This window comes from Paenibacillus sp. AK002, from assembly GCF_053903045.1.
The window spans coordinates 5,261,117-5,722,489 of the sequence record NZ_CP096377.1 but is presented as its reverse complement, the minus strand read 5'-3'; the positions used below and the strand labels follow the sequence as shown (position 1 = coordinate 5,722,489).

Here is a 461,373-nt window from a genome sequence, read left to right as displayed (position 1 = left end):
CCCGGAATTTCCGGTCATGGTCAGCAATGCGCTGGAGTGGATGACCTCAGGCAAGGGAAGCGGACTTGGCCGATATATGGCCGGCGCGCAAGCGGATATTCCGATTGCAGCGGATACGGTAGCGGCCAAATGGATCCCCAAGAGCGGTCTTGCTCTGGCTGACCGCCTCCCTGCTGCGGAAGTCCTCCGGAATGAGCAAGGGATATCGCCGGTACAGCTCGTGCCGGAATATCCGGGGCTGTACGCTTTTGAACAGCAGAATGAAGCGGGCGAGAAGCTTAATTATTGGCTTGCTGTAAATGCAGACCCGTACGAGGCGGATTGGAGCAACGATCAGGGCCCGGCGGTAAGTCAAGCGGCAACGAACGCGGGTGAGTCTGAAGCGGGAGCTGATTCCGGCACATCCGGGAGTAACGAAACGACGAGCCGTGCCGGCTCGTTAATGCCATGGCTGGCCGCTTTGGCACTGGCTGTGATCGCAGCGGAATGGGGGGTGTACCAGCGTGGGCGTTCAATTTAGCCAACCATGGTTGTTGCTGCTGCTGATTCCGGCAGGTTTATTTCTCTACTATGCCTACAAATCGGATTTCCGATTAAGCGGTTTTCGCAAAAAACTGGCCTTATTCTTTAGAACCTGCGTCATTCTATTATTAATCCTTATGATTTCGGGCTTGCATGGCTTTACCGTTCTCAGGGATAAACAGGTCGTGTATCTGGCTGACCGTTCCGACAGCATGGGGGATTCGGCCCGGATCACGAGCTGGATCAACGATTCCCTTGCGGCAAAAGGCGAGAAGGATGGCACCGCCGTTGTTTCCACAGGTCTTGAAGGCGCCGTGGAGCGGCGTCTATCCCCTGCGGAGAATGCGGGCGCTTCCTTGAACGCGCTCCTGGAGCAGCGGTTTACCGGGCTGGAATCCGGTCTTCAGCTGGCCGGCAGCCTGTTTGAGGGCAGGAGCGATTCCCGAATCGTGTTGATCTCCGACGGGGAGGAGAATGTGGGCAGCATGGCGGCGGCGGGAAGGCTGCTGAAGGATCGGGGGATAGCCGTTGACGTGCTTCCGACTCCGAGGCAGGCCGTCCAGGATGCTGCCGTGGAGGAGCTGAAGGTTCCGGACAAGCTGTATCAGGCGGAGTCGTTCTATGTGGAGGTCATGGTTCGCAGCACATTCAAGACCTCAGGCGAGCTGCGCATTTACGAGGATAACCGAGAGATCGGCCGGGAACGCGTGGATGTAACGCCAGGCGAGAACCGGTACGCCGTGAAGGGCCTGGCCAAGAACCCGGGGCTCCACCGTTACCGTGCCGAAATCTTCATGGACGGGGATGAAGCCTCGGCCAATAATGCGGCATTCGATTTTACCCGGGTGGAAGGTCCGCCGAACGTGCTGATCGTGGAGGGAACTCCGGGCACGTCGGGCAATATCACGGCAGCGCTCGAGTCCGGCATGATCGGCACCGAAGTGATTCCGCCGGAGCTGCTCCCGCTGGAAGCGGCCAAGTATGCCGTGTACGACAGCATCATCTTTAATAACGTTTCCGGCAGCGACGTCGGCGGCAAACCGATGGAGCTGATCGAGCAGGCTGTCCGTAGCTTTGGCATCGGGTTCATGATGGCGGGCGGCGAGGACAGCTTCGGGATGGGCGGATATTTTAAAACCCCGATCGAAAAGGCGCTGCCGGTCTCGATGGAGCTGGAAGGCAAGCGGGAGATTCCATCGCTTGGCCTCATACTGGTCATCGACCGTTCGGGCAGCATGGACGGCAACAAGATCGAATTGGCCAAAGAATCGGCCATGCGCACGGTGGAGCTGATGAGAGCCAAGGACACGGTCGGTGTCGTCGCCTTTGACGACCAGCCGTGGTGGGTCGTACCGCCGCAGAAGCTCGGTGATAAGGAAGAGGTGCTAAGCAGCATCCAGTCGATTCCGAGCGCGGGAGGGACCAATATCTATCCTGCCGTTTCCTCGGCGCTGGAGGAAATGCTGAAGATTGACGCCCAGCGCAGGCATATCATTCTCATGACCGACGGTCAGTCGGCGATGAATTCCGGATATCAGGATTTGACCGATACGATGGTGGAGAACAAAATCACGATGTCTTCCGTGGCGGTCGGGATGGATGCGGACACCAACCTGCTTCAATCCTTGGCGGATGCGGCCAAGGGCCGTTATTATTTCGTTGAGGATGAAACCACGCTGCCGGCGGTATTCAGCCGGGAGGCCGTGATGCTGGCCAAATCCTATATCGTGGATAAACCCTTTGTCCCGGCCGTTCAGAACCCGGGCGATTGGGCGAGTTTGTTCCAGCAGGGCGTTCCGGGGCTGTATGGTTATGTCGCGGCAACGCCGAAGTCTTCCGCCCAGACGGTTCTGTCCAGTCCGGAGCCGGACCCGATCCTGTCGCGATGGCAGTACGGATCCGGCCGGACGGTGGCATGGACGAGCGATTTAAGCGGGAAGTGGTCCAAGGAGTGGGTGTCGTGGTCCGGGTTCGCCGATACGTTGACCGAAATCGTGAAGTGGACGTTCCCGCAGTTTACGTCGTCGCCCTATGAAGTCACTACCGAGACGGCCGGCAACCAGGTGAAGCTGCAGGTCATCGCCAATGGGGAGAATCCGCCGGAGAAACTGAATGCGGTGATCGGGGATGACGAGGCCGGCGAGCAGACGGTGGAGCTCATTCAGGAGGCGCCCGGCCGTTATACCGGACTCGTCAACGTCTCCAAGCCGGGAGCCTTCCTCATGTCCCTTGAGGACGCGAGCGGGGAAGAGCCGCTGCAAGCTGCGCCGGGCACCGGCTTCGTGGTGCCGTATTCGCCGGAATACCGGCTATCTTCCGGCAGCGGCGAGGAAGCGATGAAACGGCTGTCCGAAGCGACAGGGGGCCGCGTGTTATCCTGGGATGACCCGGCCGAAGTGTTCGACCGGGAGGCGACCTCGCGGATGCAGCTCCATGATTGGAGCTACCCGCTGCTGGCGGCGGCCCTGCTGCTGTGGGTCGCCGACATCGCCGTGCGGCGCCTGGCTCTGCCATGGGGCGCCATCGGCGCACGGATGGCCGCCCTGCTCCGCAGGCGGCCGGCCCCTGCCGGCGAGGCCGCGCCTGACGCCGGCCTCGAGCGGCTGGCGGCGCGCAAAGCCCGCGCCGCCCAGTTCTACGGCGGCAGCTCCGCGAAGCCGCCGCCGCAGGCCCCGCCCGCGCGCGAGCGAAGCGGCGCGGGCCAAGGTGCCGGGGGCGGAAGCCCTGCCCCGGCACCCGGCGCAGCTCCGGCAGGGGGCCGCAAGGCCCCGCCGGAGGCGCGCGAGTCGCAGCGGGCGAATGCTCCGCTGCGGGAAGAGCGGCCGGCGCAGGCGAAGCCGGCCGCAAGCCAGGGCGCGCGCAAGGGAAGCGCGCCCACGCCGCCACCCCCGCCGCCGAAGGCGCAGGGGGACGGCAGCGGCCGGCCCGGGGAGACCGGGCCGGCTCCGGAAGGAGGCTCCTCCATGGATCGCCTCCTCAAAGCCAAAAAACGCGGCACGCGCTGATGTGCCGCCGCAAGCTTCGGTCCGGCTGTCGATGTGCAGCTTAGACCGAAGCTTTTTCTTTGCCCGAATGCAGTAACTTTTTCCATGCCGCCGATGTCCCCTAAATCGTTTAACGGATGTCGAATCCGGTTATAACCGGACTAATAAGGGAAATAATGCAAGAGGGATGTCGGCAGCCCTGACGACTTTTACACAACATTGACAATTACGTTATGGAAATGAAAGACGTGTGGTGATACAATAAGAGTCAAAATGATATTCTCAACATTCCTAACTGCTCTGATACCAAGCGAATCGGGGCTGGAGGGACGTAAGAAGCCTTCATTTTCGAAGCTTACTATGGAAAAGATTTGAGGAGGACGAATCATGACAACTGAACATAACCAAACGATCGACAACCTGTCCATCGCAACGATCCGGACATTGGCGATCGACGCGATCGAAAAAGCCAACTCCGGTCATCCGGGCATGCCGATGGGATCCGCGCCTATGGGCTACCAGCTGTTCGCGAAGACGATGAATCATAACCCGGACCAGCCGGCGTGGATTAACCGCGACCGTTTCGTCTTGTCTGCAGGACATGGCTCCATGCTGCTCTACAGTCTGCTCCACCTGAGCGGCTATGACTTGTCCATTGAGGACCTGAAGCAGTTCCGTCAATGGGGAAGCAAAACCCCGGGGCACCCGGAATTCGGCCATACGGCCGGCGTTGATGCAACGACAGGTCCGCTCGGACAAGGCGTGGCCATGGCCGTAGGTATGGCAATGGCTGAGGCTCACTTGGGCGCGACTTACAATAAAGACGGGTTCAACGTGGTGGATCACTATACGTACGCGATCTGCGGCGACGGCGACATGATGGAGGGCGTGGCTTCCGAGGCGGCTTCCCTGGCAGGTCACCTGAAGCTTGGCAAATTGATCATGCTGTACGATTCCAACGATATCTCCCTTGACGGCGAGCTGAACCTGGCCTTCTCCGAGAACGTGGCGAAGCGTTTTGAAGCATATGGCTGGCAAGTGCTGCGCGTAGAAGACGGCAACGATCTGCCTGCGATCGAGAAAGCGATCGAGGAAGCGAAAGGCGATTCGAACCGCCCGACGCTGATCGAAGTGAAAACGGTCATCGGTTACGGCAGCCCGAACAAGCAAGGCAAAGGCGGCCATGGCGGTACGCACGGTTCTCCGCTCGGAGCCGACGAAGCGAAGCTGACCAAGGAATTCTATAAATGGGTATATGAAGAGGACTTCTACGTGCCGGAGGAAGTGCGCGAGCATTTCGGCAAAGTGAAAGAACGCGGCATTGCTGCGTATCAAGCGTGGGTGGATCAGTTCGCGAAATACAAAGAGGCTTACCCAGAGCTGGCTGCGCAATTCGAGCGCGGCGAATCCGGCAAATTGGCTGAAGGATGGGACAAAGACCTTCCGAAATACAGCGCGGACGACAAAGCGGTTTCCACTCGCGTGGCTTCCGGTAAAGCGCTGAACGGTTTGACGGCAGGCGTACCGCAGCTGCTTGGCGGATCGGCTGACCTGGAAAGCTCCACCATGACTCACTTGAACGACCTGGCATCTTTCACCGCGGAGAGCTATGAAGGCCGCAACGTGTATTATGGCGTTCGCGAATTTGCGATGGCTGGCGCGATGAACGGTATCGCTCTCCATGGCGGATTGAAAATTTTCGGCGGTACGTTCTTCGTATTTACCGATTATCTGCGTCCGGCCATTCGCCTGGCTGCGATCATGAAGCTGCCGGTTACGTATGTGCTGACACACGACAGCATCGCTGTCGGCGAAGACGGCCCTACGCATGAGCCGATCGAGCAATTGGCTTCCCTGCGCATCATTCCAGGCGTGACCGTTATCCGTCCGGCAGATGCGAATGAGACTTCCGCTGCATGGGCTTATGCGGTTGAGAACACGGATCGTCCGGTAGCCTTGGTGCTGACTCGTCAAAATCTGCCGATCCTCGCAGGCACGGCGGACCATGCGCGTGAAGGCATCAAACGCGGAGCTTATGTGGTATCCGACGCGAAAGATGGAAACGTGCAGGCTCAAATCATTGCAACGGGTTCCGAGGTTCAGCTTGCCGTTAAAGCACAAGCGGCATTGGCCGAAGAAGGCATTGCCGTACGCGTCATCAGCATGCCGAGCTGGGATCTGTTCGACAGCCAGGATCAGGCTTACAAAGATTCCGTGCTGCTTCCTGACGTTAAAGCCCGTCTCGCCATTGAAATGGCTCATCCGTTCGGATGGGAGCGTTACGTGGGCGACAAAGGCGACATTCTCGGCATCAACACGTTTGGCGCTTCCGCTCCTGGCGACCGCGTCATTGCCGAGTACGGATTTACCGTTGAGAACGTCGTTAGCCGCGTAAAAGGTTTGCTGTAACAACACCCTGATTTAACTCAATATTGATTTTCCGGCACCCGCATCATGCGGGTGCCGTCCATATATCAAGCCATACATATTTTGGAGGGAGAGAGTTGTCGATGTCTCAATTCAAGAATGCGACCGTCACGAAAGCAGCCAATGTGTACTATGAGGGGAAGGTAACCAGCCGCACGGTGCTGCTGGAGAATGGGGAGAAGGTCACGCTCGGCATCATGCTGCCGGGAAGCTATGAATTCGGCACGGATGGCCCTGAAATCATGGAAATCCTGTCCGGCGATTTGCGTGTTCTGCTGCCCGGGGAGCAAGAGTGGTTGGAGATTCAAGAGCCCACGACCTTTAACGTGCCGGGCAATTCTAGCTTCAAGCTGGAAATCCGCGCCGTGACGGATTATTGCTGCTCTTATCCGACGATGTAGCAGGACAAACGGCGCCTAAAGCAGTGAATATGCCAAAAAGGCTCAAAGCCGATGGCTCTGAGCCTTTACTGTCAATGCCGGATGTCAACGCAGGCCGTTAACGGCGGTTGATATAATGGACTTATTCCTCGGGGATCGTCACGATCTCGCCTTTATATCCGGGAGCCCGGTTGTCCAGCTCTACGTATCCTTCGCCCCATTCTTGGATGCGGTCGAGCAGGCGGTAGCTGGTGACGCCGGAAGGGTAGCGGAATACGAATTTGGCAAGGGTCCAATTGCCGGTATCCGGCTGCTTGCCGATCTCCGCTTTCAGCGCAGGCAGGAAGAACAGATCTTGGTTTGCCGGTGCCTTGGCGGAATAATCCAGCTTGCCCTGCCATTTCAGATATTTAACGCTGCCGCGGATTTCGAAATAGCTGGCGATATCGTTATCTACCAAGAAAAAGCGTTGGGATTGGCCTTTGGGAAAATAATAATCCACGCCCTGCATTTCCACGGGCAGCATGTCCAGCTCAGGTTTCTTCAATTCGGATGAATACGGAAGCTTGGCTGCAGCATTCCGGGCGGTGGCCAGATCGGAGCTCTTTAAGTCGGCGATGATATCGGGCTCTGCCTTATTGATATAAGCTGTTTTTAAAGAGCCGTTCCAATAGACGCTGGCATCGAAGGCTTGGGCAACGGCCCTTAGGGGAATCAAGGTTTTGCCGTTATGCAGCAGCGGGGCTGCAGGGAGCGCCTTCTTAACGCCGTTCACCTCCATGCTGGTGATTCCGGCCGCGAGAATCACCGTTCGGTTATCGCCTTGAATGGTCACCTGTTTCTTCTGGTTGTCGTACTTCATGACGTAGTTGCCCAGAGGCTTGAGATCGGTAAGGGTAACAAAGGTGGTGCCCTGCCTGATCAGCACGTCGCCGCTTGCGGTTACGTTGTTAATGGTTGCGGATGGTTTAACTGCTGCAGAGGCTGGCAAACCGCCTATTGCAGGGGACAGAACAGCGGTTAGTACGACAGCGGCTGCCATTGCTTTTAATCGATTGGTCCATTTCATGTTGTAAATTCCTCCCTTTGCATAGTAGACGGAAGTGAAACGCAAAAAGTTTCTTGCCGAGAGGAAAATGATGGAATAGCCAAAAAAATAGCTCCTTCCTCCTAGTCCGGATGAACCGAAAACTAACGAGAAGGAGCCATTATAGATGCATGGCTTGTCTGATTATGGCTGCTGGCCGCCAATCTTCTGGCCGATCCAAGCCTCGTAGCACTTCACGACGGCGGAGAGATCCTCGTCGCCATAGCCTTCGCTGGCACCGGCTTGAAACAGGCTCTTGGCCAGGTTCAGCATGGGCGACGGCATCCCGATGCCGTCGGTGAGCGAAGAGGCCAGCTTCAGGTCTTTGAGCATGAGCGCCAGCGAGAACTGGTTGCTGAAATCGCCTTCGATGATTTTGCGTCCCTTCAGCTCCGCCGCTTTGCTGCCGGCCGATCCCAGCTGCACGAGCTCCAGGAAGTTGTCTGCCGGTATGCCTGATTTCGCGGCGATGGCGAAGCCTTCAGCCAGTGCCAGGTTGTTAATGCCCACAATCGTATTGTGCGCGAGCTTGGCCACGGCGCCGCTTCCGTTAGGCCCCATGTGAATGACCTTTTTGCCCAGGGTGTCAAAAACGTCGGCTTGCGCTTCGATGACGGCGGCATCACCGCCAACCATGAAGACCAAGGTGCCATCAATCGCTGCAGGCTTGCTGCCGGTTACCGGGGCATCCAGGAAGGAAGCGCCGAGGCCGGAAACGGCGGAGGCAATTTCCTTAACCAGGCTTTCGGAGATCGTGCTGCAGTCAATGACGGTCATCCCGCTCGTCAGGGAGCCAAGCAGGCCGTTCTCTCCGTAGAATACATCCCGGATGGATTGGTCGTTGCTTACCATCGTAATGACAAGATCTTGCCCTTCGGCCGCTTCCCGAGGCGTCTCCGCGATGGAGGCTCCCTGTTCGGCGAGCGGACGGCATTCCTCGTGTGTGCGGTTATATACCGTCACATCGTAATCCTGCTTCAGCAGATTGGAGGCCATGGGAGCGCCCATGGTGCCCAGTCCGATAAACCCGATTTTTTTCATAGTCTATATCACCTTCGATTATGGATTCCTGATCCACTCTATCTTAGCACGGGTTCCCGAAACGAAGCCAGTCTTTGCAGGGAATGGAAGCGGGAAGGAGTCCCGCGCATGAAGAATAGATGACAGTTGGCCCGTGAAACTTGCGGTCTTTATTAAATTAAAGTATCCTATTTCTAAATTCACAGGAGGTTTAAGGCATGTCTAAAAAAATCAAGTTTGATTACAGTAAAGCACTGACCTTTGTCAATCAGCACGAAGTTGATTATTTCGCTGAGCCGATCCGCACAGCTCATGAACAGTTACATAACGGTACGGGCGCCGGCTCCGATTATTTGGGCTGGATCGACCTGCCGACTCAGTACGATAAAGAGGAATTCTCCCGCATCCAGAAAGCGGCCGCCAAAATCCAAAGCGACTCGGACGTCCTGATCGTAATCGGAATCGGAGGCTCCTACCTGGGTGCGCGCGCAGCCATTGAAATGCTGTCGCATTCGTTCTATAACGAGCTGTCGAAGGACCAGCGCAAGACGCCGGAAATCTACTTTGCGGGCAACAACATCAGTTCCACGTATGTTTCGCATCTGCTTCAATTGATCGAAGGCAAAGACTTCTCCGTCAACGTTATCTCCAAATCCGGCACAACGACGGAACCGGCAATCGCTTTCCGTATTTTCCGTGCGGAGCTGGAGAAGAAATACGGCAAGGAAGAAGCGCGTAAACGCATTTACGCGACGACGGATCAAGCGAAGGGCGCCCTCAAGAAGCTGGCGACCGAGGAAGGCTACGAGTCCTTTATCATTCCTGACGATGTGGGCGGACGTTATTCCGTTCTGACCGCGGTAGGTCTGCTTCCGATCGCGACGGCAGGCATCAATATCGAAGAGATGATGCAGGGCGCGGCAGACGCCTCCAAGGAGTACAGCAGCCCGAACGTTGCCGAGAACGAGGCTTACCAATACGCAGCGGTTCGCAACGCGCTTTACCGTAAAGGCAAAGGCATCGAGATCCTGGTGAACTATGAGCCTTCCCTGCATTTTGTATCCGAATGGTGGAAACAGCTGTACGGCGAGAGCGAAGGTAAGGATTACAAGGGGATCTACCCGGCATCCGTCGATTTCTCTACCGATCTGCACTCCATGGGTCAATTCATCCAGGAAGGCAGCCGCAACATCTTCGAAACCGTTATTCAGGTGGAGAACGTATCCGAGCATATTACGATCGAATCGGATCCGGACGATCTGGACGGATTGAACTTCCTGACCGGGAAAACATTGGATTTTGTCAACAAAAAGGCGTTCCAAGGCACGATGCTGGCCCATACAGACGGACAAGTTCCGAATTTGATTGTGACAATTCCAGATTTCACTCCCTATTCGTTCGGATATCTGGTATACTTTTTCGAAAAGGCCTGCGGTATCAGCGGCTATCTGTTGGGTGTCAACCCGTTTGACCAACCGGGCGTAGAGGCGTACAAGAAAAATATGTTCGCGCTGCTCGGCAAACCTGGGTACGAGAAAGAGAAGGCCGAATTGGAAGCTAGACTTTCCGAATAACCCGACACTTTCATTGGATTAGACGTAAGACGCTGAAGGAAGCAGTCCGCTGGCATATCATTGCCGTGGACTGCTTTCTTGGCAATATAGAGGTGGTTGTTGTTTCATGCTGGATCGTTACAAAACGGTACGTCAGGCGGGCTCCAAGGAGATCGTCATCAAGAAATCGCGTTTCATCGGGCATGTAATGCCGGTAGAAACCGAAGAGGAAGCCGTCGCTTTTATTGAAGAGATCAAGAAAAAACATTGGAATGCTACGCACAATTGTTCCGCTTACATGATTGGCGAGCGGGATGAGATTCAGAAGCAATCGGATGACGGGGAACCGAGCGGAACGGCCGGCAAGCCGATTCTCGAGGTGATCCGCAATCAGGGCCGGAAGAACGTAGCTATCGTGGTCACGCGTTATTTTGGCGGCATTATGCTGGGTGCGGGCGGATTAATCCGGGCGTACACCGATGGAGCCGTGGCTGCGATCGAGTCAGGCGAACCGATTACAAGGGTTCTTCACCGGGAGATTTTTGTGGAGCTGGATTATACCTGGCTGGGTAAGGTGGAGAACGAGCTTCGTAACCGGAACGTACGCATGGGAGAGACAAACTTTGCCGACACGGTGACTTTGACCTGCTTGCCGCTCGATGGTGATGCGGAGAGCTTTATGACTTGGATGGTGGATTTGACACAGGGGCAGTCCTTGATCACGGAGGGAGAGCGGCTTTATTTTATTGAAGGGGAATAAAATAATATGGCAAGAAGAGCAGTCGAACGCGAGTTGTCGAGAGAGCGGATACTGGAAGCAGCCAGGCATTTGTTCATAACCAAAGGATACAGGGCCATTTCGATGCGAAGCATCGGGCAGCATTTGGGTTATAGCCACGGCTCTTTGTATTATCACTTTAAGGAAAAGGCGGAGCTATTCTACGCCATTGTCATGAAGGACTTTAATGATCTTAATGATTTGCTGTTGGAGGTCTCGGTAAAGCCTCCCTGTGACGGGGTATCGAAGCTGGAGCAGCTGATGCTGGAATTCGTCCGTTTCGGTCTGGATAATCCTTACCAGTACGAAATCATGTTCATGATCCGGGACGAAGAGCTGCTGTCTTACTGTCGCTCTGAGCAGGGACGCTGTTTTGAAATGTTTGCTATGCTGGTTCGTCAGTATTTGCTGGAGGAGAATTACAGTGAGGAAGAACGGCGAACCGTTCCGCTGACTTTGTTTTTGTCGCTGCATGGATTTATATCGTATTATATTCAGGACAGAATCGGTTTTGATGAGATTAAACCAGCCGCTCTTACCCATATCAAAGTGTTATGCCGGAGTCTGTACAGCAGAGTCTAATGTTTTCATGCTGCCAAGACGTGCAGCTTGACACTTCAATCCGTTACAACGACCTAGCGTTGAAACGTCAATCACCTAATGAACCATAAAACAGACAGGCGCGCTCCCTTGCATGCACCTGTCTGCTTTTTGTGCTTTTATTTCATTCGCTTGACTGCCGGTTCCAATTGCCGGTTTTATCCTTCCATGATCTTCACATGATATTGGCGCTGCCTCGGTCCGTCGAATTCGCAGAAGTAAATTCCCTGCCAGCGTCCAAGAAGCAGGTGCCCGTTCTGAATGATCACGGTCTGCGAAGGGCCGCAGGTGATCGATTTAAGGTGGGAGGCCGTGTTGCCCTCCGCATGGCGATACTTGGGATGCTTCCATGGATAGACCTCATCCAAAGACATCAGCACGTCCCGTTTCACATCGGGATCGGCGTTTTCGTTGATGGCGATTCCCGCCGTCGTGTGCGGACAATAAATCAGGACCGTTCCTTGCTGGACTCCGCTTTGTTTCACGAAAGAGTGGATCTCCCTTGTAATATCCCTCATCTCATCGCGTCCTTGCGTAGCCAATTCACCCGTATACAGCATCGCAATAACCTCCTCAACTTTTTCCATTTCTTTTATTTTACCCGATAAAGTGCAAAAGATGGATTGACGATGGGATTCAGCTTTTGGTAAAGTATGTGTAAAGTAAAACCAAGTATACAAATAGGAAATATAAAGATGGTTTGTGGAGGAGTCGACCGGAATGCCATCCGGAGGCGGGAGGGATACGAGATGACAACATGGATTCGTCATAAAGGTTGGACTTGGGGTTTTCGAAGCACCGTACTGCTTTATTTTCTTGCCTTGATCGTACTGCCGATCTTTGGGGTGTATGTGCAATCATTCTCTGCGGGATGGAGCCATTTTGCGGAAAGCGTAATGGATCCGATCGCCTGGAAGGCCGTGCTGCTTACCATTAAACTGGGCCTAATCTCTACTTTCATCAACGTGCTTATCGGAACGATGATTGCTTGGGTGCTCATACGGTATGGATTTCCGGGAAGGACGCTGCTGAACAGTCTGGTGGATCTGCCCTTTGCGCTGCCGACGGCCGTTGGCGGCTTGATGATTTTGCTGCTGCTTGGGCCGGGGAGCTTGCTTGGAGGCCTGGCGGAGAAGCTCGGCTTTGAAATTGTGTTCCATCAGCCTGCGATCGTGGTCGCCATGCTGTTTGTCACGTTTCCGTTTGTAATCCGGGCGGTTCAGCCGCTGCTGGAAGAGCTGGACCCGCTGGAGGAAGAGGCCGCATATACGATGGGCGCTTCCAGAACGAGAACCTTTTTTAAAGTTATCCTGCCCTCGATGCTGCCGGGAATTATCAGCGGAGGGATGCTGGCCTTCTCGAGGGCATTGGCTGAATTCGGTGCCGTCGTCCTGGTGGCCGGCAACATTCCTGGCAGGACGCTGATCGCTTCGGTATTTATTTTTGGTGAGGTGGAGAGCGATAATCCGGCCGGAGCGGCTGCCGTATCGATTCTGCTTCTTACGCTCTCCTTCATCATCCTCTGGGTGATCAATGCCGTGCAGCAGAGGGGGAGACGAGCTTGAAACGATTATGGATCGGACTTACGTATGCCGTATTTATCATCCTGCTGATCATTCCGCTGTCCCGAATTGCGATCGGTGCGTTCGATAAGGGGCTGGACGGGTTTGCGGAGGGGCTGCTCAGGCCTGAAGCCCTGCATGCCCTGATGATGACGGGTCTGATTGTGGTATTCGTTACTTTTTTGAATGCGTTGTTTGGCATCATGATGGCGCTGTATCTGGTGCGGGCAAATTGGCTCAGCCGAAAGATCAAGGGCATTCTGAACAGCATTGTCGACCTGCCCTACGCTGTTTCGCCGGTCATCGGCGGTTTGATGATTGTGCTGCTGCTGGGACCCGACAGCATCATCGGCGGTTTTTTTGAAGGAATCGGGTTTAAGGTGGTGTATGCGTTCCCCGGCATGGTGATCGCAACGCTCTTCGTTACGTTCCCGCTGATGGTTCGCGAGGTCATGCCCGTGCTGCAGGAGATCGGAAACGATCAGGAGCAGGCGGCAGCGACGCTTGGGGCATACGGGTGGACCACGTTCGTGAAAGTAACGTGGCCTTCCATCCGGTGGGCCGTCGTATACGGTCTGGTGCTCACGGTAGCCCGTTCATTGGGCGAGTTCGGCGCCGTGCTGGTTGTATCCGGCAACATTATGAACAAAACCCAGACGGCGACGACGCTAGTGTATCAGGACGTGGAGAATTTCAACGTGGCTGCGGCGAATGGAGTGGCGCTGGTACTGGCCGCCTTCTCCGTAGGTCTCTTGCTGCTGATGGAATGGGCCAAAAAAAGAAAGGATGTGCATTGATATGCATGTGGAAGTTCGCGATCTGAACAAGCATTTCGGTACGTTTCACGCCGTCAAGAATGTCAGCTTCGAGATTGAAAAGGGACATCTGATCGGGCTGCTGGGGCCCAGTGGAGGCGGTAAAACCTCCATCCTGCGCATGCTGGCCGGGCTTGAAAATCCGGATTCCGGACAAATCTCCTTTCATGGCCAAGTGGTCAATGACCTGCCGCCGCAGGAGCGCGGCATCGGCTTTGTGTTCCAGAACTATGCCTTGTTTAAGCATATGACCGTGTTTGACAACATCGCTTTCGGCTTGAAGGTGAAGAAGGCCGCCAAGGCCAAAATCAAAGACCGGGTAATGGAGCTGGTGGAGCTGACGGGCTTGAAAGGCTTCGAGAGCCGCTACCCGCACCAGTTATCGGGCGGACAGCGCCAGCGCGTAGCCTTTGCCAGAGCGCTTGCGCCCGAGCCGCAGCTGCTCTTATTGGATGAACCGTTCGCCGCAATCGATGCGAAGATCCGCCAAGAGCTTCGCTCCTGGCTTCGCGATCTGATCGAGCGGGTCGGCATCACGTCGATTTTTGTTACGCATGATCAGGACGAGGCCATTGAAGTCGCGGACGAGATCATGATCATTAATCAGGGGCGCGTCGAGCAGAAGGGAACGCCGTGGGATATTTACAAGGAGCCGAAGACGCCGTTTGTCGCTTCCTTCATAGGCGAGTCCACCGTCATTTCAAGCGCTGCCGAGCTGAAGGGATTTGAGGCAGCCGCTAACAAGAATGCGACGCGCGCATTAATTCGCCCGGAATATATCGAGATTGGAAGCGAGCATGATTTCAGCGTGCTGTCCGCCACGGAGACGGGGATCGTCCGCCATTTGCATTTCCGCGGCAGCGAGTGGCTGGTGGAGGTGGAGGTCAAGGGACATAAACTGATCACCTACCGGTCGCTGGAGAAGGAAACGCTGCAGCCGGGCCAAGAGGTCCGCGTCCTCGTTCATCGGGCATATCTCTTTAACGACGAGCACAGCTGGATCGAGGAAAATCGCCTGAAGGTCGATCCGATGCCGATTATGATCTGATGATTCTAAATAACGAAGGGAAGTGGATTCATGCGGATCTTGAATATGAAACGAACTTCATTCCTGCAAGTGGGCATGGCGCTTCTCTTCAGTTTGCTTATCGCAGGATGTGCTGATGATCAGCCCGTCAGCGAAGCAGCGATATCGCAGCCGGGCGAGCGAACGATCGTGCTGGGCGCGTACAGCGTGGCCAGGGATGCGTTGTCCGAGATTATCCCCGCTTTTCAAGCCGAGTGGAAGGCACAGACGGGAGAAACCATTCGTTTTCAGGAATCCTACGAGGCCTCCGGAACACAGGCGCGCGCCATTACGGGCGGGTTTGAGGCTGACGTCACGCTGCTTGCCATGGAAGGGGATGTCGATAAGCTCGTCAGGGCAGGACTCGTCGACAAGGAGTGGAAATCCCAGCCGTATAACGGCATGGTGACACGCTCGATTGTCGTTCTCGGTACCCGCGCCGGAAATCCGAAAGGGATACGGGATTTCGACGATCTAACCCGTTCGGACGTCAAGGTGCTGTATCCGAATCCGAAGACCTCGGGCGGAGCGCAGTGGGACATCAACGCGATATACGGCGCCGGCCTGAAACAATCGGAAGAGAATGGAACGCGTGATCCTGCCGAAGCGAAAGCCTTCCTTGAAGCGGTTCACCGCAATGTGGAGTCGCTCGATAAAAGCGGGCGGGCTTCGATGGCGGCTTTTGAATACGGGGTAGGGGATGTGATCGTTACGTATGAGAACGAGCTGCTGGCCCGGATTGCCCAAGGCGTCCAGTATGACATTGTTGTACCGCAGCATACGATGCTGATCGAGAATCCGGCCGCAGTCGTGGAGCGGTTTGCGAAGAAGCACGGCACTGAGGATGTATCGGCGGCTTTTGTGGAGTACTTGCGTACGCCGGAGGCGCAGAACATCTTCGTGAAGCATGGCTTCCGTCCCGTCGAGGAATCGGTGTTTGAACAGACGAAGGAGCGGTTTGCCAACCCGCCGGGGCTGTTCGACATCGAGTATCTGGGCGGATGGGACCAGGTGCGCGAGACGCTGTATTCGAAGCGAGGGGTTTGGTATCAGGTGCTGGCAGGGCTGTGATGCTCTGTGGTATATGGAGCGATTGATAGGTTCATGAGGGATCGTCGCGTGCGAGTTGCGTTTCTTGCATGGCCGTCGGCGACAAAAAAAGAGATAAAGCGAGCCGTTCAGGATATCCTGACGGCTCGCTTATTTGTACGTACAGAACATTAGCAGTCGTCTGAATGACGCCTCCTTTTTTGCAAATATGCCACGTATACAGATTATTCCGTACTATCTTGCTCTATACGGTTGTTTTGCGCGCTTCCCATTCTTCTCGCAGAATGCCCATGCGAATGGAGTCGTAATAGACGCCGTCGTAATACCGGCACTTTCGCATACGGCCTTCGAGCTGCATGCCCACCTTTTCCGCACAGCGCATCATTCGCGGATTGCCGGACCAGGTCGTAATGCCGACACGGGCGATGGTGAGGTTTTGGAACAGGCAATCTACCCACAACGACAGTGCTTCCGTACCGTACCCGCCGCTCCAACGGCCCGGGTCATAAATCAGGATGCCGGCTTCAAGCCAGCGAGAGGCCTCATGCTCCCAATAGAATGTGACGATGCCAATCGTTGTGCCCTCGACTTCGATGAGCAGATCGCTCGGAAATTGATCGGTTTCGAAGTCGGCATTCCACTGCGTTTCAAAAATTTCGTAGGAAATCTGCTTGAGCGGAAAATAAGGGGCGTCGTATTTTTTCCATTCCGGGTTCTTCGTGCCATAGATCAGATTATATAGAACAGGGGTATCCTCGGGTTTCCTGGATCGCAGCGTCACTTTGCTGCCTTCAAGACGGATTTTTTGCATATGTAGAAATCCCTTTCGCTCTGCATGTCTTTTTAGGTATGTTGCTGGAACTCATCTATTCATTGTAGCGGTGATGAAGTGGATTGCCAACTGAATTTGGATAAATGATCCTTTATATGAAACATTAGGTGTGTCGATTCCGTCAATAGCAGATAGATCAAAAATCTGGCATTGAAGGGGGACAAGGTGATGCGGAATAAAAAGATACTCACAGGCCTATGTTTGCTTGTTGGGCTTACCGCCTGCGCTCAGGACAGCGGGATCCAGCCAGGGGAATCGCAGGGCATTGCGCATAAGCAGACCAAAGTGAAGGAATTGTCGGCGCAGGAACGCAAAGAGGTATTAGGCAAGGTGGATGCCGGCATGGTGAAAGCGCAGAATGATTTTGGTTTACGGTTGCACCAGGCGTTATCGGATAACCCTGAGTACACGAGCGATAACCTGATTATTTCTCCATACAGCATCACGCAGGCCTTGGCACTGGCTTATAACGGGAGCGCGGGCGATACGGCTGCCGAGATGGCCGATATGCTGGGCTGGAGGGGCATGAATGATGCAGGCATCAATGAAGGCAACCGCCAGCTCCGCTCCTTGCTGGAGAATGGAGGCGGCGTTGTGCTGAACGTAGCTAATTCCGTTTGGCACCGGCCAGGTCTTAAGCTAAAGGAGGCTTATGCGGAGGCCGTAAAGGACAGTTACGGCGCGGAGGTCAGGGAGACGGACCTTAAGCAGGAGGAGGCAATGCATGCAATTAACCAATGGGTGAAAGACAAAACCAGCGGCATGATCCCTAAGATATATCATGAGCCGCCAGGCGGCGTTGCGGTCCTGATCAATGCCATATATTTCAACGGCGGGTGGACGGATGAATTTGATCCGGCAAATACCGTGGATGAAGAATTTACGCTATCTGACGGCACCACTCAACAAGTCCCGATGATGAAGAGGGAAGATAGATACAGCTATAAAGAAGGAGAGTCCTGGCAGGCCATCCGCATTCCATATGGAGATGGCCGCATGCACATGCTGGTCATCCTGCCGAAGGAATCCTCCACGATCGATAAGCTGCATCGGCAGCTGTGGAAGGATGCGTCCGTTTGGAAAGGCGATTACACGTTCGAAACGGTTCAGCTCAGTCTGCCCAAGTTTAAGGCGGAGCAGAGCTTTGAGCTTCCGGATGCCCTTAAGAGCCTTGGCATGGTCAAGGCATTCGACGCCGTCGAGGCTGATTTTAGCAAAATGGCCGAACAAGGAGATGGATTTTGGATCGATCATGTCACACACCAGACGATTGTCGATGTCAGCGAAAAAGGGACAAAGGCCGCAGCTGTGACAGCGGTGGGAATAACGGAAAGCGCCGAGCCTACCGAGCCGATCGCCATGAATATCAACCGCCCTTTTTTCTTTGCCATTGAAGATCGGGACACGGGTGCATGGTTATTTATGGGGTCTGTTTTGAAACCGTAGCATATACTATACCAACATGCGCCTGCCATAATTTTCACCCAAAAATAGGCAACTTTGTTATAATGGTCGAATAAGACTAAAATGTATAACAAAGGGAGAATAGGATGTGCCTATGACCATACCGAAGCCCAATTTATTCATAGGTTCTTCCAGAGAGGCCATCAAGTATGCAAGGGCGATCCACGAACAGATCAAACGCTCCGCCCAAGTGACGCCTTGGTACGGGGGTACGTTCGGGGCGAATATGTATACGATGGAAGCTTTGGAGAAGCAGCTGGCGTCCAGTGATTTTGGTGTGTTCGTCTTTTCTCCGGATGATGTGGCGCTCATTCGAGGCAAACATGTATTTGTTACCCGCGACAACACGTTGTTTGAGATGGGGCTATACTGGGGAAGGCTCGGGCGGCGAAGGGTATACTGCATCATTCCGGATCAGGTAGAGGCAGACAGCAGTTCCGTTCAAGACGTGATCGTTAAGGATTATCACCTACTCTCCGACCTGCAGGGCATTACGCTGCTCGAATACGAGCTTCGAAGCGACGATGATTATAAATCTGCCGTCGATGTCGCCTGCGGGCATATTCTGAGCGCGATCGAAACCGAAGGATTCTATAACAACCCGAGCACATTGATTGAACAGAAGGATGCGGAGCTGAGACGCAAGCAAAGCGTGCTGCATTTTTTCTGGGAATATAACCGAAACGTGCATGTGAGCGATGAAGCGGAAAAATATCATGCACTGAGTGAAGCCGTCCGAAACTCCTTGCTCCCGCCGGCTGCAGGGGATTTCCGGGTGACCGGCGCAGCCTTTTGGGGACGAAGGGATGAAGGCATTGCCCAAATTGGGGGTAATGTAGGTAAAGGACGGTATTTCCCGTTCGATGGGAAAAAGGATCATTCGCCAAGCAACCAGTCGATTTACGTGATTGATGTCTATAATAGTGGAAAATGGGCATTTTATCACGAAGAGGAAGTTGCGCAGGTGTATGTGTTCTGCTATCCTTTAGGTGTAAATCATGTATTGTCCGTGCATTTTACGGGACATGAGATTCTTACGGATGAAGATCTCGCGGAGGTTGTGGAACAGAATCGTGAGCTGCTTCGTACCATCAGGCATTTAGTTGGAGGGGATTCGTCGTGAGCAGGAATGAGAAGAAGAGAACGTCAGGTCATCCGCAGGGGTCCGCCAATGGCAGCAGCTGGGTGGTTCGGGGGCCCGTACCGATGATGAGTACGCTGAAATCCCGGAAGCGCTCGGTCAGACGCTCAAGCAAGAGCAGTGTATATGTCGGTCCTTCCGTGGAAGGTGTGGATAAGAAGTACGTCAAGGTCATCAGCGGAGCTGTTGACGATAATAAGCCCTCGTTTGCTTAATGAATTGCTATCATAGCCATATCGATCGTATGACATAAATGACGAAAGACCGTTCGGGATGAGCCCGGCGGTCTTTGTTTTTTTCTTCGTGCGCTAATACAATAAAGGGACAAGGTTTGCTTAACCGTGAAGGAATCCAATACATAAAAATGGGGGATACGTGTGAGCGGAGATACATTAACTTTTCTGGGAACCGGGGATGCGATGGGCGTCCCGCGGGTATATTGCGATTGCGAGGTATGCACGGAAGCGAGGAGTACGGGCGTGAACCGGCGATTGCGCTCCTCGGTGATGGTGGAGTGCGGCGAAACGTCCTTCATGATCGACTGCGGTCCGGATTGGCGCGGCATGATGGAGGGGCTCGGGATTCGAAAAATGAGCGATATGCTGATTACGCACGCCCACTTTGATCATATCGGAGGCCTTCCGGAATGGAGCGATGCCTGCAGATGGCAGAGGGAAAAAGGCCGGCTATACGCCCCAGCCGAGGTGCTGGACCAGATTGTCCGGCAGTACCCGTGGCTTCCGCGGCAGATGGAGATGACGCCAGTCGATGAAGGATTTACATTAGCTGGCTGGGAGATTTCGTGCTGGAAAGTAAACCATGGCAAGAACGGGTACTCCTACGCCTACCGGTTCCAGAAGGACGGGTACACATGGGTATACAATTCGGATTCGATTCATCTCAGCCTGGAGGAAAAGGAGCCGCTGAAAGGCGTGGATCTCCTGGTACTGGGAACCAGCTTTGTTCATGAAACCGCCCAATTCGAGACCCGTTCCGTCTATGACATGAAGGAAGCTGCAGAGCTGCTCGCCGAGGTGAAGCCTCGCCAAACGGTGTATACCCATATGTCGCATGACGTCGACGTTCGGAAAGAGCTGCCTCTGCCAGAGGGAGTCCGTGTGGCGGTGGCGGGGATGACCGTGAGATTGAATAAATGAAAAATATGGAGTAGTTAGTCCGGCCATGTGTGCGGCTCGACGGCTCCCATGCGGAGACCTATAGCGTGAACATGCGGCAGGATTGCCGCTTTAAGTCGCTGGCAGGGATATCACTCACACAGATCCGGCCATACCGTATCGTTCAGGGTACAGCAGCTTGAAGCCGGCGTGTTGATACAGCTTGATTCCGGGAACGTCCGTGATGACGGTGACCTCGGCTCCGCTTGGCGCTATTTTTTTCAAGCGGCCGAGCAGTTCGGACACGATCGTTTCTTCAAGCCCTTGATCCCGATAGGATGCCGCGGCCATAACATCTACCAGTTGAAAATACAAAGCGCCGTCGCCGATCACCCTCCCCATACCGATCAGCCGGTCATTGCCGTCACGGACAAGGACGGAGAGCAGGCTGCGGTTGAGAGCGGTCTCTGCGATCGATTCCTCGACCTCAGTCAGCCCTGCATCGAATCTAAGATCGAAATATTCCTTAAGCTGTGGAACTTCCTCGGTTATGTGCATATTCATCATGATCAGCCTCCCGCTGTTAAGAATACGTTCAACTTGCCCCTACACCAACCAATATACTACATTGATGCAAGTGAGAAGCTGCCGGGCGGCGAATTCACCCACACCCTTGTTGATGTTGCACAAACCTTATCATTGCACCTTAATGTTTTAATTTAAGGTTTGCCAATGGCCCGCGATTCTGGTAAAGTAGGTTCTCAATCGTGGTCGGGGAGGGGACGGCATGCATTACTACAAGCCGAAAGACATCGCCAAAGAGCTGCATATCAGTACGAGTGCTTTAAGGCATTACGAATCTTGGGGAGTGGTGCCCTCACCTGAGCGGAACGAGAAGGGGTACCGTCTATACACGAAGATGCATCTCGCCTACTTCCGGTGTCTGCGGGCCATGTTCCCCGGGTTCGGTTATGCCGTAACCTATGATGTGATTCGCCATATCCAGAAGAGGGAGATGGATGAAGCCCTCTGGCTCGTGAACGGGGAGCAGGTCAAACTGCAGCAGGAAAAGACCATTGCGGACGAAACGTTAGCCCTGCTTGAGAATCCCGGGCTTGACAGTATCAGGGATAAAAAGCTGAAGGCTCATATGACGATCGGCGAAGTTGCCGAATTGACCAACGTGGAGTCGTCCGCCATTCGTCACTGGGAGAAGGAAGGCTTGATCACTCCCGATCGCAACCCCGAGAATGGATATCGGCTGTACAGTCCCTCGCATGTCCGGCAGATTTTGCTGATTCGCTCGTTAAGGCGGACCGTGTATTACCTGGAGAGCATCAAGGAGATTATTCAGGCCGTGGAGCATCAGAGCATTGAGCAGGCCAAAAAATTGGTCCGCGAAGCGTTGTCGGTCATTCATCAACGAAATTTGCAGCAATTCAACGGCATTCATAAACTGATGGAGCTGTGCATGGAGGTAGGCTTGCTGGAGTTCAACGATGCGGCTCTTCTGAAGCCGATTCTAACATTTAACCCGGATCGGGAATGATCGACAGGCCGCGGCGGCCATGCGCTTCCCAAGGAATCGGTTAGAACGCCGCATTGGCCCGGTTTATGGACAGGAACAAGCCCCCATGGATATCATGGAGGCTTGTTTGCGCAGCTAGTTATTTTTCGTATTAACCTTGGTTGAGCACGAATTTATCAATGACATGCTTTACGCCGTCTTCGTTATTCCCCAGCGTAACGTAATCGGCAATCGCCTTAAGCGGCTCAATCGAATTGCCCATAGCGACGCCAAGTCCGGCTGCCTCCAGCATTTCGTGGTCGTTCCAGGAGTCGCCGACAGCGATGGTTTCCTTGAGATCGCAGCCAAAATGATCGGCCAGGAAGGTCAGCGCATGTCCCTTTGTGCCTTCCTTATGCATGAACTCCAGAAAATGCGGCTTGGATTTGGTAATATGGACTTCATCGCCAAGCAGCTCGCGGAATATAGGGATCAGTTCATCGAGATAGTCGGGATCGTCAATAATGAGCATTTTCGGTGTCGGTTTCCGAACCATCGTCATAAAATCAGGCTCGATATAATAAGGCGTCCGGTTCAGGGCGCAGTAATCGATCAGCTTCTGATTCTCTTCGCGGGCATACAGCTTGTCATCAATGTAGGTTTGCAGATGCAGATTGTGCTCCACGCAGTATTCAAACAGCTTTACGGCAGCGTCGACGGGAACGAAGCGTTCGTAGAGAACCTTTTCGTCGAGCAGATTTTTGATCAAGGCACCTTGGTAGGTGATGATGGGAACGTTGAGTCCGGTTTGACGGGCAATCGCCTGGGCTGACGCATAGGCACGTCCGGTTGCCAGCGTCACGACGACGCCGTGGGCGACCGCTTGCTCAAGCGCCTGCTGGACGCCAGGGGTTACTTCCTTATCGTCATTGATCAGGGTGTCGTCAATGTCGATGGCCATCAATTTGTAAGTTGTCAAGGGTATCTCTCCTTTTTGATTCTGTCTCTGTCTTTAACTCTATTGTACCTTCTGTGGCGCAGACTTCAATTCCGCAATCACCATTCCCGCCAAAATACACAGGCAACCGATGCCGCCGATGAGCGTAAGCCGTTCTCCGGCAAACAGAATTCCCGTCAGTGCCGCGAATACGGGCTCCGTTGCATAGATGATGGCAACCCTGGACGGCGTCGTGTATTTTTGGCAGACGGTTTGGATCCAGAAGGCGAATGCGCTGGTTGGGCCGATGGATACGGCGAGCGCCCACAGCACGTTCGGCTCGGTCAGCTTCTCCATCAGATCCGCTGCATTGCCCACATGTTCGGTTAAAGCGGAAGCTATCAGGCTGAATACCCCAACGACGGCCATCTGGAGCGCTGCCAGCAGCAGGGAGGGATATCGGCCGGCATAAACGCCCGTATAACCGATATGGAGCGCAAAACCGATGGCGCAAACGAATACGAGCACATCGCCCTTGTTCAGGCTCATGCCGGATCCGGCGAAGGTGAGCAGGTACAGGCCCGCTGCAGCAAGCAAGGCGCTGATCCAAGTGAATCTGGAGATGGAGTGCTTTAACAGCGCGTACGATATGAAAGGCACCAGCACGACGGACAAGCCGGTAATGAAACCTGCATTGGACGTGGTCGTGTACAGAAGGCCCGCCGTTTGAAAGGCATAGCCGATAAACAAAAAAAGACCGAGCAGGCAAGCATGCAGCAGCATCCTGCCGGATATTAGCTTCCACTGATTCCGGTAAAAGAGGGTGATGATCAATGCGAGGAGCAGGGCCGCTCCCAGAAAGCGGGCCGAATTAAAGGCCATGGGCGGGAGGACGCGCACCGCATACTGAACGATGAGGAACGTGGAGCCCCACATCATGGCCACCAGAAGCAGGCTGATGTCGGCGATACGTGAGCGATTCACTAGGTAGTCATCCTTTCCGATGATGCGAAACTCAAATTGCAGCTTCCCGTACATTCGTCCCCGGGCGTAAGCCATGGGCAAGTGATCAAATTGTATCCCATATGAGCGGATCGGACAACCATTTTTAAGCCTGCAAAAGTGGAAGGGGTAGACAAAAAGAGGATGATTTTGCTATACTAATGAACCGAACGTATATTCTCATGACCCTGGGCTATCGGACGTGAAGATCGGCAAGCGATCCATCGATTCCATAGTCAGCATTGAGCTTAGAAAGGAAGAATGTCATCATGATGGGCAGAGCTCATTTGATTATCAGCACAGGGGTCACGTTATCCGTCATGGGCATGATCGGAGTGCCTGTCACGCTGCCGGCCGCGGCAGTGGCTTTGGTCAGCTCGCTGCTTCCCGACATCGACGAGCCCAACTCCCTGCTGGTGCGCAAGGCGATTCCTTCCGGGCTGCTGCGAATTCTTCAGCTGGCGATGATTGGCGCTGCCATATTCGTTGTATTCTACGGCAAGGAGTATGCTCCTTGGAATATCGCACTGGCCGGGCTGATCGGGGTTGTTTCGTACCTGCCGAGCCGGACGCTGCGCCATGTCGTCATGTTCTTGATTGGCTTGGGACTGATCTCCTTCGGGCAGGGCTTCAGCCCATGGAATACGATCGCAGGCAGCGTGCTGATTGCAGGCTCCTTGGTGACCCATCGGGGGTTAACCCATACCGTCTATGCCGCAGCCGGATGGACGGGCCTGCTATATTTTGCGTCACAGGGCAAGATCGGCGGGGAAAGCCTATGGTTTGCCGGCGGTTTATCCTACTCGATTCATTTGCTCGCAGATGCGCTGACCAACCGCGGAATCCGTCCGCTTCCTCCGTTCAAATGGAGAATCAAGCTGAAGATCATGAGCACCGGAAGCAAATGGGGACGCACGGTAGAGAATGCTTGCATTGTGCTGACGCTGGTCCTTGTTTGGTACGTGTTTATGGCTTCTTGAATCGGGGATATGCAGTTTTACAATGAAAAAGCCTCCCGCCCTTATGCAATGCATACGGGGCGAGAGGCTTATTTAGATTTCAGCCGGATCTATTCCTCAAGAAAGATGAGGCCGATCAGATCGTCGAGCTCGAGGTTGCCGAAGTAATGCTTGACGTCGATGCCGGATAGCGCGGTGCGCACCGCCGTTTCTTCGTACCGTTTGCCGCGAAGCAGATTCTCGATATCCGCGACATCGCCGACGCCGAAGAAATCGCCGTAAATTTTAATCTCACCGATATGCCCTTCACGGATGTCCATGCGGATATCGATGATGCCCACCGGGAACTTCCTCGCATGCTTCACGTTGCTCTCAGGGGACAGCCCGTAGTTCCAATCCCAATTCTGGTAGCGTTCCTTCGAAATCTGGTTGATGATCTCCCAATCCTTCTCCTGAAGCACGTATTGCGGTACTTGATCCGGTTCCATCCCGAAGATCGAGCGAAGCAGCTCCCCGCGGAACTGTTCAATGGTCATGTCGGTGCCAAGCAGCTCCTTGATGTTCGCTACGCGGCTGCGCACGGACTTGGTGCTCTTGGATTTGAACTTTTCCGGATTGGCATTCAGCGAGGCCTGCACGTCATCCAGATTCAGATCGAACATGAGCGTGCCGTGGCTGAACATGCGTCCCCGCGTCGAGAACTGAGCGTTCCCCGAAATTTTCTTCTCGCCGACCTGCAGGTCATTCCGGCCGCTGAGCTCGGCCGGCACGCCCATCTTTTGCAGGAAGTCGATGACCGGCTGCGTGAACTTCAGGAAGTTGTGGAACGACTGGCCGTCGTCCTTCGTAATGAAGCTGAAATTCAGGTTGCCGAGATCGTGGTACACGGCTCCGCCGCCGGACAGCCGGCGCACAACCTGGATGTTGTTGTCGCGAACGTATTCCTGGTTGATCTCTTCGATCGTATTCTGATGCTTTCCGATGATGATGGAAGGCTTGTTGATATAAAAGAGAAGGTAGCTCTCGTCCATGGACAAGTGCTTAAGCGCATATTCTTCAATCGCTAGGTTGATGGATGGGTCGTGAATCCCTTGATTATCGATAAATAGCATAGTATCCTCCGTCGTCACAATTCAAATTGTGGTGCTTCCAGACTATTGTAAACCAATTTTAAGGCAGAGACAAAGCATTCCATGTTGACGAGTCAGGGACGGTAGCGACATAATGATGGCATTACATAACGGCAGGGCTTGCAAGAGCCATGGGCATGGAACAGGAGGAGCCCTTATGAGCGATAATAACCAACCTTTGATCGAGGTGTACGGGCACGGCGGGGATGTGGAAACGGCGGCCGCCGCATTTGGAAGGGGAGCCTCGGCTTTTCTGGATTACAGCGCCAATATTAACCCGTTGGGACCGCCCCAAGGGGTCCTGGCAGCGTTAGAAGAAGGGATGAGCGCGGTGATTCGTTATCCGGATCCGGGGCACCGCGAATTCAAGAGGCTGCTTGCGGAGGAATTGGACACCGATGCCCGGCGCATTCTTGTCGGAAATGGAGCTGCAGAGTGCATGGCATTGCTGCTGCTGGGCCTGCAGCCCCGAACGGTCGGCGTGGTCGATCCTTGTTTTTCCGAATACCGGGAGTTGTCCTTGAAATTTGGTTCGGACATCCGCTCCGTGTGCGGGCAGCCGGAGCGGGACTTTCGTGCGGACAAGGCGGATATGATGGAGCTGATCGCCTGCACGGATCTCGTTTTTGTGGGACAGCCGAACAATCCGAACGGGGTTCAGTACAGCCTGAAGGATATTCGCGGGTTGGCGGCATGCGCTGAGCAAGAAGGGACCTGGCTGGTGCTGGATGAGGCCTTCATCGATTTCATTCCGCCGGAGGACAGACAGACGTTGATGCCGGAACTGCAGGAATATCCGCGGACGATCATTGTCCGGTCGATGACCAAGTTTTATGCGATACCTGGCCTGCGGCTCGGGTATACGGTTGCCGACCCCGACGTGATACGCGCCATGGCAGGCAAACAAGTGACGTGGAGCGTCAATGGACTGGCGCTGCTTGCGGGAGAGGCTTGTCTTGGCAGCGGCAGGGAATATGAACTGGATACGCTTCAATTGATTCGCGAGGAACGCGAGAAGCTGATACATGGTTTACGAGCGCTGGGGCTTGACGTTACCCCGGGGGAGGCAAATTTTCTGCTGATGGAGCTTCCGCGGCCTTGGAATGCAGGGATGTTCCAGCAGGAAATGGGAAGGCGGGGCGTGCTCGTCCGCAGCTGCGCCATGTACCCGGGCCTCGGTGAGCGCCACATCCGGTTAGCCGTTAAGGATGCCGGATCTAACGACAGACTGCTGGCGATAATTGCGGAGGTCCTTGGAAATCCTTCTGCTGACGCGACTTAGGGATTTCTGGCAGCAGATCCATATGAAGAACGCTACAGGTACAGTTGGTTCAGATATTTAACGAGCAGGGAGAGAAAAAACATGGCAGTACCTTTTCTGAAAGGCAGCAATCGTCCATATAACTCGGATGCATGGCCGGGAGCCATCGTGTCCTTGGATTCGGAGCAGCAGCATCCGCATATTCGGATCTCGCTTCCGAGTCCGGCTGCGTCCATAAGCAGCGCAATATACGGCGGCGGTTTTCTGCACTTGGACCATATCGTGAACCGTTATGTCGACAAGCATTACGATTGCAGCGATCCGATAAACGATATGGTTAACTTTATGGCTGGGTACGGCTATCCGGCCGATTCCACGGCAGGATTGATGACGGCGGTAAAACTGAAATATGCCTCCATTCGGGAGGCTCGGGGCGAGCAAGCTTCCGTTCTATGCTGTACTACCGCGGGCGTGGGCAATGCTGCCCGCGCCGGGGCGAGGCGCACGACCTTCGCGGCTTACCAGCCGGGCACGATTAATGTCGTGCTGGTGGTGGACGGAAGGCTGACGCCGGCTTGCATGGTGAACGCCATGCTGACGGCAGCGGAAGCGAAAGCCGCGGCGCTGCATGACCTGGGGGTGAAGGATCATGAAACCGGAGCCGCCGCCACGGGAACGACGACGGATGCGATGGTCCTTGCGGTCAGCGGCAATTCAGCCTATGGCGTGAACCATCATTATGCCGGAACCGCGACCGATCTGGGCGGCATGATCGGACGTCTTGTCTACGACAGCGTCACGGAGAGCATCGCCGCCGAAAGAGAAGATCGGATATGACCGTCGTATGGGTCATATGGGCGGCGGTTGCGCTGGACCTGCTGATCGGAGATCCGAGATGGCTGCCGCATCCCGTCATCGGCATGGGGAAGGCGATTCGCCGGGTCGAAGGATGGATTCGCCAGCGGACGACCTCCGCTCAGGGACTGAAGCGGGCGGGGATATTGCTGCCGGTAATCGTGGTCGGCGGCTCCTTCGTGCTGGCATGGCTGCTGCTGGAGCTGTGCGCAGCGATTCATCCTTGGCTTTCCTGGGGTGCGGAGATCGTTCTCATTGCGACTACGATTGCGATCAAGGGGCTGCGCGAGGCAGGATTGGAAGTCTACGGCCATCTTCGTTCCGGGAATATCGCCGAGGCCAGGCAAGCGCTCAGCATGGTGGTCGGGAGGGACACGGCCCATCTGGATGAGCCGGAAATTGTGCGGGGGACGGTGGAGACGGTTGCGGAAAATATCGTGGACGCGGTCATCGCTCCGCTTTTTTTTGCCCTGATCGGAGGGGCGCCGCTTGCGTTGGCCTACCGCGCCGTGAATACGCTGGATTCCATGGTTGGTTATAAAAACGAGAAATACCTGCATGTAGGCTGGGCCTCCGCCCGGCTGGACGATCTAGCCAATTGGATACCGGCACGCCTGACCGCCGGGCTGTTGACCATCGTAGCGGCGATGTTCTCGCTGCAGTGGAAACAAGCGATCAAGATGGTCAAACGAGATGCGCGAAAGCATCCCAGTCCCAACAGCGGCTTCCCGGAATCGGCCGTTGCCGGTGCCCTGGGGATTCGCTTGGGAGGCGAAAATTCGTACCAAGGCGTGATCTCGTTCCGGGCTTACATGGGGGACCCCGACCGACCGCTCGAAGCGGAGGATATCCGGGTGACAAACCGCCTGCTTGTGGGCGCGTCGGTTTTGTTTACGATGCTGGGTACCGCGGTGCTCGGACTTGCTGCCGCGGCAGGAGGAAGCCTATGGATATGAGGATCATCCTGCATCTGGTCCGCCACGGCCGCACGTTGTGGAACGAGGAGCGCCGTTATCTCGGCCATGAGGATCAGGGAATTCTGGCCGAGGGAAGGGAACAGCTCCTCCCGCTGCGGGAGGAACTTCGTTGCAGGCATTTTGTTCGGATCTATTGCAGCGATCTCCTTCGCTGCCGGCAGACGCTCGATGTGATCTTATCGGATTCAAAAAGGGGTGCTGTTCCTGATGATGACATGTCGGGCCAGTTTATTCCGGGCGTCGAGTATGACCCGCGGCTGCGAGAGCTGGATTTCGGGGATTGGGAAGGTAAGACCTACGAGGATTTGAAGACGGATTCCCTCTACCGGCGCTGGATCGATAACCCTGCGGAGGTTACGCCGCCCAGCGGGGAGAGCTGGGAAGCTTTCGGTTCCCGCGTCCAGGCCTTTTTGACGGGATTGCATTTGGATGTGAAGGAATTATTGCATATGGAGGAAGCTCCGGATACCCTTGCGCAGGCAGAGGCAGAGGCAGAGGCAGAGGCAGAGGCAGAGGCAGAGGCAGAGGCAGAGGCAGAGGCAGAGGCCAGGCGTGGTGATGATGGCCGTGGAACGCTTGCTGAAGGAGTTGACGTGCTTGTGGTCACCCACGGCGGCGTTATTCGGGAGATGGCAGCGGCTACCGTGCCGGATACGGAATTCTGGGCGACGTCGGTTATGCCGGGCGAGGTGCTCAAGCTGCAGCTGACATGGGACGGAGCGCGCTGGCGGGGCGTACGGTTAAGCGAATAAAACGAAAACGTATGATTTCGGTCGGAATAGGCGATAACGGGCTAAATCGGTGTCATGACGCAATCGAAACGCCTGAAACTTTCAGTTGTAAGGGGATGGTTTATCGCCTATAATCTTGTGCAGAGAAACCATGCTTGGCCTATCATCCATAAATTCATATGATTTGCGAGGGTCCCGGACAGAGGGCGTTATTGTTTTCTGACGGGTTAATAGGGAAGCCGGTGCAAGTCCGGCACGGTCCCGCCACTGTGAAGCAGGGACTTTTCCATATGCCACTGAGCCTTTAGCGCTTGGGAAGGCGGAGAAGTCGTTACAACCTGCAAGTCAGGAGACCTGCCCTCAGCGAATGAAAGACGGTCCTTCGAGGAGAGGATTACGTTTACCGGACGCATGGAGCCATGCGGACGGAAGTTTAAGGCGCCATCGTTGAACGGTTATCCCGGCGTCCTTATGATACAAACGTAATCCCTGAGTCCTTGTCATCGAGGAGTCGGGGATTTTTGCTTCTTAGGGTATGAAGATTGAACGTTTCTTACCAGTTAAGGATCGGTCGAAGGAATTTAGACACGCCTGCGCCAGGTTCTCAATTATGTTTAGGGGGATTCCAAGAGATGAAAGCATTAAACAAAACATGGTCCGTACTTCTGGTAGCCATACTGATGGCCTTGGCCTTGATCGGCTGCGGCGGCGAAGAAGCAGCACCGAAGGATGCGACGCCGCCGGCACAGCAGCAAGAGCAGAATAACGAAGCGCCTGCGGATTCGGCGGAAGAGCTTAAGACCACGTATCCGCTGACCGTCAAGGATTCAACGGGAGTGGAAATGACGTTTGAGAAAGCGCCCACCAAGATTGCGTCCCTGACTCCGTCCGAGACGGAAAAACTGTTTGCATTGGGACTGGATGAGGAGATCGTTGGCGTATCCGATAACGACGATTACCCCGAAGCGGCCAAATCCAAGCCTAAACTGGGCGGGTTTCAAGTGAACGAAGAGGCGATCATCGCAGCCGACGCCGACGTGGTATTCGCCGCTTCGATGAATGCCCAGAATGCCGAGAAATTGCGCGAGCTTGGCGTTACCCTGTTCGTCAACGATCCGAAAACCATCGATGCGGTGATGGAGAACATCGAGCTGATCGGTCAAATTACGGACCGTCAAGCCGAGGCGAAAGCGGTCGTCGATCAGATGAAGCAGGAATTGGCTACCGTTACGGAAGCCGTGAAATCCGTGAAGGATGAAGACAAGAAGAAAGTGTACGTGGAGTTCTCTCCGGGATGGACCGTCGGCAAAGGCGAGTTCATGGATGAGATCATTACCGCAGCTGGCGGCGTCAATGCAGCCGGCGATGCGGAAGGCTGGTTCGAAATCAGCGAGGAGAACATCATCGCCGCGAACCCGGACGTTATTCTTTACACGGACGATGTGGTGGACGAAGCCACCAAGAAAACATTGGACCAGCTGATCAAGGAGCGCGGCGGCTGGGATCAGATCGAAGCCATCAAGAACGATCAGGTCATTTCCGTGGATGCCAATCTGCTCAGCCGTCCGGGCCCGCGCGTGACGCAAGGACTGATTGAAGTGGCGAAGGCCGTTTATCCGGAATTGATGAATCCATGAGTAAAAAACTTGCAGGATTCGGTGCGGCCGGCCTGATCCTTTTACTGTTAACTTTGGTTGCCAGTCTCGGAATCGGCTCCGTTCACCTGCCTGTGAGAGAGATTGGAGCGATGCTGCTGCACTGGCTGCCGGGAATCGGCGATTCCATCGTTCCAGGCTGGGAAGCTTCCTCCGAGCAAATTCTGATGAAGGTGAGATTGCCGCGGATCCTGCTCGGGATGCTTGTTGGAGCCTCCCTGGCGGTGGCCGGAGCCGCCTTTCAAGGCGTGCTTCGCAATCCGCTGGCGGATCCGTTTACGCTCGGTGTGTCCTCGGGTGCTGCGCTTGGCGCGGCATCCCTGATTTTTTTCGGAATGGAATATTCCTTTGCCGGAGGTTACACGCTGCCGCTTGTAGCGTTTCTGACCGGAGCAGGCACCCTATGGGCCGTTCTGCTGCTGGCAAGGGATCAAGGAAAGCTGCCGATCCATGGGCTCATCCTGTCCGGGGTGGTGATGCAGTCGTTTCTGGGCGCCGTCGTTTCGTTTCTGACGGTGATGTCCAAAGATACGGTGAACCAAATCCTGTACTGGACGATGGGAAGCCTAAGCATGCGCGGATGGTCGTATACGGCCATCCTTTTCCCGTATTTTGCAGCGGGTTTCGTATATCTATGGAGCAGGTCGCGGGCGCTTAACATTTTGTCGCTCGGGGAACGGCAGGCTGCTCATATGGGATTGAATGTCGATCGGCTGAAGACCAGCGTGCTGATCGTCGCTACCCTGCTTGCCGCTGCAGCCGTATCGGTTTCCGGCGTGATCGGGTTCGTCGGGCTTGTAGTGCCGCATATGATTCGGCTGATCACCGGCTCCGATTACCGCGTGATTGTTCCCCTGTCGGCGCTGGGCGGCGCGATTTTCATGGTTTGGTGCGATACGGCGGCCCGTTCCGTCTTGGCGCCGACGGAAATCCCGCTCGGGGTGGTCACGGCATTCATAGGCGCTCCGTTCTTTGCTTATCTGCTGTACCGGAACAAAAAACGGCGCAGGGAGGGGTTATCATGATTACGGCCCAAGGGCTTGGCAAAGCCTATGGCAAGGCGTCGATTCTATCCGGGGTGGACCTTCAGATTGCCGAAGGGGAATGGTGGGGGATCATCGGACCGAACGGCAGCGGCAAGTCCACCCTCATGCAGCTGTTATCCGGCGTGGAGAGTCCTACGGAAGGAAGCGTGACGCTTCGGGGCAAGGACCTTGGACGCTATAACCGGAAGGCACTGGCCCGAATCGTGGCGGTTCTGCAGCAGGAGGGACTCGACCCTACCGATTTTACCGTCCGGGAAGTGCTGGAGATGGGGCGATTCCCGTTCTTGAACTGGCTTGGCCGTGAGGATAAGGATGCGGCCCCGCTTATCGAGGCCGTTATTCGAAAGCTGGATCTGGACGGCCTGGAGGAGCGCAGGCTTACCGAGTTAAGCGGAGGACAGCGCCAACGTGTCGCTTTGGGCAAGGTGATGGTCCAGGAGCCTTCGCTGCTGATGCTGGACGAACCGACGACCTATCTGGATATCCGCTATCAGCTTCAGTTCATGGATATGGTGGCGGAATGGCGGAACTCGTCCGGCATTACGGTGATCAGCGTACTGCATGACCTCAATCTGGCTGCTCAATTCTGCGATAAGCTGCTGGTTCTGGATCAGGGACGGATTGCAGGGGTGGGCAAGCCGGAGGACGTGCTGACGGCAGCGTATATCCGCCGGATTTTCCGGGTGGAGCCCTCCATCGTGACCCATCCCGAGAATGGGGCTCCGCAGGTGCTGTTAACGGCGAACAGCACCTGGTCCTAAAGCGGTGTTGCCGCAGGTTCAGCCGCGTTGTAAGATTTAGGAGCAAGAGGAAGGAGGCCGTTTTCATTGACGGATACACTCATAAGTCGTTTGAAGGGAATCACCGCTAACATTAAACCGCTGGATGCCGAAGCGCAGGCGGAAACCGCCTCCTATTTGGATCGTTTGACGAAGCCTCCGGGCAGTTTGGGCAAGCTGGAGTCGCTTGCGATCCAATTAGCGGGAATTACGGGGGAAATGAAGCCCTCGTTTACCAAAACATCCGTGGTTGTCATGGCCGGCGATCATGGGGTGTGTGATGAAGGAATCAGCGCATTTCCGGCCGAGGTGACGCCCCAAATGGTGATGAACTTCCTTAATGGAGGGGCGGCCGTTAACGTGCTGGCCCGTCAGGCGGGGGCAGACGTTCATTGCGTGGATATCGGCGTAGCGACCGAGGTGACCCATGAGAGGCTCCTGTCCCGGAACATTGGCAGAGGAACCGCCAATATGGCCAAAGGACCCGCAATGACAATGGAAGAAGCGCTGCAATCCGTAGTGACCGGAGCTGAGGTGGCGGCAGAGCTGGTTAAACAAGGCACGCAGATGTTCGTAACCGGAGAGATGGGCATCGGGAACACGACGCCAAGCGCGGCTATTTTCTCGGTTCTGTCCGGCAAGCAGCCGTCCGAGGTTGTGGGACGAGGAACCGGCGTGACGGATGAACGGCTGAACCATAAGATTCGTGTTGTGGAACGGGCGATACAAGTTAATGCGCCTCATGCCGCTGACCCGCTCGACGTGCTCGCCAAAGTCGGGGGCTTCGAAATCGGCGGATTGGCCGGATTGATTCTGGGTGCGGCTGCTCATGGGTGTCCTGTCATCATTGACGGATTCATATCCAGTGCCGCGGCGTTGGTTGCCAAATCAATCTGCCCGGATGCCCTTCCTTATATGATTGCTTCCCATGTTTCGCATGAACAGGCGCATGTTCTTCTGCTGAAAGAGCTGGGACTCCAGCCGATGCTTCAAATGGACATGCGTCTTGGCGAGGGGACGGGCGGGGTGCTGTGCCTTCATCTGGTCGAGGCGGCGTGCAGGATCGTGAACGAGATGGCGACGTTTGAGAGCGCCGGCATCAGCGGAGGAGCCGTATGAGTCATCGTGGAAGCGTGTTGGTTACGGGCGGGGCGAGGAGCGGGAAGAGCTCGTTCGCGGAGAAGCTGTGCATGAAGCGCGCCGATTCCGGTACATATATAGCGACTGCGCAAGCCTATGACGATGAGATGCAAGAACGGATCCGTATTCATCAAGACCGCAGGCAGGATACAGCCTATGGTTGGCAGACGGTGGAGGAGCCTGTCGCACTGCCCGAATTGCTGGAAACGCTCGGCCAGTCTGCCTCGGATGCCCCTGCGGTGGTAGTGGACTGCCTGACGCTGTGGCTTACGAACGTGCTGCTGCAGGCCGAACCTGAAGGCACGGCCGTCATGGAAGAACGGCTGGGGCTTCAAATCGGCAGGCTGGCAAGAGCGGTTCAGGTTTACCCGGGCATGGTTATTTTGGTAACAAACGAAGTGGGTTCAGGGATTGTGCCCGAATATCCGCTGGGCCGGATTTATCGCGACTGGGCAGGGATCATGAATCAACGACTGGCCCAGGTCTGTGACGAGGTATTTCTGGTAACCGCCGGAATTCCAATGGAAATCAAGAGCAAGGAGTATCGGATATGAGCAAGATGATCGAAGCGGCTGCGGCCGCTTTTCAATTTTTATCGAGGCTTCCCGTGCGGAGGGAAATTCCCTTTACGCCCGAAGTTCAACAGCGGAGCGTCGTTTTTTATCCTTTCGTAGGGGCAATCATAGGTGTTATCGTTGCCGCATTGGGACTGGGCTTAAGCTTTGTGCTGCCTTCCTTTCCTGCTGCCGTCATCCTGCTGGCCGCTTGGGTAGCGCTAACCGGAGGGCTTCATCTCGATGGCTGGATGGACAGCGCGGATGCGCTGCTGAGCCATCGGTCGCGCGAACGAATGCTTGAAATTATGAAGGATAGCCGGGTAGGCGCGATGGGGGTCATGGCCTGCATGCTGCTGCTCCTTCTGAAAGCTTCCTTAATCATGTCCGTTTGGGATTTGTCTGCGGGGGTATGGAAGCAAGAAGCGTGGCTGCTGGTGCTCGCTCCGGTCTGGAGCCGCTGGTTTATGGTTCACGCCATGTATCGATGGCCGATGGCACGGGGAAGCGAGGGGCTGGCGGCTTTGTTTCACGGACTGTCCGTCAGAAGGAGGTCGCTGGCAGGCATAGTCGCGATCCTGTTAACGCTGGTCGTCATAGGCCTTCTCTGGTGCACGACAAGCACGCTGGATTTTGCGGCGATTGGAATCGGAGGAATCCTCGTCATCCCGTTGGCAGCCTGGGCGGTTGGGAGTTGGACGGCCGAACGGATGAGCCGAAGACTCGGGGGACTGACGGGAGATACCTATGGGGCGTTGAATGAATGGATCGAAACGTTTGTGTTAATTTTGGTAGTTCTCCTTTTGAAGTTTACATGATATGATAGTAGGGTAATGCGGTGGTATTCCGATCAACATAGTCGACATAATTCGCGTCAACAGAAAAATAACGTTTTTGACAGGAATTTTCTCAAACGGGTAATGATATGTTTAGAGTGGGCTATGAAATGGATATGAATACATACTAGCGCACTTATGACATGAGGATGACGCAGTATATCCTTATTATAGAATGGGAGGAATCATAGGATGGAAACGCTTTGGGTTATCATCAATGTCCTTGTTCTGATTCTGCTGGTCGGTATTTTGTACTGGATGCAGAGAAAGCATTACTCGTTTACCAAACGCGTGTTTGCCGGACTTGGACTGGGTGTGTTGTTCGGAGTGGCACTGCAGCTCATCTACACTTCAACCTCCGATGTGGTGGTGAAATCCACCGATTGGTTTAATCTGGTTGGCTACGGTTACGTCAGACTGCTGCAGATGATGGTCATTCCGCTGATCATGGTGTCGATCATATCGGCCATCATGAAGCTGAAGGGCGGAAAGAACCTGGGCAAAATGAGCGGACTGATCATTACGGTGCTGCTTCTGACGACGGCGGTAGCCGCCGCTGTCGGAATTACGACCGCGCTGGCGTTCGATTTGTCCGCCGTCAATATTCAGGGCGGCGCTGCCGAGGAGCAGCAGGGCGCGCTGCTGCAAGAACGGCTCGGGGATGTCGAGGACCGTACGCTGCCGCAGCAGATTCTGGATTTCATTCCGAGCAATCCGTTTGCCGACATGACGGGAGCACGAAGAACTTCGACGATTGCGGTCGTCATATTCTCGGCATTCATCGGGATCGCCGTGCTCGGGTTGGACCGTAAAAACAAGGAGCAGGCGGAGACCTTCCGCAACATGATCTCCGCCGTATACGGCGTGGTCATGCGTATCGTGACGCTGGTGCTTCGTCTGACGCCTTACGGGATTCTGGCGCTGATGGCCAAGACGATCGCCACGACCGATCTTGCGGTAATCATGAATCTGATCGATTTCGTTCTGGCTTCGTACGTGGCCTTGATCGCCATGTTCATTATCCATCTGGTGCTGCTGGCGATATTCGGGTTCAACCCGTTCAAGTACGTCAAGAAGGTGTTCCCGACGCTGACCTTTGCCTTTACGTCGCGTTCCAGCGCGGCTACGATCCCGCTTAACGTGCAGACCCAGAACAAAAAGCTGGGCGTCTCGGAAGGCATCGCGAACCTTTCGGCATCGTTTGGCGCCACGATCGGGCAGAACGGCTGCGCGGGCATTTATCCTGCCATGCTGGCCGTCATGATTGCACCGACAGCCGGCGTGGATCCGACGTCGTGGTCGTTCATCCTTACCTTGATCGTGGTCGTTATGATCAGTTCCTTCGGCGTGGCGGGTGTCGGAGGCGGAGCTACCTTCGCATCGCTCATCGTGCTCTCCACGATGAACCTGCCGGTTGCCTTGGCAGGCCTGTTGATTTCCGTCGAGCCGCTGATCGATATGGGACGGACGGCACTGAACGTGAATGACTCCATGACGGCCGGCGTGATTACCGGGAAAGTCATGAATGAAGTGGATAAAGACGTGTATAACGACGACAACATTGAACTGGATATGGTTCAGGCATAATGAACGCATCCAGGGGAGCCATCTTGAAGGCAGTCTTTCTTCCTTCAAGATGGCTCTTCTGCGTGAATAGAGAAAGCCCGAATACCGTAAGCGAAACGGTGATTCGGGCTTTTTTTTATGCTGAGCATGGCTTTATCCGATGACGGTCAGTCCTTTCGGGAAGGAGGTCAGTACCTCGACGCCATCGCCGGTCACGATGACATCGTCCTCGATTCGCACGCCGCCGATGCCTTGCAGGTAAATGCCGGGCTCGATGGTGAAGACCGCCCCAGGCTGCAATATGTCCTGATTCAACCCGTGAACGGACGGATATTCGTGGACATCCATGCCAAGCCCGTGACCTAGGCGATGTACGAAGGCATGGCCGTAACCCGCGTCGTCAATCACTTTGCGTGCCGCTTGGTCGATCGAGCCATAGGTCACGCCGGGTTTGACGGCCTGAATCCCGGCCAGATTTGCAGCAAGAACCGTCTCATAGATGTTAACGGCTTCCGGCTTCAGATCGCCTACGGCAAAGGTACGGGTAATATCCGACGCATAACCGCCGGCGTATACTCCCAAATCGAACATGAGCAGATCCCCGGCTTCGATTCGGCGCGCACCGGGAACGCCATGAGGCAAGGCGGTGTTGGGGCCGGATAATACCATCGTGGCGAAGGAGGGCGCGTCCGCGCCAAGCTTTTTCATCAAGTACTCCAGTTCCGCGACAAGCTCCAGCTCGCTGACGCCGATTGTTACCCGGGCCAGGCCTTGCGTCAGAACATCTTCGACCAGCCTCACCGCATTCTTGATGATCTTCACTTCCTCGGCAGACTTTCGAATCCGAAGATCCCGCAGCGCAAGGCCGACATCTTCGATGCGGTCCGCGTTCACATGCTGCCGCAGCTGTTCATAGCGGGAGACGGTCAGCTGATCCTTCTCCAGCGCCAGCGTTCCGGCGGTGCCTTGAATCTGCTCCTTAAGCAAAAGGTAAGGGTTATCGGTATCCTGATGCGTGACAATGTTCTTCACGGTTGAAGCGGCCTCGGCCGCGTTCGCATCCAATGCCGGCACGATAAGCACCGGATCATTGGCGGAGGAGAGGAGCAGGCCGAGAAAGCGCTCATGGGGATCGCTCGCAAAACCGGTCAAATAATAAACGTGCTTGGGGTCTGTCACCAGGACATGATCCCAGCCCTGATCCTTCATGGATAACAGCAAACTTTGCAGTCGTTCGTTCATCCTGTTCATTCCTTTCTTTACTCAAAGACGTTCATCATGCCGTTAATGTAAGGGTATCGCGTTCCATCGCGTAAGTAAAGTTCTCCTCGTGAATGAATCGCGGCTTGAGAAAATAGAAGCGTTTTTCCGTTACCTCTTGTACAATAGATCTCGTAATAAAGACATCTATTCGGAGGTAGAACATCGTGACGCATCCATACCGTATCGATTATGCCGTCAAAGAGGATTTGCCGGCCATTGTGGACATTTACAATTCAACGATTTCAAGCAGAAAAGTAACGGCCGATCTGGAGCCGGTCACGGTGGAGAGCCGCATACGCTGGTTTGAAGAGCACAGCAACGATTTTCGCCCTCTTTGGGTCATGCGATCTGATGACGGGCTGGTTGCGTGGATGAGCTTTCAATCCTTCTATGGCCGTCCCGCCTATAACGGGACAGCTGAAATCAGTATCTACGTTAACGAGAAATATCGCGGCGTTGGTGCCGGCAGCCTATTGATCCAGAAGGCCATCGAGGAGTGCCCGCGTCTTCGCGTCAGCAACCTCGTCGGATTCGTCTTCGGTCATAATGAACCAAGCCTCAAGCTGTTGAAGAAGTTCGGCTTCGACCAGTGGGGGCTTCTCCCAGCGGTTGCGGAGCTTGACGGAGTCAAGCGGGATCTGGTTATTGTAGGACGTGCGATCTAAGTAACGATACGTGAAGGTTCAGGTCCAAGAGAGAAGTCATCGCAGCGCGAAGATGAAGATACGTGCAAACCCTTCATGGTATTCTGCATTCCAAACCTTAACCGATATCCAGTACACTTGGGGAAAACAAGGGACGAAAAGGGTGTGGAGGATGTGAAGGCAGAGATTCGCATATATCAAGCAGAGCTGAAGGATCTGGACAAAGCGGCCGCGATGTTGAATCAGTATCGGCAATTTTATGAGCGTGAAGATGATTTGGACGGGGCCCGGCAATATATCAGGGAAAGGCTGACCCGTGGCGATTCCGTTATATATTTAGCGGACTGCACCCGCGGGGAAACCCTGGCCACGCCAGGCTTTCTACAATTATATCCATCCTTCTCGTCGCTATCCATGTCTAGGTTGTGGATTCTGAATGATCTGTACGTGGATTCCGAATATCGCGGGCTTGGCATTGGAAGGGAACTGCTTCATCAAGCCCGTGCGCACGCCGTTCAGACCAAGGCCAAAGGCTTGACACTCTCGACGCAGCTTCACAACACGGCCGCTCAACGCCTGTACGAATCCGCAGGATATAAGCGGGACGATGAATTTGTGCATTACCATTTGAATTTATCCTGACGCATTGGGCATCCAGAACAAACAAAGACGATACCCCTAAGGAGTTATCGTCTTTGTTCTTTATTGATAAATCGAGCGTATTTTTCGAAAAACCTCAACCCGGGCAATTTTCAGCTCCCACATTTGGTCCAGCAGCTTCCGCTGTATATCTTTATCGTCTGTTGCTTTCAATTCATGATACAGGGCAGACATCCGTTCATTGATTTGATCCACGCATTGCCACAGCTCCTGTTCCGTGCATTCCTCCGACTTCGCTTGTTCCTCGCCCAGCGATTCCTGCATGTGGTGAAGTGTACGAATGATGTCTGCTTGCCACTTCCGATCTTCCAAGCGAATCGCCAAGTTGAGAAGATCCAGATAATCATCAAGGGACAGAGATGTCGGTTCTTTATCGCCATGTTCCATGTTGAATGCCCCCTTAGCAAACGTATAAACCTGTTTATACCAAGTATTATACTTGGAATTATGAGTTTTTCAAGTGAAAAAATAAGAGAATATTGTCATAAACATGCTTTCGATTGTTGCAACCGTGCGCAGGAATCAATATAGTTTACATAGGACCGTATTTTTCCAATCCAAGGAGTTATATGAATGAAGGTAATTCTCGTAGATGACGAACCGTTGGCCTTGAAGTATTTAGAACGTCAGCTGTTAAAACTGGATACCATGCCTATAGATGTAATCGGTACGTATACGAATCCTTTTGAGGGGCGTAAGGAAATTCTTGCAAGGGACGTGGATATCGTGTTTTTGGATATCAGCTTGCCGGAATTGAACGGGATCGAGCTGGCGGAACAGCTGCTGGAGCAGAAGCCCCATCTCTGCATTGTATTTGTGACGGGATATCACGAATATGCAGTTACCGCATTTGAATTGAATGCCGTCGATTATATCGTCAAACCGGTCCAGATCGATCGAGTAGCCAAAACGATGGAGCGGTTGCGAAGCCGCATTGCGTCCAGACCGGAAGAGGTCCTGAACCCCAATCGTAAAATTCGGATGACGATGTTCCGCCAGGTTATGATCGAACAGCCGAACGAGCAGGGGCAATTCGCCATGCTTCATTGGCGGACAACCCGGGCCCAGGAAATATTCATTTACTTGCTGCAGCATCGGGGGCAGCTGGTGCGCAAGTCGGCACTGATCGATATGCTATGGCCGGAGTTTGACATGGATAAGGCCTATCCCCAGCTGTATACCGCCATTTATCATATCCGGAAAACATTGGAGCCCTATGATACCCGATTTCAAATCACCAACACGACGGAAGGCTATGTGCTGAATGTCGAAGACGTGCAGCTGGACATCGAGGAGTGGGAGAACTGGTTCATGGCGACCCCCTCGGTATCGGCCGATTCGATCGATGGCCATCTTGAAATGATGAAGCTGTATACGGGCGATTACCTGCAGGAATATGATTATTGGTGGGCGGAAGGCGAGCGTCAAAGACTGAAGGAGCTGTGGCTCAGCGTATCGTTATCCATGGCGGAATGGTATGTGGATCAGGAACGCTTCGAAGAGGCCGTACTGTGCTTCGCCTCGATCCAGAGGCTGCATCCTTTGGAAGAGAAGGCCTATTTTTCATTGATGAAAATATACGGCTTGCAGGGGAACCCGGCCCAGGTACACCGTCAATTCAGCCTGCTGCGTCAAGTGCTGGAGGATGAGATGGGTGAGGAGCCGAGCCCTTACATCAAGAAATGGTATGACGAGTGGAGCGATGGAATCCAAATCACCCATGTGCAATAAATGACCTAGCCAAGCAATCATAAGATAGGGAATCACCGGTCGCTGTGACCGGTGATTTTTTTTGTATGTGTCAGCCGAAGGGCCGTTCTTTTTGGTTCCTGTTCAGAAATTGTAGAGGACCGCCTCTTATACTGTAGGGTGTGAACCATAAGAATCGGGAGGTACAATATTCGGTTATGAAATTCATTCGGAAATTTAAGGAATCTTCGCTGCATAAAGCCATGGGGCTGGAGCTTGGTACGTTTCGGGAGATCGAGCTGGATGCAGCTAAGGATGTCCAGCATTGCCGAGGCTTCTATGTTTACTTCAACGGCAAGCGGATTGGCATCGTTGCTACGGACGAGGGACCGGTATTTCTGTGTGATCAGGAGAAGTTTTTGCTGGATGAGCGTACCGTTCATTTTTTGCTGCAAAAAAATGCCGAGTTTAATACGTTTATCTTCATGTGGAATGGAGGCGTGAAGCTCCAGATTCCATATTTGCGGTCGTTAATCGAATATAACGGAAGATGGGTGGATGATTCGATATTCGACTTTTTTTCGTGGATTTATGAAGCTTCCGGAAGAAAAAGATTCTACTCCTACTATACGGTGAAGTATGTATCCGCTGACGAATTATGCCCGCACCAGCCTCTTCAGCGTTCGGGCAAAACGCTTTCGATTGTTTAGGCGACCTGACGAACCCGTGGATTCATGTGAACTTTAGGGAATGGGAACAGACAATTGCATCGTAACGATGTAAAATAATGGACAGTTATGTAGTGTTATTGATTCTTACAATACGTTATATAAAGGACTGTTAATATTGTCGATCTATTCCAATATCAAATCGAAGCCCGTCTCCGGCAGAAGGTTGCTGGGGATTACTTTTCTGTTTATCGTGATTTTACTTTCCGTGCGCTTGGTCTGGTTCAACACCATTACGGTACCCGAGGAACTTCCATTCCGGGAAGGCGTGCTGGATCTTCGGGCTTGGCCGGCGGATGACCGGAGCAGGGTCGCCCTGAACGGGGAGTGGGCCTTTTATCCGAATCAATGGAAGGGCCCGGATGGAACGTCCGAAGGAGAGCCTGCGGGAGCCGACCCGCACTGGATACAGGTTCCGGGGCCATGGGAGGGCGTGAACGAGAATGGAAACCAAATCGGCTACGGGACTTACCGCCTCAAGCTGCTCGTACCGGATCGGAACAAAACTTACGGCATCTGGATCAGCGATATCCGTACAGCCTATCGTTTGTATGTAAACGGGGAATTATTGCACGCATCAGGACATCCGTCCGATCTGCCAGAGACCCATGTGGCCAGAATCGTCCCCCATATGGAGCTCATCCCCCCGACTGGCGGTGATGAGCTGGATATCATCGTGGAAGTGAGCAACTATCAGTATGCCGATTCAGGCGGGATCCGGCTGCCGATCCAATTCGGAACGGCGGAAGCGGTGATGAGGGGAAAAGCCTTCTCCGAGAACATGCAGCTGCTGGTGTGCATCGTGCTATTGCTCCATGTGATCTATGTTTTTATTTTGTACTTGATCGGCTATCGAAGCAGAGGGCTTTTTTATTTTGCCGGGCTTATTCTGTTTACGCTGCTGGCTACGCTGAGCGACGATGATAAGCTTCTGTTGGTGTGGCTGCCTGGCATCCCTTTCGAGTGGGCGGTGAAGCTTAAGGTTATTGCTTATGTCGCGATATCTTTATGCTTGATTCTGTGCACCAAGCATTTGCTAAAGCCGAGGATCAAGGAGGGCTTTTACCAAGCCTACACGATGTTTGTGGTTTCGTATGCCGCAGTTTATTTGCTGCTTCCGTTTCATCTGATGGTCCATCTCTCTAAATATTTGTCGGTGGTATTGATAAGCGCCGTGCTGTTCGTGCCTTCGCTAGCCAGGAAGGCGGTCAGCGAGCGGACGGAAGCTGCGATCTTCATCCTGCTGTCGGCGGTTGCGGTTTCCTGCAACATTATGATAAGCGGAATTTTAAGATTCCGGTATTTTAAGGAACTGCCTTTTTACCCGATCGACCTGATCGTTGCGTTTCTCGGGTTTGCTTCCTTCTGGTTTATCCGGTTTACCAGAAACAGCGTCATGCTTAGGGAACAGGCCGAGCAGTTGCAGCGTGCGGATAAGATGAAGGATGAGTTTCTGGCGAATACGTCCCATGAGCTGCGAAATCCGCTGCACGGCATCATCAACATGGCGCAAACGCTGCTGGAACGCAAAGGGAGCGTATTGGAGCAAGAGGATCGCAGTCAGCTGGAGCTGATCACCGGCATCGGAAGACGGATGTCACTGCTCCTGGACGACTTGTTGGATGTTTCGTTATTGAAGGACAAGCGCGTTCGGTTGAATGTGCAGAGCGTCCACCTCGGTTCGGCTGCTCAAGGCGTGCTGGACATGCTCCGTCCGATGGCGGAAGGCAAGCGAATCGAGCTCGTATGCGAGATCGCGGAGGAGGGCCCCAAGGTATGGGCGGATGAAAGCCGCTTGGTTCAAATCATGTTCAATCTGATTCACAATGCCATCAAATATACGGAGGCCGGACGTATCACGGTGGCTGCGGAGGTCATTGAAGGAAGGGCTTATGTCCACGTTCGCGACACGGGGATCGGTATGGACGAAAAGACGTTAAGCCGAATATTCCTCCCCTACGAGCAGGGAGATTCCGGTTTTGCCGCTTCGGGAGGCGGTTTGGGGCTTGGACTGGGCATCAGCAAGCAGCTGGTTGAGCTCCATGGAGGGGATATTTCCGTAACATCCGCTCCGGGTCAGGGGAGCGACTTTACGTTCACGCTGAAAGTGGACGATATGATGAAGCAGGAGAACGCGGATAAACAGGAGGTTATCGCGGTCTCCCCGGCTTCAAATCCAGAGAAAGAGAAGGAGACGCAATCGAATATGTCAGATATGCACGAACAGGATGACGCCGAATCGGAGGCTCTGGCGCTTGCCCGTCCAAGCGACGGCAGGCTGCTTATCGTTGACGACGATCCGGTTAACCTGAAGGTCATCCATCATTTGCTTGCAGACGAGGGGTATCGGATCGTGGCCGTTACCCGCGCCGAGGAAGCTCTTCAGCTGTTGGAGCAGGGAGAATGGGATCTTATCATTTCCGACGTGATGATGCCCCAGGTGTCGGGGTATGAACTGTCCAGGACGATTCGGCAGAGGTATATGCTATCGGAGCTTCCCATCCTGCTGCTGACCGCCAGAAATCGGCCGGAGGACATTCATATGGGGTTCATCTCGGGAGCTAACGATTACTTGATAAAACCGGTGGATCACCTGGAATTAAAAACGAGGGTACGCGCCTTGCTGGAGCTGAAGCGGTCCATTAAGGAGAGGCTGCATATGGAAGCGGCTTGGCTCCAGGCCCAAATCCAGCCGCATTTCCTGCACAACACCTTAAATTCAATCGCTTCGCTAAGCGAGGTGGATCCTTCCCGGATGATTGCGCTCATCGCAGAATTCAGCCATTATCTGAGAGCCAGTTATGATATCAGCAACTTGGATCGTTTCATACCGTTGGAGCAGGAGCTTGGCTTGGTTCGCTCTTACCTGTATATCGAGGGGGAGCGATTCGGGGAACGGCTGCGTGTCCGTTGGCATATCTCCGACGAGGTTGCCGTGCAGCAATGGAAGCTTCCTCCCTTGACGATGCAGACGATCGTGGAGAATGCGGTCGTTCACGGGGTGTTGGCACGGACCCAGGGAGGGACCGTAACCATCCGCATCGTACGAGAGGCTGAATCAGCCAAGGTGATCATCGCGGATGACGGCGCGGGGATGGATCCCGAGAAGCTCCGAAGGATGCTGGGAAGCGGACATCGCGCCACCAAGGGGGTCGGGCTTATGAACACGGACCGCCGTTTGAAGCAAATTTATGGGCAGGGCCTCATGATCGACAGCTCAAGGGACAGAGGAACCACGGTATCATTTGTCATCAGGAAGATGGCATAATCAAAGCCTGAGCCTATTAAACCTATAGTCTTTGAATCTTGGACGAATGCCGCAGGTTTAGGTTAGGATGTAGAGATGATGATATTTTACTTCGTATAAGGGTGGACTTCATGATCTCTTCTTTCTTGGCTACGATTTACAGCGTATTCCTTCCGATATCGCTGCCCGTCATCGGCGGAGCGCTGCTTAAGCGATTTAAAGGAATTGAAACCAAGGGGCTCTCGGCCCTGTCTTTATATGTGCTGAGCCCGGCACTGATCTTCGAGACGCTGGAAAAGGCTTCGATCACCTCGAACGAGGTGACGGTGACGGTTGCCTTTTGCCTGTTGAACGTGATCATCCTCTGGGCGCTCAGCGCCTTTGCAGGTAAAATGCTCGGCTTGTCCCAGACGGAGAAATCGGGCCTCGCCTTGACCACCATTTTTACCAACAGCGTGAATTACGGGCTTCCTCTCGTGCTGCTTGCATTCGGGCAGGCAGGGCTGGATAAGGCTTCCGTGTATGTCATCGTGCAGATCATCATCATGAATACATTAGGCGTGTATTTGGCAGCGCGGTCTCATTTTTCGGCCGTAAAAGCGATCAAGACCGTATTTACACTTCCTTCGGTTTACGCCGCAGCGCTTGCCGTACTCTTCCGGTTGACGGATTTCCAGCTCCCCGAAGGGTTGAATACCGGTGTTTCCATGCTGTCCGCCGCCTATGCGCCGCTGGCTCTTGTCATACTGGGCGCCCAGATGGTTGGGGTTCGGGAGGGTGGAGCGTCGCTCGCCGTCTCAAAGCGCGGATTCTGGTCGGGCATGGCGATGCGAATGCTGGTGGGCCCGTTGGTGGCTTGGGGATTGCTCGCGATGTTATCCATTGAGGGAACCTTGTTTGCAGTCATTCTGATTCTGTCGGCGATGCCTGCAGCCGTGAATGCGGTCATCCTTGCCGAAGAGTACGATGCCGCGCCCAAGCTTGTATCCAGGTGCATTCTGTGGACCACGCTGGCTTCTTTTATCGTTCTGCCTGCCATGATTGGCTTTCTTTAAGATTTCTCGCCTCCGGAAGATTGGTTCAACTCTTGGACGTGCGTGTAAAGAGTAGTAAGCGTCAAGAGATAACCATCATCTGCGAATCCGAATCGGATGGAGGTGGAAACTATGAGCAGACCGCGTGACCGAGACGTGGAGATCGAGACCCGTAATATCGAGGAGCGTAACGACTCCAGCAGGGTAGCTTCTACGTTGATCAAGTATGTTGCTTATCTGATCATCTTTTTTGGTTTCTTGTACTTCCTGATCAAATACGTATTCCCAATGTTCTAAGTTCAGGCCGGGTTACGTCGGTGAGAAAGCCTCTCCTTAGCCACAAGCGGGATGGAGGCTTTTTTTCATGAAGTTAGGGCAGGATCGCAATGTGCCGTAATGGATGAGCAAGTTTTTCCTATCATTCCATGGACTCGGCGGGAGCGTTGACTTTGGAGTCTAATGTAACTATGATGGTTACATGCTAGTCATCTGAAGATTTGGACCGTCAGGAGGGATCGCATGAACATAAGCAGCCGATTTGCAGTGGCCATTCATATTCTTTCCGTGCTGGAGATGAATAAGGCTGGCGTCAGCACTTCAGATTATATTGCGGAGAGTGTGAACACGAATCCGGTGGTCATCCGGCGGATTGTCGGCATGCTCAGCAAAGCGGGCCTGGTCGAGGTGAAACCCGGCGTAGCGGGAGCGAAGCTGGCTAAGCCTCCGTCCGGGATTACGCTCCTGGATATTTATCATGCCGTTCATGTCGTGCAGGAGGGTTCGCTGTTTGGTATTCACGAGAATTCGGACACGAAATGTCCTGTTGGCAAACATATTCAAACGGCGATCGTTCCGGTGTTCTCGGCCGCTCAGAAGGCAATGGAGGATACGCTGCATGAGGTGAATTTGGAGCAAATCGTCCTGAAAATCCATGCGTCTGCAAACGGAACATCCAGTGAATAGATGATATAGGATACGCTCAATCCTTGCAGGATGGGCGTTTTCTTTTGGGCCTGGGTTGGTGTGCCTTTGTTTATATGTTAATTACTGGGTTTGACAACGGGATGGTCCTGTAACTATAATGATTACAAGTAAGATGTAACTGTTTTGATTACAAGTTAAGCCTGTCGCGGACCTGAATATATTTTATGAAAAATCAAACAACAACATTCAAGGAGTGAGAATATGACAGCCATTATACATCCATCCACAAAGCTCGGACCCGTATCTCTTCGGATTAGCAATTTGGCACAATCGGTACGCTTTTACACGGAAGTCGTTGGATTAAAAATGCTGCGCCAGCATGGCCGGGTGGCCGAATTGACGGCTGACGGCAAGCAGCCGCTGCTGATCATTGAGGAGGTTTCGGACCTGATAAGACCGCAGACCCGGACGGCAGGGCTGTACCACTTTGCGATCCTGGTACCGGATCGGGAATCGCTAGGGCTCGCGCTTGCCAATCTGATCGCTCATAACATGCCGGTCGGCCAAGGCGATCATCTGGTCAGCGAAGCGCTGTACATTAATGATCCGGACGGAAACGGCATTGAGATTTATGCCGACCGGCCACGGGATACCTGGAAGCGCGATGCCAAAGGGGAATATGTGATGGCCACCGACCCGGTCGATGTTGAAGGACTGCTGGCTCTCTCCAAAGAGAAGGAATGGCTTGGACTTCCGGAAGGGACCGTCATCGGGCACGTGCATTTCCATGTGTCCAACCTGCAGGATGCCCGTGCATTCTATTGCGATGTGCTGGGTTTTGAACTGACCGCCCATTATGGGGGAGCAGCGTTGTTTATATCCGCAGGAGGATACCATCACCATATCGGGCTCAATGTTTGGGCGGGAATCGGTGTACCGAATACGCCGCCGAACGCTGCGGGAATGGAGAATTATACGATCGAGCTTCCGAGCCATGAGGCGCTTGAGGCGGTAACCGGCCGTATTCGCGAAGCGGGGCTGCACCTGGAACAGCGAGACGGCGTCTGGGCCGTTCAAGATCCTTCGGACATCTGGATCCGGTTGGTTGTTGCTTAATATCATACGAACGAAGAAGCCTGCCCGCTATATTAGCGGCAGGCTTTTTTTAATGAATCATCACCGTTAGGATGATCAGCTAGACAGAAAGCAGGCAAGCTAGATCCGGTTTAATTCAACCAGCGTACGGAGCATGAACTCTGTGATATTCGGAATGTCTCCCATCTGCTCTTCGTTGATTTTGCGGGGAAAGCGAAGCTCGATCGCGTTATGGATGGGGACCGTATCGTTGCCGTAGGCGTAGCGTATCGTTTGCACCGGCGGGAGCTCGGGGTTCCATATCTCTTTAATCATCTGCGCGATAACCGGGCACGAGTAGGCAGGATCGGCAATGTTTTTATGAAAGCGGAGCTTCAACTCGCAGCCCGGCTGTTCTTCCGGAATTTCCAAAATCTCGGCGGCCAAATCCCGCAGCCCGGTCTCCAGGCAAATTTCGGCTGAAGCCTCGGATTGCTGAACCAGCTCAAACCGGAGGCTAAAACTTCTGGACAAGGTCGCCATATCCAGGAGGTCCTTCCGATCGGTAACGCGGATGATTTCATCGAGATTGTCGAGGTCATAAACCGTATTCTCGATGCCAACCTTTAAATTTTCGAATATAGTCGGGTCAAACATGGAGACACATCCTTTGATGAACATAATGTCATAATAGACGATTGTGGATACTATATCACAGCCGCCAGGCGAAGAGGAATGGCTCGTCTGATAAGCCGGAGACCGGCGTCCGGATTGACCGATAGATCTAAGTCATGGTAGGATGAAATCCAATCAAACAGTAAAATTAATTTTACCGGTAAAATGTATGGAGGTGTTAAAATAAAAATGACTGGTGTCTATAAAATTCAGACCCATGAGCAGCTCAAAGCGATTGCGGATCCTCTCCGCACCAAAATGCTGATGAATCTGGTGAAGGATGCCTACACCGGTCAGCAGCTGGCCGAAATGCTCGGCATCACGCGGAACAATATTTACTTTCATCTCAAGGAGCTGGAGAAGCATGGCATCATCCATGTGGTCAGGAAGGAAGAGAAGAACGGTATCGTGCAGAAATACTATCGCGCCGTTGCAAGCCGCTTCATTCCGGAGGATCATTTGCTGCCAAGCCTGGATTTGGTGGAAACCTCAAGACAGGTATTCATGGAGACGCTTGATGTAACGCGGGCCAAAATCGAGACCGCCCCGGCTTCTTCTTTTGCATTGGACAGTACGAGTGAGCACCACAGGAAAAATCTTGCGGGAACCTACCGCTTTCGTGCAACGCAGGAAAGCTTCCATGCTTTTGTGGAAGAATTCAAGGGGCTTCTGGATAAACACTTCAAGATGGAAGGGGCCGAATCCGGCAGAAGCTCGCTTTCCGAGGAGGAGAAGAGCTATTATATGTCGTTGATAGCATTCCAAGATGATCATGAGAATATCACCATTCGATAATCCTGGACGGGGGATACATACATATGGACAATAATCAATATACCATCGTGATCGATGATGCGTGGTTTACGGTATCGCAGCTGGATGAGGGCACGGTTGCCATCAGTGAGTACGGGCATTGGGAGAAGGTGCATTCGTTTCTGTTGATAGGGGACGAGCGTGCCGCATTGATCGATACGGGCCTTGGCATCGACGACATGAGGAGGATGACCGATCAGCTGACGGATTTGCCTATCATGGTACTGACCACGCATGTTCACGCAGATCATATCGGCAGTCACCGGCAGTACGGGGAGATTTACGTGCATGAGGCCGAAGAGGATTGGCTGGTCAGCGGCATTAAAAAGCTTTCGATTGAGCAAATCCGCAAGGATATATCGCGCGATATTACGAGACCCGTACCGGCTTCCTTCGATCCGGCAGCGTACACCCCTTATCGGGGGCGGCCGACCGGTCTGCTTCGGGATGGGGACGTTATCGAGCTTGGCGGGCGAAGCCTGGTCATCTACCATACGCCGGGCCATTCGCCCGGACATATTGCAATATTTGAACCCGACCGCGGGTACTTGTTCACTGGCGATTTGCTGTATGATGAGACGCCGGTATATGCCTTCTACCCGACGACAAGTCCCGGAGATCTCGTTAACTCGCTGGAGCGGATCGCGAATATCGAAGGCGTAAATCGGATCTTCGGTTCTCATAATACGCTTGGACTGGACCCGGCATGGCTGGACGTGGTAAAAGAAGCCGTGCAGGAGCTCCGGGAAAAAGACCTTGTCCGATTTGGAACGGGCATTCACCGGTTCAACGGATTTTCGGTTCAATTCTAATATTGCCATGAAGTAAAGCCGCCTCCGGATCAGCTATTGGCATCCGGAGGGCGGCTTTTTAGGCTTGTGATTGTTTTTAGGCGATTCAGCTATTTCCACATGCTGATGAGCGTCCATACCTGATAAGACAAGTTCATCCGGGCTCTATCCGATATCGCACCGGGTTTCTTATGCTCCTCCAGCTGAGAAACGAATGTATTTAAAAATTTGAGCGCTTGTTCCCTGGAGCCCTTGCTCATGTGATGCTCTGCCTGTTTCAAGGCATTGCTCAACCGGGACAGCAGCGGGTTAGCCAGTTCCCCTGCGCGGGCATACTCGCTCACCAGTTGATCCAGCACGTTCAGCATGCCCGGGGATTGATAGACGGGGATAGGAACCTCCGAGAAATCCGTATCGGATGCAAAATAAAAGCTGGTGTAAGAGGGCTGGTTATACGTTGTATTTTGTCTGGCAACCTCGACCCGATACTGCGGATCATGCATGAGCGTATAGAGCTTACGGTCGGTGACCTCGGTGCTCAGGTAAATCCGGAGGGCCGAGCTGTCCGCGGTCCGGACCACCAGTTCCTCTCTCCAATCCCCGAAAAGATCGGCGACGAGGGCAGGACTTCCCTTCGTCCCGTTATTGGTGCGCGTGCCTTCTGCAGTTAGCAGCGTCCCGTTGCGCCAGCTTTCGATGAACGGCGTCTGATCCAAGTTACCATTCACGATCTGGGTGGTCATATCCGCAGACCATTTGATGTTCATGTTCGTGCCCGGCATGGCCGTAGAGAGCTGTTCTCCATTTGCAGACCACGTGCCGACGGCCCATGTTTCGAGTCCCCGCTGATCGGGATCGATATCGCCGATCATGCCGCGTCCGGTGTCTTTTCCGGTATAGCCGCCGTAGAGGAGCCCGCCTGTTGCCGCATCACGGAGGGAATAGCCGTAAGGGGCGTAGGCACCGCCTTCATGAACCATGAAGATCTCAAGACCCGGCCGATCCGGATCGATGTCGGTGACGTGCATGGCGTCCCCATGACCAAGGCGGGCCATCGCTCCAGGATCCGCGCTTTGAGGAGGGAGCACATCCATGGAGCTGTACAGCAGCGTGCCGTCATGGTCAATCGTTGCCGAACCGTAGACGATTTCCTGTTTGCCCTCGCCGTCGACGTCAGCCGCGCTTAACGAGTGGGCCCCTTGCGTCGTTAACGTACCGAATGCCGCATCGGTCCCGTCCCGGCCATGCGGACTGTCGTTAAACGGATTGGTCATCGGGGTCCAGCCGCTGTCCACAACCCAATGCTCGCTTAAGTGCCGGCCATCCCACTTGTAGGATACGAGTGTGGATCGGGTGTAATAACCGCGGGCGAATACGGCATAGGGTTGTTCCCCGTCAAGGTAAGCAACGGCGGCAAGGAAGCGATCCACGCGATTGCCGGGTTCGATCCGGGCCATGGCGTAATCACCCCACATGAGACCGTCGTCATGCCTGCCGGGTTTATACCGGATCGTCTCGAGCTCTTTGCCGGACGCGCCTTCAAATACGCTGAGATATTCCGGACCATCCAAGATGAACCCTTCGAACGCCCGGAGATTGTTGCGGGCGCTTCGCTGCGGCGCATAGGTGTCCATGAAGTGATCGACCAGGCTTTCGGCATCGGTACGGGATAACGGATAATGGTACTTCTTATCGATGCCGAAGCTTTCTTCGAGCGTGGCCGGCCAGCGGCCGCTTACGACCTCTTCATGCTGATGCCAGTTCATGAAGAGGTTTACCATGTGCTCGTAGTAGCCGGTTTTGCTCAGCCGGTAATCGTCCTGATTGGAATATCCGGCCTTCATATCCTCGGGCAGCAGCGTGATGTATCTCTGGGAGATCATGTTGCCGGCAGGATCATAGCGAAGAATCTTGGTGCCCGGTGCCGTTTTGAGCATCATTTCCGCTTTGCCGTCCCCGTCAAAGTCATACACCATGAACTGCGTATAGTGGGCGCCCGAACGGATGTTGACGCCGAGGTCGATCCGGTACAGCAGGATGCCCTCCAGTGTATAACAGTCAATGTACGTGTTGCCGGTATACCCGATTTGGGAAACGTCCTTGGAGTTGGAAGGGTCCCATTTGACAAAAAGCTCGTACCGCCCGTCGCCGTCCACATCGCCGACGCTGGCGTCATTGGCAGAGTAAGTATAAGGCTCCCCGGCCGGGGTGACTCCGCCATCCGGCTTGTTTAGCTTCAGATCGTAATAGGGGGAGGACCAGGGAGTGGAGGTGGGGCTCTGGTCGACCTCTTTTCCATTCACGACGGCAGATACGTAATAGGAGGACGATGACGTGCCGGATCGGTCCAGGTAATTGGTGCTGTTCTCGACGATGGCAATCCGGGTGCCGTCCCGATAGACATGAAAGGTTGGACCGGTAAGCCCCGTGTCGCCATATCCGGTTACTTCTCCGGCAAGCAATCGCCAGCTCAGAAAGTTGCCCTCTGAAGTGGGGGCCGATACGATCCCCCTATCCAAATACTCCAGCTGAATCCGGCTGGTTTTAGTGGCAACTTGCTGCGTGCCGCTTGCCGCTTGATGCGAGGGCGCCGCTAACGACTCGATGCTCCCCGTGATGATCATGGGGAGCGTAAGAGCCGCTGCCAACAGCTTGCGATGCAAGCTGAGTCTACTAAGATTCTTCATGTTCAGCCACCTTTCTCCTTGTGGTTCGGATGCTGGTGTGCAGCATCCCGTATGCGCTTTCACAAATGGTTGTGCGGCTCCTCCTTTTTGGGTTGGAATGGGGTAATAATTAAATCACTTTCATTGTATGGAACCTGGAAGAATGACAACATACAAAAAACAGGCCATTTGATTTAAAAAACAGAGTTAATTCTGATTCCGAAAGTCGATTTTCTAGGGTCAAGCCATAGAAGCAGCAAACAGGCCGGGCTCCTGGGAGCCCGGCCTGTTTGCTTGCTCGCATGATGGTCATGCAAGAAAAGAATAGCCGCCGCAGGGTAGCAAGCCATTCAGTAACTCCGGTCCATGTTCTTGCCGTAATAAATCTCGTCCATCTCCAGTTTGATGCGTTCGGTGATTTCCTGCTGCTCGGCCTCGGACAGCTTATCCTTCGTGTAACCGAACAGATAGTTGTCCAGATCGAACTGCTTCAGCTTGCACTTGGTATGAAAGATGTTCTCCTGGTATACGTTGACGTCGATCATATCGAACAGCTCCTTGGCTTCGTCCGGAATATAGTTCTGGATGGAGCTGATCTCATGGTCGATAAACAGCTTGTGTCCGTGAATATCCCTCGTGAATCCCCGGATTTTATAGTCTATCGTCATAATATCTGTATCGAAGGAGTGGATCAGGTAGTTCAGGGCTTTGAGCGGTGAGATTTCCCCGCAGGTCGACACGTCGATATCGGCCCGGAAAGTGCTGATGCCCTCGTCCGGATGGAATTCGGGATACGTATGGACGGTAATATGGCTCTTGTCGAGCTGGAGCACCACGTTATCCGGCAGCGGCCCCGGCGATTCGTCATAAGATTCCTCCGGCACCTCCACGACGGGGCCCTCGGAGACTAGCACCGTCACGCTGGCGCCCTGCGGAATATAATCCTGCTTGGCAATGTTCAGGACATGCGCGCCGATGATTTCGGCCACATGGCTCAATATTTTCGTCAGCCGATCCGCGTTATACTGCTCATCAATATATTCAAGGTACGCTTCCCGTTCCTCCCGGGTCTTCGTATAGCAGACGTCATACATATTAAAGCTGAGCGATTTCGTTAAGTTGTTGAACCCATGCAGGGTCACGCGTTGTTCTGGTGTCATATCCATATGAATTTCCCCTTGTGTCGTTAATATATCAGTTCGAGTACCTATTATTTCCGAAACCGTCGATTCCTAATCTGCCCATGCTGGAGCAGCATTACTATGTTCTTACCCGGATCGGGTTCAACGTTAACAGAGGCGGAGGAATGCCAGAGGGGAAGCAGCGGCGGCTCCCCAACTCCAAAAAGGCCAACCGGATTTCTCCGGCTGGCCTTATCTATCAGAACGACACCTGCTGCATGCAGCTTATCCCTCTGGCGTTTATATGGATTCACTTCGTATGCTTGAACATTGATGCTGCCGAACGGATGGATTACTCCGTAAATTCCAGCAGCTCGATCACATTGCCAAACGGGTCGCGGATGGCGCTGTACAGCCCGGGAGGGCAAGGCTTGGGCGTATCGAAGATGACGTCGACGCCCTTCGATTTGTAGTTCGCAATGGCTTCGTTTACATCCGGGGTCTCGATTCCGATGATCACCTGTGCCTCATGCGGGTATTCCGTATCCGTTGGACGGTCGCATTTCTGCAGAACGAGGGACATGCCCTCATGCTTCAAGCTGACGATCTGGTCATCATAAACCCTCGAGATTTCGAAACCCAGAACATCGCAGTAAAACTGTTTGGCTTGCTGTATATCGCTTACATTGATCGATAGAACGCATAGGTTCGGCATATGCTCGCACTCCTCCGCTCATGGTTTGTTTTACTTGCAGCACAGAATCCCGTTCCCGGATTCGATATTAGATTTCAAGCTGGCCAGCATCCCCTTCCACGCATCGATATGCCACTCCCGGGCTTGCCGGGACGCTTCGGAATCCTTCCAGCCTGTATGCTCCAGGGTAATTCTCGTGTCGTCCGCCTCAGGGAAAAAGGCAACCTTAACCGCCGTCAGCTCGCCTTGATTCATCGTTTCCGCGAAGGGATCGGGACCTTTCCACTCAAAAACAAGCACGCGTGGCTCGTCATACTGCAAAATGGTACACCCGGCGGTGCACATCGATTCTCGATCGGCCGGGTTAAAATACAGCTCGAATTTTCCGCCCGCTCTCGGCTCGATTTCCGCAGCCGGCGCAAACCACTCGGTTATCCTTGCGGACTCGGTCCATGCTCGCCACAGGAGCTGCACATCGGCCTGAATCACGGTTTCTTGAATAATGGTCATGTTTAATCCTCCATCATATAGCGCTCATTGCTTTTGAGATAACGCTTCTTGCAGTTCCATTATAAATGGACATGCACATTGAAAATTCTTCTACTTTGCGCTGTTGTTCCGATCCTTCTCAAACAAGAGCAGAGGCAGATTTACAACAATCGGCGGGTCATAGGGCAGAGGCTCGCGCAAGGTAATCTTCACGGCGAGATCGGTTCCTTCGTCGATATGGACAGGCTCCTCCATCTTGCCTCGCAAGGATTTGCTCAGCAGAAAATAATCCCGCGGATTGAGGCTCCAGGGGATGCCCGCTGCCAGCACATAATACGTACCGGCCGGGATGCCGGTTAACGTGCAGGTCCGGTTCTTGAGGTTGACGGCCGTACCGGTTACGGGCTTCTGATCGGGCACGGGTCTTGGAAACAGACCGACGTAAATCATGCCGCGAAACCTCTCGGGAGCTTCGATCCGGCAATGAATCCGGGGCAGAGCATGCCCTTCTTCATCTGTCCAGGTTAATGGCTTGTGCTCATATTGATTCACGTAACGATGCAGGGACTCCGTGGTGGTGCGGAACTTTTTTGGAGACAGGCCGACAAACTGCTTAAAGCGGGTATTGAATGTGCCGGGACTTGCCAAACCGATGTTCATTCCGATTTTCACAAGCAGGGAGGGGCTTTGAAGGAGCTCGGTTTTGCCCGATTCGACCCGGAGGGCGGACAGGTACTGCCTGACGGAAATGCCGGTTACCCGCTTGAATATCCTGGAGAAATGGTAGGGGCTGTACCCCGCGAGATCGGCGAGCAGCTCGGTTGTCATCGGCTCGTCCAGATGCTCCTTCATATATTGAATGGTTTGCCGCACGGCTTCGGCATGTTCATCGTTCATTAGGGATCACCAACTTCGTTTTAATGGCTCTACATGATATCAGGCTTATTTCCACATTTATGAAATTCTGCTCGTCGAATGCAATTTCCTTCCCCGATTCGGTTGCCCATTCATGGAAAGGCCGTTAAACTTAAAGGATGAGGGCTTTCTAAAACGGAAAACCAAGGCGAAATAAGGAGTTTATATCCATGAATGTGGAAACAAATGATAGAGAATCGATGAATATGGACACAGCGCGGGAATACCTGCAAAAATATTACGGCTATCCCGATTTTCGGGACGGACAGAAGAAAATCGTCGCGAGCCTGCTAACCGGCCAGGATACGCTCGGGATTATGCCGACGGGCGGGGGCAAATCCATCTGTTATCAGATCCCGGCACTCCTCAGCCCGGGCCTGACGTTGGTCGTATCGCCTCTGATCTCCCTGATGAAGGATCAGGTGGACGCACTTACGACGGCGGGCGTGGCGGCGGCTTATATCAACAGCACGCTCAGCGGCAAGGAAGTGAACGAGCGCATACGCGCGGCCAAGCGCGGCGACTTGAAGCTGTTATATGTCGCCCCGGAACGGCTTGAGCTGGATTGGTTCCGTGAGGAGATGGCAGGCCTCGACATTTCGATCGTTGCTGTCGACGAAGCGCACTGCGTATCCCAGTGGGGTCATGATTTTCGGACAAGCTATCTCTCCGTGGCTCCTTTCGTAAAAGGGCTGCCGAACCGCCCGATTGTCGCGGCCTTTACGGCGACGGCTACGCCGGAGGTTATGGAGGACATGCAGCGCCTGCTTCGACTGGAGCAGCCGCAGGTGTTCGTGACGGGACTTGGGCGCGACAATCTGGAAATGTCGGTGCTTCGCGGCGAGAACAAGCGGGAGTTCGTGCTGGATTATGCGGCTTCGCATACCCACCAGCCGGGTATCATCTATGCTGCCACCCGGAAAGAGGTGGATGATTTATGCCAGCGCCTGCAGGCGAAGGGGCTACTTGCCGGACGTTATCATGCCGGCATGAGCGATGCGGAGCGAGCGGACAGCCAGGAGGCCTTCCTGTATGACGATAGTCGCGTCATTGTCGCAACGAACGCGTTCGGCATGGGGATCGATAAATCCAACGTTCGGTACGTCATCCACTACAATATGCCGAAAAATATGGAGTCTTACGTCCAGGAAGCCGGCCGCGCCGGGCGGGACGGAGAGCCCAGCCAGTGCATCCTGCTGTTCAGCGCCCAGGATATCATGACGCAGAAATTTCTGATCGAACAGAACCCCCAGGAGGGCGAGCGGAAGCAGAACGACTACCGAAAGCTGCAGCAGATGATCGATTACTGTTACACCACAAGGTGCCTGCGCAGCGCAATGCTGGATTATTTCGGGGAAGAACACGAAGACAAGCCCTGCGGTACGTGCAGCTCCTGCACGGACGACCGGGAGCTGGTGGATATCACGGTGGATGCGCAGAAAATCTTCTCCTGCATTCATCGGATGCGCGAGCGCTTTGGCGTGTCGATGATCGCCTCCGTGCTGAAGGGCTCGCGGGCGAAAAAGGTGCTGGAATACGGCTTTGACCGGCTTCCAACCTATGGCGTCATGTCGAACCGAACGGAGAAGGAAATATCCGAGACGATCAATGTGCTCATCTCGGAAGGGTTCCTGGCGCTGACCGAAGGCCAATATCCCGTCGTGAAACTTCAGAGCGAGGCGGCCGACGTGTTAAAGGGCCAGCGCGAAGTGATGCAGCGCGTTCCGCGGCCTTCCAAGGCTGCAGGCAGCCAGCGCAGCGGCAGCCGCCGCGACTACTCGCCGTCAGCCGTTAACGAGACGGTGTTCGAGCAGCTGCGCTTAATTCGGCGCGAACTGGCAAGCAAGGAGCATGTGCCGTCCTACATCATTTTTAACGATGCAACGCTGCGCGAGATGAGCGTGGTCTGCCCGCAAAGCGAGGATGAGATGCTGAACGTCAAAGGGGTCGGCGAAGTGAAATTCCGTAAATACGGACGTCCGTTCCTTGAGTTTTTCCTGAATGGTCAGGGCGCGTCGAATGACGGTGACGATTTGTATGATTATGAAGAATAGGCTTGCATGACAGGCGGCACTCATGGCTTATTCCCGTTTTATCACTAAGGATAGTAGCGTTCGGTACCGTTCGATAATAAATAACATTATGTAGAAGGAAAGTGGGCCCTACCATGAAAGTCATACTATCAACCTTGAATGCCAAGTACATTCACACCTCCTTGGCCATTCGCTGCCTGAAGGCATACAGCGAGAAGGATTTCGATATCGAACTGACGGAGTACACGATCAAGGATCCCGTGATGAATATCGTCTCCGACCTGTTCCAGCGCAAGCCGGATGTGATCGGATTCTCCTGTTATATATGGAATATCGAAGAAACGATTAAAGTGATCGATATCGTGAAGAAGATTATGCCGGAGGTCACGATCATACTGGGTGGACCTGAAGTATCCTACGATACGGAGTATTGGATGAAACGGCTGCACAATGTCGACTTTATCGTTATGGGTGAAGGCGAGGAGACCTTCCACCATTTGCTGCAAACGATTGAAGGGGACCGGAAGTATCATTTCGTTTATGGCGTGGCTTACCGCAAGCAGGACGAAATTATCGTGAACCCGGGAAGACCGAAAAGCATCCTGGCCGAGCTGCCTTCCCCGCATCGTTTTCCGGAGGATATCCCGCACCTCGGGAAGCGGGTTGTCTATTTTGAGACCAGCCGGGGCTGTCCCTTCAGCTGCCAGTTCTGCCTGTCGAGCATCGAGGTGGGGGTTCGTTATTACGACATTGAACGGACCAAGACGGACATTCTCTACCTGATCGAGAACGGGGCCAAATTGATCAAATTCGTGGATCGGACCTTTAATATTAAGCGGGATTATGCGCTTGAAATGTTCGAATTTCTGATCGAGAACCATGGCGGCTGCGTATTCCAGTTTGAGATCACGGCGGATATCATGCGTCCGGAGGTGCTGGATTATTTGGCAAACCATGCGCCTCCCGGCATTTTCCGCTTTGAAATCGGCGTGCAGTCCACGAATGATCCGACCAACGAGTTGGTGAAGCGCCGCCAGAATTTCACCAAGCTGTCACGCACGGTGACGATGATCAAGGACAGCCGCAAGATCGACCAGCATTTGGATTTGATCGCAGGGCTTCCGGAGGAGGATTACAATACGTTCCGCAAAACGTTTAACGACGTGTTTGCCCTTGGACCGGAGGAGCTGCAGCTGGGCTTCCTGAAGATGCTCCGGGGAACCGGGCTGCGGATCGATGCGGACAAGTATAACTACACTTACATGGACCACGCTCCATATGAAATTCTGGGCAGCGACGTGCTTCCTTTCTCGGATATCGTCCGGTTGAAGAGGCTGGAGGACGTGCTGGAGAAGTATTGGAACGCCCATCGGATGGACCATACCCTGAATTATTTGATGAAGCATGAATTTTCGTCGCCGTTCGATTTCTTCCAGGAGTTCGGCGACTACTGGGAAGGACAGGGCTGGCAAAAAATCGGCCATCAGCTCGAGGACCTGTTTACGCGTTTAACGGCCTTCCTGGAGTTTCGGAACACGCCGAACATGAACGTGGTCTCCGGTCTGATGAAGTTTGATTATTTCCTGGGTCATAAATACAAACCGCGCAAAATATGGTGGGAACATGCCCAAGACAAAGCGCAGTGGAACGCCAATGTTCGTAAAATCGTGGAAGACCCCGCGGCACTGTCCGCCGATTTCGCCGATCTTGGGATCACGGAGCGCGATCTTCAGAAGCATGCGATGATCGAGGTGCTGCCATTCAACCTCGACGATGCCATTCAAGGAGGTACGGGCTATCCGGACCATGCGGTGCACGCCACGATGCTGCTGGTATTGTACCAGCAGAACGAAACAGGGCAGCCCCAGTACTACACGATGCCTTTGGAGTTAGCAACGCAGGCATAATAGGGGATACGAGGGACAAGTCTTTTCCAAGATTGGTTGTGACACGGACTGGTTGTTTTGGCGTAATTGCCTAATTTCCGCTGCCAGGAACTGGCGGCCCGCTCTTTAACGACCCTTTTGGGATCATAACGAGCTCTATCTAAAGGCGTTTCCGGAATAAAACAGCCCCGGCATCGGTATTCTAATTGGCATCAACCGATGAGGAGGGGATGTTATGAGCGACAATCGGAAGGGGCAAGAACAGCTTTCGTCTGATGAGCCGACCATCGCACCGGGCATGGAAACCAATGACGATCTGCGCGAAGAGGCTACCGAGGACGAGGTAGCGCATGGAGAGTACACCGAGGTCACGCAATTGATCATCGATCGCACGCCGAGCGATGAAGAGTAAGGTGCTTCGATTGAGCCTTTACGCTGCCAATGTCAAAGGTTCTGTATACACTAACGAACTGCATAACAGCATAATAAAAGGGATGCCCTGGATTTCAAAAAAACCGGGGCATCCCTTTTATGTGTTGTGGCATCACGCTTTGTTACATCACTCGTATCGATTCTTGCGGTACATTGTCCGAGCCGGAGGTGTGCCGTTCGAGCCAGTCGAGAACATCGGCTGCCACATCGGCACGGTTGGTCTCGTGCAGCATTTCGTGGCGGCCGCCCGGATACAAACGGTATTCGAGGTCCTGAACGCCATGCTTCCGGTACAATTCGATCAACCGCCGCACGCCTTTGCCGCGGTGTCCGACCGGATCATCCTCGCCCGAGAAAATATAGACAGGTTTATCCTTCGGAAGACATTTCATCAATTGAGGCTGGTGGATCTGTGACAGCAGCTTGAAGAAATCGCGAAAGAAGCGAGCGGTGCACACCTTGCCGCAGTATGGGTCGTTGATATACTTATCCACTTCGGCTTCATCCCGGGATAGCCAATCGAACGGCGTGCGAATAGGACCGAATCCTTTGTTGTAAGGACCGAACACCAGGGCGTTCAGCATCAGGCTCCGGTGCGTGTTTCCTTGCAGGCGCATTTGTGCAGCCGCCAAGCTCATGCCGAACGTCAGTAGTCCCTGGGGACCGTTGGTGCCTGACAGGATGAATCCGTCGAATAATTCACCGTCCGAACAGATGATTTTTTGCGTCAAAAAGGATCCCATGCTGTGCCCCATCAAATAATGCGGAACGCCGTCATGGCGCTTCTTGAGCTCGGCAGCAAGAAGCAGCTGGTCTTCAATCATTCCTTCAAAGCCGTCTTCCCCGGCATCGCCGAGATGCGTAAGCCCGGCCGTTAGCCCATGGCCACGGTGGTCGTTGCAGTATACGGCATAGCCGTGCTCCGTGAGCAATTCGGCAAGCTCCTCGTAGCGCTTGCCGGTTTCGCACATGCCATGCGCGATTTGCACAATGGCACGAACGGGATCATCCGGGCCGGGCAGCCATTCATATACAAAAACATGCATACCCTGCGTATTCAGCATCGTAAACGTGTCGGTTTGCATCATTAGGGCTGGCACCTCCACAAGAACGAATGGTTTATATCATTTATTTATACCCTGTTTAAGGCAAATATGAACGCAGAACCGTGGATTGCCCGTCCAATGTATAGGCCCCCAGATTCGCAGGCAGCAGGAAGCACTGTCCTGACGTGTAATCGATGGAGCCGTTATCCCAGCTGAGGGTTCCTTGGCCGTCGCATACAACCACGATCGTGAAGCTTTCCGCGGAAGTGGACAAGGACCATGCACCGCTCACGACGCCTTTTTCCACGACGAAATACGGGGATTTGGCAAGCTCAAGCCATTCTCCCGGCGCCGTTCCTTCCGTGCTCATGGTGGTTGCGCCCGATCCTTCATAGGCCGTCACGTTCAAGGAATCTTCGATATGAAGCTCGCGCGGCTTACCGTCAAGGCCCGGTCGATTATAATCGAAAATCCGGTAGGTCGTATCCGAGTTTTGCTGGATTTCCGCCACCACAACGCCCGCGCAGAGCGCATGCACGGTTCCTGCAGGTATGTAGAACGTATCTCCGGCTTTTACGGACACTTCTTGAAGCTGGTCCATAACGGTGCCGTTTTCCATGGCTTCCTTCAAGGTTTCCCGGTTCACGCCTTCTTTCAGGCCGTAGATGATTTTGGCGTCCGGCTTAGCATCCAGCACATACCACATTTCGGTCTTGCCAAGCTCGCCCTTCGGAAGCCCTTCGTAGTCATCGGTCGGATGGACCTGAACGGAGAGGTTGTCATTGCAGTCAAGCAGCTTGATCAGGAGCGGGAAACGTCCGTTAACCTCGGAGAATCCTTTGCTTCCGAACCATTCCCGCCCGAATTGCTCCCGGACCTCATCCAGGCCGCGTCCGGCAAGCTCGCCGTTCACGATGCTGGTCGTGCCGTTCGGATGGTCGGCGATCATCCAGCCTTCCCCGATATGTCCTTCAGGAATATCCAAGCCGAACTGCTCTAGTGCCCGGCCTCCCCACACGCGTTCTTTAAATTCAGGCTGGAACAATAATGGATATGGTTTTGTCATTGTAATCATCTACCTTTCATCATGTTTGGAATATTCTATGGATGTGAAGTGCGGTACCTCTCCTAGAACTTATATCATATCGGCTTCTTTCGTTCCAGTGCAATGAGATATGGCGCTTCGGAACGCTGAAGGCCGCGATACAAAATCGTTTGCACTTTGTGCTGGGGCAATTCCCCCGCCCAAGCTTGGACCGCGTCCGCCTCGGCATCGCCGCCCTTGTGGCCTGGATACAGCACGATGGTGATAATGCCCCCGGGGCGGAGCAGCTCGATTGCAGCCTCCAGGGCCGTGAGCGTACTGGCGGTCTCCGTCATGATCCGTTTATCCGATGAATCCGCCGGAAGGTAGCCGAGATTGAACATGATCGCACCCATGCGGCCGTGCTCAATCTCAGGTACGTACTCCCTCATAAGCGAATGGCTTTGAAGAAGAAGGCTAACCTCCGCGAGGGTGCCGGTCGGCTCCTTGTCCAGCCTTTCCCGAGTCAGCTGCAGCGCCTGCTCTTGAATATCGAAGGCATACACTTTGCCTTTTGATCCTGTGCATTTGGCTAAATACAGCGTATCGGCTCCGGTTCCGGCGGTTGCATCCAGCGCGATGTCTCCGGGACGGAGCCTTTCGGACACCAGTTTGTGGGCAAAACTCAAAACCGAGAGAAAGCCCATCAGGATACCCCCCACAATTTACCCTGCCACGTATCCCGGCGCTTGAGCTCGGCGTCAATGCCGTTAAGCACTTCCCATTTTTTGAGACTCCACGTCGGTCCGATCAAGAGATCCCGGGGAGCGTCTCCGGTTAGGCGGTGGACGATCATTTCCGGAGGTAAAAACTCCAGGCTATCCACGATAAGGCTGATGTATTCGTCCTGCTCCAGGAATCGCAGCAGCCCGGCTTCGTATTGCTTCACCATCGGCGTCTTGCGCATAAGGTGCAGCAGATGGATTTTGATTCCCTGCACATCCATCTTGGAGACCGCCCGGCCGGTGGCAAGCATCATGTCATGATCCTCTTGCGGAAGTCCGTAAATGATGTGTGTGCAGACCCGGATATTATGTTTGCGCAGCTTCTCGACGGCTTTCAAATAACATTCGGTATCATGGGCACGGTTGATCAGCTCGGAAGTGGAATCATGGATCGTTTGCAGACCCATTTCCACCCACAGATAGGTTCGCTCGTTCAGCTCCGCCAAGTATTCCACGACATCGTCAGGCAGGCAATCGGGACGTGTGGCGATCGACAAACCGACGACCCCCGGCTGCTGCAGAATGACTTCATAATATTCGCGAAGTTCTTCGACCGGAGCATACGTGTTGGTATAGGCTTGGAAATAGCCGATATATTTGGCGTTCGGCCATTTTTGGTGCTGCCGGTCACGGATGGTGTTGAACTGGGTAACGAGATCATCCCGCCGCCTTCCCGCGAAATCGCCGGAGCCGCGGGCGCTGCAAAAGGTGCATCCACCCTTGGCAATCGTGCCGTCACGGTTCGGACACGTAAAGCCGGCATCCAGCATAACCTTGAATACCTTCTCCTGGAACTGGCCGCGCATCTCGTAATTCCATGTATGAAAACGTTTGTCGCCCCATAAGGTCGGGGCGGGTATAAGTGGTGTGCTCATGTTTGCTCCTTTATAGCCGCTTAAGTTGAATTGAGACAGGTTCAGCCAAGGCCCTTGGGAACCCATAATTTACTGGCCTTTTACTTAAATGAAGCAGCTACGTCCATTGTAACAAAAAATAAAGGATTGCGTTATATACAGGTCTTCAAGCCTAATTAAGACGTTGTTACTTGAATGGATTGCATATAATTGGTATATTTAAAATAGAAAAATAAAAAGATGATTCAAGCAATTTTGGCATGGGTATATAACGGATAGGATTCATATTTGTGTGACGTCATGGATACAATAATACCGTGAGGTGATTACGAATGAATTCATCGACAGTAAAGAATGACAGTAAAGACAAAATCGCTGTGGAGCTTACCCCGAATGAAGCCCTAGCCCTTACCGGCGTGGAGTTTAACTCCGACCAGGGAGTCAAGGCTTCGGCACGTCGCAAGATTCGGGCCGCCTTTGAGAAGACGTTTGATTTTACGTCGGAAGAAAGGTAGACTATTCACAGTTTAACTATCGCGGAACCCCAATTCCAAATATAAGAAAAAGGAACCTAAAGCCTCTGCGTTGAGCAGAGCGTAGGTTCCTTTTTCTATGGGGCGCTTTACTTTTGGGGTCAACTTCGTCACAATAAATGCAGTATCGGGATATCATTCTAAATTTACTTGGAAAGTTTCGGAGGTATGACATGCGTTTACGCGGAAGAAAAGGTATACGGGAAAATCTGGAGCAGCAGGAAGACCTGGTCGTTTTGGACCCCGGTCAATATAGAGGGAAGTGGGCTTCGTTATTTGGCAACGACCTTCCGATCCATGTCGAATTCGGCATGGGCAAGGGCCAATTTATAAGCCAGATGAGTTACAAGCATCAGCAAGTGAATTTCATCGGCGTCGACATGTACGACGAGCTGATTCGCCGCGCAAGCGAGAAGGGGCGCAACGTCTGGGCCCAGGAGGGAGTCGATACCCCGCCGAATCTGAAGCTGGCGCTGTTTAATATCGAGAATGTCGAGGAGGTTTTTGAGCCCGGCGAAATTGAACGGTTATATTTGAACTTCAGCGATCCGTGGCCAAAAACAAAGCATGCACGCCGTCGTCTGACGCATCCGCGCTTTCTGGACAAGTATTCCCGGATCCTGAACGAGCGGGGGGAGATCCATTTTAAGACCGATTCGGTCACGCTCTTCGAATTCTCCCTGAATGCATTTGCCGATTATGGTCTGCAAATGACGAACATTTCGCTGGATCTGCATCGCGACGGGCTGAACGAAGAGCACGTCATGACAGAATACGAAACGAAATTCGTCGGCCAAGGCATGCAAATTCATCGCTGCGAGGCGATTGTAGGCAAGGAAGCCCTTGCTTCATACCATCAGAATCGCCTTGAAAAATACGGAAAATAACATCCAAATGTGATAGTTTCTCTCGGTGATAGCGTTTACAACTATTATAATAGAAGAAAATCTATCCATTCGGGTGATATGCTCGCGATAGAACGCAGCAAAAAAGGTGTGCTCCTCATTCAGGAGTACACCTTTTCGTTTTCCAGCATGTCGATGATGCTGCGGGCGCTTTGCATGGGATGAAAGCGTTCGATGTCCTGCAAGTTTTGCGCCCGTTGTTCTTGAATCAGGTCGTATTGATGAAGCAGCTTGTTCATCCATTTGCCCAGAACCTCCAGGGAATGGATGGGCTCTCCCAATCCCTGCGCCGTGAAGTACTGGCAGTTTTCTTCTTCCTGTCCCGGAAGGGGCTGATGGAACAGCATCGGAATTCCTTTGGCCAGGCCTTCGGTACATGTCATGCCGCCGGGCTTCGTAACGAGCAGATCCGACACCTCCATCAGCTTGTCGATCTCCCGCGTAAAGCCCAATATCCGGATGTTCGGATGCTGGAACCTGGAATTTCGCTCCATCTCCTCGCGTCCCTTATCATTATTGCCGAGGCAAAATATGATCTGGACTTCTTCTCGCCATCGGGTCAGAAATTCATGCACAACTTCGTCATTCATGATGCCCCAGCCTCCGCCCATCACCAGCACGGTAGGCATATCGGACAGGTTAAACCGCTCCCGGATTTCCTCTTTGCTCGGATGCGTCCAGAAGTCGGGATGGATCGGAATGCCGGTGACCTGAATTTTGGCTTGGGAAACCCCGCGATTGAGCAGCTTTCGCTTCACTTCCGGCGTGGACACGAAATATCGGTCGACCTCAGGGCTGATCCATGTATCGTGAGCATCATAATCGGTTATAACGGTACACAGGGGCACATTCGTGCCCAGCCGTTTCAAACGCGAGATGACCGCACTTGGTATGAAATGGGTGCACACAATGATGTCGGGTCGGAGCTGCCTGACCACGTTCTTGGTGCTTGTATAGAACATTCGGTGAAGAGCTAAAGCGGTAAAACGGTTAAAGGATTTTTGATGGCGGTACATGTACCCGACCAATCTTGGGCGAGTCGTAATGGTCTTTCTGTAGGCCGAAATGATCAGTGGAGCGATTTTAGGGTTCAAGAAGCTCCCGAGCTCGAGAACTTTGGTCTGTACGCTAGGGGACAACTGGCGCAGGCTGCTGGAGAGTGCATGAGCGGCCTGTGTATGGCCTGCACCGAACCCTTCAGATAACAGCAAGACTCTTTTTTTAGCCACTACTTTTCACCCGTTCTGCAGCGTTATTCTTTAACTTTAACATATCGATTCTGGGAAGAGAAATCAACCACTTTCCCCTTGAAGGTAAGGGACTTTGGTCCCGGAAACGGCCAATTGATTCGGCAAGCTTCTCGCTGGACCCTTGCTACTTAAGGTGTTAGCCAGCAGCGCGCATTTTGTAGAAAATCAGGGTCCGTGGACTTTTGACTTGAGTAGGAGATGCCGCTACAATGATTCAAACGGACGTCAAAAAGTTTATTAGAGAAAGAGCACTGAAAAAAACGAAAACTTTTTGGTTGTCTGTTGCGTTTATTTATTGGCGGACAAGTCGAAAAAGAAAAAATGGGCAGCCAAGAGAAATAAAAAGCAAGAAAACGGATGAAAATAAGAACTAAAGCCGTTTGAAACGAAGCTTGCTGGCAAACTGGAATGCAAGCTGAGCTCTTTTACGAAGTTTTTCCGTAAATTAGAGCATTCCACGGTTTTGACAAAAGATTCAAAAGTGTGGAAAATCGTGTATGACGTGCGAAGTTGCCCCGCGGCACCGAGGCTACTAGAAGGACAGACACAAGTCACAGGGTCATAGCAACAACAAAAATGCGAAGAACTTAGAGAGAAAAAAACAACAAACATTCTCGGGTTATAAAAAGGGGGTAACGGAGAATCATGACAGACGCCATCTTTATCGCGCTCCAACTATTCTTGGCCGCGGTGGGTGTGTACCAGTTCGTATTCTCTTTGTTTGGTCTGGTCAAAAGAAAAAAGAAACAACAGTTTGAACCCAATAAATCATTTGCAGTGTTAGTTGCTGCGCATAACGAAGAGCAGGTTGTCGGAGCATTAATGGAGAACCTGAAACAGCTTAATTATCCGAAACATCTGTACGACGTATTTGTCATTTGCGACAACTGTACAGACCGTACAGCAGAGATCGTCCGTGCCCACGGGATGAACGCCTGCGTGCGCACGAATCAGAATCTTCGAGGCAAAGGCTATGCCATCGAATGGATGCTGAAAGAGCTCTGGGCGATGCCGCGCCAGTATGACGCGGTCGTTATGTTTGATGCGGATAATCTGGCGGATCCGAATTTCTTGAATGAAATGAACAACGATCTTTGCTCTGGAGCGAGAGTTATCCAGGGATATATCGATACCAAGAACCCAGAGGATTCTTGGATCACCGCTTCTTACGGGGTTTCCTACTGGTATATCAACCGCTTGTGGCAGTTGTCCCGCAGCAATCTGAACATGGCCAACTTCCTCGGCGGAACGGGAATGTGCTTTGAGACCAATCTCTTGAAGGAGATCGGCTGGGGCGCGACCAGTCTGGTGGAGGACTTGGAGTTCACCATGCGCAGCGTCATGCGCGGCGTGTATCCGAAGTTCAATTACGACGCGAAGGTATTCGACGAAAAGCCGCTTACGTTTAAGGCTTCCGCCAGACAACGTCTGCGCTGGATGCAGGGTCACTTTACGGTTGCCCGCCGTTATTTCTTCCCGCTGTTGTGGCGTGCCATTAAGGAGCGCAGCCTTGTGAAGCTGGACTTGGCCCTTTACGGAGTCAACGTCTACATCGTGCTGTTGACTTTCTTGTTGACGGCCATCATCTGGGTTGACAGCTCGTTCTTCAATGGTCCGAACATCGCGAACCTGTACGGTTATTTACCGCTGTGGCTGAGCTTTACGGCAATTGCAGCGAATGTGTTCACGTTCATGATTGCGATGATTCTGGAGAAGGTGAAGTACAAGAAGGTATATATGTATCTGGTGCTGTTTCCGATTTATCTGCTGTCGTGGTATCCCATCACGGTATACGCGTTCTTCACGCAGAACAACAAGCAGTGGAGTCATACGGAGCATACCCGGGTTGTGCGCCTTGAAGAAGTTCAGAGCAAACAAGGCTAATCCAAAGTTTTTATTCCATTTGTGTTGACAGATGTTAGGATGGCCTGTTATACTATTCTAGTCTGTTAAACAGAATATCTGATTGCAAGCAGAAGCGCCGCTTCTCACCTGACCGACATGCGTTGGCTGGTTTGATCACGAAATCAATGAATGGATTCAACTTCATTTGTGAGATGAGTATCAAATAGGGATGTCGGTGGTTAACCCGTCATCCCTTTATTTTTTGCAAACAGGAACAACAAGTAATTTGGAGGTGGAGGACTATCAGTAAGGAACATATGATCAATGACGAGATTCGGGCCAAAGAAGTACGTTTGGTTGGTGCCGAAGGTGAGCAAATCGGGATCAAGCCGATTCGTGAAGCACTGCAAATGGCAATTGATCTCAATCTGGATCTGGTGAACGTGGCCCCTCAGGCGAAACCGCCGGTATGCCGCATCATGGACTACGGTAAATTCCGCTATGAGCAGCAGAAGAAAGAGAAGGAAGCACGGAAGAACCAGAAAATTGTGGACATCAAAGAAGTATGGTTCCGAGCCAACATTGAGGAGCATGATTATCAAACCAAGCTTCGCAATGTCGTTAAGTTTTTGAAAGACGGCGATAAAGTGAAATGCTCCGTGCGTTTCCGCGGCCGTGAAATCACCCATGCTAACATCGGTCAGAAGATTTTGGAGCGCGTGAAGACGGAAGTGGCGGATCTCTGCGTCATTGAGCGTCAGCCGAAATTGGAAGGCCGCAGCATGATTATGATTTTGGCTCCAAAAGCCTAAGAGAAATTAGAGGAGGAAGTACTACAATGCCTAAAATGAAAACACATAGCAGCCTGAAAGGCCGCTTCAAAATTACTGGTACTGGTAAAGTTAAACGTTATAAAGCTTACAAAAACCACTTGCTTTCCCACAAATCCAAGCGTGCGAAGCGCGTATTGTCCAATAGCCCTGTCATGGCGCCTGGAGATGTTAAACGTTTGAAGCAAGGTCTGGCTAACTTGAAATAGTAAACAACAATTATTGGGAGGTCTTTTGATATGGCACGAGTTAAAGGCGGATTTGTCGTTCGTCGTCGACATAAAAAAGTATTGAAGCTTGCGAAAGGTTATTTCGGTTCCAAACACCGCATTTTTAAAACAGCGAACGAGCAGGTTATGAAATCCCTCGTTTATGCATACCGCGATCGTCGCAATACGAAGCGTAACTTCCGCAAATTGTGGATCGTTCGTATCAACGCGGCTGCTCGTCAAAACGGTCTGTCCTACAGCAAATTGATGCATGGACTGAAGCTTGCTGGCGTGGACATCAACCGCAAAATGCTGGCTGATCTGGCTGTGAATGACTTGAACGCGTTCAATTCCTTGGCTACTGTAGCTAAAGAAAAAGTGAACGCTTAATTATACGTGTATGAAAAAACCGCCGTAATATTACGGCGGTTTTTTTTATTTTGCGTCCCCGCGCTACCCTACATCATTTCGGCGGCACGGGTGCTCGGCTCATGGAGAGAGTCGCCTATCTTTTGCTATCGTAAGGGCCATGAAACAAGCAAGGGAACTCCTTCCGGAATAAATTGAAATGTATATTACCTGAGGAGGGATCTTATGCACAAGCCTGTCAGCAAGGCGAAAGTGAAATCATACGTGGGCAAAGAGATCGTGGCGTATAAGAAAAACGGAACTGTGGTGACGGGCAAGCTGGTACGCGTCTCTGGCAACCGCCTTTTTGTGGAACCGGCAACCAAGGGGAAAAAGGTGAAAACCAAGGCGATTATTCCGCTCGCATTGTTTGACCTTCTTGCCATTGGTACGGCCCCTTATGCATATGGCGGCGGGTTTGGAGGCTACCCTGGCGGCGGGTTTGGAGGCTACCCTGGCGGCTTTGGACCGGGTTACGGCGGCTTCGGGCCGGGCTTTGGACCAGGCTTTGGACCGGGTTTTGGACCAGGCTTCGGGCCAGGCTTCTTCTGGTAATTAGAGGAACCAAATCTTTTCCAGCTCATAACATCGGCTGGGTTCGATCATTCTGGTCACCGTATAGCCAAGCTTTCGGTAAAAATGAAGGCCGGTGTGGTTGCCGATGTCCACCATGACTTTGGCACGTTTGCATCCGCGGGATACAGCGAAACGTTCGGCATGTTCCATCAAACGGACACCCCACCGTTTTCGCTGTGCGGTGGATGCGACGGCCAGCATATCGATATACAGCAGCTCGCCGTGCATCATGAAATGGATAAAAGCAACGATTTTTTCGTTATCCTGAGGCGAAGCGACAAGGGTCACGCCGCGCCGTAAACGAGAGGGAATATCCTTGCGGATGAGGTCCAGCTCTTTTTTGGTCATATGGGAAAGCGGGACGAGTTGGGACTCGATGAGCTGCAGAATCATCGGATCATCCTGGTCCGGTTTTCGGTAACGGATCATCGTGTTGTTTCCTCCCTTCACCGCGGTTAAGTCTGCTCCATTTATCATATGTAGCAGGGTTTCATAGGGTGTTTTGCTTCAAGGCGGCGGAGGAATTGCGCCCATTGTGAATGAAAACCTTTCATCGGAAGTAAAATAAATGTGTTGACTTCTGGATTGAATGAATCATATAATGTTTCTAAACATTTTAACGAATATATCCAATCGGCAATGATGAGGACGAAGTTTAAAGGGCTCTTTTGCTCAGAGAGTGGATGGATCAGCTGAAACCACCACCAAAACCCCTTTTATACGAGCTCACCTCGGAGCTGTTTCCCTGAAAGATGCTACGCTATGACTTTATCGCATTAAGTCGTAACAGCGTTTATTAGGGGGAATCGTCTTAGTCCGCGTTACGGACTGCAGATATTGAAGAGCTGTGTTCATGCGTTCTTCATACCTGCTGAGGCTCTGCACTGCGAGGTGTAGGGCAAATATGGGTGGTACCACGGAAGCTAAACCTTTCGTCCCTCACACGGAGATGCTCCGGGTGTGGCGACGGAAGGTTTTTTTGTTGCTTGAATCATGGATGAAAGAGAAGAGTGCCAATATTTGAGAGGAGGATGACTGATGAGCGCGCAAACTCCAGAAGTGCGGTCTACAGAACAATTACGAGAGAAATGGTTGAAGCCTGAAGTGATTACCGGTTCGGAAATCTTGCTTCGGAGTCTTCTGCTCGAAGGTGTCGAGTGCGTCTTCGGATATCCGGGCGGAGCCGTCCTGTATATCTACGATGCGATGTATGGTTTTAAGGATTTCAACCATGTCTTGACCCGACACGAGCAAGGTGCCATTCATGCCGCTGACGGTTACGCCCGCGCAAGCGGCAAAGTCGGCGTATGCATAGCAACTTCAGGACCGGGGGCAACGAACCTTGTGACCGGTATCGCAACAGCTTACATGGATTCCGTTCCGCTCGTTGTTATTACCGGTAACGTTGCAACAACCCTGATCGGTACGGATGCTTTCCAGGAAGCGGACATTACAGGCATCACGATGCCGATTACGAAACACAGCTATCTGGTAAGGGACGTTAAGGATCTGCCAAGGGTGATTCATGAGGCCTTCCATATCGCCTCAACCGGCCGCAAAGGACCGGTGCTGATCGACATTCCGAAGGATGTATCGGCGGCAACCACGCTGTTCCAGCCGGAAGAGCGAATCCAGCTGAGAGGATATAATCCTCGGACGGTGCCGAACAAACTTCAGTTGGATAAACTGGCCCGCGCGATCGAGGAGGCCGAGCGTCCGATGATTCTTGCCGGCGGCGGCGTGATTTACTCCGGTGCTCATGAAGGACTGTACGAATTCGTGAACAAAACCGGGATTCCGATCACGACAACGCTTCTCGGCCTTGGCGCCTTCCCGACAGGCAACGATCTGTGGACAGGAATGCCGGGCATGCACGGAACCTACACATCGAACCATGGTATTCAGCAGTCTGATCTGCTGATCAACATCGGGGCAAGATTTGATGACAGGGTTACCGGCAAGCTTGACGGATTCGCGCCTCACGCGAAGATCGTTCATATCGACATTGACCCGGCCGAGATCGGCAAGAACGTGCCGACCGATATTCCGATTGTCGGTGACGTGAAGACGGTGCTTGAGATGCTGAACCCGATCGTTTCGTACGCTGCGAAAGCAGACGCGTGGAGAGACCAGATCCGCAAATGGAAAGCCGAGTATCCTTTCCGTTACGTCGATTCGGATACGGTGCTGAAGCCGCAATGGGTTATCGAAATGCTGAACGATACCACGAAGGGCGAAGCCATTGTAACGACTGACGTTGGTCAGCACCAAATGTGGGCCGCGCAGTATTACAAGTTCAACCAGCCGCGTTCCTGGATCACCTCCGGCGGACTCGGAACGATGGGCTTCGGATTCCCGTCCGCGATCGGGGCACAGATGGCGCATCCGGAACGCCTGGTCATTTCGATCAACGGAGACGGCGGCATGCAGATGTGTTCGCAAGAACTTGCCATCTGCGCCATCAACAACATTCCGGTGAAGATCGTTGTCATCAACAACCAAGTGCTCGGCATGGTTCGTCAATGGCAGGAGCTGATTTACGATAACCGATACAGCCACATCGATCTGGCAGGCAGCCCTGATTTCGTCAAGCTGGCCGAAGCTTACGGTGTCAAAGGACTTCGCGCCACGACGAAAGAAGAAGCTCAGCGTGCTTGGGCCGAAGCGATGGAAACACCGGGACCCGTCCTCGTTGAATTCGTTGTTGAGAAGGGCGAGAACGTGTATCCGATGGTGACGCAAGGGTCGACAATCGATCAAATGCTGATGGGGGATGCGTAAGATGAGTACAAAACATACCATTGCCGTACTAGTAAACGACCAGCCGGGTGTCCTGCAGCGTGTATCCGGGTTATTCGGACGCCGGGGCTTTAACATCGAGAGCATTACCGTGGGGCAGTCGGAGGAAATCGGCTTGTCCCGGATGGTTATCGTAACCACCGGAGACGAAACGACGCTGGAGCAGGTAGAGAAGCAGCTTTACAAGCTGATCGATGTTATTAAAGTCATCAATCTGAGCTCGAAGCCGATGGTCGCCAGGGAGCTCGCCCTGATCAAAGTAAAAGCCGAGCCGTCGGCAAGACCGGAAATTATGGGCGTTGTCGAGACCTTCCGCGCATCCGTCGTGGATATCGGCACGACCAACCTGATGGTTCAGGTTGTCGGCGATACCGTCAAAATCGATGCGATGATCGAGCTGCTTAAGCCTTATGGCATCCAGGAGCTTTCCCGTACCGGGGTTACCGCGATGATTCGCGGTAACGCGTAATGATGTAACATTATTCTTTTTATCCGGATGACAAAGTTATTGCAATATAAGCGTTAGACACCTGCATGGCATGAGCGGGTGTCTCAGCAGATCGGGTAAGCAGCGGTCTATTGAGATACCCGCTCATCATGAAGGGTCTTTAAAATCAAAGGAGGACTTATACAAATGGCAATTACTACTTATTATGAACAAGATGCAGAACTCAGCGTGCTGAAAGACAAAACAATCGCGGTTATCGGCTACGGAAGCCAAGGTCATGCGCAAGCGCAAAACCTGCGCGACAGCGGACTTCAGGTTGTCATTGGTCTTCGTGAAGGCAAATCGTTCGACAAAGCGAAAAACGACGGTTTCGAAGTACTCCCTGTAGCGGAAGCCGTTAGCCGTGCGGATGTAGTACAAATCCTGATGCCGGATGAAACGCAAGCAGCGGTGTACAAAAACGATATCGAGCCAAACCTGAAAAAAGGCGCGGCACTGATGTTCTCCCACGGTTTCAACGTTCATTTCGGTCAAATCGTAGCTCCTAAGGACAACGACGTTCTTCTGGTTGCTCCTAAATCCCCGGGTCACATGGTTCGCCGTACGTACGTTGAAGGCTTTGGCGTACCTGGATTGATCGCAATCGAGAAAGACGCGACTGGACAAGCTAAGGCGATCGGTCTTGCTTATGCAAAAGGCATCGGCTGTACCCGCGCAGGCGTTATCGAGACTTCCTTCCGCGAAGAAACCGAAACAGACTTGTTCGGTGAGCAAGCGGTATTGTGCGGCGGTGTCTCCGCATTGGTCAAAGCAGGTTTCGAAACGTTGACCGAAGCTGGATATGCGCCGGAAATGGCATACTTCGAGTGCCTGCATGAACTGAAGCTGATCGTGGACATGATCTATGAAGGCGGTCTTGCAAGCATGCGCGACTCCATCAGCAACACGGCGGAGTATGGCGACTATGTAACAGGCCCTCGCGTGGTAACCGAAGATACCAAGAAGGCAATGAAAGAAGTCCTGTCCGATATTCAACAAGGTAAATTCGCCCGCGACTTTATCCTTGAGAACCAATCGGGACGCGCTTTCCTGACAGCTACTCGCCGCAACGAGTCCGAGCATCCGATCGAAGTGGTGGGTGCAGAGCTTCGCGAAATGATGCATTGGATCAAAAAATAAGAATATATAGAATTCATAAGGAATTCTTCGGGGTTTGGGGCAGCCCGGCATGAGATGATGATGCTGCTGCCCGGACCCGTCAGATTAAGCAGCCGGCGGCAGGGGATTCTATCAACTGCCGCCGGATGTTTACGTCATGAGATAAACTTCAAGGAGGTGCCGACATGCGAAAGATTTATGTCTTTGATACAACGCTGAGAGATGGTGAGCAGTCTCCTGGCGTGAATTTGAACACTCGGGAAAAGGTGGAAATCGCCCTTCAGCTCGAAAAGTTGAAAATCGACCGCATGGAAGCAGGGTTTCCAGCGGCGTCACCCGGTGACCTTGCAGCTGTGAATGCAGTGGCACGCGCGGTTAAGGACGTTACGGTCATTGGATTGTCACGCTCCAGAGAAAATGACATCGATGCGGTTCGCGAAGCGCTTCAAGGCGCCCAGGACCCGTGCATTCACGTGTTCCTGGCCACTTCGCCGATTCACCGCAAGTTCAAGCTGCGGATGGAGAAGCAGCAGGTGCTGGAAACGGCGCAGGCTTCGATCCGTTACGCAAAGAAATACTTTTCCAAAGTGGAATTTTCCCTGGAGGATGCGGGCCGGACCGAGCTTGATTTCATGGCCGAGGTCGTCGCCATGGCAGTGCGCGAAGGCGCCAATGTCGTGAACATTCCGGATACCGTGGGATATTTGAACCCTTCGGAATACGGGGCCATCTTCAAATACTTGAAGGAAAATGTTCCGGATATCGAGAAGGTTCAGCTGAGTGCGCACTGCCATAACGATCTGGGCATGGCCACGGCGAACACCCTTGCCGCCATTCTGAACGGGGCCGATCAGATCGAAGGCACGATCAACGGAATCGGTGAACGTGCAGGCAATACCGCGATCGAGGAAATTGCGATGGCGCTCGAGACGCGTTCCGAATTCTTTGGAGCGAAGACGGGGCTGGCCTTAACCGAAATCGCCCGCACGAGCCGCCTTGTAAGTAAGCTGACCGGCATGGTCGTGCCAGGCAACAAAGCGATTGTCGGCGCGAACGCATTCGCCCATGAATCCGGCATTCACCAGGACGGTATGCTGAAGGAGAAGACAACCTACGAAATTATGACCCCGGAGTCCATCGGACTCAAAGAAAGCAAGCTGGTATTAGGCAAACATTCCGGCCGCCATGCTTTCCGGGAGAAGCTGCTGGATCTGGGTTATGAGCTGACCGAAGAACAGGTGAATGACGCATTCGCCAAATTCAAGGTGCTGGCCGACAAGAAGAAGGAAGTATCCGATGAGGATCTTCTGGCTCTGCTGGAGGAAAAACTGATCGATACGCCGGAGGTCTTCAAGCTGGAAACGATCTTTGTTGCTTACGGCAATGAATCAACGCCGACGGCGCGGGTGCGCATTGCGACAGAAGATCAGACGATTGAAGAAGAGGCCGAGGGCAACGGTTCCGTGGACGCGATTTATAACGCGATCGACAAGGTGACCGGAGAAGAGGTTACGCTTGCGGATTATTCCATCAAGTCGGTAACGCACGGCAAGGATGCCCAAGGTGAAGTGCATGTCGTGCTGTCGCAAAACGACGTGGCCGCTCAAGGCCGCGGCTTGAGCACCGACATTCTGGAAGCGAGCGCACGAGCCTACGTCGATGCGGTGAACGTCCTGATCGAGAAACGCAAAACGTTTAGCCGGCGCGAGCGCGCTACGCTGTAATCCATACATGGCGTGATGGGAGCTTTACTTTCAGCTTGAGCGCTGAAGGTGCATGCCATAAAAAAAGAGGAGCCGCTATTGAAGCGGCACCTCTTTTTTTTGCTTTATAAAACTGTTGGCCAGACATGGAATGCAGGTATCGAGACACTAGCATCGAGCTTAAACGGCCTCATAGCAGTGCGCCGATACCGGATTGATGCAGCTGATCAATGAGATAAGACGTTTGGGCGTCGATGCGGAGTCCGAATCTTACCAGGCGTAGGCCTGCGGGGCGGCGCCGCCCGGACCCGGGAATATTTCATCCAAGCGCTTCATCACGGATTCATCGAGTTCGATCTCAAGCGAGCGCAGGGAGCTTTCGAACTGCTCCAGCGTGCGCGGCCCAATAATCGGTCCGGTAACGGCCGGGTTCTTCAGCACCCAGGCAAGAGCGACGTTATCCTGCGGTTCGCCCAGCTCTTGGCAGAGAGCGGCAAACTGTTCCAGCTGCGCGCGGTGCTTCTCTACGCGCTCCGCATTGCCTCCGCTGCGCGAGCCCTCGATTTTTTTAAGGGCATTGCGTCCCAGCAGTCCCCCGTCCAGCGGACTCCAAGGAATCACGCCGAGACCCAGCTGCTGCGAAGCGGGGAGCACTTCGAGTTCCGGCAATCGGCAGGTCAGGCTGTATTTGTGCTGCTCGGAAACGAGACCGAGGAAGTGACGGCTCTGGGCCGCGGCCTGCGCAACCGCAATCTGCCATCCGGCAAAGTTGCTGGATCCGACATATCCGATTTTTCCTTGATGAACCGCAACCTCAAAAGCGCCCCACAGCTCGTCCCAAGTGACAGAAGGATCGACGTGATGCATTTGGTACAGCTCGATATGGTCGGTCTGCAGACGTTTCAGCGACCCTTCGAGATGACGGCGAAGTTTATAGCTCGACAGCCCGGCTTCATTGTTGGGGCCATCCAGAGGATCGCTCATGGAACCGTAGAATTTAGTAGCCAAAACGACTTTTTCGCGGCGGCCTCCGCCTTGGTTAAACCAGCGTCCGATGATGGTTTCGGTCATGCCGGAATTCTCGCCCCAGCCGTAGATGTTCGCCGTATCAAAGAAATTGACGCCGGCGTCAAGCGCTGCATCCATAATGCGGAAGGCTTCCTTTTCATCCGTAGCAGGACCGAAATTCATCGTCCCCAAACACAGACGACTTACTTTCATGCCGGATTTACCTAGAGCTGCGTACTTCATAATCGATGATCACTCCTTGGTCGTTTAGGGTATAAGGCAAATTCACCCCTATTGTAGCGTATTGGCAGAAAAATGTAACTAACGGCGTTCGGAAACGTTAATATGGTTGCACTGAAAGCCGACTTACGGTTCATCTGTTCACGTTATTCGTCAAATTTTAAGAGCAAGAGCAGGGAGGAGAGAGTAGGGAGAGGGGGAGTAGCAGCAAGTAGCAGAAGCAAGTAACAGGGATAACGGCGTAAGTAACAGAAGCAAGAAGCTGAGGTAAGAAGCTGAAGCAAGAAGTAGAAGCAAGAAGCACAAGCAGGAAGCAGAAGCAGAAGCAGGAAGCAGAACAGAAGCAGAAGCCGAAGCAAGAAGCAGAGGCAAGAAGCAAGAAGCAAGAAGCCGAAGCAAGAAGCCGAAGCAAGAAGCAGGAAGCAAGAAGCAAGAAGCAAGAAGCAAGAAGCAGAAGCAGAGGCAAGAAGCAGAACAGAAGCAGAAGCAGAAGCAGAAGCAGAAGCAGAAGCAGAAGCAGAAGCAGAAGCCGAAGCCGAAGCCGAAGCAAGAAGCAGAGGCAAGAAGCAAGAAGCCGAAGCAAGAAGTAAGAAGCAAGAATCTCTTTAAGTCGTTACCTTCAAGAGCCGCCCTATTTTTATGCATAGGGCGGCTTTTCTACCTCCCACTACCCTTGTGGTCAGGGAGATGTGCTCTTCTCCGGTGACCTGGCAATCCATTAGCTTCGAAGCAGCGGAGAGGACGAATCGATTCCGGAAAAGCGGAGCGGTCGCCTTTGGAGCCGAATTTCAACACCTAACATGCAATCCAGAAATTTGGCGACAACAGCGATTGGAGGAACGATACGTACTCGGAGTTTCCCCACATTAACTCTTCGAAGCTCTCTCATAAGCTGCTCTCTCATAAGCTGCTCTCGCATAAGCTGCTCTCGCATAAGCTGCTCTCGCATAAGCTGCTCTCGCATAAGCTGCTCTCGCATAAGCTGCTCTCGCATAAGCTGCTCTCGCATAAGCTGCTCTCGCATAAACTGCTCTCGCATAAAGCTGCTTTCGTTAAAGCCGCTCCTATACAAGTAGACCACGCATAAAAGCACCCACGATTAAGCTTTACTCGGATTAAGTCTTATCGCCTTAGGCCTTACTCACATAAAGCAGCTCTCGCGATATTAACTCTTCGAGCTTCTGCACAACTTCTTCGACGCTGTCTCCCTGACCACATTCCCCCTACTTATAGGCAAAACGAATTAAGTTCATAGTTTCTATATCTTGGTCAATCGAGGGGGAAGTATGTTACAACAGTAACTAGATGATTAAATACGACCAGTGTATATATAAATAAGGAGTGACGAAGGATGGCAGAAACGAAAAAAATCGCGGTAATCGCGGGAGACGGCATCGGTCCTGAGGTAGTGGCGGAAGCGGAGAAAATCATTAAGCGTACCGAAGAGGTATTCGGACTTTCATTCACGACGGAACATGCGTTGTTTGGCGGCATTGCGATCGACGAGAAAGGAACGCCGCTCCCGGAAGAAACGCTGAGCGTATGCAAAAGCGCCGATGCGGTATTGCTCGGCGCGGTAGGCGGACCGAAATGGGACAACAACTCGAAGGAGCTTCGCCCGGAAACCGGATTGCTCGGCATCCGCAAAGAGCTTGGCCTGTTCTCGAACCTGCGTCCGGCCGTCATTTTTGACTGCTTGAAGGATGCATCCACACTGAAGCCTGAGGTTCTGGAAGGAACCGACTTGATGGTTGTTCGTGAACTGACGGGAGGCATATACTTCGGCGAGAAGTTCAGACGCGAAGGTGCAGGCGGAGAAGAAGCGGTAGATACCTGCGTATACAATACCGCCGAGGTAGAGCGCATCGTGCATCAAGCCTTCGAGATTGCACAGAAGCGCCGGAAGAAGCTGGCTTCCGTCGATAAAGCGAACGTGCTGGAAACGTCCCGCTTGTGGCGCGAAACCGTAAACCGCATCGCTCCTGAATATCCGGACGTCGAGCTGGAGCACGTGCTGGTAGACAACTGCGCAATGCAGCTTCTGCGCCGCCCGTCCAGCTTTGATGTCATCGTAACCGAGAATATGTTCGGTGACATTCTGAGCGACGAAGCAGCCATGCTGACAGGATCCATCGGCATGCTGGCATCCGCATCCATGGGCGAAGGAGCTTTCGGTCTGTACGAGCCGGTACACGGTTCGGCTCCGGACATTGCCGGCCAAGGCTTGGCGAACCCGATCGCAACGATTCTTTCCGTAGCGCTTATGTATCGCCTGACGTTCGGATACGAGGATGCGGCTGACGCCATTGAACGCGCAGTTGCCGAGGTGCTTGATGCAGGACACCGGACGGCAGACATTGCCGTTGATAGAAGCAAGGCGCTCAGCACCACGGAGATGGGCGATTTGATTGCCGCGTCTATCCGTTAATAGAAGAAGCGAGCGTTCAAGAAAACTTCTTATTTATAATAATTATAATAAAGTAACGTCTACAATCTTGACTTTGATTAGCCTCGATGATAACATTTCTATTAAATGTTCATAGAACATACCATGTAGAAAATACACGTATTTTCTTACATATGTTAAGGAGGAATTCAATCATGGCAGAACGTTTGGTTGGTAAAGCGGCTCCTGATTTCACAATGGAAACTGTATCAGGAGACGGTAAAGATTTTGGTAAAGTCAGCCTGTCCGACTACCGCGGCAAATGGCTCGTATTCTTCTTCTATCCGCTGGATTTCACTTTTGTATGCCCAACTGAAATCACGGCTCTCAGCGATGCTTACGATCAATTCAAAGCATTGGATACGGAAATCCTGGGTGTGAGCGTTGACTCGATTCACAGCCACAAAGCTTGGATCAACACAGCTAAAGAAGCTAACGGTCTGGGAGCATTGAACTTCCCGCTGGCTTCCGACATCACCAAGAACGTAGCTAGAGACTACGGCGTTCTGATCGAAGAAGAAGGCGTTGCTCTGCGCGGCCTGTACATCATCGATCCAGAAGGCGAATTGAAATATCAAGTTGTTAACCATAACGACGTTGGCCGCAGCGTAGAAGAAACGCTTCGCGTGCTTCAAGCACTGCAATCCGGCGGATTGTGCGCAATGAACTGGAAGCCGGGCGACAGCAACCTGTAATTTTATTTTATGAAATAGCAACCCTCATTACCTGACATTACTTGCAGGTAATGGGGGTTTTTTCACTCTGGTTTTATTGGATGAAATAGGGGAAGACTTTTGTTTAGGAAACCGCGCTTGCGTTAATATATAATTAAATAAATAGGTTGGCCGGCTTATGATTAGGAAATCATGCCAAAATTTTAAATCAAGGTTTTTTTCATGAAGGAATTAGCCTGCCTGAAAGCGAATACAATATTGAAACGATTGAGAATCCACAAAAGGAGGGTGAACGATATGAGTTTTTGCTGTGGGGCTAGTATGATGGGTACAAAGGGTACACTGAAGCATTATCGCACTCAAGTACATAATGTTCCCCTACTGTCTTGTCCGGTCTGCCATCGCGTCGAGGTTCATCATCGGGTTGAGAATGAGTATGAGATATTGGCTGAATATGCCCATGGTGACGGTGCATCCCAGGTGGATTTTCAGGATTACGTGATGGAAGATGAGGATGCCATTTTTGAGAATGTGATCAATCGGGAGTCGGAGGATCCGCTCACGGTTGTTCAGAGTCAGATTGATATGTCGCTGGATCTCCTGGTGGTTGCCAAATGGATGGAGGACGAGAAGTGGCAGGGCGAACTGAAAAGACGGCTTGCCGTGATGAGCCAGCGCAGGCTCCGACTCCAGAAGCAGCCTTAATTAGGGATTAATAAAGCCTCGTGAATGCCCGGGGCTTTTTTAATGTTTCAAATCAAGCGGATTTGGGTAATCACTTACATTAGCTGTGCAATGACGGGTGTTATATCAATTACATAAACCAAAATACATAAGTAATAACAATGGTATTTTTATGCAATTATCCATTTTTCGACAGGATTTCTGATTGACGATTCTTTGTTTCGATGACTATCATGGAAGGAAGCAGATTCGGGCTGCTTCTGATTCAGAGGCGGACAAGCTCATTTTTTTCGCATGTTTTTTGTCGGTTTGGTGAGTTCAACTTTTCAAGAAAAGGGGGAGCCATCTTGTTGAGTCAAATCCGTGAATCTGAGCTGCAGGCAATTCGTTCATTTCATTCCAGTCAGCTTATTAGGAACAAGTATGAGAACATACTGGAGAATCTCGACAGCGGGATTATCCTCTTTGATAGTGATGGAGTGTTGGCATTTGTTAACGTGCAGATGGCAAAACTGTTAGGCGTATCCCGTAAATCGCTGACAGGCTGTACGCTGACCCAGCTATTGCGTCATCCCCAGCTCTCCAGATTCAAGAAGAAAAAAATACTTCGCATTTTTCGGGAAACGGTATTCCATCGCCGAAGATTCCATGAATTGGTTGATGAATTCGGCAGATCGTGGCTGATCACGATGACGTATGGGGACCAAATGGAAGGCGATTTTCTGATCAGCGTGAAGGATGTATCGGATTTCAAACGAATTGAGCAAACCGCGTATCAGAACGATAAACTGGCCATGCTGGGAAAAATCTCGGCTTCCATTGCCCATGAAATCCGAAATCCGCTGACATCCATTCGAGGCTTTATCCAGCTGCTGCGTCCGCATCTCGTAAGTTTGGGAAAGGACGAGTATGCCAGAATCATACTAACGGAGATCGATCGCGCAAACGATATTATATACGAATTTCTCAATTCCTCCAAACCCTCGGCTCCAGAGACCAAGATTGTATCCGTATCCTCATTGTTGAAGGAAGTTGTTCTATTAACAGAGAGCGAAGCCTTGATGAAGGGATGCCAGATCAATCTACATACCGATAAGACCCCACCTGCGTTTATTTCCGTTGATGTCAAGCAGATCAAACAGGTGATTCTGAATATTATTAAAAATGCCCTCGACGCCATAAATGAGCATCATGACGAGAACATTACCGGGATGATTGATATTTCAGCCCGTGACACGGGCAAACATATTAACATTTGCATTTCGGATAACGGGGGAGGGATGGATCAGAATACGCTGAACCACCTCTTCAATCCCTTTTTTACGACGAAAGAGAGCGGCACGGGACTTGGATTGTCCGTGAGCTACAGCATCATCCGAAACCATGGCGGCACCATTGCCGTGGATAGCCAGGTTGGGGCCGGGACCGAGTTTGTGATCACGTTTCCCAAGCTGGACGTGTCGGAAGTCTGAGAGGATATGCAACCGATTTGAATACAAGAGCAGCTGTTCCAATGGAATGGCTTTTTCTTTTTTAGGAGGAGAAGAGACATGAAATGGACATATGAAAGCAATTTAACAGCCGGGCAAGTACAAGCGGATGCCATCATCGTTCCCGTTACTAAAAAACAAGCGAAGGAGGGCGGCATTTCCGCGGCCTGGGATCCGCTATTAAAGCAGTTGGCGGAGAACCGGCTGTTCGACGGCACCGTCAACCGGTCACTCGTATGGCCGGAGAGCATTTCGAGCGGATCGCGCCTGTTAATATGGGTAGGCCGTCCCGAAGGGATCCTGACATCCGAGCAGCTGCGTTTGGTTGCGGCTCAAGCAGCTAAGGCGGCCGTAAAATCGGGAATACGCAGCGCGGCGATTCAAATTCCGCATACGATGGTCAGCTTCACCGCCGAACAGACGCCCCGCGACGCCGCTCAGGCTTTAACCGAGGGATTTATCCTGGGAAGCTACCGGAAACCGCATTATAAACGCGATGCTTCCGAACGTACGGATTTAGAAGAAATCCTCTATTATATAGAAGGAAATGCGGAAGCGGAATTTGAAGCCGCGTGGAAGGAAGGCATGTCGCTGGGCCAAGCGATTGGAGAAGCAACCTGCCTGGCACGAGATTTGACGAACCTTCCCGGCAATAAACTGTTACCGGAAGACTTGGCCCAGAAGGCGCTTCAGCTGGCGAAGCGGTACGGCTTCGAAGCACAGGTCCTGGATGAGGAAGCCATGGTCGAGAAAGGAATGGGCGGCCTCTTGGCCGTAGGGAAAGGCAGCATACATCCGCCGCGCATGATTACGATCCGTTATCAGGGACGGGAGACATGGGACGATGTGATCGGCCTGGTCGGCAAGGGGATCACATTTGATACCGGCGGCGTTTCGCTGAAGAGGGCAGCCGGAATGGAGGATATGATCAGCGATATGGGCGGGGCGGCTACAGTGCTTGGCGTTATGGAGGCTCTCGGGCGTATTCGCCCCAAGGCGAATGTCGTGATGGTGATCCCGTCTGCGGAGAACGTGATGAGCGGCGGCGCCTTTAAACCCGGCGATATCGTGACGACGCTGAGCGGCCGTACCGTCGAAGTGCTGAACACGGATGCCGAGGGCCGCATCGTGCTCGCGGATGGAGTAACCCATGCCAAACAGCTCGGTGCTTCGCGCCTGATTGATGTGGCCACGTTGACCGGGGCCGTCGTTTCGGCGCTTGGGGATATCGCCACCGGGGCCGTAACCAATGACGAAACCTTTTTGCAGGAGCTTATCGCTTCTTCCCGTAGGGCCGGCGAAAAAATATGGCCGCTCCCATCCTATCCGGAGTTTTGGGATAAATTGAAGAGCGAGGTGGCGGATTTGCGAAATCAAACCGGGCGAGAAGGCGGGACGATCACGGGCGGTCTTTTTGTGGGTACGTTTGCTGACGGGCTGCCTTGGGTTCATTTTGACATAGCAGGTACGGCTTACTTGTCCAAGGAGCGGGACGTGGATCCCAGAGGGGCAACCGGCGTGCTCGTCCGAACCATCAGCGACTGGATACTCAGAGAGGCCGAGGCCGTCAAGGATTGATGCACATGTTATGCTTTACTTTTCAACCGGCATTCAAGTATGATGAAGAGAAAATTGCCGAGAGGAGTTTAGCTTAGAATGATTAAGAGTAGTCAGACAAAGATTGTAGACTGTACCATTCGCGATGGCGGATTGGTGAACAACTGGGATTTTAGCGTAGAATTCGTGCAAAATTTATATGCAGGCCTAAATGAGGCTGGCGTGGACTATATGGAAATCGGTTATAAAAATTCGCCTAAGCTCCTAAAAGGCGCTGATCAAGCCGGCCCGTGGCGTTTTTTGGATGATGAATTCCTTCGAGAAGTTATTCCCCATAAAGGTAAAACCAAACTGTCCGCACTGGTCGATATCGGCCGGGTGGATGAGGATGATATTTTGCCGCGAGAGGAGAGCCTGCTGGATCTCATCCGCGTTGCATGTTACATCAAAGACGTGGATAAGGCGCTTGCGCTGGTTCAGACCTTCCATGATCGCGGTTACGAGACGACGCTGAACATTATGGCCCTCTCCAACGTGATGGAGAATGAGCTGCTGGAAGCCTTTGAGATGATCAGGGAGAGCGTCGTGGATGTGGTATACATCGTCGATTCTTACGGAAGCCTGGATCATAAAGACATGGAATACCTGGTAAATAAGTTCAAGACGCATCTGCCAAACAAACGTCTTGGCGTTCATACCCATAACAATATGCAGCTGGCGTTCTCCAACACGTTGGTAGCCGCCGACCTCGGCGTTGAGCTTCTGGATGCGTCCGTATACGGCATGGGCCGTGCAGCCGGCAACTGTCCGACCGAGCTTCTGGTTACCCATTTGAAAGGAACGAAGTACGAGCTGCGCCCGGTACTGGACATTATTGAGCGCTTCATGATCCCTCTTCGCGAAAAAGAGGAGTGGGGTTACATCATGCCCTACATGATTACAGGCACCCTGGACGAACATCCGCGCTCCGCCATGGCACTTCGCGCTTCGGACGATAAAGACAAAATTGTGGATTTTTACGATAAATTGACGACGCCGGAAGTGACGTTCGACAAAAAGAAGTAAGGATGACTAGGGCGTCCTTGCATCTTATATAAGTGTATGAAAGTGCAGCATCTTTCCCCATTCGGAAGGGTGCTGTTTGTTTTCTAGTGCCCATGAATGCATTTTCCATAAAATACATGTTGAAATTGCTTGTCACGCATGGTATATTTATTTTTGTCTTCAAAAGACAATATGTTGATTATCGGGACGTAGCTCAGCTTGGTAGAGCACCTGGTTTGGGACCAGGGGGTCGCATGTTCAAATCGTGTCGTCCCGATTCGCTTATGATTTAGGGCCTCGCAAAAAGTATTCGGCATATGCTCCAAAGCATAGCGTCACTTTTGTAGGTGGATATGCGGGTGTAGTTCAATGGTAGAACTCCAGCCTTCCAAGCTGGTAGCGTGGGTTCGATTCCCATCACCCGCTTTTAGTTAGACGGAAACCCTTGGTACCAAGGGTTTTTTTGTTGCTTCATTGCATAACTGGCTGCAGAAGCTGCTTGTTATCTTAGACGGGGCAAAGTAGTAAATCCTTGAGTTATCAAGGATCTCTGGCTGTTATAGGACGCAGGCTCCGCAGATAGCCCTTTTACATTTTAGAAATATCTGTTATAATGGCCATAATTTCATTCCAAGAATGCGAGGTAACCTAGTCCAATGAAGTAAGACACCCTTTTCTCTAAAACAACTGCATGTGGTTTTGCAGGCGTTTCTCTACGGCGGTAGAGGGAGAGATTTGGCGTGTCTGAACAATGTGACTGGGGTACCTCTTTTTGTTATGTCGGAAACGGTACTCTGATACAATACCAATCACATATACGGAACGGATTGCTGCTTTTATTGACGGGCGAAGGGTAAGGCCCTTTCATCTCCATACCCGTCAGGGCTGGCCTGGAATGAACAGCCGAAGAATTGAGCTGTGGCGCGCATTCGTCCCGTTATTCAGATCCAAACGAATCCTCTCTCATAACATCCGCCGCAGGCCATCGCCTGCGGTTTTTTGATGTTTTTCACAGAGAGAGGATGAGACGATATGACAATGATTCTAAAAGCGAAGGATATCAGCATGGAACTTCAAGGAAAGCCGCTGTTTGAAGGCATTCAGCTGGAAGTAGCCGAAGGAGAGCGGATCGCGCTGTATGGGCGCAACGGTACCGGCAAAACCACGCTCCTCTCCATCCTGGCCGGTGAGCTTGAGCCGACCTCCGGCGTTGTGGAGGCGATCCTTCCAAGAGAGCGCTGGGGCTGGCTGAGACAGCAGGATGAACCGGAGGAAGGCGATATGAGTGCGATCGATACGGTGCGCAGCCGCAGTCATCCAACGTTATGGGAGCTGAAGCTTCGGCTTGCGGGAATCGAGCAAGGGATGAACGGCGGCAGCGCTGCGGAAATGGAGCAGCTGCTTGAGTTATATGGCAATCTGCTGGAGCGTTATGAATCCCAGAACGGTTTCCAGTGGGAGACCGAGGTGGAGAAAGCGATGACGATGCTGGGCATCGGGCCGGAGGTGTGGCCGGTGTCCTATCGCGAGCTGAGCGGAGGCCAGAAAACGAAGGTGATGCTGTCGGCGCTCCTGGTGTCGGCCCCGAAATTTCTGCTGCTTGACGAGCCGACGAACCATCTGGACAGTGAAAGCCTGGTCTGGCTGGAGCAGTGGCTGGTGTCGTCCTATAAAGGAACGGTGCTGTTTGTATCCCATGATCGGGAATTCATTGACCGGGTGGCGACCGCCGTCTGTGAGCTGACGTCGGAGGAACTCCGGCGTTACCGGGGAGGATACACGGATTACCGGCGCGAAAAGGAACGCGAGCTGCGCGAGCAGGAGACGCTTTATCGCAAGCAGGAGCTGGCCCGCAAGGCGCTTGAGGAGTCGATCCGAAGATACGAGGAATGGTTCCATAAAGCGCATAACGCGGCCGGGGACGTGAATGAAGTCAAGATCACCGCCAGTTTCTACAAGGCCAAAGCGAAGAAGAACATCTCCAGATACCATGCCAAGGAAAAAGCGCTGGAACGGCTGGAAGCCGAACGGGTGGATAAGCCGCGCAGCGGGCCCAAGCTGAACATGGAGCTGGAAGGGGAGGCATTCGGCGGCCGAACCCTGGTCCAAGTGAAGGACATCTGTTTTGGATACGGAGATCAACCGCTTTTTAATAAGCTCACCTTCTATTTGAACCGCGGCGACCGGCTGGCCGTAAGAGGCCCCAACGGAAGCGGAAAAACGACGCTGCTCAAGCTGCTGCTGGGGGAAATCGATCCGCAGGAAGGCCGGATTACCCGGAATCCTTCCGTCAAGATCGGCTATTTTTCGCAGGAGCTTGAGGGGCTTGAACCGGAAACCACGCTGCTGGACAGCCTTCTTGTCATTCCCGGCATGACGGAGAGCCGTGCGCGTACCCTGCTGGGCTCGTTTCTCTTCAGGAGAGACGACGTGTTTAAGAAGATGGGACAGCTCAGCATGGGGGAGAAGTGCAGAACGGCTTTTCTCAAGCTGTATTTCAGCGGGGCGCATCTCCTTGTACTGGATGAACCCTCGAATTACCTGGACGTGGATACCCGAGAAGTGATTGAACAGGTGCTCGTAAGCTTTCCGGGGGCAATCGCGCTTGTATCGCATGACCGGTATCTGGTGCGCAAAATCGCCAATCGGCTGCTTACGCTGAAGCCTGGGGATGCTCCCGCATGGTTCGAGGGAAGCGTCGGCGAGGAGGAGGAACAGGCTTCTCGAACCGGGGTGATCAAGGGAGATACGGAGAAGGACAATCGCCGGATGGAGCTCGAGTACCGGATTCAGGAATTGCTGGGGTTATCCGCTGATGGACTGGAGGACGGGGATGAGGCGAGCTGGCTTGCCGAAATTAGGGAGCTGCGGGCCGAGCTTGCCGGGCTTTTGTCGGATTAAGTCCCAGGATCCCGATTAAAATCGGTCCGATGAGGTTAAAATGGGGAAATGAAACTTGCCATATGCCGAAAGGTTGCATATAATAAACCCTATATATTTGCATAAGTTCTAAATGCATGGATGGAGAAAAGTAGCCAGTGCCTCTTTACAGGGAAGGGATGCCGTGGATTGAGAGTGTCCCTCAAAGAATCAGGCTGGTGAAGTTCGCTCCGGAGCAGTTCCCTGAACACGGCAGCCCGCCGGTTGAGTAGGGGATAACGGGTCCGATTCGTTACGTCGGTCAAGTGAGCATGATGAGGCATACTCGTGTCCAAGGCTTTTACCGTCTTGGTTAGGGTATGATGCATGTTAACAAGGGTGGTACCACGGTCTCTTCGTCCCTTTTCGGGAGGAGAGGCCTTTTTTGTTTTCAGAACAATGATGGAGTTTACAAAGGGGTGTGCGAATAGCCATGAAGGAAAAATTGGAAGCTTTAAAGCAGGAAGCATTGGCGCAATTGCAGGATGTTACCGATCCGCAGCAGCTGAATGATTTGCGGGTGAAATACCTTGGCAAAAAAGGGGCCCTGACGGAAATCCTGCGCGGCATGGGAGCACTCAGCGCAGAGGAGCGTCCCGTTATCGGCCAGGTGGCCAATGACGTTCGCGGCGCAATCGAGGAAGTCATTTCCGGCAAGCAGGAAGCGTTCCTGCAGCAGGAAACCGAAGAGCGTCTGCGCGCAGAGAAAGTGGACGTGACCCTTCCGGGTCGCAAGCTCAGCCAAGGTGCGGTGCATCCACTCAGCAAGGTGATCCAGGATATCGAGGATATTTTCATCGGGATGGGATACCGCGTAGCGGAAGGACCCGAGGTGGAGACGGACTATTTCAACTTCGAGGCGCTCAATCTGCCGAAGAACCACCCGGCACGCGACATGCAGGATTCCTTCTATTTGACGGAAGATCTGCTGATGCGGACCCAGACTTCCCCGGTGCAAGCCCGGACGATGCTGTCGATGCAAGGAAAAGCGCCGGTCAAAATCATCTGTCCTGGGCGCGTATTCCGCCGGGACGACGATGACGCGACCCATTCGTTCCAGTTCCATCAAATCGAGGGTCTCGTGATCGGCGAGAACATTCGCATGAGCGATTTGAAAGGGACGCTGCTGCAATTCGTTCAGGAAATGTTCGGCGATAACACGCAGATCCGTCTGCGTCCAAGCTTCTTCCCATTCACGGAGCCCAGCGCGGAAGTGGACGTATCCTGCGTCAAATGCGGCGGCAGCGGCTGCCGCGTATGCAAGCAAACGGGCTGGCTAGAGATTTTAGGCTGCGGCATGGTTCATCCGAAGGTGCTCGAAATGGGCGGCTATGACCCTGAGAAGTACAGCGGATTTGCTTTCGGCATGGGGGTTGAGCGGATTGCCATGCTGAAATACGGCGTGGATGACATCCGCCACTTCTTCAACAACGATACGGCATTCTTGAATCAGTTCACGCGGATCTAATTTTAACGATAAAGGGAAGTGAATAGACAATGAGAGTTTCAACCGATTGGTTGTCCGATTATATTTCGCTCGAAGGCGTAACCTCAGAGGATTTGGCAAGCCGCATTACATCGGCCGGCATTGAAATCGATGTGATCGAGAAACGGAATCAAGGCATTAACAACGTGGTCGTAGGCTACGTCAAGAGCAAGGAGAAGCATCCCGATGCCGATAAGCTGAACGTGTGCGTCGTCGATGCAGGCCAGGAAGAAGATCTCCAGATCGTATGCGGAGCAAAAAACGTGGATGCTGGCCAGAAGGTGCCGGTAGCGCTTGTGGGCGCGAAGCTGCCGGGCGGGCTGGATATCAAGAAAGCCAAGCTGCGCGGCGTGCTCTCCCAAGGCATGATTTGCTCGGCTAAGGAACTGGGCATGAATGACAAACTGCTGCCCAAAGAGCTGCAGGAGGGGATTTTGGTGCTTCCGGCTGACACGGAGATCGGCAAACCGATTGTGGATGTGCTGGGCCTGAACGATGAAATTCTGGAGCTGGACCTGACGCCGAACCGTTCCGACTGCCTCAGCATGCTGGGCACGGCTTACGAAGTGAGCGCCATCCTCGGCCGCGAGCTGAGCCTGCCGAACCCGGAGAAGGAAATGCTGGAGGTTCATGATGCAGCAGCCGATCATATCTCGGTTACGATCGGTGCGGATGAGCAGTGCAGCCATTATGCTGCACGCTATATCACGGGCGTAACGATCGCTCCTTCCCCGCTGTGGATGCAGAACCGGTTGATGGCAGCCGGCGTGCGTCCGATCAATAACATTGTGGATATTACCAATTATGTGATGCTGGAATACGGCCAGCCGCTGCATGCTTTTGATGCGGATCGACTGAAAGACGGGGCGGTTCACGTGCGCATGGCTGAGGCCGGCGAGACGATGGTGACGCTGGATGGCGCGGAGCGGAACCTGGAGCCGCATATGCTGGTGATTACGGCAGGCGGCAAGCCGGTGGCCTTGGCTGGCGTTATGGGCGGCCTGGACTCCGAAGTAACGGACGGAACGGTGAATATTTTCCTGGAGTCCGCTAAATTCGATGGCGGCACCGTCCGCAAAACCTCCCGTCAGCTGGGACTTCGCTCAGAGGCAAGCTCCCGCTTCGAGAAGGAAGTGGATCCGGCCGCAGTGATCCCTGCTCTGAACCGAGCGGCTGCACTGATGGCGAAATATGCCGGCGGGTCCGTGCATCAAGGAATCGTCGAAGCAGGAAGTGCGCAAACCGAGCCGTCCGTGATTACGTTGTCGCTGGAGAAGCTCAATCGTTATCTGGGCACGGAGCTGTCTTTGCTTGAGGTCAAAACGATCTTCTCCCGACTGCATTTCCCTAGCGGGGATGCGGGCCAGGGATTGGTGGATATCCAAGTGCCTTCCCGCCGCGGCGATATTACGCTCGATGTAGACCTGATCGAAGAGGTTGCCCGCCTGTATGGCTATGACAACATTCCGACCACGGCGATTGAAGGACCGACGACGCCGGGTTCGTTGACGGAAGCGCAGGCCATCCGCCGCTCGCTTCGCCGTCTGCTGACGCACAGCGGATTCCAGGAGGTTCTGGGTTACTCCTTCATTCATCCGCAGCAAGCGGAAGTGTTCACTTCCCTATCGGAAGGCGGGAAGGCGGTTAAGCTGGCGATGCCGATGAGCGAGGACCGCAGCGTGCTGCGTACCAGCTTGCTGCCGCAGCTGCTGGATATCGCGGTGTATAACCATAACCGCAAGCAGCCGGACCTGGCCCTGTTTGAAATAGGGAACCTGTTCCATACGCAGGAGGAGACGTTGACCAAGCAGCCCCAGGAGCGTCCGGTTCTCGGTCTGCTGCTGTCAGGACGAAAAGGCAGCAAGCAGTGGAACGTCCAGCCGGCCAAAGTGGATTTCTTCGATTTGAAGGGTGCGCTTGAAACGGTGCTCAATTATCTCGGCATTCGCGCTGACGACATTGCTTACGAAGCGAACGGGCCGGCAGGCTTCCATCCGGGACGTTCCGCTTCCGTTTACGTAGGTCAGGGCGAGAACAAACATCTGCTCGGCGTGCTCGGACAAATTCATCCAAAAACGCAGCAGGAGCTGGATTTGGAAGATACCTATGCCGCCGAGATCCTGCTTGAGCCGCTCTATGATCTGACCAATGCCCGCGTCGCTTACCGCGATCTGCCTAGATTCCCGGGCATGGAACGCGATCTTGCCATCGTGGTGAATGAGGAAGTAGAAGCCGGCTCCCTGATCCAAGTCATCCGAGAGAATGCCGGAGAGCTTCTGCAGCAGATTCAGGTGTTTGACGTCTTCACGGGCAGCAAGCTGGGAGAAGGCAAGAAGAGTGTTGCGATCTCCTTGACGTACCGCCATCAGGAGCGGACGCTGACCGATGAAGAGGTTGCCGGGGTTACGGAAAAAGCAGTCGCTGCCCTTCAGCAAACTTTTGGCGCAGAATTAAGAAAATAGCAGGAATTGTGAACGTCCGCATCGAATCCATTACATCAGAGATTCGATGCGGGCTTTTTTGCTCTAAATTGAACTGGGATTTGCATCGGAAGGCCCGCAGGGTTCATAATTATAAGCACAAAACTGTGTTATCATATACCACACTTCGGTCTGTACTCTAGAGGTTCGTCTGTAGATGTTATCTCATATATAATGGATGCAGAGGATAGACCATTTCAGACATCATAGAATTTACACATAATAGAAGGAGGGCACAATTTTGACTACATCTGACCGTAAAAGCGTTACCGTAGACATCTACGGAACTTCCTATAAACTCGTTGGAAACAGCAGTGATTATACCAGACAGGTAGCCAATTACGTGGATGATCGCATGCGTACCATCTCCAAGGCGCACTCCCGGTTGGATACCCCGCGCATTGCCGTCCTTGCCGCGGTACATATGGCTGAAGAAGCTTTGCAGAAGCTGGAATATCAGAACGAGGCCAAGCAGATGACGGCCGAGCGGAATGAGCTGCGAACGGAACTGGCCAAGGTGCAGGGACTTCAAATCGAGCAGCAGGAGAGACATCGTCAGCAGCTGGAGCAGCTTGAGCGCAAGCTGGCGGAGCAGACAACGCTGGCTGAAGAATACAGGAAATCCAAGGAGAACCTGACGGCGGAGTCGGAGCGTACGAAGGAGCTGCTCCAGAAGGAATCCGACCGGGTGGCGGAACTGCTGAAGGAGAAGCAGCAGCTTGAGATGCGTCTTAAGGAGCAGCGCGAGAAGCTGGAGAGCGGCCACAAGCAGGCGATGGAAGATATGAAACGCCGTTATGAAGGGCAAATATCACAGTCGGCGCTCACGCATAAGCAGGCCGTCGAGAAGCTGGAACAGAGTTTGCGCACTTCTGCGAAGCAGGCTGAAGAGAAGCTGGCTGAACAGTTGAAGAAACAGGAGAGCACTTATAAACAAGAGGCGCTTTTGAAAGAACAGCAGCACTCGAAGACGGTGCAGGATCTGAAGCAGCAGAATTCGAAGACGGTGCAGGATTTGGAGCAGAAGTACACGAAGACGGTGCAGGATCTGAAGCTGGAGCACTCGAAAACCGTACAGGATTTGGAGCAGCAGCACTCAAAGACCGTGCAGGATCTGGAGAAACAGCTTGCCGAGCAGCGCACTCGCGGCGGCCAGCTGCACTCGCGGTTGTCGACCGCGGAGAAGGAACTGAACACGGTAAAAGCGGAATCGGACAAGCTGAAGGAAGAGCTCCATTCGTCCAAGCAGCAAGCTGAAGCTTCCTCGCAGGAATTGCGTACCTTCCGTACGAAGGCGGAAGGGCTGGCGAAGGAACTCGAGGCCCTGAAGCAGGAATCCGGCAAGTCGGAGGAAGAGCGTCGACGTCTGCAGAAGCTTGTGGTGGATGCGAATCAGACCTCCCGCAAGCAGCAGGAAGAGCTGCAGCGTCTAAGCAGCGAGCTGCAATCCTGGCGGACGCTGGCCGATCAGCGCAAGGAGGAGACCGGCGAGCTCGAGATGAGAATCGTCGAACTGATGGAATTGAACGAAAGCCTGGAAGAGGGAATGAAGGGTCTTCAGGATGAAATCCATGTCATGAAGGACGAAGCGGACCGGATCCTTTCCGAGCGCCGAAGCGCCCAGGAGGAATTGAAGGAGCTCCAGCTCCGCAACGAAGAGCTCGAGAAACTCACCCAGGACGCGGGAATCCGCGAGGAAGAGACCGGCAAACTCTACGCCATGCTGGAAGAAGAATACGATACGGTGTCGAATCAGCTCGATGAGCTTCGCAAGAAGGCGACAGCCAGCGAAGAGCGTGCAAGCGAACTTGCCGAGCAGCTGAGGGAGTCCGAAGAACGCGCCGTTCAATGGCAGGACCAATACCAGCAATGGATGGCGGAACGGGAACAGCTGGCTTCAGACAGCGAGAAGCTGGCCGCAGAGCGCGATGAATGGAAACGAACCAAGCTTGCGCTGGAAGAAGAGCTTCAGTCCTGGCAGCAGGAGATTGCATCCGCGCGTCAGGTCTGCGACCGTCTGGAAGGCGAGAAAAGCGAAGCGGCACAGCAGTATTCCGAGCTTGGCGAACAGTACGAGCTGGTCATGCACCAGTATCGGCTGCTGCAGGCAGAACAGGAATTGAAGGCGGAGCAAGCCGCACAGCTTGAAGAAGAACATCGCAAGCTGAAGGAAGAGTATGCGAAGCTCCAAGTTGAATATAATGAATGGATCGAGTTGATTGAGCAGGATCAGCGTTAGGCCATGACGAAGATGTGAACCTGAAAAAACCTCCGGATCAGAGAGAGGAAACTCTGGCGATCCGGAGGTTTTCATTTTGCATAGCAAGCCTTCTATTCTTCGACGATCAGTTTGGATATCATTTTGCTGTGACCGGCTCCGCACATAATGGAACACGAAACCTCGAATTCTCCTGCCTTGTCAGGCGTAACGACGGTTGAGTTGTTCTTTCGGTCCAACTGCAGGCCAAGCGCAGGAATCATAACGCCGTGGTTGCCGTCTTCGTTCTCGTAAGTAATCTTGACGGGCACCCCTTTTTTGAGGTGATATTCGGCTTGGTCAAATTGGAAGTTGGAGCCTTTAATCACGAGTTCTGCTTCCGGTGCTACGCCGGTATCCGTGATCCCCGAATTGCCCTCGGACTCTTGTTGGTTTCCGCCGCAGGCCGCCAATACAAAAAGGAGCATACATGAAACAAGTAGTGCTATGCCTTTTTTCACTATAATCTCTCCTGACTATGAAATAATTGTGAAAATTAATTTCCAATCTTTATGATAGCTCAGAACGGGAGTCGACGCACGTGCCTGTTATGAAAAATTGGTGAACGTGAAGCGTTTGCAACGAATTTTATGGATTTACGTTATAATGTAGGGGAAACATAGTCACAGAGGACGGGAGCCTGCTCGAACACGGACAACCCCCTGTCATATAGCAACAGGGGGTTGATGTGGGGAATGCATCGATGGATTTAACCGCAAACCATTGGGATCTTTCAGGAAGAGGCTCCGTCATGATCCTTTGACAGAAGCGGACGGCCTTCTATCTTATTCTTTGCGGCTTTTGCCTGCTTCAAACGGGGTGGAGATCGGAATGAACAGATCGATGATCCCGATGACCAGTGCAGCAAGCAGAGCACCCAGAATGGAGACGCTAACGCCTCCGACGATGAACTGGGCCAGGTAAATGACAAGCGCGCTCACAATGAAGCCCACGATGCCGCGTCCAAACGGCGTGACTTTTTTGCCGAAGATGCCCTCGATAGCCCAGCCAAACAGGGCGATGACGAGTGCAAGCAGCAGGGCGCTTCCGAATCCGCCGACGGAGAATTGAGGGACGATCCATCCGACGACCATAAGGACGAGAGCCGCTACGATAAATCGAACGACATGCCCGAGAAATTGCATGGTACCTGCCTCCTTAGAATAAGACTGGAATGTTACGCAGAATTTATTTTGTTCAATCGGACGTTAGGTTATGTGTGGAAGGATTTTGGATTCCATGGCGATTTCGCATGGCGTTCGATATAATATAGGCATTGATTGAGAGGAGTTGTGAACTTCTTGAACGACAAGATTTTGCACACTTTAGAATACCGGAAAATTTTAAATACATTGACGCAATATACCCAAACCTCCATGGGAAGTTTGAGGGCGGAAAGGTTAATGCCAGAGACCGACCTCGAAGCCGTTAAGGATCTGCTCGCTGCCACCGACCAGGCTTACACCGTAGACAGGCTTAAGGGCAACCCGTCCTTCCGCGGCATTACCGACATCAACGATGCTTTGAAGCGGGCCCGAATCGGAGGCACGCTGAATCCGCATGAATTGCTTGCCACGTCGAACACGATTCACGGGTCGCGACGAATCAAACGGTTTATCGCTGCGATTCATGAGGATGAGAAGATTGATATTCTCTTTAATTTAAGCGATCTTATTTCGGAGCAGAAGCCGCTGGAGGATGCCATTCGGCTCTGCATCGATGAAACGGCCGAGGTGCTGGACTCCGCAAGCGCGGAGCTGTCGCAAATTCGGAGGGAGCTGCGCGGCGGAGAGGTACGCATCCGCGAGAAGCTGGAATCCATGATCCGTTCGCAATCGGTGGCGAAGATGCTGCAGGACCAGTTGATTACGATTCGCGGCGACCGATTCGTCATTCCCGTCAAAGCGGAGTATCGCTCCCACTTTGGCGGTATCGTGCACGACCAGTCCGGCTCGGGCGCGACGCTGTTCATCGAACCGGAGTCCATCGTGGCGATGAACAACAAGCTGCGCGAGACCCGGATGCGGGAAGAGCGGGAGATCGAAGTGATTCTGCAGAAGCTGACCGCCCAGGTCGGCGAGCAGGCTGAACTGCTGTCCATTGACGTCGATCTGATCGGGCAGCTCGATTTTATTTTTGCCAAAGCCCGTTTAGCTCATGTGATGAAGGCTTCGCTCCCGCGTATGAACGACAGAGGATATATTAAGCTGCGCAGAGGCAGACATCCGCTCATACCGACGGACCAGGTCGTGCCGCTGGACGTGGAATTGGGCAATTCCTATACCTCCATCATCGTCACGGGCCCGAATACCGGCGGTAAGACGGTTACGCTCAAAACGATCGGTTTGTTAAACCTGATGGCGATGTCCGGACTGTTTATCCCGGCCGAAGAAGGCAGCCAGATGTGCGTGTTCGATGCGATTTACGCGGATATTGGCGACGAGCAAAGCATTGAGCAGAGCCTGAGTACCTTCTCCAGCCATATGACCAACATCATCCGCATCTTAAGCCAGATGACGCCGAAGAGCCTGGTCCTGCTCGATGAAGTGGGGGCGGGGACCGACCCGGCGGAAGGTTCGGCTCTGGCAATTTCCATTCTGGAGCATATCCACCGCATGGGCTGCCGCATGATCGCGACGACGCACTATTCCGAATTGAAGGCGTACGCCTATGAACGCAAAGGCGTGATCAATGCCAGCATGGAGTTCGATATAAACACACTAAGTCCGACTTATCGGTTGCTGGTGGGCGTTCCTGGACGCAGTAACGCGTTTGCTATTGCAGAACGTCTGGGATTGCCGGGATCCATTCTTGAATTCGCCCGCGGGGAAGTGAAGGAAGAGGATCAGCGGGTAGAGCATATGATTGCGTCCCTCGAGGAGAACCGGCATACCGCTGAAGTGGAGCGTGAGAAGGCGGAACAGGTCCGGAAGGAAATGGAGGAGCTGCGTCAACGCCACCAGCAGGAGCTTCAGAAGCTGGAGGAGCAGAAGGACAAGCTCGTTGATAAGGCTCGGGCGGAAGCAAGACAGATCGTGGACAAGGCGCGGAGCGAAGCCGAGGAGATCATTGCGGACCTGCGTAAGATTGCCCAGGAGGAAGGGGCTTCCGTTAAGGAGCACAAGCTGATCGCGGCCAGAAAGCGCCTGGATGACGCCGAGCCGCAGCAGGGCAAGAAAACGGGCGGCCAGCGTTCTGCGAAGCAGCAGCGCAGCATTGAGCCCGGGGATGAGGTTCGGGTATACAGCCTGAATCAGAAGGGGCATGTCGTGGAGATGTCCGGCTCGAAGGAAGCCGTCGTTCAGCTTGGCATTATGAAGATGAAGGTCGCGCTGGACGATTTGGAGCTGCTGTCGAATCCGGCCGCCAATGCCAAGCAGGCACCGAAACAGCATGCCACCGTCCTGAAGCGGACCCGCGATGCCAACATCCGGAATGAGCTGGATTTAAGGGGAGCGAACCTGGAAGAAGCGTTGATCGAAGTGGACCGGTTCATTGATGAGGCGTTTTTGGGGAATCTGGGACAGATCTACATCATTCACGGCAAGGGAACCGGCATTTTGCGAACCGGCATTCAGGATTATTTGCGCAAGCACAAACATGTCAAGAGCCATCGTTTAGGCAATTACGGCGAAGGCGGCAATGGCGTAACTATTGCCGAGTTGAAATAAGGAAAGTAAGAAATCAGGAACCGTTTTCTCCTTCAATCGTATAACATATCAACAATAGGGTTCAGAACGACGGGATGCGAAAGGTGCCGCATCCCGTTTATATCAGGGAGGAAATAAGGGAATGACGGAAGCGATTGATCATTTGCTGACCCATCCACTTGGGGTGCTCGTCGGCTATTTCTCTGTTGCGATACTTGCACTTATTGTTTACTTGTATTGCTTTGAATTGGTTACCAAGTACAATTGCTGGGATGAAATACGCAAAGGAAATGTTGCCGCAGCCATGGCGACCGGCGGCAAGGTCTTTGGCATCTGTAACGTGATGCGGTACAGCATCACGGCTAATACGTCCATTTACGGCATGATTAAATGGTCGTTCTTCGGGTTTATACTGCTTTTATTGGCTTATTGGCTGCTTGAGTTCTTGACGCCTGTGTTTTCGGTCGATGAAGAGATCGGCAAGGATAATCGGGCAGTGGGCTTGATCGTGCTTCTTATCACCGTATCTTTGTCTTACATTATTGGAGCGAGCATTACTTAAGGGCTTCGGGAGGAAAGAACGATGAAATATTTACCGCGGATATTGTTTGCGGCAGCCATGATTTTTTTCGTGGCGGGTATTGTATACTTAATGTCTCAATAAAAATAACGTAAAGAAGGCCATTCATGGCCGTTTGAATAAAGAAAGGGATGAATGACCGATGGAACCGACGGTTTGCCCATGGTGCCAAAGTGAGATTGTATGGGATGAGGAGATAGGTCCCGAGGATACCTGTCCTCACTGCGCGAATGAGCTTAAAGGCTACCGCACATTGAATATCGCATTGCAAGATGAAGATGAAGATGAAGATGACGTCGGGGAGGAATATGAAGAGACTTATGAGCCTTCCGATGAGGAGGCGCGCGATCTTCAACGCATCTGGGGCTCCGACCATGAATCGCTGTCATCGCTTCGCACCGTGGATAAGTACGGGGAAGATCACGATCTTTTTGCATTCGAGGAGACGGTGGAGGGGATCCTGGACCAACAAGAGGAAGTGCCCGAGTGTCTGCATTGCCGAGAGTATATGCTTCATGCAGGAACGCAGCGCGTGAGCGGAGAAGGCTTCCAGCCGGTTCACGCACCCTTGATCCAAGCTCCCATTCTGCAGCCTCCGTATGATCTGAACGTTTATGTATGTCCCGGATGCTTCCATGTGCAGTACAATTTGTCAGAGAACGACCGGCTTCGGATGATCAAGAGTTTTATCCATAAAAAAAAGGAATAGAGTTGCGGAGCGGCGCTGTTGCCGACCCTGCGGATGACTTAAGGAAACTGCCGGCGGCGGTTTCCTTTTTTTTGTTCATGAAGTGGAGCGCGAAGGGGTAAAATACCTTGGACTTCAAGTGAAAGGGCAAGGGAGGAACTGTATATGAAGTTGACAAAGGACCCCCAGGCTATGCTTCTGTTATCGGTTCATGGGTTGTTTATTCTATCGAGCGCATTGTCGGGTACGTTCCTCAATGTATACTTATGGAAAAGCCGCCAGGATTACACCATGCTCGGCTGGTTCACGATTGCGCAGCAGGTGGCGCTTGGCCTGACGTTCTGGGCTGCCGGCAAATGGGTGAAGGAGCATAACAAAATGAATGCGCTTCGCCTGGGAATTGCCGTGTCCGGCTTGTTTTATCTATGCGTGCTGTGGGCAGGGAGGGACGCCGTCCATTACATTTGGCCCCTCGGCCTGCTGTTCGGGGTGTCTTTAGGATTGTTCTGGTTGGCCTTTAATGTGGTTTATTTCGAGGTTTCGAGTGCGGAGAACCGGGACTGGTTTAATGGCTGGATCGGGCTCTTGGGCTCCATAACGGGGATTATCGGTCCGTGGCTGGCAGGCTGGATCATCACGCTAATGCATGGGGATCAGGGCTATCGGTTTATTTTTACCGTGTCGATGGCCATCTTCGCCGTGACGGTGGTCATGAGCTTTTTTCTGCGAAAAAGGCCGGTTCAAAGCGATTATCACTGGCTGGAAGGGGTAAGCCGCCTCAAGGAGGGCGGCGTTTGGAAATACGCGGTATTAGGCTTGGCTGTTCAGGGAATCCGGGAGGGCGTGTTCTCCTTTCTCATCACGCTGCTTGTTTTCGTGGCGACGGATCAGGAGTCCAAGCTGGGGCAATTCGCTTTAATTACTTCGGCTGTTTCACTGGTCAGCTACTGGGCCTGCGGGAAATGGTTCAAGCCCAAATTCCGTAAAACCGGCATGCTGGTTGGTTCCGTATTGATGCTGCTTGTCATCATGCCGCTGCTGTTTACGGTCAACTACACTACGCTGCTGGTGCTGGGAATCGGGACGTCGCTTTTCATTCCGCTGTACATGATGCCGGCTATATCGGCCAGCTTCGATCTTATGGGCGTGAATCAGGAAAACGTGGAGAAACGAGTGGAGCTGGTCGTGCTCCGGGAACTCAGTCTGACGATAGGCCGAATTACGGGCTTGCTCGTTTTCATTCTTGTACTGTCATTCAGGCAGGATACGTTTACGATAACATTGCTGCTGTTGTTTCTGGGAGCGTCCCCCATCGGATCTTGGCTGTTCATACGAAAGCTATTTCCTACCAAAGAACAAGCCGCCTGAGCTTGATGGCAACGATGTGAGTCAGGGAGATCAAGCAATGAGCGAAAGTTGGATAGCGCAGGTCAGCGGCGTTTTTTAAAATAGTAAGCCGCGGCGCGGAGGCAAATCGTACAAACGCAAAGAAGGTATCTCCAAGGCCGCTGGGCCTATTAGGGGATACCTTCTTAAATTTATGTGAAGTTCAGGTCGATCGGACGCCTCAGCGAGAACCACTTCAGTTCTTCGGGCTCTCTGCCGGCAATCGTCTCGGCCAGGAGATCGGCGGCGATCATGCTGTAAACCATACCGTTTCCGCCATAAACCTCGATGAAGTAGCTGTGCGGATACTGCGGATGTCTGCCGATCAGCGGGATGCCGTCTTTGGTGGAGGCGAACACGCCAGCCCAGCTGCATGCCATTTTCAGGTCCGTCATCGTAGGGAACAGCTTATGAATTTCATTCAGCAGTCTCTGGCTTCTTGGCTCGGCGTATTCCTCCGGTTTGCCTGAAGGAGGCAGCGGTTCATCCAGTCCACCGGCCATGATCCGCCGGTCCGGCGTTGTTCGGAAATAGAGATATGGACGGTCGGTCTCCCATATGAGAGCCCGCTCATACCACGAAGACAGATCGGGAACAGGCTCGGTCATAATGGCGTAGGTATTGAGGAGATCCACTTGATAGTCCGGCTTCCATTCTTGGGTGCTGTACCCGGTAGCCCAGATCACGTGTTTGGCTGAAACGCTTCCCTGATCCGTCATGACCGTGACATCGTTGTCTGTATACCTGGTTTCTTTCACTTCGCTGTTTTCATAAATTCGCAGCCCCTGATCACCGGCATCTTGAAGAAGATGATGTCCGAGACGGTAGGGATTGACTTCGGCATCGCCGCGGGTATAGATGGCGGCTTCCTTTGAGAACGGAAATTTAGCCTTCACATCATCGCGGTTCCAGTACTGCACGTCGAAGCCCTTGCGTTTGAGAAGGTCATACTCATGACGAATCAAGCCGATATCTTGAGGGTTGCTGGCATAGTATAGGCTGCTTCGAGAGATCAACCCGGAATCCCTTGACAACGTATTCGCGATTTCAGTGAGCCGACGTATGGCATTTCTGCACATCCTGTAGAAGGCGGTACCCCGGTCCTCGCCGAAATGTTGAATCAAATCGGAAAGGGGACAGTCGTTGGAGATTTGCAGCAGTCCCGTATTGGCGGAAGTGCTGCCCTCGCATACTCGATTTTTCTCCAAGAGTATGGCGTTGACGCCTTGCACGCTCAGGACATAGGCCATCAGGGCACCGCTGATACCGCCTCCGACGACCAGCACGTCGCAGCTAAGCCGGTCCGAGAGCGCGGGGTATTTTTTTACCGGCTCGGTATTTAAATATTTCCAGGGCGTTGTTCCGCCGGTCAGTAACATGATCCATCCCCTCTCCTCGTCACATCGCAATTAGTTTGGTCGTTCCTTCCGCATTTCATGACATCTTGCGACATAGATTTGTACAACGGTGGCATACTAGGTCCTGTCAACCTAAATGGAAAGGGGAACAACGAACCGTATGACACCCAATCAGCAATTACAGCCTCTCACTTCAAAAGAGCTGGATTATATCGTGGACTGCATCTCCAACGAGACCATGCTGGCCAAGCATTGCGCCGCTACGGCGGCAGCCAGTCAGAACCCTGCCATTCAGCAGGCACTGCTTGGATTCGTCAAGCGACATGAGCAGCATCTTGATATGTTGGTGAACTCCCTTCAGACCCACAGCAGCGTTGCGCCCAACCAGCCGCAGTAAGCGGACAGTGCATAACCTACAACCCAAAGGAGGAACTACGATGGCAACCCCTAACGGATCTTCATTCCTGCCCGAAGAGGATTTGCTCAGCCCGATACTGGGAGAGCTGAAACGGGCCGTTCGAGAATATACGACAGCCACGACGGAAGCCACTTGCCCTGACGTGCGTCAAATGTTTACCAATTTGACCACGGATACGCTGAGCCTGCAAGGCGAATTCTTTAATATGATGAAGCAGCAGAACATGTACACCGCAGGCACGCATGCGCTGAAATACGACGTGGACAAGCAGCATAAACAAGCGCAGCAGTCCGTACAAAAAACTCGGGAAACGATTAATCAAAAAACTTCAAGCATAGGCGCGTATGCGCACAATCCGAACGTTGAGCCCCATGCAACCAATGTATCCCCTGCTCCTTATATGTAATGTAACCCAACCATCCTATGGTTAACGCAACGATTTCGCCGATGACACCTCCAGCTTTCGCTGCGGGCATGCATCGGTTTTTTTCTTTTGCACATCCCGTGTAAGTTATTGTAATATAAGTATTAATCTCTGTTCCGACAAAACCGTGTGTCACGAGCGGTTATTCGGAATAAGTGCTGGAGGATACGTACATGGAAGAGCTAAGCGAATTGAAACTGAAGGTGCTTGACCTGCTGAAAGAGGACGCGAGAAGATCGCCGGCTCTACTCTCTACTCTACTCGGTGTAGAAGAGGAAGAAGTAAAGACCTCCATTGCGGAGCTTGAACGAGATCACGTCATTGTCAAGTACGCCACCGTTGTCAATTGGGGCAAGGTGGAGGACGAGAAGGTTACGGCGCTGATCGAGGTTCAGATAACGCCTGAGCGCGGAAGAGGCTTTGAAGGAATCGCGGAACGGATTTATTTGTTCCCGCAGGTGAAGTCGGTTTATCTGATGTCTGGCGCCTACGACCTGCTGGTCGAAGTGGAAGGCGGTAACCTTCGCGAGGTGGCCAATTTTGTTTCCGAGAAACTGTCGCCTATTGATTCTGTTTTATCGACCAAAACGAATTTCATTTTGAAAAAATATAAACAAGACGGGATTATTTTTGAAGAACGTCAAGAAGACAATCGTCTCCTGATCTCGCCGTAAAGGAAGCGTGTGCTATGATTTTGAACGAACAGCAGCTTGCAGAAAATAACAGGAAATCGATGAGCTCCTATTTGGCGCCTAGAGTCAGGGATATTCAACCCTCCGGAATCCGGAAATTTTTCGATCTCGTCAGCGGAAACAAGGATATCATCACGCTAGGCGTCGGGGAGCCTGATTTCGTAACGCCGTGGCATGTACGAGAAGCGTGCGTATATTCATTGGAGCGCGGGTTTACGGGCTATACGTCCAATGCCGGCATGCCGGAGCTGAGGGAAGCGATCGCGGAATATTTGAACGACAGCTTCCATGTGACCTATAATCCTGCGAATGAAATCATCGTTACCGTGGGCGGCAGTGAAGCGATTGATCTGGCGCTGCGGGCCTTGATTGTTCCCGGAGATGAGATTCTGATTCCGGAACCGTGTTACATTTCGTATTCGCCGATCGCTTCAATCGGCGGCGGCGTGCCCGTCGGCATCGAAACGACGGCGGAGCATCATTTCAAACTGACGGCCGAAGCGCTGGAAGCGCAAATCACGCCCAAATCAAAGATTCTGATTCTCTGCTATCCAAGCAATCCGACCGGGGCGATCATGACCTACGAGGATTGGCTTCCGATTGCGGAAGTGGTGGAAAAGCACGATCTGATTGTGATTTCAGATGAAATTTATGCCGAGCTCACGTATGAAGGCAAGCATGTCAGCTTTGCCTCGATGCCCGGCATGATGGACCGCACCATACTGGTCAGCGGCTTTTCGAAGGCGTTTGCTATGACCGGCTGGCGTATGGGTTATGTGTGTGCCCATACGGATCTCATTGCCGCCATGCTGAAAATTCATCAGTATACGGTCATGTGTGCACCGGCCATGGGGCAAGTCGCCGCGCTTGAAGCATTGCGTAACGGCATGGGGGAGAAGGACCGAATGGTTGAATCCTATAACCAGCGGCGCAGGCTCGTTGTGCAGGGGCTGCGGGAGATCGGTCTGGATTGCCACGAACCCCAGGGAGCGTTCTACGCCTTCCCAAGCGTCAAGGGAACGGGACTCGGCTCGGAAGAATTTGCTCAGCGATTGCTGACCGAAGCCAAAGTGGCCGCAGTGCCGGGTACTGCCTTCGGGCTCGGCGGGGAAGGTTTCATTCGCTGTTCTTACGCTACATCCATTGCTCAACTGAATGAGGCATTGGAGCGAATGGGCAATTTTGTGGAAAAAATAAAGTAGGCAAGGAATTCGTTGAACTTTTTCCTTGAATTAACAAAAAATTCACTTTTCATTGACGAAAATTATGTTATAATTTTATTTTGGGGGCAGAATTTTACTTTCCAAGGAGGGATCACCAGTGTTTTGTGATTATGAATTGTCAAACTACCGTGGTGATTATACGGCTGAAGACAATAATCACGGTAAATGGTCAATTAAATCAGCCAAATCCACTCCTCAGGAAATTACCTTGGAAGACGAAATTCACATGCTCCGCCGGAAGATGGAGCAAATATTTTTGGAAGAGCAGTCCTTCACGTCGGAAATCGTGATCGAGATCAGCAGCTTGCTGGATCTGAAGATCAACGAATATATGAAGGCCCATCCCAAAAAGAAACTCTAAAATATGTCACCATTAAATAATGCAAGGCTGTTCCTAGAGTGAGGATACTCGTGGATCAGCCTTGTTTGTGTTTAAAACCAAACGCCACCTAAAGCACCTTCCCTCAAGGCGTTATCCGGCCTTGGGTTTATTCGGCCGCAGCGGGAACGCGATCCGAAATTATGCTATAGTGAGCATAATAAGATGTTATGGTGTTCGTTCAAGATATGAAATGGAGGAAGATGTGATGAAGGTATATACAAGAACGGGAGATGCGGGGGAGACTTCGATTATTGGAGGTCGCGTGCCTAAGGATGATCCGCGCATCGAAGCGTACGGCACGATCGATGAATTGAACAGCTTTGTCGGTCAGGCCGTGTGTTTGGCCAAGGAAGCCGATTTTGAGGAGCTGTATCTTCAGCTCGTTCAAATCCAGCATGAACTGTTCGATTGCGGCTCGGATCTGGCTTATGCGAGGCCGCGGGAGGATAAACTCAAGGTCGGTGCCGAGCTTGTGGATCGTCTGGAGGCGTGGCTGGATGCATTCGAAGAGAAGAACCCTCCGCTGGAGCGCTTTATTCTGCCGGGCGGAAGCGCCTTGTCTTCTTCGCTGCATGTATGCCGGACCGTATGCCGGCGCGCAGAAAGGCTGACCGTTACGCTGCAGCGAACCACCGAGATCAATCCGGAGGTCCGCCGGTATTTGAACCGGTTGTCCGATTATTTTTTTGTTGCCGCACGGGCAGCCAATGTGCATGCCGGGATACCTGATGTTGAATATGAGCGAAGCGGAAAGGTGTTCCGGTAATAGATGGGTCTGTACTATCCGCCAATCCGCTATGTCGTACCCACACACGAAGACGGCATGCTGCTTAAGACCATTTTGCAAAAACGAATGGGGGTATCCCGCAAGCTGCTCTCCCGCCTCAAATTGACGGAGCAGGGCATTATGCTGAACGGAACCCGCGTATATATTAGCGTTAAAGTGCAAGCGGGCGATTTGGTCGAAATTCGGATGGAGCAGGAACGTTCCAACGATATGCTGCCCCAGCCCATGGAGCTTCATATTCTGTACGAGGATGAGCATCTGCTTGTCTTGAACAAGCCGGCAGGGGTCATCGTGCATCCGACGCACGGGCATTATACCGACACGCTGGCCAACGGCGTCGTTCATTATTGGCAGGAGAAGGGCTGGAATTACCGGTTCAGAGCGGTTCACCGGCTCGATCAGGAGACTTCCGGCGTACTGGTGATCGCGAAGAATGCGTATATTCATCAGCATGTTTCCGAACAAATGATTGCCGGCACCGTCGATAAGAGGTATGTCGCTTTTGTGCATGGAAGACCTTCTTCGCCGACAGGCGATATTGACGGTCCGATTGACCGGGATCCGTTGGAGCCCCACCGGCGAATCGTAACTCCGGAAGGATATCCTTCGCTTACGCGGTATAGGGTATGCGAAACTTACCCCTCCGCATCCTTGGTTGAATTGAAGCTCGAAACAGGCCGGACGCATCAAATTCGGGTGCATATGCTAAGCATCGGTTGTCCATTGATCGGAGATCAGATGTACAGGCATCCCGTATACAGCGATCAGGGATTGTTACCGGATTCGCCGGTGAGGGATGAGGATTCCAATGGGGCCGTCGGGTCATTGGATCCGTTAGCCGCAACGATCATGAGGCTGGACGGCTATATGGACAGGCAGGCGCTGCATGCGGCAAGCCTGACGCTGATGCATCCGATAGAGGGGAAGACGATGGTATTCAGGGCCCCGCTACCTGAGGACATGAAATCATTGAGATTAGCGCTCGCGCAAGAAGCTGTCACTTCATTATGTAACACTACAACATTAGAGGGAGAACCTATTGAATGAGCAAACTGAAAGTATATCAATATCCGAAATGCGGGACTTGCCGTAACGCCGTGAAATGGCTGCAGAACGAAGGACATGAGCTGGAGCTTCAAAATATTTTCGAACAACCGCCAAAGAAAGATGAGTTAGCCGACCTGATCGCCAAGAGCGGACTGGAGCTAAAGAAATTTTTCAATACTAGCGGCGAGGTATACAAGGAAATGAACCTGAAGGACAAGCTGCCCGGCCTTTCCGATGAGGAGAAGATCGAACTATTGTCTTCCAACGGAAGATTGATCAAGCGTCCGATCGTGACCGACGGCAGCAAAGTAACCGTCGGCTTCAAAGCGGAGCAATATCAGGAGACATGGCAGAAGTAACGGTCGCTTTTGGGACATGACAGATACAAAAGACAGGCTGCGGCTAGTGATTGATTACGAGAGTCGCGGAATCGGTTTGCCGAAGGGCAGCCATTCGCCGGTAACGATGTCGTCCTGCTGATGAAGGCAGAACATTCCATGGTTTTTCGACCATCGGAATGTTCTTTTTTTTGCGAACAGCCCATGATAGGAAATTCAAAGAAATACCCTGTGACAAGCCCAAGTCCATATAAGGATATGGTATAATGACAAGGTATATTTTAAGGTTACACCAGAGAAGTTAAAGTTAGGAGCGATCATGACCGTGATACCCAATCCACAACCATCCTTAATGCTCGTCGACGGGATGGCTTTATTATTTCGTGCTTATTATGCAACAGCGTCCAGCGGTTATATCCGCCGTACCAAAGCGGGTGTGCCGACCAACGCGATTTACGGCTTCCTGCGGTATATGTGGGATGCCATCGATAAATTTCAGCCTACCCATGTGGCTTGCTGCTGGGATATGGGCTCAAAAACATTCCGTACGGAGCAATTCGCCTCGTATAAAGGCAATCGTCCGGAAGCGCCGGATGACTTGGTTCCGCAGTTCTCGCTGGTTCGCGACGTGACGGAATGCCTCGGGATCCCGAATCTGGGCGTCGTGGGTTATGAGGCCGATGACTGCATCGGTACGCTTGCCAGACGGTTCGGCGATAGCATGAACGTCATGATCCTGTCGGGCGACCACGATTTGCTTCAGCTCGTGAACGATTCGACTTCGGTCATCATTATGAAAAAGGGGCATGGCAATTATATGCACTATACCCCGGAGACGCTTTATGCCGAAAAGGGGCTTTCACCAAGACAGGTGATCGATGTAAAAGGCCTGATGGGAGATACGAGCGACAATTATCCGGGCGTACGCGGGATCGGCGAGAAGACGGCAGTCAAGCTGATCCAGGAATATGAATCCGTGGAAGGCATCCTTGCGAATCTCGATTCATTGACCAAAGGGGTTCGCACCAAGATCGAAGCGGATCTGGAGATGCTGCATCTGTCCCGGGCCCTGGCCGAAATTCATTGCGAGGTTCCGATGGAATGCGAGCTGGATTTGTGCCGCCTGAGCGTGGATCACGAACGTGCGTTAACCAAACTGGAGGAGCTGGAAATGAAGAGCCTCGGCCATCTTTTTGGGGTGGCGGTGGTTTCCTAGCCGCTTCGGTCGAAGGTGTCGTACCGGAAACATCCGCAAGCAGGCCGAGGCGCTTCTTCAATTCATCCGGAAGCCTGAAATCAGCGCGTATTCTCGGTGGTTGGATCGTGTTTGTGGAGCCGTCGTCGTGACGAAAATGCTCGGCTCGGGATGCCGGAATGGCAGTCGATAAAAACATCACTGCTGTCCAGCATCAGTGCCTTTATACTGGGATTAGCGGCGGCACGCTGGATGTCCCGGCGCGCGTTTGTCGGCAGAACGGCCGGCGAAACGCAGCTGATGCTTCAGCCAATGGTGGTAGGCTTTCCGTTTGCTAGTGGTACTGAGCAGAAACAGCTGGATCCGCGCTGCCTCAGGTCCGCAGGGCAGACGTACGGCGTTCTTTCCGGCTTTTGCCAGAGGTTTAGGCGAATTTGAGGCAACCTGGATGGTTGCAGGCAATATACCGTGCGTCACGCAAACGCTGCCCACGGCGATTTACGTTGCGGTTAGCAATGTCGAAAGCGGGCTGGCATGGGCGTGGACGGCGGTCATTATTTTGTTCTCATGGCTGTTACTCGCCGCGTCTCGGAACGGGGCAGAGGCAGGGAAAGAGGCAGGCAGACTTGACGGGAGCACAATGTTTACATATGCTTCGAATAGAGCTTGTTAGCAACCATATAGAGAACAAGGCACAGCACATCGTGGAGAGGATGGAAGAAGCATGAGTTTACTTGGAGCAATTGAAGCAGGAGGAACCAAGTTCGTTTGCGGCGTGGGTACGGAGGATGGAACGGTTGTGGAGCGAGTGAGCTTTCCGACGACAACCCCTGAAGAAACCATGGCAAACGTCTTTAACTTTTTTGCTGATAAGGATATAGAGGCGATCGGAGTCGGTTCGTTCGGACCGATTGACCCGGTGAAAGGCAGCCCGACCTATGGCTGCATTACAACGACGCCGAAGCCGCATTGGAGCAATTACAATATCGTCAAAGCATTGGAAGGGCGTTTTGACGTTCCAATCGGATTTGATACGGATGTAAACGGAGCGGCTCTTGGAGAATATACGTGGGGGGCGGCCCAGGGACTGGACAGCTGTCTTTATATCACCATCGGAACGGGAGTAGGAGCAGGCGCCGTGGTATCCGGCGAACTGATTCACGGCCTGTCCCATCCGGAGATGGGGCATATTTACGTCCGCCGTCATCCGGAAGACAAATATGAGGGGACCTGTCCTTATCATGCAGACTGTTTGGAGGGGCTTGCTGCGGGACCGTCTCTTGGCAAACGCTGGGGTGTTCCCGGCGTGGAATTGACGCCGGATCATCCGGCTTGGGAGATGGAAGCTTATTATCTCGCTCAAGCGCTGATGAATTATGTCCTCATCTTGTCCCCTCAGCGAATCGTGATGGGTGGAGGCGTGATGAAGCAGGAGCAGCTGTTCCCGCTGATCCGCACGAAGCTTCAAGAGCTGCTGGCGGGATATGTTCAGCATCCAAGCCTTCATGACGGGATCGATCAATTCATCGTTCCGCCGATGCTCGGCGATAATGCGGGTCTCTGCGGCGCATTGGCATTGGCCAAGCTGGCAGTGGATGAAACCAAGAGCATTCAAGCTTAGCCTGATTTCTTATATAGGGAAAGTTTAAAATGGATTGGATTCTATTACAGATTATGGTATTATAGTTTCAACAGTATAATGTATGGAACGAAGGAAGCACCTTTCTTGCCGCTGCGCGGAGGAGAGGTGCTTTTTTGCGTTGTTCCGCCTTTATGCTGATTGCGTAAACGGGAGGTTATCGAGGGATGCAAATTGTGTTCATGAATCGGATGAGCGGAGCGGATGAGTCAGGTCATCTCCGTTCGGCTCAAGTATGGATCGGCGAGGAAGAAGGAGGATGGAGGCTCGGCTGGCGGAATATGGAACCGGACGGTGAAGTTTCCGATGACGAGTGGTATGAAGGCAACTCATGGAATGAGCTGCTGTGCGTGTATCGGCATCAGCTTGCGAAGAAGCTCGGAGAGGGCTTCCGCCCGCTAATCGAAGGGGTATTCCATGAACCGGGGGAGACCGGGAGCAAGAATCTCGGCACTCAGAAGCTGCAATGTTACAGCGAGCTGTATGGATCGGAGGAGCTGTACACGGAGCTGTGCGCCTGGCGCAGGAGAAAGGCCGCATCCGGAAGAAAAGCGCCCTATTTCATTGCCAGCAACCGGGTGCTGCGCATGATCAGCGCCTTTGTTCCCCAGAGTGAGGAAGAGCTGCTGCAGCTTCCGGGAATCGGGGTTAGCAAGGCTTCGGAGCACGGGGTGGAATGGCTGGAGATTACGACGAAAACCGAGCGAACCACAACGTTTCCACTGGATTGGGTGTATACGCAGCTGCCGGAAGAGGAATTCTTGTCCTGGCTGTATAAACAGAAGGAACAGAGATATCAGCAGGAGCTTGAACGCTTCCGAACCCGCCGTGCGATGCTGATTGGCATAGCCGAGGGCGCTTCGCTGTCCGAGCTTGAAGCGCGTACCTCGCTGTCGCGTCGGGATTTGGTCGAGGAATTGGAAGGGCTTGAGAAGGAAGGCTATGATACGGAGCAGCTGCTCCAGGTCGAATTGAACATGATGACGGCTGCGGAGCAGGAAAACGTATGGAAGGCGTTTGAAGAGTTGGGCGATACGTTTCTTAAACCTGTGTTACAGCGGGTATACGGACAGGGACAAGCCGAGAACGCAGAAGCAGAAGAGCTGGGGGGGACGGAAAGGCTGTATGAACGGCTTCGTCTCATACGGATCCGCTTTCGGCGGGATCAGCCCGGCAAAGCGAATGCCGGTTAATCTGCCTAAAACGAAGTCAGGACGGATTCTCCCCGTTGCAGGGAGATCCGTCCTGATGCTAATTCGCCGTGCTTGTAGATTAGGTTTTAGTTGCGGCGGTTCGCATGAACCGCTGTGTTCCGGCCAGTACTCTCCTCGTTTGACCAGGGTGTCTCATATCCAATCCTTTTTACGGAACAGATAAAACATGAGCGCGCCGGCAAAAACCATGATGCCGATAACCACATAATAGGAATATCTCCAATGAAGTTCCGGCATATACTCAAAGTTCATGCCGTAGATGCCCGTAATCAGCGTCAATGGAATAAAGATCGTTGTAATAGCGGTAAACACGCGCATGATTTCATTGGCCCGATTGGCGATACTGGATTGGTAGGCTTCCCGAAGGTTCCCCATGAGATCCCGATAGGTCTCGAACGTTTCGGAAATTTTAACGGCATTTTCATAGATATCGCTGAAGTATTTCTGCAGCTGGTCATCGATCAGCCGAAGATCTTTTTTGTTGAGCGTATTGATAACTTCCTTCTGAGGTCCAAGCACCTTTTTCAACCAAAGAATCTCGCTTCGCAGACCGATGATCTCGCTGAGGTGGGATTTTTTGGTATGCATCAGAATGTCTTCCTCCAGCTTTTCAATTCGCGCTTCTATTCGGTCCCCTACGGAGAAGTAGTTGTCCGTGACGAGGTCGATCAAGAGATAGAGGAAGCGGTCAGGCGTGCTGACTTCATCCTCCCAGAGAAGCGGTTTGACGGTGCGAAGCTCATGGATCTTTTGCTTGGTCACCGTAATAATAAAATGCCTGCCCAGGAAAACATTCAATGCCCGAAGGAAAATCTCTTCGTCGTCAAACCGGATGCTGTTCACGACGATAAAATAGTGGTTCTCGTATATTTCAATTTTGGGACGCTGCTCCTCTTCGCTGAGGCAATCCTCAACGGCAAGATCATGCAGGGAGAAGAGGGGCTGCAGTTCGGCTAAATCATCCACGTCCGCATCCAGCCAGTAGAAGCCGCTGGCCGGAGCTGTCAGCGTCATTTCGATGTCATCAACAGGGGTAAAAACGCCCGAATCGACCAACCGGATTTTCATCTGATATCACTCCTTTGTCTAATCCAAGCTGCTTAAGTCAAGCAGTTAAGGCACAGGATATCAGCCCACCGGTGTACGGGCATAAATCGAGGAAGGTTAGAATACGATAAAAAGCGCATGAAAAATAACGCTGCCCTCTGCCGGTAAGCTGATCTTGATCCTATGCGGTTGTGCGTCTTGTGCATCCAGTTTCTGGCTCGGGTCACCGTCCATCTTCCATGTCACCTCTTTCATACTCGGTTTTAAACAGTCTTGTCTAGTATAACGCCGGGTGTAGGACCTTTCAAGTGAAATCCGGAGCTGTCCAAGGGCCATGATATAGGGTATGGAAACCTTTGGTGAAGTGTGACAAACTCATGAAAAGGTTCTTGACGAAAAATTGAGGATGATTTAAAGTAGGTATCAATTACGAAACAATTCCAAACAACTGAATAAAGCGAAATCTTATCAAGAGCAGGTGGAGGGACTAGCCCTATGAAACCCGGCAACCGGCGGCAACATCGCACGGTGCTAATTCTTGCAGGAGATACGACGATTGTATAAGCCGTCGTATAGCCTGACAGATGAGAGAGGCGCATTGTGATACGTATATGATGACCTTTCTCTACTTCGAGAAAGGTCTTCTTGCGTTTATACAGTCTAACGCTCTTTCTCACAGCTTTATGGATGTATCATTTCATATTTCGAAGGAGTGAGCCTCAGATGCCAATTAAAATTCCGGATGCCCTGCCGGCAAAGGAAGTTCTGGCTGGAGAAAACATTTTTGTCATGGATGAGAGTCATGCGTTTCATCAGGATATCCGCCCGCTGCGGATTGCGATCCTCAATTTGATGCCAACCAAGGAAACGACGGAGACCCAGCTGCTGCGATTGATCGGCAACTCCCCGCTCCAGGTGGATGTCGTCCTTCTTCACCCGAGCTCACACGTATCGAAGAATACGTCGGCCGAGCATTTGAAATCATTTTACAAAACCTTTGAAGAAGTGAAGAACCGTCGTTTTGACGGCATGATCATTACTGGAGCTCCGGTCGAGCAGCTGGAGTTCGAAGAAGTGAATTATTGGGATGAGCTTACTGAAATTTTTGAATGGACCAAGACGCATGTGACCTCTACGCTCCATATCTGCTGGGCATCGCAAGCCGGGCTTTATTATCATTACGGCGTGCCGAAATACAGCCTCGAGGAAAAATGCTTTGGCGTATTTCCGCATACGATCAATGAAGCGTGTACCAAGCTGCTCCGCGGATTTGACGAAATGTTCTTTGTTCCGCATTCCCGTCATACGGAAGTTCGGCGCGAAGACATTGCAGGCGTGGACGATTTGGTCATCCTGTCCGAGTCCGAGGAAGCAGGGATTTATTTGGTATCCAGCCGGGACGGCAAGCAGATTTTTGCCACAGGGCATTCCGAGTATGATGCGGACTCCCTGAAATGGGAGTATGACCGGGACGTTGCCAAAGGCATGGACATTGCGCTGCCGCGCAACTATTATCCGAACGACGATCCAACAAGAACACCTCCGTCCATATGGCGCGCGCATGCAAACTTATTATTCACTAATTGGCTCAATTACTATGTATATCAGGAAACGCCATATGATATCGGTCCGCAAATTTAACCGCGTACGGGAGGAGAGTTTGTGATGGAGAAGAAACCTTTGAATATAGAGAGCCGGCTGGCACAGATCGGATCGGTGCAGGAACCGGTAACGGGAGCAGTGAATTTTCCGATTTATCAGGCTACGGCATACCGCCATCCTAAATTAGGCCAGAGCACGGGGTTTGATTATGCCCGCACCAAGAATCCGACCCGTTCGGTACTAGAGGATGCCTGCGCCGAGCTGGAATCCGGTGACGCCGGCTTTGCCTGCAGCTCGGGCATGGCGGCCCTTCAGACGATTTTTGCGCTGTTCGGTCAAGGCGATCACCTGATTGTATCGCTCGATCTGTACGGAGGGACGTACCGGCTGCTGGAGCGGATCATGTCCAAGTTCGGGGTAACGGCGACCTACGTGGATACAAACGACTTGGATGCGCTGGAAGGATCCAGACAACCGAACACGAAGGCCGTATTTATCGAAACGCCGACGAATCCGCTCATGATGATTACGGATATCGAAGCCGTCTGTACATGGGCAAGACGCCATCAATTGATCAGCATCGTGGATAATACGCTGCTAACCCCGTATTTCCAGAGACCCATCGAGCTTGGGGCGGATATCGTCATACATAGCGCCACCAAGTATCTGGGAGGGCATAACGATGTGCTGGCAGGCATCATCGTGACGAAGGGCAAAGAATTATCCGAGGAGATGGCCTTCCTTCATAACTCCATCGGGGCGGTGCTGAGTCCTTCCGATTCCTATCAGTTAATGAGGGGTATGAAGACGCTTGCGCTTCGCATGGACCGGCACGAATCGAATGCAACTGCGGTGGCAAGCTTTTTGACAACCCACCCGGCGATCGGAGAGGTGTATTACCCTGCTCTGCCGGATCATCCGGGGCATGAGATCCAGAATCGCCAATCCAGCGGCAACACGGGCATCTTCTCCTTCAAGGTGAAGGACGCCCGCTATGTCGAGCCCGTGCTGCGGCACATCAAACTGATTGCATTTGCAGAAAGCCTCGGAGGCGTCGAGTCCCTAATGACATACCCGGCGGTCCAGACCCATGCGGACATCCCGCTTGAGATTCGGGAAGCGATCGGCGTGGACGACCGCTTACTCCGGTTTTCGGTCGGCATCGAGCATGCGGATGACCTGATCGCGGATTTGGGTGCTGCGCTGGGCGCGGCTATGGCAGAAGTGGAAGGGAGCACGGGAGCATGAGCATCGATAAAGGTCCATCCGGCTTGGAAACGCAAGCTAAGCAGGTATCAGCAAAACGCGGACACGATGAAGAACTCCGTTTCGAGACGAAACTATTGCATTTCGGCGGGGAAATCGATCGCGCAACCGGCGCTTCAAGCGTTCCGATCTATCAAGCCTCGACGTTTCATCATGAAGACGTCTTTAACCCGCCGCTGCACGATTACAGCCGATCCGGCAATCCGACGCGGCAGGCGCTGGAAGATTATATCGCCCTCTTGGAAGGAGGCGTTCGCGGCTTCGCTTATGCTTCCGGCATGGCGGCGATCTCCAGCTCGTTCATGCTGCTGTCCGCGGGCGATCACATGATCGTGACGGAGGATGTATACGGCGGAACCTACCGCCTGCTGACCAGCATACTGAGCCGTATGGGCATCGAGAGCACCTTCGTCGACATGACCGATCTGGATCAGGTGAAGGCGGCCCTCAAACCGAATACAAAAGCGGTTTATATGGAAACCCCTTCGAACCCGACCTTGAAAATTACCGACATCGGCGCCGTCACGGATTGGGCGAAGGAGCAAGGCCTGCTTACCCTGCTGGACAATACGTTCATGACGCCGTTCTATCAGCGCCCGATCGAGTTCGGCGTGGATATCGTCATCCACAGCGCAACCAAATTCCTTGGGGGACACAGCGATGTGCTGGCAGGTCTCGCCGTAGCCAGAACCCAGGAGCTGGGAGACCAGTTGAAACAGCTGCAAAATGGTTTGGGCACGGTGCTTGGGGTCCAGGATTCCTGGCTCCTTATGCGGGGCATGAAGACGCTCAGCACTCGGATGGCCCACTCCGAGCAGAGCGCGGCCAAGCTGGCGGCCTGGCTGCAAGGGAGAAGCGACATTGAGCAAGTGTATTACCCCGGCCTCTTGAATCATCCGGGACGGGAAGTCCATGAGAAGCAGTCGAGCGGTTACGGCGCGGTCATCTCCTTTGACGTCGGCTCAGGCGAGCGTGCGAAGCAGGTGCTGAACCGCGTGAAGCTGCCGCTGGTAGCCGTCAGCCTGGGAGCAGTGGAGAGCATCCTGTCGTATCCGGCGATGATGTCCCATGCGGCCATGGGCGAGAAGGTTCGGCATGAGCGCGGCATTACCGACGGTTTGCTCCGCTTCTCGGTCGGACTGGAGGATGTGGATGACCTGATTGCCGATTTGGACCAGGCCTTTTCTACCAGCAACTAAAGATTTTTAAGAAGCAATGAACCTCATCTGAAGATTTGCCAAATCATAGAATTCGGCATCCTGTCACGGACGGGATGTCGTTTTTAATGGCGGAATGTGGTAGGATGGGAAAGACGAAGTTTTACTGGTGATTTGTATTTTGTGTTAAGTAGGGAGGCTGCAAGAATGAGTGCGGTAAACCGTATATTGGATAAAGCTTTACGCGGTGAGCGTTTAAATTTGGAAGATACCGTGACCCTTTTTGAGAGTGATGAGATCGAGAAGATTGGCCATGCGGCGGATGTGATGACCAAGCGCCTGCATCCGGATCCCATCACGACGTTTGTTATCGGCCGGAATATCAACTATACCAACATATGTGACGTATTCTGCCGTTTCTGTGCTTTTTATCGCAGACCCGGCTCTTCCGAGGGCTATGTTCTGCCGGATGAGACGATTTTCCAGAAGATTCAGGAAACCGAGGACGTGAACGGCACTGAAATTTTGATGCAGGGCGGAGTCAATCCGGATTTGCCTTTCAATTATTATACGGATCTGCTTCGCAACATTAAGAAGCGGTTCCCTAACATTACGATGCATTCCTTCTCCCCGGCGGAAATCATGAAGATGGTGGAGATCTCCGGGCTCACACTCGAAGAGGTGATGCGCGAGCTTCACAGCGCGGGTCTGGATTCGCTGCCGGGCGGCGGCGCGGAGATTCTGGATGATCGCATCCGCAAAAAAGTCAGCCGTTTGAAAGGTACATGGCGCCAATGGATGGATGTCATGCAAACGGCCCATAAGGTCGGAATGAACACGACGGCTACCATGGTCATCGGTCTTGGCGAAACGATGGAAGAACGGGCGCTGCACATGCTTCGCGTACGTGACGCACAGGATGAATGCATCCAGAACGGGTATGACTCCAAAGGCTTCCTGGCCTTCATTCCGTTTACCTTCCAACCGGACAACACGAACCTCAAGCGCGAGCGCGAAACGCCGGAAGCGTACCTGAAGACGGTAGCCATCGGCCGGCTTGCGATCGACAACGTGCCGAACCTGCAATCGTCCTGGGTAACGATGGGGCCTGAGATCGGCAAGCTGTCGCTCAGCTACGGCTGCAACGACTTCGGCAGCACGATGATGGAGGAGAACGTGGTGTCTTCCGCAGGCGCCGTGTACAAGGTCAACATTGAGTCGATTATCCAATTAATCCGCGAGACCGGCAACATTCCGGCTCAGCGCAACACCCGGTATGATATTCTTCGCGTGTTCGAGGATAACAGCACCGTGGAGCGCGACTTCGTGATGCAGAACTAATCGCATAACTTATAATCCGCAAGACGGGCCGACTCGGCCCGTTTTTTATTTAGATATCAGAAAATATAAACTCCAAAGCACGAACCTTTCTGATATCGCAATAAAAAATTACTGAAAAGAGCGGCAGGCCCTTCATGGAATGTGCGTTGATAAACATTTTTAATATGCGCGCCGGGACTTGCTTGTTTTTCCAAGCAGGAGTTCCGTATATCCCCGAGCGGGTCCCCATATACTGAAAAGGGAACTCGAAAGGAGTGATTCCATGGAACTGTTCAGCATTTCTGTCGGTACGCGGACGGAAGACGAGAAAAAGGCGTTCCACCGCATATTGTCAGACAAGCAGAAAGAGCTACATAAACAGTGCAAGCCGCTCAAATTCACATTCAGTGCTTCGAATGACCGCGTGATTTGGACGTGCTCTGGCAAGCTTCCGCTGTCTTCGTGGACCGCATCGGCCGACACGCTGCGCCGGCTTGCTGCCGAAGCAGTCACGGCTTACATTCTGGAGGAGAAGGAGCAGGAGATTGCTGCACGGTTAATGTTCTCGGAATTCGAGTTTGATGATGAGGAAGAAGCAGGGCGGATCTTGCAATGGTTTTTGATGCTCCTGCAAAAAGAAGACGGCCCGTCCGGAGATTTCTGGCAGAGCCGCAAACGCAAGCTGTCCGAAGGCATCTATCAATGCCTTAACGAGGCGCCGGAGCTCAATCTGGACGGTTTCATGACCTTCCGGCTTCGGGCCTATGAACAGGAGCTTCGCGAGATGGCCGAGTACGCGGTGGATGAGTTCATGCTTGATCAGCAGTATGAGGAGTTCGTAAGCCTGCTGAAATATTTCGTTTATTTTCAGGAGCCCAAAATGCCGCTGGTTCACGTCATTCATAAAGGGGAAGAGGACTTTTTGCTGCTGGACGGCAATCTTCGCCCGATCGAACGCCCTCGTGACGACGGACTGGTTATGGAAAGGCTGGACCAGGAGATGGAGATTGAGGATATGGTCGTCAGCACGCTGATTTCGGTATCTCCGGCCCGCATGATTATCCACACGAGGCAGCCGGAGCTTCCCGTCATCGCAACATTGGCCCATATCTTTGATAACCGAGCCGAAGTATGCTGCAGCTGTCCGGAATGCAGCGCGCTTCTGGGAAGCGGACGAATGATGACTTGACGCACCGAAGCGGTCAGGATTATAATTACTGATAAATTCACGTAAAAGCTCTGACAAAGACATGAATCAATCCGGATCCGACCGCTCAGAGAGAGGAAACCTCGGCTGCAATTTCCTCCGGTTCGCCATTGATTTACCCCTTTGTAGCTGTGTCGTCGAACCCGCAAGTCATCAAGAATGCGGATGAGTAGGCTTCACCGGTTCATGACCGTTACTCAATGCTGATGAAGGATCTTAATCGATTATGTACCGGGTACATAAGAGGATGGAGAGATCGAATTAGGGTGGAACCACGGGTATAACACTCGTCCCTTCGCGGGACGGGTGTTTTTTGCATGTTCCGGTATCCTCCGCTGAAGTCCAGGCGGGCTTATGAACAGCCCAAGGCCTTGCTTCAAGGGGAGACTAACGCGTCCTTCATATATGGAAGAAACGTGAAAACTTTTTTGGGGAGGAATGCAAGGTGGCTATTAGCATTAAACTGCCTGACGGCTCCGTACGGGAGTATGAGGCTGGAAGCAATATCGAGGATGTGGCTGCGTCGATCAGCAGCGGACTGAGAAAGAATGCCGTTGCGGGAAAAATGGACGGGATCGTCGTGGATCTATCCACTCCGCTTCAGGACGGCGCGCTGATCGAAATCGTAACGCAGGATACGCCCGAAGGGCTTGAGGTGATGCGCCACAGTACAGCGCATTTGCTGGCTCAGGCAACCAAGCGTTTGTATGGACAGAAAGAAGTCAAGCTTGGCGTAGGGCCGGTCATCGAAGACGGCTTCTATTACGACATGGACCTGGAAGAGCCTTTGAATCCGGAGGATCTGCAGAAGATCGAGAAGGAAATGGAACGCATTATCGGCGAGAACCTCCCGATCGTTCGCAAGGAAGTGAGCCGTGCGGAAGCGCTGCGCATTTTCGGCGAGCTTGGCGATCCATACAAACTGGAGCTGATCAACGCCCTGCCGGAGGACAGCATCATCACGATTTACGAGCAGGGCGAATTCTTCGACCTTTGCCGTGGACCGCACGTCCCTTCAACCGGCAAGATCAAGGTGTTCAAGCTGATGAACGTAGCGGGCGCATACTGGCGCGGCGACAGCAAGAACAAAATGCTTCAGCGTGTTTACGGTACGGCGTTTGTGAAAAAAGCGCAGCTCGACGAGCATCTTCGCCTGCTGGAGGAAGCCAAAAAGCGCGACCATCGCAAACTGGGCAAGGAATTGCAAATGTTTACGTTCTCTCAGCTCGTTGGACAAGGCTTGCCGATCTGGCTGCCTAACGGCGCGAAACTGCGCCGTACCCTGGAGCGTTATATCGTGGACATGGAGGAACGCCTGGGTTACCAGCACGTGTACACCCCTGTACTCGGAAACGTGGAACTGTACAAAACCTCCGGTCACTGGGAGCACTATCAGGAAGACATGTTCCCGAAAATGGAAATGGACAACGAGGAGCTTGTCCTGCGTCCGATGAACTGCCCTCACCATATGATGGTATATAAGAGCGATATGCACAGCTACCGTGATCTGCCGATCCGCATTGCGGAGCTTGGCATGCAGCACCGCTACGAGATGTCCGGCGCACTGACCGGCCTGCATCGCGTGCGCGCGATGACGCTGAACGACTCGCATATTTTCTGCCGTCCGGATCAGATCAAGGAAGAGTTTGCCCGGGTCATTCAGCTGATCATGACGGTCTACAAGGACTTCGGCATTCACGACTATCGCTTCCGTCTGTCTTACCGGGATCCGCAGGATACCGAAAAGTACTTCCAAAACGACGAAATGTGGGAAATGTCCCAGCGCATGCTGCGTGAAGTAGTGGAGAGCCTGGACATGCCGTTCTATGAAGCGGAAGGCGAAGCTGCCTTCTACGGACCGAAGCTTGACGTTCAGATCCGCACGGCACTGGGCAAGGAAGAAACGCTGTCCACCGTTCAGCTCGACTTCCTGCTGCCTGAGCGCTTTGAGCTGGAATATGTCGGCGACGATGGCCAGAAGCACCGTCCTGTCGTCATCCACCGCGGGATTCTGGGCACCATGGAACGCTTTACGGCATTCTTGCTTGAGAATTTTGCAGGGGCGCTGCCGTTGTGGCTTTCCCCGGTACAGGTCAAAGTCATTCCGGTATCCAACGCCTTTGAAGACTACGCCAAGGAAGTGGCCGAGAAGCTTCAATTCGCCGGTATTTCCGTCGAACCGGATCTTCGCAACGAGAAGCTGGGCTACAAGATTCGCGAAGCACAGCTCGAGAAGATTCCATACATGTTCATCGTTGGCGAGAACGAGAAAAGTGCCGGAGCGGTTTCCGTCCGCAAGCGCGGCGAAGGGGATATCGGGGCCCAGCCGCTGGACGAAATCATCCTCAAGCTGCGTGAAGAAATTAACACCCATGTAGTTTAGTTTTGCCGTAAAAGTTAAGTAACCGAGGAAACATGCAGACCTCTGCCATGACGTATATTCTATTCGAGAAGTGGGAACCCTCGCTAGTAAGGGGGAGGTATTCACATGATCCAATGGAAAACATGGCAGAGGTTTTTTGCTGGTTTTATTTTATCAGCCATCTTGTTCAGCGCGAGCTCTACGGCAGTAGAGGCCCGCAATTTGATTCTAAGCGAATCCTACGAATCGACGGACACCCGAAATGTGTATGATCCGTCAGAGGAAATACATGGCTCCGATTACGTTGAGATGTCTCGCTTCTATGCGCTACGCGTGGTGGGTTTTAGTGATATGAATAGATATTTGGAGGTTCCAAGTACGGGGCCGAAGACCAGCGAGCCCGGCAAGAAACGCGAGTCCATGCCGGTGCTTGCCCCAAGGGAGGACCAGGTGCTGCATACGGTGAAGGTAACCGCTACGGGATACACGGCAGGTTACGAGTCGACCGGGAAGAAGCCGGGACATCCCCAGTATGGAATCACCTACTCCGGGGTGAAGGTCAAGCGGGATCGAAATACGCTGTCTACGATTGCCGCGGATCCTGATGTATTCCCGCTCGGCAGCATTCTCTATATTCCCGGCTATGGGTATGGGATCGTAGCGGATATCGGGTCAGCCATCAAGGGCCAGAAGATTGACCTCTATTTCTCCACCACCAAGCAGGTGTTTAAGGAGTGGGGGAAAAAGGACGTTGAGGTGCAGGTCATTAAAACCGGAAGCGGCAAATGCACGGAAGCCATGCTGAGAACCTTGGAGGACGCGATTGAGACCTATCGTTTCCTGCCTTCATCCGTGCTGGAGGAAGCCATTTAGGGTAATTTTGCTGCGCTTCTATGGCAGTAAACATTTAAGAATAATGACACCCTGTTCATCACATACTACTTTTCGGGGGCCAAACCCCTGAAGAGGATGATGGTATCGCAAATGAACAGGGAGGTGAATATTGTGGCTAAAAAGAACAAGGTGCAAGAGAACTTTAAAACACCTAACGAAAAGTTTAACGCTGAGTTTGCTGAAGAGACCAGCATCGCCAGCAACCCAAAAGGGAACTCCAAAGTACAGGAGAACTACAAAAAACCGAACGAGAAGTTTGACGCTGAGTTTGGCGATCTGAACACACCAGGGGACCATTCTGCAAACCGTTAAGGTGTAGATGTCAACGCCCGTTCGTGCAGCAATAAGACCTCCGCTTAAAGCGGAGGTCTTTTATTATGGAATCATATCCATTTATATCCAGGGACTCGGTCTCGAGACCGAGATCAACTTCATTCCACCGCCGCTAACCCGTTCATCGCAATATGTTGTACACTGTAATTAAGAAAAAATAGAACTGGAAGGCTAGGGGATGACCATGAGTAGAAAAGGATGGAGCCAGCTTAGCAATGGATTGCTGCTCATCGGCATTGGTGTGGTGTTTCTTCTAAATCAGCTCGATATTATACATGTGGACCTTGGTTATATATTCTCGACATTTTGGCCGGTGTTCATCATCTGGTTCGGGCTGCAAAGCTTGATTTATGCCCGTGGCGGAGCATTGTGGGGTTCGATCGTACCGATCGTGATCGGATCGTACTTTCTCGGAAGAAATCTGGACATGGTCCATTTCTCTTTCGGCGATTTGATCAAATACGCGATTCCGATCATCCTGATCGGGTACGGATTGCAGGTTATTTTCAAACCGAAGGATCATACGCCGCCGCCATCACCGCCAAGTCCGGATGATTTCGGCTCGCATCGTCGGGACGATTACGATATCCCGGAGCCGCCTGAAGCGCGTCCGCTGGAATCCTCCCTGGACGAAGAATTCGAGCGAAGATTCGGCAAGCCAGACAAGGCTGACAAGGCTTATGAAGAGCCGGAGTTCGAATCAAGGGACTCGCACGATTCAAGCAAAGGGTACCGCTGGCAGGGACAGCAGCATGAGCGCCCGCGCCAGGAACGACAGGACCGCAGCAAGTTCAGAGTTCATGTGGATTTTGACGATAACGGCAAAAGCTACGGCGACGGATCGGAATATAAGGACGAACACCACCATCATCAACATCAACATCAACATCAACATCACCAATCCTGGCATAGCCATGATACGGTGAACAAGTCCTCTTTTATCGGGGACGTGCACATGGGGAAGGATTATTTCCAGCTGAAGCCGACGAATATTTCGCAGTTCATCGGCGATACGGTACTGGATCTGACCAAAGCTCAAATCCCTTACGGCGAAACGAAAATCAACATCTCGGCGTTTATCGGGGATGTCAAGGTGTTCGTTCCGAACGATTCGGACGTCGGCATTCATGTCACGACCAATTCCTTCATCGGCGATATGAAGGTGCTTGAGGAATCCCGGAGCGGCTTTATGAGCAATGCCGGCCTGGAAAGCCCGCATTACAGGGAAGCGGGCAAGAAAATTCGAATTACCGTGAGCGTATTTATCGGTGACGTCAAAGTGAATAGGGTAGGTTAATCGATATGATGGGGATATTGAAAAATACCAAATGGGTGATATTGTTTTACTTTCTGTTGATCGGAGCCGGGGTTGCTGTTTTCCTGTACACAGCAAACCAATCCGGCTACATACATATTGAAGATAACCGGCTGTGGGTGTATTACACGGTCGGTGTACTTCTGTTTACGGGGATTGCGGGATACATCGCGGGACAGCGCATCCAGCGGCCGCTGGATCTGCTTCATCTGAACATGCTGCAGGTTGCCAAAGGAAATCTGAACGTACGGCTGCCTGCCATGGAGGACGGGTCTTTTGCCAGAGTGTACGATGAGTTTAACGGGATGACGGAAGCGCTGGAGAAGAAAATGAAGCTGCTGCAGCGCCTCGGCGAGCAGGATGTCATTGAGAAGGAGATTGCCGCGGAAGCCGCTGTCCTCGAGGAAAGGCGCCGGATGGCAAGGGATCTGCACGATACGGTCAGTCAGCAGCTGTTTGCGATCCACATGTCGGCTTCATCCCTTCCGGCGGTACTGAAGCGAAATCCGGAGCACGGGGACAAGGTGCTCGGCCAGTTGATCGAGATGTCCCATGTGGCGCAGAAGCAGATGCGGGCGCTGATTGCGCAGCTTCGACCCGTGGAGCTGGAAGGCAGAACCCTGGAAGAAGCACTGGAACGGTGGTTTCCGGATTACTGCCGCCAAAACGGCCTGAAGGGCATGAAGGATGTCGAGCTCTACGGCGGGGTATCGGATGCGATTGAGCATCAGCTCTTCCTGATCATCCAGGAAGCGGTGGCTAATATCGTGAAGCATGCCGGTGCGGGCCTTGTCAGCATGTCGCTTCGCGAGGACCAGAAACGCGTGATTTTAAGCATCAGCGATGACGGTGTCGGCTTTGACGAGGTGGCAGGCAAGCAGGGATCGTACGGGCTGTCGACGATGCGCGAACGGGCCGAAAAGCTTGGCGGACAGGTCGATATTATAAGCAAGAAGGGCGCGGGAACGACGGTGCGCGTGAATATTCCGTTATTTGAGGCCGAGGGCAATACCGGAGCGGCGGAGGAAGAGAACAAGGATGAGGAAGTGCTGGCTGAGCCAGTGGAATAGAGAGGGGACAACAATCATTATGGGTACGATTCGGATATTGCTGGCTGATGATCATGATATGGTTCGCATGGGGTTAAAAACATATTTATCGTTGGATCCGGGGTTTGAAGTGATCGGAGAAGCAGCGAATGGCCAAGAGGTCGTTGATATGCTGAGAAACGGGGAGGAGGCCGACCGGCCGGATCTCATTCTAATGGACCTGATGATGCCGGTGATGAACGGGGCGGAGACCACGCGCGCGGTTATGTCCGAATTCCCGGATCAGAAGATCGTGATTCTGACCAGCTTTCTCGAAGACGAGCTTGTGGTCGAGTGCATTGAGGCGGGGGCAGTCAGCTACGTGCTAAAGACGGTTTCGGCTGACGAGCTCATTTACGCCCTTCAGGGAGCGTTCCGGGGCATGCCGGTCATGACCAAAGACGTGTCGGAAGCACTCACCAGGGGAATCCGCCGGCATATGGTGAACGGGGATGAATCCGGGCTTACCGAGCGGGAGAAGGAAGTGCTGCTCCTGATTGCCGAAGGCAAGAGCAACAAAGAGATCGGCGAAGAGCTGCATATCAGCATCAAGACGGTTAAAACCCATGTCAGCAATCTGCTGATGAAGTGCGAGCTGGAGGACCGGACGCAATTGGCGATTTATGCCCACCGGAAGGGCTGGGTCAAAATATAGCAATATGTTCTTTTGGTGAGGTATGACCGGGAAGCGTCCCGGTTTTCTTTTTATCTGCCTTTTAATTGTTTTTAAGGTACTATTAAGGTTTATAGTACACAATAAGAACAGTTAATCAATTAGACCACTTGGAAGCAAGTGATTTTAATAGGAGGTAGACCAATGGACGACCAAAGAAAGCGTTACGGGTACCCGGATGATGAGGGAATGAACAGCGAAGCGAATAACAATGAAGCAACGAGACGTGAGGAAGCATCCACGGAGAATTCTTCTTATTACTATTCTTACGGACCGTTCCAGTCCATATCGAGTAACCGCGACGATGAGAAAACGGAACGGCCTTACCAGAGCCGGGAACCTCAGGAGGTGGAGGTTACCGCTCCGCAGCCCGTAAAACCGATTCCATCCTCCAGTTTCTCGCAGGCCCATTCCTCCGGAAGCCAGGGCGGCGGGGGGCCTGTGGATTCCATGAAAAGAAACAAAGAGTGGAACTACAGCCAGAAGCCCAAAAATTCCGTCAAGACCGTGCTATTGTCTTTCTTGGCAGGCGTCCTCGTCATTTCGAGCCTGATGTTTGCCGCTGACCGAACGAATCTGTTTACGCCGGATGCGGCGTACTCATCGGAGCCAGCCCAAGAAACTTCGGCTAACGTCGAGGATAACGGCGGAGATAACGGCGGAGCTACTACCGCATCAGCGATGATTCCATCGAATCCTGGCGACGTATCGGCAGTGGTGGATCAGGCGAGTCCGGCCGTCGTGCTGATCGAGACGCTTGTAAACAGCAGCAATAGACAAAGCACGAATCCGAATATGAACGATCCGTTCTGGTACTTCTTCGGCGGCGGTCAATCGAGCCAGGAAGGCAATGGCGGAAACAGCGGAAACGGTGGAAGCAGCAACAACGGAGGTCAGGAATCCCAGCTTCAGCCTTCAGGCATCGGCTCGGGTTTCATCTTTGAGAAGTCGGGATACATCTTGACGAACGAGCATGTGATCCATGGCGCAGATGTGATCCAAGTGACGGTACAGGGTACCAAAAAGCCTTATGAAGCGAAGCTGCTCGGTTCCAGCTATGAGCTTGATTTAGCCGTTTTGAAAATCGAAGGGGCGGATTTCCCTTCAGTACAGCTAGGTGACTCCGACTCGCTGAAGGTTGGTGAATGGCTTGTTGCCATCGGGAACCCGCACGGTTTTGAACACACGGTTACCGCTGGTGTACTTAGCTCGAAGGAACGCGAGATCGATATTCAAGGCACGAACGGCGAACAAGACCGCAATTATGAACACCTTCTCCAGACCGATGCTTCGATTAATCCGGGTAACTCCGGCGGGCCGCTTCTCAATCTGAAGGGCGAGGTTATCGGAATGAACGTAGCCGTCAGTGCGGAAGCACAAGGGATCGGATTTGCGATTCCGTCCAGCACGATTAAGGAAGTTGTGGAATACCTGAAAAACAACGAGGAAGTGCCGAAAGAGCCGGTTCCGTTCATCGGGGCCAGCCTGGGAACGGTCACTCCGCAAATTGCCCAATCCCTGGGTACGGACGTGAAGGAAGGTTCTTACGTTGACAGCGTCGTGTTCCGTTCGCCGGCTTATGAAGCGGACCTGCGCCAATATGATATTATTGTGGGTGTGGATGGTACCAAATATCCGACCGCGCAGGACCTGATTGAATTGATTCAATCGAAGAAGGTAGGAGACAAAATCACGCTGAATGTGGTTCGTAACGGCAAGAACATGGACCTAGCGCTAACGATCGGCGACAAGAACGATTTTGATCTAACCCAACAGCAGCAACAACGGCAACAGCAGCCGTAACCCTGGATAGGCGTGACAACAAGCGGAAGGGACCGTTCCCTTCCGCTTGTCTTGTCCTTGAGGCGACCGATATAATGGGATTGTAACGTCGTACTAAATATAACGCTAAGAAGATAGAGGAGATGCCGCTATGCGATCCCGGATTTTGATTGTAGACGATGATGAGAAGATTATTTCCATGCTGCGCAGAGGGCTTGCGTTTGAGGGCTATGACGTCCTGACCGCATCCAACGGAGCAGAAGGATTGAAAGTGATATTGAGTGAGGACCCGGATGTCGTCGTTCTGGACGTAATGATGCCTCAGGTCGATGGATTTGAAGCGCTGCGCAGACTCCGGGAGGGCGGAAGCACGATACCGGTGCTGATGCTGACGGCAAAGGATGAGGTGGAGAACCGGGTAAAGGGGCTGGATACCGGAGCGGATGATTATCTGGTCAAACCCTTTGCGCTGGAGGAGCTGCTTGCCCGCGTCCGGGCTTTGCTGCGCCGTAAAACCGGAGATGATACCTCGAACCACCGACTGACCTTTGATGATCTCGTGATGGATACGGATGCGAGGGAAGTCATTCGAGGCGGGCAGAGACTGGAGCTCACTGCCAAGGAATTCGAGCTGCTGCACCTGTTTATGCAAAACCCGAAGCGGGTGCTGTCCCGCGATTTGATTATGGATAAAATATGGGGCTATGACTACAGCGGGGAGTCGAACGTGCTGGAGGTTTATATCGCCATGCTCCGGCAGAAGACCGAGGAACATGGAGGTAAACGGCTGATCCAGACGATCCGCGGAGCCGGCTATATTTTAAGAGGAGATAACTAGCATGTCCATTCGGTTAAGACTGACAGCATGGTATACCGGCATTTTGTTCGTGACACTGCTGATATTCAGTTCGGCGGTGTATGGCTTTGTCCATTTGTATACGTATGAGGAGTTGAAGCAGCGGATTGTCCAAGAAGTCAATAAAATTGGTGTGACATCTGATGCAGTGTCATTACTACCTGACCGTTCTTCCACTATAAATATGGAAGCAGCTGACTTATACGTACAGCTGTATACATTCTATAATGGAGCTGTTTGGAGATCCGGCAATATGGAGTTTAGCGGCTTGAGGTTTGAGAATCCAACCGTTGAAAGAGCATTAAATACTACCAAAAACGAATTTAAACGGTTTACGGTAAAAGGTAATTCATTCCTATTATTTGAGGCACCCGTATTTGAAGAAAGGACGGGTAAACTTTACGGTTGGCTACAAGTCGGGGCAAACACACGCACCATCGAGCAAACCCTGGACAGACTTCAATCCATCCTCATCATGGGCTCGGCAGCGACACTCGTGATCGCATCAACATTAGGTTTATTCCTGGCCCGGAAATCCATGAAACCGATCGGCAAGGTTACGGAGGCAGCGGAGCAGATCCAAAAAGGCACCGACCTTAGCGTACGGATCGAATACGACGGGCCGGAGGACGAGATCGGTCAGCTTATCGGCACGTTTAACGGGATGCTTGAGAGGACGGAGAGCTTCTATAAAGAGCTTGAGGATGCCTATGCGGCGCAGCGGCGCTTCGTATCGGACGCTTCCCATGAACTTCGGACCCCGCTGACTACCATCCGGGGCAATGTGGATCTTTTGCAGAAAATGTGGACGGTAGCTCCCGGCGAGAGAGCGGATATGGATGAGGAAATGATCAAGGAGATTTCGGTTGAAGCGGTAGGCGATATATCCGATGAAGCGAAGCGGATGAGCCGGCTGGTGAACGATATGCTGTCTCTGGCGCGGGCCGATACCGGCCAGACGTTTGAGCTGGACCCGGTGCCGCTCCAGCCTTTGGTTGAAGAGGTTGCACGGCGCGCTCATTTCCTGGAGAAAACCGCAGAATGGCATGTCGGAGAGCTGTCTGTCCTGAACGGTGTTTATGTGGAAGGAAATAAGGATTATTTGCAGCAGATGCTGTTCATTTTTATCGAGAATGCGTTCAAGTACACGCCTGAGGGCGAGGTTAGTCTGGATGTTGTTCTGTACAAGGGTCAGGTAGGCTTGCGGATTTCGGATACGGGAATCGGTATGGATAAGGATGAGGTTCCGTTCATATTCGAACGCTTCTACCGTGCGGATCAATCGAGAGGCATCACGAGCGGAACCGGACTCGGGCTGTCCATCGCCAAATGGATCATCGATGAGCATAAGGGCTCTGTCGAGGTCGTTACCCGAAGAGGGGAAGGCAGCACCTTTATCGTCTGGCTCCCCGTCGTCTTTGCTCCTCCCCTGGAATAGGGTATAATAGACTAGATCGCTTATGGATTACTACGGAAAGCAGGTGGGGATCATCGAAGTCTTGAAAATATCACCGAGAGGTTATTGTTACGGTGTCGTCGACGCCATGGTCTTGGCGCGTCAGGCGGCGCAGAATCTGGATCTTCCTCGGCCTATTTATATATTGGGCATGATTGTGCATAACAGTCATGTCACGCAATCCTTTGAGGACGAAGGCATCATTACCCTGGACGGTCCGAATCGGATGGAAATTCTGAGCCAGGTGGAGAGCGGAACCGTAATCTTTACCGCACACGGGGTCTCTCCCGAAGTGCGCAAGCTTGCACGGGATAAAGGGTTGACCACGCTCGACGCCACTTGCCCGGATGTGACGAAAACCCATGATTTGATCCGGGATAAGGCAGCTGACGGTTATGAGATCATTTACATCGGGAAGAAGGGGCATCCCGAGCCGGAAGGGGCGATCGGGATCGCACCGGAACATGTGCATCTGATCGAGAAGGAAGAAGAAATTGAACAGCTTCAGGTGAATTCGTCCCGAATCATCATCACGAACCAGACCACGATGAGTCAATGGGACATCAAGCATATCATGAAGAGTCTGCTCGATAAATTCCCGGGTGCGGAGATTCATAATGAAATTTGTCTTGCAACGCAGGTGCGTCAGGAAGCGGTAGCCGAACAAGCCGGTCAGGCGGATTTAGTTATCGTGGTAGGAGATCCTCGCAGCAATAACTCGAACCGTCTTGCGCAGGTATCCGAAGAGATAGCAGGAGTACCGGCCCACCGTATTGGCGATGTGACGGAACTCAAGCGCGAATGGCTTGAAGGAGTAGGCAAAGTGGCAGTTACATCAGGGGCATCAACACCGACTCCGATCACGAAGGAAGTCATCGCCTATTTGGAACAGTATGAACATGATCAGCCGGAAACTTGGGAGATCAAGCGTACGGTGAATATGAGTAAATTGCTTCCGCCTGTTCGGGTGAAGAGCAAATCATAATTAATGCCATCAGAAGCTTATTTTTCAGACCCATCGCAATGATGTTTGCGGTGGGTCTTTTTACGTTTATGGAAAGCAATCGCACCTATCATTTCACCCTCGCAAATATTCCATGCCGTGTAAGCGTTTCAATTCTCGATTGAATACTATCATTTTTCGTTGAATAGGCAAATGTTTATATTCGATCGTTTATTCTAAAATGTTAGACATCAGGTAAACTTCATGGCATAGAACACACGGGGGGTTGGACATGGCGCAAATATCCGTAGAACAGGAACCTGTTCCGAAACGGAAGAAGGAAAGCTTATTGCTTCGCTTTGCTAAACAATGGGATATACAGTTAATGGTGCTTCCTGCACTGGCACTCGTTTTTGTGTTTAGCTACATACCGATGTACGGTATTTTAATGGCTTTCCAAGACTTTAACATTTTCAAGGGGATGGGCGACAGCCCGTGGGCCGGATTCAAGCATTTCGAAATGTTTTTTGAATCGCCGGAATTTATGACGGTCATGAGAAACACGATCGTCATCAGTTTGCTCAAGTTTCTTATTGGATTTCCGGCACCGATTCTGCTGGCGCTTATGCTGAACGAAGTTCGGCATATGTTCTTCAAGAGACTGGTGCAAACGGTCAGTTATCTTCCGCACTTTCTGTCCTGGGTTATCGTCTCAGGCTTTGCGATTTCGCTCTTATCAACGGATAACGGCAGCGTAAACATTTTGCTGCAGAAGCTGAATTTGATCGAAGAGCCGATCAACTTCCTGTCGCTACCGGAATATTTCTGGGGAATTCTCGTAACGACAGGGGTATGGAAAGAGATTGGATTCTCCTCCATCGTATACTTGGCGGCGGTTGCCGGGGTTGACCCCCATATGTATGAAGCGGCTGACATGGATGGCGCAAGCAAATTCAGGCAGATCTTCACGATTACGCTTCCATCGATCATGCCGGTCGTCGTTATTTTCATGATTCTTGCCATTGGTAACTTGCTGACTGCAGGCTTCGAAGACATCTTGCTCTTGGCTAAGAACCCGGTATTGCGAGAGGTATCCGACGTTATCGACACATATGTCTATCGAATAGGTATCGAAAACTCCCGATTCTCATATGCAACGGCCGTAGGCTTGTTTAAAGCGGTGATCAGCGTCATGCTTCTGACGATTGCCAACTTGATTGCACGCAAATCAGGAAACAGCTTATGGTAAGAGATCATTATGAGGAAGGGAGCGGGTAATAGTGGTACGTCTAGCATTTGGTGACAAAGTGATGATGGTCATCATTTATATCTTCTTGGCATTCTTGGCCTTTGTAACGTTTTATCCGTTTTGGAACGGACTAGTCATTTCATTTAACTCTGGTTCAGATACGGCAATGGGGGGCGTTACCTTCTGGCCCCGTGATTTTACGCTTGAGAATTACGGCATCGTGTTTCAGGATAACCGGTTGCTGAATGGTTTCAAGATTTCGGTGCTTCGTACCGTGATCGGAACGATTTCCTCCATATTGGTAACCTCCATCTTCGCTTACGGGATGACCAAGAGGGAACTGATCGGCCGCAAATACTACATGATTATGTGTATCGTAACGATGTATTTCGGCGGCGGCTTGATTCCGACTTTCATGCTCGTTCGCGGTTTGGGTCTGATGGATTCCTTCTGGGTGTTCATTATCCCGAGTTTGGTAAGCGTGTGGAACATGATCATCTTCCGGACATTCTTCAACGGCCTCCCAAGCGGTCTTGAAGAGTCCGCCAAAATCGACGGCTGCGGCAACTGGGGCATTTTCTTTAAGATCATTCTGCCTCTGTCCGGTCCGGTCATCGCAACATTATCGTTGTTTACGGCGGTTTCCCATTGGAATGAATGGTTCTTGCCGAGTATCTACATCAATAACGAGAACTTGCTTCCGATTCAGACCATGCTTCGTCAAATATTGAACTCCAATATTATGTCTGAACAGATGAGCAACCTGGATTCCGCTTCGCAGGCGGTGCTCTCCCGGATGCAAAGCGTAACCTCCAAGTCGTTGTCCATGGCAACCATGATGGTGGCAACGCTTCCGATTATTATGGTGTATCCATTCGTACAGAAGCACTTCGTTAAAGGTGTTCTGGTAGGTTCCCTGAAAGAGTAGGGAAAACAATGCGTGTTGTTTGAAGCCTTAAGCTTTAGACATAAATATCAAGTGTAAAAACGAAAGGGGAAATTAGAGAATGAGGTTGAGAAAGAAATCGCTGGCCACGTCCATGACAGCTTTGCTTGCGGCAGCGCTGATGCTTTCTGCATGCGGCGGCGGCGGTGGAACCAAGACTGCTGATCCGGCGCCTGCAGGCGAAAACGGAACCAGCACGCCTCCAACGGAGGCATCCGACAAGTTTGTGCTTGGCGAAACACCGCTTGAGTTCAGTTTCTACGGCCATTATAACGAGTACACCATGCCGCCATGGGGACAAGACGAATCTTCGAAATGGATTAAAGAGAACAAGAAGGTAACCGTCAACGCGATCCATTCGCAAGGTAACGCACAGCAAAAATTCAATACCATGATCGCATCCACGGAGCTTCCGGATGTGATGTGGATGGACCGTGGTCCGGACGTAGAGAAGCTGCGTCAAGCCGATATGCTCGTACCTTTCGATGAATATCTTGATAAATATCCTAACCTGAAAGAGTGGATGGGCGACGAAGGTCTGAACATGCTTCGCTCTCCGGACGGCAAGCTGTATCAGTTCCCGAACTGGTATACGAACCAACCGAACGGTAATGCAGGTTATGTTGTAAACAAGAAGATTTACAAAGAGCTTGGCGAGCCTAAGCTGGAAACGACGGATGATCTGTATGAATACCTGAAAGCCGTCAAAGCGAAATACGGCGATCAAGTGGTTCCTTATGAGCCGCACGTACAAGGTCAAGGTATCGAGGTGCTGTACTCTGCATTTGCAGAAAACGCTCTGACTCGTTGGATCAGCATCCGCGGTGTGCCTAACGGTGATAAGCTGACTTCGATCTTTACGGATCCGATTTTCCGCGAGTCGATGCAGTATTCCGCGAAGCTGTTCCGCGAGAAATTGATTTCTCAGGATGCCATGACCCAAACGGCTGACCAAGTAAAAGAAAAAGTGAACACGGGACGCGTTGCTGTGTATGCCGCTTCGAGCCCGACGGAAAATGCAATGAATGCCCACGCTGAATTGACGGCGAAGGATCCGGAAGCCGGTTACTTCATGATCTGGCCGATTCACAAGGAAGGTCTGGACAAGAACAAGATCTTCCCTGGTACTTATACGCAATTGGGTTGGAACGTAAGCGTAATTACGAAATCCGCTAAAGATCCCGAAGCGATTTTCGCATTCTTGGATTGGTACACAGGTCCTGAAGGCCAAAGCGTTCTCATGTGGGGGCCTCCAGGAGGATATTGGGACGGATTTGAAGAGGATGGCGTAACACCGAAGTTCACCGAGAAATATGTAACGGATGCTGCCGGTCTCGGCAAGTTGCAAGCCATCACAACGAATCTTCACTGGAATGGTAACACCGTGTTTGTTGATACAGCGAAAGCGAAATACGAGAGCACGTTGCCGGAAGAGCAGCGCAACTGGTCCACTCGCTGGCAATATGAAATCACTTGGAAAACTCAAGCCAATGCTACGGAGTACATTAACCTCGATCCGGCTCCGGACAGCGAGGAAGGAATTATCCGTCAACGCGTAGAAGATATCTTTACGGAATCCAGAGCGAAAGCCCTGTACGCGAAGGATGATGCCGAAGTATTGGCAATCCTCGACAAGGCTGAGGCCGATGCTCAATCTGCAGGATACGATAAGCTGCTTGCATTCAAAACAACGAAATGGCAAGAAAACGTTACGAAAATGAAAGGCCAATAATAATTTTTGCTTAAACCAAGAAGGGTATGCTGCTTATGCAGTATACCCTTATCGGAATTTATGGGGGAGATGATACCCGTGTATAAAGTGCTGCTGGCAGACGACGAAATACTGGACCTAGAGGGCATGAAAAGCTTTATTCCATGGGAAGATCTCGGAATGAAAGTGATCGATTCGGTCAATAACGGCTTCGCTGCTTGCGAGGTGCTCGAAAGAGAGAAGGTCGACATCCTCGTTACCGATGTACGCATGCCGAATATGACCGGGCTTGAGCTTGCTCAGCGGGCACTGAAACTGCAGGAGGAACTCCGGATTATCTTCGTAAGCGGTTACCAGGACTTTGGTTACGTAAAACAAGCGATTGCATTGAACGCATGCAGTTATGTGTTAAAGCCGATGGAGGACCAGGAGCTGATCGATGCATTAACGAAGGTGAGGATGGAACTGGATCGCCTACATGAACGCAAGGAGACGGAGGAAGCTTACCAGCAGATGATCCCCATCCTCAAAAATCAGTATCTCCTGCAAATCCTTCAGCGGCCCTATGACGGAGCCATCCTGGATATTATCAAGCGGGAGTACCGGCTGACAGAGCTTCACTGGCCGGTCTGCGTCATTCTGCTGGAGCTTGACAATGTGAGCACCTGGCGAACCGGCTCGCTCGATTCCGAGGAAAAGCTGAGTGCCATAGAGGAGTATTTCACGAGACTGCATAAACTGCTTGAACAGCGCGGCTTTGAATATATATGCAAGGTAACCGATCAGCGAACGGCTGTACTCCTTAACGGGGGCCGGGGCAAGGAAGAGATTCAAGCCCTGCTTGAGGAATTAAAACGGGAATATAACTATTCGATGACGGTCGGGGAAGGCAGGGCCGTCCATCAGCTGGAGCAGCTTCACACGTCGTACATGGAGGCTTTGGACGCGCTGGATTATAAGATGTTCCGGGGCAAGGGCAAATGGATCCTGTACAGCGAGGTGCCGACAGAGGACCGGGAAGACGTAAAAAGCCTCGACATCCGTCTGGATGCTTTATTTACAGCCATGACGGAGTATGATATCGTTCGTATCTATGATGAACTGGAAGCGATTCAACTGCTGGCATCCAGCATCCGATCCAAGTTCACCATACGCAATTTGGCCGTGTATATCATGGTGAAGCTGGAAGGACATCTGCAAGCGATGAACGAAGAGTTATATCGTATGGCTGGACTGGAGCTCAAAAACCTGGATATTCTGCTTCAATTCGAAACGATGGATGATATTTTCTCATGGCTTCGCATGAAGGCAATGGAAATTTCGGAAATGCTCAAGAACCGCAAATCAACCAAGAATGGCAGGCTGGTCGAAGAGATTATAGAGAATATCCAGGCACGCATGCACGAGAATATTACGCTGCGGGATATGGCGAACCGGTTTTCTTTTTCACCGAATTATCTCGGGGTGCTCTTCAAGGAAGAAACCGGGCACAACTTTAGCGATTATGTGATCAAGCTCCGCATGGAGCGCGCCAGGGATCTCCTCAAGACGACCAAGCTCAAAATATATGAAATTGCATCACAGACAGGTTATCAATATCTGCCTTATTTCAGCAGGCAGTTTAAGGAAATGTATGGAATGACGCCTCTGGAATACCGGCGCAAGCACTCGTAACTTGCAAAATTCAGATTAGATATGGGGTCAAACAGGCTATGGCGGGGAAATTCGAACGAATACGGGTCAAGATACCTTTCGGATACAAGTTAATGTTTTCGTACTGCGTATTTATCATTATACCGGTGCTGCTTGTCGGTCAGATAGCGAATCAGGTCTTCGTGAAGTCCACCCGAGAGCAGACGTATAACAACATTCAGGGCACGCTTCATCAGATGAGCGAGAACATATCGTATAAGATGGAGGACATGATCCGGATATCGGATATGCTTTATTTTGATACGACCTTTAACAGCCGTCTGCGTTTTACCGAAAGCGCTTGGATAAGCTATGACACCACGATCAACGTGCTGATTCCGAAGCTGGAGACCGCGGTAAGCACGGCGAACCGAAGGATCTGGTTATCGATCTACCTGCGCAACGACGACCTTAGGGAGATCTATGACAGTTATACGTATACAGACCCGCTGGACTCCAACAAACGTCTGTTTGATATTTATCAATATGACAGGCTGGAGGACCGGTCCTGGTATAAATTATATCCGAAGGAAGAGAATTACGGCGTAACCCTGCAGTGGAAGCAGATTGAGGACGATGTGAGCAACGGGCGCATATCCTTGCTGCGGCGGCTGGTGGATATCAGCTCGACCATCAAACCGCAGGAAATCGGGTTCATGCGGATGAACGTCAGTATGACGGACCTGTTTGAAAGCATGGATTACAAGAAGATCGGTGACGGGACTGCATTGTATTTATCGGATGCACAGGGCCGGGTCGTTCTTTCATCAGGGGGAAAATCCACAAACGTTTTCAAGGAGAAGGAACTTCGCAAGAACGGGGACCTTCTGATTCGGAAGCCCATTCCCCAGCTCGGCTGGGATTTGATTGCCGTCGTGCCTGCTCAAATCGTGGAAAAAGACACGGTCAAAATACGTAATCTAACCTATCTGATCTGTCTGATCTGCATCGGTATCTTCTTCGTGGTCAGCATCGTGGTGTCCAGATATTTCAGCCGCCGGGTGTCCAAAATCGTATCCGTGCTGGACTCGTTCCAGGAAGGCGAATTCCATAAACGGGTATCCTTTAAGGGGAATGATGAATTTACGCATATTTCCTCTGCGTTGAACGATATGGGCAGCAACATCGGCAAGCTGATCAATGAGGTGTATCTGGCCGACCTGCAGAAAAAGGAAGCGGAGCTGGAATCGCTGCACGCGCAGATTAATCCGCATTTCTTATACAATACCCTATCCTCCATCAGCCGCCTCGCGCGGTTCGGGATGCTGGATAAGCTGCAGCGCATGGTAATGGACCTGGCGAAGTTTTATCGTTTGTCGCTCAACGACGGCCGGAACATCATATCCGTGAAGAATGAATTGGAACAGGCCCAAGCGTACGTGGACATTCAAAAGATTAAATACGACGACCGGATGCAGGTTACTTATGATTTTGAGCCCGAGGTGGTCCGGTATGAAACCGTGAAATTGATTTTGCAGCCGTTTATCGAGAATGTGCTCGAGCATGCGTGGACCGGAGACTATATTCATATCCGGATTACGGCCAGATTGCTGGAAGACGCTCTGGAATTCAAAATCATCGATAATGGCGTCGGTTTCCCGCCCGGCCGCGTGCTGGATAATACAGGGGGACAGGATCTGACCAATGCGGGTTACGGCATACGAAACGTAGATCAACGGATCAAGCTTCACTACGGCAGCGAGTATGGAGTCACGTTATTCAGCCGCGCCGGCATCGGGACAACGGTAAGAATTGTCATACCGCTGGTGAAGCGAACCGTAGCGGAAGGACGCAACAAAACGCTGATGTAACAGGCAAGGAATATCTCCCGATCGTGATAGCCATGAAGAATGGGCTTGACGAGGGGAGATTTTTTCTGTATATTTACTTTATCGATTAAAAGCATAAAAGCTTAAAAGCGAACAAGTGCGAAAGTGACTATCCATGGATTGAAATCAGCATCGAAATTGGAATTCATTCAGAAAGAAGGTTTATTTATGATCGTCATTACATCCAATCAAATATCAGAGGAACAAGTTCAGCATATCGTTACCGAAATTGAGAAGGAAGGGCTCCAGGCTCACGTATCGAAGGGGGCGGACCGCACGGTGATCGGCCTGATCGGCAGCGTGAACCCGAAGCTTGCGGAGCATCTTCGCCAAATGAAGGGCGTAGAGAATGTAGTTAAGATCTCCAAGTCCTACAAGCTTGCCAGCCGTGATTTCCATCCGGATGATACGGTGATCGATATTAAGGGAACAAAGATTGGCGGAGGCAATCTGGTTGTCATGGGCGGTCCATGTGCCGTTGAATCCGCGCAGCAGATTGATGAAATTGCGCAGCTGGTGAAAGCAGCAGGCGGACAAGTGCTAAGAGGAGGCGCATTTAAGCCTCGTACGGGGCCATACAGCTTCCAGGGCGTTGGCGTCGAAGGTCTGATCATGATGGCGGAAGCCGGGCAAAAGCATGGCCTGTTGACCATTACCGAGGTGATGACGCCCGAATACGTCGATATCTGCGCGGAGTATGCCGATATTCTGCAAGTGGGCACCCGCAACATGCAAAATTTCGATCTGCTTCGGAAACTTGGCACCTGCGGCAAACCGGTTTTGCTGAAAAGAGGCTTCAGTGCAACCTATGACGAATTCCTGAACGCAGCGGAATACATCCTGGCCGGCGGCAATCCGAATGTCATGCTCTGCGAACGCGGAATCCGAACATTCGAAACTTATACCCGCAATACGCTGGATTTATCTGCCATTCCTGTTTTGCAAGGATTGAGTCACCTTCCGGTCATCTCGGACCCGAGTCACGGAACGGGCCGGCGCGAGCTGGTCGAACCGATGTCCAAGGCATCCGTCGCGGCCGGAGCCGACGGTCTTATCATTGAAATGCATACGGATCCGGACAACTCGATGACAGGCGACGGGGTCCAATCCCTGTTCCCGGACCAATTCGCCGCACTGCTTAAAGACTTGGAGAAGCTGGCTCCATTGGTAGGGAAGAGCTTTGCTACGGCCAAAGCGCCTGCTTCTGAATTCGCGCGCGTATAACACGTGTTACATGCTTTAATGATATATTAGAGCATAGCGGTAAGAACACAATGAATGGCTTCGCCATCCCCTATTTTATAGTAGAAGACACCTGCATCCTAACCGCAGGTGTCTTTTTGCTGCATTTACTTAAATTGGTTTTCCATGTCATATAACATGACACCATTTTAAAAAATACCTTACATAGGTATTGACGTCAGGTTATCTCCCGGCATATAATGACGAAAAGAAATCGAAAGATTATGAACATTGTTAAGCAGTTTAAGTCTTAATGTTCGGAAATTGGGAGGAAGAGACATGTCGGTAGAGAAAGTATTGCAAACCATTAAAGAGAACAATATTGAGTGGGTCGATTTTCGTTTTGTAGACTTGTCGGGACGGGTGCATCACATTAGCTTGCCGGCTTCAGAAGTAGACGAAGAAACTTTCGTGAACGGGGTAGCGTTTGATGGATCTTCTATTCCAGGATTCCGCGGCATTGAAGAATCGGATATGGTCATGATGCCTGATCCGGAGTCTTGCTATATTGATCCGTTTACTGCACACCCTACACTTAACATTATGAGCAATATCTATACTCCGGAAGGCGATGCTTATGAGCGTGACCCGCGTGGAATCGCGGCTCGTGCCGAGCAATACCTTCAAGAAGCCGGCATCGGAACAGCAGCCTTCTTCGCACCGGAATCCGAATTCTTTCTGTTCGATGAAGTCCGCTATGAAAGCTCCATGAACAGCTCCAGCTACTTCGTAGACTCCGAGGAAGCCCAGTGGAATACGAACCGCAAGGAAGAAGGCGGCAACTTGGGATTCAAAGTAGGGGTTAAGGGCGGATATGTTCCTGTAGCGCCAGTGGATACTCAACAGGATATCCGCAGCGAAATGTGCCGTCTCCTCGACGAAGCAGGTCTTCGCGTTGAGCGTCATCACCATGAGGTGGCAACTGCCGGCCAGGCCGAAATCAATTTCCGTTTCGATACATTGAAGAAAACAGCTGACAATTTGTTGATCTATAAATATATTGTGCATAACACAGCCCGCCAATACGGCAAAACGGCTACGTTCATGCCGAAGCCATTGTTCGGGGATAACGGTAGCGGCATGCACGTTCACCAATCCATTTTCGACGGCGACACTCCGCTGTTCTACGAAAAAGGCGCTTATGCGAACCTGAGCGAAACGGCGCTGCACTATATCGGCGGTATTCTGTACCATGCGCCTGCCTTGATCGCTTTGACGAATCCGAGCACCAACTCCTTCAAGCGTCTGGTACCAGGCTATGAAGCACCGGTTAACCTCGTATTCTCCAAGGGCAACCGTTCTGCCGCAGTACGGATTCCGGTTGCTGCCGTAACGCCTAAAGGCTGCCGCATCGAGTTCCGCACACCGGACTCCACAGCGAACCCTTACCTTGCATTCTCTGCTATGCTGATGGCCGGTCTGGACGGGATCAAACGTAAAATCGATCCTACCGCACTCGGTTACGGGCCATTCGATAAAAACATTTACGAATTGTCCGACGCCGAGAAGAAGGAAATCCGCAGCGTACCGGGTTCCCTGGACGAGGCATTGGATGCACTTCAAGCAGACTATGAGTTCTTGACAGAGGGCGGCGTATTCACGCAAGAATTCCTCGAGAACTTCATCGACTTCAAGCGTGCCGAAGCCAAAGCGGTTAACATCCGCGTTCATCCGCACGAGTACTCCCTGTACTACGATATCTAATAAACAGGATTATAAAAGAGCCTGGGGCATCATGCCCCAGGCTCTTTTTTGGTGGTATACACTCGTGACTGGAACCAATCCTAAGATGGCTCTGAAAGGCAAGGGGCTCATTAAGAGCCTAACGCCCTGGCTGCCCCTTTGCCCGGATGTTTATCCGAAATACCCGTAGTGATGCGTGTTGCTCCCGCAAGATTCGCGGACGATGAGTTCGGGCTCGACGACAAAGGAACTGACGGGGGACTGTTTATGGATGAGGTCGTAGAGCATGAGTGCCGCCAAGCGGCCGATTTTCTCTTTGTTTTGCCGAATCGTCGTTAGTTTAGGCGTTGTGTACTTGCAAGCCTCGATATCGTCGCAGCCGATGATCGACATGTCGTCAGGGACATTCAGACCATGTTCTTGAAGCGCTTGGATGGCGCCGATAGCAATCTGATCCGAGGCTGCAAAAATGGCTCGGGGCAGGGATCCGGCCTTAATCAGCCGTGTCATGGCTTTATATCCGCTGGCCTCATAGAAATCATCGCCGTTCAGGAACCACTCCGCACGGGCCGGAAGGCCGAAGCTTTCCATGGCGTTGCGATAACCCGCCTCTCGCATGTTGGAGATTTCGGACTCCTTGCTGCCGCCAATGAAGCCCAAGTCCCGGAAGCCCTGGAGATAGAAATGCTCCACGACCTTCGAGGACATCTTGTAATTGTCGGACATGATATGACCCGACATTTCGCCGAACAGCTCAATATCGACCCCGATGCAGGGAATATCGCTCTCATCCAGCTCCTTAATCGAGGGCTCGATTTCCTCGCCGGATATAATGACGCAGCCGTCAACCTGATAATGGCGGCACCGTCCGAGATAGTCGGCATCCTCCCCCTGGAATTTCTCGTTCGAAAAAAACAGCAGATCGTAGCCGAGAACGCCCATCTGCTTCTTAAAAGAATTCAGCACCTCAACAAAAAACGGGTGGGTAAAATCAACGTTCAGCTTTCCCGCAAAGATGACGCCGATTAGATTGGATTTTTTGGTTGCTAACGTTTTTGCGGAATTGGAAGGAGTATATCCGGTTTCTCTCATAATTTCCAACACGCGAGCTTTGGTCTCATCGGATACATCACTGTAGTTGTTGATAATTTTGGAGACGGTCGATACGGAGACCCCTGCCATTTTAGCGATTGTTTTGATGTTTAACGCCATGCGAAACGCCCCTTATTCTGTTTATAATGTCATTTCATTATTTTCGTTAATTTTCGCTAATTGTTTATCATGAATTTCCTTTATGCGTAATGTTTAGGGACAGAAAAGTTATGAGATACGTGTTTTCTGTCTAACTAAAGAGTGTGTTTTGAACAAATTTCCCATGATCCAATGAAATGATGACGGTTCACCTATGCATAAGGGCTTATCCAAGCCAAGGTTTACCATCGGTCTGCCATGTTATACCACACGGGTTCGAAACAGTTTCGTAACTCAGTGTATCTGCTTTAGCGAGGTAAGTCAATGAAAGAGAACAGGCATAAGGCTTGTCAGAGTAAGAAAAAAGGATTGTCTCTGTTCGGTGAGAGAAAAGTATCGGGAACGATAAAAAAAGCTTTGACAAACAAAATATTATGCGTAATAATAGGCCTTACGAAACCGCTTTCGGTATAATTCGCTCAATTACGAAAATTAATAATTATAGTTTCGTAGCATCAAGATTGTACAGGCCAACAAAAAGCGGAAACATGAATCCGGTTTCATAATGAAGTGCAATTTAATTTCAGGGGGTAACGAACAAATGATTAAGAAGTTATCAGCATTACTTTTGGCTGGCGCTCTAACCTTCTCGCTGGCAGCTTGCGGGAGCAGCGATTCAGCCGATCATGGCGCACCTGCCAAAGGCGATAAAAAGGTCATCAAAATTTTACACTGGAAACAAGATAACATCAATAAAGCGATTGAAGAGATCAACAAGAAATTTGAAGAGAAGTATCCCGAGTATACGGTAGAGTATACCACTACGGGTCCGGATGACGAATACAAGCAGGCGCAGAGAGCAAGAATCACCGCCAATGACGTGGACGTCCTGGCCGATTTGTCGGGAATGAGACTCTCTCCGCAGGAATGGACGCCGGGCGCTAAAGTTCCCGATTGGCAGCAATGGATCGATACCGGATTGATTGCGGATTTATCCGACCAAGCCTTCATTAAGAATTATAACGCAAACGATATCGAAAAAGCCGGAACTTATAACGATAAAGTATATGCCGTTCCTACAGGCAAGGTTGCGATGTCCGGTCTCTTCTATAACAAAGAAATCTTCGAGCAGAACGGCTTAAGCGTTCCGAAAACGTGGTCGGAGTTCATGAAGCTGAACGATGACTTGAAAGCCAAAGGCATCACACCGATTGTTGTAGCAGGTAAAGACGTATGGCCTTTGAAACTTCCAGTGTTCGCCCTGCAGGCCAAAATCCTGGGCGGCGGAGACCAGCAGAAATGGATCGAGGGCGTGTGGAAAGGCGAGACGGCTTATAACGATGAAGAAGCCATCGAGGTTTTGGAAAAAATGAAGACGCTTCAAGACAATTACATGATCGACGGCTTCATGGGGATCGATTATGCAACGGCGCCTTCCTATTTTGCAACAGGCAAAGCTGCGATGCTGGCTGACGGCTCTTGGGATGCCCCTACCGTTGCGGCAGCTAATCCAGAGCTGAAATTCGGTTACTTCCCGCTTCCGGCCACCGAGGATGCAGCGAAGAACGCCTCCTTTGTCGGCAAGTATGACGTAACATGGTATGCGGCCGAGAAAGGTCCGAACAAAGAAGGAGCCCTGAAGTGGCTTGAATTCTTCTCGGAGCCGGAAAATTACACGACATTCGTGAAGGCAGCCGGATTCATTCCGACGCAGGACAACATTCAGACGGAAAGCGACTTCATTGACAATGAACTGACTCCTTATCTCGGCGAGTTTGAATTGGCGTACGAAATCATGATGATCAACCGCCAGAATATCGGCGAGCATCTGGCCGCAGAAGGCGTTCACACGGAATTCCTGGCACCGGGCGGACCATATAAAACGGCAAAAGAGCTGGCTGACATTCAGCAGAAAGAATGGGAAGCAGCCGCTCCGAAATAAACTTCTTCTATTATAAAGAGACTTGTATAGAAAGAACCATACTGTAATCGGGGTCTGTGAGCAGGCCCCGACATGCATTGAAATGGATTTGCGAGGTGAGAGAGATGTATCCATTTGGAAAAGGGTTTAACCGCTTCATACCATTGTTGCTGCTATTGATACCGATGGCGTTATACATCGTTTTTTATTTCGGGCCTTCGATCCTGACGGTCATCTATTCCTTTACCGATGTGAAGAACCTGCCGGGCAGCACCTATCAATTCGTCGGGCTTGATAATTACCGGGAGCTTTTCTTCTCGGGGAACTCGGGCGAGCGGTGGCGCTCGATCGTAAATACCCTGATCTTCATGTTCGTCGTGACGATCGTGCAAAACGGGGTCGCCCTGTTTATCGCCGTAATCATTAACCAGCGGCTGAAAGGCGATTACTTCTACCGCGCGGTATTCTTCCTGCCGGTCGTACTCGGCGTAGCCGTGGTTGCACTGATCTGGGGCATGATGTTCGATCCGTTGAACGGACCGGTCAACCGCCTTTATGACGCTCTTTTCGGCTATCAGGACATGTTCTTCGGCAGCTTTACCCATGCGTTCGGTTATATTATTTTCGTTCAGATCTGGATGTACATGGGCTACTCCATGCTGATCTTTCTGGCTGGCCTCCAGTCGGTTCCGAAGGATTTATACGAGGCGGGTCATATTGACGGCACCAACAAGTGGCAGTCTTTCCGCCACATCACCTTCCCCCTGATCGCTCCGTCCTTCACGGTGAATATGCTGTTATCCATTATCGGCGCCATGTCGACGTTCGATATCATATTGGCGACAACGGACGGTCGTTTCAATACTAGGACGATGGCTTACGATGTGTACAAGGAAACGTTCCGGGGAAGCTTGGAAATGGGCCTTCCTTCGGCACTGTCCGTGATCCAGTTCCTGATTATTCTCCTGTTTGTTGTCGTAGCCGTCAGACAGACGCGTAAGAGAGAGGTGGAATATTGATGCGAAATTCCAAAACCACGCAAATCCTCTCTTATGCCGTCATAGGTTTGCTGCTGATTCTGTACGTCGTTCCGCTTCTGCTCGTCTTCAATGTATCGCTCAAATCCTTCAACGAATACTTGCTCAACCCGATCGGAATCGTGAAGAACATCGAATGGGGCAACTATTCCCAGGCATGGTCTGAAGGAAATTTCGCGGGTTATTTTGCGAACAGCCTGATCTATACGGTGACGGCGACGGTGCTGACCATCATCGTATCGTTGTTTGCGGCGTTTCCGGTCGCACGCGGTTATGTGATGTGGAGCGGCTTTATCTACATGTTCTTTTTGCTGTCCCAGTTCCTTCCGAACCCGATGGTTGCGCAGTATAAATTGATGCTGTCCTTCAAGGAAAGCGTTTCGTTCTTCGGGTATGATACCAAGCTCGGCTATATCCTGCTGAAAACGACGGGGACGGGCGTGGTGTTCATGATGTTCGTCGGTTACATCAAGTCGATCAGCCGCGATTTGGATGAGGCGGCAGGCATGGATGGCTCCGGCTATATCCGTTACTTGTTCCAAATCATTCTGCCGCTGATGAAGCCGGTGATCGCAACGGGCGTCATTCTGACCGCCATCGGAATCTGGAACGATTTTGTCGGGCCGATCATGTACCTGCCGAGTCCGTCCAACTATCCCATTACGTTCGGCCTGAAAGAATTCAGAGGGCAGTACGGGAACAACTGGCCGCTGCTTGCATGCGGAATTACGATCGTTGCCGCACCATTGATCATTCTGTATACGTTCATACAGAAGTATCTGGTGGACGGTGCCCTGGCGGGAGCCGTCAAATCCTAAGGCATAGAGGGGAAGAAAAAGCGATATGAAATCAACGGGATGGAAGTTCGAGGGGGATCAGGGCGTCTTTACGCTGCGTCATCCTGAACGTCATAACTATTTATATTTTCCTTTGGTCAACGAGGCGGGCATGATGTCGGCCATCACGCCGAATCTTCACGGCGAAATGACCAGCAGCCACAATACGTTTTTGATGTCGCCGGTATCTGTGGAGGATCTTCATAATTCCAAGTCCGCGCGCAACTTTTGGGTGCACATCGACGGGCATGGCGCATGGTCCGTATCCGGAAACTCCGCGAAGCAGAATGCGAACCGGTTCATGCATCAGGAAGAAGAAGGCCAATTGGAAGCCGGGTTCCTATGGCACAAGCTGAAGCGGATGAACGGGGAGGCCGGACTGCAAACGGAAGTTACCAGCTTCGTGCCGGTGACCGATGACCAGATCGAGTTAATGAAAGTAACGCTGACCAATGTAGGCCAGCAGACGCTTAAACTGACCCCTACCGCGGCTGTTCCGCTGTATGGCCGTTCGGCGGATGATCTGCGGGACCATCGTCATGTGACATCCCTGCTGCATCGCATTTATGTCCATCGGGAAGGGGTCGAAGTGCAGCCCGTGCTCTCGTTTGACGAGCGGGGCCACCGTATCAATCGCGTTTCCTACAGCGTGCTGGGTGCGGAGGGGGACGGCTCAGCCCCAATCGGTTATTTCCCGGTGCTCGAGGAATACATCGGGGAGGGCGGGGCTCTCGATTGGCCGGAGGCCGTCATTGCCAATAAGCCGGCATACGCGCAGGCTGGAGACTCCATGGAAGGGTACGAGGCCCTTGGCGGCCTGCGGTTCGCGGAGGCGGAGCTGCGGCCCGGTGAATCCAAAGCCTATGTTGTGGCAATGGTCATAGCGAAGGATCGCGCAGACATCGAAAGGCTGTCCGAAACGTATTTATCGGCGAAACGGTTTGATGAGCTGTTTGCACAGAACGAAGCCTATTGGAATGAGAAACTGAATACGGTATCCTTCCAGACCGGTGATCCGAAGCAGGACCTATGGATGAAATGGGTAACCCTGCAGCCGATCCTGCGCCGTTTATATGGGAATTCCTTTCTTCCATATCATGATTACGGCCGAGGTGGCCGCGGATGGCGCGACCTGTGGCAGGATTGCCTGGCCTTGATGATTATGGAGCCTGCCGAGGTTCGATATCTGCTGCTCAATAACTATGCGGGCGTCCGGATTGACGGAAGCAATGCTACGATCATCGGCACGAAGCCGGGCGAATTCGTTGCTGACCGGAACAACATTCCGCGCGTATGGATGGATCACGGCGCTTGGCCTTTCATGACCACGCTGCTTTATATCGATCAGAGCGGGGATATGGATTTTCTAAAGCAGCCGCAGATCTATTTCCGCGACGTATTCGTGAAACGCTGCCAGGAGAAGGACGCCGGATGGCTGCCTGAGCACGGGAATCGACTCTTGACCGCCAGCGGCGAGGTGTACGAAGGTACGGTCCTGGAGCATATGCTGCTTCAAAATCTGGTGCCGTTCTTTAACGTCGGCGAACACAACAACATCAAGCTCGAGGGAGCCGACTGGAACGACGGTCTGGACCTCGCTCCGGGCAGAGGGGAGAGCGTGGCCTTTACGGCGTTTTATGCCAGCAATTTGATGCAGCTTGGCGATCTGCTGCTGGCGTGGCAGGATACAGAAGGCGTCGAGCATTTGGAAATAGCGGAGGAAATGGCGGTGCTTCTCGATTCGGTAACGGCTCCCGTCTCGTACGAGGATGTGCAGGGCAAGCTGAATTTGCTGGATAGCTATTATGAGACCGTCAAGGTGTCCGTGACCGGAAACAAACGGAAATTCAGCGTTGCGGACGTTGTGCAGGATTTGAAGCTGAAGGCGGATTGGCTCGTCCAGCATTTGCGCTGCAACGAATGGATCACGAGCCAAGAAGGGTACTCCTGGTTTAACGGGTATTACAATAATGACGGCGCCCGCGTGGAAGGCGATCATCCCCTGGGCGTGCGCATGACGCTAACAGGCCAGGTCTTTGCCGTCATGGGCGGAATTGCGGACGATGAACAGATAGGGCACATCACGAAGTCGGTTGACCGTTACTTAAAAGACCCTAGCATCGGTTACCGCCTCAATTCGAACTTTGGCGAGATCCAACAAAACCTGGGGCGGGCATTCGGCTTCGCGTTCGGACATAAAGAGAATGGGGCCATGTTTAGCCATATGAGCGTCATGTACGCCAATGCGCTTTATAAGAGAGGTTTTGTCCAAGAGGGCTACGAGGTATTGCGTTCGATTTATGATCTGAGCCAGGATTTTGAACGCAGCCGCATGTATCCGGGCATTCCCGAGTACATTAACGAGAAGGGAAGGGGGATGTATCCCTACCTTACCGGGTCGGCAAGCTGGCTGCTGCTCACCATGCTGACCGAGGTGTTTGGAGTGAAAGGGAACCGGGGACATCTTCGCCTGGAACCGAAACTAAGGTCTGCTCAATTCGATGCCGACGGTCATGCCACGGTCACTACCGGGTTTGCCGGAAAACAGCTTCAAATCGTATATGGCAATCCAAACCGGTTGGATCACGGAAGCTATGCGATTCAATCGGTTATGCTGAACGGTGAAAAGATACAGCTGCGCAGTCAAAAACCCGGGGCCGTCGAGCTGGATCGCAGCATGCTGTCTTCGTTAACCGGCAGCGAGCGGGCTTTGATTCACGTTGAGCTTGCCTGATTCGCACTTATAAAAATTTCGGAAGCCCTGGCAGACAAGTCGGCCAGGGCTTCTTCATCATGAATGGAGCGATGGTTTGTGGGACATCAACTAGCGAACGGACGATTGGAAGTCGAAATAGCGAAAGTCGGACGTTATCAAGGCACGCGTTTTGACCGCACGGGTTTCATCACCCAGGTGAAATTGACCGAGAGCGGCCATACCTTCTGTGTTCATGAGTTAGCGGAAGGGTTTAACCCGCAGGCCGGGTCCGGGTTATGCAACGAGTTCGGACTCCATGAAGGGATGGGGTACGCGGAGGCCAAAGTTGGAGATTGGTTTCCTAAATTAGGGGTGGGCCTTCTTAAACGGGTCAGCGAGGCCCCGTATAACTTTCAGTATGCGTATCCGGTGGAGCCTTTCGATGTTGAGGTCATTTCGGGTGACTCGAGCATCTCCTATACGGTTCGTTCCAGGAGCATGAATGGTTATGCGGCAAGACTGGTGAAGAAGATCTCGATTGAAGATACCGTATTAATGATAGATTACGAGCTTATTAACGAAGGAAGCCGAAAGATCGATACGGAGGAGTATATCCATAATTTCATAGGGATCAACGAGGAAGCGGTAGGACCCGAGTATAAGCTGAAGCTGCCGGTTCCTGTCCGGTTTACGGAGGTCGAATCAGACTATACCTCGGACCTGCTGTCTGTCCAGGATAACGAGATAGGCTGGACCGCCAGACCGCATAAGCCCTTCTATGGAAGAATGAAAGGCTTCAACGGCAGCGATTATCCGTATTCCTGGGAGCTGACGCACAATGCCCGCAGGGCGGGGGTAAGGGAAATCAGCGATTTTCCGGTTGCGCATATGGCCCTGTGGGGGACAGGACACGTTATTTCGCCGGAAGTGTTTGTTCGATTAAGCCTGGCATCCGGAGAAAAGAGATCCTGGAGCAGAAAGTACCAATTCTTCTGTTGGTAACCGGACCAATTTAATGTGAATAATTACACTTGAAGGTCTATGGGATTGTTGCTATGATTAGCGTTAATTAGCATTCATAGTAGAGAAAGGGTGGAGAGTCTTTTGAGCAAGAGAGCATACAATTTTAATGCAGGACCTGCTGCATTGCCGCTTGAAGTGTTGGAGCGCGCCCAGGCCGAATTCGTCAATTACGGAAATACCGGCATGTCGATTATGGAAATGTCTCATCGCGGCGCCGTTTATGAAGCCGTTCATAATGAAGCGCAGGAGCGCCTGCTGTCCCTGCTGGGGAATCCATCCGGGTACAAGGTATTGTTCATCCAGGGCGGCGCAAGCACGCAATTCGCCATGATTCCGATGAACTTCCTGGGTCAAGGCCAGGTCGCGAACTACGTGATGACGGGAAGCTGGGCGGACAAGGCTATTAAAGAAGCCAAGCTGATCGGCGATACCCATGTGGCGGCATCTTCCGAGGAGAGCAAATACATGACTCTGCCCCGCATTCAAGACATTAAGCTGTCGGACAATGCAGCTTATCTCCATCTGACTTCCAATGAAACCATTGAAGGCACCCAGTTTAAGGAATTCCCGGATACCGGTTCCGTTCCGCTCATCGGTGATATGTCAAGCGATATTCTCAGCCGTCCATTCGATATGAACCAGTTCGCGATGGTGTATGCGGGAGCGCAGAAGAACCTCGGACCATCCGGCGTGGCGGTCGTGATCGTCAGAGAGGACATGATTACAGATTCTCCTAAACATCTGCCGACTATGCTTCGTTACAATACTTATATGAAAAATAACTCGCTGTACAACACGCCGCCTTCTTTCGGCATTTACATGATCAACGAAGTGCTGAAGTGGATTGAGGAGAAGGGCGGTCTCCAAGGTGTTCAACAGTTGAATCGCAAGAAAGCGGCTCTGATCTATGATGCCATCGACAGCAGCGAAGGCTTCTACCGTGGCTGCGTGGACGCAGAGGTGCGTTCCGATATGAACATTACGTTCCGTCTTGCCTCCGAGGAGCTGGAGAAGGAATTCGTGAAGGCTTCGGAGCAAGCGGGCTTTGTCGGCCTCAAGGGCCACCGCAGCGTCGGCGGCTTGCGGGCTTCCGCATATAATGCCGTTCCTTATGAGAGCGCTCAGGCCCTCGTGGAATTCATGCAGGAGTTCAAGAACAGCCACAGCTAATTTCATGCAAGCTCAGACGACGATAACCTTCCGCCATGCTGGCGGAAGGTTATTTCCGGATATCCCGGGAATTCGGAAGGGAATCGGTTATAATAAGAATAAAAAATAAACAGAAGAAAAGGTGGACTTATCAACATGGCATTACACATCGTACTAGTCGAACCGGAAATTCCAGCCAATACGGGCAATATCGCCAGAACCTGTGCCGCCACGGGCACGCATCTGCACCTGGTCCGTCCACTCGGCTTTAATACAGACGACAAGACATTGAAACGGGCCGGACTGGATTACTGGTACGCCGTACATATTGAATATCACAATTCCTTTGAGGAATTGCAGGCGCTCTATCCGGAAGGGCGTTACTTCTACGCTACGACGAAGGCTACCAAGCGTTACATGGACATCGAATATCAGGATGGGGATTTTTTGGTGTTCGGCAAAGAAACCAAGGGATTGCCTCCGGAACTGCTGGCCGCAAATACCGAGCATTGCATCCGCATGCCGATGACGGATAAGGTTCGATCGTTGAATCTGTCCAACTCCGCGGCGATTATGGTATATGAGGCACTACGCCAGCTGGATTTCCCGGGTATGGAATAAGAACAGCTGAAAAATCGCGCATTTTTGGGGAAAATCATCCAGTATACCTAGTTGATGTTGAAAAAAACTAAGAAATTCTTAACATCCAGCAGGATTCGACAACTTTTTATCGAACTATTATACTAGGCCCTTGTTATCAGTTCTGGAACTGTGGTGTCAGAAATCACTTGTTGAAAATGAAAGAGGTGTACAATCGTTATGAAACCTGCTGGTGTTGTCCGTAAAGTTGATCAGCTGGGAAGAATCGTTCTGCCTAAGTCTCTGCGCAAGAGATATCAAATGAACGAGGGGGATCCCGTAGAAATCCTTGTACAGGGGGACCATATTATATTGGAGCGCTATCGTCCGAAATGCGTCTTCTGTGGCTCCATGGACGGCGTAAGCGAGTTTAAGGAGCGCTATATCTGTTCGCAATGCATGTCCGAAATGCAGCAGCTTCCTAAACATGCCTAATGTCCTTATATGTGAACGATGAAATTCCTTTTGAGCATCGCTGATGAGCGGTGCCTTTTTTGTCCGAGAAAAAAATAAAACTCCCCCGATAAACGAGGGAGTCGCCTTACAGGCCTTTGGTTTTGTCATCATTGTATGCCGCGGTCCAAATGCCAACCATATAAAGGGCGAATACGAGCATGACGATCCAAAATGTTAATGAGAACGACATTCATGCCACCTCCTGCTAAGCTAACTTTATTATAACCACCTTGGGCCAAAAAATAAACGAGAATATGAGTGCCGACTCTATCATTTGAAAAACAAGAAGTGCGTGGGTACCGGCCGCAGACTGCCGTCCGACGGCTTGTTCACGACGCGTCCGTTCAGAACAAGGGATGCGGAACCGCCGCCATCCAGGTTATAGGCGTCGATCACGCCCATTTTTTTCAGTTTGGTTTGCAGCTCTTGCAGCGTGGCTCCCGATTTTCCCTTCTCATCATATCCTTCGGTAACGAGGATGAGCAGCTGATCGTCCTTGTAATTGCCGATGACCGTGCGTGGTGCCCGGCCGGGAGTCGTTTTCCATTTGTCGGGGATCGTCGTTTTCCTGCTGTTTTGGAGCAGCACCGGCACAAAGGTGGCCCCGAACATCGGATCGAGCCGGTCAAGGTCGCTCTGGCTGTAGAACTTGCCGCCGATCAGCTTGCCGGATTTGCTCAGGCCGACAAAGGCCAGATCCTTAAAGCTCGGTTGAAATCCCGAGACGTATTTGCCGTCGTAAAAGGTCGTGCTCAGCGGATGTCTGCCCCCGTTCCCGTCAGCGTATCCGCCGGCATTAATCCCCGCAACGGCGCCATGCCGGCTTACGGCGCGCATCGTGGTTTCGACGGATCCGGGTCTGCCGCTTTCGCTGCCGAGCGACATCTTCATTGCGGAAGGATCCTTCAGTTTAACCTTCATCGCATAGCCGCGATAGGTGCCCGGATTGATCTTGTACAATTCGATTCGAATCCGGTCGCTGTTGACCGTCTCGATCGGGACACCCAGTTTGGCTGTGATCCGGCGATTATAGATTTGCTCCGGCCGCGCGGCTTGTGATTCCGCTGTATGCAGAATGGTTCCTACCGTAGCGGTCGTCTGCCGATAGAGCTTGGCCGTTTTTTCAATGGAGGATATCGTCTGTTCTGCTGAGACTGCAGCTTGATCCAGATCCTGCTTGATCATGGCGGACTGTTCCGATATGCTGCCCGACGGTATGTACTCTGCGGTTTCGTGCGACAGGCGCGGCGGCTCGGTGATTAACCACATGCACAGCAGCATCCCGATAAATGGTGCAATGGCAAGCATAAACGTACGGTTTAACTGTTTAGGACGGATATACTTCAGTTTTCTCACTTCAGCAGCTCCATCTTGCGTTCCAGCTCTTTCAGCTGTTTCTCGACTTGGCTCAATTGACTGTACAGCTTGTTGCTGTTGTCCGTCTTGCCGCTTGCCTGATCCTTGGTAAAGGTCAGCAGCTCATTAAACGACTGAACCTTGCTCTGCATCTCGTCCATTTCCTGAACCAGCTCGTTAAACCTTTGGTCGTACTCCGCTTTGAATGCCGCCATCTCCTGGCGCGTATCCTGCTGCAGCTGCACCACGACTTGCTCTTTCAGATGATTGCTATATAGGTAGGCTGCGGTGGTACCCAGCCCGATCAGCACAATCCAAAATACCCAGAACCATTTGGCGGATGGCCCCTTTTGATGCACTTCCTCACGGGATTTATAGGGGGTATTGTTTTCCGGCTCCAACATTGGCATTTCATCACCCCTCAAAATCTATCATTTTTTCCAGGTATCATTCTATCATGTCAGGATTACTTTCGCAAAGACGAACCAATAGCACTTGTTTTTATGAAAAAGAGATTGCTTAGAAAGTTAGAGTGGGATACAATCTGTATAGATTTGATTATCAATTAGGATACATATAAGACATTCGCCATGCATGCCGTCATAATCCCTGCGCCTATAGGATTAATTAACCTTTTTTCTATGCGAATAACGGCCGGAATTTGCGTCTGTCCATATCTGCAAACAACGGGAATTCGCAATGACGGTAACGCAAGGAATTGACGGCGCTTACTTACTTAATAGAGATGCTAGGGAGCCAAGTTTGTTGATACAGGAGGTCTATTAGAAAATGAATCAGGTTTGGCGGGTAGTTATCGTCGGAAGTCAACCTACAAGCATGCTGGGAACGAAATTGATTTTGGAAGAGCAGCAGGATCTGCTCGTAGAGGGAATGACATCCTCGGGCTCGGAAGGGCTTCGAATGGTCGAGGATTTGCTTCCTGACTTGGTACTATTGGATTATCATTTGTCGGATCATACGTCCGAAGCGGTGTTGGAGCAGATGAAGCTGCTGTCACCGAAGACCCATGTCGTCATTATGACCGATAATGACGGGCTTCCCTTGCTCCAGTCTTTGATCAGTCGCGGCGCAAGCGGCCTGTTGTCCAAGCAGGCATCCACTTTCCAGCTCATACATATGATTACCGGACTTCGGGAGGGCGTTGCCTCGCTGCCGCTCGACTGGGTAAGGCAAGGCATCTGGCCGCTGACGGCCTCTGCGATGAACGAAGGCGGGCTCCAGCTCTCCGAGACGGAGGCTTTTATAATGGAACGGATCGTCCAAGGCATTACGTACGACAAAATCGCCATGGAAATTCAGGTAAGCCGCCGCTCGATCGACAACTACCTTCGCAAAATATACGTGAAACTCGGGGTTTCCACCCGTGCGCAGGCCATCGAGAAGTATGCCCTGTACACCCGCCAAGGCAGGCAAATTTATGCCTAATGCAGAATTAAGGTTATAATATATAAATATCAGGAATACCTTTTAGAGGTTATATAAGAGGCTCCTGAATACAAAACCGAGGTTTTGATAACGGTTAGAGGGGGGACTTCCATGCAGTATTCCTTTGCTTCCCGTGCACAGACCCTTTTGTCATCCCCGCTGCGCGATATCAGGGAACTTGCGAAGCGGGATTCTTTTATTTCCTTGGCGGAAGAGCTGCCGGCCGAAGAGTTATTCCCTTTGCATTCTCTGGCGGAGGCGGCGACATCGGTGCTGTCCGAGGACCCGCTGGCCCTGCAGTACGGTGAGGCGGAAGGCTATGGGCCGCTCCGCGAGTGGCTGAGCGAGGACTTCTCCCGGCGGAAAGGCCTGAGCGTCCAGCCCCAGCATATTTTGCTGACGACAGGCACCCAGCAGGCCATCGATTTGCTGGTCAGGGTGTACGTGGACCCTGGGGATCCGGTGCTGGTGGAGAATCCGACCTCCCCGGGACTGCTTCAGGTGCTGCGTCTTCAAGGTGCCGTCATCGTTCCTGTGGAGGGAGATCATGACGGGATGCTGCCCGAGCATCTGGAGGCCATGATCCGGCAGCATAAGCCGAAACTGCTTATGGCCGCGCCTAATTTTACCAATCCGACCGGCGTCATGTGGAGTTTGGAACGGCGTCAGCAGGTGCTGAAGCTATGCGTCTCGCATGGGCTTCTTGTCGTGGAGGATGATTCATACGGCGACCTTCATTTCGCGGATGCCAAGAATCCGAAGCCCCGCATTCCTTCCATCTTCTCGCTCGAAGAGCCGCAGGGAGGACATGTTCTGTATGTGGGCTCATTCAGCAAAACCGTAGCCCCCGCGCTTCGAACGGGATGGGCCGCCGGGAGCCGGCGATTGATCGAGATGATGACGGCCGTGAAGCAGATGGCCGACTGGCAATCCAGCATGCTCAACCAGCGGATGCTGCACCATCTGCTGGAATCGAAGCATTTTAAGCTGGAGGATCATATCGACATGCTCAACCGGGAATATGCAACGAGGCTCAAGCTGATGGTGGAGCTGCTGAAACGCAGCGCATGGAAGGATTCGAGGTACGCGGTACCGCCCGGCGGGATGTTTCTCTGGGTGCAGCTGCCCCCAGGCTTGGACGGGGAAGCGCTCCTGAGGGCGGCCTTGCTGAAGGGAGCGGCATTCCTTCCGGGCTCGATGTGCTCGCCGGCAGATCGAACCAGGGAGTGCATCCGGCTGAATTTTACGCATCCCGGGCGGGATGAGCTGCTGCTCGGCATGAATCTTATCAGCGAAGCCGTGATGGAATTTACGGCCCGGAATTAGACATGGAAGATTTCCTTTTACGAACGCGTTGAACATAGCAAAGCTGCGGATCGAGCCAGGCTCATAGGCTCAATCCGCAGCTTTTTTTCATGGGCGGATTTGTATGGGTTTCAAGATCCGGCCTATATTCAGTCATTATGATTTCAATACGGTGGCATAGTCTGCCAAGGCCTGCACGCCTGCCGGCGTCAGCACGTAGCGTCCGCGGCTCACCCGGCGGAACCAGCCGTAGTAGTTGCGCTGCAGAATGTCTGCCGCCGAACCCACGCCGCTCCGATCCCGCACAGCCGCGGGAGAAATGCCGGGCGGCACAGCAGGGACAGCTTTTTCTTGGAGCTCAAGCCCATCGGGGGCCGGTTCGTGCATGCTGCGCTGTTCCGCTTCCGCTGCATTCATGGCAGCAGCAACCCGCAGCGTTTTCTCGCGGTAAGCCGTCACCAGCTTGGCCCTCGTCACCCCGCCCGTGTTGTAATCGCCGCTGCGCTCCCGAAACTCGTACAGCAGGCGTTCCTTGCGCCTAATGGCGGTGCGGCCCTTCTGGACGGCCATCTCCGGCTCGCAGAGCACTTCGACGAAGGGCGCCTTGGTTTTGTAGAAGGTGACCGTGATGAGCCCCAATCCCAGTCGTCCGCAAAGCCCCGTCAGCTCGGACCAGCGCTGGTTGACCGCTCCTTTCTTCGCCCGGCTCTTCTCGACGGCCAGGTATACGTACGGGGTCAGCTTCAGCCGCTCAATGCCCTGGAGCAGAAGGGCCAGATTGAACGTTTTTTTCAGCTCCACGATCAGCGGTTCATCGGCACCGTCTTTCATGCCGACCAGATCGCAATTCCGTACCTCGCCTTTGACTTCATATCCGTTTAATTCGAAAAAGGCCTTCAGGGGAGCGTACAGCTCGGCTTCATGCTTTATCGCCATGATGACTCTCCTTTTAATCGAAAGTTGCTAATGTTACGTCAATGTAATTTCAGTATAGCATGAGGACTGCTTTCGCGGCGTACCCGAGTGTAGAATGAACCGGTGGTTAGATAAAAAAGCATACGCGTGACTTCGAAAATAAGGTCAACTATTCCAAGCAAGCCGCATAGGTATGTAATACACTTTTTCGATAATGGAATGTTTTCTAATGACGCTGTGGAATGGAAGCCAATCCCCATAAACAGACTCATAGGAGGTAGCGATATGGATATTTTCGAACGCATAGCATCGTATCGGGCAGAAGGCGACCGTTTGGCGTGGAGCGGCACATTCAGGGAATACATTGAAATACTTAAGAAGGATCCCTCTCCAGCCATGACGGCCCATGCCCGTGTATATGACATGATCGAATCCTACGGTTTCGAAGAGAGCGGGGGCCAGAAAAAATATAAGTTTTTTGAGCAGGAAATCTTCGGCCTTGACCGGGCTGTCGAGAAACTCGTGGAGGAGTACTTCCATTCGGCAGCCCGCAGGCTCGATGTACGCAAACGCATACTGCTGCTTATGGGACCTGTCAGCGGCGGCAAATCCACGCTTGTCACGATGCTGAAGCGCGGCCTCGAGAAGCATTCCCGTACCGACCGCGGAGCGGTATACGCGATCGCCGGCTGCCCGATGCAGGAAGAGCCGCTGCATTTGATTCCGACGGAGCTAAGACCGGAGATCGAGAAGGAGCTCGGCGTCCGAATCGAGGGGAATTTGTGCCCGGCCTGCCAGCTACGCCTTAAAACCGAGTACGGCGGCGATATCGAAAAGGTTGAAGTTGAACGGATATTAATCTCCGAGGAGAACCGGGTCGGCATCGGCACGTTCAGTCCGTCGGATCCCAAGTCGCAGGATATTGCCGATTTGACCGGCAGCATCGATTTCTCCACCATCACGGAATACGGCTCCGAATCGGATCCGCGCGCCTACCGGTTCGACGGCGAGTTAAACAAAGCGAACCGCGGTTTGATGGAATTCCAGGAGATGCTGAAATGCGACGAAAAATTTCTATGGAACTTGCTCTCCCTGACCCAGGAAGGGAACTTTAAAGCGGGCCGGTTCGCGCTGATAAGCGCGGATGAACTGATCGTGGCCCATACCAACGAATCCGAGTATAAGGCGTTCATTGCCAATAAGAAAAACGAGGCTCTGCAATCCCGGATGATTGTCATGCCGATCCCGTATAATCTGCGTGTCAGCGACGAGGAGAAGATCTACTCGAAGCTGATCGGCCAAAGCGATATGAAGCATATCCATATCGCGCCGCACGCGCTTCGTTCTGCCGCGATATTCTCCGTCTTGACGCGTTTGAAGGAAACGAAGAAGCAGGGCATGGATCTGATCAAGAAGATGCGCATGTACGACGGGGTGGAGGTTGAAGGGTATAAGGAAGCGGACCTGAAGGAGATGCAGAACGAATATCTGGAGGAAGGCATGTCCGGCATCGATCCGCGTTATGTCATCAACCGGATATCCAGTGCTTTGATTAAGCAGGATCTTCAGTGCATTAACGCGCTGGATATGCTGCGGGCGATCAAGGATGGGCTGGATCAGCATGCGTCCATTGCCAAGGAGGAGCGGGAACGCTACCTGAATTTCATTGCCGCCGCTCGCAAGGAGTATGACGATCTGGCCAAGAAGGAAGTCCAGAAGGCTTTTGTGTATTCCTTCGAGGAGTCCGCCAAGACACTGTTCGAGAATTATTTGGATAACATCGAAGCGTTCTGCAACTGGACCAAAATCCGCGATCCGTTGACCGACGAGGAGATGGATCCAGACGAAAGATTAATGCGCTCGATCGAGGAGCAGATCGGCGTCTCGGAGAACGCGAAGAAGGCGTTCCGGGAGGAAATCATGATTCGTATCTCGGCTTATTCCCGCAAGGGCAAAAAGTTCGAGTACCACAATCATGAGCGCCTTCGGGAAGCGATTGAGAAGAAGCTGTTCACGGACCTCAAGGACATCGTCAAAATTACGACCTCGACCAAAACGCCGGATGCCGTGCAGTTGAAACGGATCAACGAGGTAAGCTCCAGGCTGATCGAGGAGCATGGGTACTGCCCGGTATGCGCCAATGAGCTGCTGCGTTACGTGGGCAGCCTGTTAAACCGGTAAGACCGAATAAGGAATAGCATAAGCGGAAAGTCTGGAGAAGCCGCCCGTGGAATCGGGTGGCTTCTCCTCGTTTGGAGGGGATTGCCCGAATGGATGTGCAAATCTACACACAATTAGGACTTTGGGATTATGCCGGGGTGGTAAATATAGGCTATAATGGACCCTAAGTACTTGAACCTGTGATATGGATCACCTATTTAGGAGTGGATTTTTCGAAATGATTGATGTTTCCCCGAAAAGACGCCAGCAGTTGGAGTATATCGGATTGGACGAGCAAGGATTGGAGCTTCTCGCAAATCATCGTGAGGTATTTGCGAAGGTGGTTGAAGAGGTCGTGGACCGGTTTTACGCGCAGATCGGAACGCAGCCGCAGCTGATGCAGATTATCGGGCGCACCTCGACCGTGGAACGGCTTAAGGAAACCCAGCGGGTGTATTGGATGTCGCTTGCCGCAGGAAGAGTGGACGATGCTTATATTGCCGAACGGATTAAGATCGGACAAGTTCACTCCAGAATCGGCCTGACCACGGACTATTATCTTGGAAGCTACATGGTTTATTTGGATATTGCCGCCGATTTACTGAAGAAGCTCGTACCGGATCAATGGATTCAAGTGGTGCATGCCCTGAGCAAAATGTTTAACCTGGACTCCCAGCTCGTACTGGAAGCTTACGAAATGAAAGAGAAAGAGAAAATCAGCAACCTGGCTTCGGATCAGCAAAAAATGTTGGAAGCGATTACAACCGCGGTTCAAGAGTTGACGGCAATGATCGTGGAGCTGGATCAGAGCGCGGCGCTGATGGCCGACAACGCCATGAAAACGGCGGAGGCGCAGGATAAGGCGCATACGCTGACTTCCGAGCTGGGCGAAGAAATTTTGCATATCGAGCAGATGGGAAGTTTGATACGGGAAATTTCGGATCAGAGCCACCTGCTTGGCCTGAACGCGGCGATCGAGGCTGCCCATGCCGGGGAGTTAGGCAGAGGCTTCGAGGTGGTTGCCGGCGAAGTGCGGAAGCTGGCCACCAACTCCAAGAAGGCGATGGATGAGATTCAGGACAAGGTCAGCGGCATTATTCGCAAGCTGGGGCTCGTGGAGCAGGAATCGGAGAAAACGTCCATGAACGCGCGTAATCAGGCGGCAAGCTCGCAGGAATTGGCCGCCTTCGTGAAAATGATGGAGAAGCTGGCCGATGATTTGGAATCGCTTCAACACGAATATGATATTCGGAAGCACGATATCGAGATCGACGAAACCTCATCCGAGAAGGTCAGCGTATAACAGGGGTCAAGAAGCGAACGGATGACGTGCCTATATGTAAACGAACAGCAGCACCCGCGAATGAAGCAATCCTACTCATCGCGGGTGCTGCTGTGATATATACCGCTGTTTCACTGCTTCAACCGCCGTTAAATAAACCGTCGATGCAGCTTCTTGCCGTCATAGGAGAACAGAATCGGTTTGCCTTCGATGATGCTGTGCAGATGCACGGGTTTGCCCCAGAGCCGGTAAACATAAGGGATGGTGCGCTCCATATACTTCAGGTCGAGCTCAATGCCCTCGTACAGATGCTTGATCATCAGCTCGCCGGAACGGAGATGATCGCCGTCGGTCACGACGAGAAACGGCGAGCCGCCGTTTACGCGGGAGACGACCAGCTGATCGCGGATGTTCTCCCATGCCTTGTCGGTGATTTTCCACTCCGGGCCTTTTTTCTCGAAGACATAGAGGTCCAGGTCCTCCACGAGATCCTTTGTTAAATAATTGCGCAGGAAGGAAATATCGGAATCGTATTCGCGTACATCAAACATCTTCTCCCGATCCCATCGGCGCTCGATATCCTCGAAGATTTTCAGTCCGAGGTAGTAGGGATTCAGGCTATGGCGCGACGGCTGCACGACCGAGGCGTTGAGCTTGGCGAACTCCACCGTTTCCTCGCTGGTCAGGTCCATTTCCCGCAGGATGCGCTGATGCCAATACGAAGCCCAGCCCTCGTTCATGATTTTGGTTTCCATCTGCGGCCAGAAGTACAGCATTTCCTCGCGCAGCATGCTCATAATGTCCCGCTGCCAATCCTCCAGAATGTCGGAGTGCTCCTGAATGAACCACATGATGTCTTTTTCCGGCTCGGGCGGGAAGCGCTTGGGCGCCGCCGGCAATTTATCGGTTTGTTTGTCGCCGTCTTCGTCCATTTCCCATAAATCGTCATACCGGCCGGGAGGCTTCTGCCGCTTGGCTTCCTCCTTCTGCTCCTGCATCCGCCGTGCCGTGTAGCGCTGTTTATCGAGTTTATCGGGCCTCACGATATGGGGATCCACATGCTCCTGAATCGCCAGCACGGCGTCGATGAACTGCTCAACCGCCTCCGTGCCGTGTTCGATCTCATAGCGGGAGATGCGCTCGGCCGTGGCGGACATGCTCTCGACCATATTGCGGTTGGAGACGGAGAAACGTGCGTTGTTTTTGAAAAAATCGCAGTGTGCAAGGACATGGGCGACAATGAGTTTATTCTGGATCAGGGAGTTGCCGTCCAGGAGAAACGCATAACACGGATTGGAGTTGATCACGAGCTCGTAGATTTTGCTAAGGCCGAAGTCGTACTGCATCTTCATTTTATTGAAGGTTTTACCGAAGCTCCAGTGGCTGAACCGGGTAGGCATGCCGTAGGCGCCGAAGGTGTATATGATGTCTGCCGGGCAGATCTCATATCGCATAGGGTAAAAATCAAGGCCAAAGCCTGTAGCGATCTCGGTAATCTCCGCAATGGAACGTTCCAGTTCCGCGATCTCGTCTTGGTGCACGAGAATCCCCCCTTCGTCATTAAAAACATGGTTCTTATCATTTATATGGAATCCTGCAGCAGATATGCGGGCAGAAGAGGGGGCGCCGGGAATATATACAGGCCTCTGTCAAAATTTGTGCATCATCTCGGTCTGCAGACTTAGTAACCTGCCCGACTATGTAACGGTGACCCCCAGAATGCTTTGCGTTATAATGGGAATAATCCAGCGGTTTGGAAGACTTGCCCATTTATTAACCGATGGATAATAAGATAAGGTCAGGGAGGCAAATGAATGATCGATTTTCCTAAGCCCGATGTGGAGCAATTTTTTCAAACGTATGGCATTCGTACCTTCGGAATCAGTGCAGACGAGTCACGGCTTGTATTCAGCAGCAGTCTAAACGGAAAGTTCAATTTATGGGCCATGGAGTTAGAAGGGGAGACGTCCTACCCTTATCCGCTTACATACAATGACCAGATCGCAAGCTTCATTAAGCTGGACCCGGAAGGGCGGCATATCTTGACGGCGTTTGACCGCGACGGGAATGAGAATTATCAGTTTCATGCGCTGCGCTGGAACGGCGGCGAGCCGATGCCTTTGTTCGAAGGGGCGGACGCGGAGGACAAACATTATTTCGTGCATTTGTCAGAGGACGGCAAGCGACTGTATTACGTCACGTCGAAGGGGAATCCGTCCTACCTGAATTCGCGCGTATATCATCTGGACACCAAGGAGGATCATTTGCTGCATGAGGGCGAGGCGACGTCGACCGAAATGTGTGCCGTGAGTCCCGACGAGAAAACCATCGCGTATACGAAAATGTATGCCAACACCTACTATGTCAGTTACGTGAAGCGAGAGGGCGAAGAGCCGCTGTGCTTGACGCCTACGCCTGAACAGGTGCATATTTCGGGGGATGTGCTGTTTGTCAGCAATGACCAGGTCATTTTTGCAACAGACTATGAATCCGAATTTTCTTATGTGGCCCGTTACGACATCCCGCAGCAGAAGTTTGAACCCCTGTGCCGCATCGATCGGGAGAGCATCCAACTCTTGCGCTTCCATAAGGATTCACGAACCCTGTACATCGTTACGGAAAAAGGGGTAGAGGATCGACTGTATGCCTATTCGCTCGACAGCGGTGAGTTAACCGCCATTCCTCTTCCATCGGACATCGTGGAGCAGCTGAACGTCACGAAGTCCGGCAATCTGTACCTGCTCGCCCGGGGTGCGGTGAAGCCGCTTAACATTTACCGTTATGCAGGCGGCTCATGGAGCACGATCACAAAGAACGTGCTGACAGGGTTGACCGATGAGGACTTGGTGACGCCGGATGTCGTGACGTACCCATCTTTTGACGGGATGGAGATCGAGGCCCTCCTGTTCCGCGCCAAAGACAACGTGGCCAACGGTTATACGGTGTTTTGGCCGCATGGGGGCCCGCAAGCCTCGGAGCGCAAGCAGTTCCGCTCCATGTTCCAGTATATCCTGGCCAAAGGGTATCACATCTTCTGCCCGAACTTCCGGGGAAGCACCGGTTACGGCAGCTCCTTCGTGAAATTGGTGGAGCAGGATTGGGGCGAGGGACCGCGCATGGACTGCTTGGCAGGCATGGATTGGCTGTTCGAGCAAGGGATTTCGAGCCGCGAGAAGCTCTTCGTGATGGGCGGAAGCTACGGCGGTTATATGACCCTGCTGCTGGCGGGCCGGAATCCGGAGTATTTCAAGGCGGCCATCGACATCGTCGGGGTCAGCAACCTGTTTACCTTCTACGATTCGGTGCCGGAACACTGGAAACCAATTATGGAGCGCTGGATAGGCGATCCGGAGCGGGATAAAGAACGCTTCATCAAGGATTCGCCGATTACGTATCTGGATGATATGGTGAACCCGATGCTCATCATCCAGGGAGCCAACGATCCGCGCGTCGTTAAAGAGGAGTCAGACCAAATCGTCGAGGCCTTGAGAGCCAAGGGCCGTGACGTGGAGTATCTTGTGTTCGAAGACGAGGGGCATGGGATTACGAAGAAGGCCAACGAAAAGATCGCTTATGCACGGATGGTCGAATTCCTGAAGCGCAATCATTAAGCGTCGCATAAAAAAGAGGCATGCCCGAGGTCCAAACGGACCCCGAGGCATGCCTCTTCCTTATTGACCCGGATGATCCAGATCCTCTCTAGGATTCCAGAGCTTGATTCCGTCGTCCTCCAGTATGCCCAAGGTCACGTCCGAGATGTTCGGATCCTGGGTCAACAGGGTGTTGATTCTCATTTTGGATTGCCCGGCCTCGGCCAGGGTCATCCCCTTTTTCAGCTCGATGTAGGCTTCCACATGATAATTACGGCCTTCCTGCAGAATACGCAGACGATTGATGTCACGAACATCCGGATCGGCAAGAATGATTCCGGAGATCTTCTCTTCCACGTCCTTCGGAGCGGCCACCCCGATTAAACCGACCATGTTGTCATATCCGACCTTAAAGGCTACGCCCACCATCAGACAGCCGATCAGGATCGTGGCGATTCCGTCCAGGATGAGGAAATTGAAGAAATGCGCGAACACGATGGCGATCAGCGCGAAGAGGGCGCCAAGCGTTGCAACAATATCTTCATAGAACACAAGCCGTGTCGGCGGGGCGGCGCGGCCGGCATTTTTGAAAGCGGCGGGCAGCAAGGAAAGTCCCGATGCTTCGGTGCGGGTTTCCTTCATAATTTCTTTCATGGCTTTAACCAGGATGGAACCGTCAATGATAACAGCAATGGCCAGCACAATGAAATTGAGCCAGAAATTCGTGGCTTCTTCCGGATGTTTTAACAGCTTGAAGCCCTTCAGTATCGTTTCATAGGCCATGATGGTGACCACGATCACCGCGACCATGCAGACCAGGTTAATGACCCTGCCGAAGCCGGTGGGGAACTTCTTGGTCGGCTTCCGCTCGGCCAGGACGCTGCCTACGAATACGAATCCCTGATTCACGGCATCGGCCACCGAATGCATGGCGGAGGCAAACATCGTCCCGCTGCCGCTGATGGAAGCGGCAATCCCCTTGATGATGGCCAATCCCGTATTGCCCAGTGCGGCAATGGCGGATGAGGTATTTCCTTTCTTAATGAGCTGCCATGTGTTATTCAATCCAAACCCTCCGTCTATCATGTCGATTTTTAGTGGAATCCGAAGTATATATTATCATATCATGCCAAATTAAGGATATCCCTCTCTTTTAGATGAGATAAGATTACACAAAAATTACTTAACATGTTTTTTGTTACATTAAACATGATTTACTCATATCTTTATTTCTTGCCCAATACATTAAGAATATAGTGGAAAATAAAGGATGGGTGAAGCGTAGGAGGTTGGTTAGCGGTCTTTGGCATGAAGTGGAGAATCGTTTGTGACCCCTTGATATCCAAGCGGGAACTGCCTTGCAGCAAAGTGAATAAACACGAGGAGGAAATGTTATGAAAGCGTTAACAAGACCGGAGGCAGCCAAAGGCAAGGCGAACGAGGAATGGGGCCTGATCATATGCTCCAGATGCGATGAGATGGTGGACACGATTCCAACCGACGGAGTGAAAATCATTTATGGATTTTGCGGAAAAGGGGAATGCAAGGGCACGGACTATCAGAACTGAATGATCGTGGCGATTAGCGGAATGATTAACGAGCATGCTTCAGGGAGGAATCTTCCTGAAAGCATGCTTTTTTTTGGATTTATAACCTTTTTTGATGGGGTTAACAAAAATTATTGATACTTTATTATGCATTTTTAGACGAAAATATGTTGCATATATATTATATATGACGTATTATATCGGCAAGTAGAGGAAATGCACGCAGGAGGGATCACTATCGAACTGACGACAAGGCAGCAGGATATCGTCGATATCGTAAAAAAACATGCACCCATTACAGGAGATCAGATTGCGGAGATGCTGAATGTCAGCCGAGCCACCCTTCGCACCGATTTATCCAAGCTTGTGGTTCTGGATTATATTGATGCCAAGCCCAAGGTCGGGTACTTTCTGGGAAAGCGGGGAACGCGCGACCGGGAGGAAAAGTTTCGCCTTCTCAAAATGAAGGTTGGCGATCTGCACGGCGTTCCGGTGATTGTGCGTGAGACCACGACGATTCACGAAGCCGTTGTATCCTTGTTTCTGGAGAACGTGGGAAATCTGATCGTTACCGATGCCGACGGCCATCTGGCCGGTATCGTGTCCCGCAAGGATCTGCTCAAGGTAACGCTTGGCAACCCGACGGCCTCCTCCATGCCGGTAAGCCTGATCATGACCCGCCGGGCCAACGTAACAACGGTGCAGCCGGAAGACACGGTGCTGGATGCCGCACGAAAAATCATTAATCATCAAATCGATAGTCTGCCGGTGGTCGTTCCATCCACCACGGGAAATCCGGGGGAGCACTGGAAGGTTGTCGGTCGGATCACAAAAACGAATATTATCAAAATGCTGCTCGACATGGTAGCCGAGGAATAATGGGAGGAATCGGATGAATCAGGCATTAACTCATTTCATAGCAATCTGTTCGGACTCCATCGGGGAGACGGCTGAAGCGGTTGTTCAAGCTACCCTGCGCCAATTCGAGCTTCCGAATACAGAGGTTAAACGTTATATGAACGTTCGCGACGAGGAAGAATTAACCGAATTGATGGAGGAGGTGGCAAGGCGCGGAGGATTTGTGGCTTATACGCTCGTTCAGCCGGAGCTTCGCGAGGTCATGCGGGAAGAAGCCGTCCGGCTCAACATTCGCACCGTGGATATCATGGGGCCGATGATGCAGGCCTTTGCCGACACGTTCAACGACTATCCCAAGCGGCTGCCGGGCCTGCTGCACCGCTTGGACGACAGCTATTTCCGGCGGGTGGACGCAATGGAATTCGCCGTCCAGTATGACGATGGCAAGGATGTCAGCGCCATTTTGAAGGCGGACATCATCCTGCTGGGCGTATCCAGGATCTCAAAGACGCCGCTGTCGATGTTTCTCGCACATAAAGGCTATAAAACGGTCAATTTTCCGATCGTGCCGGAGATGTCGCCGCCCTCGCAGCTCAGAGAGGTCACGAACGGCACGATCATCGGGCTTACGATCGAGCCGGAGCATCTTCTCAAAATCCGCAGCGAGCGCTTAAAGGTCATGGGACTGCCGCATCAGGTGCAGTATGCAGCGCTGGAGCGGATCCAGGAGGAGCTGGATTACGCCTTGTCGCTGTACGAGGAGCTCGGATGTCCCGTCATCGACGTCACGGATAAGGCAATTGAGGAATCCGCAGGACTGATCATGAATTATCTGAAATAAGCAGCATCGGTTAGGAAAATAGCAGAAGGAGGGATTCAATCATGGAGAGTTCATTAGCATTGGAGCTTGTAAGAGTGACGGAGGAAGCAGCGCTGCAATCCGCCCGCTGGACAGGAAGAGGTGACAAGAACAGTGCTGATGAAGCCGCAACGGTAGCGATGCGCAAGCATTTTGATTCCGCAGCGATGGATGGGGTCGTGGTCATAGGGGAAGGCGAGATGGATGAAGCGCCGATGCTGTATATCGGAGAGCGCGTAGGGAACCGCAAAGGTCCGAAGATGGACGTGGCGGTGGATCCGCTCGAAGGAACGGAAACGGTGGCGAACGGGCTGAACAATGCGTTGTCCGTGATTGCCGCGGCTCCACGAGGAACCCTGCTGCACGCGCCCGATATTTATATGCATAAGCTTGCGGTCGGCCCCGAGCTTGCGGGCAAGCTGAGTTTGAATGACCCGATTGAGGTTACCCTTCGAAAAGCATCGGAGATCTTATCCAAGCCGCTGTCGGAGATGACCGTGTCCATTCTCGACCGCGAGCGTCACAGCACGATGATCAGGGCTCTGCGAGAATCCGGGGTAAGGATCAAGCTGCTGAGCCACGGCGATGTCATGGGAGCGATCGAGACCTGCACGGACAGCGAGGTCGATCTCTACGTGGGTTCCGGAGGAGCTCCGGAAGGCGTTCTGGCCGCAGCCGCCTTGAAATGCCTGGGCGGAGAAATCCAGGGACGGCTCATACCGGAGACGCCGGAGGATTTCGTCCGATGCCAGGGCATGGGATTGAAGCATCCCGAGCAGCTGTTGACGATGGAGGATATGGTAGGACGGGAAGGCGTGCTGTTCGTAGCCACCGGCGTGACGGCTGGAGATTTCCTGCGCGGGGTTAAATATATGCCGGGTCAGCGGGCCGAAACGCATTCGGTCATGATGTACTCCGGCACGAGAACCGTCCGTTATATCCGGAGCGTCCATCATCTGTTCCAAAGCAATGAAACCTTAGCCGCCGCTGCATCTTCTTGATGGATATGGGCGGCATCCGCTAAATAAAAGGCACTCCAAGGTTAGTCGACCTTCGGAGTGCCTTTATGCGTGGTTAACGGTTTGGCAAATCGTGCGCTCACCCGTGCCTCTTACGCCCGAGCATCAGCCAAGCTCCTCCAAGCACAAGCAGCACCGCGATGACAGGCTGAACGACCGAGAGGTAATTGAGTACGGGACCGATCGAGAATACCACGAAGAACAGCAGCGACAGGACGGTCAGAATGTTAATCGGGATGAGCAGCCACTTGTTACGCGAACCGAACCAGTAGAACTCGAACAATCCGGCCGCAACGGCAAGAATAAAGCCGGGCCACATCGACCCCCAAGAGTCGAACAAGGAAGCGATTTGGCTGACAATACCGGCTGTGAGCAGAATGCCGCCCGGTATCAATAGCCCGATTCCCTGACGTCCGACCAGCGAGAAGTACATCCAATGAAAAAACAGGCCTAACGGGATCACGAACAGGGTAGGCCAGAACGTGGCAAAGATAGAACCGGCGCCTACGGTACCGCCTTGGTTCAAGAGCAAGTATGCGCCGAGCAGGATGAGCAGAGGTGCCAAGATTGTACGTTTCGTCATACAAACTTCGTTCCTTTCCTTATATAGATTGATTATTCCAAGAATACCATGCAAGGGATGGGGGTGTCCTCGGTCCTTCGGGGAATGTTTTACCTAGACTTTAGTCTAGGATGGACATGTTTAGCCTATTGGCGGCTCGTTTAATAAGTTCCTAAACGTTCTGCTTAGACGAAGGACAGAAAAGACAGTCCTGCAGCAGAGAACCACAAAGCAGAACTGTCTTCGGATATAAACAAATTATGATGGCTTCTTGGTATACATCAGTCCGACGGTTTGAGGGCCGCAGTGGCTGCAAATGACGCAGCCCGCCGTAGAAATGCTGACCTGTCGTGCGCCTGTCTTTTCCTGCAGTTCCTTCTGCAGGAATCGGGCTTCCTCCTCGGCCATGGTATGTACAACAACTATCAGATCATTGTCCATCTTATCCACTTGAGCCAGTGCATTCTGAATCATTTGATCCAGCGCCTTTTCTTTTTTGCCGCGTACCTTGTAAGCCGGGATCATGCCGCCGTCCACGACTTTGATCACCGGACGGATTTTGAGCAGGCTGCCGATGATGTTTTGCATGCCGGAGCAGCGTCCGCCTTTATACAAATAATCCAGCGTATCGACAACGAATTCGCACTCCACTTCGTTTACGGTACGGCTTAATAGCTCCACAATTTGCGGTATGGACGAGCCTTCATTGGCCGCGTGAACAGCCTTCATCACAAGCAGTCCGATGCCGGAGGAAAGATTGCGCGAATCAAACACGGTAACCCGCCCTTCGGGCAGCTCGCCTGCAGCTATCAACGCATTTTGGTAGGTGGAAGAAAGCTCTGACGAAATGCTGAGGAACAGGATATCCTCACCCTGTTCAATCGAAGGCGAGAAGGCCGCAATGAAGTCGGACGGAGAAGGTGCCGCTGTTTTGGGCAGGCTGCCGATCTGATCGACTTTGGCATACAACTGTTCCGGTGTAATGTCGACTCCATCCCGTAAGGATTGTTCTCCGAATACGACGTAGAGCGGAACGATGCCGATATTATATTCGTCTATCCACGAAGGTGGTAAGTCGCAGGTGCTGTCAGCAAAAATTTTAATTTTACCAGGCATGAACATCTCCCTTTATCAACTATTTGAGTCTGTATTACTACTAGAATACCTTGTTTGATCAGAAAAGGAAATGCTCTTGTCGTTTTGAACACGAATGTGAAGGAATCGCCCAAAAAGCGGGAATTGTGCAACATTAACCCCAGGATTCCCGTTAATCATAATGGAGGTGGTTATATGGCAAAGCGAAAGCATTGGAGCAAAATAATCACAGCAGCTGCCGCAGCTATGCTGATCATGGCAATGACGGCATGCAGCGGCGAAGGCCCGACTTCTCAGCCGCCGGCGGATCCGAATCCAGTCGAGGATGACGTGAAGGAACCGGCTGAACCTGCAGAAGAGCCCAAGTACGAGATAAAGCAAGGAACCGGTACTTACGTAGGTCAAATCGATAACAATTCGATCGAAATCGAGACGGCCGACGGTCCGACCGCATTCCGGCTGGGCGAGGGGATGGATCAGGTCATATCCAAACTTCAGGGAGAAGAGTCCGTCTCCTATGAGTACAGGGAACAGCCGGTTGAAGGCGAGGAAGATTTGAAGCAGCTGATCCTCATCGAATTGACGGTGGACGATGAAGGCGGCGGCTCGGGTTCCGAGAACGCGCAGCTTCCGGAAACCAAGGATTTCGAGCTGGAGCTGGAGGGCATGAAAGAAACCAAAGCAGCCAAACTGGCCGAGGGTGACGGCTATGCGCTGTATATATTCGATATTTTTTCCTTTGATGCAAAAACCAACAGGCTGACCATGAATGTGGACCCGGATTATTACGTCGAGATTACGAAGCTGCCTTCGGATTACAACGCGGACATACTCAAGCTTGAGGGGGAGAAGGAGCTTGCGGAGGTTGGCAAAGTCCATGAAGCTGAGGGCAGTGAAAGGCACAAAGTCATAGAGGATGCATCCGTGTATATGATAGGCGAAGGCGAGGGCCTGACCAAGATGTACATTGTGGATGAGTTTGACGGCCAGGGTTATATATTCCGCGTAAATAACCCTCACCGCGAACCTTCCGAAGGATTTGCTACACATGCTTTTACATCCTTGAGCTCGATTGTTAATCGATAACGCTCATTCAAACAGCCCCTGTCGTTTGGCCATAAGGCCAAGCAGCAGGGGCTGTTTCGATATTAGAGGGGGCCGACGTTACTTGGACGTCTCCAAGTACTGCTTAATGAAGCGCAGTGCATTCGCATCGCGTTCCGTGCCTTCGCGAATCCCCGCAAACATTTCTTTCTTCAGGACGGGCAGTTCTTCGCCAAGCGGGCTGCCCATAATATCCACGGCATACACATGCTCCGCGCCGTCTTCCTCATTTGTACCCTTCACCAGCATCTCCGGCGTAAGCAGTTCCTTCAGTTCGCCTTCGACTTCCCCTTCGAGCGGGCGTACCATGCCTTGATTGCCAATCCAATCAAAGGCGGTTTGATCCATGATATACAGATCAGGACGTTCGGTGGACAGCACCAGCAGTGCCTTTTGCAGCATGGCGGCATCCTGCGGATTGTTGGAATCCAGGGGAGGCACGTAGTTAATGTTAACGGTTACGCGTTTCCAATCGGGAAATTGGGCCAAAATCGCGTCTTCGATCGGTTTAAGGTCCTGTCCGCCATCCTGGCTCATATAAGAACCGAGGAACATGACTTCCAGGTCAACCGGGGGCAGGCTGGCCAGCCGTTCCTTCTCTGCCTGATGGTTGAAAATGCTGATCACGATATAAATGAGTACGCCCACCAGGGCAATGCCGCCGAGTACGTGGAATTTATAATAACGGAAGAAATGGTCGGTTTTCTCCGCCGTCCCGGCAAACCTCTTGTATTTACCGTACCGTTTCTGATTCATCTCTTCCAAAGCTTTACGGTTCTCTTCTTCAAGGATGAATTTATAGGCTCTGGTGATTTCGGCAAACTCGGCTTCGATCTCCTCCACCCGGTCCGGCTCCCGCCTTTGATGCGAACGGGTTTGGCGCATGAGCAGCGTATACCGGTCGTCAAGCTGTTCCTTGGTTGCATCCTCCGGCAGACCGAGCCGCTCATAGGCTTCTTTCAGTTGGTCCATTCATGTCACCTCTTCTATACTGTGAGAGTTTCCTAGTTACCAGTATATAGCGTAGAGGCAGCAGGTTACAAACGTTTATGAGATGTTTCGACGCTTCTCGGCTTGCTATGGGGCAAACTGTCATCCATAAGAGGAAACCGTCCGACTTGGCAGCTTGCCAGGATGGTAAATCATTCATCGATTTCCTGAATGATTGTGAATGTTTTTGAAAGTTTTAGATTGTTTTTTGAGGCGAATATGATACTATATGCTGTAGAGGGGGATTCATTATGCTGACGGAAGAAAGATACCGAATCATATTAGAGCGCTTACAACAGCGAGGTGTCGTGAAGCTGCAGGAATTGGTAGAACTCCTTGAAGCTTCGGAATCGACGGTAAGGCGAGATTTGATCGACCTTGAAGAACGCCAATTGCTAAAGCGTATTCATGGCGGAGCCGCTCTGCCGAGCCCAAAGATACAAGAACCTGGAATTGAGGAAAAAACGTTCAAAAACATTCAACAGAAAAATGCGGTTGCCCGGCTGGCTGCTGCACAGGTTGAGGATGGAGAGAGCATTTACCTGGATGCGGGTACGACCACGCTAGCCATGATTCCGTTCATCGACGCCAAAGACGTCACGGTTGTCACGAACGGTTTATCCCATATCGAAGCGTTGGTCAGCAAGCGGATCAAAAGCTATCTGCTGGGCGGCATGATGAAGATTCATACCAAAGCCGTCATCGGAAGCATCGCGCTGCAAAATATGGACAATTTCCGTTTTGACCGGTGCTTTCTGGGCACGAACGGCGTGGATGCGGAGATGGGCTACACCACCCCCGATCCGGAAGAAGCCTTGATCAAGCGGCGGGCCCACCAGCTGTCCGCTTCCAGTTACGTCCTTGCGGATTCCAGCAAAATCGGAGAGGTTTCCTTCGCCAAATTGCTGGACCTGAGCGAAGCAACGCTGATTACGGAGTCCTTGCCGGAATCATGGAGGAAGGTCATTTCACAGAAAACCAAAATAATTGAGGGATCATGATGATATATACGGTTACACTGAATCCTTCCATTGATTACATCGTGGAAGTTGAACATATCGAGCTTGGCGGATTGAACAGAATGACCCGGGACATGAAGTTTCCTGGCGGGAAAGGAATTAACGTATCGCGTGTGCTGAACCAGCTGGGAGCCGATAATACGGCTATCGGTTTTCTTGGCGGTTTCACCGGCCGTTATATCGACGAGATGCTCGGTAAGGAAGGAATCCGCACGGATTTCGTGAACATCGCGGACGATACCCGCATCAACGTTAAGCTGAAGCATGGCGGAGAGACCGAGATCAACGGCTTGGGACCCGATATCCGGGAAGACGAAACGAAAGAGCTGCTCCATAAGCTGTCACAGCTTGAAGCCGGCGATATCGTTGTGCTGTCAGGCAGCGTGCCGCCTTCCCTGGGCTCGGACTTTTATGGCCGTCTGATCGAAGCCTGCCGAAAGGGCGGCGCCGAATTCGTCATGGATACCACCGGCGAGGCTCTAATGAGGGCATTGGCCTATAAGCCGCTCCTTGTGAAACCGAACCACCACGAGTTGGCCGAGTTGTTCGGCGTTGTCATTGACTCGAGGGAGCAGCTTGTGGAGTACGGACAAAAACTGCTTGAGAAGGGCGCGCAGCATGTCCTGATTTCCATGGCCGGAGAAGGGGCGCTGTTCATCACGGCCGATCGGGTCTATCACGCCCATGTTCCGCCGGGTACCGTCCGTAATTCGGTCGGTGCCGGCGATTCGATGATTGCCGGATTCGTCGGCACGCTTGCGAAGGGCCAGGGTCCGATCGAGGCATTCCGGACGGGGGTCGCCTCTGGAAGCGCTACGGCGTTCTCGGACGACTTGGCGGCAAGGGAAGCGATTGATGAGCTGCTTCCTCTGGTTAGGATCACGGAGTGGTGAGCCGCTTCACATCAAATAACCGGTAATGGGCGGTTATGGCGCGGTTATCACCGCGAAGATTTCAAGGGAGTGTGAATCAGCATGAGAATTACGGATTTAATGATACAAGCAACGATGATCATGGATCTGAAGGCGGCCACGAAGGAGGCTGCCATCGATGAACTGATCGGGAGTCTGGCCGCCAGCGGGCGGATCAACGATCCGGTTTTGTTTAAAGAGATGATCCTGAAGCGTGAAGCCGAATCCAGTACGGGGATCGGCGGCGGCATTGCGATGCCCCACGCCAAGACGAAAGCGGTTAACGAGCCGACCGTCGTGTTTGCCAAGAGCAGCGGGGGCGTGGATTTCGAAGCGCTGGACGGTGAGGCGGCGCATGTATTTTTCATGATCGCCGCTCCCGAAGGAGCGGGGAATACGCATCTGCGTACCCTTGCAGCGTTATCGAGGCTGTTGATCGATGCGGAATTCATCGCGCAGTTGATGAAGGCGGAGACGCCGGCGGAGGTAACGGCTTTATTCGACTCCAAGCAGACGGTTGAAGAAGCCGCCAAGGCTGAGAGGGAAGCGGCCAAAAAAAGGGAAGCCGCACAAAAAGAAGCGGAGAACAAGCATCGGGAATCCGGCATTGCAGCCCAAGCTGACCAACGGGATGTTTCCGCCGGGGACTCGACTCCGTTCGTGGTTGCCGTAACGGCTTGCCCGACCGGCATTGCCCATACGTTTATGGCCGAAGACGCCCTTAAGAAGAAAGCCCAGGAGATGGGCGTCGAAATCCGGGTGGAAACGAACGGCTCGGAGGGCGCGCAGAACGTATTGACGGAAGAGGAAATCCGCAGGGCCTCAGGCGTCATCATTGCCGCCGACAAAAACGTGGAGATGGCCCGCTTTAACGGAAAACCCGTTCTCCAGCGTCCTGTCAGCGACGGCATCCGCAAATCGGAGGAGCTGATCCGCAAAGCGATGGGCGGCGATGCGCCGATCTACCGCAGCGAAGGCGGCGGTGAGCCGAAGGCGAAGGACGCGGAGAAGGGCAGCATAGGCACAAAAGTGTATAAGGACCTGATGAATGGTATTTCGCACATGCTGCCGTTTGTCGTGGGCGGCGGCATTCTTCTCGCCATCTCCTTCCTGATCGAGCAGCTTGCCGGCGAGGATCATCCGCTCTTCCAGCTGCTGCAAACGATCGGCGGAGGAGAGGGTGCCTTCCACTTCCTGATTCCGGTTCTGGCGGGCTTCATAGCGCTCAGCATAGGCGATCGTCCGGCATTGATGCCCGGCATGGTCGGAGGCCTGATGGCCCTCAATTCCAATTCGGGATTCCTTGGCGGTCTTGCGGCAGGTTTCTTGGCCGGTTACGTGGTTATCCTGCTGCGCAAAGCGTTTGCGGGGCTGCCCCGAGCGCTTGACGGCTTAAAGCCGATTCTGTTGTACCCGGTCGTCGGCCTGCTTATTACCGGAACGATCATGTTCTACTTGTTCGATCCGTTCTTCAGCTGGATCAATCTCGGCCTGATTGATATTCTTAACAATTTGGGTACCGGCAACGCGGTGATTCTCGGTCTGATTCTGGGCGGGATGATGTCGATTGATATGGGCGGTCCCTTCAATAAAGCGGCTTATGCATTTGCGATCGGCGTATTCACATCCAGCGGCAACACGAACGGAGCCATGATGGCTGCGGTCATGGCCGGCGGGATGGTGCCTCCGCTGGCCATTGCTCTGGCCACGACGTTCTTCAAGCATAAGTTCACGGAGCAGGAACGCAAATCAGGCGTGACCAACTATGTGATGGGCCTTTCCTTCATAACGGAGGGGGCGATCCCGTTCGCCGCGGCCGACCCGCTGCGCGTACTGACATCCTGTATTCTTGGTTCCGCGGTGGCAGGCGGGCTGACGCAGCTGTGGAGCATCAACGTTCCGGCCCCGCACGGGGGAATCTTTGTCGCTGCTCTTGCCAATCATGCGCTCCTATTCCTGCTCTCGGTTCTCATTGGTTCGGTGATCTCGGGTGTGCTGCTTGGAGTTTGGAAGAAGCCGCTTGAACGAAAATAGACTCAATTACACGGGTTCAGGGTAAGCCATTCAGCTTACCCTGAACCCGTTTTTTCTTTTGACGGCAGGTCCTGATTTTCTGAATAAGAACGCTTAGGAATGGTGTACCGAGCGGGAATAAACGGGGGATCCGCGATTTTCTTGGGGAACAGAATCTATGAACATCCGGATTTCTACTGGGTACGTCATGGTATAATCTAGTCATGTTAGAAACAGGAAGGAGAGAGGACAGAGATGAGAGAACAGAACAACAGCAGCCGGGGGTCTGAGCAGCTGATCGATGAAATCAACCGGACGTCTACAACCGATGGGATGGCAGCCGTATGGTTTTTGGGTCAGGAGAGCGTTGTCCTGAAGGGCGGAGAGGTCGTTATCTATATCGACCCTTATATGTCAGCCGACCTGGAGCGCAAAGCGGGATTTCAGCGAGCGTTTCCGGCTCCGCTGCAGCCAGAGCATATTACGAATGCAAACATGGTCCTGATCACCCATGAGCACGATGATCATATGGATCTCGGAACGATTGCGGTCATCGCCAAACAGAATCCGGAAACAGCGTTTGTAGCGCCGGCATGCTGCCATGAAGCGATGCGCGGTGCCGGCGTGGCGCCGGAGCGGCTGTTTGCGGCCGTATGCGATGAATGGCAGCAGTTTGACGGCTTTCGTCTGATGGCGATTCCGGCTGCCCACGAGACCTTGGATGAGCATGAAGAGTTTGGACACCGATTCGTCGGTTACCTGGTGGACATCCAGGGCGTGTTGATCTACCATGCGGGAGATACCGTAGTCTATCCCGGATTGGTGGAAAGGCTGCAGGCGCACTCCATCGATATCGGGATGGTGCCGATCAATGGGGGAGATGCCTTCCGCCGGAAGGACGGCATCGTCGGGAACATGGGCTTCCGGGAAGCCGCAGAACTTGCCGCAGCGTCGGCATTCGATTTGACCATTCCGATGCATTACGATATTTTTCCATGGAATGGAGAGAAGCCGGGGTACTTCGTGGATTATTGCTATGAGAATCATCCGTATATGAAAACCAAAGTGATGGCGCGCACCGAGCGTTTGCTTTATGTAAAAGCCGAATAAGCGATAGACATTCCGATGGAATTTTTTTTCAAATGCGGGACAACGAGTTCGCAATTTTTCGAAATGACAAGCATATGAATAAGACATGCCTTTATAAATGGAGATGTGGGATATGCTGTCATTTCGAAAACATGTCATTATCGTGATCGGAAGCTTTCTGATCGCGATGGGGACAAATTTTTTTCTTGTCCCGCATAAAGTTCTGGATGGCGGAGTTATCGGGATTGCTCTGATCGCCAACTACGTGTTTGACCTACATATCGGATTCGTAATCATTTTGTGCAGCATCCCCATGTTTATCGCCGCCTGGATGTTAAATCGCGAAATCTTTTACAACAGTCTGTCAGGCATGCTGATATCTTCGTTTGTCATCGATTTGCTCTCCCCGTTGCAAACGGATTTTTTGCGTTTTTTTGCTCCCCATGTGATAATCAGCGCGCCCATAGGCGGTGCGTTGATCGGAGCCGGGCTAGGATTGATGCTGAGGAATGATGCAAGCACGGGCGGAACGGATCTGTTGGCTCATTTTCTGGCAAGGTATGTGCCATTGAATGTAGGCGTCATTATTTTGCTGATGGATGCCGTCATCATCGGATTCGGCGGCGTTCTGCTCTCGGGAAGCACTTTCGTGTACTCCATTCTGACGATTGTTGCAGGCGGTTTTACAACGGGCATGATTACACAGAAACGATGGTTTTCGAAAGAGAAGGATTAAATAACAGACAAGCCTATCAAGATCGACTTGATAGGCTTGTCTGTTATTTATGAAGATGAAACATGCAGCGAACGCCATCTATGAATTACTACGGCATGTGCATAAAGATTATTTATGGGAGGTTTGAGCTTCCTGAAAGGCGTGGATATAAGCACGGGCCTTCTCCGTAATCAAATTGAAGTCTCCGCTCTTAAGCGCGTCTTTGGTCAGATCGGACCCGATTCCGACCGCGAATGCCCCGGCCTTGATCCATTCATGCAGATTGTCCAGATTCACGCCTCCGGTCGGCATGATATTGGCCTGCGGCAGCGGGCCCTTCAGAGACGGTATGACGGACGGAGAGTACAGATTACCCGGGAAGAGCTTAACGACATCGACGCCAAGCTCAAGCGAGGCAACGATATCATGAACGGTTACGGCGCCCGGCATGACCGGAATGCGATATCGGTTGCAGAGCATAATCGTATCGCGGTCGAACCCTGGGGAGACCACGAACTCGGCACCGGCCAGGATCGTGATTCTGGCTGTTTCTGCATCCAGAACCGTTCCGGCTCCGATGATGGCATAGTTGTCCGCTTGCGGGTCTTTGGAAGAGTACATTTTGGATAACGTCGTAATGGCTTCCGTAGCGAACGGTACGGTCATGGTCACCTCGATGACCTTGATGCCGCCTTCAATCGCGCGTTTGGCAATCTCTACAACCTCATCGGGAGAATCGCCGCGCAGGACCGCGACAACGCCAGCCTGATGGATCTGTTCGATCAGTTTCAATTTTTTCATGTTATACACTCCTTCTTAATCTATGCATTCTATTAGATGATGGCTTGATATCCAATCATAGCGGGTCAACGTTCGATATGGGCGGCATTTCCTCGCCGCTGCTGAACTTCCTCCCAGGTCGGAAGCGCTTCCCAGTCACCTGGGGCTTGGATGACCAGGGATCCGGTTAATCCGCCTAGGGACACGGCCTCCTCCGGTGTCCAGCCTTTGGCGATGCCTGCCAGGAAGCCTGCGCAGAAGCCGTCTCCCGCGCCAACGGTATCCACTACGTTATCCACACGCTCAAAAGGAAGGGAGTAGGTCCCGGTTTCCCGAACAATAACGTTGTTTCCGTCGAAACTCTTGATCACGGACATGCCGGGCAGCTGACGCAGACGGTCCAGGATCACCTGCTCGTCCTCCGTTTCGAACAACAGCTTGCATTCATCATAGCCAGGAAGGAAATAATCACAGCTTTCGGCAAGCTCCAGCAATACGGGGCGAGCCTCCTCAATGTTCCACAGCTTCAGCCTGAGGTTCGGATCAAAGCTGATCTGGACGCCATGCGTTTTGCATACGGAAATGACATGCCGTATCGTCTCCAGGCAGCTGCTGCTTAAGGCGGCGGTGATGCCCGTGAAATGAAGGATGCGGGCCTTGGCTATGTATTCGGAGTCTACATGGTCCGGCGTCATTTGGCTGGCGGCAGAGCCCTTGCGGTAGTAATAGACGGAGGATTGACCGCGAACGTTCTGTCTCAGCATAAGACCGGTCGGTGCCGCATCCGTTTGTCTGGCGCTGGAAACATCGACCCCTTCACCTCGAAGCGTTTTCAAAATGCCGGTTCCGATCGGATCGTTGCCCAGCTGGCCGAACCATCCGCTGCTGCAGCCAAGCCTGGAAAGCCCGATGGCGAGGTTGCTTTCGGCGCCGCCGAAGGACTGGGCCATGGTTCCTCCCTGGCCAATGCCTCGTGTGCCTTCGGGATATAATAATCCCATCGATTCGCCGAACGTGATGACATCGATAGGACGCATACCATTATTCATAGAATTTACCCCCTTATATTCAGTCTCCGTTATTAACACTTTACCCTGATGGTGATGATAACTCAATAAAAAATAACACAATATAAATAACCTCCTATCCGAGAAAGATAGGAGGTATGCATGGGCTTTCAGCATAGGAGAAAGCAAAAAAACAATGCTTAGAAACCTTTATACTGAGGCTCTTCCTGTTCAAGCTGCTGAACCCGCTGGGCTACTTGGTCTACGACTTGCTGCGTTTGTTGTGCCGCGGTAGTGAACAGGTCCTTGGCATTTTGATCTTGCGTAGACAGCGCAAATTGCTCAAGGCTAGCCTGAGCGCTTTTTAAGGATGAGAGGCATGTTTTCACATCGGAAGCTACGGTCATTGGTTTTTATCACTCCTTTCATGCGTAATAATGTACGCATTTTGGAGAAGAACATGCATGAAGCATGGCAAGGAAAATAATGGTGTGATTTCAAATAGGATATTTGACAATAATCTATATAGTGATTGCTATGTCATTACATCGAAAGGAAGGTCGTTGTTGTGCCTCAATGGTTGGAAATCGTACTTAGAACCGTATGTGCCGTGGTCGTGCTGTTCCTGATGACGAAACTGCTTGGCAAGCGTCAGGTGACGCAGCTATCTTTTTTTGAATATTTAACAGGGATCACGATCGGTAGCATAGCTGCCTATATATCGTTGGATCTGGAAGCAAACTGGTATTTAGGGCTCGTGGCTCTGGGCGTCTGGGTTGCCTGCTCGCTTCTCATCGAATTCCTGCAAATCAAGAGCAAAAAGGCAAGGGATTTTATCGACTTTAAATCAACCGTGCTCATTCAAGGCGGCAAGATATTAGAAGATAATTTAAAGAAGGAAAGGCTGTCGACCGACGAGCTGATGCAGCAGCTCCGCAAAAAAGACGTGTTTCAGGTCGCCGACGTGGAATTTGCCATCATGGAATCCAGCGGTGAGATCAATGTCCTGCAGAAGCGCGAAAGTTTGCCTTTGACTCCCAAGGATCTAGGTATACAGGTAGCGCCGGAAAAACCTGGGCAGGTTGTGATCATGGATGGGGAGGTCATGGATGAACCGCTGCGCGTCTCGGGCTTCAATCATGGATGGCTGGTGGAAGAGCTGGACAAGCAGGGCGCCAGGATCAAGGACGTATTCCTTGCTCAAGTCGATACCTATGGACAATTAACCGTCGATTTGTATAACGATCAGATCCAGGTGCCCCAAAATGAGGAACGGAAGCTCTTGTATGCAAATTTAAAGAAATGCCAGGCGGATTTGGAATTGTTCAGTCTCAGCACGAAAAGCAAGAAAGCTAAGAAAATGTATGAGGAGAGCTCCAAACGGATGGAGAAAATTTTAGCCGATGTACAGGCGATTCTGAAAACGTAATGGGTGTCGCCGAGTCATAAATCCGCAAAAACCGGAATAGGATATTTTTGTGTATCACAAAAGGAGCCGGTTGCCGCCGACTCCTCGTACAGCAGATCTTCGCCCGCAAGGTGGATTTTTGCTTGCAACCAGACGTAAGAAATAGATTCATCTGTTCCAGGACGGGTCTATTTCTTATTATGGAAGGCAAGGATCGAAACGACCAGAGTGGCGAACGAAATCATTAAAGCCAAAGCTTCATTCACGCCCATGCCTATCACCTCCTGCTGCCACCCTTGCTTAGCTGGTCTACTGTACTATATAATATGCCAATTGCTTACAATAAAAGAACCTTTTTGTAGGAAGCGCTTACATAAAATGTTGATTTTTTGACGAGGTCAGAAAGCATAAACATCGGAGGGTTATCATACTTTCCGGGAAAATTTCCCCTTAACCCATAAGATGGGAGCGGCTGACGGCCGCTCTTTTTCATGTTGAAATTCGAACGTAGAACAGGATGGAAGGGGCATTACAAGTTCTAGACTCTCAAGCGGTTTTTTGGTCAGGCTTTGGTCTTGATTTTGGTTTACGCTTACGTTTATGGAACAGGGAGGCAATCCAATAGAAAATCGGGATTAACTCCATGAGAATGAAAAATACCGCCATCCCGAAGGAATTGAAGTCTTGCTGAAAAAGGATCGGATTTTGCGAATACTGGTACGCAATTACGATAGCGGTTCCCCCAATGATCGCGATCAGGGGACCATCCATTTGTTTCAGGTTAAGGAGTTTCGCCATACACCTTACGCTCACGTGGATGAGGAAGGCACTGTGGAAGAACATCGAGCTGCTCCATAACCCAATGATCAGCGGATCGGAATTGCCGAGGAACCCGCTGGCTGCACGCATTAATTCGACGAGCGGATACTGCATCTCGCGCCCTAGATAGGGGCCGAAATTCAGCAATGCCGATGCCCATTGGAGCATTACGCCTATGGTGACCAACAGTCCTGCCGCAGCAAGGTTGCGAAAGGATTTTTTGTTGAATTGGATATAAGGAGCGAGAAAGAGGAACACGATCCATTCCGCGAAGAATGAAAGACAGAACAAACTGTCCTTGATCGCCGACTCATAATTGTGATGCCTGACCATCGCGATCATCATATCCCAATGCGCTTCCTTGAAGAAAAACATATTCATGGCAACAATGGCAACAACGATGACAAGAAACAGCCCGTCGGAAATATAAATCATCGTCTCCATGCCCCACCTGGCCGTAACCATAACGACCAGGCCCACAATCAGGAGGATGAACCACTGGGGAGATTCCCGCATGTAATTGGTATCGAAGAATAACGTGAAACCTTCGATATCCATCCCTATGTAATTGATAGACCAGAAGAATACCAAAGCGACGACAGGGAAGTGAATCCACTTGCTGACCAGGGCACTGCCAAAATCGATCCAGGGTTTCCGAGGATCCCACAGCCCGACCTTCAGCATAAACCACAAGAAGACCAAACTCATCGCATAACCGCCCAGAATCGAGGCCCATCCCAAATATGCCGAGTTCCACAAGAGAGGAGTGACTAGAAATCCCGTAGGTATGGCGTTAAGATAGACAAATCCGAAACGAAACAGCTGCCAGGGCGTATTGCGCATGTCGGGTTCGTACCCCTTTCGTTTTATAGATGTTACAGCTCATCCAGCCAGCCGAACAGCAGCATGATCAGATGGTTGGGGGTCAGCCACTCGTAAGAATACAAGGCGATTATATTCCAGACGGAAAAGGCAAGGATCAGAATGAGCATCGTCCATTTTTCACGGCGTGACCTTACTTTTTTCTTCGCGAAGTACCATTCCGTCAAGGCGTAGACGAGGAACAGAAGAGCCAGCATGACACGCCTCCTTATTTCGGATTCGTTTTGAGTACGGCCCCGAAGTTTCGAATCTGAATGTCGGTGACCACCTGTATCTCCACTTCGTTTTTGTAATAATCAGACCAGTTGGGGCGAACCTTCTGCCAATGATCGGGGTAGTTCCAGTCCACCAGCATCCCGAGCTGCAGGACGTCTGCGCCGACTCGCTGCGAGGTGCGGAGCGCCTTTCGGAGATGACCTGCAATGAGCTCGTTGAGCTCACGCTCAATAAGCTCTTTCGCCTGAAGGGTATCCAATTGCTTATGAATGTTTTTGTAAACAATATCCCCTGTCCCGCTCAGCTTGACGGTGAATACCGGATGGCCCGAAACCATGCGTACGGATTTGCTGGAGCGTGTTGAAATCAGGAAAGCGCTGGCTTTTCCTTTTTCATCCCATGAAACGGTATACAGGGGGGCTTTTAATTCATTCACTCCCCAACTGACGGCAAGCGACTCTTCCATAGGAAGGGTGGCCACCAGCTTATGTTGATGAAACAGCGCCGTGCCTTGAATTCCCGTCCACGGCTCCAGCTTTTCCTGGTCAGCGACCATAGGCTTCATGCCTGCCGCCAAATAGGTCAGGGCATATCCTTGATTGCCCGAATCGGCAAAGAGGCAATCCTTCAGGTTCGTGGTGATCATGTTGTGCTGGTCCGCAAACCGGATGAGCACCTCCGAAGGCATCTGTTCAAAAACCGGCGTCAGCTCGGCGACCTTTTTCGCGTCTCCAGGCGCAACCATGATATAGATGCTCATATTCGTTGTCGGTTCCCGCTGGAGCCAATCCATCAGATCCTCTAATCCCGCTTCCGCATAGCTCTTGCCTACGACAACAACCTTGGTGTGGCTGAAGTCGAAACGCCGTGAAAGATCCCGTTGGATCAGGTGGAGGGCATCCTGCACGGTGGTGGAGGATTTGGTTACCATGGCATACGGATCTCCGCCACCCTTCCCGCCTGCTTGACGCCCGGATGTGAGCCGGTTCGGCAAGGGGGCGCTGATCGTAACTTCCACGCTTCCGTCTTTCTGGCTTTTATTCACGTACATGGCAAAAACAAAGGTTTGCTCGTTGATCTCAACCTTGGTCAGGTTGAAGCCGCAGCCTGTCAACAACGATAATGGCAGCAGAATTTTCAACCATTTGAGTAGAAGCATTATCGTTTTCGTCTCCTTAAATTGTTGGATGATGCATAGATTTTAGGCCTGTTCTTCATCAGCATGGACGGCGCCCGCACGAAGGTGTCCTTCCATTCCGATAAGACAAGGGGTGCAACGGGCTGCAGATACGGCGTATTGAACGACTTCAGGGAAGCCATATGTCCAAACACCAGGAAGGCGGCCGTGAACACGCCGATCAGACCGAGCGTCCCTCCAAGTATGAGGATAGGAAATCGCAGCAAGCGGAACGCCAGCCCCAGCTCGAAGTGCGGAATGATGTAAGAAGCGATGCCCGTTATCGAAACCACGATGACCATGGGGTTCGATACGATCCCCGCTTCCACCGCGGCCTGTCCGATGACAATGGCGCCGATGATGGATATCGTCTGCCCGACGGGCTTCGGGATACGAGTCCCGGCTTCTCGCAGCGCTTCAAAGGTCAGTTCCATGATCAGCGCCTCCGCTAAGGCGGAGAACGGTATATTTTCACGCGATGCGGCTAAAGTGATCAGCAAATCGGTTGGTATGATGGATGGCTGAAATGTTGTGATAGCGACATACAGGGCGGGCATCAATAATGAAATAATCGCGAACATGAACCGGACGATCCGAATCCAGCTGGAGGAGAAGAAGCTGTGATAATAATCCTCGGACGACTGCAGCAGGGAAAATAGGGTGACGGGCACGATCAGCGCCGACGGCGTTCCGTCCTGCATGATGCCGACCCTGCCTTCGAGCAGGGATGCCGCAACGGAATCGGGGCGTTCCGTGTACTGAAACTGAGGAAAGGGGGATTTTACGCCTTCCTTCATTTGCTCGGACAAGGTGCTGATCCCGAACGTCCCGTCGATGGACATGCTGCTCAGCTGCCGGTCCACTTGAGCGACGATTTCAGGTTTGCACAAGCCGTCGACGTACACCATGTACACGGCAGTTTTGGAGTAGTCGCCGATCTGGTAGCGCACGGTTTTGAGATCCGTATGTTTGATTTTGTGCCGGAGCAGCGATAGATTTGTTCCGATGTCTTCGATAAACGCTTCCTGCGGTCCGTTCACGACCAGCTCGTTCTGGGATTCCGAAACCGCCCGCTTCTGATACAAGACGATGTCGAACAAATAAGCCTCCGCCAATTGTTCCACAATCACGACGGCCCTGCCTTCAACGATCATATCGGCAATATACTCGGCGGAGGAAGAACGCTCGAACGGAACCGACAGCATGTCTCCGCGATCCATGCGGTCAATGAAATTAAGGAAATCATGCTGAACCTTCGCGGCTTCCTTAATCAATGGTTTGACGATGTATTCATGCAGGGTGCTGATATCCACGATAGTTTCAATGTAGATGACGGTACACGTGGATCCATGGAGACGCAAGGATTGGTAGATGACATCTTCGCAATGTTCCAGCCGCATTTTAACAGGATCGAGCAGTGCGGGCCGTACCTTCGATTTCATTGAAACTTCCCTCCTTTGCCGGTATATAGTAAGGCTCATCCTCTTTAGAATGCCGTACTTTTAGCAACTTATACCGAATTTTCCAGAGAAAACGGCTCATAGCTGAAGGGGAAATCACGAATAGACCGAGACTATTGAGCTTGAACGGTATAAAAAAAAGCGCCCGGAATAGGATTCCGGGCGCTTTTACAGGGGGAGCTTCGGGCTAAGGCTTCGATTTTCCTCTACGAATGGATTCTTTGATCTTGTGGAGCAAAGGTTTGCGGTAGACGGAGAGCATGATTCGCAGCAAAATGTAAAGGATCAGCGTAGATAGAACGCTGTTGATCAAGGCGCCGACGAGAAAGTTAACGCCCATGTCGCCCAACCTGCCGAAATGGTCCGTTTCAACGATATAATCCGTCTCCGGAACGGGAACCGTGAGCGCATCTTCGATTTCGAAGGTCGCGGGAAACGTAGTGAACAGGTGCACAAACACGCCGATTCTGTAGTTTAGATAGAACAGGATCGGCCACAAGACGGAGCCTGCGGAGGCTGCAAGGAAGGCGGAGGGGATGTTTCCCCTTACCATGCGAGCCAGCAGCGGAGCCAGCAGCAGATCGATGCCAAAGGTGGGATACCAGCAAGGGAAGAAGCCGACGGCAAAGCCGAGAGCGATCCGATGATCGCTATTTTGCATGCGAAGGGTCCGGAGAATATAGTATTTCAGTCGTCGAATGTATTTATGAAGCAAAACCGTTTCCTCCTGCGGGTACTGATGGATACAGATATATTGGGATCTCTTGCACAGCTTTCTATGGGATCCTATTTATAATAGGAAGAACTTTCAAGAATTATATAGTAGACGCTCGCAAACCGTCAATCCAAAGAAGATTATAACTGAATATATGCGTGGAATATTACTTTGACATGCATAGTAATGTGCGTTATATTATACCCATTCCATCCGTTAGGAGGTTCGGGTATTTGATTGAACCCTTACATAACAGTGACTTGGTACGCGGCAATATCGATACCTTTATTTTGCGCGTGCTATCAGACGGAGATAATTACGGCTATCAGATCATTAAGGAGATCGCGATCCGAAGCGGGAATCGATTTGAACTGAAGGAGCCTACGTTGTATTCAAGTCTGAGGAGGCTGGAGAAGCAGGGATTGATACGCTCCTATTGGGGAGAAGAAACTCAGGGCGGGAGGCGTAAATATTACAATCTCAGCCAGGAGGGAATGAAGCGATTGCTGCGCAACCAAGAAGAATGGAAGGCGGCACGCGAGATTATCGATGTTCTGATCGGAAACGGAAAGGAGTTGAAATAGCAATGACCAACAGGCATGATCTGGAGATTTTTGTGGATCGCCTATTCGCGAATCAACGCAAAACCAAGGAAGTTGTGGATCTGAAGAATGAGGTTCTCAGCAATTTGGAGGCGCGGGTCACGGATTATATGGAGAACGGCATAGCATATCAGTCGGCGATCAGTCTGGCGATCGAAAATATGGAAGACATCGAAGCTCTGATTGACGATAACCAGAAAATCTACAGCTACCGTTTCCGTCATGACCTCCTTCAGAGCACCCTTATTTATTCCTTGCTGGCCTGGATCGCTACCATTCCGGCCCGGTTTTTGCCAAACGGGATGTGGGTGAACACGCTCCTCCTCTGTTTGGCTGCATTAACCGGTGCGGCGTATCTTTCCATGTCACGGCATCTGAAACGATACGAAAAGCAGACAGCCGTCATCAACGCAGGCAAATTGAACCAGTGGAGCAAGTGGGCATGGTGGCTGTGGTCGATATTTATCGTGGTTATCTCCATGTATACCTTCGTGATTCAATACGGCAGCGATTTATGGTTTGGGCGTGAACTGTCGGTCGATGGGCCTTATTCGTTCTACGTGACCGTCATGCGGTATGTTATCCCGATGACGTCGGTCATCATTCCGCTGCTGGTCCAGAAAGCTTATAAACTAACGTTTCAACTTGAGGTGAATGAACCATGAGCAGAAAGAATTGGCTGATCGTTGTCCTGCTGCTGATCGGCATCGGGGGCATGGCGGCCCTGGAGGGATACATCAAGCCCAAGGCAAATGAACAAGCGGTTCAATATGAAGCGGAGCAAAATGATCCGTTGACGCACGATATACGGAATTCGCTGAACTTCGCCAGCCCATACATGGGCAATGCCGGTAACCTGATCAATTTGAACGCATCGCTTCCCATGCGTGACATTGAGCGGACGTTTCAGCTGTATCCGGAAGAATTGACAGCCGAGCTTCGGTTCAGGTCCAGGATCGGTGATCTGAAAGAGGACATGCTGAAGCAGACGCTGGTCTATAATTCCACTGCGAATTTTGCCATGATTGATAATTTGGATACACTGATTTTCAAGTTTGAAGACCGGTCTTTCACCATCCGTCGGGATGAGGTGGAGGCATGGTATGGCATCGGGACGGGTCTTGCGTCTTTGCGGGAAGCCGTGACATGGGAGAAGGAAGTACAAGCCCGTCTTCACGATAACAAGTATGTCAGTGAATACGTAGATAACCTCATCGAGATCAAGAATCTATAGAGATAAACCGGAGGGGAGTGAACGTGATGGGTTCAGATCAACGCCAATTCATCCTGGGCGCTTTTCTGATGAATTACGGCCATCATATCGCTGCATGGCGGCATGCCGATTCGGCAGGGGTCGGGGCGATGGACTACGATTTCTATAAACGCTGCGCCCAAGCAGCCGAACGCGGGAAATTCGATATGGTATTCCTTGCGGACAACAACTCGATCCCGTTGATCGAGGATTTACGGACGAATGTCAGCTTTCTGCAGCCCGAAGCGCTCACCATGCTGAGCGGCCTCGCCGGGGTGACGGAACGTATTGGATTAGCCGGAACGGCCTCTACAACCTTCAACGAGCCGTACGGATTGGCCAGGCGTCTGTCCACGCTGGACCATATCAGCGGCGGCAGGGCCGCCTGGAATGTGGTGACCTCCACGAAGGATGCGGAGGCACGCAATTTTGGATCGGCGGAATTAATGGAACACGACAAACGGTATGAAAGGGCGGAGGAATTTCTACGAGTCGTGACCGGATTATGGGACGGCTGGGAGGACGATGCCCTTGTATTGGATCGGCAAAGGGCGGTCTTTGCCGATACGGCACGGATTCATCGGGCGCATCATGAAGGCGAGTACTTCAGGGTGGAAGGGCCCTTGAACATGCCCAGATCTCCGCAGGGGAGGCCTGTCATCATTGAAGCGGGAACCTCGGCTGCCGGAAGAAGGCTGGCGGCTCGAACGGCTGATGTCGTGTTCACGGCCTGTGAGAGTAAGGAGGATGCGATCAAGTATTACCGCGAGTTTAAGGACTTGCTCATGGAGTATGGACGGGAGAGGGAAGAGGTAAAGGTTCTGCCGGGGCTTCAGATATTCCTTGGGGACAGCGAAGCCGAAGCTGTGGCATATCACCGGACATTCAGCGAGCTCATTCTGCCGGAGGCAGGGGTGAAGTATGTGTCCCAGCTGCTGAATGCGGATTTGACCGGATATCCGGTAGACGGCCCGCTGCCCGATTTGCCGCGGGAAGGAAACAGCAGCCGGGCGATCATGATTATGGATATGGCTGCGAAGTCAGGGATGAGCATTCTGGAGCTCGGCCGGCATTACGCGGTGGCGAGGGGACATATGACGATGGTTGGCACTGCGCGGCAAGTTGCCGATATGATGGAGGATTGGTTCCGCAGCATGGCATGCGATGGATTCAACATTATGGCCCCTCTCCTCCCGAGCGGGCTCGAACAGTTTGTGGAGCGCGTAGTCCCGCTGCTTCAGCAGCGGGGGCTGTTTCGCGAGGAATATGCGGGCAGGACGTTACGGGATCACCTCGGGCTGACCCGGCCGCAAACCCAACATGAAAAATAATTGACGACAAAATTAGACGGTGTTATAATCCAACTTAACATATCGGAAATGATAGAATTGGATCATTTGTTTATCTACCAAACCAACGGAGATGAACGAGACGTTCGATTCTAAGGGCTTCATGACATTTATAACGCTAATATGATGCACATTCTACCGGACAACCGGAGATGCATCCTTGGATCAAGTTGTGATCCGAGGGGTGTCTCCGGTTGTTTTTTTATGAATCTAGCAAAGTGAGGGGTTGTCATTATGCAGTATAGAACACTGGGCAGAACCGGGGTTCAAGTGTCGGAGGTAAGTCTCGGGACGATGTCTTTCGGGCGCTGGATCGATGAGAGGGCTTCGGCCGCCGTATTGGATCAAGCGCTTGGTTCCGGCATCAATCTGATCGATACGGCTGACGTGTACGGCACGGGCATGGATAACGGAAACGTCAATCAGCTCGGGGAATCGGAAGAAATTCTGGGCAGGCTGCTGAAGGAGCGAAGACAGGACATTCTCCTGGCAACCAAGCTGCATAATCGCATCGGACCCGGCATCAATGACCAGGGCCAAAGCCGCTATCATATCTACCGTGCGCTGGAGAACAGTCTTGCCCGGCTCCAAACGGATTATATCGATCTCTATCAGGTGCATCGGTTTGATGAGTTAACCCCGCTGGACGAGACGCTTGAGGCGCTTACGGATCTTGTACGGCAGGGGAAAGTGCGGTACATCGGCTGCTCGAACTACGCGGCTTGGCAGCTCGCCAAGGCCCACGGCATCAGTGCGCTGCATGGCCTTCGCCGGTTCGAGAGCGTACAGCCGGAATACAGCCTTATTACTAGAGAGATTGAAAGCGAGCTGATTCCCTTTGCCCAGTCCGAGCAGGTCGGGGTTATCGTGTACAGTCCGCTCGGACGGGGCATATTGTCCGGCAAATATCGGGCGGGCGAAGCACCCCCAACGGACTCGCGCCTAGCTGCAGGCGAGCAGCGGTTACGATTGCTGCTGAACCAGCGGCATGCGCTTTCCATCGTGGAAGGGATCCGGCCGCTGGCCGAGCAGCGGGGATGGACGCTTCCGCAGTTCGCCCTGAATTGGGTGCTCAGCCGCCCTGGCATCACGTCAGCCATTGTCGGGGCATCGAAGCCTGAACACATCGCGGATACGCTGAAGCATTCGGATGAACGGCTGACAGAGGAAGAACTGCAGGAGATCGACCGCTTGACGGAGGAATTCCATGGATAAAGCAGATATAACGCCAGTACCTATTCGGGATGATCATGATCAACCATAACCAATATGGATCAGGAAGGTGACACAACCATGAGTATGAGTTCAAAACGTCGTCAATTGCATCTTGGATTGTTCTTATTCGGGACGGGCTATCATCCCGCGGGCTGGAGGCTGCCCGAAGGCAAAACGGACGGGGCTTACGATCCCCAGTTCCTGAAGGAGGTCGCCCAGAAGCTTGAAAAGGCCAAGTTCGATTTCTTTTTCCTGGGGGACCGATTGGCCACGAGCGCGGATATGCAGCATTTATTCCCTTCCCAAATGACGCGGCTGGAGCCGTTCACCATGCTGTCCTATCTGGCAGCGGCAACGGATAAAATCGGTTTGATCGGCACGGTGAACACCACCTATGCCGAGCCTTACAACATCGCACGCTTCACGGCATCGCTGGATCATCTCAGCCGGGGCCGGGCCTCATGGAATGTCGTGACAGGCTCCGATACGCGGGCTGCGCTGAATTTCAGCCGGGAGAAGCATTGGGATAACGCCAAACGGTACGACTATGCCGAGGAATTCATCGAAATCGTCAGCGGGCTGTGGGACACTTGGGAGGATGACTCCCTTCCGCGGGACAAAGCAAGCGGCGTGTTCGCCGACGGCAGCAAGGTGCATGCCCTGGACCATGTCGGCGAGCACTTCTCCGTCGCCGGGCCGCTGAACATTCTGCGACCGATACAGGGACAGCTTCCGCTGATCACGGCAGGAACCTCCCTGCGCAGCCAAATGCTGGCGGCCCAATATTCCGACATGGTCTTCACCGGAACGAACGTCAAAGAAGTCGCCGTGAAATTTTACCAGGAAGTGAAAGGACGCCTGCCGGAGCATGGAAGGGAAGCTACGGATTTGAAGGTCCTCCCCGGGCTGGTTCCGATCGTGGGCCGGACGGAGGAAGAAGCACGGGCCAAATATGCGGAGCTGAACGAACTGGTGGTGACCGATTTCGATCTGGGACCCCTTTCGGATAAGATCGGAATCGACCTGAGGGGATATTCGCTGGAGGATCCGCTGCCTGACCTATCCGCTTCGGAAGCCGCGCTGCACTGGGCCGACTTGGCCAGAGGGGCGAACGGACGCGAGGATATAACGATCAGGGACCTGTTCTATTTCTTCACCGTCACGGTCCGCGGGCATCTGCTCGTGGTCGGCAGCGCGCAGCAGGTAGCGGATATCATCGAAGAGTGGTTCCGGGATGAAGCGGCCGACGGATTCAATGTCTGCCCTCCCTATATGCCTGGCGGTCTGGATCTGTTCCTGGAGCTGGTTGTGCCGGAGCTTCAGCGCAGAGGCTTGTTCCGCACCGAGTATGAAGGCAGCACCTTCCGCGAGCATTTGGGACTGAGCCGCCCATGGAACCGTTATGACCTGATTGCGAAGGGGTGAGCTGGATGGGAACGAGTAATGCCAAGAAATCCCCAGGCATCTGGGCGGGGCAGGGGGCATTGCTGCTGGTCATACTGGGGATCTGCGAGATTCTGGTTCGCACGGAGGCCGTCAGCAGCTTGTATCTGCCTGCGCCTTCCCAAGTATTTCGCGAACTATTCAAGCTGTTCGGTGACGGGGAGATCTGGAAGCACCTGTACGTCACATTGGCCGAGTTCGTTGCGGGCTATGGCATTGCGGCCATTGGCGGGCTCGCCGTCGGCATGGCTATGGTGCTGATCCCATGGGCGGAGCGATTCTTCCGGCCGTACCTTTCGGCGCTGATGGCGATTCCGAAGGTGACGATCGTTCCGCTGCTGGCGCTCTGGCTCGGGATCGGGATCACGCATAAAATATCGATTGTGTTCCTGTTCTGTTTCTTTACGATCACGGTCAACACGATGACCGGAATCAAACAGACGGCGGACAACCATCTGAAGGTCGCCAAAGTATTCGAGGCGACGCGGTATCAGACCATCATGAAGGTGATATTGCCATCGGCTGCGCCCACCATTTTTGCCGCTCTCCGAATTTCGGCCGCTACCGGACTGGTCGGGGCGCTGTTCGGGGAGATGCTGGCGTCGAAGGATGGCCTTGGCAATATTCTCGTGAAGGCGACATCGCTGTACAATACCGCGCAGGCTTTTGCCATTGTAGCGCTGGTTACCGTCGTATCCGTACTTATCATTTCATTAATCGATTTGTTGGAACGCAGCGTTTTTTTGAAATGGAAATCATCATAGACCATCGGGCAAAAGCATCACTATCAGGGGGAGAGAACCATATGAACAGAAGAGGAATACGTCCATACCTAATAGCACTTGCGGCGCTATGGCTGATCGCCATGACGGCCGGCTGCGCAAGCGGTCAAGATAACGGCAAGGAAGCGGCACCGTCCGCCGGGGACGGAGAGAGCGCGGCAGGCGCCAAGCTGGAGAAGATCCGGTATGCGCCGCTTAGCGGGGTCAGCGGGCTGGCGGTGTCCTTCGGGGCGGAGAAGGGATTCTTTGAGGAGGAAGGACTCGACGTCGAATTTATCACCACCAAGGACCCGATAGCCGGTCTGACCAGCAAGGACATTGACGTGGTCGACGTGGCTACGACGACGGCGATCGTGGCTGCGGGCAAGGGCGCTCCCGTCAAAATCGTCTCCTCCATGTTCCGGACCAAGGGGCCGTTCTACCTGATCGCCTCGCCGGAGATCCAGAAGGTGGAAGACCTGAAGGGCAAGAAGGTGGGCATCGCCGTGTTCGGCAGCGGCCTCGAGGTATATACGCAGGTCATCCTGAAGGAGCACGGATTGAGTCCGGACGATGTGACTTTCATTGCCAACAGCACGCATCAGGCGGCTTACGCGAGTCTGGAAACCGGACAGGTCGACGCCACCATCATTCATGAGCCGTTCGCTTCTCTTGCGGAAAAGCAGGGAAAAGGCCATATCATCGCTACAGGCTGGGATTACCTGCCGACCTTCCACACCGGGGTGCTGGCGGCGCGCGACGGTATTCTGGAAGAGAAGCCGGAATTGGTCGAGAAGCTGCTGCGAGCTTACTTCAAATCGCAGGAGTATGCGAAGAGTCATCCGGACGAGTTTAAGACTTACTATCTGAACAACATCGAGATCGATCCCGAGGTGCTGGATCTGGCGCTGAAGCGCGAAGAGGTGCTGTGGGAGAACAATCCGGACGTGGACGTCAACGCGTTGAATGATACCCAGCAGATTCAGAAGGAGCTGGGGTTCCAGGATGAGATCTACAAGGTGGAGGACATTCTGGACCTCAGGTTTATTCCGAAAAAATAAAGTATGGCAGGAGGCGTTCCTATGTCCGGCTTTACGGTTGAAAATGTCTCGAAGGTTTATGGCGGCGATCTTCCAACGATCTCGCTTCAAAATATAAACCTGCAGGTGCGGGACGGCGAATTCCTGTGCGTCCTCGGGCCGAGCGGCTGCGGAAAAAGCACGCTGCTGGAGCTGCTGGCGGGATTGCAGCTTCCGACGGAGGGCGACATTTGGCTGGATGGCGAGAAGGTTCAGGGGCCCACGCGGAGCTCTGGGGTCGTATTCCAGGATGCATCCCTGTACCCGTGGCGCACCATTTCGCAGAACGTCGGCCTTGGGCTGGAGCTCGCCGGCATGAAAAAAGCGGAGCGGCAAACGCTCGTGGACAAATATCTGAGCATGGTCGGCTTGGAGGGGTTCGGCTCGAAATATCCACATCATTTATCGGGAGGCATGCGGCAGCGAGCAGGGATCGCAAGGGCGCTCGTAAGCAGTCCCAACATCCTCCTGATGGACGAGCCGTTCGGCGCGGTGGACCATCTTACCCGGCTTCAGCTTCAGCAGGATCTGCTCCGCATATGGCAGGAGGAGAAGAAGACGGTGGTGTTTGTGACCCATGACGTATCCGAAGCCGTCTTTCTCGCAGACCGGGTCGTCCTGCTGTCCCCGCGCCCCGGACGCATTCACCATATTTTCGACGTTCCCCATGAGCGTCCGCGCAAGCGGGAGGATGCCAGCCTACTGAAGATTCAGAACGACATCTACGCTGCGATTTATGACGTCAAGACGGAAGCGGATTTGGAATTTACGATTTAAACGGCAGCTTGATATCAGAAGGGACGAGGAGCCAATGTCAAATATCGTAAGCAAGGAATGGGTGCTGGAACAGCTGCAGTCGAATCCGGGTCAGCTTGTCGTTGCGGACGTCCGATTCAGCCCGGGCGATGCGAATTACGGCTACGAGGCTTATCAGCGCGAGCATGTGCCCGGTGCCGTATTCGTTGATTTGAAAAAGGATTTGACGGATCCACAAGGCGAGCACGGCGGCCGGAATCCCTTGCCGCATACGCAGGAGCTGGCCCGGCGGCTCGGCAAGCTCGGGATCGATGCGAGTACGCCCGTCGTTGTCTATGACGATGACCTTCGCCCGGAAGGTGCGCGGTTATGGTGGATTTTGAAATACCTGGGCCACGGTTCGGCATATATATTGGATGGAGGATTCGCCGGCTGGAAGTCGGCCGGATATCCGCTCACCTCGAAGAGAAGAGAGGCGGCTCCGCGCGTATTCCAGCCGAACGTGCGGGAGGAATGGCTGGCTGATGTGAATGAGGTGAGGGCAAAGATCGGCAAAGCCGGCGTGACCCTGCTCGATTCAAGGGATTGGAAGCAGTTCACGGGAGAAACGGCACCACAGGATCCCGTGGCCGGACATATTCCGGGAGCGGCGCATGCCTATTGGAAGGACGGGATCGATGAAGACGGGACGCTAAAGGGAGCCGAGCGGCAGCGGGAGCGTTTTGCCGGGTTGTCCTTCGATGATGAAGTGATTGTATATTGCGGATCAGGGTTGTCGGCTTGCCCGAACGTGCTGGCTTTGCGGGAAGCCGGGTACCGCAAGGTGAAGCTGTACGCAGGCAGCTGGAGCGATTGGATCAGCTACAAGGACCATGAGATTGCTGCAGGTGAAGTTTGATCATGGATCATGCTGAGGCAGCCGCAAGTTAAGGTGCTTCTCGCAGGTTATCCCGACTTGACGTAAGGATTATCGACGGTATAGTTGAAAACATAACCGTTCGAAATCGACATGCGGCAAGGGGGTAAACAACCTTGATGGAATGTAAAAGTTTTATTGGCGCGCATGATGAACATTGGGAAGATGACGGCTTAAGAAGCCACCAGGAACTGGAGATTACGTTGATCATGGAAGGAAGCGGCCGCTTTTGCGCGCACGGCAGGGAAGCGAGAGTGGAATCCGGTAACGTGGTTCTCATTCCGTCCGAGGTTCCCCATTCGTTCCACGCGCTGTCCCCTATACGCTTCGGCGTGCTTTTGGCGGACCGCATTCCGTCTGAGGTGAAAGAGCTGTTCGACAGGCTTATTCCGGATGGCAGCACTCGTATCATCGCCCTGTCCCGTCTGGATCGGGACCGTTATGAACGCTTGTTCCGCGAATGGCTGAGAATCCGTTCTGCCCCGTTGAAAGATCCGATACGGAATTATGCGGTCTGGGTGGAGCTGCTTTTATTGTTTCTTAACGAACACGCCCATTCCGATCATCAGGCGCTGTCCATCTCGTTCATCGGCGACTACATCCGTCAGCATATCCGGGATCCAATGCATGTCTCTACCCTGGCGGAAATGGCAGGACTGTCCGAGGATGGCTTCCGCAAGCAATTCGCCAAAATATACGGCATGACCCCGAAGCAGTACCAGCAGCAATGCCGGCTTGCGGAAGCGAAGTGGCTCTTAAGCTCCTCCGATAAAGACCTCCAGTCGCTTGCCGAATCGGTCGGCTTCTCCCAGCTTCACTCGTTCTCGCTCTGGTTCAAAAAAATGGAGGGCTGCCCCCCATCGGAGTGGAGAAACCGGCAGCGCCTATATCATCACTAACGCGCTTACGATAGCCTGCCGCGGATACAGACGGGTTTTGCGTAAATATGGTTCGGTTTTCGGTAACGACTTCCTCTTCCAGATCCAATAGGATAAGGATACTTGAAGCGTGGATGTTTCGCTTCAGGTTATCCTGACGGACAGAAAGGGAGGTAGGTTTGTTATGAAGGTGACCATCGGACAAAGGGAATTAGAGTGGGGAGGTAAATACCTCACGGAATTAAGAGACTGCAATGACATGCTGGAGGATACGGTAGCGCTGCGAAACCGGCTGCAGGAGGATGGATATCTCCTGATTCGCGGTTTCCATAAGCGGGAACAGGTCTTGAACGCAAGAATGGAGTTCTTGACCAAACTCGGGGCCATGGGCAAGCTGGATCCCCATGCCCTTGTCGAAGACGGGATCATCGGACCCGAGAATAAGGGCGGAATGTGGGGCGGCAGTACCGAGCAATTGCAGCCGGATTTCCCCCAGTTTTTGGACGTTGTCAATTCGCCGGCGGTGCTGGACTTCTTTGGACGATTGCTGGGCGGAGCCGCGATGACATACGACTACAAGTGGCCGCGCGCCGTCGCTCGCGGAGGCAATACCGGGGCTCATTACGATGTTGTGTATATGGGTAGAGGCACGAAGGATCTGTACACCATGTGGACGCCGTTTGGGGATATCCCTCTTGAAATGGGAACGTTGGCGATGTGTCTCGGGTCACAGCATTTTACGAAAATCAAGCAGACCTACGGGGAAATGGACGTTGATCGTGACAATGTTGCCACGGGCTGGTTCTCTGAGGATCCCGTCGAGATTGTGGACCGTTACGGCGGGCAATGGGCAACGACCGCTTTTGAAGCCGGCGACGCCATTATATTCGGAATGTACATGATGCACACCTCGCTGAACAATAACACCAGCCATTACCGAATCAGCGCGGATACCCGTTATCAGCTTGCATCCGAACCGGTGGATGAGCGATGGATCGGCCGCAAACCCAAGGGTCATTATGCTTGGGGACGAACGCCGCAGAAGTCGGTAGCTGAAGCCCGAAAGGAATGGGGAGTATAAGCGATCCCATGGCTTAAGCTCGGATTGCGAGAGTAGAGTACATCTCAAAAAAAGAACACAAAGCTCGTCGACCAGATGACTGGAGGCATGGCCATGAAGCCGTGCCTCTTTGTTGTTTTTTAGCGGTGAAGGCAGGCGTATCATGCTCCGCATGTTGCATTTGGCAGGAAGCATTTTATTTGAGGCGGGAGGGATATCGTGTGAAGGAGATGGTCTTCGAGCATGCGAATATGAAGTACTGCATACCTTCGGACATGGAAAGAAAAGGCGGGATCTGGATTCTCCGTGCAGGCCGGAGTTTGGCCAGGCCCAACTACAGCGTCGGCCCCAAAATATCCGAGAACTATGCGCTGCATTTTGTCCTGAACGGGAAAATCTCGCTGGCATTCGGGGATAAGGTGGTTACGTTGTCGGCAGGGGATGCCTTTTGCCTGTTTCCACATACGAGGTACAGTTATTGGGAACCGAACGGCGATCCCGAACCGACGCTGCGCATGCAGTGGATCGTCTTGGACGGAGAAGCAGCGGAGAGCGCATTGACCCGAATCGGGCTGCACCCATCCACGCCCTTTCTGCCTAACGTGATGAAGGGCGGGCTGCAGGCGGTGCTGGATCAAATTTACGGGTGCGTGGATGACGATACCATCGGTCACGAGTTTGGACGGCAGAAATGGTTGTATCAGCTGTTTGAACTTTTGGCTGCCACCCCGGCCAAAAGAGGAACTAAACCGAATTGGCTCGAACAAAGCGTGCATTACATGGATTCCCACTACATGGAAGGGATCACGGTGACGGATGTGGTCCATCAAGCCGGCGTGCACCGGACGCATCTGTACTGCGAATTCATTCGGGTGCATGGCATCAGTCCGAGCCATTATTTGATGAAGCTGCGGATGGAGCGGGCAGCGGTTCTGCTGACCGAAACCGACGTGTCCGTGACGGAGGTGGCGTTCTCGCTGGGGTATTCCAACCTCCACACGTTTTCGAGAGCATTCGCTAAGTATTACCGCATATCGCCTACCTCGTATCGGCTGCGGCATGCGCCGGTACCTCTATAGTGAACCAGACGGATTGGGGATAACAAGACTGTGACAGGGCGGAGTATAAGGCCCGTTGCAGTCTTTTTTTTGCTTGGGCAGGGCAGCAAGAGCCGTTAAATAGTATCGTTTTATCCTTAAAATGGCTAAGATTTCCATGAGATTTGCATGTAGGATAGAATGGATCAACGATTTTTGGTGGTCACACGGCTATGAGATGAAGGGAGGGATTGAGCGGTCAGGGGGATGAGCAGCACGGGATCTTAGAGCTTTTTTCCGTTTATTACATTTCAAGAAAGAGGTGTTATTCATGAAAAAGCTAAGTATGTTCAGAAAGAGAATGACGACAATGCTTATGGCTGGCAGCTTGTTATGCGGATTGTTGGTACCGATTCAAGCGTCGGCTGCCGACGTTGCATTTAATGAGCCGCTGAATAGCAAGAACCCTAATCTGTTTTATACTTCCGACGGATGGGCGAATGGTCCGGATTTCGGGGTGGGCTGGAAGGCGGCAAACCAGGAGTTCTCTAACGGGATTATGGCTTTACGGCTTGATAATGCGGGATGTCCTGCGAGCTGCTCGGGCAAATCCTATGCTTCCGGTGAATACGCGACACATCTGAAGTACGGCTACGGCCGGGTTGAAGCGCGGATCAAGGCGGCTAAGGGAACGGGCTTGGTGACGAGCCTCTTTACGTATTCCGGTCAAGCCACAGGCACGTCCAATGACGAAATCGATATTGAAATCCTGGGGAAGGACACCACAAAGATGGAAACGAATTATTTTACGAATGGCGTAGGCCAGCATAGCACCATCATCAACTTAGGGTTTGACGCGTCGCTCGATTTCCATAATTATGCGTTCGAATGGTCACCATCATCCATCAAATGGTACGTAGACGGTCAACTGGTTCATACGGAGAATGGCTCCCGCGGGGCGCTTCCGACAAGTCCGGGCCATATCATGGTTAATCTGTGGTCAGGATCGGGACCGGCTGAGATATGGACCGGAACATTCAATTACACGGGTACGCCGGTACGCGCGTATTATGACTGGATCAAATTCACGCCGACCAACTAGTTTATCGGGTATTCAGCCGATGATTTTATTAGGTATGTTGGATTTTCTTTGATTAGCATCCGCTCATTGTTCTGGAATCATCGCACCAACAAGCTGCCCTAGGTCAGAAATGACATTTGGGGCAGCTTTTTATTTACAACTATGGAATATAGATGATAGAGTTTTTTACAACATATGTATGGATGTAACGCTTACAAGAAAATATCGGTTATGGAGGGATTTATCATGCCATCGATCATGCGGGAAGAAGCGATACCGAAGGAAAAAGTAATATTAGCCAAGAAATATCCGATTTTTGTCGCCGATACGATTGGCGTGACCAGCCCCTATCAGAAACTTCATTGGCACAACGTGCTGGAGATAAATTACATTAAATCCGGTACGGGTTACTACATCATCAACGGGCAAAAATTTGAATTCCAGCAAGGGGATGTACTTCTCATCAACTCGAATGATCTTCACTGCGCTTACGAGACGAAGGATCTGGTCATGACGGTCATTTCATTTGATTCGACTTGGTTTATCCATAACCTCCGGTTCGATCCGGAGCTGTTCAGCCCGTTCCGCGAGATGGGCAAGCATTACATGAACCTGATCCCCCGCGACCATCCGGCCATGGGGAAGCTGCGTTCGCTGCTGTTTGAGCTGCAGGAGGAGCATGTGGGGGAACAGCGGTCTTACGCTACGGTAGTATACTCGCTTCTGCTCCAATTCCTGGCCATCGTAAACCGGCAGTGCCGGATCGAAGGGGAAGGCGGAAGCGAACCCAGCATCAGCGAACGGCAGCTGGAGAAAATGCGTCAAGTCATCATGGTGATGGAGCAAAATTTCGCCCACCCCTGGACGCTGGAGGAGTTGGCTTCCCTGGTCTATCTGAGTCCTTCCAGGTTCAGCGAAATATTCAAGCGTGCGGTCGGCATGCCGCCCCTCTTGTACCTGATCCACATTCGGCTGGAGCAGGCGGTCACAATGCTGGAAGGAGGCCATATGAAAGTGATGGACGTCGCCCTGGAATGCGGCTTCCGCACGCTGACCAATTTTAATCGTCTGTTCAAAAAGCACATCGGCATGACGCCGAAGGCTTCACAAAAGCAACATTCCTGAAAACCAGTGAAATAGTGCTGGTTTTTGCTTGTTTTAGCAGAGAAATGAGTCTGGTCAGGCGATACAATAAAGTGGCAAGCATCTCAAGAATGTGTCAATAAACCTAACACGAAATAAAAAGGGGGAGATGCCAATGCCGCAAATCGGGATCGACAGCAGGGCGGGGACACATGTGAAGAAAGGGCGCTTGCGCCGCTTTCTGAAGCAATGGGATATACAGCTGATGGTACTTCCGGCTATGATGTTCATTCTGGTTTTCAGCTACATTCCCATGTACGGGGTACTCATGGCGTTCCAGGACTACAGCCTGTTCAAGGGCTTTCTGAACAGCCCGTGGGTCGGCTTCAAGCATTTTGAGATGTTTTTTGGGGCGCCGGAGTTCTGGACCATTATGCGGAACACCTTGGTCATCAGCCTGCTGAAGCTGTGCATCGGGTTTCCTGCACCGATCCTGCTCGCACTGATGCTCAATGAGGTTGGGAGGCATTCCTTCAAACGGATCGTCCAGACGATCAGTTATCTGCCTCACTTCTTATCGTGGGTCATCGTCTCGGGCTTTACGATCTCCATTCTGTCCACGGACAACGGCAGTCTGAACATTCTGCTGCAGAAGCTGAGCCTGATCGATGAACCGATCAATTTTCTATCGGAGCCAAAGTACTTCTGGAGCATCCTGACGGTAACGAATGTGTGGAAGGAGATCGGTTTTTCCTCCATTGTGTATTTGGCGGCCATTGCGGGCATTAATCCCCAACTGTATGAAGCGGCTTCTATTGACGGTGCGAGCCGTCTGAAGCAGATCATCTCCATCACTATTCCGTCTATTATGCCGATCATCGTTGTGTTCTCGATTTTGGCGATCGGCAACTTCCTGAATGCCGGTTTCGAGGACATTTTGCTGCTGGCTGGCAATCCGGTATTGCGGGATGTCAGCGACGTGCTGGACACGTACGTCTACCGGATTGGCATTCAGAACAGCCGATACTCCTACGCTACGGCGGCGGGTCTATTCAAGGCAATCATCAGCGTATTGTTGTTGGCCGGAGCCAACTACTGGGCCCGACGGTCGGGGAACAGCTTATGGTAGGGCGGAAGGGGGAGAGATTCATATGAGGCTGTCAAACGGGGATCGGGTATTCGTTGGGTTCATCTACGGCTCTTTGTCATTGCTGGCATTTATCGCGCTGTACCCATTCTGGAACGCTGCCGTCATCTCGTTTAACTCGGGGTCCGACACGATGCAGGGAGGCATTACGTTCTGGCCGCGCGAATTTACGCTGGAGAATTACCGCGTAGTGTTCAAGGACGAGCGCCTCATTGACGGGTTCGTCATCTCGGTGCTCCGTACGGTGACCGGTACTTTTCTCTCCATTGCAGCAACCGCGATATTCGCTTATGGCATATCCAAACGCGAGTTGATGGGCCGGAATTTTTATATGGTCACCTGCATCGTGACGATGTACTTCAGCGGCGGACTCATTCCGAATTATTTGCTGATTCGGGAGCTGGGCCTGATGAACTCGTTCTGGGTTATGGTCGTACCAGGCATCATCAGCGTGTGGAATATGATTATATTCCGGACGTTCTTTAAGGGCATCCCGCCCGGCCTTGAGGAGTCGGCCCATATCGACGGTTCCTCGAACTGGGGCGTATTCTTCCGAATCGTGCTTCCGCTATCGGGACCGGTCATTGCGACGCTGTCGTTGTTCACGGCCGTGTATCATTGGAATGATTGGTTTGCGCCAAGCATTTACATATCCAACACGGATTTGCTGCCGATCCAGACGAAGCTTCAGCAGATCCTCAATGCCAACATTATGATGGAACAGATGCAGAACATGGATGCCGGGGCGCAGGGCCGGATGAGCGCGATGAAGGCCGTAACGACCAAGTCCTTGTCCATGGCGACCATGATGGTGGCAACCGTCCCGATCCTGTGCGTATACCCGTTCGTTCAGAAGTATTTTGTGAAGGGCGTATTAATCGGTTCTTTGAAGGAGTAATTCACCAGCCATCTTGCCAAGGGTTTGAAGCGGCAGCTTTGACCATAGATGAATCATGAAGGGAGCACTTGGAATGAAAAAAAGGGGAAAAAGGCTTCTATCTGCATGGTCAGTCACGCTTGTCATCGTCATGGCTTTAACGGGATGTTCGGGTTCGGGAGGGAATGCCGCAAGCCCGGAGAAGGAAGGTCCAAGCTCGCAAAACAATGAGAAACCAGCCGGAGAGGATACCTTTGTGCTGGGAGAGAAGCCGCTGGAATTCTCGTTCTATGGCCACTATGACTGGTATACGATGCCGGATTGGGGCGCGGATCTTGCAACCAAGTGGATCCAGGAGAACAAGAAGGTCAACGTGGTTCCGGTCAGCTCCGGCGGCGTTGCCAAGAACAAGCTCAGTACGATGATCGTGTCCGGGGAGCTGCCGGATGTCATATGGATGGAACGGGGCGCGGAGGTCGAGAAGCTGCGTGCCGAGGGCATGCTGGTGCCGTTCGACGATTATCTGGATAAATACCCAAATCTGAAAAAATGGGCCGGGGAATCCACGCTCGATCTGCTTCGCTCGCCGGACGGAAAGCTGTATCAATTCCCGAACTGGTACACAACGCAGCCGAACGGCAATGCCGGCTATCTCGTCAATAAAAAGATATACGAGGAGCTTGGAGCGCCAAAACTGGAAACGCCGGATGATCTGTACGCCTATTTGAAGCAAGTGAAGGCGAAGTATCCGGATGTCGTTCCTCTGGAGGTGGGCCAATCGGCAGCGGGCGTGGACATCATGGTGTCCGCTTTTGCCGAGAACCGCCCGTATACGTTCAACAGTATGATCGCCGTACCCCAGGGGGATCAACTCGTATCGCTGTTCACGGATCCCGTTTATCGCGAGCTGCTTCAATACATGAGCCGATTGTACCGCGAGAAACTCATTACGCAGGATGCCTTCACGCAGAAGCTGGAGCAAGTCGAGCAGAAGATTCTGAGCGGCAACGTGGCGGTTTATGTAGCCTCCAGCCCGACCGAGTTCGGTTCCAAGGGCAACAATCTGCTGAAGGCGCAGGACCCTGATGCCGGTTACATCATGATATGGCCGGTACACAAGGAAGGATTGGATCGCGACAAGATTTTCCCGGGCGATTACAAGCAGCTAGGCTGGAATGTCAGCGTCATTACGCAAGCGGCGAAAGATCCGGAAGCTATCTTTGCATTCCTGGATTGGTTCACCGGTCCCGAGGGCCAGCGGACGATCATGTGGGGACCTGAAGGCTTGTACTGGGACGGTACGGACGAAGAGGACGTGCCGCTGTTCACCGATAAATTCACCAGCGATGCGAAGGGGCGCGATGAGTTGATGAACGCCACGGTGAACTTCCAGTGGAACGGCAACACGGTGTATGTCGACAATTCCAAGATGAAATTCGAATCCACGCTGCCGCCGGAGAAGCGGAACTTTGAAACGTATTGGCAATCGGAGATTACCTGGAAGACGCAGATGAACACGACGGAATACGTCAACCTCGATCCGGCAGGCGATTCCGAGGAAGGCATAATTGCGCAGCGCGTGTTCGAAATTTATGAGCAGGCCAGAGCCAAGGCGATCAGCTCGGCCTCCTCGGACCAGGAAGTGCTCTCGCTTCTGGATAAGGCAGAGGCAGATGCGCAAAAAGCGGGTTACGACAAGCTATTACAGTACAAAACAGCAAAATGGCAGGAGAATAAGCAGAAGCTGGAAGCATCGAAATAAACGTCACGGCGAAGCCGTCCATTCCTTCAGGGGCTTGCGGAATATGCGCTGGCATTCGCTGGGCAGGACGGCTTCATGAGCCGGGCATCATAGGAGAGATCATACTTGAATTACTACTTGGGAGTCGACGGCGGAGGAAGCAAGACGCTGGCCGTCGTGGCGGACGGAACAGGACGAATCGCTGGAAAGGGAATGGGCGGCTGCGGCAACCATCAGCTTGGCGCAGCTCGTGCGGAAGCAAGCATCAGGCAGGCCGTTGAAGAGGCGCTTGGACAGGCGGGACTCGGGCGAGAGGACATCGCCTGCGCGTCGTTCGGGCTGGCGGGAGCCGACCGCGAGGCGGACTTCCGCATCTTGCGGCCCATGATCGGCGCCATGGGCTTCAAGAAACACCATATCGCCTGCGATACCGTCATTGCCATGAGAGCCGGCACAAGACAGAGGGACGGCGTCGTCCTTATATGCGGAAGCGGGACGAACGGTTATGGCGTCAACGCGGCAGGCGAGGAGGTTCAGATCGGAGGATTCGGTTATGCGTTCGGCGATTTCGGCGGAGGCGCCGACCTGGCCGTCGAGGTATTTCGGACGGTCGTTCGTTCCTGGGAAGGCCGTGAGAAGCCGACTTCATTGACGCCGCTAACGCTGGATGCGCTAAGGTTCGGCAGCGTGGAAGAGATGTTTCACCGATTTTTGGACGAGGGCAGAAGGGCGCCGCATACACTGGCGAAATTGCTGTTTCAAGCCGCACCCGCCGATGAAGCTGCAAGAGAGATATTGGAAAGGCAGGGCATGGAGCTGGGGAAAGTCGCCAGCGCGGTAATTCGTAAGCTCGGCATGGGCAATGACACCTTCGATGTCGTGCTGGCCGGCAGCGTACTGACCCGGGGAGAAAGGGATTACGTCGTTCCGTATATTGAGTCTCAGGTTCTTGCGGCAGCCCCGAATAGCCGGGTACGCATTTTGGCCCTTGAGCCCGCAGCGGGTGCCGTCCTGCTCGCAATGGATGAGAACGGCGTGGTTCCTGGCACGGCCGTGTATGAACAATTGCAGCATGAGCTTGCCGTGAAGGAGAGGAATGTAGAATGGGCACTGGATTGAAGGTTGCTGTTATCGGGGGCGGATCCTCGTATACCCCCGAGCTGATTGAAGGTTTCATCCGTCATTATGAGTCGTTTCCCGTGACGGACATCGTCCTCGTGGATATCCCGGAAGGGCGCCGCAAGCTCGAAATTGTAGGCGGTCTGGCCCAGCGGATGATTGAGCGAAGCGGACTGCCGATCCGCATTACGTTGACCTTGGACCGCCAGGAAGCACTGAGAAATGCCCATTATGTATCGACTCAGATGCGGGTCGGACTGCTGGAGGCCAGAGGCTGGGACGAAACGATCCCCCTGAAATACGCGATGCTCGGGCAGGAAACGACAGGAGCCGGCGGCATGATGAAGGCTCTGCGGACGATACCTGTGCTATTGGATATATGCAAGGACATGGAGGCATTATGTCCGGATGCCTGGCTGCTGAATTTCACCAATCCCGCCGGGATGGTAACGGAAGCCATCATGAAGCACTCCGACATCCGCACCATCGGTTTGTGCAACTCCCCTATCGCCGCTTACAAGTGGTTGTCCGGGCTTTACGAGGTGCCGGTCGAGCGAATCTACTGCGAGTTTGCCGGATTGAATCATCTGCACTGGATCAGCCGGATCGAGGTCGATGGCGTGTCGAAGCTGGAGGAGCTGCTGGCAACGGGAGGGAGCTACTCAGCTCGCAACGTGCCGCAGCTTGCCTGGAATGATACGCTGATTCGGGCGATGGGTGCGATTCCGTCCTATTATTTAAAATATTATTATCTCCACCGGGAGATGCTGGAGGAGCAGCAGGCTGCCGCGGCCAGAGGCGAGACAAGGGCCGAAACGGTCCAGCGTCTTGAGGACGAGCTGTTTGAGATTTACAAGCGGCCGGAACTTGCGGAAAAGCCGAAGCAGCTTGAGCAGCGCGGCGGCGCTTATTACTCCGAGGCGGCTGTCAACCTGATGAAGGCCATTCATACGGATAGTGGGGAGATTCAAACATTGAACGTGATGAACGGCGACGCGCTGGACTTCCTGCCGGCGGATGCCAGTATCGAAGTGAACTGCGTCGTGACGAAGAACGGCGCGGTGCCGGTACCTGTCGAGCGAGTGCCGGCTGCGGCGATCGGCCTGATCCAAGCCGTGAAGACCTACGAGAGCCTGGCCATCGAGGCAGCGGTCACGGGCAGCAGGGAGAAGGCGCTGCTAGCTCTTAGCGCGCATCCGCTTACCGATTCCGTCAGTGCCGCTGAAGCCATGCTGGATGAAATGCTGGAGAGGAACCGTTCGTTTTTGCCGAGATTTTTCCAAAAGGTCAAAGATTAGGAATGAAGCCGGCAGGTATTGTAACGCATATCGTTTTTCCAGCGTCCATGAGCAGCCTGCCGTGATTTTACCACCTGGGAAACGTCATATATGCTAGAATGGGATTAGGTTAATTTCAGGAGGTGTTCGAGATGAAAACAACAATCGTTCACGGGCAAACTTATATGGGGATTAGCGCATAATTGCCCTTAAACTGCGTGCTTCCCCGCCTATGAAAAGGGGAACGACGATTTGAAAACATGGATATTGAAGCAGTACGATTACCACGTATGGGCTAACCGGAAGGTTTGCGAATATTTGCAGGGGCTTTCGGAAGAGGTATACCGCAAGGAGATTGTCAGCGTCTTTCCATCCATTTATGACACGATGGTGCACATCTATGTCATTGATTCCGGCTGGCTGTCGTTCTTTAACGCGGGCGGAGTCGCGGAGGTGTCGCCTGCGTACTTGGAGAGTCTGAAGGATTCGATTGCTCGGCTGGTTGCGGAAACGGAAGGCAAGCGCATCGAAGAATTGGGCCAGCTAATGGACGATCTGGCGGCGCGCTTCCGGTTGTTTATCGAACAGCATGAGAATCTGGACGCCATCTATCCGTCCGGAGATTTTAGAGCCAGCTGCCTGGATTATATCCAGCATATAATTAATCACGGGACCTATCATCGTGGGAACGTAACCGCCATGCTCCGGCAAATCGGACATCCCGGCACGCCTACCGACTATGGCTATTATTTGTATACGTTAAGCCATTAAGCGTTCATGATTCAAAATGGAAAAGAGCCCGGAACATCGCGTTCCGGGCTCTTCTTTATGGGTCTCAATCACGCCTAGTCGGTTGTTGCGTTTCGGATCACGGACACGCTCGATTCCCTGACGATAAGCCGCGGCTCGAATTGCACGCGCTCGTATTGGCCGGTCTTTTGCTCGCGAAGCCGCTTCAGCAGCAATTCCGTCGCAAGCCGGGCTACTTCATCGCCCATGATGGACACCGAACTGATCTGCGGCGTCGTGACGGTGGTCCATGCATTGTTATCGATGCCGACGACCGCCACATCGTCGGGAACCCGAACCTTCAGCTCCTTAAAACGGTTGACGATGCCGATGGCAACCATATCGTTAACCGCATAGATGGCATCCGGCATATGCTTCAGGCCATAAAAATAGTCCGCCGCGCGAACCCCCGTCTCAAACGAGAAGTCCTCCCCAAAATAGACAAGCGACGGATCGACTTTCTGCAGCGACTGCTCATAAGCCCAATACCGCTCTTCGATTTTATCCTTGGGCGCACCGGCATAGGCGATTCGGCTCCGCCCGATTTTCAGGAGATGCTCCATGACGAGCTTGCCCTCCTGGCGTGCCAGACCAACGATATCGGCTTTATACTCATCTCCCAGCTGTTTCCCGTAATTAATAATCGAGACGGGCAAGCTTGATTTGTTAATCAGGTCACCCAGTGTTTTGGGATAAGCCAGCGGCATGATAATCAGGCCGTCCACGTGCAGTTTTTTGATATCCCTGACGATTTCCAGCTCGTTCCGTGCATTTCCGGCCGTATTGATCTGAACGACCCGATAGCCGTGCTGTTTGGCGGTCTGCTCGACCGACCAGGCGATTTCCGGGATGATCGCATTTCGGATGTCAGGCACGGCCAAGGCGATTTGATTCGTCTGCCGGACCTTCAGGCTTTGGGCCGATGTATCTGGACTAAAGCCGATTTCTTCGATCACCTGCATGATCCGTGCTTTCGTTTTCGGACTGATGCCCTTGCTGTCGTTGATGGCCCGGGACACGGTTGCGATACCGACACCCGCTTGTTTGGCGACATCTTCAATCGTTACTTTTTTGGGGTTCACCATATTCGATAAATTCCTCTCTATATCGGAAACGTTTCCTGTTCATGTGCTGATTTAAGATGAGATTGGAGCCAATAACTATATTATAACATTAAGCACGTCCTTCCATCACCGGATTCGCAAGGGGACAACGGCATCTAGCAAGCAATGCGGTACCAATCGCTGCATTTCCACGGCAAAGTCAGGGGAACGACAGTCTGTAGTTGTCCATGACATTTCATACATTTTGGTGAAACAGGTTTGACAGATTGTCAAACCTGTGACATATTTGATTTCGGAAACGTTTCCTGTTTTGTTTTTATTTTTTCGAACCTATAAGGAGATGAAGACAATGCAAGCACTACGCTGGCATGGAGTAAAGGACCTGCGTTTGGAGACGATCGCGGAGCCGCAAGCTACGAACGGAAAAGTGAAAATCAAGGTCGAGTGGTGCGGGATTTGTGGCAGTGATCTGCACGAATACGTGGCCGGGCCTATATTTATACCTGAGAATACGCCTCACGCCCTTACCGGAGAACAGGCTCCGGTGGTTATGGGCCATGAGTTTTCCGGCCAGGTGGTAGAGGTTGGCGAAGGCGTTACGAAATTCAAGGCTGGCGACCGCGTGGTTGTTGAGCCTGTATTTGCGTGCGGAAAATGTGCGGCTTGCAGACAAGGGAAATACAATCTGTGCGACAAAATGGGCTTTCTCGGGCTCGCCGGCGGTGGCGGCGGTTTCTCCGAATATGTAGCTGCGGATGAGCACATGGTTCATAAAATTCCGGACAGCGTTTCTTATGAACAGGGGGCTCTGGTGGAACCTTCGGCAGTCGCGCTATACGCCGTGCGCCAAAGCCAGCTGAAGGCCGGAGATCGGGCGGTCGTATTCGGTGCCGGGCCGATCGGCCTGCTTGTCATCGAAGCATTGAAGGCAGCGGGAGCATCCGAGATTTACGCCGTGGAGCTGTCCCCGGAACGCAAACAGAAAGCCGAGGAATTGGGGGCTATCGTCATTGATCCGAAGGCCTGCGATGTAGTAGAAGAGCTTCATCGCCGTACCGGTGCCGGAGTCGATGTGGCATTCGAGGTGACCGGGGTTCCGCCGGTTCTTACCCAAGCGATCAACTCGACGAAGATCGGCGGACAGATTATGATTGTCAGCATCTTCGAAACCTCCGCTCCGATCGTGCCGAATGACATCGTGATGAAGGAACGTAACATTACCGGTATCATCGGCTATCGCGACGTATTCCCGGCTGTGATCAGCCTGATGGAAAAAGGCTTCTTCCCGGCGGATAAGCTGGTCACCCAGCGGATCAAACTGGATGAGGTTATCGACCGGGGCTTTGAGGCCCTGCTCAAAGAGAAGAACCAAGTGAAGATCCTGGTGAGCGCTCACTAATATCGAAGCTGCGCTTCGCAGCTGCATGGCTTATGAAAGACCGCGTAACGCGGTCTTTTTGCTCTTGCGAACAAAAAGATCGTCCCCGAGCTGAACGAGAACCGTGCATAGCACGCTCTTGTGAACCAACCAAGCTCCGCACCACGATATAAAAAGAACGGCGATTTCCTCCTGCATGGACAGGGAGGCGATCGCCGTCTTTTTTGTTAAACCATTCCAACTTAATCCTTGATCAGCAAATAGATAAAGTAAGGCGCTCCGAGACAGGAAACGACCAAGCCGACCGGGATTTCGGAAGGGGCCATCAGGTTCTTGCCGATCATATCGGCCACAAGCAGCACCAGCGAGCCGAGAAGCGCGGAGACAGGCAGCATTCCCTGATGACGGGGGCCCACCAGCTTGCGCGCCAGATGCGGAGCTACGAGTCCGAGAAACGCGATGCCGCCGCCAACGGCGACGCAGGCGCCCGCCAGGGCAACGGAGATGAACAGCAGCGTTCTACGCTCGCGCTCGACCGTAACCCCAAGCCCGGCAGCCGTGTGGTCCCCCAGGTTGAGCACATTCAAATTTTGCGATTTATATACGGCCCAAGGAACCAGGAACAGGATCCACGGAAGGATCGCAACGACATACTCCCAGCTTGCCCCCCAGATGCTGCCGGACAGCCAGATGGTGGCCTGCATGAAATTGTTAGGGTCCATCATCAGCTGGAATACGATAATCAGCGCCCCGAAGGCCGCGTTGATGCCGATCCCCACAAGCACCAGCCGGATCGGCGTGACGCCTTGCTTCCAGGCCAGCGAATAGATGAGGAAGGCGGCAAGAAATGCACCGACTAGCGCGGCAAAAGGCATGATATAGACGGACCATATGCCGGAACTGAACGAGCTGCCTTGAAAATAAAAAATATACAGTACGACGGCCAATCCTGCCCCGGAGTTGATGCCGAGAATGCCCGGGTCTGCCAGCGCGTTTCGCGAAACGCTTTGCAGTATGGCGCCGGAGACGGCGATTCCCGCACCGATCAGGATGGCAATGACCATGCGGGGAAGGCGAAAGTGCATCAGGACGGTATAATTCTGTTCGGAACCTGTCCCATTGAACGCTTTGACCACTTCAGCTAGCGGGATTTTCATCGTTCCCATATTCAGGCTGACCAGGAACACGGCAATTATAGTCAGCAGCAAAATCATGGATACGGACATGATTTTTCTCGTTGTATTCATCGTTACAGCCCTCTCCCTTCGCGCCGTGCAAGATAGAGGAAGAAGGGAACGCCGATCATCGCCGTAATTGCCCCGACCGGCGTCTCGAACGGAGGATTGATCATCCGCGCACCCACATCGGCAAACACCAGCAGAAGTGCTCCCATGACGGCGGAGCAAGGGATGATCAGCCGATAGTCGGGTCCGACGATGAAGCGGACGATATGCGGGATGACGAGCCCCACGAATCCGATCGTTCCGCCTACAGCCACCGCTGCGCCTGTCAGCAGCAGCACAACGAGCGTGCCCAGGAACTTGACGGTTCCCGTTTTTTGGCCAAGCCCGGTAGCGACCTCCTCGCCCAGGCTCATGACGGTAATGGATCTGCTGAGCGCCAGCGCAATCAACAGCCCGACGATGGCGACGGGGATCAGAAGTTTCACGTTCACCCATTGCACGCCAGACACGCCACCGGCATACCAGAAGCTGATATCCTTGGCAACGTTAAAGCGGATGGCAATGGCCGAGGATATCGAGCTCAGCAGCGCGGTAACGGCTGACCCGGCCAAGGCCAGCTTGACAGGCGTCAATCCCCGCTTGGATAACGAGCCGATCAGCAGCACAAGCCCGGCCCCCAGGCCGGCGCCTGCAAAAGATAACAGCATGAGCGCAGTAATGGATGGCGACTCCATAAAGGCAAACCCGATCGACATCATGAAGGAGGCACCGGCGGTGACACCCATAATGGAAGGGGAGGCGAGCGCATTCCTTGTCATGCCCTGCATGATGGCTCCCGATACGGCCAAGGAACCGCCGATTAGCGCAGCCGCCAAGGCCCTGGGCATTCGAAGTCTCTGGATAATCTGGTGCGGGGTGGAATCGGCATCGAAGCGGACAAACGCCTCCCAAATGGTGGACAGTTTAATGTTCGACGCGCCATAGATAATCGAAGATGCCATCGCGGCAGCCAGCAGACCAAGCCCCAGGAGAATGACGGCCGCCGCTGTTTTGGGACGGTAAATGGATTTTGCGGTTGTTTTGTGATTGGGATGATTTGCCTGCATGTTCACCTAAACCTTTATGTTGATAAAAATATTGAAATAACGTATTGTAAATGAGAATGAATTTCATTATCATGGTTAGTGTTATTATATCACTTCATGCGTAGAATGCTAGTGATTGCGCCAAAAAAATATACATAGGGGGAAACGAAAGATGAGTCTTTTCAAGAAAAAAATATGGATTATCGCAGGACTGCTGGCGGCTTTAACGCTGCTTGCAGCTTGCGGAAACAGCAAGGACGCAGCCGGCAACGAGCCGACGGGGACGCCAACGCCAAGCGAGCAGAACGGCGGCACCGAAGCCAAGCCGGAGGAAGGAAGCACGGAAGCGAAGACGGAACGAACGTTGACGGACGCCATGGGCCATGAAGTGAAAATTCCGGCGGAGCCGAAACGGGTGATCGCTTCTTACTTGGAGGATAACCTGGTGGCATTGGGCATTACCCCGATCGCGCAGTGGTCGGTCAAGGGCGGAAACGTCCAGGATTATCTGCAGGATGCGTTAAAAGACGTGCCGACCATTGAGCATGATCTTCCCTTTGAAGCGGTAGCAAGCTTTCAGCCGGACCTGTTGATCATGGACTCCGCTTCTATGGTAGAAGGCAACAAATACAGCCAGTACAGCAAGATTGCTCCTACCTACGTCATCGGCAACGAAGTCAATAACGATTGGCGCGAAGAGCTGAAGAAAGTAGGCGAAATCTTTGGCATGGAGGAGGAAGCTCAAGCGGCGCTTGATCGATACGAGCAGAAGGCCAAGGATGCCAGGGAGCAAATCCAGCAGGCGATCGGCGGTGAATCCGCTGCGGCTATATGGCTTGTCGGCGGCAAATTGTTCGTTGTCAGCGAGACGCTGTCCAGCGGCGCCGTAATGTACGGCGACTTGGGACTCACCGTTCCGAGCGTGGTGAAGGAAATCTCGGCATCGGCTACCGGCAACTGGTCTTCCATTTCCCTGGAGAAATTGGCCGAGCTCGACGCGGATCATCTGTTCTTTATTAACAGCGACGGCGAAGGCGCCGAAGTGCTTCAGGATCCGCTCTGGGCGAATATTCCGGCCGTCAAGAACGGCAACATCTATGAATATGGAAAAGATACAAGCTGGCTCTATACCGGCACGATTGCCAACAGCCAGATCATTGATAACGTGCTGGAAAGTTTGGTGAAATAAACGCTGTCAGAGTGAACAAAGCAGCCGCCTCCCGATATGGTCGGGAGGCGGCTTTTTGGTATGGATATGGGTGACGGAGCAAACGACAGCGAGGAGCAGAATGGTTATAACCGACGAGCATTTTGTTCGTCCAGATGATCGAATTGGAAAAACACCCATCTCATTGCCTTGGCATGGATGGGTGTTTTTGCTGCGGTGATTATCGAATGGGCATCGACAGCCGTATCAATTCCATTATTCCTGATCCCGACAATGCTCTTCGGCCGCGGAGGTGAACTCCTCTTCGTTCTCGGAAGCCAGCTTGTCCCCGTATTGATCCAAACGTTCAGGGCTGCTGGAAGGGCCGTCGTTCTTAGGCTTGCTGTTTCTGCCAGTCATTTGCTGCACTCCTCCTTTCGTGGGATTCTCATCGATTGGGTGCGAAATGACCGCACTTCGTTTACGTTTATGTTGTTCCTGATTTGGGGCAGGATTATGCACGCAAGGCCTTATCAATTCGTTTCATGAAGTTATGATGAAAGGGGCAAAGCTTCTTGTTCGTTTCACCCGTGACATGATACCATTATAGAATTTAGAAGATTCATAGATTCAACGCGCAAAACGATATGGATACCACGGAGGTTGCGATATGAAGCTAGTATCATGGAACGTCAACGGATTGCGGGCCTGCGTTACGAAAGGCTTTATGGATTATTTTAATGAGGCGGATGCCGATATATTTTGCGTGCAGGAAACGAAACTGCAAGCGGGACAGATCGAGCTCGATCTGGGTCCGGAATATCAGCAATATTGGAACTATGCAGAGAAGAAGGGATACTCGGGAACGGCGGTATTTACGAGAATCGCCCCATTGTCCGTTCGCTATGGTCTGGAGGAAGACAGCGAGCCCGAGGGCAGAGTGATCACGCTGGAGTTTGAGGACTTCTATCTCGTGAACGTATACACGCCGAACGCGAAGCGCGACCTGAGCCGGCTGGATTATCGGCTGGAGTGGGAGGAACGGTTCCGCACTTACCTGCTTCAGCTCGACGAACGCAAACCCGTGATCGTATGCGGGGACTTGAATGTGGCGCACCAGGAAATCGACCTGAAAAATGCCAGATCCAATCATGGGAATTCCGGCTTCACGCTGGAGGAGCGCGGCAAAATGACCGATCTGCTGGCAGCGGGCTTTATCGATTCCTTCCGCCACTTCTACCCGGACCGTACGGACGTATACAGCTGGTGGTCCTATATGGCCAAGGTAAGGGAGCGGAATATCGGCTGGCGCATCGATTATTTCCTGACGTCTGCCCGTTTAGCCGAGAAGCTGAAGGATGCCGAGATCGACTGCCATGTGCTCGGAAGCGATCATTGCCCGGTGAGTTTGACGCTTGAGTAATTCATTAACATAAGGATCTTGTTAAAAAAGCCAACCGGCGAACGGGGAGACTGGTATAATGCCACGACCCTATTTGCCGGTTGGCTTTTCATTCGGCGAACCTAAGCCCCTTATCCAATCTGATGCTTCAGCTTGTCCAGAAAGATCGCCGCCGGCTTCGACAGGTGGTGGGTTCCGGGCTGCACCCACCCGAAGGAGGAAGCGGCGAGGCCGGGAGGCATCTCCAGCTCCAGCGTCACGATGTTTCCCGAAGGAACGGAAGCGAAGCTGGTGAAGGACAAGTCGACACCTACCGTAACCGCCACATTCTCTTCGACGAGCTTCTGTATGACCCTCGTTTGGTTGGTGGAGAACAGCACATCCATGTCTCCGTACTGCTCCTGGAATACATCCATCAGCTTGAACAGATTGTCATCCTTATACAGTACCAAGGGATATCCGCGGAGCTCTTCGGGCGTGATCGATGGCCGCATGGCGAGAGGGGATTGGCGGCTGACCCCCACCACGAATTTGCTCTCGAGGAGCTTCCCGAAATGCAGGCCGCGATGCTGCTGAATGATGGATTCATCGACGAAGATCAGACCGATATCCGCGTGATTCTGCTTGATATCCTCAATAATATCGAGCGTCGCTTTCTCCGTGATGTCGAGTTTGATTTGCGGAAAGTCTTTTTTGAACCGGATAATGGCATCGATGGACAGCGTTAAAGGCACCGGTACGGTAGCAATCCGCAATGACCCGCCAAGCAAATTAGAATAGCCTTCGGCCTCCGCCTTCAGCTCCTGAAATTGCTCCAAAATGGCATAAGCCTTCCGCAGAATCCGCTGACCCTCGGCCGTAGGTACAGCACCAAGCCGCGAACGGGTGAACAAAGAAAAACCGAACTCGGCTTCCAGGCTGGATACGGCTTGGCTCACCGCGGAAAGGGTAACGTTGCAATTCTGGGCTGCCTTGGTTAACGATCCTGTCTTGGCCGTCTCCACGATATATTCCAATTGTTCGAGATTCACATGACCTCATCCTTAAGTTGAAGTTAATTAACATTAATTATGTTTAAATTTACTTAAATATAACCCGGCATTACAATGAACACAAGGACATGGACACACAATGTTCAAAACATAACGCTATTTTACCCTAGGAGGTCATTGATAATGTCAGAACAACGTGTAGCGGTAATTACCGGTGGAGCGAGCGGAATCGGTCGCCAGGTCTCCCTTAAATTCGCAAGAAAAGGCGATCGCGTCGTCGTTGCCGATTTTAATGAAACTGCCGGGCAAGAGACCGTCGATATGATCAAAGCAGAAGGCGGCGAAGCTTCATTCGTTCAAGTCGACGTTTCCAAACAAGAAAGCGTCGAGGCGCTTGTGGATAAAGCGGTTGAGCTCTACGGCCGCATCGACGTCATGCACAACAATGCCGGCATTGGCGGCGCCGGGCCGGTCCTTGAACAAAATATGGATCTTTACCATCGCACGATTAACGTGAATCAGCACGGGGTTGCCTACGGTATCATCGCGGCAGGCAGAAAAATGAAAGAACTGGGCATTAAGGGCGTTATCATCAACACGGCTTCCGTATTCGGCTTCTTGGCTTCGCCGGGAACATTTGCTTACCATGCGACAAAGGGTGCCGTCATCATGATGAGCAAATCCGCCGCGCTTGAACTGGCCCCATACGGCATTCGTGTTGTGGCCGTTGCTCCTGGAGCCGTCGATACACCGATCATCCAGGGCTATAAAGATTCCGGCATGCTGGATTCCATGAGAGCCAAAGTCATGGGCGGAGAATTGACGCAGCCCGAAGTGGTCGCCGATACCGTGTATCTCGTGTCGCTGGACGAAGCGGCTGCGATTACGGGCAGCGTGGTCATGGCCGACCAGGGCTATGCTTCATTCAAATAATCCGTCTGGTGTTTTATGGTAGAAGATATAGCGCATTAAACATAAAGAACCTCTCTTTGGAAGGAATGCAGGCTGAAGCCTCTTCACACCAAAGGGAGGTTTTTCTTGATTTTCCCGTCAAAACATTTCCTCTCTCCGCAAAAAACAGTTAAAATAGAGGGGAACTTGGCAGACCATACATAAGGTATGAAACGACGGATACGAAAAGAGAGGTATATAAATATGATCATTAAACCTAGAACACGCGGATTTATTTGCACGACATCCCATCCTGTAGGCTGCGAAGCCCAAGTGCAGGAGCAGATCCATTATGTACTGAAGCAGCCTGGAATCGAAGGGCCGCGCAATGTGCTGGTCATCGGCGCCTCCACGGGGTACGGCTTGTCGGCCAGAATAGCTGCCGCATTCGGCGCCCGGGCGAATACCGTAGGCGTATATCGTCCAAGTCAGGCCACCGAGAAACGGACCGCATCGGCGGGCTGGTACAATTCGGCCGCTTTCGAGAAGGCAGCGGATGCCGCCGGCTTGAAATCGTACAGCGTGACGGGAGATGCCTTCACGCAGGAGACCAAAGCCAAAACGGTTGAACTGATCCGCAAAGAGCTGGGCCAGGTCGATCTCGTGGTCTACAGCGTTGCCTCGGCTCGCCGCACGCTCCCTGAAACAGGCGAGACGGTCAGCTCGGTATTGAAGCCGATCGGACCAGCGTATACCAACAAAACGGTTAACTTCCATACCGGTGAAGTGACGGAGGTTACGATTGAACCGGCAACGGAAGAGGAAGTGAAGAACACCGTTGAGGTCATGGGCGGCGACGATTGGGAATTGTGGATGAACGAGCTGGCGGAAGGCGGCGTATTGGCTCCTGACGTGACCACCATTGCGTTCTCTTATATCGGCTCCGAGATTACCAAGGCCATTTATCGGGACGGATCTATTGGTCAAGCCAAGGATCACCTGGAGGCCACCGCGCTGAAACTGAACGAGAAGCTTGCCACCGGAGGCGGACGCGCATACGTTACGGTGAGCAAAGCGTTAGTGACTCAATCCAGCTCGGCGATTCCGGTCGTGCCGCTGTACGTATCGGCGCTGTACAAAGTCATGAAGGAAAAGGGGCTGCACGAGGGCTGCATTGAGCAGATTTACCGTCTGTTCTCGGATCGTCTCTATAACGGGCAAGAAACGCCGGTGGACGAGAAGGGCCGCATCCGTATCGACGATTGGGAGCTTCGCGAGGACGTGCAGGCCGAAGTAGCCGAATTGTGGAGCAAAGTGACCAGTGAAAATATCGGAGACTTGACCGACCTTGCCGGTTACCGCCGCGAGTTCTTCCAGCTGTTCGGCTTTGAAACCGACGGCGTGGATTATGATGCGGATGTAAATCCCGTGGTCGACAATCCGAAAGCCATTTAATCGAGCAAAGGCGAGCTCCGGAAAGGATCCGGGCTCGCTTTTTTTTTATATCGCCAAGGGGTAAGGCTGAATATGCGCATCCGCAGCGTACCATTTCCCGGAATGATATTCCCTGATTCAGGTTATAGGGATGTAGATCTGGGTCTTCGAGGCATGCACCGAGGTTCTCAGCTCCAGGCTGTAGTGTTCGGGGTTCGGCATAAGTCCGCGTTGTTTCAGCAGCTGAAGAACATAGGAATAGGACTGGTCGGTATCCTCCCGTTCGGAATGACCTTCATGGGTGTACATCGCATATTCCTGCGTCGGCAGGGTTAAACTCACCATCCGCTCCGGCATATCACGGATCGTGCTGACCTCGAACCCTGCTACATAATGATAGATCGGCTGCCGATTCAAAACAGCAGCAATAAACAAGGGGTTCGACGTTTTATGGCGGATATAGGGAATCTCCTCCATCCGGTTTTGAAGCTCCTGCCACAGCCTGGGCTTGAGGGCCTGAGACATGTAATAGGCTGTGAAGGGGAGCTTCATCTCCAGGCCGACGATCAGCGTCCGCGGTTTGATGATCCGCTGAATGGTCTCGTTCGTCTGCTCGGATCGTTCCCGCTTCTGCCGAGAAGTCAGGATGGAATAGCCGCCATTCTTTCCTTCATTGGCGTATAAGGGAACGCCTAGCCGAGACAGTTCATGAAGATAGCGGAGCATCGTACGATACGAGACCGAGAATTCCTCGGCTAACTCGCCGACGGTGAAGTTCTGCCGTTCATACACTCGCTGCATGACGTTAAGGATCCGTTCGGTTTTGGGCATAAATCTGCTCCTTGGGTATTTTTTATACTGTGACAGTTTCTGGCATAGTACAAGTATATAATGAAACTAAAAAAAGGATAAAGGAGTATTTACCGATGAACATCGATCAACGAAATGAAGCAGCGGTTACGAGAAAGCCGGCATTTCAGGCGGTTGGATTGAAGTGGGAGGGCACATTTGCCGAGGCAGGCGCAGGCGGAATCCGGGCGGTGCAGCGGACGCTGCAAGAGCGTCTCGCGGAGATTCCTTACGCAATCCATGCGGACACCCTGCTCGGATTATCTTACCACGCGGCTCCCGGGGGCGACGGATTCATCCATTATGCCGTCGTCGAAGTGGAGCGGATTGAGGAAGTACCGGAAGGGATGGTTACGATATCCGTTCCCGCATTAACCTATGCCGCTTGTTCCCATCGCAAAGGGCAGAGCATCGACCAATCTTACAACAATATCTACGCCTGGATTACGGAACAAGGCTACTCGGAATACAATCCGGATCATTTAACGCATTTTGAACAATATCCGATGAGTCAGGACCCGTATACGGATGACCCTGAGTTTATGATCATGATTCCCGTTCAAACCGAATAGCCGGATCTGGCAGGAACACGGCAGACAACAAAGGACGGGCTTTCTAGCCTTACCTACAATCTTATGCGAAAAGCTGAAAACCGCTCTGATGAGGAGCGGTTTTTTTTATATTTCCATCTTGATGCGCATGGAGGATATCTAGTTTATCCGCCTGCCGAACGCGTTAATCAGTATACTTATTGCGCCTTTCGAATGACAGGAATCCATAATTCGTTCTTATACTCGTCCGGGGGAAGATAGCATTCGATTGCAGGCAGCGGCGCTAGATCGTAGGCATGGGACGGGATCCACTCGGTATAAAGACGCTTCCACATCTCCGCAATACGGCTCGGATCTCCTTCCAGCTCGAATACCGCCCATGCAGCGGCAGGGAAATGCCGCAGCACCATCGGCTCCGGAGGATTATGCGTCGATACGACGGACATGATGTAGTCGAAATACTCGTTCTTCCCGTAGTCGCCGTCTGCACAAACCCCGAGAATTCCCCGGATGGGATGGTCTTGCGCACGATAGTTCCACAGCTTGTCGAAGATGCCTTCCGCATGGGCGTCTTTCCAGAGAAAAGGAACCTCTTCATAGGCGCGCTGCGTGCTTACTTGCTTCTTGAATCCGACAACGGAAAATGCCTTCATTTCTTCGATTCTGTAATTCATTTCGGCAGCCCCTCGCATGGAGAATTGAAAGGAGATGCGGGGATAGGCCTTCAGCTTGGTACCGGCTTGGCGGGCGGCCGTCGGCGTTGTGCCGTGCATGTTCTGGAATGCACGCGCGAACGCTTCCGGGGAATCATAGCCGTATTTAAGTGCAAGGTCGATGACCTTGATTTCGCTGTTTTGCAGCTCGAAGGCGGCCAGCGTCAATCTCCGTCTCCGTATGTATTCGGAGAGCGTGACATCCGTAATGAACGGAAACATGCGTTGAAAATGGTATACGGAGCAGCAGGCGACCTGCGCCGCTTCAGCGTAATCGATCTCTTCGGTTATGTTCGCTTCTATATAGCCGATGGCTTCATTCATCCGCTGGACCCAATCCATCCGGTCATCATCCTTTCTAAGATCAATATATAAGAAGCTGCAGCGGATAGGCCTAGCCGTTTCTGCACGGATTTCGCTAGCCATGCTATCCGCGGGCGGACATTCCGTTGGAAACGCAAGCCGCAAACGCCGCTCAGCGGTCTGCTGCATTCGGATTCGGATGTCCATATTTTACGAGCACATGCCACAGCTGTTTGAGATGCTGAAAAGTCTCTTCATAGGTTCCCCAATCGCTCCAATGGCTTGGATCATCCTCCAGGTGAGCAGCCGCTTTGCCGATGATGGCCGCATCCAGGACGCCTTTCGAGCCTGCGTAACTCTGGTCGATCCGCTTGGCCAGCGGCGGCATGGCGGGCCCCCTGAAGTTATCGGGGACATCCTGCACGGCAAGAGAGAACCCTGGATGCCAGGACAGGGCAAGATGATATCGCTCACACAGCGCATGGAGCAGGCGGCCGATCGGGGTATGCTTGTAGGACGGATCGGCAACCAGGGCCTCCGCATCGCTGGACAAGCCGATCGTACCATGGATTTGTGCTTCAATATAATCGTCCAAGGAGCGGCCGACCGGTCCGGAGGGACCGGTATGCGATGAAGGAAGATGAATCAGCCGCTCCAGCATAGCTGGAATATTTACATTCGGAGAACCCAGGGCCGAGCCGGTGGATTCCACTTGCTGCAAGAGCGCCGCGAGAATCGAATCCCACTGACGGAGGGTGCCTACAAACTCGGGACCTGCATGACTGTCACCGAATGTAAAGGTACTGCGTTTCAATATGCCCGGAGACAGCACCAGAAAACAAGAACCGAAGCGGGGAGATGCCCCGTCAGCATAATTCATGAGATTGAGTGCGCCGTACTTCGGCCGCTCGTCATGGCGAACGCCGGGCTGCTGGTAGGCTCCGCCAAACAGGAGCCGTTCCCATTGGTCGCGGTCGCCGCCCGGGTAGGCCGTACGGCTTCCGTTGGTCACGCTCGTGATGAACTGGTTATGATATACGCCTTCCATCAGGAGAGACTCGATAACGGAGCGGCCTGTAGGCAGTATCCGATCCGGATGGAAATTCAACGTGACTCGGGCATGCTTCCCAATGCGCGTTAACTGTCGGCGCACCGTAACGGGTTCTTTTCCATGTTTTCGTAAAATATGCTCCGTCATGGCCGAGGTGCTCTTCCGTGAGCTCGCCGCTAACGATTCGACATGAAGAATCGCTTGCCGCTGCGCTTCGGTTAACCGTTCGCTCATTGTTGGAACCTCCATACCTTCATACTAAAATACAACGATACGATATTCCTCACTTCTATCCCTGATGCGTAGATTCCTCTATGGATGCAATTTTCGTGTTTCAGGAGTGGTGGATGAAGAGAACATCCGAAATGATTGCCTGAGGCCAAGACGTCATGCTTTAATGTAACTACATAAACGAATCCAAGGTGATGGAGGTTTACCCTATGCAGCCCAATTTCAGCATTCAGGATAAAATCGCAATCGTGACGGGTGCCAGCAAAGGCATCGGTTACGGACTAGCCCAAGCGCTCGCAGCGGCAGGAGCCAAGGTTGCCGTCATGGCACGAAGCAAAGCGTCGCTGGATCGATTGGTTGAGGAAATCTCCCGGGCGGGAGGCCAGGCCAAGGCCTATGAGCTGGATGTGCGCAATGTGGAGCAGATCCGATCCGTATTTGGACAGGTAGCCGAGGACTTTGGCAGGCTGGATATCGTGGTCAATAACGCGGGTTTAGGAGAGGGCATGCTCGCGGAAGACATCACGGAAGATTATTGGGACGAGATGATGGACGTTAATTTGAAGGGCGTATTTTTCTGCTGTCAGGCTGCCGGCCGCCTTATGCTGGAGCAAGGCTATGGAAAAATCATCAACGTCAGCTCGCAGGTCAGCGTCGTCGGGATTACCGAAGGCGCTGCCTATTGCGCCTCCAAGGGCGGCGTTAACCAGCTGACGAAGGTGCTGGCGCTGGAGTGGTCCAGCCGGGGCGTCAACATCAATGCGGTAGGTCCCACCTTCATCCATACGCCGGGAACGGCCGAGAGATTGGACTCCCCCGAGTTTCGGGACGGCGTATTGGCGCGGATCCCGGCTGGCCGGATCGGCACCATAGACGATGTGGCCGGCGCCGTTATCTATTTGGCATCGCCGGCATCCGACCTCGTTACGGGCACCGTGCTGCTTGTGGATGGCGGCTGGACGGCACAATAGGGATGACGGAATAAGCCTGAGTGAGCAGAATCCGGCGGCCCGACAATTCTTTGATCGTTTGCCCTACAGCCAACCAGCGCCGCTTGGCGCTGTCGATTGAAGGCGCCAAGACGATGGAGGCGCGTCAGCGGCGATTCGATAAGACGATCACGAACGAGGGACATGCGCAGAAAGATGGCGAATTCCTTCCAGTAAGCCGCCTTATAATGGTGGGGTCATGCAGTAATCGAGAAGCGCGCAGCATGATAACCGCCGTTGCCTGCTTAATCAGCGGGCTTTTTGAAGAAAAAATCAAAGAACCCGGTTCTGCCTTGGCAATACCGGGTTCTTTTTATGGCGGTTATTTTAACGGAACCTGCTTGGACAATGCTTCGAATTGCTGCAGATGCGGAGCAATCTTGGCTTGAATGCTCTTGAAATATCGGAGCGCGGCGTCGTTCTGACGCTGCTCGGCCGCCGAATTGGCCGGGAAGATCGAGTAATGGTGGTTAACGGAACCATTCTTGTATTGAGCGCTGAACATCGTTCCGCTGGCCCAGTTTTTCTTCATGTTCTGATTGGTGCCCATAATCACGAGCAGTTCCTTGCCCTTCTTGTAGGTAAAGCTGTAGTCGGGATCGGCCACGGCATGAATGACATCGTATCCGCTTTGGAAGACGCCAGCCTTGAATGTCCCTTTCTGGATCTGATTCCATCGGACGGACCCGTCCGGCAATGTCACCTTATGGGTCAGGATGCCCTCGCCATCCATCTTGTCATGGTTCCAGCGGCCGCTGTACACCACCTTATGCGCTTCGCCGTCCAATTGGTATTCGTTAATGTATTTACCGCTCCCGGCACGCTTCCCGTCAATGAAATCGCCGGAATATTGTTTGCCGTTGCCCCACTTGATGGTGCCGCGTCCGTTAGGCTGGCCGTCAGCCGCTTCGCCGTAATAGGACGTCCGTTCGGAAATTTGTATCCATTCCTTGGCGGAGGCCGCGTCGGCAGAGGCCGGCTGCAGGGCTAGCGAAGAGACTGTAAGCGAAGCGGTGAGCGTTAAGGTTACTGATAATGCCGTTCGTTTTTTCATGAACATGTAGGCTCCTTTGTTGATATGGTACTATTATACACTTATCTGGAAACTTCTTCATTCCCCAATATGTCCTATATAATGAAGTGAAGGAGGATGATGGGCTATTGTCCTAAAGCCTCCTTGTTTATATTATCGGCAATTGTTGAATGCGCCGCCTAATGGAAGGGGATATGATTAAACGGACGCGGATAGGGTGAAGTTTAGGATGGAAACGATAATGGGAGGGAACAGGATATGACATATGAAGATAACGCACCCGGCTGGGACGCGATTGACGATGCACTGCTGAAGCTGTATGGAGAGCAGGAGCCGAAGCATTACGGAGCGCTGATTCCGTATGCGCTTGGAGGACCCGATCCGCTGAATGGAATCAGCGCTTATGCCTCTGATACGCCAATGCCGCATTGGCATATGGTTACCTATGGTTTTAGCGAGCTGTATGATAAAGAATCGGATCATCTGGAGGAGAGCGGTTACGGCTTCGAATTGACGTTCAGGATGGCTAAGCCGAAGGATGAGGAAGAGCCGCCGGCGTGGGCGCTAAATCTGCTTCAGAATATGGGGAGATACGTGTTTAACAGCGGGAATATTTTTCGCTCGGGCGATTATTTGGATGCCAATGGACCGATCTGCCTGGGTGCCGATACGCAGCTGACCGCACTCGCCTTTATCGAGGATCCCGAGCTGCCGGCCATGGATACACCGAATGGGCGGGTCGAATTCCTGCAGATGATCGGCATTACCCGGGAAGAGCTTGAGGCGATGCAGACCTGGAATACGCTTGGCGTGCTGCAAGCCTGTGCAGAACATATGCCGCTTTACATAACGGATTTGAATCGGGATTCGTTTCTTAAGATACCTTCGATCTCGGAAACCGTGGATAGAGGAATGAAGGAGGAAGGCTCGAACACTGGATTTCTCTATGTGAGCCAGCTGGCTTTTGAACCGGGAAAAAAGGGCTGGTTAAGCAAAACCCCGGCTGCGCTCCAAATCGGCGCCAAGCAGGCGGGCATCATCGGCAAGCTGCTGCAGGGGCGAATTCTGAAGGAGAAGAGCTTGAGCCTTGTAGGTTCGGAGGTTCGGGTCATATTTGAGCCGGGGAACGAGAGCCGCTGGACCTCGGAGGATGGAGACGTTAAGTTGATCCTGGACGATCGGACGGCGCGTGAATTCTCAAGCCATTTGGTTCCGCAGGTCAGCACCTTCGAGCTTTCCGGTTTACCTGGAATCCGAATTGAAATCGTGAAGACGGAAATCAAGGATCAGGAAGGAAACGTTGTTCAAGTTATCGGGTAGCAGGTGAAAATATGAATGATGCAGCTAGAAACAATTTCCTCTTCATATAAAATAGTTTACAATTAGTGTGATGTCTATATACTTATACTTTAAAGCAGTACATAAACATCATGTCAAAGCAAATGGACTGACAAAGGGAGGATAACATTGAACGCAACTATTAAAGTAGGGATCGTAGGTTATGGAAACTTGGGCAAGGGCGTGCAGAAAGCCATCGGGCAAAATCCGGATTTGGAGCTGGTAGCCATCTTCACGCGCAGAGACCCGCAGCAAATGCCGGCCAATTCCGGTGCACGTTTCGAGCATATTTCAGTGGCAGAGCAATATATCGGGAAGATTGACGTGATGATTCTGTGCGGCGGTTCGGCTACCGATTTGCCGGAGCAAACGCCACAGCTTGCCAGCATGTTCAATACGGTAGACAGCTTTGACACGCACGCAAAAATTCCTGAGTTTTTCCAGGAGGTTAACAAAGCGGCGATGGGCGGCGGCCATATCAGCGTCATCTCGACAGGCTGGGATCCGGGCTTGTTCTCCATGAACCGTCTGCTTGCCGAAGCGATTTTGCCGGAAGGCAAAGATTATACGTTCTGGGGCAAAGGCGTGAGCCAAGGCCACTCCGATGCGATCCGTCGCGTACCCGGAGTGAAAGCAGGCGTTCAATACACGGTTCCTGTAGAAGAGGTTATTAACCAGATCCGTTCCGGCGAGACACCGGAGCTTGCCACTCGCGAGAAGCACCGGAGAGATTGTTTCGTCGTTGCGGAAGAAGGCGCGGACCAAGAGCAAATCCGTCAGACGATTGTGTCGATGCCGAACTATTTCTCCGATTACGATACAACCGTTACCTTCATTACGCAAGAAGAACTTGAGGCTGAGCATGCCGGGATGCCACACGGCGGATTTGTCATCCGCAGCGGGGTTACCGGAAACGGAAGCAAGCAAATTGTTGAATTTGGCCTGAAGCTGGACAGCAACCCTGAATTTACGGCAAGCGTGCTCGTGTCTTATGCAAGAGCTGCGCATCGCTTGAGCAGAGAGGGACAGCAGGGCGCCAAGACGGTGTTTGACATTCCGCTCGGGTACCTGTCGCCAAAAACGCCCGAACAGCTCCGCAGCGAGCTCCTATAAGCTGCAAAAAGCCCTGCCGCATATGCGGCAGGGCTTTTTTGTGTGTGATTTATACGATTCCTTGCGCGATCATGGCATCGGCCACTTTGATAAAGCCTGCGATGTTGGCACCGGCCACAAGATTGCCGGCTACGCCATACTCTTCTGCAGCATCTACCGCACTGGTGTAAATGTTCTTCATGATTTGATGGAGCTTCGCATCCACCTCTTCAAACGTCCATGACATTCTCATGCTGTTTTGGCTCATCTCGAGAGCCGATACGGCAACTCCGCCTGCATTGGCGGCTTTAGCCGGCCCAAACAATATGCCCTTGCTGATGAACAGCTCAATCGCCTCCAACGTGGAAGGCATGTTCGCGCCTTCGCCGATGGCCTTCACTCCATTCGAAATGAGGGTTTTCGCAGCGTCGGCGTCGAGCTCATTCTGCGTGGCGCAAGGGAGTGCGATATCGCATGGAAGCGTCCAGATTCCCGTGCAGCCTTCGGTGTATACGGCATGCGGATGAATCTTCACGTATTCGCTGATCCGCAGACGATCCCGCTCCTTGAGCAGCTTGACGGTTTCAAGGTTAATTCCTTCCGGATCATACAGATATCCGTTAGAGTCGCTGCAAGCGATGACGTGCGCACCGAGCTGCTGTGCCTTTTCGATGGCGTAGATGGAGACGTTGCCCGAACCGGACACCACGACGCGGCTGTCCTGGAAGCTAAGGCCCTTCGCAGCCAGCATCTCCTGTACGAAGTAGACGCAGCCGTAACCGGTTGCTTCCGTACGTGCCAGACTTCCGCCATAAATGACGCCTTTGCCTGTCAGCACGCCGGCCTCATGCCCTCCGCGGATGCGTTTGTATTGACCGAACATATAACCGATCTCACGAGCGCCCACGCCGATATCGCCCGCAGGCACATCGGAATCAGGTCCGATATGACGGTACAGCTCGGTCATGAAGCTCTGGGTAAAACGCATGACTTCCTGATCGGATTTGCCTTTCGGATCGAAGTCCGAACCGCCTTTGCCGCCGCCGATGGGCTGGCCGGTGAGCGAGTTTTTGAAGATTTGCTCAAAACCGAGGAACTTGACGATGCCGGCATAAACCGACGGATGGAACCGGATGCCGCCTTTGTACGGACCAAGTGCGCTGTTAAACTGAACGCGGAATCCGCGGTTGACTTGCGTTTTGCCTTGATCATCCACCCAAGGTACGCGGAAGGTGACCATGCGCTCCGGCTCGACAAGGCGCTCCAGAATGCCGTGTTCACGATATTTCGGGTGCTGGGCTAACACAGGGACGAGGGAATCCACAAATTCCCGGACGGCTTGGTGAAACTCGGACTCATGCGGATCGCGGGCTACAACTTGGTTATAGATGGATTCCACATATTCTTGCGCGGCAGTAAGGGGTGAAGTTACAGAAATATTCGTAGTCACTTTTGCGATGCACTCCTTCAAATCGTTAAAGTAGAATTGCGAGAAAAATCGTTGGTGTTGCAGGAAAGGGACGTCCGTCTTGAACCATTTGTACAAAACCATTAAAAGTTTGCACTCAGCATTTTTAAGTTAAAAAGAATTTTATAGAATCTTGCCTCGTATTACCAATAAAATGTTTTTTGCAAACTCATTAAATATTTCTATGAACCTGTCATTAGGTGTAAGTTAATCAGCCATTATCCCGTGTTTTATGTAGCGAAAATGCAAAAAATCATCCGATTTTGTCATGGAAAAATACAAATAAAAGGAACTTTGACATCAACTTTTTCGGCCGTTTTTTCGTCTGAGGTTATGGAAGAGTTGGAATCTTATTACAGGAGCTGAAGGCATGAAAAAGATATGGGCAGCGCTGTTCATGACGGCCCTATGTACCTTGACCGCATGCGCGGATTCGGAGAACGGGAAGGTCGAACCCCCATCCGTTTCGAGCGTGGAGCCGGCCCCTGACGTAAAGGAGGACCAACCCTTGGTGATCCGGGATGTGGCTGCCTTACAGGAAGGGACCTTTGCATTTTCCGACGAAACGGGGCATAGGCTGCTCGTTAATCCGGATGCCGCGATTCAGGATGAAGAAGCCTCGCTGATTGCCATCGGCCAGGGCGGCGAGCCGCTTCCGGTCCAATATGCGGGTGAGCAGCAAGCGACGGAAGAAGATAACGGCAGGCAAACTTCGCAGAATTTCAGCCATCAGGACGGGCAGCTGTACGAGGTGACGGAGGGGACGGCCGCCCCGAATGCAACGTACTTCATCATACCAAAGCGCCATCTTCCGGAAGAGGCGCTGTTGACCATCCAGCCGGCCAAGCCGGAGCAGGCCGATGGACAAGTGCTGCAGGAGATCAAGAACAGCAAGGGGAGAGCGGTAGAGCAGGCATGGCCGCTTATTCAGCTTCCGGACGGAGAGTCCCTCTATCTGGTGCAGTTCGTCAGAGAAGGTGACGATATGCTGGCCAGCTTGGCGCTGAAACGCGAGAGCGGCTGGCTGTATTACGATTATCCGGCGAAGTACGATCCGAGCTCGACGTGGAGAGTGGATGACCAAGGAGAGGTGCGTCCGGCCATGTTCTCGTTTCTGTTTGCGGCAGAATCGGAGCTTGGTCTTGTGCTTGGCGTGCAGTGGATGGGCGCGGAAGGTGAGAATGTTTCGCTTCTGTCCGTATCGGACGATGCGATTACGGATCTCGGGCTGGAATATGGAAGATATATGTCCCCCTGATCCTTCGATGGAGCGGAGTTATTACGAAAAAAGATCGAAGCCCGCCTTTAGCGATGGTTTCGATCTTTTTTTATCTAACGATAAGTTCGGCTTTACTTGGAAATATCAATAAATCCTTCCCCGAACACGTCACGTACGTCGTGGATGGTAACAAAGGCGTTTTTATCCTCGGCACGGACGATTTTTTTGAGCATGGAAACTTCCTGTTTGCTGATGACGATGTAGAGTACGTCTTTGGTCTGACCGGTGTAATATCCGTACCCCCGGAGCACGGTTACCCCACGGTCCATAATCTCCGTAACCCGAATGGCAATGCGGTCATGATGTGTCGAGATGATGGTAACGGCTTTTTTGGGATTCAAGCCCTCAATGATGAATTCCATTGCCTTGGTGCCGATGTAGAGGATGACCACGGTGAACATCACCTTCTCGATCCCGATTACGAAGACGGACAGTCCGGCCACGATCAGGTCAAAGAACAGCAGGGCATAACTGATATTCCAATCCCAATATTTATTGGCCAGACGAGCCAGTATCACCGTGCCTGCCGTCGTTCCGCCCACACGGACGATGAGTCCGATCCCGACGCCGGCGAACAGTCCGGCGAAAATGGCGTTGATCACCGGCTCATCCGACGCGATGCGCCAGTTCTCCGTCAAGTGCAGGAACAGGGAATGAAAGGCAACGGCGATGATGGTGTAAACCGTCGTTTTTTTATCCAGCAGCTTGTAGCCGATCATCAGCAATATCCCGTTAATCACAATGCCGACCAGCGCCGGCGACCATTTCAGCACATAAAACAGGATGATCGATATCCCGGTTACGCCGCCTTCGCCAAAATCGTTCGGAATGACGAATAAATTGACCGCCAGCGCAAAAATAAATGCCCCGATGAGCAGCATGATCATATCAAACGCTCTTTTTTTCATACGATATACCTCCATGACTTTCAACAAGCTCACAAAAAAAGCGATTAAAGGAAAAACTCATCCTTTAATCGCTTTATGCAAACATAGGTTGCGCAGCTCTTTTGATATACTCATTATAATAATCTTCACATGGAATGTAAATGATTTTTAATTTTCATAAGCTTGCAGGTCGCCGCTAATGCCCTGCATCCAGCCCCCCTATCCAGGAGGGGCTTTTTTATAATGTTTGAAATCGAGCGGAGAACGGGAATAGGAGCGCAACATTTCGAAATGGGGCCTGTGATAAAACTAAACTGAAAGAAGAAGAGGAGATGATGAGAATGAAAACATTGAATGGAAAAATTGCCTTGGTTACGGGCTCCAGCCGAGGCATTGGGCGTGGTATCGCGACACGATTGGCGAAGGAGGGAGCGTTGGTAGCCGTTCACTATGGCAAGAACCGTGAGGCGGCAGAAGAGGTCTTGGGCGAGATTACGCAGGCCGGAGGGGAAGCTTTCTTGGTAGGAGCGGATCTTGCCTCCTTGGATGGGATAAGTACTCTGTATGGTGTGCTGGATGAGACGTTGAAAGCACGAACCGGAAATACGCATTTCGACATTCTGGTCAACAATGCTGGAGTCGGCTTGATGGAAACCATAGAGGATACCACGGAGGAAACCTTTGATGAAGTGATGCGAATGAACGTGAAGTCGCCATTCTTCATCATTCAGCAGGCTCTCCCACGCCTTCGAGACGATGGGCGCATTATCAACCTATCATCTGCGGTAACGCGAATCTCCTTGCCCGGTATTCCGGCGTATTCGATGACAAAGGGGGCCATTAATTCGCTGACCCTCTCTCTGTCGAGCCAGTTGGGTACCCGTGGAATTACGATCAATGCGATACAGCCCGGATTCGTTGCTACCGACATGCAGGCCTCCATGCTTCAGGACCCGGCCTCTTTCCAATTTGGGGCCAGCTATTCGATTTTCGGAAGATGGGGTGAGCCTGGGGATATCGCGGACATAGCTGCATTCCTGGCATCTCCGGACAGCCGATGGATCACCGGTCAATGCATCGATGCCAGTGGAGGATCCCATCTGTGACCGCCGCCGTTGCCGCAAATCCATGAACATAGATAGCACCTGATTCCCGCGGCATGATTTCTTTTTCCAGTATTTCCTTTATAATGTTTGGAGAAGTTGCGAGGAAGGAAGTATTGGGACGGAGGCAGGCGAAGATGTGGAATATTGATTTTGAGCACGCGTACGACATACGCGCGGGTGCCACCGAAGAACAAATTGCCCGTTTTGTTATGGAGTGGAATGCAGGGCTTTCCGTGCAGGAGATGGATGAAATCAAGGGGAGGCAAGTGAATCCTTTTCACAAAAGCTCCCCCTTCTACGATCAATATGTTCCGCTGGATCCTGCAGGCTGGAAGCTGCCTCGGCGAAACTTTCCCGCAAGCTATTTGGATTTATTGAAGTATTCCAACGGCGGGGAATTTCAACAGGGAGCACGTCTTTTCCAGTTCTTTGACACGGATGACCTGAGGGAGATGAACCTGGCCTACGAGCTGCCGGAGTATATGCCTGGTGCGGTGTCGTTTGCGATGGATGGAAGCGGAAACCATTATATGTTCGATATGAGGGAAGCGCCGACAAACGGCGAATATGCGATTTTGTTCGCGCATTCCGGCAACCTGGGGTATGAAGACTGCGAGCGTGTTGCGGATTCTTTGCCTGCGTTATGCACGGAGACTTGGGAGCTGTATTGAGCGTACCATGAGAGCTGGCAGGGGATCGTATAGACTTGGAGCAAGAAGAGCCCACGCGTGACGCGTGGGCTCTTGCATTTTTCCCCGGGAGGAGAGTCAGGAGCCCATTTGCCTGCGATTCTGTTATAATGCTCGTTAGATAGATTACTACCCCCTTATTTTCAAACAAAAGGTGAACTTTCAATGCTTTCTTTTACTAGACTAACCAAATGCAAACCCCCGATCCCGTAATTCCTTTGCCGGCAAACTAGAGATTTTCTGAAACGATAAGGGGGGAGTTTGGCTGTGCAAAGAAAAATCTCAAAACCGTCGCTGCTGTTGTTTATTGTTCTTGTGGGTTTCCCGCAAATAAGCGAAACGATATATACGCCTTCATTACCGGATATCGCCCATCATTTAGGGGCGGGCAATAATGCGATCCAGCTTACGCTCAGCATTTACTTTCTGGGCTTTGCCTTTGGCGTATATTGCTGGGGGAGGCTGTCCGATTCCATCGGACGGCGCCCCGCCATGCTGTGGGCATCCTGGTTTATGGGTTGGGCAGCCTGGGCTGCTATCTGTCCGCTTCGGTCGAATGGTTATGGGTCAGCCGGTTCATACAGGCTTTTGGTGCCAGCACGGGCTCTGTCGTCACGCAAACGATTTTGCGCGAAACTGTAGACGGAGCCAAACGCCATGCGGTGTTTGCCCAGATTTCGGCGGTGCTGGCGTTTACTCCTGCGATAGGGCCGCTGATTGGCGGATGGGTAGATCAATCGCTCGGCGGTTTTCTTCACGCTGGTAATATTGAGCGCAGCCGTATTGACCTACACCTGGATTTCCCTGCCCGAGACCAGAGTGCAGGCCGCCTCGAGGATTAACACGTTCTCGGTGGTCAAGCGTCTGCTCTTTGATCGCAGAGTATGGGGATTCGGTTTTCTTATTGGAGCGACCAACGGCATTTTGTTCAGTTATTATGCGGAGGCGCCCTTTATTTTTATTGAATTTTTTCAGATGAGACCAGCTGCGTTCGGCTTCTTCGGAATCTTTGTGGCGATGTCCTCGATTGTAGGCGCGCTGCTGTCGAAAAGGCTGCTGACCCGGCTCAAGGCAGAGCGCATTATCTTGCTCGGCACGTTCATTACGTCCGTGGGGGCCCTTTGCTTCACGGGTTTTGCCCTTAGCGGGATCAAAGCCACCGTGACGGATTTGGTGTTGATGGTATCCTGTATTTTTATTATTCTGCTCGGCATCGGAATGGCCATTCCCAACTGCCTCAGCCTGGCGCTGATCCATTACGGAGACGTGCTCGGGACGGCAGGGGCCATCTTCGGATTGGGTTATTACGTTGTCGTCAGCCTGATAACGAGCGGCATGAGCTTTCTTCACGACGGTTCGTTAGTCGCCATGCCTTTGTATTTTCTTGGGCTGGCCGCGGTCATGGTCTTCGTGAGCGGAATGCTCGCCCGTCAAGCACGAAGCAGTTCATAGAAAAGCATTAACTAAACAAGTCGCAGAGTGCCGGCGGTTATGCCGGTATCCTGCGACTGTTTGACGTTGTCCGATCGGGAAGTTTTAGTTCATTGCGCTGCCTCGTCGGCAGATGGACCGTAGATGCCCGGCACCGGAATATCGAGAAGCCGCAGATATACCCCTAACTGAGCCCGATGATGAACCATGTGGCTGAAGCCGAAGGTGCGGAGCGCAATCGCCCGCGGCGCGCGGAGGATGATATGGTCGCCGTGGCGCAGCGTCCATTCCTCGCCGAGCGTTTTCTCGTCGCATTCGGCGAGCAGCTGCTCCAACTTGCCGGCGTTCGCGTCGAATTCCTCCAGAACGTCGGCGCGTTTGTTCAAAGCCTCCCGTCGCAGCGGCACACTCGAAAGATCGAACTCCGGGTACTGAAAAATCGCGATTTGCCAGTTCAGCAGGTTAATCAGGTGCGTGGCCAGCCCGCCCAGTGACATCGATTTCTCGTGCGGCTTCCACGACATATGCTCCTCGGGCAAGCGTTCCAGAACGCGGCGCGTATGAGCCAGTTCCTGCGCTGCATCGCCGATGATCAGTTGTTTTACCATAATAATCCTCTCCCCTCATATGGCTTAGCATACTATATTTTCCGGTTGGGAGGAAAGCTCTCTTTGACGCTTATTATCTAGTAGAGTTTTTAGAATTGCATTGAAGCTGTCCTCTTCGTCAACACGAAGAAGGACGGCTTCTTCTCTTCGGTTGAAGTGGAAGATTTGCCCATATTTTGGTACTATGTTAACTAGCTTTAAGGCGGAGTGGAGGCTCCCAGATCAGTTCAAAGAATGGAGGCGAACGAAATGAGCGAGCCGTGGGCTGCATCGATGAGCGGTGCTCCCTGGAGCACGGACAAAATGCATAGTGCCGTTAAACAGCTGAGAAACCGTGCAACCATCGGTTTTGTTGTCGGGGCAGACGATGCGGAAGATCTGCTGAAGCTGGACGAGCAGGTGTTTTCCAAGCGTCCGGACTTGATACTGCATATTTATCATGCAGAAGCGAACGGAAGATATACCGATGAATTTCTGAAGACGCTCGCGGGATTGAAGTTTGTTGCTGCTTTGCATCTGGATCTGAAACAGAGGCAGGATTTAACCAGGCTGGGTGCGATGGATCGAATGGAATTTCTTAAGTTACGCTCGCCCAAAACGCAAGGCATCGATTTTATCCGGAGCTACAAGTTTCTAAAATACCTGGAACTCAGCGGTAAATTCGATGATCTAGCGCCGATTGCCGACTGCATTCGCCTGGATGCGCTGGTCCTGAACTGCTCCATCGATCAACTGGATTTTGTCGCGGATTTGCCCTTGATAAAGTATTTGGCCCTAGACAGCTGTACCGTGAACGGTTCGCTTAACGTGTTGGCGGAATCGAATGTAAGCATGCTGAGGTTGTCCTCCGTCCGCAACCTGGTGCATATTGATGACCTGGCGGCATTGGATCATCTGGCCTTTCTGCACTTGTCGCTGCCGAAAGTCGAGCGCTTGTGCGATTTCTCGCATATGCGTAATCTTCGGCAGCTTGAACTGGATTACATGAAATCCTTGCAGGAGATCGGGAATCTGTGGACTGCGGACCGGTTGGAGGTTCTAATGCTGAAGGAGATTTCTACAAGGATCAAGGCGGAAGCCTTGGACGGCTTAACAACAATGGAGTGCCTGCGCCAGATCGACTTCCGGTTTATCGATTCCGGCAAAGGCCGAATTGCTGCTCTCCGCAAGCGAATGGCGGAAGCGGGTAAAGAGGCTCTGCTCTACGAGAATATCCCTGAGGAGAATCGGATACGCTCGATGGCTCTTGAGCATCTGTAAGGAATTCTGATGTAGGAAAGAATGCAGATGATCAACAAAATAATGAAAAGCCCGCTACCATAGCGGGCTTTTCCCGATTTCGACCTAGTGATTCCGTCCCGGTCGCCACGGGGTTCTCCTCATAGCTGATCCAATCGCTCCAGCTTGCGATCATGGCAGAAAGTGCCTACACAACAGGCCATGCGAGTTACGTAGGGGCATTGGTCCCAGAGCCGGTCTTGGACCCAATCAGCCACATTGCTACGAGTGGTCTCCCTTTTGTAACCTCGCCAGAATACACCGCAAAGGGAGAGGACCTTCATGCAGCGTCAGTCACATCAGCTATCCAAACAAGATTATGTCGGGGAATACACCGTATAAGCTATACCTGACCCGACAGACGTATCGCGACAACAGCATCAACCTCTTGATATACACAGCATCACATCCACAATGTCCACATCTGCCCATGTACCTCCTGGCACTCTTCAGTTCCTCGCCAGCAAGCACCTCAGAAGACCATAAATAAGGATAAAAGCGAGATCAGCACTGCCATGGGTGTGACACGGGTACACAGTACCACGCCACATCTAGCAGTGTATGTAGGTGAGCGCGCGTGATTAACGTCTAGACAAAACGTGTGTAGGTGAAACTGATGTATCCATTATCGTTACCTCTTGTTTATACGGTGAGCGCAGGAATCTATGCCTCCAGGTTAGTTTCATTGGGACATGCTGTCCACTTGAACCCACTGTACCGGTAATTGCTTCGGTAATTCGATCTTCCACTTTGTCTAAGAAGTTTGGCGCTATGCGATCCGTGCACGCCTTACCATCATAAAGCAGCTTATTTTGAATTTAATGTTTATCATTAAATAGTTATTGTTTTTCATAAATGAATCATTTAGTATATATTGTAAGTTCACATGAAAAGGAGATTGCGCATGAACGGAATTGAATTCAAAGCCAAACCTGGCTTCAAAAGAATGCACACTGCGCTTAAGATCGGATACTGGGGAGGAATCGGGCTGCTCATTGCATACGTCTGTTTCAATCTATGGCTCGGATTGAAGCCCCAGGAGATGTTCTACGCAGAGAAGGGAATCGCGCACTGGTTCTTTTCAGTACCGTTATCGGATACGGTGACGAAGAGCGTCATGGTGCCTTTCACTTATTTTCAACCGATCAATCCCGACATGTTCGATGCCAAGAACGCTTATCTGGTCGTCAGCTTGACCAATGCCACACTTGTCTTCTGTGCCTACATTTACTCGATCGGCCAGATTCGCTATATAATAGGAAGCATACTTAGCGGAAACAGCCCGTTTAGTCTGGCGAATGCCGCCCGTCTGAAAAGGCTGGGAATCATCGTTATCCTGTATTCTTTGCTGGCGAAGCTCGTTCTCAATATTCTGATCTGCCTGTTCGTTACTCGCATCTTCTCAATCAATCTGGGCGGTATCGCTTTAATCGGAATTATCATCGGCATACTAGTGCTGTTCGTCTCCGAGATTTTCAAGTACGGTGCTCTTCTGCAGGAAGAGCATGATTCGACTTTATGAGAATGGAGACTGATGATAGTGCCGATTATTATACGTCTGGACCGAGTTCTGGCCGACAAAAAAATGAAATTGAATGATCTGGCCGACAAGGTAGGGATCTCGAACGTCAATCTGTCCAATCTGAAAACGGGGAAAGTGAAGGCGATTCGGTTCTCTACCTTGGAAGCGATCTGCGAAATTCTAGACTGTCAGCCGGGAGACATTCTGGAATTTGTTCCGGCCGATAGCGACAGCTGTGAAATTGATTGAAGGTGCCTATTCTCCCTTCAATTGTTTTTTTGGCAAGCTTATCATGGGACTTATTGTTGATCGAAAGTTGATTACTTTTATCTGTTGTTGACTCAGTGGGAGCCTTCGAGCTCTCTCTCTGCTATGTAAAGCATGCCAAGGCGACTACTTCATGGGAGGTATGCTCAAGACAAAGTACACATGGATCAACCCTTCTTGTTGACTCCTCGTTGACTCGGAATATCTCAGAGCACTGTGTACCGGGTACACCACCCTAGCCCCAACAAAAAGAACCCGCGCAGAGCGCGGGTTCTTGCAGGTTATTCTTCCCGAGTCGCCACCGGGTTCTCCTCATAACTGATCCAATCGCTCCAGCTGCCCGCGTACAGCTTTACGTTGCCGTACCCGGCTTCCTCCAGGGCTAGCACGTTCGGACAAGCGGTGACGCCGGAGCCGCAGTATACAATGATCTCGGCATCTTGCGGGATGTCCGAGAAATGCTCGCGGATCGCTTCCGCATCCTTCCAATGTCCGGAATCATCCAGGACGCCTTTCCAGAAATAGTTCACAGCACCCGGAATATGCCCGGCTTTGGCGTCCATGGGCTCCTCCAATCCGGCATATCTGCGCGGCTCTCGGGAATCGATGAGCGTTATGCTGCCCTGCTGCGAAGCCTTGCGTACTTCATCGACGCGGACCAGTTTATCCGGCTTAAGGTTGATGCCATATGTAACCGGAATGACGACCGGCTGTTCGTCCGTTACCGGATACGAAGCGTTCTTCCAAGCCGTAAACCCTTCATCCAATACATAAGCTTGCTCATGGCCGGTATATTTCAGCAGCCACCATAGTCGGCTGGCCATGGCTCCACCCTGGTCGTCGTAGATCACGACGCGGCTGCTGCCCTGAATGCCGGACTGGCCTAGACGTTGTGCAAGGCGATCCAGGTCCGGCAGGGGATGGCGACCGCCGTGCTCGGTAATGGGGGAGGAGAGGTCCTTCTCCAGGTCGAGGTAAACCGCCCGCGGAATATGCGATTCCTCGTATGTGGCTCGGCCGCTTTCCGGTTTGCCGAGGGCAAAACGGCAATCGACGATGACCAGATCCGGTTCATAGAGTCTTGCCAGCAGCCATTTCATTGTCACGATATTGTTCATATGCCAGGACACCGCCTTCTATTAATAAATGAATGATGAGATTAAGTAACCGAATTATATCATATTGCTGCTAGCGAATACGTATATAACTAAAAAGTCGACCTGTCTCATAGAATGATGAGATCAGGTCGACGATATAAGAATGAATGATGGCAAGAATCAGGACAAACCCTTATTTCTTGATGGCTTGAAGCAGCATGGACGTATAAGCCTCGGCGCCTTCCGGCTCCAGATGGACGCCGTCGGACCGGAAGTATTCGGGATGGTCCTTGCTGGCTGAATACCAATCCACCAGCGTAACCTTCGGGTTCCGGTCAGCCGCTTTGGCGAGCATGCCGTTAACGTTCTGTTCCCAATCGCGCGGAACGCGCGTATTGATGAGCAGAATCTGTTTGGCCGAATCCAGAGGGCCCAGCAGGGAATCGAGATCCTTTTGCGAGAAGGCCCCGTTGGTTCCGAGCCCGATGATGACAATGCCGCCGTCAATCCGATTTTGGGATTTCAGGGCCGGAATCAGCTCATCGGCCTGGCGCATTTGACGGCCAATGACCGCATCGACGTGAATGCCGGGCAGCGATTTTTCCAGATAAGGGGAGACCCCGAGCATCACCGAATCCCCGATGGCCGTGATGGCGGACTTGGTTACCGGTGGCTGCTCCGGCTTCGTCGTCGGTTTGGCAGGATCGCTCTTGCCGCCGGAAGTTCCGCTTGCCGGGTCCTTGGATGGATCCGGCTTATCGACCTGATCTGCATTCGGCTTATCAGTCTTATCCTCATCCGGTTGATCCGGAATCGGTTTCCCGGAGTCAGCCTTATCCGTAGGATCGCTTTCTCCGCCGGTTTGCTTGTCTTGGACGTCTAGGTTGTTCTCCGCAACTGGGTCCCGCACTTCGTTCTCAGCAGCACCGGCGGGGTCGTTATTTCCAGAGTCCGCCGCTCCGTCCGAAAGCGGAGCCTTAGCCCCTTCATCCCTAGAATTCGGCTCCTTCACCGTATCCGGTTGATTCGTTGGCTCTACGGCAGGAGGCGCTGCGTTGTCTCCGTTCGTGTCGACCGGTTGCGGCGGTTCGACCGTAGCAGGTCCGGTGCTTGGAGTCTGCGCCGCTTCCTCCGGAGCAGGGTCATCGATGTTCAGCATGGCAGCGATATCGCCCACCGTTCTTGCAGAGGACACGCTGCTCATCATCCCCGAACAGAATATGCCGATCAGCATAAGAGAGCTCAGGGACACGATCCAGCCTCTTAACGAAATCGAAGCCGGGCGGCGGCGAAGCGAGCGGGCTTTAAGCCATAATTTTTTAAGCCCGCCATGCCGTATCGGTTCTTCGACATACTTCCAGGATAGCGCGGCCAGCAGAACGCTTGCGGTGATTTGCAGCGCAGTCTGAAGCAAACTGAGATCGCTTGCGCCGGAATCAGGCGAGGTCAGGATCATGACCGGGTAATGCCATAAGTAGATGCCATAGGAACGAACGCCGATCCACAGCAGCGGCTTCCAGCTTAACAAGCGGCTGATGGAAGCCGCAGGGTGGGCCAGCACCGCTACGAGAACGGCAGCGGCCAAGGAAAAGAGGAACATGCCTCCTTGATACAGGAATGCATCGTAACGGTCCACCTGCCACATCATGTAGAGAATGATAAGCATTGCCGCGGCGCCCGTCATGTTGAGTTTATAGCGGATGCCTCTTGAGGCGCGGGAGGACAGCTTCCAGCTGGGCCATACAATGGCCAGCCCCGCTCCGATGAGCAGGCCGAACGCCCGGGTATCCGTACCGTAGTAGACCCGGCTTGGATCGTCGCCCGGCTGATAGATCAAGGCCATGAGCAGCGCGGAAATCGCGGCACCGGCGGCAATGAACCCAAAGAGCTGCCCTCGGCGGGGAAACAGCTTGAGCGCCGCCAGCATGATAACCGGCCACAGCAGGTAGAATTGTTCTTCCACCGCTAGCGACCAGAAATGCCCCAGCGGAGAAGGCGGACCAAATGATTCAAAATAGGATTGCTGCTGAAAAATAAACTGCCAGTTGCTTATGTACGTAACCGCTCCGAGCACTTCACTTCGAAGCGTAGCCAATCTTGACCGGTCGAACAGCGTTACCCATACCACAAGGATGAACAGCATGAGCAGCATCGCCGGCAGGAGACGCCGGAATCTCCGTATCCAGAAATCCTTGAGATCAATCCGCCTATGATGATGCCATTGCGAAGCCAAAATATCCGTAATGAGGTAACCGGACAAAACGAAGAATAAACTTACCCCGAGAAACCCGCCGCCTGCAAAGCCAAAATTCCAGTGGTAGCCCATCACTCCGATTAATGCGAGGGCCCGCAGTCCGTCAAGACCGGGCATGTAGCGTGAATGGGGTTTATCGGATATCGGCACGGAAGATCACTCCTCTCGAAGGATCTGCGCTCATGCCGCCCTGTAACAGCCGCTGCGATAATATGTAGGACATATTCTCAAACGTCTGGGTGCTGGATAGTCGATGTGTCATTTGGAACATGGTAAACCTTCCCTTTCCTTTATAGGAGGATATTTCATATGCAGGAGACGTTTATCGAATCCTGTAATATCCTGCAACAAGATGTCATAGCTAATACTACCATCCTTGGAAAAACAGAAGGTGACAAAAAAATGAACCTACGGCTACATTGTGATGTCAATAATAAGACAGATTTTTCATTTGAAATGACAAACCGTTATGCTTGACATATCCATTATTCGGCAACGGGCTGTTAGCCGTATCGCAGGAGGCCATAAGAAAGAGGAGGTCCCTGCCTCCTCCAGTGTCCAGGTCAACCGATATTTATTTTTTTTCTTTCACTTATCGACTTTAGAATCAGGTAGCGGCTCCTTGCCGTTTCCGAAAAAAGGTCTTGAGCGCCTCGTACACTTCCCCTTTGTCCTTTATGACATGGTACATGAATTGGTCCAGCTTGATATTTTTATATGCCGACATCAGCGTGCTGCTGCGATTGTATTGATTGACCTCGCCGTAACCGAACATGTTGCTCACCTTCAGCAGCTCCCCGATGAGTTTGACGCAGCGTTCATTATCGGATGTGAGATTATCGCCGTCCGAGAAGTGGAAGGGATAGATGTTGTATTTGGAAGGAGGGTACCGGTGGTGAATGATATCCAGCGCCTTCTGATACGCGGATGAACATATCGTACCGCCGCTTTCGCCGCGCGTGAAGAACTCCTCTTCGGTCACTTCCTTCGCTTCGGTATGGTGGGCGATAAACACGATTTCCACCTTCTCGTACTGCTTGCGGAGGAAACGGGTCATCCAGAAGAAAAAGCTGCGAGCGCAGTATTTCTCGAAGGAACCCATGGAACCGGAAGTGTCCATCATGGCGATGATGACCGCATTGGATTCCGGTATGACGGTGTCGTCCCAGGTTTTGTAGCGCAGGTCGTCCGGACTGATGCCGTGAATGCCGGGCTTGCCGTCCCTCGCATTGCGGCGCAGATTCTCCAGGATGGTGCGTTTCTTATCGATGTTGGACATGATGCCTTTTTTGCGGATGTCGTTGAACACGATGGACTCCGTCTCGATCTGCTCTTTATCCTTGGGCTGCAGAAGCGGGAGCTCCAGCTCCTCAAACAGCATATTCTCCAGCTCTTCCAGGCTGACCTCGGTTTCCACAATATCCTGTCCCGCTTGGTCACCGGCCGATTCTCCTTTTCCGGGCTGGGCCGCTGAAGGGTCGCGTCCAAGGACGTCCCCAACCTGACTGTCACCGTCGCCTTGACCGACATGCTTTTGCTTCTGGTAATTGTAGATGAAACGGTATTCGTCAAGGCTTCGGATCGGAACTTTAATGATCTGCTTTCCGTCGGACAAAATAATGTTTTCCTCAGTAATAAGGTCGGGCAGGTTGCGTTTGATCACTTCGCGGATTTTATGCTGGTGACGTACCTGATCCTGATAGCCTTTGCGGTGCAGCGACCAGTCTTCACGGGATACGACAAACGACAGAGCGTCTTCATTTTGCACGGACAGTCACCTCCCAAGTGTAGCCTTGACACGGTTGCCGTCTTTTCGGCTGTAGTATCTCATTATATTCGGGAGAAAGAGCGATATGTGAGTGTGAATCCGTGTTTGCCATGAAAAAGACACTTAACCTGAAATGGATCAGGCAAGTGTCCCGGTACGTAATCCTTATGCGCTTAATACGAATAGGAAAAGGGCGCCGATGGTGACGATGACTACGCCGTTCACGATGGTGGCAATGACGGCGACGGCACGCTTGCGTGTCTTAGAGAAGCAGCCGACAATGCCAAGCGCCAGGCCGACGATATTGATGATCATCACGAGAATGAAAACGGCCGCCAGCGTGGTCATCGCTTCAAGCGTTTCCTGCGTCGGCTCCAGGATCGGCCCGTTTTCCGTCATGTAAGGTTCAATCATCGTGGTGCCGAGTGCGCCGAGCAGAATATAACCAAGCAGCGTCACGATCGACAGAATGAATGATGCGATGCCGAAGCGGGAGTTCTTTCTGTCCTCGGGAGGAATGAAGGTGGTTATAGGTCGCTTGGGCGAATCTTGCCCCTCGGATGGAGAGGAAGGTGATTGTTGATCCATGTACATAATCGCTCCTAACTTGAGATTCATTCTTAATGGGTCCATGCAGGGTTTCCAAATAAAAGACATCCTTATTAATCTTTCACAAAATGGCCCTGAAATCAAGTCCAAAGCGCTTACACGCCGGTGGAAAAGCGTACGCGAATCCGTTAAACTTAACTTGATTACATATGGACACGGGTGTCCGCTGACAAAAAGGGGTTGAAAAAAACATGAGTCGTGCTTTCATCGCATGGGGCTCGATCCTGATGGCATTGTCCGTCGCCATTGGAGCATTCGGCGCCCATATGCTGGAGGATATCATTACGCCGGACGAGCTTGCCACCTATGAGACGGGCGTCCACTATCATATGATTCACGGACTGGCGGTCCTGATTACGGGGATTGTGGCCAAGGTGCTGGGCGAATCCCGGAAGCTGTTTTGGGCGGGGGCTTTATTCATCGCGGGAACCGTTATTTTTTCCGGCAGTCTCTACGTGTTAAGTATATCCGGCATCAAATGGCTAGGGGCGATTACGCCGATCGGCGGCGTTTCCTTTATTGCAGGCTGGCTGATCCTGATGTCCTCGGCGCTGTCCCGTAAAAACTAGTACTCAAAAAAAAGAACGGCTTCACCGATCCCTGATAAAGGGCGGCGATGCCGTTTTTACATACCTATGGTATGCTGCCGACTCAGCTCACGCTGAACTCGTCGATTTCATTGAGTTTGAAGGTATATACCTGCTTCTCATCGACATGATAGACGTTGACCAGGAAATTGCTTTCGTCATAATTGAGTATTCGGCAGGGTAGGCTTGTCTGCTTACCGTGGCGGTTGGTTGTCAGGCGAACAAGGCGATTGTCCTTACTGTATACTTTAATCCATTCAAAGGGATCATTTCCGGCGAGTGGAGTTTGGACAGGAGGTGCGCTTGCAGCGATCTTTTTTTCCGGCGAGGATATCGCAGGCGGAGCAGGTTTCTCGTGCTGAGTCATGGAAGAAGCCATCTTCCGGGAGGCATTGCTAATAACGGAATCTTTCTTGGCTTGGACCAAGGTGTTGATAATTTCTCCAAGTTCCATTCCGGACTTAATCCGGAAATCGACGACTTCGGCCTTGTCGTTCAGCATTTCCAGCAAATATTGCAAAGCCAGTGCGTTGGAGTGACTCTTGACCAGAATATCAACGTTGAATAAAAAGCCGTTATCATCGGTGACAGGAATTGTGTTCATAGCTTTTATCATTCACCAGCTTTCACAGGTTTTCTTCTGAATCAAATATACCATAATTTTCGAATTTTCATAGTCCTAATGTCACGGATATTTCATTTTTATTCTAATAAATCGAGAGACGTTCGCACCATAAACATAAGGCGCCCTTGCGCAATGTCAGAGACATTCGCACCATGTCGGTTCAAAGAGAATAAATATAATTCTAAGCCGATGTGAGGGGAGGATTGTTTATATTGGTGACTTTACTGCCGATCGAGATTGAAGGACATACCGTTATGGGCGTCGAGGTCAAACTTCCGAAAACTACGCTGCTGGCTGTATACACTTCCCGTGGTTATATTATGTGCGGTGCCCTCGATGTGGGCCTTCTGAACGAACAGCTTGCAGACCGCAAGATTATTGCCGGGAGAGCCGTTGGGGTTCGCACATTGGAGCAGCTGCTGGAGGCACCGCTGGAATCGGTAACCTTGGAGGCGGAGAAGTGGGGCATTCATCCCGGCCTCGCCGGCAAGGATGCGATCCTGCGGATGATTTGAGCCCAGCAGGCTTAAGCGGTACAAGAGTGATTCCGGTGCGGATCGCTCTTTTTTTAATGAGATAAGCGATGCTTTTGTCAGCTTCACAGGGAAAAAAATGCGCCGAAACGCCATCAAAGAGAACAAACGGACAATCGGCGGGGGCCTTTTGTCCGTTTGTTCGTTGATGGTGAAAAATATTGGGGAATCCTGCAGCGGCTTATTCGAACAAGCTTTTCAAGCTCTCTTCGTAAGGTGCTTGCACGACGCCTTTTTCCGTAATGATCGCTGTCACGTATTCGTTCGGCGTAATGTCGAAGGCAGGATTGTACACTTTAACGCCTTGCGGAGCGGTGCGCTTGCCGAAACCTTCCGTGATCTCTTCCGCCGGCCGCTCCTCAATCGGAATATCGGCACCCGTCTTCGTATTCAGATCGATCGTGGACAACGGGCACGCCACATAAAAAGGTATGCCATGGGCTTTCGCCAGAACCGCGACCCCATACGTACCGATTTTGTTAGCGACATCGCCGTTTGCGGCTACGCGATCCGTACCGACGATAACCGCTTGTATCCAACCTTTGGACATGACCATGGCGGCCATGTTGTCAGCCAGCAGCGTAACGTCGATGCCGGCCTGCTGGAGTTCAAAGGCGGTTAGGCGGGCACCTTGCAGAACGGGTCTCGTCTCATCCGCGAACACCTTGATGTTCAGGCCCTGCTCATGGGCCAGATACATTGGCGCCAGGGCGGTCCCGTATTTGGCGGTCGCCAATCCCCCCGCATTGCAGTGGGTGAGCACGCCCATCCCGTCCCGGAAGAACGGCAGGGCGTGCTCGCCGATGCGGCGGCATACATCCTCGTCCTCGGCCCGGATGGCCTCGGCTTCGGCGAGCAGCGCCGCGTTCAGACCAGCCGTGTCGAGATCCGAAGCCGCCAGCTTCTCGGCTGCAAGCTTGATGCGGTCCAGCGCCCAGAACAGATTGACGGCCGTCGGTCTGGACGTTGCGAGATAAGCGCAGGTTTTGGCGATTTGCTGAAGCCACTCCTCGCGACGGTCGGCTTCCACCTGCATTCCGCCGAGTACGGCGCCGAATGCTGCCGCGATGCCGATCGCCGGTGCGCCGCGGACTTTCATGGAGTGAATCCCTTCCCAGACTTCCTCTGGCGTATAGAGCTTAAGATAGACGATCTCTTCCGGGAGCAAGCGCTGATCCAGAAGGACCAGATGGTCTCCTCCCCAGTAAACCGAGCTTAGCGGTTCATAGGTGCTGGTATTGCCGGTAGTCATACCGCTCATATCGATACCTCATTTCCTTTGGATGCTTGCTTGATCAAGGTCAGCATGTCCTCGAAGGACTTGATGCTGCGGTGATGGCGCACGAGATTTTTGCCGATGGCGAGCGCTTTGCGCTGTGCAGTCTCTCTGGCCTTATCATCTGCTATGGTATCGATGTCCGCAACATGGGACAATCCGACGATGCGCCGAATCATTTTGCAGCCCGCGAATCCTGCGGCATCCTTCAAAACCTGCGACACATAATGGTCCTGATAGCCTGGCGTGCGGGACATCTCGTCCAAGAGATCATCGTTCCACAGCGAGCGGAAGTTGTTCTCGAAGTGGGTCCAAACGCCGCTCGCCATCTCGAGGAGTCGGGCTTCCCTGGCGGCCAGCGTCTGCTCGTCCCCGCTCCAGCCCGGCTGTGCCGCGTAGTTCAGCAGGAGGTTGCCGATCACCGCGCCGATATCGAATCCCATCGGGCCGAAATAAGCGAATTCCGGATCGATCACCTTGGTGGATTCCGGCGTGACGAAGATGCTGCCCGTATGCAGATCCCCGTGGAGCAGAGCTTGCGCATGGGTCAGAAACTTATGGCGCAGCAGCGCGACTTCGAAGTGAAGCGGCAGGTCGGCGCGAAGGGCTTCCGCTTCATCGGCAATGCTCTGTTCATAGTTGTTGTTGGCGGATTCACGGTATGGATCCTCAAAGATTAAGTCCTCGGTAATTTTGCATAGATCCGGATTAACGAAACGGCCGGCAAGTTCCTTCTTCTTCTGCTGGTTCATGCCCAGATCCGACGTATAGAACAGGGTTCTGGCCAAAAACCGGCCGATATGCTCCGCGAACTTCGGATAGGCGATGCCTTCGATAAGGCCTTTGCGCATGATGGTGTACTCGCTCAAGTCTTCCATCACGGTGTAGGCGAGCTCATCCGAATAGCCGTATACTTTCGGAACGAGGTCAGGGCACAGGGAGTACTCCGTCTCCAGGGCGAGACGTTCGATGCGCGCGCGGTCGAGAGACAGCGGCCAGGATTCGCCTACGACTTTTGCATAAGGAACAGCTTGCTTGATAATGATACTATCAGCCGTATTTTTGGCGGTGACATGAAACACCAGATTGAGATTGCCGTCGCCGATTTCGCGGCATTCGAGTTCGGCATGCTCCGGGAACCGGCCGGGTATACTTTTAGCTAATTGTATCGCTTCGTCCGCGTTCAGCGGATGATATGCAGACATGGATGGTCACCCCCAAATATAATAGAAGAAAAACAAAGCCAACTTTTTTGCTTGGTATTACCTAGTATAACGTTTTTTCGCGAATTTTGTATAATTTTTTGGCAAGTCTCAAGGTTAGCTGAACCTGATTCGCTTCGCAGTCCTAAGGGTAAACTACAAATAGACGCCCAAGCACAGGATGTACTCATATATTAATGAAGGAATAGCATTAGCAGATGGTTCCAGTTACAATGGGGATACACCGATCTGCCGAATGCTCCTTTGACGCAGTACAGGGTGCATTTCATATAGAAAAGGAAGGGATAAACCATGGCAAAAACTACATCTGGCAAAGCTGCAGGAAAAACGAAAAACGCAAGTCTGGAGCAATTGCTCAATCAGCAGGTTGCGAACTTCAACGTGCTCTACGTCAAACTTCACAATTATCACTGGTATGTAACCGGAGAGCAGTTCTACTCCCTTCATGTTAAATTCGAAGAGCTGTATGACGAAATCACGCTTAAAATGGATGAGGTTGCGGAGCGCCTGCTTTCGATCAAAGGCAAGCCGGCTGCAACGATGAAAGAATATCTGGAGCTTGCGACCGTTCAGGAGGCATCCGGCAACGAGGATACCCGCGGCATGGTACAAGCCTTGGTCGAGGACTTCGCTACCGTATCCGAGGAATTGGCGGAAGGCATCGAAATGGCGGAGGAAGCCGGAGATGCGCCGACAGCCGACATGTTCACCGGGTTCAAGGCCGATCTCGAGAAGCATATGTGGATGCTGCGCTCATACCTTGGATAAAGTGTGATTCCAATAGAATGATATCCTAATTCATTCCGTATATTTGCTGCAGCTTGAGACTCGTTAACGAGTCCTTATAGCTCTTGGTGCCCCGACACCGTCTGACGACGCGCGGTTGACGCCGTTGCCTAGATGCCGTGGCGACATGGGGTGCCTCAGCATATACGGCGGATGAAAAGGGAAGAATGAAACAGGCTTGGCCGGTTAATCGGCCAAGCCTGTTTTTAATGGTTACAGTTGTCCGAATGTTGTCTCCAAAAGGCTTGTCCGGTTGAAATACGTCACTTTTTATTATAAAATGGCTTGAGAATCATTGATAATCAGTTTAGAATGATTATAAATAAAGAATTACTTTTTGTTTTATGAAATCAGGGCGTACAATCCTGTTATCATATGGGACAACAAATACACTACCTATTCAACGGAGGGAATCTAATATGTCAACCAAGTTTGTCATTGAAGGATTGAAAGCAACGATCGAAGGCAAGGAGATCCTGAAGGGGATCAACCTTGAGATGAAGGGCGGAGAAGTTCATGCCATCATGGGACCAAACGGAACGGGTAAAAGTACGTTGGCTTCCGCGTTGATGGGTCATCCTAAATATGAAGTTACGGAAGGCAAAGTATTGCTTAACGATGAAGACGTGCTGGAGATGGAAGTTGATGAGCGTGCGCGGGCAGGTATGTTCCTGGCCATGCAATATCCAAGTGAAATCGCTGGTGTAACAAATTCCGACTTCCTGCGCAGCTCCATCAATGCACGCCGCGGTGAAGGCAATGAGATTTCCCTGATCAAGTTCATTCGTCAAATGGAAGGCAAAATGAAAGAGCTCGAGATGAATCCCGAGTTCGCTCATCGTTATCTGAACGAAGGCTTCTCCGGTGGTGAGAAGAAGCGTAACGAAATCCTGCAGATGATGCTGCTGGATCCGAAACTCGTCATTCTTGACGAAGTAGACTCCGGTCTTGATATCGATGCATTAAGAATTGTAGCAAACGGTGTGAATAGCATGAAATCCGAAGAACGTGGTTTCTTGATTATTACCCACTACCAACGTTTGCTTAACTATATTACTCCAGATTTTGTGCATGTTATGATGCAAGGACGTATCGTGAAATCCGGCGGACCGGAACTGGCTGAGCGTTTGGAAGCAGAAGGCTATGACTGGATTAAGGAAGAGCTGGGCATTACGGATGAAACTGTAGGTCAAGACGCGTAAATTGACGGGAGGAGGAAACGATATGACTACACAAACCATACTTCCGGTCAACGCTGAGGCTTTGAAGGCTTTGTCCGAGAGTAGACAGGAACCAACTTGGCTGACAGACAGCCGTTTGGCTTCTTTGGAACTTGCCGGCCAATTGGAATTGCCCAAGCTGGAGAAACAACGCATTGAGCGTTGGAACATCCACAGCTACGGTGAATATAAAGAAAGCAAAAAACTCGCTTCCCTCGATGAACTGCCAGAGCGGGCAGCACAGCTTGTCGAAGGTTCAAGGGAAGGCGGACTGGTTATTCAACGCAACTCCGGAACGGTATATACAAGTCTGGCTTCGGAACTTGCTGCCAAAGGCGTGATTTTTACGGATTTGGAAACAGCCGTGAGAAAGCATGAGGATCTGGTTAAACCTTACCTGCATCAAGCGCTTAAGAATGACGAGCACGCACTGGCTGCTCTCCATGCTGCGGTTTGGAACGGCGGAGTCTTTCTTTATGTTCCTAAGAATGTTGAGGTTGATGTTCCGCTTCAAGCGGTAATGCTGACTGATGATGCCGAAGCGACTTTCGCTCCGCACGTGCTGATTGTAGCCGAAGCTAACAGCCAAATCACATATGTAGACAACTATGTATCGGATTCTCTGGCTGCGCCGGTAACACATAACGGAGCGGTAGAGATCTTTGCCAAAAATGGTGCGAAAGTTCGTTATGCTTCCGTTCACCAGTTGACTGTAGAAACAACGGATGTTACGTTCCGCCGTGCAGTACTCGACAATGATGCTTCGATCGAATGGATCGTTGGCGAGATGAACGATGGCGATACAGCCAGCGATACCATGAGTATTCTGAAGGGCAACGGTTCGACATCCGATGCGAAAGTCATTGCTGTAGGTTCCGGGTCCCAAAAGATCAACTACACAACGCAAGCGAAGCATTATGGTAAGAGCTCTGCTTCCCAGATGATTACGCGTGCAGTTATGCGTGAAGAAGCACAAGCCATCATCAACGGAATTACCAAGATCGAGAAGGGTGCCACGAAGGCGGACGGACAGCAAACTGAGCGCGTTCTGATGCTGAGCCCAAAAGCCCGCGGCGACGCGAACCCGATCCTGTTGATTGACGAGGATGATGTAACAGCAGGACACGCGGCGTCCGTAGGACAAGTGAACCGGGAGCAAATTTACTACCTGATGTCCCGCGGTATCTCCCGTTCCGTTGCAGAATCCCTGATTATTTACGGCTTCTTGGCTCCGGTTGTCAGCGAAATTCCGCTCGAGGGACTTCGCGACCAGCTGCAGGGGCTCGTTGAAAGGAAGCTGGGACAATGATCGCCTCCGTCCGTGAGCAATTTCCCATTCTTCACCAGGAGATCAACGGACATCCGCTGGTATATCTCGACAATGCCGCGACATCGCAAAAGCCGCAGGTGGTCATAGATGCCGTCAAGCGGTACTACGAATGGGAGAACTCCAATGTGCACCGCGGAGTTCATACGCTCGGCAGCCGTGCTACCGATGCTTATGAAGGAGCCAGGGAGAAGGTTGCCCGTTTCATAAATGCCGAGAGTTCGGAGCAGATTATATTCACCCGCGGAACGACGACGGCCCTGAATCTGGTGGCTTCATCCTACGCACGCTCCGTTTGTGGTCCTGGAGATGAAATCGTCCTGACGGAAATGGAGCATCACAGCAATCTCATTCCGTGGCAGCAGGCGGCCATCGCCGTCGGCGCTACGCTGAAATATATTCCTCTACAGCCTGACGGTACGATCCGTGTCGAAGATGTAGAGGAACTGGTTACCGAACGGACGAAAGTCGTAGCCATCGCATACGTGTCCAACGTTATGGGCGTCGTGCATCCCGTCAAACAAATCGCGGAAATCGCGCATCGGCACGGTGCCGTTATCGTGGTGGACGGGGCGCAAAGCACGCCGCACATGAAAGTGGACGTTCAGGACCTGGACTGCGATTTCTACGCTTTGTCCGGACACAAGATGTGTGCTCCGACAGGTATCGGCGCATTATACGGCAAGAAGGCGCTGCTGGAATCAATGGAGCCGATCGAATTCGGCGGAGAGATGATCAATGACGTCGGGTTGTACGAATCGAACTGGAAGGAGCTCCCTTGGAAGTTTGAGGGCGGCACGCCCATCATTGCAGGAGCTGTCGGACTTGGCGCCGCGATCGATTTCCTGGAGGAAATCGGAATGGATGCCATCGAACGGCATGAGGCTCAGCTTGCGAACTACGCCATGGACCGGATCTCCGAGATCGAAGGCATCTCCATTTACGGTCCCCGTAAGCGTAAAGTGGGCCTTATCACATTCAATCTTGGAGACGTTCATCCGCATGACGTGGCAACCGTTCTGGATGCCCAGGGGATTGCGATTCGTGCAGGACATCATTGCTGTCAACCGCTTATGCGTTGGTTAAAAGTATCTTCCACGGCACGCGCGAGCTTTTATCTGTATAATACAGAAGAGGACGTTGATCGATTAGTTAGCGCCTTAATCCAGACAAAGGAGTATTTTGGCGATGCAACTTGACGATTTGTACAGACGTGTCATCATGGATCATTATAAGAACCCCCGCAATCGCGGCAAGTTTGAAGAAGATGCGGTAACCATCGATTTGAACAATCCGACCTGCGGAGATCGCATTTCCTTGCAGCTTAAGGTAGAGAACGGCGTGGTCGCCGATGCCAAATATACGGGGGAAGGCTGCTCCATCAGCATGTCTTCCGCCTCGATGATGACAGACGCCGTAAAGGGCAGAACGCTGGACGAAGCGATCAGTCTGGCGGACCGCTTTTCTTCCCTTATGAAAGGCGATGAAGTGGAATTTGACGAGTACGAGGATATTGAAGCCCTATCCGGTGTTAACAAGTTTCCTGCCCGCATTAAGTGTGCAACACTTGCGTGGAACGCACTCCGAAAAGGAATAGACGTAAAGTAATGAATAGATCGATAGGGAGGTAAGTTAAATGGCTAAAAAAGCACCAGAAATGGAAGAGTATAAATACGGTTTCCGTGACGAGCACAAAGCTATTTTTCAGACCGGTAAAGGTTTGACGCGTGAAGTCGTGACGGAAATATCCAAAATCAAGAACGAACCTGAGTGGATGCTGGAATTTCGTTTGAAATCACTGGAGCAGTTCGAGAAAATGCCGATGCCTCGCTGGGGCGGCGACCTCGATGAGCTGGATTTCAATGATATCCAGTACTATGTAAGACCTTCCGAGAAACAAGGGAAGACTTGGGAGGAAGTACCTGCCGAGATTAAGGAAACCTTTGATAAATTGGGTATTCCGGAAGCCGAGCAGAAGTTTCTGGCGGGCGTATCCGCACAGTACGAATCCGAAGTGGTTTACCATAACATGCAGAAGGATCTTGAGGATCAAGGCGTTATCTTCATGGATACCGATACGGCTCTCAGAGAGCATCCGGAGATTCTGAAAGAATACTTTGCAACGGTTGTTCCTCCAGCCGATAATAAGTTTGCTGCGCTGAACAGTGCCGTATGGTCTGGCGGAAGCTTTATCTATGTTCCAAAAGGCGTAAAATGTGAAATTCCGCTTCAGGCATATTTCCGTATCAATTCCGAGAACATGGGCCAATTCGAACGCACATTGATCATTGCCGACGAGGACAGCTTCGTACATTACGTAGAAGGCTGTACAGCCCCCATCTACAGCACGAACTCGCTGCATAGTGCGGTAGTTGAGATCATCTGTAAGAAGAATGCTCGTGTTCGTTATACAACAATTCAGAACTGGGCACCAAACATCTACAACCTGGTAACGAAGCGTGCTGTTGCTGAAGAGAACGCCACGATGGAATGGGTGGACGGCAACATCGGCTCTAAGCTGACGATGAAATACCCTGCCGTTGTTCTGAAGGGTCGCGGTGCTAAAGGTTCCGTACTTTCCATCGCAGTAGCAGGCAAAGGCCAGCACCAGGATGCAGGTGCGAAGATGCTCCATCTGGCACCGGACACTACGTCTACAATCGTATCCAAATCCATCAGTAAGCATGGTGGTAAAGTAACATACCGGGGACTTGCTTCCTTTGGCCGCAATGCGGAGGGCGCAAAAGCCAATATCCAGTGTGATACGCTCATCCTCGACAATGAATCGACGTCCGATACGATTCCTTATAACGAGATCAAGAACGATAATATTACGCTGGAGCATGAGGCGACCGTATCTAAGGTTTCCGAGGAACAATTGTTCTACCTCATGAGCCGTGGACTCAGCGAATCCGAAGCTACGCAAATGATCGTTATGGGCTTTATCGAGCCGTTCACCAAAGAACTTCCGATGGAGTATGCCGTTGAAATGAACCGCCTGATCAAATTCGAAATGGAAGGTTCCATCGGCTAAATAGTTCATATGAACACAGGAGCGAATCACTCAGGGATGGGTGATTCGCTCTTTTTTTTGTGCTTGAACGTTTATGGGAATAGCACCGAGGCGTGGACGAGGAGGACATGTATAGATTGCACAGGCCGGTTGAACGCGTCTTCGATTTTGCCGAAATCCAATAAGATTAGATGTGAAAAACGTCACAAATAGACACTAAAAAACGCCAGCCTCAAGGCTGACGGTAATACTGGTTATTCAAGCAGGGAAGCAAGCAATTTAGCAGCTTCCGGATTATCTTTTGGAACACAGGTTACAACAGAATCTCTTGAATCTCGGTATGATATTCCTTGGAGAGGTCGATGAAACGATCATCGGTCTTTACAAGCGGACGGAAGTAGTCCGAAGGATGGTTCATGACGATGATGCCGGATTCGCCCGTCGTCAGCAGAACCTTTTTGCCGATGAAATTCGGCAGCATCTGCTGAATGAAAGCGTGCGTCGGCTTGCCGTTCAGCTTCCCGAAGCTGAGACTGTACAGCTCGCGCAAAACGGTTAGCAGCTGCTGCTTGGACTGATAGACCCGGTTCGTTGTCATGGCGCTGTAGACATCGGCTACCGCGCAAATATGAGAGTACGGATGAATCTGGTCTGCATGGAGCGCTCGCGGATAGCCCGAACGGTCATCCCTTTCATGGTGCTGAAGTGCGACCATGGCGGTCACCTTATCATCCATGGATTCGGCGATCATCTCGTAACCATAGATGGTGTGCAGCTTCACTTCCTCGAATTCCTCGGGGGTCAGCTTGCCGGGCTTGTCCAGGATATCCCTTGAAATCTTACTCTTGCCGATATCATGGAGATAGCCCGCTTTACCGATTTCATAGGCTTCCTTGCCGGAGTAACCCATCCAATCCGCGATGTAGTAGGATAGCATCCCTACTTGAATGGAATGCCTGTAGGTATAATCATCTGTTCCATTAAACAGCAGAAGCAGGGATACCACATCCGTATGCTCGTTCAGCGAGCCGACCAGTGGCTGGAAAACATCGTCTACAACGGATTCATTGAACTTTCCGGATTGGGATGCTTCCGTAAATAAGGCGGAGCATCCGTCAAACGCAAGGTTAAAGTGAGGTTTAACCTTGTTGAACGAGTCCGAAATTTCAGATAACGGATCGAGGGATACAGACAGCGCGCGCGGCTGTATTTCTATGTAATCGATACCGTGCTGCAATAGCTTGGATATATCCTCTGAACGAAGCAAAGCCCCTTTTTGCAGAACATGAACGCCGTTCGTATTGTAAGCATCCTGCTGTATTTGATCACCGGGTTTCAGGTCCGTGACATGTACTCTCAAATCATTGCACCTCTTGCCCTTATATTAAGTAAAAAGATCAAAACTATCTTAGCAAGAAAATTATGGTTTTACAATGATATAATCGCGACTTATTGCCTAGCCGTTGGGTCCCAGGGTCCGGTCTGCGCCCCTTTCCACTCCGAACCATCGTCCCATATCTCCTTCTTCCAGATCGGAACGGATCGCTTCAACTGATCGATGGCATATCGGCTTGCTTCGTAACATGTTTCCCGATGCGGTGAAGATACGGCGATAACGACGCTGGTTTCCCCGATTCCGACTGTGCCGATACGGTGGGAAATCGCGCATTTCGTGCCGGGCCATCGGCCGTGGATGTCCATGCAGATTTGCTGCATTTCTTTCAGGGCCATCGGAATGTAAGCTTCATACTCCAGCGTTACCGTTCGCATCTGGCCGGTTATCTCCCGCGTCGTGCCTACAAAGGAAAGCGTTGCGCCATGGTTATCATCATGCACTTTGGCGATGGTTTCTTCCACGGACAGCCGGTGGCAGGTGATGGTGCACGTTCCGTCTGACGAGGAACTGGAGCCTGTGTCCTGCAGGTTGGTTCCGTCCCCGCCGGACACAGGCGGAATCAGAGCCACTTCGTCCCCGCTCTGAATAAGCTGATCCGGCAGCGCATATTCTTGATTGACCGCAACGAAGGCCGTGGCAATCTGGGATTGGGCATCAGGATAAGCCTCGCTAAGAAGCAGCTTCAAATCCCCGGTCGTAAGGGGGAGGGCGGGTACGCCGAATGCAAGTGAAGCGGTGCCGATGCGATCGGCTAATCCGGCGAATAGCAGTATGGAAATGGTTGTCGACATTTTGATCACCTCGTAATTCTTATGGGCTACAATATACCATATTCTTCGCTAAAATGTTATGCTTGTAAGACCGGAAATTATCGTAAAAGTAACTTGGGAGGGGGCCGCCAGATGGGTCTTAAAAGCAATAAACAAAAGCTGACCATATTATATACCAACGATATACACAGCCATTTCGAGATGATGAGCAATGTGGCGGCACTTATTTCCCGGGAAAAGACGGCTGCCGGCGATAAGTCGATCGTGCTGGATATCGGCGACCATATGGATCGCGCATCGGTGGAAACCGAAGGCTCGATGGGGCAAGCGAATGTGGATGTCATTAATTTGACAGGATACGACGCGATTACAATCGGCAATAACGAAGGCCTGACCATTTCGTACGATGTTCTGGAGCATGTATATGCCGGACTGCAGTGCCCCGTCGTTTGCTGCAACATCAGGGAGACGGAGAGCGGCAGTCCTCCTTCATGGATGAAACGGCATGTGATCCTGGAACGGGATGGCATTTCGATCGGGCTCACCGGCGCAACGGCAGCTTTTGCAGGATTTTATCAATTGTTAGGCTGGGAAGCAGGAGACCCGGTGGAGGCCATCGCCGAACAGGTTCGAGCGCTTCAGGGCCAGTGTGATATCGTTATCGTTTTATCCCATTTAGGACTAACGATTGATAAAAGATTAGCAGAACATGTAGAAGGCATTGATGTCATACTTGGCGGCCATACCCATCACATCCTTGAAGAGCCGCTAATGATCGGGAAGACAGCCGTATGCGGCGCGGGCAAATTCGGACAATACGTAGGTCGCCTCGTTATGGAGCGAAACGACGTTGGTGAACGGTTTACCTGCGTAGAGGGAACCTTGCTGCCTGTGGATAAAAGTCTGATGGAGCCCATCGTGGAGCAGGCCATCCTGAAACATCATGAGCTGGCCAAGGAGAAGTTAACCGAAGCCGTGGCCGTGATCGACCGCAGCCTGCCGATCCATTATGAGGAGGAATCGCCGTTTGCGAACCTGTTGGCTCAGGCCGTGCTGCAGCACACGGGTGCGGAAATTGCGATCGTCAATTCCGGGCAGCTGCTGGGACCGCTGCCGGAGGGCGAAATCAGCACCGGGATGCTGCATGGTTTGTGCCCGTCACCGATTAATCCCTGTGTCGTGAAATTGCGGGGAGAACATATCTATCAGGCGCTTGAAGAGAGTCTGCTTCCGGAGTTTAGCGGGAAGAAGATCATGGGCTTCGGCTTCCGCGGGTATCTGTTAGGGGGCCTGGCCGTCGATGGATTAAAGATCCGATATGACAAGGATGGGGAGCCTTACCGGAAGATCACGCAAATCTCCTTCAAGGGACAACCGCTGGAATGGCAGCGGGAATATCATGTGGGAACGCTCGACATGTTTACTTTTAAAATCGGATACGAGACCCTGGCGCTTGGAACGGATACGGTTTATATGCTGCCCGAGTTTATTCGAGACCTGCTGCGGAGCGAGCTTTCGCGTCCCGGATCGCTTGAAGCGTCCATGATTCCACGCTGGATATCCTGACAACCCCCGACTAACTTCCTTTGGCCGAGCATACATATGAGGAGGACAAAGGTAAGGGAGGGGTAGGACATGGATTTTATCACATCCATCATACTGGGGATCGTGGAAGGACTAACCGAATTCATTCCGGTGTCTTCCACGGGCCACATGATTTTGACGGCCAAGGTGCTCGGTTACGACGACCAAACACCGATCATGAAGACGTTTGAGGTTGTCATTCAGCTAGGAGCCATTTTGGCGATCGCGATTGTTTATTGGAATCGGATTTTGAATCTGCTCGGGTGGAGCCGAAGCGAGCCGTTGACCCGGAAAGTGCCTCGGAGGCGATTGAACCTGATGCATATATTTTTGGGGATTGCTCCGGCCCTGCTGGTTGCGTTTTTTGCGAGGGATTTCATCAAAAGCCTGTTCCATGCGCAGACGGTGCTGTTTGCACTCGTTGCCGGCGGCATTTTTATGATTTTTGCGGAATGGTACAATAAGCATAAAGTCCAAGTGACCGCGCATGATATGGATGATTTGACATATAAGCAGGCCTTTCTGATTGGGATCTACCAGATCATATCCGTCCTATGGCCGGGCTTTTCCCGTTCGGGGTCTACGATCTCCGGGGGCATGCTTAGCGGTGTGAGTTATAAGGCATCGGCCGATTTCTCGTTTATTATCGCGATTCCCATCATGTGTGCCGCATCGGGATATGAATTGCTGGATTCTTACCGATATTTTACTTTAGATACGATCGGCGTATTTCTAGCCGGATTTATCGTTTCGTTTGTTGTCGCTTATTTTGTCGTCTTGGCCTTCATGAAACTCATACAGAAGATAAGGCTTACTCATTTTGCGATCTACCGTTTTGGTCTCGCCGCCGTTTTTTGGCTGTTCATCATGCATTAAGCAGGAGTAGACACAAGAAGGAGATCCGGCTTCTTCGTATCGTGATCCACTGAAGACTAGACGCTATATCCCACACAAGTTTCAGAATAGCAGAGGAAGTGACGGATTTTGCGTCTTATACCTATCAACGCGTTGAGGCCGGGCATGGTTCTTGGTAAGAAAATATACAATAGTGACGGTTTAATCCTGCTTGCCGAGGGCGTGGAACTGACAGCCGGGCTGATCCGCCGTCTGGGCACGCTGGAACTCGGGTATGTATACATCGAGGATCCGATGACGGAGGATATCGTGGTTCCGGAGTTGTTGACCGAAGAGACGCGGCTGCAGGCGATCCAATCGATTCGGACCAGCTTCAAGAACCTGGAGAGCCAGGCTGCTCTGAAAGGCAGCTTCCTTCATTTGGGCAAAACGTTCTCTGGGATGATGGAATCCATTATGGATGAAATTTCGGAACATGATGAGGGCATGGTGCTGCTGACCGATATGAATACGAACGATTACAACCTGTACCGTCATTCTCTGAACGTATGCGTCTACTCGACGGTTCTTGGCGTTTCTTACGGGTATAACCGGGAAGAGCTGAGGGTGCTCGGCCTGGGGGCCCTGCTGCACGATATCGGCAAAACGCGGATCAGCCAGAAGCTGCTGAATCATCCAGGACGGCTTAGCGAGGAGGAATTTCGCGAGGTCCAGAAGCACACCGAGATCGGCTTCAAAATATTGAAGGACGAGCCCAACATTCCGCTGTTATCGGCGCATTGCGCCCTGTCACATCATGAGCGCCTGGATGGCAGCGGTTATCCCCGGGCTTTGAAGGGACCTGACATCCATGAATACGCGAAATGGATCGCGATAACGGATTCTTACGATGCGATGACCACGCAGCGGGTGTACAAGCCTGCATTGCTGCCGCACGAAGCGGTGGAGGTCATGTACGCCGGATCGGGAACGCTGTATGAACAATCATTCCTGGCCATGTTTCGGGATCGGGTAGCGATATATCCTCCCGGGATCACCGTGAAATTGCATACGGGTGAGAATGGAGTGGTATCCAGGATCCACGCGCATGTGCCGCATCGACCCGTTGTCCGCGTATTGACGGATGCCGAGGGCACCCCGTTATCCGCGCCTTACGAACTGGATTTATCCGAGACGCTGGCCGTTATGATCGCCGGCATCGGACAGAGCACCATAGATCAAACTGGAGCATAAGGAGGTTGACTCGTGAGACGTAACGGCCATGCAACATTGCTGCATACATGGGGGCGACTGATTTACCGCTACCGTAAAGCCATTGTTGTAACCTGGCTTATTTTGTTTTGCGTGCTGCTTCCGTTTGCGTTCAAGCTGCCGTCCATATTGCAGCATAACGGGTTTACGCCGAAGGATAGCCCGGCCCAGATCGGAATCGAGAAGCTGGAGGAGGGTCTGGGATTGTCGGCAGCCTCGCTGGATATCGTCGTTGTCAGTCGACACGATGAGAACCTGACGGCGGGGACGGCGCAGAGGCGGATACTGACGGAGCTTGCGCCTTTGCGTGACCGCCCATATGTCAGGGATATGTATATGAATATGGCAGCTCATAAGGCTGGCCAGGATCATATCGTATCCGTGACGGTGCTGCTGGATCCGGATTCCTCGAAAGCCCTGCAGCAGTTTGAAGAGATCAGAGACTCGGTTCCCGACATCACGGGAGCGGATACGTACATAACGGGGAATACCGCCATCTTCGCCGATATGAATCAAGCCGTTAAGAGCGATATTATCCATGCGGAAATGATAGGCATTCCTGCAGCCTTGCTCATCCTGGCGGTCGTATTCGGCACATTGACTGCCGCGCTTCTTCCCTTAATCGCCGGAATTGTCAGCGTGGTGGTCACGATGGGCATTCTGTATTTTGTCGCTCTGGCCGACGGCACGATCAGCAATTTTCTTCCGAATGTCGTCACGATGCTTGGTTTGGCCGTAGGCATTGATTATGCCTTGCTGATCGTTAGCCGCTTCAAAGAAGAATTGCGAACACGGAGCGGGGATGTGGGATCCGCACTGGCTGTCACTTGCGCAACCGCCGGCAAAGCAGTGATGTTCTCGGGTGCTGCCGTGTTGATCGGTTTTGTGGCGATGAGTTTCATCGACCTGCCGATCTTCCGCTCTTTCAGCATAGGCGGCATTACCGTCGTGCTGTTCTCGGTGCTGGCCGGCAACACGCTTCTTCCGGCTTTATTGGGGATGCTGGGCCCCCGCATCGATGCGCTCCCTCTCTTTCCGGCCAAACTCCGGGCGCTTCGGGGCCGGCAGACCTTGGGCATGTGGAGAAGGATCTCCGGTTTTGTTATGGCCCATCCCGTGACCATCTCTGTAGCAGCGATCGGTTTGCTGCTGGTGGCGATCTATCCGGTCCGAAACATGAACATTGCCATCCCCGCTGCCGAAGTGCTGCCCCCCGCCTATGAATCCCGTTATGGCCACGACCTGCTTACGCAAGCTTATGACGAACGCGAATTGAATTCGATCGTTGTGGCGGTGGAGCTTCCGTCTTCCTATGCGGATCCGCACAGCATCGAGCTTATGAAAGCATACACGGATGAAATCAGGCTCATGCCAGGCGTGAAGCGGGTAGAGAGTTATCTAAGCGTTGGCAGGGGTTCGGTGGAGGAGGTATCAAACGTTCTGTCCCGCCAAGACATCCGCCAGCAGCTGGAGCAGCATCGTTTTGTCAGAGGAAATATGGCAGCCGTTGCCGTGACTCCGGAGCATGAGGAATCCCATGCACTCACGATGCAGCTTGTCCAAGCGCTGCGGACCATGGATACGAATGAACTGAAGACCTATGTCACCGGCAGCCCCGCGTATAAACTGGACATCATGGAAGCCATCCAGCAGAACATTTCCTACGTCCTGGTATTCGTATTTGCGGTGACTTATATCATCCTCCTCTTCGCATTCCGGTCGATCGTGCTCCCCTTAAAGGCCAGCGTCATGAACATGCTCAGCCTGGGCGCCGGACTCGGTATCGTGGTGTGGGTATTTCAGGAGGGCATTGGTGCGGAGTGGCTGGGCGTTTCTTCTACAGGGTCCATCTTCGCGCTCCTGCCGGTCCTGATATTCTGCGTGGTGTTCGGCATATCGATGGACTATGAAGTCATGATGCTCTCGCGGATCATGGAGAACTATGAACGGACGGGGGATAACGAATTCAGCACGGCCGAGGGCTTGGAGAGTACGGGCGGTCTGATTACCAGCGCGGCTCTGATTCTGGCCGTCGTTGTGGGTGCCTTCGTATTTACGGACAATGAAGTGATGAAAGCGATCGGTTTAGGCCTGACAGCAGCCATTCTGCTGGACGCGACCGTGATTCGGGTGCTGCTTGTGCCTGCATTCATGAAGATGCTGGGCAGAGCGAATTGGTGGAGTCCCGCATGGATGTTTCCGGCATCTAAGCTTGCTTCCAAGGAACGTTCGGACAAACGGGGGGAAGCCGGATGATTTCCAGCCGAACCAAGCAGAAGCCTTCTGTTTGGGTATGTTATAATCATATAATGGACATTATCAAAACCGTAGAGTACATCCAAGCAAGTTGTACTGACTGAATCGGTAATTCAAAGAAATAAGGTGAGTGAACCATGAGTAATACAGCACAGCCGTTTCCATCAGCCGTAAGGCCTATTTCGCCGAGTTATGATCCGTGGGATCCGATAACTTCCCTGCGCGAGCATGGCCGCCACGTGCTGACCAGCGTGGAAATGACAGTGACGCATCTGTGCAATATGCGCTGCGAGCATTGCGCTGTCGGTGATATGCTCGTCATGAAGGAAGCCCCGATGCTGCCCCTGGATACGATGCTGAAGCGGCTGGATGAGGTAGAGCATCTGCAGACGATCAGCCTGACGGGCGGTGAACCGGCGTTTCTGGGCAAAACGGTGGATAACGTGATTGTTCCCCTGCTCAAGTACGCCAAGGAACGGGGAATCCGGACTCAGATCAACTCCAATCTGACGCTGGATATCGGCAGGTACGAGAAGATGCTGCCCTATCTGGACGTTATGCATATTTCGTTCAATTACTTGAACGGGGACGACTTTTATGAGGTCGGATTTGCGAATAGCGCTCGCCCCGTCTCCAAGGAAACGGCATACAAGATGTACGACACGATGCTGGTCAATTCGGAGAAGCTGAGCGCGGCCGGCATGTACATATCCGCCGAATCCATGATTAACTACAGAACGCATACGAAACTGGGCGGCATTCATAAGCTGATCAAGGACATGGGCTGCAAGCGGCACGAGGTTCACCCGATGTATGCTTCGAACTTTGCATCCGCGTTGCCCGTCTTGTCCTTGGCCGATACGAAAGCCGCCATCCATCATTTGCTGGATGTCCGAGACAGGGACATGTGGATGCTGTTCGGAACGCTGCCGTTCTATGCCTGCAGCTCGGACGATCATGACCAGGAGATCATTCGCCGCTTGCGGCAAGAACCGAACGTAACGGTTCGGAACGATCCGGATGGCCGTAACCGGGTGAATGTGAATTTATTCTCGGGCGACGTGTACGTAACGGATTTTGCTGATATCCCGGCTTTTGGTAATATTAAGGAACAGAAGCTGGACGATATTTTTGACGCATGGTCTACAGGTCATCCGTTGAATCAAACGGTCAACTGCCACTGCGATGCAGTGAGCTGCTGCGGTCCGAACCTGTTGGTAGCCGACATGTACTATCGGGGTGTGGATTTCAAGTCGAGAAAAGCAAAGACAAACTAGAACCCTAGAAAGAAGGCGTGTCATCATGGCAGAGGAATTTGAGGTCGGGAAACTGATTTTGAATTTACTCTTGGTTTTCCTGCTCGTTTTGTTGAACGGCGTGTTTGTAGCCGCCGAATTTTCACTCGTGAAAATGCGCCAATCCCGGCTGACCCAGCTCGTTAGCGAAGGGAACCGGCTTGCCGGCATTGCGCTGAAAGTAAACCAAAAGCTGGATGCTTATTTATCCGCCACCCAACTCGGGATTACCCTGACTTCCCTGGGACTCGGCTGGATCGGGGAGCCCGCCATTTCCGAATTGCTGGTAGCTCCCATCATGCACAGCATCGGCTTTGCGGATGAGCGATTGATCAGCACGATATCGGTCGCGGTGGGCTTCTGTATTATCACCTTTTTGCATATTGTGTTAGGGGAGCTTGCACCGAAATCTTTGGCTATTCAGCGGACGGAGGGCACGGCACTGCTTCTGTCAGCCCCGCTGCTCTGGTTTTACCGCATTTTTCTGCCGGTGATCTGGGTGCTCAATGCTTCCGCTAACCGTATTCTGAAGCTGGTCGGCATCGAGCCCGCAAGCGAGGCCGAGGCGGCCCACTCCGAGGAAGAGATTCGGATTCTGATGACCGAGAGCGCACGGAGCGGTGTCATCGACGAGAACGAGATGAAATTGATGGACAACCTGTTCGATTTTTCCGATTTGAGAGCCAGGGAAATTATGCTGCCGAGGACGGATATGGACGTATTGTTCACCAATTTTACCTTGGAGGAGAATCTTCGGATCGTCAACGAGACGAAGCATTCCCGTTACCCGGTTGCAACGGACAACAAGGACCGCATCATCGGATTTGTCCACATTACGGATCTCCTTCTCGCAGAGCCGGAGAAACAGCGTGATCTGACATCCTTGGTGAGACCGATTATGGACGTATCGGAATCCATGGAAATCAGCCAGGTGCTGCGGAAGATGCAGGCAAGACATGAGCAGCTTGCGCTCGTGGTGGACGAATACGGAGGGACCGCCGGCATTCTCACGGCTGAGAAGATTCTGGAAGAGATTGTCGGGGACCTGTACGATGAGTTCGAAGACGAGCGGCCGGAAATCGAAGTGTATGATGAGTCCTTTTCGGTAGACGGGCGAATGCTCATCGAAGAAGTGAATGATTTGACCGGCTTGATGATTGATGAGCATGACGTCGATTCCATTGGCGGTTGGCTGTTCAAGGAGCTGGAAGGGAACCCGGCAGTCGGGAAGAAAACCGCCTTTGACGGGGTGGTCTTTGAAGTTGAGGAGTCTACCCGGTTACGCGTAACCCGCGTCATGATTCATCAGAAGCTGGAAAGCAGCCTCACCCAGAACTAGCAAGACTCTATTTGTTAGGAAGTGGATTATGTCGATTAAGCAGCTGATCTTTATCGGTCTGGGGCTCCTGTTGCTGTACGGAATGTTTACGGTCGGGGCTCCGTTCCTGTTGGCTATCGTGATTGCTATTGCACTGGAGCCGTTAAATCGGCTCTTGATGAAAAGGCTCCGGCTGAACCGCATTGCGGCCGCAACCGTGACCAGCACGCTATTTCTTCTCTTGATGCTGCTTCTGGCTTATCTGATCGGGCTTCAGGTGTTTAACCAGCTGGTCGAATACTGGAGCAGGGCTCCGCAATATTTTGCGGGAGCCAATGAATTCCTTCAGCATACGATTATTCAGGCTCAGGACATGCTGAACGGCGTTTCGCCGGGCCTTGCCGACAGTCTTACCGAATTTATGTCGAATATTTCTTCCTATGTGCAGTCGCTGGTCAATTCGGTATCTTCAACCTTCCTGTCCTTTGCCAAAACGCTGCCTAACCTGTTTGTCACGTTCATCGTATTCTGCGTGGCGGTATACTTGTTTGCGTTCAGCCTCGATACGATGCGCGAAAAGGCGTTGTCGCTGTTCGACGAGTCTTCCCAGTCGCAGGTGAATGAAGTGCTGCTCAGCCTGAAAAAATCGATATTCGGCTTTTTGCGGGCCCAGCTGATCCTCAGTTTGTTCACGTACGTGATCACGCTGCTCGGCTTGCTGGTATTAGGTATCAATTACCCGCTTGCCATCGCCCTGCTTGTCACGATTGTCGACATCCTGCCGATCCTTGGCGTAGGCTCCGTATTGATCCCCTGGTCCATTTACCTGCTCGCGGTAGGCGATATTTTTACAGGGATCGGCTTGATTTTCCTGTTTATCCTGATAACGGTGATCCGCCGCGTGCTGGAGCCGAAGGTCATTGGGGATGCCGTCGGCATCGGCGCATTACCGGCCCTGGTCAGCATGTATGTCGGATTTAAGCTGGTTGGCGTGATCGGATTTTTTATCGGCCCCTTGGTCGTCATTATCTATTCCGCCATGCGTAAAGCGGGCTTGTTCCAAATCAAGATCAAATTCTGAAGGACAACTTGATGCAACCCTTTTCCCGGAAATATTCCAGGGAAGAGGGTTTTTTTGTCATTTTAGAGTTCATTTTCTGGGCGGAAGACATATGTTAAATACGAAGAGCCCTTGATAACGACGGATAGTAACGATAAGGAGGAATACCCTTGAAGGAAAACCATGAGGTGCGCGTATACCCGGTATTTCATTCGCCATTTGATCCTTGCCCGCCTAAGCCCTACAGAACGTATGTGGTGCCTGTTAACCAGTTTATCGTGTTTCAACCGCCCGGCCTGCCGCAGTTTAGCCCTGCCGAGGCATTGAGACACGGAACGTTATGGCCGTCCTTGTATAGCCCGTATACCTCGCGAAAATTTAAAGGAGAGTGATCGGCCGTGAACGAAGCCAGACCCCAGGTTGGAGATCGGAAGTATTACGAAATGCTGGAGCAGCTACAGGCATTGGATTTTGTCCTGGTGGAGCTGAACCTGTATTTGGATACTCATCCGGATGATCTCAAGAGCATCGAGCAGTTCAACAAGCTAACACAGGAAAGGACGGTGCTTGCGAAGCAATTTCAAGAGCTGTATGGGCCGCTGCAAAATTTTGGTCGTGCTTTTTCCAAGTATCCGTTCGAATGGGCCCAAGGCCCGTGGCCTTGGCAGGTTTGACCGCGTTGGTCAGCGGGCTGCTGCTTGCTTCACCACCTGCATGCAGCCCTCACGAAGAGGATAAGCGAGAACAAGGAGGCGGAAGAGCCCATGTGGGTATATGAAAAAAAACTTCAGTATCCGGTGCGCGTAAGTAAATGTGATCCGAGAATGGCAAAATTTTTGATGGAGCAATATGGAGGCGCTGACGGCGAGCTGGCCGCCGCGCTGCGTTATCTGAACCAGCGGTATACGATTCCAGACAAAGTGATCGGATTGCTCAACGATATCGGAACCGAGGAATTCGCACATCTCGAGATGATTGCCGCGATGGTGTACAAATTGACGAAGGATGCAAGCGTGGCGGAGCTGGAGGCAGCCGGATTGGGCGCGCACTATGCCAATCACGATCATGCGCTGTATTATGAGAACGCGGCCGGCGTACCGTGGACGGCAACCTATATTCAAGCCAAAGGAGATCCGATTGCGGATTTGTACGAGGACATTGCGGCAGAAGAGAAGGCGCGCGCTACATATCAATGGCTTATCGACATGACCGACGACGTGGATTTGCAGGACAGTCTCAAATTTTTGCGGGAACGGGAAATCATTCATTCCCTCCGCTTCCGGGAGGCCGTTGAGATTATCAAGGAAGATCGGGAAACGAAAAAGATTTTCTAGGGTGCCGACATCGTTCCCACCTGCAAATAAATCGTTCATGACAGGCCCGGCCGATTGCGGCCGGGCCTGTTTATGGGGGATGGAAGTTATGGCGGTATTAGGTCCCGTGCAGTTCCTGGTCCGAATCATGATACGGCAGCCGGACCGTAAAGGTGGTACCCTGCCCCGGCTTGCTCTCTGCCTGAATCGTGCCTCCATGAGATACGATGAATTCCTTGGCAATCGCAAGACCTAGTCCCATGCCGCCTTGATGCCGCGCACGCGCTTCATCCGTGCGGTAGAAGCGGTTAAAGAGATAAGGAAGATGCTCTTCTTCAATCCCTGGGCCCGTATCCCGAATATCAATCCGAAGCATGCCGGATGGGGACTCCTCTAACAGCGAAACGTGGACAAGCCCGCCATGGGGCGTATACCGGATCGCGTTGACGAACAGATTCAGGAACACCTGGGTGATTCGGCTCGGATCAACGGGTACGGAGGTGCGTTCCGTAGCGCTCGTCAGTCGCAGGGCCAAGTTCTTAGCCTCCGCCTCAGGCTCTAACCGTTCCCGGATTTGACTCAGCAGAACCAGCATATCGGTTGGTATTCGAACCAGCGGCAGCTGCTTCGCTTCGGCTAAAGATAATTGATGGAGGTCACCCACGAGCCGGGTTAAGCGAATCAATTCGTCCTGAATGGGAAGCAGCAGTTCGGGTTCGATCGGCTGCCGATTCTGTTGAAGCAGATCCAGCTTTCCCCTCACGATGGTCAGCGGTGTGCGAAGCTCATGGGCGACGTCAGCCACCAAATTGCGGCGGATCATTTCCGATTGTTCGAGCTTGGAAGACATTCCGTTAAAAGCGACGGCGACCCTCCCGTATTCGTCCTCCGAGGTGACGGGGGCCTGAATGCCGTACTCGCCTTGACCGAGGCGTTCGATGGCCGGGACGAGCTTGCGCAGGGGCGCCGTGAGCCTTCGCGATATCCAGTATGCCGCGCCAAGGGATAGCAGGACGAAGAGGATGGTGCCTCCGCCCAGCAGAATGATGATGGATGTGGGCGTACCGATCCGAAGCTTGGTCAGGTTTGCCACATCCGTATCATAATAATACAGCTCTGCGACCGCTTCGCCTTCAACATGTAACGTCCGCTTTACCCCCAGACGTTTGATCAGCTGCTCTACAGCCTCCCCCTCATGCAAGAGGGCCGTTTGTTCCCCGGATACCAGCAGGATGCTCTCCTGGCGGTCAGCCGAACGGGGACTGTCCGCTAACCATGCCTGATCCTGAACGGCACGGAAAGTATGCCCATTCTTTACGTAGTAGCCGACCAGCCGGTCCTGGAGCTGATCCAGCTCTTCTTCGCGCGAGGTTTGCAGCATGACATCCATGGAATCGCGGATCACGATATAAGTAAGAAGGACGAAGACGGTGCTGAAACCGATAATGAACGACGAGAGGACGATGAAGATTTTGCGGCCCACGCTCATGGCTGCTGCTCAAACCGGTAACCGAATCCATACACCGTTTTGATAAAAACGGGCTCGGCCGGGTCATCTTCGATTTTTTTGCGGATCCGGCTGATATGGGCGTCCGCGGTCCGTTCATCATTGTGGATATCATCCTCCATGGCCGCCTGAAGCAGCTGCAGACGGCTGTATACCACGCCAGGCCTGGAAGCAAGGGTCAGGAGGAGCTTGAATTCGGTAGGAGTAAGCAGGATCTCCCGGTCGTGTTTCCATACCCGGCATTGGGTTTCCGAGATCGTTAAATCGCCGCGCTTAAGCATTTCTTCAGTAACCGATTCGCCTTCTATTCTGCGAAGGACCGACCGAATGCGCGCAGCCAGCTCTCGCAGGGAGAAAGGCTTGGTCATGTAATCGTCGGCGCCTACCTCCAGTCCGATCAGCTTATCGGTTTCCTCAATCCGGGCGGTAACCATAATGATGCCGACACGGCTTGATTTTCTGAGCTCCCGGCATACTTCAATGCCGCTTAATTCCGGCAGCATCCAATCCAATACGACCAGCGCCGGCTTGGCGTCTCTCGCCTTGGCCAAAGCCTCCGTTCCGGTCGCAGCGGTAATGATGTGAAATCCCTCCTGACGGAGGAATGGCTCCATAAATTCAATGACTTTCCGTTCATCGTCCACAAGAAGCAAGGTATGTGCCATGCAAGCATCCTGCCTTTCCATTGATTCGTTAGGTTCAGCGGTAAATCCACCCCATTATATACGGTTTCCAGCCGCAATTGGAAAATTTCACGGAATCCGCAAGCCATCATCACAAGATCGCAACATTTCGATGATAGGATGATCTCGTAAAAATTTTTAAATCGAGAGAGGGATATCGACATGACGCAACAACCTGTAAGAAAAACACCGCTGGCCGTATGGATTTCGTTAGGGCTGGCATGGTTATTTGTTGTTTGTATTGCCGTTCAGACGTTTATTGCCGGCATGGCGCTGTTTCACGACGGATCGATGTGGAGAAGCCACACCCTGTTTGTCCATTTTTTTGAAATCGTGCCGCTGCTCATGCTGATATTTGGTTTTACAGGCAAACTGCCCGCCCCGTATAAATGGAGATCACTGGCTCTGTTGTTATTGGTCTTCGGCCAATACCTCACGGCGAACCTGCCTGTCGCAGGGGCATGGCATCCGGTCATTGCCATCGGATTGTTCTGGCTTGCCGTGGATACGGCACGTGGTGTACTCCCATCCTATCGGCAGGAACAGAAGGGGTAATACGAACATGAGAAGCCTTGCCGTGCTGGTTATGGCTTTAATCGGAGGTTTTGCAGGCGGGATCGTTCTGAATGCAGTGATCGCCGTTACGTCGCACATGGTATTTGGAGGAGACGAGGACGGGTTGAAGGGTCTCAAATATCTGCCGTTTGTTACCTCGGCATGGTGCGCCGCTACTTTAATGATCTGGCGGCGCCCGGAATTTGAACAATAACGCTTCGTTCCGCGTTACCCTTCAACCGCCAGCGAGATCCAAACGAACAGGATATAGAACAGGATCGGTATCACAATCCCCAGGGACAACAGGTACCATACAAGCGGTGTCCGAACCATCTCCTTCACCAGGGCGATCGGGCTTCGGACATATCGGCCCTTCTTAAGCCGGTTAACCATCCGCTTGAGAATGGCGGCTTGCTCACGGGGATCATACCGGTCCAGCTCTGCCAGCAGTTCGGCTTCCAGCAGCCCGATGGCCGATGCTTCACCAGACTCTCTTGTTTCCGGCAAGTTCATCCTCTCCTTTCTTCGAACTTATTGTATATATAACAACGTTAAAGCGGCCTTGGTTACGCATGATGATATAGACAAAAAGCAACAGTAATGGGGGAATGGGATTTGCAGATGTGATATGGTTCCTATATGATGAGGGGAGATTAGACTAGAATCAGATTATATGGAGCGAAGGGAAGGACAAAATTGGAAAAAACAGCTACGTTAATCAAGCCGGAAGCGATGATATTTGACATGGATGGAACGCTGTTTCAGACGGAGACCCTGCTGCTGCCCGCCTATCACAAATTGTTCGACATTCTGCGCGAAGAGGGGCACTACGAAGGAGAAACGCCGGATGAGGAGCTCATGCTTGGATGTCTGGGGATGCTGCTCGAAGACATTTGGAAGAAGGTCATACCGGATGCGACGCCGGCAGCCCATAACCGTGCAAACGAGCTGCTGCTGCAGCTGGAGCTCGAAGGTTTAAGCGATGAAGCAGCCGTTTTGTATCCTGAGGTGAAGGAGACGCTGGAGGAGCTTCATCGGCGCGGCGTCCGACTGTTTGTTGCCAGCAACGGCCTGGAGGATTACGTGAAGGGCATCTCCCAAGCGAGGGGGCTTATGCCGCTTTTTGAAGGAGTCTACAGTGCCGGAGAGCACGGAACGGCTTCGAAGGTGGATTTGGTCAGATTGCTGCTGGATCAGCATGAAATCAAGGATGCCTGGATGGTAGGAGACCGATCATCGGATGTGGAGGCAGGCAAAGAGAACGGACAAACCGTCATTGGCTGCCGCTATGCAGGTTTTGGCGAGGATCAGGAGCTGAAGGGATCGGACGTTGTCATCCATTCTTTTTCACAGCTGCTGAAGCTTCATGACCAAGCCGAGTAGATTGGATAGGAGTCACAAAGGCTGTTTCCAAGGGTAGCATGCAACCCTCTTGGAAACAGCCTTTGTGCGTGTTTTCGGATTATAGTATTCGATTTTCCGGGGTTTGGCCTTAAGCATTCTTCGCGGATTTTTTTTGACTGTATACCCACATGGCATATTCTAAGGGCTTCACCATGGATTCGCGGTAGGCAGCCATATCGCCGATCTGCGAGAATACTTCCCTTGATGGCTTAGGATTCACCTCCAAGAGAAGAACCCTTCCGGTTTTATCCACTGCCAGATCCAGCGCAAGCTCGCACAAGCCTCCATATTGTCCGTCCAGAAATTGGGCTATGGCCACGCCGAGGGAATCGGCTTCCTCGCGGATGCTGGCGCGCTTTGCCGGATCTGCGATCCATTTGCTTAACAATTCTTCCATCATCGTTGCGCTTCCGCCGCCATGCAGGTTGGAGGTTACGCTCTTCGGCGCCCCGACGCGTCCCACGCAGCCGGTCACCTGCCATTGACCGGCACCGTCTTTCTGCACGAGCATTCGGTAGTCATGCACTCTTCCGTCCGGCAGCTCCAGCTGTATTCCCTCTTGGACGAGATATCGGTCTTTATTGCCCCAGCCCGATAAATATTGCGCCAAATGGCCCGATGGCATCCGTTTCGGTTTAATGATGCTCCGATTGGAATTGCGTCCCCTGATTTCATACGTGCCCGTAACGCCCGGCACTTTCGCAATCCGCAGGATTCCGCGTCCGCCCGTTCCGTTGATCGGCTTAAAATAAACGACAGGGTGAACATGGAGCATCCGGTGAATGTCACTGGTGCTCGTAACGATCCGGGTGTCCGGCAGATGCGGCCGGAAGCGTTTTTTGGTGGACAGTATTTGATGAATCGTCCATTTGTTGCGCAGCGGCCGGTTCAGAAACAGCAAGTACCGGTAGCGGGAACGAAAGCGCAGCAGCTGTTGAAAGCGCGGACTCTTTTGAATGCGGCAGCGGTCAAAGATCATGTCGGGAAACGACCGCCACCTCCGGCTCCATCTTTGGTGGTCAGGGTCGTATTCCATGGCGTTGATCAGCCCTTGGGCGCTGTTGACCTCGGCGGGGGTGAAGACGTAGACGTCCAGCCCCATTGCCTTTCCTTCCTTGATCATATGCTCGTAGATATGCCGTTCCTCCAGCTTTTTCCGTTCATCCAAGTAAAGCGTCATAATACCTAAGACGGGTTTCGACACAGAGGTTCACCTTCTTGAATAGAGTCAGCATTAAATGATTGGTGCAGGGGCAGGATTCCGCTCATAATGAGCGTAGGTTTTCCTGTCGGACCCTGCTCAAGAGCAATGGCCTGCATCCCTGCATGAAAGCACATTTGCAAACTTGCCGTATGATCTGCAGCCACTTTGCATCGCAGCCGCCCGAACCTGGATAATTGCGAGCGGATCAGGGAAGAACCGATTTGCCGGTTGCGGTATAGAGGGTGTACAGCAATCATACAGGCACTTTCTCCATAATCCGCCGCAAAGCAAATCCCCACCGGTATGCGCCCGATATCGCCCCGAACCGTTGCCGCCACGATCGAAGTGCCGGGCTGCAGCAGCTCGTCGTAGGATAACGATGCCAGACGCTGATAACCTTCGCGGGTTAGACGCTTGCTGCTGTAACGCCTGAAGAACTCGCTGCATTGCTGTCTGGCATGCGGCCATTCTTCCGGGCCTGCGAGAGAGAGACATGAGATTTCCACATGATCCCCTCCTTTCCGTGCATCTTTGACCGGTGCTTGAGACCGTGCAAGATTTACTTATGCTTGATCAGGTAGTCGGAATATTGAAAAATCCGCTCCAGTGATTTTTTGCGGATCGCCGGTTCGTCAAATTTCATCGGTCTTGAATTCGCCTCGAAGAACCAAAGGATGCCTTCGTTATCGATTCCGAGGTCCATGGACATTTCCCCATGGATCTGCCCGGAGCATTTCTCAATCTGCCGTGCCATATGCACGGCTGCCTTTCTAACCTCGCCCAGGATGGCATCGGAACGTTCCGGACCGAATACGATCGGCAGCAGCTTCTCCGGGTCCTCAATCGTTCCCCCGCGGGGAACATGCGTGGTTATGCTCTTGGCCCCTGCCATGCGTGCTCCGATTCCCGTGACCGCCCAGGAACCCGAATCGTTCTTTTGCACAAGAATGCGGAGATCAAAGGAACGGCCATGGACCTGAGCCAGCTCGATTCCCTGCTGAATAAGGTATGAGCTTCCTTTGGTTTCCTGATAAACCCGGTTCCAGAGCCTTTCCAAGGAAGCCGCTTTGTACGTGGTACTGTTTTTGTTGTTCTGAATCTGGATGCGGTAGGGGAGCGATTTGTTTTTCTGGTACCGAATCCTCATAATTCCTTGACCGGCTTTGCCATCCTCCGGTTTTAGATACAGGTAGGGTTTCTGCTTCATCATCTCATATAAAGTCGGATACCCCTTCAAGCGCTTAGTCAGAGGAGTCCATTGCTTGGTTAACCGCGATTTGTTCAGCCAAGCGAACAGTCTCCACTTATTAAAGAAATGTGGGTTGTAGAGGACGATATGGGGATGCCTTTGGCATTCCTTGATTTTGCGGCGAACCCACGGCAGGGCTTCATCCTCACGGTATGGAATCCGGTTATAGATAACCTGGGGCAGAGGACATAACCTCTGCTCCCAGGAATGGTCGCTCAACAGCATATAACCTTTGACAGCATCCGTATCAAGCTTCAGATCGCGTACCGTGACCACATAGACCAGAAACCCCATATCTTTTCCTGTCTTGATGATTTCCTGAAAGTTTTGCCGGTTGCCTCTGAACATGGTTTGAGTATCGTGCATGGTCAAGATTGCTACAACCGGTCTTCCATCACTCTCCACTCGGCTGATCACGAATCATTCCCCCCTGTGGAAGCCGCTCAGATACAAACTGTGATCAAAAATATGCTCGACTGATGCTCTTCCTTCCGCTTTAAGTGAAGGGTGGCTGAAAATCGATCTGCCCGGCTTCGAATTCGCTTCAAACATCCAGATTCTCTCGTTATCGTCTATGCCGATATCGAACCCGATTTCCCCTAGCAGATGCGGGTGGTGATTCTCAATCGCTTCCGACATCGCAATGGCGGCTTCCTTGGCGCGCTCCAGCACATCACGCGATCTGGTTCCAAAAGCGCGGGAGAGCGCCAGTTCCGGCGTCATCAGCGAGCCGCCGTTCTTGATATGCGTGGTGACGCTGCCGCGTCCGGCTTTTTTGGCGCCGATGCCGACCACGGCCCAACGGTTTCTGCTGTTCTTATGCATATGGAACCTGAAGTCGATGGGACATCCGTCGATTTCAATGAGACGGATTCCTTGCTGGATGACGTAGCTCTTCAGCTTGGCACCGTGTTTTGCCTGAAGCATCCGCATCAGACTGTTAAAGTTCGGGAATTTGAGCAGCGTGTTGCCGCCGTTTCCGTGATAGCGGGCATAGTATCCTTTTTTGGGAAGATAGGTTAACCGGTAGATGCCCAGGCCTAAACTTCCGGCAGAAGGCTTATAATATACGAAATGATGGCGTTCCATCATATCCTTAATCCGCTCGGGACTAGGATTGTTGTAGGTTTCCGGCAAATATTTGCCCGCCTGCAGGTCACCGTCCAGCTGCGAGTAGACATCCGATTTATTGAAGAACGCCCAATTGAAGAATTTGATGTTGCGTTTGCCGAATCGGTCCCTCAGTTGGTTGGTAAAAGGGGAAAAGTCGGTTTTCCGGCTCGGTAGGCGGTTATAAACGACATCAGGAAGCGGAACGGTCTTACGAATGAAGCCGCCGCCGGAACCAAGCATATAGGCATGAACGGTTTCGCGCTGCCAGTTGATATCCCGTGGGGCAAAGGCATATACGAACATTTTTTTGTTGCCTTCGCGAAGCAGCTGCCGGATATACGAAGTGCGGGCTCCAAAAGGACTGGACGGATTCGGGGGGCCGTCGGACAGAACCCCGACCACGGGCCCCAGTTCAAGTTCTCCTTCCCGGGGGGAATGGATGTATACAGGACCCTGTCTGGGAACGTTGACGCTGTTTCGGACTCCGCTGCTTAAATAGATGTGCTTTCCCGACCGTTCGATCGGTTTCAGGGCAGCGGACACGGTATTGGTGCCAATGCGAAGCTTTATCGATTTCTTGCTTGATAGCCCCAGGCTCTTGAGAAGCGAACCGGATAAAAAGACGACTTTTTCGGGCTGCTGCGAGAAATGAATATTTCCGAAATTCAAACTCATGTATTTACCCTCCTAAGTTGTCGAAGCAATAAATAACGGGCGTATTGAATCGGATGTTCGACGGACAGCCGGGCTGCGTGACCATCTCCCGTTAGTGTAAATGCGCGTCGGCCAGGTTTGGAGTTGACCTCCAGGATCCAGACCCGTCCGCTGGTATCCACGCCAAAATCGATTCCCAGCTCGCCGAGCCGGCCGAATCCTTCCTCCAGCAGAGCTGGAAGCTGAGCGGACAAATCCCGGATGGTCCGCATGATCCCCTTGGCCTTTTCTTCTCCGAAATCGGTCGTTAGATAGGGGAGGGCGGGAAAAGCCGTGCCTCCGCCATGAAGGTTTGAGGTTAATCCTTGGTCGGCTCCTTGCCTAACAGCGATTCCTGTGACGGACCATATGCCGCGATCATTCTTTTGAACCAATGACCGGATATCGTACGGGTGCCCATTACCGTTGCGAAGCTTCAGGAAGGGCTGAATGATAAACCGGCGGCGGCCGGTAAAACCTCTCACCCATTCGTTCATCTCTTGCACGGGAATGGTATGCAGGAACATGCGATTGCTCCGATCCCTTCCTTGCAGTCTGACACGCTGTTGATCTGTCAACGCGAGGTACAAGGTGTGACGGCCCTGAGAGCCTCCGCTTGGCTTCATGAAGAGACGTCCGCCAAAGGCGAGCAAAGCCCGGCTGAGGGATTCGGCTCCCGTATAACTTAAGGTTGCCGGCAAATAAGGCTTGATGGCTGAGGAGCGCTTTAACAGCTGATGAACCTTCTGCTTGCCCGGCAGACCGCGTGACCACAGCTTAACGCCAAGCTGCGACATTCGGTTCAGAAGTTCACCGGCTGCGGCCGTTTCCTCGCCGCTTCGGTGCAGGCAACGGTCATAGACGATGTCAGGAAGCGGGAAGGTGCCGGTGCTCCAGCCCTCTTCCGGATTGAAGCGATATCCTTTTATCCTGTCCGCGGCGCTGTCCGCACCTGAAGCAGGTGAGGCATCATCCGGACAAAAAACAAATACCTGCATGCCGAGGCCCTCGGACTTCAAGCTTAGCTCGCGGAGAAATTGCTTCTCGGCAAACGGCGGGAAGCCCGGTTTGCGGCATGCCATGACACCCAGGGTGCCTATTATCTTTGAGGGCATAAGGTTCTCCTTTTTTACAAACCCGTCAAGTATTGACAGTATTGAACGAGTCGTACGGCAGACGGCCTTACTTTGGAGTCGGCATTCAATGGCGCGTTTTCGCCTTTGGATGGCTTGGAGTTGACCTCCAGAAGCCAAATGCGTCCCGAGGTATCAATCGCCAAGTCGATGCCCAGTTCTCCAAAGTGATAAGGAATGGCAGCCTCCAATCCATGAGCGATATCGAGCGCCGCTTGGTTCATTCGGGCGGGAGCCGTTTGCTTGGAGGATAACGGAATGCTGCTCATGGCCAGCGCGTCCTTGACGGAAGATAGCGTACCGCCTCTGGCGAGATTGGAAACAAAGTGGTTTCCGCCGGCAATTCGGGCTACGACCGAGGTCACTGCCCATTTGCCGTTTTTGTCTTTATGAACAAGCGCGCGAAAATCGACGTTTCGCCGGTTGATGCGGATTAAATCCAATCCTTGCTGAATTTGGTAACGCGTTTTTTTTATTTTTCCGGATAAGCTGCTGAACAGCTTTGGAAGCGAGGAGTAGGTGCTCTTCTTGGATCCTTCAAGAGATGTCGTCATCGTTTGGTAATGGCCGTTCTCTTGCCGGGAAATCCGGATGATTCCCTTTCCCAGACTTCCCCGCACCGGTTTCAGGAAGACCGTCCGATACGTGGTGCACATTTTTTTGAGAGTCGGATAACCGCTGAGCAAATAGGATTCCGGCAAATATTTTTGGAGCTTCGCATCGGGTCCGAGCGCCTCGAAGACATCGGATTTATCGAGGAATTTTTCGTTAAAGATGTGGGTGCCGAATCGTGATTTTACTTCTCTCATAAAATGCTGTACGCTAGGACTATTCTCCAGTTTGCGGGTAGACAGCCGGTTATTAATGACGTCCGGAGCTGGAACGCTGCGCTTTTTCCAGCCCGCGTCATAGATAATTGCTTCAAGTGTTGACGGGTTCGAACCGATCATGTCAGGGGTGAAAAAGTACACATATGCGCCTTGTTTCTTGGCCGCGTTTACCATTTCCAAACAGAAAGCCGAAATCGACCCGAAAGGTTTATCAGGTTCATCCGGTAAAAAGCGGCTGACCATGACACCGATGAGCGGACCGAGCTTCAGCATTTTTTCCGTTGGATAATATCTGACATTCATCGTGCTGCGAGGAAGCAGTTCCGAACTGCTGAATATGGTGGGGCTTAGGGCCAGCGTGTTCGATTTTCCTCCTGAAGTAACGCGGATTTCCTGCTTGAAGGAGCCAAAGGCAAGCTGTATCGGTGAATCTGTCGGGATACGGAGCTGTCTTATGAGCCGGTCACCAAGCTTGATATCGTTATCCGGAAGCTGGGCTGAGCGGATTAATTGAACCGATATCTTGGATTTGGTGTTGGATTTGATCTTGGATTTGCGCATGATGGATCTCCTTCCGACAACAACTGGATACTTAAGTGAACAGACAAAGACTTCATCTGATCATTGCATGTAATGCATCATATGAGGACATATATCCCTTGGTGATTGTACTGCTCGGGAAAAAGGAGTGCTGAAAATGCAGAACTGGCTGTTTATTTTGGTGAACGTGTGCGTTGCTGCTTTTGTTGGCGGCGTAACGAACCACTTTGCGATAAAAATGCTGTTTCATCCCCGCGAAGAAAAAATCATCCTGGGCCGCCGCGTACCCTTTACCCCGGGGCTCATCCCCAAGCGCAAGGACGAGATTGCCGAGTCGCTGGGGCATGTGGTTTCGGATTACCTGGTGACAAGCGAGGGCCTGCAGGATCTGATTCGCAGGCCGGTGTTCCGCAGCAAGATGGAGGAAAGCCTCCGGCGGAAGCTGGAGGAATGGAGCGAATCGGAGCTGAGCTTCGGCGACTTGGCGCTGAAAGTATGGAGCCCCGAACAGTGGGAGCAGATGAAGGTCCGGGCGGAACAATTGGCGCGCGAGCTTACGGCCCGAGGTGCCGCTGCCATATGGCACGGGTATGGGCTTGAGGCGAAACCGCTGAAGGAGCTCGTTCCCGGCTGGTCGGAGGAAACGATTCAGGGCTGGAGCGCGGCCGCAGCCGATACCGTGCTGAAGGAGCTGAAGCATACGCTCTTGTCGGCAAAGGGGCAGCTCATGCTGTCGGACGTAGCTTCTTCACTTATCGATAAGGCGGGCGGATTTCTCGGTACGATGGCTTCAATCTTTGTGGATGAGGATAAACTGGTACAGAAGATGACCCCTGTGCTGATCCAGCAGCTGGAGGGAGAGAAGGTCCGCAAGACCATCACGGACATCATCTCCGGAAAGCTGTCTCATTACGGGGAGATGCCGATTGGGGATATCATCGAACATGCATCGGATGAGCCGGGGCTTGCGTGGCTGACCCGGACACTGGATGACAAGCTTCCTTGGTCCACATGGATTCAGCGGATCGAGCTTCTTCGCGTTGGCGAAGCGATCGGCCCGCGCATGCCGGCTATCGAGGCAGCCCTGCCAGGAATGCTCGATAAGGGGCTGGGCTTTTTGGAGCGAAGCATCCCGGGGGCGATGAAGGCCGTTAACTTGCCTCAGCTCGTTCAGGAGCAGGTGGAGAAATTTCCGATCGAGCGGCTGGAAGAGGTCATATTGAGCGTATCCGGCCGCGAATTCAGGGCTATTACCTGGCTCGGGGTTCTGCTGGGCGGGATCATCGGATTACTCCAATCGCTGCTGACGATACTGTGGAGATGAGATGTTAAGAGTTAAGATGTGGCAAAGCGAACGAACAAAACGGCTTCTTAGCCGAATATAGGGGAGGAACCAAGAATGAACATTTATGACAAAGCACATGATCTGGCAAAAGCAATGAAGGAGAGCCAGGAGGTAGAAGAGATTACCTCCGCGATGAAACTCGTGGATGCGGATCCGGAGAGCAGACGCATGCTGGACGATTTCCGCCAGCGCCAGATGGAGCTTCAACAGCGCATGATGTCTGGAGACATGCCGGCCCAAGAGGAAATGGAGAAGATGGAGAAGCAGTTCGAGGTGCTGAGCCTGAACCTGAACATCCGCCGTCTGTTTGACGCCGAGCGGCGTCTGAGCGTCATTATCGAAGACGTGAACAAGATTATATCGGACAGCCTGCAGCATCTGTACGGACCGGCCCAATCCTAAGCGATCTCGTTTGTGACCATGGTGCGGAGGTTAACTTCGAAGACAATTCGAACAAATTTTTATAAACTTGTCTCATAAATTGCGCAAGCTCCTCATAGAGTAGAAATATAGATTTCAGAGAGTAGAGGAGCTGCGTTTACAATGAAAAAAAAGAAAAACAAGTTTAAACACACCGCATATTTATTGGTTGCACTCGGCATGCTGATATACGCCCTTCCGAGCATTTCTTTCTCCGGCGGGTTCTCTTGGGTTTCGCTGTTCGGTGCTGTCTGGGCAGGCTTTGCCCTGCTCGTGATCGGTTCGCATCTCTATTATCTTATCGGAGTAGACGAGGCGAAGCAGAAAGCGCTGGACGCAATCCGCAAGGAGAAATTGAGCCAGTGGGAACTGAAATGGCCTGAGGAACAGAAGAGCCAGGAAGCCAATTAAGTGCCGGATCACAGCGAGAGCTGCGATAAACAAAAAACCTCCCTTGAAGCCGATGCGGCTGGATTATCCATCCGCCATCCTTGAGGGGAGGTTTTTTTGGATTTGACGGGTATGGGAGCGTCAGCGGACGTGATATAATAGATACAGTATAGTACAGATAGTGTTATGGGGGTGTAACAGTTGGACGTTCGGGATGATACGATTACAAAACACGAGCAGCTGGTTCAGTATATTGAAAGTTTGAAGGTGGGAAGCAAAATATCGGTGCGGCGGCTGGCCAAGGAGATGGGCGTCAGCGAGGGGACCGCTTACCGGGCGGTGAAGGAAGCGGAAAGCCTAGGCATCGTTGTCACGAAGGAGCGGATCGGTACGGTTCGCGTGGAACGGAAGCCGCGGAACATATCCGAGCAGCTTACGTTTGCCGATGTCGTCGAGATCGTGGAAGGACATGTGCTTGGCGGTGCCGAAGGGCTGAATAAAAGCCTGCACAAGTATGTGATCGGCGCGATGAAAGTGGAAGCCATGATCCGCTATATCGACGCCGGAAGCCTCATGATTGTCGGTAACCGCGAAGATGCCCATTCCCTGGCGTTAGAACAGGGGGCAGGCGTGCTGATTACCGGCGGTTTCGGCACGAGCCGGGAAGTGAAGCTGCTGGCGGATCAGCTGGATCTGCCTATCATCTCGTCCCGACATGACACGTTTACGGTCGCCTCCATGATCAACCGTGCCATTTTCGACCGTTTAATTAAGAAGAAAATTATGCTGGTGGAGGATATCGCCCATGATAAGCCCAAGAATCACCAGTTGAAAAACTCCGTCACCGTTCAGGAATTCAAACGGATTTCGCAGGAGACGGGGGAAAACCGGTACCCGGTCACGGACGAATGGAACCGGGTCATCGGCATCGTCGGGGTTCGCGACGTGGAAGGTCTGGCCGAAACCCAGCCGATCGAGAAAGCGATGACCCGCAATCCGGTGACGGCCAGCATGAAGACCTCCCTTGCGTCAGCCGCGCAGATCATGATGTGGGAAGGGATCGATTTTCTGCCGATCGTGGATCGGAACCGCAAGCTGCTTGCCACCGTCACCCGAAAAGAGGTGCTTGGCGCACTGCGGGATGCGCGAAACCAGCCTCAGCTCGGCGAGACGTTCGATCAGCTGATCTGGAACGGGATCGCGGAGGATCGGGATGAGGAAGGGCGATTGTTCTTCCACGGCTTTATCACGCCCCAGATGGCTTCGGAACTCGGAACGATTTCGCAAGGGGTGCTCACCACCGTGATGAGCCAGGCGGCCGTGAAGGCGGCCAAGGATATCAGCGGCTGGGATCATGTCCTCGATCATCTGTCGACGTATTTCATCCGGCCTGTGCAGATCGAGGATCCGATTGTCATTATGCCGAAATTGCTGGAGCTCAGCCGGCGCACCTGCAAGATGGAGATTGAAATCCAGCATCAGACGAGCCTGATTGCCAAAGCGGTCATGACGATGCAGGCGATCGATCACGGCTAAGGGGAAACTCTCCCGACTAAAAAAAGGGCACCCCGCTGGTCTTGTAGACCATGCGGGATGCCTTTTTTCAACTTAGCTTCATTCAGCCGGCCGTCCGCGAATTCTTCAGTCTGCTGTAATAGGTGCGGCTTCGAATGCCGGCAAATATATTGAATGCGCCAAGCACCAAAAACGCCGCTTCCACAATGACAGCGGGCGTGGAGCCGCTGAACAGGAACATGCATACCAGCGAAAGGGAAACCAGCATAATGCCCATGCAGAGGTTCATCATGGACATATGGATTCCGCGGTCGACCGGATCCGCTACTCGCCGTGCGCGAATGCTATACAGCGCGGCAGCTACGACGGACAGGACAAGGATAATGTACAGGATATAGTGGATGACGGTTATCATGGAATGGAAGGCTCCTTTATATTCGGTAACATGCTCGCGATGTGGCTAAAAGTGTGTGCATGTGCTGCTTCGTGATCACAAGATGACTTTTTGAACACCCTCTAAAAGCATGTTAGATTCGATCATTTACAATAGTATGTATTGTATCATGATCCCGTTGACTTTGCATCCAGATGATCGACGCCGACCCAGATTTGCAGCACGCCTTCCATGACGAGCATGGTTTTGATTTGGACCTTGTAATCTTTTTCCCGGACCGTATAGATTTTGTCGCTGAGGAGGGAACGGGTCAGCTTGCTGTCCGTATCGATATCAAACACGTTGCGGCCGCGAAGGGCGGCCAGATCGTCGCTCATAAGCCTGACGAGCTCTTTGATGATGACGGGATCAAGAGGCTCCCTGTCGTTTTGTTCGCTGCGGATCTTGATTTCTTTGATGACCGTGGATTGTTTATTGTATTTTTTTAACGAATCGATATCTTTTTCATACTGCGTTATTTTGAGCTGCTGTTCCTGATTCGTTTCCCATAATTTATTGTAGGCTGCATGATAAACCGAATTGTAGAGGATGCTGCCGACGACCATCCCCAGCACGAAGATGGATGCGACCTGATAGAAGGGACGGAATCGGTGGGCCGGAGGTACGCGCATGGATCAGCTCCGGCTGGAGCACACCCATTTGACCAGCTCGCTGCCCATATGTGCTCCAAGAAATGCAAAACCCAGATATAAAACCTGCTTGATGGCAGGGGATAGATTGCCGACTACCATGTTGCTTTCAATGACCCGCATCGGATCAATGGTCCCTCCGATGGCGGCGGCAAGCGCCCATATCTTAATCCGGTCGGCCACTTCTATCATGGTCAGGGTCGGGGGCTGCAGGGACAGCACGGCGCCCACGCCTCCCACCATGGCCCCTCCCAGCACGATGCCGAAGGCTATAAAAAAGTCCAGGATCGCTTTGGATAAAAAAACGCTCATGCCCTCATGTCTCCTTTCTTCTCTCGGTGGATGTCACGGCAACCGCCTGTCCACGTATTCCCTAGTTTCATTCTATGGGCGGGCCTAGCGGGATTATGATAAAATGGTATAAAGACTTTATAAGATATTTCTGAGTTGATTTTAAATATACATGTACCGGCGAAAGGAAGGCGTTACGATGAGCTCTTTCGTGCATTTGCACGTGCATAGTGAATACAGTTTGCTCGATGGAGCGGCACGTATCGGTGACCTGGTGCGGGAAGCGGCGGCGCTTGGCATGAAATCGCTGGCGCTGACGGATCATGGCGTGATGTACGGTGCCGTTCCGTTCTATAAAGCCTGCCTGGCGCAGGGCATCAAACCGATTATCGGCTGCGAGGCCTATATCACGGCAGGCTCCCGCAAGGAGCGGGGAAGCCGCAAGGACCAGCCGATCTATCATTTGATTTTGCTTGCCAAGAATGAGACCGGCTATCGCAATTTAATGAAGCTGTGCTCGATCGGGCATTTGGAGGGGTATCATTACAGACCCCGAATCGATATGGAGGCGCTGGCCGCCCACCATGAAGGAATCATATGCCTCAGCGCCTGCTTGGGAGGCGAGGTTCCCCAGCATCTGCTTCATGGACGCGAGGCGGAAGCCAAGGCGGCAGCGCTCCGTTACCAGGCGATTTTTGGAGAGGATTACTACCTTGAGCTGCAGGATCACGGCATTCCGGAGCAGAAGCGCGTGAATCCCCAGCTGATTCAGCTGAGCCGCGAGACCGGCATTCCGCTGGTAGCGACCAACGATGTGCATTATCTGACCGAGAACGATGCCGAGGTTCAGGACGTCCTGATCTGCATCGGCACGGGAAAGACGGTCGAAGATGAAGACAGGCTGCAGATTCAGACGAACCAGCTCTATCTGAAGAGCGGCAGCGACATGGAGCGTCTGTATCCCCATGTGCCTGAAGCTATATTGAATACGGCTAAGATTGCGGACCAGTGCCATTTGGAGCTGGAATTCGGCAAATCCATTTTGCCGGAATACAGCTCGCTTCCGGAAGGGAAGGATGCTGCGGAATACCTGCGGGATCTCTGCCTGAGCGGATTGCGGGAACGCTACGAAGGCACGGAGCGGTGGCAGGATGAAGGGCAGCGCAGCGAGCTGGAGCAGCGGCTCGATTATGAGCTCGGCGTTATCGAGAGCATGGGCTTCAGCGATTATTTCCTGATCGTATGGGATTTTATCGCCTATGCCCACCGGAAAGGCATCGCAGTCGGACCCGGAAGGGGTTCCTCGGCAGGAAGCCTAGTGGCTTATACCCTGCAGATTACCAATGTGGATCCGATGAAATACAAGCTGTTGTTTGAACGCTTCCTGAATCCGGAACGGATCACGATGCCGGATATCGATATCGATTTCAGCGATGAGCGCCGGGACGAGGTCATCGATTACGTGGTGGACAAATACGGGAAAGAGCATGTGGCCCAGATCATTACGTTCGGTACGATGGCCGCAAGGGCAGCCGTCCGCGACGTCGGGCGTGCGCTTAATGTGCCGTTCGGGGATGTGGACAAGGCGGCCAAGCTGATCCCTAACCACTTGGGCATCAGCATTGAAAGAGCGATGGAGCAAAGCCCGCAGCTGAAGGAGCAGTACGAAACGAAGCCGAAGGTACGCGAGCTGATCGACATGGCGATGAAGGTCGAGGGCATGCCGCGCCATGCATCGACGCATGCGGCCGGCATCGTCATTTCCAGGGAGCCCTTGACGGATGCGGTGCCGCTGCAGGAAGGCAGCGAGAAGACCGCGCTGACGCAGTATTCCATGGAGAATTTGGAGAGCGTGGGGCTCCTCAAGATGGATTTTTTGGGCCTGCGGACGCTGTCGATCATCGAGCGCACGCTGAGATGGATTCAAGAATTGACCGGCAGAGAGCTTGATTTCGAACAAGTGCCGGATGACGACCAAGCGACTTACGAAATGCTGGGCCGGGGGGAGACCGCGGGCGTATTTCAGCTCGAATCGGCCGGAATACGGCGGGTGCTGAAGGATTTGAAACCTTCGGTGTTTGAGGATATCGTATCGGTGAATGCCCTGTACCGCCCGGGTCCCATGGAATTTATTCCGAAGTTCATTCAGGCCAAGCACGGCCGGATCGAGCCGGAGTACCCCCATCCGGACCTGATCCCGATACTTGGCGATACGTACGGCATTATCGTTTACCAGGAGCAGATTATGCAGATCGCTTCGACGATGGCGGGCTTCTCGCTCGGGGAAGCGGATCTGCTGCGCAGAGCGGTATCGAAGAAGAAACGCGAGGTGCTGGACCGCGAGCGCAGCCACTTCGTTTCAGGGAGCCTGAAGCTGGGCTATACCGAGGATGAGGCCAACCGCGTGTACGACATGATCGTCCGGTTTGCCAACTACGGATTCCCGCGCGCGCATGCTGCCGCTTACGGCGTGCTGGCCTTCCAGACGGCTTACCTCAAGGCGCACTATCCGGTTCCGTTCATGGCTTCCATGCTGACAGCCGTCATGGGCAGCCATCGGAAGGTAGCCGAATACGTGCTGGAGGCGCGGCGCATCGATATCGAGGTCATGCCGCCGGACGTCAACGAAAGCGGGACGTATTTCACGCCGGTCATGAGCCGTTCTGCTGCCGAAGGCAGCGAACTGCAGGCCGATTCTCCAGCCGGCGGAGGGATCCGATTCGGGCTTGCCGCCATCAAGAACGTCGGCACGCAAGCGGTGGAGAATATCGTCGAGATCCGGCGCGAAAAGCCGTTTGAAAGCCTGCTTGATTTCTGCCGCCGCGTCGACCTCCGCGTATGCAATAAGCGCGTGATCGAGTCCCTGATCCAGGCGGGCGCCTTCGATTCCTTGCAGGGGCACCGCTCCCAGCTGGTCGCCATGCTGGACGAAACGGTGGAAGCGGCCGTGAAGTGGAGAAAGGAGCGGGATGATCTTCAGATTCAGCTCTTCGACTTCGTGGAAACCGCGAATTGGGACATTGAATATCCGGACATCCCGCCTTATACGGCAAGTCAGCAGCTCGAATTCGAACGCGAGCTGCTGGGCATGTATTTGTCCGGTCATCCGCTGGACGGCTTTGAAGAGACGCTGACGGAGTCCGGAGCGGATCGGCTCATGGATCTGCATGAAGCGGAGGATGAGTCGATGGCTACGGTTGCCGGCATGGTGGTCTCGCTGAAGACCATTACGACGAAACAGGGGAAAGCGATGGCCTTCATGGAGTGCGAGGATCAAATCGAGCGCTGCGAGGTCGTTCTCTTTCCGGAAGTGTGGAAGCGAAGCGCGCATCTGATTGAAAAAGGAGCCCTTCTCGCGATCCGGGCGAAGGTCCAGCTGCAGGACGAAGGCTTCAAGCTGCTGGCCGAAGAAATCGCTCCGCTTGAAGCGCAGACCCTGGGCCAGCTCGTTCGGCGGAGCAAGGTCCGGGGAACGCAGGGCGGCGGCAGAGGCAGGGCCGAGGGAGCAGGCCGGGGCGCCGCATCGGGCGCAACCGGCAAGCAGGCGGCTTCGGCCGGCGAACCAAAGGCCGTTCTGAATGCAGCGCAGCCGCTTGCCGCCACGAAAGGCCAAGACCTGCCTCCGATCGGAAAGGAAGTTTCAGGCATTAACCGAACGTCCGGGAAGGAATCTCGAGCAGGCGCATCGAATCCTAAAGCAGAGCAGCGCGTGTTTGTGAAAATAACGGCCGATGCGGAGCGATCGGAGATGCTGGTCAAGCTGAAAGAGCTTCTGCAGCGGCATCCGGGGCCTGTCGCAACGGTGTTGTTTTATGAACGAAGCCAGAAGGTGCTTGCGCTCAGTGATGCCTATCGGATCAAGCCTTCGCAAGAGCTCATTGCCGAAATGGAGAGCATGCTGGGCAAAGACACCGTTAAAGTGAAGTGACATGAAAATTTAAGAACGTTTCCCATCCCTCCCGCATACAATTAGGACACTACAGGAATGTTGGCCGAGTATTCGCCTGAAAGAAAGCACTTTACGGCGATGACCGTAGTGACAGGGCAACGGCCAAAGACGCGGGGGGGATTTGTGGTGTCAATGGACTTGGCAGAGAGCATGCTCAGCCGCAGAGGAGTCAGCGTTAACTCCATCGCGGATATTGTGTTGAAGCTTCAACAGCGTTACCATCCGACGCTAACCATCGAGCAGTGCGAGGAAAGCGTGCGGGCCGTGCTCGGGAAGCGCGAAGTGCAGTATACGTTGTATACGGGCATTGCGCTGGATGAGCTGGCGGAGAAGAAACTGCTGCCGGAGCCGCTGCAATCAATTATGGAGCAGGACGAACCGTTGTACGGTGTGGATGAGACCATGGCGCTCGGTGTCACGAGCATATACGGCATGATTGGACTGACCAGCTTCGGCTACCTGGATAAAGAAAAAATTGGCGTGATTGAGATATTAAATGAAAAAACGGACGGGATTCATGTGTTTCTGGATGATCTCGTTGCAGGCATTGCCGCCGCCGCTTCCTCGCGAATCGCGCATAACAATCCCGATGCGGCCCATTATACCGCGGGATCTGACTGATTTGCGCGAGTGTTGTCGAATCGCTGCATAAGGGTACGGATTTGGCTTTCAGCCCCCTGCTCTCTTTGTTGAGGTAAAAACTGAAGTATGTTATCATTATCCATTATATCGGCTCAGGATATGCCTGTGGGACGAGATTAGGGGGATCTGAAAGGCATGTGGACGGTTATCTATATTGCGCCAACTGCAAAGGTGGCGGAAATGATCAAGACCAGGCTAACGGAAGAAGGGTTTTTGGTTCAAAGCCGTCCTGTGAATCTTTCCAAACAGCAGTTTGAGATTTTGGTACCCTCCGGAGAGCTTGAGGAAGTACAGGAAGTGTTGAATTCGATATTGCACCCCTAGTTTCATCTGGGTTACATAGCGAAGCTTAGCGTACGGATCGGCGATGTGCTATTGCGGCGGCCATTCAAATTTACGGCTGGAGAGGTGTAGTTGTGTTTAAAGACTTGTTTCAGAAAAAAAGAAAATACGCAACGATCCCATCGGAACGACTTGGGACGGCAGGGCAGCCTCAGGAAGGCGAACGCCCGAAACGGGAAATTCCGGAAGGTCTGATGAATAAGTGTGCCAAGTGCGGCACCATTCAATACAGCAAAGAGCTTGAGAAGAATCTGAAGGTTTGTCAGGAGTGCGGGCATCATATGCGCTTGAACGCGGTTGAGCGGATTGCCATGACGCTGGATGAGACAGGCTTTGAAGAGTTTGACGCAGAGATGATCTCGGTGGACCCGCTCAAGTTTCCGGGATATGCGGCCAAGCTGGAGCAGCAGAAGATGAAATCCGGTCTGCATGATGCGGTGATTACCGGCCAAGGCTCCATTCTGGGCCAGCCCGTTGTGGTGGCCGTGATGAGTTTTGAGTTCTTCACGGGAAGCATGGGCTCCGTCGTTGGGGAAAAAATCACCCGTGCGATCGAGTTTGCGACGGACAAGCGTTTACCGCTCATTATTTTCTCCACTTCCGGCGGCGCCCGGATGCAGGAGAGCATTCTCAGTTTGATGCAGATGGCCAAAACAAGCGCGGCCCTGTCCAGGTTCAATGAACTCGGCGGGCTCTACATTTCAGTGATCACGGATCCGACGACCGGCGGCGTGTCCGCCAGCTTTGCGACGCTTGGCGATATCAACATCGCCGAGCCGGGAGCCGTATTCGGCTTTGCGGGCCGTATCGTTATTGAACAGACCATTCGCCAGAAGCTGCCGGACGATTTCCAGACAGCGGAGTTCAATTTGGCGCATGGTCAGCTTGACATGGTTATTCATCGGAAAGATATGCGCTCCATGCTTGGTAAGCTGCTGGAGATGCATACCGTGAAAGGGGGATTCTGATGTCAGGCGAATTGCCTTTTGAAATGCCACTTGCCGAAATGCGCAAGAAGATAGATGAACTGAAACAATTCGGACAGGAAAAAGGGATCGATTTCACGGATGAAATCGCCCGCCTGGAAGAACGATATAGTCGTTTGGAAGAAGAGATTTATTCCTCGATTTCGCCTTCCCAGAAAATGCATCTGGCCCGTCATCAGCAGCGGCCGACGTCGCTTGATCTGATCCAGCTGATCTTTACGGATTTCATCGAGCTGCATGGAGACCGTCTCTACGGGGACGACCTTGCCGTCGTCGGCGGCTTGGCCAAACTTGACGGCGTTCCGGTCACGGTGGTCGGCCAGCAGCGCGGCAAAGACACGAAGGACAACATCGCCCGTTTCTTCGGAAGTCCGCATCCGGAAGGCTTCCGAAAAGCCCTGCGGCTTATGCAGCAGGCGAACAAGTTCAAGCGCCCCATTATCACTTTTATTGATACAAAAGGCGCATATCCGGGTAATACAGCAGAAGAAAGAGGTCAGTCCGAGGCGATCGCCCGCAATTTAAGGGAGATGTCGTCTCTTGGGGTGCCTGTTGTTTGTGTGGTCATCGGCGAAGGTGGAAGCGGCGGTGCTCTTGCGATGGCTGTAGGCAATCGCGTGCTGATGCTGGAGCACGCCATCTATTCCGCCATCTCGCCGAACGGCGCGGCATCCATTCTATGGAAGGATGCGTCCAAGGCGGACCAGGCCGCGGAAGCGATGAAGATCACCGCCAAAGACCTGCTTGAAATGGAAGTCATCGAGGAGATCATTCCTGAGCCTAAGGGCGGTGCGCACCGTAACTACGAGGAGACGGCCGCTGCCATTCGGAGCGCCCTGATCAGCCAGCTGAAGGAGCTGTCCGTGATGGATGCCTGCGAGCTGAAGGAAGACCGGTACCGCAAATTCCGCAAGATCGGCGAATTCGACTTTGCGAAGGCGGAACCGGAAGACGTTATCCTCTAAAAGTCTGATGAGTATGTGACGATATGACAAAGTTCCTATACAAATGAGACTTTTTGTAGTAGATTTAGTTGTTGGAAAAAGAGATATAGAGAACCCTTTAATAAACGGAGGAAACCCAAATGCGCAAAACAAAAATTGTATGTACCATCGGTCCTTCCAGTGAATCGTTGGAAAACACCAAGAAGCTCATTATGGCCGGCATGAACGTGGCTCGTCTGAACTTCTCTCACGGCGACTTCGAGGAGCATGGCAACCGGATCAAGAACATCCGCCAAGCTTGCGAAGAGTTGAACAAAACGGTAGCGATCCTGCTTGATACCAAAGGACCGGAGATCCGTACAGGCAAACTTGAAGTGGAACCGATTGAGCTTGTACAAGATGAATATATCACCCTTACTACCGAGGAAATCCTTGGTGATAAGAATCGTTTGTCCATTACTTATAAAGAGTTGCCTCAAGACGTTCAAGTCGGATCGACGATCCTGATCGACGACGGTCTGATCGGTCTGACCGTGGTGGAGATTCAAGGCACCGAAATCAGATGCCGCATCGTTAATGGCGGAACCATTAAGAGCAAAAAAGGTGTTAACGTGCCGGGAGTCGCGATTTCCCTCCCAGGCATTACGGAAAAAGACGCCAACGATATCATTTTCGGGATCGAGCAGGGCATCGATTTTATTGCGGCTTCCTTCGTTCGTAAAGCAAGTGACGTGCTGGAAATTCGCGAATTGCTGAAGAAGCACAATGGCGAGCACATCCAAATCATCTCCAAAATCGAGAACCAGCAGGGCGTTGACAACCTGGACGAAATCCTGGAAGTATCCGACGGCTTGATGGTAGCCCGTGGCGACCTCGGCGTTGAAATTCCGGCTGAGGAAGTTCCATTGGTTCAAAAACGCATGATCGAAAAATGTAACCTGGCCGGCAAACCGGTCATTACGGCTACGCAAATGCTGGATTCCATGCAGCGCAACCCGCGTCCTACCCGTGCGGAAGCAAGTGACGTTGCCAATGCGATTTTCGACGGAACCGATGCCATCATGCTCTCCGGCGAAACGGCTGCAGGTAAATACCCGGTGGAATCCGTATTGACGATGTCCCGCATTGCGGAAAAAGCGGAATCTGCACTGAACTATCGTGAATTGTTCTTGAAGCAGCGCATTGCACAAGAAACCAGCGTAACCGAAGCGATCAGCCAATCGGTTGCGATTTCGGCACTCGACCTGAATGCCAAAGCGATCATTTCGTCTACCGAATCTGGTCAAACGGCTCGCATGGTATCCAAATACCGTCCACAGGCTCCTATCGTCGCCGTAACGACTCAAGAAAGAACGCTGAGACGTTTGGCACTGACTTGGGGCGTAACGCCGGTTAAAGGCGAGCAGGCTTCTTCTACTGACGAGATGTTTGATTATGCGCTGCAAGGCGGCGTGAAATCCGGACTCGTGAAAGAAGGAGATCTTGTTGTGATTACGGCGGGCGTGCCGCTGGGACGTTCCGGTTCCACGAACCTGCTGAAAGTGGACCAAATTCCACAGCAGAAGTAGATTCATCATCAAGAATCCGCTGGATTCTGAATATAGCTGCATATAAGCAATGGACGACGTTTCTTGTCGGCCATTGCTTTTTGCATACATGAGGGGGAAGAAGACGTTGGCTAATCCATCCGTACCGACGCGAAGCCGCTGGTTCTGGACATCCTTTCGGGTGCGTTACCAGGAAAGCGATCAAATGGGTGTCGTATATCATGCGAACTATTTAAACTGGTTTGAGATCGGGCGTACCGAAATGATCCGTGAAATGGGATTTACGTATCGGGGAATGGAAGAAGAAGGCGTCCTGCTCCCTGTAGTGGATCTGGACATCAAGTACCGCCGGCCGGCGCGATATGATGATCTCGTGACAATATTTACAAGAATGACTGCTTTCTCCCCGCTGCGAATACACTATGAATACGAGGTCCGTCTGCTGAGTGAGCAGGAGCTGGCGGATTTGGGAGCGAGGGGTTGGCATACCGATGCCGAGCTCCCCGGTGCCTTGTTAACGGCAGGAGCGACCCGGCATGTATGGCTGAACCGGGAGTGGAAGCCGGCCCGACTGGATAAATGCGCGCCAAAGCTGTATGATGCATTGAAGGATACCCTTTTGGGGAGGAAGGAGTAGCTTCATGTTCAAATGGATGCTGGCAGCGATTATTTTTGTGCCTACTATTGAGATATTCGGCTTTCAGTTTGTTGCGGACCGCGTAGGCGGCATGAATACATTGCTTTTGACACTGCTGACCTCTGCCGTCGGCGTGGCCATGATGAGATTCGAAGGCCGCAAAGCGATGGAAGACGCCAAGCAGAGAATGAATACAGGCATGGTTCCGGGTGCTTCCATGGCGGACGGTTTATGTATATTTGCGGGTGGAGTACTTCTCATTCTGCCGGGTTTTGTAACCGACATGATCGGCTTTACGTTGATATTTCCGTTGACCCGCCCGCTGTATCGGATTTTGCTGTTGAAATGGATGAAGAAAAATATGAAAAACGGCAAGATTACGATCTTTCGCAGATAATACAAGCAGACATTACCATAAGACCGGTCCCGCAAGGGGGCCGGTCTATTTTATGCAAGGGAGCAGCCTATTTCAATCTTTCCAAATACGATGGTTACATTAGCCCAATGATGAGATAAACCAAGCCGTTTCTTAACGAGGACTACCTGAACCTGCCCCCGATAATGTAATTCCTCAGGTCCTTGAACACATGGGCCCGATGAAAGGCATCCAGGATGACAAGCGACACGGGACCGATGATCAGTCCCAAAATCCCGAACAGCTTAAGCCCGACGAACATGCCCAGCAGAGCGGCAAGCGGATCCAGCCCGACGCTGCTGGCCAGCACCTTGGGCTCCATGATCTGACGGACGACCAGAATGATGCTGTACAGGACCGTCAGCCCGATGCCGAGCGTCAGGTCGTCGGACATAAAAGCATACAGCGACCACGGAATCAGGACGATGCCCACACCCAGGTACGGGAGCAGATCCACCAAGCCGATCAGAAGCCCGATGGAGAAGGCGGAATCCACGCCGAGCGCATAGAGCGTGATCGTGACGATGACAGCCGTAATGGATATGAGAATCAGCTGGGCTCTGGCAAATCCGAACAACGCTTTTTTCAGATCCGAGAAGATATAGTTCATCGGTTTACGAATGACGTCGGGCAGGAGACGGAGCAGCGCGCGGTTATGACGTTCCCAGCTGTTGCTGAGAAAGAACGTGGACAGCAGCACGACAATGAAAATCGTCCCCAAATTCGGCAAATAATAAATAATTTGCAGGATACCGTTAAAAATACCGGTAACGAGGTCGGTCACGGCCGTGCCAATCGTCTGCGTCGTACGGGTGATGTTTTGGTTGATGGTATCGTGATAATTCGGGTTGTTCTGATAGAAACGGCTGATCTCATTGACGATATTCTGGAAGCTCTCATTCTGCGTCCAGGCCGTCAGCCATTCCATCCAGGCGTCAATGTGGAGATTAAAGGACTGGGACAGGGCAATCAGTTCCTTGACCAGCCTGCTGACAGCCGCGGTGAGAATCAACAGGGCTGCGCCGAAATACAGGAGGAGGGACAACGTGACGGCGATCCAGCGCGGCATTCTCAAACTCCGCTGGAGCAGGTTGACGCAGGGGTTCATCGCATAGGCGATGATCCAGGCCAGAAGGAAGGGATAAAGCAGCGGCAGCAGTACATATATCAAATAGGCGATCACGAAGATGGAAGACAGCACCCACACTCCCCGGCCCAAACGTTTAAGCATCAATCGTTCCAATGAATCACACTCCTTTGCAGCTGACTTGGAGGGACGAGCAGAAAGGCTCATTCTATACGTATGCAGGGAGTTTCAATATAAGGATAAAGAGTTCAAAAATGGTCGTCTTCATGATTCGACAATGAGAATTATCACAGGTATAATGGAATTGTAAGTGATTTCAAAAAAATGTTTATGGTATCGATAAAACAATTTGATGCGGCGAATGTCGCTGCTCATGTTCACATATCAGACAAAATCCAGTATGATATGAGAAGGTTTGTGACTAGGACCATAGCAATTTTTTTGCGCGTTTTTCTATTTTTATCTGACTTCATGAAAATGTTTTCATGATTGTCAAAATAGTTCAGTTTATCCCGATCATAAAGGAGAGATGTTGCATGACAGCTACCAAGGGTTTGGAAGGCATTGTAGCTACCACCTCCGCGATTAGTTCGATCGTCGATGGCGTTCTGACTTATCGTGGATATGATATTGACGATCTCGCAGAACATGCAAGTTTTGAAGAGGTAGCCTACCTGCTCTGGTTCGGAAAGCTTCCGAATGTAGAAGAGCTTAAGGCGCTTCAACAAGATTTGAGCAACTATGCCGCCATTCCGGATGAGCTTATCCAGCAGATCAAATTGTATCCGAAGGACGGCAATACGATGGCTGCTCTTCGTTCGGCTGTATCCGCGCTCGCTCTGTACGACGCCGAAGGCGACGATATGAGCCGTGAAGCGAACGAGAAGAAAGCGGTTAAACTTCAAGCTCAGCTTCCGACGATCATCGCTGCCATTGCCCGCGTTCGTCAGGGCAAAGAGCCGGTGGCTCCGAAAGCAGGCGCCTCCATCGCGGAAAACTTCCTGTATATGCTCAGAGGCGAGGATCCTGACCAGACTTCCATTAAGGCTCTGGATCAGGCGCTCGTATTGCATGCGGACCATGAGCTTAACGCATCCACGTTTGCGGCCCGCGTGACCGTAGCCACGCTGTCCGACATTTATTCCGGTGTTACTTCCGCCATTGGCGCGCTGAAAGGCCCTCTGCACGGCGGCGCCAACGAAGCCGTCATGAAGATGCTGAACGAAGTCGGTTCGATTGATCGGGCGCAGGCGTACATTCAAGAGAAGCTGGACAACCGTGAAAAAATTATGGGCTTTGGACACCGCGTATACAAAAACGGCGATCCGCGCGCGAAGCATCTCCAAAAAATGTCGCGCGAGCTTGGCGAAATGAAAGGCGATACCACGTTGTACGATATGTCGGTGCTGATCGACGAAACGGTTACCAACCAAAAAGGCCTGAAGCCGAACGTCGATTTCTATTCCGCCTCCGTCTATACGCAGCTTGGCATTGAACACGAATTGTTCACGCCGATTTTCGCGATCAGCCGCGTATCCGGATGGACCGCGCATATTCTTGAGCAGTATGAAGGCAACCGTATTATCCGCCCGCGCGCAGAGTATACGGGGATGACTGATCAAAAATATGTGCCGATAGAACTTCGCTAAGTGGCTGGCAATCATGTACAATAGGCTAGAGAACCGCTTAAACGCGAGGGAATCGCGGGTGGCGGATTTCTCTATGCCTATTGCACACAGTATCACATTGAAATGGCTAGAGAAAAGAACCATATTCGAAGGAGGAACTCATACTCATGAAACTGGAAAAATTCGCACTGCCGACTGAAGGCGAGAAAATCACGATTGATAACGGAACCCTGCAGGTGCCTAACAACCCTGTTATTCCTTTTATTGAAGGCGACGGCACAGGCCGTGACATCTGGAAAGCTTCCAAGCGCGTCCTGGATGCAGCTGTAGAAAAAGCGTATAACGGTTCCAAGAAAATTGCCTGGTATGAAGTATTTGCCGGTGAGAAGGCATACAATACATACGGTGAGTGGCTCCCGAACGATACGCTTGAAGCGATTCGCGAGTACATCGTTGCAATTAAAGGACCTCTTACAACGCCAATCGGCGGCGGTATCCGTTCCCTGAACGTAGCCCTTCGCCAAGAGCTGGATCTGTACACCTGCTTGCGTCCTGTCCGTTATTTCAACGGCGTACCGTCTCCGGTAAAACGTCCTGAGCTGGTCGACATGGTTATTTTCCGCGAGAACACGGAAGACATCTATGCAGGCATCGAATACAAAGAAGGCTCCGACGAAGTGAAGAAAGTGATCAAGTTCCTTCAAGACGAAATGGGAGCAAACAAAATCCGTTTCCCGGAAACTTCCGGTATCGGCATCAAACCGGTGTCCTCCGAAGGTTCCAAGCGTCTTGTACGCGCAGCGGTTGAATATGCGATCAAGCATGGCCGCAAATCCGTAACGCTCGTTCACAAAGGCAACATCATGAAATTTACGGAAGGTGCCTTCAAAAACTGGGGTTACGAAGTGGCTGAAGCCGAATTCGGCGATAAAGTGTTCACTTGGGCCCAGTACGATATCATCAAGGACAAAGACGGCGTAGATGCAGCTAACGCTGCTCAAAAAGCGGCTGAAGAAGCCGGCAAAATCATCGTTAAGGATGCGATTGCCGACATCGCGCTGCAGCAGGTTCTGACTCGCCCAACCGACTTTGACGTCATTGCGACATTGAACCTGAACGGCGACTACCTGTCTGACGCTCTGGCTGCACAAGTTGGCGGTATCGGTATTGCTCCGGGCGCTAACATCAACTACGTAACAGGACATGCGATTTTCGAAGCGACTCATGGTACGGCTCCGAAATATGCAGACAAGGACGTAGTTAACCCTGGTTCCGTTATCCTCTCCGGCGTTATGCTGCTTGAGCACCTCGGATGGCAGGAAGCGGCTGACCTGATCTACAAAGGCATGGAAACGTCCATCAACAACAAAACCGTGACTTACGACTTCGCCCGCCTGATGGAAGGCGCTACTGAAGTGAAATGCTCCGAGTTCGCAGACGAAATCATTAAAAACCTGTAAGGAGGAGATTCATCGTGGCAATTACTCGTAAAAAGATTACGGTAGTAGGTGCTGGCTTCACAGGTGCGACTACCGCCCTGATGCTGGCTCAGAAAGAACTGGGTGATGTGGTGCTGCTGGATATCCCGCAGCTCGAGAATCCTACCAAAGGTAAAGCGCTGGATATGCTCGAAGCAAGTCCCGTTCAGGGATTTGACAGCAACATAGTCGGTACATCCAACTATGAAGATGCAGCTGATTCCGATATCGTAATCATTACAGCAGGCGTAGCCCGCAAGCCGGGCATGAGCCGCGATGACCTCGTCAACACCAATGCAGGAATCGTGAAGTCCGTATGCGAGAACGTGAAGACTCATGCACCGAACTCCACGGTCATCATCCTGAGCAACCCGGTGGATGCCATGACCTATGTGGCATACAACACGCTCGGATTTCCCAAGAACCGCGTCATCGGTCAATCCGGCGTATTGGATACGGCACGCTATTGCACCTTTATCGCGCAAGAGCTGAACGTATCCGTTGAGGATGTCCGCGGTTTCGTTCTGGGCGGCCATGGCGATGACATGGTTCCTCTCGTTCGTTACTCCAGCGTGGGCGGCATTCCGATCGACACGCTGATTCCGGCTGAACGCATTGAAGCGATCGTGCAGCGCACCCGGGTCGGCGGCGGCGAAATCGTCAATTTGCTGGGGAACGGCAGCGCCTACTACGCGCCTGCTGCTTCCTTGGTCCAAATGACGGAAGCGATTCTGAAGGACAAGAAACGGATTATTCCGGTTATTGCCCTTCTGGAAGGCGAGTACGGTTATGACAACCTGTTCATGGGCGTACCGGCCATTCTCGGCGGAGACGGCATCGAGCGCATTTTCGAGCTTGAACTGACCGCCGAAGAGAAAGCGGCGCTGGATAAGTCGGCGGAATCCGTGCGCAACGTGACTTCGGTCGTGAACCTGTAATTTGAATCAGGATTCACAAAATCGTCTAATAATGCAATCCCGTCCCGTGATTCGGGGCGGGATTGCTTTTCTTTGGATGATCTGTCCAGTATAATAGGAGACGATGAATTCGATGTAACATAAATCACACTAACGACTTTGGAGGAATTGTTTATGTGGAACGTGACATTTTTTCTGCATATGGTCGGTACGGCGGCGCTAGGATTTTACTTGATCCTGCCGTTTGTTGTTGGCGGTATTCAGAAGCTGTCTCTGGGCGCTCAAGAAGGAGCCGTGAATACGATTCGGGTGGCGAACCGTTTTGCGCAGTACGGCTTGGTCATTCAGCTGTTGACTGGCGGATACATGATGTCCCAAGGCGAGTATTCGGTTCCTTGGATGATCATTGTAACGGTGTTGCTGCTGGCGATGTTTGCGATTGGAGGCATTATGAGCAAGCCGCTCAAGAATGCGCTTGCAGGCATCCGCGAGAAGCGTGAAGTGAAGGAAGAAACAAGCAAGCTCGGCACGCTTAGCGCATTGCTCGCCTTGCTGCTTCTGGTTATGATTTTCTTCATGGTATTCAATCATATCATCTAAGAACAGCTACATACGAAGAGAAGCCGTCCGTTGATTCGGGCGGTTTTTTTTAATATTACAGCAATTAGATATTCCGGGGGTTCCCGCAAAACAGCGGACTGGGCTTTGAGCGCAAGGTCCCGTTAAGAGGGGGATTTTGTTACGGGAAAAGCACCGTGCTTACGTTTGATCCCGTTTAATATGGGTAAAAACAATAGCGAAGGGCTTTTTATGGAATAAGAAGCCGCGTCGAACGCATCCTATGAGAGGTAGTTTGAGATACTGACCTGAAAGGAGAAATGTTCATATGCCACAAGATCAACAGAAGCAGACATTGCCGCCCCAGCATCAGGATCACAGACCCGGAACCGAATCGGAGATGCACCCGAAGCCGGAGTTTGAAAGTAACGAGTACAAAGCAGCCGGTAAGCTAAAAGGAAAGGTAGCGCTGATTACCGGAGGCGACAGTGGGATCGGCCGTGCGGTTGCGGTTTACTATGCCAAGGAAGGCGCGGATGTATCCATTGTGTATCTGAACGAGCACAAGGATGCGGAAGAGACCAAGCGACAGGTAGAGCAGGAAGGGCGTAAATGCCTGCTGATCGCCGGCGATGTCGGCGACGACGCGTTTTGCCGCGATGCAGTCACCGAAACCGTAGAGAAGCTTGGGAAGCTCGATATTCTTGTCAACAACGCAGCCGAACAGCACCCGCAGAAGAAGATCGAGGACATTACCAAAGAACAACTGGAGCGGACATTCCGCACGAATATTTTCGGGATGTTCTATTTGACGCAGGCGGCGATGCCGCATCTGTCCAAGGGAAGCTCCATTATTAACACGACCTCCATCACGGCTTATCGGGGAAGCCCGCAGCTGCTGGATTATGCATCAACCAAGGGAGCCATCGTGGCCTTTACGCGTTCCTTGTCGATGAACGTGGTCGGTCAAGGAATCCGGGTAAATGCCGTTGCGCCGGGACCCATCTGGACGCCGCTGATTCCTTCGACGTTCCCGGCGGATCAGGTAGCCGAGTTTGGAGCGACCCAGCCGATGAAACGTCCGGGTCAACCGGAAGAATTGGCTCCTGCTTATGTATATCTGGCATCAACGGACTCCTCCTACGTGAGCGGTCAAGTGATTCATGTGAACGGCGGCGAAGTGATTAACGGTTAAAGCGTTGATTCCATTTGCGCCTAGTAAACATACTCGATGACAAAATAGAGCGGACATCCTGGGCTTCAGCCCGGATGTCCGCTCTTTTATCATGGGAGAGGGTTACGAGAGATTACAGGCATACGGAGAATCAGATGGTTCTAAACCCGTTTGGAAGCCGTCCGGTATCGCGGATCGCCCGGATTTGAGCCAGCGTCAAACGGCGGTTCGAACTAATAATGGACTCTGGCTCTTCACCGCGGATGATATCGTCAAGATCGCCGATGTTGGTGCTGCCGCGGAACACTCTGAATCTGCCCCTGAAATTCGGCTCCGAGAACAGGACCAGGGTTGCGTTAGCGTTGGGGGAGAAGAATCTTAAGCTTTCAATGTCGCCAAAAGCTCTCTCGAGATTCCGGATCCCTACATTGCCACGCACCACAAAACGCCGTCCTCTGTAAAACTCATTTCTGAACAGGGCAAGTCTTGGAAAAACAACCTGGGAGACTGTAACTTTTCTCATCATAGCAATCACCTCCTTTCCTTAACCAATATATGAGAGATTCATAGATTGGTATGGTCATTATGACCGGCAATTCAACACATTTTCTCGTCTCTTTCATTTTTTCAAGTAAACCCTTTCATGTGCGAAATGATATGATATGATAACAATATTGGCAGTTTATAATGATTCTTTTTTTGCTATTAGGATTGGGTCATGAAAGAGAGGAGTTTACTGACGCTATGAAGTTATTTGAAGAGAGCATGTATCGACTGATTGTAGAAACCTCCACGAATTTGCCCGGAGACGTGCGAAGAGCAGTCAACCGTGGACGAGCGTCCGAGGATGCGGCAACGCGAGCGGGGCTGGCACTTGCAACGATCGCTCAAAATATCGAGATGGCCGAGCAGGAAGTATCGCCGATCTGCCAGGATACGGGCATGCCGACGTTTATCGTGCATACACCCGTGGGTGCGAATCACATCGAAATGAAGAAGGCGATCTACGCGGCGGTGGTTCGCGCCACGCAGGATGGCAAGCTGCGTCCTAACTCGGTGGATTCGTTGACAGGCGCCAACAGCGGGGATAATCTCGGTCCAGGTTCGCCCGTCATCCATTTCGAACAATGGGAGCAGGATAAGGTGGACGTCCGTCTCATCCTGAAAGGGGGCGGCTGCGAGAATAAAAACATCCAGTACAGCCTTCCCGCAGAGCTTGAAGGATTGGGAAAAGCGGGACGTGACCTGGACGGAATCCGTAAGTGCATCATGCATGCCGTGTATCAAGCTCAGGGGCAGGGCTGCAGCGCCGGATTTATCGGCGTAGGTATCGGAGGCGACCGCACGACCGGATACGAGCTTGCGAAGCATCAGCTGTTCCGGCATGTGGAAGACGTGAATCCGAATGAGGATCTGGCGAAGCTCGAAGATTACATATTGGAAAATGCAAACAAGCTGGGGATCGGCACGATGGGCTTTGGCGGAGAAGTCACGCTGCTCGGCTGCAAGGTCGGTGCGATGAACCGCCTGCCGGCAAGCTTTTTTGTGTCGGTGGCCTATAACTGCTGGGCGTTCCGTCGTCAGGGCGTACTGATTGAGCCGGAAACCGGGGAGATCGCGGATTGGCTGTATGAAGCAGGCAGCGAGGTGCAGATGAATGCAAACTCCGAAACGGCAGCGTCCCGAGTCGAAGAATCAGCGCCGAGTGATTCCCAGGGACGTGAAGTAGTGCTTCAGACGCCGATCAGCGAGGAGCAGATCCGTTCCCTGCGTGTCGGGGATGTGGTGGTGATCCGAGGCGAGATGCATACCGGACGTGATGCGCTTCATAAATACCTGATGGATCACGATGCCCCAATCGATCTGAACGGAGCCGTGATTTATCACTGCGGTCCGGTTATGATGCAGGATGAAGAGGGATGGCATGTCAAGGCGGCAGGCCCGACGACCAGTATTCGGGAAGAGCCGTACCAAGGCGATATTTTGAAAAAATTCGGCATTCGCGCGGTCATCGGAAAAGGCGGCATGGGACCGAAGACGCTTCAAGCCTTGCAGGAGCATGGCGGCGTGTATCTGAATGCCATCGGCGGGGCTGCCCAGTATTATGCGAGATGCATCAAAAAAGTTAACGGCGTGGATTTCATGGAGTTCGGCATTCCGGAAGCGATGTGGCATTTGGAGGTCGACGGCTTTGCCGCCATCGTTACCATGGATTCGCACGGAAACAGTCTGCATGCCGATGTGAGCAAGGATTCCGCACAGAAGCTGGCGATGTTTAAAGAGCCGGTGTTCTCCTGATTCATACCACGATGAGTAAGCATCGATTGGCCATCACGTGCCGGTCGGTGCTTTTTTGTTGAGCGCAAGCAGGGAGCCTTATTTCGAGAATTTTCGTTGCGGTTCGGATCGCTCCGGTTTATGATGAAAGTCAAATACGTCAATTCAGTCATAGGAGGAAACTGTTGAGAAGTTTTGGACTGGCCTTTGCATCTTGGTTTGAAAAGTACACCTTTCTTTTGATTCCCGGGTCGCTGGTGCTAGGCTGGCTGCTCTCGGACGTGCTGCTGGACTTTGTTCACTGGATTCCTTATCTATTCGGTTATATTACGCTGGTCATGGCGCTTGGCTGCGGCATCCGCCATCTGCAAGGGGTGCTGAAACGCCCCTTTGCCGTCATGCTGACGCTGTTTCTTGCCCATGCGGCCGCACCGGTGCTCGCCTATGGATTGGGCTCGGCCGTATTCGGCGCGGACTCGGACTATACGATAGGCTTGCTGCTGTTCGCGATCATTCCGCTCGGGATATCCTCGGTGATGTGGGTCGGAAGCTCCGGCGGCAGCGTTCCGTTCATCTTGGCGGTGGTGGTGCTGGACACCATACTCAGTCCCTTGGTCGTGCCGGCTCTGATGGATATGTTTATCGGAGATGCACTGGTTGCATGGAATGCGTCCGAGCTGATACTTGATTTGCTGACTATGGTGGTATTGCCCACTCTGATCGGGGTGATGCTGTATGAGGTATCCAAAGGACGGATCAAGGAGTGGTCAGCTCCCGTGACGCAGCCGATATCGAAGCTGTTTTTCATGCTTGTGGTGATGCTGAACGCGGCGGCTATCGCTCCCCATGCCGCAGGCATGAAGGAGGAAATGCTGGTGGTCATCCCGGTTGTCGTTGCGCTGATCGTGATCTGTTATTTACTCGGCTACTTTGGCTCCTATGCGATGCCGGGACGGACACAGGACATGCAAATTACATTTACCTACGCGTCCGGCATGAGGAATATATCCCTCGGGATGGTGCTTGCGACATCGTATTTTTCGCCCCAGGCGTCCATTCCGGTCGTGCTGGGCATTATGTTTCAACAGCCGGCGGCAACGGTCATTCACGCACTGTTCCACCGAAGACGGACACGGGCGGTAAGTTATCCAAAATGATCATGAAGCAGAAAGAGGAGAGACCATGAGGCAGTATCGCAACCGTTTGACTCTGATTATGCTTACTTTAATCGGGTTATCCATGCTTGCGGCAGGCCTGGCTATGGTGACGGTGTTCAAACAGTCCCATATCCAGCTGCTGGAGGATAATATGGTCCGGGAGATTCGGCTCCTGCAGACCATGATGGAGTTCCCGGATACGGACGGCGCGGAAGCCGTTTCGTATTATACCGACAGGTCCTTGCAGCTGGAGGAGCTGTCCGATGCGAGAGTGACGTTCATACTGAAGGACGGCAGGGTGATCGGGGATTCGGAAAGCGACCCGTTGACCATGGATAATCATGCTTATCGCGAGGAGATGCTTCAAGCGGTCAAAGAAGGCCGCGGGAGTACCATTCGCCGCAGCGATACGCTTCAGCAGGATATGCTGTATGTCGCTCTCCCGGTCAAGGCCGGGGAGAATTTCGACGGATTCGTCCGGTTGTCCGTCAGCCTGAAGGAAGTCGACCAGGGAGTCAAGCAAGGCTGGACCGTTATGGGGATTGGCCTGCTGGTGCTGTTTCTGATTGCTGCCTTGGTGAGCTACCGCGTCGCTCAAGGATTGACTTCGCCGCTTGAGAAGATTACGCGCGTAGCTAGACGGATTTCGCGTCTGGAATACGATGCGAGAGTAAAGATTCACCGTAAGGACGAGATCGGTCAATTGGCGCAAGCCATCAATGGAATGGCAGACAGCCTTCAAACCCAGCTGCGGACGATACGGGATAACGAAGACTTGCTGCAAAGCGTCCTCAACAATATGACAGGGGGCATCGTCTTGGTTAGCGGAGCCGGCCAAATCATCCTTGTAAACCGGGCTGCTGAGAAAATGCTCGGCATTAATGCCGAGGTGATTACCGGGAAATCGTACCGCGAGCTGAAGCAGCATTATGAATTGACCAAACTGATGGAGGAAGGCCTTGGAAGCCAAGCGGACTTCCATGAAGAACGCAACGTTTATTATCCGGTGGAATCGATTATCCGCATTGACGGAGTGACGATGATGCAAGAGGAAGAGCAGGAGCCTTATCGGCGCGGCATGCTCTTCCTGCTGCAGGACGTTAGCGATATTCGCAGGCTCGAACGCATGCGAAGCGAATTCGTTGCCAATGTGTCTCATGAGCTGAAGACCCCGCTGGCTGCGGTGAAAGGATTTGCCGAAACGCTGCTCGGCGGCGGAGTGACCGACGAGAAGACGTCACGTTCCTTCCTCCAGATCATCTATGACGAATCCGAACGGCTGAACCGTTTGATCGGTGACATTCTGGAGCTGTCCAAGATCGAATCGAAGCGGATTCAGATGGATTACTCGCCGATTCATCTGTCGGCGTTCTTCGATACGATATCCGAAATGATGCGCACGGTAGCGGAGAAGAAGCGGATCAGCCTGGAGCTCGACGTTCCGGAGGAGCTGTTTATGGAAGGCGATGAGGATAAGCTTCGCCAGATATTTATGAATCTTCTCTCGAATGCCATCAGTTATACGCAGGAGGGCGGACGAGTAAAATTAACGGCGCGTGAAAAGCATAATAACGGGAGTGCCGATGATTTGGTGGAATTCGTTGTCAAGGATTCCGGGATCGGCATTCCGAAGAAGGATCTGCCCCGCATTTTTGAACGATTCTACCGTGTGGATAAAGCGCGTTCGCGCGGATCCGGCGGAACGGGGCTCGGCCTATCGATCGTTAAGCATCTGGTGGACCTTCACCACGGAACCATCAAGGTTGAAAGCGAGCTGGGCATTGGAAGCTCCTTCATCATCGAGCTTCCGATCCTGCAGGAAACCCACGATACAGGGAGTTAACACTCCGTTAACATTCTGTTGATATACTTGCATGAGCAGTCCAATTAACAAGATAAGGGCGGGGGTACCATTGACGCAACGCATGCTTGTCATCGAAGATGAGCCGACACTTTCGCGGCTGTTGTCTTACAATTTGACGCAGGAAGGCTTTCAAGTCGAGGTAGAGGAACACGGTACGGCAGGTTACGAGAAAGCGTCACAACATGAATACGATTTGATCCTGCTGGATGTTATGCTGCCTGGCATGAACGGCTTTCAGATCTTAGAGAAACTACGCAGTAACGGAATTACGACGCCGATCATCATTTTGACCGCGAAGAACGCCGAAGAGGAAGTTGTTCAAGGTTTGAAGATGGGGGCGGATGACTATATTACCAAGCCGTTTGGCGTGTCCGAGCTGCTGGCTCGCGTATCGGCCGTCATGCGCCGGGTGTCCGGTCATGCTGACGAGGTAAAGACGACGGACAATCAAGGCAACGTCATTGCGCTTGGGCAGCTGGAAATCTATCCTGAGAAATACGAGGTGCGGCTTGGCGGTCAGAGCATTAATCTCCGTCCGAAAGAATTCGAGGTGCTTCTCTATCTGGCCAAGAAACCGGGCGTGGTGTTAACAAGGGACGATCTGATGAACGTGGTCTGGGGCTTCGATTATATCGGCGGACAGCGAACCGTCGACGTTCACGTGAGCTCCCTGCGCAAGAAGCTTGAACTTGATCCTGAGTCCGTACACATCGACTCCATCCGCGGAGTTGGTTATAAACTTGTGGTAAATCCTATTAAAGGCTCCCATCATTCGATTTGAAATGATGCGGAGTATTTTTTTTGGGTCTTTGGGCAGGACCTAAGCATGTCCAATGTCTCATATTCTTGCCAACATCCCTCCTTCGTTTACACTCCCTTAATCATTCGAGAATATTCCCATAACACTTGTCCGTTAAGATGCGTCTAAAGGACCAGATCAATCAAGGGGTGAGGGCGCATGACACTGCTTCAAAGCCAACCGAATCAGACAGAGAGAACCGAAGGTGAAGTAGAGGCAGCAATGGATGGCCAATCAGCAAGCAAACCTGAAGCAGGCGCATTATATCGGCAGTACATAAGAAAGGTCCCTATTATCCGAAAATCCGAAACCTGCCTCGACGTGCTGAATGTTTTTACGAAGGATCAGCATATTCCTTGCGTTATTTATTGCGATGAGTCAGACAGGCCGTCGGGGCTGATCATGCGGGATGCTTTTTACCGGCGAATGATGGGCCGGTTTGCCGTTGACCTGTATTATTCCAGGCCGGCCTTCCAGTTTGGGGACCATCAACCGATGAAGGTCGATGTGACCGAGAAGGTAGGAACACTGCTGCAATTGGCCCTGCGGCGCCCGGATTCGAAATTTTATGATTGCGTCCTGATGACGGAGGCTGACCGCCTGCTGGGCGTGCTTACCGTTCGGGATTTAATGAGCCTGTCGAGCGGTCTCCAAACGGAAGCCGAAGAGAAGCGGGAGCTGATTCTTCAGGAAAGCTTCCGGCATACCGGGAACATCCAATCCTCGTTGACCGAGGTTCGAGCGGCGGCAGCCAGAACGAATGCGGAATGTATACGGATGAGGGAATGGTCCCAGACGGGTAAGAAGAAGCTTGACCATGTCCGAACCTCTTATCTTGGCCTAGTGGAGGATATGACGAAGCGTGAAGGGCAGGCTGCCGAGCTCGCTGCGGATGCCAGCCGCATTTCCTCGATAACCGGGATGATTACCGAGCTGGCCAATCAAAGCAGTTTGCTGGCAATGAATGCTTCGATTGAAGCTGCGCATGCCGGAGAGCATGGGCGGGGATTTCAAGTGGTAGCGGCAGAGGTGCAGTCGCTGGCCAAACAAACGCGTAAGCTGTCAGGGGATATCGCCCAGCTGCTGGAGCATATCCAGCGGCTGGCGGGAGATACAGCCGTAGGCGCCGTATCTTCGCTGAGGGAAATCCAGTCCTGCGAGGGGTATGTAACCGAAGGCGCCGAAATGTTTAACGAAATGGAGACCGCCGTCGAGAAGGTTCAGAAGTCGGGGAATCAGGTTTATCAACTGGCGGAGGAAACCGTTAGGCGCGTGGAGCGGGTGAAGGATGAGCTCGCAGGATTAAACGGATCGTTAGAAGAAAAGCCGAGCCTATGAATCTAGTTTTATCAAAATATTTTACACTGCGTTTACATTTCTCAGAAACTGTTATTACATTACGGGATTATTATCAATATTGTAAGTAGGAAGTTAGAGACAACAACCATTTTGAAGGAGTGGATTCGTTTGTTTAAAAGAAGGGGTCGTAAACCAGCAGGTATTCTCGTACTGGTATTGATGCTGAGCACGCTTTTGGCGGCATGCGGCGGAGGAACAACTTCCGGCGGTGCTTCCGGAGAAAATACAGACAACGGTTCAGCACAGCAAAATGAAGGAAGTACAACAACAGCTTTGTCGGGGACGATTGAAATTGACGGCTCCAGCACATTGCATCCATTGACCGAAGCCATTGCCGAAGAGTTCGGCGCAGCTAACCCGGATGTCCGCATTCCGATCGGAACAGGCGGAACAGGTGGCGGTTTCAAACGCTTTAACAATGGAGAGATTCCAATCTCCAATGCATCCCGTCCAATTAAAGACAGTGAAGCTGAAGAAGCAAAATCCAAGGGCATTTCCTATCATGAGGTTCTGGTAGCTTATGACGGACTATCCGTTGTTGTTAACCCGAGCAATGAATTCGTAGATAAATTGACAGTAGATGAGCTGAAGAAAATTTACGAGCCGAACAGCACCGTAAAAACATGGGCTGACGTTCGCGAAGGATGGCCGGCAGAGGAAATCAAAATTTACTCTCCTGGTACAGACCACGGAACATTCGACTACTTCACAGAAGCGATTAACGGTGAAGCACAAGCAAGCAGAAACGACAGCCAAATCACGTTCAGTGCCGATACAAACGCAGTCGTACAAGGAGTTGCTGGCGACAAAAACTCCATCGGATACTTCGGATTCTCCTTCTATGAAGAGAACCAAGACAAGTTGAAGCTGGTTCCGATCGATAACGGTACAGCTACCGTAGCTCCAAGCATGGAAACGATCAAGGATAACAGTTATGCTCCATTGTCCCGTCCGCTGCTGCTTTACGTAAACGATAAAGAGCTTGAGCGCCCGGAAGTGAGTGCATTCATGACCTTCTACCTTGATAATGCCGCTAGTCTTGCTGGCGAAGTCGGTTTCGTACCGCTTCAAGACGAACAGTATCAAGAAGAAAAAGACAAGTTGGCAAAATAATAAAGATTTCATGCCCGAAGGGAATCCTTCGGGCAACCCATAGAAAGGGAAGAGGAGAATGAACAAAACTTCACCCGTGGCGGCAAACACTAAAAGCATGACATTCCGTCGAAGCAAAACGCGCATCTCAGACAAAATCATTCCAATCCTGCTCGGCTTGTGTGCCATGCTTTCGGTGTTTACCACCATCGGTATTGTATATACGCTTCTACAGGAATCCGTGATCTTCTTCAAGGAAGTGCCGGTATGGTCCTTCTTGACCGGAACGACATGGAGTCCGATTCTCCCTCCAAAAGAATTCGGCGTGCTGCCCCTGCTGGGCGGCACATTGCTGATTACAGGCATTGCGATCATTTTCGCAGTGCCTATCGGCTTGGCATGCGCTATTTATCTCAATGAATACGCTCCTGCCCGGGTTCGGGGGGTTGTAAAGCCAGTGCTTGAAGTGTTGGCTGGTGTACCAACGATTGTTTACGGATATTTTGCGCTTGAAACCGTAACGCCATTCCTTCAAAAGATTTTCCCCGATATGGGGATATTCAATGCGCTTAGCGCGGGGCTCGTTGTCGGCATCATGGTCCTGCCGATGATTTCGTCTTTAAGCGAAGACGCGATGCGTGCTGTTCCCAAGAGTCTTCGTCATGGAGCATACGCGCTGGGTGCTACCCGATTTGAGGTTGCGCTGAAGATCGTGCTTCCAGCCGCTCTGTCCGGGGTCGTGTCCTCATTCGTATTGGCATTCTCGCGCGCGATCGGCGAAACGATGATCGTGACGGTGGCTGCAGGCGCCACGCCGCAGCTGACGTTGAATCCGCTGGAAAGCATTCAGACGATGACTTCGTATATCGTTCAGGTAAGCATGGGAGACGTTCCGCGAGGAACGATTGAATACGGCACGATTTTTGCAGTAGGTTTGACCTTGTTTGTCATCACCTTCTTGCTTAATATATTGGCGCAGTGGGTCGCTCGCCGCTTCAGGGAGGAATACTAGATGGAACAATTGAATCTGGGAGACAGCAAAGGAATCAACCGGAGACGCCGTAGTGACCAGACGCTGCATATGATATTCCTGGCTTGTACCAGCATCGGTATTCTTGTTTTGATGGCTTTGATCGTGACGATCGTGATGGATGGCGTTCATCGGCTCTCGCCTGAGCTGTTCACCAACTTTCCGTCGCGCATCGCGGATAAAGCAGGACTGAAATCGCCGATTGTCGGCACGATTTATTTGCTTTTGCTCATGGCTCCACTGTCATTTGTACTGGGCGTGGGCGCGGCCATCTTTCTCGAAGAGTACGCGGGCCGCAGCCGCTGGGTTCGGCTCATTCAGCTGAATATCAGTACGCTTGCAGGGGTTCCTTCTATTATATACGGTATCCTGGGGCTGGCGATTTTCGTGCGCGGCATGAATCTTGGCCGCAGCCTGTTGTCCGGGGTATTAACGATGACGCTGCTCGTGCTCCCGATTATCATCGTTGCGGCGCAAGAGGCGCTTCGCGCCGTGCCTAAGAACCGGCGTGACGCTTCATATGCGCTGGGCGCAACGAAATGGCAAACGGTATCCAGCGCCGTGCTGCCGTCAGCGATTCCTGGAATCATGACCGGGGTTATCCTGGCCTTGTCTCGTGCGATCGGCGAAACCGCACCGCTTATCATGATTGGTGCTTTAACGTACGTGGCCTTCTTGCCGGAAAATCTGCTCGATTCGTTTACTGTCATGCCGATCCAGATCTTTAACTGGGTATCCAGACCAAGTGAGGCATTCCACGAGCTGGCAGCTTCGGGTATCATCCTGCTGCTCATCATGCTGTTCATCATGAACATCGCAGCCGTGTGGATTCGGAACAAGTATTCGAAGAACATCTAAGAGACGCACAGCAGATCTAATCGTGAAAAAGGAGACATGAATAAGATATGGAATCCATCATACAGATAAAAAAATTGAATTTATACTACGATACGTACCATGCGCTTAAAAACGTCGATCTGGACATTCCGGAGAAAACGGTGACGGCATTCATCGGACCGTCGGGCTGCGGTAAGTCAACGCTGCTGCGTACGCTGAATCGAATGAACGACATGATCCCTTCCACCCGGATCGAGGGCAGCGTGCAAATCGGCGGGACGGAAATCTACAGCGAGGAGGTCCACGTCGAGGCCTTGCGCAAGCAGGTAGGGATGGTGTTCCAGCAGCCGAATCCGTTCCCTAAATCGATCTATGACAACATCGCTTACGGGCCGCGCCTGCACGGCATCCGCAATAAAGCGGAGCTTGACCAAATCGTGGAGCAAAGCTTGAAGCAGGCTGTGCTGTGGGACGAGGTCAAAGATTATCTCAAGCGTTCCGCGCTTAGCCTGTCCGGCGGCCAACAGCAGCGCCTGTGCATTGCCCGGGCCCTTGCCGTACAGCCGGATATCCTGCTAATGGATGAAGCCACGTCCGCGCTGGATCCGATCTCGACGCTGAAGATTGAAGAGCTGGTGCAGGAGCTGAAGAGCAAATACACCATCGTCATGGTTACGCACAATATGCATCAGGCTGCACGCGTATCCGGGCAGACGGTATTTTTCCTGAATGGCGAAGTGGTTGAATCCGCGAACACGGATACGCTGTTCTCGACGCCGTCGGATGCACGTACCGAGGATTATATCTCGGGCCGTTTCGGTTAAGGCCGTTATCACGACAATGATCTTTCTTAAAAGTAGATAGGAGGAGCATCATACATGATCCGGAGAATTGAGTTTGATCAGCAGCTTGATGAGCTGAGAAGTTTACTGCAGGATATGGGCAAGCATATGGAGGAGGCGCTGGCAAACAGCGTGGATTCCCTCCAGACCTTGGATGCGGAGAAAGCGCAGGCGGTTATCAAGAACGATGTGCAGTTAAACAACATGGAAGAGCAAATCATGGACATCGGCTCCCGCTTAATCGTGACCCAGCAGCCTGTGGCAAAGGATTTGCGCCGAATATTGGTTGCTTTCCGGATTGCAAGCGATTTGGAGCGTATGGGAGACTTGGCGCGGGATGTCGCTAAAGTCACGATCCGTCTGCAAGGCCAGAAACTGATCAAGCCTTTGGTGGATCTTCCGCGGATGTCGGATATGGTGCAAGCGATGGTTTCGGAATCCATCGAATCCTATCTGACGGAAAATACGGATCTGGCTTATAAAATGGCACAGGATGATGATCAGGTCGATCACTTGTACAGCGTCATTCTGCAGGACCTGTATTCGCATCTGACGTCCGATCCGGATTCGGCCAATCAAGCGATGCTGCTGATCATGGTGGGACGCTACATCGAACGGATCGCCGACCATGCAACCAACATCGGCGAGAGCACGGTGTACCTCGTAACGGGTCATCGTCCCGACCTCAATCAATAGCAAAATGTTAGTCAAACGCTGGCGAAAGCCGGCGTTTTTTTTTGCGGGAAAACACGAATTCACCGTTAATCGAACGGATTGTTCGGATTTGGCGTTAACCTATGTTATCATGTGGAAAGGAAGTCATATTGGTGCGAGGTGTTCTATGGACAAGCTGATTCTGATTGATGGAAATAATATCATTTACCGGGCATTCTTTGCGATGCCGCCGCTGACCAATGCCAGCGGACAACAGACGAATGCGGTTTACGGCTTTACGACGATGCTGCTTCGCTTGATCGAGGAGCATAAACCGACGCATATGATGGTGGCATTCGATGCCGGCAAGGAAACGTTCCGGCATGCGGATTTTCAAGAGTACAAGGGCGGCCGACAGAAGACGCCGCCGGAGCTCTCAGGACAATTCCCGCTGCTGAAAGAGCTGCTGAAAGGCCTGGGCGTCTCCCAATTCGAAATCGGCGGTTATGAGGCCGACGACATTATCGGCACGATTACCCGCCAGGCTGACGAAGCCGGACGCAAGGTGATGGTCGTCTCCGGGGACAAGGATATGCTGCAGCTGGCTTCGGAGCATACCACGATCGCGATGGTCCGCAAAGGCGTCACCGAAATCGAGTATTACGGACCGGAACAGATTAAGGAGCGGTATAACCTGACGCCTGATCAGATTATCGACCTTAAGGGATTGATGGGCGATGCTTCCGATAATATTCCCGGCGTACCGGGAGTAGGGGAGAAGACTGCGCTGAAGCTGCTTCATGAATTCGGATCCGTTGAAGCGGTGGTGTCCCGGACCGATGAGCTGAAGGGCAAGATGAAAGAGAAGATCGAGGAGCATGCGGATTCCGCCATACTGAGCAAGAAGCTGGCTACGATCTTCCGCGAAGTGCCGCTGGAACAGTCGCTGGATGAAATGGCATTTACGGGCCTGAATGAAGAGACGGCTGGTCCCGCACTGGCGAAGCTCGAGTTTAAATCGCTTATTGAACGGTTGAACCTGAGCACAAGCGGGGCCGCTGGTGATGCGGCGGAGTCGAAGCCCGAAGCGAAGATCGACGTGACCCTTGTGGACGCGACGGGAATTGCCGAGGTTGCGGATCATCTGGCACAAGCGACCGTGCTCCATGTGGAAACGCATGGGGACAACCCCCATCATGCGGACGTGATCGGGCTGGCACTCGCGACGGAGGAGCGGCAGTACTTCCTCCCGTTTGACGTGCTGAAGTCGGAAGAGGCGGAGCCTGTCCGTGCTTGGCTTGCCGATAGCGAGATCCCAAAACGCGGGTATGACCTGCACCGTATTGACCTGGCGCTGCATTGGCAGGGCATCGCTTTTGCCGGCGCGGCATTCGACGTTCACCTGGCAGCCTACCTGCTGGATCCTACGGAATCGAATCAAACCCTTAGCGGGCTGGCCTCCAAGTACGGACTGGCCTATCTTCAAGCCGATGAGGACGTGTTCGGTAAAGGGGCCAAGTACAAGGTTCCCGATGTGGAGAAGCTCAGCGAGCACATGGCCAGAAAATGCCTGGCCGTATCCGAACTGGTTCCCATTCAGGAGAAGGAACTGGCTGCGAATGAAATGCTCCCGCTGTTCCATGATCTGGAGATGCCGCTTTCGCGCATTCTGGCCGATATGGAGAAGCAGGGTATTGCCGTGAATGCGGAGGATTTGAAGGAGCTGGGACGCGAGTTCGAAGGGCAGATCGCGAAGCTCGTTCAGGAGATCTACGAGATCGCCGGAACGGAATTCAATCTCAATTCGACTAAACAGCTCGGCGAAATCCTGTTTGTTAAGCTGGAGCTGCCGGTCATCAAGAAGACCAAAACCGGTTATTCCACCGATGCCGAGGTGCTCGAAAAGCTGGCGCCTTATCACGATATCGTCCGCTTGATTTTGCAGTACCGTACATTGGCCAAGCTGCAATCCACTTACGTGGAAGGACTGCTGAAGGAGATTTCATCCGTAACCGGCAAAGTGCATACCTACTATCGTCAGACCATTGCCGCTACGGGGCGTCTGAGCAGCCAATACCCGAATTTGCAGAACATTCCGATCCGTCTGGAGGAAGGGCGCAAGCTGCGCAAGGTTTTCGTTCCGTCGGAACCGGGCTGGAGCATTCTGGCGGCGGACTACTCCCAAATCGAGCTTCGCGTGCTTGCGCATATCTCGGACGACGAACGGCTGAAGGAAGCCTTCGTCCACGACATGGACATCCACACCAAGACGGCGATGGACGTGTTTGGAGTCGGCATGGATGAGGTGGACTCCAATATGCGCCGGTCCGCCAAGGCGGTTAACTTCGGCATCGTGTATGGAATCAGCGACTATGGCCTGTCCCAGAACCTGAACATTACGCGGAAGGAAGCGGCAGCATTTATCGACCAGTATTTCGAGGTGTTCCAGGGCGTGCGGCGCTATATGGACGTGATCGTCAAGCAGGCGAAGCAAGACGGGTATGTGAAGACCTTGCTCGAACGCAGACGGTATCTGCCGGAGATTAACGCCAGCAATTTCAACCTGCGCTCTTTTGCGGAGCGGACGGCGATGAATACGCCGATTCAGGGAACGGCCGCGGACATCATCAAGCTGGCCATGGTCCACATGGACAAGGCGCTCCATGAGCGCCAATTGAAGAGCCGCATGCTGCTCCAGGTGCACGATGAATTGGTGTTCGAGGTACCGGAGGATGAGCTGGAGGTCATGAAGGAATTGGTGCCGGACGTGATGAGTCAGGCGCTGAAGCTGTCCGTGCCGCTGAAATCGGAAGTCAGCTATGGCGAGAACTGGTACGAGGCGAAGTAAAAGCTGCACGGCGTGCTAGCGGATAGGGTTCGTTTAGGGGGATCATGGGGTGAAGAGGGAGGCGGTTATGCACCATACCTTTCCACAAAACCATGGTCCCGCTCTGTCCCAACTTCCGGTATAATGGGGGATGAGGTGAAGTCATTATGCCGGAATTGCCGGAAGTAGAAACCGTGAAACGAACACTTAACCAATTGATTAAAGGTAAGCATATAGATCATGTATACGTGAACCTGCCGCGGATTATCCAGCGTCCTGACGACATCGAGGCATTTGCTTTTATGTTAAAGGGCCATACCGTGGAAGGCGTGGAGCGCCGCGGGAAGTTTTTGCGGATCTTGCTGGACGGGCTGGTGCTCGTTTCGCATCTTCGGATGGAGGGGCGTTACGGGGTGTACCGAGCCGAGGAGCCGGTGGAGAAGCATACCCATGTCATCTTCCATTTCTCGGACGGGACGGAGCTGCGGTACAAGGACGTGCGCCAATTCGGAACGATGCATCTATTTGCGCCGGGGGAAGAGTTCCAGCATGCTCCCCTTGCCAAGCTTGGTTATGAGCCGCTGGATGACACGTTTACGTTCGGAACCTTCAAGGAAGTCATCGGCACCAAGAAAACGAAGATCAAAGCGGTGCTGCTGAATCAGGCATATGTGGTCGGCATCGGCAATATATATGTTGATGAGGCCTTGTTCCGGGCCAAGATTCATCCGGAGCGGAACGCGAACAGCCTGAAGGATGCCGAGCTCAAGCGATTGTATCATGCGATCGTGGATACGTTGTCCGAAGCCGTCGATGCGGGCGGTTCTTCCATCAAGTCCTATGTCAACGGGCAGGGCGAGATGGGGATGTTCCAGAACAGCCATCAGATTTACGGTCGGAAGGACAAGCCGTGCCATGCATGCGGCGGCCCGATTCATAAGATCGTGGTCGGCGGACGGGGGACCCATTACTGTCCGAAGTGTCAGCCGGTCAAGAAGTAATTGAATAGGCGTGCACCCATTCCTGCTCCCCCACATATAATGTGGAACATATGTGGAGCGCATCGGGCAGCTCTTCTTCATGAATGAGCAGCTTGATGTGGAGCTTTGGAGGAGGGAAAAGGGTGCTCAGTCATATTTTCTCGTCTGCCCTGCTGGCCATGGCGTTAAGCCTGGACGGATTCGGGGCAGGGGTTACATACGGTCTGCGCAAAACAAGGATACCGCTGCTGTCTGTATTGATCATCTCGCTGTGTTCCGGTTTGGTGCTTGGCGTCTCCATGCAGGCAGGCGCGCTGCTGCAGCGGTTCTTATCCCCATCTGCGGCATCCGTGATCGGAGCTGCCATTTTGATACTGCTGGGCCTATGGTCTTTATATCAGCAGGTTCGGAGAAGCAGCGAGCCTGAAGTGCAGCCGGCATCCGCCGTGGATTCTTCCGCATCGCTTACGGAAACGCAGGGAGCCATTCGTCAAGGGACACCGCGTCGTGAAGTTACCACGGCAGGCCAAGAGCAGCTTCAGCGAGCGGTATTCTCCCTTGAAATACCGAAGATCGGCGTCGTCATTCAAATTCTCCGCAGCCCGACGAAAGCGGATCTGGACGACTCCGGCAGCATCTCTCCATGGGAGGCGATGTGGCTGGGGATCGCGCTGTCGCTCGATGCGTTCGGAGCCGGGCTCGGCGCAGCGATGCTGGGTTTCTCGCCGCTAGGCACCGCAGCCGTGGTTTCCTTGTTCAGCGGGATATTTCTGGTGCTGGGCATGCGGGTCGGCCTCCGTTTTGCGGCCAAGGGCGGCATGCGTTTTATCTCGTATTTGCCTGCTTTTTTATTAGTTGTCATGGGTATAATGAAGCTGTTATGAGGTGAAGTCATGAATATCGGTTTAACCGGAGGAATTGCAACAGGCAAAAGCACCGTGTCCTCCATGTTGGCCATGAAGGGAGCGCTTCTCGTCGATGCGGATATCATCGCCCGGGAAGTGATGCTCCCGGGTCATCCGGTGCTGGGTAAAGTGACCGAACATTTTGGACAAGCGATCCTGTTTGAAGACGGTACGTTGAATCGAAAGAAGCTCGGGGAGATGATCTTCCATCATCCGGAGCAAAGAGCGGCTTTGAATGAGATTACGCATCCGGCAATCCGGCAGGAAATCCGGGAACGGACGGAGGCGTATGAACGGCAGTATCCCGACCGGCTGGTGGTAGCGGATATTCCATTGCTGCTGGAGGCAAGGGAAGCCTATCCTTATCTGAAGCAGATCGCTGTCGTCTATGTCCCGCGCGAGCTGCAGCTTGCGCGTTTGATGGAGCGGGACGCTCTTACCCGGGAAGCGGCAGAGGCGCGTCTTAGCAGCCAGATGGACATTGAGCAGAAGAAGCTTCGAGCGGATATCCTGATCGATAACAGCGGCACGTTGGCCGAAACGCAGCAGCAGGTGGACAACCTGTGGAACAGGTTGGTTCAGTTATGAAGTGGCTTCGTAAAAAAAGGGTGCTGCTCCTGCTGTTCGTTTCTTTTGTAGCGCTGCTGTTCCTAAGCTCCAATTGGATGACCCTGCTGTATCCGATCCATTATAAGGATGAGATCCGCAAACATGCCGCCTATTATGAGGTTGATCCGTTTCTGGTGGCCTCGATCATCCGGGTGGAAACGAATTTCAAGCCGGGCAAGGAATCCAAGAAGGGCGCGCTGGGCATTATGCAGCTGATGCCGGATACGGCGAACTGGGCGATGGAAATGGCCAAGCTCCCGTCGGTGAACCTGCTGAGCGTAAAGAATGAAGTGGATGCAAACATCCAGCTGGGCACCTGGTACATTCAGAATCTGCACAAAGAAATGGACGGCAATCCGATTGCCGCCATCGCCGCTTATAATGCGGGCCCGGGGAACGTCAAGAATTGGATCAACAAGGGCATGTGGGATGGAACCTATGAGAACGTGAAGAGTATACCCATCGGGGAAACCCGGCATTATGTACAGCGCGTGATTTATTATTATAATCAATATACGGATGTGTATAAGGGCGGCTTCTAAAGAAAAAAAGAGCGCTGGACAGGCTCTTACATCGAGCCCCCAACACTCCTTTTTTAAGGAAGAATCAATTATTGACCGGAGTATTGACCAGCCAATTGTTGCTCGGCCAGGGTTACAAGACGTTTTGTGATGTATCCCCCGATCGAACCGTTCTCATAGGAAGTCATGTTACCTTGGTATCCGTCTTGTGGAATGGAGATACCAAGTTCTTGAGCTACCTCGTATTTCAGTTGCTCAAGAGCAGCGTTTGCGCGAGGAACAACCAGGTTGTTGGAGTTGTTGTTGCTTTGTGCCATGTTAAGTTCACCTCCTTGGGTTGGTAAAAGTATTATGTCTCGGGTCTCGCATTTTCATAACATAAAAGACAAAAGTTTTGCTGGTAAATTTTTCTGCCGCCCATTAAGGGCGTATCACGCTGAATACAAAGGAAGTGAGACAACTTATGAAGTGTCCATATTGCAGTTATGCCGGAACGAAAGTGCTGGATTCCAGGCCAGCCAACGAGAACAAGTCCATCCGCCGCCGCAGGGAATGCGAGCAGTGCAGCAAGAGGTTCACAACCTTTGAAATGGTGGAGGAAACGCCGCTGATCGTCGTGAAAAAGGACGGAAGCCGCGAAGAGTTCAGCCGGGAGAAGGTGCTCCGCGGTTTGATAAGGGCATGCGAGAAGCGTCCGGTATCCGTGGACCAGCTGGATATGATCGTTTCGGATGTTGAGAAGGCGCTGCGCAATACGGCGGCAGCGGAAGTGGAGAGCCGCCAGATCGGGGAGCTTCTGATGGAACGGTTATATCCGGTCGACGAGGTGGCTTACGTTCGGTTTGCGTCCGTATACCGGCAATTCAAAGATATCAATATGTTCATGAAGGAACTGAAAAGCCTGCTGTCCAAGGATACGGACGTACAGGAGCTGTAAGAGCGCCACGGTTCTTTAAGCGACCCTGGTGCTCTTCCGGCGCTCTCATGGCGCCAAATTCTCATCATCGATAAGTGACATTATATAGAGAAGGAAAAAAGGCTCAGCGCGTTATCAAAAAATTCTGAAAAAGTGTTGACATGCCTGCTGATTTTTTATATGATATAGAAGTCGCTTACGGGGCCTTAGCTCAGCTGGGAGAGCGCATCGCTGGCAGCGATGAGGTCAGGGGTTCGATCCCCCTAGGCTCCATACGAAGAGGAACCCTTGAGAAATCAAGGGTTTTTTTGTTTTTAAATAACTTTTTAATACTTCCCAGAAAATTTAATTATAGCATGAGCGTAAAAAAAGGAAGTACAACGCATCGTTGATTGTTCTTACTTTATTGTATCGCCTGTAACAGAAGCAGGGGCGGCATGTGTTGCTCGATCGGCCTTAAATCCGGAAGTGAGCAGCAAGACCAAAAATCCACCGGCGACGCCCCGCAAAATCAAGGCGTTTGAGTGAGCTGCGTCCAGTCCGCCGAAGTACATTACTTCCCGTAGCCCTCCTGCCGCGAACCGCAGTGGCGTCCACGAATAGATCCAAGCTCGCGTCGTCTGCGACAAGAACTCCGGAGCCATGTTCAGCAGCGGCACGGAGAAGAACATCAGCAGTACGAGCAGCGGTATTGCCCGGAATCCGATCCAATTCAGCAAGGAAGATTGCAACAAGAAGAACGCCGATCCAGCCAACCATAAGAACAACCACGTCTCCCCCGCGTTCGCCAGCTCCATGCCGTACCACGACGAAGCCATCCATATGGTGAAGCACGTGGCGATGCCGACGATCGCAAGCCCCCCGATAGCTTGCAGCGCGCTGACTGTCCATCTTCTTGAACCCGCGGCGATCGCCTTCTGGCTAGCCAGGAGCAAGACGACTCCGGTCACCATGCTGCCGATCCATATAATCTGGGTCAACAAACCCGGCGCATTCCCCGACGCATTATTCACTCCCGTTGGATGCACGACTTCCTCCAGAACGTTCACCGGTGTCATTAAAGCTTTAGCCGTTTCAACCGGAATTTGCTCCGTTTGCTGTCCGATCTGTCCAAGCAGCTGCTGCAACAGTTCCCCATTGATCATTTTCATTGCTTGCCCCATTGTCTGTCTTACGACCATCGAGGCTTGGGTGTTCATACCCTCGTTGGAGATGATTTTCACATTAGGGTGAATCGGCGAGTGAGTTGCTAACGAGAGTAAACCGCTGCTCAGATCCGTCGGAATCACCATCGCTCCGTAATATTCGCGTTTATCCAGTCCTTCCCGAGCCTTTTCCTCGGAATCCACGACATGCCAGACAAACGGCATTGCCGGGCTCGACAGCAACTTTTCCCGGATCATTTCCCCTATCGCAAACGTTCCTCCGGTCGGCAGCTCCGCCGGCTGGTCAAGGATAACGAGGGCCACCGGGACCTCCTTTGGCTTTGATCCAAGCACCGATCCCATCATCGCTGCCCCGAATACGGTCAACACGATCAGGACGAGCACCATTCCCAGCCACATCATTTTTTGTGTCAGCATTTTCATGATCCACTACTCCTTGTTCTTTATAATGAACATATGGTTGATTATCAACGGCAATGTTCATTTGTGAAGGGCCACCATATAATATGGCTGCATCACACGGTCACTTCATGGCAATGAACAAAAATAGCGTTGCTGCAGCAACGCTTCTGTATCTTTTTGATTACAAAATTGATTGCTCAAGTACATTCGTGAAGCGCAAGACATCACCGCACTTAAATTTCGGCGATGCCTTGCGATTTAGCTACACAAATTTCAAAATCTACTGTTCGAATTTTTTCGTTTTTCTGCCGGCAGTATGGCCTCGATTACGTCCCAATGCTCACCGATCTTTCCATCCTCTACGCGGAACATATCGTAGAAAGCAGTATGTTGACCATCAAATAGACCTTCACTCATTGTAAGGACAAAATTGCCTTGTCCGATTACTTGGTGGACATGAGTATATTGAAACTCAATATTTCTCTCCTTCAGAGCCTGCAAAGCAGCGTGAAGACCGGAAAGGCCGTCTGCAATATGCGGACTATGCTGAATGTAGTGATTTCCATCAAAGTAAGAGGCAAGCAGGTCAGGGTTCTTCCCGAGCAAGATGTTCTCAACATAGCTTTTGACAAATGCTTTGTTGGCATCCGTCTTGTCGATATCCTTAATCGTAACCGGTCCGTCAATCATCGTATGATTGCTTGGTGTCTTCTCCACCATCTCTTGCAAATTGTCCCAATGCTCGACGATTAGTCCATTCTCAAAACGGAAGAGATCAAATACGATTTTAGGGCCGTGAAAATGATATACAGAATGAAGAGCCACATAATTTCCGTCGACTAAAGTACGCTTAATGCTTACCTTAGTACCCATTTCCTGTAAATGATCAAGTGCGCCAAGCATGGATTCACGACCATCGGGTAAGGCCTGGTTATGCTGAATATATTGATCTGGATGAACGTAAGCCGTAATCGCTTCGGGGTTGCCGCTCTCAAAACTTTCCAGTACGGCGACTGCCTTACGAACAAGCTCATTTTGATGGTTGGATGTCATTGGAATATCCTCCTTGAAATTTTTTTGGTCATTAGATAAATAATGAACAGTACGTTGTTTATTTATCTGTTGCTCATTATAATAGAGGCTAATATAACGCTCAATATTCAATATTTTTAGTAATGCTGGATAACAGACAACTCATAAAACTTTGTCGCTTAACGACCTAAATAAATTTAGGGGGAACGAAAACAATGAACAAGAAAACCGACCTAAGAATACTGCGCACGAAACAATCGATTCGAAAGGCGTTTTATGAGCTTATTCAGGAAAAGGGATATGAATCGATAACGATCCAGGATATTGCCGATCGGGCTATGATCAATCGAAGCACTTTTTATCTCCACTACCAAAATAAGCCTGATTTATTAGATACATGTATGAATGAATTGTTGAGCGAATTAAAGGATGCGGTCATTCTTTGTCCCATCAGCATGAATCCTTTCAGTATTTCTCTACTCGAGACAGTCATGCAGACTGTACTGGAGCATATTTCTCTAAATTTGACCTTTTATCATTCCATGTTAATAGATGAGAATAGAATCTATCAGTTTCAAGCGAAAATGGAGGATATCATTAAAGATAAATTAATTGAGGGGTGGAAACCTGCTCAGGGAAACTCCCCATTAGCGATATCCAAGGAATTGCTGATCGAATACCTCGGATCGTCTTTCATGGGGATTGTAATTTGGTGGATTAAAAACGATAAACCCCTTCCTGCAGATGAAGTTTCATCTCAGTTTAGCAGAATCGTTGCCTACGGGCATTTAAGAGCTGCCGGCATCGCCGTCGAGGAAAAAAATTAGCGAAGTAGGAGGAGCAGGGTTCAGATCTGCCCTTTACATTTGAATAACATGGTGCTAATATTGATTTCGATAGTTATAGAACTGCAGAAGATATGCGGGGAGGTGGGTACAGTGGGAGAAAATCAAGAAGCTATGGGGCAAGCGGTTAAAGTGTATAAAGCTTTGGGGGAACCAACCCGGCTGAAGATAGCTTTACTGCTTGCGAAAGAGAGCAATTTATGCTTCACCGCGGTCGGTGAAAGGCTTGAATCGGTTGCAGGCTCGACGCTATCGCATCATTTAAAGCAATTGACGGACTCTGGCTTGATTGATTCTCGCAAGAATGGATCGTTTATTCACTATAACGTCAATCGAGAAGTAGCGGAAAAATTTGCGCCCTTTTTGTTGGCGTAATTTTTTTAAAAATCATTTCTATATATTTAGAACAGTAGAAATGGTGGGGCTCTTTGCTAATCATCCCTATTCCATATTAAGAAGGAGAGAATAACTATGAGCGGTCAAACAAATACGATGGAGATTGGAATGAGCACCTTCCTCCATGCTAATCCCGGGAATGGCGGTGTCTCGCATGCCGAGAGGCTGCGCCAAGCGATCGAAGAAATCCAATTGGCAGATCAGGTCGGCCTTGATGTTTATGCCATCGGCGAGCATCATCGCATCGAATACACAAGCTCGTCGCCAGCCGTCATTCTGGCAGCAGCTGCAGCTACAACGAAGCGGATCCGGCTCTCGAGCGCAGTGACGGTGCTGTCTTCGGACGATCCGGTGCGGGTATATCAGGACTTTGCAACGCTGGACGGTCTGTCGAACGGGAGAGCGGAGATCATGGCCGGACGAGGTTCGTTCATCGAATCGTTCCCGCTATTCGGCTATGACCTGAAAGATTACGAGGAATTGTATGAAGAGAAACTGGAACTGCTGTTGAAGATTCGCGCTTCCGAAAAGGTCACATGGCGTGGCGGTCATCGCCCGGCGATTGACAACATGGGCGTCTATCCTCGTGCACAGCAGGAGCCTTTGCCTGTCTGGATCGGAACAGGGGGCAGCCCGGAGTCGGCTGTTCGGGCCGGCCTGCTGGGACTTCCGATTACCTTCTCTATCCTGGGCGGAGCGCCGCAGAGATTCGCACCCTTGGTGGAGCTTTATAAAGAAGCGGCCGTGAAAGCCGGCCACGATCCGAATAAGCTGCAAATTGCTACGCATTCACATGGCTTTATTTCGGATACGGCACAAGAGGCAGCTAAGCGGTATTATCCTGTCATGGCTGGCCAAATGAACCACATTGGACGGGAACGAGGCTGGCCTACCTATACACGTGACTCGTACGATTCAGCCCGCAGCCTTCACGGCGCTCTTTACGTCGGAGATCCCGAATATGTCGCAGAAAAAATCGTGCTGCTGCATAAGAATCTTGGCTTGACTCGCTTCATGATGTACATCGATTTCAGTTCATTGCCGCATCGCGACTTGCTGCGGACGATTGAGCTTCTCGGCACCAAAGTAGCGCCGATTGTCCGTAAGGAGCTCGCCCATCAGACGTCTGACCATAACGCCTAAAGCAGAGGCGAACACTTGGAACGAGGAAGCTGAGTAGGCAGAGAAATGAAGCCGGCAATTTGAGCACTCATTTTTTTGAATATGATTTCTATAGATTTAGAAATATAGAAATAAAAAGGGGAGAAACATATGAGAAACTCATGGAAAATTTATATTCTGGCTATTGTCAGCTTTTTAGTCGGAACTTCGGAGTTTGTGATTACCGGCATTTTGGATATGCTTGCAAGCGATATTGGAGTGTCGGTAGTAGCGGCCGGGCAGTTGATTACGGTTTACTCGCTTGCTTATGCCATCGGCACCCCGATTCTTATTGCACTTACGGCAAAAATGGATCGAAGAAAGCTTATGCTATCGGCTTTGGGATTATTTTTCGTTGGGAATTTGATCACGTTCACAACTACAGGCTACGGCATGCTGCTCGGAGCAAGAATTATTTTGGCGATCAGCACGGGGGTATTTATGGTCGTCGCCATGACGGTTGCCGCCAAAATGTCTCATCCTGGAAAACAGGGCAGCGCTATCGCCACGGTTTTAGTGGGCTTTAACCTCGCACTTATTCTAGGGGTCCCGCTTGGGAGGATCATTGCGGGCTCACATGATTGGAAAATCATCTTCACGGGAGTCGGGGCCCTAAGCTTGGTCGCGATGGTGGTCCTTTTGCTTACGATTCCGAAATCGGAAGGAGAGGCTCCCGTTCCTATTCGGGAACAGCTTGCCTTATTAAAAAGCCCCCGAATCGCTGTCGCGCTTTCCATCAGTTTTTTCTGGATATTGGGCTATACGATGCTGTACACCTATATAACGCCGTTTCTTCTGGACATTACGGGGATGAGCGAAGGGATGGTCAACGTCGGGTTGTTTGCGTTTGGGCTGGCCAGTCTCATAGGCTCCCAAGTTGGCGGCTACGGTGCAGATAAATGGGGTATCCCCCGTACGATGATTGGGGGCCTGCTCTTTCACTCCGGAATATTATTGTTACTGACTGCGTTCTCCCACTCGTCCATGTTCGTGTTGCCTTTGCTTATGTTCTGGTCCTTTTTTGCTTGGTCGATGGGGCCGGTTCAACAGGTTTATTTAATCGGCATGGCTCCTCAGGCTTCGGGGATCGTCCTGAGTTTGAACAATTCGATCGTGCAGTTGGGCATGGCCGTAGGGGCTGTAATTGGGGGTATCGTTGTAGAAAGCATCTCTCTTGCAGCAGTTGGTTGGTTTGGCGGAGTTGGCGTCGCAATGGCACTCATCCCGGCTATTATTTCTTTATCCATGCGTCGCCGATCTGCAGCGGCGGAACAAAGCGGAGCGTAAAGTACCTTCTTTCTCAGAAATGAAAATACCGCCTAAGCGTTGTTGAATAACGCTTAGGCGGTATTTTCATACTCATGGAGAACATTGCGTTTTTTTGAGTGCAGCGTACCGTGATTTTAGTTCATTCAGACGCCCCAAATTCAAGTTCACCCAACGGGAAGGCAGTTACACACCTCAAACGAATTACTACACGGTAATATTTCCGCACCAGAAGAAAAGTACCTTTGTGCAGGAGCGGATAGGAGTTAATCAATTGTCCATCTTTCAGCTTTAAGCTGAGATCCTTGAATCGTTTCCCGTTTAAAGGATGGGAAGGCGCTTCGGAGTCGGGTGCATAATGTACATCCATGGCGGTAATCTGCAGCAACTGCTAATCGATTATCAGAGCACTTCAGAGGAGCATATCAGTTGCCGTGGATGTCGAATTCTTTGGTGTCCTCTAAAATTGTTTTACCACATCATCTGAATCAGTGGAGTGAGCCAGCTCTTTCTGTGCTTCCAGAGCGGCGAGTCTGTCCAGCAGGGCTGCCCGGATTTGCTCATAGGCGTCACTGCCCAACGCCATACGTATCGGACCCTCTCCCTGGTCGACTCGGCGGATAATCTGCTGCGCCATTTTATCCGGATCGCCGACAACCATTTGATTGAACATGCTCATATCTATACCAGGCAGTTCTCCCTTCATCAGGCTAACGAATTGGCCCGCCTCCGTATCCCGGTATTCGTCCATCCGCTCGCCGAATACGGCGTTGCTTGTAATGAAATTCGTTCGGATTCCGCCGGGCTCCACCATAGTGGTCTTAATATTGAACGGAGCCACTTCCTTAGCTAGCGCTTCAAAGGCTCCTTCGACCGCCCATTTCGTAGAGCAATACAGTCCCATACCCGGAATAGAATAATGACCCGCCATACTCGAAATCTGTACCATGTGACCGCCGCCCTGCTTACGGAAAAAGGGCAGGACTGCACGCGCTGCACGCAGGGAGCCAAGCACATTGGTCATAAACTGATGCTCAATTTGCCTGTCGCTTGCTTCTTCCACTGCGCCATACAAGCCATAGGCTGCATTATTGACAAACACATCGATCGTGCCCAGTTCTAAAAATGCACGTTCCACCACTTCAGCAATTTGCTGAGAGTTTGTCAGATCTAAATTAGCCTGCCAAAGCCCAGAGCCATACTGTGCCTGCAGATCATCCAGCACCCCCGGCTTGCGTACCGTTGCGGCGACACGGTCCCCCCTATCAAGCAACTGGCGAGTTATACGTGAACCCAAGCCTCCTGATGCTCCTGTAATGAACCAAGTTTGCATGCTAAACACCCTCCATTCGTTGTCATCCACTGGATTATACAAACAATTAGAGGGAGCTAGCCACAGCACGTCTATTCTATTAACGGGAGTAACAGTCTACGGTAGCTGCCTGTCCTGCTCAAGTAAACGCAATAATCTCTCCTCCGTACCTGAACCGGGCACCGGAACAAAGAAACACCAGTGCAGTCCCGGGTCATTATCGATTACAGCCGCGGAATGGAGCTCGAACTCCATCTCCTGTGCGTCAGGAACACGGAATAAAGCGGTGGCTACGCGTTTTTGTTTGATTTCATACAGCTCCCAGAAATGTACGAACTCCACGCTTTCCCGCGTCAAGCGTTCAAACCGTTCCATATATAACGGGTTGTTCTTGTAAAGATCGAAGCCTGCCCGCAGAATGGCTACAGAGTAACGGGCAGCGCCTTCCCAATTCACCAGTCTGTTGCGGTAATCAGGCTTTAAAAACATAATGTCCATCATATTCCGTTCGTTGTCCGGCAGACTGCCGAAATCGGCTACGATCAGTTCAGCCGCCCGATTCCAAGCGATAACATCCGTACCTTCGTCTGTGATAAAAGAAGGATAATGCAATTGATTTACGATTTTCTGCAGAACTCCCGTATCCGGCCCACCGTTATTTGGCACTGTGACGACGCTCGCCACATCTACATTGGCCAGATCGAATAGATGCTTCTGCTCGTCTTCGTCAAGCTGAAGCGCTTTGCTGATACTTAGCAGCACTTCCGGCGAAGGATTAACCTCCTTGCCTTGCTCCAGCCAGGCATAGTAAGTCACGCTTATATTGGCAAGATAAGAGACTTCTTCTCTTCGAAGTCCCGGAGTGCGTCTTCGTCCGGGCAGCGGCTGAATCCCGGCCTCTGAAGGCTGCAACCGTTCTCTGCGCGATTTAAGGAAGTCACCCAATGCGGATGAGGAACGATTCATTTTCATGTGGGTCACCTCTATTTACTCATATGGAAGATACATATCGCTATTAACCAAATAGACCAAAAGCACTCTATTCATGATTATTATAGTCTCTGTTGAATGCCGTTTCTACAAAAGAGAACCATAACGAGTACCGAGGCTGTTAATCCGCTGAATTGTTCTAATGTGTCTTGTTCCAAGTAAACGGATTTTATTTCAATGCCTGACGATTGTTGATCATGTGGTGTTGCCGGCAATTTTATATTTTTCTAAACCGTGAATTCTCATCTGGAGCATAAATGGGTTAAACTTACCGGGTACAAGAACTCAATCATCATAAAGCAGCTTAGTATTCATTCGGTTTGAAAAAAAGTCGAGTCTGTGCTACTATCAGAAAAATAAAAATATAGCGAAGAAGAGAAGGCTATGCAATAGCGTTTATGTCCAGAGAGCGGAGGGATTGCTGAAACCTCCGTCGTAATGCATGTATAGTGTCGTCTCGGAGCTGTTGACCGAACGCGGAAGGCGTGATAACACGCCCGCAAGTAGGATCAACCGGCCTGGCATCCGTTAACATGCTGCAGGTATAGCATCGGCTTTACCTCATGAGACTGCAATTGCGAGGTTGCAGTAAACCTGGGTGGTACCGCGATTCCCCTTTCGTCCCAAGGCTTCTAGCATTTCTATGAGCCTTGGGAAGGAAGGGGTTATTTAATACCAACAGGCGATGAAGAGAAAGCCGGCAAGGGCGGTTATGCCCAGAGAGCAGAGGAAACGCTGAAACCTTTGCCTTAACCCTTTGTATGGTGTCGTCTCGGAGCTGTTAACCGAAAGCGCGGCTGGTCTCTTTCCGTACCCGCAAGTAGGCTTAACCGAAATGGTGCTCGTTAACGCGCCGCAGGTAAGGCATCGGCCTTACCTCATGAGGCTGCATTCGCGAGGGTAGCAGCGAACTTGGGTGGTACCGCGAAAAAATCCCCTTTCGTCCCTGTATGAGCTGACCGCTGTCAGTTTGCTCAGGAGGAGAGGGGGTTTTATTTTGCAAAGGAGGCTGCCCAAGTGGAACAGAAATTAGGAATGAAGAATGAAACAACGACGCCATCAGAGGAATATATCACCGGTTCGGAGGTGCTTTTGCGCGGCTTGCTGCAGGAAGGCGTAGAGTGCGTATTCGGTTATCCTGGAGGAAATGTGCTCTATATCTATGACGCGATGGTACATCAGCCGGATTTCAAGCATATCTTGACCCGGCACGAACAAGGCGCGATCCACGCGGCGGACGGCTATGCTAGGTCGACGGGGAAGGTTGGGGTATGCATCGCGACATCCGGTCCAGGAGCAACAAATCTGGTGACCGGGATTGCAACCGCCTATTATGGATTCGGTGCCGCTGGTGATCATAACCGGGAACGTATCTACGAATGTCATGGGCACGGATGCTTTTCAGGAAGCGGACATTATTAGCATCACGATGCCGATTACGAAGCACAGCTACATGGTTCGCGATGTACACGACCTTCCTCGCATCATTCATGAAGCGTTCTACATTGCAAATACGGGCCGCAAAGGTCCTGTCTTGATCGATATTCCAAAAGACGTGACCAATCAGCGGATGGCATATCGTTCAGCGGACACGGTTCGGTTGCGCGGATACCATGGAGCTCCGGAACCGAATCCGGCAGAAATGGATGCGCTGCTTCAGGCGATTGCCGAAGCGCGCAAGCCGGTTATTATCGCAGGCGGCGGCGTTGTCTATTCGAACTCCTCGCAGGAGCTGATCAAGTTCGTCCACACTACGCGAATTCCGGTCGCGACGACTCTGCTCGGCCTCGGCGGGTTTCCGAGCGATGACGAGATGTGGCTGGGCATGCTCGGACATCATGGCGTATATGCGGCGAACATGGCGGTACAGAATGCGGATCTCATTATTTCGATCGGCTCGCGTTTCGATGACCGGGTCACGATGAAGCTGGACGGGTTTGCGCCTCAGGCCAAACGTATCGCCCATATCGATATCGATCCTGCGGAAATCGGCAAGAACGTCAAGACAGATCTCGCATGCATCGGCGATATTAAAAACGTGCTGGCTTATGCGAACACGAAAGCGCAAGCAGCCCAGACGGGCACCTGGCTTGAGCAGCTTCAAGAGTATAAGGTGCAGCATCCGCTTCGGTATACCGATTCGGATACAGTCATTAAGCCGCAATATGTGCTCGAGATGATTAGCGAGACGACGCAAGGAGAGGCAATCATCACCACCGATGTAGGCCAGCACCAAATGTGGACCGCGCAGTTTTACCGCTTCAAGCATCCTCGCTCGCTCATCACGTCGGGCGGTCTTGGCACGATGGGCTTTGGCTTCCCGGCCGCGATCGGCGCTAAAGTCGGAAATCCGGATCGTCTCGTCGTCTCGATCAACGGCGACGGGGGCATGCAGATGTGCGCGCAGGAGATGGCGATCTGCGCGATTCATCAGATTCCGGTCAAGATCGTGGTCTTGAACAACCAGGTGCTCGGCATGGTTAAGCAGCAGCAGGAATTGATGTACGAGCGACGCTACAGCCAGATTGATCTGTCCGGCAGTCCGGACTTCGTCAAGCTAGCGGAAGCATACGGGATCAAGGGATTAAGGGCAACGAACAAGGATGAAGCCTCCAAGGTCTGGTTAGAAGTGCTGCAGACGACAGGACCTGTGCTCGTCGAGTTCGTCATCCCGACCAATGAGAATGTGTACCCAATGGTGCTTGCCGGCACGCCGCTGGACCAAATGATTCTAGGGTACGACGAATAATTGCGCTGAACGGGTAACATTAACGTTGAATGAAAAAGCGAAAGCCTAGGACATTATTTTCTCGTCCATGGCTGTCGCTTTTTCGATTTCAAGGGTCAACTAATGCTTTATTTACGAGGGCTACTATATGGAAATTTACATCCATTTTAATACTATCGCTGGGTATGAGGTCAAGGTGCCGCGGAGCGGCGTCTAGCAATGTAGCCCACAACGGAATCGAATATGGATGCTTCACTTACGAAATGGCTTGCAAAATATGAACGATCTTCCTTTCCATATCGGAGTCGTCAATCATTTTCAGATATTCAGGTTTGAGCAATTGATACTGCTTCATGTAGTAGAAATCCATAATCGCTTGTTTCACAGTGATATCATACTGAATCGAAAATGAGGGCTCGATAAAGCGTCGCAGAACAGCGTCATCTTGAACCATAAACAACACGGCATTCAATCTGTTGAAAATCTGTTGCTCCATACCGGATTCAAAAAAAGTTTGTAAGCTTTTATTCCGATTCTGTAGGGCAACGGACAGATTCTCAAAATGCTGTGGATAAAATTCCTTCAGATCTTGCAAGAACAAATCAGAGATATACGCGGCACACATTAAAGATTGTAAAAATGTTAATTGAAAACGATCCAAAAAAGAGACGGCATCGTCTTTCACAACGGTGTCAGCCTTCTTCGAATAATCAATGTAATAATCCACGACTTGTTCGATGATGTCGTCTTTGGAGGAAAAATGCTTATAGAGTGTCACTTTGCTGATATCCATATATTTTGCGAGATCGTCGACTTTCAGTTGGCTGAATTTTGTTTTTCTTATAATGGGTTTTATTTTTTCCACATAGGTATCTACACTCACAGCTTTTCTCACGGATAAGTACCTCCCTTTGTTGCCTATACAACACATTATAACAAATTTGCTGACCTTTATGTATGAAATTAATTAAATGAACTAATTTAATTAATTTTGTTTACTTATTAAATTTGCTGATGTATAATCGCTCCTGTACCTAATCATCCGATTACGGATTATACAAAGGGAGGACGATTTAAATGGAATCATTCAGTAAGGGCAAATTTTTTGGAAAAAAGGTCGTGATCACGGGAGGCAGCAGCGGAATCGGCCTTGCGACGGCGAAGCTGCTAGTGGATGAAGGCGCACACGTTCTGATTACTGGACGTACTCAGGCGACGCTGGATGCGGCTCGTGAACAACTCGGAAGCCACGCGATCGCGGTCTTAAGCGATGCCGCCTCATTGAAGGATATCGCCGCATTAGCCGATCGAGTGGAGGCTGAATTTGGAACCGTAGATGCCCTGTTCGTTAACGCTGGTGTCACGGGGTTTGTCCCTTTCGAAGCAATGACAGAAGAAAAGTACGACGAGATACTTACAATCAATGCCAAAGGACCGTACTTTACCGTGCAGAAGCTCGCTCCGCTGCTTGGCTCAGGTAGCGGGGTAGTCCTTACCACCTCAATCGTGAACGTAGTGGGTCTCCCAATGCTCAGTGCTTACGCAGCTAGTAAGGCGGCGCTGCGCTCCATGACTCGAGGTCTGGCGCGCGAATTATTACCTCGAAATATTCGCGTCAACGCAGTCAGTCCCGGCGTTATTGACACAGGCATCATGGAAAAGGCAATGCCGGAAGAAGCTGCCGAGCAGACAAAGGCACAGATGAGACAGCAAATTCCAATGCTGCGTTTAGGCGATCCAGTTGAGGTAGCTAAGGCTGTTGCATTTCTAGCATTTGAGGCCACCTATACCACCGGGGCTGAGTTCCCTGTCGATGGAGGCGGCTCCCAGATTTAAGCTCCTCAGTTCGAGCAACTATTAAAGCGAGGGCAGGGGGCATAGGTTCTCCTCATGACCCCCTTGCCTTCTAGTGAACTTTATAGTTTAGGATTTCTTTGTTTTCCTTGGAAGACCGTTCGAAATCACAGAGAACGCGATTTTATCAGAGCAAAATGGAGGGGAGATCACAATGGAGACTACCATGCGGACCATCCGATTCCACGAATACGGAGAACCAATGGATGTCTTATGCTTGGATGAGGTGGCGATCCCAGAGCCAGGGCCGGGACGCATTCGCGTGAGAGTACGCGCTTGCGGCTTAAATCCGGTTGACTGGGTGACGTGCCAAGGCCATTTTGTCGGTCAATTGCCCTTGCCTCGCGGAATCGGGCTGGACGTGGCCGGTATGGTAGACGCAATCGGAGAGGGCGTAACCGATGTTGCCATCGGCGATTCCGTTCTGGGTGGGGCAGATTTCATGAATGGATCGAGCGCCGGTGCGTCGGATCAAGCGATTATGTACTACTGGTTCCGCATGCCGGCCGGACTCGACTTTGTTCAAGCTGCAGCGTTGCCAATGGCAGTCGAAACCGCTTACCGTGGCATTGATACTCTTGGGGTGAAATCGGGTCAGACCGTACTCGTGCACGGAGCCGGCACCACGGTAGGGTTCGCTGCCGTTCAAATTGCCCTCATGCGCGGTGCCCGTGTGATCGCAACCGCTGGGCCCACCTACGCCGACAAGCTCCGCTCCATGGGGGCGTTGGTGACCTCGTACGGTGATGGAATGGTCGAACGAGTGACCGAACTGACGAAACAGCCGGTTGACCTCGCCCTGGATACGGCGCCAAACAGCGGTTCATTGAAAGATCTGGTCGAAATCGTCAACGGGCATCCCCAGCATGTCCTAACCGTCAGCGATTTCGCCGCAGCCGCTGAACTTGGCGTTCGCACCAGCTATGGAGAACTACATACCGCACGTTATGACGTTGTCGGCGACTTTGCCGGGTACGCAGCGGACGGCAAGTTCACGATTCCGGTCGCGAAGACTTTCGAACTCGATGAATGGCGTTCAGCTGTTCAAATCAGCCAGAGCGGGGGTGCCCACGGCAAACTGATTCTCCTGCCCGACTCCGACTGATAAACACATAAACCAATGAAATTCTGAATGAAGGAGGACATGCATTGAGTAAGAACCAACGAGAACATATTGCACTGATTACAGGCGCAAGTAACGGGATCGGATTGGCGTTGACCCGGAAAATGCTGTCGGGGAACTGGCAGGTGGTTGCTTTGAACCGATCGGATTTTCCAGCGGACGATAGATTCCTCCAAAAACATCTCAAGGACGGACGGCTCCGGGCCTATAAAGTGAAGGATCTCACCGATTATGGCAGCTTGAGGCACTCTTTGGAAGAAATCAAAGGCAAGGAACAGCGGATCGATATTATGTTTAACAACGCCGGAGGAGGCTTAAGTGAGCTGCGCTATTCCAAACAAGGCCGCGAATTGCATTATGAATTGTTGACGGTCGTTCCTTTTATTGTTCTGATGGAATTGAAGGAGCTGTTGAAGAACGGCAGCTTAAAAACCGTGATTAACACTTCCTCGCAGGTGTTTAGATTTACGAAGGAGTTTACGATCGAAAAATTGGAGCATCCCAAAACCTTCCGCAAAATGTATGGACCCTATGCGACTTCAAAGCTGGCTCTTTCGTTGTGGACCCAAGCCGTCGCACCGCAGCTTGCAAAGGAAGGCATTAAGATCCGCAGCGTTGACCCAGGCATTAACAATACGCTAAGAAAAGGAAAAGATTCCGGACTGACCGCAGGGTTTGAACTGTTTATGAAGTTTTTTTCCTCTCCGCCTACTCATGGAGCCAACCTATTATATGAGGGAGCTCTGGGCAAAAACAGCAATGAGACCGGCGTGTTTCTGTTCAAAGATCGGATTGCGGACTTGAAATTTACAGAACATGCGCAGCGTGTGCTGGAAAAAATCTCCGATATATATAGCCTTGAATATCTTGGAGGGAATGTTCAAGTTAATGGCTGAGTTCCAGAAGTGCAAAGCGCCGGTTGGGCTGGAACGGCCGTTAACCTGCTTGCCAAGGGAGATGAAAGCAATTTCTACCTGACTGTGAGTCAAAAAATATACTCACTTCGATTTAAACCAAATTTGTATTAAAGCAAATAAGGTAATATTACAGCTGAGCAGATCCAGGATTATTTCCTGACATTTGCTCGGTTTTTTTTTGTTTTAGGGAATAAGGGAAAGGGAAGGGGAGTGAGGATTTCTTCTCGAGTCTTATCTCAGAGGCTATCTCAGCCTTTGTTCCGTGATAAAAAAGGATTATGCTGTTCCTTCAACAAAGTAATAACGACGACCAAACTAAAAAACAATAAATTGAATATGGGCATCGATGCCACTTATTGAGTAATTTGTATGCTCAATCAATCCTCCCTAATATCGTGTTCAACAGATAACGAATCCCATACGCTCATCAAATGAGTTATGGCAGCTGCAATTTCCTCATATGGAACACCGTCTCGGGCTTGTGTAGAAATCCCTCGTAAGAAGGTTTCAAATAACGTAATCACCATGGAGATATCCGTGGATCCTGGCAACTCCCCGTTGGTTACGGCTCGTTCTATACAATCTTTGATCCACCCCCGGACTCTCTTTCTTTCCTTTGACAGAAGGTCTTGGATATGTTGTTGCTCAGGAGAACAGTTAACTGTGGACAAAACCAACAGACAACCTAAAGGGTGAGTGTTCTCTGTCTGGAACCGAGCTGCTTCTAGCAATCCCATTTCGATGGCTGCTCTCGACGTTATGTTTGTATTTTTGAAAGTTTCCGAAGCATGTCCATACATCGATATGTAGCGATCAATCACTTCACGGAACAGTTCTTCTTTTGACTTAAACGCTGCGTAGAAACTTGCAGAGGATATATCTCCCATTGCGGCCTTTAACTGAGCCAGTGAAGTGGATTCAAAGCCATATTCCCAGAAAAGAATCATGGCGGCGGCAACCGCCTCGTCACGATTAAATGTACGTGGACGTCCTGTTCGCGGCATAAGATGACCTCCTTTATTAATTTTATACTAATCGATCCAGAAATTCTTGACAAGAATTGAGCTGTTTGAAGATAATATATGGAATGAATGGTCTGTAATTCGAATTGGCTGGAGAGAGACAACTTGCTTTTACACAATCTTTTCTAAAAAGGATGTGTCGACAGATGATAAACTTTAGAGACAAAGAATATCGGTGTACCTCGGAAATTGTACTCGGCTTAATCAGTGGGAAATGGAAGATATCCATTTTAAACCGCTTAGCAAAAGGTCCAGTACGGTACAATGAGCTGCGACGGGAACTTCCTGAAGCAACCCAACGCATGGTTACGATGCAGCTAAGAATGCTAGAAAGCGACGGACTTATTATTCGCAAGGTTTATCCAGCTTCACCGCCAAAAGTGGAATATTGCTTGTCTCGGCTAGGCGAACAACTGGCCCCTATGCTCACGATGTTATGCGATTTTGGAACCGACTATATCGAAAGCTTTCCCGATGAAGTATTGTACACAAATCACAAGAATGCATAAAAAAGCTACAATCTGTCCATTTACCATTAATCTTGCCTTGATCGGGCTGCTCTTGTCACTCGAAAAGCAGGAGGTACTTTTCCAAATTACCTCCTGCTTTTATATGTCTTAATTATATATTTCCTTGGTATTGCTCATGCAGTGCATTATTCTCTTTAGTCGTACTGACAGTTCCTTGCTTCAAACGATAGTTGGCCCATGCCAACACTGCCGCGAGTACGGCCACAATCCCACCAGACCAGGAAAGATCAATAAGCTTCATGTTCGTAGTGATAATTCCACCTAAAGCGGATCCGATCGCAATGCCAACATTGTTGGCGACGGAGGTTAAGGATGAAGCCAAATCTCTTGCCTCCGGAACATGCTCATCGGCATAATCAATGAAGTACAACTGCATCGTCGAGTTCATAAGATAAACAACGAGAGCCATGAATGAGATGCTGACCAGTCCCCCAACAAGAGAGCCGGAAGTAAAATAAAGTGACACCAAGATGACGGCTTGAGCCAGAAGCACATAGCGAATTTTTCTCATCCCGTCGCCGACAGCCAGCTTTCCTCCGATTAGCGTGCTGAAAATAGACACAACACCATACAGTAAAAAGATGAGACTAATATAACGGGCCGGAACAAAAAGCACATCCTGAAGCAAAGGAGCTAAATACGTATAGATGCTATAAGTAGCTGCTATGCTTAACATCATAATGGCAAAAGCAAGCACAATTCTGGGGTAAGCGAGCAATCTGAGTTGTTTTGTGAGTGAACTGTGTTTTCCTTTTAGTCCTCTAGGAATGGTTGCGACGCTTGCTATCAAAGAAATGATTCCTAACACTGTGGTAAACCAGTAGGCCAAATGCCACCCGCCCCATTGTCCGATAAAAGTGCCAAGGGGTACGCCAAGGACGCTCGCCACAGTGAAACCAGTAAAGATGATAGAGATCACCGGCCCTCTTTTTTCTGGAGGCATGACTTCACTTGCCACTGACATCGCGAGTGCAATCAAGACGCCGGTAACCACGGCCGTGATTATTCTGGACACCAGAAGCAGGCCATATGATCCTGATAAAGCCGTAACGATATTCCCCACAATAAATATACTGAGCAAGACAAGGATGAGCGGGAATTTGGAAAATCGGCTGAATAATGCTGTGAAGACCGGGGTCCCTATAGCAAAGGTAAGCGCAAAAGCCGTCACCAGAAAGCCTGCAGTCGATATGGCGATTTTCATATCTGTGGCAATTTCAGATAATAATCCGACCATCAAAAATTCACTGGTCCCTAGAATAAAGGTCAATAAAAATAAATTCATTGTCAAAAACTTTTGTTGTCTGGTCAAAATAGGTTCTCCCTTTCTATCCAAAATGTCGGCGGATTTCATTTCACGACTTACAGCACTAGAAATTGCGTACCGAAGCCTTTGCCGGAAACATAAGCCGCTTCCAGTTCCTCCTGATCTCCTTTATCCAATAAAACTACATTTTCGGGATAGAGTTTACCTAGTAAAGCCCGTAGGACAAGTTCATTTTTGCCAGTCGGAATGAAATGGATGCCATCTACATTGGTGACTAATCCGGAGTGCGAGAGAATGTCTTCAGCAGGGTGCCAGTGGAGGTATTCGCGCTTTATAAATTCGCTCCCAGCATTGCTGTTTATCTGTGGCCGATATAAAAAGCGCTGCCCCCTAAAAAGCTGACCAAGATCTACTGCAAACTCGCTGCCATTCATCTCGATACTGAACTGTAGAGTCGTTCGATCCGTAATTGTATTTGGCAGCAACCTGGCAATCGATGGTTCATTGTAATCCTCCCCATACTCAGGAAGCAATTTATCGTCTGCCGGTGTTCCTTTTCCTGCCTCCGTACGGGGCGCGGAATAATAATCTTCATATTCATAATCGAACGAGACCGCAGTCAAACCTTCTCCATCAACTACCTGTATCGTTTGTACTGGATGCCATCTCAGGAGATAGCGGGATGCCGTACGGGCAGACTCACCCAAACCAGCCGGCAAAACGGTACCTAAACGATATTGGAAGCCGTAACCGGCCTTTTCGAGCCCTGAGCTAACCACACTTTGTGCATATTGGATGATCGATTTATGTGTCAATTTTTTCTTGAACAGTTGCGTTAAGAATACTTCTCGGGATGGCTCCAGAAAGCGCAATCCTTTGAATTCTCTATATTCCTTGACCTCAAACGGAACCTCTTCCCAATTAGCAAATGGCAACAAGGCATCCCGAAGTAAAACGAATTGGTGTAAGTATTCATTATAAATCTGCATAATCCTTGGTCCGCCGAATGGTCCCCAAACCTGAGCAGTGGCTTCCGGGGTCAGCGGATGACCATAACAGTGGCTTCGAAATTCCAGTTCACTAAGCGTTTCTTTCCCATACTCAGCCAATGTCTTTTTCTCAGCATTGATTTCTCTGGCCCAGCTTACCAATTGTTCTCCGATGCGTACCGCTTGAGCTCTAATCTCTGTACCGGCATGATCTTCAAGTTCCAATGATTTTAAGGGCAAAGAAGACAGGCGTCCGGAAATCGCCAGATTGGCTAGCAGGCTATCTAAGAGTACTGTCGGATCGCTGTTTACTGGTTTGCCCAGCTGAACCAGCATGGCCTCAAGCATTTTATCGAGTTCGATAACAATTTCTTTGGCTCGATATACGCCTGCAGGCAAATTCCAATCCATGTTCGAGTTTTCGCCCTGTCTGATGGAATTGACTGGTTTGTTATCAATGAACTGTTCAATATCTATGGTTTCTCCCCAAACGATTTTCTTCTCTTTCAAAATAAGTTGATATTCCTTCATTTCTTAGCACCTCACCTATGATTTTTTTAACGACCGTGTGTCGCTCAATTAATTATGGATCGATCGTTCTGTATGTAAGGTTATCACCCTGACTAATTGGTGAAAAGTACGCACTTTTTTGTGTGAACGGAACATTTTTGTGGGGTAGGATACATTTTGATACTTAGAAATGGATTAGATACAAAGACCGTAATAAATCAAATCAAGGAACCATTATTGAACTAACGGGAGAGGATGGGTCATATAGCCTTTTGAAGGCAGCCGGAGAACGTGATCATGACCCTATTGCTCATTCTGCAGCGGTCTAACCCCATACTGTGTACGCCTATCGTAAAATGCGGGAAGAACAGGAGCTGTCATGCGAAGCCGCAGTCATTTCGCATATCGATACCGAAGAGGTAAAGGAATAGGGGTATACGATCATAAAACTGTTGGATCGAAGTGCGAGTCGTCCCAACCGGTTTTTGACCACTGCGAATTTTTCGCCGGAACATTCTGAGTTGAAGAGGAGAATGATCAGGATTGCCAAGTTTAACAAGCAGTCCCTTAAATGGTCAGCAGTTGGACTGGTCTTGTTTTTGCTATTACTCGCCGTTTCATTGACCAATGCCAAGGAAGTAGATGTAAACCCTGACCTGGTAAAAGAAATCGCTCAACAGGAATCAATTCATGCACCTGGGCATGTTGTCAATAAATCACGGCTTACATTTCCATCGCTGGCAGCGATGAGGTCAGGGGTTCGATCCCCTCAGGCTCCATACGAAGAAAAACCCTAGAGAAATCAAGGCTTTTTGTTTTTTATCGGAAATTTTGACCGGGCGGAATTTACCCGGCCACAATAACCCAAAGCGTCCCACAAGTCTTTTTTCAAGGCTTGCGGGACGCTTTTCTTCTGTTCCAGAATAAATCACTGATATGGAATATTTGATTCAGGTGAGCGACTTTACGATTTAACATAGAATTTACGAGACTTTTACATAGATATCATTGAATATGTCAGTGACATAAATTAACTTCAAATTAGATCCCTTGTGGATACGAGTCGACTCAACGATTAGAGGGATAATTTGATGAAAGATGCACGTTTGATGAAACAGAATCAATTATATCACCGGGTGGCTGATCAGGTAATCGAGATTATTCAGAGTCGTCGGCTGCGGCCGCATGATCCTGTTCCATCCGAAGGAGAGCTTGCCAAGCTATTCGGCGTAAGTCGGATGACGAGCAAGCTGGCGCTTCAAAAGCTGGCAGAGCAGGGACTGGTGTACCGCCTGCCCCGCAGAGGGACCTTCCTTGCCCAGCCGCAAGATGGATTGCTGGCCGATGGAGGAACTTCACCAAAGGTCACCGAGGCGGCGCCGAACGTAGAGAGGCCGTTCGGACAGATCGCACTCATTATGCCTCATCTATCCGATTACACTTCCAGAATCATCGCCGCCGCCGAGGCTGAAGTGCGAAAGCACGGGTGCGACCTCATTTTAAAAATGACGAAGGACCGCGACGATGAGGATCTTTGTCTGGAAAGGCTGGTCGAAGGAGGGATCACCGGCATCATTCTGTTTCCTCAGGGGCGGAAGACCTGCAGCGATCAGGTGCTGCGACTAAAGCTTTGCAAACTGCCGCTGGTGATCATCGATCGTATTTTCCATGAAGTGGAGATCGATTGCGTGTATCACGACCATTATATGGGCTCTTATCAAATGACCAAGTATTTGATCGAGAAGGGGCACCGGGAGATCGGATACACTTCGAACCCGATCGACAATATCACAAGCCGGAAGGAACGGTATCAAGGCTATATCCAAGCGCTGCTCGATCATAAAATTCCGGTGAAGATCCAGAACATTCATTTTCGAAGCGTCACTTGCGATACCAGCCGCATTAATGAGCTCGATCCGGAACAGGAGCGGTTTATTCAGGACAACCCCCGGATGACGGCCATCATGTGCGGGGATGACCATGTCGCCATCTCGACCATTCACACCGCACTGCAAATGGGGATTCCGGTTCCTGAAAAGCTGTCCATCGTCGGGTTTTCCGATATCCAGTTAGCGGCATATATTCCGACACCGCTTACGACGGTTCGACAAGACACCGAGAAGCTTGCCCGATCGGCCGTTGATTTGCTGATGAAGCGCGTTGGCAACTCCAACGAGAATCCCATCACCATTAAAATTCAAACATCGATAGTAGAACGGCAATCCGTTCAATCCTGGACGTAAAATGGACCACTACAGTTTGCATGGCAAGGAGACATGACTTTGAAAATTCACTTTCTAGGAACCGCAGCCGCAGAGGGCTTCCCCAATGCATTTTGCCGCTGCGAGCATTGCAACAAAGCGCGGGAGCTTGGGGGAAAAAATATCCGCACACGAACTTCCGCCATCCTGGACGATGTCATCAAGTTTGACTATTCCCCGGATTCCTATATGCAGGCGCTGCGGGACAATATCGATCTGGGAGCAATCGAGCACCTGCTCGTCACGCATTCGCATATGGACCATTTCAATGCCGCTGATCTGGAATGCCGCAGGGAAGGGATTGCGCACGGCCTCCAGCATCCGCTGCACATTTACGGGAATGGTACCGTGATGCACCACACGCGTGCCGCCATCGGCCGCTTTGAAGGACAAAGGTATCAATTTCATCTGTTGCGCCCGTATGAGACCTTCGCTATGGGCGATGCAACGGTAACGCCATTGTTGGCCGATCATGACCGGATGGAAACCTGTCTATTATACGTGATCGAAAAGGAAGGAAAAAAACTGCTGTACGGGCATGATTCGGGCTGGTTCCCGGATGCGACATGGGCGTGGTTAAAGGGCAAAAGCCTGGATTGCGCCATTCTCGACTGCACGCATGGATATACGGGGAACTCCCGCGACCGCAATCATATGTGCGTGGAAACGGTGCTGGAAGTCCAGCGCGAGTTCCAAAAAGAAAATATCCTGAAGCCCGAAGGCCAAATCGCCGTCACACATTTTAGCCATAATTCCAAGCTGCTACATGAGGATTTTGTCCGCATCTTCAGCCCCGTCGGTATTTTGCCGGCATATGACGGGTTGATCATCAACATTTAAACAAAACAAAATGACACGATCAAAGGAGAGTTAAGGAATCATGAGAAAACTTTCAATGGCGCTACTTCTCATTATGTGTGTGATTGTATCGGCTTGCGGAGGCGGCAACAATGCCGGCAATGCAAACGCAGGCACTTCGGAGGGGACACCGGGTGCGTCGGAATCGTCATCAAATGAACCAGCCCAGAATGAAAAGCTGATCGTGTACACCAATGCAAACTCCGACGGCCGCGGTGAATGGCTGATTGAGAAAGCGAAGGGTGCGGGCTTTGACATCGAAATTGTCGGAGCGGGCGGCGCCGATTTGACGAACCGGTTGATTGCCGAGAAGAACAACCCGATCGCGGACGTTGTATACGGCTTGAACAATATGCTTTATGAGAATTTGAAAAAGGAAGACGCTCTGGCTAAGTTTGTTCCAAGCTGGGCGGGAGATGTTGAGCAGGGCTTGAACGATCCGGAAGGCTACTATCATGGGCTTGTGAAGCAAGCGATTCTGCTTGGTTATAACCCGAACGAATTCTCGGCCGATACTGCGCCAAAGGACTGGACGGACCTTTATAAGAACGATGCTTATAAAGGGAAATACGAAGCTCCTACGCTGCTTGGACAAAATACGCCTCGCCTTGTTGTAGCGGGCATTCTGACCCGTTTCCAAGATCCGAACGGCGATCTGGGCGTATCCGAGGAGGGCTGGAATGAAATTCAGCAATTGTATGACAACGGAGTCAGCGCAGTCGAGGGCGAAGACTTCTATGCCAATTTGGCCAGTAGTAAAACGCCGCTAGGAGCGCTCGTCTCCGGAACCCTGCAGCAGAAGGAAGAGCAATATAACGTGAAAGCAGGCATTGTCAGCCCGGAAATCGGCGTACCAATGGTCGTGGAGCATGCGGCGATCGTAAACGGAACGAAGAAGCAGGCAACGGCGGAGCGGTTCGTGGAATGGCTCGGATCCAGCGAAGTCCAAGGGGAATTTGCGGCTGAGTTCAATGCCATGCCGGCAAATACGAAGGCGGTCGAGCAAGCCAATGAGTCTGTCAAGGAGCTGTTTACTTCGTTAAAACCTCAAGATTTCGATTGGGCCTTTATTGCCGAAAACATGGATCTGTGGGCGGAGAAAATCGAATTGGAGATTATGCAATAAATATGATTACATTCCAGAACGTTGACATTAAATTCGGAGAATTTCATGCGGTCAAAAACCTTAATTTGCATATTCGGGAAGGGGAATTCTTCACATTCCTCGGTCCCTCGGGTTGTGGGAAGACGACGACCCTCCGCAGTCTGGTCGGGTTTATTATGCCTACGAGCGGACAGATCCTGCTGAAAGACGCCGACATTACCCGTTTGCCGATCGAAAAAAGAGAGATCGGGATGGTATTTCAAAGCTATGCATTGTTTCCAACGATGAATGTGTATGAGAATATCGCCTTCGGCTTGCGAGTCAAGAAGTTTTCCAAGGCGGAAGTGGACCAGAAAGTAAAGGACATTGCCCGGAAGGTTGATTTGAAAGATGATCAGCTGTTCAAGAAGGTATCGGAGCTATCCGGAGGCCAGCAGCAGCGCGTCGCGATTGCCAGGGCGCTGGTTTTGAAGCCGAGCATCTTGGTATTGGACGAACCTTTATCCAACTTGGACGCCAAGCTGCGGGTGCAGCTGCGCAACGAGCTGAAACAACTGCAGAAGAAATTCGGGATCACAACGATTTATGTCACGCACGACCAGGAAGAAGCATTAACGCTGTCCGACCGGATTGGAGTATTCAATCATGGGGTCCTGGAGCAAGTGGGAACGCCCTTGGAAGTTTACAATCAATCGCAAACGGAGTTTGTATGCAATTTCATAGGAGATATTAATCGGATCGATCCGCGGATGGTGGAGAACAGCCGGTTGAACGATGTTGTTCAGCCAGGGAATATCGCCTATATCCGCAATGAAAAGGTAAGCCTGCTGCCCCTGCAGGGGATCGATACGGTCGAACTGAAAGGCAAGATCGCGGACCGGGAATTTTACGGTTTATACAGCAAGTACGTATTGGAGATTGCCGGCGGCGGACGGCTAAAGACCATCGAAATCGAAAGCCGGCTCGTCCATCATGAGGTCGGCGACGATGTGGACATCTACCTCCCGGTCCGCGATATTTTGCAATACCCGATGAAGGAGGGGGAAGCATGAATGCCCGGAACCTGAGCGCCCGGCTGGCTTCCGTAAACCCTGTTTCGATCCTTTTATACGGGTTGATTGCCTGGTTTGTCATTGCCTTCCTGATTTATCCGAACTTGAATATTTACGGCGAAATTTTCTTTAAGGACGGCAAATTTACGCTCGAAGCGGCAGAGAAGCTGTTTTCTTCCGAGCGCGCGATGAGAAGTTTATATAACAGCTTTATTCTCGCCTTTTCCCTTGTCGTTACGGTAAATGTGGTGGGTATAACACTGGTTTTGATTTCGGAATATTTCGATATCAAAGGCGCGAGATTTTTGCGGCTGGGTTATTTTACGACCTTGATTTACAGCGGAGTCGTGCTGGTGTCCGGCTATAAATTCGTTTATGGCGAAGAAGGGTTTATGACCAAGCTCCTGGCTCAATGGTTCCCTTCTTTTAATACGACATGGTTTCATGGCTACTGGGCGGTTTTATTCGTCATGACGTTCGCATGCACGTCGAACCACTTCCTGTTCCTGAGCAATGCGATTCGCAAAATCGACTTCCAAACGGTGGAAGCCGCGAGAAATATGGGGGCGTCTACTTGGTATATCTTAAGGCGGGTCGTACTTCCGGTCCTGAAGCCTACGATCTATGCGTTGACGATCCTGACTTTTCTCACTGGCCTGGCTGCGACGTCCGCGCCGCTTATTCTCGGGGGGAAGGAATTCCAGACGATTACGCCGATGATTCTGACGTTCTCGAAAAGCATGACGTCAAGAGATTTGGCTGCACTGCTGGCGCTTATTCTCGGAGTAGCCACGCTGGTGTTGTTGACCGTGATGATCCGGTTCGAACGAAAAGGCAACTTCATGTCGGTCTCCAAAGTCAAATCGGAGCTGGTCAAACAAAAAATCCGCAGCAAATCCGGTAACATAGCCGCTCATATTCTGGCTTACAGCCTGTTTGTCCTCTACATCGTTCCGGTTGTGCTGATCATCATCTTTTCGTTCACCGATGCGGCAAGTATCTCTACCGCCACGTTGAATTTAAACAGCTTCACGTTGGATAATTACATTCAAGTGTTTTCATCCATGTCGGCATTCAAGCCTTATCTTGTGAGTATTCTATATGCCGCGGCAGCCTCGGTCATTGTCGTCGCATTGGCGCTGGCCGCGTCAAGGATATTGCATAAATATAAGAACAAGTGGGCGCTTGCCCTGGAATACGCATTGCTGATTCCGTGGATTCTGCCGTCGACGCTGATTGCGATCGGACTGATCGTGACCTTTAACACGCCGAAGCTGATGATCGGGAATACGGTGTTGGTTGGCACGATCTGGATGCTTCTGATTGCCTATGTCATCATCCATATTCCTTTCACCCTGCGAATGGTCAAGGCCTCCTTCTTCAGCTTGGACAGCAATCTGGAAGATGCTGCAAGGAATTTGGGTGCTAAACCGTTCTATACGTTCAGAAAAGTATTGCTGCCGATCATTCTACCGTCGACGCTAGCTGTGCTTGCCTTGAATTTCAACGGAATTTTGGCCGATTATGACGTTACCGTGTTCCTCTATCATCCTTTGTACCAGCCGTTAGGAATCGTCATCAAGAACAGCACGGATGCGCAGGCGCTCGCGGATACCAAAGCGTTGACCTTGGTTTATTCGGTTATACTGATGATCATGTCGTCCATTACGTTATATTTCGTTTATGGAAGAAACAGCAGATCCTGAAGGTTTTCATTCCCTGAACACGGGCTTTTGGTGAAGAATTCAAACACAAAGAAAAACTTAAGGCGGACCTGGATGACTTTTGTCCAATCCGCCTTTTTGATTTGACTCCAAGCGATGCCTAATTGCTTAATCCTGGCCAAGTTCGAAGTATACCCGTATCGTAACGGGTTATGAACCTGGCGGGAATGCATAACCGTGTCCAAAATCAACATAATAAGGAAAAACATCCAGTGAGGAAGGGAGCCTAACATGATGAAGGAACATTCTGCCAACCATGAGCAAGAGGAACAAATTACTCCGTGTCTAACCGAGTCCATAGGCAGAATCCGAGACATGTTCACGGATACTCCCGACCTGATCGTACGAAAACTAACCATTAAACAAACCGGGGAAAAAGCGGCAATCGTGTATATGGAGGAATTGACCGATAAGACATGCCTCAATCACGATATTCTTGCTCCGCTTCAGCTTGAGTCCGGGAACCCGTCCGATGACTTTATTACAAATGTAGGATATGTTAAGCCTGAATCCTTATGGACTAAACTGAGGCTGAGCCTTATGCTCGGTAACAGCGTGTTGTTCATCGAAGGTCGCGGCGTCGCGTATATACTGGACACCAAAGGACTGCCTACACGCGCGATCGAAGATCCGCAGCAGGAGCCCTCACTCAAAGGGGCGCATCAAGGATTCATTGAAATCGGCTCACAAAATATTGCCATGATCCGTCGTTATATCCCAGACAAGGAGTTGAAGTTAAGGCGCTACATCGTTGGAAGAAGGGGACAAACGGCGGTTACGTTAATTTATTTGGAAGATGTCGCTCAACCGGAAATTATTAAGGTATTCGAGGAACGCATTCAATCCATCGATGTCGATGCCATTATTAATACCGGTGAGCTAGCCGAATTCATTGAAGACCAGCCTCTTGCGCTGCTTCCGCAGATCCTTACGACCGAAAGGCCGGATACGGCCGCTTCACATATTTTGCAAGGACGCTGCGTCGTTGTTGTGGACGGTTCGCCCAGTGTTTTGGTGGCGCCTGCAACTTTTATGTCTTTTTTTCAGACGGTGGATGATTACAGCTCTCGTTGGTCCATATCGTCGTTCCTTCGAATTTTGCGAATCTTTGCATTTTTTATCGCTATTTTTTTACCTGGTTTTTTCATTTCGGTCATCTCTTATCACTTTGAAATCATCCCCATGAAACTGCTGCTAACACTTGGCGAATCACGGGGGCAAGTTCCGTTTCCCCCATTCGTGGAAGCGATCATTATGGAAATCACGCTTGAGATGCTGAGGGAAGCGGGGGTTCGGCTTCCTGCGCCTATTGGGCAGACGGTGGGGATCGTCGGCGGTATCGTGATCGGACAGGCTGTGGTGCAAGCAGGACTGATCAGCAATGTCATGGTGATCGTAGTTGCTTTCACGGCTATCTCTTCTTTCATTATTCCTAATCAAGATATGTTGGCTGCCGTCCGTCTCATGCGATTCATGATCATGGTTCTTGCGACTTGGTTCGGCTTCATTGGCCTGATTGTGGGCATGATGACGATCATGGGGAGACTCATCACGCTTAACTCGCTTAATACCTCCTACAGTACGCCGATTGCTCCGTTTAAAGCTGCAGACTGGAAGGACACCCTTCTGCGCGTTCCGCTATGGCTGATGAGCAACCGTCCCACAAGTACAAGAGCAATACAAGCAAAACGGCAAGGAAGGACCCGAGGCTGGAAGGAGAAACAATAACAGATGAAGACCATTCGTCAGGTATCCATGCTTCAATTTACGCTGATGGTTTCGGCTTTTCAAATCAGCGTTGCATTTTTATCCCTTCCTAGAGAACTGGCCAGACAAGCGGGAACGGATGGTTGGATCGCGATTTTTTTTGGCTGGGGAATGGCAACATTGGCATCCGCAGCGCTCGTTAAGGTGATGAAAAATAGTCCAGACGGTTCGATACTAGAGTTGATACAGCGGTATATGGGAGTCTGGGCAGCTAAAATAGCTGCTTTCATATTTATGGCCTATTATTTGTTACTGGCTTATGACGGTTTTATGATTGCTTCACTTGTTATCAAGCTTTGGTTATTGCCCAGCACGTATATCTATGTTCTAGTGCTGCTGCTGCTCATTCCTACGTTTCAAATTGCGCAGCATGGGTTCCAAGCAATCGGCAGATATAGCGAAATCGTGGCGCTTATCTCCATATGGATTCCATTCGTTTATTTAACTACACTGCGCCATGCCCGCTGGCTTTATTTGCTGCCTGTCTTAAAAGAGGGCTGGTTTCCGGTGCTTTCAACCGTAAAAATCATGTTCTACCCGATGCTGGGTATCGGGCTCGCGTTCTTTATTTACCCCCATCTCGTTAAAAAAGAAAAAGCTTTGACGGCCATGGTGATTTCGAACACGCTCACCTGCCTGGTTTACCTGGGAATCACCCTTGTGTGTTATGTGTACTTCAGTCCTGATGAAATCGGCGAATTCAATGAACCGGTCATCAGCATCATGAAGTCGATCGAACTTCGGTTTATTGAGCGGATAGAAGTTCCCTTTATTGCATTCTATTTGTTTGTGTTCTCTTGCATATGGATCCCTTCCATGCATCTTGTCTCCATGAACTCGGCATGGCTATTGGGGAAAGACAAAGAAAGAGGTCACCTAGCCGTTTGGTGTTTCGCAGTTGCGGTTAGTTTTTTCATCTATAGGCCAAGCTTTATCGATGTCGCTCGAGTTAATAACTTCCTAAACCTCACGGGTTTTGTGATGGAATTTGCTTTGCCTGTATGCCTTCTTATGTATGTGGCCATGACCAAAAAGGTAAGAGGGGGGAGACGCTCATGAGATGGGTTAAACCATTCTCTGCTGCGGTTATGGGCTGCATGCTGCTGCTTGCCCTGATAGGCTGCAGTAATGACAAAACCAATCTTGAAGATGCAACCGTACCTTTAGCCCTCGGTCTGGATGTCAAAGACGGGAAGCTTCGTTATTATTTGTCCGCGCCGGTATTTAGCAGAGATATTAAGAAGAAAAGCCGTGAGGGGGAAGGAATAGCAGAAGGTTTAAGACAGGCAAGAAACCAGGAAGACGCCCAGTTTCCAGGAGCGGTTGCCGGCCGTAATTTTCAGGTGATCGTTGTGGGGAAGAAGCTGCTTCAATATAAGGATTGGTTTAAAGTGCTCGATGTTACGTTCCGCGACCCACGCAATACGACTACCAACCGCATCATTGCTTATGACGGTCCCGTTGCCGATGTCATTAATTTTCAAGCAATGGATCAGCCAACAACCTCCGTGTTTTTAAGAGCGCTGATCGATTCGGGAAGCAGGAGGTCAACAACGGTAAAGACGACGGCTCAAGAGATGCATAGACAATTTCATGACCGTGCAATAACCCCTGCTATCTCGGAGATCATGATCGAGAATGGAAAGATTTTGCTCAAGGGCACGACGCTGCTATCTCAAGAAGGACAGTACCGGGATTCCCTTAGCTATCAAGAAACTTCGCTTCTGCAAATTTTAAAAAAAGAAGCTAAACCAGGAGTCAGCCTCACTTTTCCTGTTGAGGGGGTGCGGGAACGATTGCCTTTTAACACCGATTTGGTGAGTTTTAGCATAGGGGACATCTCGGTGAAGGTTAAGTCTTCCCATGAAGATGGCAGGTTCCATTACTACATTAAGATAAACTCGTTTATCAGCATTACGGAAAAGTTTCTTGAATATGAGCTTCTGGAGAATTCCGAGGAAATGGCGAGTAATTTAAGCAAGGAAATGAAGAAAAGCATCGAGAAGCTCATCGATAAATTTCAGAAGCACAAAATTGACCCGGTAGGATTCGGCCTGTATGCAAGAGCATATCATTATCCGTTATACAAGGCCGCCCAGGATAACTGGGGCGAAGAGCTGGCCCGAGCTCAATTTCACGTAGAGGTTGACCTTCGGATCGGCGCGACGGGGGCTGTGGAGTAAACGATGGAGTTATGTAAGCAATAACAAGAAGGAGTAAGACGCAGTAGGAACACATGGTGTACCTTGCTCATTTAAAAGAGACGAACTAAAAAAGGCTGGTATTATCAGAATCGCTGATAATGCTGGTCTTTTTCCCTATTCCTTTAAATTCAATCTGGTAGGCTCTTTGAATAAAATGCCGCTCAACAAGCGCTCTCACAGAGGACAAGAATTAGCTCGTGCTGGCCGTAAAACCCCGGCCTTGATAAAATACTACTAACTGGGGCGGCGGTATACATGTGCCAAGAAGAGCGCCGGGGTTTGACGAGAGCAAGTCATTGGCAGGGAAAGCTAATGAAATGTCTCGCCAATCATAAGTAAGTATTCGGTTTTAAGGATGTGGGTATCATTTGCAAAAAAAATATCTCGATTATTCTTGGTGCCAGTTTCCTCATTCTGTTGTTGGTAAGTACAGCTTACTTCATTGCTAGGATATTACCTAGTGAGGCAATTAATTCTGTCACCGAACAATCGGAAACTGATTCAATAGGGATCATGACTATGGGAGCAACGGGTGAAGCATCGGCAGGGGAATATTATGTTTCGCCTCAAGGTAAAGACGCTAATCCGGGGACGATGAATGCCCCGCTAGCCAGCATCCAGAAAGCAATCGAATTAGTCAAGCCGGGCGGTTCCGTCATCCTTCTTGAAGGAGTATATCACCAAACGGTGAGCATCGAAAAATCAGGATCGTCAGACCAGGGCTACATATCATTGCGCAGTGCAAAGGGACATACGGCAGTCATGGACGGCAAAGGCGTTCAACCCGTTGAAAATGGCGTCATCCATATTGACAATGCCAGCTATGTACGCGTGGAAGGGGTAGAAATACGCCATTACGATACAAGTTCCGCTGATGTCACTCCCATCGGCATTCATGTGAGCGGCAGCGGCAGAAATATTGAAATCATAGGGAACCGCGTTCACGATATGGGGACCCATGCGGGTCAGAAGGCAGGCGGCGGCAATGCCCATGGCATTGCTGTTTACGGCAACTCGGCAGCTCCGCTCAAGCAGATTGCTATAATCCAAAATGAGCTGTACAACCTGAAGCTGGGAGCCAGCGAGGCCATGGCGATTAATGGAAACGTAGACGGTTTTCGTGTTACGAAGAACCACGTCCACCATAACAACAATATCGGCGTCGACATCATAGGGTTTGAAGGTACCGGACCGAACCCCGTTTTAGATCAGGCGCGAAACGGTGTTATTCAGGAAAATCAGGTATACAGCAATTCCTCTCATGGCAATCCCGCATATGGAAACGACTATTCCGCCGCTGGTATCTATGTTGACGGTGGCAAAGATATCAAAATCATCGATAACGACATTCACGGCAATGATTTTGGAATTGAATTGGCAAGTGAGCATGCCGGAGGTTCAACTTCAAATGTAGAGGTGACACTTAACCGCATTTATAACAATAGCGCGGCAGGCATCACGCTTGGCGGCTATGACGAAGATCGCGGAAGGACGGAAAATTGTATCATTAAAGAGAATGAGTTCACTGAAAACAACACCAAGCATCTTGGTTACGGTGAAATCAATTTGGCCTTCGATACAAGGAACAATGAAATGCGCTATAACTCCATCAAAGCGAATGAGGATGGGCTAATGATCACCAACGAGTTCACCCAAAATGAAGGGAACATAGTGGACTTTAATCACTACAGCAGCAAAAATCAATCGCTTTGGATCTGGAAAGGCGAAGAATATGATGACTTCAGCGCTTATCGGACACAGACAGGGAATGATTTGCATTCGGATTTGAACTTAGAGAGGATTACTTCTTCGTTATAGGGTACATGCAGTATGTTAAGGCCTAGGCAAGTAAACGACGGTGTCGTATCCGTCAGCGCGCCGAATAGTACAAGCAGATAGGCAGCATTATGAAAAGGCAGTGGATTCCAGAGCACAATCCGGAATCCATTGTCTTTTTGGCGTTGCTCTAACCTTGGAACGGCTTGATCGTGTCGCGTATGATCAAGCTTGTAGGCAACATGACTTTCTTATTGCCGTAAGATGAGCCCTCGGTAATTTCAAACAGCAGTTTGGCACTTTCATAGCCGAGGACGTCGAAATATTGCTTCACGGTGCTCAAGGCCACCTTGGCGAACTTGGAGCTCTCGAAATCGTCAAAGCCCATGAGGGATAATTGTTCGGGTATGCGTATGTCAAGTGTGGTGAGCTGTTCGATTATCTCCAGGGCCCGCTTGTCGTTCGCGCAGAACAGCGCGGTCAGCCCACCATTTTGGATAAGGCTCACAAGTGCAGCATAGTCTAGTTCCTTATCCAGGAACAAGAGCGAATCGGGTATCGGAATGGACGCATTCGACATGGCGTTGCAATAACCGTTATATCGGTCAACCTCCGGGCTTAGATGATAGTCGTAAGCGGCGAATCCGATTCGCCGATGTCCCTGCTGGATCAAGTATTCTACTGCTTCATAAGCACCGTCATGATTGTTACAGGTGACAACGTTCACCGGATAGCCCGAAGGGGAACGATCCAACATAACGAACGGAATCGATTTTTTTCGAATCTCTCCGAGATAGCCCTTTGCAGCTTCGGGATCGGAGGAATAGATGAGTAAGCCTCTTAGCTCCGTTTGAATGAGTCCCAGAATGAGCTCGCGTTCCTGTTCGAAGTCGTTCTCCACGAATTCGATGATGAGCTTGCAGCCATGCTGGCCTAGAAATGATTGAATGCCTCTCATGATCTGCATATACGAACTGTCGTACAGATCGACGCCGGAGATGACGAAGGCCACCAGATTGGAGGTGGAGGTCTTCTCCGAGGCGTCGGCTTGGCTGGCGACAAAGCTTCCTTTACCTCGGACGCGGTAGATCACGCCCTCGTTCACCAGCTCGGACAGCGCTTTACGCACCGTGATGGAGCTGACATCCAGCAGCTTGGAGAACTCCGACTCGCTAGGAATCCGATCGTCTTTCGTAAATTCCCGATTCTCGATCTGGGATAAGACATAGTCTTTTACCATCTGGTACTTTGGCAGAGCCAAGTCCTTCTTGTTCAAGTAAGTTCACCTCGTATAAACATTTCCTCAATTATAGCGCACATCTGTTTAAAAAGTATACGTGGTTGGAGTGTGAATCGGAAAAGATTTTGTCGAATAGGTGAGGAATTTTCAGGGATTAAGCAAAAAAGAAGCGAAATGATATAAAAAGTTTGAATTATGTGAAGCTCTGTATTACGATGGGGTCGAATAAAGTATGTGTTTTTATTAACTTATAATAATAACTATTGGAGGGACACCTTGCATAAAAATGAATGGATTTATACCAAGCCGCAACCAGATATAAAAATGAGCCGCCGGGGAATCCAGCAGCTCGATCATGGAATTACAACTATAAGAGGTTGTTCAAAAAGTCGTCTTTCCAGGACGAAGCAGATCAGGAAGCGGGTTCGACATCGAATCTTGAATTCAGCCGGGCCTTCCGTTGCTCACGTACCCGCTATGCACGCTCCGCTACTCAGTCCCTAGCTTTATCCAACCTTCTCGGTCCTGTAAACCCGATTTTTTGAACATGCATTATAAGGTTAAAATGGCGCCTTCCTTCTCGAACGGGTAGTCGATGACGATGCGAGCCGCTTCGGTATCGCCGATGCCGCTGTACAGATTGACCTTGCCGTCGGGACGCATTTCGATGCCGGCGGTGAACGCGCAGTCGGTCAGATGTGCCTTCTTGGCGGGGCCATCCGGATAACAAAGCCGGGTGCCGATGATTTTCAAATCCGAAAATTGATTCGTCCGCGGGTCCAGTACGAAAGCCATGTTCATGTAAGTCGACGTATCTCCCTGAGCGTAGCAGATATGGCCGATGACGCCGATCTTCCCGCTTTCGAGCAAGTAAGCCTGGTTGCAGCCGCCCCACTCATCCTTGCTGAATAATCCTCGGATATAAGGGGCGTTCTCGATGACATCCGGTGACAGATCGTCAAGGCTGTCGATGATGGTGAATCCCACCAAGGACTCGCTGCCGAATTCCTTGCGGATCCCTTCGCCGCGCGGCCTGGAGAAGACGCCAATTCTCCCGTCCTGGAGCTCAACGAGCCGAATGTCCTTCATATAATCCGGACCTGTCGTGAAGTAGAGGAGATCGTGAAGATCGCTGCCTTTGTAGAAATAACCGTAGAACGTATCGAGCCGTCCCTGCTTGTAACGGACATGCGTGCCGCCCAATACGAGCTGTTTGTGGATCACGCTAATATAAGGGTCTTCAAGCTGATAAATCATCGTATCCGGCACGGCAGTCCACTCGTCCGGACCGCTCTGCTCGAACAAGCGAACCCATGACCTTGCCCACTCATGTCGTTTCTCCACGCGTCCGTAAATGTAGCGCTTTCCGTTCCATGCGAACGGAATGGAAGGATTGTAGACATCGAAGCCTTCGACTCCTCGGAAGACAAGCTTGGCGCTTTCATAAATGCGTTTGTTTGCTTCGAATTGCTGACGTTGTTCCAATAAGTTCATTCGTGGCCAATCTCCTTTCAGTCTTCAATAACAACTCTATCCTAATCGATAGTGCTGCTTCCGATCTTGCTCTATTTTGGAATGCTTTATGGTGTTTTGACATCGGAAGAACAAGTCAGTATACAAACTAGGAGGGATATCGCCTATGTTAAAGCTTTATGCGGCGGACGGCATTGATCCTGAAATTCAGGCCCACTATCGGCTGATCGCTTCGGTGCGCGACACGATCGGCATGCATACGCACGACTTCTTTGAATTGTTTCTTATCCTGAAAGGAAGCGTTGTACATGTCATTAACGGCAAAAGACAGCTGCTGCAGGAAAATACACTCGTGTTCATACGGGATCGGGACGTTCATTATTATGAGCAAACGACGGACAGCGATTGCCAGTTCATCAATTTGTCGTTCCATCGCCAGGTCCTGGAAGACCTCATCGCTTTCTTGGGAGAAGGGTTTCCAAGCGAAAGACTGCTTGGACCGGCCATGCCGCCGTCGACCTTGCTGTCCAAAATGGAAAAGGAATATGTGCGGTACCGGCTGGACCAGCTCAGTCTGATCCCGCAGGAGAAGAAGCTGGCCGTCAAAGCGGAGGTAAGAGCCGTCATGACCGACCTGTTCTCTAGGTATATCAAGGCTGACGCGGATCCGATTGAACTTACTGGACAACCGGAATGGTTTAAGTCCCTATGCAGAGAGGCAAAAAAGAAAGAGCACTTCACGCGGGGAACGGCTGCGCTTGTCCAGTTGTCGGGCAAATCGCATGCCTACGTATGCAGAATGTTCAGGAAGCACCTCGGAATGTCCCCGACCCAGTACATTAACGAATTGAGAATGTCCTACGCCGAGAATTTGCTGATGAACACGGATATGGATATTGTGGACATCAGCCTTGAAATCGGACTTGATAATGTCAGCTACTTCTACGACTTATTTAAGCGGAGGCATAATGTAACGCCCCATCGGTATCGTCAGTTCGGCACGATTCGGAGATAGTATGCCAATTAACGAGGAATACACAAACATTTTTATCTGTTGACGACTTAAATAGTATGTGTTATTTTCTACTTAGCATAATAACCTGTGAGACAACATGATAATCATATCTATAGGGGACGGTAGACGAAAGCAAATGCGTTTTCGGCGAACGTTAGGATACAGTCTGGGGGTGAAAATGAATGCGCTTACATATAGAACGAACCAAATGGCCAGGCTCATACGACCAGGAGCATTAGCACCAGCTGTATCCGATCACAACATGTTAAGTTAATAGTGCGTGTTCAAAAAGCCAGACTTTCAGCACCGAAGCTTATGCTACCGATGTGCGTTTTTTCAAAACGCTTCAGTTGGATGAAGCAAGGGGCTGAGGAGCGGAGCGTACGTTTTGGGTACGTGAGCACCGGAAGGCCCGGCTGAATTCAAGATTCGATGTCGAATAAACTTTCAGTGCTGCTTCGTGATCAAAGCGGGACTTTTTGAACAACCTCTAACAGTCAGGAGGTGTTCCTTTGAAGACAACCAATAACAGGCTGGTGGCCAGGATCATCAAGCACCGCTATCTCTATCTTATGGTGCTTCCCGGCTTTCTGACGCTGTTAATCTTTCACTATTTTCCGATGTATGGAATATTAATCGCTTTCAAAGATTTCAATGCTTCCAAGGGGATTTGGGGAAGCGAGTGGGTAGGTATAAAATACTTCACTTCTTTTTTTAATGATCCGATGGCGTTCAGGGTATTAAAGAATACTTTGCTTCTTGGTTTGTATACTTTATTTTGGTCATTTCCGGCACCGATTATATTGGCTCTGTTGTTTAATGAATTGAAAAATAAGGGCTTTAAGAAGCTTGTACAGACGGTTTCTTATTTTCCGCATTTTATTTCGGTCGTCATTGTTGCGGGGATGCTTAAGGAATTTACGGCAAGAGACGGTTTGTTTAACCATATTGTCGGATTCTTCGGCGGAGACCCGATCATGTTTCTTCTCGAACCTGACTATTTCCGGACCATCTTCATTTCTTCCGGCATATGGCAGGGCGTCGGGTTCGGCACCATCATCTACCTTGCAGCATTAAGCGGAATTGATCCTACGCTGTATGACGTGGCCGATGTAGACGGCGCAGGCCGGTGGAAAAAAGTCTTGCACATCACATGGCCGTCGCTCAAGCCGACCACCATTATATTGCTGATTTTTGCCGTCGGAGGAATCCTCGGGAGCGATTTCCAGAAGATCATTCTGCTCTATTCGCCTGAGACTTACGAAGTAGCGGATGTCATCGGATCCTATGTTTATCGTCAAGGTATACTGGGCGCACAATACGAGTACACGACGGCCATCGGATTATTCATGTCGGTTATTTCCTTTACGATCCTTTACTTGACCAATTGGTTAAGCCGGAAAGTATCAGAGACGAGTTTGTTCTAGGTGGTGGGATGTTGAAAAAGGCTGGTTTGGGTTCCAGAGCTTTCGATGTATTCAATGTTGTTATCATGCTATTCATCCTGATTGTCGTGCTGTATCCGATTCTGAACATTATCGCGACATCGTTAAGCGGCACGCGTTACATCTCCTCGGGGAGCGTAACGATTTGGCCCAAGGGATTTAATCTGGAAGCGTACACGACGGTATTTCAGGATCCTTACATTTTCAAAGGATATCTGAACTCGATCATTTATGCGGCCGGCTCTACGGGCATCATGCTGCTGTTTACGGCACTGATGGCGTATCCGCTCACGATCCCGGGATTTGCGGGCAAGAAATTTCTGACCATTTTTCTCATGATTACGATGTTTTTCGGCGGCGGCTTAATTCCGACCTATCTGCTTATGCGCGGTTTGAACCTGTTGGATACGGTCTGGGTCATGATTCTCCCCGGTGCGATCAGTGCTTATAATGTGTTTCTGTTTCGGACCTTCTTCCTGAATATTCCTTCTGAACTGAAGGACTCCGCCTATATCGACGGGGCAAGTGACTTGGTGGTTCTCTTCAGGATCATACTGCCGTTGTCGAAAGCGCTGTTTGCAACCTTTGCTCTATTCGGTCTGGTCGGAAGCTGGAATAGTTGGTTCGAGGCTTTGATTTATCTGCGAGATCAGGACAAGTATCCCTTGCAGATGGTGCTCCGAAACTATCTGTTTACTTTGGATACGACTGCGATTCAAGGACGGGTAGGAGGCGGCGCGGTCGCCATCAATGCTCCGGGGGAAACGCTTGATCCCAAGGCGGTACGAATGAGCGTCATCATTATTACCATGTTTCCGATCATGTGTATTTACCCGATCTTCCAGAAGCATTTCACCAAAGGGATATTCGTCGGCTCCATCAAAGGCTAGAGAAGCGGATGCGGCGGTGCAAGCAAGCTAAGTGTGAAGTCATGTATGACCAGTAATAATAGCAGATTTGAAGAAGAAGCGGTTCATTGTGCAAATTAGGGGGAAATGGAATGAACAAATTGGCAAAGATGCTTGTCCTCGGACTGGCTTTACTGATGGTTTTTTCCGGATGTTCGAATAATTCCAAAAAAACCGATACCCATGAAGAGAATCAAGAAGTCATGCGTTTTTCGGTCACCCTGCCTGCGAACGGTGTGGATAATCCGAACAGCCTGGTAGGCAAGGAATGGCATAAACGCATGGAAGCTTATATGGGCAAGAAGGTAGAAATTGAATATAACTATATTCCGTCTTCCGAATATGACGAGAAGGTCAAACTTATGATCGCAAGCGACGATCTGACGGATTTCTTCGTGACGCCTTTGTTCTATGATACGACCGAAATGGCCGAACAAGGCCAGCTTCTCGAGTTAGGCCAGTATCAAGATTTGATGCCGAACTATATGAACTACATTGGCAAGGTAAAAAACGGGATGAAGCGGGTAACGGATGCCGACGGCAACATGTACACCTTTAAAGAAACCTCTACGCCTAGATTCCCCGAGGATCGCGGGATGCTCATCCAGAATACGTCTGCCTACCGCTATGACGTGTTCGAAGCCAATAACATCAAAATTCCGGAAACGCTCGATGAATTTTATGGGGCTGCCAAAAAACTTAAAGAGCTCTACCCCGACAAATATCCCGTTGCGACCAAATGGAATAGCTTGAGATCTCTGTTCTCCGCGAACCATATCCGGGATGAAATTTTCTGGGACGGCGAGAAATACGTATACGGAGTTCTGGATGAAGGATATAAAGATGCGCTCCAATTTGCAAATAAGCTGTATGCGGAGAAGCTGTTAGATCCGGAGTATACGATTGATACAGACGATACGCTGAAAAGAAAAGCGCTGAACGGCGACAACCTCATGTGGCTGACGCAGTGGTTTACGACGCCGGCCGAGTATACGAGAACGGCCGACGATGGGAAGATTTTCGCGGTTTCGTTGTATCCCGACAATCCGAAGTACGGGAAAGCCTGGCAGGAGGTTGTGAACGGCAATACCCCTGACTTGGGCTGGGGAGTCTACGGCGTAAGCTCAAAAGTTAAAAACCCTGAAGAATTGATTAAATTCATCGATTATCAATATTCGGATGAAATGATCCAGCTCATCACTTGGGGAATCGAGGGCACGACCTATACGATCGGAGAAGACGGCGTTCCGACCTTTGTCGACTCGCTGAAAACGGCCAAGGATCCCTGGTTGGAGGGGGATAAATACGGCATGCGCGCAAGCCGGAACCATAATCCCGGTTTGCAGATGGTAAGCGACGCAAGAGCGTTCGTGGATTTTGCCGCGACAGACTATACGGTATTCAACGGTAAATATGAAGAGGTGCCGATTGAGAAGGCGGAATTCCTGACGAGTCTGCCCATGCCCGAGAACGACTATGTTCCTTCTTGGTTGAGCGAGCCGTCGATTCAACTCACGAGCAGTGAAAGCCAGCGGATTTCGGAGATTATGAACCCGATCAAGACGTTCGTTACGGAAGAACAAGCCAAATTCGTAGCAGGCAAGAACAGCTTCGACAATTGGCAGGCATTCATCGATAAGGTCAAAAAAATGGGCAACATTGATGAAGCGCTGAAAATCTATAATGATGCTGCACAAAGAGCGCTAGGAAACGAATAGAGAGAGAGAGCGTCTCTCCGCTGGCTACCGCCGCGGAGGGGCGGTATATCGCAAGGCGATAGGATCCAACCAAAGATAACGAAACCATAGGATGTGAGAAACCTTGAGTGAAAAAAAAGAGATTTTATTCCATGTGGAAAAGCTGCTAAACAAAAGAGATTCATTTATGATAACGAAGCTTTCTTCTATAGAATTTTCCGGTTTTACGACAATGGAACAATTGTTCATTCATGAAATGGATGGACAACCGTTTGAGAGTTTCGCTCCGGGTCTGCGGTGGGGAGAAAATTGGGGCTACGGCTGGTTCCGCTCGAACATTATCGTTCCCGAAGAGGCCGAAGGCAAACGGCTTGTGGCCATGCTTGATTTCGGATCCGAAGCGACCGTATACATAAACGGTGTCGTGAGCGGCGCAAAGGACCTTAACCATCATTACGTAACTTTAACCCGTTCGGCAAAAGCCGGCGAGCCATTTGAAATCGTCGCGGAGGCGTACGCCGGCCATTCGGATTCCAGGCCGACGTTCGGAGAGTCGCAGCTCTGCGTTTTTGAAGAGGAAGTCTACCAGTTTTTCATCGATTTGGAATGCTTGTACGATCTTCGCAATCATCTGGATGCCAAATCCCTCCGCGTGGCGGAGATTGATCGTTGCCTGACTCAGGTGTTCGCGACGATCGACCTGACCCTCCGGCAGGAATCGCTTGGTGAGAACGCTAAGCAGTGTCGGAAGTTGATGGAGCCCTTATTGGCCTGCGTGAACGGTTCGACGGCGCCGACCCTGTACCTGATGGGACAGTCCCACCTGGATGTCGCCTGGCTGTGGCCGATCGCGGAGACAAAGCGGAAGATTGCGCGGACCATGTCCAATCAGCTGGCGCTCATGGACGAATATCCGGAATATACTTACACCCAGAGCCAGCCGTATTTGTTTCAGTTGGTCAAGACGCTGTATCCGGAGCTGTATGAGCGAATCAAACAGGCAGTGAAGGAAGGGAGAATCGTTCCCGAAGGCTCCATGTGGGTGGAGCCCGATACGAATCTGCCAAGCGGCGAGAGCCTGATCCGTCAGGCGCTGCACGGCAAGCGTTTCTTCAAGGGCGAATTCGGCGTGGACAACGAGATGCTGTGGCTGCCTGACGTATTCGGCTATTCCGGGAACCTGCCGCAAATCATGAAAGGCTGCGGGATCCATTATTTTGCGTCTACAAAATTGTTCGGTACTTATGATAATGTAGCGGACCCGTTCCCGCATAATACGTTCATGTGGGAAGGGATCGACGGTTCGCGAATTTTGACGCATCTGATGAACTACGGCGATTACTATCCAATTCGGATCAACCCGTCGTTCTTGATCCATCAGTGGAGCGATCGCGTCCAGCTTGAGGGAATTTCCTCGCGGCTCACGCAGTTCGGACACGGCGACGGGGGCGGCGGCTCCAATCGGGATGATCTCGAATTTATGCGCAGGCTCGCCAATTTGGAAGGCGTCCCCAAGACGAAACATGGCTCGCCGATCGAATTTTTTGAGGATCAAATCGAAAAAGGCATTCCTGAAGCCAAATATGTAGGAGAGCTCTACTACCCCGCTCACCGCGGGACGTATACGACGCAAGCGATCATCAAAAAGCTGAACCGGAAGGCGGAAATCGGTTTCCGCGAGGCGGAGCTGTGGGGGGCTGCGGCGGAGCTGCTTAGTAACCGGGCTTACCCTTACGAGGACTTGGAACGGTTGTGGAAGACCCTGCTGCTGCACCAGTTCCACGATATTCTGCCGGGCTCCTCCATCCATCGCGTCCATGAAGAGGCACAGATTGAGCTGAAGAAATTGAATGAGAACGTGTACGACTTGGCTTCGGATACAAGGGATGCGCTCACGGACGGCGATGCCTCCCGGGTTACCGTCTTTAATTCGCTGTCCTGGCCGAGAAAGGAACTGGTCGCGTTGCCTGTCCGCGTTCATGGCATTGCGGAGGAGAACGGAGCAATTCTGCCGGTGCAACTGCACGAAGGCGTTCGCTATGCCGAGGTAGAGGTGCCTTCCATGGGCTGGTCGACGTACAGGGCTGAAGAAGCGGAAGCGACGGGCGCTCCAGCAGCGTCGGCAGTCCTTGCGACGGAATCGCGTCTGGAGAACGAATGGATTGCGCTAGAAATAAACAAACGGGGCGAGTTAACGACTATTTTTGACAAGGAGACCGGCACGGAATGGGCGGCGGATCGCTGCAACGTCATGCGGATGTATCGGGATCAGAATTCGGATTTTGATGCTTGGGAGATCGATCGGCGCTACCGCTTGGCACCCGTTGAGCTGAATGCGAGCGCCAAAGTATCCGTTACGGCGAACGGCCCGCTCTTCGCGAATATTCGGGTTGAGCGCGAACTGAACCAATCGACCCTGATCCAGGATATCCGGCTTTGTGCCGGCAGCCGCCGGGTGGAATTCCATACGACGGTTCACTGGCGCGAGAAGAATAAGCTGCTAAAAGTCGATTTCCCTGTTTGCGTTCACACAAACGAGTCGTTGCAGGAAATTCAGTTCGGTTACGTCAAGCGGCCGAATCATGCTTCGCGTCCGCATGATGCGGATCGTTACGAAGTGGTTCAGCATAAATGGTCGGCGCTTGCGGAGACAAACCGCGGCTTTGCGCTGCTGAACGATTGCAAATACGGGATTTCTGTCAACGACAATACGATGAGTTTAACGCTGCTTCGGGCTCCGACGTGGCCGGATGAGACGTCCGATCAAGGGACGCACCATTTTACATATGGATTTACGTTCTGGAACGGCTCGTTCCTGGATAGTCCTGTCGTGCGGGAAGCTTACGAGCTGAACTATCCTGTCAGCCTCGTTTCCGGAGGAGGCCGGGAGGCGCAATCGTTGCTCTCTATCGATCAAGCCAATGTGATCGCGGAGACGGTCAAGCTTGCCGAAGACGGATCGGGCGATTGGATCGTGCGTCTGTATGAGAGCAAGGGAGCTTCCGTAGCGTGCGGGCTTCACTTCGGGCTGTCCGTTGCGGCGGTTTATGAGACCAATATGCTGGAGGAGAAGTTGGCGGCTTTGCCGCACGAGGGCGAAGAGGTATCGCTTCAGTTCCGTCCGTTCGAGGTGAAGACGATCAAGCTCCGGCCGAGTGGGAGGAATAGGGGATGAAGCTAAGAGAAGGGGGGCGCCTGGTCATGATCGGCGGCTCGATCACGGTCTGTGAGCGTAAGTATCCATACGGGAGTCAATCGGGTTCGATTGGTCGCGCATGCGAATGGGCTCCTGACGTCTACTGTCCTTAGTTGGTGGAATTTCTACTATATATTGGGGGACAAAGGACAGGTGCTTCCTTCATCAGCATGGGGCAGGTTATCCTCAATATGCATCCCAAGATCTGTACAAAGTTCTTCGAAGCGGACCTGCCCTGTTCGCCTAAGCCGCTTCGCGCGATATTTATAAGCAGGTTTATGGGTCCAAAAGACGTTTCCTCACAGAGAACAGCCGCGCAGCTTGGGCGGCTGTTACACATAAAGAATTATGTATTCGCTTACATTATAGGCCTCGAGACGAGGCTTCTTCATACCGCAAGAAAACTTTCGGTGCTATGTGCTATGTGATCTGGCTTCATTGAATAAGCACGTCAATAGTCGCTTTTTTTGCTCGCTCCCCTACGTTCTTGTATTGCTCTCCTTACTGCGAAAGGAGGTGGTTAGTGAGGAGTTCAACAACGGAGAAGAGATGACACTCAGCGTCACTCGATCGCAAAGCAGCGATAGATCAAACGCATCCAGGTATTTCGTAACCATGGCCGTAGAAATAGGGTTTGAAACAGACGGTATCGGGTCAGCGCAACGATTTTTTCTATTAAAACGACAAGACCGGGAGGTAAGAGAAATGAAAATGAAACAGTGGAAACGTGCGGGGATATGGACTTGCATCCTGCTGATGGCCATGACGGCCCCGGGCGCCGCGATGGCAGCGCAGGCTGCCGGAAGCAGCGCCGAGCAGAATGCGAGCAGCGAGAAGATAAAGGTCAAGGAGCCTTTCATGATCAAGGTCGTGGATGCCGAGACAGGCAGGGGCATTCCTCATGTCCAACTGAAGACGACGAACAGTGTGCTGTATTATACGGACAGTGCCGGTATTGTGGCATTCGACGAGCCAGGTCTGATGGATCAGACGGTCTTCTTCCATATGTCGAGCGACGGCTACGACATTCCTGCCGATATGTTTGGCAACCGGGGGCAGGCTGTAGAGGTTAAGCCAAAGGGCAGTGTAACGCTCGAGATGAATCGGATCAACATTGCAGAGCGGCTGTACCGGCTGACAGGCCAAGGCATTTATCGCGACAGCTTACTCGTTGGCCAGAAGCCTCCCATTAAGGAGCCGCTGATCAACGGTCTGGTCATGGGGCAGGATTCCGTGCAGACGATTGAGTACAACGATAAGCTGTACTGGTTCTGGGGCGATACGGATAGACCGGCCTATCCGTTGGGGAACTTCCGGGTGACGGGTGCGACTTCCAAGCTTCCGAGTAAGGGGGGGCTGGACCCGGATGTCGGCGTTAATCTGGACTATTTTACGAATCAGGACGGTTTCGTCAAAAGCTTGGTGCCGCCTCTGCCTGACGGTGCAGGCATAGCCTGGGTATTCGGTCTGATGACCGCCAAAGATAGCACTGGACAGGAGCGTCTGCTCGCCGGCTACAGCACGCACAATCCTGAACCCACCGCCTTCGGTATTCTCGTCTTTAACGACACCACGAAGGAGTTCGAGCAGGTCGTCCAGTTCCCTTCGAAAGACGATTGGCGCCATCCGGGCGGACAGGCGACCTACTACGAGGAGGGTGGGAAGGGATACTGGCTCTTTACCGAACACCGAATTCCGAATTTGCGCGTTGCTGCCAGCTATGACGCCATTATCGACTATACCCAATACGAATCGTTTACGTGCCTAACGCCGGGAACGACATACAACGGGGCTCAAACCTCGCTGGAACGCGACGCGGACGGCAAGCTCGTATGGGGCTGGAAAAAGGACACTCAGCCGCTCAACCAAGAACAAGAGAAAGAGCTGATCCAGTTAGGCCTGATCAAAACTGACGACCCGCATTATTATCAATTGAAGGATATCGATACTGGTGAAGACGTTCAAATCGCCCAAAGCTCCATAGAATGGAATGAATATCGGCAGCGTTACGTGATGATCGCGCAGCAGGTACTAGGCAAGACATCGGTACTTGGGGAAGTCTGGTACGCGGAAGCGCCATCGCCTCAAGGTCCTTGGACCAATGCCAAGCATATCGTTACGCATAACGACTATACTTTTTATAACGTAGCCCAGCATGAATACTTCAGCAAGGATGGCGGCCGGGTCATCTACTTCGAAGGAACCTATACGAATACTTTCACGAATCATGTTCCAACCCCGCGGTATAACTACAATCAGGTCATGTATAAACTCGACTTGGCGAATCCGAAGCTAGGGCTTGAGCCGGTTCAAGAAACGACCGGTAAATAGCGCCAGAGATTTTGGATAAACGAATAAGGACCTTTCCGTAAGCGCTGTGGGGCTTTACCGGAGAGGTCCTTTTCGACTTGAGCTTCTTCCTGCGGAACAAGCATATCTAGCTGCCGCTTCTCCATGATAAGCTGGGAGGAACGATATCTTTACCGGCGGAGTCCCCGTGGATTTCCCGATACTGCTTCGGAGTAAGATTCGTGAACTTCTTGAATGCGGAGAAAAAATGGCCTTTGGATATGAAGCCGCATTGATCTGCGATCTCCAGCACCGAGAACTGGCTGGATATCAGTTTCTCCTTCACTTTCTCGATTCGTTCCTGAAGGATGTACTCGGACAATGATACGTTCATGATCTCTTTAAAAAGCTGCCGGATATAGCTCACAGAAAAGGAAAAATTGTCGGCTACCTGCTCGATCGACAGTTGCGCATCCTGCAAGTGGTTGTCCACGTACTCTTTGATCTCCAGGACGATTTCTTCCTTGCGGCTTGAAGATTTCGGAACTTCGGTCTCGGACGCGAGCATCGTGACGATGCTCTCCAGCCATGCTTGAAACTCGGACAACGTGCTGTACCGCTCGAGTAATTGATGAATGCTGCTGATCTCATGCAGGACGCTGGACTTGTTGAAGTTCTTGAGCAAATCATAGGTAAAGTAGGTCAGGTTAAGCTTGCAGTCGCGATAAGGAAGCTCATGGACGTGCTTCATCTGCTGACGCAGCGTAGCGAGCGCGGTCTCCGGACGGCCGCGGCGGATCGACTTGATGATCTCCGCTGTCTCAAGCGCCTCAGACGCAGAAGGATACCCTGCCATAAACTCTTCATAATCGCTCTCCAGAAAAATTTGCTTCTCTCCGTTAAGAAATCGCAGTTTCGTCAATTCGTAGATATGATCATAAATGTTTCGGATATTGGCGCTAAAATCATAGGCATTGCTGACTGCGGCGGTTGTATCCACGTTCAGGATACGTGCCACCTGATTCTGCGTCTCCTCCAGAAGACGTTGTAGTTGAAGCCCGCCGGATGCATAGCCTCCAATGACCAGAATGATATGGTCTCCGCCCATATCCAAGCCTTCGGCCGCATAAGAACCTGCGCCAATCACTTCTTCGCTAATATTGCGTATGGCGTACTTGATCAATTTCCGGGAGGGGAAATCGTAACGTTCGCAAAAGACCGTATAGGCTTCGATCCGGAGGACGGCCAAAAACAGAGCTTCACAGGAGGCCAGTTTGGTCCTGGTCTGAATATATTCGTAGCTCTTGGTACCCGGTGTCCCGTGGAGCATCCACTGGGCGAGAAACTCCGTTCGAACGAGCTCGGATTGGTTTCTCATGGATGCATGAAGTTGTTCCACATTGTTCAGCAGCATATCGATGCCGTCATGGATCCATTGGATATCCGGCTTGGCATCGGACGTGGCGTTTGCGAATGCAACCTTTCCCTTCAGCTTTTCCGACAAGAAGGTGATGGAGCGCAAGGAACGGCGAGAACTCCAGTAGAACAACAAGGAGAGGAGTGCCAATAGCAGCAATGTATACGTTATCAATTTTTGCTGGAATAAGGAGATATGGCGTGTCAAAATATGATACTCATTCGAATAGTATACCGACCAATTTTCAGTAGTCAGCTTGGCTGTATTGACGAACCATCTCTGATGGGGGAGCCGAACTTGAAAATCGCTGTCCTGCCGCTCCCGGCTCGCTTGATAAAGCTGTCCGCTCAGCGCGGGATTAGGTACACCCAATAGAAGTTGCCCATGCTCGTCGAGAATCCGAATGTCTTGCTCCGAGGAGACCGTTTGGCCGAACAGAAGCTTCGACAGCAGCGGTTTATCAACGAGCAGCACGAGATAATAGTCAGACGGCTTCTCGGGGGTTGCAGGCAGAATAAGGGCCAGGGAGTCCAAGCCATCCAGCGAATGATTAAAGAAACGCAAGTATTGGGGGTGGAATGACTCCACGCGCTCCAGCATGCGCTGGTCGGCAAAGGATTCATTGCGGACGATTCCGGCTTTGGAATCGACGATAAGATCGTGCTTCAGATTAATCAGATAGGATCGCTGGATGAGCGGTTCGGTGGACATGAAATTGGATTGGGCGACGAGTGCAGCATGGTTGATGAGCGGATCGTTGCTTGTATTGAAGAACCAGTTCTGAATATTCTGATCGGCGTACATGCTGAGCCCGTTAGCTTTCAAATTGCCGAGAATCATTTCGGCCTTCGACGCCAGGTTGTTGACTTCGTTCTGCGAATTGCTGCGAACCTCCAGCATGGTGTATTTTGCGAATTCCGCAGACAGTAAATAGACGAAAGGAATAATGGAACAGATCAGAACGGTGGTCATTAAAAGAAAGGTTCGAAAATAGGTCTTCTGTAAAATAGGTTTGATCTTCATATAATGCCAGCGCCCCTTGCTGATGGATTGACGGTTTAAGGGTGTAACGTCACTGTTCGATAGAAGAAACGAACCGGACCTCCTTACTCAATCATATCCTGATCCTTGTGTGAAGTCCTCATTTTGACAAAGTAGAAATTAAGATGATGCCGAAAGCCCGATTACCGCACAATCCTTAAGTTGAGTACCCTTTGTGACACAATGAGGACTATTCCGAATTTCTCCTTCCGTACATAATAAACACTGTCAGGATATGGCCACATCGGACAGACCAGATCGAATGGAGGGATACTATAAATTGAGAATGTTTAGGGATCTTGTAAAGAACCGGGGCTTGTATTCGATGGCGATACCGGGAGTCATCTTTCTCGTTGTCTTCTCTTATATTCCTCTGTCCGGGCATCTGCTAGCGTTCAAAGACTTTCAGATCAGCAAAGGCATATGGGGTAGTGATTGGGTGGGGTTGGATAATTTTCGCTTCTTTTTCTCCAATCGGGATTGGATTCAAGTTACGGTCAATACGGTTTATTTAAATGCGCTGTTTATTATTTTCGAGATGGTTTTTGCGCTTCTCATTGCGCTCTTCTTGAATGAGATTCGCTTGAAATGGTTTAAACGTACGATCCAATCCGTCGTCTTCCTGCCTTACTTCATTTCCTGGGTCGTCGTAGGGTATATGACATTCATTCTATTCAACAACACGGACGGTCTGATTAACCGCGTGCTGAGCATGAGCGGACTTCAAGCCGTCGATTGGTACCAGACCCCGTGGGTGTGGCCGATTATTCTAACCTTAACGCGAATCTGGAAAAGTGCCGGTTACTACTCGATTATTCTGCTCGCTGCCATAACCGGGTTCTCCACCGACTATTATGAGAGCGCCCGCCTGGACGGAGCCACGAGGCTGCAGCAGATGAAACACATTACGCTGCCTTTGCTGAAGCCGCAAATCATCATTCTCGTCCTCTTGGGAGTCGGACGGATCTTCTACGGGGATTTCGGCATGATCTACGGAATTATCGGAGACAACGGGATTCTATTCCCGACGACCGATGTCATCGATACATACTCCTATCGGGCGTTAAGACAGCTTGGTAATTTCAGCATGTCATCGGCTATCGTATTCTATCAGTCTATTATGGGGCTAATCGCCGTCGTTTCGTTTAATGCGCTGGTTCGGAAAATCGATAAAGACTCCAGATTATTTTAAGAGGTTGTTCAAAATGTCATCCTTCCATGAACGGACTCTTTGAACACGTGCTTTAATTTTTCGAAATCCATAGGGAGGTGAACTTCATATGAATCGTCCGGTTGCTCTGATCCCGCCCCCACGAGTCCGACGGACAAACGGGTTCTCCGATAAAATGGCGGTGTTCTTGTTCGGACTGTTTTTGATTTTGTTTGCGCTGGTTTGCTTGTTTCCTTTTTGGCTGATGGTCATCAATTCATTCTCCAGTACCCGAAGCTTGGCGGTGAACGGATACTCCATATGGCCGGATGAATTTACGCTGGAGTCGTATCGCTTCCTCCTTCAGGGCAAGCAAATGTTTACCAGCTATGGCATCACTATTGCGGTTACAGCCATCGGAACCGTATTCGGCCTTGTTGTCACCGCGTTGTTTGCTTACGTGCTGGCCCATCCGAAGAACCGATACGGCGGCTTACTCTCGTTCATGACCTACGTGCCGATGGTCTTCGGCTCTGGGCTCGTCGGCTTCTATCTTCTGGTCGTCCAATGGCTGCATCTGAAAGATACGCTGTGGGCGCTTGTGCTCCCTTACGTCATGAATCCGTTCTTTGCATTCATCTTAGTCTCGTTCTATCGCTCGTTGCCTTATGAGCTGAACGAATCGGCTAACATGGACGGTGCCGGAGAGTGGACGATCTTCTTCAAAATTATCCGGCCGATCTCAACGCCGGTTATGGCGACGATCAGCTTGTTCTATGCGCTGCAATATTGGAACGATTGGTGGCTGTCGCTTCTGTTTATCGATAACAGCGATATGTACCCGCTCCAGCTGCTTCTTCGGCAGCTCATGTCACAGATGCAGCTCACGTCGCTCAATCACGGCAATGTGCTGACGCTGCCGCCGGCGGAAGGGGTTAAGTTGGCAACGGTATGCCTGACGATCGGCCCGATTATACTCGTCTATCCGATGGTCCAGAAGTATTTCGTCAAAGGTCTGACCCTCGGCTCGGTGAAAGGTTAAGTATAAGAGGTTCCTGAAAACCTTGCTTTTTGAACACGTATTATGAGATTTATTTGAAGGGAGTCATTTACATGGCCAAATCAAAACGCAAATTCTTGGTGACGGCGCTGCTCGGACTGGCCATCGCTTTGTCCGGGTGCTCCGGATCCGGCGGGGGCGTCTCCGCGCCGGGCGATTCCGGGGGAAACGGCGCCCAGTCCCTTGAACCGGTCACTTTGGAGGTTGTCATTCCGGGGGCCAAGGGGGCTAACTATGACGAGGTGCTGGCTGAAGTCAACAAGCGATTAAAAGCCGAAATCAACACGCAGGTTAAATTTACCTTTGTCGACTTTGCCGATCTAAATCAGAAGACCAATGTCATGCTGGCTTCGGGAGAGAATGTGGATTTGATGTTTGATGCCCCGTGGCTGCATTTGGACACGATGGCTTCCCAGGGCTATTACGAAGAAATAAGCGAACTGCTGGACCAATACGGCCCTAATGTGAAAAAGACGAGGCCGCAACAAATGTGGGACGCGAACAAAATTAACGGTAATATCTACGGCGTTCCCTTGGGAAGCGCCTATACCCAACAGAGATCGATCTTCATCCGAAAGGACCTGAGGGAGCAGTTAAACTTGCCGCCCGTAAAGACGTATGAGGATCTAAAAGCTTATCTTTACGCCGTTCGTGACAGTAACTCCGGCATCACTCCGCTCCTCGCGGGCGCAGACGACGTCACCTACAGCTGGGTCAACTGGCTGATCAGGGACGATACCAGCGTCAACATTCGTCCAACGAATTTTGCTGGAGCCAGCTTGATGCTGTATTACAAGGGTAACGATGGCAAGGTCTATAACTTCTTTGAAACCCAGGAACCAAAGATCTGGTCCGGCATCCAGGATGTCCGCCAGCTGTTCGTTGACAAAGTCATGTCGCAGGACGTCTTGACGAATAAAAGCAGTCCGGGAGACATGCAGCTCCAGAACAAAGTCGCGGCCACGCCCCAAATGGCTTTTGGCATTCCCAAAACGTACAACGACCAGTTGAAGCAGGTCGTACCCGATGGAGAGCTGGAAGCGGTTCGTCTATTCGATCTGACCCCTGGAAAGAACTTATCCAATTTCAAGATGGATAATTACATCTGTATTGTAAAGACGAGCAAACATAAAGACCGTGCGATGATGTTCCTCGATTGGGCCAACCGGCAGGAGAATTATGATTTGTTGGAGCACGGCATCGAAGGCGTGAACTGGAAATCGGTCGGCGAGCATCAATATGACACGCTGAACAACGATGGCGGCATTGTCTCGTTCCAGCTCATGTTGAATCCTGCGTTAGAACGGGAGTGGGCCGGTATCGACAAAGAGACCCGAGAGTATAGTCAATTCATTACGCAAGCCGACAACTTCACGAAGGATATCATGACCGGCTTCACTTTCGATCCGACGCCGGTGAAGAACGAAGTGGCCCAGTTCGCGACCATTCAAGCCAAATATTATAGCGGATTATTTAACGGCGCGCTTGATCCGGACGAATACTTCGCCAGATTCAAAACGGAAGGCGAAGCGGTGCTGAAGCAAATCCAGACTGAACTGCAGAATCAGGTAGATGCCTTCTTGGCAAAATAAAAGGGTTGCTGTCCATTGAGAACGGCGACTCGGAAAAAAAAGGGCCGCTTCCTATACGGAGCGGTCCTTTTCGTTATGTTTTAGCAGCTACCGGGGAAAGGGGGCAGGGAACAAACTTGACGGATCGTCGCGGCCAGGTGTTCGGCCATTAGCCTATGCTTCTTGACGGAGGGGTGTCCGCAGCCTCCCATGCCGTCTTCCGGCCGTTTAATGAGCGGGAATTCGACGAAATGAATATTGTCGTCGCCTTCTTCGTTGAGGCTTTTGACGAGAGCTTTCAAATGGGGAGCGGGACCGAGGGTCATCGGACCGATTGCGCAGAACAATGGGACGGACGGATATCTATCGCGAATAAAACCCGTCAATTTGCGATATTGTTCAAGGTAATCCGCAGGCTCGATAGGTGCGGACCAATCGTTGGTCCCGAGATTAACGACAACCCATTCAGGATGAAACAGGTCCATGGCTTCTTGATCGAGATCAGGACAGATGGTTTCCATGAAATAATCCGACATGCGGCCTTCCTTGCCACCGCCGAAATTCTGATAGCATCCCGTACCGGACGCGCCCACAATCAAAGTTTCGGCATTCAAAAGCTGACCGGTCAGCGAGCTGTAAGCAAGCGCGATATTTTCGCGAGAAGCATCGCAGTCGCAGGGAATCTGCGCTTCGTTGCCGAAGCCGCACGTGATCGAATCGCCGATGATGAGCAGACGATGGGGAAGAGGGGGTGGCGGGCTCAGAAAAGCTCCGTTCTCCGTCGTCAAATCGGTAAATTTAATGCTGCCGAATGCCGCTTCCGTACGCTTCTGCAGCGTTAAGGTATGGGGCGCGTCCTCCAGGTCGTCCGCAAGCTGGTACAGCCGGTTATCCGGATCGATTCTCATCACCCTTACCGGAAGATCATCGATATAGACGTTGAGCCAGCTTTTCCCTTCTCCGTTGACATCCTCGATCTCGGCCGTTATTTCCCGTCCATGAAAGCGCACGGTTATGGCACTGCCGGGAAGAAAACAGGAGATGCCATCCGGCTCTTGATGAAAGAGCCCGTGTCTCAGACTGGAAGTCGAAAAGTCGAATTTCATAACGCATTCCTTCCTTTCATTGATCTATTAGAGCTGACAACGTTAGGCGTAAGGATTCTCGCATATAGACTCCCGGATCACCAACGAAACACCTGACAATATTTTCGTGTTGCGTCCATGAGTTTTGCCTTGAATAACTTGGTGGAGTAAATTCGCAGCGTTTCTGCCGATTTCCTCGAAATCTTGCCGGACGGTAGACAATCCGATCGATAGGTTGCCGGCATGGTCCCAATCGTCGAATCCCATAATGGAAACATCCTGCGGAATTCTAACGCCGCGGTCGGTGAGCTTCTCGATCATTTCTATGGCAAGTTTGTCATTGCAGCAAAACAAAGCGGTAACATTCCGCTTCAAAATACTGTCGGCCAGTGCGTCATAATCCACGCGGGTCAGCAAGTTATCGTCGGTTACCGGAAACCCTGCCTGACGCATGGCGCTGCAGTAGCCGGCGAACCGCTCCTGCTCGGAGTGAAGAAAGAAGTGATAGCTTGCAAACTTTATTTTGGTGTGTTTCAGACGCATCAGCTCCCGGGTGGCCAGGATCGCCCCGTCGTAGTTGTTGCTTCCGGAAAAATAGCTGGGATGGTCCACATTGTACCGGTCTACCAACAGATAGGGGATGTTGTTTTGTTCGATGATTAGGTAGTTATCCTGACTCTGGATCGGATCGAACGGATAAATCAAGAAGCCGTCGACTTTCCGGTCCAGCATTTTCTGAATGGATGATTGTTCAACGGCCAAATTTTCATTGCTCCATTCCACGATTAAGGAGTAATTGAATTCGGCTGCCGCTTGCTGCGCGCCTTTGATGATTTTCATATACGATACATCGTAATTGTCCTCTGCCGATAAAATGAACGCGATCAAGTGACTGGAATGGTCCGCGGCTTGAGCTCCGTTTACAAAAGAGCCTTTTCTTTTGATTCGGGTGATTGCGCCTTCGTTTGCCAGTTCCGTCATCGCTTTTCGAATCGTTATTCCGCTTACATGAAATTGTTTCATAAGATCTTCTTCATTCGGCAGTTTATCGCCGGGACGAAGCTCGCCGACTTGAATCTGATGCAGCAGCGCTTGTTTTACCGTCATGTACTTCGGCTCGTTCACAATCATTCTCCTCTTTTTGCAGACTGATGATAATTATGACACGTTAAATTATTATATAAAAGTATACTTTATTAATATAGTGGAATCAAGCCGATAATCTTGGATTACTTTATATAAACATACATTATTGTATAGGGATCGCTTTTTAATTGACTGAATACATATGGGTTGATAATATAATTATAGATTTATTGATTTAATAAAGTATACTTTATTATTCGCGAGTGCAATCTTGATGTTCGATGCAAAAGCTGAAGGGAGGAATTATGTTGGAGTTTAGCTTTGCCAGGCTGATGGGGAGATTTGATCTGACCGAGAGAGAGAGGCCGAAATGCGCCTGGGTCAACAGCGCGGTTTTTCTTGCCTTCCGAGGTACGGCCGTCTCGATGACGGCTGAGGATTCCGATGGCCAGGATTACGTTGAAATTGTGGTGGACGGTGTCGCTCGCAATTGGATCCATTTGAAGAAGGGGGTTCATCAATACATAATCGAACAGGGACTCCCAAAGGGTGAACACACTTTAGAGATCCACAAGCGAACGGGAATCCTGACCGGAAGTATAGCATTTCATCATTTTTCGCTGCCTGATGGCGGAAGCTTCCTTGCCCCGCCCACGGCAAAACCACTCCGGCTTGAGTACTTCGGGGATTCCATCACGGATGGGGCAGGGATCGGCCATCCGCATGTGCTCGCTGAAGCTCCGCATCTTGACGACGGATACATGTCCTTTGTCGGAATCAGCGCCAGAATGTTGAATGCGGAATATCATACGATGGCCATTTGCGGGATCGGCGTTTGGCAGGATGCGCTAGGGAACAAGCAAGGATTGCCGGAACATTTTTCTGGGACGCTCGGCAAAGGGACCGCGTCATGGGACTTTTCCCGGTATACTCCTGATGGAGTCGTCATTAATTTGGGACAGAACGATTATTCGACGCCAATCGATGATGAGGCGTACATTGCCGCTTATATTGAATTCATTCAGGTTATTCTGGAACAATATAACGATCCCTATGTCTTTTGCTGTGTCGGAACCATGAATAACAACTATCTTGCCAGCGTGAATAAGGTTGTGTCCTATTTCAGTCAAAGCGGAAACGGGAAGGTATTCGTGGTTGATCTGGGGTTGATTCATCCCGAGGTGGAAGGATGGGGCGGCCGATATCATCCCGGCTATCAGACGCATTACCGAATGGGCTGGGAGCTTGCCTCTTTTATATCCGCCAAAACCGGATGGGAATTGCTTAAGCGTCCGTCGATCGCCACGGAATGCGTGTTCTGAAATCGCTCAAAAAACAGGATTGTCACGAGGATGCTGCCGAATTGTTGTCCGATCTGATTTATGATCCCATGATAAGAAAACCCTTGATATTCAAGGGTTTTTAGCTTTTTTAGTGACTTTTTTATACTGTCCACTCTGGTTTTGGAGACAAACTATCGCTTAAAGGCTTATATCCTATATTGTTAACCAGGAATGAATCCTTTACTAGGATTGACCTTCCCCTCGAGGACTAGAAATCGGTCATGTCATATTTGATTATCATGGCAAAAAATGATTCCGTCCATAGTAACAGATCAAATCTTGGTAAAAAATATCATTAATGGTGATTTACTTGTTGAGTAATTTAGGCGTAACATAAGAGGATACAAGAAGGGATGACTCAGGCCAGTGGTATATAAAGATGTATATTGTCTCTGATCAAGGGACTATTTCAATGATGAAGTAGTATTTTTGTTTTCAATAATGTAAGCGCTTAACAAATCTTATCCAATTAATCGGTTATAAAAAAAATCAAAAAATTCCCTTACTGAAATGGAGGAGGTGATGTAAAAAAGTAATACGATTAAGGCATCATTTTTTAAGTTTACAACGACAACGAATGTAAGCTGAGGCCATCTTATGGCTCAGCTTATTTCGTAATAAGCAACGTTGGCAGAATGTGGCGATGGCAGGACTTTTTCTATTATTGCATATTAAAAAAACATACATATGGAAGACATTAAGAGAATCAACAAAGCGTAATCAAACTGATTCTAATTCAAACCAAATAAAGGGATGGAGGGTTCCAATGAAGCGAATACCGATGATGATGCAATTGGCATTGATCCTGTTCTGCATCATGGCCATTCCGATGGCGATATTAACCTGGTATAGCAGCTCTCAAATTCTACGGAATTCAGAGCATGCCTTCGCGGAAACTTCGCTTGCAGAATTAAATGCCAATCGCGAGCTTAACGAGAATGCCTTGAACAATTTGTCCCAGAATACGGTACGGCTTGGCGGCACCGACATCTTCGATCGAATTCGACCGTTCAAGTCCCTTGCCGAACTCAAAACGAATTACATGAATGTGAGCAAAGCGATGGCGGTTCTCAAAGAATTGTTGAATCTGAATCAAAGCGTCGATGGGGCGTATTCGTCTTTCTTTTATCTCGACGATGCGAATTACGTGATTTCGACGGATAAAGGCATTACGAGTTTGGACAAATACGAGTCCATCGACTGGCTGAACGAGGCGCTTATCGAGCAAAAAGGGATACGTGGCGTATGGTATCCGCGCAGGCTTGATTCGGGAGTGAACGTTCTATCGTTCGCGCTGCCTTTAAACCGGCTTTCAACCGCTACTCGCGGAACGATCGTTATCAATTTGAAGGAGGAGCAAATCGAGCAGTATTTGCAATCAACCAAGTCGGGTAAGCAAGGCTATCTGCTCATGAAGCCAAGCGGGGCCATCATCTCACATCATGACAAGAGTTTGTTGCTCAAGAGCGCTTATGGTGAGCCGTTTATTCGCGAAATTATCGAGGAAGAATTGCCAGAAGGGTACACGTTCCGCGAACTTGACGGAGAGCGGTTGCTGTACGCGTGGTCACGCTCGAAAGAATTCGATTGGACTAACGTGAGTATATACTCGGTCGACGAACTAATGAATAAACCGCATTCTATGCAGAGAGGGATCATTTTCCTTACGATTGTCATTATTTTTGCGGGATCCATACTGACCGTTTTTATGGCAACGTGGTTGTCCAAGCCAGCCAGGGAATTGGTCCGAACGATTCGCGGACGCGTCAATCCGGGGGTGCAGGATAAAAATGAGCTTGTATTCCTGGAGGCGGCATTCAGACGAATGCAAGAAGAGGAGGAAGGGCTTTATAAGCTGCTGAGCATCCGCGAGCAGGATGCCCAGAGCCACGCGATTCATGGTTTGTTGCGGGGGGAAGTGACGCCTCAGGCCGAAGAAATCTTCCCGGCCTCGCACTTTCTGGCTGCCGTCGTTTCTATCGATGGCTATCGAAATTATATCAGCCGGAACAATCCGGAAACTCGCAGCTACCATCGCTACCTGCTTCTCTCGAAATGTGATCATTTGTTCCCGAAAGAGGTTTATGCGCGCTGCGTCTATCATGGTGACGGTCACTTTGTAATTCTGATCAACTACAGACAGGAGGAAGATGGCAACCATAGAAAAGGCATTCATAACGCTTTGGATATGATCAGGGACACTGCGGCTGAATTGCTGGGGCACTCCGTAACCATCGGGGTAAGTAGTCCGGCAGATTCGATAGGTATGGTCTCGGGATTGCTTGCAGAGGCATTGGAGGCGATCAAACAGCGGATGATCGCCGGCAGCGGCGGTATAACGTACTGGAAGGAGGAGGAACCGCGGGAGAAAAAATATCTCTATCCCGCTAAAAGCGAAAGACGAATACTCAACTTCCTTGGCAATGCCGATCTGGACAGCATCATCGAAGAACTGAGAATCATTCGCGACGAAATTCGCTCTGCCGAATACGTGTCCTACGATAACATCTTGTTCATCTATCATCAATTGGTCGGCGTGACCATTAAACATCTGAGAGAGAATAATGTCAGCACAGCGCGGATATTCTCGAGACGGGGCAACATTTACGCTGCCTTGGCTTCTTTTGATACGCTTGATGAGCTTGAAGAATATGTTATTGGATTTTACAGCGAGATCGTTCACTACCTTACGTGTTCACCAGTCGCGTCCAACAAATACGCCGAGCGAATCATTCATTATTTGAACGAGCGCTATCGTGAAGAAATCGTTTTTGAAGAGATGGCTAAGGATATCGGAATCAGTTACTCCTATATGCGAAAGATTGTCTACGAACAAACGGGGAAAAGTATATCGGATTATCTTAATTCGCTGCGAATTGAGAAGGCAAAAGAATTGCTTCTGAACAGTCACCTGTCAATCGGGCAGATTGCTTCCGAGGTAGGCTGCATGAATGTTCGAAGCTTCAATCGCTTGTTTCGAAAATTTGAAGGGATGCCGCCGAGCAGCTATAAGATGCAGAGGTCCAGAACATCGTGAAGGCTCAACCAATCCGATTTCACAGGTATAAGTGAAGCGTTATATATCGCAACATTTGATGCGATTAGTCAATACTGATTCTTGCACTCTTTTGAATATCGAATCGGCTAAATATGGAATCAATCATGACGAAAATGTATCAATATTCGGCGTTTACCTGCGGACGATCGGGGCGATATGATAAGTCCAACCTCGAGGTCGCCGAACTAGGAAACCGAGTCGGGGAGATCGTGAACGGAGGAGGTGAGATTTTGAAAGGTCTAGTCATTGCATCCAAAAATGAAACCGCTTCAACCTCCTTAACAGATAAGAAACTGGGGATTCTTTATTATCTTCGTCGGGATTGGCAGCTCTACTTCCTGCTCCTCATTCCTCTCTCGTTTGTGTTGGTTTTTAAGTATGCGCCCATGAGCGGTCTCGTGCTTGCATTTAAGGATTTTAAGATTGCCAAGGGATTCTGGGGCAGCGAATGGGTCGGATTCGAAGTGTTTCAAGACATATTCGCTAAATCCGAATTCAGCCGCGCAATTCGCAACACGCTTCTGCTGAATGTGTCGGACCTCTTATTTAGCTTTACAATGCCGATTGTGCTCTCATTGTTACTTAATGAGGTCAAGAATGTTCTATTCAAGCGCGTAAATCAGACCCTGCTCTATTTGCCGCACTTTCTGTCCTGGGTCATTATCGGCGCAATTGCTTATCAATTATTGGGTGAAGGAACCGGCATGATCAATAATTTGATCGCGCATCTGGGGGGGACACGCATCCCGTTCCTTCAAGAAGACGTCAATTGGCTGATCAGTTATGTCTTCATTGGGGTATGGCAGAGCATGGGGTGGGGGACGATCATCTATCTGGCCGCAATAAGCGGCATTAACCCAGAGTTGTATGAAGCGGCGGTCGTGGATGGTGCAGGCCGGTGGCGGAAAATGTGGAACATAACCCTGCCCTCGATCCGAGTCACGATCGTGACATTGCTGATTTTGAATTTGGGCCACGTGATGGCAGGTTCCTTTGAGCGTGTTTTTGCCTTAGCGAATAAGGCAACTACGGAGTATACCACAACGATTCCCGTTTTGGTATATCGCTGGGGCATCGAAGGCGGGAACTTCAGCCGAGCAACCGCTCTCGGGTTGTTCCAGGCTGTCGTGGGGCTCGTCCTTATATTAATTGCTGATCGGGTTGCCAAGAAACTGGGCGAAGACGGTGTCATTTAGAAAGGAGGGAAGCGATGAAAACATCCGTTAGCAGCTATGCCGTTCGCCGCAGCAGGAAACTGGACATATGGGATATCCTGATCCGTCTCTTTCTTATTGCTGCCTCACTTGCTTGTTTGCTTCCATTCGTTCATGTCGTTGCAAAATCTTTAAGCGAAGACGCGTACGTCATTGCTAACAAGGTGTTTCTCTGGCCAGCGGGTTTCACTCTGGAGGCCTATGGCAAAGTTTTCGCTGATCAGAGTATCCTGAAGTCTCTTTATGTAAGCGTTGTTATTACGGTGCTGTTCACCATGATCGGTATGATCGTCACTATTTGTGCAGCATACCCGCTATCGCGAAAGCAGCTTAAGGGCCGTTCATTTTTTACCTTCATCTTTATGTTTACGATGTTTTTTGGCGGCGGCATTATTCCCGAGTATATGCTGATCAACAGCCTGGGGATGCTCGATACGATATGGTCCCTCATCTTGCCGTTGTCCTTTAGCGCGTTCAACCTGCTGATATTGAGGACTTCGATCTCCAGCAATATTCCGGTCAGCCTGGAAGAGTCGGCTCGGATGGATGGGGCGGGGCATTTCCGGATCCTGTTCAGCATCGTACTGCCGCTCTCAAAGCCGATTCTGGCGACATTGTCCCTTTTTTACGCGGTCGGTCGATGGAACGCTTATCAGGATGCCCTATTCTACATTAAGCATAATGTCGATCTGCGGCCATTGCAGTTGAAATTGTATTACCTGGTTGTTCAGGCAAGCGAGAGCTTTCAACTTGAGATGACGCAAGTTTCGCTGAGCAATCCGGAAGTGCTCAAAGCAGCATGCGTTGTATTTGCGACGTTGCCGATCATTTGCGTCTATCCGTTCATTCAGAAGTATTTTGTCCAAGGAGTCATGCTTGGGGCTATCAAGGAATAGTGCTTGAGGTTCATTTGCAGCGATAGGATGAGATTTAAAAAGGGGGATATACGATGGGCAAACGGAAAATCATGTCTATGTTTATGACTTTACTATTCATTGCCGCTCTTATAGCAGGCTGTACGGGGAACAGCACCAATAGCTCGAAGGAGTCTTCTCCATCCGATGAGGGTACCAGCCCAAACCAAAACGCCGCAGGCAGTTATCCCGATTACTCGCAAGGGTTTTCGGAAAAAGTCACAATGGAAATTCCCGTATATGAACGGGCGTTCGAAGGCTGGAACGTAACCGACAACTACTACACGCGCTGGATTCAAAAGGAATTCGGAGACAAATACAACATCGAAGTGAAGTTCACCCCGATCGCCCGCACCAACGAAGTTACGACTTATCAGCAGCTGCTCGCAGCTGGCAAGGCGCCGGATATCATTTTTCACTATGACATGCCGCAGGCGCTTGCTTACTACGGAGAAGGTGTTATGCAGGAGCTGGACTGGAAAGAGATTGAGCACTATGCACCAACCTATTGGAGCAATATGAGCGAGACGATTCAGCAATATGGCGTCGTCGATGGAAAAAACACATTTTTCTTCGGTAAGCGTCCGGACTTAAATAACTATGGCAACTTTGTCAATATCATTCGTAAAGACTGGGTGGAGAAAGTGGGGATGAAGGTTGAGGACTTGACCTCGCTCGAGAAGTACAATGAAATGCTCATGAAATGGAAGGAAGCAGGAATCGGCGTTGCCGGGGCCGGTCTTACACGAAATGTGTTCAACTACAGCTATGGCTTCCGGGATTGGCCGACCGACCCGAAGGTCCACGCACTTTATGCAGATCTATCTGTTGCGGACTTTACGACCGCGGCAACCGAAGGATGGTTGCGTAACTTAAGTTATCAATATCATAATGGACTTATTGACAAAGAGTTCTATCTTCGCGACGATGATAATAAGCTTAAGGCCGAGTTTGTTGCAGGCAATACAGGCACGTACGGACTGTACATTACGAATAACACCGACGTGTTTGAAGCAACACTGAAGAACAATCCGGGAGCTGAATTTGCCGTAATTCCACCAGGGACTGGCGTGCCGGAGGGCAATGTGCCGCAAGGCCGCGCCGACTGGACGTTCGGCTTGATCATGGGCATCAACCATGCATCAACGGCGGAGGAGCGCGCAGCCGTATGGATGTACCTCGAGTGGATGAGCCAACCGGAGAACCTGATGTTCCTGCAGAACGGAGTAGAAGGGGAAAACTATACGCTTGATTCCGATGGCCTGCCGGTAAAAGACCCGGATTTCAAGGGCGAATCCGTACTCTCCCAGAACAATAACAAGGACTATTGGGCACTTATAACGGAAGCGCCTACATTTGAAACACCCGAGCTCACGCTTAAGGCAAACAAAAACAACTGGACGCCTGCCGGTTACGAGCAAATTGTCGAAGACATGATAAAATATCGGCAAGAAATAAAACCGTATCAGATCCAGGATCCGCTGTTCACCGTAGTTCTTGAGAAAGTAAACGAGTATAAGGCGGATTTAAACAACCTCTTCCAGGAGTTGTATCTGGACATTGTCCTTGCGCCGGAAGACCAGTTTGATGCGAAGTACGAAGCAGCCAAGCAGAAATTCCTCGATGCAGGCTATCAAGAGATCTTGGACGAGAAGCAAAAAGCGATCGACGCAGGCCAATTCCGGTAATCGGGTTAATGCAATGGAGAACTTCGGAGCTCCTGCCGCAAGCGGGAGCTCTTGCTGAGAAGGAGGGATAATATGAAACTGAAATTGGAACTCACTTCGGAAGATCTAAAGCAAACCGCGGAGCGCGTTGCAGACTATACGTTCGGCATGGATTTGACATGGGACTGGCCGGGCGGCGTTGCATTCTATGGCGTCAGCCGGCTGCTCGATGTGACGGGTGAGCATGCTTACCTGAAACGGATGATCGATTGGGTGGAGGAATACCTGGAAGCGGGCCTTCCAGAGGGATGGACCGTGAACACCTGTGCAATGGGGCATATGCTGCTCACCCTGTACGAACAGACGAAGGATCAAAAATATCTGGACATTATTTCAAGCAAGATCGATTATTTGGAACATCACGCTCTGCGGTTCGGAGACCGGGTCCTTCAGCATACGGTGTCGGCTAACAATGACTTTCCCGAGCAGTGCTGGGCGGATACCCTGTTCATGGCGGCATACTTGGAGCTTCGGGTCGGCGTGCTGCTTGAGAAGAAGGCACTCATTGACGACGCGCTCCATCAATTCGAAAGGCATATTCATTACCTGCAGGATGAGGATTCCGCTCTGTGGTACCACGGCTACAACCATGTCACAAAAGACCATATGTCCGGCATCCATTGGGCGCGCGCCAACGCATGGGCGGCCTATACGATGTCGCGTGCGGCGCGAGGGCTGCCTGAAGGCTATCTCTATCCTCCCATGATGCATATATGGAGCTCATTGCGCGACCAGCTGGCGGCGATCAAACGGCTGCAGCATGACGACGGCTTGTGGGGGACCGTACTCGATTACCCGGAGGCCTACGGCGAAGTATCCGCGACAGCGGGGATCGCCGCGGCGATGGTCATGCAGGGCAATCCGCTGCATGCGAAATATGTGCGAAAAGCCTTGGATGGCGTTCTTGCCAATATTGCGGATAACGGAAGGGTTCTGAACGTATCCGGAGGTACGGCTGTCATGAACGATATCGAAGGATATCTCGGCATCGACCGAAAGTGGGCGCAAGGATGGGGGCAAGGACTGGCACTTGCGTTCCTGGCAGCCGTCATTGAAGTTGTCGAATCTCAAGCATAGCGGCAGCGATTAGATCGTATAAACTGGCCGGGGGCAGCAAAAACGTCACTTTTGGGATGATTCCTGTAGTAAACAGGAGTCATCCTTTTTATTTCCAGAGGTATCTATACTGGCTTTAAGTCAGCGAACGCCTGCATCACCTATAAAGACGAATCCAAGTTTAACCTTTATACTATAATCATTCCTGAGCTATGATAACGGAAATATTCTTTTTTTGCGAAACCGCTTACTTCTATAGGGGAGGCCTGACGATGAATATCAAGCCAAGGTACCGAGGCCTTAGGCAATTAACGTGGCAGTCGATCCGGGTCAGGATGATTGGAGGACTACTGCTGGTCGTCATGCCATTGATCGGATTTCTGTTGTATTCCAACATATACGCTATCGATGTAGTCCGTAATCAGGTAGCAAGTTCCAACAAGGATTTGCTGGTGCTCTACAGGGATCAAATTGATGCAACACTGAAAGAGGCAGATGATTATCTCATTGAATTAATGATTGGAACGGATCTGAATGAATTGGATTATGCCGTGAATCCGGAAGAACGATTTTTCGCGTCCCAACGCATTGCTGCCAATCTCTCCAGCTCGATTTCACGATATAGCGTCCTGGACGGTCTGTACGTGTACGAGCCTTCCAGCGACAACTATTATTATTCGTTCCAGAGCCGTTCGACGTACGAGGACCGGCAGTATATTAGGTCGCATGTATACGAGACTTTCAAGGCCGGTGCATCCCCTTTGGAATTAAATCGTAAGAAATGGTACGTCCAGAATTACAACGGCCAAACCTACCTTATCCGTCTATTGAAGATGAAAAACGGTACGACAGTAGGCGCTTGGTTGAATGCTCGCTCCTTTCAAACCCCGCTTGAGCTGCTAAGCGTTGGGAATAAAGGAGCCGCCCTCCTAATCGATGACCGAGGAAAAGCGATGGTCAACCAAACCTTTATCGACGATAGCGGTGTGGAGGTGCAGCTCAATCCGCAGTCCTATTATTTAACGGGAACCTCCAGCCGTTATTTGACGGTCGGGGAACACTCGCGGTTGGGCGAGTTCAGCTTGTATGCTTTTATTCCGGAAGAGACGATATTGCAGCACCTGCCCATCTTAAAAACCATTTCTACCCTATTGCCTTTCGGGTCCGTGGTTATTCTGATCATCGGATTGATTTTGCTTCGAAAGTGGCTGCTGGTTCCCATAAACCGACTGCTCAGAGCGATGAATCGGATCGAGCAAGGCCATGTCGACACGCAAATCCGGGAGTATCCAACCTCCATCGAGTTTCGAGCCATGAACGATACGTTCAATAGCATGGTCGGACAAATCAAAAGCCTCCGGATCAACATTTATGAAGAGCAACTGAACAAGCAAAAAGCGGAGCTTCAGCATTTGCAATTGCAGATCAAACCGCATTTTTACATCAATGCCTTGAATATGATACATACGTTGGCCCGCAGAAACGATGTGAGGCGGATTGAGGACATGTCGCTTTATATGGTCCGTTATTTTCGCTACATGTTTCAAAGCAATTTGACGTTCGTTTCGTTAAAGGATGAAATCCAGCATATTCGCAATTATCTGAACATTCAGGAGCTGAGGTTTCCGGGTCAAATTATCCATGAAATTGAGGTGCCGGATTTTCTTCTGCGGACTCCTGTTCCCCCACTGGTTATGCAGACGCTCGTGGAGAATGCGATGAAGCACGCCATATCGCTCGATGAGCCGGTTCGGGTCCAAGTCCGGGTGGAAATGGATGAGTCTCCGGAACGAGGACTCATCATTCAAATTCAAGATACAGGTCCCGGTTTTAAAGAGGGAATGATTGAAAAAATCGCTGCCGATGAACGGATCATCGACGAGGAGGGAGAGCATATCGGCTTCTGGAACTTGAAGCAAAGGCTGCGCCTTCTCTACGGGAATCGGGCAAAGGTGGAGCTGCGAAACGTTCAACCGCACGGAGCCATGGTTGAACTGAGACTTCCCTTCTCACCGGATGGGGGCACCACAGTATAGAAAGGAGCATTCCAAGATGCTGAACATGATGATCGTTGATGATGAGAAGCTGTTAACCGACTCGCTAAAGTCGGATGTGGATTGGCAGAGCTTAGGGATCGAAGCCGTTTTTACCGCTTATAACGCCCGCCAAGCCAAGGAAGTGTTTGAACAGGAACGGGTTGATCTTATTTTATGCGATATCGAGATGCCTCAAGAAAGCGGGCTGGAGCTGCTTGCATGGGTCAGGAATAACTACCCGCAAACGGAGACCGTGTTTATGACATGCCATGCCGAATTCAAACTGGCGCAGCGAGCGCTCAAGCTGGGCAGCTTCGATTATTTGCTCAAACCGATTCCAGGCGATGAGCTCCAGCAAGTGATCGGCAAAGTCGTGGAAAAAATCATGAGAGATCAAGAGGTGCAGCAATATAGCCGGATCGGCCAGTTCTGGGCGCGTCATCAACCGCTGCTAGCGGAACGGTTATGGCTTGACGTCATCAACCATACGATCCCTTCGCATCCGGAACACATTCAAAGGGCGGCGGAAGAGCGAAATATTCCCTTCGACCGGCGTATGAGACTTCTTCCGATCCTGATCTCCGTGCAGCGCTATCACAAAACGTTTTCTCCACGCGACGAGAAGATCATCGAATACGCGTTGTTGAACAGCGGCGAAGAAATACTTCATGTCCACGGAAACGGGCTGCTGTTCGGATTAACTGAAGGCACTCTTCTCGCGCTGATTCCTTTTGAGCGGGAAGCGGAATCATATAAAGAGACGCTGCGGAATCGCAGCGAGGAATTCATAGCATCGTGCACGGCATGGTTTTATTGCGACGTGTCGATCTATATTGGGAATGCGGTGTACGGCCATGAAGTGAGCGAAATGGTCGGCCAGTTGGTGCGATGGGACAAAGGCAATGTGACGTTTACGAATAAGGTCTTCGTTTGGGGAAGCAAACAGCGTATCCATGACACCATTAAGATCCCGGACATGAATGCGTGGTCGATCATGCTGAAAGAGGGACAAGGTGTTCAGGTCGTCATCGAGGCCGAGGTTGTTTTGAAAAGCTGGATCGGGACCGAAGGGCCCGGGGCAGAAACGCTTCACCGCTTCCATCACAACTTTCTCCAGATGGTATTTTACGTATTGAAGCTTAAGGGAATCGAGGCTCATCTCCTCTTCGAAAACGAAGCCTCCGAACGATTATACCAACGGGCCGTCCGTTCGGTGTCGGACATGATCCTCTGGGTTAGGCATACCGTCAACACAGCGATGGAATCGATGGGGACGCTGCAGCGAACGGACTCCATCATCGATAAAGTGGAGCAGTTTATTCAGGAACGGATCGAATCGGAAGAGCTTTCACGAGAAACGGTGGCGAACCATGTCTATCTCAATCCCGATTATCTGGATCGTTTGTTCAAGAAAGAGGCCGGGGCATCCGTCACCGAATACATCATGAGGAGGCGTCTGGATCTGGCAAAAGATTTGCTCCTGAAAACCAATTTGCCGATCGGCGCCATCGCTTCGCAAACCGGCTATTCGAATTTCGCCCACTTCTCTAGGAGATTCAAAAAGCAGTTCGGCATGAGCCCTGCCGATTACCGAAAACAAGCTCCCAACGGCTCGATCAAGGAAAAGTCGATTTGATGCAAATTCCATGTCGAAATCGGAGTAGTTGTTGGACATGGTGGCCCGTACAATGAAAACAGGCTCGGAATGATCCGAATCCATAAAAAACAGTACGGGGGATGGATATGAAGAAAAAGTGGGGATGGTTTAGTCTGTTGCTGGCTTTGATGGTCATGGTATCGGCCTGCGGGGGGAATGATTCGAAAGGAAATTCCGCAGCAGGCTCAAAAGATGACGGCGCGGCTTCCTCTGGTGCATCCGATGCTCCTTATGAAGTGGTTTATGCATACCCGACCTTTGACAGCGTACCGGCCGACATCCAGCTCGTTCAGGATGAAATCAACAAGATTGCCAAAGAAAAAATCAATGTGACAGTAAAGCTGCTACCCATCAGCAACAGCGCATTCGCCAATCAAGTGAATTTGATGATGTCGAGCGGAGAAAAGCTGGATATGATTGCGATGCTCGGAAACTACAGTACTCAAGTGGCCAAGGGCGTACTTTATCCGATCGGAAATATCATGGAGAAAAATGCTCAGGGAATTATCGACGTCCTTGGCACCGACTATTACAATGCAACCAAAGTGGGGGGCGTAAGTTACGGTGTGCCAAGCATAAGGGACTTAGCGCAGGATTATGGTTTTGTCATGCGAAAGGATTTGGTGGATAAACATAACATCGATCTGGGTCAAGTTCAGACTTTCGATGATTTCGAGAACATTTTCAAGATCATTAAAGAGAACGAACCGGGCATGGCCGGAGCGGCCAACTTGTCGAATGGTTCGATTATGAGCACCTATGCCATACATGACCCGCTCGGCAATAATCTGGGGGTCTTGCTGAACAACGGTCTTGACGATTTGAAAGTCGTTAACTTGTTCGCTTCAGAAGAATATGAGCACATTCTGAAGAAGCTTCGGGAGTGGTATCTCGCGGGATATTTAATGAAAGATGCCGCGACCAGCCCTGAGTCTACAAACGTGCTGGTCAGTAATGGAAAGGCTGCTGGATGGATGTCCGCGATGAAGCCGGGATTTGAAGTCCAGGAAAGCCGGAACGTCGGTATGGAAATGACCGCCGTTCGTACCTTGCAGCCTGTCGCCAAGACGGATACGGTCACGAACGTTGCCGTCGGTGTCACCTCCAATTCGGAAAACCCTGAGAAAGCACTGCAGTTCATGAATCTGCTATATACCGATAAAGAGATTGTCAATTTAATGGTTTGGGGCATCGAGGGCAAGCATTATGTCAAAGTCGAAGGACAAGACAATATGATCCGATATCCTGACGGCGTCACAAGCGATAACGTTGGATACAAAAATTATGGCTGGATGCACGGGAATCAGTTTCTTACCTATGTGTTCGAGGGAGACGACCCTGGCATTTATGAGCAGATGGACGAGTTTAATAAGTCGGCGGCGAAATCGAAAGCACTCGGATTTTCATTCGATTCCGAACCCGTAAAGAATGAAGTAGCCGCCTGCAATAGCGTGCTTGAGCAATACCGGAGAGCATTGGAGAGCGGAATCCTGGATGTGGAGAAGGCACTGCCTGAATTCCTCAATAAGCTTGAAAATGCCGGTATTCAAAAAATTATCGAGGAAAAACAAAAACAGCTTGACGAGTGGGCTAGCGGAAACGGAGTACAATAAGCGACGGTGCGATCCGATCGGCAGTCGATGCCGATCGGATTGTCACTTTCATGCGGTAATTTATTAAAGAAGGGTTGTGCACCTATGACCAGACGGAGCGGGCTGAAACGGTTCAGGAAATACACGCCTCTATATCTCCTAATGCTCCCGGGAATCGCTTATCTCATCATCAACAATTATGCTCCTATGTTCGGCATGTTTATTGCTTTTAAAAATATAAATTTCTCGGCTGGAATTTTTGAAAGCGACTGGATCGGCTTTAAAAACTTCGAATATTTATTCAAAACGACAGACGCCTTTATCATCACGCGGAATACGATTTTATATAATGCCGCCTTCATTGTGATTGGCACCGTGCTTTCCATTGCCGTCGCCATCTTGCTGAACGAGATCAGAGTCAAGGTGCTGTCGCGTTTCTACCAGAGCGTCATTGTGCTGCCGCATCTTATTTCTTTTGTTGTGGTCGGCTACTTGGTATATGCGGCTCTTAGTTTAGAAACGGGTTTCATGAATAAGACCATACTTCCCCTATTCGGAATCGAGAGCATTTCGTGGTATACCGAGCCGAAATATTGGCCGGTGATCTTGACGGTGGTCCAGCTTTGGAAAAGCGTCGGTTTCTCCTGTATTATCTTCCTGGCTTCCATTATCAGCATCGATCCCGAGTATTATGAGGCGGCAAGATTGGACGGGGCCTCGAAATGGAGGCAAATTCAGTCGATTACGATTCCGTTGATTACGCCGGTGATTGTTATGCTTACGCTTCTGAGCATCGGCCGGATGTTCTATTCCGATTTTGGATTATTTTATCAGGTGCCGATGAATTCAGGCATGCTCAACGATACAACGAACGTGATCGATACGTACGTGTACCGAAGTTTGATGATCATGGGGGATATCGGCATGGCTTCGGCAGCGGGCGTCTACCAATCCTTTGTCGGGTTCGTACTTGTTCTGAGTGCCAACTATATCGTGCGTAAATTCAATAGGGAGAACGCGTTGTTCTAGACCGAGAATAGAGGTGCAATACAATATGGCTTATGAAAGCAAATTGTTACAGTGGTCCGCCCATGTGATCCTAGGATTGTTTGCGGCGGCATGTTTGATCCCATTTGCTTTGCTGATCGTATCTTCTCTGAGCAGCGAAGCAAGCATTATCCAGAACGGCTACTCCTTTTTTCCAACGGAGTTAAGTTTGGATGCCTACCATTATTTGTGGACGCATGTCGGGGAGCTTGGAAGGGCCTATGGAATCACGGTTCTCATCACCGTCGTCGGTACGGCAGTCAGTTTGGCGATCAGTTCCATGCTGGCTTATCCGTTGTCCCGCCACGACATGCCTTTAAAGAACTTTTGGACTTTTTTCGTATTCTTTACGATGTTGTTCAACGGCGGGCTGGTTCCAACTTATATGGTCTATACGCAGCTCTTCGACATCAAGAACACGCTGTTTGGGCTGCTCATACCGGGGCTGCTCATGAACGGTTTTAACGTTCTTCTGGTACGGACCTTCTTCATGACTTCCATTCCTTCAGCCTTGCTCGAAGCGGCCAGCATCGACGGGGCAAGTGAAATTAAAACATTTTACCGGATCGTTCTTCCGCTGTCGCTTCCTATCATGGCAACCATCGGGCTGTTTCAAGCCATCGCATATTGGAACGACTGGTTCAACGGACTGATCTATTTAACGGACACGAGATTGTTTGGCATCCAAACGATTCTGAATAAAATGATGACGGATATCCAGTTTCTTACGAGCAACAGCAACCTTGCCAGCACGGGCGCAGGGCAAGCCATCATGGAATTGCCAAGCACGACCGTACGTATGGCAATTGCTGCTATAGGGGTATTGCCGATTCTGATCGCATATCCGTTCTTTCAGAAGTACTTCGTTAAAGGGATTACGATCGGAGCAGTGAAGTAAACCATGGAGAAAGTTCAATGAAACAAATAAGGAGAATCCATTGTGGAAATGACATACCAAAATCCTGTGATTAGCGGCTTTCATCCCGATCCCAGTGTCTGCAGGGTCGGCGGCGATTATTATCTTGTAACGAGTTCCTTTGGATATTATCCGGGAGTTCCTCTTTTTCACAGCAATGATCTTGTGCATTGGACACAGATCGGCCATTGCTTGACTCGGAAGGAGCAATTGGATCTTCGAAATGCAGGCACCTCGACAGGGATATATGCTCCAACCATCCGTTTTTATCAAGGCATGTTCTACATGACCACAACCAATGTTTCGGGAGGAGGGAATTTTTATGTAACCTCTGAGGATCCTAGCGGGGCTTGGTCCGATCCGGTATTCGTTGACCATCCCGGGATTGACCCCGATTTGTTTTTTGACGAGGATGGAACGGTTTATTATACAACATCGTGGAACCAGGGGATCTATCAAAGCCGGATTGATATTGAAACTGGACAGAAGCTCTCCGAGGTCCGTTTATTATGGAACGGAACGGGCGGGCAATATCCGGAGGCCCCGCACCTGTATCGGGTTGGAGCGTGGTATTACCTGCTTATTTCCGAAGGAGGAACCGAATACGGACACATGGTGACCGTGGCCAGAAGCAAGCGGCCGGAGGGTCCGTTTGAGAGCTGTCCGCACAATCCGATCCTGACTCATCGGAGTCTGTTAAAGCCGATTCAAGCTACAGGCCATGCGGATCTGGTTCAAGCCCCCGACGGTAGCTGGTGGGCGGTCTTCCTCGGCATTCGGCCCGTCGGTTATCCTCAGCGTCATCATCTCGGCAGAGAAACGTTTCTCGCCCCTGTATCCTGGACAGGGGACGGATGGCCTGTTATTGGAGAGAACGGCGTCGTTCATGAGACGATGCCATCAGGGAACCTTCGATTACAACGCGTGACGAGCCCCCCTGTAAGAGATGATTTTGTAGACTCGGAGCTCGCGCCATATTGGAATTTCCTTCGATCACCGCATCCGGACCATGGGTCCCTGACCGAGAAGGAGAGCTGCCTGACATTGAACGGTTCAGCGGCAACGTTGAATGACGGTGCTGCTGCCTTCCTCGGAAGAAGGCAGCAGCATTTTAACATGAAGGCTTCAGTGCATTTGACTTTCGCGCCGCAGCAGGACGGCGAGGAAGCTGGATTAACCGTGTTTATGAACGAGCGGTTCCACTACGAGTTGGCTGTGATCCGAATCGATGGTCGCCGAAAGATGATCTTCCGCAGAAGGATCGGAAGCTTGTGGAAAGTCGAAAGCGAGGCCCCTTGGTCTTCGGATTCGGTTGTGCTCACCATTCAAGCCGACAAAGAGAAGTATGCGTTCGGATTTGCCGGCGGTGGTCAGGAGCCTTGTTGGTTCGGTGAAGGCGAATGTGCCATGTTGGCTACGGAGGTAGCCGGCGGGTTTACGGGCGTGCTCATCGCCATGTATGCCACAGGCAACGGCGTTCGATCCGTCTCACCGGCACACTTTGATTGGTTTGATTACCAAGCTCTCGAGGATGTGGTGTTATAAGATGCCATATTTAAGGGAGTACAGAGATCATATTTCTGAACAGACCTAATGGCATCATAGGAGATCTCGGCATCGACCGAAAGTGGGCACAAGTATGGGGGAGAGGGACACGTTCTCGCGTTTCTCGCAGCCGTTACGGAAGCACAGGAATCGCAAGCTTAGGCTTGTTAAACGGGGGGGTGCTGTATAAGCGCTGCCCGTTTTCACTTTTCGGGTGATGACCATTCGTAATTATCATGGCTTAGAGCTAAACGTTTTCTAAAACCACGGCAATTGTTCAGATAATGAATCAGAAATCGTTGTAACGATCAATTTTTGCGGTTTACGGATCGATTGAATGACTGATATAAAGGAAGTTAAAGGGCATACTCGCCGGGAGCGTTAATCGGGAGCATTGCCAATATAAATCAGACGGAGGATTATTTTCATGAACCATCGAGAGCTTACGAATTCATTATACGGTTATTTGTTCGTTCATTTTATCGGTGATCATGAGGACGGCGAGCAAATCTATTTCGCCCTGAGTAAGGACGGCATGCATTGGCAGGATCTGAATCAGAAACAGCCGGTCTTGCGATCAACCGTCGGAGAGCGCGGGGCACGCGATCCCTATTTGCTTCGAAGCGCGGACGGCAGCTGCTTTTATTTGCTTGCCACCGACCTTAGCATTTACCATCGCGGCGGCTGGGAGCATGCTCAGGCGACGGTTACCGGCAGCCGGTCACTCGTCATTTGGGAATCGCCTGATTTGGTGAACTGGTCGGAGCCGCGCTTGGTTGAAGCCGCTCCGGAGGAAGCGGGCTGCGCGTGGGCGCCTGAAGCGATCTTTGACGAGGACAATGGGGATTATCTGGTATTCTGGGCTTCCAGCCGGGACGCTCATGACGGCGATGGCCGCGGACACCATATTTACTGCAGCAGAACGCAGGATTTCCGCTCGTTTACGCCGGCCGAGCCTTATATTACCCGAGAGGAAAACCGTGCGATTATCGACACGACGATCATTAAGGCCAGCGGCAAGTATTATCGGGCTTCCGGCGACGGGCAGATTACCATCGAGTCGAGCGACCGCCTGATGGGAGAATGGAAAGTCATTTCGACGTTGGAGTCGCTTGGACTTGCGCTTACGGGAAAGGACGTCGAGGGTCCAGAGTTTTTCAAATTTAACGGCGAAGAAAAGTGGGGGCTGTTGGTTGACCAGTACGCAACCGGCAGTGGATATATGCCCATCCTGACAACCGACATCGGCGATCCGACGGGAGCATGCTGGAGGAAACCTGAACCGAGAGAATACGACTTCGACAGCCTTAAAAAACGTCACGGCTCCATCCTGCCTATTACCCAAACCGAATATGAAGCGCTCAAAGGGTTCTATCGCAACGAATCGATGTGAATTTCTTTTTGGTTCGTTCATGTTCCGTTCATATGGATGTCACTGGCAGTTCATCTTCCTTGATTAAACTTAGGTACCGGCAGAGGCCGTGCGAAATATGCGGCCTATAATAGCCTAGGCTAGAATGCAAAATAGACGCACAATTGCCGCGCCATTTGAACCATTTCCCATAATCCTTGTATTTATAATAATATATAGTTATTACACAATAGGGGATGGAAATGAAGGAAAGAGGGAACCGATGCCTACTATACTGGTTGCTGACGACGATGCGAACATTCGCGAGCTCGTCTGTTTATTTCTACGCAATGACGGATTCACCACGGTCGAGGCGGCTGACGGCAAGGAAGCGCTCAGCGTCTATGGCTCGACGCCCGTCGATCTTGTCGTCCTTGATATTATGATGCCGATGATGGATGGCTGGACGTTATGCAAGGAGCTTCGAAGAGCCAATCCGGATTTGCCGCTGCTTATGCTGACGGCGAGAGGCGAAACGTGGGAAAAAGTAAAGGGTTTCGAGCTGGGGACGGACGATTATTTAACGAAACCATTCGATCCGTTGGAGTTGACGGTCCGCGTTAAGGCATTGCTGAAACGATATCGGATCGGCTCCACGCAGACGATCCAGTTCGGCAACGTCATTCTCGACAGGCAGACCTATAAGGTGAGCAGCGGGCCGGAGACGCTCACGCTGCCGCTCAAAGAGTTCGAATTGCTGTACAAGCTGGCTGGAACACCCGGACAAGTCTATACACGTGAGCAGCTGATCGATCAGATTTGGGGAATCGATTACGCGGGAGATGACCGAACGGTGGATGTACATATTAAACGTCTTCGCGAAAGGTTCGCAACGACGCCGGATTTCCGGATCGAAACGGTGCGCGGGCTGGGGTACCGGCTTGAGGTCTATGAATGATCAGATCCTTATATATTCGAGTAGTCCTGACGTTTCTAGTGTCCGTTATCGGTGGCACGGTCCTTTCGTTTTTTATGTCTACTTGGATGTTCAAGGAACAATTGAACGAGAACGCGCAAATCAACTTACGCAACTTCGGTCAAGATGTCGTCCGGATTTACAAGACACTTCCGTTACGTGAAGCCGACTTGTTCGTTCGTGAAATGAAGCAGCTCGATTCCTATTATATCCGCATCTACGAAGCGACGGGCCAGTACAAGGCTTACGGCAAGCTTAACGGACACAAACCTGCTGAAGTAACGATGGATAAACTAAAGGAGGTAATCGAGGGAGGCGTTGTTCAAGACACGCAGAAAGGCATTGCTACGGTTCTTTTAGGGCTGCCGTTGAAAACGGAAACGGGAACGAAGGCGATGTTCCTGGAAATGCTCGCCCCTCCTTCTGCCTCTTTTGTCGTCAAATGGGGATCGATCTTTGCTACCAGTTCGTTGATTACAGGGAGCTTATTGATCCTGATTGCCTCCATCTACTTGGTAAGGCCGATCAAAAAGCTGACAAAAGCGACCCGCCGCATTGCAGCAGGAGATTTTAGCGTCAAGCTGAATATTAAGCAAACAAGCGAGCTGGGTACGCTGGCTCGCAGCTTTGAAGACATGATGCACGAGCTGCAGCAGCTGGAGCAGATGCGCAGGGAATTCGTAACGAACGTGTCGCACGAGGTGCAATCGCCGCTCACCTCGATATCCGGGTACGCTCAAGCGCTGAAGCAGGTAGATCTCTCGGATGACGAGCGAAGACGTTATCTGGACATTATCATCGCTGAAGCGAAGCGGATGTCCAAAATGAGCGACAGCCTGCTCAAGCTGAGTTTGCTTGAATCCCAGTCACAGCAGCTGGGGCTCAGCACGCTCAGCTTGGATGAACAGATCCGACGGGTCATCGTGGCGCTCCAGCCGCAATGGGCCGCCCGCAGCATTCAGTTTGAGCTTGATTTGCAGGCCGTTAAAGTTACGGCCGATCATGATCAATTAAACCAGGTATGGACGAACATCATTGGCAACAGCATCAAATTCTCAAAGGATGGCGGCGTGATTCACGTCAGCGTCAAACAAGACATGAACCACGTGACCGTTCGAATATCCGACGCGGGCATAGGTATTTCGCTTGAGGATCAGAAGCGTATATTCGAGCGTTTCTTCAAAACCGACCGTTCCCGCAGTCGTAAATTTGAGGGCAGCGGCATGGGACTTGCCATAGTCAAACTGATCGTATCGCTTCATCAAGGCGATATCCGGGTGGAAAGCGAGCCTGGTCAAGGAGCGACCTTCATCGTCACCTTGCCAATCATGACGCCGGCGGATCAGACAGATTCTTAGGGATCGATCCGCAAAACACCACACGATGACCGGTTCGTGATAACTAATCGTGCCGAATGAAAGGATGCGTTTTTTTGCCATGGCACGGTGAACAGGGCAGTCGCGAAGTTGAACCATATCTTACACAGGCCATGGGGCCTGTTTTTTTTGCCCCTTTCACTAGAGTACATTTTTGCACAAATCGGGCTCCATGAATTGAACTGTCCTTCAACAATGGCCTATAGGTATAATCAAATTGCAAAAAGCACGAAACTAACGGCAAAGGAGTTGATGCCGTATTCTGGATGAACGCAGTACCAAGATATTGACGCTGCTCGATGAGGCAGCCGATTATGTATCGCTGGAAGAACTGATGCAGAAGCTCGGCATCTCCAGACGAACCGTTTACTATGATATGGAAAAAATAAACGATTGGTTGAAAGCGATTCAACTTCCATCGGTCCAATATGTCAGGACAGCAGGCTACTATTTGCCTGAAGAAAGCCGGGCGGGGCTTCCAAAGTTGAGTGAAAAGCCCCATGCACAGCAGTACTATTTGTCTCCGCGCGAAAGGCTGGCCTGGATGTCGCTTTACCTATTGTCGGCGGAGAGTCCGCTCTTCGTTCACCATCTGACCGAACTTCTGCAGGTTAGCCGCGGAACCGTGCTCAAGGATTTGAACATGGTCCGCTCGGAGATGAAGTCCGTAAAACTCAAGGTAACCTACGACCGTAAGCGGGGCTACGGCGTGCACGGGGAGGAGCGTGACAAGCGGAAGACGCTGAGCCATTACTTCGGGCAGATTTTCGGTCATGCGGGCTGGGAACAGGCATTCAACTTGAACCCGGAATCGGGAATTCCCGATCTTGCCCCACTCCTGTTTCCGCCTATGGAAGAAGGAGGTTTGGAGCAGGTCTATCGCCTGATCTCGGATAGCGAGATCACGCTGGGCGTAGATTTGACGGATGAGATGCTATTTCATCTGACCGCCCGCTTCCTGTTGTATGTAAGACGGATTCAAACCGCGCAATGGGTCTCGATCGACGATGATGAACGAAGCGTTCTGCGAAGGACGCCAGAGTATGAAGCTGCCGCGCGCATTGCGGAAGGTCTCGGGCAAATGTTCGGCGTTTCCGTTCCGGATGATGAAGTCTGCTACTTCGCGATGCATCTGCTGGGGGCGAGAGTCAATCGGATGGAACAGATGACGGGGTCCGAAGAAGTGCTGAAGCAGCTTCGGAACGTGACGACGGAGATGACCGACCATTTTCAACGTTATGCCTGCGTATTTCTGCCGAACCGGGAAGCCATGGAGGAGAATCTGCTGGTCCACTTGAAACCGGCTTATTACCGAATCTTGTATGGTCTCAGCCTGGAAAATCCGCTGCTCGAAAATATCCGTTCCAAGTACGGGGAAGTATTCGAGCTTACCCGCCGTTCCGCCGCACCGTTCGAGCAGTTGGTTGGACGTAAACTTGACGATCACGAGATCGGATACCTCGCGATGCATTTCGGCGGTTGGCTGCGCAGAGAGAATACGAAGCCGGCCGTAAGGAGGCAGGCCGCCATCGTCTGCGTGAACGGCATTTCCGCATCGCGGATGCTGAAATCGCAGCTGGAGAACCTGTTCTCGGCAGTGGACATCACAGCCGTATTGTCGCTCCGCGATTATGAGTCGTTTCGCGAAGAAGATGTCGATTTTATATTCTCGACGGTACCGCTCCCGGACAGCAAAGTGCCCGTTCTCCTGGTGAATCCGATTCTGAGCGATAAGGATAAAGAGCATTTGCTGAACCAGATCAACATGGTTTCCGGACGCAAATCAAGAACCCAGGCCAACACGGTTCAAGCGCTGCTGGACATCGTCCATAAATACGCGGCGGTAAGGGATGAAGCCGGACTTACGGAGGAGCTTAACCGCTACATGTCCTTAGGGAAAACTTGGCTCAGCGAGGCCCGCAAGCCATCTCTGACGGATCTGCTCACCGGGCAAATGATTCGGATGAAAAGAGAAGCGGCAGATTGGCGGAGCGCCATACGCGAAGCCTCCGAACCGCTGTTGAAGGATGGACGCATCGAAGAAGCTTACATTGATGCGATGATCTCCAAAGTGGAAGCGCTCGGCCCTTACATTGTCGTAGCACCTGGCATCGCCATCGCGCACGGCAAGCCGCAGGATGGAGTCCGGCGGCTTGGGATCAGTCTGCTCCGGCTGGAGCAGCCCGTCGCCTTCTCGGAGGAAGCGCGCCATCAGGTGCAGATCATTCTGGTCCTGGCGGCGATTGACGGCGAATCCCACCTGAAAGCACTGTCGGAGCTGACGCTCCTGCTGAGAGATAAGGAAAACCTGATCCGACTGAAAGAGGCCAGGACAAAAGAACAGATACTTCAACAATTACAAACCGGTCCTTAGCACCGAACAGAATACCGGATTTGGGAGAGATGAGAATGAAATTTTTGGAACCGTCACTAATTGCCTTGGATGTTGAGGCCGAGACGGCGGAAGAAGCGATCCGTTTGGCAGGGGCGCTGCTGGCGAATGCCGGAGCGGCGGAAGAACGTTATGCCGATGCCATGGTGGAATCGTATCGTGACAAAGGGCCGTACTTTGTTCTTGCGCCGCACATCGCCCTACCGCATGCCCGTGCGGAGGACGGGGTGAGGGAAGCCTCCGTCTCGTTGCTTCGATTGAAGACACCCGTCGTTTTTGGCCATGCCGCTAATGATCCGGTCCAGCTTGTATTCGCGCTTGGCGGCTCCTCAAGCTCGGAGCACATCGCCATGCTGCGCAAGCTGACGACATTGCTCAGCAATCCGGACAACGTGGAACGATTCAAGCAGGCATCGGATGTAGAGTCAATCCAACAACTAATTAGGGGGAACGAACAATGAAAATTTTATGCGTATGCGGTTTAGGACAAGGAACCAGCTTGATTCTGAGAATGAATGTGGAGAATGTGCTGAACGGCATGGGAGTAAACGCCGATGTGGAGCACACGGACGTTTCGACGGCATCGGGAACCGCAGCCGATTATATCATTACAAGCAACGAGCTGGCACAAAGCCTGCAAGGGCATGAAGCCAAGGTCGTTATCGTCAACAACTATTTTGACAACGACGAGATCAAACAGAAGCTGGAAGAAGTGCTGTAAACCATTAGAAAGGAAGAGGGCTTATGGACGTACTTTTTTGGATCGCTACCAACATTTTTGGAACGCCGGCCATTCTGCTCGGGTTTATCGTTCTGATCGGCCTGCTGCTGCAGAAGAAATCAACGAGTCAGCTCGTAAGCGGCACCTTTAAAGCGATCATCGGCTTCCTCATCATCGGCGCAGGCTCTGACGTTATCGTAAAAGCCTTGAACGTATTCGAGCCGATGTGGAAAGAAGTCTTCGGATTGGAAAGCGGATCCCTCGGTGCCTTTATGGGGCAGGAGGCATTCAATTCCAAATTCGGCAGCGCCGTTACGCTTGCCATGCTCATCGGCTTTCTGATCAACGTTCTGCTGGCACGCTTCACCCGGTTTAAATTTATTTATCTGACCGGGCACATGATGTTCTGGACGTCGACCGTTTTTGCGGGCGTCATCGTCCATGCGTCCAGCGGAATTCCGATCTGGAAGCTGGTACTGATGATCGCCGTGGTTCTCGGGGTGTACTGGACGTTCCAACCGGCGCTGGTTCAGCCGTTCCTGCGTAAAATCACGGGCAACGATAACATTGCTCTTGGACACACGTCGGCTTCGGTTGCGCTATTGGCTGCCTTGTTCGGCAAATTGCTCGGCAACAAAAACAACGATTCCGAGAAAATCAAAGTACCGAAGGGCTTCGAATTTCTTCGCGATTCCAACGTCATCACGGCGCTCAGCATGGGCGTGTTATTCCTGATCGGGGCCATTATTCTCTCGACGAAGGGCACGCCGGCTGCGGCAGAACTGATGAAACAATCGGGTGACCAGAACTTTATCATCTATTCCATTATCCAATCGTTTACGTTCGCAGGCGGAATCGCCATCGTTCTGATGGGGGTCCGGATGTTTGTCGGCGAGCTGGTGCCGGCCTTCAACGGGATTGCTACCAAACTCGTACCAGGCGCCAAACCGGCACTGGATGCGCCAGTCGTATACCCTTACGCACCGAATGCGGTGGTGCTTGGCTTCCTGGGAGCTTTCGGTGGCGCGATTATCTGGCTGCTCGTACTGGGCAACACCGTTTCTTACATCTTCGTGCCGACGATGATTGTTCTATTCTTCCACGGCGCTACGGCAGGGGTGTTCGGGAACTCGACAGGCGGTGTCCGCGGTGCCGTTATCGGCGGCTTCATCACGTCAACCGTAGTCGCTTGGGGTCAGTTCCTGATGGTCCGCTTCTTCATCGCCTCGACGGTGCCGGATACGGCCATGTGGGCAGCCGATTCCGACATGTTCATCATCGGACCGATTCTGCACTTCCTGGCGAAACTGTTCTTTTAGAGGTTAAACAAAAAAGTCGGCTTTGGATCACGAGATAGATCAGAAAGCGGTCTAAGGCGTTGAGAAAAGCCGGCTTTTTTGAACATGCACTTTTGTGAATCGGTCAGGTTCTTATTTTATAGAGAGTGGAGGAGAAACGATATGGGCTTTATCCGTACCTTGCATGGAGATATCAGCAAAGAGGAATTGGGCTTTACGTATTCCCATGAACATATCGTATGCCGTCCGGCCTACTGGCAGGAACGGGGAGTGGACGATTTGCTGCTGGATGATAAAGAGAAGTCCAAGCGCGACGTTCTGGATTTCAAACAACACGGCGGATGCTCCATCGTGGATGCTACAGCCGTCGATTATGGACGGGATGTTCAAGCGGTGCAGGAAATCGCGCTTGAAACCGGCATTCGCATTGTAGGAACGGCGGGCTTCAATAAAAGCTTCCTGTGGGATGCCAAAATCAAAGAGGAGCTGAAGCCGCTGATCGGCGATTATGAGAGTTATGCGCAGTGGATCGAGGCCAAAAGCATCAACGAGCTGGCGGATTTCGTCATCCGGGAGGTGGAAGAAGGGCTGGAGGGCACGCCATTCAAAGCAGGCCAGGTTAAATTCGGGACAGGCTATAACCGCATCACGCCGCTGGAGGAGAAGACGCTGCGCGCTGTAGCCCGCGCTCATCACGAAACAAAAGCCCCCATCCACTCCCATACGGAAGTCGGCACCATGGCGCTGGAGCAAATCGAACTCCTAAAGAGCGAAGGCGTGGATCTATCCTACTTGAGTTTAGGGCATATGGACCGGAACCCCGACCCGTATTACCATGAGCAAATCGCCGCAACCGGAGCCTACATGAGCTTTGACGGTATCGGCAAAATCAAGTATGCGCCGGAAAGCACCCGCATCTCGCTAATTCTGGAGCTTGTCCGTAAAGGCTATGAGGATCAGATTCTCATCAGCGGAGATACCGCCCGTAAAACCTACTACAAGCATTACGATTACGGTCTCGGGCTGGAGTATATTATTTCCAAATGGGTGCCGCGCTTTGTAGATGAGGCGAATCGCAGCGGCTTTGACGGCCGGAAGCTGGTGGAGAAATTTTTCGTGAGCAATCCGGCCAACTGCTTCTCATTCAAAAAGTAAGGGGTGCTTAGCGTCATGAAATTCGAACTCGAGAATTCGGTTGAGGTGGAGGAGAAAATCCGCAAACTCGGCGCGGCCATACTTCCAATCGGGGCCGTTGAAGCGCATGGTCCCCATCTGCCGCTGGGCACGGATAACCTGCTTGCGTCCAGGCTCGCGGACAAATTGGCGGAACGGACGGACAGCTTCGTTCTGCCGACCCTTCCTTATGGTCAAGTGTGGAGTCTGCGCAATTTTCCGGGAAGCATCAACGTGTCGAACGAAGCGCTCATCCGGCTGCTTGCCGATATCGGCGAGAGTATATATCATCAGGGATTCCGCCTATTCATCATGGTCAACGGCCATCTCGGCAATGCGGTAGCGCTGAAGGAAGCGGCGAGAATTTTATACGAACGGGTACCCGAATTGAAAGTGTTCTACTTCTTTTATCCAGGCACGAAGGAAATCACGGCGGAAGTACGCGAGGCTTCGGCCGCTCATGGCAGCTACATGCATGCCGATGAAATCGAGACGTCCTACATGCTTTATCTCGCGGGCGAATACGTGGACATGAGCAAGGCGATCGACGGCGCTCCGCAGATCCCGATTGAAGCGGACTTCACGCCTACACCCTGGGAGGAAATGACGGCTTCCGCGGTGCTTGGGGATGCAACGTTGGCAACGAGGGAGAAGGGAGAGCGGATTATCGAGCGAAGCCTGGAAGTCATGGCCGACATGGTACTCCGGGCGAAAAAAGCGATATGAACCCGTTCACTCGCGGAAGAAAAACAGAAATCTATACAAATACAGGAACCATGAGGTGAAAGCGATGATGATGGACACCTATTTTGATGTGATTGGCGGGTTGTTTGACAAAGTACGAGCGGAGCAGGCCAAGTCGATCCGTGAAGCGGCGGAAAAGGTGGCGGCCTGTATTCAGCAGGGCGGCATTATTCATCTGTTCGGCTGCGGGCATTCGCATATATTGACCGAGGAAGTCTTCTACCGGGCAGGCGGACTCGTACCGATCCGTCCGATTCTCATAGAGAAGCTGATGCTGCATGAAGGCGCGGTACGTTCGTCCGAGCTGGAAAGACAAAACGATCTTGCCGTCGAATTCATGAGCAAGCAGGACATCCGCAAGGGAGAGGTCGTATTCGTCCTGTCCACCTCGGGCCGCAATCCGGTTCCCGTGGATGTCGCTTTGATGGCGAAGGAGAAGGGGGCCTTCACCGTAGGCATTACCTCACTGGAATATTCCAAAAGCATGCCGTCCCGGCACAGCAGCGGCAAGCATCTGGCGGATGCCGTGGATCTGGTGATCGACAATTTCTCGGTCAAGGGCGATGCGGTATTGAGCCATCCCGGCCTTCAGGTCCCCTTTACCCCGAGCTCGACAGTGATCGGAGCCTTGATTTTGAACGCCCTGTTCGCCGAATCCATTGAGATTATGATTGAACAAGGCTTTAACCCCCCTGTATTTCTTAGCGGAAATATCGACGGCTCCGATGAGCATAACCAAGCGCTGGTCGAGGCGTATAAAGGCCGGATAACCTTGCTGGCCTGACAAGGGTCGAGCGGATGAACGGCAGGAAACAACAGAGAAACCGCAACTTTACGTTTCAGTAAGTCACAGCCCCGGGCTGGCGGTTACAGGATGAGGAGGAAAGACATGTTCACACAAACGGTAACCATACAGAATGAGCAGGGCTTTCATGTACGTCCGGCTCAGCTATTCTCGGAAAAAGCAGGACAATTTGGAGGAGAGGTTCGTCTGAAGACAAACGAAGGTCGATCGGCGGATGGCAAGAGCATGCTGGAGCTGATGACGCTTGGCATTGAACAAGGAGCCGTCGTGACCATCGAAGCAAACGGAGACGGTGAACAAGAAGTCGTCGAAGCCCTGATACAGCTCGTCGAAAGCAAGTTTGGTGAAGCCTGATGAATAGGCTGGATATTCAAGGAATCGGCGTATCGGAGGGTATCCGGATTGCAAAGGCCTATATCTACAAATCTTCGGTGGGGGCCAGCGGCGAAAGCAGCCCCGAAGGGAATTATATTCCCGATACCTCGGCTGCGGTCCAAGACGAGCTTCATAAGCTTCGCGAAGCCAAAGCGGGCTGCGCCGAGCAAATGGAGAAGCTGATTGAGAAAGCGAAGGAAGCGGTAGGCGAAGAGCAAGCCGGCATTCTTGCGGGACACCGAAAGCTGCTGGACGATCCGGCTTTCTACCCGAAAATGGAGGCGCGGATCCGGGAGAAATTGGAGACGGCCCCGAGGGCCGTTGCCGAGGTTGTCAACCAAGTCGCCTCCATGTTTGAAGGCATGAGCAATGATTATATGAAGGAGCGCGCAACCGACATCCGCGATATCGGCGGCCGTCTTCTCGCCTGTCTGTCGCCTGGACAATCGCAGGGACTTGCCGGAATCACCGAGCCGGTGATTCTCGTTGCCGACGATTTGACGCCTTCGGATACGGTGCAGCTGGACCCTGCCTTGGTGGTCGGCTTTATCACCCGTACCGGGGGAGCAACCTCGCATACTGCGATACTCGCGCGGTCGCTCGGCATTGCCGCTGTCGTCGGCGCGGGAGACGGGATTGACGGCATCGAGGACGGCGATCTGCTCGTCCTCGACGGATCAGCCGGGCTGTGCATCGCCCGGCCGGAAGCGGCGGAGGCGGAGCAGCATCGGCTCCGCATGCAGCAGGACCTCGAGCGCAGGCAGTCGCTCGAGGAATACACTGCGCGTCCGGCGGTGACCGCCGACGGTACGCGCGTAGAGCTCGCGGCGAACATCGGCAGCGCCGCGGAAGCCGAGGCCGCCGTCCGGCAGGGCGCGGACGGCGTGGGGCTGTTCCGCACGGAGTTCCTGTTCATGAACGCCACGGCCATGCCGGGCGAGGCGGAGCAGTTCCGTGCGTACCAGGAAGCGGCCCGGCTGATGGAGGGCCGCCCCGTGATCATCCGCACGATGGACATCGGCGGAGATAAGGAGCTTCCGTACCTGCAGCTGCCAAAGGAAACGAATCCCTTCCTGGGCTACCGTGCAATACGGGTAGGGCTTGTCCGCCAGGAGCTGCTTCGCACGCAGCTGCGGGCGGTGCTGCGGGCCAGCGCCTTCGGTGCGGTGAAGGTCATGTTCCCGATGATCTCCGGTTTGCAAGAATGGAGACAGGCGAGATCCATCCTGGCGGAAGTGCAGGGTGAATTGAGGGAGGAGGGCGTACCGTTCGACGAGAAGATGGAAGTCGGCATTATGGTCGAGATTCCCTCCACGGCCGTGTTGGCAGGACTTTTCGCGGACGAAGTCGATTTCTTCAGCATCGGTACGAATGATCTCGTTCAGTACACGGTTGCCGCGGATCGCATGAACGAACACGTAGCGCACCTGTACGATTATTTCCATCCCGCCGTGCTTCAGCTCATCCGGACGGTGATCGATGCTTCCCATAAGGCCGGTAAATGGACCGGCATGTGCGGCAGCATGGCGGGCGACCCGTTGGCCGCACCGCTCTTGCTCGGTCTGGGCCTTGACGAATGGAGCATGGAGGCTGGCAGGCTCAGCTCGATTAAGGAAAGGCTCGAAGGATTGGATCGAGCGGAATGCCGCGATCTGGCGGAACGCATTCTTCGTCTGGACACGCCCCAAGCCATTCGTCAGGAGCTGGAGGCATTTTGCAGCGCTAAGATTCCCTGCTGATTCGTCTTCGAGAATTTCATAGCGAAGCGATTTCGTTCGCGGCTCCGCAAGAAGAAAACCCTTGATGATTCATCAAGGGTTTTTAGTATACCGCCGCCCTTCGATTAGCCGCATGGGGTAACCGTTACGCTGGATCTCGTTCAATTATTTATCCATGAATAAGCATTAGAACAACGAGGGGACCTCGATATTTATTGACCAGGCTCGGAGGACTCCATAGAATGAATAGAGAAGGACTGCGTATTAGAAGCCTCATAGAAAGAGGATGGAACATGGAAAACAGTGAAAAGAGCTTTGTGATCAGTATGGAGCGCTTTAAGCCTCACACCTTTCAGGCCGAGCAGGGAGAGGGCCTCTTCCAGTCACATGCCCATGAATACGATGAGCTGACGCTGGTATTGGATGGGGAAGGGTACTACAGCTCTTCTGAACAGAATATCAAGGTAGCTGCCGGCGATCTTATCCTGATACCTGCCCGGCTTCATCACGGCTTCGTTTGTACGAGGCCTTGGCAGGGGATATCCGTTCATTTCTTCCACGATAGGCTTCCGGTCCATTGCCAATACCTCTTTCATGACATAGAGTCCAAACCACATCGGATCCGGAGCGCCCATCTTCACGAAGATGATATGCGGTGGGCGGAAATCAGTTTTTTTCAGCTGGAGAAAGAATGGAATTCCAAGAGGCAAGACATCGATGCCTACAACATGATGCGGATTGCCTTTGAGACAACCTTGCTGATATTCCAGCGTAACAGGGAAACGTCGATAAGGGCGGCAGGTACCGATGAGGTCGTATTGGAAGCGGTATTAAAAGAAATTCATAGCAGCTATTATACACAGATTACGGTTAACGAGCTCGCAGCTCGCCATTTTATTTCCGAAAGCAATCTTCGCAGGAAGTTCTCGGAATCCTTCGGCGTCTCGCCAAAGCAGTATATCATCAACCTTCGTTTGATGGAGGCTAAACGGCTGTTGCGACAAACCGATAAGGCGATCGAATCGATCTCCGCCGAGGTGGGCTTTACCTCTTCCAGTCGGTTTTATGAGTTCTTTACTAAATCGAATGGAGCCACACCGCTTGAATGGCGTAAGCAGAATCCATGAATCGAATCGTCTATGAGGACCGTCCGTCAGGGCGGTCCTCTTTTTCGACCGTCGAAAACGATTCGGTATTGCTTTATTTTGCATATATACTAAAGCGTTTTCATAATTGTTTGCCCAGAATTCGTCCCTGATAATTAATGGAAGCAAGAAATAAACCGAAGGGGGTGGACTTGGCTGAAGGCTTTACCTTGACCGGAATGAAGGAATAAAAGGAGAGAGAGCATGTCAAATCGCACAACGACGTTTAGCAATCCAATCGTAGCAAACGCAGCCGATCCTTGGGTGCTGAAGCACACGGATGGCTATTATTACTTTATGTCCACGCAGCCGGGTCGCCTGGAACTTACCCGATCCTCCAGCTTGACCGGACTTGCAGAGGGCCGAAGGAAGACCCTATGGTCTCCGGAACCGGGAGGCCCCTACAGCTATAACTTGTGGGCACCGGAAATACACTATCTGAATGACAAATGGTACATCTACTATACGGCTAACGACGGCGGAGGAGACGAATCGCGGGGGTTATGCGTGCTGGAGAACGAACATAGCGATCCGCTCGAAGGCGAATGGGTTTGGAAAGGGGCGATGAAGACTCCCGTTCCGGGCTTGGACGGCACCGTGATGACGGTTCGGGACCGGCTTTATTTTCTATACGCCGGATACGGACATTTTCCCGAATACGGATCTGCTATTTATATTGCGCAAATGGTTAATCCTTGGACATTGACCGGGGAACACAGCTTGCTAACGGCTCCGACGCTTACGTGGGAAAAACAAGGCGGAATGGCCATTAATGAAGGTCCCGTCACGCTGCATAGGAACGGCCGCATTTTTCTGGTTTATTCCGCCAGCACGACCTGGTCCGAGGATTATGCCCTGGGTATGTTGACGATGGATGAAGATGCCGATCCGATGGATCCGGCTTCATGGCAAAAGTCGATGGAGCCTGTTTTTCGCAAAAGTATAGAGAACGGAGTCTATGCGACCGGCCACAACAGCTTTACGAGGTCTCCGGATGATCAAGAGGACTGGATCGTCTTCCATGCGCTTCCTTCAGCCGACGCCGATGCGAGCATCCGCTCGACGCGCATACAGAAATTCGGCTGGAAACTTGATGGGACGCCTGATTTCGGGGTTCCTTGGAGCGATGCGCATCATCAGCCCGTACCATCGGGGGAGTGATCAATGAACGCCTTTAAACAGATTTGCATATGAAATGATCCATTATCTATTATGGAGGGATTTGAGATGAATACTAGGCTGAAACGTTCTGGGCTGCTTGCAGTCATCGTTATGCTGTTCATGTCAACCTTAGCCGCGCCAACGACGCAGGCGGCTGCTATCGGAACGGTTGTATATAGTAATCCGGCTGAACCGGAGCCTTATTATGTAAGGGCGGTCAAGCTTGATAATGGAGATATTCTGACGACCTTCACCCCGCGGTTTCCCGGCAACGCAGGATGGAGCGGCATGCAGCCCTTTCCCTTTTACAAGAGCACGGACAACGGGGCAACCTGGTCCTTATTCAGTGAAATTGATCCGAATGATTACGGACTGAACCGGAATCAGCAAGGCATGACAACGCTGTATGTACTGCCTCAGCAGGTTGGGGATTATCCGGCAGGAACCTTATTGTTTGCATCCACGGATTGGGACAACTCCGCACCGTATACGATTCATATCTGGAGAAGCACGGACAACGGCGCCACTTGGCAGTTTCACAGCAACCTGGCTGCAAGGGGAACCGAGGGGACAAAGCGTACATGGGAGCCGGAGTTTGCGATCACGGCCGATGGCCGGTTGATTTGCTATTACTCGGATGAGCGGAAACCGGGGTATAACCAGGCAATCGCGCAGGAGATTTCCAGTGACGGTGGACTGACCTGGGGAAATTACAGCATCATTGTGGGCAATCAGGCAGATTGGAATTGGCGTCCGGGGATGCCGAGGGTCATACAAGCGAAGAACGGAAGCTATTTCATGTTTTTTGAGATGCTGGGGGCAGCCCCTAACTTTGCGGTCCGGTTCAAAACCTCACCTGATGGCATCCATTGGGGAAGCCCGACGGATCTGGGGGAGGTTGTAGGAACAGGAATATATCGCGCATCCCAGACACCGGAGGTTGCTTACATCGATGACGGAACCGCGAATGGCCGCTTTTACGTTCGGGGCATGACGGATGTGGTTTCTTCCGCTAACAAAATGTTTACGAGCGCCGATTACGGAGCGACCTGGACGCAAATGGACGCCCCGCTGACCGTAAAAGGGACTAATCAGAGCACACCGGCTGCCTGGAGCGGAACGCTGCTGCCGCTAGGCCCGTCATTGCTCCTGGAGGTCAATACCGTAAAAGTAGGGAGCCGGAATGAAATCCGCGCCAATGTAGCCCAGGTGGACAAGGAATTCTCCCTTGTTTCCGGGGGGACCTATAAGCTGGTCAATCAGAATAACCAGCTTCTTCTGGATAATGCCGGCGGCGGTTCGCCGGCCGGGACAAACGTCATCCAGTGGAACGATCTCGGGGCAGATACCCAGTGGTGGCGGTTGGATTACAGAAACGGCGGCTTCTTCCGGGCAATGAATGTAAACAACAGCCTGATCCTGGATAATCCCAACGGAGCCACGACACCGGGTACAAACGTGATCATGTGGACGAATAATGAATTGGATACTCAGAGGTGGAAATTTACGCACAAGGGCAACGGATACTACACCAGCATGAACGAGCGCAGCGGATTGATGCTGGACAATGCGGGTGCCGGCGCTCCGGCCGGTACCAAGGTCATTCAATGGACGGCCAATGGTTTGGATACGCAGAATTGGAAAGCGGTGCGGGTGGATGCGGAAATTCCGGTCAATCAGTTCGAGAGCTTTAACATCGCAAACAGTTTTGTTCGTTATCATGACGGCCGAGGTAAGATTGACGGGGGGCAGTACAGCGGTGAATCGCAATGGAGAATGGTTCCTGGACTGGCCGATCCATCCGCCGTCTCCATCGAATCGGTGTCCTTTCCAGGTCAATATCTCAGACATCGCGACGGCAAGATTTGGCTGGAGTCCAATAATGAGTCCTCTCTGTTTAAACAGGATGCGACATGGAAGTTGCGTACCGGCTTTTCAAGTCCATGGGCAGCCTCCTTCGAGTCTTATAACATATCCGGAACATTTATCAGGCACCGGGACGGCATGTTGGAGATCTCGCCGATCACGACTGAATTGGATCAGAAGGACGCCACATTTTACGTGAAGTGATTCATACGTAAGGAATAAGCCTAATATTGTGTGCTTGTTCTTGCAACATAATTAACTAGAGAAGACAGCTGGTCAGGGCGATCGGCTGCCTTCTTTTCTTGCAAATTTTATCATTCTATTATCAGTTCTTTTATCGCGAATACGAAATACGTTTATATAACAGGAATGAATCCGGCTTTTTTAAGTGGACATGCAGCGGGTCCTGTAGGCCGGGTAGGTACAGAAGATGCCACGCGTTAAATGTAAGGAGGGAGCATAAACTTCATGAATACCATGTCCAGCATTCTAGATAACAAAATAATAGCGATTATCCGCGGCGCCAATTCAAAAGACGTCTTGAACATGGCAAAGGCGCTGCACGAAGGCGGGGTGAACATGCTAGAAATCACCATGAATTCACCAAACGCATTGTCTGCCATTGAAGAGATAACCGCTGAACTTGGAGATCGAGTGGTGGTGGGGGCGGGTACCGTTCTGGACTCGGAAACTGCGCGAGCCGCTATCTTAGCAGGGGCCAAATTCATTCTGTCTCCTACGGTTGACATAGAAACGATAAAAATGGCAAAACGATACGGAGCAGTAAGCATCCCGGGTGCCTTTACTCCAACTGAAATTCTATCAGCCTATGAAAATGGCGGAGATATTATCAAAGTGTTTCCTGCGACGTTGGGACCAAGCTTCATTAAAGATATACGCGGACCGCTTCCGCAAATTCCGTTGCTGCCAACTGGCGGCATAGATTTAAACAATATTCAGGAATTTATGAAAGCGGGCGCTATTGGTTGTGGCATTGGAAGCGCACTCGTGAATACGCAGCTGGAGATAACAGATGAGTATTTCGTGCAATTATCAGAAAAAGCGAGACAATTTGCTTCAGCCGTAAAATCTAACGAGGATTAAGGAGCGTATTCATAATGAAAATTACGGGTTACGAATTATTCCTAGTACCGCCCCGCTGGTTGTTTTTAAAGATGGAGACGGATGAAGGGATTGTCGGCTGGGGCGAACCTGTCATTGAAGGAAAAGCGAGAACGGTAGGAACCGCAGTCGAAGAGTTAATGGAGAATTTAATAGGGAAAGACCCATTAAGAATAGAGGACCATTGGAATCTCATGTATCGATCAGGCTTTTATCGGGGCGGCCCCATCTTGATGAGTGCGATTTCGGGCATTGATCAAGCCTTATGGGACATCAAAGGGAAATATTATAACGCGCCCGTTCATCAATTGCTTGGGGGAAAAGCAAGGGAGTCCATCAAGGTCTATTCATGGATTGGAGGAGATCGTCCTTCAGATGTCGGCAATTCGGCAAAAGAAGTGGTCTCCCGAGGATTTACAGCCGTAAAAATGAACGGTACGGAAGAACTTCAATATGTCGATTCCTATGAGAAAATAGACCAGGTCATTGAGCGCATTGCAGCTGTCAGGGAAGCGGTGGGTCCGTATGTTGGAATCGGCATTGATTTTCACGGTCGCGTGCATAAGCCAATGGCCAAAATCTTAGCCAAAGAGCTGGAGCCTTTTCGCCCGATGTTTATTGAAGAACCTGTTTTGCCCGAAAATAATGAAGCGCTGCGCGACATTGCAAATCATGTAGCCATCCCTATTGCAACAGGTGAACGAATGTTCTCCAAATGGGAGTTTAAACGTATATTGATGGATGGATATGTTGATATTATTCAGCCGGATCTATCCCATGCAGGCGGTATTACAGAATGCAAAAAAATCATCTCCATGGCTGAAGCGTTTGATGTGGCGGCAGCTCCGCATTGTCCACTTGGACCGATTGCATTAGCCTCTTGCCTTCAAGTCGATGCCACTTGCCACAATGCATTTATTCAAGAACAGAGCCTTGGCATTCATTATAATCAGGGGAGCGATTTACTCGATTACATTGTGGATAATCTTGTGTTCGAGTATGAGAACGGTTACGTGAAAATACCGGAGGGTCCTGGCTTAGGAATTGAAATCAACGAAGATCATGTGCGAAAAATGGCCGATATCGGACACAATTGGAGAAACCCCGTTTGGCGGCATACGGATGGAAGCATCGCGGAGTGGTGATAACCCAAACGGATGTCGATCCAAATCATCGGTATTTGTATGTGTTTGGCATATAGCTTCCTGGAGCGCCGGCAGCCCCTTCTGTATCCAGTAGAAGGGGCTGTTTTTTATGGGATGCATCCTTTATAAGGGCGTTTTTATAAGTTATCCATGTCTATCGGGCAATCCTCAAGAAAAGATCCCGGAACACCTCGTCACGCCGAATGAAATGAACGGAGCGAATCATGTGCCGTAATGGATCATGCATCCATCGAAAATCCTCGGATATTCGCGGACTGTGAACCAGAGCGCTCGGGCACCACTCCGGGTTGTTGAGCCAGGCAATGACGGCAATGTCCCATATGACCCGGGAATAAGCAAAATGATCGTCGGAACAACTTAAATATGTTTGGAATAAATAATCCCCGATCTCGCCTTGGCCTTTGACGAAGTCCCGCAGTTCGGATAACGAGGTTTGCAAATGAGATGCCACGCCGAGGCAAGGAACGAGTATGAGCGGGACGCCGCAGTTCAAGACCAGCCTGGATGCGTGCAAATCCTGAAAAAGGTTAAACTCCTTCGTATCGCTCCAATGCAGGGCATGCCCGCCTAACCATACCAGCACGATCCGTTCGAGGATCCGGGGTTCCATGAGCAGGGCGGATGCAACATTCGTGATGGCACCGATCGCAACGACATACAAGGGATCGGCAGGATCGCTTGCCATGGCCCGCTCAACGAGATTGCGCGCGGCTTCGCTTTCGACCGGCTGGTCGGAAGCAGGAAGGTAACCCGTGGAGCCGCGATAGACAGGGATGTCTTCACGTCCCAGAATGCGGCGGATGTTCCATATTTCCTGGTAGCTTTTTTCCATTCCGTCCGCAGGACCTGAAGATAGCTCATTGAAGAAAGGCGCTGCATATATTGCCTCTACGGTCATGTTATCCGCGGATTTCAGCGCGTAAGCGATCGCAAACGGATCGTCGATTTCATTGAACGCGTCGGTATCCAGCACCAGGCGGATTTTATGTCCCGGATGCTCCAGACGCTGCACCAATTGGCTTGCCGGGATCGTTGGAAAAGTAGTCATCGCCATATCCTCCAATCATGTTTGGGCTAGGCCGCCAGGAGCCGCTCCAGCTGATTCATCTAGCATTAGGAAACGAACTTCATACGCTGATCGTGGGTTCGACCACCGTTATGGCATTACGGATGGAATCGAGATTAACGGTTGCGCCAATCGGCAGAGCTGCTTTATACATACCATGGCCCGTCGCAAGATTCGTGATCAACGGCTTGCCGAGAGGCACGATGAACTCGTTGATGACATCCTCATAGGCTTTGCCGTAAGCCGTCTGGCAGCCTGTACATTCCCCCATGATGATGCCGATGCAGTCACGAAATTTTCCGGCGAGCTTCAAATCGTTGAAGTATCTGTAGACGGTATTGGTAGGTTCATGCGTTTCTTCAAGAACGATGATTTTCCCCCGTGTATCGATTTCGAAGGGAGTCCCCAGCGTATCAACAAATGACGTTAAATTACCGCCTACAAGCGGCCCCGTAACGTTGCCCGGAATCCGGCCGATCAGGGGCATTCCAGGCGGGTTCAGGATGGGACGCGTTAATGAATACAGGGACGTTGCCGCAAAAAACTGATCGAAATTATAGGCTGGCGTTTCGGGTTTGAAGTCAATAAGCAATAGACTATGGAAGGTAATTAAATCGACCAGTTGATGCAGGGCGTTTAATAGAACCGTGATATCGCTGTAGCCCGTCAAGATTTTCGGGTGATTCCGGATAACCTGATAATCCAGGTACGGGAGGATTCCGGCTACGCCTGTGCCGCCTCTGGTAGGCAGTATCATTTTAACCTGCTCGTTTTGGAACATCATCATTAAATCGGATGCCCGCTGTTCGTCGGTGCCAGCCAGAAACCCGTTTTGCGCATAAACATATTGACCCAATACAATATTGAACCCCATTGCTCTCAAAAATTCGATCCGTGCATCAATGATGCTGGCAGCGAGCGGGCTGCCCAAGGTAACGATTCCAACAGTATCGCCTCTCTGTAGTATTGGCGGACGTATCGGCATATTCCTGCCTCCTACCTTGAAATAGAAGAAGCCTCGTATTCCCGTGTCTCTTTCTAGATTATATTGAATACGCCATCTGCACAGTACTGAAATGAAGCGGGAATAGTGAATCGTTAGTTGGACAAGCGCTTGCCATGATCGCAAGTGCTTGCCGGCGTGTCTTAACGATGGGAAGCAGCCTGCTTTCTGTATGCTCCCGGGGTCATACCCGTCAATTTTTTGAAATTGCGATGAAAGTGCGTCAGCGTGGCATACCCGCAGATTTCAGCGATTTGCCCGACAGACTCCTCATGGTTTCGCAGGAGCTCTTTGGCACGGGCAATCCGTTTAGCATGCATGTAACCCGTCACATGCAACCCGGTGTATTTCTTGAACATGCGGGAGAAATGGGCGGGGTCCACCGCAGCTTGTGCCGACAGAGCAGATAGTCCGATAGGCTGATCCAGGTGTTCGTGAATCCATTGGATGGAATCCATCAGCCAGGCCGGGCCGATCTGGGAGTGGACCGTCTGTTCTGCGGACAGGGTGCTGATATAGCGATTGATGTGCAGCAGCAAGGAGCGCAGTTGAAGCACGAGCGCCTCGCGGAATCCTAGCTGGGCAAGCCGGATCTCTTCCGAGATTCCTTTCAGCATGTCCTCGATATAGGCTTGGTTCGACTTGGGCAATTGATGACGGTAGGACCCTGTTCTTTGGGCATATTCAAAACAGCTGAGAATGGAGTATTGCAAATCGCTTCCGTTCGCACCGAGTACAAGCGAAGGCGCAAAGAATAAAGCACTCGAAACAATGGGCTGGTCCGGGTCAGGGAAAGAGCTGTGAATCGTGTTCCCGGGTATGATGAAAAGGTCGCCTTCATTTTTCTCCATCAGCTTGTTCTCAATAAAAAAAGTGCCTTTTCCCTGGTACACATAAACCAATTCGTAAAGATCATGCAAGTGATGAGGCAGCTCCAATTGGGGGCTTTTTATAGTCCGATAAACCATTTCCATCGGAAACAGGGGGTCCCCATGAAAGGGTTTACGCAGGGGAGTCATGATTTTACCACTCCTTATCCTCTATTAAGGACAACAATATCAAAATAGGTTATAAAAATGCAATCCTTGGCTATTTTTGTGCACAGATTATGAACGTACAATAAAGATAGCGAACACTATACTTAAAAGGCAGGGATGGATATGAGATTGGATGCCCACCAGCATTATTGGCTGATTGAGAGAGGGGACTATGAATGGATCACGCCGGAGGTTCCGGAGCTTTATCGAAACTTCTTGCCCTCCGATCTTAAGCCGCATTTGGATTCGCATCAATTGGACGGCAGCATAACGGTTCAGGCGGCACCGACCTTGGAAGAGACGGACTATCTGTTATCGTTGGCGGATCGCGATGCTACCATTGTCGGAGTGGTAGGATGGATCGACCTGTTCGATCCGGAGCACCGCCGGCATTATGAGCGATTTCGGAAACATCCGAAATTTATCGGCTTTCGCCTCATGATTCAGGATATGCCGGACGCCAACGTCATCTTGGAGCCGTCATTTATCCAAGCATTGAACGAATATGCCAAGGAAGACGTTCCGATCGATCTTCTTGTTCGGAGTCATCAGCTGGAGCCGCTGCTGAAGCTGATTGAGCAGGTCCCCGGCATCCGCGGCGTCATCGATCATCTGGGCAAGCCGCCGATCCGAAGCGGACAGATGGAGCCTTGGGAGAGCTTGATGAAGCGAATCGCCCGTTTTCCGCGCATCTACTGCAAGCTATCCGGTATGGTGACCGAGGCGGAGCATCGCCGGTGGAGCCATGAAGACTTTAATGGGTATGTACATAAAGTGGTCGCGATGTTCGGTCCCGATCGGGTCATGTTCGGCAGCGATTGGCCCGTGTGCCTGCTATCGGCGGGATATGACCAAGTGGTTGACGTATTGGCAGAAGCGCTGCCGAAGCATTGGGGAGAACGGGAACATGCGCGTTTGTTCGGTCTGAACGCCAAGGCGTTCTATAAGTTGGATAAGGGTGGTGTTCATCATGAAATACCGTAAGTTAGGCCGAACCGGTCTGGATGTTTCGGTATTAGGCTTCGGAGCGTCTTCCTTAGGCTCCGTCTTTCGGGAAACCGACGACAGCGAGGGAATCCGTACCGTGCACGCAGCCATGGATGCGGGCATCAATTTGATCGATGTATCCCCTTATTACGGATTGACGAAGGCGGAAACCGTGCTGGGCGAAGCGATCCGACAATTACCCCGGGACCAATTCATCCTGTCTACGAAAGCAGGCCGCTATGGCGAGAATGATTTTGATTTCACGTCCAAGCGGATTATCGCCAGTATCGATGAGAGCTTGAAGCGACTCCAAACCGATTACGTGGATATACTCTTTTTGCATGATATTGAGTTCGTTCCCGCATCCGTTGTAATGGAGGAGGCCCTTCCTGCACTCCAGCTTTTGAAGGAAAAGGGGAAAATCCGTTTTGGAGGGATTTGCGGTCTGCCTCTGCAGCTGTTCGAAAAATTGCTGCCCCAAATCGAAGTCGATGCCATCATTTCTTACTGCCATTATTCTTTGAACGATCAGACGCTTACCAGTTTGCTGCCGCTGCTTGACAAGGAGGGAACTGGGCTTATTAACGCCTCTCCCTTATCCATGGGCCTTCTCGGTTCCCGAGGAGCACCGTCTTGGCATCCGGCTTCAACGGAGATCAGGGAAGCCTGCAGACGTGCGGCCGAGTATTGCGCTAAAGCCGGAACGGATATCGCGAAGCTAGCCGTGCAATTCTCGACTTCGAATGAACAGATCCCGACGACGCTGGTCAGTACGGCCAATCCCGACAATATACAACGTAATGCTGCTTGGAGCGAAGAGCCGCTGGATCAGACCCTCTTGGCGGAAGTATTGAAGATATTGGAGCCCGTACAAGGACGGACTTGGATAAGTGGACGCCAGGAATACAATGAAGGCATCCGATGATGAAGAGGAGGCAGCTGGGATGAAGGGTATCATATGTCAAGAGATCGGGAAATTTCAATACCGGGAGGATTTGCCCGAGCCTCCATTGCTCGAAGGAGAAGCCATCGTCCGCATCAAGCGGATCGGGATTTGCGGTACGGATCTGCATGCCTTTCGCGGGAATCAGCCCTTTTTTACGTACCCGCGTATTCTCGGCCATGAGCTATCCGGCATCATTGAAAAAGTCGGAGCTAACGAAGAGGGATTGAAGCCCGGAGACACCGTCTGCGTCATTCCTTACATTCACTGCGGGGAATGTATGCCTTGCCTTAGAGGCAAAACAAACTGCTGTAGATCGTTGAAGGTGATGGGTGTGCATATCGACGGCGGCATGCGCGAGCGCATCTCCGTTCCGACTCGCCATTTGATGCGGGCGGAAGGGCTGACCTTGGATCAGGCTGCCTTGGTAGAACCGCTTGCCATCGGCGCTCATGGCGTTAAACGGGCGAATGTGACCCCGAATGATACGGTTTTAGTCATCGGAGCCGGTCCGATAGGACTGGGGATCATGGTTTTTGCCAAAGCGCTAGGGGCAACCGTTATTGCCATGGATATGAACGCCGATCGGTTGGCCTTCTGCAAAGCCTGGGCGAAGGTGGATCATGCCATCCAGGTTGGAGATGAATTGTCCGATCTTTCGGCGCTAACGGATGGAGAATTTCCCTCCATCGTTTTGGACGCAACGGGAAACCAACCCTCCATGACCAACGCTTTTAACATGGTTGGGCATGGGGGAACCTTGGTGTATGTCGGTTTGATTCAAGGGGACATTTCATTTCGGGATCCCGAATTCCATAAGCGGGAATTGACGCTGATGGGCAGCCGAAACGCGACCAGGGATGATTTCCATGATGTGATGCAGCGGATCTCGGAAGGCGGCATTGATGTAGATCCGTACATCACCCATCGATGCCGGTTCGACGAATTGATCCAAGAATTCCAGGGCTGGCTCCGTCCTTCCGCCAAGGTCATTAAGGCGATGGTGGAACTTTGAACCATTCTCTTGAATTGGTTGAACATGGTTCAGATGAAAGAGGATCATGGAAGGTCAAACGGCAGATGGAAATGGACAGCATATTTCTTAATTTTATTTTGCAGTGTATGATAACAGTATGTCTTAATTCCTTCCACGCGGATTCTCTTCCATTGACGGAAGAGGTTAAGCCATATCCAGGAAATCGTAAACGGTTACATTAGGAATCAAGGCGGGGATAGAAGGGATGTGCCCTGGTAATTCAGGGCTTTTTTTAAATTGTATTCATACCGTGTATGACTGCGGAAGGTTGCAAGCTGCAAGGGGGGAGCCGATATGAAACCCGTATTCAAGATCATGATCGTGGACGACGAAATGCTTGTCAGACAGGGGATTAAGCACCTTCTGGATTGGGAACAGGAGGGGTACCGAATCGTAGGCGAGGCTTCTAACGGTCTGGAAGCACTGAATTTGATGGATGAAGTGAGCCCTCATGTCATTCTTACCGACATCGTAATGCCCGTCATGGGAGGGGAGAAGCTGGTCAAGGTCGTTAAGGAGAAGTATCCCCACATTGAAATCATCGTTCTTAGCAGTTTCAGCGAGTTCGATTATGTTCGGTCTACTTTTCAGAGCGGCGTAGCGGATTATATCCTGAAGCCGAAGCTGGAAGCCGATTATCTGATGTCCATCCTCAATAAGGTTACGGCCAAAATGGTCGCCATGAAGCCGGACGCCGATCCACGTGCGGATCAAGGGGAAGCGCAGATCCTGCAAGCCATCGAGAAACTCATGACGGGGTATGAGTCTTCGCTGGATCCCTTGCTGGTGCATTCGAGGTTTCCTTTCGGACAGTATTTGTTTTTCGGTGCGGATCTGAAGCATGTGAAAGAATCCGGGGACAGATGGAGTTTCGGAAACGAATTGGAAAGCGAACTTCGAAAGATAGCGATGGCCGACATGGTGTTTATGCGGTTGAAGTTTGTCAACGATACGGCTCTTTTTTTGCTGAACGTGAATCCCGAGCGGAGGAACGAACTTGTCATTGAATTCCGGCAATTGATCCCCAAACTGGCTCATGATACGAGCGAGACGCATTTTGTTATCAGCCAGTGCTTCGCCGACTTTAATAGTCTCGGCGAGGTATACCATGACAATTATCTGAAACTCATGCGATACGGCTTCTTCCTTAAGGATCGGACGCTGATTGAATACGAACATTTGCCGGGCCTTCCGGATTCGCCTCTCGAATACGACATGGGCGAGCTCTTGGAACAGTTGAAACGCAAGCAGTACCGGAAGGCCTTCACCGGCTTTTTGGAATACGCCTGCCTGCGCTCAATGGATTATCGTACCGATATTTTCGAATTCAAATCGTCGTTGGGGAATTTCATATTTAACGTGGCGACCACGCTTGGAAAAATGAAGGTCGAGACCGGAAGCCTGGAGAATGCAAAATACGACTATTTCCGAAAAATAGACGAAGCCAGGTATGCCGGCGAAGCTATCGCCGTTGTCGAAGCATTCATCCGCGAAGCGGAACGTGCGATAGGCGAGACGAATACATCCGTTAATCCCAATATGGACCGGCTGCTTGAATATATTCAGGACCATTACGCCGACCCCATCACACTTACCGGAGTGGCCAGGCAGTTCCACTTTAATGCTTCTTATCTGTCGAGTTATTTTGCTTCGTATAATGGGGAGGGATTCAGCGAATACCTCAATAAAATCCGTTTGGAAAAAGCCATGGAGCTGCTTCTGACAACGGAATTTACGATTTCCGAAATCAGCGCCAGCGTAGGGTACTCCGACCAGAGTTACTTCACTAAGGTGTTCAAGAAGCAGACAGGCATCTCTCCGAGTCAGTTTCGGAGACAAGACGCGCGGGAGATACGGGAATCATGATCGGAAATGTTATAACCAAGCTGCGAAAACAGGGCTTGTTCCTTAAGCTGTTTCTTGTGACCCTCATCAGCATCGTTACCGTTTCCCTCCTGACGCTGTCCATTACCATCAGCATGTCGGAAAAATTATTTCTGCAAACTTTCAGCATCACGAACGGCAAGCTGTTGAACCAGATGAAGTCAAACCTGGAGTCCTATAATAACGCCATAGCCACCGGTGCCACCATGATCGCCCAGAATGCGGCGATCCGTAGCTATTTATCGGGCGGAGAAACGGAGGCCGTGGCTCTGGCGATGAAAACGTACCGGATGACAGAGGGCATGAAGTCGATTCAGTCCAACTTTAGCGCCTATGACGTCGGCATCATGATCGTTGGAGCGAACGGCAGAAGTTATTCTACCGATCCTTGGTATTGGTCGGTCTCGGCCGAGGAACTGAAGGATCACCCGATTACCAAGACAACGAAGGCCCATCCTGCGCAAATCCTGTACCAGCTCTATCGCGGCGATGATCCTAATAACGCACAGGAGCCCATGCTCGTCGCCTCCAAAGCTCTCTTTGACCAGTCTACCGGCAGAATTTACGGCACCTTGTACGTAGTCATTCGCGACCGTAATTTTAAGCCCTTCTATGCGAATTTTACAAGCGAAGGCAATGACGTCGTGCTGTTGAACAAGGAAGGGGTCATTGTTTCCAGCAACAGGACCGAATTGATCGGGATGTCGGATAAGGGACTGCTTCAGGAGGTCGTAACGGATCAAGACGAGGGAGAAGACGATCAGTCTGCCTATATAATGGGGAACGAACGAATTGTGTTCTCGGAATATTTGCCCGAATTCGAATTTTATTTAGTGAATATGATCGACAAGAAAGCCGTGACCGGACAGATGGTGAATGCCAAAGCCGTCACGTTGACAATCATGGCTATCGTTGCGATATCGCTTGTCATTGTTTTTCTGATCACCCGACGAATGACGCAGTCGCTCCGCGTACTCGTCGAACAGATGTCGAGCATTCCGACGAGCGGGTTCGATCATCATGTAGATGTTGCAAACAGCAGTTATGAAGTGAAGGAGCTGGGGAACGCCTTCAACTTTATGCTGGATGCGCTGCATGATTATGTAGACCGATTGATGGAAACCCAGAAGCAGCAGCGAAATGCGGAGCTGGCCGCGCTTCAAATGCAGATCAATCCGCATTTTTTGTATAACACGCTGGCTTCGGTCAAATTTCTGGTGCAGCAGGGCAACAAGGATAAAGCCGCAGGTACGATTAACGCGCTCATATCGCTTCTGCAAAATACGGTCAGCGATATTCATTCCACCATTCCTGTGCGGCAGGAACTCGAGACGCTCAAGCATTATGTGTATATTAATCATGTGCGGTACGGAGAGAAAATCCGCGTCCATTACTTCGTGGAGCCGGATAGCCTGGATTATCATATGCCCAAGCTCATTCTTCAGCCTTTTATTGAGAATGCATTCTTCCACGCATTCAACATCAAGGGAGAGGGAAGAATTTTGATCATGATTGCCGTTCAGGAAGACCAGCTTGTGTGTGAAGTCGTAGATGACGGGGACGGTATGAATCTTGAGCAGAACCCGCCCAAAGAAGACTCGTTGCCTGCACCGATGAGCAAACGCCAATTGTTCTCCGGCATTGGGATACGCAATGTGGATGATCGAATTAAATTGATGTACGGCGAGAAATACGGGGTCCACATTACAAGCAAACGCGGTGAAGGAACAAAAATCATCCTTACGCTACCATTGACCAAAGCTAAAGATATTACAAGAATCTAAAGATAGTACCAGAGCCGGTATGAAAGCGAAAACAGGATCCAATAATAGCACCAAAGCTGACAAAGATAGTGCCAATGAAAACGAATACAAAGTGATAAGATGGATGCGTAACAGAGAAAACGCTTCCATCTTTTATTATTTTTTAGATTAAAAGGGGGTTTACGCATTGAAAAAATTAATGAGCTTACTGCTGGCTGGCGTTGTACTCTTGTCGGCATGTTCTTCGGGCGGTAAGGAAGGCGGAACAGACAGCAACGGCAATTCCGGCAATGAAGGCAGTACCGGGACAAAAGAGATTACGGTTTGGGCTTGGGACCCGGCATTTAACATTGCGGCCATGAATGTTGCCAAGGAAGCCTACGCTCAAGTGAATCCGGATGTCACGATTAATGTGGTAGAGAATGCACAGGCCGATATCGTCCAAAAGCTGAACACAGGGCTCAATTCCGGTTCCACGAAAGGGTTGCCTAACATCGTGCTCATTGAGGATTACCGTGCACAGAGCTTCTTGCAAGCGTATCCGGATTCCTTCTACGAATTGACGGACGTCGTGAAAGTGGACGATTTCGCGGATTACAAGATTGGCCCGACCAGCGTCGACGGCAAGCAGTACGGCGTTCCGTTTGACTCCGGCGTGACGGGAATGTACGTACGAACGGATTATCTCGAGCAGGCAGGCTACAGTCTGGACGACCTGCAGGACATCGACTGGAAGCAGTACATCGAGATTGGCAAAGCCGTCAAAGAGAAAACCGGCAAAAGCATGATTACGCTGGATCCTAATGATCTGGGACTTATCCGCATGATGATCCAATCCGCGGGGGCGTGGTATACGGCGGAAGACGGCCATACGCCGACAATTGCAGGCAATGCTCCATTGAAGGAAGCCTTTGAATTGTACAAAGAAATGATGGATTCCGGCATCGTGAAGGTGAACTCGGACTGGAGCCAATTCGTCGGAGCATTCAACAGCGGTGAAGTGGCTACCGTGCCGACCGGCAACTGGATCACCCCTTCGATCAAAGCCGAAGCTTCCCAATCCGGTAAATGGGCGGTAGCCCCGCTGCCTAAGCTTGCGGCAACAGATGGCTCAGTCCATGCATCCAACCTGGGCGGCAGCTCCTGGTATGTGATGAACGTAGAAGGCAAAGAAGCAGCTGCGGAGTTCCTCGCGAAGACGTTTGCTTCCGATGCTGAGCTCTATCAGACATTGAATACAAAAGTCGGGGTGATCGGCACCCTGAAAGCCGCTGCAAGCGGAGAAGCTTACGCGGCAGCGGATGAGTATTTCCAAGGGCAGAAGGTCGTTTCGGACTTTGCCGCTTGGACCGAACAAATTCCTAACGTGAACTACGGCATGAACACGTACGCCATCGAGGACATTATGGTCGTTGCCATGCAGGCATATCTCGGCGGTAAAGACGTGGAAACCGTTCTGAAAGATGCGCAGGCGCAAGCCGATACGCAAATCCGTTAAACACACTTAGGCAGTACGATCTATGCCCTTGCTCCTTCTTCTCCTGTAAAGTGGACATCTGCTGAAGGAAGGGGAGCAAGGGCTTTATATTCTCTATCCGTAAGAATTGTGACCAACAGAAGGGTGTGGAGTGGTGTGAATGCAGAAAAAGCCAGGCTAAGCCCGCAAATTCACAAGGGCCTTAACAGTCAAAGGCGGATACGTTTGACAGGCTGGTTCTTCGTCCTTGTGCCGGTCGTCATGATTGGCATTTTTTATTTCTATCCGATGGTTCAAGCGTTAATCCTATCCTTCAAATCGGGCAGGGGCAGCAATCTTCAGTTTGTCGGAATAGACAACTATATTCGCTTGTTCAGCGATACCACCTTCCTTACGGCCGTCAAGAACACGTTTATTTACTTACTTGTTCAGGTCCCGGTTATGCTGGTGCTGGCGCTCTTTATCGCCGTGCTGCTCAATGACGATCGATTGAAATTCAAAGGTTTTTTCAGAACGGCTATTTTCCTGCCGACGGTAACGTCGCTTGTAGCGTACTCCGTCGTTTTTAAGTACATGTTCGGAGCTGACGGCATCGTCAATAAATTTCTGGTGAATCTTCATCTCATCCGGGAACCGATTCAATGGATTACCGACCCGTTCTGGGCCAAAGTCACGATTATCATCGCGATCACCTGGCGTTTTACAGGCTATAATATGATTTTCTATTTATCGTCACTGCAAAATATCGATAAATCCGTATATGAAGCTGCACGCATCGATGGTGCGAATGCCTTCACGCAATTTTTCAAAATTACGATTCCGCTCTTGAAACCAATCATCTTGTTTACGACGATCACATCGACCATTGGAACGCTCCAGTTGTTTGACGAGGTGGTCAACATCACCAAAGGCGGCCCCGGAAACGCAACCATGTCGATATCGCAATATATTTACAATCTTTCCTTTGAGTACACGCCTGACTTTGGGTACGCAGCTACCGTTTCTTATTCGATCGTACTCATGGTGGTCATATTGACGATGATCCAGAACAAAGTTGGAGGTGACAAGAGATCATGAGAACGAAACGCGTGTTTACTTACCTGTTTTTAATTATCGCTGCCCTGATCTCCATCTTTCCGTTTATCTGGATGGTTGTCAGTGCCACCAATCCGTCCGTGGACGTAACGAAAGGGACGCTGCTGCCGGGCTCGCACCTGGTCAAGAATATCAACAATCTGTTCAGCTCCGTGGACATGTGGCAAGCTCTGTGGAATTCCGCAAAAATCTCGGTGGTGACTACCGTCCTTTCCCTGCTGGTTGCATCAGCCGCTGGTTACGGATTTGAGATGTACCGCAGCCGCGGCAAAGATATCGTATTTAATATCCTACTGGCCTCGATGATGATTCCGTTCGCGGCGATCATGGTGCCTTTATTTCAGATGTTTGCCAAAGTATCGGGGGTTGTACCCTTTCTAGGGATTGATACGGCGGGGGCTGTCATCCTGCCGACATTCACGACGGCCTTCCTTATCTTCTTCTTCCGTCAAAGCACAAAAATGTTCCCGAAGGATATGATGGAGGCCGGTCGCATCGATGGACTGTCGGAGTTGGGCCTATTCTTCCGCATCTATATGCCGACGATGAAATCGACCTATGCCGCCGCAGCGATTATTACCTTCCTGAACAGCTGGAACAACTATTTGTGGCCGTTGATCGTGCTGCAATCGCCGGAGAATATGACCGTGCCCCTGCTGATATCGAATCTGGGATCAGGTTATGCTCCCGACTACGGTTTGATCATGTCTGCGATTGTCATTACGACGCTGCCGACGGCACTGGTGTTCTTCATGATGCAGAAGCAGTTTGTTGCCGGAATGACAGGTTCAGTGAAATAAAGTAAATGGAGGGAAACAGATGAAACAGCAGGTTGAACGGGGAGTCGCGCCAAGCCTTGCATGGTTGTCCGACCCCGGCATATTCGCTGTAGGCAGGATGCCTGCGCACTCCGATCACCGATACTACGAAACGATACGGGAAGCCGAATGGCTTGGAGAGATGCCTTGGCGCCGCAGTCTGAATGGAAGCTGGAAGTTTAGTTATGCGCATAACGCCAAGGAACGCCAAGCGGATTTTTATAAAATGGACGTTTCCTGCAGAGGCTGGGATGATATTGAGGTTCCCGGACATATCCAGCTTCAGGGTTACGGGCAGCCGCAATACGTGAACACGATGTACCCATGGGACGGTGTGGAGTTTCTTAGACCCCCGATGATCTCAGAGGACCACAATCCCGTGGGCAGCTATGTGAAGTATTTCGACGTTCCTGCCGGCTGGCAGCAGCGTCCGTTGTACATTTCTTTTCAGGGAGTTGAATCGGCCTTCTATGTATGGCTGAACGGGGAGTTTGTCGGTTACGGCGAAGACAGCTTTACGCCGAGCGAATTCGACCTCACGCCGTACTTGGCGGAAGGCGAGAATAAGCTGGCTGTCGAGGTCTATCAACGCAGCACCGGAAGCTGGCTGGAGGATCAGGACTTTTGGCGCTTTTCCGGTATTTTTCGCGACGTGTATCTGTACACGGTACCTGACGTTCATGTGCAGGATCTGCATGTTCAAACCGATTTGGATGAAACGTATGAACTTGGAACGCTGAAGGCTGCCATGCAGCTTAAGGGCAGGCCTGCTTCGAAAATAGTCCTTGAGCTTAAGGATGCAGCAGGAAATCCTGTGGTCCGGGGGGAGACCGGAGCTTCCGGGGGAACGGCGTCGATTGAGTTAGCTGCAGGAAAGGTCGAGCGGTGGAGCGCGGAGGAACCTAATTTATATACACTGTACGTATCCGTCTATGACGCATCGGGAGACCTCGTGGAGGTCGTGCCGCAAAAGATAGGTTTCCGCAAATTCGAGATGCTCGACAAGGTGATGCACTTAAACGGCAAGCGCATTGTATTCAAAGGCGTCAACCGGCACGAATTCAATTCCCATCGCGGACGCTGCATTACGAAAGAGGATATGCTGTGGGATATCAAGGCATTGAAGCAGGCGAATATCAACGCCGTTCGGACGTCGCATTATCCGAATCAGACGCTATGGTACGAGCTGTGTGACGAGTACGGCGTGTACGTCATCGACGAGATGAATCTGGAGACGCATGGATCGTGGCAGAAAATGGGGGCCGTTGAGCCATCCTGGAACATACCGGGCAGCAGGCCGGAATGGCGGGATATCGTTCTGGACCGTGCGATTTCCATGATCGAGAGGGACAAGAACCACCCATCGATATTGATCTGGTCTTGCGGCAACGAGTCTTATGCGGGTGAAGTCATTCGGAACGTTGCGAATGTTTTCCGGGAGAAGGATCCTACCCGGCTCGTGCATTACGAAGGAGTGTTCCATAACCGGGAATATGACGATGCGAGCGATATGGAGAGCCGCATGTATGCAAAACCGGCGGATATTGAACAGTATCTGCAAAACGAACCTTCCAAGCCCTATATCAGCTGCGAGTATATGCATGCTATGGGCAATTCCGTCGGCGGATTGCATAAGTACACGGAGCTGGAACGGAAGTATCCGATGTATCAAGGCGGCTTCATCTGGGATTTCATGGATCAGGTTATCGTGAAACATGATCGTTACGGCAAGCCTTTTATGGCCTATGGAGGGGATTTTGACGATCGCTCAACCGATTACAACTTCTCCGGCAACGGCATCGTATATGCAAATCGGACATGGTCCCCCAAAATGCAGGAAGTGAAATTCCTGTATCAGAACATCAAGCTGACACCGGATCGTTATGGCGTCACGATCCGAAACGAGAATTTGTTCGTGGGTTTGGATGCTTATCATGTTACATACTCTCTGTATCATGAAGGCAGGGAAATCTATAGCGGAGCTGTATGCACCCAGGTTGGTCCCGGCGAAGAGAGATACGTAAAGCTGGAACTGCCTGAGGCCGGGTATCCAGCCGGTGAGTATGCGCTGGACGTTTCACTCGTGACCAAGAAGGATTCGTTATGGGCGGAAGCCGGTTATGAAATTGCTTTTGGACAATTAGTTTTCCAAGTGAAGGACACGTTGGCTGTTGACGATACTGACAATGCGTCAGCGTCGGAGGCAGAACGCCTGCAATCAGGTTCAGAGGTTTCGCATGATAAGCCAGCGAATGATTTCCGTGTAGTCGAAGGGGACGTAAATATCGGCGTTCACGGCCGCGATTTCTCCGTTTTGTTCTCGAAGCAGGCAGGGACCCTCATATCCGTCAAGTATGCGGGACGGGAGATGATCTCTTCGCCGCCGGCGCCGCTCTTCTGGAGAGCGATGACGGATAACGATAAAGGGGCCGGGCTGCCGTTCGACTCCGCGCTTTGGTATGCAGCAAGCCTGACTCGAAGAACGGAAAGCTGCGAGCTGATGGAGTACTCAGACCGCGCAACCGTGACCTACGTGTATAAACTGAGCGTATCCGAAGGAATACGGGTGCGTGTATCCTACACGGTGTTTACCGATGGCAGCATTCATGTAAAGTCGGGGTATCAAGGAGAGCCGGGGCTGCCGAAGCTGCCGATCTTTGCTCTTACCTTCAAAGTGCCGGCGGACTACGACAACCTGGATTGGTATGCAAACGGGCCGGAAGAGAACTATATCGATCGTGCGTTCGGAGCTAGATTGTGTCGCTTCCGAAGTCGTGCAGCGGATCATGTTTCAGCCTATTTGGTACCGCAGGAATCGGGCAATCGTACAGGCGTGCGGGAGGTATCCATAACGAGCGATCAAGGTCATGGCCTTACGATAAAAGCCTCGGCGGCAGCACCGGTTGAAGCGAATATATCGCCCTATACCGCATTCGAGCTGGAGAATGCGACGCATCATTATGAGCTGCCGAATGTTCACCATACCGTTGTTACCATTGCCGGACGGCAAATGGGGGTTGGGGGTGACGACAGCTGGGGGGCTCCGGTTCATGACGAGTATCAACTCGATCCTTCGACGGACATGTCCTTTGAATTTACGATATGCAAAAGCCTATTCATGAAATAGCAGAATGCCAAACAACGCTCGGCTCACCAATATGGTTGGGCCGAGCGTTGTTTCATGCCTTCGTTGTAAGCATGATCAGCACAACCGTAGTATGAATCCGCCATATGCCGCGTCCCGCATCATCGAATTTGATATCGAAACCAACTGTTAAAACCATGTGATGTATGTTATATTTTGGATAATTTCGGTTGACGTTCGATGAAGAAGGACTTTGCGCTGCATATTAAGCAGGACGAGAACGGGAAGTACAAATTCATTGACATGTCATTTGAGAAGCGGATTTATTTCCCTGATATGTAAAAACGGAGGTGTCCGATATGGATTTGAACAATGACGCTAAAGAAATGGCTCCTGCTGCTGAAGAAAATCAGCAAAAAGAAAAAGAACGACGCCCGATGTCGACCAGCAGCGGGCTCCTGGAATCGGCCATCGACAAGTTTGCCAGAGAAGGCGGCTTTGACGACTTGCCGTTGAAGGGAAAGCCGATCAAGATCGAGGACGGCGATGTGCTAACCAGTATCATGAAGAACGCGAATTACCAGCCGGCCTGGGTGGAGCTGAGAAAAGAAATCGCCGCCGACATCAAGCGTCTTCTTGACCTTCAGGACCCGAATGCGATTCCCGAGGCCGAGGTAGAGGCCATCAACCAGAAAATTATGAAGTATAACCGGATCGTTCCGAATCCGCAGCTGCAAAAAGGACTCCTGTCCGGGAGCAACTTGCACGCAGCCTACGATAAGTGGGAGTAGAGAATATCTTGAATGTGCTCCCCGTTACCGTCCGGGTGAACAAGCGAAAGAGACTCTGAAGCTATCCGCTTTAGGGTCTCTTTTGAATAGGGTCCATTTCTCGATTTGGGCCAAGCTCGAACAATCAGGGAAGCGGGGGCCAGTACTTACTTCCTGCCGATGCGCCAAGCATCCAATTGCTTCTGCACCTCTTGGATCACGTCATTCATGCCTGCTAGCTTCAGCTCCTCGTTAAACTTGGGGAGGATCGTATCGACATCCACGGAGCCTGTCATGAGGCTTGGGTAATATTTATGCCAGACCATCTCGATGTTATCGGTTTGAGCGGTCAGCGCGGATAGATCCGGCGTAAATCCAAGCACGGTGGAATTGACGACTCCGGCGTTGTATTGACGGAATTGCTCCCATTTGTCGAGCGGGTCCGGATTATCGCCGCCCATGGTTTTCAGGATAAACCAATTCCCCTGCGTGTACTGCACGCCTGAATAGCTGCTTGCAGGCGCATCCGGGATCGGTTCGCCCTGGCTGTCTTTGTCTGTTTTCGGAACGACCTGCCCCTGTTCGTCCAAAGTGTAGTGGATGCCCTCTATCCCATAATTGAATAAATTCCGTATCTCTGGGTCCGTATTAAGCAAATTCAGAAACTTAATGCATTCTACGGGATGCTTGGTATTGGCATTAACGGTCATGATGCCTCCCCGGACGGATTCCGTAGTTACGGTGCTGGGGGTTACGGGATTCGCTACCACCTTATAACCGCGATCCTTGCTCCAAGTCGTCTCCGAGAGCGGACCCCCGCCGGAGGACTTCCAGAACACCTTGGCGCCTCGTTTGAGTCCTCCCGGCTCGCGCAGCGCCGCGTCCTTATTGATGAAGCCTTGCTTATAATAACGCCGCAGCGTATCGAGAACCTGCCGGGCTTCCTTGGTTTCGAAGATATTCACCACCGGTGCGTCCGGGTCGAGCGATTTGATCATCAAGGGCACTTTATGGTTCATGATGTATTCGTATCCGTAGAGAGCGAAGAAATTATGGGAATCCCGATCCAACTCCATAGGAATGTAATCCGGCTCTTTCTGCTGAATCATCCGGAGGAGCGGCTCAAGCGATTCCAGCGTATTGTACTTGGTGATGTCGATATGGTGTTTGTCCACGATCGAGGCGGGGTACATCCACTGATCGCGTACGGCTAACTCCTTATTGGTAGGGACGCCGTAAATGCTGCCGTCGTTCATGCGGACCCCCTGCCAAAAGGTGGGATCGATGGCCTCGTACATATCCTTGCCCAGGCCGGCCAGGTGGTCATCAAGCCTCAGCCAGGCTCCGCGCATCGCGGTGGTTGCATAGTCGGGCGCAAAAGCAATGTCGAACGGGCTTCCGGCGGATATCAGCGTGTTCAGCCGATCTTCATACTCCTGCCAGCTTACCTTGATATAGGTGATCGTCACGCCGATCTTGCGAGCCATGATTTCATTGATTTTATCATTGACGAGGCGAAGATCCTTGTCGGGCTCACCGATCGTATAATAGATCAGGTTGACCGTGTCGCCGACATGCGGTTCGTCGTCAAAACCAGGCTGTCCGAAGCAGCCGGTTGTATAGAATGTGAACAGCAGCAGCAGGCTGATCATCATTATAGACCGTAAGCTTCTAGCGTATTTAACCATCGATGTCCTCCTTTCCGCCACGTATGCGTTACCCTTTTCCCCGCAGTTCAGAAGGAGATTTCCCGAAAAAGCTGTGAAAGTGCGTATAAAAATAATTGAGATTGTTGTAACCCACGGAAAACGCGATATAGGAAATTTTCTCATCCGTCGATTGAATTCTCTCCTGTGCCAAAAGCATGCGGTAAGCCATCAGGTATTCGGAAAACTTCATCGCGGTTTCTTTGAGAAACAATTGTCCGAGGTAGGTGCTGTTCATCTGGAAACGCTCCGCCACGGATTTCAAGGTGATGTTCTGTGCATACTCCGTCCTGATCATCAGCAGAATCCGGTTCACCAGCTTGGATAAGCTGTCATAGCTAACGCCAAGCACCGGATCCTGGTTCAAGCTTTCGCCGTTTCGGTCACCTATCGAACCGCCCAGATCCTCGACGATGATCTTCTCGATCACTTGCTGCAGCTTGGTACGTTCAACCGGCTTGAGCAGATAGTCTTTGACGCCGCACCGAATGGCTTCCTGGGCATACTTGAATTCGCTGTAGCCGCTCATGATGATGTATTTCGTAGGGATTTGAAATTCGTTGAGTCTCTGGATCGCTTCATATCCAAGCTCCTTGCCGATGCAGACATCGAAAATGGCGACGTCCGGCAGCAGGTCCACCACCTTGGACATCGCTTCCCCCGTGGATTCACAGGTTTCGATCCGTCCAAATCCGTATTGCTTCCAATCCAGGATTCGCTTCATTCCCTCCAAAATCTGAGGTTCGTCATCCACAATCATCAGTTTGTACATGTTCAATCACCTCTTTTGAAATCCGCACGGAAATCTTGACTCCAGCTTCCTCATTATTCTCAATCTCGATCGAAAGGCCGTTTCCATAAAAGAAATGAAGGCGCGTATATACGTTGCGCAGTCCGATACTATGGGAAGAAGTTTCATCATGGTTGGACAGCGTGCTGCGAACGATATCCAAACGCTCCGGCGGAATCCCGCTTCCGTTGTCCACGAATTCCAGCACATAAGCATCATTCGCTTCAAATCCGTTGACGACATACAGATTAAACTCATGATTCGCGTTAAAGCCATGAATGAAAAAATTCTCGGCCAGGGGCTGCATCCAGAATTTCACGGTAGGGATCGAGTGCAGCGCCGGCTCAACATTGATTTGATAATAAAAACGCTCGGGATACTTGAACTCCATAATCTCCAAGTACTTCTGAAGCAATTCCAGCTCGCTAGCAATCGATATGATATTTTCCTTTTTGACGATTTCACGATAGAGCGTGCCTAACGTAGCAATGGCGTCGGCGGTGTCTCGGTCCTGATTCACTAGCGCCGTGGAGCGGATAACCTCCAGCGTATTGTATAAAAAATGAGGGTTGATTTGATGTTGAAGCGCTTTCATTTCGGTTTCCTGCTGCTTGATTTTGAGCAGATATTCATTGCGGATGTGCTTGTCCAGCTGCTGAATCATATCGTCCAATTCCCGGGCGATCATGCCGTATTCGTTGCGACGGTACCGGGCGGGGCGGTTCGGCGTAAAATTGGCCATTTTCACCCGTCCGATCGATTGAATGATGCGGCGGAGGAAGAGGGCATCATCCCGCATATTATATGCAATGAGAAGAAGCACGCTGACCATGGCCGTCAATACGATCAGAAAGATGGCGACCAGCATCCCGGCATGCTGACGAATCAGCATGGATAAATCAATGATGCTAATAAATTTGAAATTAAACTTGGTGGACGGAAAGGAAACGAATAAGACATGCTTCCGTACACCCCTCGATATAAAACCATGACTGCGGCCGTCTGCCTCGGCCAGTCGGGACAGCTCCTCCAAGTCCTGGTCCTGCCCATTGCCGATGAGGTAGGTTTCGCCGGTAGCACTGACCGCGGCGGCATTGCCAAACCGGAAATTTCGAATGGATTTAAAGATTTGATCGCTGCTGACCAAAAAGCGCATTTCCCCGAACTCCTGAGCGCCCGGCGTCGGATTTGACAGTTTCTTGCGATAGACGAAGCCCTTCATGATCGTATCGCGGAACGCCTCGTCCGTATTCGGCAGCCCGAAGGTAAAGCTTGTTATCCCGTGCTCATTAAAACGTACGACATTGCCGTAATGGCCGGTATGCAGGCTAATCTGCGTGATTTCGCCCTGCGCCCAGCTGTACAGATAGGTCTTCACATCCTCGGGAAACGAAACCAGCGGCTGGGAGAAATGGCTGTTCTGCAGCCTGCTGGTTAAATAGCCTTCCGCGCTGCTGCTTAGAAAGCTGCGAGCATCGTCCATCAGTCCGGTATTGGAGTAGATGCGCTGCATGTAAGCCTCGATTCGGTCAGCATCATACTGCAGCTCATTCTCCACGCGCGCAAAGGCATTAGCCGCCTCGATGCGGGCATTGCCCACCCATTGATTCAGCAGCATGGCACTGGTCAGCGTACCAAGCGTCAGACCGATGACCACGACGAAGATGACATAGGCAATAAACTTGTGGCGATAGATTTTGATTTGTAAAAATGAGCCCATACGACACCTCAATTGCAGCAGGTCGCTTTAAATATGCGCAGCTTAATCTCAATGTAACACGATTCACGCCAAGCTTCATAGATAGGATGGAAAAAGCATCCCTTAAAAGTGTCCTAATAAGGGATGCGCAGGAATTTACTTGAAGTAATTATTGATCTGCTCTTGGGCCGCTTGCATGATCGTGTCCATGCCGGCCGACTTTAATTCAGCGGTGACTTTCGGTATCACTTTCTCCGGATCGGATGCTCCTGTAATGATTTCATATTTGTATTTATCCCACACGGCCTGGCAGTTCGCCACTTCGGTCTGAAGATCGGTGATGTCCAGCGCAAAGCCGAGGACGGTGGAGGAGCTCGCTGCATCGTTCAGCTTTTTAACCTGCTCCCATTGATCTTCAGGAGCGCCTTTCGTAACCGCCAGATTAAAGAACGTGCCTTGCGTGTAAGCCGCAAGCGGCCAAGTATCGGATGTACGCTCAATCACTTTTTCGCCATCGACGTTGTTGTAATCCACGCCCAACTCGCCGAATGCCAGCATATTGCGAAGTTTAGGATCCGTATTCACCAATTCAAGGTATTTCAAGGCTTCCTTCTTATACTTGGAATTCGCCGAAATCGCGTTCAGCGAGCCTTGAATCGTACTGGTGGTATAGATCGGCCCGTAATGCTGGACCATATCGTACTTCTCGATGGCGTCATTGATCTGCCAGCTGATCTCGGCTCCCGGGAATGCCTGGGCTGCAAAGAACGGTCTGCCTTTGTCGTTCTCCGTCTTCGTCGGCGCATCCGGGTTGATGATGCCATCCTGGTACCATTGATGCAGCAGCTTCAGATTAGCCACAACATCAGGCTGCTCCAGCACGGAGACAACCGTGCGCGATGCGTCGTCCGCTTTGACGCCGATCGGAGGGAAGCCCAGGGTTAAATCGTCATAGTCGTTAAAGAAGCCGTTCAAGCCTTCGCCTTGCGTCATTGGCAGCGGATAGAAGCTTTTGCCTTCGCCGGCCTTCATGTCATGAAGCGGTTTATCCAGGTCCTGCAATGTTTTGATATTGTTGATGTCGATATTGTACTTTTGCACGTACTTATCATCGAATACCCAGTACTGCGTCAGCGCGGAATCCTTGTAAGTCGGAACGGAATAATATTTGCCGCCGATCTTTGTGCCTTCCCATACCTTCTCGGGAATCAGTTTGTATAAGTCCGGCGTTTCGCTCTGAACCAAATCCGTAATATCGGCAAACGCGCCCATAGCTACTTGCTTGCTGTATTTACCGCTGTTCGTGAACATGATGTCGAATGGCTCGCCGGTATTCACGATGGTATTCATTTTGGTGTCCCATTCACCCCAGCTGGCTACCTTGATGTCGACCTTCACGCCAATCTTCTCGGCCGTGTAGGCATTCATGGCATCCACCGCTTTGCTGAAATTGTTAGGCACTTGGCCGCCGATGGTCCACCAGGTCAACGTCGGTACATCCTTGCTTGCCGTTTCGGTGTCATTGGATGTGTCCGGCGTCGTTTGGGATCCGTCTGTCGCAGGTGCAGGCTTCGAGCCGCCGCAGGCTGCCAAAGCAGTCAACATAAGCGTCAGCACGCACAGCGTAGAGATGAACTTTAATGCTCTTTTCATTTCATTTCCCCCTTTTTGAAGTTGAATTACCTAAGTGTGTACAGCGGATATTTATCATAAACCAAGCTTGTCTTGGTTTATTTCGTCATTAGCCCTTCACGGCGCCGACCGTCAATCCGGAAATAAAATATTTCTGGAAGAAAGGGTAGGCGAATGCTACAGGCAGCACGATGAGAATGGCGACCGCCATGCGGGCGGATTCCTTCGGCATCGTTGCGACGAGCATGGCGTAGCTTACGCCCATACTCGCTGCATTCTTCGCGAGTGCGTCCACATTGCTCATTAGGCTGTTGAGCAGCGCTTGCAGGGAATACAGGTTCTGGTTGTCGATATACAGCATCGATTGGAACCAGTCGTTCCAGTAAGCAAAGCAGAGAAACAGTCCGATGGTGGCGATGACCGGCAGCGAGATCGGCATGATGATGGAGAAGAAGATTCGCAGCTGGCTCGCGCCGTCGATTTCGGCCGATTCGATCAGCCCGTCGGGAATCGTGCTTTTGAAAAAGGTTTTGCATATGATGACGTTGAACGATGAAACGGCGAGCGGGAGAATCAGCGCCCAGATGCTATCTTTCAGTCCCAGCAAATTCGTGTTGATGAAGTAACTGGATACCAAGCCGCCGTTGAATACCATCGGAATGAATACCACCCAGGTCAGAAATCCCCTCAGCTTATAGTTGGGGCGAGAGAGAACGTAACCCATGGAGGCGGTCAGCAGCACCCCGAGCACGGTACCGACCACGGTAACGAGGGCGGATACGCCGAGGGCCCGCAGAATCATCGTTCCCTGCTTGATGATGTATACGTAAGCCTCGGCCGACATGGCGACCGGCAGCAGATGATATCCGGTCTCGCGGATGGACTCCTCGCTGGAGAAGGAGATGGACAGGACTACGATTACAGGTATGACGCAGAGCAGCGCCAACAGAATGAAGATCAGGTTGAACAAAAGGTTGACGGCTTTGTTTGTACGGTTAAACTTCTCAAGGCCTGTCTGATAAGTAGATTTCGATGTCATCTTCTTGCCTCCTTACATCATCGCGCTATCGGGATCGATTCGGCGAACGATCCAGTTAGCGGCCAGAATCGTAGCGCATCCCAGAACAGACTGTACGAATGCGGCTGCGGATGCCATGCCTACGGTAGCCGTTTTCAGTTGTTTATACACCATGACATCGATCGTGGTCGCCACGTTGAACAGCGAATTGGAGTCTCGCGTGACCTGATAGAACAAACCGAAATCGGTGTAAAATATGCGCCCTACCGCCAGTATGAACATCATGACGATCACCAGCTTGAGCATGGGCAGCGTAATGAATCTTGTCTGCTGCCAAATGGACGCGCCATCGATGACGGCTGCTTCATAATAGGTGCTGTCTATGCTCGTGATGGTCGCCAGATAGATGACCATGCCATAGCCCAGGCCCTTCCAGACATTCAAGAGAATCAGAAAAAACGGCCAATACTTCGGCTCCATATACCAGTTAATGGGATCGCTGCCCATCGAGACGAGCATTTGATTGACGATCCCTTTATCAAAGCTCAGGAATGCCCAGCCTACGGCGGATACGACGACCCACGACAGGAAATAGGGGAGGAACATCATCGTCTGATAGACTTTGCTGGCTTTGCGGCTGTGGAGGAGGCCGATCATGATCGCGAATAGGACGGGCAGAACGATCCCCAGCACAATAAACACAATGTTGTATCCTATCGTGTTTCGAATAATGATCCAGGCGTCATTCGACTTGAATAGAAATTCGAAGTTTTTGAACCCGATCCAAGGGCTGTTGAACACATTGCTCAAGAACCCGCCGCTAATCTTGAAATTTTTGAAGGCGATAATGATCCCGAACATCGGTAAGAAACTAAACAGGATGTACCAGATCGTGGTTGGCAGCGCCAAGAGGGTCAATTCCGTATCCTGCTTGTGCCAGCGCATTCGTAAGCGCTTTCGTTTTTTGGGTTCGGCTTGAGAGCTCATGTCTGTCACTCCTTACGGTGTAATCTCGCTTGTCGTACACTTGTTGATTTCATTGTATAAGAGGAGGAAACGCTGCTTCCAGATAACAAACTTGATACTATAGTCAACAAACGTTAGGTTCGAAAGACTTGTTAGGACGGACATTTACAGAACATGGTTTTTTATTATAATATTTCAAGGCCTTTCTCTAGGAGATCTTTCGATGTCTGCAAGCAAAACCGTGGGTATAATATAATTGAAATCTCACAGGAATAAGGAGGCTGCACATGAAGGTAGTAATCATTGGCGCAAGCGGCACGATCGGACGAGCAGTCGCTAAAGAATTAGAAAAAAATCACGAAATCGTACATGCCGGGCGAAACGGCTTCGATGCCCAAGTGGATATTACTTCCGTCAACAGCATTAAAGACATGTATAAAAAAATCGGAAAAGTGGATGCGGTCATCAGCGCAACAGGCGGTGCGCATTTTGGTCCTATTGCAGAATTGACGCCGGAGCTAAATGAGATGGGCATTGAAAGCAAACTTAAGGGCCAAATTAATCTAGTCCTTCTAGGACTGGATTATATGAATGACGGAGGAAGCTTTACCTTAACAACCGGAATTATGATGGATGATCCCATTCCTCAAGGCGCATCGGCAGCCATGGCAAATGGCGGTGTCAAGGCATTCGTTAAATCCGCAGCCATTGAAATGCCGAGGGGAATTCGCATAAACAGCGTAAGCCCTAATGTTTTAGTGGAGTCCCTAGATAAATACGGCGAGTTTTTCCCGGGCTTTGAAGCCGTGCCGGCCGCACGTGTAGCGCTAGCGTATAAAAAGAGTGTGGAAGGGGCTCAAACCGGGCAAAACTATGAAGTTTATTAATGAAAAAAGTGCACAAAGTTATAAAAGAGAATCCGGGCTTAATCCGGATTCTTTTTTCTTTCGTCCATCTGCAGCTATCAAACAAAGGGAAAACGAGAGCGTTATATGTAAATATAATCACTTCTATAGGAAAATAATATAACGTGATTTTTATTGACACAATTAAGAAAACTAAACTAACATTAGGATTATTTTCATCAAGAGGGAGGCAGCTATGAGTTTTAAAGAACAGTACGAAGAAATTGCAGGTGTAGGACAGACCATATTCGATAACCCTGAGCTTGGCTACAAGGAATTTAAAACCAATCAAACGGTAGTGGATTTTCTGAAAAAGGTTAATCCGGATATCGAGCTGCAATCATTCAGCACAACCGGCCTTCGGACAACGCTTGGCGGCGGCAAGCCGCTGAACATCGCTTTTATCGCGGAGCTTGATGCGGTATATGCTCCAACCCATTGGCGATCGGACGAGGCAACGGGTGCGGCACACAATTGCGGTCATTATACGCAGGTGGCGATTGCCCTGGCTTTATACAAACATTATTTCGAGTCCAAGGCGTACGACGCTTTGGATTATAGTCTAACGTTTATTTTCATTCCCGCCGAGGAGTATTTGGATCTCGCTTACAGGGACGAGCTGCTCGGAAGCGGCAAGATCTCCTATTACGGAGGAAAACCCGAAGCGATGAAACTCGGCGTGTTCGACGATATCGACATCGGGCTGTGCGTACACGCCATGGGAGGAGAGTTTGCCGAGCGCACGATCGAAATCAACTGCGACCTGGCCGGATTCTTATATAAGCATTACACGTTTACCGGAAAAGCAACCCACGCCGGTTTCGATCCTTTCTCCGCCAAAAATGCCTACAGCATGTCGACCCTGTTCAATGTGGCGTTAGGCCTCAGCAGGCAGCAAATGAAGGACAGCGAGAAGGTCCGCATGAACCCGATCGTCCTGGAGTCCGACATGTCGACCAACGTCATTCCCAACCGGATTACGGTTGGCAGCGATCTGCGCACCCAGTCGGTGGACTACATGAAGGAAGCGGCCTCCAAGATGGATGATGCGGCCAGGGGCAGCGCGCTGGCCCTTCAAGGCGAGGTCGAGATTAAGACGCAGATGGGATATTTGCCGTTCGTTCAGGACCGGTATTTGTCCGAGTTCGTGCTGGAGGCGTTCCAGGATAACGAGGAGATCGCGCGTATTTGGAACAACAACGCCATCAGCGCTGCAGGAGACATTGGGGATTTAGCCTTCATGATGCCCTGCATTCAAATCGGCTACAGCGGCTTTACGGGAACGATCCACGGCGACGATTTCAAGGATATCGATCCGGAATTTATTTATGAAGTGTTCCCGAGATTTTTAACGCAGGTGCTGGAGCGCATGAGCGGACGTATCGACCGCTCGAAGCTCTACCGCCGCACATTCGCCGAATACGAGCAGCTCCTTGCGTCGATCGTTGGCTCCCATTAAGAAAGAAAAAAAGAAAAGAGGACATCATGGCATGAAGTTAAAACTACAGTATCTCTATTTGCTTGCATTCGTGCTCATTGTTATAGCGGTTGCCGAATTTATCGGCATTCAGTCCATCAAGGTCGGCTCCGTGAAAATAAGCCTGCTTCCACTCGTATTCGCCATTTTGATCACGATGGTGCTCGGCTTGTCGATATTCCGTAAAGGCTTGATGAAGAAAATTTACAGCAAGGAAAACGTCGGTTTCTCCAGCAAGTATCTGATCTTTATTATGCTGCCGCTTATGGCGAGATACGGAGCCGACGTTGCTCCTAGATTAGAAGAAATCTTAAAAGTAGGCTGGGTATTCATCATTCAGGAAATCGGCAACCTGGGGACGATTGTGCTCGGACTTCCCATCGCCATCCTGCTCGGCCTGAGAAGGGAAGCCATCGGCGCTACGCTTGGCCTTGGAAGGGAAGGGGAACTCGCTTACATCTCCGAGAAGTATACGCTCGACTCCGACGAAGGCCGCGGGGTACTGTCCCTCTATATTATCGGTACCCTATTCGGCACGCTGTTCTTCAGCATTCTGGCGCCGGTCATGGTTGCCGCCGGCTTCTCGATCGAAGCGCTGGCGATGTCCTCCGGGGTCGGTTCCGCCAGCATGATGACAGGCTCTTCTTCCGCGTTAATCGCGCATTCTCCTGAAATGACGGAGACCATTAACGGATACGCTGCTGCGAGCCAGCTGCTTACCAGCTTTCTCGGAACGTATACGATGGTATTTCTCGCGGTCCCGCTGCAGCGGTTTATGTACAAATTAATGGTCAGAGGTGAAAAGAAATGAGCACCGGTTTGAATAAATACGCAAAATATGCCCTCGTCCTGCTGCTTAGCGTCGGTCTTATTTTATTTACGGAGCAAATGAAGTTCATCAAAAACGGCGAAGGCCATATTACGATAGGGACGATAGCCGGCTTATCCGTGCTTTGGCTTTTTTCCTTCATCGGCGTTCTGATCTCGACGCTCATGAAAAAGGTTCCGCTGAAATTCCTGCAGGAATTCCCGGTTCTCGGCTGGGTATCGATCGTTTCGCTGATCTGCTGCCTGATTTCGGATGTGTTTGTGGACGCCATTGCCAACGTCAACTTTTTGTCCATCACCACTCCGATTTTGGCGTTCGCCGGCATTTCCGTAGCCGACAGGCTGGTTGATCTTCGCAAAACCTCCTGGCGCGTCGCGATCGTTGCGGTGTTCGTGTTCACGGGCACGTACGTGGGAAGTGCGCTGCTGTCAGAGCTCGGCCTTTATTTGTCCGGTAAGTAAAATATGGAACAAAGCCAAGAAGGTAAAAAAGATGACCTCCGAAAAACGGAGGTCATCTTTTTCTCGTTCAACAGCGAAACCGATAGCTTTCGCCTCGTTTGGTAAATGGCTCATTAGTCTGCCGCAGCCGTTTCTCGTTGACTTTCCTCAAGAATCCGTCACCAGCACTCGCAAGGAGGTGCGGTCAAGGGCTCGCGAAGCCAACCAGCAGCCGCTGACGGCAATAGTAAGAGCGATCAGCGTCAGGACAATCGCCAGCGGCCACTCCATGACCAGCGGCACCTTGACGATGCCGTAGGCAGACAGCAAGCCGCGCAGTACGGCTGGCAGCGCGTAGACTCCGCATACCATGCCAACCAGCGTACCGAGGGCAGCCACTCCGGCAATGCCGCTTGTCAACGCGCGGCGGATGTCTGATGCCGTCAGGCCGAGCGAAGCGTAAATGCCGTAGGTTTTCGTTTCCTTGCGAATATGCAGGCGGCACGTACTATAGACGATCAGGCAAGTGACGGTGAGGAACAGAAGGGCCAGCAAACTCATCGGAATGAGCAGCACGGCAGTGGCCTCCTTGAATACGGAATCCAGGAGCACTTCCTGCTTGAGGGCCTGGATCACCGGACCATAGCGTTGATTCAGCTGTCGCACGAACTCATCGCTATCCGCTTGGTTCCGAAGTTGAACAAACCCGGCGTCCGGATGGATCTGTCCGACAAGATCCGATGTGATCCGAGCGATATTCGACAGGTTGGAAATGGACTGAAACGTGCCGGTGATCAGCAGCTGATGCGGTTTTCCTTCGATGTAGATCGTGACGGCATCGCCAATATCTTTATTCAATTTGCGTGCAATGTTGACTCCGATCGTGATTTCGTTAGGCAGCACGGGGTTCCGGCCTGTCAGCGAGGCCAATCCCATCTCGTCCATGCTGCCTTCCACCACGGTCAGCGGGAGGCTGAACGTCGGTTGAGTGCCATCTGCTTGCGCAACAACTCCAATAGCCGAGCCGGACCAATTCAGGCTGAGGACCCGGGGATCCTTCTCGATATAAGATTGCAATTCTGTACGATCCATTCCGTCAGCGTTGATCACCATGATGGCGATATCCGCATCGTCGTAGCCCCACTGGGCGGAGGTTTCGCTGATGCGATAGACGCTCGTTACCAGCAGGGTGCCAAAGACGAGCACCGCCGCGGTAATGCTCATCAACAGAAAGACCAGCGCCGCCCCTTTTTTGTTGCCGGTCACATGCTTCCATCCGATGACGGCGGGTACGGACCATCGGTCCAGCAGCCTTGTGCCGGTTCCATGTCGATGTGCATGGGTATGCGAAGACTCCGACATGCCATAGCGGATCGCCTGAATCGGCTCGATATGGCGCGTTTTGGCTGCATAGAGGACGACGCACAAGAGGATGATGATCAGCATGCCGATGCCGGTCCAGATTGCGACTCCCAGCGCCTGCACGGAAACTGGCGCTGCCTCGGATTTAAGGAAGGATAAGGAATTCTGAATGATGACATCCGACAGCAGACGGCTGCCGATCAGGGCAGGGATCAAGGCGATAACCGTCAACAAGCCGTACTGCAGCATATAGGTGACGATGATGCGTTCGGAGGTCATGCCGATGGATTTGAGAATGCCGATCGTGCGGTAATTGGCCAGGATCGTGTCCGTGATCGTAAAGCCGATCGTAAGCAAGGCGACAGCAATCATGACCAGTCCGAGGAAACTCATGACGAAGCCGATCACTTTGTTCATGATAAAGTAAAAGGCGGACAGCTCGGCAAACGAAACGCGTTCTTCCAAAAACGGCGATCCGAGCGCCTGCTCAAAGCGCTGCCAGTACTCCCCGCTTTGTTCGGGATGCGCATAGCGAAGCGACACCAGGTACTGCTCCGGCGTGGACAAGCCGCCCATGGTCGAAAGGTAGTCCGCTTCGTTCATCCAGATGCGGGCAGTGGTGGTGAAGGGGCCGCCATGTGACAGGTCAATAACGATAGCGCCGATCGTGAATTGTACCGGGGCAGCCCCGGCCGTGAACACCAGTTCATCGCCGACTTCCATGTCGTATTTGTAGGCGAGCGAGGTGGGTACCCAGACGGTTCCGGCTTCCGGAACGGTCAGTTGAGCCGGTCCGGCGCCGGGGAGCGGATTATTGACCCCATGCGGCATCGGAGGCGTATCGATCATATACAGATAAAGATTGGGCAGTTCTTGCCCGTTATAGACCAAGCCGGTCCAAGGCTTGTAAGGAATAAGGCTGGAGGCGGTCACGCCCTCCTGGGTTGACCACCAATCGGCAACCATGCGTTCATCATGCAGCCCGCGGGTCATATTTATGATTTCATGGGCACCTTGAGCAGCCGTATGGCGCTCTTCGAATACATTTTCCGTATTCATCAAGACCGTGAAAGCGGCGCTGACTAATAGAGCAGATAGCGCAATGAGCAATGCGATCAGCGCGTTTTGCAATTTTCGTTTGCGAATGTTCCCCCAGCACAGCGTCAATATGGCACGCATCTTGGACTACCTCCTCCCGGTGACATAAGCAAAGATCATCGCTTCCCGCTCGGAGGCCAACTCCGGGACGTAGGGTCCCATATCCAGCGTGCCGCCGATCTTGCCATCGCGAATGTAGATCAGGCGATTGCCGCGGCAGGCTGCCTTCATATCGTGGGTGACCATGACAATCGATTGGCCCTCCGCATTCATCCGGCTCAGGATATCGAGCACCGTAACACCTTGTTCGTAGTTGAGGCTGCCGGTGGGTTCATCGGCAAAAATCATATCCGGATTGTTGATGAGCGCCCTGGCGATGGCGGCCCGCTGCTGCTGGCCTCCGGACACCTGGGAAGGCAGCCGGGTGCCTTGTTTTTCGAGCTGCAGGCTTGTCATCAGGTCATTGGCCCTTTGTTTTACGGCTTCTTTATCCCGATTGGCGATATAACCAGGAAGAGCGACGTTATCGAACAGCGTCAAATCCGGCACGAGATTACTGTTTTGATAGATAAAACCGATCTGATCTGCTCGAAAACGCGCAAGCTCCTTAGCCGAAAATTGATCGAGGCGCTGTCCCTTAAGGTGGACTTCACCGGCCGTCACGGCGTCAAGTCCGCTAAGCAAGTAAAGCAAGGTCGACTTTCCGGACCCGGAATCTCCCATGATCACAGTAAAGTCGCCGGCATATATCGACAGATCGACATTGCGCACGGCATGGTACTGCTCTTTGCCGGTGGTATAGGTTTTGCATAAATTGGAAGCTTGCAGCATGATGGTTTTGTTTGTAGGCATGACAGGGTCTCCTCTCTTCTCATGCTTCCAAATTATAGAGGACGATTCTTGCGCATTCCTTATCAAATTATTAATAAAGTATGACAGGGGTCAGCTTAGCGGCAGAGTCAAGCAGAAGGTCGTTCCCTGCTGCTGTTTGCTGTGAAACGTGATCGTGCCGCCATGCGCTTCCATAATATATTTGCAAATCGACAAACCGAGTCCAACCCCGTGCCGCTCGGCCAGTTTCTTGCGGTCCGGGACACCGCCTTGGTAATACCGTTCAAAAATAAACGGCATGTCCTGCGGGGAAATACCGCTGCCCGTATCGGAAATTATGATCCGTAAACTGGATGATTCGGCCAACTCCTCAACGGCGAGCGTAATCGTATCCCCGGGCTTGGTATGCTTCAGGGCATTCGTGACGAGATTGGCGATGACCTGCTCGAAGCGCACAGCATCGATGATAACAAGCACGTTCGGAATGGAAGAAGGCTCCGCGCAGCGCACTCCCATCGTACGTATGTAGTGCGCCATGGTTCGCAACACAGGTTCAATCGTAGAAGAACTGTATTGCTCCAGCGGACGCACCGCAATTTGGTCCAGATCACGCAGCGCGTGCAGCAGCAAATCGTCTACAAGCACAGCCATCTTGCTTGTATTGGCATGCACCACCTCCAGGTAAGCCATCACACTCGGCAGATCGGGGCAGATGCCTTCACGAATCGCATCGATGTAGGCTTTGATGGTCGCCAGCGGGGTTTTTAAATCATGGGACAGATTGGAAATGAGTTCCTTGTGCGACTGGCTGTGCGAGGCTTGCTGCATATGTAAATTGCGAATTTCTTCACGCATGAGATCAAATACGGCATAGAGTTCGCCGACCTCGTTATTGCTTGCCCATTCGGCGCGCTGCTCGTAATCGCCCTTCAGGATGGCTTCCGCATAGGGCTTGAGCCCGGCAACAGGCTCAACCAGATCCCGCTGCACCCGGCGTCCGGTGGAGAAGAGTATATAAAGCAGCGTCAGGAGCGCCAAGGAAAGCAAGGTCCATGGCACAACGAGAAGCAAGCCGGAAGAAGGGGTGGCCGCGGTCGCTGCAGATGCAGGGACCGTAAACTGCGCATAGCCTGCGAAGGCGTTGGTTCCGGCATCCAGCAGCGGAAATGCCAGGTGGTAATCGGGCGGGTCGCCGTCGGACATACGCAGCGTATAGTCCAGTTCAAAGCGAGGATGAATACGGCGTACCGATGAATCATCGCTGTCATATATCATCGTTCCGTCAGGAAGCACGACCTTAAGGCCGATCCTTGTTTCTTGACTCCAGCCGGTTAATTTCTCGCGAATTGGAGCATCGGGAGGGAGCAGTTCGACGAACTCGTTCTCCAACGTATGGACGATCGTATTGGTCAGCAAGCGAATGTGGTTGACGATGGAGGACGAAGCAGGCTGGTTCGAGGGCCAAGCGAGCCAAACGACGGACAGCAAAATGACAAGAAGAGACAGGCAAGCCGTCCAGAGCCTTCTTGCATACCATGGTTTCCAGTGCATAAAAGGCTACTCCGTTTCATCGGGGTCGAATTTATAACCGACACCCCAAACCGTCGTGATATAAGCGGATTTGATACCGCTGCGTTCCAGCTTCTCGCGGAGCCGCCGAATGTAGACCGTGATCGTATTATCCTCGACATAAGCGGAGTACCCCCACACCTGATCCAGCAGCTGCGTTTTGGTAAACACTTGGTTCGGGTTGGATGCGAGAAAATAGAGCAGGTCGAATTCCTTCGCGGATAAAGCAATTTCCCGCTGTCCGGCCATGACCTTGCGGGCGCTTTTATCAATCGATAACGTGCCGAATCGCAATAGCTGTTGTGTTGCTGCCTGGAGTTTCGGGTCGGCCATTCTGCGCAAATGCGCCTGAACCCGGGCGACCAGCTCACTGAGCGAGAAGGGCTTGGTCATATAATCATCGGCGCCGAAACCCAAGGCAAGCACTTTGTCCGTGTCGCTGCTGCGAGCGCTTAAAATAAGTATGGGCGCAGAAGTCAATGTACGAAGCTCACGGCATACTTCAATTCCGTCAGCGTCTGGCAGCGTCAAATCAAGAATGATAAAATCCGGCTGCCGGTTACGGACTCCCTGCAATCCGTCCCTCGCATTCTCCGTGATGAACGTGCTGAATCCCTGGACACGCAAATAATCGTTCACAATGCGCGAGATATCCCGCTCATCTTCAATAATCAGTACCGTTTTAGGAGATTGCATGAAAAAGTCGCCCCTGTTCCGTTTGCTTTAAATAGTGAATCCATTATAGCACGGGTCGGATTTAAGCATAGGGAAGATAAGGAAAATCCCCCTGGATAACCCTGTCGCTATTTTTAAGTTAGCTGAATGCATGCCTACATGTATCTGGAACAAGGAAAACCCCCGGTCTGGAATAAGACCGGGGGTTGAGCGGTTGGATGCTTTGATGATCGACAGCATCCTCCCTATGAAGGAGAGTATTATTACTTCACGTTATCCTTAAGCGTGGAAACCCAAACCTCAACGCCGTCTGAATGACGAGTGGACTGGTGAGAAACCGTTGCTTCCTGAACATCGCCGAACCCCCAATGGGTTTCTGCTACATCAGGGAAGAGCGGCTCCAATCCCGTCAAAGGTCCACGGTATAACGCTTTGTTGATCAACGTGACGGCTTCGACCCGCGTCATGCGGTTGTTAGGCCGGAACGTGTTTCCAGGATAACCGGATAACAAATTGTTGCGATATAATGCCTCAATGGATTCGGCAGCCCAGCTTCCTTCGATGTCCGTAAAATGGCGATTCACGGAAGCCGATGTGTCCAGATCCAGGAAACGGGCCAGCACCGCAGCCAGTTCTCCGCGAGTGACCGGTGCATCCGGACGGAACGTATGGTCTGCGTAACCGTTGAAGTATCCTTGGGATACCGCGATTTGAATGTAATCGGTCGCCCAATGTCCTTTTCGAATATCGTTAAAGCTCGAGTTCGCGTTACCTGTGGTTTTCTCCGAAAGACGAGCAACGATTGCAGCGAGCTCGGCCCGGGTCAAGGTATTGGACGGTTGGAATTTACCGTTAGGGAACCCGAGAATATAACGCTGATGCTGGAGATCGCCGAACCGTTCAGAGAATACTTGAACTTGGACGCTGTTGGATTTTTTGCTGTTTCCTGCCGTAAGCTGTCCGATGATTTCGTATTGAATCTCTTTGGCTGCAATCAGTCCCCACTTGATGTCCAGTTTGAAGCTGCCGGTGCTTCCGGCAGGGAGATGAGCCACATTCCAGGTTACGGTTCTGCCATCAACCTTTCCGCCGTGAGCATTCACGACTTCGGCGCCTTCAGGAAGGGTAACTTGAACCGATGCATCACGTAATGCCGCGTTGGTACGATTAACGTAATCGACGGTAATGGTCGATTGCGTGCCTTCTTGGACTTGCTTCTTGTCCGTGGACAGGTTCAATGTCACTTCGCCCTGCTGACTTGAAGGCGGCGTTGATGGAGAAGAACCCGATCCGGATGAATCCCCGCCATTACCTGAGGACGGCACTGGCTGCATAGCAAAGTCAAATGCGATAATGCTCTGTCCCACATGGATGATCCCGTCTTTGATATAACTGTCGGAACCGTTAACGGCTGGGGCATTCGGTTTGGAAACCCGAGTGTCATAAGTGTAATAGCCGCTTCGTTTCGCGACGATGTAATAATCGCCTTCCGGATATACCATCCATGCATATTCGCCAGCCGCGTCGGAAATCTGCGGATTGGCATTTTGGTTAGGCGCAAACCCAGCCAGTGCAGGCAAGGATACGAGCGTATTCGGCACCCGTCCTTTCTGACGGTTAAGCTCAGTGTCAGCCCAATACAATTGAACGTCTGCGCCGCTAATCACTTTTCCTGTCGATGCATCCGTGATGACGCCGTAAGGATCTATCAGGGAATACACGATCGCAGTCTGTCCGTCTTGGGTCATATCCACGTCCAAGATGGAAGCAGGACCTGCCAATACCGTCCCATCCGCCAGTTCAAGCTGGTAGGATATTTGGTATTTCCCCGGCGGGACTTGATCCAGCGAGAACGTTCCGTCATTGGCGACGGTGAGCGGCTGCTTAAAGCTGCTGCCGTTCAAGCCTTGAAGCAGTGCAACGGCTTTTCCGCTGCCAAGGATATCCCCGATGGTGTCAGGGTTGGATGCTCCGCTGGCGGAAGCAACGAATAATTGACCTCTCAGCAGGTTCGAAGGTTTGATCGTTTGGCCAGGTTGTACTGTACCGATCGTAACCTGTTTGGTTTGCGTCAACGTGACGTCACGCCCTCCGATTTGAACCGGAGTTTCGATATTCAACTCGTAGGTATAGTTTCCGCGCGGAACCGGTATCTGGTAGGAGCCGTCCTCGCCGGTCGTTAACTCAGCCGAGAAATCAGGAATTCCGTCGTTGTTGAAATCGGATTCCACGGTAATTTTTGCGCCTGCTACCGGTTTGCCGGTGATTTGATCCACAACGATGCCGTCAATGGCGGCAGGGAAGTAATGTACGCCCTTGCTTGCTTGAACGGTTGTGCCTGTGCCGGGATCCTGTATCTCCGCCACCACGATGTCGTATAACGGCGTCGTGTCCGTTAAAACCGAAGGTTCGTATGTCCATACGGCAATCCCTTCTTCATTGGTGGTCACCGTCTTGGTTTTTCCGGAATCATATGTGATGACCACGGGCACTCCAGGAACCGGGTTGCCATTGGAATCGGTAGCCTTAGCGGTAACCGTGACCGGAGACTTCCCGTCAGCCAATACGCCTTCAGGGGTCACCGTTACATCCAGGTTGTAAGATAATGCCTGATCATGAACATGGACGGTTTGCGTGACGGATTTTCCGTCATGCGTAGCCGTGATGATGGCCGTGCCTGGTGCTACGGCGGTAACGACGCCATTAGCATCGACCGTGGCCACCTTATCATCGGAAGATGTATATGTGGCTTTGCCTGTTACATCCTGAATGCTTTCATCCAAGGAAACCGCCGTTACCTTAGGCGTGTGCTGATCACCGGTCTGCAGCGTGACGCTTGCCGGATCGATCAACAGATCGCGCAGGCCGGAGGCCGGCGTGGTTATTTCCACGGACGGCGAAGCAGGGGATTCAATGCCGTTGCTGACGGCTTTGATGACATAGCTTTGCTTCGTTTCCGGCTTCAGGCCGGACAACACATAGCTAGTGCCTGTCACTCCGTCGGCGATCAGCTGTCCGTTGGCATCATAGATGTTGTACGTTTGAGCGCCCGGGACGGCGTTCCACAATAACTCGGCATTGGTCGCATTCACTTGCCCAATCTTTAGCGCCGGAGCATCGATGCTTACTTTAACAATGGATTGAGTGGTCTTACCGTTATATACGGCCTCGATTACGGTGGTGCCCGCACCTATTGCCGTCAGTAAACCGTCTTCGCTTATCGTAGCTACGAGTGGATTTTTAACGGTAAACTCCGTTACCTCCAGGGTAACGTCTCTACTACCGGTCTCATAAACAGACGTGACCACCGTAGGATGCGTGTAGTTTTGTGCAAGAGGGCTCGTATTAAGATTGTATTCCGGCTTATCAAAGTAGAGCCCTAAAGTAACTGGATTAGATGGAAGGGTCTCGATCGTACCGGCCGGTCCAGATATAACCGCAGTTACTGTGTATTGTGAGATCTCATCCAGATCTGCCCCCGTCAAGGTATACGAGGGAACACGGATATTCGTGTCGAGCAGGACACCGTCCTTATAAAGACTATAATAAGTAGCTCCTGTTACAGTGTTCCACGACAGCTCATTCGCTGTTGCAGGTGTATTACCTGATGAAAGGACCGGAGCCTTCGGAACCGTAGCGTAAGCTCCACCTACCGTCACAACCTTTATCTCTCCCGATGGAGGATTATCGCCAAAATCCAGAATGGCCGTAGCTTGTCCCTGGCTATTGGTCGATTGGGATGGAGAAGTCCAAACTCCTTCCTCGGAATAGAAGGTAATCGGGGCTCCCTCCACGGGATCGCCGTTTACATCAAGCGCGGTTCCTATCACTTCATACTTTCCAGGCTCAGAGGTAGGAACGACTTCAATTCTGACGTCGGTTGGAGCTTGTTTGTAGACATAGCCTGTATTTGCCGTATCGATCGGCTCGAATTCGTTCGTGAAATACCATCCAAGGATATCATGGGTTTCCATCGAGCCGCCGGTGGCGGAGGTGAATCCGGCATAAACGCCGGGATATCCGGCAAAGATTTCGTCCAAGTCAATGTTGCTTGTTTCCAGAACGGGAGTTGTCGGACGCGTAGCATCTTTGCTGAGGTAAACCTTAACGACCTTGGTCTGTCCATCGTAGTCGATCCAGGAGTATAGATCTTCTCCTCCTGACAGCGTAATGCCATTGAGGTTCGTTGTATACCAATCCGGGTTGGTATTGTTCACACTACCGTTTTTTGCAAGTCCGATGTAGTTAGCGGATGGATCATTGACCGGGCTCGGGTTTTGATACGTATCATACTTCACCGCAAAGCTGGGTTTGATCCCCCCATAGCCAATGCCCACACCGACTTCGCCCGCACTGTTGGATTGGGCCTGAATGGTAAAGGTAATGCCGTCGGCAGGAGAGTTGGTACGATTGTCCCCGTTCAGGCGGAACTTGAAAAAAGTGCTGAAGGAATAGTTGTTCCCTGCCGCGATCAGCTTTTTGTTAAAAGCCGTACCGAACCGGTTTCCTTGTGCCTCGGTCAGACGCAGGATATCGCGACCTTTACTGTCTTGCATCACTTTGGCCTGGCCGTTCAGCGAGAATAATCCGACCTGTTTGGGATTACTGAAATCATCAAGTTTATAGGTGACCCATTTGTCCTCGGGTGCCGCCGCCGCAGAGGCCGGTGCCGTCAAAGGCTGAAACGTGGCAACGAGCATACAGATCACCATAAACAAGGATCCGAATTTTCCGGATTTTTTCATGAAATTGATCATCCTCCTTCTTTTTGATTTGTGTGTCGACTTGTACTTTTCATCTCAAGCGAACCTGCCCCAAGGCGGCCTTCTTGACATGGAAGAACATATTTTGACAAGCGAAAACCAGAATAACAAAGCATGCTCTACAAATTCTCTACAATAGCTATACAGGTTCTCTACAAATGCTCCACTCTAAAAAGATGCGGGCGTGTCCGCCTCGTACGTAATATCCTTCAACCAGAATTTTATTGCTTTGATTGATACAGCAGCTGGCGAGAGATCGTAGAAGAAGCTCAGGATTTGCCCCATGCAGCCAGCTACCAGCCAAACAAATGTTCATTGACAGCATGAATCAACATTGTGTACACTTTTTTTATTCCGACTGTTCAGTATAAATAAAATCAAGATGTCAGGTGAGAAGTGATGCCCAAATTGGGAATGGAACAAAAGCGCAGGGCAGACGTCATTAACGCCACGTTAACCTGCATCAGCTTGCATGGAATTGAAGGGATGACGCTGGATAAGGTTGCCGAGTATGCGAACTGCTCTAAGGGAGTGGTCACTTATTATTTCAAGAATAAGGATCATTTGACGACCGAAGCCTTCAAGTCGTTCCTGGCCTACTATGGGCTAAAGATCGAATCAGGCATTGAGCCTGCCATGTCAGCGGAGGAAATGATGGAGGTTGTCCTGCAGCATATACTGCCTCCGTACAGCGAGGACACGGATCAGAAGCTGAATGTTTCGCAGCTTGACGGAGTCGATAAGATGTTTATCCCCTATGAGGATCAAGGCAAGCTCTTTGTGCAGTTTTTTTCAAAAGCCATGCTGGACCGTCATTTGCAGGAAGTTGCATCCAAGAGTTACGAGCGCGATCTCCAAGGCATTGCCAAGATTATGGAATACGGTAACCGGACGGGGCAGATGTCGGTTGAAGATTCCAACAGTGCCGCCTATGGCTTGATGGCGATGGTTATTGGCCTGAGCTTCTTTAGAGTAGCGAAGATTCCGCCCGATAAGGACGAGGATAACCGGTACATATGTGAGGATTATGTAAGAGGACTTATCAATAGAGGAGGAGTTTGATGAATATCACGAAGGTTGAAACCGATGGAGGAACGATTGCTGTCGTTAGCGGCAGTGAGGTATTGATTAAGGATGTCCAGTCGGCCCTGGATCTCATGGCCACCGTCCAATATGAAACGGACAGCCGCCGCATGGTGATGGATCAATCGTTGATAAGCGAGTCTTTCTTCGATTTGAAGACGCGGCTTGCAGGCGACATTCTCCAGAAGTTTATCAATTATCAGGTGAAAATTGCGATCATTGGAGACTTTTCGGTATATCCAAGCCAAAGCCTTCAAGATTTTATTTACGAATGCAATAAGGGCCATGATTTCTTTTTCTTGCCCAGTGAACAAGAGGGGATCGAACGTTTAAGCAAATGGAGTAATTAAGTAGCGAATACGGGAGGAAGATCGTTGCCGGTACCTGGGTTTGATCCAAAAGGGATTTCGATGTTGAGCATACCAGCAGGCGCAGTTCAATTAAGGGACGACCGTATAAAGTCATCGTGGACGGTGGAAGTGCCTGCTTTTCAGCTTGCTTCGGTCCCTGTAACGAAGGCGTTATACTTCTCAATTCTGCCAAAGACGTCCGGATGCGATGATTTGATGGAGTCCCCAGCCGTGAATATATCATGGCATGAAGCGATTTTCTTTTGTAATATGTTATCTCGGCGCGAAGGCCTAAACGAATGTTATTCGGTAACGGATGACGGCGAGTCCGTCGTTTGTGACAAGGAGGCGGACGGATACCGCCTTCCCACGGAAGCGGAATGGCAATACGCGTGCAAAGCCGGGAGTCCTGGCTACCGTTACGGAGAGCTTGACGACATCGCTTGGTATGAAGGGAATTCCGGAGGCGTCCTGCATGAGGTGGGCAAAAAGCGGCCGAATGCGTGGGGGCTTTACGATATGCTCGGAAACGTATGGGAGTGGTGCTGGGATCTTTACGATCCGAATGTATACGGCTCCTACAGAGTATTCCGCGGAGGGAGCTGGGCCGAAGAAGCCAGAGGCTGCGGAGCGACATGCCGCCGCCGCAGCCACCCGACGTTTCGGATTGAGGATCTCGGGTTTCGTTTGGCGAGATCGATATCAAGAAAAAGATAAGGCTGATCCGTTAGGGTCAGCTTTTTTGATTGTGCAGCACCTCTCGAATTTCCATCAAACAGATCGAAATACTGCGGCTGTTTCCAAGATGGCTATAGAAAATTAGATGCCCCCCATTCATATTTCTCCCACTTCCCGTTGTCACATAATCTAACGCGATAAATCTCGTAAATTTGCGTATAGACAAGGCTGGAAGACATCAGTAAGATGGGGTTTAACTTTTTGCGGGAGGTGTAGGGAGTTCAAGTGAGTCAAGGGTTGAATTGCCGTAGTGTTGATCAAAACCAGGAATGTCATGGGATAAGGGGGATTCGAAGATGGTGAATGGACCGACATTCAACAATCCGATCGTAGAGCAGGCAGCCGATCCTTGGGTATGGAAGCATACGGACGGCTATTATTACTTTATGTCGACGAAACGCGATCATCTGGAACTGACGCAATCCGCAACCTTAACCGGCCTTGCGGAAGGACGGAAGAAAACGATCTGGACTCCGGAACCCGGGGGAAGGTACAGCCATAACCTATGGGCGCCGGAAATTCATCGTTTGGACAACAAATGGTACATCTATTTCACGGCGAATGACGGAGGAGGGGATGAGTCTCGCCAAATATGCGTGCTGGAGAACGCCGAGGCTGATCCGATGGAGGGACAATGGGCATGGAAAGGCGCGCTGCCGACCCCCGTCCCCGGCTTGGACGGCACGGTCATGACCGCAGGCAACCAGCTTTATTTCCTGTATGCCGGATATGGCCATTTCCCGGATTACGGGTCCGCGATCTACATCATGCGCATGTCGAACCCTTGGACATTGGCGGGGGACCATGTATTGCTCACGGCTCCGACTCTGTCCTGGGAAAAACAAGGCGGAATGGCGATTAACGAAGGACCGGTCATTCTCCGGCGGAACGGCCGCATCTTTATGGTGTACTCGGCCAGCACCACCTGGTCGGAGGATTATTCGCTTGGCATGCTCACGATGGAAGAAAACGGGGATCCCATGGATCCGGAATCCTGGACCAAATCGATGCAGCCCGTATTTTGCAAAAGCGTGGAAAACGGAGTGTACGCTACCGGTCACAATAGCTTCACGCAATCGCCGGATGGCGAGGAGGATTGGATCGTTTACCATGCGCTGCCCGCGCCTGGCGTCGAGACGACCTTGCGGTCGACCCGCATCCAGAAATTCGGCTGGAAGCCGGATGGAACTCCGGATTTCGGCGTACCGGCCGGCGAGTCGGACGCCCTAGCCAAGCCGTCCGGAGAATAATGTATGCGGATACATAACCTCCTGATCATGCAAGGGATTACAGAGTAACATGGTTAGGAGCAAAGCTTGCCAAACTGGCGCAAGTGAATATTCATAGGATTTGATCTATAATAAACCCTCATTTATTACACGATATCTGTAATAAATGAGGGTTTATTACGAAGAGAGGCGCATGTATGGAGGAATCGCGAAAATACTGCTAGAACAGCAGGAATTTATAAAAAAACCTTAATTCAAAAGGGGTTTTACGCGTCCCATTATTCCCGATAATTTCATTAACAAAAAAGTTTTTAAAAAAATACACAAAATTAGTTACGAAAATTGTGTATGAAAGCGTTGACAAGACGGAGTTATATGCTTATACTTCGGTTAAAGATACAGAATAATTGTATTAAATGGATGTGCAACAGCTGTCAGTCTCATCAATTTCACATGTGAAAGGGGATCCATATCCAATGGCCATGATGAAGAGGATCGTGTCAGGGCGGAGGTGCTTAGACCGCGAATGACCCTTGTCATGAATCAGCCTGAAAAGACATGAAGCGTTGAACATGAAGCGAAGCCGATGAAGCAGAAACGGGATTTTGCCAATTAGAAGAGACGAAGGCTTTCAAAGACACGAAGATGCTATGACATAAGGAGACACTAGCTTCGAAGGATTAAAAAAGACAGATAAAAGCCTTATAACCGGACGCCCCCTGAATAACGACGGCATATGGATCCTCTAGGGCGCAGCGGCGGGGTGCTCGCAATTATTCATATCATGGGAGGTTAAGTATGAACGGAACGATGAAGCGTTTTTTCACTTTGTTATTCATATCCATCCTGATTATTTCGACGGTAACCGCTTGCAGCGGCAAGGCAAGTGACGAGCCGGACAACACCGTAACCCAAGAGGAAGAAGTAGAGAAGAATGAGGTGACGTTCGAAGATATCAGCGGGGACATACGCGGCAATAAAGCACCGACGCAGGAGCAAATCGATGAGGTCAACGGCACGCTGAACGATACATACCTCGGAGATGTATTTGACGAAGTCATTCCAAGCGATTATTCCGCATATCCGGTTAAGGGCGATGTGGTGCTGGATGTTTGGATGCCTGCCAACTCCAACATCCCGGATATGAATAATCACTTGGTTCAGAAGCAGGTGGAGAAGCTCACCGGCATCAAGGTGAACTTCATTACGCCGCCGGTCGGACAGGAAGCCGATGCCTTTACCTTGATGATCTCCTCCGGCGAGCTGCCGGACATCATTATTGACCCGGGCCGTTATCCGGGAGGCTTCGAAGCAGGGGTCAACGATGGCGCTTACCTCGATCTCACCGACCTGATGGAAAAGCACGCTCCGAATTATACGGCATGGCGCAACTCGGACGAAATGAGAAGAAAAACGACCGTGACCGACGACGGCAGGCTGCTGGGCTTCTACGGCATCGCGCCGTATTCCGAATGGACTTGGTTCGGCATGCTGATCAAGCAGGAAGCGCTGGATAAGACGGGACTTCCAGTCCCGAACACGATAGACGAATGGTATGAATTCCTGAAAAAAAGCAAGGAAGTCGGATATAAGGCGCCGCTGAATTACGGCTCGACGTACGGCCAAATTTTTACCGGCATTATTAATGGCGCATATGGCGTTTGGGATTGGACCTTCATGGACGAGAACGGCAAGGCGGCTTGGGGGCCGGCACAGCCGAAAGCCAAGGAATATCTCGCAACGATGCAAAAGTGGAACAAGGAAGGCCTGCTGAACCGGGACTGGGCTACCGCCGATTTCAATCAACGGATGGCCAGCGCGATTTCCGACGATACGGCCGTGATGATGGATTCCCCGGATACGATGTGGAGTTATTGGAAAGTGCAGAACGACATTGATTTCGTGGGGGCACTGAATCCTGTTCTGAATGAAGGGGACAAATCCGCGACCACCTACAAAAACTTCAAAAGAACCGGAACCAGTGCAGCCATCACTACACAGAGCAAAAATGTCGAAGCCGCGATGGCATGGCTGGATTTCAACTATTCCAAGAAAGGCTGGGAGCTGATCAACTTCGGGGAGTACGGCACCGTACACTTGGTGGATGAGCAAGGAATGCCTTATTATCCGGAAAACAGCTATATGTACAATGATCCGGACGGTCAGCCGGTAGACGTCACGCTTTGGAAATACCGCTGGCATAGTTGGCCGAACATCCGCGACGAGCACAATGCCAACCCGTTGATCACGGCGAAAGGCAGCTATTCCGGAGATATTCGTCAGGACTGGACGGAGAACATGGACACCAGCATGGCGATGCCGCCGATCACGTTTACGAAAGAAGAAGCCTCGCGCGAAGCCGAGCTTGGGAACCAGTTGTCCACGCTGCGCGGAGAATATTTCGCGAAGATCATCATGGGCGAATTGCCGGTCGATGCTTACGATAAATTTTTGAAGGAAGCGCAAAGCATGGGGCTGGACGAATTCTTGAGTCTCCATCAAGCAGCCTTGGATCGGTATAACCAACGATAGTTTTCATAATAAGAACAGGTGGTTGATTCATGGAGATATTACGGAAAAACAGGGGAGTAGACCATGTCCGGACACCCTCAGAGCCCAAGAATACCAAGCGCTTGATTCAAAAGGACCTGAAAAAGAATTGGTTCGTTTATCTGATGGCCCTTCCCGTCGTGGCGTGGTTCTTGATCTTCTGCTACGGGCCGATGTGGGGCGTCATGATCGCGTTCAAGGATTTCAAGCCTTTGCTGGGCTTCGCGGATAGCGATTGGGTGGGCTTCAAGCATTTCATTGATTTTTTCTCAGGACCCTATTTTTGGAGAGTCGTCAAGAATACGCTCCTGCTGAATGTATGGGGAATCGTCTTTGGATTTACGGCACCGATCATCCTGGCCTTGCTGCTGAATGAAGTCCGTTCTTCCAAGTTCAAGCGGACCGTGCAAACCATCACGTACATGCCGCATTTTATTTCACTTGTGGTCGTGTGCGGGATCATTCACATCTTTACGTCCAATGAGGGAGTTGTTACGCAGCTGCTTTCCTTCATAACGGGAAAAGACTATTCGTCCCTTCTAGGGTACTCCAATTTGTTCCGGCCGATTTATACCTTTTCCGGAATCTGGCAGAGCATTGGCTGGGACAGCATCATTTACCTGGCTGCGATGAGCTCCATCGATCCTTCGTTATATGAAGCGGCCGATATCGACGGGGTCGGCAGGGTGAAAAAAATGTGGTACATTACGCTGCCTCAGATCAGCCCGGTCATCATCATTCTGTTTATTTTTGCGATCGGCGGATTGATGGCTTCCGGCTACGAGAAAATTATCCTGCTCTACAATCCTTTGATCTACGATACGGCGGATGTCATCGCTTCCTATGTTTACCGAAGGGGCTTGAGGGAAGCGAGCCTGAGTTATTCCACTGCCGTCGGCTTAATAAGCTCCATCGTCAATTTCGGGCTGTTATGGATGACGAATACCATCGTGAAGCGCAGATCTGAATCCAGCTTATGGTAAGAGAGAGGGAAGGTTATGGAGGAAATCAAGCAACTCAAAGTGAAACGAAGCAGGAAGCATAAAAGCATCGGGGACCGCGTATTCGACTTTACGAACTATACGCTGTTAACCGCTTTAACGTTGGTGTGCTTTTATCCCATATTGCATATCTTGTTCGCTTCCGTCAGCGATCCCGGCGCTTTGGTGGCTCATCGAGGGGTATTGTTCAAACCGCTGGGATTCACGCTTGACGGTTACAAGCTGGTGTTTAAGGACAACAGCCTGCTCAGGGGATACCTGAATACGATCATTTACGTTGGACTGGGCACCTTGGTCAATATGGTCATGACGATATTGGGCGCTTACGTGCTGTCCAGGCGGGACTTGTATTTCAAGAATTACATCATGGTCATGATTACGATCACGATGTTCTTTGGCGGAGGGCTGATTCCCTGGTTCCTGTTAATGAAGGACATCGGCTTGTACAACAATTTGTGGGCCATGATTCTGCCGACCGCTTTAAGCACATGGAACATCATCATTCTAAGGACCGGATTCCAGTCGATTCCGAGAGAGCTCGAAGAAGCGGCACTGATCGACGGCGCAAGCCAAGCCAACATCCTGGTCACGGTGATCCTGCCGCTGTCGAAGGCGACGCTGGCCGTTATCTTCCTGTATTATTTGGTCGGCAATTGGAACTCCTGGTTTAACGCGATGGTCCTGCTGAAGGATAGGGAATTGTTCCCGTTACAGCTGTTAATGAAGGAAATCCTGGTCGCCAATGATTCAACGGCCACCACGATCGGCAGCGCGGGCGGGGTCGTCATTAACAGCGCCCAGAGCTCGACCGCGTTCCGGGAGCTGGTTAAATATTGCGCGATCGTGGTTTCGACGGTGCCGATATTATTGGTATATCCGTTCCTGCAAAAGTATTTCGTGAAAGGCGTTTATGTCGGTTCGATCAAAGGCTAGGCGTTCAAACAAGCAGATAGAGAGACTGAATCATTAGGAGTGAGCAGCATCTTGACGACAGAAGTTAGCAAGGCGCAAACGGTTCGCAGCGAATATCCGAGGCCCCAGTTTCAGCGCAAAGAGTGGTTAACCCTCAATGGAGAATGGGATTTCAGTTTTGACGATGAAGCCATCGGCGAGGATGCAGGGTGGTATCATGCGGAAGCGCAGGCTTCCTTTACGAGGAAGATCAACGTTCCCTTTACGTTTCAAAGCAAGCTGAGCGGCATCGACGACCCTTCCTTTCATGATGTCGTGTGGTACCGCAGAACGTTCGAAATTCCGCAGGACTGGAACGGAAAACGGATCGTGCTTCATTTCGGTGCCGTGGATTATTTGGCCAAAGTGTGGGTAAACGGGCACTTGGTAGCCATGCATGAAGGCGGGCATACGCCATTCCAGGCCGACATTACGGCTTCGCTCGTGAAAGGAAGCAACACGCTCGTGCTGCGGGCGGAAGATTTCAGCCGCGACGTCACCCTGCCGCGAGGCAAACAATACTGGCTCGAGCACTCGGCAAGCATCTTCTACACCCGTACGACCGGCATCTGGCAAAGCGTGTGGTTGGAGCCGGTATCCGCGGTACACTTGGGCAAAACGATGATGACGCCCGATATCGACCGCAACGAAATTCGCATCCGGACCTTCCTTGAAGGCTACAAGGCGACGGAGGACCTCAAGCTGCAGATCACCGTATCCTATCAGGGCGAGTGTGTTGCCGAGGATCAATATGCCATTCGAAGCGCGGAGCAGCTGCGGACCATCGGCCTCAGCGATTTTACGGACCATGGCCTGGGACGCCTGTGGAGCCCGGAGCATCCGAATTTATATACCATCGAATTCCGCCTTGTTCAGGATGGAGACGTCGTTGATCAGGTATCCAGCTATTTCGGGATGCGGAAGGTATCGATCGAGAACGGCAAACTGTGCCTGAATAATCGCCCGTATTTCCAGCGGCTGGTGCTGGATCAGGGTTATTTTCCCGAGGGAATCCTGACGGCGCCGTCGGATGAGGCTTTGAAGCGCGACGTGGAGCTGGCGAAGGAAATGGGATTCAACGGCGTGAGAAAGCACCAGAAAACGGAGGACCCCAGATTCCTGTATTGGTGCGACAAGCTCGGCCTGCTGCTATGGAGCGAGGCGGCCAACGCGTACGAATATTCCGAGTCGTATGTTCGCCGTTTCACGGCGGAATGGCAGGAGATCATCGAGCGGGATTATAACCATCCCTGCATCATAACCTGGGTCCCGCTGAATGAAAGCTGGGGTGTTCCCAATGTGCAGATGGATAAGCGCCAGCAGCAGCACGGGCTCGCCATGTACCATCTAACGAAGTCGTTAGACGATAGCAGACCGGTTGTATATAACGACGGATGGGAGCATATGACCACGGACTTGGTCACCATTCACGATTATGAGAGCCGCCAGGAAGTGCTGGAAGAACGGTATGCAACAGCCGCGTCCGCGGTGGAAGCCATGCCGGCGAACCGTAGAATATTCGTCGGCGGCGCATCCTATGACGGCCAGCCCATTCTCGTATCGGAGTTTGGCGGCATTGCCTTCAAGAAGAGCGAATGGGAGGGCTGGGGGTATTCCGGAGCCGAGAACGAGGAGGATTATCTGATCCGGCTCAAAGCCGTGGTGGATCCGATGTTCTCTTCCCCGGTGATCCAGGGATACTGCTACACGCAGCTGACGGACGTCGAGCAGGAAATCAACGGCCTGCTTACGTATGACCGTAAGCCGAAGGCGCCGCTCGAAACCATTCGCAAAATCATGACGGGACAATAGGAGGCACATGAAATGGGCGGGACGAATGCCTATGAAGGCGTATACCATAACGAGAAAGCCGTGTTTCTGCGGGCAGGAGCTTATGAAGCGGTCATGCTCCCGGATATCGGCGGTAATTTGATAGCGTTTCGGGACATCGAAAAGGGCTACCGGTTTCTGCATGAGCCGACGCCGGAGGAAATGCCGGCATTCAAAGCAAGGCCGATGATTCACGGCATACCGGTATTGTTTCCCCCGAACCGGTATCAAGATGGCCAGTTCCGGTGGAACGGCATAGTCCATCAGCTCCCGGTCAATGAAGAGGCGACGGGACATCATCTGCATGGATTCCTGTACAATATTCCATGGGTGGTGGACGAATACGGGCATACCGGGCAGGAAGCTTATGTGACCGTATCTGTCCGCGTGGATGAACAGCATCCGGTATTCGGACACTTTCCGTTCCGGTTCCGCATTCAGCTTCGTTACGGCTTAAGCGATCAGGGGTTGTCTAAGCGGGTAACGATCATCAACGCAGGCCAAGAAGCCATGCCGTGTTTGCTGGCGTTTCATACGTCCGTTAACGCGCCGTTCGCCGAGGGGGGCAACGCCCGGGATTACCGCTTAAAGCTGACCGTTGGGAAGCGATGGGAGCTGGATGGGCGAATGCTGCCTACCGGCTCCCATCAGGAACTGTCCGCGAATGAACAGGCCATGCAAGGCGCCGGCGTTTATCCGTTCTTCGAAAGCATGGATAACCACTATACCGCCGTGCCCCAGAACGGAAGGAACCGGATGGAGCTTACTGATGAGGCAGAGAAGGTCACACTGGTTTATGACGTGGGCACCTCCTACAAGCAATGGATGATTTGGAACAACCAAGCGACCGAGGGGTTCTTTTGCCCCGAGCCGCAGATCAATTTGGTCAATGCCCCCAATATGGATATGCCCGCCGAAGAAATTGGGTGCTTCAGTCTCGAGCCGGACGAAATCTGGGAAGAGACCAGCCGGCTGTACGTAAAGGTAAGTCGGGGCTAAAGCCCAATAAACATAATAAAAGGAGTTCGACATGACTCAATTAACACTACCGCGTCCCGAATACCCACGCCCGCAATGGGTAAGGCCGCAATGGATCAATCTGAACGGATCATGGCAATTCGAAATCGACCATGGCCGGAGCGGTAAGGAGCGCGGGCTCCATGACCCGGGACATGAGCTGTCCGGAACGATCACCGTTCCATTCTGTCCCGAAAGCAAGCTGTCCGGCGTGGAATATAAGGATTTCATGGCAGCGGTCTGGTACAAGCGGGAGTTCGAGGTGCCTAAGGACTGGAACGGCAGAATTCTGCTTCATTTCGGAGCCGTGGATTATGAGACCGAAGTCTGGGTAAACGGAGTATCCGTAGGAACGCATCGCGGGGGATATACGCCTTTTAGCTTTGATATCACATCGCATGTGAAGCCGGGCGGGAATATCGTTACCGTCTGCGCGGAAGACGATGTCCGTTCCGGACGCCAGCCGCGCGGGAAGCAAAGCGGACGATTCCATTCGCACGGCTGCGATTACACCCGCACGACGGGGATTTGGCAAACGGTATGGCTGGAGCAAGTGCCGCAGGCTTATATGTCCGATATGAAGCTGGTGGGTGACCCGGATAATGGCTGTGCCCACCTCGAGATTAAGATCAACGGAAATGCAGCAGGCCATAAACTGACCGCATCCGCCCTGTATGAGGGGAATGCGGTAGGGAATGCAAGTGCTGTCGTATCCGGGCCGTCCGTCAAACTCACCCTTCCATTGTCGGAGGTCCATTTGTGGGAAACGGGTCAGGCCAGGCTGTACGATCTGGAATTATCACTGCAAGGAGATGGCCAGGCGAGCGATACGGTCCAATCGTATTTCGGCCTCCGAACCGTCATGCTGGACGGCATGGCATTCCGCATCAACGGTAAATCCGTATTTCAACGCCTTGTGCTGGATCAAGGCTTCTATCCGGATGGAGTCTATACGGCTCCAAGCGATGAGGATCTTCGCAAAGACATCGAAATTTCGATGGGACTGGGCTTTAACGGCGCCAGGCTTCACGAGAAGATGTTTGAACCGCGTTTTCTGTACTGGGCGGACCGGTTAGGTTATCTGGTATGGGGGGAGCATGCGAATTGGGGGCTGGACATTACCACGGCCGAGGGGTTGTCCCATTTCCTGCCGGAATGGCTCGAAGGCATGGAACGCGATTTCAATCATCCGGCCCTCATCGGCTGGTGCCCTTTCAACGAGACTTGGGACCGGGATGGCGCCAAGCAAAATAACGATGTGCTGCGCATTGTGTACGAGGTCACGAAGAAGATGGACCCTACACGCCCCGTGATTGATACGAGCGGCAACTTCCATGTGGTGACCGATATATTCGATATCCACGATTATGACCAAAATCCGGAGACGTTCAAGCAGCGATATGAGCCGATGAAGAACGGTGGCGAGGTATATAACAGCTTCCCGAATAGGCAGCAGTATGGCGGCCAGCCTTATTTTATCAGCGAATACGGCGGCATCTGGTGGAATCCGGATCAGAAAGACGAGAAGTCTTGGGGTTACGGCGACAGGCCGACATCCGAAGAAGCGTTTCTGGAGCGTTATGCGGGGTTAACGAACGTGCTGCTGGACCATCCCATGATGTTCGGCTTCTGTTATACCCAGCTGTACGACGTGGAGCAGGAAGTGAACGGATTGTACACCTATGACAGACGATCGAAATTCGATCCTGAAGTGATCCGCC

Annotated in this window: 408 protein-coding genes, 3 tRNA genes, 2 pseudogenes and 2 riboswitches (2 of these 415 only partly in view); of the genes and pseudogenes, 304 read left to right on the top strand and 109 right to left on the bottom strand. The window is 51.7% G+C overall.

Annotated features, from left to right (window positions below):
- The 4 genes from M1D70_RS25535 to ppnP form a co-directional block, all read left to right on the top strand.
- Nucleotides 1-520: the 3' portion of a vWA domain-containing protein gene (locus M1D70_RS25535; protein ID WP_456288302.1), read on the top strand. The gene continues 1,481 nt to the left of window position 1, outside the view; 520 of the gene's 2,001 nt are visible here — the last part of the coding sequence; its start codon lies off the left edge, out of view; it ends in the stop codon at nucleotides 518-520.
- A complete protein-coding gene (locus M1D70_RS25530) occupies nucleotides 504-3,527 on the top strand; it encodes a VWA domain-containing protein (RefSeq protein ID WP_456288301.1) in 3,024 nt (1,007 codons plus the stop codon). The genes M1D70_RS25535 and M1D70_RS25530 overlap by 17 nt, the downstream gene beginning before the upstream one ends.
- A gap of 366 nt (nucleotides 3,528-3,893) precedes the next feature.
- Nucleotides 3,894-5,915 carry a transketolase gene (gene tkt / locus M1D70_RS25525; RefSeq protein WP_009589249.1) on the top strand — a complete coding sequence of 674 codons (2,022 nt, stop codon included), beginning with the start codon at nucleotides 3,894-3,896 and terminating at the stop codon, nucleotides 5,913-5,915.
- Between the two features lie 101 nt (nucleotides 5,916-6,016).
- Entirely contained in the window at nucleotides 6,017-6,334 is a 318-nt protein-coding gene (ppnP, locus tag M1D70_RS25520) for a pyrimidine/purine nucleoside phosphorylase (protein WP_456288300.1), read from the top strand.
- Nucleotides 6,335-6,455: 121 nt separating this feature from the next.
- On the opposite strand, the gene M1D70_RS25515 is transcribed toward ppnP, so the two are convergent.
- Both M1D70_RS25515 and M1D70_RS25510 read right to left on the bottom strand, forming a co-directional pair.
- Nucleotides 6,456-7,382, bottom strand: coding sequence for a copper amine oxidase N-terminal domain-containing protein (locus M1D70_RS25515; RefSeq protein WP_456288299.1), 927 nt, complete (start codon nucleotides 7,380-7,382; stop codon nucleotides 6,456-6,458).
- Between the two features lie 162 nt (nucleotides 7,383-7,544).
- Nucleotides 7,545-8,441 (bottom strand): NAD(P)-dependent oxidoreductase, encoded by an 897-nt coding sequence (locus M1D70_RS25510; RefSeq protein ID WP_456288298.1) that lies wholly within the window; start codon nucleotides 8,439-8,441, stop codon nucleotides 7,545-7,547.
- Nucleotides 8,442-8,638: 197 nt separating this feature from the next.
- Here M1D70_RS25510 and M1D70_RS25505 point away from each other — a divergent pair, with 197 nt between their 5' ends.
- The 3 genes from M1D70_RS25505 (at nucleotide 8,639) to M1D70_RS25495 (ending at nucleotide 11,333) form a co-directional block, all read left to right on the top strand.
- Nucleotides 8,639-9,994: a glucose-6-phosphate isomerase gene (locus M1D70_RS25505; protein WP_009589268.1), complete on the top strand. Its 1,356-nt coding sequence runs from the start codon at nucleotides 8,639-8,641 to the stop codon at nucleotides 9,992-9,994.
- 106 nt (nucleotides 9,995-10,100) lie between these two features.
- Complete coding sequence (locus M1D70_RS25500; RefSeq protein WP_009589243.1) at nucleotides 10,101-10,733, top strand: YigZ family protein; 633 nt, start codon at nucleotides 10,101-10,103, stop codon at nucleotides 10,731-10,733.
- A gap of 6 nt (nucleotides 10,734-10,739) precedes the next feature.
- Nucleotides 10,740-11,333 carry a TetR/AcrR family transcriptional regulator gene (locus M1D70_RS25495; protein ID WP_015737204.1) on the top strand — a complete coding sequence of 198 codons (594 nt, stop codon included), beginning with the start codon at nucleotides 10,740-10,742 and terminating at the stop codon, nucleotides 11,331-11,333.
- Nucleotides 11,334-11,509: 176 nt separating this feature from the next.
- On the opposite strand, the gene M1D70_RS25490 is transcribed toward M1D70_RS25495, so the two are convergent.
- The gene (locus tag M1D70_RS25490) at nucleotides 11,510-11,911 is read right to left on the bottom strand and encodes a secondary thiamine-phosphate synthase enzyme YjbQ (RefSeq protein ID WP_009589272.1); all 402 of its coding nucleotides are present in this window, start codon (nucleotides 11,909-11,911) and stop codon (nucleotides 11,510-11,512) included.
- 189 nt (nucleotides 11,912-12,100) lie between these two features.
- Between M1D70_RS25490 and cysT the strand changes: the two genes are divergently transcribed.
- The 4 genes from cysT to M1D70_RS25470 are packed head-to-tail and all read left to right on the top strand — an operon-like array spanning nucleotide 12,101 to nucleotide 15,865.
- Nucleotides 12,101-12,916 carry a sulfate ABC transporter permease subunit CysT gene (gene cysT, locus M1D70_RS25485; RefSeq protein WP_456288297.1) on the top strand — a complete coding sequence of 272 codons (816 nt, stop codon included), beginning with the start codon at nucleotides 12,101-12,103 and terminating at the stop codon, nucleotides 12,914-12,916.
- Entirely contained in the window at nucleotides 12,913-13,710 is a 798-nt protein-coding gene (locus tag M1D70_RS25480) for a sulfate ABC transporter permease subunit (RefSeq protein ID WP_009589250.1), read from the top strand. Before cysT ends, M1D70_RS25480 begins: the two co-directional genes overlap by 4 nt.
- A gap of 1 nt (nucleotide 13,711) precedes the next feature.
- Complete coding sequence (locus tag M1D70_RS25475; RefSeq protein WP_009589258.1) at nucleotides 13,712-14,776, top strand: sulfate/molybdate ABC transporter ATP-binding protein; 1,065 nt, start codon at nucleotides 13,712-13,714, stop codon at nucleotides 14,774-14,776.
- Between the two features lie 30 nt (nucleotides 14,777-14,806).
- A complete protein-coding gene (locus tag M1D70_RS25470; protein WP_456288296.1) occupies nucleotides 14,807-15,865 on the top strand; it encodes a sulfate ABC transporter substrate-binding protein in 1,059 nt (352 codons plus the stop codon).
- Between the two features lie 223 nt (nucleotides 15,866-16,088).
- Here M1D70_RS25470 and M1D70_RS25465 read toward each other — a convergent pair whose 3' ends face one another.
- Nucleotides 16,089-16,655 carry a GNAT family N-acetyltransferase gene (locus tag M1D70_RS25465; protein WP_009589242.1) on the bottom strand — a complete coding sequence of 189 codons (567 nt, stop codon included), beginning with the start codon at nucleotides 16,653-16,655 and terminating at the stop codon, nucleotides 16,089-16,091.
- A gap of 189 nt (nucleotides 16,656-16,844) precedes the next feature.
- Here M1D70_RS25465 and M1D70_RS25460 point away from each other — a divergent pair, with 189 nt between their 5' ends.
- The 4 genes from M1D70_RS25460 (at nucleotide 16,845) to M1D70_RS25445 (ending at nucleotide 20,438) form a co-directional block, all read left to right on the top strand.
- Complete coding sequence (locus tag M1D70_RS25460) at nucleotides 16,845-18,122, top strand: serpin family protein (RefSeq protein ID WP_456288295.1); 1,278 nt, start codon at nucleotides 16,845-16,847, stop codon at nucleotides 18,120-18,122.
- Nucleotides 18,123-18,234: 112 nt separating this feature from the next.
- Nucleotides 18,235-19,263, top strand: a complete 1,029-nt coding sequence (locus tag M1D70_RS25455; protein ID WP_015737196.1) for a TIR domain-containing protein — start codon at nucleotides 18,235-18,237, stop codon at nucleotides 19,261-19,263.
- Nucleotides 19,260-19,496 (top strand): hypothetical protein, encoded by a 237-nt coding sequence (locus M1D70_RS25450; RefSeq protein ID WP_009589256.1) that lies wholly within the window; start codon nucleotides 19,260-19,262, stop codon nucleotides 19,494-19,496. The genes M1D70_RS25455 and M1D70_RS25450 overlap by 4 nt, the downstream gene beginning before the upstream one ends.
- Before the next feature lie 204 nt (nucleotides 19,497-19,700).
- Complete coding sequence (locus M1D70_RS25445; protein ID WP_175320726.1) at nucleotides 19,701-20,438, top strand: MBL fold metallo-hydrolase; 738 nt, start codon at nucleotides 19,701-19,703, stop codon at nucleotides 20,436-20,438.
- A gap of 114 nt (nucleotides 20,439-20,552) precedes the next feature.
- On the opposite strand, the gene M1D70_RS25440 is transcribed toward M1D70_RS25445, so the two are convergent.
- A complete protein-coding gene (locus M1D70_RS25440; protein ID WP_009589246.1) occupies nucleotides 20,553-20,963 on the bottom strand; it encodes a GNAT family N-acetyltransferase in 411 nt (136 codons plus the stop codon).
- 220 nt (nucleotides 20,964-21,183) lie between these two features.
- Between M1D70_RS25440 and M1D70_RS25435 the strand changes: the two genes are divergently transcribed.
- Nucleotides 21,184-21,945 (top strand): TioE family transcriptional regulator, encoded by a 762-nt coding sequence (locus M1D70_RS25435; protein WP_009589276.1) that lies wholly within the window; start codon nucleotides 21,184-21,186, stop codon nucleotides 21,943-21,945.
- A 130-nt stretch (nucleotides 21,946-22,075) separates the two neighbouring features.
- Here the strand turns inward: M1D70_RS25435 and M1D70_RS25430 are convergent, their stop codons facing one another.
- Nucleotides 22,076-22,882, bottom strand: coding sequence for a Cof-type HAD-IIB family hydrolase (locus M1D70_RS25430; RefSeq protein WP_009589265.1), 807 nt, complete (start codon nucleotides 22,880-22,882; stop codon nucleotides 22,076-22,078).
- Between the two features lie 39 nt (nucleotides 22,883-22,921).
- Nucleotides 22,922-23,824, bottom strand: coding sequence for a DMT family transporter (locus tag M1D70_RS25425; RefSeq protein WP_456288293.1), 903 nt, complete (start codon nucleotides 23,822-23,824; stop codon nucleotides 22,922-22,924).
- A gap of 287 nt (nucleotides 23,825-24,111) precedes the next feature.
- Between M1D70_RS25425 and M1D70_RS25420 the strand changes: the two genes are divergently transcribed.
- The gene (locus tag M1D70_RS25420) at nucleotides 24,112-24,822 is read left to right on the top strand and encodes a metal-dependent hydrolase (RefSeq protein WP_456288292.1); all 711 of its coding nucleotides are present in this window, start codon (nucleotides 24,112-24,114) and stop codon (nucleotides 24,820-24,822) included.
- A gap of 89 nt (nucleotides 24,823-24,911) precedes the next feature.
- On the opposite strand, the gene M1D70_RS25415 is transcribed toward M1D70_RS25420, so the two are convergent.
- Nucleotides 24,912-25,913, bottom strand: a complete 1,002-nt coding sequence (locus M1D70_RS25415) for a lipoate--protein ligase (protein WP_456288291.1) — start codon at nucleotides 25,911-25,913, stop codon at nucleotides 24,912-24,914.
- A 175-nt stretch (nucleotides 25,914-26,088) separates the two neighbouring features.
- Between M1D70_RS25415 and M1D70_RS25410 the strand changes: the two genes are divergently transcribed.
- The 11 genes from M1D70_RS25410 to M1D70_RS25360 all read left to right on the top strand — a co-directional run bounded on the left by M1D70_RS25410 (nucleotide 26,089) and on the right by M1D70_RS25360 (nucleotide 37,352).
- Nucleotides 26,089-27,213 (top strand): pyridoxal phosphate-dependent aminotransferase, encoded by a 1,125-nt coding sequence (locus M1D70_RS25410; RefSeq protein ID WP_456288290.1) that lies wholly within the window; start codon nucleotides 26,089-26,091, stop codon nucleotides 27,211-27,213.
- Nucleotides 27,214-27,294: 81 nt separating this feature from the next.
- Nucleotides 27,295-28,029 (top strand): adenosylcobinamide amidohydrolase, encoded by a 735-nt coding sequence (locus M1D70_RS25405; protein ID WP_456288289.1) that lies wholly within the window; start codon nucleotides 27,295-27,297, stop codon nucleotides 28,027-28,029.
- Complete coding sequence (gene cbiB, locus M1D70_RS25400; protein WP_456288288.1) at nucleotides 28,026-29,003, top strand: adenosylcobinamide-phosphate synthase CbiB; 978 nt, start codon at nucleotides 28,026-28,028, stop codon at nucleotides 29,001-29,003. The genes M1D70_RS25405 and cbiB overlap by 4 nt, the downstream gene beginning before the upstream one ends.
- Nucleotides 28,994-29,776, top strand: a complete 783-nt coding sequence (locus M1D70_RS25395) for a histidine phosphatase family protein (protein ID WP_456288287.1) — start codon at nucleotides 28,994-28,996, stop codon at nucleotides 29,774-29,776. Before cbiB ends, M1D70_RS25395 begins: the two co-directional genes overlap by 10 nt.
- 152 nt (nucleotides 29,777-29,928) lie before the next feature.
- A riboswitch (cobalamin riboswitch) is annotated at nucleotides 29,929-30,131 on the top strand.
- Between the two features lie 256 nt (nucleotides 30,132-30,387).
- Nucleotides 30,388-31,392, top strand: a complete 1,005-nt coding sequence (locus M1D70_RS25390) for an ABC transporter substrate-binding protein (protein ID WP_009589273.1) — start codon at nucleotides 30,388-30,390, stop codon at nucleotides 31,390-31,392.
- Nucleotides 31,389-32,435 carry a FecCD family ABC transporter permease gene (locus M1D70_RS25385; protein ID WP_456288286.1) on the top strand — a complete coding sequence of 349 codons (1,047 nt, stop codon included), beginning with the start codon at nucleotides 31,389-31,391 and terminating at the stop codon, nucleotides 32,433-32,435. The genes M1D70_RS25390 and M1D70_RS25385 overlap by 4 nt, the downstream gene beginning before the upstream one ends.
- On the top strand, nucleotides 32,432-33,217 hold the full coding sequence (locus tag M1D70_RS25380; RefSeq protein ID WP_009589253.1) for an ABC transporter ATP-binding protein: 786 nt from the start codon (nucleotides 32,432-32,434) through the stop codon (nucleotides 33,215-33,217). Before M1D70_RS25385 ends, M1D70_RS25380 begins: the two co-directional genes overlap by 4 nt.
- A 66-nt stretch (nucleotides 33,218-33,283) precedes the next feature.
- The gene (gene cobT / locus M1D70_RS25375) at nucleotides 33,284-34,354 is read left to right on the top strand and encodes a nicotinate-nucleotide--dimethylbenzimidazole phosphoribosyltransferase (protein ID WP_009589244.1); all 1,071 of its coding nucleotides are present in this window, start codon (nucleotides 33,284-33,286) and stop codon (nucleotides 34,352-34,354) included.
- Nucleotides 34,351-34,929, top strand: a complete 579-nt coding sequence (gene cobU, locus M1D70_RS25370) for a bifunctional adenosylcobinamide kinase/adenosylcobinamide-phosphate guanylyltransferase (RefSeq protein ID WP_009589262.1) — start codon at nucleotides 34,351-34,353, stop codon at nucleotides 34,927-34,929. The genes cobT and cobU overlap by 4 nt, the downstream gene beginning before the upstream one ends.
- The gene (cobS, locus tag M1D70_RS25365) at nucleotides 34,926-35,747 is read left to right on the top strand and encodes an adenosylcobinamide-GDP ribazoletransferase (protein ID WP_009589280.1); all 822 of its coding nucleotides are present in this window, start codon (nucleotides 34,926-34,928) and stop codon (nucleotides 35,745-35,747) included. Before cobU ends, cobS begins: the two co-directional genes overlap by 4 nt.
- A gap of 210 nt (nucleotides 35,748-35,957) precedes the next feature.
- The gene (locus tag M1D70_RS25360) at nucleotides 35,958-37,352 is read left to right on the top strand and encodes a cation:dicarboxylate symporter family transporter (RefSeq protein ID WP_433941254.1); all 1,395 of its coding nucleotides are present in this window, start codon (nucleotides 35,958-35,960) and stop codon (nucleotides 37,350-37,352) included.
- A 132-nt stretch (nucleotides 37,353-37,484) separates the two neighbouring features.
- Here M1D70_RS25360 and M1D70_RS25355 read toward each other — a convergent pair whose 3' ends face one another.
- A complete protein-coding gene (locus tag M1D70_RS25355; RefSeq protein WP_456288285.1) occupies nucleotides 37,485-38,573 on the bottom strand; it encodes a M24 family metallopeptidase in 1,089 nt (362 codons plus the stop codon).
- 185 nt (nucleotides 38,574-38,758) lie between these two features.
- Between M1D70_RS25355 and M1D70_RS25350 the strand changes: the two genes are divergently transcribed.
- On the top strand, nucleotides 38,759-39,259 hold the full coding sequence (locus M1D70_RS25350; RefSeq protein ID WP_009589361.1) for a GNAT family N-acetyltransferase: 501 nt from the start codon (nucleotides 38,759-38,761) through the stop codon (nucleotides 39,257-39,259).
- A gap of 144 nt (nucleotides 39,260-39,403) precedes the next feature.
- The gene (locus M1D70_RS25345) at nucleotides 39,404-39,880 is read left to right on the top strand and encodes a GNAT family N-acetyltransferase (RefSeq protein ID WP_456290499.1); all 477 of its coding nucleotides are present in this window, start codon (nucleotides 39,404-39,406) and stop codon (nucleotides 39,878-39,880) included.
- Nucleotides 39,881-39,940: 60 nt separating this feature from the next.
- Here M1D70_RS25345 and M1D70_RS25340 read toward each other — a convergent pair whose 3' ends face one another.
- The gene (locus M1D70_RS25340; protein WP_009589352.1) at nucleotides 39,941-40,285 is read right to left on the bottom strand and encodes a hypothetical protein; all 345 of its coding nucleotides are present in this window, start codon (nucleotides 40,283-40,285) and stop codon (nucleotides 39,941-39,943) included.
- A gap of 186 nt (nucleotides 40,286-40,471) precedes the next feature.
- On the opposite strand from M1D70_RS25340, the gene M1D70_RS25335 reads away from it, so the two are divergent.
- The 7 genes from M1D70_RS25335 to M1D70_RS25305 all read left to right on the top strand — a co-directional run bounded on the left by M1D70_RS25335 (nucleotide 40,472) and on the right by M1D70_RS25305 (nucleotide 48,636).
- Nucleotides 40,472-41,629: a response regulator gene (locus M1D70_RS25335; protein ID WP_456288284.1), complete on the top strand. Its 1,158-nt coding sequence runs from the start codon at nucleotides 40,472-40,474 to the stop codon at nucleotides 41,627-41,629.
- Between the two features lie 176 nt (nucleotides 41,630-41,805).
- Entirely contained in the window at nucleotides 41,806-42,297 is a 492-nt protein-coding gene (locus tag M1D70_RS25330) for a hypothetical protein (RefSeq protein ID WP_009589348.1), read from the top strand.
- A 211-nt stretch (nucleotides 42,298-42,508) separates the two neighbouring features.
- Entirely contained in the window at nucleotides 42,509-45,583 is a 3,075-nt protein-coding gene (locus M1D70_RS25325; RefSeq protein ID WP_456288283.1) for an ATP-binding protein, read from the top strand.
- A 110-nt stretch (nucleotides 45,584-45,693) separates the two neighbouring features.
- Nucleotides 45,694-46,617: an AEC family transporter gene (locus M1D70_RS25320; protein WP_213579640.1), complete on the top strand. Its 924-nt coding sequence runs from the start codon at nucleotides 45,694-45,696 to the stop codon at nucleotides 46,615-46,617.
- A gap of 111 nt (nucleotides 46,618-46,728) precedes the next feature.
- Nucleotides 46,729-46,893 (top strand): hypothetical protein, encoded by a 165-nt coding sequence (locus M1D70_RS25315; protein ID WP_009589346.1) that lies wholly within the window; start codon nucleotides 46,729-46,731, stop codon nucleotides 46,891-46,893.
- 222 nt (nucleotides 46,894-47,115) lie between these two features.
- Entirely contained in the window at nucleotides 47,116-47,559 is a 444-nt protein-coding gene (locus M1D70_RS25310) for an Rrf2 family transcriptional regulator (RefSeq protein WP_456288282.1), read from the top strand.
- Nucleotides 47,560-47,781: 222 nt separating this feature from the next.
- A complete protein-coding gene (locus M1D70_RS25305; RefSeq protein WP_009589337.1) occupies nucleotides 47,782-48,636 on the top strand; it encodes a VOC family protein in 855 nt (284 codons plus the stop codon).
- Between the two features lie 99 nt (nucleotides 48,637-48,735).
- Here the strand turns inward: M1D70_RS25305 and M1D70_RS25300 are convergent, their stop codons facing one another.
- Nucleotides 48,736-49,251 (bottom strand): hypothetical protein, encoded by a 516-nt coding sequence (locus M1D70_RS25300; protein WP_456288281.1) that lies wholly within the window; start codon nucleotides 49,249-49,251, stop codon nucleotides 48,736-48,738.
- Nucleotides 49,252-49,458: 207 nt separating this feature from the next.
- Here M1D70_RS25300 and M1D70_RS25295 point away from each other — a divergent pair, with 207 nt between their 5' ends.
- Together M1D70_RS25295 and M1D70_RS25290 are read left to right on the top strand one after the other, a co-directional pair.
- Nucleotides 49,459-50,064, top strand: coding sequence for an ArsR/SmtB family transcription factor (locus M1D70_RS25295; protein WP_009589350.1), 606 nt, complete (start codon nucleotides 49,459-49,461; stop codon nucleotides 50,062-50,064).
- A gap of 23 nt (nucleotides 50,065-50,087) precedes the next feature.
- On the top strand, nucleotides 50,088-50,894 hold the full coding sequence (locus M1D70_RS25290; RefSeq protein ID WP_456288280.1) for an MBL fold metallo-hydrolase: 807 nt from the start codon (nucleotides 50,088-50,090) through the stop codon (nucleotides 50,892-50,894).
- Nucleotides 50,895-50,983: 89 nt separating this feature from the next.
- Here the strand turns inward: M1D70_RS25290 and M1D70_RS25285 are convergent, their stop codons facing one another.
- The 5 genes from M1D70_RS25285 to M1D70_RS25265 form a co-directional block, all read right to left on the bottom strand.
- Nucleotides 50,984-53,560: a rhamnogalacturonan lyase gene (locus M1D70_RS25285; protein WP_456288279.1), complete on the bottom strand. Its 2,577-nt coding sequence runs from the start codon at nucleotides 53,558-53,560 to the stop codon at nucleotides 50,984-50,986.
- Between the two features lie 329 nt (nucleotides 53,561-53,889).
- On the bottom strand, nucleotides 53,890-54,705 hold the full coding sequence (gene speD / locus M1D70_RS25280; RefSeq protein WP_009589344.1) for an adenosylmethionine decarboxylase: 816 nt from the start codon (nucleotides 54,703-54,705) through the stop codon (nucleotides 53,890-53,892).
- Nucleotides 54,706-55,012: 307 nt separating this feature from the next.
- The gene (locus M1D70_RS25275; protein ID WP_009589356.1) at nucleotides 55,013-55,375 is read right to left on the bottom strand and encodes a VOC family protein; all 363 of its coding nucleotides are present in this window, start codon (nucleotides 55,373-55,375) and stop codon (nucleotides 55,013-55,015) included.
- Between the two features lie 30 nt (nucleotides 55,376-55,405).
- Nucleotides 55,406-55,864 carry an SRPBCC family protein gene (locus M1D70_RS25270; RefSeq protein ID WP_456288278.1) on the bottom strand — a complete coding sequence of 153 codons (459 nt, stop codon included), beginning with the start codon at nucleotides 55,862-55,864 and terminating at the stop codon, nucleotides 55,406-55,408.
- A 90-nt stretch (nucleotides 55,865-55,954) separates the two neighbouring features.
- Nucleotides 55,955-56,740, bottom strand: a complete 786-nt coding sequence (locus M1D70_RS25265) for a helix-turn-helix domain-containing protein (protein ID WP_009589364.1) — start codon at nucleotides 56,738-56,740, stop codon at nucleotides 55,955-55,957.
- A gap of 188 nt (nucleotides 56,741-56,928) precedes the next feature.
- Here M1D70_RS25265 and recQ point away from each other — a divergent pair, with 188 nt between their 5' ends.
- The 3 genes from recQ (at nucleotide 56,929) to M1D70_RS25250 (ending at nucleotide 61,089) form a co-directional block, all read left to right on the top strand.
- The gene (gene recQ, locus M1D70_RS25260) at nucleotides 56,929-58,812 is read left to right on the top strand and encodes a DNA helicase RecQ (protein WP_456288277.1); all 1,884 of its coding nucleotides are present in this window, start codon (nucleotides 56,929-56,931) and stop codon (nucleotides 58,810-58,812) included.
- Nucleotides 58,813-58,925: 113 nt separating this feature from the next.
- Complete coding sequence (locus M1D70_RS25255; RefSeq protein ID WP_456288276.1) at nucleotides 58,926-60,698, top strand: B12-binding domain-containing radical SAM protein; 1,773 nt, start codon at nucleotides 58,926-58,928, stop codon at nucleotides 60,696-60,698.
- Nucleotides 60,699-60,912: 214 nt separating this feature from the next.
- Entirely contained in the window at nucleotides 60,913-61,089 is a 177-nt protein-coding gene (locus tag M1D70_RS25250) for a hypothetical protein (protein WP_009589329.1), read from the top strand.
- A 142-nt stretch (nucleotides 61,090-61,231) separates the two neighbouring features.
- Here M1D70_RS25250 and M1D70_RS25245 read toward each other — a convergent pair whose 3' ends face one another.
- From M1D70_RS25245 to M1D70_RS25230, 4 genes are all read right to left on the bottom strand, one after another.
- Nucleotides 61,232-62,197, bottom strand: a complete 966-nt coding sequence (locus M1D70_RS25245; protein ID WP_009589359.1) for an alpha/beta hydrolase — start codon at nucleotides 62,195-62,197, stop codon at nucleotides 61,232-61,234.
- A 55-nt stretch (nucleotides 62,198-62,252) separates the two neighbouring features.
- Complete coding sequence (locus M1D70_RS25240; protein ID WP_015737157.1) at nucleotides 62,253-63,221, bottom strand: type I phosphomannose isomerase catalytic subunit; 969 nt, start codon at nucleotides 63,219-63,221, stop codon at nucleotides 62,253-62,255.
- Nucleotides 63,222-63,295: 74 nt separating this feature from the next.
- Entirely contained in the window at nucleotides 63,296-63,886 is a 591-nt protein-coding gene (locus M1D70_RS25235) for a class I SAM-dependent methyltransferase (protein WP_456288275.1), read from the bottom strand.
- Nucleotides 63,886-64,839: a TIGR01212 family radical SAM protein gene (locus M1D70_RS25230; RefSeq protein ID WP_456288274.1), complete on the bottom strand. Its 954-nt coding sequence runs from the start codon at nucleotides 64,837-64,839 to the stop codon at nucleotides 63,886-63,888. The genes M1D70_RS25235 and M1D70_RS25230 overlap by 1 nt, the downstream gene beginning before the upstream one ends.
- A 311-nt stretch (nucleotides 64,840-65,150) precedes the next feature.
- Here M1D70_RS25230 and M1D70_RS25225 point away from each other — a divergent pair, with 311 nt between their 5' ends.
- Nucleotides 65,151-65,333 (top strand): hypothetical protein, encoded by a 183-nt coding sequence (locus tag M1D70_RS25225; RefSeq protein WP_015737155.1) that lies wholly within the window; start codon nucleotides 65,151-65,153, stop codon nucleotides 65,331-65,333.
- A gap of 191 nt (nucleotides 65,334-65,524) precedes the next feature.
- The gene (gene trmB / locus M1D70_RS25220; RefSeq protein WP_009589338.1) at nucleotides 65,525-66,238 is read left to right on the top strand and encodes a tRNA (guanosine(46)-N7)-methyltransferase TrmB; all 714 of its coding nucleotides are present in this window, start codon (nucleotides 65,525-65,527) and stop codon (nucleotides 66,236-66,238) included.
- A 119-nt stretch (nucleotides 66,239-66,357) separates the two neighbouring features.
- Here trmB and M1D70_RS25215 read toward each other — a convergent pair whose 3' ends face one another.
- Nucleotides 66,358-67,485 carry a UDP-N-acetylglucosamine--LPS N-acetylglucosamine transferase gene (locus M1D70_RS25215; protein ID WP_009589326.1) on the bottom strand — a complete coding sequence of 376 codons (1,128 nt, stop codon included), beginning with the start codon at nucleotides 67,483-67,485 and terminating at the stop codon, nucleotides 66,358-66,360.
- Nucleotides 67,486-67,715: 230 nt separating this feature from the next.
- On the opposite strand from M1D70_RS25215, the gene M1D70_RS25210 reads away from it, so the two are divergent.
- The 6 genes from M1D70_RS25210 to M1D70_RS25185 all read left to right on the top strand — a co-directional run bounded on the left by M1D70_RS25210 (nucleotide 67,716) and on the right by M1D70_RS25185 (nucleotide 71,353).
- Entirely contained in the window at nucleotides 67,716-67,880 is a 165-nt protein-coding gene (locus M1D70_RS25210; protein ID WP_015737153.1) for a hypothetical protein, read from the top strand.
- A gap of 271 nt (nucleotides 67,881-68,151) precedes the next feature.
- The gene (locus M1D70_RS25205) at nucleotides 68,152-69,390 is read left to right on the top strand and encodes a glycosyltransferase family 2 protein (RefSeq protein ID WP_009589322.1); all 1,239 of its coding nucleotides are present in this window, start codon (nucleotides 68,152-68,154) and stop codon (nucleotides 69,388-69,390) included.
- 278 nt (nucleotides 69,391-69,668) lie between these two features.
- Complete coding sequence (gene infC, locus M1D70_RS25200) at nucleotides 69,669-70,163, top strand: translation initiation factor IF-3 (protein ID WP_009589332.1); 495 nt, start codon at nucleotides 69,669-69,671, stop codon at nucleotides 70,161-70,163.
- Between the two features lie 26 nt (nucleotides 70,164-70,189).
- Nucleotides 70,190-70,390, top strand: a complete 201-nt coding sequence (gene rpmI / locus M1D70_RS25195) for a 50S ribosomal protein L35 (protein ID WP_007127239.1) — start codon at nucleotides 70,190-70,192, stop codon at nucleotides 70,388-70,390.
- Nucleotides 70,391-70,420: 30 nt separating this feature from the next.
- Nucleotides 70,421-70,780, top strand: a complete 360-nt coding sequence (gene rplT / locus M1D70_RS25190) for a 50S ribosomal protein L20 (RefSeq protein ID WP_006212255.1) — start codon at nucleotides 70,421-70,423, stop codon at nucleotides 70,778-70,780.
- Nucleotides 70,781-70,984: 204 nt separating this feature from the next.
- Nucleotides 70,985-71,353, top strand: coding sequence for a hypothetical protein (locus tag M1D70_RS25185; RefSeq protein WP_456288273.1), 369 nt, complete (start codon nucleotides 70,985-70,987; stop codon nucleotides 71,351-71,353).
- Here the strand turns inward: M1D70_RS25185 and M1D70_RS25180 are convergent, their stop codons facing one another.
- Complete coding sequence (locus M1D70_RS25180; RefSeq protein ID WP_015737151.1) at nucleotides 71,354-71,803, bottom strand: GNAT family N-acetyltransferase; 450 nt, start codon at nucleotides 71,801-71,803, stop codon at nucleotides 71,354-71,356.
- 609 nt (nucleotides 71,804-72,412) lie between these two features.
- On the opposite strand from M1D70_RS25180, the gene ilvB (M1D70_RS25175) reads away from it, so the two are divergent.
- The 4 genes from ilvB (M1D70_RS25175) to M1D70_RS25160 all read left to right on the top strand — a co-directional run bounded on the left by ilvB (M1D70_RS25175) (nucleotide 72,413) and on the right by M1D70_RS25160 (nucleotide 77,503).
- Nucleotides 72,413-74,155, top strand: a complete 1,743-nt coding sequence (gene ilvB / locus M1D70_RS25175) for a biosynthetic-type acetolactate synthase large subunit (protein WP_456288272.1) — start codon at nucleotides 72,413-72,415, stop codon at nucleotides 74,153-74,155.
- 1 nt (nucleotide 74,156) lies between these two features.
- Entirely contained in the window at nucleotides 74,157-74,642 is a 486-nt protein-coding gene (ilvN, locus tag M1D70_RS25170) for an acetolactate synthase small subunit (RefSeq protein ID WP_009589349.1), read from the top strand.
- Nucleotides 74,643-74,807: 165 nt separating this feature from the next.
- Entirely contained in the window at nucleotides 74,808-75,800 is a 993-nt protein-coding gene (ilvC, locus tag M1D70_RS25165) for a ketol-acid reductoisomerase (RefSeq protein WP_009589347.1), read from the top strand.
- Nucleotides 75,801-75,964: 164 nt separating this feature from the next.
- Nucleotides 75,965-77,503: a 2-isopropylmalate synthase gene (locus M1D70_RS25160; RefSeq protein WP_009589363.1), complete on the top strand. Its 1,539-nt coding sequence runs from the start codon at nucleotides 75,965-75,967 to the stop codon at nucleotides 77,501-77,503.
- 249 nt (nucleotides 77,504-77,752) lie between these two features.
- On the opposite strand, the gene M1D70_RS25155 is transcribed toward M1D70_RS25160, so the two are convergent.
- Entirely contained in the window at nucleotides 77,753-78,733 is a 981-nt protein-coding gene (locus tag M1D70_RS25155; RefSeq protein ID WP_456288271.1) for an aldo/keto reductase, read from the bottom strand.
- Nucleotides 78,734-80,081: 1,348 nt separating this feature from the next.
- Between M1D70_RS25155 and leuB the strand changes: the two genes are divergently transcribed.
- From leuB to M1D70_RS25095, 12 genes are all read left to right on the top strand, one after another.
- On the top strand, nucleotides 80,082-81,158 hold the full coding sequence (leuB, locus tag M1D70_RS25150; RefSeq protein ID WP_456288270.1) for a 3-isopropylmalate dehydrogenase: 1,077 nt from the start codon (nucleotides 80,082-80,084) through the stop codon (nucleotides 81,156-81,158).
- Between the two features lie 173 nt (nucleotides 81,159-81,331).
- Nucleotides 81,332-81,871 (top strand): peroxiredoxin, encoded by a 540-nt coding sequence (locus M1D70_RS25145; protein ID WP_009593058.1) that lies wholly within the window; start codon nucleotides 81,332-81,334, stop codon nucleotides 81,869-81,871.
- Between the two features lie 276 nt (nucleotides 81,872-82,147).
- The gene (locus M1D70_RS25140) at nucleotides 82,148-82,555 is read left to right on the top strand and encodes a hypothetical protein (RefSeq protein WP_036672645.1); all 408 of its coding nucleotides are present in this window, start codon (nucleotides 82,148-82,150) and stop codon (nucleotides 82,553-82,555) included.
- 326 nt (nucleotides 82,556-82,881) lie between these two features.
- Nucleotides 82,882-84,006, top strand: coding sequence for an ATP-binding protein (locus M1D70_RS25135; RefSeq protein ID WP_009593063.1), 1,125 nt, complete (start codon nucleotides 82,882-82,884; stop codon nucleotides 84,004-84,006).
- A gap of 78 nt (nucleotides 84,007-84,084) precedes the next feature.
- Nucleotides 84,085-85,602, top strand: coding sequence for a leucyl aminopeptidase (locus tag M1D70_RS25130; protein ID WP_456288269.1), 1,518 nt, complete (start codon nucleotides 84,085-84,087; stop codon nucleotides 85,600-85,602).
- Nucleotides 85,603-85,680: 78 nt separating this feature from the next.
- Nucleotides 85,681-86,646, top strand: coding sequence for an aldolase catalytic domain-containing protein (locus tag M1D70_RS25125; RefSeq protein ID WP_009593056.1), 966 nt, complete (start codon nucleotides 85,681-85,683; stop codon nucleotides 86,644-86,646).
- A 182-nt stretch (nucleotides 86,647-86,828) separates the two neighbouring features.
- Nucleotides 86,829-86,902: transfer RNA gene (locus M1D70_RS25120), tRNA-Pro, on the top strand.
- A 78-nt stretch (nucleotides 86,903-86,980) separates the two neighbouring features.
- A tRNA-Gly gene (locus M1D70_RS25115) sits at nucleotides 86,981-87,051 on the top strand.
- Nucleotides 87,052-87,657: 606 nt separating this feature from the next.
- Entirely contained in the window at nucleotides 87,658-89,526 is a 1,869-nt protein-coding gene (gene abc-f / locus M1D70_RS25110) for a ribosomal protection-like ABC-F family protein (protein ID WP_456288268.1), read from the top strand.
- Nucleotides 89,527-89,977: 451 nt separating this feature from the next.
- On the top strand, nucleotides 89,978-91,012 hold the full coding sequence (pheS, locus tag M1D70_RS25105; protein WP_009593059.1) for a phenylalanine--tRNA ligase subunit alpha: 1,035 nt from the start codon (nucleotides 89,978-89,980) through the stop codon (nucleotides 91,010-91,012).
- A gap of 29 nt (nucleotides 91,013-91,041) precedes the next feature.
- Nucleotides 91,042-93,492, top strand: a complete 2,451-nt coding sequence (gene pheT / locus M1D70_RS25100) for a phenylalanine--tRNA ligase subunit beta (protein WP_456288267.1) — start codon at nucleotides 91,042-91,044, stop codon at nucleotides 93,490-93,492.
- Between the two features lie 259 nt (nucleotides 93,493-93,751).
- Nucleotides 93,752-95,749 carry a hypothetical protein gene (locus M1D70_RS25095; protein WP_456288266.1) on the top strand — a complete coding sequence of 666 codons (1,998 nt, stop codon included), beginning with the start codon at nucleotides 93,752-93,754 and terminating at the stop codon, nucleotides 95,747-95,749.
- Between the two features lie 92 nt (nucleotides 95,750-95,841).
- Here the strand turns inward: M1D70_RS25095 and M1D70_RS25090 are convergent, their stop codons facing one another.
- Together M1D70_RS25090 and M1D70_RS25085 are read right to left on the bottom strand one after the other, a co-directional pair.
- Nucleotides 95,842-96,228, bottom strand: a complete 387-nt coding sequence (locus tag M1D70_RS25090) for a cupredoxin domain-containing protein (protein ID WP_009593061.1) — start codon at nucleotides 96,226-96,228, stop codon at nucleotides 95,842-95,844.
- A 324-nt stretch (nucleotides 96,229-96,552) separates the two neighbouring features.
- Nucleotides 96,553-96,912, bottom strand: coding sequence for a phage holin family protein (locus tag M1D70_RS25085; RefSeq protein ID WP_009593066.1), 360 nt, complete (start codon nucleotides 96,910-96,912; stop codon nucleotides 96,553-96,555).
- 156 nt (nucleotides 96,913-97,068) lie between these two features.
- On the opposite strand from M1D70_RS25085, the gene M1D70_RS25080 reads away from it, so the two are divergent.
- The 4 genes from M1D70_RS25080 to M1D70_RS25065 all read left to right on the top strand — a co-directional run bounded on the left by M1D70_RS25080 (nucleotide 97,069) and on the right by M1D70_RS25065 (nucleotide 102,053).
- Nucleotides 97,069-99,438, top strand: coding sequence for an endonuclease MutS2 (locus M1D70_RS25080; RefSeq protein ID WP_015737140.1), 2,370 nt, complete (start codon nucleotides 97,069-97,071; stop codon nucleotides 99,436-99,438).
- Nucleotides 99,439-99,559: 121 nt separating this feature from the next.
- A complete protein-coding gene (locus tag M1D70_RS25075) occupies nucleotides 99,560-99,979 on the top strand; it encodes a DUF350 domain-containing protein (protein WP_009590305.1) in 420 nt (139 codons plus the stop codon).
- A 160-nt stretch (nucleotides 99,980-100,139) separates the two neighbouring features.
- Nucleotides 100,140-100,706 (top strand): hypothetical protein, encoded by a 567-nt coding sequence (locus M1D70_RS25070; protein WP_456288265.1) that lies wholly within the window; start codon nucleotides 100,140-100,142, stop codon nucleotides 100,704-100,706.
- Between the two features lie 144 nt (nucleotides 100,707-100,850).
- Nucleotides 100,851-102,053 (top strand): MFS transporter, encoded by a 1,203-nt coding sequence (locus tag M1D70_RS25065; protein ID WP_456288264.1) that lies wholly within the window; start codon nucleotides 100,851-100,853, stop codon nucleotides 102,051-102,053.
- Between the two features lie 170 nt (nucleotides 102,054-102,223).
- On the opposite strand, the gene M1D70_RS25060 is transcribed toward M1D70_RS25065, so the two are convergent.
- Nucleotides 102,224-103,450 (bottom strand): NAD(P)/FAD-dependent oxidoreductase, encoded by a 1,227-nt coding sequence (locus M1D70_RS25060; protein WP_456288263.1) that lies wholly within the window; start codon nucleotides 103,448-103,450, stop codon nucleotides 102,224-102,226.
- A gap of 139 nt (nucleotides 103,451-103,589) precedes the next feature.
- Here M1D70_RS25060 and M1D70_RS25055 point away from each other — a divergent pair, with 139 nt between their 5' ends.
- The 12 genes from M1D70_RS25055 to M1D70_RS25000 all read left to right on the top strand — a co-directional run bounded on the left by M1D70_RS25055 (nucleotide 103,590) and on the right by M1D70_RS25000 (nucleotide 112,767).
- Entirely contained in the window at nucleotides 103,590-103,826 is a 237-nt protein-coding gene (locus M1D70_RS25055) for a hypothetical protein (RefSeq protein WP_009590298.1), read from the top strand.
- Nucleotides 103,827-103,866: 40 nt separating this feature from the next.
- The gene (locus M1D70_RS25050) at nucleotides 103,867-104,253 is read left to right on the top strand and encodes a spore coat protein (RefSeq protein ID WP_456288262.1); all 387 of its coding nucleotides are present in this window, start codon (nucleotides 103,867-103,869) and stop codon (nucleotides 104,251-104,253) included.
- A gap of 191 nt (nucleotides 104,254-104,444) precedes the next feature.
- Nucleotides 104,445-104,945 carry an Lrp/AsnC family transcriptional regulator gene (locus tag M1D70_RS25045; protein WP_009590307.1) on the top strand — a complete coding sequence of 167 codons (501 nt, stop codon included), beginning with the start codon at nucleotides 104,445-104,447 and terminating at the stop codon, nucleotides 104,943-104,945.
- Nucleotides 104,946-104,959: 14 nt separating this feature from the next.
- A complete protein-coding gene (locus M1D70_RS25040) occupies nucleotides 104,960-106,165 on the top strand; it encodes an aminotransferase class I/II-fold pyridoxal phosphate-dependent enzyme (protein ID WP_009590296.1) in 1,206 nt (401 codons plus the stop codon).
- A 118-nt stretch (nucleotides 106,166-106,283) separates the two neighbouring features.
- Nucleotides 106,284-106,547, top strand: coding sequence for an aspartyl-phosphate phosphatase Spo0E family protein (locus tag M1D70_RS25035; RefSeq protein WP_009590300.1), 264 nt, complete (start codon nucleotides 106,284-106,286; stop codon nucleotides 106,545-106,547).
- Between the two features lie 226 nt (nucleotides 106,548-106,773).
- A complete protein-coding gene (locus M1D70_RS25030; protein WP_036659974.1) occupies nucleotides 106,774-107,334 on the top strand; it encodes a cob(I)yrinic acid a,c-diamide adenosyltransferase in 561 nt (186 codons plus the stop codon).
- A 3-nt stretch (nucleotides 107,335-107,337) separates the two neighbouring features.
- The gene (locus tag M1D70_RS25025) at nucleotides 107,338-108,402 is read left to right on the top strand and encodes an RluA family pseudouridine synthase (RefSeq protein WP_456288261.1); all 1,065 of its coding nucleotides are present in this window, start codon (nucleotides 107,338-107,340) and stop codon (nucleotides 108,400-108,402) included.
- The gene (locus tag M1D70_RS25020; protein WP_145040492.1) at nucleotides 108,399-108,761 is read left to right on the top strand and encodes an arsenate reductase family protein; all 363 of its coding nucleotides are present in this window, start codon (nucleotides 108,399-108,401) and stop codon (nucleotides 108,759-108,761) included. Before M1D70_RS25025 ends, M1D70_RS25020 begins: the two co-directional genes overlap by 4 nt.
- A gap of 298 nt (nucleotides 108,762-109,059) precedes the next feature.
- Nucleotides 109,060-109,956: a 5'-3' exonuclease gene (locus M1D70_RS25015; protein ID WP_015737130.1), complete on the top strand. Its 897-nt coding sequence runs from the start codon at nucleotides 109,060-109,062 to the stop codon at nucleotides 109,954-109,956.
- A gap of 310 nt (nucleotides 109,957-110,266) precedes the next feature.
- Entirely contained in the window at nucleotides 110,267-110,608 is a 342-nt protein-coding gene (locus M1D70_RS25010) for a hypothetical protein (RefSeq protein ID WP_456288260.1), read from the top strand.
- A 51-nt stretch (nucleotides 110,609-110,659) separates the two neighbouring features.
- A complete protein-coding gene (locus M1D70_RS25005) occupies nucleotides 110,660-111,556 on the top strand; it encodes an ROK family protein (protein WP_456288259.1) in 897 nt (298 codons plus the stop codon).
- A 185-nt stretch (nucleotides 111,557-111,741) separates the two neighbouring features.
- Nucleotides 111,742-112,767 (top strand): HRDC domain-containing protein, encoded by a 1,026-nt coding sequence (locus M1D70_RS25000; protein ID WP_009594317.1) that lies wholly within the window; start codon nucleotides 111,742-111,744, stop codon nucleotides 112,765-112,767.
- A 153-nt stretch (nucleotides 112,768-112,920) separates the two neighbouring features.
- On the opposite strand, the gene corA is transcribed toward M1D70_RS25000, so the two are convergent.
- Nucleotides 112,921-113,856 (bottom strand): magnesium/cobalt transporter CorA, encoded by a 936-nt coding sequence (gene corA, locus M1D70_RS24995; RefSeq protein WP_009594304.1) that lies wholly within the window; start codon nucleotides 113,854-113,856, stop codon nucleotides 112,921-112,923.
- 441 nt (nucleotides 113,857-114,297) lie between these two features.
- Nucleotides 114,298-114,426: riboswitch (SAM riboswitch) on the top strand.
- A gap of 132 nt (nucleotides 114,427-114,558) precedes the next feature.
- On the opposite strand from corA, the gene metA reads away from it, so the two are divergent.
- The 22 genes from metA (at nucleotide 114,559) to glnA (ending at nucleotide 142,462) form a co-directional block, all read left to right on the top strand.
- Nucleotides 114,559-115,476, top strand: a complete 918-nt coding sequence (gene metA / locus M1D70_RS24990; protein WP_009594301.1) for a homoserine O-acetyltransferase MetA — start codon at nucleotides 114,559-114,561, stop codon at nucleotides 115,474-115,476.
- 24 nt (nucleotides 115,477-115,500) lie between these two features.
- On the top strand, nucleotides 115,501-116,685 hold the full coding sequence (locus M1D70_RS24985; RefSeq protein WP_456288258.1) for a PLP-dependent transferase: 1,185 nt from the start codon (nucleotides 115,501-115,503) through the stop codon (nucleotides 116,683-116,685).
- Nucleotides 116,682-117,902, top strand: coding sequence for an aminotransferase class I/II-fold pyridoxal phosphate-dependent enzyme (locus M1D70_RS24980; RefSeq protein WP_009594321.1), 1,221 nt, complete (start codon nucleotides 116,682-116,684; stop codon nucleotides 117,900-117,902). The genes M1D70_RS24985 and M1D70_RS24980 overlap by 4 nt, the downstream gene beginning before the upstream one ends.
- 165 nt (nucleotides 117,903-118,067) lie before the next feature.
- Nucleotides 118,068-119,201: a cyclic dehypoxanthinyl futalosine synthase gene (mqnC, locus tag M1D70_RS24975; protein ID WP_015737124.1), complete on the top strand. Its 1,134-nt coding sequence runs from the start codon at nucleotides 118,068-118,070 to the stop codon at nucleotides 119,199-119,201.
- A gap of 262 nt (nucleotides 119,202-119,463) precedes the next feature.
- A complete protein-coding gene (locus M1D70_RS24970; RefSeq protein ID WP_456288257.1) occupies nucleotides 119,464-120,369 on the top strand; it encodes a putative sporulation protein YtxC in 906 nt (301 codons plus the stop codon).
- Between the two features lie 463 nt (nucleotides 120,370-120,832).
- Nucleotides 120,833-122,770, top strand: coding sequence for a threonine--tRNA ligase (thrS, locus tag M1D70_RS24965; protein WP_009594316.1), 1,938 nt, complete (start codon nucleotides 120,833-120,835; stop codon nucleotides 122,768-122,770).
- A gap of 105 nt (nucleotides 122,771-122,875) precedes the next feature.
- Nucleotides 122,876-123,622 (top strand): 3D domain-containing protein, encoded by a 747-nt coding sequence (locus tag M1D70_RS24960; protein WP_456288256.1) that lies wholly within the window; start codon nucleotides 122,876-122,878, stop codon nucleotides 123,620-123,622.
- A gap of 132 nt (nucleotides 123,623-123,754) precedes the next feature.
- Nucleotides 123,755-123,955 (top strand): hypothetical protein, encoded by a 201-nt coding sequence (locus tag M1D70_RS24955; RefSeq protein ID WP_009594314.1) that lies wholly within the window; start codon nucleotides 123,755-123,757, stop codon nucleotides 123,953-123,955.
- A gap of 199 nt (nucleotides 123,956-124,154) precedes the next feature.
- Nucleotides 124,155-125,273, top strand: a complete 1,119-nt coding sequence (gene liaF, locus M1D70_RS24950) for a cell wall-active antibiotics response protein LiaF (protein WP_456288255.1) — start codon at nucleotides 124,155-124,157, stop codon at nucleotides 125,271-125,273.
- A 5-nt stretch (nucleotides 125,274-125,278) separates the two neighbouring features.
- Nucleotides 125,279-126,361 (top strand): sensor histidine kinase, encoded by a 1,083-nt coding sequence (locus M1D70_RS24945; RefSeq protein ID WP_009594296.1) that lies wholly within the window; start codon nucleotides 125,279-125,281, stop codon nucleotides 126,359-126,361.
- Between the two features lie 19 nt (nucleotides 126,362-126,380).
- Nucleotides 126,381-127,034, top strand: a complete 654-nt coding sequence (locus M1D70_RS24940; RefSeq protein ID WP_009594299.1) for a response regulator — start codon at nucleotides 126,381-126,383, stop codon at nucleotides 127,032-127,034.
- A gap of 162 nt (nucleotides 127,035-127,196) precedes the next feature.
- Nucleotides 127,197-128,855, top strand: coding sequence for a S1C family serine protease (locus tag M1D70_RS24935; protein ID WP_009594315.1), 1,659 nt, complete (start codon nucleotides 127,197-127,199; stop codon nucleotides 128,853-128,855).
- 130 nt (nucleotides 128,856-128,985) lie between these two features.
- Nucleotides 128,986-129,672: a response regulator transcription factor gene (locus M1D70_RS24930; protein WP_456288254.1), complete on the top strand. Its 687-nt coding sequence runs from the start codon at nucleotides 128,986-128,988 to the stop codon at nucleotides 129,670-129,672.
- 1 nt (nucleotide 129,673) lies between these two features.
- Nucleotides 129,674-131,128 carry a sensor histidine kinase gene (locus M1D70_RS24925; protein WP_456288253.1) on the top strand — a complete coding sequence of 485 codons (1,455 nt, stop codon included), beginning with the start codon at nucleotides 129,674-129,676 and terminating at the stop codon, nucleotides 131,126-131,128.
- Nucleotides 131,129-131,180: 52 nt separating this feature from the next.
- Nucleotides 131,181-132,131 (top strand): 4-hydroxy-3-methylbut-2-enyl diphosphate reductase, encoded by a 951-nt coding sequence (locus M1D70_RS24920; protein WP_456290498.1) that lies wholly within the window; start codon nucleotides 131,181-131,183, stop codon nucleotides 132,129-132,131.
- A 250-nt stretch (nucleotides 132,132-132,381) separates the two neighbouring features.
- Nucleotides 132,382-133,338: an ABC transporter permease gene (locus M1D70_RS24915; RefSeq protein WP_009594311.1), complete on the top strand. Its 957-nt coding sequence runs from the start codon at nucleotides 132,382-132,384 to the stop codon at nucleotides 133,336-133,338.
- A gap of 31 nt (nucleotides 133,339-133,369) precedes the next feature.
- Nucleotides 133,370-134,266, top strand: coding sequence for a carbohydrate ABC transporter permease (locus M1D70_RS24910; protein ID WP_009594306.1), 897 nt, complete (start codon nucleotides 133,370-133,372; stop codon nucleotides 134,264-134,266).
- Between the two features lie 79 nt (nucleotides 134,267-134,345).
- Nucleotides 134,346-136,016, top strand: coding sequence for an extracellular solute-binding protein (locus tag M1D70_RS24905; RefSeq protein WP_456288252.1), 1,671 nt, complete (start codon nucleotides 134,346-134,348; stop codon nucleotides 136,014-136,016).
- A gap of 78 nt (nucleotides 136,017-136,094) precedes the next feature.
- Nucleotides 136,095-137,669, top strand: a complete 1,575-nt coding sequence (locus M1D70_RS24900; RefSeq protein ID WP_456290497.1) for a helix-turn-helix domain-containing protein — start codon at nucleotides 136,095-136,097, stop codon at nucleotides 137,667-137,669.
- A 38-nt stretch (nucleotides 137,670-137,707) separates the two neighbouring features.
- Nucleotides 137,708-139,498: a sensor histidine kinase gene (locus M1D70_RS24895; RefSeq protein WP_009595739.1), complete on the top strand. Its 1,791-nt coding sequence runs from the start codon at nucleotides 137,708-137,710 to the stop codon at nucleotides 139,496-139,498.
- 186 nt (nucleotides 139,499-139,684) lie between these two features.
- Nucleotides 139,685-140,740 (top strand): 3-deoxy-7-phosphoheptulonate synthase, encoded by a 1,056-nt coding sequence (gene aroF, locus M1D70_RS24890; protein ID WP_213579613.1) that lies wholly within the window; start codon nucleotides 139,685-139,687, stop codon nucleotides 140,738-140,740.
- Nucleotides 140,741-141,037: 297 nt separating this feature from the next.
- A complete protein-coding gene (gene glnA, locus M1D70_RS24885) occupies nucleotides 141,038-142,462 on the top strand; it encodes a type I glutamate--ammonia ligase (RefSeq protein ID WP_009595727.1) in 1,425 nt (474 codons plus the stop codon).
- Between the two features lie 150 nt (nucleotides 142,463-142,612).
- Here the strand turns inward: glnA and M1D70_RS24880 are convergent, their stop codons facing one another.
- Nucleotides 142,613-143,653 (bottom strand): LacI family DNA-binding transcriptional regulator, encoded by a 1,041-nt coding sequence (locus tag M1D70_RS24880; protein ID WP_009595772.1) that lies wholly within the window; start codon nucleotides 143,651-143,653, stop codon nucleotides 142,613-142,615.
- 580 nt (nucleotides 143,654-144,233) lie between these two features.
- Between M1D70_RS24880 and M1D70_RS24875 the strand changes: the two genes are divergently transcribed.
- The 8 genes from M1D70_RS24875 to M1D70_RS24840 all read left to right on the top strand — a co-directional run bounded on the left by M1D70_RS24875 (nucleotide 144,234) and on the right by M1D70_RS24840 (nucleotide 153,367).
- On the top strand, nucleotides 144,234-145,574 hold the full coding sequence (locus tag M1D70_RS24875) for an ABC transporter substrate-binding protein (protein WP_456288251.1): 1,341 nt from the start codon (nucleotides 144,234-144,236) through the stop codon (nucleotides 145,572-145,574).
- Nucleotides 145,575-145,678: 104 nt separating this feature from the next.
- Complete coding sequence (locus tag M1D70_RS24870) at nucleotides 145,679-146,572, top strand: carbohydrate ABC transporter permease (RefSeq protein ID WP_009595691.1); 894 nt, start codon at nucleotides 145,679-145,681, stop codon at nucleotides 146,570-146,572.
- Complete coding sequence (locus tag M1D70_RS24865) at nucleotides 146,572-147,408, top strand: carbohydrate ABC transporter permease (RefSeq protein WP_009595751.1); 837 nt, start codon at nucleotides 146,572-146,574, stop codon at nucleotides 147,406-147,408. The genes M1D70_RS24870 and M1D70_RS24865 overlap by 1 nt, the downstream gene beginning before the upstream one ends.
- A 25-nt stretch (nucleotides 147,409-147,433) precedes the next feature.
- Nucleotides 147,434-150,160: a GH36-type glycosyl hydrolase domain-containing protein gene (locus M1D70_RS24860; protein ID WP_456288250.1), complete on the top strand. Its 2,727-nt coding sequence runs from the start codon at nucleotides 147,434-147,436 to the stop codon at nucleotides 150,158-150,160.
- 78 nt (nucleotides 150,161-150,238) lie between these two features.
- Nucleotides 150,239-151,123 (top strand): hypothetical protein, encoded by an 885-nt coding sequence (locus tag M1D70_RS24855; RefSeq protein WP_456288249.1) that lies wholly within the window; start codon nucleotides 150,239-150,241, stop codon nucleotides 151,121-151,123.
- Between the two features lie 102 nt (nucleotides 151,124-151,225).
- Nucleotides 151,226-152,314 (top strand): 3-phosphoserine/phosphohydroxythreonine transaminase, encoded by a 1,089-nt coding sequence (gene serC / locus M1D70_RS24850; protein ID WP_456288248.1) that lies wholly within the window; start codon nucleotides 151,226-151,228, stop codon nucleotides 152,312-152,314.
- A gap of 135 nt (nucleotides 152,315-152,449) precedes the next feature.
- Nucleotides 152,450-152,914, top strand: coding sequence for a tRNA (uridine(34)/cytosine(34)/5-carboxymethylaminomethyluridine(34)-2'-O)-methyltransferase TrmL (gene trmL / locus M1D70_RS24845; protein ID WP_456288247.1), 465 nt, complete (start codon nucleotides 152,450-152,452; stop codon nucleotides 152,912-152,914).
- A gap of 198 nt (nucleotides 152,915-153,112) precedes the next feature.
- Nucleotides 153,113-153,367 (top strand): AbrB/MazE/SpoVT family DNA-binding domain-containing protein, encoded by a 255-nt coding sequence (locus tag M1D70_RS24840; RefSeq protein ID WP_009595823.1) that lies wholly within the window; start codon nucleotides 153,113-153,115, stop codon nucleotides 153,365-153,367.
- 291 nt (nucleotides 153,368-153,658) lie between these two features.
- Here M1D70_RS24840 and M1D70_RS24835 read toward each other — a convergent pair whose 3' ends face one another.
- A complete protein-coding gene (locus M1D70_RS24835) occupies nucleotides 153,659-154,744 on the bottom strand; it encodes a phosphodiester glycosidase family protein (RefSeq protein ID WP_456288246.1) in 1,086 nt (361 codons plus the stop codon).
- Nucleotides 154,741-155,148, bottom strand: a complete 408-nt coding sequence (locus tag M1D70_RS24830; RefSeq protein WP_009595774.1) for a hypothetical protein — start codon at nucleotides 155,146-155,148, stop codon at nucleotides 154,741-154,743. Before M1D70_RS24830 ends, M1D70_RS24835 begins: the two co-directional genes overlap by 4 nt.
- A gap of 385 nt (nucleotides 155,149-155,533) precedes the next feature.
- Between M1D70_RS24830 and M1D70_RS24825 the strand changes: the two genes are divergently transcribed.
- Together M1D70_RS24825 and M1D70_RS24820 are read left to right on the top strand one after the other, a co-directional pair.
- A complete protein-coding gene (locus M1D70_RS24825; protein WP_009595829.1) occupies nucleotides 155,534-156,190 on the top strand; it encodes a DNA-binding response regulator in 657 nt (218 codons plus the stop codon).
- A gap of 111 nt (nucleotides 156,191-156,301) precedes the next feature.
- On the top strand, nucleotides 156,302-157,516 hold the full coding sequence (locus M1D70_RS24820; RefSeq protein WP_456288245.1) for an aminotransferase-like domain-containing protein: 1,215 nt from the start codon (nucleotides 156,302-156,304) through the stop codon (nucleotides 157,514-157,516).
- 135 nt (nucleotides 157,517-157,651) lie between these two features.
- On the opposite strand, the gene M1D70_RS24815 is transcribed toward M1D70_RS24820, so the two are convergent.
- Nucleotides 157,652-158,431 carry a DUF2161 family putative PD-(D/E)XK-type phosphodiesterase gene (locus M1D70_RS24815; RefSeq protein ID WP_456288244.1) on the bottom strand — a complete coding sequence of 260 codons (780 nt, stop codon included), beginning with the start codon at nucleotides 158,429-158,431 and terminating at the stop codon, nucleotides 157,652-157,654.
- A 264-nt stretch (nucleotides 158,432-158,695) separates the two neighbouring features.
- On the opposite strand from M1D70_RS24815, the gene M1D70_RS24810 reads away from it, so the two are divergent.
- Nucleotides 158,696-160,591 (top strand): PrkA family serine protein kinase, encoded by a 1,896-nt coding sequence (locus tag M1D70_RS24810; RefSeq protein WP_009595712.1) that lies wholly within the window; start codon nucleotides 158,696-158,698, stop codon nucleotides 160,589-160,591.
- Between the two features lie 217 nt (nucleotides 160,592-160,808).
- The gene (locus M1D70_RS24805; RefSeq protein ID WP_009595763.1) at nucleotides 160,809-161,873 is read left to right on the top strand and encodes a globin-coupled sensor protein; all 1,065 of its coding nucleotides are present in this window, start codon (nucleotides 160,809-160,811) and stop codon (nucleotides 161,871-161,873) included.
- Nucleotides 161,874-162,001: 128 nt separating this feature from the next.
- On the opposite strand, the gene M1D70_RS24800 is transcribed toward M1D70_RS24805, so the two are convergent.
- Entirely contained in the window at nucleotides 162,002-163,393 is a 1,392-nt protein-coding gene (locus tag M1D70_RS24800; RefSeq protein WP_009595786.1) for a SpoVR family protein, read from the bottom strand.
- Between the two features lie 273 nt (nucleotides 163,394-163,666).
- Between M1D70_RS24800 and M1D70_RS24795 the strand changes: the two genes are divergently transcribed.
- Nucleotides 163,667-165,463, top strand: a complete 1,797-nt coding sequence (locus M1D70_RS24795) for a S9 family peptidase (RefSeq protein WP_009595733.1) — start codon at nucleotides 163,667-163,669, stop codon at nucleotides 165,461-165,463.
- 60 nt (nucleotides 165,464-165,523) lie between these two features.
- On the opposite strand, the gene M1D70_RS24790 is transcribed toward M1D70_RS24795, so the two are convergent.
- Nucleotides 165,524-166,507: a cation diffusion facilitator family transporter gene (locus tag M1D70_RS24790; protein ID WP_456288243.1), complete on the bottom strand. Its 984-nt coding sequence runs from the start codon at nucleotides 166,505-166,507 to the stop codon at nucleotides 165,524-165,526.
- Nucleotides 166,508-166,836: 329 nt separating this feature from the next.
- Here M1D70_RS24790 and M1D70_RS24785 point away from each other — a divergent pair, with 329 nt between their 5' ends.
- The 4 genes from M1D70_RS24785 to glpX all read left to right on the top strand — a co-directional run bounded on the left by M1D70_RS24785 (nucleotide 166,837) and on the right by glpX (nucleotide 169,707).
- A complete protein-coding gene (locus M1D70_RS24785) occupies nucleotides 166,837-167,010 on the top strand; it encodes a GapA-binding peptide SR1P (protein ID WP_009595780.1) in 174 nt (57 codons plus the stop codon).
- A gap of 195 nt (nucleotides 167,011-167,205) precedes the next feature.
- Nucleotides 167,206-167,868: a helix-turn-helix transcriptional regulator gene (locus M1D70_RS24780; protein ID WP_009595798.1), complete on the top strand. Its 663-nt coding sequence runs from the start codon at nucleotides 167,206-167,208 to the stop codon at nucleotides 167,866-167,868.
- 13 nt (nucleotides 167,869-167,881) lie between these two features.
- A complete protein-coding gene (locus M1D70_RS24775) occupies nucleotides 167,882-168,688 on the top strand; it encodes a pyruvate, water dikinase regulatory protein (RefSeq protein ID WP_009595762.1) in 807 nt (268 codons plus the stop codon).
- Between the two features lie 41 nt (nucleotides 168,689-168,729).
- Complete coding sequence (gene glpX, locus M1D70_RS24770; protein ID WP_009595806.1) at nucleotides 168,730-169,707, top strand: class II fructose-bisphosphatase; 978 nt, start codon at nucleotides 168,730-168,732, stop codon at nucleotides 169,705-169,707.
- 97 nt (nucleotides 169,708-169,804) lie between these two features.
- Here the strand turns inward: glpX and M1D70_RS24765 are convergent, their stop codons facing one another.
- Together M1D70_RS24765 and M1D70_RS24760 are read right to left on the bottom strand one after the other, a co-directional pair.
- Nucleotides 169,805-170,308 carry a hypothetical protein gene (locus tag M1D70_RS24765; RefSeq protein ID WP_009595848.1) on the bottom strand — a complete coding sequence of 168 codons (504 nt, stop codon included), beginning with the start codon at nucleotides 170,306-170,308 and terminating at the stop codon, nucleotides 169,805-169,807.
- 237 nt (nucleotides 170,309-170,545) lie between these two features.
- The gene (locus tag M1D70_RS24760; RefSeq protein WP_009595793.1) at nucleotides 170,546-171,403 is read right to left on the bottom strand and encodes a DegV family protein; all 858 of its coding nucleotides are present in this window, start codon (nucleotides 171,401-171,403) and stop codon (nucleotides 170,546-170,548) included.
- 174 nt (nucleotides 171,404-171,577) lie between these two features.
- Here M1D70_RS24760 and M1D70_RS24755 point away from each other — a divergent pair, with 174 nt between their 5' ends.
- A complete protein-coding gene (locus tag M1D70_RS24755) occupies nucleotides 171,578-172,468 on the top strand; it encodes a hypothetical protein (RefSeq protein ID WP_456288242.1) in 891 nt (296 codons plus the stop codon).
- Between the two features lie 78 nt (nucleotides 172,469-172,546).
- On the opposite strand, the gene M1D70_RS24750 is transcribed toward M1D70_RS24755, so the two are convergent.
- Nucleotides 172,547-173,458 (bottom strand): J domain-containing protein, encoded by a 912-nt coding sequence (locus tag M1D70_RS24750; RefSeq protein WP_456288241.1) that lies wholly within the window; start codon nucleotides 173,456-173,458, stop codon nucleotides 172,547-172,549.
- A 269-nt stretch (nucleotides 173,459-173,727) separates the two neighbouring features.
- On the opposite strand from M1D70_RS24750, the gene M1D70_RS24745 reads away from it, so the two are divergent.
- The 5 genes from M1D70_RS24745 (at nucleotide 173,728) to M1D70_RS24725 (ending at nucleotide 179,244) form a co-directional block, all read left to right on the top strand.
- The gene (locus tag M1D70_RS24745; protein ID WP_456288240.1) at nucleotides 173,728-174,477 is read left to right on the top strand and encodes a DeoR/GlpR family DNA-binding transcription regulator; all 750 of its coding nucleotides are present in this window, start codon (nucleotides 173,728-173,730) and stop codon (nucleotides 174,475-174,477) included.
- On the top strand, nucleotides 174,477-175,388 hold the full coding sequence (gene pfkB, locus M1D70_RS24740; RefSeq protein WP_456288239.1) for a 1-phosphofructokinase: 912 nt from the start codon (nucleotides 174,477-174,479) through the stop codon (nucleotides 175,386-175,388). The genes M1D70_RS24745 and pfkB overlap by 1 nt, the downstream gene beginning before the upstream one ends.
- A gap of 81 nt (nucleotides 175,389-175,469) precedes the next feature.
- A complete protein-coding gene (locus tag M1D70_RS24735) occupies nucleotides 175,470-177,440 on the top strand; it encodes a PTS fructose transporter subunit IIABC (protein WP_456288238.1) in 1,971 nt (656 codons plus the stop codon).
- Nucleotides 177,441-177,674: 234 nt separating this feature from the next.
- On the top strand, nucleotides 177,675-178,529 hold the full coding sequence (locus M1D70_RS24730) for an MBL fold metallo-hydrolase (protein ID WP_456288237.1): 855 nt from the start codon (nucleotides 177,675-177,677) through the stop codon (nucleotides 178,527-178,529).
- Between the two features lie 112 nt (nucleotides 178,530-178,641).
- Nucleotides 178,642-179,244, top strand: coding sequence for a YitT family protein (locus M1D70_RS24725; protein ID WP_009595800.1), 603 nt, complete (start codon nucleotides 178,642-178,644; stop codon nucleotides 179,242-179,244).
- A gap of 108 nt (nucleotides 179,245-179,352) precedes the next feature.
- Here the strand turns inward: M1D70_RS24725 and M1D70_RS24720 are convergent, their stop codons facing one another.
- The 3 genes from M1D70_RS24720 to M1D70_RS24710 all read right to left on the bottom strand — a co-directional run bounded on the left by M1D70_RS24720 (nucleotide 179,353) and on the right by M1D70_RS24710 (nucleotide 181,417).
- Nucleotides 179,353-180,024 carry a bifunctional 2-keto-4-hydroxyglutarate aldolase/2-keto-3-deoxy-6-phosphogluconate aldolase gene (locus M1D70_RS24720; protein ID WP_009595706.1) on the bottom strand — a complete coding sequence of 224 codons (672 nt, stop codon included), beginning with the start codon at nucleotides 180,022-180,024 and terminating at the stop codon, nucleotides 179,353-179,355.
- Nucleotides 180,025-180,089: 65 nt separating this feature from the next.
- Nucleotides 180,090-181,052, bottom strand: coding sequence for a sugar kinase (locus tag M1D70_RS24715; protein WP_456288236.1), 963 nt, complete (start codon nucleotides 181,050-181,052; stop codon nucleotides 180,090-180,092).
- A 158-nt stretch (nucleotides 181,053-181,210) separates the two neighbouring features.
- Nucleotides 181,211-181,417, bottom strand: coding sequence for a DUF1657 domain-containing protein (locus M1D70_RS24710; RefSeq protein ID WP_009595791.1), 207 nt, complete (start codon nucleotides 181,415-181,417; stop codon nucleotides 181,211-181,213).
- A gap of 161 nt (nucleotides 181,418-181,578) precedes the next feature.
- Between M1D70_RS24710 and M1D70_RS24705 the strand changes: the two genes are divergently transcribed.
- On the top strand, nucleotides 181,579-182,439 hold the full coding sequence (locus M1D70_RS24705; protein WP_009595817.1) for a DUF421 domain-containing protein: 861 nt from the start codon (nucleotides 181,579-181,581) through the stop codon (nucleotides 182,437-182,439).
- A gap of 167 nt (nucleotides 182,440-182,606) precedes the next feature.
- On the opposite strand, the gene M1D70_RS24700 is transcribed toward M1D70_RS24705, so the two are convergent.
- The 6 genes from M1D70_RS24700 to M1D70_RS24675 all read right to left on the bottom strand — a co-directional run bounded on the left by M1D70_RS24700 (nucleotide 182,607) and on the right by M1D70_RS24675 (nucleotide 187,687).
- Entirely contained in the window at nucleotides 182,607-182,663 is a 57-nt protein-coding gene (locus M1D70_RS24700) for a hypothetical protein (protein WP_411553898.1), read from the bottom strand.
- Between the two features lie 301 nt (nucleotides 182,664-182,964).
- Complete coding sequence (locus tag M1D70_RS24695) at nucleotides 182,965-184,080, bottom strand: GerAB/ArcD/ProY family transporter (RefSeq protein ID WP_456288235.1); 1,116 nt, start codon at nucleotides 184,078-184,080, stop codon at nucleotides 182,965-182,967.
- A gap of 32 nt (nucleotides 184,081-184,112) precedes the next feature.
- Nucleotides 184,113-184,316 (bottom strand): hypothetical protein, encoded by a 204-nt coding sequence (locus tag M1D70_RS24690; RefSeq protein WP_456288234.1) that lies wholly within the window; start codon nucleotides 184,314-184,316, stop codon nucleotides 184,113-184,115.
- Nucleotides 184,317-184,327: 11 nt separating this feature from the next.
- Nucleotides 184,328-185,494, bottom strand: a complete 1,167-nt coding sequence (locus M1D70_RS24685) for a Ger(x)C family spore germination protein (protein ID WP_456288233.1) — start codon at nucleotides 185,492-185,494, stop codon at nucleotides 184,328-184,330.
- Nucleotides 185,494-186,954 carry a spore germination protein gene (locus M1D70_RS24680; protein WP_456288232.1) on the bottom strand — a complete coding sequence of 487 codons (1,461 nt, stop codon included), beginning with the start codon at nucleotides 186,952-186,954 and terminating at the stop codon, nucleotides 185,494-185,496. The genes M1D70_RS24685 and M1D70_RS24680 overlap by 1 nt, the downstream gene beginning before the upstream one ends.
- A gap of 205 nt (nucleotides 186,955-187,159) precedes the next feature.
- Nucleotides 187,160-187,687: a DUF2062 domain-containing protein gene (locus M1D70_RS24675; protein WP_009595805.1), complete on the bottom strand. Its 528-nt coding sequence runs from the start codon at nucleotides 187,685-187,687 to the stop codon at nucleotides 187,160-187,162.
- A 233-nt stretch (nucleotides 187,688-187,920) separates the two neighbouring features.
- On the opposite strand from M1D70_RS24675, the gene M1D70_RS24670 reads away from it, so the two are divergent.
- The 21 genes from M1D70_RS24670 to M1D70_RS24570 all read left to right on the top strand — a co-directional run bounded on the left by M1D70_RS24670 (nucleotide 187,921) and on the right by M1D70_RS24570 (nucleotide 209,131).
- Nucleotides 187,921-188,271 carry a PadR family transcriptional regulator gene (locus tag M1D70_RS24670; RefSeq protein WP_456288231.1) on the top strand — a complete coding sequence of 117 codons (351 nt, stop codon included), beginning with the start codon at nucleotides 187,921-187,923 and terminating at the stop codon, nucleotides 188,269-188,271.
- Nucleotides 188,272-188,273: 2 nt separating this feature from the next.
- Complete coding sequence (locus M1D70_RS24665) at nucleotides 188,274-188,954, top strand: permease prefix domain 1-containing protein (RefSeq protein WP_009595723.1); 681 nt, start codon at nucleotides 188,274-188,276, stop codon at nucleotides 188,952-188,954.
- Nucleotides 188,951-189,523 carry a DUF4825 domain-containing protein gene (locus M1D70_RS24660; protein ID WP_456288230.1) on the top strand — a complete coding sequence of 191 codons (573 nt, stop codon included), beginning with the start codon at nucleotides 188,951-188,953 and terminating at the stop codon, nucleotides 189,521-189,523. The genes M1D70_RS24665 and M1D70_RS24660 overlap by 4 nt, the downstream gene beginning before the upstream one ends.
- A 26-nt stretch (nucleotides 189,524-189,549) precedes the next feature.
- Nucleotides 189,550-190,872 (top strand): LLM class flavin-dependent oxidoreductase, encoded by a 1,323-nt coding sequence (locus M1D70_RS24655; RefSeq protein WP_456288229.1) that lies wholly within the window; start codon nucleotides 189,550-189,552, stop codon nucleotides 190,870-190,872.
- A gap of 252 nt (nucleotides 190,873-191,124) precedes the next feature.
- Nucleotides 191,125-192,105 (top strand): aldo/keto reductase, encoded by a 981-nt coding sequence (locus tag M1D70_RS24650; protein WP_456288228.1) that lies wholly within the window; start codon nucleotides 191,125-191,127, stop codon nucleotides 192,103-192,105.
- A 78-nt stretch (nucleotides 192,106-192,183) separates the two neighbouring features.
- Nucleotides 192,184-193,530 carry an LLM class flavin-dependent oxidoreductase gene (locus tag M1D70_RS24645; protein WP_456288227.1) on the top strand — a complete coding sequence of 449 codons (1,347 nt, stop codon included), beginning with the start codon at nucleotides 192,184-192,186 and terminating at the stop codon, nucleotides 193,528-193,530.
- 5 nt (nucleotides 193,531-193,535) lie between these two features.
- Entirely contained in the window at nucleotides 193,536-194,312 is a 777-nt protein-coding gene (locus tag M1D70_RS24640; RefSeq protein WP_456288226.1) for an ABC transporter permease, read from the top strand.
- Between the two features lie 41 nt (nucleotides 194,313-194,353).
- The gene (locus M1D70_RS24635; protein ID WP_009595709.1) at nucleotides 194,354-195,370 is read left to right on the top strand and encodes an ABC transporter substrate-binding protein; all 1,017 of its coding nucleotides are present in this window, start codon (nucleotides 194,354-194,356) and stop codon (nucleotides 195,368-195,370) included.
- 21 nt (nucleotides 195,371-195,391) lie between these two features.
- A complete protein-coding gene (locus tag M1D70_RS24630; protein WP_456288225.1) occupies nucleotides 195,392-196,165 on the top strand; it encodes an ABC transporter ATP-binding protein in 774 nt (257 codons plus the stop codon).
- Nucleotides 196,166-196,199: 34 nt separating this feature from the next.
- The gene (locus M1D70_RS24625; RefSeq protein ID WP_456288224.1) at nucleotides 196,200-197,042 is read left to right on the top strand and encodes a sulfurtransferase; all 843 of its coding nucleotides are present in this window, start codon (nucleotides 196,200-196,202) and stop codon (nucleotides 197,040-197,042) included.
- A gap of 137 nt (nucleotides 197,043-197,179) precedes the next feature.
- Nucleotides 197,180-197,959 carry a helix-turn-helix domain-containing protein gene (locus M1D70_RS24620; RefSeq protein WP_456290496.1) on the top strand — a complete coding sequence of 260 codons (780 nt, stop codon included), beginning with the start codon at nucleotides 197,180-197,182 and terminating at the stop codon, nucleotides 197,957-197,959.
- 163 nt (nucleotides 197,960-198,122) lie between these two features.
- Nucleotides 198,123-199,019, top strand: a complete 897-nt coding sequence (locus M1D70_RS24615; protein ID WP_456288223.1) for a phytanoyl-CoA dioxygenase family protein — start codon at nucleotides 198,123-198,125, stop codon at nucleotides 199,017-199,019.
- A gap of 209 nt (nucleotides 199,020-199,228) precedes the next feature.
- A complete protein-coding gene (locus M1D70_RS24610; protein ID WP_254664142.1) occupies nucleotides 199,229-200,077 on the top strand; it encodes an AraC family transcriptional regulator in 849 nt (282 codons plus the stop codon).
- A gap of 319 nt (nucleotides 200,078-200,396) precedes the next feature.
- Nucleotides 200,397-201,137: a beta-glucanase gene (bglS, locus tag M1D70_RS24605; RefSeq protein WP_456288222.1), complete on the top strand. Its 741-nt coding sequence runs from the start codon at nucleotides 200,397-200,399 to the stop codon at nucleotides 201,135-201,137.
- A 225-nt stretch (nucleotides 201,138-201,362) separates the two neighbouring features.
- Nucleotides 201,363-202,241 carry a helix-turn-helix domain-containing protein gene (locus M1D70_RS24600; RefSeq protein WP_456288221.1) on the top strand — a complete coding sequence of 293 codons (879 nt, stop codon included), beginning with the start codon at nucleotides 201,363-201,365 and terminating at the stop codon, nucleotides 202,239-202,241.
- 133 nt (nucleotides 202,242-202,374) lie between these two features.
- Nucleotides 202,375-203,328, top strand: coding sequence for an ABC transporter permease (locus M1D70_RS24595; RefSeq protein WP_456288220.1), 954 nt, complete (start codon nucleotides 202,375-202,377; stop codon nucleotides 203,326-203,328).
- A gap of 22 nt (nucleotides 203,329-203,350) precedes the next feature.
- Nucleotides 203,351-204,244, top strand: coding sequence for a carbohydrate ABC transporter permease (locus tag M1D70_RS24590; RefSeq protein WP_009595815.1), 894 nt, complete (start codon nucleotides 203,351-203,353; stop codon nucleotides 204,242-204,244).
- Between the two features lie 73 nt (nucleotides 204,245-204,317).
- On the top strand, nucleotides 204,318-205,985 hold the full coding sequence (locus M1D70_RS24585) for an extracellular solute-binding protein (RefSeq protein ID WP_009595840.1): 1,668 nt from the start codon (nucleotides 204,318-204,320) through the stop codon (nucleotides 205,983-205,985).
- 105 nt (nucleotides 205,986-206,090) lie between these two features.
- Nucleotides 206,091-207,083 (top strand): N-acetylglucosamine kinase, encoded by a 993-nt coding sequence (locus M1D70_RS24580; protein WP_009595693.1) that lies wholly within the window; start codon nucleotides 206,091-206,093, stop codon nucleotides 207,081-207,083.
- Nucleotides 207,068-208,381, top strand: a complete 1,314-nt coding sequence (locus M1D70_RS24575) for a 6-phospho-beta-glucosidase (protein ID WP_456288219.1) — start codon at nucleotides 207,068-207,070, stop codon at nucleotides 208,379-208,381. The genes M1D70_RS24580 and M1D70_RS24575 overlap by 16 nt, the downstream gene beginning before the upstream one ends.
- 231 nt (nucleotides 208,382-208,612) lie before the next feature.
- Entirely contained in the window at nucleotides 208,613-209,131 is a 519-nt protein-coding gene (locus M1D70_RS24570; RefSeq protein ID WP_456288218.1) for a DinB family protein, read from the top strand.
- A 74-nt stretch (nucleotides 209,132-209,205) separates the two neighbouring features.
- Here the strand turns inward: M1D70_RS24570 and M1D70_RS24565 are convergent, their stop codons facing one another.
- Nucleotides 209,206-210,234, bottom strand: a complete 1,029-nt coding sequence (locus M1D70_RS24565; RefSeq protein ID WP_009595842.1) for a LacI family DNA-binding transcriptional regulator — start codon at nucleotides 210,232-210,234, stop codon at nucleotides 209,206-209,208.
- 328 nt (nucleotides 210,235-210,562) lie between these two features.
- Here M1D70_RS24565 and M1D70_RS24560 point away from each other — a divergent pair, with 328 nt between their 5' ends.
- Nucleotides 210,563-211,612, top strand: a complete 1,050-nt coding sequence (locus M1D70_RS24560; protein ID WP_456288217.1) for a 2,3-butanediol dehydrogenase — start codon at nucleotides 210,563-210,565, stop codon at nucleotides 211,610-211,612.
- A gap of 221 nt (nucleotides 211,613-211,833) precedes the next feature.
- Here the strand turns inward: M1D70_RS24560 and M1D70_RS24555 are convergent, their stop codons facing one another.
- Nucleotides 211,834-212,838, bottom strand: coding sequence for a FecCD family ABC transporter permease (locus tag M1D70_RS24555; RefSeq protein ID WP_009595749.1), 1,005 nt, complete (start codon nucleotides 212,836-212,838; stop codon nucleotides 211,834-211,836).
- A 2-nt stretch (nucleotides 212,839-212,840) separates the two neighbouring features.
- Complete coding sequence (locus tag M1D70_RS24550) at nucleotides 212,841-213,881, bottom strand: FecCD family ABC transporter permease (protein ID WP_015737052.1); 1,041 nt, start codon at nucleotides 213,879-213,881, stop codon at nucleotides 212,841-212,843.
- 151 nt (nucleotides 213,882-214,032) lie between these two features.
- On the opposite strand from M1D70_RS24550, the gene M1D70_RS24545 reads away from it, so the two are divergent.
- Entirely contained in the window at nucleotides 214,033-215,049 is a 1,017-nt protein-coding gene (locus tag M1D70_RS24545; RefSeq protein ID WP_009595844.1) for an iron-hydroxamate ABC transporter substrate-binding protein, read from the top strand.
- 234 nt (nucleotides 215,050-215,283) lie between these two features.
- Here M1D70_RS24545 and M1D70_RS24540 read toward each other — a convergent pair whose 3' ends face one another.
- Nucleotides 215,284-215,427 (bottom strand): hypothetical protein, encoded by a 144-nt coding sequence (locus M1D70_RS24540; RefSeq protein ID WP_009595787.1) that lies wholly within the window; start codon nucleotides 215,425-215,427, stop codon nucleotides 215,284-215,286.
- 250 nt (nucleotides 215,428-215,677) lie between these two features.
- On the opposite strand from M1D70_RS24540, the gene M1D70_RS24535 reads away from it, so the two are divergent.
- Nucleotides 215,678-216,430, top strand: a complete 753-nt coding sequence (locus M1D70_RS24535; RefSeq protein WP_456288216.1) for an exodeoxyribonuclease III — start codon at nucleotides 215,678-215,680, stop codon at nucleotides 216,428-216,430.
- Nucleotides 216,431-216,540: 110 nt separating this feature from the next.
- On the opposite strand, the gene M1D70_RS24530 is transcribed toward M1D70_RS24535, so the two are convergent.
- A complete protein-coding gene (locus tag M1D70_RS24530) occupies nucleotides 216,541-217,440 on the bottom strand; it encodes a LysR family transcriptional regulator (RefSeq protein WP_456288215.1) in 900 nt (299 codons plus the stop codon).
- 144 nt (nucleotides 217,441-217,584) lie between these two features.
- Between M1D70_RS24530 and M1D70_RS24525 the strand changes: the two genes are divergently transcribed.
- Together M1D70_RS24525 and fabV are read left to right on the top strand one after the other, a co-directional pair.
- On the top strand, nucleotides 217,585-218,334 hold the full coding sequence (locus M1D70_RS24525; protein WP_015737046.1) for an SDR family NAD(P)-dependent oxidoreductase: 750 nt from the start codon (nucleotides 217,585-217,587) through the stop codon (nucleotides 218,332-218,334).
- A gap of 222 nt (nucleotides 218,335-218,556) precedes the next feature.
- On the top strand, nucleotides 218,557-219,747 hold the full coding sequence (gene fabV / locus M1D70_RS24520) for an enoyl-ACP reductase FabV (RefSeq protein ID WP_456288214.1): 1,191 nt from the start codon (nucleotides 218,557-218,559) through the stop codon (nucleotides 219,745-219,747).
- Between the two features lie 117 nt (nucleotides 219,748-219,864).
- Here fabV and M1D70_RS24515 read toward each other — a convergent pair whose 3' ends face one another.
- Nucleotides 219,865-220,557 carry a GyrI-like domain-containing protein gene (locus tag M1D70_RS24515; RefSeq protein ID WP_456288213.1) on the bottom strand — a complete coding sequence of 231 codons (693 nt, stop codon included), beginning with the start codon at nucleotides 220,555-220,557 and terminating at the stop codon, nucleotides 219,865-219,867.
- A gap of 95 nt (nucleotides 220,558-220,652) precedes the next feature.
- On the opposite strand from M1D70_RS24515, the gene M1D70_RS24510 reads away from it, so the two are divergent.
- On the top strand, nucleotides 220,653-221,147 hold the full coding sequence (locus tag M1D70_RS24510; protein WP_456288212.1) for a GyrI-like domain-containing protein: 495 nt from the start codon (nucleotides 220,653-220,655) through the stop codon (nucleotides 221,145-221,147).
- Nucleotides 221,148-221,323: 176 nt separating this feature from the next.
- On the opposite strand, the gene M1D70_RS24505 is transcribed toward M1D70_RS24510, so the two are convergent.
- Both M1D70_RS24505 and M1D70_RS24500 read right to left on the bottom strand, forming a co-directional pair.
- Nucleotides 221,324-222,181 carry an AraC family transcriptional regulator gene (locus M1D70_RS24505; protein WP_456290495.1) on the bottom strand — a complete coding sequence of 286 codons (858 nt, stop codon included), beginning with the start codon at nucleotides 222,179-222,181 and terminating at the stop codon, nucleotides 221,324-221,326.
- Nucleotides 222,182-222,314: 133 nt separating this feature from the next.
- Nucleotides 222,315-223,427: a DUF3626 domain-containing protein gene (locus tag M1D70_RS24500; RefSeq protein WP_456288211.1), complete on the bottom strand. Its 1,113-nt coding sequence runs from the start codon at nucleotides 223,425-223,427 to the stop codon at nucleotides 222,315-222,317.
- 206 nt (nucleotides 223,428-223,633) lie between these two features.
- On the opposite strand from M1D70_RS24500, the gene M1D70_RS24495 reads away from it, so the two are divergent.
- Nucleotides 223,634-224,395: an SDR family NAD(P)-dependent oxidoreductase gene (locus M1D70_RS24495; protein ID WP_456288210.1), complete on the top strand. Its 762-nt coding sequence runs from the start codon at nucleotides 223,634-223,636 to the stop codon at nucleotides 224,393-224,395.
- A 340-nt stretch (nucleotides 224,396-224,735) separates the two neighbouring features.
- Here the strand turns inward: M1D70_RS24495 and M1D70_RS24490 are convergent, their stop codons facing one another.
- The gene (locus M1D70_RS24490; RefSeq protein ID WP_456288209.1) at nucleotides 224,736-225,467 is read right to left on the bottom strand and encodes a hypothetical protein; all 732 of its coding nucleotides are present in this window, start codon (nucleotides 225,465-225,467) and stop codon (nucleotides 224,736-224,738) included.
- Nucleotides 225,468-225,704: 237 nt separating this feature from the next.
- On the opposite strand from M1D70_RS24490, the gene M1D70_RS24485 reads away from it, so the two are divergent.
- Nucleotides 225,705-226,766, top strand: coding sequence for a suppressor of fused domain protein (locus M1D70_RS24485; protein ID WP_456288208.1), 1,062 nt, complete (start codon nucleotides 225,705-225,707; stop codon nucleotides 226,764-226,766).
- 147 nt (nucleotides 226,767-226,913) lie between these two features.
- Nucleotides 226,914-227,897: a diaminopimelate dehydrogenase gene (locus tag M1D70_RS24480; protein ID WP_009595789.1), complete on the top strand. Its 984-nt coding sequence runs from the start codon at nucleotides 226,914-226,916 to the stop codon at nucleotides 227,895-227,897.
- Nucleotides 227,898-227,946: 49 nt separating this feature from the next.
- Here M1D70_RS24480 and gdhA read toward each other — a convergent pair whose 3' ends face one another.
- Nucleotides 227,947-229,326 carry an NADP-specific glutamate dehydrogenase gene (gene gdhA, locus M1D70_RS24475; protein WP_456288207.1) on the bottom strand — a complete coding sequence of 460 codons (1,380 nt, stop codon included), beginning with the start codon at nucleotides 229,324-229,326 and terminating at the stop codon, nucleotides 227,947-227,949.
- 388 nt (nucleotides 229,327-229,714) lie between these two features.
- Between gdhA and M1D70_RS24470 the strand changes: the two genes are divergently transcribed.
- Nucleotides 229,715-230,602: a hypothetical protein gene (locus M1D70_RS24470; protein WP_456288206.1), complete on the top strand. Its 888-nt coding sequence runs from the start codon at nucleotides 229,715-229,717 to the stop codon at nucleotides 230,600-230,602.
- 92 nt (nucleotides 230,603-230,694) lie between these two features.
- Here the strand turns inward: M1D70_RS24470 and M1D70_RS24465 are convergent, their stop codons facing one another.
- Entirely contained in the window at nucleotides 230,695-231,531 is an 837-nt protein-coding gene (locus tag M1D70_RS24465; protein WP_009595825.1) for a YitT family protein, read from the bottom strand.
- A gap of 320 nt (nucleotides 231,532-231,851) precedes the next feature.
- On the opposite strand from M1D70_RS24465, the gene M1D70_RS24460 reads away from it, so the two are divergent.
- From M1D70_RS24460 to M1D70_RS24445, 4 genes and pseudogenes are all read left to right on the top strand, one after another.
- On the top strand, nucleotides 231,852-232,616 hold the full coding sequence (locus tag M1D70_RS24460) for an SDR family oxidoreductase (protein ID WP_456288205.1): 765 nt from the start codon (nucleotides 231,852-231,854) through the stop codon (nucleotides 232,614-232,616).
- A gap of 134 nt (nucleotides 232,617-232,750) precedes the next feature.
- Nucleotides 232,751-233,287: an SMI1/KNR4 family protein gene (locus M1D70_RS24455; protein ID WP_456288204.1), complete on the top strand. Its 537-nt coding sequence runs from the start codon at nucleotides 232,751-232,753 to the stop codon at nucleotides 233,285-233,287.
- Between the two features lie 285 nt (nucleotides 233,288-233,572).
- A pseudogene (locus M1D70_RS24450) lies at nucleotides 233,573-234,147 on the top strand (MFS transporter).
- On the top strand, nucleotides 234,074-234,757 hold the full coding sequence (locus M1D70_RS24445; protein ID WP_456288203.1) for a hypothetical protein: 684 nt from the start codon (nucleotides 234,074-234,076) through the stop codon (nucleotides 234,755-234,757). The pseudogene M1D70_RS24450 and the gene M1D70_RS24445 overlap by 74 nt, the downstream one beginning before the upstream one ends.
- A gap of 89 nt (nucleotides 234,758-234,846) precedes the next feature.
- Here the strand turns inward: M1D70_RS24445 and M1D70_RS24440 are convergent, their stop codons facing one another.
- Complete coding sequence (locus M1D70_RS24440; protein WP_456288202.1) at nucleotides 234,847-235,344, bottom strand: DinB family protein; 498 nt, start codon at nucleotides 235,342-235,344, stop codon at nucleotides 234,847-234,849.
- A gap of 249 nt (nucleotides 235,345-235,593) precedes the next feature.
- On the opposite strand from M1D70_RS24440, the gene M1D70_RS24435 reads away from it, so the two are divergent.
- From M1D70_RS24435 to M1D70_RS24425, 3 genes are all read left to right on the top strand, one after another.
- Nucleotides 235,594-236,604 carry a hypothetical protein gene (locus M1D70_RS24435; protein WP_456288201.1) on the top strand — a complete coding sequence of 337 codons (1,011 nt, stop codon included), beginning with the start codon at nucleotides 235,594-235,596 and terminating at the stop codon, nucleotides 236,602-236,604.
- A 922-nt stretch (nucleotides 236,605-237,526) separates the two neighbouring features.
- A complete protein-coding gene (locus M1D70_RS24430; protein ID WP_009595736.1) occupies nucleotides 237,527-238,144 on the top strand; it encodes a DUF2975 domain-containing protein in 618 nt (205 codons plus the stop codon).
- A gap of 18 nt (nucleotides 238,145-238,162) precedes the next feature.
- Nucleotides 238,163-238,393, top strand: a complete 231-nt coding sequence (locus M1D70_RS24425; protein WP_009595835.1) for a helix-turn-helix domain-containing protein — start codon at nucleotides 238,163-238,165, stop codon at nucleotides 238,391-238,393.
- 299 nt (nucleotides 238,394-238,692) lie between these two features.
- Here M1D70_RS24425 and M1D70_RS24420 read toward each other — a convergent pair whose 3' ends face one another.
- The 3 genes from M1D70_RS24420 to M1D70_RS24410 form a co-directional block, all read right to left on the bottom strand.
- Nucleotides 238,693-239,529, bottom strand: a complete 837-nt coding sequence (locus M1D70_RS24420; RefSeq protein ID WP_456288200.1) for a sulfurtransferase — start codon at nucleotides 239,527-239,529, stop codon at nucleotides 238,693-238,695.
- Between the two features lie 172 nt (nucleotides 239,530-239,701).
- A complete protein-coding gene (locus tag M1D70_RS24415; protein WP_456288199.1) occupies nucleotides 239,702-241,912 on the bottom strand; it encodes an acyltransferase family protein in 2,211 nt (736 codons plus the stop codon).
- Nucleotides 241,896-242,033, bottom strand: coding sequence for a hypothetical protein (locus M1D70_RS24410; RefSeq protein ID WP_009595812.1), 138 nt, complete (start codon nucleotides 242,031-242,033; stop codon nucleotides 241,896-241,898). Before M1D70_RS24410 ends, M1D70_RS24415 begins: the two co-directional genes overlap by 17 nt.
- Before the next feature lie 38 nt (nucleotides 242,034-242,071).
- On the opposite strand from M1D70_RS24410, the gene M1D70_RS24405 reads away from it, so the two are divergent.
- On the top strand, nucleotides 242,072-242,239 hold the full coding sequence (locus M1D70_RS24405; RefSeq protein ID WP_175320829.1) for a hypothetical protein: 168 nt from the start codon (nucleotides 242,072-242,074) through the stop codon (nucleotides 242,237-242,239).
- 130 nt (nucleotides 242,240-242,369) lie between these two features.
- Here M1D70_RS24405 and yhbH read toward each other — a convergent pair whose 3' ends face one another.
- Nucleotides 242,370-243,530 (bottom strand): sporulation protein YhbH, encoded by a 1,161-nt coding sequence (gene yhbH / locus M1D70_RS24400; protein WP_009595852.1) that lies wholly within the window; start codon nucleotides 243,528-243,530, stop codon nucleotides 242,370-242,372.
- Nucleotides 243,531-243,695: 165 nt separating this feature from the next.
- Entirely contained in the window at nucleotides 243,696-244,118 is a 423-nt protein-coding gene (locus M1D70_RS24395) for a hypothetical protein (protein WP_254664141.1), read from the bottom strand.
- 212 nt (nucleotides 244,119-244,330) lie between these two features.
- Between M1D70_RS24395 and M1D70_RS24390 the strand changes: the two genes are divergently transcribed.
- The gene (locus M1D70_RS24390; protein WP_009595784.1) at nucleotides 244,331-244,708 is read left to right on the top strand and encodes a DUF423 domain-containing protein; all 378 of its coding nucleotides are present in this window, start codon (nucleotides 244,331-244,333) and stop codon (nucleotides 244,706-244,708) included.
- A gap of 82 nt (nucleotides 244,709-244,790) precedes the next feature.
- Here the strand turns inward: M1D70_RS24390 and M1D70_RS24385 are convergent, their stop codons facing one another.
- The gene (locus tag M1D70_RS24385; protein WP_254664140.1) at nucleotides 244,791-245,330 is read right to left on the bottom strand and encodes a hypothetical protein; all 540 of its coding nucleotides are present in this window, start codon (nucleotides 245,328-245,330) and stop codon (nucleotides 244,791-244,793) included.
- 233 nt (nucleotides 245,331-245,563) lie between these two features.
- Here M1D70_RS24385 and M1D70_RS24380 point away from each other — a divergent pair, with 233 nt between their 5' ends.
- Nucleotides 245,564-245,866 (top strand): YunC family protein, encoded by a 303-nt coding sequence (locus tag M1D70_RS24380; RefSeq protein ID WP_009595810.1) that lies wholly within the window; start codon nucleotides 245,564-245,566, stop codon nucleotides 245,864-245,866.
- A gap of 199 nt (nucleotides 245,867-246,065) precedes the next feature.
- On the opposite strand, the gene mtnA is transcribed toward M1D70_RS24380, so the two are convergent.
- A complete protein-coding gene (gene mtnA / locus M1D70_RS24375; protein WP_456288198.1) occupies nucleotides 246,066-247,145 on the bottom strand; it encodes an S-methyl-5-thioribose-1-phosphate isomerase in 1,080 nt (359 codons plus the stop codon).
- Complete coding sequence (gene mtnK / locus M1D70_RS24370; RefSeq protein ID WP_009595845.1) at nucleotides 247,142-248,365, bottom strand: S-methyl-5-thioribose kinase; 1,224 nt, start codon at nucleotides 248,363-248,365, stop codon at nucleotides 247,142-247,144. Before mtnK ends, mtnA begins: the two co-directional genes overlap by 4 nt.
- Before the next feature lie 309 nt (nucleotides 248,366-248,674).
- Between mtnK and M1D70_RS24365 the strand changes: the two genes are divergently transcribed.
- From M1D70_RS24365 to sufB, 6 genes are all read left to right on the top strand, one after another.
- A complete protein-coding gene (locus M1D70_RS24365; protein ID WP_009595811.1) occupies nucleotides 248,675-249,151 on the top strand; it encodes a Dps family protein in 477 nt (158 codons plus the stop codon).
- Between the two features lie 437 nt (nucleotides 249,152-249,588).
- On the top strand, nucleotides 249,589-250,371 hold the full coding sequence (gene sufC / locus M1D70_RS24360; RefSeq protein WP_009595714.1) for a Fe-S cluster assembly ATPase SufC: 783 nt from the start codon (nucleotides 249,589-249,591) through the stop codon (nucleotides 250,369-250,371).
- A 22-nt stretch (nucleotides 250,372-250,393) separates the two neighbouring features.
- Nucleotides 250,394-251,698 (top strand): Fe-S cluster assembly protein SufD, encoded by a 1,305-nt coding sequence (sufD, locus tag M1D70_RS24355; protein WP_009595741.1) that lies wholly within the window; start codon nucleotides 250,394-250,396, stop codon nucleotides 251,696-251,698.
- Complete coding sequence (locus M1D70_RS24350) at nucleotides 251,695-252,915, top strand: cysteine desulfurase (RefSeq protein WP_009595771.1); 1,221 nt, start codon at nucleotides 251,695-251,697, stop codon at nucleotides 252,913-252,915. Before sufD ends, M1D70_RS24350 begins: the two co-directional genes overlap by 4 nt.
- Nucleotides 252,905-253,324 carry a Fe-S cluster assembly sulfur transfer protein SufU gene (gene sufU / locus M1D70_RS24345; protein ID WP_456288197.1) on the top strand — a complete coding sequence of 140 codons (420 nt, stop codon included), beginning with the start codon at nucleotides 252,905-252,907 and terminating at the stop codon, nucleotides 253,322-253,324. Before M1D70_RS24350 ends, sufU begins: the two co-directional genes overlap by 11 nt.
- Nucleotides 253,325-253,352: 28 nt before the next feature.
- Nucleotides 253,353-254,750, top strand: a complete 1,398-nt coding sequence (gene sufB / locus M1D70_RS24340) for a Fe-S cluster assembly protein SufB (protein WP_009595766.1) — start codon at nucleotides 253,353-253,355, stop codon at nucleotides 254,748-254,750.
- A 292-nt stretch (nucleotides 254,751-255,042) separates the two neighbouring features.
- Here sufB and M1D70_RS24335 read toward each other — a convergent pair whose 3' ends face one another.
- Nucleotides 255,043-256,089 carry an HD-GYP domain-containing protein gene (locus M1D70_RS24335; protein ID WP_009595790.1) on the bottom strand — a complete coding sequence of 349 codons (1,047 nt, stop codon included), beginning with the start codon at nucleotides 256,087-256,089 and terminating at the stop codon, nucleotides 255,043-255,045.
- A gap of 89 nt (nucleotides 256,090-256,178) precedes the next feature.
- Nucleotides 256,179-256,916: a molybdopterin converting factor subunit 1 gene (gene moaD, locus M1D70_RS24330; protein ID WP_456288196.1), complete on the bottom strand. Its 738-nt coding sequence runs from the start codon at nucleotides 256,914-256,916 to the stop codon at nucleotides 256,179-256,181.
- A 111-nt stretch (nucleotides 256,917-257,027) separates the two neighbouring features.
- Here moaD and M1D70_RS24325 point away from each other — a divergent pair, with 111 nt between their 5' ends.
- The 10 genes from M1D70_RS24325 (at nucleotide 257,028) to M1D70_RS24280 (ending at nucleotide 267,848) form a co-directional block, all read left to right on the top strand.
- On the top strand, nucleotides 257,028-258,461 hold the full coding sequence (locus tag M1D70_RS24325; RefSeq protein WP_009595809.1) for a bifunctional metallophosphatase/5'-nucleotidase: 1,434 nt from the start codon (nucleotides 257,028-257,030) through the stop codon (nucleotides 258,459-258,461).
- Between the two features lie 69 nt (nucleotides 258,462-258,530).
- Nucleotides 258,531-259,355, top strand: coding sequence for an undecaprenyl-diphosphate phosphatase (locus M1D70_RS24320; RefSeq protein ID WP_009595695.1), 825 nt, complete (start codon nucleotides 258,531-258,533; stop codon nucleotides 259,353-259,355).
- 108 nt (nucleotides 259,356-259,463) lie between these two features.
- Complete coding sequence (locus tag M1D70_RS24315; RefSeq protein WP_009595803.1) at nucleotides 259,464-260,567, top strand: HD-GYP domain-containing protein; 1,104 nt, start codon at nucleotides 259,464-259,466, stop codon at nucleotides 260,565-260,567.
- A 12-nt stretch (nucleotides 260,568-260,579) separates the two neighbouring features.
- Nucleotides 260,580-262,841, top strand: coding sequence for an MMPL family transporter (locus tag M1D70_RS24310; protein ID WP_456288195.1), 2,262 nt, complete (start codon nucleotides 260,580-260,582; stop codon nucleotides 262,839-262,841).
- A gap of 137 nt (nucleotides 262,842-262,978) precedes the next feature.
- The gene (gene yfkAB / locus M1D70_RS24305) at nucleotides 262,979-264,118 is read left to right on the top strand and encodes a radical SAM/CxCxxxxC motif protein YfkAB (RefSeq protein WP_009595820.1); all 1,140 of its coding nucleotides are present in this window, start codon (nucleotides 262,979-262,981) and stop codon (nucleotides 264,116-264,118) included.
- Nucleotides 264,119-264,143: 25 nt separating this feature from the next.
- Complete coding sequence (locus M1D70_RS24300; RefSeq protein ID WP_009595846.1) at nucleotides 264,144-265,475, top strand: hemolysin family protein; 1,332 nt, start codon at nucleotides 264,144-264,146, stop codon at nucleotides 265,473-265,475.
- 28 nt (nucleotides 265,476-265,503) lie between these two features.
- Nucleotides 265,504-266,535, top strand: a complete 1,032-nt coding sequence (ytvI, locus tag M1D70_RS24295; protein ID WP_456288194.1) for a sporulation integral membrane protein YtvI — start codon at nucleotides 265,504-265,506, stop codon at nucleotides 266,533-266,535.
- 149 nt (nucleotides 266,536-266,684) lie between these two features.
- A complete protein-coding gene (locus M1D70_RS24290) occupies nucleotides 266,685-266,906 on the top strand; it encodes a spore coat associated protein CotJA (protein ID WP_036674153.1) in 222 nt (73 codons plus the stop codon).
- Nucleotides 266,907-266,912: 6 nt separating this feature from the next.
- Nucleotides 266,913-267,188 (top strand): spore coat protein CotJB, encoded by a 276-nt coding sequence (locus M1D70_RS24285; protein ID WP_009595735.1) that lies wholly within the window; start codon nucleotides 266,913-266,915, stop codon nucleotides 267,186-267,188.
- 90 nt (nucleotides 267,189-267,278) lie between these two features.
- Complete coding sequence (locus M1D70_RS24280; protein ID WP_036659827.1) at nucleotides 267,279-267,848, top strand: manganese catalase family protein; 570 nt, start codon at nucleotides 267,279-267,281, stop codon at nucleotides 267,846-267,848.
- Between the two features lie 97 nt (nucleotides 267,849-267,945).
- On the opposite strand, the gene M1D70_RS24275 is transcribed toward M1D70_RS24280, so the two are convergent.
- Both M1D70_RS24275 and M1D70_RS24270 read right to left on the bottom strand, forming a co-directional pair.
- Nucleotides 267,946-269,316 (bottom strand): sensor histidine kinase, encoded by a 1,371-nt coding sequence (locus M1D70_RS24275; protein WP_456288193.1) that lies wholly within the window; start codon nucleotides 269,314-269,316, stop codon nucleotides 267,946-267,948.
- The gene (locus tag M1D70_RS24270) at nucleotides 269,313-269,999 is read right to left on the bottom strand and encodes a response regulator (RefSeq protein ID WP_456288192.1); all 687 of its coding nucleotides are present in this window, start codon (nucleotides 269,997-269,999) and stop codon (nucleotides 269,313-269,315) included. The genes M1D70_RS24275 and M1D70_RS24270 overlap by 4 nt, the downstream gene beginning before the upstream one ends.
- A 180-nt stretch (nucleotides 270,000-270,179) precedes the next feature.
- Here M1D70_RS24270 and M1D70_RS24265 point away from each other — a divergent pair, with 180 nt between their 5' ends.
- Nucleotides 270,180-270,572 (top strand): DUF6220 domain-containing protein, encoded by a 393-nt coding sequence (locus tag M1D70_RS24265; RefSeq protein WP_456288191.1) that lies wholly within the window; start codon nucleotides 270,180-270,182, stop codon nucleotides 270,570-270,572.
- A gap of 7 nt (nucleotides 270,573-270,579) precedes the next feature.
- Entirely contained in the window at nucleotides 270,580-270,786 is a 207-nt protein-coding gene (locus tag M1D70_RS24260) for a DUF5957 family protein (RefSeq protein WP_009595746.1), read from the top strand.
- A gap of 14 nt (nucleotides 270,787-270,800) precedes the next feature.
- Here the strand turns inward: M1D70_RS24260 and M1D70_RS24255 are convergent, their stop codons facing one another.
- Complete coding sequence (locus tag M1D70_RS24255) at nucleotides 270,801-271,085, bottom strand: hypothetical protein (protein WP_254664139.1); 285 nt, start codon at nucleotides 271,083-271,085, stop codon at nucleotides 270,801-270,803.
- Nucleotides 271,086-271,268: 183 nt separating this feature from the next.
- Here M1D70_RS24255 and M1D70_RS24250 point away from each other — a divergent pair, with 183 nt between their 5' ends.
- Nucleotides 271,269-271,955, top strand: a complete 687-nt coding sequence (locus tag M1D70_RS24250; protein WP_009595725.1) for an HAD family hydrolase — start codon at nucleotides 271,269-271,271, stop codon at nucleotides 271,953-271,955.
- Nucleotides 271,956-272,064: 109 nt separating this feature from the next.
- On the opposite strand, the gene M1D70_RS24245 is transcribed toward M1D70_RS24250, so the two are convergent.
- Genes M1D70_RS24245 through M1D70_RS24220 form a run of 6 tightly spaced genes read right to left on the bottom strand, consistent with a single transcriptional unit; the run spans nucleotide 272,065 to nucleotide 278,759 of the window.
- Complete coding sequence (locus M1D70_RS24245) at nucleotides 272,065-273,180, bottom strand: YheC/YheD family endospore coat-associated protein (RefSeq protein ID WP_096776321.1); 1,116 nt, start codon at nucleotides 273,178-273,180, stop codon at nucleotides 272,065-272,067.
- A complete protein-coding gene (locus tag M1D70_RS24240; RefSeq protein WP_456288190.1) occupies nucleotides 273,162-273,686 on the bottom strand; it encodes a GNAT family N-acetyltransferase in 525 nt (174 codons plus the stop codon). Before M1D70_RS24240 ends, M1D70_RS24245 begins: the two co-directional genes overlap by 19 nt.
- A 53-nt stretch (nucleotides 273,687-273,739) precedes the next feature.
- A complete protein-coding gene (locus tag M1D70_RS24235; RefSeq protein ID WP_456288189.1) occupies nucleotides 273,740-274,846 on the bottom strand; it encodes a YheC/YheD family endospore coat-associated protein in 1,107 nt (368 codons plus the stop codon).
- Between the two features lie 3 nt (nucleotides 274,847-274,849).
- Nucleotides 274,850-276,217 (bottom strand): YheC/YheD family protein, encoded by a 1,368-nt coding sequence (locus tag M1D70_RS24230; RefSeq protein ID WP_433941129.1) that lies wholly within the window; start codon nucleotides 276,215-276,217, stop codon nucleotides 274,850-274,852.
- Nucleotides 276,214-277,350 (bottom strand): YheC/YheD family endospore coat-associated protein, encoded by a 1,137-nt coding sequence (locus M1D70_RS24225; protein WP_456288188.1) that lies wholly within the window; start codon nucleotides 277,348-277,350, stop codon nucleotides 276,214-276,216. Before M1D70_RS24225 ends, M1D70_RS24230 begins: the two co-directional genes overlap by 4 nt.
- Before the next feature lie 14 nt (nucleotides 277,351-277,364).
- A complete protein-coding gene (locus M1D70_RS24220; protein ID WP_456288187.1) occupies nucleotides 277,365-278,759 on the bottom strand; it encodes a YheC/YheD family endospore coat-associated protein in 1,395 nt (464 codons plus the stop codon).
- 136 nt (nucleotides 278,760-278,895) lie between these two features.
- On the opposite strand from M1D70_RS24220, the gene M1D70_RS24215 reads away from it, so the two are divergent.
- The 4 genes from M1D70_RS24215 (at nucleotide 278,896) to M1D70_RS24200 (ending at nucleotide 282,429) form a co-directional block, all read left to right on the top strand.
- Nucleotides 278,896-280,062, top strand: coding sequence for a DUF445 domain-containing protein (locus M1D70_RS24215; RefSeq protein ID WP_015736993.1), 1,167 nt, complete (start codon nucleotides 278,896-278,898; stop codon nucleotides 280,060-280,062).
- 75 nt (nucleotides 280,063-280,137) lie between these two features.
- A complete protein-coding gene (locus tag M1D70_RS24210; protein ID WP_009595776.1) occupies nucleotides 280,138-280,485 on the top strand; it encodes a YlbF family regulator in 348 nt (115 codons plus the stop codon).
- 141 nt (nucleotides 280,486-280,626) lie between these two features.
- Entirely contained in the window at nucleotides 280,627-280,914 is a 288-nt protein-coding gene (locus tag M1D70_RS24205; protein ID WP_015736991.1) for a hypothetical protein, read from the top strand.
- A 180-nt stretch (nucleotides 280,915-281,094) separates the two neighbouring features.
- Nucleotides 281,095-282,429, top strand: a complete 1,335-nt coding sequence (locus tag M1D70_RS24200) for a DRTGG domain-containing protein (RefSeq protein WP_036659800.1) — start codon at nucleotides 281,095-281,097, stop codon at nucleotides 282,427-282,429.
- An 82-nt stretch (nucleotides 282,430-282,511) separates the two neighbouring features.
- Here M1D70_RS24200 and M1D70_RS24195 read toward each other — a convergent pair whose 3' ends face one another.
- From M1D70_RS24195 to M1D70_RS24185, 3 genes are all read right to left on the bottom strand, one after another.
- Nucleotides 282,512-282,823: a YtpI family protein gene (locus M1D70_RS24195; protein ID WP_009595071.1), complete on the bottom strand. Its 312-nt coding sequence runs from the start codon at nucleotides 282,821-282,823 to the stop codon at nucleotides 282,512-282,514.
- Between the two features lie 146 nt (nucleotides 282,824-282,969).
- Complete coding sequence (locus tag M1D70_RS24190) at nucleotides 282,970-283,473, bottom strand: hypothetical protein (protein WP_009595061.1); 504 nt, start codon at nucleotides 283,471-283,473, stop codon at nucleotides 282,970-282,972.
- Nucleotides 283,474-283,476: 3 nt separating this feature from the next.
- Complete coding sequence (locus M1D70_RS24185) at nucleotides 283,477-283,803, bottom strand: YtrH family sporulation protein (protein WP_009595060.1); 327 nt, start codon at nucleotides 283,801-283,803, stop codon at nucleotides 283,477-283,479.
- Nucleotides 283,804-283,981: 178 nt separating this feature from the next.
- Here M1D70_RS24185 and M1D70_RS24180 point away from each other — a divergent pair, with 178 nt between their 5' ends.
- The 8 genes from M1D70_RS24180 to M1D70_RS24145 all read left to right on the top strand — a co-directional run bounded on the left by M1D70_RS24180 (nucleotide 283,982) and on the right by M1D70_RS24145 (nucleotide 293,226).
- On the top strand, nucleotides 283,982-287,710 hold the full coding sequence (locus tag M1D70_RS24180) for a DNA polymerase III subunit alpha (RefSeq protein ID WP_456288186.1): 3,729 nt from the start codon (nucleotides 283,982-283,984) through the stop codon (nucleotides 287,708-287,710).
- Between the two features lie 147 nt (nucleotides 287,711-287,857).
- Nucleotides 287,858-288,352: a phosphatidylglycerophosphatase A family protein gene (locus M1D70_RS24175; RefSeq protein ID WP_036673757.1), complete on the top strand. Its 495-nt coding sequence runs from the start codon at nucleotides 287,858-287,860 to the stop codon at nucleotides 288,350-288,352.
- Between the two features lie 156 nt (nucleotides 288,353-288,508).
- Entirely contained in the window at nucleotides 288,509-288,697 is a 189-nt protein-coding gene (locus M1D70_RS24170) for a hypothetical protein (RefSeq protein WP_006212044.1), read from the top strand.
- A 92-nt stretch (nucleotides 288,698-288,789) separates the two neighbouring features.
- Entirely contained in the window at nucleotides 288,790-289,683 is an 894-nt protein-coding gene (gene accD, locus M1D70_RS24165) for an acetyl-CoA carboxylase, carboxyltransferase subunit beta (RefSeq protein ID WP_456288185.1), read from the top strand.
- On the top strand, nucleotides 289,683-290,666 hold the full coding sequence (locus tag M1D70_RS24160; protein WP_009595072.1) for an acetyl-CoA carboxylase carboxyltransferase subunit alpha: 984 nt from the start codon (nucleotides 289,683-289,685) through the stop codon (nucleotides 290,664-290,666). The genes accD and M1D70_RS24160 overlap by 1 nt, the downstream gene beginning before the upstream one ends.
- Nucleotides 290,667-290,785: 119 nt before the next feature.
- The gene (pyk, locus tag M1D70_RS24155; protein ID WP_009595064.1) at nucleotides 290,786-292,213 is read left to right on the top strand and encodes a pyruvate kinase; all 1,428 of its coding nucleotides are present in this window, start codon (nucleotides 290,786-290,788) and stop codon (nucleotides 292,211-292,213) included.
- Between the two features lie 106 nt (nucleotides 292,214-292,319).
- Nucleotides 292,320-292,829, top strand: coding sequence for an acyl-CoA thioesterase (locus tag M1D70_RS24150; protein WP_456288184.1), 510 nt, complete (start codon nucleotides 292,320-292,322; stop codon nucleotides 292,827-292,829).
- 4 nt (nucleotides 292,830-292,833) lie between these two features.
- Nucleotides 292,834-293,226: an FxsA family protein gene (locus M1D70_RS24145; RefSeq protein ID WP_096776312.1), complete on the top strand. Its 393-nt coding sequence runs from the start codon at nucleotides 292,834-292,836 to the stop codon at nucleotides 293,224-293,226.
- Between the two features lie 142 nt (nucleotides 293,227-293,368).
- On the opposite strand, the gene ytvI (M1D70_RS24140) is transcribed toward M1D70_RS24145, so the two are convergent.
- A complete protein-coding gene (gene ytvI / locus M1D70_RS24140; protein WP_456288183.1) occupies nucleotides 293,369-294,487 on the bottom strand; it encodes a sporulation integral membrane protein YtvI in 1,119 nt (372 codons plus the stop codon).
- A 380-nt stretch (nucleotides 294,488-294,867) separates the two neighbouring features.
- Between ytvI (M1D70_RS24140) and citZ the strand changes: the two genes are divergently transcribed.
- From citZ to M1D70_RS24115, 5 genes are all read left to right on the top strand, one after another.
- Nucleotides 294,868-295,980: a citrate synthase gene (gene citZ / locus M1D70_RS24135; RefSeq protein WP_009595070.1), complete on the top strand. Its 1,113-nt coding sequence runs from the start codon at nucleotides 294,868-294,870 to the stop codon at nucleotides 295,978-295,980.
- A 146-nt stretch (nucleotides 295,981-296,126) separates the two neighbouring features.
- Complete coding sequence (gene icd, locus M1D70_RS24130) at nucleotides 296,127-297,419, top strand: NADP-dependent isocitrate dehydrogenase (protein WP_009595069.1); 1,293 nt, start codon at nucleotides 296,127-296,129, stop codon at nucleotides 297,417-297,419.
- Between the two features lie 14 nt (nucleotides 297,420-297,433).
- Entirely contained in the window at nucleotides 297,434-298,375 is a 942-nt protein-coding gene (gene mdh / locus M1D70_RS24125; protein WP_015736984.1) for a malate dehydrogenase, read from the top strand.
- 153 nt (nucleotides 298,376-298,528) lie between these two features.
- Nucleotides 298,529-298,954, top strand: a complete 426-nt coding sequence (locus M1D70_RS24120) for a hypothetical protein (RefSeq protein WP_009595065.1) — start codon at nucleotides 298,529-298,531, stop codon at nucleotides 298,952-298,954.
- 286 nt (nucleotides 298,955-299,240) lie between these two features.
- A complete protein-coding gene (locus M1D70_RS24115) occupies nucleotides 299,241-300,107 on the top strand; it encodes an SDR family oxidoreductase (protein ID WP_015736983.1) in 867 nt (288 codons plus the stop codon).
- A gap of 130 nt (nucleotides 300,108-300,237) precedes the next feature.
- Here M1D70_RS24115 and M1D70_RS24110 read toward each other — a convergent pair whose 3' ends face one another.
- On the bottom strand, nucleotides 300,238-300,612 hold the full coding sequence (locus tag M1D70_RS24110; protein ID WP_456288182.1) for a hypothetical protein: 375 nt from the start codon (nucleotides 300,610-300,612) through the stop codon (nucleotides 300,238-300,240).
- A 218-nt stretch (nucleotides 300,613-300,830) separates the two neighbouring features.
- Between M1D70_RS24110 and M1D70_RS24105 the strand changes: the two genes are divergently transcribed.
- From M1D70_RS24105 to M1D70_RS24035, 15 genes are all read left to right on the top strand, one after another.
- On the top strand, nucleotides 300,831-302,384 hold the full coding sequence (locus tag M1D70_RS24105) for a fumarate hydratase (protein WP_456288181.1): 1,554 nt from the start codon (nucleotides 300,831-300,833) through the stop codon (nucleotides 302,382-302,384).
- A gap of 164 nt (nucleotides 302,385-302,548) precedes the next feature.
- Nucleotides 302,549-303,520 (top strand): bile acid:sodium symporter family protein, encoded by a 972-nt coding sequence (locus M1D70_RS24100; protein ID WP_009594628.1) that lies wholly within the window; start codon nucleotides 302,549-302,551, stop codon nucleotides 303,518-303,520.
- Between the two features lie 25 nt (nucleotides 303,521-303,545).
- Nucleotides 303,546-305,363, top strand: coding sequence for a two-component system histidine kinase PnpS (pnpS, locus tag M1D70_RS24095; RefSeq protein WP_009594631.1), 1,818 nt, complete (start codon nucleotides 303,546-303,548; stop codon nucleotides 305,361-305,363).
- A gap of 70 nt (nucleotides 305,364-305,433) precedes the next feature.
- Entirely contained in the window at nucleotides 305,434-306,165 is a 732-nt protein-coding gene (locus M1D70_RS24090) for a response regulator transcription factor (protein WP_456288180.1), read from the top strand.
- A 177-nt stretch (nucleotides 306,166-306,342) separates the two neighbouring features.
- Complete coding sequence (locus tag M1D70_RS24085) at nucleotides 306,343-307,521, top strand: methyl-accepting chemotaxis protein (RefSeq protein ID WP_456288179.1); 1,179 nt, start codon at nucleotides 306,343-306,345, stop codon at nucleotides 307,519-307,521.
- 129 nt (nucleotides 307,522-307,650) lie between these two features.
- Nucleotides 307,651-308,655 carry a PstS family phosphate ABC transporter substrate-binding protein gene (locus M1D70_RS24080; RefSeq protein ID WP_009594622.1) on the top strand — a complete coding sequence of 335 codons (1,005 nt, stop codon included), beginning with the start codon at nucleotides 307,651-307,653 and terminating at the stop codon, nucleotides 308,653-308,655.
- A gap of 97 nt (nucleotides 308,656-308,752) precedes the next feature.
- Nucleotides 308,753-309,646 carry a phosphate ABC transporter permease subunit PstC gene (gene pstC / locus M1D70_RS24075; RefSeq protein ID WP_009594642.1) on the top strand — a complete coding sequence of 298 codons (894 nt, stop codon included), beginning with the start codon at nucleotides 308,753-308,755 and terminating at the stop codon, nucleotides 309,644-309,646.
- Complete coding sequence (pstA, locus tag M1D70_RS24070; RefSeq protein WP_009594637.1) at nucleotides 309,647-310,522, top strand: phosphate ABC transporter permease PstA; 876 nt, start codon at nucleotides 309,647-309,649, stop codon at nucleotides 310,520-310,522.
- Between the two features lie 47 nt (nucleotides 310,523-310,569).
- Nucleotides 310,570-311,325 carry a phosphate ABC transporter ATP-binding protein PstB gene (gene pstB / locus M1D70_RS24065; protein WP_009594645.1) on the top strand — a complete coding sequence of 252 codons (756 nt, stop codon included), beginning with the start codon at nucleotides 310,570-310,572 and terminating at the stop codon, nucleotides 311,323-311,325.
- A 54-nt stretch (nucleotides 311,326-311,379) separates the two neighbouring features.
- Complete coding sequence (phoU, locus tag M1D70_RS24060) at nucleotides 311,380-312,039, top strand: phosphate signaling complex protein PhoU (protein WP_456288178.1); 660 nt, start codon at nucleotides 311,380-311,382, stop codon at nucleotides 312,037-312,039.
- Between the two features lie 145 nt (nucleotides 312,040-312,184).
- Nucleotides 312,185-314,845, top strand: coding sequence for a DNA polymerase I (gene polA / locus M1D70_RS24055; protein WP_456288177.1), 2,661 nt, complete (start codon nucleotides 312,185-312,187; stop codon nucleotides 314,843-314,845).
- 146 nt (nucleotides 314,846-314,991) lie between these two features.
- Nucleotides 314,992-315,825 carry a DNA-formamidopyrimidine glycosylase gene (mutM, locus tag M1D70_RS24050; protein WP_456288176.1) on the top strand — a complete coding sequence of 278 codons (834 nt, stop codon included), beginning with the start codon at nucleotides 314,992-314,994 and terminating at the stop codon, nucleotides 315,823-315,825.
- A gap of 122 nt (nucleotides 315,826-315,947) precedes the next feature.
- Nucleotides 315,948-316,688, top strand: a complete 741-nt coding sequence (locus M1D70_RS24045; RefSeq protein ID WP_009594641.1) for an MntP/YtaF family protein — start codon at nucleotides 315,948-315,950, stop codon at nucleotides 316,686-316,688.
- Between the two features lie 9 nt (nucleotides 316,689-316,697).
- Nucleotides 316,698-317,297 carry a dephospho-CoA kinase gene (gene coaE / locus M1D70_RS24040; protein WP_456288175.1) on the top strand — a complete coding sequence of 200 codons (600 nt, stop codon included), beginning with the start codon at nucleotides 316,698-316,700 and terminating at the stop codon, nucleotides 317,295-317,297.
- The gene (locus M1D70_RS24035) at nucleotides 317,294-317,860 is read left to right on the top strand and encodes a lytic transglycosylase domain-containing protein (RefSeq protein ID WP_015736970.1); all 567 of its coding nucleotides are present in this window, start codon (nucleotides 317,294-317,296) and stop codon (nucleotides 317,858-317,860) included. Before coaE ends, M1D70_RS24035 begins: the two co-directional genes overlap by 4 nt.
- A 68-nt stretch (nucleotides 317,861-317,928) precedes the next feature.
- On the opposite strand, the gene M1D70_RS24030 is transcribed toward M1D70_RS24035, so the two are convergent.
- Complete coding sequence (locus tag M1D70_RS24030) at nucleotides 317,929-318,156, bottom strand: alpha/beta-type small acid-soluble spore protein (protein WP_006212016.1); 228 nt, start codon at nucleotides 318,154-318,156, stop codon at nucleotides 317,929-317,931.
- 146 nt (nucleotides 318,157-318,302) lie between these two features.
- On the opposite strand from M1D70_RS24030, the gene nrdR reads away from it, so the two are divergent.
- Nucleotides 318,303-318,776: a transcriptional regulator NrdR gene (nrdR, locus tag M1D70_RS24025; RefSeq protein WP_006212015.1), complete on the top strand. Its 474-nt coding sequence runs from the start codon at nucleotides 318,303-318,305 to the stop codon at nucleotides 318,774-318,776.
- Between the two features lie 179 nt (nucleotides 318,777-318,955).
- Nucleotides 318,956-319,028 (top strand) — tRNA-Ala (locus M1D70_RS24020).
- Between the two features lie 125 nt (nucleotides 319,029-319,153).
- Here M1D70_RS24020 and M1D70_RS24015 read toward each other — a convergent pair.
- Entirely contained in the window at nucleotides 319,154-320,344 is a 1,191-nt protein-coding gene (locus tag M1D70_RS24015; protein ID WP_456288174.1) for a YhgE/Pip domain-containing protein, read from the bottom strand.
- Nucleotides 320,345-320,596: 252 nt separating this feature from the next.
- Nucleotides 320,597-321,376 (bottom strand): nuclear transport factor 2 family protein, encoded by a 780-nt coding sequence (locus M1D70_RS24010; protein WP_456288173.1) that lies wholly within the window; start codon nucleotides 321,374-321,376, stop codon nucleotides 320,597-320,599.
- Nucleotides 321,377-321,570: 194 nt separating this feature from the next.
- Here M1D70_RS24010 and M1D70_RS24005 point away from each other — a divergent pair, with 194 nt between their 5' ends.
- From M1D70_RS24005 to M1D70_RS23990, 4 genes are all read left to right on the top strand, one after another.
- Nucleotides 321,571-322,182: a TetR/AcrR family transcriptional regulator gene (locus M1D70_RS24005; RefSeq protein ID WP_456288172.1), complete on the top strand. Its 612-nt coding sequence runs from the start codon at nucleotides 321,571-321,573 to the stop codon at nucleotides 322,180-322,182.
- Between the two features lie 111 nt (nucleotides 322,183-322,293).
- Entirely contained in the window at nucleotides 322,294-322,575 is a 282-nt protein-coding gene (locus M1D70_RS24000) for an ArsR/SmtB family transcription factor (RefSeq protein WP_096776696.1), read from the top strand.
- 96 nt (nucleotides 322,576-322,671) lie between these two features.
- A complete protein-coding gene (locus M1D70_RS23995; protein ID WP_456288171.1) occupies nucleotides 322,672-323,739 on the top strand; it encodes an LLM class flavin-dependent oxidoreductase in 1,068 nt (355 codons plus the stop codon).
- 129 nt (nucleotides 323,740-323,868) lie between these two features.
- Nucleotides 323,869-325,044, top strand: a complete 1,176-nt coding sequence (locus M1D70_RS23990) for an MFS transporter (RefSeq protein ID WP_456288170.1) — start codon at nucleotides 323,869-323,871, stop codon at nucleotides 325,042-325,044.
- A 439-nt stretch (nucleotides 325,045-325,483) separates the two neighbouring features.
- Here the strand turns inward: M1D70_RS23990 and M1D70_RS23985 are convergent, their stop codons facing one another.
- Both M1D70_RS23985 and M1D70_RS23980 read right to left on the bottom strand, forming a co-directional pair.
- Nucleotides 325,484-326,296, bottom strand: coding sequence for an SDR family oxidoreductase (locus tag M1D70_RS23985; protein ID WP_456288169.1), 813 nt, complete (start codon nucleotides 326,294-326,296; stop codon nucleotides 325,484-325,486).
- Between the two features lie 156 nt (nucleotides 326,297-326,452).
- Nucleotides 326,453-327,307 carry a helix-turn-helix domain-containing protein gene (locus M1D70_RS23980; RefSeq protein WP_456288168.1) on the bottom strand — a complete coding sequence of 285 codons (855 nt, stop codon included), beginning with the start codon at nucleotides 327,305-327,307 and terminating at the stop codon, nucleotides 326,453-326,455.
- A gap of 1,053 nt (nucleotides 327,308-328,360) precedes the next feature.
- On the opposite strand from M1D70_RS23980, the pseudogene ilvB (M1D70_RS23975) reads away from it, so the two are divergent.
- Nucleotides 328,361-330,074, top strand: a pseudogene (ilvB, locus tag M1D70_RS23975) (biosynthetic-type acetolactate synthase large subunit).
- A gap of 235 nt (nucleotides 330,075-330,309) precedes the next feature.
- Here ilvB (M1D70_RS23975) and M1D70_RS23970 read toward each other — a convergent pair.
- Nucleotides 330,310-330,948 (bottom strand): TetR/AcrR family transcriptional regulator, encoded by a 639-nt coding sequence (locus M1D70_RS23970; protein WP_456288167.1) that lies wholly within the window; start codon nucleotides 330,946-330,948, stop codon nucleotides 330,310-330,312.
- Nucleotides 330,949-331,130: 182 nt separating this feature from the next.
- Between M1D70_RS23970 and M1D70_RS23965 the strand changes: the two genes are divergently transcribed.
- The 3 genes from M1D70_RS23965 (at nucleotide 331,131) to M1D70_RS23955 (ending at nucleotide 333,926) form a co-directional block, all read left to right on the top strand.
- On the top strand, nucleotides 331,131-331,889 hold the full coding sequence (locus M1D70_RS23965; protein WP_456288166.1) for an SDR family oxidoreductase: 759 nt from the start codon (nucleotides 331,131-331,133) through the stop codon (nucleotides 331,887-331,889).
- 172 nt (nucleotides 331,890-332,061) lie between these two features.
- Nucleotides 332,062-333,012 carry an NADP-dependent oxidoreductase gene (locus M1D70_RS23960; protein WP_456288165.1) on the top strand — a complete coding sequence of 317 codons (951 nt, stop codon included), beginning with the start codon at nucleotides 332,062-332,064 and terminating at the stop codon, nucleotides 333,010-333,012.
- 44 nt (nucleotides 333,013-333,056) lie between these two features.
- A complete protein-coding gene (locus tag M1D70_RS23955; protein ID WP_456288164.1) occupies nucleotides 333,057-333,926 on the top strand; it encodes an SDR family NAD(P)-dependent oxidoreductase in 870 nt (289 codons plus the stop codon).
- 398 nt (nucleotides 333,927-334,324) lie between these two features.
- On the opposite strand, the gene M1D70_RS23950 is transcribed toward M1D70_RS23955, so the two are convergent.
- Nucleotides 334,325-334,951 (bottom strand): TetR/AcrR family transcriptional regulator, encoded by a 627-nt coding sequence (locus M1D70_RS23950; RefSeq protein WP_456288163.1) that lies wholly within the window; start codon nucleotides 334,949-334,951, stop codon nucleotides 334,325-334,327.
- A gap of 164 nt (nucleotides 334,952-335,115) precedes the next feature.
- Between M1D70_RS23950 and M1D70_RS23945 the strand changes: the two genes are divergently transcribed.
- A complete protein-coding gene (locus M1D70_RS23945; RefSeq protein WP_036659734.1) occupies nucleotides 335,116-335,478 on the top strand; it encodes a winged helix-turn-helix transcriptional regulator in 363 nt (120 codons plus the stop codon).
- Nucleotides 335,479-335,590: 112 nt separating this feature from the next.
- On the opposite strand, the gene M1D70_RS23940 is transcribed toward M1D70_RS23945, so the two are convergent.
- Together M1D70_RS23940 and M1D70_RS23935 are read right to left on the bottom strand one after the other, a co-directional pair.
- Nucleotides 335,591-336,811, bottom strand: coding sequence for an MFS transporter (locus tag M1D70_RS23940; RefSeq protein ID WP_456288162.1), 1,221 nt, complete (start codon nucleotides 336,809-336,811; stop codon nucleotides 335,591-335,593).
- Between the two features lie 50 nt (nucleotides 336,812-336,861).
- Nucleotides 336,862-338,286 (bottom strand): hypothetical protein, encoded by a 1,425-nt coding sequence (locus M1D70_RS23935; RefSeq protein WP_456288161.1) that lies wholly within the window; start codon nucleotides 338,284-338,286, stop codon nucleotides 336,862-336,864.
- Nucleotides 338,287-338,750: 464 nt separating this feature from the next.
- Between M1D70_RS23935 and M1D70_RS23930 the strand changes: the two genes are divergently transcribed.
- The 10 genes from M1D70_RS23930 (at nucleotide 338,751) to M1D70_RS23885 (ending at nucleotide 351,054) form a co-directional block, all read left to right on the top strand.
- Nucleotides 338,751-339,062 (top strand): hypothetical protein, encoded by a 312-nt coding sequence (locus tag M1D70_RS23930; RefSeq protein WP_456288160.1) that lies wholly within the window; start codon nucleotides 338,751-338,753, stop codon nucleotides 339,060-339,062.
- A gap of 294 nt (nucleotides 339,063-339,356) precedes the next feature.
- Complete coding sequence (locus M1D70_RS23925; RefSeq protein ID WP_456288159.1) at nucleotides 339,357-340,508, top strand: GntR family transcriptional regulator; 1,152 nt, start codon at nucleotides 339,357-339,359, stop codon at nucleotides 340,506-340,508.
- 39 nt (nucleotides 340,509-340,547) lie between these two features.
- Nucleotides 340,548-341,366, top strand: coding sequence for an MBL fold metallo-hydrolase (locus M1D70_RS23920; protein ID WP_456288158.1), 819 nt, complete (start codon nucleotides 340,548-340,550; stop codon nucleotides 341,364-341,366).
- Nucleotides 341,367-341,406: 40 nt separating this feature from the next.
- Complete coding sequence (locus M1D70_RS23915) at nucleotides 341,407-342,510, top strand: extracellular solute-binding protein (protein ID WP_456288157.1); 1,104 nt, start codon at nucleotides 341,407-341,409, stop codon at nucleotides 342,508-342,510.
- Between the two features lie 2 nt (nucleotides 342,511-342,512).
- Nucleotides 342,513-343,541, top strand: coding sequence for an ABC transporter ATP-binding protein (locus tag M1D70_RS23910; protein ID WP_009593289.1), 1,029 nt, complete (start codon nucleotides 342,513-342,515; stop codon nucleotides 343,539-343,541).
- Entirely contained in the window at nucleotides 343,538-345,247 is a 1,710-nt protein-coding gene (locus tag M1D70_RS23905) for an ABC transporter permease (RefSeq protein WP_009593290.1), read from the top strand. The genes M1D70_RS23910 and M1D70_RS23905 overlap by 4 nt, the downstream gene beginning before the upstream one ends.
- Nucleotides 345,248-345,496: 249 nt before the next feature.
- Nucleotides 345,497-346,993: a spore germination protein gene (locus tag M1D70_RS23900; RefSeq protein ID WP_456288156.1), complete on the top strand. Its 1,497-nt coding sequence runs from the start codon at nucleotides 345,497-345,499 to the stop codon at nucleotides 346,991-346,993.
- A gap of 3 nt (nucleotides 346,994-346,996) precedes the next feature.
- The gene (locus M1D70_RS23895) at nucleotides 346,997-348,091 is read left to right on the top strand and encodes a GerAB/ArcD/ProY family transporter (RefSeq protein ID WP_456288155.1); all 1,095 of its coding nucleotides are present in this window, start codon (nucleotides 346,997-346,999) and stop codon (nucleotides 348,089-348,091) included.
- A complete protein-coding gene (locus M1D70_RS23890) occupies nucleotides 348,088-349,215 on the top strand; it encodes a Ger(x)C family spore germination protein (protein WP_009593245.1) in 1,128 nt (375 codons plus the stop codon). Before M1D70_RS23895 ends, M1D70_RS23890 begins: the two co-directional genes overlap by 4 nt.
- Before the next feature lie 378 nt (nucleotides 349,216-349,593).
- The gene (locus M1D70_RS23885; RefSeq protein ID WP_456288154.1) at nucleotides 349,594-351,054 is read left to right on the top strand and encodes a DUF1565 domain-containing protein; all 1,461 of its coding nucleotides are present in this window, start codon (nucleotides 349,594-349,596) and stop codon (nucleotides 351,052-351,054) included.
- Nucleotides 351,055-351,202: 148 nt separating this feature from the next.
- Here M1D70_RS23885 and M1D70_RS23880 read toward each other — a convergent pair whose 3' ends face one another.
- Together M1D70_RS23880 and M1D70_RS23875 are read right to left on the bottom strand one after the other, a co-directional pair.
- Nucleotides 351,203-352,288, bottom strand: coding sequence for a substrate-binding domain-containing protein (locus tag M1D70_RS23880; RefSeq protein ID WP_009593237.1), 1,086 nt, complete (start codon nucleotides 352,286-352,288; stop codon nucleotides 351,203-351,205).
- 516 nt (nucleotides 352,289-352,804) lie between these two features.
- Nucleotides 352,805-353,746 carry an MTP-1 family protein gene (locus M1D70_RS23875; protein WP_009593279.1) on the bottom strand — a complete coding sequence of 314 codons (942 nt, stop codon included), beginning with the start codon at nucleotides 353,744-353,746 and terminating at the stop codon, nucleotides 352,805-352,807.
- A 145-nt stretch (nucleotides 353,747-353,891) separates the two neighbouring features.
- Here M1D70_RS23875 and M1D70_RS23870 point away from each other — a divergent pair, with 145 nt between their 5' ends.
- The 7 genes from M1D70_RS23870 to M1D70_RS23840 all read left to right on the top strand — a co-directional run bounded on the left by M1D70_RS23870 (nucleotide 353,892) and on the right by M1D70_RS23840 (nucleotide 364,317).
- Entirely contained in the window at nucleotides 353,892-354,740 is an 849-nt protein-coding gene (locus M1D70_RS23870; RefSeq protein ID WP_456288153.1) for an AraC family transcriptional regulator, read from the top strand.
- 512 nt (nucleotides 354,741-355,252) lie between these two features.
- Entirely contained in the window at nucleotides 355,253-356,167 is a 915-nt protein-coding gene (locus M1D70_RS23865; protein ID WP_009593214.1) for an ABC transporter permease, read from the top strand.
- An 11-nt stretch (nucleotides 356,168-356,178) separates the two neighbouring features.
- A complete protein-coding gene (locus M1D70_RS23860) occupies nucleotides 356,179-357,075 on the top strand; it encodes a carbohydrate ABC transporter permease (protein ID WP_036672725.1) in 897 nt (298 codons plus the stop codon).
- 110 nt (nucleotides 357,076-357,185) lie between these two features.
- Nucleotides 357,186-358,811 carry an ABC transporter substrate-binding protein gene (locus tag M1D70_RS23855; protein WP_009593238.1) on the top strand — a complete coding sequence of 542 codons (1,626 nt, stop codon included), beginning with the start codon at nucleotides 357,186-357,188 and terminating at the stop codon, nucleotides 358,809-358,811.
- 103 nt (nucleotides 358,812-358,914) lie between these two features.
- The gene (locus tag M1D70_RS23850; protein ID WP_456288152.1) at nucleotides 358,915-361,965 is read left to right on the top strand and encodes a glycoside hydrolase family 38 N-terminal domain-containing protein; all 3,051 of its coding nucleotides are present in this window, start codon (nucleotides 358,915-358,917) and stop codon (nucleotides 361,963-361,965) included.
- Nucleotides 361,962-362,099: a hypothetical protein gene (locus M1D70_RS23845; RefSeq protein WP_456288151.1), complete on the top strand. Its 138-nt coding sequence runs from the start codon at nucleotides 361,962-361,964 to the stop codon at nucleotides 362,097-362,099. Before M1D70_RS23850 ends, M1D70_RS23845 begins: the two co-directional genes overlap by 4 nt.
- Before the next feature lie 592 nt (nucleotides 362,100-362,691).
- Nucleotides 362,692-364,317, top strand: coding sequence for a hypothetical protein (locus tag M1D70_RS23840; protein WP_009593228.1), 1,626 nt, complete (start codon nucleotides 362,692-362,694; stop codon nucleotides 364,315-364,317).
- A 106-nt stretch (nucleotides 364,318-364,423) separates the two neighbouring features.
- On the opposite strand, the gene M1D70_RS23835 is transcribed toward M1D70_RS23840, so the two are convergent.
- Nucleotides 364,424-366,715 (bottom strand): AraC family transcriptional regulator, encoded by a 2,292-nt coding sequence (locus M1D70_RS23835; RefSeq protein WP_456288150.1) that lies wholly within the window; start codon nucleotides 366,713-366,715, stop codon nucleotides 364,424-364,426.
- Between the two features lie 298 nt (nucleotides 366,716-367,013).
- Here M1D70_RS23835 and M1D70_RS23830 point away from each other — a divergent pair, with 298 nt between their 5' ends.
- The 3 genes from M1D70_RS23830 (at nucleotide 367,014) to M1D70_RS23820 (ending at nucleotide 370,535) form a co-directional block, all read left to right on the top strand.
- The gene (locus tag M1D70_RS23830) at nucleotides 367,014-367,925 is read left to right on the top strand and encodes an ABC transporter permease (protein ID WP_456288149.1); all 912 of its coding nucleotides are present in this window, start codon (nucleotides 367,014-367,016) and stop codon (nucleotides 367,923-367,925) included.
- An 88-nt stretch (nucleotides 367,926-368,013) separates the two neighbouring features.
- Nucleotides 368,014-368,925: a carbohydrate ABC transporter permease gene (locus M1D70_RS23825; protein WP_009593241.1), complete on the top strand. Its 912-nt coding sequence runs from the start codon at nucleotides 368,014-368,016 to the stop codon at nucleotides 368,923-368,925.
- Nucleotides 368,926-368,996: 71 nt separating this feature from the next.
- Nucleotides 368,997-370,535: an extracellular solute-binding protein gene (locus M1D70_RS23820; RefSeq protein ID WP_456288148.1), complete on the top strand. Its 1,539-nt coding sequence runs from the start codon at nucleotides 368,997-368,999 to the stop codon at nucleotides 370,533-370,535.
- An 80-nt stretch (nucleotides 370,536-370,615) separates the two neighbouring features.
- Here M1D70_RS23820 and M1D70_RS23815 read toward each other — a convergent pair whose 3' ends face one another.
- A complete protein-coding gene (locus M1D70_RS23815; RefSeq protein ID WP_009593236.1) occupies nucleotides 370,616-371,620 on the bottom strand; it encodes an SGNH/GDSL hydrolase family protein in 1,005 nt (334 codons plus the stop codon).
- A gap of 42 nt (nucleotides 371,621-371,662) precedes the next feature.
- Nucleotides 371,663-372,730, bottom strand: coding sequence for a GntR family transcriptional regulator (locus M1D70_RS23810; protein WP_456288147.1), 1,068 nt, complete (start codon nucleotides 372,728-372,730; stop codon nucleotides 371,663-371,665).
- Nucleotides 372,731-372,990: 260 nt separating this feature from the next.
- On the opposite strand from M1D70_RS23810, the gene M1D70_RS23805 reads away from it, so the two are divergent.
- The 29 genes from M1D70_RS23805 (at nucleotide 372,991) to dgoD (ending at nucleotide 410,158) form a co-directional block, all read left to right on the top strand.
- Entirely contained in the window at nucleotides 372,991-374,007 is a 1,017-nt protein-coding gene (locus M1D70_RS23805) for an SGNH/GDSL hydrolase family protein (protein WP_456288146.1), read from the top strand.
- 787 nt (nucleotides 374,008-374,794) lie between these two features.
- Entirely contained in the window at nucleotides 374,795-377,065 is a 2,271-nt protein-coding gene (locus M1D70_RS23800) for an AraC family transcriptional regulator (protein WP_456288145.1), read from the top strand.
- 125 nt (nucleotides 377,066-377,190) lie between these two features.
- Nucleotides 377,191-378,282 carry an ABC transporter permease gene (locus M1D70_RS23795; RefSeq protein WP_009593293.1) on the top strand — a complete coding sequence of 364 codons (1,092 nt, stop codon included), beginning with the start codon at nucleotides 377,191-377,193 and terminating at the stop codon, nucleotides 378,280-378,282.
- 14 nt (nucleotides 378,283-378,296) lie between these two features.
- Nucleotides 378,297-379,196, top strand: a complete 900-nt coding sequence (locus M1D70_RS23790) for a carbohydrate ABC transporter permease (RefSeq protein ID WP_009593275.1) — start codon at nucleotides 378,297-378,299, stop codon at nucleotides 379,194-379,196.
- Between the two features lie 53 nt (nucleotides 379,197-379,249).
- Nucleotides 379,250-380,902: an extracellular solute-binding protein gene (locus M1D70_RS23785; protein ID WP_456288144.1), complete on the top strand. Its 1,653-nt coding sequence runs from the start codon at nucleotides 379,250-379,252 to the stop codon at nucleotides 380,900-380,902.
- Nucleotides 380,903-380,974: 72 nt separating this feature from the next.
- Nucleotides 380,975-382,018 carry a glycoside hydrolase family 88/105 protein gene (locus M1D70_RS23780; RefSeq protein WP_456288143.1) on the top strand — a complete coding sequence of 348 codons (1,044 nt, stop codon included), beginning with the start codon at nucleotides 380,975-380,977 and terminating at the stop codon, nucleotides 382,016-382,018.
- A 251-nt stretch (nucleotides 382,019-382,269) separates the two neighbouring features.
- Nucleotides 382,270-384,033 carry a sensor histidine kinase gene (locus M1D70_RS23775; RefSeq protein WP_456288142.1) on the top strand — a complete coding sequence of 588 codons (1,764 nt, stop codon included), beginning with the start codon at nucleotides 382,270-382,272 and terminating at the stop codon, nucleotides 384,031-384,033.
- Between the two features lie 16 nt (nucleotides 384,034-384,049).
- Nucleotides 384,050-385,669 carry a response regulator transcription factor gene (locus M1D70_RS23770; RefSeq protein WP_456288141.1) on the top strand — a complete coding sequence of 540 codons (1,620 nt, stop codon included), beginning with the start codon at nucleotides 384,050-384,052 and terminating at the stop codon, nucleotides 385,667-385,669.
- Between the two features lie 107 nt (nucleotides 385,670-385,776).
- Nucleotides 385,777-387,303, top strand: a complete 1,527-nt coding sequence (locus M1D70_RS23765) for an ABC transporter substrate-binding protein (protein ID WP_009593266.1) — start codon at nucleotides 385,777-385,779, stop codon at nucleotides 387,301-387,303.
- Nucleotides 387,304-387,387: 84 nt separating this feature from the next.
- Nucleotides 387,388-388,311 (top strand): ABC transporter permease, encoded by a 924-nt coding sequence (locus M1D70_RS23760; protein ID WP_456288140.1) that lies wholly within the window; start codon nucleotides 387,388-387,390, stop codon nucleotides 388,309-388,311.
- A 25-nt stretch (nucleotides 388,312-388,336) separates the two neighbouring features.
- The gene (locus M1D70_RS23755; protein ID WP_009593243.1) at nucleotides 388,337-389,227 is read left to right on the top strand and encodes a carbohydrate ABC transporter permease; all 891 of its coding nucleotides are present in this window, start codon (nucleotides 388,337-388,339) and stop codon (nucleotides 389,225-389,227) included.
- A 48-nt stretch (nucleotides 389,228-389,275) separates the two neighbouring features.
- Nucleotides 389,276-390,790, top strand: coding sequence for a glycoside hydrolase family 43 protein (locus tag M1D70_RS23750; protein ID WP_456290494.1), 1,515 nt, complete (start codon nucleotides 389,276-389,278; stop codon nucleotides 390,788-390,790).
- 427 nt (nucleotides 390,791-391,217) lie between these two features.
- Nucleotides 391,218-392,183 carry a glycoside hydrolase family 43 protein gene (locus M1D70_RS23745; protein ID WP_456288139.1) on the top strand — a complete coding sequence of 322 codons (966 nt, stop codon included), beginning with the start codon at nucleotides 391,218-391,220 and terminating at the stop codon, nucleotides 392,181-392,183.
- Nucleotides 392,184-392,424: 241 nt separating this feature from the next.
- Nucleotides 392,425-393,099: a response regulator transcription factor gene (locus M1D70_RS23740; protein WP_009593251.1), complete on the top strand. Its 675-nt coding sequence runs from the start codon at nucleotides 392,425-392,427 to the stop codon at nucleotides 393,097-393,099.
- Complete coding sequence (locus tag M1D70_RS23735; RefSeq protein ID WP_456288138.1) at nucleotides 393,096-394,475, top strand: sensor histidine kinase; 1,380 nt, start codon at nucleotides 393,096-393,098, stop codon at nucleotides 394,473-394,475. The genes M1D70_RS23740 and M1D70_RS23735 overlap by 4 nt, the downstream gene beginning before the upstream one ends.
- Before the next feature lie 304 nt (nucleotides 394,476-394,779).
- Nucleotides 394,780-396,867, top strand: a complete 2,088-nt coding sequence (locus tag M1D70_RS23730) for a BglG family transcription antiterminator (protein WP_456288137.1) — start codon at nucleotides 394,780-394,782, stop codon at nucleotides 396,865-396,867.
- Between the two features lie 35 nt (nucleotides 396,868-396,902).
- Nucleotides 396,903-397,346, top strand: a complete 444-nt coding sequence (locus tag M1D70_RS23725) for a PTS sugar transporter subunit IIA (protein ID WP_009593208.1) — start codon at nucleotides 396,903-396,905, stop codon at nucleotides 397,344-397,346.
- Nucleotides 397,343-397,606: a PTS sugar transporter subunit IIB gene (locus tag M1D70_RS23720; RefSeq protein WP_009593269.1), complete on the top strand. Its 264-nt coding sequence runs from the start codon at nucleotides 397,343-397,345 to the stop codon at nucleotides 397,604-397,606. Before M1D70_RS23725 ends, M1D70_RS23720 begins: the two co-directional genes overlap by 4 nt.
- Before the next feature lie 23 nt (nucleotides 397,607-397,629).
- Nucleotides 397,630-398,925, top strand: a complete 1,296-nt coding sequence (locus tag M1D70_RS23715; RefSeq protein WP_009593268.1) for a PTS ascorbate transporter subunit IIC — start codon at nucleotides 397,630-397,632, stop codon at nucleotides 398,923-398,925.
- A 141-nt stretch (nucleotides 398,926-399,066) separates the two neighbouring features.
- Nucleotides 399,067-400,059, top strand: a complete 993-nt coding sequence (locus tag M1D70_RS23710) for a phosphotriesterase family protein (protein WP_009593218.1) — start codon at nucleotides 399,067-399,069, stop codon at nucleotides 400,057-400,059.
- Nucleotides 400,060-400,074: 15 nt separating this feature from the next.
- Complete coding sequence (locus M1D70_RS23705; protein WP_090909247.1) at nucleotides 400,075-400,803, top strand: creatininase family protein; 729 nt, start codon at nucleotides 400,075-400,077, stop codon at nucleotides 400,801-400,803.
- A 67-nt stretch (nucleotides 400,804-400,870) separates the two neighbouring features.
- The gene (locus M1D70_RS23700) at nucleotides 400,871-401,605 is read left to right on the top strand and encodes an SIS domain-containing protein (RefSeq protein WP_036659682.1); all 735 of its coding nucleotides are present in this window, start codon (nucleotides 400,871-400,873) and stop codon (nucleotides 401,603-401,605) included.
- A 105-nt stretch (nucleotides 401,606-401,710) separates the two neighbouring features.
- Nucleotides 401,711-401,980, top strand: a complete 270-nt coding sequence (locus M1D70_RS23695) for an HPr family phosphocarrier protein (protein WP_009593276.1) — start codon at nucleotides 401,711-401,713, stop codon at nucleotides 401,978-401,980.
- Nucleotides 401,980-403,740 carry a phosphoenolpyruvate--protein phosphotransferase gene (gene ptsP, locus M1D70_RS23690; RefSeq protein WP_456288136.1) on the top strand — a complete coding sequence of 587 codons (1,761 nt, stop codon included), beginning with the start codon at nucleotides 401,980-401,982 and terminating at the stop codon, nucleotides 403,738-403,740. The genes M1D70_RS23695 and ptsP overlap by 1 nt, the downstream gene beginning before the upstream one ends.
- A 272-nt stretch (nucleotides 403,741-404,012) precedes the next feature.
- Complete coding sequence (locus M1D70_RS23685) at nucleotides 404,013-404,846, top strand: helix-turn-helix domain-containing protein (protein ID WP_456288135.1); 834 nt, start codon at nucleotides 404,013-404,015, stop codon at nucleotides 404,844-404,846.
- Nucleotides 404,847-405,068: 222 nt separating this feature from the next.
- Nucleotides 405,069-406,025 carry a glycoside hydrolase family 43 protein gene (locus tag M1D70_RS23680; RefSeq protein WP_456288134.1) on the top strand — a complete coding sequence of 319 codons (957 nt, stop codon included), beginning with the start codon at nucleotides 405,069-405,071 and terminating at the stop codon, nucleotides 406,023-406,025.
- Between the two features lie 66 nt (nucleotides 406,026-406,091).
- Nucleotides 406,092-408,095: an AbfB domain-containing protein gene (locus tag M1D70_RS23675; protein WP_456288133.1), complete on the top strand. Its 2,004-nt coding sequence runs from the start codon at nucleotides 406,092-406,094 to the stop codon at nucleotides 408,093-408,095.
- A gap of 264 nt (nucleotides 408,096-408,359) precedes the next feature.
- Complete coding sequence (locus M1D70_RS23670) at nucleotides 408,360-408,995, top strand: bifunctional 4-hydroxy-2-oxoglutarate aldolase/2-dehydro-3-deoxy-phosphogluconate aldolase (RefSeq protein WP_456288132.1); 636 nt, start codon at nucleotides 408,360-408,362, stop codon at nucleotides 408,993-408,995.
- A gap of 14 nt (nucleotides 408,996-409,009) precedes the next feature.
- Nucleotides 409,010-410,158, top strand: coding sequence for a galactonate dehydratase (gene dgoD, locus M1D70_RS23665; protein ID WP_456288131.1), 1,149 nt, complete (start codon nucleotides 409,010-409,012; stop codon nucleotides 410,156-410,158).
- A 154-nt stretch (nucleotides 410,159-410,312) separates the two neighbouring features.
- On the opposite strand, the gene M1D70_RS23660 is transcribed toward dgoD, so the two are convergent.
- The 3 genes from M1D70_RS23660 to M1D70_RS23650 form a co-directional block, all read right to left on the bottom strand.
- A complete protein-coding gene (locus tag M1D70_RS23660) occupies nucleotides 410,313-411,227 on the bottom strand; it encodes a nucleoside hydrolase (protein ID WP_456288130.1) in 915 nt (304 codons plus the stop codon).
- 79 nt (nucleotides 411,228-411,306) lie between these two features.
- Nucleotides 411,307-412,230 carry a S66 peptidase family protein gene (locus tag M1D70_RS23655; RefSeq protein WP_009593206.1) on the bottom strand — a complete coding sequence of 308 codons (924 nt, stop codon included), beginning with the start codon at nucleotides 412,228-412,230 and terminating at the stop codon, nucleotides 411,307-411,309.
- Between the two features lie 161 nt (nucleotides 412,231-412,391).
- Nucleotides 412,392-413,267: a helix-turn-helix domain-containing protein gene (locus tag M1D70_RS23650; protein ID WP_456288129.1), complete on the bottom strand. Its 876-nt coding sequence runs from the start codon at nucleotides 413,265-413,267 to the stop codon at nucleotides 412,392-412,394.
- 141 nt (nucleotides 413,268-413,408) lie between these two features.
- On the opposite strand from M1D70_RS23650, the gene M1D70_RS23645 reads away from it, so the two are divergent.
- From M1D70_RS23645 to M1D70_RS23600, 10 genes are all read left to right on the top strand, one after another.
- Complete coding sequence (locus M1D70_RS23645; protein WP_456290493.1) at nucleotides 413,409-414,269, top strand: amidohydrolase family protein; 861 nt, start codon at nucleotides 413,409-413,411, stop codon at nucleotides 414,267-414,269.
- Complete coding sequence (locus tag M1D70_RS23640; protein ID WP_456288128.1) at nucleotides 414,256-415,197, top strand: aldo/keto reductase; 942 nt, start codon at nucleotides 414,256-414,258, stop codon at nucleotides 415,195-415,197. The genes M1D70_RS23645 and M1D70_RS23640 overlap by 14 nt, the downstream gene beginning before the upstream one ends.
- 19 nt (nucleotides 415,198-415,216) lie before the next feature.
- Nucleotides 415,217-416,230 (top strand): zinc-binding alcohol dehydrogenase family protein, encoded by a 1,014-nt coding sequence (locus M1D70_RS23635; RefSeq protein WP_456288127.1) that lies wholly within the window; start codon nucleotides 415,217-415,219, stop codon nucleotides 416,228-416,230.
- 315 nt (nucleotides 416,231-416,545) lie between these two features.
- Nucleotides 416,546-418,117 (top strand): response regulator transcription factor, encoded by a 1,572-nt coding sequence (locus tag M1D70_RS23630; protein ID WP_456288126.1) that lies wholly within the window; start codon nucleotides 416,546-416,548, stop codon nucleotides 418,115-418,117.
- Nucleotides 418,114-419,919, top strand: a complete 1,806-nt coding sequence (locus M1D70_RS23625; protein WP_009593250.1) for a cache domain-containing sensor histidine kinase — start codon at nucleotides 418,114-418,116, stop codon at nucleotides 419,917-419,919. The genes M1D70_RS23630 and M1D70_RS23625 overlap by 4 nt, the downstream gene beginning before the upstream one ends.
- 166 nt (nucleotides 419,920-420,085) lie before the next feature.
- Entirely contained in the window at nucleotides 420,086-421,396 is a 1,311-nt protein-coding gene (locus M1D70_RS23620; protein WP_456288125.1) for an ABC transporter substrate-binding protein, read from the top strand.
- A 240-nt stretch (nucleotides 421,397-421,636) separates the two neighbouring features.
- On the top strand, nucleotides 421,637-422,452 hold the full coding sequence (locus M1D70_RS23615) for an ABC transporter permease subunit (RefSeq protein ID WP_441007216.1): 816 nt from the start codon (nucleotides 421,637-421,639) through the stop codon (nucleotides 422,450-422,452).
- A complete protein-coding gene (locus M1D70_RS23610; RefSeq protein WP_009593191.1) occupies nucleotides 422,449-423,270 on the top strand; it encodes a carbohydrate ABC transporter permease in 822 nt (273 codons plus the stop codon). The genes M1D70_RS23615 and M1D70_RS23610 overlap by 4 nt, the downstream gene beginning before the upstream one ends.
- Before the next feature lie 19 nt (nucleotides 423,271-423,289).
- Nucleotides 423,290-426,415 carry a glycoside hydrolase family 2 TIM barrel-domain containing protein gene (locus M1D70_RS23605; protein WP_456288124.1) on the top strand — a complete coding sequence of 1,042 codons (3,126 nt, stop codon included), beginning with the start codon at nucleotides 423,290-423,292 and terminating at the stop codon, nucleotides 426,413-426,415.
- Between the two features lie 317 nt (nucleotides 426,416-426,732).
- Nucleotides 426,733-427,164, top strand: coding sequence for a DnaJ family domain-containing protein (locus tag M1D70_RS23600; protein WP_456288123.1), 432 nt, complete (start codon nucleotides 426,733-426,735; stop codon nucleotides 427,162-427,164).
- A gap of 146 nt (nucleotides 427,165-427,310) precedes the next feature.
- Here M1D70_RS23600 and M1D70_RS23595 read toward each other — a convergent pair whose 3' ends face one another.
- From M1D70_RS23595 to M1D70_RS23570, 6 genes are all read right to left on the bottom strand, one after another.
- Nucleotides 427,311-428,798: an ABC transporter substrate-binding protein gene (locus tag M1D70_RS23595; protein WP_456288122.1), complete on the bottom strand. Its 1,488-nt coding sequence runs from the start codon at nucleotides 428,796-428,798 to the stop codon at nucleotides 427,311-427,313.
- Between the two features lie 61 nt (nucleotides 428,799-428,859).
- Entirely contained in the window at nucleotides 428,860-429,621 is a 762-nt protein-coding gene (locus tag M1D70_RS23590) for a response regulator transcription factor (RefSeq protein ID WP_192570908.1), read from the bottom strand.
- A complete protein-coding gene (locus M1D70_RS23585; protein ID WP_456288121.1) occupies nucleotides 429,596-431,359 on the bottom strand; it encodes a sensor histidine kinase in 1,764 nt (587 codons plus the stop codon). Before M1D70_RS23585 ends, M1D70_RS23590 begins: the two co-directional genes overlap by 26 nt.
- Before the next feature lie 135 nt (nucleotides 431,360-431,494).
- The gene (locus tag M1D70_RS23580) at nucleotides 431,495-432,991 is read right to left on the bottom strand and encodes an ABC transporter substrate-binding protein (protein WP_456288120.1); all 1,497 of its coding nucleotides are present in this window, start codon (nucleotides 432,989-432,991) and stop codon (nucleotides 431,495-431,497) included.
- 88 nt (nucleotides 432,992-433,079) lie between these two features.
- On the bottom strand, nucleotides 433,080-434,009 hold the full coding sequence (locus M1D70_RS23575; RefSeq protein WP_009593207.1) for a carbohydrate ABC transporter permease: 930 nt from the start codon (nucleotides 434,007-434,009) through the stop codon (nucleotides 433,080-433,082).
- A 12-nt stretch (nucleotides 434,010-434,021) separates the two neighbouring features.
- A complete protein-coding gene (locus M1D70_RS23570; RefSeq protein ID WP_015736876.1) occupies nucleotides 434,022-434,975 on the bottom strand; it encodes an ABC transporter permease in 954 nt (317 codons plus the stop codon).
- A 266-nt stretch (nucleotides 434,976-435,241) separates the two neighbouring features.
- Here M1D70_RS23570 and M1D70_RS23565 point away from each other — a divergent pair, with 266 nt between their 5' ends.
- The 4 genes from M1D70_RS23565 to M1D70_RS23550 all read left to right on the top strand — a co-directional run bounded on the left by M1D70_RS23565 (nucleotide 435,242) and on the right by M1D70_RS23550 (nucleotide 438,626).
- The gene (locus M1D70_RS23565; protein ID WP_456288119.1) at nucleotides 435,242-435,841 is read left to right on the top strand and encodes a short chain dehydrogenase; all 600 of its coding nucleotides are present in this window, start codon (nucleotides 435,242-435,244) and stop codon (nucleotides 435,839-435,841) included.
- A gap of 214 nt (nucleotides 435,842-436,055) precedes the next feature.
- The gene (locus M1D70_RS23560; RefSeq protein WP_009593199.1) at nucleotides 436,056-437,318 is read left to right on the top strand and encodes a M20 family metallopeptidase; all 1,263 of its coding nucleotides are present in this window, start codon (nucleotides 436,056-436,058) and stop codon (nucleotides 437,316-437,318) included.
- Between the two features lie 31 nt (nucleotides 437,319-437,349).
- Nucleotides 437,350-438,147 (top strand): DUF3100 domain-containing protein, encoded by a 798-nt coding sequence (locus M1D70_RS23555; protein WP_009593281.1) that lies wholly within the window; start codon nucleotides 437,350-437,352, stop codon nucleotides 438,145-438,147.
- Nucleotides 438,144-438,626 carry a hypothetical protein gene (locus M1D70_RS23550; RefSeq protein ID WP_009593297.1) on the top strand — a complete coding sequence of 161 codons (483 nt, stop codon included), beginning with the start codon at nucleotides 438,144-438,146 and terminating at the stop codon, nucleotides 438,624-438,626. The genes M1D70_RS23555 and M1D70_RS23550 overlap by 4 nt, the downstream gene beginning before the upstream one ends.
- A 147-nt stretch (nucleotides 438,627-438,773) precedes the next feature.
- On the opposite strand, the gene M1D70_RS23545 is transcribed toward M1D70_RS23550, so the two are convergent.
- The 5 genes from M1D70_RS23545 to M1D70_RS23525 form a co-directional block, all read right to left on the bottom strand.
- The gene (locus M1D70_RS23545; RefSeq protein WP_456288118.1) at nucleotides 438,774-441,146 is read right to left on the bottom strand and encodes an ABC transporter permease; all 2,373 of its coding nucleotides are present in this window, start codon (nucleotides 441,144-441,146) and stop codon (nucleotides 438,774-438,776) included.
- 6 nt (nucleotides 441,147-441,152) lie between these two features.
- On the bottom strand, nucleotides 441,153-441,917 hold the full coding sequence (locus M1D70_RS23540; RefSeq protein ID WP_456288117.1) for an ABC transporter ATP-binding protein: 765 nt from the start codon (nucleotides 441,915-441,917) through the stop codon (nucleotides 441,153-441,155).
- A gap of 90 nt (nucleotides 441,918-442,007) precedes the next feature.
- Entirely contained in the window at nucleotides 442,008-443,447 is a 1,440-nt protein-coding gene (locus M1D70_RS23535) for a HAMP domain-containing sensor histidine kinase (RefSeq protein ID WP_456288116.1), read from the bottom strand.
- A 6-nt stretch (nucleotides 443,448-443,453) separates the two neighbouring features.
- Nucleotides 443,454-444,161 (bottom strand): response regulator transcription factor, encoded by a 708-nt coding sequence (locus tag M1D70_RS23530; protein ID WP_009593270.1) that lies wholly within the window; start codon nucleotides 444,159-444,161, stop codon nucleotides 443,454-443,456.
- 242 nt (nucleotides 444,162-444,403) lie between these two features.
- On the bottom strand, nucleotides 444,404-448,885 hold the full coding sequence (locus tag M1D70_RS23525; protein ID WP_456288115.1) for an S-layer homology domain-containing protein: 4,482 nt from the start codon (nucleotides 448,883-448,885) through the stop codon (nucleotides 444,404-444,406).
- Between the two features lie 417 nt (nucleotides 448,886-449,302).
- Between M1D70_RS23525 and M1D70_RS23520 the strand changes: the two genes are divergently transcribed.
- From M1D70_RS23520 to M1D70_RS23475, 10 genes are all read left to right on the top strand, one after another.
- Nucleotides 449,303-449,965 carry a TetR/AcrR family transcriptional regulator gene (locus M1D70_RS23520; RefSeq protein ID WP_456288114.1) on the top strand — a complete coding sequence of 221 codons (663 nt, stop codon included), beginning with the start codon at nucleotides 449,303-449,305 and terminating at the stop codon, nucleotides 449,963-449,965.
- Nucleotides 449,965-450,336 (top strand): DUF4180 domain-containing protein, encoded by a 372-nt coding sequence (locus M1D70_RS23515; RefSeq protein WP_456288113.1) that lies wholly within the window; start codon nucleotides 449,965-449,967, stop codon nucleotides 450,334-450,336. The genes M1D70_RS23520 and M1D70_RS23515 overlap by 1 nt, the downstream gene beginning before the upstream one ends.
- A 60-nt stretch (nucleotides 450,337-450,396) precedes the next feature.
- Complete coding sequence (locus tag M1D70_RS23510) at nucleotides 450,397-451,053, top strand: formylglycine-generating enzyme family protein (RefSeq protein ID WP_456290492.1); 657 nt, start codon at nucleotides 450,397-450,399, stop codon at nucleotides 451,051-451,053.
- A 317-nt stretch (nucleotides 451,054-451,370) separates the two neighbouring features.
- Nucleotides 451,371-452,324 carry a glycoside hydrolase family 43 protein gene (locus M1D70_RS23505; RefSeq protein WP_456288112.1) on the top strand — a complete coding sequence of 318 codons (954 nt, stop codon included), beginning with the start codon at nucleotides 451,371-451,373 and terminating at the stop codon, nucleotides 452,322-452,324.
- A 777-nt stretch (nucleotides 452,325-453,101) separates the two neighbouring features.
- Nucleotides 453,102-454,835 carry an extracellular solute-binding protein gene (locus M1D70_RS23500; protein WP_009593205.1) on the top strand — a complete coding sequence of 578 codons (1,734 nt, stop codon included), beginning with the start codon at nucleotides 453,102-453,104 and terminating at the stop codon, nucleotides 454,833-454,835.
- 29 nt (nucleotides 454,836-454,864) lie between these two features.
- Nucleotides 454,865-455,836, top strand: a complete 972-nt coding sequence (locus M1D70_RS23495; protein WP_009593216.1) for an ABC transporter permease — start codon at nucleotides 454,865-454,867, stop codon at nucleotides 455,834-455,836.
- Nucleotides 455,837-455,851: 15 nt separating this feature from the next.
- Nucleotides 455,852-456,787, top strand: a complete 936-nt coding sequence (locus M1D70_RS23490; RefSeq protein WP_009593262.1) for a carbohydrate ABC transporter permease — start codon at nucleotides 455,852-455,854, stop codon at nucleotides 456,785-456,787.
- A gap of 51 nt (nucleotides 456,788-456,838) precedes the next feature.
- The gene (locus M1D70_RS23485) at nucleotides 456,839-458,617 is read left to right on the top strand and encodes a glycoside hydrolase family 2 protein (protein ID WP_456288111.1); all 1,779 of its coding nucleotides are present in this window, start codon (nucleotides 456,839-456,841) and stop codon (nucleotides 458,615-458,617) included.
- Nucleotides 458,618-458,629: 12 nt separating this feature from the next.
- Complete coding sequence (locus M1D70_RS23480; RefSeq protein ID WP_456288110.1) at nucleotides 458,630-459,634, top strand: aldose epimerase family protein; 1,005 nt, start codon at nucleotides 458,630-458,632, stop codon at nucleotides 459,632-459,634.
- Nucleotides 459,635-459,665: 31 nt separating this feature from the next.
- A protein-coding gene (locus tag M1D70_RS23475; RefSeq protein WP_456288109.1) for a glycoside hydrolase family 2 protein crosses the window boundary here: on the top strand, nucleotides 459,666-461,373 show its 5' portion. Its footprint extends 35 nt past the window's final position; only the first 1,708 of its 1,743 coding nucleotides appear in the window; the start codon lies at nucleotides 459,666-459,668; the stop codon falls past the right edge of the window.

Excerpts from the sequence above, each read along its gene's own strand:
- rplT (WP_006212255.1), top strand. The coding sequence starts at position 70,421 with ATGGCACGAGTTAAAGGCGGATTTGTCGTTCGTCGTCGACATAAAAAA.
- M1D70_RS24490 (WP_456288209.1), bottom strand. The coding sequence starts at position 225,467 with ATGAAAAAACGAACGGCATTATCAGTAACCTTAACGCTCACCGCTTCG.
- M1D70_RS23615 (WP_441007216.1), top strand. The coding sequence starts at position 421,637 with ATGATTGGCATTTTTTATTTCTATCCGATGGTTCAAGCGTTAATCCTA.
- mtnK (WP_009595845.1), bottom strand. The coding sequence starts at position 248,365 with ATGTCTGCATATCATCCGCTGAACGCGGACGAAGCGATACAATTAGCT.
- M1D70_RS24865 (WP_009595751.1), top strand. The coding sequence starts at position 146,572 with ATGCGAAATTCCAAAACCACGCAAATCCTCTCTTATGCCGTCATAGGT.
- M1D70_RS23910 (WP_009593289.1), top strand. The coding sequence starts at position 342,513 with ATGATTACATTCCAGAACGTTGACATTAAATTCGGAGAATTTCATGCG.
- M1D70_RS24430 (WP_009595736.1), top strand. The coding sequence starts at position 237,527 with ATGAACGGAATTGAATTCAAAGCCAAACCTGGCTTCAAAAGAATGCAC.
- M1D70_RS23705 (WP_090909247.1), top strand. The coding sequence starts at position 400,075 with ATGAAATTCGAACTCGAGAATTCGGTTGAGGTGGAGGAGAAAATCCGC.
- cysT (WP_456288297.1), top strand. The coding sequence starts at position 12,101 with ATGACAACATGGATTCGTCATAAAGGTTGGACTTGGGGTTTTCGAAGC.
- M1D70_RS24560 (WP_456288217.1), top strand. The coding sequence starts at position 210,563 with ATGCAAGCACTACGCTGGCATGGAGTAAAGGACCTGCGTTTGGAGACG.
- M1D70_RS23610 (WP_009593191.1), top strand. The coding sequence starts at position 422,449 with ATGAGAACGAAACGCGTGTTTACTTACCTGTTTTTAATTATCGCTGCC.
- M1D70_RS25265 (WP_009589364.1), bottom strand. The coding sequence starts at position 56,740 with ATGAACGATGAACATGCCGAAGCCGTGCGGCAAACCATTCAATATATG.
- M1D70_RS25390 (WP_009589273.1), top strand. The coding sequence starts at position 30,388 with ATGAAAGCATTAAACAAAACATGGTCCGTACTTCTGGTAGCCATACTG.
- M1D70_RS25235 (WP_456288275.1), bottom strand. The coding sequence starts at position 63,886 with ATGGGCTTTCTCTCGGTTTTGAGTTTTGCCCACAAACTGGTGTCCGAA.
- M1D70_RS23845 (WP_456288151.1), top strand. The coding sequence starts at position 361,962 with ATGAAGCTAAGAGAAGGGGGGCGCCTGGTCATGATCGGCGGCTCGATC.
- M1D70_RS24510 (WP_456288212.1), top strand. The coding sequence starts at position 220,653 with ATGAACATCGATCAACGAAATGAAGCAGCGGTTACGAGAAAGCCGGCA.
- M1D70_RS23775 (WP_456288142.1), top strand. The coding sequence starts at position 382,270 with ATGAATATCAAGCCAAGGTACCGAGGCCTTAGGCAATTAACGTGGCAG.
- M1D70_RS24785 (WP_009595780.1), top strand. The coding sequence starts at position 166,837 with ATGAAAGCGTTAACAAGACCGGAGGCAGCCAAAGGCAAGGCGAACGAG.
- M1D70_RS23770 (WP_456288141.1), top strand. The coding sequence starts at position 384,050 with ATGCTGAACATGATGATCGTTGATGATGAGAAGCTGTTAACCGACTCG.
- M1D70_RS24815 (WP_456288244.1), bottom strand. The coding sequence starts at position 158,431 with ATGGCGATAAAGCATGAAGCCGAGCTGTACGCTCCCCTGAAGGCCTTT.
- M1D70_RS24180 (WP_456288186.1), top strand. The coding sequence starts at position 283,982 with ATGAGCTCTTTCGTGCATTTGCACGTGCATAGTGAATACAGTTTGCTC.
- M1D70_RS24575 (WP_456288219.1), top strand. The coding sequence starts at position 207,068 with ATGGGCACTGGATTGAAGGTTGCTGTTATCGGGGGCGGATCCTCGTAT.
- M1D70_RS23945 (WP_036659734.1), top strand. The coding sequence starts at position 335,116 with ATGATAAACTTTAGAGACAAAGAATATCGGTGTACCTCGGAAATTGTA.
- M1D70_RS25395 (WP_456288287.1), top strand. The coding sequence starts at position 28,994 with ATGGATATGAGGATCATCCTGCATCTGGTCCGCCACGGCCGCACGTTG.
- M1D70_RS24925 (WP_456288253.1), top strand. The coding sequence starts at position 129,674 with ATGTCCATTCGGTTAAGACTGACAGCATGGTATACCGGCATTTTGTTC.
- abc-f (WP_456288268.1), top strand. The coding sequence starts at position 87,658 with ATGACAATGATTCTAAAAGCGAAGGATATCAGCATGGAACTTCAAGGA.
- M1D70_RS23580 (WP_456288120.1), bottom strand. The coding sequence starts at position 432,991 with ATGAAAAGAGCATTAAAGTTCATCTCTACGCTGTGCGTGCTGACGCTT.
- trmB (WP_009589338.1), top strand. The coding sequence starts at position 65,525 with ATGCGTTTACGCGGAAGAAAAGGTATACGGGAAAATCTGGAGCAGCAG.
- M1D70_RS24895 (WP_009595739.1), top strand. The coding sequence starts at position 137,708 with ATGGCGGGGAAATTCGAACGAATACGGGTCAAGATACCTTTCGGATAC.
- M1D70_RS24110 (WP_456288182.1), bottom strand. The coding sequence starts at position 300,612 with ATGATGAGAAAAGTTACAGTCTCCCAGGTTGTTTTTCCAAGACTTGCC.
- M1D70_RS24970 (WP_456288257.1), top strand. The coding sequence starts at position 119,464 with ATGGAACTGTTCAGCATTTCTGTCGGTACGCGGACGGAAGACGAGAAA.
- M1D70_RS24275 (WP_456288193.1), bottom strand. The coding sequence starts at position 269,316 with ATGAGCGTGGGCCGCAAAATCTTCATCGTCCTCTCGTCGTTCATTATC.
- phoU (WP_456288178.1), top strand. The coding sequence starts at position 311,380 with ATGATCCGGAGAATTGAGTTTGATCAGCAGCTTGATGAGCTGAGAAGT.
- M1D70_RS24905 (WP_456288252.1), top strand. The coding sequence starts at position 134,346 with ATGAGGTTGAGAAAGAAATCGCTGGCCACGTCCATGACAGCTTTGCTT.
- M1D70_RS24810 (WP_009595712.1), top strand. The coding sequence starts at position 158,696 with ATGGATATTTTCGAACGCATAGCATCGTATCGGGCAGAAGGCGACCGT.
- sufD (WP_009595741.1), top strand. The coding sequence starts at position 250,394 with ATGACTACACAAACCATACTTCCGGTCAACGCTGAGGCTTTGAAGGCT.
- M1D70_RS24320 (WP_009595695.1), top strand. The coding sequence starts at position 258,531 with ATGGATTTTATCACATCCATCATACTGGGGATCGTGGAAGGACTAACC.
- M1D70_RS23635 (WP_456288127.1), top strand. The coding sequence starts at position 415,217 with ATGAAGGGTATCATATGTCAAGAGATCGGGAAATTTCAATACCGGGAG.
- citZ (WP_009595070.1), top strand. The coding sequence starts at position 294,868 with ATGACAGCTACCAAGGGTTTGGAAGGCATTGTAGCTACCACCTCCGCG.
- M1D70_RS23480 (WP_456288110.1), top strand. The coding sequence starts at position 458,630 with ATGGGCGGGACGAATGCCTATGAAGGCGTATACCATAACGAGAAAGCC.
- M1D70_RS24015 (WP_456288174.1), bottom strand. The coding sequence starts at position 320,344 with ATGAAAATGCTGACACAAAAAATGATGTGGCTGGGAATGGTGCTCGTC.
- M1D70_RS24915 (WP_009594311.1), top strand. The coding sequence starts at position 132,382 with ATGGCGCAAATATCCGTAGAACAGGAACCTGTTCCGAAACGGAAGAAG.
- M1D70_RS23525 (WP_456288115.1), bottom strand. The coding sequence starts at position 448,885 with ATGAAAAAATCCGGAAAATTCGGATCCTTGTTTATGGTGATCTGTATG.
- M1D70_RS24710 (WP_009595791.1), bottom strand. The coding sequence starts at position 181,417 with ATGACCGTAGCTTCCGATGTGAAAACATGCCTCTCATCCTTAAAAAGC.
- M1D70_RS25465 (WP_009589242.1), bottom strand. The coding sequence starts at position 16,655 with ATGCAAAAAATCCGTCTTGAAGGCAGCAAAGTGACGCTGCGATCCAGG.
- coaE (WP_456288175.1), top strand. The coding sequence starts at position 316,698 with ATGAATATCGGTTTAACCGGAGGAATTGCAACAGGCAAAAGCACCGTG.
- M1D70_RS24565 (WP_009595842.1), bottom strand. The coding sequence starts at position 210,234 with ATGGTGAACCCCAAAAAAGTAACGATTGAAGATGTCGCCAAACAAGCG.
- M1D70_RS24875 (WP_456288251.1), top strand. The coding sequence starts at position 144,234 with ATGATTAAGAAGTTATCAGCATTACTTTTGGCTGGCGCTCTAACCTTC.
- M1D70_RS24985 (WP_456288258.1), top strand. The coding sequence starts at position 115,501 with ATGGAGAAGAAACCTTTGAATATAGAGAGCCGGCTGGCACAGATCGGA.
- M1D70_RS23875 (WP_009593279.1), bottom strand. The coding sequence starts at position 353,746 with ATGAACTTATTGGAACAACGTCAGCAATTCGAAGCAAACAAACGCATT.
- M1D70_RS25340 (WP_009589352.1), bottom strand. The coding sequence starts at position 40,285 with ATGGAACATGGCGATAAAGAACCGACATCTCTGTCCCTTGATGATTAT.
- M1D70_RS25275 (WP_009589356.1), bottom strand. The coding sequence starts at position 55,375 with ATGCCGAACCTATGCGTTCTATCGATCAATGTAAGCGATATACAGCAA.
- M1D70_RS23905 (WP_009593290.1), top strand. The coding sequence starts at position 343,538 with ATGAATGCCCGGAACCTGAGCGCCCGGCTGGCTTCCGTAAACCCTGTT.
- icd (WP_009595069.1), top strand. The coding sequence starts at position 296,127 with ATGAAACTGGAAAAATTCGCACTGCCGACTGAAGGCGAGAAAATCACG.
- M1D70_RS24035 (WP_015736970.1), top strand. The coding sequence starts at position 317,294 with ATGAAGTGGCTTCGTAAAAAAAGGGTGCTGCTCCTGCTGTTCGTTTCT.
- M1D70_RS25070 (WP_456288265.1), top strand. The coding sequence starts at position 100,140 with ATGGAACCGACGGTTTGCCCATGGTGCCAAAGTGAGATTGTATGGGAT.
- M1D70_RS24935 (WP_009594315.1), top strand. The coding sequence starts at position 127,197 with ATGGACGACCAAAGAAAGCGTTACGGGTACCCGGATGATGAGGGAATG.
- pheS (WP_009593059.1), top strand. The coding sequence starts at position 89,978 with ATGAAGGAAAAATTGGAAGCTTTAAAGCAGGAAGCATTGGCGCAATTG.
- M1D70_RS23590 (WP_192570908.1), bottom strand. The coding sequence starts at position 429,621 with ATGTACAAACTGATGATTGTGGATGACGAACCTCAGATTTTGGAGGGA.
- M1D70_RS25385 (WP_456288286.1), top strand. The coding sequence starts at position 31,389 with ATGAGTAAAAAACTTGCAGGATTCGGTGCGGCCGGCCTGATCCTTTTA.
- M1D70_RS25225 (WP_015737155.1), top strand. The coding sequence starts at position 65,151 with ATGAATTCATCGACAGTAAAGAATGACAGTAAAGACAAAATCGCTGTG.
- M1D70_RS24390 (WP_009595784.1), top strand. The coding sequence starts at position 244,331 with ATGAGTCGTGCTTTCATCGCATGGGGCTCGATCCTGATGGCATTGTCC.
- M1D70_RS23715 (WP_009593268.1), top strand. The coding sequence starts at position 397,630 with ATGGACGTACTTTTTTGGATCGCTACCAACATTTTTGGAACGCCGGCC.
- M1D70_RS24495 (WP_456288210.1), top strand. The coding sequence starts at position 223,634 with ATGCAGCCCAATTTCAGCATTCAGGATAAAATCGCAATCGTGACGGGT.
- M1D70_RS25420 (WP_456288292.1), top strand. The coding sequence starts at position 24,112 with ATGATGGGCAGAGCTCATTTGATTATCAGCACAGGGGTCACGTTATCC.
- M1D70_RS24270 (WP_456288192.1), bottom strand. The coding sequence starts at position 269,999 with ATGGCACATACCTTGCTTCTTGTGGACGATGAACGGAAAGTCATTGAA.
- M1D70_RS23605 (WP_456288124.1), top strand. The coding sequence starts at position 423,290 with ATGAAACAGCAGGTTGAACGGGGAGTCGCGCCAAGCCTTGCATGGTTG.
- M1D70_RS23795 (WP_009593293.1), top strand. The coding sequence starts at position 377,191 with ATGACGAAAATGTATCAATATTCGGCGTTTACCTGCGGACGATCGGGG.
- M1D70_RS24365 (WP_009595811.1), top strand. The coding sequence starts at position 248,675 with ATGGCAAAAACTACATCTGGCAAAGCTGCAGGAAAAACGAAAAACGCA.
- M1D70_RS24825 (WP_009595829.1), top strand. The coding sequence starts at position 155,534 with ATGAATCAGGTTTGGCGGGTAGTTATCGTCGGAAGTCAACCTACAAGC.
- ytvI (WP_456288194.1), top strand. The coding sequence starts at position 265,504 with ATGTCGATTAAGCAGCTGATCTTTATCGGTCTGGGGCTCCTGTTGCTG.
- M1D70_RS23695 (WP_009593276.1), top strand. The coding sequence starts at position 401,711 with ATGTTCACACAAACGGTAACCATACAGAATGAGCAGGGCTTTCATGTA.
- M1D70_RS24120 (WP_009595065.1), top strand. The coding sequence starts at position 298,529 with ATGTGGAACGTGACATTTTTTCTGCATATGGTCGGTACGGCGGCGCTA.
- M1D70_RS25415 (WP_456288291.1), bottom strand. The coding sequence starts at position 25,913 with ATGCTATTTATCGATAATCAAGGGATTCACGACCCATCCATCAACCTA.
- M1D70_RS25060 (WP_456288263.1), bottom strand. The coding sequence starts at position 103,450 with ATGTTACTGACCGGCGGAACAACGCCCTGGAAATATTTAAATACCGAG.
- M1D70_RS25360 (WP_433941254.1), top strand. The coding sequence starts at position 35,958 with ATGGAAACGCTTTGGGTTATCATCAATGTCCTTGTTCTGATTCTGCTG.
- M1D70_RS25470 (WP_456288296.1), top strand. The coding sequence starts at position 14,807 with ATGCGGATCTTGAATATGAAACGAACTTCATTCCTGCAAGTGGGCATG.
- M1D70_RS24930 (WP_456288254.1), top strand. The coding sequence starts at position 128,986 with ATGCGATCCCGGATTTTGATTGTAGACGATGATGAGAAGATTATTTCC.
- ppnP (WP_456288300.1), top strand. The coding sequence starts at position 6,017 with ATGTCTCAATTCAAGAATGCGACCGTCACGAAAGCAGCCAATGTGTAC.
- M1D70_RS25510 (WP_456288298.1), bottom strand. The coding sequence starts at position 8,441 with ATGAAAAAAATCGGGTTTATCGGACTGGGCACCATGGGCGCTCCCATG.
- M1D70_RS23625 (WP_009593250.1), top strand. The coding sequence starts at position 418,114 with ATGATCGGAAATGTTATAACCAAGCTGCGAAAACAGGGCTTGTTCCTT.
- glpX (WP_009595806.1), top strand. The coding sequence starts at position 168,730 with ATGGAGAGTTCATTAGCATTGGAGCTTGTAAGAGTGACGGAGGAAGCA.
- moaD (WP_456288196.1), bottom strand. The coding sequence starts at position 256,916 with ATGTCGACAACCATTTCCATACTGCTATTCGCCGGATTAGCCGATCGC.
- M1D70_RS24395 (WP_254664141.1), bottom strand. The coding sequence starts at position 244,118 with ATGGATCAACAATCACCTTCCTCTCCATCCGAGGGGCAAGATTCGCCC.
- M1D70_RS23645 (WP_456290493.1), top strand. The coding sequence starts at position 413,409 with ATGAGATTGGATGCCCACCAGCATTATTGGCTGATTGAGAGAGGGGAC.
- M1D70_RS25380 (WP_009589253.1), top strand. The coding sequence starts at position 32,432 with ATGATTACGGCCCAAGGGCTTGGCAAAGCCTATGGCAAGGCGTCGATT.
- M1D70_RS23515 (WP_456288113.1), top strand. The coding sequence starts at position 449,965 with ATGAATATCACGAAGGTTGAAACCGATGGAGGAACGATTGCTGTCGTT.
- pnpS (WP_009594631.1), top strand. The coding sequence starts at position 303,546 with ATGAGGCAGTATCGCAACCGTTTGACTCTGATTATGCTTACTTTAATC.
- M1D70_RS24145 (WP_096776312.1), top strand. The coding sequence starts at position 292,834 with ATGTTCAAATGGATGCTGGCAGCGATTATTTTTGTGCCTACTATTGAG.
- M1D70_RS25145 (WP_009593058.1), top strand. The coding sequence starts at position 81,332 with ATGGCAGAACGTTTGGTTGGTAAAGCGGCTCCTGATTTCACAATGGAA.
- M1D70_RS23935 (WP_456288161.1), bottom strand. The coding sequence starts at position 338,286 with ATGAAGGAATATCAACTTATTTTGAAAGAGAAGAAAATCGTTTGGGGA.
- M1D70_RS24420 (WP_456288200.1), bottom strand. The coding sequence starts at position 239,529 with ATGAACAATATCGTGACAATGAAATGGCTGCTGGCAAGACTCTATGAA.
- M1D70_RS24860 (WP_456288250.1), top strand. The coding sequence starts at position 147,434 with ATGAAATCAACGGGATGGAAGTTCGAGGGGGATCAGGGCGTCTTTACG.
- M1D70_RS24385 (WP_254664140.1), bottom strand. The coding sequence starts at position 245,330 with ATGAACACAATTCCTGTCACCGATGATAACGGCTTTTTATTCAACGTT.
- M1D70_RS24635 (WP_009595709.1), top strand. The coding sequence starts at position 194,354 with ATGAACAGAAGAGGAATACGTCCATACCTAATAGCACTTGCGGCGCTA.
- liaF (WP_456288255.1), top strand. The coding sequence starts at position 124,155 with ATGACCATGAGTAGAAAAGGATGGAGCCAGCTTAGCAATGGATTGCTG.
- dgoD (WP_456288131.1), top strand. The coding sequence starts at position 409,010 with ATGAAAATTACGGGTTACGAATTATTCCTAGTACCGCCCCGCTGGTTG.
- M1D70_RS23725 (WP_009593208.1), top strand. The coding sequence starts at position 396,903 with ATGAAATTTTTGGAACCGTCACTAATTGCCTTGGATGTTGAGGCCGAG.
- M1D70_RS23520 (WP_456288114.1), top strand. The coding sequence starts at position 449,303 with ATGCCCAAATTGGGAATGGAACAAAAGCGCAGGGCAGACGTCATTAAC.
- M1D70_RS25050 (WP_456288262.1), top strand. The coding sequence starts at position 103,867 with ATGGCAACCCCTAACGGATCTTCATTCCTGCCCGAAGAGGATTTGCTC.
- M1D70_RS24220 (WP_456288187.1), bottom strand. The coding sequence starts at position 278,759 with ATGCGCAAATCCAAGATCAAATCCAACACCAAATCCAAGATATCGGTT.
- M1D70_RS24945 (WP_009594296.1), top strand. The coding sequence starts at position 125,279 with ATGATGGGGATATTGAAAAATACCAAATGGGTGATATTGTTTTACTTT.
- M1D70_RS25240 (WP_015737157.1), bottom strand. The coding sequence starts at position 63,221 with ATGACAAAACCATATCCATTATTGTTCCAGCCTGAATTTAAAGAACGC.
- bglS (WP_456288222.1), top strand. The coding sequence starts at position 200,397 with ATGACGACAATGCTTATGGCTGGCAGCTTGTTATGCGGATTGTTGGTA.
- M1D70_RS23835 (WP_456288150.1), bottom strand. The coding sequence starts at position 366,715 with ATGAAGATCAAACCTATTTTACAGAAGACCTATTTTCGAACCTTTCTT.
- M1D70_RS23550 (WP_009593297.1), top strand. The coding sequence starts at position 438,144 with ATGAGCACCGGTTTGAATAAATACGCAAAATATGCCCTCGTCCTGCTG.
- M1D70_RS24525 (WP_015737046.1), top strand. The coding sequence starts at position 217,585 with ATGTCAGAACAACGTGTAGCGGTAATTACCGGTGGAGCGAGCGGAATC.
- ilvB (WP_456288272.1), top strand. The coding sequence starts at position 72,413 with ATGAGCGCGCAAACTCCAGAAGTGCGGTCTACAGAACAATTACGAGAG.
- M1D70_RS25130 (WP_456288269.1), top strand. The coding sequence starts at position 84,085 with ATGAAATGGACATATGAAAGCAATTTAACAGCCGGGCAAGTACAAGCG.
- M1D70_RS24410 (WP_009595812.1), bottom strand. The coding sequence starts at position 242,033 with ATGTTCCAAATGACACATCGACTATCCAGCACCCAGACGTTTGAGAAT.
- M1D70_RS23680 (WP_456288134.1), top strand. The coding sequence starts at position 405,069 with ATGTCAAATCGCACAACGACGTTTAGCAATCCAATCGTAGCAAACGCA.
- M1D70_RS25330 (WP_009589348.1), top strand. The coding sequence starts at position 41,806 with ATGAAATTCATTCGGAAATTTAAGGAATCTTCGCTGCATAAAGCCATG.
- ilvC (WP_009589347.1), top strand. The coding sequence starts at position 74,808 with ATGGCAATTACTACTTATTATGAACAAGATGCAGAACTCAGCGTGCTG.
- ilvN (WP_009589349.1), top strand. The coding sequence starts at position 74,157 with ATGAGTACAAAACATACCATTGCCGTACTAGTAAACGACCAGCCGGGT.
- M1D70_RS24585 (WP_009595840.1), top strand. The coding sequence starts at position 204,318 with ATGAAAAAAAGGGGAAAAAGGCTTCTATCTGCATGGTCAGTCACGCTT.
- M1D70_RS24650 (WP_456288228.1), top strand. The coding sequence starts at position 191,125 with ATGCAGTATAGAACACTGGGCAGAACCGGGGTTCAAGTGTCGGAGGTA.
- M1D70_RS24535 (WP_456288216.1), top strand. The coding sequence starts at position 215,678 with ATGAAGCTAGTATCATGGAACGTCAACGGATTGCGGGCCTGCGTTACG.
- M1D70_RS25335 (WP_456288284.1), top strand. The coding sequence starts at position 40,472 with ATGAAGGTAATTCTCGTAGATGACGAACCGTTGGCCTTGAAGTATTTA.
- fabV (WP_456288214.1), top strand. The coding sequence starts at position 218,557 with ATGATCATTAAACCTAGAACACGCGGATTTATTTGCACGACATCCCAT.
- M1D70_RS23805 (WP_456288146.1), top strand. The coding sequence starts at position 372,991 with ATGTTGGAGTTTAGCTTTGCCAGGCTGATGGGGAGATTTGATCTGACC.
- pstA (WP_009594637.1), top strand. The coding sequence starts at position 309,647 with ATGGAACAATTGAATCTGGGAGACAGCAAAGGAATCAACCGGAGACGC.
- M1D70_RS23980 (WP_456288168.1), bottom strand. The coding sequence starts at position 327,307 with ATGAAAATGAATCGTTCCTCATCCGCATTGGGTGACTTCCTTAAATCG.
- glnA (WP_009595727.1), top strand. The coding sequence starts at position 141,038 with ATGTCGGTAGAGAAAGTATTGCAAACCATTAAAGAGAACAATATTGAG.
- M1D70_RS24685 (WP_456288233.1), bottom strand. The coding sequence starts at position 185,494 with ATGCTTCTACTCAAATGGTTGAAAATTCTGCTGCCATTATCGTTGTTG.
- M1D70_RS25140 (WP_036672645.1), top strand. The coding sequence starts at position 82,148 with ATGAGTTTTTGCTGTGGGGCTAGTATGATGGGTACAAAGGGTACACTG.
- M1D70_RS25025 (WP_456288261.1), top strand. The coding sequence starts at position 107,338 with ATGGGTCTGTACTATCCGCCAATCCGCTATGTCGTACCCACACACGAA.
- M1D70_RS24170 (WP_006212044.1), top strand. The coding sequence starts at position 288,509 with ATGTGGACGGTTATCTATATTGCGCCAACTGCAAAGGTGGCGGAAATG.
- M1D70_RS24470 (WP_456288206.1), top strand. The coding sequence starts at position 229,715 with ATGAAAAAGATATGGGCAGCGCTGTTCATGACGGCCCTATGTACCTTG.
- ptsP (WP_456288136.1), top strand. The coding sequence starts at position 401,980 with ATGAATAGGCTGGATATTCAAGGAATCGGCGTATCGGAGGGTATCCGG.
- M1D70_RS24980 (WP_009594321.1), top strand. The coding sequence starts at position 116,682 with ATGAGCATCGATAAAGGTCCATCCGGCTTGGAAACGCAAGCTAAGCAG.
- M1D70_RS23890 (WP_009593245.1), top strand. The coding sequence starts at position 348,088 with ATGAGATGGGTTAAACCATTCTCTGCTGCGGTTATGGGCTGCATGCTG.
- sufC (WP_009595714.1), top strand. The coding sequence starts at position 249,589 with ATGTCAACCAAGTTTGTCATTGAAGGATTGAAAGCAACGATCGAAGGC.
- M1D70_RS24870 (WP_009595691.1), top strand. The coding sequence starts at position 145,679 with ATGTATCCATTTGGAAAAGGGTTTAACCGCTTCATACCATTGTTGCTG.
- M1D70_RS23780 (WP_456288143.1), top strand. The coding sequence starts at position 380,975 with ATGAAACTGAAATTGGAACTCACTTCGGAAGATCTAAAGCAAACCGCG.
- aroF (WP_213579613.1), top strand. The coding sequence starts at position 139,685 with ATGATCGTCATTACATCCAATCAAATATCAGAGGAACAAGTTCAGCAT.
- M1D70_RS24010 (WP_456288173.1), bottom strand. The coding sequence starts at position 321,376 with ATGACATCCAACCATCAAAATGAGCTTGTTCGTAAGGCAGTCGCCGTA.
- M1D70_RS24195 (WP_009595071.1), bottom strand. The coding sequence starts at position 282,823 with ATGATAACCGTCATCCACTATATCCTGTACATTATCCTTGTCCTGTCC.
- pfkB (WP_456288239.1), top strand. The coding sequence starts at position 174,477 with ATGATATATACGGTTACACTGAATCCTTCCATTGATTACATCGTGGAA.
- corA (WP_009594304.1), bottom strand. The coding sequence starts at position 113,856 with ATGAAAATCCGGTTGGTCGATTCGGGCGTTTTTACCCCTGTTGATGAC.
- M1D70_RS23740 (WP_009593251.1), top strand. The coding sequence starts at position 392,425 with ATGCCTACTATACTGGTTGCTGACGACGATGCGAACATTCGCGAGCTC.
- M1D70_RS25085 (WP_009593066.1), bottom strand. The coding sequence starts at position 96,912 with ATGCAATTTCTCGGGCATGTCGTTCGATTTATCGTAGCGGCTCTCGTC.
- rpmI (WP_007127239.1), top strand. The coding sequence starts at position 70,190 with ATGCCTAAAATGAAAACACATAGCAGCCTGAAAGGCCGCTTCAAAATT.
- pstC (WP_009594642.1), top strand. The coding sequence starts at position 308,753 with ATGACATTCCGTCGAAGCAAAACGCGCATCTCAGACAAAATCATTCCA.
- M1D70_RS25075 (WP_009590305.1), top strand. The coding sequence starts at position 99,560 with ATGACGGAAGCGATTGATCATTTGCTGACCCATCCACTTGGGGTGCTC.
- mqnC (WP_015737124.1), top strand. The coding sequence starts at position 118,068 with ATGAGTGCGGTAAACCGTATATTGGATAAAGCTTTACGCGGTGAGCGT.
- M1D70_RS24005 (WP_456288172.1), top strand. The coding sequence starts at position 321,571 with ATGAACAAGAAAACCGACCTAAGAATACTGCGCACGAAACAATCGATT.
- polA (WP_456288177.1), top strand. The coding sequence starts at position 312,185 with ATGGACAAGCTGATTCTGATTGATGGAAATAATATCATTTACCGGGCA.
- M1D70_RS23685 (WP_456288135.1), top strand. The coding sequence starts at position 404,013 with ATGGAAAACAGTGAAAAGAGCTTTGTGATCAGTATGGAGCGCTTTAAG.
- M1D70_RS24630 (WP_456288225.1), top strand. The coding sequence starts at position 195,392 with ATGTCCGGCTTTACGGTTGAAAATGTCTCGAAGGTTTATGGCGGCGAT.
- M1D70_RS24405 (WP_175320829.1), top strand. The coding sequence starts at position 242,072 with ATGCAGGAGACGTTTATCGAATCCTGTAATATCCTGCAACAAGATGTC.
- M1D70_RS25205 (WP_009589322.1), top strand. The coding sequence starts at position 68,152 with ATGACAGACGCCATCTTTATCGCGCTCCAACTATTCTTGGCCGCGGTG.
- M1D70_RS25445 (WP_175320726.1), top strand. The coding sequence starts at position 19,701 with ATGGGCGTCCCGCGGGTATATTGCGATTGCGAGGTATGCACGGAAGCG.
- M1D70_RS24460 (WP_456288205.1), top strand. The coding sequence starts at position 231,852 with ATGAAAACATTGAATGGAAAAATTGCCTTGGTTACGGGCTCCAGCCGA.
- M1D70_RS25230 (WP_456288274.1), bottom strand. The coding sequence starts at position 64,839 with ATGAGCACACCACTTATACCCGCCCCGACCTTATGGGGCGACAAACGT.
- M1D70_RS24280 (WP_036659827.1), top strand. The coding sequence starts at position 267,279 with ATGTGGGTATATGAAAAAAAACTTCAGTATCCGGTGCGCGTAAGTAAA.
- M1D70_RS25460 (WP_456288295.1), top strand. The coding sequence starts at position 16,845 with ATGCGGAATAAAAAGATACTCACAGGCCTATGTTTGCTTGTTGGGCTT.
- M1D70_RS23720 (WP_009593269.1), top strand. The coding sequence starts at position 397,343 with ATGAAAATTTTATGCGTATGCGGTTTAGGACAAGGAACCAGCTTGATT.
- M1D70_RS25315 (WP_009589346.1), top strand. The coding sequence starts at position 46,729 with ATGAGCAGACCGCGTGACCGAGACGTGGAGATCGAGACCCGTAATATC.
- M1D70_RS24540 (WP_009595787.1), bottom strand. The coding sequence starts at position 215,427 with ATGACTGGCAGAAACAGCAAGCCTAAGAACGACGGCCCTTCCAGCAGC.
- M1D70_RS24085 (WP_456288179.1), top strand. The coding sequence starts at position 306,343 with ATGACACTGCTTCAAAGCCAACCGAATCAGACAGAGAGAACCGAAGGT.
- M1D70_RS24555 (WP_009595749.1), bottom strand. The coding sequence starts at position 212,838 with ATGAATACAACGAGAAAAATCATGTCCGTATCCATGATTTTGCTGCTG.
- M1D70_RS25250 (WP_009589329.1), top strand. The coding sequence starts at position 60,913 with ATGAGCGACAATCGGAAGGGGCAAGAACAGCTTTCGTCTGATGAGCCG.
- M1D70_RS24695 (WP_456288235.1), bottom strand. The coding sequence starts at position 184,080 with ATGCGCAATACGCCCTGGCAGCTGTTTCGTTTCGGATTTGTCTATCTT.
- M1D70_RS23585 (WP_456288121.1), bottom strand. The coding sequence starts at position 431,359 with ATGGGCTCATTTTTACAAATCAAAATCTATCGCCACAAGTTTATTGCC.
- sufB (WP_009595766.1), top strand. The coding sequence starts at position 253,353 with ATGGCTAAAAAAGCACCAGAAATGGAAGAGTATAAATACGGTTTCCGT.
- M1D70_RS23655 (WP_009593206.1), bottom strand. The coding sequence starts at position 412,230 with ATGCCGATACGTCCGCCAATACTACAGAGAGGCGATACTGTTGGAATC.
- M1D70_RS23785 (WP_456288144.1), top strand. The coding sequence starts at position 379,250 with ATGGGCAAACGGAAAATCATGTCTATGTTTATGACTTTACTATTCATT.
- pstB (WP_009594645.1), top strand. The coding sequence starts at position 310,570 with ATGGAATCCATCATACAGATAAAAAAATTGAATTTATACTACGATACG.
- cobU (WP_009589262.1), top strand. The coding sequence starts at position 34,351 with ATGAGTCATCGTGGAAGCGTGTTGGTTACGGGCGGGGCGAGGAGCGGG.
- M1D70_RS25065 (WP_456288264.1), top strand. The coding sequence starts at position 100,851 with ATGAAGTTGACAAAGGACCCCCAGGCTATGCTTCTGTTATCGGTTCAT.
- M1D70_RS24160 (WP_009595072.1), top strand. The coding sequence starts at position 289,683 with ATGTCAGGCGAATTGCCTTTTGAAATGCCACTTGCCGAAATGCGCAAG.
- M1D70_RS24455 (WP_456288204.1), top strand. The coding sequence starts at position 232,751 with ATGTGGAATATTGATTTTGAGCACGCGTACGACATACGCGCGGGTGCC.
- M1D70_RS24655 (WP_456288229.1), top strand. The coding sequence starts at position 189,550 with ATGGGTTCAGATCAACGCCAATTCATCCTGGGCGCTTTTCTGATGAAT.
- M1D70_RS25305 (WP_009589337.1), top strand. The coding sequence starts at position 47,782 with ATGACAGCCATTATACATCCATCCACAAAGCTCGGACCCGTATCTCTT.
- M1D70_RS23840 (WP_009593228.1), top strand. The coding sequence starts at position 362,692 with ATGAAAATGAAACAGTGGAAACGTGCGGGGATATGGACTTGCATCCTG.
- cbiB (WP_456288288.1), top strand. The coding sequence starts at position 28,026 with ATGACCGTCGTATGGGTCATATGGGCGGCGGTTGCGCTGGACCTGCTG.
- M1D70_RS24505 (WP_456290495.1), bottom strand. The coding sequence starts at position 222,181 with ATGGATTGGGTCCAGCGGATGAATGAAGCCATCGGCTATATAGAAGCG.
- M1D70_RS25455 (WP_015737196.1), top strand. The coding sequence starts at position 18,235 with ATGACCATACCGAAGCCCAATTTATTCATAGGTTCTTCCAGAGAGGCC.
- M1D70_RS25255 (WP_456288276.1), top strand. The coding sequence starts at position 58,926 with ATGAAAGTCATACTATCAACCTTGAATGCCAAGTACATTCACACCTCC.
- M1D70_RS23790 (WP_009593275.1), top strand. The coding sequence starts at position 378,297 with ATGAAAACATCCGTTAGCAGCTATGCCGTTCGCCGCAGCAGGAAACTG.
- M1D70_RS23755 (WP_009593243.1), top strand. The coding sequence starts at position 388,337 with ATGGCTTATGAAAGCAAATTGTTACAGTGGTCCGCCCATGTGATCCTA.
- M1D70_RS24780 (WP_009595798.1), top strand. The coding sequence starts at position 167,206 with ATGCACGCAGGAGGGATCACTATCGAACTGACGACAAGGCAGCAGGAT.
- M1D70_RS25125 (WP_009593056.1), top strand. The coding sequence starts at position 85,681 with ATGATTAAGAGTAGTCAGACAAAGATTGTAGACTGTACCATTCGCGAT.
- M1D70_RS24105 (WP_456288181.1), top strand. The coding sequence starts at position 300,831 with ATGAAGTTATTTGAAGAGAGCATGTATCGACTGATTGTAGAAACCTCC.
- M1D70_RS23950 (WP_456288163.1), bottom strand. The coding sequence starts at position 334,951 with ATGCCGCGAACAGGACGTCCACGTACATTTAATCGTGACGAGGCGGTT.
- M1D70_RS24690 (WP_456288234.1), bottom strand. The coding sequence starts at position 184,316 with ATGCTGGCTCTTCTGTTCCTCGTCTACGCCTTGACGGAATGGTACTTC.
- M1D70_RS23825 (WP_009593241.1), top strand. The coding sequence starts at position 368,014 with ATGAATCGTCCGGTTGCTCTGATCCCGCCCCCACGAGTCCGACGGACA.
- M1D70_RS25270 (WP_456288278.1), bottom strand. The coding sequence starts at position 55,864 with ATGACCATTATTCAAGAAACCGTGATTCAGGCCGATGTGCAGCTCCTG.
- M1D70_RS25245 (WP_009589359.1), bottom strand. The coding sequence starts at position 62,197 with ATGATGCAAACCGACACGTTTACGATGCTGAATACGCAGGGTATGCAT.
- M1D70_RS24960 (WP_456288256.1), top strand. The coding sequence starts at position 122,876 with ATGATCCAATGGAAAACATGGCAGAGGTTTTTTGCTGGTTTTATTTTA.
- M1D70_RS25295 (WP_009589350.1), top strand. The coding sequence starts at position 49,459 with ATGACTGGTGTCTATAAAATTCAGACCCATGAGCAGCTCAAAGCGATT.
- M1D70_RS23870 (WP_456288153.1), top strand. The coding sequence starts at position 353,892 with ATGTTAAAGCTTTATGCGGCGGACGGCATTGATCCTGAAATTCAGGCC.
- M1D70_RS25000 (WP_009594317.1), top strand. The coding sequence starts at position 111,742 with ATGCAAATTGTGTTCATGAATCGGATGAGCGGAGCGGATGAGTCAGGT.
- M1D70_RS24190 (WP_009595061.1), bottom strand. The coding sequence starts at position 283,473 with ATGCGCGTACCTCCGGCCCACCGATTCCGTCCCTTCTATCAGGTCGCA.
- pheT (WP_456288267.1), top strand. The coding sequence starts at position 91,042 with ATGAGAGTTTCAACCGATTGGTTGTCCGATTATATTTCGCTCGAAGGC.
- M1D70_RS23745 (WP_456288139.1), top strand. The coding sequence starts at position 391,218 with ATGAACCATCGAGAGCTTACGAATTCATTATACGGTTATTTGTTCGTT.
- M1D70_RS24500 (WP_456288211.1), bottom strand. The coding sequence starts at position 223,427 with ATGAGCGAACGGTTAACCGAAGCGCAGCGGCAAGCGATTCTTCATGTC.
- M1D70_RS24440 (WP_456288202.1), bottom strand. The coding sequence starts at position 235,344 with ATGGTAAAACAACTGATCATCGGCGATGCAGCGCAGGAACTGGCTCAT.
- M1D70_RS25440 (WP_009589246.1), bottom strand. The coding sequence starts at position 20,963 with ATGATGAATATGCACATAACCGAGGAAGTTCCACAGCTTAAGGAATAT.
- M1D70_RS23815 (WP_009593236.1), bottom strand. The coding sequence starts at position 371,620 with ATGAAATTCGACTTTTCGACTTCCAGTCTGAGACACGGGCTCTTTCAT.
- M1D70_RS23575 (WP_009593207.1), bottom strand. The coding sequence starts at position 434,009 with ATGACATCGAAATCTACTTATCAGACAGGCCTTGAGAAGTTTAACCGT.
- M1D70_RS24185 (WP_009595060.1), bottom strand. The coding sequence starts at position 283,803 with ATGAGCGTTTTTTTATCCAAAGCGATCCTGGACTTTTTTATAGCCTTC.
- M1D70_RS24620 (WP_456290496.1), top strand. The coding sequence starts at position 197,180 with ATGGAATGTAAAAGTTTTATTGGCGCGCATGATGAACATTGGGAAGAT.
- M1D70_RS25020 (WP_145040492.1), top strand. The coding sequence starts at position 108,399 with ATGAGCAAACTGAAAGTATATCAATATCCGAAATGCGGGACTTGCCGT.
- infC (WP_009589332.1), top strand. The coding sequence starts at position 69,669 with ATGATCAATGACGAGATTCGGGCCAAAGAAGTACGTTTGGTTGGTGCC.
- M1D70_RS25045 (WP_009590307.1), top strand. The coding sequence starts at position 104,445 with ATGGAAGAGCTAAGCGAATTGAAACTGAAGGTGCTTGACCTGCTGAAA.
- M1D70_RS24775 (WP_009595762.1), top strand. The coding sequence starts at position 167,882 with ATGAATCAGGCATTAACTCATTTCATAGCAATCTGTTCGGACTCCATC.
- M1D70_RS24225 (WP_456288188.1), bottom strand. The coding sequence starts at position 277,350 with ATGCCCTCAAAGATAATAGGCACCCTGGGTGTCATGGCATGCCGCAAA.
- M1D70_RS25410 (WP_456288290.1), top strand. The coding sequence starts at position 26,089 with ATGAGCGATAATAACCAACCTTTGATCGAGGTGTACGGGCACGGCGGG.
- M1D70_RS25015 (WP_015737130.1), top strand. The coding sequence starts at position 109,060 with ATGACCGTGATACCCAATCCACAACCATCCTTAATGCTCGTCGACGGG.
- M1D70_RS24545 (WP_009595844.1), top strand. The coding sequence starts at position 214,033 with ATGAGTCTTTTCAAGAAAAAAATATGGATTATCGCAGGACTGCTGGCG.
- M1D70_RS24610 (WP_254664142.1), top strand. The coding sequence starts at position 199,229 with ATGGTCTTCGAGCATGCGAATATGAAGTACTGCATACCTTCGGACATG.
- M1D70_RS23915 (WP_456288157.1), top strand. The coding sequence starts at position 341,407 with ATGAGAAAACTTTCAATGGCGCTACTTCTCATTATGTGTGTGATTGTA.
- speD (WP_009589344.1), bottom strand. The coding sequence starts at position 54,705 with ATGGATATGACACCAGAACAACGCGTGACCCTGCATGGGTTCAACAAC.
- M1D70_RS24730 (WP_456288237.1), top strand. The coding sequence starts at position 177,675 with ATGAGAGAACAGAACAACAGCAGCCGGGGGTCTGAGCAGCTGATCGAT.
- M1D70_RS24645 (WP_456288227.1), top strand. The coding sequence starts at position 192,184 with ATGAGTATGAGTTCAAAACGTCGTCAATTGCATCTTGGATTGTTCTTA.
- M1D70_RS25030 (WP_036659974.1), top strand. The coding sequence starts at position 106,774 with ATGAAGGTATATACAAGAACGGGAGATGCGGGGGAGACTTCGATTATT.
- M1D70_RS23820 (WP_456288148.1), top strand. The coding sequence starts at position 368,997 with ATGGCCAAATCAAAACGCAAATTCTTGGTGACGGCGCTGCTCGGACTG.
- M1D70_RS24595 (WP_456288220.1), top strand. The coding sequence starts at position 202,375 with ATGCCGCAAATCGGGATCGACAGCAGGGCGGGGACACATGTGAAGAAA.
- M1D70_RS23900 (WP_456288156.1), top strand. The coding sequence starts at position 345,497 with ATGATGAAGGAACATTCTGCCAACCATGAGCAAGAGGAACAAATTACT.
- M1D70_RS24300 (WP_009595846.1), top strand. The coding sequence starts at position 264,144 with ATGGCAGAGGAATTTGAGGTCGGGAAACTGATTTTGAATTTACTCTTG.
- M1D70_RS24265 (WP_456288191.1), top strand. The coding sequence starts at position 270,180 with ATGACGCAACAACCTGTAAGAAAAACACCGCTGGCCGTATGGATTTCG.
- M1D70_RS23540 (WP_456288117.1), bottom strand. The coding sequence starts at position 441,917 with ATGCCTACAAACAAAACCATCATGCTGCAAGCTTCCAATTTATGCAAA.
- M1D70_RS23495 (WP_009593216.1), top strand. The coding sequence starts at position 454,865 with ATGGAGATATTACGGAAAAACAGGGGAGTAGACCATGTCCGGACACCC.
- M1D70_RS24725 (WP_009595800.1), top strand. The coding sequence starts at position 178,642 with ATGCTGTCATTTCGAAAACATGTCATTATCGTGATCGGAAGCTTTCTG.
- M1D70_RS24230 (WP_433941129.1), bottom strand. The coding sequence starts at position 276,217 with ATGAGTTTGAATTTCGGAAATATTCATTTCTCGCAGCAGCCCGAAAAA.
- M1D70_RS23545 (WP_456288118.1), bottom strand. The coding sequence starts at position 441,146 with ATGCGTGCCATATTGACGCTGTGCTGGGGGAACATTCGCAAACGAAAA.
- M1D70_RS24660 (WP_456288230.1), top strand. The coding sequence starts at position 188,951 with ATGAGCAGAAAGAATTGGCTGATCGTTGTCCTGCTGCTGATCGGCATC.
- M1D70_RS23710 (WP_009593218.1), top strand. The coding sequence starts at position 399,067 with ATGGGCTTTATCCGTACCTTGCATGGAGATATCAGCAAAGAGGAATTG.
- M1D70_RS24485 (WP_456288208.1), top strand. The coding sequence starts at position 225,705 with ATGACATATGAAGATAACGCACCCGGCTGGGACGCGATTGACGATGCA.
- M1D70_RS25355 (WP_456288285.1), bottom strand. The coding sequence starts at position 38,573 with ATGAACGAACGACTGCAAAGTTTGCTGTTATCCATGAAGGATCAGGGC.
- mutM (WP_456288176.1), top strand. The coding sequence starts at position 314,992 with ATGCCGGAATTGCCGGAAGTAGAAACCGTGAAACGAACACTTAACCAA.
- M1D70_RS23560 (WP_009593199.1), top strand. The coding sequence starts at position 436,056 with ATGAGTTTTAAAGAACAGTACGAAGAAATTGCAGGTGTAGGACAGACC.
- M1D70_RS24745 (WP_456288240.1), top strand. The coding sequence starts at position 173,728 with ATGCTGACGGAAGAAAGATACCGAATCATATTAGAGCGCTTACAACAG.
- M1D70_RS23760 (WP_456288140.1), top strand. The coding sequence starts at position 387,388 with ATGACCAGACGGAGCGGGCTGAAACGGTTCAGGAAATACACGCCTCTA.
- M1D70_RS24765 (WP_009595848.1), bottom strand. The coding sequence starts at position 170,308 with ATGACGAAACGTACAATCTTGGCACCTCTGCTCATCCTGCTCGGCGCA.
- M1D70_RS24755 (WP_456288242.1), top strand. The coding sequence starts at position 171,578 with ATGGCAAAGCGAAAGCATTGGAGCAAAATAATCACAGCAGCTGCCGCA.
- yfkAB (WP_009595820.1), top strand. The coding sequence starts at position 262,979 with ATGAGTAATACAGCACAGCCGTTTCCATCAGCCGTAAGGCCTATTTCG.
- M1D70_RS24465 (WP_009595825.1), bottom strand. The coding sequence starts at position 231,531 with ATGAAAAAAAGAGCGTTTGATATGATCATGCTGCTCATCGGGGCATTT.
- M1D70_RS24115 (WP_015736983.1), top strand. The coding sequence starts at position 299,241 with ATGCCACAAGATCAACAGAAGCAGACATTGCCGCCCCAGCATCAGGAT.
- M1D70_RS24590 (WP_009595815.1), top strand. The coding sequence starts at position 203,351 with ATGAGGCTGTCAAACGGGGATCGGGTATTCGTTGGGTTCATCTACGGC.
- M1D70_RS23965 (WP_456288166.1), top strand. The coding sequence starts at position 331,131 with ATGGAATCATTCAGTAAGGGCAAATTTTTTGGAAAAAAGGTCGTGATC.
- M1D70_RS23675 (WP_456288133.1), top strand. The coding sequence starts at position 406,092 with ATGAATACTAGGCTGAAACGTTCTGGGCTGCTTGCAGTCATCGTTATG.
- M1D70_RS24215 (WP_015736993.1), top strand. The coding sequence starts at position 278,896 with ATGCAGAACTGGCTGTTTATTTTGGTGAACGTGTGCGTTGCTGCTTTT.
- M1D70_RS23660 (WP_456288130.1), bottom strand. The coding sequence starts at position 411,227 with ATGACTACTTTTCCAACGATCCCGGCAAGCCAATTGGTGCAGCGTCTG.
- M1D70_RS25180 (WP_015737151.1), bottom strand. The coding sequence starts at position 71,803 with ATGATCCGTTACCGAAAACCGGACCAGGATGATCCGATGATTCTGCAG.
- trmL (WP_456288247.1), top strand. The coding sequence starts at position 152,450 with ATGGCATTACACATCGTACTAGTCGAACCGGAAATTCCAGCCAATACG.
- M1D70_RS25310 (WP_456288282.1), top strand. The coding sequence starts at position 47,116 with ATGAACATAAGCAGCCGATTTGCAGTGGCCATTCATATTCTTTCCGTG.
- M1D70_RS23855 (WP_009593238.1), top strand. The coding sequence starts at position 357,186 with ATGAACAAATTGGCAAAGATGCTTGTCCTCGGACTGGCTTTACTGATG.
- M1D70_RS23995 (WP_456288171.1), top strand. The coding sequence starts at position 322,672 with ATGAGCGGTCAAACAAATACGATGGAGATTGGAATGAGCACCTTCCTC.
- M1D70_RS24550 (WP_015737052.1), bottom strand. The coding sequence starts at position 213,881 with ATGCAGGCAAATCATCCCAATCACAAAACAACCGCAAAATCCATTTAC.
- M1D70_RS24435 (WP_456288201.1), top strand. The coding sequence starts at position 235,594 with ATGAGCGAGCCGTGGGCTGCATCGATGAGCGGTGCTCCCTGGAGCACG.
- M1D70_RS24640 (WP_456288226.1), top strand. The coding sequence starts at position 193,536 with ATGGGAACGAGTAATGCCAAGAAATCCCCAGGCATCTGGGCGGGGCAG.
- M1D70_RS23960 (WP_456288165.1), top strand. The coding sequence starts at position 332,062 with ATGGAGACTACCATGCGGACCATCCGATTCCACGAATACGGAGAACCA.
- M1D70_RS23700 (WP_036659682.1), top strand. The coding sequence starts at position 400,871 with ATGATGGACACCTATTTTGATGTGATTGGCGGGTTGTTTGACAAAGTA.
- M1D70_RS23810 (WP_456288147.1), bottom strand. The coding sequence starts at position 372,730 with ATGATTGTGAACGAGCCGAAGTACATGACGGTAAAACAAGCGCTGCTG.
- pyk (WP_009595064.1), top strand. The coding sequence starts at position 290,786 with ATGCGCAAAACAAAAATTGTATGTACCATCGGTCCTTCCAGTGAATCG.
- M1D70_RS25500 (WP_009589243.1), top strand. The coding sequence starts at position 10,101 with ATGCTGGATCGTTACAAAACGGTACGTCAGGCGGGCTCCAAGGAGATC.
- M1D70_RS24615 (WP_456288223.1), top strand. The coding sequence starts at position 198,123 with ATGAAGGTGACCATCGGACAAAGGGAATTAGAGTGGGGAGGTAAATAC.
- M1D70_RS25505 (WP_009589268.1), top strand. The coding sequence starts at position 8,639 with ATGTCTAAAAAAATCAAGTTTGATTACAGTAAAGCACTGACCTTTGTC.
- M1D70_RS23500 (WP_009593205.1), top strand. The coding sequence starts at position 453,102 with ATGAACGGAACGATGAAGCGTTTTTTCACTTTGTTATTCATATCCATC.
- M1D70_RS25005 (WP_456288259.1), top strand. The coding sequence starts at position 110,660 with ATGAGTTTACTTGGAGCAATTGAAGCAGGAGGAACCAAGTTCGTTTGC.
- M1D70_RS23765 (WP_009593266.1), top strand. The coding sequence starts at position 385,777 with ATGAAGAAAAAGTGGGGATGGTTTAGTCTGTTGCTGGCTTTGATGGTC.
- M1D70_RS23990 (WP_456288170.1), top strand. The coding sequence starts at position 323,869 with ATGAGAAACTCATGGAAAATTTATATTCTGGCTATTGTCAGCTTTTTA.
- M1D70_RS23895 (WP_456288155.1), top strand. The coding sequence starts at position 346,997 with ATGAAGACCATTCGTCAGGTATCCATGCTTCAATTTACGCTGATGGTT.
- M1D70_RS25185 (WP_456288273.1), top strand. The coding sequence starts at position 70,985 with ATGCACAAGCCTGTCAGCAAGGCGAAAGTGAAATCATACGTGGGCAAA.
- M1D70_RS23925 (WP_456288159.1), top strand. The coding sequence starts at position 339,357 with ATGAAAGATGCACGTTTGATGAAACAGAATCAATTATATCACCGGGTG.
- M1D70_RS23640 (WP_456288128.1), top strand. The coding sequence starts at position 414,256 with ATGAAATACCGTAAGTTAGGCCGAACCGGTCTGGATGTTTCGGTATTA.
- M1D70_RS24255 (WP_254664139.1), bottom strand. The coding sequence starts at position 271,085 with ATGAACTTGCCGGAAACAAGAGAGTCTGGTGAAGCATCGGCCATCGGG.
- M1D70_RS25160 (WP_009589363.1), top strand. The coding sequence starts at position 75,965 with ATGCGAAAGATTTATGTCTTTGATACAACGCTGAGAGATGGTGAGCAG.
- M1D70_RS23670 (WP_456288132.1), top strand. The coding sequence starts at position 408,360 with ATGAATACCATGTCCAGCATTCTAGATAACAAAATAATAGCGATTATC.
- M1D70_RS24795 (WP_009595733.1), top strand. The coding sequence starts at position 163,667 with ATGATCGATTTTCCTAAGCCCGATGTGGAGCAATTTTTTCAAACGTAT.
- M1D70_RS24625 (WP_456288224.1), top strand. The coding sequence starts at position 196,200 with ATGTCAAATATCGTAAGCAAGGAATGGGTGCTGGAACAGCTGCAGTCG.
- M1D70_RS23530 (WP_009593270.1), bottom strand. The coding sequence starts at position 444,161 with ATGCAATCTCCTAAAACGGTACTGATTATTGAAGATGAGCGGGATATC.
- M1D70_RS23505 (WP_456288112.1), top strand. The coding sequence starts at position 451,371 with ATGGTGAATGGACCGACATTCAACAATCCGATCGTAGAGCAGGCAGCC.
- M1D70_RS25435 (WP_009589276.1), top strand. The coding sequence starts at position 21,184 with ATGCATTACTACAAGCCGAAAGACATCGCCAAAGAGCTGCATATCAGT.
- M1D70_RS24720 (WP_009595706.1), bottom strand. The coding sequence starts at position 180,024 with ATGAAAAAATTGAAACTGATCGAACAGATCCATCAGGCTGGCGTTGTC.
- M1D70_RS24665 (WP_009595723.1), top strand. The coding sequence starts at position 188,274 with ATGACCAACAGGCATGATCTGGAGATTTTTGTGGATCGCCTATTCGCG.
- M1D70_RS23570 (WP_015736876.1), bottom strand. The coding sequence starts at position 434,975 with ATGAGCTCTCAAGCCGAACCCAAAAAACGAAAGCGCTTACGAATGCGC.
- M1D70_RS23600 (WP_456288123.1), top strand. The coding sequence starts at position 426,733 with ATGGATTTGAACAATGACGCTAAAGAAATGGCTCCTGCTGCTGAAGAA.
- M1D70_RS24940 (WP_009594299.1), top strand. The coding sequence starts at position 126,381 with ATGGGTACGATTCGGATATTGCTGGCTGATGATCATGATATGGTTCGC.
- nrdR (WP_006212015.1), top strand. The coding sequence starts at position 318,303 with ATGAAGTGTCCATATTGCAGTTATGCCGGAACGAAAGTGCTGGATTCC.
- M1D70_RS24210 (WP_009595776.1), top strand. The coding sequence starts at position 280,138 with ATGAACATTTATGACAAAGCACATGATCTGGCAAAAGCAATGAAGGAG.
- M1D70_RS25300 (WP_456288281.1), bottom strand. The coding sequence starts at position 49,251 with ATGTTTGACCCGACTATATTCGAAAATTTAAAGGTTGGCATCGAGAAT.
- M1D70_RS24030 (WP_006212016.1), bottom strand. The coding sequence starts at position 318,156 with ATGGCACAAAGCAACAACAACTCCAACAACCTGGTTGTTCCTCGCGCA.
- M1D70_RS25040 (WP_009590296.1), top strand. The coding sequence starts at position 104,960 with ATGATTTTGAACGAACAGCAGCTTGCAGAAAATAACAGGAAATCGATG.
- M1D70_RS24840 (WP_009595823.1), top strand. The coding sequence starts at position 153,113 with ATGAAACCTGCTGGTGTTGTCCGTAAAGTTGATCAGCTGGGAAGAATC.
- M1D70_RS23630 (WP_456288126.1), top strand. The coding sequence starts at position 416,546 with ATGAAACCCGTATTCAAGATCATGATCGTGGACGACGAAATGCTTGTC.
- M1D70_RS24760 (WP_009595793.1), bottom strand. The coding sequence starts at position 171,403 with ATGCCTGGTAAAATTAAAATTTTTGCTGACAGCACCTGCGACTTACCA.
- recQ (WP_456288277.1), top strand. The coding sequence starts at position 56,929 with ATGAATGTGGAAACAAATGATAGAGAATCGATGAATATGGACACAGCG.
- M1D70_RS24715 (WP_456288236.1), bottom strand. The coding sequence starts at position 181,052 with ATGAATAATGGTATGCGTCCTATCGATGTCATCACGTTCGGCGAATCG.
- mtnA (WP_456288198.1), bottom strand. The coding sequence starts at position 247,145 with ATGAGCGGTATGACTACCGGCAATACCAGCACCTATGAACCGCTAAGC.
- M1D70_RS25320 (WP_213579640.1), top strand. The coding sequence starts at position 45,694 with ATGATCTCTTCTTTCTTGGCTACGATTTACAGCGTATTCCTTCCGATA.
- M1D70_RS24325 (WP_009595809.1), top strand. The coding sequence starts at position 257,028 with ATGGGTCTTAAAAGCAATAAACAAAAGCTGACCATATTATATACCAAC.
- M1D70_RS25290 (WP_456288280.1), top strand. The coding sequence starts at position 50,088 with ATGGACAATAATCAATATACCATCGTGATCGATGATGCGTGGTTTACG.
- M1D70_RS24805 (WP_009595763.1), top strand. The coding sequence starts at position 160,809 with ATGATTGATGTTTCCCCGAAAAGACGCCAGCAGTTGGAGTATATCGGA.
- M1D70_RS23750 (WP_456290494.1), top strand. The coding sequence starts at position 389,276 with ATGACATACCAAAATCCTGTGATTAGCGGCTTTCATCCCGATCCCAGT.
- M1D70_RS23595 (WP_456288122.1), bottom strand. The coding sequence starts at position 428,798 with ATGATGATCAGCCTGCTGCTGCTGTTCACATTCTATACAACCGGCTGC.
- M1D70_RS24735 (WP_456288238.1), top strand. The coding sequence starts at position 175,470 with ATGAGAATTACGGATTTAATGATACAAGCAACGATGATCATGGATCTG.
- M1D70_RS24880 (WP_009595772.1), bottom strand. The coding sequence starts at position 143,653 with ATGGCGTTAAACATCAAAACAATCGCTAAAATGGCAGGGGTCTCCGTA.
- M1D70_RS25515 (WP_456288299.1), bottom strand. The coding sequence starts at position 7,382 with ATGAAATGGACCAATCGATTAAAAGCAATGGCAGCCGCTGTCGTACTA.
- M1D70_RS23490 (WP_009593262.1), top strand. The coding sequence starts at position 455,852 with ATGGAGGAAATCAAGCAACTCAAAGTGAAACGAAGCAGGAAGCATAAA.
- M1D70_RS25405 (WP_456288289.1), top strand. The coding sequence starts at position 27,295 with ATGGCAGTACCTTTTCTGAAAGGCAGCAATCGTCCATATAACTCGGAT.
- M1D70_RS24350 (WP_009595771.1), top strand. The coding sequence starts at position 251,695 with ATGATCGCCTCCGTCCGTGAGCAATTTCCCATTCTTCACCAGGAGATC.
- M1D70_RS25490 (WP_009589272.1), bottom strand. The coding sequence starts at position 11,911 with ATGCTGTATACGGGTGAATTGGCTACGCAAGGACGCGATGAGATGAGG.
- M1D70_RS24600 (WP_456288221.1), top strand. The coding sequence starts at position 201,363 with ATGCCATCGATCATGCGGGAAGAAGCGATACCGAAGGAAAAAGTAATA.
- M1D70_RS23650 (WP_456288129.1), bottom strand. The coding sequence starts at position 413,267 with ATGACTCCCCTGCGTAAACCCTTTCATGGGGACCCCCTGTTTCCGATG.
- M1D70_RS23535 (WP_456288116.1), bottom strand. The coding sequence starts at position 443,447 with ATGCACTGGAAACCATGGTATGCAAGAAGGCTCTGGACGGCTTGCCTG.
- M1D70_RS24680 (WP_456288232.1), bottom strand. The coding sequence starts at position 186,954 with ATGAAATCGAAGGTACGGCCCGCACTGCTCGATCCTGTTAAAATGCGG.
- M1D70_RS24830 (WP_009595774.1), bottom strand. The coding sequence starts at position 155,148 with ATGTTGGAGCCGGAAAACAATACCCCCTATAAATCCCGTGAGGAAGTG.
- leuB (WP_456288270.1), top strand. The coding sequence starts at position 80,082 with ATGGCAGAAACGAAAAAAATCGCGGTAATCGCGGGAGACGGCATCGGT.
- M1D70_RS24820 (WP_456288245.1), top strand. The coding sequence starts at position 156,302 with ATGCAGTATTCCTTTGCTTCCCGTGCACAGACCCTTTTGTCATCCCCG.
- M1D70_RS23565 (WP_456288119.1), top strand. The coding sequence starts at position 435,242 with ATGAAGGTAGTAATCATTGGCGCAAGCGGCACGATCGGACGAGCAGTC.
- M1D70_RS25155 (WP_456288271.1), bottom strand. The coding sequence starts at position 78,733 with ATGAAGTACGCAGCTCTAGGTAAATCCGGCATGAAAGTAAGTCGTCTG.
- M1D70_RS24750 (WP_456288241.1), bottom strand. The coding sequence starts at position 173,458 with ATGGACCAACTGAAAGAAGCCTATGAGCGGCTCGGTCTGCCGGAGGAT.
- tkt (WP_009589249.1), top strand. The coding sequence starts at position 3,894 with ATGACAACTGAACATAACCAAACGATCGACAACCTGTCCATCGCAACG.
- metA (WP_009594301.1), top strand. The coding sequence starts at position 114,559 with ATGCCAATTAAAATTCCGGATGCCCTGCCGGCAAAGGAAGTTCTGGCT.
- M1D70_RS24205 (WP_015736991.1), top strand. The coding sequence starts at position 280,627 with ATGAAAAAAAAGAAAAACAAGTTTAAACACACCGCATATTTATTGGTT.
- sufU (WP_456288197.1), top strand. The coding sequence starts at position 252,905 with ATGCAACTTGACGATTTGTACAGACGTGTCATCATGGATCATTATAAG.
- M1D70_RS23510 (WP_456290492.1), top strand. The coding sequence starts at position 450,397 with ATGTTGAGCATACCAGCAGGCGCAGTTCAATTAAGGGACGACCGTATA.
- cobS (WP_009589280.1), top strand. The coding sequence starts at position 34,926 with ATGAGCAAGATGATCGAAGCGGCTGCGGCCGCTTTTCAATTTTTATCG.
- M1D70_RS24515 (WP_456288213.1), bottom strand. The coding sequence starts at position 220,557 with ATGCCCAAAACCGAACGGATCCTTAACGTCATGCAGCGAGTGTATGAA.
- M1D70_RS23555 (WP_009593281.1), top strand. The coding sequence starts at position 437,350 with ATGAAGTTAAAACTACAGTATCTCTATTTGCTTGCATTCGTGCTCATT.
- M1D70_RS25285 (WP_456288279.1), bottom strand. The coding sequence starts at position 53,560 with ATGAAGAATCTTAGTAGACTCAGCTTGCATCGCAAGCTGTTGGCAGCG.
- M1D70_RS25055 (WP_009590298.1), top strand. The coding sequence starts at position 103,590 with ATGACACCCAATCAGCAATTACAGCCTCTCACTTCAAAAGAGCTGGAT.
- M1D70_RS25210 (WP_015737153.1), top strand. The coding sequence starts at position 67,716 with ATGATTCAAACGGACGTCAAAAAGTTTATTAGAGAAAGAGCACTGAAA.
- M1D70_RS25475 (WP_009589258.1), top strand. The coding sequence starts at position 13,712 with ATGCATGTGGAAGTTCGCGATCTGAACAAGCATTTCGGTACGTTTCAC.
- M1D70_RS23800 (WP_456288145.1), top strand. The coding sequence starts at position 374,795 with ATGAAGCGAATACCGATGATGATGCAATTGGCATTGATCCTGTTCTGC.
- M1D70_RS25495 (WP_015737204.1), top strand. The coding sequence starts at position 10,740 with ATGGCAAGAAGAGCAGTCGAACGCGAGTTGTCGAGAGAGCGGATACTG.
- M1D70_RS24260 (WP_009595746.1), top strand. The coding sequence starts at position 270,580 with ATGAGAAGCCTTGCCGTGCTGGTTATGGCTTTAATCGGAGGTTTTGCA.
- M1D70_RS23735 (WP_456288138.1), top strand. The coding sequence starts at position 393,096 with ATGATCAGATCCTTATATATTCGAGTAGTCCTGACGTTTCTAGTGTCC.